This window comes from Amycolatopsis sp. NPDC023774, assembly GCF_040639695.1.
GTDB lineage: Bacteria > Actinomycetota > Actinomycetes > Mycobacteriales > Pseudonocardiaceae > Amycolatopsis.
This window is the reverse complement of record NZ_JBFAAJ010000001.1, coordinates 608,170-1,003,511: the sequence shown is the minus strand read 5'-3', so window position 1 is coordinate 1,003,511 and position 395,342 is coordinate 608,170. Positions and strand designations below refer to the sequence as shown.

The 395,342-nt window shown below is 70.4% G+C and carries 382 protein-coding genes, 4 tRNA genes, 11 pseudogenes and 1 riboswitch (1 of these 398 running past the window's edge); of the genes and pseudogenes, 169 read left to right on the top strand and 228 right to left on the bottom strand.

Annotated features, from left to right (window positions below):
• The first annotated feature begins 490 nt into the window (after positions 1 to 490).
• The 4 genes from AB0F91_RS05080 to AB0F91_RS05065 all read left to right on the top strand — a co-directional run bounded on the left by AB0F91_RS05080 (position 491) and on the right by AB0F91_RS05065 (position 4,314).
• Entirely contained in the window at positions 491 to 1,639 is a 1,149-nt protein-coding gene (locus AB0F91_RS05080) for a metallophosphoesterase (RefSeq protein ID WP_360594831.1), read from the top strand.
• A gap of 598 nt (positions 1,640 to 2,237) precedes the next feature.
• Positions 2,238 to 2,813: a DUF998 domain-containing protein gene (locus tag AB0F91_RS05075; RefSeq protein ID WP_360594830.1), complete on the top strand. Its 576-nt coding sequence runs from the start codon at positions 2,238 to 2,240 to the stop codon at positions 2,811 to 2,813.
• 14 nt (positions 2,814 to 2,827) lie between these two features.
• Positions 2,828 to 3,628, top strand: a complete 801-nt coding sequence (locus AB0F91_RS05070; protein WP_360594828.1) for an alpha/beta hydrolase — start codon at positions 2,828 to 2,830, stop codon at positions 3,626 to 3,628.
• A gap of 32 nt (positions 3,629 to 3,660) precedes the next feature.
• Positions 3,661 to 4,314: an HAD-IA family hydrolase gene (locus tag AB0F91_RS05065; RefSeq protein ID WP_360594827.1), complete on the top strand. Its 654-nt coding sequence runs from the start codon at positions 3,661 to 3,663 to the stop codon at positions 4,312 to 4,314.
• Here the strand turns inward: AB0F91_RS05065 and AB0F91_RS05060 are convergent.
• Positions 4,311 to 4,766, bottom strand: a complete 456-nt coding sequence (locus AB0F91_RS05060; protein WP_360594825.1) for an NUDIX domain-containing protein — start codon at positions 4,764 to 4,766, stop codon at positions 4,311 to 4,313. The genes AB0F91_RS05065 and AB0F91_RS05060 overlap by 4 nt on opposite strands.
• Positions 4,767 to 4,876: 110 nt before the next feature.
• Between AB0F91_RS05060 and AB0F91_RS05055 the strand changes: the two genes are divergently transcribed.
• A complete protein-coding gene (locus AB0F91_RS05055; protein ID WP_360594823.1) occupies positions 4,877 to 5,344 on the top strand; it encodes a DoxX family protein in 468 nt (155 codons plus the stop codon).
• Here the strand turns inward: AB0F91_RS05055 and AB0F91_RS05050 are convergent.
• The 7 genes from AB0F91_RS05050 to AB0F91_RS05020 all read right to left on the bottom strand — a co-directional run bounded on the left by AB0F91_RS05050 (position 5,338) and on the right by AB0F91_RS05020 (position 11,977).
• A complete protein-coding gene (locus tag AB0F91_RS05050; protein WP_360594821.1) occupies positions 5,338 to 5,934 on the bottom strand; it encodes an ATP/GTP-binding protein in 597 nt (198 codons plus the stop codon). The genes AB0F91_RS05055 and AB0F91_RS05050 overlap by 7 nt on opposite strands.
• Positions 5,915 to 6,286 (bottom strand): DUF742 domain-containing protein, encoded by a 372-nt coding sequence (locus AB0F91_RS05045; protein WP_360594819.1) that lies wholly within the window; start codon positions 6,284 to 6,286, stop codon positions 5,915 to 5,917. Before AB0F91_RS05045 ends, AB0F91_RS05050 begins: the two co-directional genes overlap by 20 nt.
• Positions 6,283 to 6,699, bottom strand: a complete 417-nt coding sequence (locus AB0F91_RS05040; protein WP_360594818.1) for a roadblock/LC7 domain-containing protein — start codon at positions 6,697 to 6,699, stop codon at positions 6,283 to 6,285. The genes AB0F91_RS05045 and AB0F91_RS05040 overlap by 4 nt, the downstream gene beginning before the upstream one ends.
• Positions 6,699 to 9,125 (bottom strand): nitrate- and nitrite sensing domain-containing protein, encoded by a 2,427-nt coding sequence (locus AB0F91_RS05035; RefSeq protein WP_360594816.1) that lies wholly within the window; start codon positions 9,123 to 9,125, stop codon positions 6,699 to 6,701. The genes AB0F91_RS05040 and AB0F91_RS05035 overlap by 1 nt, the downstream gene beginning before the upstream one ends.
• A gap of 460 nt (positions 9,126 to 9,585) precedes the next feature.
• Positions 9,586 to 9,909, bottom strand: a complete 324-nt coding sequence (locus AB0F91_RS05030) for a hypothetical protein (protein WP_360594815.1) — start codon at positions 9,907 to 9,909, stop codon at positions 9,586 to 9,588.
• 219 nt (positions 9,910 to 10,128) lie between these two features.
• On the bottom strand, positions 10,129 to 11,310 hold the full coding sequence (gene kynU / locus AB0F91_RS05025; RefSeq protein ID WP_360594813.1) for a kynureninase: 1,182 nt from the start codon (positions 11,308 to 11,310) through the stop codon (positions 10,129 to 10,131).
• A gap of 34 nt (positions 11,311 to 11,344) precedes the next feature.
• Positions 11,345 to 11,977, bottom strand: a complete 633-nt coding sequence (locus AB0F91_RS05020) for a transcriptional regulator (RefSeq protein WP_360594811.1) — start codon at positions 11,975 to 11,977, stop codon at positions 11,345 to 11,347.
• 199 nt (positions 11,978 to 12,176) lie between these two features.
• Between AB0F91_RS05020 and AB0F91_RS05015 the strand changes: the two genes are divergently transcribed.
• A complete protein-coding gene (locus AB0F91_RS05015; protein WP_360594809.1) occupies positions 12,177 to 14,024 on the top strand; it encodes an AMP-dependent synthetase/ligase in 1,848 nt (615 codons plus the stop codon).
• Between the two features lie 47 nt (positions 14,025 to 14,071).
• Here the strand turns inward: AB0F91_RS05015 and AB0F91_RS05010 are convergent, their stop codons facing one another.
• The gene (locus AB0F91_RS05010) at positions 14,072 to 14,965 is read right to left on the bottom strand and encodes an SDR family oxidoreductase (protein WP_360594808.1); all 894 of its coding nucleotides are present in this window, start codon (positions 14,963 to 14,965) and stop codon (positions 14,072 to 14,074) included.
• 390 nt (positions 14,966 to 15,355) lie between these two features.
• On the opposite strand from AB0F91_RS05010, the gene AB0F91_RS05005 reads away from it, so the two are divergent.
• The 5 genes from AB0F91_RS05005 to AB0F91_RS04985 all read left to right on the top strand — a co-directional run bounded on the left by AB0F91_RS05005 (position 15,356) and on the right by AB0F91_RS04985 (position 23,479).
• Positions 15,356 to 16,570, top strand: a complete 1,215-nt coding sequence (locus AB0F91_RS05005; protein WP_360594806.1) for an MFS transporter — start codon at positions 15,356 to 15,358, stop codon at positions 16,568 to 16,570.
• A 726-nt stretch (positions 16,571 to 17,296) separates the two neighbouring features.
• Positions 17,297 to 18,523, top strand: coding sequence for a GGDEF domain-containing protein (locus AB0F91_RS05000; RefSeq protein ID WP_360594804.1), 1,227 nt, complete (start codon positions 17,297 to 17,299; stop codon positions 18,521 to 18,523).
• Positions 18,524 to 18,764: 241 nt separating this feature from the next.
• Complete coding sequence (locus tag AB0F91_RS04995; protein WP_360594802.1) at positions 18,765 to 20,924, top strand: phospholipase; 2,160 nt, start codon at positions 18,765 to 18,767, stop codon at positions 20,922 to 20,924.
• Positions 20,925 to 21,373: 449 nt separating this feature from the next.
• A complete protein-coding gene (locus tag AB0F91_RS04990; RefSeq protein ID WP_360595167.1) occupies positions 21,374 to 22,801 on the top strand; it encodes an LCP family protein in 1,428 nt (475 codons plus the stop codon).
• Between the two features lie 183 nt (positions 22,802 to 22,984).
• Positions 22,985 to 23,479, top strand: a complete 495-nt coding sequence (locus AB0F91_RS04985) for a helix-turn-helix transcriptional regulator (protein ID WP_360595165.1) — start codon at positions 22,985 to 22,987, stop codon at positions 23,477 to 23,479.
• Between the two features lie 234 nt (positions 23,480 to 23,713).
• Here AB0F91_RS04985 and AB0F91_RS04980 read toward each other — a convergent pair whose 3' ends face one another.
• Positions 23,714 to 25,174, bottom strand: coding sequence for an NAD(P)/FAD-dependent oxidoreductase (locus tag AB0F91_RS04980; protein ID WP_360594801.1), 1,461 nt, complete (start codon positions 25,172 to 25,174; stop codon positions 23,714 to 23,716).
• A 70-nt stretch (positions 25,175 to 25,244) separates the two neighbouring features.
• Between AB0F91_RS04980 and AB0F91_RS04975 the strand changes: the two genes are divergently transcribed.
• Both AB0F91_RS04975 and AB0F91_RS04970 read left to right on the top strand, forming a co-directional pair.
• Entirely contained in the window at positions 25,245 to 25,865 is a 621-nt protein-coding gene (locus AB0F91_RS04975; RefSeq protein WP_360594799.1) for a TetR/AcrR family transcriptional regulator, read from the top strand.
• A gap of 193 nt (positions 25,866 to 26,058) precedes the next feature.
• Positions 26,059 to 26,463 carry a hypothetical protein gene (locus AB0F91_RS04970; RefSeq protein WP_360594797.1) on the top strand — a complete coding sequence of 135 codons (405 nt, stop codon included), beginning with the start codon at positions 26,059 to 26,061 and terminating at the stop codon, positions 26,461 to 26,463.
• Between the two features lie 114 nt (positions 26,464 to 26,577).
• On the opposite strand, the gene AB0F91_RS04965 is transcribed toward AB0F91_RS04970, so the two are convergent.
• Positions 26,578 to 26,799 carry a DUF3618 domain-containing protein gene (locus tag AB0F91_RS04965; protein WP_360594796.1) on the bottom strand — a complete coding sequence of 74 codons (222 nt, stop codon included), beginning with the start codon at positions 26,797 to 26,799 and terminating at the stop codon, positions 26,578 to 26,580.
• A 122-nt stretch (positions 26,800 to 26,921) separates the two neighbouring features.
• Between AB0F91_RS04965 and AB0F91_RS04960 the strand changes: the two genes are divergently transcribed.
• Positions 26,922 to 26,995 (top strand) — tRNA-Leu (locus tag AB0F91_RS04960).
• Between the two features lie 71 nt (positions 26,996 to 27,066).
• Here the strand turns inward: AB0F91_RS04960 and AB0F91_RS04955 are convergent.
• A complete protein-coding gene (locus AB0F91_RS04955; RefSeq protein WP_360594794.1) occupies positions 27,067 to 27,885 on the bottom strand; it encodes an alpha/beta hydrolase in 819 nt (272 codons plus the stop codon).
• Positions 27,886 to 28,164: 279 nt separating this feature from the next.
• Between AB0F91_RS04955 and AB0F91_RS04950 the strand changes: the two genes are divergently transcribed.
• Positions 28,165 to 28,377, top strand: a complete 213-nt coding sequence (locus AB0F91_RS04950; RefSeq protein WP_360595188.1) for a hypothetical protein — start codon at positions 28,165 to 28,167, stop codon at positions 28,375 to 28,377.
• Between the two features lie 9 nt (positions 28,378 to 28,386).
• Here AB0F91_RS04950 and AB0F91_RS04945 read toward each other — a convergent pair.
• Positions 28,387 to 28,653 (bottom strand): annotated as a pseudogene (locus AB0F91_RS04945) (amidase family protein); the annotation flags it as partial.
• A gap of 99 nt (positions 28,654 to 28,752) precedes the next feature.
• On the bottom strand, positions 28,753 to 29,940 hold the full coding sequence (locus AB0F91_RS04940; protein WP_360594793.1) for an FAD-dependent monooxygenase: 1,188 nt from the start codon (positions 29,938 to 29,940) through the stop codon (positions 28,753 to 28,755).
• A 105-nt stretch (positions 29,941 to 30,045) separates the two neighbouring features.
• On the opposite strand from AB0F91_RS04940, the gene AB0F91_RS04935 reads away from it, so the two are divergent.
• Entirely contained in the window at positions 30,046 to 30,813 is a 768-nt protein-coding gene (locus AB0F91_RS04935) for an IclR family transcriptional regulator (RefSeq protein ID WP_360594791.1), read from the top strand.
• Positions 30,814 to 30,944: 131 nt separating this feature from the next.
• Positions 30,945 to 31,508, top strand: a complete 564-nt coding sequence (locus AB0F91_RS04930) for a GNAT family protein (RefSeq protein WP_360595163.1) — start codon at positions 30,945 to 30,947, stop codon at positions 31,506 to 31,508.
• 154 nt (positions 31,509 to 31,662) lie between these two features.
• On the opposite strand, the gene AB0F91_RS04925 is transcribed toward AB0F91_RS04930, so the two are convergent.
• The 3 genes from AB0F91_RS04925 to AB0F91_RS04915 all read right to left on the bottom strand — a co-directional run bounded on the left by AB0F91_RS04925 (position 31,663) and on the right by AB0F91_RS04915 (position 37,582).
• Positions 31,663 to 34,119, bottom strand: coding sequence for a CehA/McbA family metallohydrolase (locus tag AB0F91_RS04925; RefSeq protein ID WP_360594789.1), 2,457 nt, complete (start codon positions 34,117 to 34,119; stop codon positions 31,663 to 31,665).
• Between the two features lie 47 nt (positions 34,120 to 34,166).
• Positions 34,167 to 36,359 (bottom strand): PQQ-binding-like beta-propeller repeat protein, encoded by a 2,193-nt coding sequence (locus tag AB0F91_RS04920; RefSeq protein WP_360594787.1) that lies wholly within the window; start codon positions 36,357 to 36,359, stop codon positions 34,167 to 34,169.
• A gap of 119 nt (positions 36,360 to 36,478) precedes the next feature.
• A complete protein-coding gene (locus tag AB0F91_RS04915; protein ID WP_360594785.1) occupies positions 36,479 to 37,582 on the bottom strand; it encodes an FAD-dependent monooxygenase in 1,104 nt (367 codons plus the stop codon).
• A 119-nt stretch (positions 37,583 to 37,701) separates the two neighbouring features.
• On the opposite strand from AB0F91_RS04915, the gene AB0F91_RS04910 reads away from it, so the two are divergent.
• The 5 genes from AB0F91_RS04910 (at position 37,702) to AB0F91_RS04890 (ending at position 41,230) form a co-directional block, all read left to right on the top strand.
• A complete protein-coding gene (locus AB0F91_RS04910) occupies positions 37,702 to 38,607 on the top strand; it encodes a TetR/AcrR family transcriptional regulator C-terminal domain-containing protein (RefSeq protein WP_360594783.1) in 906 nt (301 codons plus the stop codon).
• A gap of 368 nt (positions 38,608 to 38,975) precedes the next feature.
• Complete coding sequence (locus tag AB0F91_RS04905) at positions 38,976 to 39,185, top strand: hypothetical protein (RefSeq protein ID WP_360594782.1); 210 nt, start codon at positions 38,976 to 38,978, stop codon at positions 39,183 to 39,185.
• Positions 39,186 to 39,528: 343 nt separating this feature from the next.
• A complete protein-coding gene (locus AB0F91_RS04900; protein ID WP_360594780.1) occupies positions 39,529 to 40,377 on the top strand; it encodes a hypothetical protein in 849 nt (282 codons plus the stop codon).
• Positions 40,378 to 40,655: 278 nt separating this feature from the next.
• The gene (locus AB0F91_RS04895) at positions 40,656 to 40,859 is read left to right on the top strand and encodes a hypothetical protein (RefSeq protein ID WP_360594779.1); all 204 of its coding nucleotides are present in this window, start codon (positions 40,656 to 40,658) and stop codon (positions 40,857 to 40,859) included.
• Positions 40,856 to 41,230 carry a Fic family protein gene (locus AB0F91_RS04890; protein WP_360594777.1) on the top strand — a complete coding sequence of 125 codons (375 nt, stop codon included), beginning with the start codon at positions 40,856 to 40,858 and terminating at the stop codon, positions 41,228 to 41,230. Before AB0F91_RS04895 ends, AB0F91_RS04890 begins: the two co-directional genes overlap by 4 nt.
• A gap of 288 nt (positions 41,231 to 41,518) precedes the next feature.
• Here the strand turns inward: AB0F91_RS04890 and AB0F91_RS04885 are convergent, their stop codons facing one another.
• Positions 41,519 to 41,767: a hypothetical protein gene (locus tag AB0F91_RS04885; protein ID WP_360594775.1), complete on the bottom strand. Its 249-nt coding sequence runs from the start codon at positions 41,765 to 41,767 to the stop codon at positions 41,519 to 41,521.
• A 93-nt stretch (positions 41,768 to 41,860) separates the two neighbouring features.
• Complete coding sequence (locus AB0F91_RS04880; protein WP_360594774.1) at positions 41,861 to 42,526, bottom strand: DUF3089 domain-containing protein; 666 nt, start codon at positions 42,524 to 42,526, stop codon at positions 41,861 to 41,863.
• Positions 42,527 to 42,846: 320 nt separating this feature from the next.
• On the opposite strand from AB0F91_RS04880, the gene AB0F91_RS04875 reads away from it, so the two are divergent.
• The 3 genes from AB0F91_RS04875 (at position 42,847) to bcp (ending at position 44,337) form a co-directional block, all read left to right on the top strand.
• Positions 42,847 to 43,029, top strand: a complete 183-nt coding sequence (locus AB0F91_RS04875) for a hypothetical protein (RefSeq protein WP_360594772.1) — start codon at positions 42,847 to 42,849, stop codon at positions 43,027 to 43,029.
• Positions 43,030 to 43,209: 180 nt separating this feature from the next.
• Positions 43,210 to 43,746, top strand: coding sequence for a hypothetical protein (locus AB0F91_RS04870; protein WP_360594770.1), 537 nt, complete (start codon positions 43,210 to 43,212; stop codon positions 43,744 to 43,746).
• 114 nt (positions 43,747 to 43,860) lie between these two features.
• Positions 43,861 to 44,337: a thioredoxin-dependent thiol peroxidase gene (bcp, locus tag AB0F91_RS04865; RefSeq protein WP_360594768.1), complete on the top strand. Its 477-nt coding sequence runs from the start codon at positions 43,861 to 43,863 to the stop codon at positions 44,335 to 44,337.
• A gap of 193 nt (positions 44,338 to 44,530) precedes the next feature.
• Here bcp and AB0F91_RS04860 read toward each other — a convergent pair whose 3' ends face one another.
• A complete protein-coding gene (locus tag AB0F91_RS04860) occupies positions 44,531 to 46,354 on the bottom strand; it encodes a HAMP domain-containing sensor histidine kinase (protein ID WP_360594766.1) in 1,824 nt (607 codons plus the stop codon).
• Positions 46,344 to 47,042, bottom strand: coding sequence for a response regulator transcription factor (locus tag AB0F91_RS04855; protein WP_360594765.1), 699 nt, complete (start codon positions 47,040 to 47,042; stop codon positions 46,344 to 46,346). The genes AB0F91_RS04860 and AB0F91_RS04855 overlap by 11 nt, the downstream gene beginning before the upstream one ends.
• Before the next feature lie 182 nt (positions 47,043 to 47,224).
• Between AB0F91_RS04855 and AB0F91_RS04850 the strand changes: the two genes are divergently transcribed.
• The 4 genes from AB0F91_RS04850 to AB0F91_RS04835 are packed head-to-tail and all read left to right on the top strand — an operon-like array spanning position 47,225 to position 50,743.
• Positions 47,225 to 48,301 (top strand): peptidoglycan-binding protein, encoded by a 1,077-nt coding sequence (locus AB0F91_RS04850; RefSeq protein WP_360594763.1) that lies wholly within the window; start codon positions 47,225 to 47,227, stop codon positions 48,299 to 48,301.
• Positions 48,298 to 48,981, top strand: coding sequence for an ABC transporter ATP-binding protein (locus AB0F91_RS04845; RefSeq protein WP_360594762.1), 684 nt, complete (start codon positions 48,298 to 48,300; stop codon positions 48,979 to 48,981). Before AB0F91_RS04850 ends, AB0F91_RS04845 begins: the two co-directional genes overlap by 4 nt.
• A complete protein-coding gene (locus tag AB0F91_RS04840; protein ID WP_360594760.1) occupies positions 48,978 to 50,189 on the top strand; it encodes an ABC transporter permease in 1,212 nt (403 codons plus the stop codon). Before AB0F91_RS04845 ends, AB0F91_RS04840 begins: the two co-directional genes overlap by 4 nt.
• A gap of 11 nt (positions 50,190 to 50,200) precedes the next feature.
• On the top strand, positions 50,201 to 50,743 hold the full coding sequence (locus tag AB0F91_RS04835; RefSeq protein WP_360594758.1) for a hypothetical protein: 543 nt from the start codon (positions 50,201 to 50,203) through the stop codon (positions 50,741 to 50,743).
• A 117-nt stretch (positions 50,744 to 50,860) separates the two neighbouring features.
• Here AB0F91_RS04835 and rdgB read toward each other — a convergent pair whose 3' ends face one another.
• The 11 genes and pseudogenes from rdgB to AB0F91_RS04780 form a co-directional block, all read right to left on the bottom strand.
• Positions 50,861 to 51,469: an RdgB/HAM1 family non-canonical purine NTP pyrophosphatase gene (rdgB, locus tag AB0F91_RS04830; protein ID WP_360594756.1), complete on the bottom strand. Its 609-nt coding sequence runs from the start codon at positions 51,467 to 51,469 to the stop codon at positions 50,861 to 50,863.
• The gene (gene rph, locus AB0F91_RS04825; protein WP_285972903.1) at positions 51,466 to 52,242 is read right to left on the bottom strand and encodes a ribonuclease PH; all 777 of its coding nucleotides are present in this window, start codon (positions 52,240 to 52,242) and stop codon (positions 51,466 to 51,468) included. The genes rdgB and rph overlap by 4 nt, the downstream gene beginning before the upstream one ends.
• Before the next feature lie 38 nt (positions 52,243 to 52,280).
• On the bottom strand, positions 52,281 to 53,048 hold the full coding sequence (locus tag AB0F91_RS04820; protein ID WP_360594753.1) for an MBL fold metallo-hydrolase: 768 nt from the start codon (positions 53,046 to 53,048) through the stop codon (positions 52,281 to 52,283).
• Between the two features lie 10 nt (positions 53,049 to 53,058).
• Positions 53,059 to 53,865 carry a glutamate racemase gene (gene murI / locus AB0F91_RS04815; RefSeq protein WP_360594751.1) on the bottom strand — a complete coding sequence of 269 codons (807 nt, stop codon included), beginning with the start codon at positions 53,863 to 53,865 and terminating at the stop codon, positions 53,059 to 53,061.
• Positions 53,862 to 54,509: a rhomboid family intramembrane serine protease gene (locus AB0F91_RS04810; protein WP_360595161.1), complete on the bottom strand. Its 648-nt coding sequence runs from the start codon at positions 54,507 to 54,509 to the stop codon at positions 53,862 to 53,864. The genes murI and AB0F91_RS04810 overlap by 4 nt, the downstream gene beginning before the upstream one ends.
• 192 nt (positions 54,510 to 54,701) lie before the next feature.
• Positions 54,702 to 54,872, bottom strand: a complete 171-nt coding sequence (locus AB0F91_RS04805) for a hypothetical protein (RefSeq protein WP_360594749.1) — start codon at positions 54,870 to 54,872, stop codon at positions 54,702 to 54,704.
• A gap of 10 nt (positions 54,873 to 54,882) precedes the next feature.
• Positions 54,883 to 56,045 (bottom strand): annotated as a pseudogene (locus AB0F91_RS04800) (NAD(P)/FAD-dependent oxidoreductase).
• Between the two features lie 135 nt (positions 56,046 to 56,180).
• The gene (locus AB0F91_RS04795; RefSeq protein WP_360594748.1) at positions 56,181 to 56,891 is read right to left on the bottom strand and encodes an aspartate/glutamate racemase family protein; all 711 of its coding nucleotides are present in this window, start codon (positions 56,889 to 56,891) and stop codon (positions 56,181 to 56,183) included.
• Entirely contained in the window at positions 56,888 to 57,838 is a 951-nt protein-coding gene (locus AB0F91_RS04790; RefSeq protein WP_360594746.1) for a cysteine synthase, read from the bottom strand. The genes AB0F91_RS04795 and AB0F91_RS04790 overlap by 4 nt, the downstream gene beginning before the upstream one ends.
• 4 nt (positions 57,839 to 57,842) lie before the next feature.
• Positions 57,843 to 58,121, bottom strand: coding sequence for a MoaD/ThiS family protein (locus AB0F91_RS04785; RefSeq protein WP_220243760.1), 279 nt, complete (start codon positions 58,119 to 58,121; stop codon positions 57,843 to 57,845).
• A 66-nt stretch (positions 58,122 to 58,187) separates the two neighbouring features.
• On the bottom strand, positions 58,188 to 58,604 hold the full coding sequence (locus AB0F91_RS04780; RefSeq protein ID WP_360594744.1) for a M67 family metallopeptidase: 417 nt from the start codon (positions 58,602 to 58,604) through the stop codon (positions 58,188 to 58,190).
• Positions 58,605 to 58,678: 74 nt separating this feature from the next.
• Here AB0F91_RS04780 and AB0F91_RS04775 point away from each other — a divergent pair, with 74 nt between their 5' ends.
• Positions 58,679 to 59,059, top strand: a complete 381-nt coding sequence (locus AB0F91_RS04775; RefSeq protein WP_360594742.1) for a hypothetical protein — start codon at positions 58,679 to 58,681, stop codon at positions 59,057 to 59,059.
• Here the strand turns inward: AB0F91_RS04775 and AB0F91_RS04770 are convergent.
• The 3 genes from AB0F91_RS04770 to clpS are packed head-to-tail and all read right to left on the bottom strand — an operon-like array spanning position 59,056 to position 60,898.
• Positions 59,056 to 60,048 (bottom strand): P1 family peptidase, encoded by a 993-nt coding sequence (locus AB0F91_RS04770; RefSeq protein WP_360594741.1) that lies wholly within the window; start codon positions 60,046 to 60,048, stop codon positions 59,056 to 59,058. The two genes, AB0F91_RS04775 and AB0F91_RS04770, sit on opposite strands and share 4 nt — an antisense overlap.
• The gene (locus AB0F91_RS04765; RefSeq protein WP_360594739.1) at positions 60,045 to 60,602 is read right to left on the bottom strand and encodes a DUF2017 domain-containing protein; all 558 of its coding nucleotides are present in this window, start codon (positions 60,600 to 60,602) and stop codon (positions 60,045 to 60,047) included. Before AB0F91_RS04765 ends, AB0F91_RS04770 begins: the two co-directional genes overlap by 4 nt.
• On the bottom strand, positions 60,599 to 60,898 hold the full coding sequence (gene clpS / locus AB0F91_RS04760) for an ATP-dependent Clp protease adapter ClpS (RefSeq protein WP_220243765.1): 300 nt from the start codon (positions 60,896 to 60,898) through the stop codon (positions 60,599 to 60,601). The genes AB0F91_RS04765 and clpS overlap by 4 nt, the downstream gene beginning before the upstream one ends.
• A gap of 74 nt (positions 60,899 to 60,972) precedes the next feature.
• Between clpS and AB0F91_RS04755 the strand changes: the two genes are divergently transcribed.
• The gene (locus AB0F91_RS04755; RefSeq protein WP_360594737.1) at positions 60,973 to 62,277 is read left to right on the top strand and encodes a nicotinate phosphoribosyltransferase; all 1,305 of its coding nucleotides are present in this window, start codon (positions 60,973 to 60,975) and stop codon (positions 62,275 to 62,277) included.
• 13 nt (positions 62,278 to 62,290) lie between these two features.
• A complete protein-coding gene (locus AB0F91_RS04750; RefSeq protein ID WP_360594736.1) occupies positions 62,291 to 62,869 on the top strand; it encodes an isochorismatase family protein in 579 nt (192 codons plus the stop codon).
• A 111-nt stretch (positions 62,870 to 62,980) separates the two neighbouring features.
• On the opposite strand, the gene AB0F91_RS04745 is transcribed toward AB0F91_RS04750, so the two are convergent.
• Positions 62,981 to 63,652 (bottom strand): hypothetical protein, encoded by a 672-nt coding sequence (locus tag AB0F91_RS04745; RefSeq protein WP_360594735.1) that lies wholly within the window; start codon positions 63,650 to 63,652, stop codon positions 62,981 to 62,983.
• Positions 63,653 to 63,830: 178 nt separating this feature from the next.
• Between AB0F91_RS04745 and AB0F91_RS04740 the strand changes: the two genes are divergently transcribed.
• From AB0F91_RS04740 to AB0F91_RS04730, 3 genes are all read left to right on the top strand, one after another.
• Complete coding sequence (locus AB0F91_RS04740; RefSeq protein ID WP_360594733.1) at positions 63,831 to 64,421, top strand: biotin transporter BioY; 591 nt, start codon at positions 63,831 to 63,833, stop codon at positions 64,419 to 64,421.
• Positions 64,422 to 64,501: 80 nt separating this feature from the next.
• Positions 64,502 to 66,553, top strand: a complete 2,052-nt coding sequence (locus AB0F91_RS04735) for an ATP-dependent DNA helicase (RefSeq protein WP_360594731.1) — start codon at positions 64,502 to 64,504, stop codon at positions 66,551 to 66,553.
• 58 nt (positions 66,554 to 66,611) lie between these two features.
• Complete coding sequence (locus AB0F91_RS04730) at positions 66,612 to 66,944, top strand: hypothetical protein (RefSeq protein ID WP_354885329.1); 333 nt, start codon at positions 66,612 to 66,614, stop codon at positions 66,942 to 66,944.
• 57 nt (positions 66,945 to 67,001) lie between these two features.
• On the opposite strand, the gene AB0F91_RS04725 is transcribed toward AB0F91_RS04730, so the two are convergent.
• The 4 genes from AB0F91_RS04725 to ctaD form a co-directional block, all read right to left on the bottom strand.
• Positions 67,002 to 67,406: an OsmC family protein gene (locus AB0F91_RS04725; protein ID WP_360594730.1), complete on the bottom strand. Its 405-nt coding sequence runs from the start codon at positions 67,404 to 67,406 to the stop codon at positions 67,002 to 67,004.
• 78 nt (positions 67,407 to 67,484) lie between these two features.
• On the bottom strand, positions 67,485 to 68,249 hold the full coding sequence (locus AB0F91_RS04720) for a peptidyl-tRNA hydrolase (protein ID WP_360594728.1): 765 nt from the start codon (positions 68,247 to 68,249) through the stop codon (positions 67,485 to 67,487).
• Positions 68,246 to 69,475, bottom strand: a complete 1,230-nt coding sequence (gene serB, locus AB0F91_RS04715) for a phosphoserine phosphatase SerB (RefSeq protein ID WP_360594726.1) — start codon at positions 69,473 to 69,475, stop codon at positions 68,246 to 68,248. Before serB ends, AB0F91_RS04720 begins: the two co-directional genes overlap by 4 nt.
• Before the next feature lie 145 nt (positions 69,476 to 69,620).
• The gene (gene ctaD / locus AB0F91_RS04710; RefSeq protein WP_360594725.1) at positions 69,621 to 71,393 is read right to left on the bottom strand and encodes a cytochrome c oxidase subunit I; all 1,773 of its coding nucleotides are present in this window, start codon (positions 71,391 to 71,393) and stop codon (positions 69,621 to 69,623) included.
• Positions 71,394 to 71,529: 136 nt separating this feature from the next.
• Between ctaD and AB0F91_RS04705 the strand changes: the two genes are divergently transcribed.
• The gene (locus AB0F91_RS04705) at positions 71,530 to 72,357 is read left to right on the top strand and encodes a phosphotransferase (protein WP_360594723.1); all 828 of its coding nucleotides are present in this window, start codon (positions 71,530 to 71,532) and stop codon (positions 72,355 to 72,357) included.
• Here AB0F91_RS04705 and AB0F91_RS04700 read toward each other — a convergent pair.
• Positions 72,354 to 73,082, bottom strand: a complete 729-nt coding sequence (locus tag AB0F91_RS04700) for an alpha/beta hydrolase (RefSeq protein ID WP_360594721.1) — start codon at positions 73,080 to 73,082, stop codon at positions 72,354 to 72,356. The genes AB0F91_RS04705 and AB0F91_RS04700 overlap by 4 nt on opposite strands.
• Between AB0F91_RS04700 and AB0F91_RS04695 the strand changes: the two genes are divergently transcribed.
• A complete protein-coding gene (locus tag AB0F91_RS04695; RefSeq protein ID WP_360594720.1) occupies positions 73,081 to 73,620 on the top strand; it encodes a GNAT family N-acetyltransferase in 540 nt (179 codons plus the stop codon). The genes AB0F91_RS04700 and AB0F91_RS04695 overlap by 2 nt on opposite strands.
• Positions 73,621 to 74,387: 767 nt before the next feature.
• On the opposite strand, the gene AB0F91_RS04690 is transcribed toward AB0F91_RS04695, so the two are convergent.
• Positions 74,388 to 74,693, bottom strand: coding sequence for a hypothetical protein (locus AB0F91_RS04690; RefSeq protein ID WP_360594718.1), 306 nt, complete (start codon positions 74,691 to 74,693; stop codon positions 74,388 to 74,390).
• Between the two features lie 138 nt (positions 74,694 to 74,831).
• Positions 74,832 to 75,953 carry an alkaline phosphatase family protein gene (locus AB0F91_RS04685; RefSeq protein WP_360594716.1) on the bottom strand — a complete coding sequence of 374 codons (1,122 nt, stop codon included), beginning with the start codon at positions 75,951 to 75,953 and terminating at the stop codon, positions 74,832 to 74,834.
• Positions 75,954 to 75,997: 44 nt separating this feature from the next.
• Between AB0F91_RS04685 and AB0F91_RS04680 the strand changes: the two genes are divergently transcribed.
• Positions 75,998 to 76,201 carry a zinc ribbon domain-containing protein gene (locus tag AB0F91_RS04680; protein WP_220243781.1) on the top strand — a complete coding sequence of 68 codons (204 nt, stop codon included), beginning with the start codon at positions 75,998 to 76,000 and terminating at the stop codon, positions 76,199 to 76,201.
• A gap of 3 nt (positions 76,202 to 76,204) precedes the next feature.
• Here the strand turns inward: AB0F91_RS04680 and AB0F91_RS04675 are convergent.
• Positions 76,205 to 77,318: pseudogene (locus tag AB0F91_RS04675) on the bottom strand (PLP-dependent transferase).
• A 60-nt stretch (positions 77,319 to 77,378) separates the two neighbouring features.
• Here AB0F91_RS04675 and AB0F91_RS04670 point away from each other — a divergent pair.
• Positions 77,379 to 77,864: an Lrp/AsnC family transcriptional regulator gene (locus AB0F91_RS04670; protein WP_360594714.1), complete on the top strand. Its 486-nt coding sequence runs from the start codon at positions 77,379 to 77,381 to the stop codon at positions 77,862 to 77,864.
• Here the strand turns inward: AB0F91_RS04670 and AB0F91_RS04665 are convergent.
• Together AB0F91_RS04665 and AB0F91_RS04660 are read right to left on the bottom strand one after the other, a co-directional pair.
• On the bottom strand, positions 77,845 to 78,129 hold the full coding sequence (locus AB0F91_RS04665) for a hypothetical protein (protein ID WP_360594713.1): 285 nt from the start codon (positions 78,127 to 78,129) through the stop codon (positions 77,845 to 77,847). The genes AB0F91_RS04670 and AB0F91_RS04665 overlap by 20 nt on opposite strands.
• Positions 78,110 to 78,655, bottom strand: a complete 546-nt coding sequence (locus AB0F91_RS04660; RefSeq protein ID WP_360594711.1) for a hypothetical protein — start codon at positions 78,653 to 78,655, stop codon at positions 78,110 to 78,112. The genes AB0F91_RS04665 and AB0F91_RS04660 overlap by 20 nt, the downstream gene beginning before the upstream one ends.
• A 180-nt stretch (positions 78,656 to 78,835) precedes the next feature.
• On the opposite strand from AB0F91_RS04660, the gene AB0F91_RS04655 reads away from it, so the two are divergent.
• Positions 78,836 to 79,015, top strand: a complete 180-nt coding sequence (locus AB0F91_RS04655) for a hypothetical protein (RefSeq protein WP_360594710.1) — start codon at positions 78,836 to 78,838, stop codon at positions 79,013 to 79,015.
• A 614-nt stretch (positions 79,016 to 79,629) separates the two neighbouring features.
• Here AB0F91_RS04655 and dhaM read toward each other — a convergent pair.
• The 7 genes from dhaM to nucS all read right to left on the bottom strand — a co-directional run bounded on the left by dhaM (position 79,630) and on the right by nucS (position 86,220).
• Positions 79,630 to 80,304, bottom strand: a complete 675-nt coding sequence (dhaM, locus tag AB0F91_RS04650; RefSeq protein WP_360594708.1) for a dihydroxyacetone kinase phosphoryl donor subunit DhaM — start codon at positions 80,302 to 80,304, stop codon at positions 79,630 to 79,632.
• A complete protein-coding gene (gene dhaL / locus AB0F91_RS04645) occupies positions 80,301 to 80,927 on the bottom strand; it encodes a dihydroxyacetone kinase subunit DhaL (RefSeq protein ID WP_360594706.1) in 627 nt (208 codons plus the stop codon). The genes dhaM and dhaL overlap by 4 nt, the downstream gene beginning before the upstream one ends.
• Complete coding sequence (gene dhaK, locus AB0F91_RS04640) at positions 80,927 to 81,928, bottom strand: dihydroxyacetone kinase subunit DhaK (RefSeq protein WP_360594704.1); 1,002 nt, start codon at positions 81,926 to 81,928, stop codon at positions 80,927 to 80,929. The genes dhaL and dhaK overlap by 1 nt, the downstream gene beginning before the upstream one ends.
• 71 nt (positions 81,929 to 81,999) lie before the next feature.
• Positions 82,000 to 82,980 (bottom strand): hypothetical protein, encoded by a 981-nt coding sequence (locus AB0F91_RS04635; protein ID WP_360594703.1) that lies wholly within the window; start codon positions 82,978 to 82,980, stop codon positions 82,000 to 82,002.
• 47 nt (positions 82,981 to 83,027) lie between these two features.
• Complete coding sequence (locus AB0F91_RS04630; RefSeq protein WP_360594701.1) at positions 83,028 to 83,324, bottom strand: hypothetical protein; 297 nt, start codon at positions 83,322 to 83,324, stop codon at positions 83,028 to 83,030.
• Between the two features lie 13 nt (positions 83,325 to 83,337).
• Positions 83,338 to 85,038, bottom strand: a complete 1,701-nt coding sequence (locus tag AB0F91_RS04625; RefSeq protein WP_360594699.1) for a sodium:solute symporter family protein — start codon at positions 85,036 to 85,038, stop codon at positions 83,338 to 83,340.
• A gap of 522 nt (positions 85,039 to 85,560) precedes the next feature.
• Positions 85,561 to 86,220: an endonuclease NucS gene (gene nucS, locus AB0F91_RS04620; protein ID WP_360594697.1), complete on the bottom strand. Its 660-nt coding sequence runs from the start codon at positions 86,218 to 86,220 to the stop codon at positions 85,561 to 85,563.
• A gap of 37 nt (positions 86,221 to 86,257) precedes the next feature.
• Here nucS and AB0F91_RS04615 point away from each other — a divergent pair, with 37 nt between their 5' ends.
• Positions 86,258 to 86,797, top strand: a complete 540-nt coding sequence (locus AB0F91_RS04615; RefSeq protein ID WP_360594695.1) for an NUDIX hydrolase — start codon at positions 86,258 to 86,260, stop codon at positions 86,795 to 86,797.
• Positions 86,798 to 86,833: 36 nt separating this feature from the next.
• Here the strand turns inward: AB0F91_RS04615 and AB0F91_RS04610 are convergent, their stop codons facing one another.
• Together AB0F91_RS04610 and AB0F91_RS04605 are read right to left on the bottom strand one after the other, a co-directional pair.
• Positions 86,834 to 87,607 carry an enoyl-CoA hydratase-related protein gene (locus tag AB0F91_RS04610; protein ID WP_360594693.1) on the bottom strand — a complete coding sequence of 258 codons (774 nt, stop codon included), beginning with the start codon at positions 87,605 to 87,607 and terminating at the stop codon, positions 86,834 to 86,836.
• A pseudogene (locus tag AB0F91_RS04605) lies at positions 87,580 to 88,577 on the bottom strand (helix-turn-helix domain-containing protein). Before AB0F91_RS04605 ends, AB0F91_RS04610 begins: the two are co-directional and overlap by 28 nt.
• Positions 88,578 to 88,649: 72 nt before the next feature.
• On the opposite strand from AB0F91_RS04605, the gene AB0F91_RS04600 reads away from it, so the two are divergent.
• Positions 88,650 to 89,138, top strand: a complete 489-nt coding sequence (locus tag AB0F91_RS04600) for an isochorismatase family protein (RefSeq protein WP_360594691.1) — start codon at positions 88,650 to 88,652, stop codon at positions 89,136 to 89,138.
• Here AB0F91_RS04600 and ehuA read toward each other — a convergent pair.
• From ehuA to AB0F91_RS04565, 7 genes are all read right to left on the bottom strand, one after another.
• Positions 89,077 to 89,841, bottom strand: a complete 765-nt coding sequence (ehuA, locus tag AB0F91_RS04595; protein ID WP_360595159.1) for an ectoine/hydroxyectoine ABC transporter ATP-binding protein EhuA — start codon at positions 89,839 to 89,841, stop codon at positions 89,077 to 89,079. The two genes, AB0F91_RS04600 and ehuA, sit on opposite strands and share 62 nt — an antisense overlap.
• A 4-nt stretch (positions 89,842 to 89,845) precedes the next feature.
• Positions 89,846 to 90,502 (bottom strand): ectoine/hydroxyectoine ABC transporter permease subunit EhuD, encoded by a 657-nt coding sequence (ehuD, locus tag AB0F91_RS04590; protein WP_360594689.1) that lies wholly within the window; start codon positions 90,500 to 90,502, stop codon positions 89,846 to 89,848.
• A complete protein-coding gene (ehuC, locus tag AB0F91_RS04585) occupies positions 90,499 to 91,209 on the bottom strand; it encodes an ectoine/hydroxyectoine ABC transporter permease subunit EhuC (RefSeq protein WP_360594687.1) in 711 nt (236 codons plus the stop codon). Before ehuC ends, ehuD begins: the two co-directional genes overlap by 4 nt.
• Before the next feature lie 13 nt (positions 91,210 to 91,222).
• Complete coding sequence (gene ehuB / locus AB0F91_RS04580) at positions 91,223 to 92,116, bottom strand: ectoine/hydroxyectoine ABC transporter substrate-binding protein EhuB (protein WP_360594685.1); 894 nt, start codon at positions 92,114 to 92,116, stop codon at positions 91,223 to 91,225.
• Between the two features lie 137 nt (positions 92,117 to 92,253).
• Complete coding sequence (locus tag AB0F91_RS04575; protein WP_360594684.1) at positions 92,254 to 92,544, bottom strand: DUF6191 domain-containing protein; 291 nt, start codon at positions 92,542 to 92,544, stop codon at positions 92,254 to 92,256.
• Between the two features lie 202 nt (positions 92,545 to 92,746).
• Positions 92,747 to 92,947 (bottom strand): hypothetical protein, encoded by a 201-nt coding sequence (locus AB0F91_RS04570; protein ID WP_360594682.1) that lies wholly within the window; start codon positions 92,945 to 92,947, stop codon positions 92,747 to 92,749.
• 64 nt (positions 92,948 to 93,011) lie between these two features.
• On the bottom strand, positions 93,012 to 93,713 hold the full coding sequence (locus AB0F91_RS04565) for a hypothetical protein (RefSeq protein ID WP_360594680.1): 702 nt from the start codon (positions 93,711 to 93,713) through the stop codon (positions 93,012 to 93,014).
• Positions 93,714 to 93,948: 235 nt separating this feature from the next.
• Between AB0F91_RS04565 and AB0F91_RS04560 the strand changes: the two genes are divergently transcribed.
• Together AB0F91_RS04560 and AB0F91_RS04555 are read left to right on the top strand one after the other, a co-directional pair.
• On the top strand, positions 93,949 to 94,575 hold the full coding sequence (locus AB0F91_RS04560) for a LysE family translocator (protein ID WP_360594678.1): 627 nt from the start codon (positions 93,949 to 93,951) through the stop codon (positions 94,573 to 94,575).
• Between the two features lie 20 nt (positions 94,576 to 94,595).
• Positions 94,596 to 95,221 (top strand): annotated as a pseudogene (locus AB0F91_RS04555) (LysE family translocator).
• Here the strand turns inward: AB0F91_RS04555 and AB0F91_RS04550 are convergent.
• The gene (locus AB0F91_RS04550; protein WP_360594677.1) at positions 95,218 to 96,234 is read right to left on the bottom strand and encodes an alpha/beta fold hydrolase; all 1,017 of its coding nucleotides are present in this window, start codon (positions 96,232 to 96,234) and stop codon (positions 95,218 to 95,220) included. The pseudogene AB0F91_RS04555 and the gene AB0F91_RS04550 overlap by 4 nt on opposite strands.
• Between AB0F91_RS04550 and AB0F91_RS04545 the strand changes: the two genes are divergently transcribed.
• Positions 96,215 to 96,862 (top strand): TetR/AcrR family transcriptional regulator, encoded by a 648-nt coding sequence (locus tag AB0F91_RS04545; protein ID WP_360594675.1) that lies wholly within the window; start codon positions 96,215 to 96,217, stop codon positions 96,860 to 96,862. The two genes, AB0F91_RS04550 and AB0F91_RS04545, sit on opposite strands and share 20 nt — an antisense overlap.
• On the opposite strand, the gene murA is transcribed toward AB0F91_RS04545, so the two are convergent.
• Positions 96,784 to 98,058, bottom strand: coding sequence for a UDP-N-acetylglucosamine 1-carboxyvinyltransferase (gene murA, locus AB0F91_RS04540; RefSeq protein WP_360594673.1), 1,275 nt, complete (start codon positions 98,056 to 98,058; stop codon positions 96,784 to 96,786). The two genes, AB0F91_RS04545 and murA, sit on opposite strands and share 79 nt — an antisense overlap.
• A 61-nt stretch (positions 98,059 to 98,119) precedes the next feature.
• Here murA and AB0F91_RS04535 point away from each other — a divergent pair, with 61 nt between their 5' ends.
• Positions 98,120 to 98,686: a cob(I)yrinic acid a,c-diamide adenosyltransferase gene (locus AB0F91_RS04535; protein WP_360594672.1), complete on the top strand. Its 567-nt coding sequence runs from the start codon at positions 98,120 to 98,122 to the stop codon at positions 98,684 to 98,686.
• 16 nt (positions 98,687 to 98,702) lie between these two features.
• Here AB0F91_RS04535 and AB0F91_RS04530 read toward each other — a convergent pair whose 3' ends face one another.
• The 16 genes from AB0F91_RS04530 to prmC form a co-directional block, all read right to left on the bottom strand.
• Entirely contained in the window at positions 98,703 to 98,864 is a 162-nt protein-coding gene (locus AB0F91_RS04530) for a hypothetical protein (RefSeq protein WP_360594670.1), read from the bottom strand.
• Between the two features lie 119 nt (positions 98,865 to 98,983).
• Entirely contained in the window at positions 98,984 to 99,418 is a 435-nt protein-coding gene (locus AB0F91_RS04525; protein WP_220243810.1) for a DUF2550 domain-containing protein, read from the bottom strand.
• A 25-nt stretch (positions 99,419 to 99,443) separates the two neighbouring features.
• Positions 99,444 to 99,809 carry a F0F1 ATP synthase subunit epsilon gene (locus AB0F91_RS04520; protein ID WP_360594669.1) on the bottom strand — a complete coding sequence of 122 codons (366 nt, stop codon included), beginning with the start codon at positions 99,807 to 99,809 and terminating at the stop codon, positions 99,444 to 99,446.
• 128 nt (positions 99,810 to 99,937) lie between these two features.
• On the bottom strand, positions 99,938 to 101,365 hold the full coding sequence (atpD, locus tag AB0F91_RS04515) for a F0F1 ATP synthase subunit beta (protein ID WP_360594667.1): 1,428 nt from the start codon (positions 101,363 to 101,365) through the stop codon (positions 99,938 to 99,940).
• Positions 101,365 to 102,300, bottom strand: a complete 936-nt coding sequence (locus AB0F91_RS04510; RefSeq protein ID WP_360594665.1) for a F0F1 ATP synthase subunit gamma — start codon at positions 102,298 to 102,300, stop codon at positions 101,365 to 101,367. Before AB0F91_RS04510 ends, atpD begins: the two co-directional genes overlap by 1 nt.
• 11 nt (positions 102,301 to 102,311) lie before the next feature.
• Positions 102,312 to 103,949, bottom strand: coding sequence for a F0F1 ATP synthase subunit alpha (atpA, locus tag AB0F91_RS04505; protein WP_360594663.1), 1,638 nt, complete (start codon positions 103,947 to 103,949; stop codon positions 102,312 to 102,314).
• Between the two features lie 63 nt (positions 103,950 to 104,012).
• Complete coding sequence (locus tag AB0F91_RS04500) at positions 104,013 to 104,837, bottom strand: F0F1 ATP synthase subunit delta (protein ID WP_360594662.1); 825 nt, start codon at positions 104,835 to 104,837, stop codon at positions 104,013 to 104,015.
• A gap of 7 nt (positions 104,838 to 104,844) precedes the next feature.
• On the bottom strand, positions 104,845 to 105,396 hold the full coding sequence (locus AB0F91_RS04495; protein WP_360594660.1) for a F0F1 ATP synthase subunit B: 552 nt from the start codon (positions 105,394 to 105,396) through the stop codon (positions 104,845 to 104,847).
• 35 nt (positions 105,397 to 105,431) lie between these two features.
• Positions 105,432 to 105,692, bottom strand: coding sequence for an ATP F0F1 synthase subunit C (locus AB0F91_RS04490; protein ID WP_360594658.1), 261 nt, complete (start codon positions 105,690 to 105,692; stop codon positions 105,432 to 105,434).
• A gap of 52 nt (positions 105,693 to 105,744) precedes the next feature.
• Entirely contained in the window at positions 105,745 to 106,542 is a 798-nt protein-coding gene (gene atpB, locus AB0F91_RS04485; protein ID WP_360594656.1) for a F0F1 ATP synthase subunit A, read from the bottom strand.
• Positions 106,543 to 107,063: 521 nt separating this feature from the next.
• Positions 107,064 to 107,513 (bottom strand): hypothetical protein, encoded by a 450-nt coding sequence (locus AB0F91_RS04480; RefSeq protein WP_360594655.1) that lies wholly within the window; start codon positions 107,511 to 107,513, stop codon positions 107,064 to 107,066.
• Between the two features lie 687 nt (positions 107,514 to 108,200).
• Positions 108,201 to 109,358: an MraY family glycosyltransferase gene (locus tag AB0F91_RS04475; protein ID WP_360594653.1), complete on the bottom strand. Its 1,158-nt coding sequence runs from the start codon at positions 109,356 to 109,358 to the stop codon at positions 108,201 to 108,203.
• Positions 109,359 to 109,465: 107 nt separating this feature from the next.
• Positions 109,466 to 110,116 (bottom strand): L-threonylcarbamoyladenylate synthase, encoded by a 651-nt coding sequence (locus AB0F91_RS04470; RefSeq protein ID WP_360594651.1) that lies wholly within the window; start codon positions 110,114 to 110,116, stop codon positions 109,466 to 109,468.
• A 132-nt stretch (positions 110,117 to 110,248) separates the two neighbouring features.
• Positions 110,249 to 112,255, bottom strand: coding sequence for a M6 family metalloprotease domain-containing protein (locus tag AB0F91_RS04465; RefSeq protein WP_360594649.1), 2,007 nt, complete (start codon positions 112,253 to 112,255; stop codon positions 110,249 to 110,251).
• 214 nt (positions 112,256 to 112,469) lie between these two features.
• On the bottom strand, positions 112,470 to 112,868 hold the full coding sequence (locus tag AB0F91_RS04460) for a VOC family protein (protein ID WP_360594648.1): 399 nt from the start codon (positions 112,866 to 112,868) through the stop codon (positions 112,470 to 112,472).
• 41 nt (positions 112,869 to 112,909) lie between these two features.
• Positions 112,910 to 113,776 (bottom strand): peptide chain release factor N(5)-glutamine methyltransferase, encoded by an 867-nt coding sequence (prmC, locus tag AB0F91_RS04455; protein ID WP_360594646.1) that lies wholly within the window; start codon positions 113,774 to 113,776, stop codon positions 112,910 to 112,912.
• A 215-nt stretch (positions 113,777 to 113,991) separates the two neighbouring features.
• On the opposite strand from prmC, the gene AB0F91_RS04450 reads away from it, so the two are divergent.
• The 4 genes from AB0F91_RS04450 to AB0F91_RS04435 all read left to right on the top strand — a co-directional run bounded on the left by AB0F91_RS04450 (position 113,992) and on the right by AB0F91_RS04435 (position 118,267).
• Positions 113,992 to 115,038 carry a glycosyltransferase gene (locus AB0F91_RS04450; protein WP_360594645.1) on the top strand — a complete coding sequence of 349 codons (1,047 nt, stop codon included), beginning with the start codon at positions 113,992 to 113,994 and terminating at the stop codon, positions 115,036 to 115,038.
• Positions 115,038 to 115,475: a GtrA family protein gene (locus AB0F91_RS04445; protein ID WP_360594643.1), complete on the top strand. Its 438-nt coding sequence runs from the start codon at positions 115,038 to 115,040 to the stop codon at positions 115,473 to 115,475. The genes AB0F91_RS04450 and AB0F91_RS04445 overlap by 1 nt, the downstream gene beginning before the upstream one ends.
• Positions 115,472 to 116,734, top strand: coding sequence for a hypothetical protein (locus AB0F91_RS04440; protein ID WP_360594641.1), 1,263 nt, complete (start codon positions 115,472 to 115,474; stop codon positions 116,732 to 116,734). The genes AB0F91_RS04445 and AB0F91_RS04440 overlap by 4 nt, the downstream gene beginning before the upstream one ends.
• Before the next feature lie 90 nt (positions 116,735 to 116,824).
• Entirely contained in the window at positions 116,825 to 118,267 is a 1,443-nt protein-coding gene (locus tag AB0F91_RS04435) for a hypothetical protein (RefSeq protein ID WP_360594640.1), read from the top strand.
• A 42-nt stretch (positions 118,268 to 118,309) separates the two neighbouring features.
• Here AB0F91_RS04435 and prfA read toward each other — a convergent pair whose 3' ends face one another.
• The 8 genes from prfA to argS form a co-directional block, all read right to left on the bottom strand.
• The gene (gene prfA / locus AB0F91_RS04430) at positions 118,310 to 119,380 is read right to left on the bottom strand and encodes a peptide chain release factor 1 (protein WP_360594639.1); all 1,071 of its coding nucleotides are present in this window, start codon (positions 119,378 to 119,380) and stop codon (positions 118,310 to 118,312) included.
• A 102-nt stretch (positions 119,381 to 119,482) separates the two neighbouring features.
• On the bottom strand, positions 119,483 to 119,707 hold the full coding sequence (gene rpmE / locus AB0F91_RS04425; protein ID WP_220243829.1) for a 50S ribosomal protein L31: 225 nt from the start codon (positions 119,705 to 119,707) through the stop codon (positions 119,483 to 119,485).
• A 212-nt stretch (positions 119,708 to 119,919) separates the two neighbouring features.
• Entirely contained in the window at positions 119,920 to 121,977 is a 2,058-nt protein-coding gene (gene rho / locus AB0F91_RS04420; RefSeq protein WP_360594638.1) for a transcription termination factor Rho, read from the bottom strand.
• 417 nt (positions 121,978 to 122,394) lie between these two features.
• On the bottom strand, positions 122,395 to 123,303 hold the full coding sequence (gene thrB / locus AB0F91_RS04415; RefSeq protein ID WP_360594637.1) for a homoserine kinase: 909 nt from the start codon (positions 123,301 to 123,303) through the stop codon (positions 122,395 to 122,397).
• Entirely contained in the window at positions 123,300 to 124,370 is a 1,071-nt protein-coding gene (gene thrC, locus AB0F91_RS04410) for a threonine synthase (RefSeq protein ID WP_360594635.1), read from the bottom strand. Before thrC ends, thrB begins: the two co-directional genes overlap by 4 nt.
• 79 nt (positions 124,371 to 124,449) lie before the next feature.
• Entirely contained in the window at positions 124,450 to 125,760 is a 1,311-nt protein-coding gene (locus AB0F91_RS04405; RefSeq protein ID WP_360595157.1) for a homoserine dehydrogenase, read from the bottom strand.
• A 12-nt stretch (positions 125,761 to 125,772) separates the two neighbouring features.
• Complete coding sequence (gene lysA, locus AB0F91_RS04400) at positions 125,773 to 127,203, bottom strand: diaminopimelate decarboxylase (RefSeq protein ID WP_360594633.1); 1,431 nt, start codon at positions 127,201 to 127,203, stop codon at positions 125,773 to 125,775.
• 3 nt (positions 127,204 to 127,206) lie between these two features.
• Positions 127,207 to 128,871: an arginine--tRNA ligase gene (gene argS, locus AB0F91_RS04395; protein WP_360594632.1), complete on the bottom strand. Its 1,665-nt coding sequence runs from the start codon at positions 128,869 to 128,871 to the stop codon at positions 127,207 to 127,209.
• Between the two features lie 251 nt (positions 128,872 to 129,122).
• Here argS and AB0F91_RS04390 point away from each other — a divergent pair, with 251 nt between their 5' ends.
• On the top strand, positions 129,123 to 129,950 hold the full coding sequence (locus AB0F91_RS04390; protein ID WP_360595156.1) for a DUF3105 domain-containing protein: 828 nt from the start codon (positions 129,123 to 129,125) through the stop codon (positions 129,948 to 129,950).
• A 7-nt stretch (positions 129,951 to 129,957) separates the two neighbouring features.
• A complete protein-coding gene (locus tag AB0F91_RS04385; protein ID WP_360594630.1) occupies positions 129,958 to 130,677 on the top strand; it encodes a DUF305 domain-containing protein in 720 nt (239 codons plus the stop codon).
• 45 nt (positions 130,678 to 130,722) lie between these two features.
• Here AB0F91_RS04385 and AB0F91_RS04380 read toward each other — a convergent pair whose 3' ends face one another.
• The 4 genes from AB0F91_RS04380 to AB0F91_RS04365 all read right to left on the bottom strand — a co-directional run bounded on the left by AB0F91_RS04380 (position 130,723) and on the right by AB0F91_RS04365 (position 134,622).
• On the bottom strand, positions 130,723 to 131,328 hold the full coding sequence (locus AB0F91_RS04380; RefSeq protein WP_360594628.1) for a flavin reductase family protein: 606 nt from the start codon (positions 131,326 to 131,328) through the stop codon (positions 130,723 to 130,725).
• 84 nt (positions 131,329 to 131,412) lie between these two features.
• On the bottom strand, positions 131,413 to 132,228 hold the full coding sequence (locus AB0F91_RS04375; protein ID WP_360594627.1) for an MBL fold metallo-hydrolase: 816 nt from the start codon (positions 132,226 to 132,228) through the stop codon (positions 131,413 to 131,415).
• Positions 132,229 to 132,401: 173 nt separating this feature from the next.
• A complete protein-coding gene (locus AB0F91_RS04370) occupies positions 132,402 to 133,322 on the bottom strand; it encodes a cation diffusion facilitator family transporter (protein WP_360594625.1) in 921 nt (306 codons plus the stop codon).
• A gap of 175 nt (positions 133,323 to 133,497) precedes the next feature.
• Positions 133,498 to 134,622, bottom strand: a complete 1,125-nt coding sequence (locus AB0F91_RS04365) for an epoxide hydrolase family protein (RefSeq protein WP_360594623.1) — start codon at positions 134,620 to 134,622, stop codon at positions 133,498 to 133,500.
• 115 nt (positions 134,623 to 134,737) lie between these two features.
• On the opposite strand from AB0F91_RS04365, the gene AB0F91_RS04360 reads away from it, so the two are divergent.
• Positions 134,738 to 134,810, top strand: a tRNA-Arg gene (locus AB0F91_RS04360).
• A gap of 129 nt (positions 134,811 to 134,939) precedes the next feature.
• Here the strand turns inward: AB0F91_RS04360 and AB0F91_RS04355 are convergent.
• From AB0F91_RS04355 to AB0F91_RS04340, 4 genes are all read right to left on the bottom strand, one after another.
• Positions 134,940 to 135,101 (bottom strand): hypothetical protein, encoded by a 162-nt coding sequence (locus AB0F91_RS04355; RefSeq protein WP_360594621.1) that lies wholly within the window; start codon positions 135,099 to 135,101, stop codon positions 134,940 to 134,942.
• Between the two features lie 331 nt (positions 135,102 to 135,432).
• On the bottom strand, positions 135,433 to 135,588 hold the full coding sequence (locus AB0F91_RS04350) for a hypothetical protein (RefSeq protein ID WP_360594620.1): 156 nt from the start codon (positions 135,586 to 135,588) through the stop codon (positions 135,433 to 135,435).
• Positions 135,589 to 135,872: 284 nt separating this feature from the next.
• Positions 135,873 to 136,682 carry a polysaccharide lyase family 7 protein gene (locus AB0F91_RS04345; RefSeq protein ID WP_360594618.1) on the bottom strand — a complete coding sequence of 270 codons (810 nt, stop codon included), beginning with the start codon at positions 136,680 to 136,682 and terminating at the stop codon, positions 135,873 to 135,875.
• A 213-nt stretch (positions 136,683 to 136,895) separates the two neighbouring features.
• Complete coding sequence (locus AB0F91_RS04340) at positions 136,896 to 137,354, bottom strand: Lrp/AsnC family transcriptional regulator (RefSeq protein WP_360594616.1); 459 nt, start codon at positions 137,352 to 137,354, stop codon at positions 136,896 to 136,898.
• Positions 137,355 to 137,467: 113 nt separating this feature from the next.
• Here AB0F91_RS04340 and AB0F91_RS04335 point away from each other — a divergent pair, with 113 nt between their 5' ends.
• Positions 137,468 to 137,944, top strand: coding sequence for a DUF2000 domain-containing protein (locus AB0F91_RS04335; RefSeq protein ID WP_360594614.1), 477 nt, complete (start codon positions 137,468 to 137,470; stop codon positions 137,942 to 137,944).
• 4 nt (positions 137,945 to 137,948) lie between these two features.
• On the opposite strand, the gene AB0F91_RS04330 is transcribed toward AB0F91_RS04335, so the two are convergent.
• Positions 137,949 to 138,905, bottom strand: coding sequence for an SDR family NAD(P)-dependent oxidoreductase (locus AB0F91_RS04330; protein WP_360594612.1), 957 nt, complete (start codon positions 138,903 to 138,905; stop codon positions 137,949 to 137,951).
• Positions 138,906 to 138,983: 78 nt separating this feature from the next.
• Positions 138,984 to 139,466: a carboxymuconolactone decarboxylase family protein gene (locus tag AB0F91_RS04325; RefSeq protein ID WP_360594610.1), complete on the bottom strand. Its 483-nt coding sequence runs from the start codon at positions 139,464 to 139,466 to the stop codon at positions 138,984 to 138,986.
• 149 nt (positions 139,467 to 139,615) lie between these two features.
• On the opposite strand from AB0F91_RS04325, the gene AB0F91_RS04320 reads away from it, so the two are divergent.
• A complete protein-coding gene (locus tag AB0F91_RS04320) occupies positions 139,616 to 140,434 on the top strand; it encodes an HAD hydrolase family protein (protein ID WP_360594608.1) in 819 nt (272 codons plus the stop codon).
• Here AB0F91_RS04320 and AB0F91_RS04315 read toward each other — a convergent pair.
• Positions 140,429 to 141,901, bottom strand: a complete 1,473-nt coding sequence (locus AB0F91_RS04315) for a PLP-dependent aminotransferase family protein (protein WP_360594606.1) — start codon at positions 141,899 to 141,901, stop codon at positions 140,429 to 140,431. The two genes, AB0F91_RS04320 and AB0F91_RS04315, sit on opposite strands and share 6 nt — an antisense overlap.
• 120 nt (positions 141,902 to 142,021) lie before the next feature.
• Here AB0F91_RS04315 and AB0F91_RS04310 point away from each other — a divergent pair, with 120 nt between their 5' ends.
• The gene (locus tag AB0F91_RS04310) at positions 142,022 to 143,257 is read left to right on the top strand and encodes an MFS transporter (RefSeq protein WP_360594604.1); all 1,236 of its coding nucleotides are present in this window, start codon (positions 142,022 to 142,024) and stop codon (positions 143,255 to 143,257) included.
• Positions 143,258 to 143,294: 37 nt separating this feature from the next.
• Positions 143,295 to 143,879 carry an NAD(P)H-binding protein gene (locus AB0F91_RS04305; RefSeq protein ID WP_360594602.1) on the top strand — a complete coding sequence of 195 codons (585 nt, stop codon included), beginning with the start codon at positions 143,295 to 143,297 and terminating at the stop codon, positions 143,877 to 143,879.
• A 225-nt stretch (positions 143,880 to 144,104) separates the two neighbouring features.
• Here the strand turns inward: AB0F91_RS04305 and AB0F91_RS04300 are convergent, their stop codons facing one another.
• A complete protein-coding gene (locus tag AB0F91_RS04300) occupies positions 144,105 to 144,305 on the bottom strand; it encodes an SH3-like domain-containing protein (RefSeq protein WP_360594601.1) in 201 nt (66 codons plus the stop codon).
• Positions 144,306 to 144,466: 161 nt separating this feature from the next.
• On the opposite strand from AB0F91_RS04300, the gene AB0F91_RS04295 reads away from it, so the two are divergent.
• The gene (locus tag AB0F91_RS04295) at positions 144,467 to 144,904 is read left to right on the top strand and encodes a helix-turn-helix domain-containing protein (RefSeq protein WP_360594599.1); all 438 of its coding nucleotides are present in this window, start codon (positions 144,467 to 144,469) and stop codon (positions 144,902 to 144,904) included.
• 24 nt (positions 144,905 to 144,928) lie between these two features.
• Here AB0F91_RS04295 and AB0F91_RS04290 read toward each other — a convergent pair whose 3' ends face one another.
• Entirely contained in the window at positions 144,929 to 145,249 is a 321-nt protein-coding gene (locus tag AB0F91_RS04290) for a transcriptional regulator (RefSeq protein ID WP_360594597.1), read from the bottom strand.
• Positions 145,250 to 145,369: 120 nt separating this feature from the next.
• Between AB0F91_RS04290 and AB0F91_RS04285 the strand changes: the two genes are divergently transcribed.
• The 3 genes from AB0F91_RS04285 to AB0F91_RS04275 all read left to right on the top strand — a co-directional run bounded on the left by AB0F91_RS04285 (position 145,370) and on the right by AB0F91_RS04275 (position 147,007).
• Positions 145,370 to 146,557, top strand: a complete 1,188-nt coding sequence (locus tag AB0F91_RS04285) for an MFS transporter (RefSeq protein ID WP_360594596.1) — start codon at positions 145,370 to 145,372, stop codon at positions 146,555 to 146,557.
• 277 nt (positions 146,558 to 146,834) lie between these two features.
• Positions 146,835 to 146,906: transfer RNA gene (locus tag AB0F91_RS04280), tRNA-Val, on the top strand.
• 26 nt (positions 146,907 to 146,932) lie between these two features.
• Positions 146,933 to 147,007, top strand: a tRNA-Val gene (locus AB0F91_RS04275).
• A gap of 16 nt (positions 147,008 to 147,023) precedes the next feature.
• On the opposite strand, the gene AB0F91_RS04270 is transcribed toward AB0F91_RS04275, so the two are convergent.
• Complete coding sequence (locus AB0F91_RS04270; RefSeq protein ID WP_360594595.1) at positions 147,024 to 148,439, bottom strand: FAD-binding oxidoreductase; 1,416 nt, start codon at positions 148,437 to 148,439, stop codon at positions 147,024 to 147,026.
• Positions 148,440 to 148,703: 264 nt separating this feature from the next.
• On the opposite strand from AB0F91_RS04270, the gene AB0F91_RS04265 reads away from it, so the two are divergent.
• Positions 148,704 to 148,907 (top strand): hypothetical protein, encoded by a 204-nt coding sequence (locus tag AB0F91_RS04265; protein WP_360594594.1) that lies wholly within the window; start codon positions 148,704 to 148,706, stop codon positions 148,905 to 148,907.
• 7 nt (positions 148,908 to 148,914) lie between these two features.
• On the opposite strand, the gene AB0F91_RS04260 is transcribed toward AB0F91_RS04265, so the two are convergent.
• The 5 genes from AB0F91_RS04260 to AB0F91_RS04240 form a co-directional block, all read right to left on the bottom strand.
• Positions 148,915 to 149,481, bottom strand: a complete 567-nt coding sequence (locus AB0F91_RS04260; RefSeq protein ID WP_360594592.1) for a DUF4232 domain-containing protein — start codon at positions 149,479 to 149,481, stop codon at positions 148,915 to 148,917.
• Positions 149,482 to 149,573: 92 nt separating this feature from the next.
• Complete coding sequence (locus AB0F91_RS04255; RefSeq protein ID WP_360594590.1) at positions 149,574 to 150,134, bottom strand: TetR family transcriptional regulator; 561 nt, start codon at positions 150,132 to 150,134, stop codon at positions 149,574 to 149,576.
• Positions 150,131 to 151,489: an MFS transporter gene (locus tag AB0F91_RS04250; protein WP_360594589.1), complete on the bottom strand. Its 1,359-nt coding sequence runs from the start codon at positions 151,487 to 151,489 to the stop codon at positions 150,131 to 150,133. Before AB0F91_RS04250 ends, AB0F91_RS04255 begins: the two co-directional genes overlap by 4 nt.
• Before the next feature lie 1,194 nt (positions 151,490 to 152,683).
• Entirely contained in the window at positions 152,684 to 153,193 is a 510-nt protein-coding gene (locus AB0F91_RS04245; protein ID WP_360594587.1) for an isochorismatase family protein, read from the bottom strand.
• A 61-nt stretch (positions 153,194 to 153,254) separates the two neighbouring features.
• Positions 153,255 to 154,400, bottom strand: a complete 1,146-nt coding sequence (locus AB0F91_RS04240; protein WP_360594585.1) for a CaiB/BaiF CoA-transferase family protein — start codon at positions 154,398 to 154,400, stop codon at positions 153,255 to 153,257.
• A gap of 123 nt (positions 154,401 to 154,523) precedes the next feature.
• Here AB0F91_RS04240 and AB0F91_RS04235 point away from each other — a divergent pair, with 123 nt between their 5' ends.
• Complete coding sequence (locus AB0F91_RS04235) at positions 154,524 to 155,990, top strand: alpha/beta fold hydrolase (RefSeq protein WP_360594583.1); 1,467 nt, start codon at positions 154,524 to 154,526, stop codon at positions 155,988 to 155,990.
• 342 nt (positions 155,991 to 156,332) lie between these two features.
• Here AB0F91_RS04235 and AB0F91_RS04230 read toward each other — a convergent pair whose 3' ends face one another.
• From AB0F91_RS04230 to AB0F91_RS04220, 3 genes are all read right to left on the bottom strand, one after another.
• On the bottom strand, positions 156,333 to 156,881 hold the full coding sequence (locus tag AB0F91_RS04230; protein WP_360594582.1) for a hypothetical protein: 549 nt from the start codon (positions 156,879 to 156,881) through the stop codon (positions 156,333 to 156,335).
• Between the two features lie 101 nt (positions 156,882 to 156,982).
• The gene (locus AB0F91_RS04225; protein WP_360594580.1) at positions 156,983 to 157,615 is read right to left on the bottom strand and encodes a hypothetical protein; all 633 of its coding nucleotides are present in this window, start codon (positions 157,613 to 157,615) and stop codon (positions 156,983 to 156,985) included.
• Positions 157,612 to 157,851, bottom strand: coding sequence for a hypothetical protein (locus tag AB0F91_RS04220; RefSeq protein ID WP_360594578.1), 240 nt, complete (start codon positions 157,849 to 157,851; stop codon positions 157,612 to 157,614). The genes AB0F91_RS04225 and AB0F91_RS04220 overlap by 4 nt, the downstream gene beginning before the upstream one ends.
• Positions 157,852 to 158,115: 264 nt before the next feature.
• Here AB0F91_RS04220 and AB0F91_RS04215 point away from each other — a divergent pair, with 264 nt between their 5' ends.
• The 3 genes and pseudogenes from AB0F91_RS04215 to AB0F91_RS04205 all read left to right on the top strand — a co-directional run bounded on the left by AB0F91_RS04215 (position 158,116) and on the right by AB0F91_RS04205 (position 159,813).
• Positions 158,116 to 158,610 (top strand): MarR family transcriptional regulator, encoded by a 495-nt coding sequence (locus tag AB0F91_RS04215; RefSeq protein ID WP_360594576.1) that lies wholly within the window; start codon positions 158,116 to 158,118, stop codon positions 158,608 to 158,610.
• Positions 158,607 to 159,182, top strand: a pseudogene (locus tag AB0F91_RS04210) (MFS transporter); the annotation flags it as partial. The gene AB0F91_RS04215 and the pseudogene AB0F91_RS04210, both read left to right, overlap by 4 nt.
• Positions 159,163 to 159,813 carry an MFS transporter gene (locus AB0F91_RS04205; protein WP_360594574.1) on the top strand — a complete coding sequence of 217 codons (651 nt, stop codon included), beginning with the start codon at positions 159,163 to 159,165 and terminating at the stop codon, positions 159,811 to 159,813. The pseudogene AB0F91_RS04210 and the gene AB0F91_RS04205, both read left to right, overlap by 20 nt.
• Before the next feature lie 273 nt (positions 159,814 to 160,086).
• Here AB0F91_RS04205 and AB0F91_RS04200 read toward each other — a convergent pair whose 3' ends face one another.
• From AB0F91_RS04200 to AB0F91_RS04190, 3 genes are all read right to left on the bottom strand, one after another.
• Positions 160,087 to 161,157, bottom strand: a complete 1,071-nt coding sequence (locus tag AB0F91_RS04200; protein WP_360594573.1) for a glycoside hydrolase family 3 N-terminal domain-containing protein — start codon at positions 161,155 to 161,157, stop codon at positions 160,087 to 160,089.
• Positions 161,158 to 161,412: 255 nt separating this feature from the next.
• The gene (locus AB0F91_RS04195) at positions 161,413 to 161,790 is read right to left on the bottom strand and encodes a hypothetical protein (RefSeq protein ID WP_360594572.1); all 378 of its coding nucleotides are present in this window, start codon (positions 161,788 to 161,790) and stop codon (positions 161,413 to 161,415) included.
• 118 nt (positions 161,791 to 161,908) lie between these two features.
• Positions 161,909 to 162,163, bottom strand: a complete 255-nt coding sequence (locus AB0F91_RS04190; protein ID WP_360594570.1) for a transposase — start codon at positions 162,161 to 162,163, stop codon at positions 161,909 to 161,911.
• Between the two features lie 107 nt (positions 162,164 to 162,270).
• Here AB0F91_RS04190 and AB0F91_RS04185 point away from each other — a divergent pair, with 107 nt between their 5' ends.
• Positions 162,271 to 163,629 carry an AMP-binding protein gene (locus AB0F91_RS04185; protein WP_360594569.1) on the top strand — a complete coding sequence of 453 codons (1,359 nt, stop codon included), beginning with the start codon at positions 162,271 to 162,273 and terminating at the stop codon, positions 163,627 to 163,629.
• Positions 163,630 to 163,693: 64 nt separating this feature from the next.
• Here AB0F91_RS04185 and AB0F91_RS04180 read toward each other — a convergent pair whose 3' ends face one another.
• The 7 genes from AB0F91_RS04180 to AB0F91_RS04150 all read right to left on the bottom strand — a co-directional run bounded on the left by AB0F91_RS04180 (position 163,694) and on the right by AB0F91_RS04150 (position 170,382).
• Positions 163,694 to 165,136 carry a hypothetical protein gene (locus AB0F91_RS04180; RefSeq protein ID WP_360594567.1) on the bottom strand — a complete coding sequence of 481 codons (1,443 nt, stop codon included), beginning with the start codon at positions 165,134 to 165,136 and terminating at the stop codon, positions 163,694 to 163,696.
• A gap of 210 nt (positions 165,137 to 165,346) precedes the next feature.
• Positions 165,347 to 166,057: a zf-HC2 domain-containing protein gene (locus AB0F91_RS04175; RefSeq protein ID WP_360594565.1), complete on the bottom strand. Its 711-nt coding sequence runs from the start codon at positions 166,055 to 166,057 to the stop codon at positions 165,347 to 165,349.
• Positions 166,057 to 166,602, bottom strand: coding sequence for a sigma-70 family RNA polymerase sigma factor (locus tag AB0F91_RS04170; protein ID WP_360594563.1), 546 nt, complete (start codon positions 166,600 to 166,602; stop codon positions 166,057 to 166,059). Before AB0F91_RS04170 ends, AB0F91_RS04175 begins: the two co-directional genes overlap by 1 nt.
• 131 nt (positions 166,603 to 166,733) lie before the next feature.
• A complete protein-coding gene (locus AB0F91_RS04165; RefSeq protein WP_360594561.1) occupies positions 166,734 to 167,717 on the bottom strand; it encodes a DUF1996 domain-containing protein in 984 nt (327 codons plus the stop codon).
• Positions 167,718 to 167,798: 81 nt separating this feature from the next.
• Positions 167,799 to 169,304, bottom strand: coding sequence for a chloride channel protein (locus tag AB0F91_RS04160; RefSeq protein ID WP_360594559.1), 1,506 nt, complete (start codon positions 169,302 to 169,304; stop codon positions 167,799 to 167,801).
• A 50-nt stretch (positions 169,305 to 169,354) separates the two neighbouring features.
• The gene (locus tag AB0F91_RS04155; RefSeq protein ID WP_360594557.1) at positions 169,355 to 169,813 is read right to left on the bottom strand and encodes a MarR family transcriptional regulator; all 459 of its coding nucleotides are present in this window, start codon (positions 169,811 to 169,813) and stop codon (positions 169,355 to 169,357) included.
• Positions 169,814 to 169,872: 59 nt separating this feature from the next.
• Positions 169,873 to 170,382, bottom strand: a complete 510-nt coding sequence (locus tag AB0F91_RS04150; protein ID WP_360594555.1) for a GNAT family N-acetyltransferase — start codon at positions 170,380 to 170,382, stop codon at positions 169,873 to 169,875.
• 672 nt (positions 170,383 to 171,054) lie between these two features.
• On the opposite strand from AB0F91_RS04150, the gene AB0F91_RS04145 reads away from it, so the two are divergent.
• Entirely contained in the window at positions 171,055 to 172,155 is a 1,101-nt protein-coding gene (locus AB0F91_RS04145) for a reverse transcriptase family protein (RefSeq protein ID WP_360594554.1), read from the top strand.
• A gap of 2 nt (positions 172,156 to 172,157) precedes the next feature.
• Positions 172,158 to 172,571 (top strand): cupin domain-containing protein, encoded by a 414-nt coding sequence (locus tag AB0F91_RS04140; RefSeq protein ID WP_360594552.1) that lies wholly within the window; start codon positions 172,158 to 172,160, stop codon positions 172,569 to 172,571.
• A 7-nt stretch (positions 172,572 to 172,578) separates the two neighbouring features.
• On the opposite strand, the gene AB0F91_RS04135 is transcribed toward AB0F91_RS04140, so the two are convergent.
• Positions 172,579 to 173,070, bottom strand: coding sequence for a hypothetical protein (locus AB0F91_RS04135; RefSeq protein ID WP_360594551.1), 492 nt, complete (start codon positions 173,068 to 173,070; stop codon positions 172,579 to 172,581).
• 365 nt (positions 173,071 to 173,435) lie between these two features.
• On the opposite strand from AB0F91_RS04135, the gene AB0F91_RS04130 reads away from it, so the two are divergent.
• Positions 173,436 to 175,085, top strand: coding sequence for an amidohydrolase (locus AB0F91_RS04130; RefSeq protein WP_360594549.1), 1,650 nt, complete (start codon positions 173,436 to 173,438; stop codon positions 175,083 to 175,085).
• 55 nt (positions 175,086 to 175,140) lie between these two features.
• Positions 175,141 to 175,413: a hypothetical protein gene (locus tag AB0F91_RS04125; RefSeq protein ID WP_360594548.1), complete on the top strand. Its 273-nt coding sequence runs from the start codon at positions 175,141 to 175,143 to the stop codon at positions 175,411 to 175,413.
• A gap of 2 nt (positions 175,414 to 175,415) precedes the next feature.
• Here the strand turns inward: AB0F91_RS04125 and AB0F91_RS04120 are convergent, their stop codons facing one another.
• Entirely contained in the window at positions 175,416 to 175,610 is a 195-nt protein-coding gene (locus AB0F91_RS04120) for a hypothetical protein (RefSeq protein WP_360594546.1), read from the bottom strand.
• Positions 175,611 to 175,681: 71 nt separating this feature from the next.
• Positions 175,682 to 176,653: a magnesium transporter CorA family protein gene (locus tag AB0F91_RS04115; protein WP_360594545.1), complete on the bottom strand. Its 972-nt coding sequence runs from the start codon at positions 176,651 to 176,653 to the stop codon at positions 175,682 to 175,684.
• Positions 176,654 to 176,787: 134 nt separating this feature from the next.
• On the opposite strand from AB0F91_RS04115, the pseudogene AB0F91_RS04110 reads away from it, so the two are divergent.
• Positions 176,788 to 177,776 (top strand): annotated as a pseudogene (locus AB0F91_RS04110) (MCE family protein).
• Here AB0F91_RS04110 and AB0F91_RS04105 read toward each other — a convergent pair.
• Positions 177,773 to 178,639 carry a class I SAM-dependent methyltransferase gene (locus tag AB0F91_RS04105; protein ID WP_360594543.1) on the bottom strand — a complete coding sequence of 289 codons (867 nt, stop codon included), beginning with the start codon at positions 178,637 to 178,639 and terminating at the stop codon, positions 177,773 to 177,775. The pseudogene AB0F91_RS04110 and the gene AB0F91_RS04105 overlap by 4 nt on opposite strands.
• A 327-nt stretch (positions 178,640 to 178,966) precedes the next feature.
• A complete protein-coding gene (locus AB0F91_RS04100) occupies positions 178,967 to 179,890 on the bottom strand; it encodes a PAC2 family protein (protein ID WP_360594542.1) in 924 nt (307 codons plus the stop codon).
• Positions 179,891 to 180,067: 177 nt separating this feature from the next.
• Here AB0F91_RS04100 and AB0F91_RS04095 point away from each other — a divergent pair, with 177 nt between their 5' ends.
• The 7 genes from AB0F91_RS04095 to AB0F91_RS04065 all read left to right on the top strand — a co-directional run bounded on the left by AB0F91_RS04095 (position 180,068) and on the right by AB0F91_RS04065 (position 186,465).
• A complete protein-coding gene (locus tag AB0F91_RS04095; RefSeq protein ID WP_360594541.1) occupies positions 180,068 to 180,571 on the top strand; it encodes a PH domain-containing protein in 504 nt (167 codons plus the stop codon).
• Positions 180,572 to 180,645: 74 nt separating this feature from the next.
• Positions 180,646 to 182,100 (top strand): PH domain-containing protein, encoded by a 1,455-nt coding sequence (locus AB0F91_RS04090; RefSeq protein WP_360595154.1) that lies wholly within the window; start codon positions 180,646 to 180,648, stop codon positions 182,098 to 182,100.
• Positions 182,101 to 182,286: 186 nt separating this feature from the next.
• On the top strand, positions 182,287 to 182,982 hold the full coding sequence (locus tag AB0F91_RS04085) for an IclR family transcriptional regulator C-terminal domain-containing protein (RefSeq protein WP_360594539.1): 696 nt from the start codon (positions 182,287 to 182,289) through the stop codon (positions 182,980 to 182,982).
• Between the two features lie 15 nt (positions 182,983 to 182,997).
• Positions 182,998 to 183,492 (top strand): GNAT family N-acetyltransferase, encoded by a 495-nt coding sequence (locus tag AB0F91_RS04080; RefSeq protein WP_360594537.1) that lies wholly within the window; start codon positions 182,998 to 183,000, stop codon positions 183,490 to 183,492.
• A gap of 153 nt (positions 183,493 to 183,645) precedes the next feature.
• Positions 183,646 to 183,843 carry a hypothetical protein gene (locus AB0F91_RS04075; protein ID WP_360594535.1) on the top strand — a complete coding sequence of 66 codons (198 nt, stop codon included), beginning with the start codon at positions 183,646 to 183,648 and terminating at the stop codon, positions 183,841 to 183,843.
• A complete protein-coding gene (locus tag AB0F91_RS04070) occupies positions 183,822 to 184,247 on the top strand; it encodes a VOC family protein (protein ID WP_360594534.1) in 426 nt (141 codons plus the stop codon). Before AB0F91_RS04075 ends, AB0F91_RS04070 begins: the two co-directional genes overlap by 22 nt.
• A gap of 1,141 nt (positions 184,248 to 185,388) precedes the next feature.
• A complete protein-coding gene (locus AB0F91_RS04065) occupies positions 185,389 to 186,465 on the top strand; it encodes a DUF2891 domain-containing protein (RefSeq protein WP_360594532.1) in 1,077 nt (358 codons plus the stop codon).
• Here AB0F91_RS04065 and AB0F91_RS04060 read toward each other — a convergent pair.
• Complete coding sequence (locus AB0F91_RS04060; RefSeq protein WP_360594531.1) at positions 186,462 to 187,685, bottom strand: aminotransferase class III-fold pyridoxal phosphate-dependent enzyme; 1,224 nt, start codon at positions 187,683 to 187,685, stop codon at positions 186,462 to 186,464. The genes AB0F91_RS04065 and AB0F91_RS04060 overlap by 4 nt on opposite strands.
• Before the next feature lie 48 nt (positions 187,686 to 187,733).
• Positions 187,734 to 188,915: a CoA transferase gene (locus tag AB0F91_RS04055; protein ID WP_360594529.1), complete on the bottom strand. Its 1,182-nt coding sequence runs from the start codon at positions 188,913 to 188,915 to the stop codon at positions 187,734 to 187,736.
• A 164-nt stretch (positions 188,916 to 189,079) separates the two neighbouring features.
• Here AB0F91_RS04055 and AB0F91_RS04050 point away from each other — a divergent pair, with 164 nt between their 5' ends.
• A complete protein-coding gene (locus tag AB0F91_RS04050) occupies positions 189,080 to 191,053 on the top strand; it encodes an NPCBM/NEW2 domain-containing protein (RefSeq protein WP_360594528.1) in 1,974 nt (657 codons plus the stop codon).
• A gap of 49 nt (positions 191,054 to 191,102) precedes the next feature.
• The gene (locus AB0F91_RS04045) at positions 191,103 to 191,594 is read left to right on the top strand and encodes a DUF4231 domain-containing protein (RefSeq protein ID WP_360594526.1); all 492 of its coding nucleotides are present in this window, start codon (positions 191,103 to 191,105) and stop codon (positions 191,592 to 191,594) included.
• Positions 191,595 to 191,956: 362 nt separating this feature from the next.
• Here AB0F91_RS04045 and AB0F91_RS04040 read toward each other — a convergent pair whose 3' ends face one another.
• Genes AB0F91_RS04040 through AB0F91_RS04015 form a run of 6 tightly spaced genes read right to left on the bottom strand, consistent with a single transcriptional unit; the run spans position 191,957 to position 198,114 of the window.
• Positions 191,957 to 192,742, bottom strand: a complete 786-nt coding sequence (locus tag AB0F91_RS04040; protein WP_360594524.1) for an SDR family oxidoreductase — start codon at positions 192,740 to 192,742, stop codon at positions 191,957 to 191,959.
• A 3-nt stretch (positions 192,743 to 192,745) separates the two neighbouring features.
• Positions 192,746 to 194,431 carry a hydantoinase B/oxoprolinase family protein gene (locus AB0F91_RS04035; protein WP_360595153.1) on the bottom strand — a complete coding sequence of 562 codons (1,686 nt, stop codon included), beginning with the start codon at positions 194,429 to 194,431 and terminating at the stop codon, positions 192,746 to 192,748.
• On the bottom strand, positions 194,425 to 195,030 hold the full coding sequence (locus AB0F91_RS04030) for a hypothetical protein (RefSeq protein WP_360594523.1): 606 nt from the start codon (positions 195,028 to 195,030) through the stop codon (positions 194,425 to 194,427). The genes AB0F91_RS04035 and AB0F91_RS04030 overlap by 7 nt, the downstream gene beginning before the upstream one ends.
• Positions 195,024 to 196,232 (bottom strand): hydantoinase/oxoprolinase family protein, encoded by a 1,209-nt coding sequence (locus tag AB0F91_RS04025; protein ID WP_360594522.1) that lies wholly within the window; start codon positions 196,230 to 196,232, stop codon positions 195,024 to 195,026. Before AB0F91_RS04025 ends, AB0F91_RS04030 begins: the two co-directional genes overlap by 7 nt.
• A 26-nt stretch (positions 196,233 to 196,258) precedes the next feature.
• On the bottom strand, positions 196,259 to 196,504 hold the full coding sequence (locus AB0F91_RS04020; RefSeq protein WP_360594520.1) for a hydantoinase/oxoprolinase N-terminal domain-containing protein: 246 nt from the start codon (positions 196,502 to 196,504) through the stop codon (positions 196,259 to 196,261).
• Positions 196,483 to 198,114, bottom strand: a complete 1,632-nt coding sequence (locus AB0F91_RS04015) for a thiamine pyrophosphate-binding protein (RefSeq protein ID WP_360594519.1) — start codon at positions 198,112 to 198,114, stop codon at positions 196,483 to 196,485. The genes AB0F91_RS04020 and AB0F91_RS04015 overlap by 22 nt, the downstream gene beginning before the upstream one ends.
• Positions 198,115 to 198,275: 161 nt before the next feature.
• On the opposite strand from AB0F91_RS04015, the gene AB0F91_RS04010 reads away from it, so the two are divergent.
• Positions 198,276 to 199,658: a wax ester/triacylglycerol synthase family O-acyltransferase gene (locus AB0F91_RS04010; RefSeq protein ID WP_360594517.1), complete on the top strand. Its 1,383-nt coding sequence runs from the start codon at positions 198,276 to 198,278 to the stop codon at positions 199,656 to 199,658.
• 10 nt (positions 199,659 to 199,668) lie between these two features.
• Here AB0F91_RS04010 and AB0F91_RS04005 read toward each other — a convergent pair whose 3' ends face one another.
• On the bottom strand, positions 199,669 to 200,607 hold the full coding sequence (locus AB0F91_RS04005; protein WP_360594516.1) for an aldo/keto reductase: 939 nt from the start codon (positions 200,605 to 200,607) through the stop codon (positions 199,669 to 199,671).
• Positions 200,608 to 200,765: 158 nt separating this feature from the next.
• Between AB0F91_RS04005 and AB0F91_RS04000 the strand changes: the two genes are divergently transcribed.
• The 3 genes and pseudogenes from AB0F91_RS04000 to AB0F91_RS03990 all read left to right on the top strand — a co-directional run bounded on the left by AB0F91_RS04000 (position 200,766) and on the right by AB0F91_RS03990 (position 201,990).
• Positions 200,766 to 200,993 (top strand): hypothetical protein, encoded by a 228-nt coding sequence (locus AB0F91_RS04000; RefSeq protein WP_360594514.1) that lies wholly within the window; start codon positions 200,766 to 200,768, stop codon positions 200,991 to 200,993.
• A gap of 2 nt (positions 200,994 to 200,995) precedes the next feature.
• Positions 200,996 to 201,352: pseudogene (locus tag AB0F91_RS03995) on the top strand (MFS transporter); the annotation flags it as partial.
• 32 nt (positions 201,353 to 201,384) lie between these two features.
• Positions 201,385 to 201,990: a hypothetical protein gene (locus tag AB0F91_RS03990; RefSeq protein ID WP_360595186.1), complete on the top strand. Its 606-nt coding sequence runs from the start codon at positions 201,385 to 201,387 to the stop codon at positions 201,988 to 201,990.
• A 16-nt stretch (positions 201,991 to 202,006) separates the two neighbouring features.
• Here AB0F91_RS03990 and AB0F91_RS03985 read toward each other — a convergent pair whose 3' ends face one another.
• Positions 202,007 to 202,477, bottom strand: coding sequence for a MaoC family dehydratase (locus AB0F91_RS03985; RefSeq protein ID WP_360594512.1), 471 nt, complete (start codon positions 202,475 to 202,477; stop codon positions 202,007 to 202,009).
• A 65-nt stretch (positions 202,478 to 202,542) separates the two neighbouring features.
• Here AB0F91_RS03985 and AB0F91_RS03980 point away from each other — a divergent pair, with 65 nt between their 5' ends.
• Entirely contained in the window at positions 202,543 to 203,292 is a 750-nt protein-coding gene (locus tag AB0F91_RS03980) for a helix-turn-helix transcriptional regulator (protein ID WP_360594510.1), read from the top strand.
• On the opposite strand, the gene AB0F91_RS03975 is transcribed toward AB0F91_RS03980, so the two are convergent.
• From AB0F91_RS03975 to AB0F91_RS03965, 3 genes are all read right to left on the bottom strand, one after another.
• Positions 203,250 to 203,510, bottom strand: coding sequence for a hypothetical protein (locus tag AB0F91_RS03975; RefSeq protein WP_360594508.1), 261 nt, complete (start codon positions 203,508 to 203,510; stop codon positions 203,250 to 203,252). The two genes, AB0F91_RS03980 and AB0F91_RS03975, sit on opposite strands and share 43 nt — an antisense overlap.
• 62 nt (positions 203,511 to 203,572) lie before the next feature.
• On the bottom strand, positions 203,573 to 204,955 hold the full coding sequence (locus tag AB0F91_RS03970; RefSeq protein WP_360594506.1) for an amidase: 1,383 nt from the start codon (positions 204,953 to 204,955) through the stop codon (positions 203,573 to 203,575).
• Positions 204,952 to 205,944 carry a D-2-hydroxyacid dehydrogenase gene (locus AB0F91_RS03965; RefSeq protein ID WP_360594505.1) on the bottom strand — a complete coding sequence of 331 codons (993 nt, stop codon included), beginning with the start codon at positions 205,942 to 205,944 and terminating at the stop codon, positions 204,952 to 204,954. Before AB0F91_RS03965 ends, AB0F91_RS03970 begins: the two co-directional genes overlap by 4 nt.
• Before the next feature lie 103 nt (positions 205,945 to 206,047).
• Here AB0F91_RS03965 and AB0F91_RS03960 point away from each other — a divergent pair, with 103 nt between their 5' ends.
• Genes AB0F91_RS03960 through AB0F91_RS03950 form a run of 3 tightly spaced genes read left to right on the top strand, consistent with a single transcriptional unit; the run spans position 206,048 to position 208,280 of the window.
• Entirely contained in the window at positions 206,048 to 206,788 is a 741-nt protein-coding gene (locus tag AB0F91_RS03960; RefSeq protein ID WP_360594503.1) for an Asp/Glu/hydantoin racemase, read from the top strand.
• Between the two features lie 58 nt (positions 206,789 to 206,846).
• Complete coding sequence (locus AB0F91_RS03955; RefSeq protein ID WP_360594501.1) at positions 206,847 to 207,581, top strand: maleate cis-trans isomerase; 735 nt, start codon at positions 206,847 to 206,849, stop codon at positions 207,579 to 207,581.
• 3 nt (positions 207,582 to 207,584) lie between these two features.
• The gene (locus tag AB0F91_RS03950; RefSeq protein ID WP_360594499.1) at positions 207,585 to 208,280 is read left to right on the top strand and encodes a GntR family transcriptional regulator; all 696 of its coding nucleotides are present in this window, start codon (positions 207,585 to 207,587) and stop codon (positions 208,278 to 208,280) included.
• 409 nt (positions 208,281 to 208,689) lie between these two features.
• Here AB0F91_RS03950 and AB0F91_RS03945 read toward each other — a convergent pair whose 3' ends face one another.
• The 3 genes from AB0F91_RS03945 to AB0F91_RS03935 form a co-directional block, all read right to left on the bottom strand.
• Complete coding sequence (locus AB0F91_RS03945) at positions 208,690 to 209,160, bottom strand: DUF4262 domain-containing protein (protein WP_360594497.1); 471 nt, start codon at positions 209,158 to 209,160, stop codon at positions 208,690 to 208,692.
• An 84-nt stretch (positions 209,161 to 209,244) separates the two neighbouring features.
• On the bottom strand, positions 209,245 to 210,303 hold the full coding sequence (locus AB0F91_RS03940; protein ID WP_360594496.1) for a tartrate dehydrogenase: 1,059 nt from the start codon (positions 210,301 to 210,303) through the stop codon (positions 209,245 to 209,247).
• Positions 210,300 to 211,763, bottom strand: coding sequence for an NAD-dependent succinate-semialdehyde dehydrogenase (locus tag AB0F91_RS03935; RefSeq protein ID WP_360594495.1), 1,464 nt, complete (start codon positions 211,761 to 211,763; stop codon positions 210,300 to 210,302). Before AB0F91_RS03935 ends, AB0F91_RS03940 begins: the two co-directional genes overlap by 4 nt.
• Before the next feature lie 112 nt (positions 211,764 to 211,875).
• Between AB0F91_RS03935 and AB0F91_RS03930 the strand changes: the two genes are divergently transcribed.
• Both AB0F91_RS03930 and AB0F91_RS03925 read left to right on the top strand, forming a co-directional pair.
• Positions 211,876 to 213,135, top strand: a complete 1,260-nt coding sequence (locus AB0F91_RS03930; protein ID WP_360594493.1) for an aminotransferase class III-fold pyridoxal phosphate-dependent enzyme — start codon at positions 211,876 to 211,878, stop codon at positions 213,133 to 213,135.
• A 3-nt stretch (positions 213,136 to 213,138) separates the two neighbouring features.
• Positions 213,139 to 213,639 (top strand): DUF3830 family protein, encoded by a 501-nt coding sequence (locus tag AB0F91_RS03925; protein ID WP_360594492.1) that lies wholly within the window; start codon positions 213,139 to 213,141, stop codon positions 213,637 to 213,639.
• 75 nt (positions 213,640 to 213,714) lie between these two features.
• On the opposite strand, the gene AB0F91_RS03920 is transcribed toward AB0F91_RS03925, so the two are convergent.
• Positions 213,715 to 214,020 carry a winged helix-turn-helix transcriptional regulator gene (locus tag AB0F91_RS03920; RefSeq protein ID WP_360594490.1) on the bottom strand — a complete coding sequence of 102 codons (306 nt, stop codon included), beginning with the start codon at positions 214,018 to 214,020 and terminating at the stop codon, positions 213,715 to 213,717.
• Between the two features lie 850 nt (positions 214,021 to 214,870).
• Between AB0F91_RS03920 and AB0F91_RS03915 the strand changes: the two genes are divergently transcribed.
• Entirely contained in the window at positions 214,871 to 216,244 is a 1,374-nt protein-coding gene (locus AB0F91_RS03915) for an FAD-binding oxidoreductase (protein ID WP_360594488.1), read from the top strand.
• A gap of 33 nt (positions 216,245 to 216,277) precedes the next feature.
• Positions 216,278 to 217,831: an acetolactate synthase large subunit gene (locus AB0F91_RS03910; protein ID WP_360594486.1), complete on the top strand. Its 1,554-nt coding sequence runs from the start codon at positions 216,278 to 216,280 to the stop codon at positions 217,829 to 217,831.
• 9 nt (positions 217,832 to 217,840) lie between these two features.
• On the opposite strand, the gene AB0F91_RS03905 is transcribed toward AB0F91_RS03910, so the two are convergent.
• The gene (locus tag AB0F91_RS03905; RefSeq protein WP_360594484.1) at positions 217,841 to 219,250 is read right to left on the bottom strand and encodes an MFS transporter; all 1,410 of its coding nucleotides are present in this window, start codon (positions 219,248 to 219,250) and stop codon (positions 217,841 to 217,843) included.
• A 312-nt stretch (positions 219,251 to 219,562) separates the two neighbouring features.
• On the opposite strand from AB0F91_RS03905, the gene AB0F91_RS03900 reads away from it, so the two are divergent.
• Together AB0F91_RS03900 and AB0F91_RS03895 are read left to right on the top strand one after the other, a co-directional pair.
• Positions 219,563 to 220,720 (top strand): SPFH domain-containing protein, encoded by a 1,158-nt coding sequence (locus AB0F91_RS03900; protein ID WP_360594483.1) that lies wholly within the window; start codon positions 219,563 to 219,565, stop codon positions 220,718 to 220,720.
• Positions 220,721 to 220,754: 34 nt separating this feature from the next.
• On the top strand, positions 220,755 to 222,161 hold the full coding sequence (locus AB0F91_RS03895; RefSeq protein ID WP_360594481.1) for a hypothetical protein: 1,407 nt from the start codon (positions 220,755 to 220,757) through the stop codon (positions 222,159 to 222,161).
• 18 nt (positions 222,162 to 222,179) lie between these two features.
• Here the strand turns inward: AB0F91_RS03895 and AB0F91_RS03890 are convergent, their stop codons facing one another.
• On the bottom strand, positions 222,180 to 222,635 hold the full coding sequence (locus tag AB0F91_RS03890; RefSeq protein WP_360594480.1) for a DUF3761 domain-containing protein: 456 nt from the start codon (positions 222,633 to 222,635) through the stop codon (positions 222,180 to 222,182).
• A 370-nt stretch (positions 222,636 to 223,005) separates the two neighbouring features.
• On the opposite strand from AB0F91_RS03890, the gene AB0F91_RS03885 reads away from it, so the two are divergent.
• Complete coding sequence (locus AB0F91_RS03885) at positions 223,006 to 223,554, top strand: dihydrofolate reductase family protein (protein WP_360594478.1); 549 nt, start codon at positions 223,006 to 223,008, stop codon at positions 223,552 to 223,554.
• A gap of 102 nt (positions 223,555 to 223,656) precedes the next feature.
• Positions 223,657 to 223,890: a hypothetical protein gene (locus tag AB0F91_RS03880; protein ID WP_360594476.1), complete on the top strand. Its 234-nt coding sequence runs from the start codon at positions 223,657 to 223,659 to the stop codon at positions 223,888 to 223,890.
• 6 nt (positions 223,891 to 223,896) lie between these two features.
• Here the strand turns inward: AB0F91_RS03880 and AB0F91_RS03875 are convergent, their stop codons facing one another.
• Together AB0F91_RS03875 and AB0F91_RS03870 are read right to left on the bottom strand one after the other, a co-directional pair.
• Positions 223,897 to 226,707, bottom strand: a complete 2,811-nt coding sequence (locus AB0F91_RS03875) for a hypothetical protein (RefSeq protein WP_360594474.1) — start codon at positions 226,705 to 226,707, stop codon at positions 223,897 to 223,899.
• A 66-nt stretch (positions 226,708 to 226,773) separates the two neighbouring features.
• Positions 226,774 to 227,538, bottom strand: coding sequence for a GntR family transcriptional regulator (locus tag AB0F91_RS03870; RefSeq protein WP_360594472.1), 765 nt, complete (start codon positions 227,536 to 227,538; stop codon positions 226,774 to 226,776).
• A 96-nt stretch (positions 227,539 to 227,634) separates the two neighbouring features.
• On the opposite strand from AB0F91_RS03870, the gene AB0F91_RS03865 reads away from it, so the two are divergent.
• Entirely contained in the window at positions 227,635 to 228,213 is a 579-nt protein-coding gene (locus AB0F91_RS03865) for a helix-turn-helix transcriptional regulator (RefSeq protein WP_360594470.1), read from the top strand.
• Between the two features lie 3 nt (positions 228,214 to 228,216).
• Here the strand turns inward: AB0F91_RS03865 and AB0F91_RS03860 are convergent, their stop codons facing one another.
• Positions 228,217 to 230,388, bottom strand: coding sequence for a 3-hydroxyacyl-CoA dehydrogenase NAD-binding domain-containing protein (locus AB0F91_RS03860; RefSeq protein WP_360595151.1), 2,172 nt, complete (start codon positions 230,386 to 230,388; stop codon positions 228,217 to 228,219).
• A gap of 23 nt (positions 230,389 to 230,411) precedes the next feature.
• Positions 230,412 to 231,623 carry an acetyl-CoA C-acetyltransferase gene (locus AB0F91_RS03855; RefSeq protein WP_360594468.1) on the bottom strand — a complete coding sequence of 404 codons (1,212 nt, stop codon included), beginning with the start codon at positions 231,621 to 231,623 and terminating at the stop codon, positions 230,412 to 230,414.
• Between the two features lie 159 nt (positions 231,624 to 231,782).
• On the opposite strand from AB0F91_RS03855, the gene AB0F91_RS03850 reads away from it, so the two are divergent.
• Complete coding sequence (locus AB0F91_RS03850) at positions 231,783 to 232,955, top strand: TetR/AcrR family transcriptional regulator (protein ID WP_360595149.1); 1,173 nt, start codon at positions 231,783 to 231,785, stop codon at positions 232,953 to 232,955.
• Between the two features lie 60 nt (positions 232,956 to 233,015).
• On the opposite strand, the gene AB0F91_RS03845 is transcribed toward AB0F91_RS03850, so the two are convergent.
• Positions 233,016 to 233,537 carry an EF-hand domain-containing protein gene (locus tag AB0F91_RS03845; RefSeq protein ID WP_360594467.1) on the bottom strand — a complete coding sequence of 174 codons (522 nt, stop codon included), beginning with the start codon at positions 233,535 to 233,537 and terminating at the stop codon, positions 233,016 to 233,018.
• A gap of 263 nt (positions 233,538 to 233,800) precedes the next feature.
• Between AB0F91_RS03845 and AB0F91_RS03840 the strand changes: the two genes are divergently transcribed.
• From AB0F91_RS03840 to AB0F91_RS03830, 3 genes are all read left to right on the top strand, one after another.
• Complete coding sequence (locus AB0F91_RS03840; protein WP_360595147.1) at positions 233,801 to 235,099, top strand: acyl-CoA dehydrogenase family protein; 1,299 nt, start codon at positions 233,801 to 233,803, stop codon at positions 235,097 to 235,099.
• Between the two features lie 12 nt (positions 235,100 to 235,111).
• Entirely contained in the window at positions 235,112 to 236,314 is a 1,203-nt protein-coding gene (locus tag AB0F91_RS03835) for an acyl-CoA dehydrogenase family protein (protein ID WP_360594465.1), read from the top strand.
• A gap of 452 nt (positions 236,315 to 236,766) precedes the next feature.
• Positions 236,767 to 237,195 carry a hypothetical protein gene (locus AB0F91_RS03830; protein ID WP_360594464.1) on the top strand — a complete coding sequence of 143 codons (429 nt, stop codon included), beginning with the start codon at positions 236,767 to 236,769 and terminating at the stop codon, positions 237,193 to 237,195.
• 50 nt (positions 237,196 to 237,245) lie between these two features.
• Here AB0F91_RS03830 and AB0F91_RS03825 read toward each other — a convergent pair whose 3' ends face one another.
• The 3 genes from AB0F91_RS03825 to AB0F91_RS03815 all read right to left on the bottom strand — a co-directional run bounded on the left by AB0F91_RS03825 (position 237,246) and on the right by AB0F91_RS03815 (position 239,894).
• Positions 237,246 to 238,298: an alpha/beta fold hydrolase gene (locus AB0F91_RS03825; RefSeq protein ID WP_360594462.1), complete on the bottom strand. Its 1,053-nt coding sequence runs from the start codon at positions 238,296 to 238,298 to the stop codon at positions 237,246 to 237,248.
• Positions 238,299 to 238,424: 126 nt separating this feature from the next.
• A complete protein-coding gene (locus AB0F91_RS03820) occupies positions 238,425 to 239,288 on the bottom strand; it encodes an SDR family oxidoreductase (protein ID WP_360594460.1) in 864 nt (287 codons plus the stop codon).
• Between the two features lie 96 nt (positions 239,289 to 239,384).
• Entirely contained in the window at positions 239,385 to 239,894 is a 510-nt protein-coding gene (locus AB0F91_RS03815; protein WP_360594459.1) for a GNAT family N-acetyltransferase, read from the bottom strand.
• A gap of 787 nt (positions 239,895 to 240,681) precedes the next feature.
• Here AB0F91_RS03815 and AB0F91_RS03810 point away from each other — a divergent pair.
• Positions 240,682 to 241,410 (top strand): class I SAM-dependent methyltransferase, encoded by a 729-nt coding sequence (locus AB0F91_RS03810; protein ID WP_360594457.1) that lies wholly within the window; start codon positions 240,682 to 240,684, stop codon positions 241,408 to 241,410.
• Positions 241,411 to 241,414: 4 nt separating this feature from the next.
• Here the strand turns inward: AB0F91_RS03810 and AB0F91_RS03805 are convergent, their stop codons facing one another.
• The 8 genes and pseudogenes from AB0F91_RS03805 to AB0F91_RS03770 form a co-directional block, all read right to left on the bottom strand.
• Positions 241,415 to 242,575, bottom strand: a complete 1,161-nt coding sequence (locus AB0F91_RS03805; protein WP_360594456.1) for an acyl-CoA dehydrogenase family protein — start codon at positions 242,573 to 242,575, stop codon at positions 241,415 to 241,417.
• The gene (locus tag AB0F91_RS03800) at positions 242,572 to 244,557 is read right to left on the bottom strand and encodes an acetyl-CoA carboxylase biotin carboxylase subunit (RefSeq protein ID WP_360595146.1); all 1,986 of its coding nucleotides are present in this window, start codon (positions 244,555 to 244,557) and stop codon (positions 242,572 to 242,574) included. The genes AB0F91_RS03805 and AB0F91_RS03800 overlap by 4 nt, the downstream gene beginning before the upstream one ends.
• A gap of 20 nt (positions 244,558 to 244,577) precedes the next feature.
• Complete coding sequence (locus tag AB0F91_RS03795; RefSeq protein ID WP_360594455.1) at positions 244,578 to 246,191, bottom strand: carboxyl transferase domain-containing protein; 1,614 nt, start codon at positions 246,189 to 246,191, stop codon at positions 244,578 to 244,580.
• A 114-nt stretch (positions 246,192 to 246,305) separates the two neighbouring features.
• On the bottom strand, positions 246,306 to 246,452 hold the full coding sequence (locus AB0F91_RS03790; protein ID WP_360595144.1) for a ketopantoate reductase C-terminal domain-containing protein: 147 nt from the start codon (positions 246,450 to 246,452) through the stop codon (positions 246,306 to 246,308).
• Between the two features lie 71 nt (positions 246,453 to 246,523).
• Positions 246,524 to 246,736 (bottom strand): annotated as a pseudogene (locus AB0F91_RS03785) (ketopantoate reductase C-terminal domain-containing protein); the annotation flags it as partial.
• A 187-nt stretch (positions 246,737 to 246,923) separates the two neighbouring features.
• Positions 246,924 to 247,085: a VOC family protein gene (locus AB0F91_RS03780; RefSeq protein WP_360594453.1), complete on the bottom strand. Its 162-nt coding sequence runs from the start codon at positions 247,083 to 247,085 to the stop codon at positions 246,924 to 246,926.
• Positions 247,086 to 247,319: 234 nt separating this feature from the next.
• Positions 247,320 to 247,817, bottom strand: coding sequence for a hypothetical protein (locus tag AB0F91_RS03775; protein WP_360594451.1), 498 nt, complete (start codon positions 247,815 to 247,817; stop codon positions 247,320 to 247,322).
• A 54-nt stretch (positions 247,818 to 247,871) separates the two neighbouring features.
• Positions 247,872 to 248,462, bottom strand: coding sequence for a TetR/AcrR family transcriptional regulator (locus AB0F91_RS03770; RefSeq protein WP_360594449.1), 591 nt, complete (start codon positions 248,460 to 248,462; stop codon positions 247,872 to 247,874).
• A gap of 196 nt (positions 248,463 to 248,658) precedes the next feature.
• Here AB0F91_RS03770 and AB0F91_RS03765 point away from each other — a divergent pair, with 196 nt between their 5' ends.
• Positions 248,659 to 249,429 (top strand): SGNH/GDSL hydrolase family protein, encoded by a 771-nt coding sequence (locus AB0F91_RS03765; RefSeq protein WP_360595143.1) that lies wholly within the window; start codon positions 248,659 to 248,661, stop codon positions 249,427 to 249,429.
• Positions 249,430 to 249,805: 376 nt separating this feature from the next.
• On the opposite strand, the gene AB0F91_RS03760 is transcribed toward AB0F91_RS03765, so the two are convergent.
• From AB0F91_RS03760 to AB0F91_RS03745, 4 genes are all read right to left on the bottom strand, one after another.
• The gene (locus tag AB0F91_RS03760) at positions 249,806 to 250,243 is read right to left on the bottom strand and encodes a hypothetical protein (RefSeq protein ID WP_360594447.1); all 438 of its coding nucleotides are present in this window, start codon (positions 250,241 to 250,243) and stop codon (positions 249,806 to 249,808) included.
• 37 nt (positions 250,244 to 250,280) lie between these two features.
• On the bottom strand, positions 250,281 to 251,414 hold the full coding sequence (locus tag AB0F91_RS03755; protein WP_360594445.1) for a homoserine O-acetyltransferase: 1,134 nt from the start codon (positions 251,412 to 251,414) through the stop codon (positions 250,281 to 250,283).
• On the bottom strand, positions 251,411 to 252,718 hold the full coding sequence (locus AB0F91_RS03750; RefSeq protein WP_360594444.1) for a bifunctional o-acetylhomoserine/o-acetylserine sulfhydrylase: 1,308 nt from the start codon (positions 252,716 to 252,718) through the stop codon (positions 251,411 to 251,413). The genes AB0F91_RS03755 and AB0F91_RS03750 overlap by 4 nt, the downstream gene beginning before the upstream one ends.
• A gap of 306 nt (positions 252,719 to 253,024) precedes the next feature.
• The gene (locus AB0F91_RS03745; RefSeq protein WP_360594443.1) at positions 253,025 to 253,156 is read right to left on the bottom strand and encodes a hypothetical protein; all 132 of its coding nucleotides are present in this window, start codon (positions 253,154 to 253,156) and stop codon (positions 253,025 to 253,027) included.
• 87 nt (positions 253,157 to 253,243) lie between these two features.
• Between AB0F91_RS03745 and AB0F91_RS03740 the strand changes: the two genes are divergently transcribed.
• Positions 253,244 to 254,803: a helix-turn-helix domain-containing protein gene (locus tag AB0F91_RS03740; protein WP_360594441.1), complete on the top strand. Its 1,560-nt coding sequence runs from the start codon at positions 253,244 to 253,246 to the stop codon at positions 254,801 to 254,803.
• A gap of 643 nt (positions 254,804 to 255,446) precedes the next feature.
• Here the strand turns inward: AB0F91_RS03740 and AB0F91_RS03735 are convergent.
• Both AB0F91_RS03735 and AB0F91_RS03730 read right to left on the bottom strand, forming a co-directional pair.
• The gene (locus tag AB0F91_RS03735) at positions 255,447 to 255,893 is read right to left on the bottom strand and encodes a pyridoxamine 5'-phosphate oxidase family protein (protein ID WP_360594440.1); all 447 of its coding nucleotides are present in this window, start codon (positions 255,891 to 255,893) and stop codon (positions 255,447 to 255,449) included.
• Positions 255,890 to 256,830, bottom strand: a pseudogene (locus AB0F91_RS03730) (zinc-binding dehydrogenase). The gene AB0F91_RS03735 and the pseudogene AB0F91_RS03730 overlap by 4 nt, the downstream one beginning before the upstream one ends.
• 185 nt (positions 256,831 to 257,015) lie before the next feature.
• On the opposite strand from AB0F91_RS03730, the gene ald reads away from it, so the two are divergent.
• From ald to AB0F91_RS03715, 3 genes are all read left to right on the top strand, one after another.
• Complete coding sequence (gene ald / locus AB0F91_RS03725) at positions 257,016 to 258,131, top strand: alanine dehydrogenase (protein WP_360594438.1); 1,116 nt, start codon at positions 257,016 to 257,018, stop codon at positions 258,129 to 258,131.
• A gap of 589 nt (positions 258,132 to 258,720) precedes the next feature.
• Complete coding sequence (locus AB0F91_RS03720; protein WP_360594436.1) at positions 258,721 to 262,482, top strand: ABC transporter ATP-binding protein; 3,762 nt, start codon at positions 258,721 to 258,723, stop codon at positions 262,480 to 262,482.
• 55 nt (positions 262,483 to 262,537) lie between these two features.
• Positions 262,538 to 263,170: a DUF4291 domain-containing protein gene (locus AB0F91_RS03715; protein WP_360594435.1), complete on the top strand. Its 633-nt coding sequence runs from the start codon at positions 262,538 to 262,540 to the stop codon at positions 263,168 to 263,170.
• On the opposite strand, the gene AB0F91_RS03710 is transcribed toward AB0F91_RS03715, so the two are convergent.
• Positions 263,167 to 263,439 (bottom strand): hypothetical protein, encoded by a 273-nt coding sequence (locus AB0F91_RS03710; protein WP_360594434.1) that lies wholly within the window; start codon positions 263,437 to 263,439, stop codon positions 263,167 to 263,169. The two genes, AB0F91_RS03715 and AB0F91_RS03710, sit on opposite strands and share 4 nt — an antisense overlap.
• A gap of 321 nt (positions 263,440 to 263,760) precedes the next feature.
• Here AB0F91_RS03710 and AB0F91_RS03705 point away from each other — a divergent pair, with 321 nt between their 5' ends.
• Both AB0F91_RS03705 and map read left to right on the top strand, forming a co-directional pair.
• On the top strand, positions 263,761 to 267,495 hold the full coding sequence (locus AB0F91_RS03705; RefSeq protein WP_360594433.1) for a multifunctional oxoglutarate decarboxylase/oxoglutarate dehydrogenase thiamine pyrophosphate-binding subunit/dihydrolipoyllysine-residue succinyltransferase subunit: 3,735 nt from the start codon (positions 263,761 to 263,763) through the stop codon (positions 267,493 to 267,495).
• 141 nt (positions 267,496 to 267,636) lie between these two features.
• Complete coding sequence (gene map / locus AB0F91_RS03700) at positions 267,637 to 268,434, top strand: type I methionyl aminopeptidase (RefSeq protein WP_360594432.1); 798 nt, start codon at positions 267,637 to 267,639, stop codon at positions 268,432 to 268,434.
• Between the two features lie 32 nt (positions 268,435 to 268,466).
• Here map and AB0F91_RS03695 read toward each other — a convergent pair.
• Positions 268,467 to 269,669: pseudogene (locus tag AB0F91_RS03695) on the bottom strand (S8 family peptidase); the annotation flags it as partial.
• Positions 269,670 to 269,844: 175 nt separating this feature from the next.
• Between AB0F91_RS03695 and AB0F91_RS03690 the strand changes: the two are divergent.
• Both AB0F91_RS03690 and AB0F91_RS03685 read left to right on the top strand, forming a co-directional pair.
• Positions 269,845 to 270,363 (top strand): N-acetyltransferase, encoded by a 519-nt coding sequence (locus AB0F91_RS03690; RefSeq protein WP_360594430.1) that lies wholly within the window; start codon positions 269,845 to 269,847, stop codon positions 270,361 to 270,363.
• A gap of 10 nt (positions 270,364 to 270,373) precedes the next feature.
• Positions 270,374 to 270,709 carry a hypothetical protein gene (locus AB0F91_RS03685; protein ID WP_360594428.1) on the top strand — a complete coding sequence of 112 codons (336 nt, stop codon included), beginning with the start codon at positions 270,374 to 270,376 and terminating at the stop codon, positions 270,707 to 270,709.
• A 4-nt stretch (positions 270,710 to 270,713) separates the two neighbouring features.
• Here AB0F91_RS03685 and AB0F91_RS03680 read toward each other — a convergent pair whose 3' ends face one another.
• Genes AB0F91_RS03680 through AB0F91_RS03665 form a run of 4 tightly spaced genes read right to left on the bottom strand, consistent with a single transcriptional unit; the run spans position 270,714 to position 274,073 of the window.
• Complete coding sequence (locus AB0F91_RS03680; protein WP_360594427.1) at positions 270,714 to 271,604, bottom strand: ABC transporter substrate-binding protein; 891 nt, start codon at positions 271,602 to 271,604, stop codon at positions 270,714 to 270,716.
• The gene (locus AB0F91_RS03675) at positions 271,601 to 272,296 is read right to left on the bottom strand and encodes an ABC transporter permease (RefSeq protein WP_360594425.1); all 696 of its coding nucleotides are present in this window, start codon (positions 272,294 to 272,296) and stop codon (positions 271,601 to 271,603) included. Before AB0F91_RS03675 ends, AB0F91_RS03680 begins: the two co-directional genes overlap by 4 nt.
• Positions 272,293 to 272,985: an ABC transporter permease subunit gene (locus AB0F91_RS03670; protein WP_360594423.1), complete on the bottom strand. Its 693-nt coding sequence runs from the start codon at positions 272,983 to 272,985 to the stop codon at positions 272,293 to 272,295. The genes AB0F91_RS03675 and AB0F91_RS03670 overlap by 4 nt, the downstream gene beginning before the upstream one ends.
• A complete protein-coding gene (locus AB0F91_RS03665; protein WP_360594421.1) occupies positions 272,985 to 274,073 on the bottom strand; it encodes an ATP-binding cassette domain-containing protein in 1,089 nt (362 codons plus the stop codon). Before AB0F91_RS03665 ends, AB0F91_RS03670 begins: the two co-directional genes overlap by 1 nt.
• Positions 274,074 to 274,268: 195 nt before the next feature.
• On the opposite strand from AB0F91_RS03665, the gene AB0F91_RS03660 reads away from it, so the two are divergent.
• Complete coding sequence (locus AB0F91_RS03660; RefSeq protein ID WP_360595141.1) at positions 274,269 to 275,690, top strand: bis-aminopropyl spermidine synthase family protein; 1,422 nt, start codon at positions 274,269 to 274,271, stop codon at positions 275,688 to 275,690.
• Between the two features lie 19 nt (positions 275,691 to 275,709).
• On the opposite strand, the gene AB0F91_RS03655 is transcribed toward AB0F91_RS03660, so the two are convergent.
• Positions 275,710 to 276,585: an LLM class F420-dependent oxidoreductase gene (locus tag AB0F91_RS03655; RefSeq protein ID WP_360594419.1), complete on the bottom strand. Its 876-nt coding sequence runs from the start codon at positions 276,583 to 276,585 to the stop codon at positions 275,710 to 275,712.
• A gap of 87 nt (positions 276,586 to 276,672) precedes the next feature.
• A complete protein-coding gene (locus AB0F91_RS03650) occupies positions 276,673 to 277,863 on the bottom strand; it encodes an NADP-dependent malic enzyme (RefSeq protein ID WP_360594418.1) in 1,191 nt (396 codons plus the stop codon).
• A gap of 451 nt (positions 277,864 to 278,314) precedes the next feature.
• Between AB0F91_RS03650 and rfbC the strand changes: the two genes are divergently transcribed.
• The 3 genes from rfbC (at position 278,315) to AB0F91_RS03635 (ending at position 279,844) form a co-directional block, all read left to right on the top strand.
• The gene (rfbC, locus tag AB0F91_RS03645) at positions 278,315 to 278,923 is read left to right on the top strand and encodes a dTDP-4-dehydrorhamnose 3,5-epimerase (protein ID WP_360594416.1); all 609 of its coding nucleotides are present in this window, start codon (positions 278,315 to 278,317) and stop codon (positions 278,921 to 278,923) included.
• A gap of 67 nt (positions 278,924 to 278,990) precedes the next feature.
• Positions 278,991 to 279,404: an SRPBCC family protein gene (locus tag AB0F91_RS03640; protein WP_360594414.1), complete on the top strand. Its 414-nt coding sequence runs from the start codon at positions 278,991 to 278,993 to the stop codon at positions 279,402 to 279,404.
• The gene (locus AB0F91_RS03635; protein ID WP_360594413.1) at positions 279,401 to 279,844 is read left to right on the top strand and encodes a MarR family winged helix-turn-helix transcriptional regulator; all 444 of its coding nucleotides are present in this window, start codon (positions 279,401 to 279,403) and stop codon (positions 279,842 to 279,844) included. The genes AB0F91_RS03640 and AB0F91_RS03635 overlap by 4 nt, the downstream gene beginning before the upstream one ends.
• Positions 279,845 to 280,515: 671 nt before the next feature.
• Here the strand turns inward: AB0F91_RS03635 and AB0F91_RS03630 are convergent.
• Complete coding sequence (locus AB0F91_RS03630) at positions 280,516 to 281,010, bottom strand: hotdog fold domain-containing protein (protein WP_360594411.1); 495 nt, start codon at positions 281,008 to 281,010, stop codon at positions 280,516 to 280,518.
• A gap of 86 nt (positions 281,011 to 281,096) precedes the next feature.
• Between AB0F91_RS03630 and AB0F91_RS03625 the strand changes: the two genes are divergently transcribed.
• Entirely contained in the window at positions 281,097 to 281,687 is a 591-nt protein-coding gene (locus tag AB0F91_RS03625; protein WP_360594409.1) for an acid phosphatase, read from the top strand.
• Positions 281,688 to 281,691: 4 nt separating this feature from the next.
• Positions 281,692 to 282,174, top strand: a complete 483-nt coding sequence (locus AB0F91_RS03620; protein ID WP_360594408.1) for a GNAT family N-acetyltransferase — start codon at positions 281,692 to 281,694, stop codon at positions 282,172 to 282,174.
• Positions 282,175 to 282,188: 14 nt separating this feature from the next.
• On the opposite strand, the gene AB0F91_RS03615 is transcribed toward AB0F91_RS03620, so the two are convergent.
• Positions 282,189 to 282,671 carry a hypothetical protein gene (locus tag AB0F91_RS03615; RefSeq protein ID WP_360594406.1) on the bottom strand — a complete coding sequence of 161 codons (483 nt, stop codon included), beginning with the start codon at positions 282,669 to 282,671 and terminating at the stop codon, positions 282,189 to 282,191.
• Positions 282,672 to 283,032: 361 nt separating this feature from the next.
• On the opposite strand from AB0F91_RS03615, the gene AB0F91_RS03610 reads away from it, so the two are divergent.
• The 6 genes from AB0F91_RS03610 (at position 283,033) to AB0F91_RS03585 (ending at position 287,925) form a co-directional block, all read left to right on the top strand.
• Complete coding sequence (locus tag AB0F91_RS03610; RefSeq protein WP_360595140.1) at positions 283,033 to 283,959, top strand: diacylglycerol kinase family protein; 927 nt, start codon at positions 283,033 to 283,035, stop codon at positions 283,957 to 283,959.
• Between the two features lie 274 nt (positions 283,960 to 284,233).
• Complete coding sequence (locus AB0F91_RS03605) at positions 284,234 to 284,488, top strand: WhiB family transcriptional regulator (RefSeq protein ID WP_220247091.1); 255 nt, start codon at positions 284,234 to 284,236, stop codon at positions 284,486 to 284,488.
• Between the two features lie 701 nt (positions 284,489 to 285,189).
• Positions 285,190 to 285,573 carry a PadR family transcriptional regulator gene (locus tag AB0F91_RS03600; RefSeq protein ID WP_360594405.1) on the top strand — a complete coding sequence of 128 codons (384 nt, stop codon included), beginning with the start codon at positions 285,190 to 285,192 and terminating at the stop codon, positions 285,571 to 285,573.
• On the top strand, positions 285,570 to 286,529 hold the full coding sequence (locus AB0F91_RS03595; protein ID WP_360594403.1) for a permease prefix domain 1-containing protein: 960 nt from the start codon (positions 285,570 to 285,572) through the stop codon (positions 286,527 to 286,529). Before AB0F91_RS03600 ends, AB0F91_RS03595 begins: the two co-directional genes overlap by 4 nt.
• A complete protein-coding gene (locus AB0F91_RS03590; protein WP_360594401.1) occupies positions 286,529 to 287,203 on the top strand; it encodes a VC0807 family protein in 675 nt (224 codons plus the stop codon). Before AB0F91_RS03595 ends, AB0F91_RS03590 begins: the two co-directional genes overlap by 1 nt.
• Complete coding sequence (locus AB0F91_RS03585; protein WP_360594399.1) at positions 287,200 to 287,925, top strand: SDR family oxidoreductase; 726 nt, start codon at positions 287,200 to 287,202, stop codon at positions 287,923 to 287,925. The genes AB0F91_RS03590 and AB0F91_RS03585 overlap by 4 nt, the downstream gene beginning before the upstream one ends.
• A 29-nt stretch (positions 287,926 to 287,954) precedes the next feature.
• Here AB0F91_RS03585 and AB0F91_RS03580 read toward each other — a convergent pair whose 3' ends face one another.
• Complete coding sequence (locus AB0F91_RS03580; protein ID WP_360595138.1) at positions 287,955 to 288,644, bottom strand: MerR family transcriptional regulator; 690 nt, start codon at positions 288,642 to 288,644, stop codon at positions 287,955 to 287,957.
• A 113-nt stretch (positions 288,645 to 288,757) separates the two neighbouring features.
• Between AB0F91_RS03580 and AB0F91_RS03575 the strand changes: the two genes are divergently transcribed.
• On the top strand, positions 288,758 to 289,972 hold the full coding sequence (locus tag AB0F91_RS03575) for an erythromycin esterase family protein (RefSeq protein WP_360594397.1): 1,215 nt from the start codon (positions 288,758 to 288,760) through the stop codon (positions 289,970 to 289,972).
• Here AB0F91_RS03575 and AB0F91_RS03570 read toward each other — a convergent pair.
• From AB0F91_RS03570 to AB0F91_RS03560, 3 genes are all read right to left on the bottom strand, one after another.
• Positions 289,969 to 291,489 carry a histidine kinase N-terminal domain-containing protein gene (locus tag AB0F91_RS03570; protein ID WP_360594395.1) on the bottom strand — a complete coding sequence of 507 codons (1,521 nt, stop codon included), beginning with the start codon at positions 291,487 to 291,489 and terminating at the stop codon, positions 289,969 to 289,971. The two genes, AB0F91_RS03575 and AB0F91_RS03570, sit on opposite strands and share 4 nt — an antisense overlap.
• A 345-nt stretch (positions 291,490 to 291,834) precedes the next feature.
• Complete coding sequence (gene rsrA, locus AB0F91_RS03565; protein WP_360594394.1) at positions 291,835 to 292,161, bottom strand: mycothiol system anti-sigma-R factor; 327 nt, start codon at positions 292,159 to 292,161, stop codon at positions 291,835 to 291,837.
• Entirely contained in the window at positions 292,158 to 292,784 is a 627-nt protein-coding gene (locus AB0F91_RS03560) for a sigma-70 family RNA polymerase sigma factor (RefSeq protein WP_360594392.1), read from the bottom strand. The genes rsrA and AB0F91_RS03560 overlap by 4 nt, the downstream gene beginning before the upstream one ends.
• Before the next feature lie 189 nt (positions 292,785 to 292,973).
• On the opposite strand from AB0F91_RS03560, the gene ybaK reads away from it, so the two are divergent.
• Entirely contained in the window at positions 292,974 to 293,450 is a 477-nt protein-coding gene (ybaK, locus tag AB0F91_RS03555; protein WP_360594390.1) for a Cys-tRNA(Pro) deacylase, read from the top strand.
• Positions 293,451 to 294,223: 773 nt separating this feature from the next.
• Here the strand turns inward: ybaK and AB0F91_RS03550 are convergent.
• Both AB0F91_RS03550 and AB0F91_RS03545 read right to left on the bottom strand, forming a co-directional pair.
• Complete coding sequence (locus tag AB0F91_RS03550; RefSeq protein ID WP_360594388.1) at positions 294,224 to 294,832, bottom strand: alpha/beta family hydrolase; 609 nt, start codon at positions 294,830 to 294,832, stop codon at positions 294,224 to 294,226.
• Entirely contained in the window at positions 294,832 to 295,581 is a 750-nt protein-coding gene (locus tag AB0F91_RS03545; RefSeq protein ID WP_360594386.1) for an SOS response-associated peptidase, read from the bottom strand. Before AB0F91_RS03545 ends, AB0F91_RS03550 begins: the two co-directional genes overlap by 1 nt.
• 113 nt (positions 295,582 to 295,694) lie before the next feature.
• Between AB0F91_RS03545 and rsgA the strand changes: the two genes are divergently transcribed.
• From rsgA to AB0F91_RS03525, 4 genes are all read left to right on the top strand, one after another.
• Complete coding sequence (rsgA, locus tag AB0F91_RS03540) at positions 295,695 to 296,705, top strand: ribosome small subunit-dependent GTPase A (RefSeq protein WP_360594384.1); 1,011 nt, start codon at positions 295,695 to 295,697, stop codon at positions 296,703 to 296,705.
• 157 nt (positions 296,706 to 296,862) lie between these two features.
• Positions 296,863 to 297,750: a hypothetical protein gene (locus tag AB0F91_RS03535; protein WP_360594382.1), complete on the top strand. Its 888-nt coding sequence runs from the start codon at positions 296,863 to 296,865 to the stop codon at positions 297,748 to 297,750.
• Positions 297,751 to 297,899: 149 nt separating this feature from the next.
• Complete coding sequence (locus AB0F91_RS03530) at positions 297,900 to 298,670, top strand: hypothetical protein (RefSeq protein ID WP_360594381.1); 771 nt, start codon at positions 297,900 to 297,902, stop codon at positions 298,668 to 298,670.
• 362 nt (positions 298,671 to 299,032) lie between these two features.
• Positions 299,033 to 299,245 (top strand): hypothetical protein, encoded by a 213-nt coding sequence (locus AB0F91_RS03525; protein WP_360594379.1) that lies wholly within the window; start codon positions 299,033 to 299,035, stop codon positions 299,243 to 299,245.
• A 6-nt stretch (positions 299,246 to 299,251) separates the two neighbouring features.
• On the opposite strand, the gene AB0F91_RS03520 is transcribed toward AB0F91_RS03525, so the two are convergent.
• The 3 genes from AB0F91_RS03520 to AB0F91_RS03510 form a co-directional block, all read right to left on the bottom strand.
• Positions 299,252 to 299,701: a DUF4240 domain-containing protein gene (locus AB0F91_RS03520; protein WP_360594377.1), complete on the bottom strand. Its 450-nt coding sequence runs from the start codon at positions 299,699 to 299,701 to the stop codon at positions 299,252 to 299,254.
• Between the two features lie 86 nt (positions 299,702 to 299,787).
• On the bottom strand, positions 299,788 to 300,279 hold the full coding sequence (locus AB0F91_RS03515; RefSeq protein WP_360594375.1) for a hypothetical protein: 492 nt from the start codon (positions 300,277 to 300,279) through the stop codon (positions 299,788 to 299,790).
• Positions 300,276 to 301,682 carry a wax ester/triacylglycerol synthase family O-acyltransferase gene (locus tag AB0F91_RS03510; RefSeq protein WP_360594374.1) on the bottom strand — a complete coding sequence of 469 codons (1,407 nt, stop codon included), beginning with the start codon at positions 301,680 to 301,682 and terminating at the stop codon, positions 300,276 to 300,278. Before AB0F91_RS03510 ends, AB0F91_RS03515 begins: the two co-directional genes overlap by 4 nt.
• 34 nt (positions 301,683 to 301,716) lie before the next feature.
• Here AB0F91_RS03510 and AB0F91_RS03505 point away from each other — a divergent pair, with 34 nt between their 5' ends.
• The gene (locus AB0F91_RS03505; RefSeq protein ID WP_360594372.1) at positions 301,717 to 302,478 is read left to right on the top strand and encodes an RNA methyltransferase; all 762 of its coding nucleotides are present in this window, start codon (positions 301,717 to 301,719) and stop codon (positions 302,476 to 302,478) included.
• Here AB0F91_RS03505 and AB0F91_RS03500 read toward each other — a convergent pair.
• Positions 302,471 to 302,854 carry an HAD-IA family hydrolase gene (locus AB0F91_RS03500; protein WP_360594371.1) on the bottom strand — a complete coding sequence of 128 codons (384 nt, stop codon included), beginning with the start codon at positions 302,852 to 302,854 and terminating at the stop codon, positions 302,471 to 302,473. The genes AB0F91_RS03505 and AB0F91_RS03500 overlap by 8 nt on opposite strands.
• A 165-nt stretch (positions 302,855 to 303,019) precedes the next feature.
• On the opposite strand from AB0F91_RS03500, the gene AB0F91_RS03495 reads away from it, so the two are divergent.
• The gene (locus AB0F91_RS03495; protein ID WP_360594369.1) at positions 303,020 to 303,508 is read left to right on the top strand and encodes an Rv3235 family protein; all 489 of its coding nucleotides are present in this window, start codon (positions 303,020 to 303,022) and stop codon (positions 303,506 to 303,508) included.
• A 151-nt stretch (positions 303,509 to 303,659) separates the two neighbouring features.
• On the opposite strand, the gene AB0F91_RS03490 is transcribed toward AB0F91_RS03495, so the two are convergent.
• The 8 genes from AB0F91_RS03490 to AB0F91_RS03455 form a co-directional block, all read right to left on the bottom strand.
• Positions 303,660 to 304,868 (bottom strand): cytochrome P450, encoded by a 1,209-nt coding sequence (locus tag AB0F91_RS03490; RefSeq protein WP_360594367.1) that lies wholly within the window; start codon positions 304,866 to 304,868, stop codon positions 303,660 to 303,662.
• A gap of 395 nt (positions 304,869 to 305,263) precedes the next feature.
• Positions 305,264 to 308,170, bottom strand: a complete 2,907-nt coding sequence (gene secA, locus AB0F91_RS03485) for a preprotein translocase subunit SecA (RefSeq protein ID WP_360594366.1) — start codon at positions 308,168 to 308,170, stop codon at positions 305,264 to 305,266.
• 259 nt (positions 308,171 to 308,429) lie between these two features.
• The gene (gene raiA / locus AB0F91_RS03480) at positions 308,430 to 309,134 is read right to left on the bottom strand and encodes a ribosome-associated translation inhibitor RaiA (RefSeq protein WP_360594364.1); all 705 of its coding nucleotides are present in this window, start codon (positions 309,132 to 309,134) and stop codon (positions 308,430 to 308,432) included.
• Positions 309,135 to 309,674: 540 nt separating this feature from the next.
• Positions 309,675 to 310,385, bottom strand: coding sequence for a ComF family protein (locus tag AB0F91_RS03475; RefSeq protein ID WP_360594363.1), 711 nt, complete (start codon positions 310,383 to 310,385; stop codon positions 309,675 to 309,677).
• Positions 310,386 to 310,546: 161 nt separating this feature from the next.
• Positions 310,547 to 312,298: an LpqB family beta-propeller domain-containing protein gene (locus AB0F91_RS03470; RefSeq protein ID WP_360594361.1), complete on the bottom strand. Its 1,752-nt coding sequence runs from the start codon at positions 312,296 to 312,298 to the stop codon at positions 310,547 to 310,549.
• On the bottom strand, positions 312,295 to 313,968 hold the full coding sequence (gene mtrB, locus AB0F91_RS03465) for an MtrAB system histidine kinase MtrB (RefSeq protein WP_360595137.1): 1,674 nt from the start codon (positions 313,966 to 313,968) through the stop codon (positions 312,295 to 312,297). The genes AB0F91_RS03470 and mtrB overlap by 4 nt, the downstream gene beginning before the upstream one ends.
• A gap of 94 nt (positions 313,969 to 314,062) precedes the next feature.
• Positions 314,063 to 314,740, bottom strand: coding sequence for an MtrAB system response regulator MtrA (mtrA, locus tag AB0F91_RS03460; RefSeq protein ID WP_139099890.1), 678 nt, complete (start codon positions 314,738 to 314,740; stop codon positions 314,063 to 314,065).
• Between the two features lie 180 nt (positions 314,741 to 314,920).
• Positions 314,921 to 315,262, bottom strand: a complete 342-nt coding sequence (locus AB0F91_RS03455) for a bifunctional 3-phenylpropionate/cinnamic acid dioxygenase ferredoxin subunit (RefSeq protein WP_360594360.1) — start codon at positions 315,260 to 315,262, stop codon at positions 314,921 to 314,923.
• Between the two features lie 167 nt (positions 315,263 to 315,429).
• Here AB0F91_RS03455 and AB0F91_RS03450 point away from each other — a divergent pair, with 167 nt between their 5' ends.
• The 3 genes from AB0F91_RS03450 (at position 315,430) to solA (ending at position 319,856) form a co-directional block, all read left to right on the top strand.
• Positions 315,430 to 316,215: an IclR family transcriptional regulator gene (locus AB0F91_RS03450; protein WP_360594358.1), complete on the top strand. Its 786-nt coding sequence runs from the start codon at positions 315,430 to 315,432 to the stop codon at positions 316,213 to 316,215.
• A gap of 219 nt (positions 316,216 to 316,434) precedes the next feature.
• Complete coding sequence (locus tag AB0F91_RS03445; RefSeq protein WP_360594356.1) at positions 316,435 to 318,729, top strand: FAD-dependent oxidoreductase; 2,295 nt, start codon at positions 316,435 to 316,437, stop codon at positions 318,727 to 318,729.
• Positions 318,726 to 319,856 (top strand): N-methyl-L-tryptophan oxidase, encoded by a 1,131-nt coding sequence (gene solA / locus AB0F91_RS03440; protein WP_360594354.1) that lies wholly within the window; start codon positions 318,726 to 318,728, stop codon positions 319,854 to 319,856. The genes AB0F91_RS03445 and solA overlap by 4 nt, the downstream gene beginning before the upstream one ends.
• 4 nt (positions 319,857 to 319,860) lie before the next feature.
• Here the strand turns inward: solA and AB0F91_RS03435 are convergent, their stop codons facing one another.
• The gene (locus AB0F91_RS03435; RefSeq protein ID WP_360594352.1) at positions 319,861 to 320,511 is read right to left on the bottom strand and encodes a dTMP kinase; all 651 of its coding nucleotides are present in this window, start codon (positions 320,509 to 320,511) and stop codon (positions 319,861 to 319,863) included.
• Between the two features lie 32 nt (positions 320,512 to 320,543).
• Positions 320,544 to 321,428: an aldo/keto reductase gene (locus AB0F91_RS03430; RefSeq protein WP_360594350.1), complete on the bottom strand. Its 885-nt coding sequence runs from the start codon at positions 321,426 to 321,428 to the stop codon at positions 320,544 to 320,546.
• A gap of 117 nt (positions 321,429 to 321,545) precedes the next feature.
• Here AB0F91_RS03430 and AB0F91_RS03425 point away from each other — a divergent pair, with 117 nt between their 5' ends.
• Positions 321,546 to 322,070 carry a TetR/AcrR family transcriptional regulator gene (locus AB0F91_RS03425; RefSeq protein WP_360595135.1) on the top strand — a complete coding sequence of 175 codons (525 nt, stop codon included), beginning with the start codon at positions 321,546 to 321,548 and terminating at the stop codon, positions 322,068 to 322,070.
• Here the strand turns inward: AB0F91_RS03425 and AB0F91_RS03420 are convergent.
• Complete coding sequence (locus tag AB0F91_RS03420; RefSeq protein ID WP_360594348.1) at positions 322,037 to 322,468, bottom strand: hypothetical protein; 432 nt, start codon at positions 322,466 to 322,468, stop codon at positions 322,037 to 322,039. The genes AB0F91_RS03425 and AB0F91_RS03420 overlap by 34 nt on opposite strands.
• A gap of 193 nt (positions 322,469 to 322,661) precedes the next feature.
• Between AB0F91_RS03420 and AB0F91_RS03415 the strand changes: the two genes are divergently transcribed.
• Positions 322,662 to 323,654 (top strand): hypothetical protein, encoded by a 993-nt coding sequence (locus AB0F91_RS03415; RefSeq protein WP_360594346.1) that lies wholly within the window; start codon positions 322,662 to 322,664, stop codon positions 323,652 to 323,654.
• 96 nt (positions 323,655 to 323,750) lie between these two features.
• Positions 323,751 to 324,047 (top strand): hypothetical protein, encoded by a 297-nt coding sequence (locus AB0F91_RS03410; protein WP_220244044.1) that lies wholly within the window; start codon positions 323,751 to 323,753, stop codon positions 324,045 to 324,047.
• A 39-nt stretch (positions 324,048 to 324,086) separates the two neighbouring features.
• Here AB0F91_RS03410 and AB0F91_RS03405 read toward each other — a convergent pair whose 3' ends face one another.
• Both AB0F91_RS03405 and ahcY read right to left on the bottom strand, forming a co-directional pair.
• Positions 324,087 to 324,920 (bottom strand): acetoacetate decarboxylase family protein, encoded by an 834-nt coding sequence (locus AB0F91_RS03405; protein ID WP_360594344.1) that lies wholly within the window; start codon positions 324,918 to 324,920, stop codon positions 324,087 to 324,089.
• 366 nt (positions 324,921 to 325,286) lie between these two features.
• Positions 325,287 to 326,759 (bottom strand): adenosylhomocysteinase, encoded by a 1,473-nt coding sequence (gene ahcY, locus AB0F91_RS03400; RefSeq protein ID WP_360594342.1) that lies wholly within the window; start codon positions 326,757 to 326,759, stop codon positions 325,287 to 325,289.
• A 98-nt stretch (positions 326,760 to 326,857) separates the two neighbouring features.
• Between ahcY and AB0F91_RS03395 the strand changes: the two genes are divergently transcribed.
• Entirely contained in the window at positions 326,858 to 329,131 is a 2,274-nt protein-coding gene (locus AB0F91_RS03395) for a hypothetical protein (RefSeq protein WP_360595133.1), read from the top strand.
• Positions 329,132 to 329,225: 94 nt separating this feature from the next.
• On the opposite strand, the gene AB0F91_RS03390 is transcribed toward AB0F91_RS03395, so the two are convergent.
• The 8 genes from AB0F91_RS03390 to AB0F91_RS03355 all read right to left on the bottom strand — a co-directional run bounded on the left by AB0F91_RS03390 (position 329,226) and on the right by AB0F91_RS03355 (position 337,542).
• On the bottom strand, positions 329,226 to 329,954 hold the full coding sequence (locus AB0F91_RS03390; RefSeq protein WP_360594341.1) for an LPXTG cell wall anchor domain-containing protein: 729 nt from the start codon (positions 329,952 to 329,954) through the stop codon (positions 329,226 to 329,228).
• Between the two features lie 334 nt (positions 329,955 to 330,288).
• A complete protein-coding gene (locus tag AB0F91_RS03385; protein ID WP_360594339.1) occupies positions 330,289 to 331,839 on the bottom strand; it encodes an amino acid permease in 1,551 nt (516 codons plus the stop codon).
• Positions 331,840 to 331,922: 83 nt separating this feature from the next.
• The gene (locus AB0F91_RS03380) at positions 331,923 to 332,837 is read right to left on the bottom strand and encodes a cation diffusion facilitator family transporter (protein ID WP_360594337.1); all 915 of its coding nucleotides are present in this window, start codon (positions 332,835 to 332,837) and stop codon (positions 331,923 to 331,925) included.
• A gap of 180 nt (positions 332,838 to 333,017) precedes the next feature.
• A complete protein-coding gene (gene manA, locus AB0F91_RS03375; protein ID WP_360595132.1) occupies positions 333,018 to 334,250 on the bottom strand; it encodes a mannose-6-phosphate isomerase, class I in 1,233 nt (410 codons plus the stop codon).
• A gap of 107 nt (positions 334,251 to 334,357) precedes the next feature.
• Positions 334,358 to 335,452 carry a hypothetical protein gene (locus AB0F91_RS03370; protein WP_360594335.1) on the bottom strand — a complete coding sequence of 365 codons (1,095 nt, stop codon included), beginning with the start codon at positions 335,450 to 335,452 and terminating at the stop codon, positions 334,358 to 334,360.
• The gene (locus AB0F91_RS03365; RefSeq protein WP_360594333.1) at positions 335,436 to 335,672 is read right to left on the bottom strand and encodes a Trm112 family protein; all 237 of its coding nucleotides are present in this window, start codon (positions 335,670 to 335,672) and stop codon (positions 335,436 to 335,438) included. The genes AB0F91_RS03370 and AB0F91_RS03365 overlap by 17 nt, the downstream gene beginning before the upstream one ends.
• Positions 335,673 to 335,758: 86 nt before the next feature.
• The gene (locus tag AB0F91_RS03360; RefSeq protein ID WP_360594331.1) at positions 335,759 to 337,114 is read right to left on the bottom strand and encodes a phosphomannomutase/phosphoglucomutase; all 1,356 of its coding nucleotides are present in this window, start codon (positions 337,112 to 337,114) and stop codon (positions 335,759 to 335,761) included.
• 74 nt (positions 337,115 to 337,188) lie between these two features.
• Positions 337,189 to 337,542 (bottom strand): DUF3499 domain-containing protein, encoded by a 354-nt coding sequence (locus tag AB0F91_RS03355; protein ID WP_360594329.1) that lies wholly within the window; start codon positions 337,540 to 337,542, stop codon positions 337,189 to 337,191.
• Positions 337,543 to 337,657: 115 nt separating this feature from the next.
• Here AB0F91_RS03355 and AB0F91_RS03350 point away from each other — a divergent pair, with 115 nt between their 5' ends.
• Complete coding sequence (locus tag AB0F91_RS03350; RefSeq protein WP_326565985.1) at positions 337,658 to 338,086, top strand: metallopeptidase family protein; 429 nt, start codon at positions 337,658 to 337,660, stop codon at positions 338,084 to 338,086.
• A gap of 138 nt (positions 338,087 to 338,224) precedes the next feature.
• Here the strand turns inward: AB0F91_RS03350 and AB0F91_RS03345 are convergent, their stop codons facing one another.
• Both AB0F91_RS03345 and AB0F91_RS03340 read right to left on the bottom strand, forming a co-directional pair.
• Positions 338,225 to 341,557 (bottom strand): glycosyltransferase family 2 protein, encoded by a 3,333-nt coding sequence (locus AB0F91_RS03345; RefSeq protein ID WP_360594327.1) that lies wholly within the window; start codon positions 341,555 to 341,557, stop codon positions 338,225 to 338,227.
• Between the two features lie 756 nt (positions 341,558 to 342,313).
• Positions 342,314 to 342,571: a WhiB family transcriptional regulator gene (locus AB0F91_RS03340; protein ID WP_220247102.1), complete on the bottom strand. Its 258-nt coding sequence runs from the start codon at positions 342,569 to 342,571 to the stop codon at positions 342,314 to 342,316.
• A gap of 320 nt (positions 342,572 to 342,891) precedes the next feature.
• Between AB0F91_RS03340 and AB0F91_RS03335 the strand changes: the two genes are divergently transcribed.
• Positions 342,892 to 343,650, top strand: coding sequence for a site-2 protease family protein (locus tag AB0F91_RS03335; protein ID WP_360595131.1), 759 nt, complete (start codon positions 342,892 to 342,894; stop codon positions 343,648 to 343,650).
• Between the two features lie 37 nt (positions 343,651 to 343,687).
• On the opposite strand, the gene AB0F91_RS03330 is transcribed toward AB0F91_RS03335, so the two are convergent.
• The 3 genes from AB0F91_RS03330 to mshB are packed head-to-tail and all read right to left on the bottom strand — an operon-like array spanning position 343,688 to position 345,705.
• A complete protein-coding gene (locus AB0F91_RS03330) occupies positions 343,688 to 344,485 on the bottom strand; it encodes a hypothetical protein (RefSeq protein WP_360594325.1) in 798 nt (265 codons plus the stop codon).
• A complete protein-coding gene (locus AB0F91_RS03325; RefSeq protein ID WP_360595129.1) occupies positions 344,478 to 344,843 on the bottom strand; it encodes a hypothetical protein in 366 nt (121 codons plus the stop codon). Before AB0F91_RS03325 ends, AB0F91_RS03330 begins: the two co-directional genes overlap by 8 nt.
• Before the next feature lie 34 nt (positions 344,844 to 344,877).
• Entirely contained in the window at positions 344,878 to 345,705 is an 828-nt protein-coding gene (gene mshB / locus AB0F91_RS03320) for an N-acetyl-1-D-myo-inositol-2-amino-2-deoxy-alpha-D-glucopyranoside deacetylase (protein ID WP_360594323.1), read from the bottom strand.
• A 544-nt stretch (positions 345,706 to 346,249) separates the two neighbouring features.
• Here mshB and AB0F91_RS03315 point away from each other — a divergent pair.
• The 6 genes from AB0F91_RS03315 (at position 346,250) to AB0F91_RS03290 (ending at position 352,754) form a co-directional block, all read left to right on the top strand.
• On the top strand, positions 346,250 to 347,998 hold the full coding sequence (locus AB0F91_RS03315; protein ID WP_360594321.1) for an ABC transporter family substrate-binding protein: 1,749 nt from the start codon (positions 346,250 to 346,252) through the stop codon (positions 347,996 to 347,998).
• A 183-nt stretch (positions 347,999 to 348,181) separates the two neighbouring features.
• On the top strand, positions 348,182 to 349,162 hold the full coding sequence (locus tag AB0F91_RS03310; RefSeq protein ID WP_360594319.1) for an ABC transporter permease: 981 nt from the start codon (positions 348,182 to 348,184) through the stop codon (positions 349,160 to 349,162).
• The gene (locus AB0F91_RS03305; protein WP_360594317.1) at positions 349,155 to 350,105 is read left to right on the top strand and encodes an ABC transporter permease; all 951 of its coding nucleotides are present in this window, start codon (positions 349,155 to 349,157) and stop codon (positions 350,103 to 350,105) included. The genes AB0F91_RS03310 and AB0F91_RS03305 overlap by 8 nt, the downstream gene beginning before the upstream one ends.
• The gene (locus tag AB0F91_RS03300) at positions 350,102 to 351,196 is read left to right on the top strand and encodes an ABC transporter ATP-binding protein (RefSeq protein ID WP_360594315.1); all 1,095 of its coding nucleotides are present in this window, start codon (positions 350,102 to 350,104) and stop codon (positions 351,194 to 351,196) included. The genes AB0F91_RS03305 and AB0F91_RS03300 overlap by 4 nt, the downstream gene beginning before the upstream one ends.
• Positions 351,193 to 352,224: an oligopeptide/dipeptide ABC transporter ATP-binding protein gene (locus AB0F91_RS03295; RefSeq protein ID WP_360594313.1), complete on the top strand. Its 1,032-nt coding sequence runs from the start codon at positions 351,193 to 351,195 to the stop codon at positions 352,222 to 352,224. Before AB0F91_RS03300 ends, AB0F91_RS03295 begins: the two co-directional genes overlap by 4 nt.
• Before the next feature lie 77 nt (positions 352,225 to 352,301).
• Positions 352,302 to 352,754: a hypothetical protein gene (locus AB0F91_RS03290; protein ID WP_360594311.1), complete on the top strand. Its 453-nt coding sequence runs from the start codon at positions 352,302 to 352,304 to the stop codon at positions 352,752 to 352,754.
• Between the two features lie 18 nt (positions 352,755 to 352,772).
• On the opposite strand, the gene AB0F91_RS03285 is transcribed toward AB0F91_RS03290, so the two are convergent.
• Together AB0F91_RS03285 and typA are read right to left on the bottom strand one after the other, a co-directional pair.
• The gene (locus tag AB0F91_RS03285) at positions 352,773 to 354,497 is read right to left on the bottom strand and encodes an ABC transporter family substrate-binding protein (protein WP_360595128.1); all 1,725 of its coding nucleotides are present in this window, start codon (positions 354,495 to 354,497) and stop codon (positions 352,773 to 352,775) included.
• 260 nt (positions 354,498 to 354,757) lie between these two features.
• Entirely contained in the window at positions 354,758 to 356,686 is a 1,929-nt protein-coding gene (typA, locus tag AB0F91_RS03280) for a translational GTPase TypA (RefSeq protein WP_360594309.1), read from the bottom strand.
• A 314-nt stretch (positions 356,687 to 357,000) separates the two neighbouring features.
• On the opposite strand from typA, the gene AB0F91_RS03275 reads away from it, so the two are divergent.
• Entirely contained in the window at positions 357,001 to 357,165 is a 165-nt protein-coding gene (locus AB0F91_RS03275) for a hypothetical protein (RefSeq protein WP_360595184.1), read from the top strand.
• A 671-nt stretch (positions 357,166 to 357,836) separates the two neighbouring features.
• Here AB0F91_RS03275 and AB0F91_RS03270 read toward each other — a convergent pair.
• Positions 357,837 to 358,136 (bottom strand): YciI family protein, encoded by a 300-nt coding sequence (locus AB0F91_RS03270; RefSeq protein ID WP_360594307.1) that lies wholly within the window; start codon positions 358,134 to 358,136, stop codon positions 357,837 to 357,839.
• A gap of 207 nt (positions 358,137 to 358,343) precedes the next feature.
• Between AB0F91_RS03270 and trpS the strand changes: the two genes are divergently transcribed.
• Positions 358,344 to 359,309 carry a tryptophan--tRNA ligase gene (gene trpS, locus AB0F91_RS03265; protein ID WP_360594305.1) on the top strand — a complete coding sequence of 322 codons (966 nt, stop codon included), beginning with the start codon at positions 358,344 to 358,346 and terminating at the stop codon, positions 359,307 to 359,309.
• Positions 359,310 to 359,369: 60 nt separating this feature from the next.
• Here the strand turns inward: trpS and AB0F91_RS03260 are convergent, their stop codons facing one another.
• Genes AB0F91_RS03260 through AB0F91_RS03250 form a run of 3 tightly spaced genes read right to left on the bottom strand, consistent with a single transcriptional unit; the run spans position 359,370 to position 361,824 of the window.
• Entirely contained in the window at positions 359,370 to 359,762 is a 393-nt protein-coding gene (locus AB0F91_RS03260) for a (deoxy)nucleoside triphosphate pyrophosphohydrolase (protein WP_360594303.1), read from the bottom strand.
• Between the two features lie 23 nt (positions 359,763 to 359,785).
• A complete protein-coding gene (locus AB0F91_RS03255) occupies positions 359,786 to 361,117 on the bottom strand; it encodes a HAMP domain-containing sensor histidine kinase (RefSeq protein ID WP_360594302.1) in 1,332 nt (443 codons plus the stop codon).
• Positions 361,114 to 361,824, bottom strand: a complete 711-nt coding sequence (locus AB0F91_RS03250; protein WP_360594300.1) for a response regulator transcription factor — start codon at positions 361,822 to 361,824, stop codon at positions 361,114 to 361,116. Before AB0F91_RS03250 ends, AB0F91_RS03255 begins: the two co-directional genes overlap by 4 nt.
• 145 nt (positions 361,825 to 361,969) lie before the next feature.
• On the opposite strand from AB0F91_RS03250, the gene AB0F91_RS03245 reads away from it, so the two are divergent.
• Genes AB0F91_RS03245 through AB0F91_RS03235 form a run of 3 tightly spaced genes read left to right on the top strand, consistent with a single transcriptional unit; the run spans position 361,970 to position 364,940 of the window.
• Positions 361,970 to 363,064, top strand: a complete 1,095-nt coding sequence (locus tag AB0F91_RS03245) for a sigma-E factor regulatory protein RseB domain-containing protein (RefSeq protein WP_360594298.1) — start codon at positions 361,970 to 361,972, stop codon at positions 363,062 to 363,064.
• Positions 363,061 to 364,065, top strand: a complete 1,005-nt coding sequence (locus AB0F91_RS03240; RefSeq protein ID WP_360594296.1) for an ABC transporter ATP-binding protein — start codon at positions 363,061 to 363,063, stop codon at positions 364,063 to 364,065. The genes AB0F91_RS03245 and AB0F91_RS03240 overlap by 4 nt, the downstream gene beginning before the upstream one ends.
• Entirely contained in the window at positions 364,062 to 364,940 is an 879-nt protein-coding gene (locus AB0F91_RS03235) for an ABC transporter permease subunit (protein ID WP_360594294.1), read from the top strand. The genes AB0F91_RS03240 and AB0F91_RS03235 overlap by 4 nt, the downstream gene beginning before the upstream one ends.
• A 12-nt stretch (positions 364,941 to 364,952) precedes the next feature.
• On the opposite strand, the gene AB0F91_RS03230 is transcribed toward AB0F91_RS03235, so the two are convergent.
• The 3 genes from AB0F91_RS03230 to AB0F91_RS03220 are packed head-to-tail and all read right to left on the bottom strand — an operon-like array spanning position 364,953 to position 368,635.
• Positions 364,953 to 365,963, bottom strand: coding sequence for an ABC transporter ATP-binding protein (locus AB0F91_RS03230; RefSeq protein WP_360594292.1), 1,011 nt, complete (start codon positions 365,961 to 365,963; stop codon positions 364,953 to 364,955).
• Complete coding sequence (locus tag AB0F91_RS03225; RefSeq protein WP_360594290.1) at positions 365,964 to 367,604, bottom strand: iron ABC transporter permease; 1,641 nt, start codon at positions 367,602 to 367,604, stop codon at positions 365,964 to 365,966.
• On the bottom strand, positions 367,580 to 368,635 hold the full coding sequence (locus AB0F91_RS03220; RefSeq protein WP_360594288.1) for a thiamine ABC transporter substrate-binding protein: 1,056 nt from the start codon (positions 368,633 to 368,635) through the stop codon (positions 367,580 to 367,582). The genes AB0F91_RS03225 and AB0F91_RS03220 overlap by 25 nt, the downstream gene beginning before the upstream one ends.
• Before the next feature lie 18 nt (positions 368,636 to 368,653).
• Positions 368,654 to 368,769: riboswitch (TPP riboswitch) on the bottom strand.
• Between the two features lie 33 nt (positions 368,770 to 368,802).
• Here AB0F91_RS03220 and AB0F91_RS03215 point away from each other — a divergent pair.
• Positions 368,803 to 369,090 carry a 4a-hydroxytetrahydrobiopterin dehydratase gene (locus tag AB0F91_RS03215; RefSeq protein WP_360594286.1) on the top strand — a complete coding sequence of 96 codons (288 nt, stop codon included), beginning with the start codon at positions 368,803 to 368,805 and terminating at the stop codon, positions 369,088 to 369,090.
• 903 nt (positions 369,091 to 369,993) lie between these two features.
• Complete coding sequence (locus AB0F91_RS03210; RefSeq protein ID WP_360594284.1) at positions 369,994 to 370,302, top strand: hypothetical protein; 309 nt, start codon at positions 369,994 to 369,996, stop codon at positions 370,300 to 370,302.
• Between the two features lie 359 nt (positions 370,303 to 370,661).
• Here the strand turns inward: AB0F91_RS03210 and ychF are convergent, their stop codons facing one another.
• Positions 370,662 to 371,744, bottom strand: a complete 1,083-nt coding sequence (gene ychF / locus AB0F91_RS03205; RefSeq protein WP_360594282.1) for a redox-regulated ATPase YchF — start codon at positions 371,742 to 371,744, stop codon at positions 370,662 to 370,664.
• Positions 371,745 to 371,846: 102 nt separating this feature from the next.
• On the opposite strand from ychF, the gene AB0F91_RS03200 reads away from it, so the two are divergent.
• Both AB0F91_RS03200 and AB0F91_RS03195 read left to right on the top strand, forming a co-directional pair.
• The gene (locus AB0F91_RS03200) at positions 371,847 to 373,277 is read left to right on the top strand and encodes an AlkA N-terminal domain-containing protein (RefSeq protein ID WP_360594281.1); all 1,431 of its coding nucleotides are present in this window, start codon (positions 371,847 to 371,849) and stop codon (positions 373,275 to 373,277) included.
• Positions 373,274 to 373,777 carry a methylated-DNA--[protein]-cysteine S-methyltransferase gene (locus tag AB0F91_RS03195; protein WP_360594279.1) on the top strand — a complete coding sequence of 168 codons (504 nt, stop codon included), beginning with the start codon at positions 373,274 to 373,276 and terminating at the stop codon, positions 373,775 to 373,777. Before AB0F91_RS03200 ends, AB0F91_RS03195 begins: the two co-directional genes overlap by 4 nt.
• A gap of 218 nt (positions 373,778 to 373,995) precedes the next feature.
• Here AB0F91_RS03195 and AB0F91_RS03190 read toward each other — a convergent pair whose 3' ends face one another.
• Positions 373,996 to 376,959: an SMC family ATPase gene (locus AB0F91_RS03190; RefSeq protein ID WP_360594277.1), complete on the bottom strand. Its 2,964-nt coding sequence runs from the start codon at positions 376,957 to 376,959 to the stop codon at positions 373,996 to 373,998.
• Positions 376,956 to 378,110 (bottom strand): exonuclease SbcCD subunit D C-terminal domain-containing protein, encoded by a 1,155-nt coding sequence (locus AB0F91_RS03185; RefSeq protein WP_360594275.1) that lies wholly within the window; start codon positions 378,108 to 378,110, stop codon positions 376,956 to 376,958. The genes AB0F91_RS03190 and AB0F91_RS03185 overlap by 4 nt, the downstream gene beginning before the upstream one ends.
• Before the next feature lie 249 nt (positions 378,111 to 378,359).
• Here AB0F91_RS03185 and AB0F91_RS03180 point away from each other — a divergent pair, with 249 nt between their 5' ends.
• Positions 378,360 to 379,274: a DNA recombination protein RmuC gene (locus tag AB0F91_RS03180; RefSeq protein WP_285972587.1), complete on the top strand. Its 915-nt coding sequence runs from the start codon at positions 378,360 to 378,362 to the stop codon at positions 379,272 to 379,274.
• 1,174 nt (positions 379,275 to 380,448) lie between these two features.
• The gene (locus tag AB0F91_RS03175) at positions 380,449 to 381,351 is read left to right on the top strand and encodes a DUF6542 domain-containing protein (RefSeq protein WP_360594273.1); all 903 of its coding nucleotides are present in this window, start codon (positions 380,449 to 380,451) and stop codon (positions 381,349 to 381,351) included.
• Between the two features lie 605 nt (positions 381,352 to 381,956).
• Here AB0F91_RS03175 and AB0F91_RS03170 read toward each other — a convergent pair.
• Positions 381,957 to 382,967, bottom strand: coding sequence for a 4-hydroxy-3-methylbut-2-enyl diphosphate reductase (locus AB0F91_RS03170; protein ID WP_360594271.1), 1,011 nt, complete (start codon positions 382,965 to 382,967; stop codon positions 381,957 to 381,959).
• 151 nt (positions 382,968 to 383,118) lie between these two features.
• Between AB0F91_RS03170 and AB0F91_RS03165 the strand changes: the two genes are divergently transcribed.
• The 6 genes from AB0F91_RS03165 to AB0F91_RS03140 all read left to right on the top strand — a co-directional run bounded on the left by AB0F91_RS03165 (position 383,119) and on the right by AB0F91_RS03140 (position 387,704).
• Positions 383,119 to 383,763: a lipid droplet-associated protein gene (locus tag AB0F91_RS03165; RefSeq protein ID WP_360594270.1), complete on the top strand. Its 645-nt coding sequence runs from the start codon at positions 383,119 to 383,121 to the stop codon at positions 383,761 to 383,763.
• Positions 383,760 to 385,013, top strand: coding sequence for an exodeoxyribonuclease VII large subunit (xseA, locus tag AB0F91_RS03160; RefSeq protein ID WP_360594268.1), 1,254 nt, complete (start codon positions 383,760 to 383,762; stop codon positions 385,011 to 385,013). The genes AB0F91_RS03165 and xseA overlap by 4 nt, the downstream gene beginning before the upstream one ends.
• Positions 385,010 to 385,453: a hypothetical protein gene (locus tag AB0F91_RS03155; RefSeq protein WP_360594266.1), complete on the top strand. Its 444-nt coding sequence runs from the start codon at positions 385,010 to 385,012 to the stop codon at positions 385,451 to 385,453. Before xseA ends, AB0F91_RS03155 begins: the two co-directional genes overlap by 4 nt.
• A 74-nt stretch (positions 385,454 to 385,527) precedes the next feature.
• Entirely contained in the window at positions 385,528 to 385,758 is a 231-nt protein-coding gene (locus AB0F91_RS03150; RefSeq protein WP_220244087.1) for an exodeoxyribonuclease VII small subunit, read from the top strand.
• 88 nt (positions 385,759 to 385,846) lie between these two features.
• Entirely contained in the window at positions 385,847 to 386,902 is a 1,056-nt protein-coding gene (gene glpX, locus AB0F91_RS03145) for a class II fructose-bisphosphatase (RefSeq protein WP_360594265.1), read from the top strand.
• Positions 386,903 to 386,978: 76 nt separating this feature from the next.
• Positions 386,979 to 387,704, top strand: coding sequence for a serine protease (locus AB0F91_RS03140; RefSeq protein ID WP_360595126.1), 726 nt, complete (start codon positions 386,979 to 386,981; stop codon positions 387,702 to 387,704).
• A 1-nt stretch (position 387,705) separates the two neighbouring features.
• Here AB0F91_RS03140 and AB0F91_RS03135 read toward each other — a convergent pair whose 3' ends face one another.
• Positions 387,706 to 388,677, bottom strand: coding sequence for an NAD(P)/FAD-dependent oxidoreductase (locus AB0F91_RS03135; RefSeq protein ID WP_360594263.1), 972 nt, complete (start codon positions 388,675 to 388,677; stop codon positions 387,706 to 387,708).
• 147 nt (positions 388,678 to 388,824) lie between these two features.
• On the opposite strand from AB0F91_RS03135, the gene AB0F91_RS03130 reads away from it, so the two are divergent.
• From AB0F91_RS03130 to AB0F91_RS03110, 5 genes are all read left to right on the top strand, one after another.
• Complete coding sequence (locus AB0F91_RS03130; protein WP_360594262.1) at positions 388,825 to 390,222, top strand: class II fumarate hydratase; 1,398 nt, start codon at positions 388,825 to 388,827, stop codon at positions 390,220 to 390,222.
• Between the two features lie 254 nt (positions 390,223 to 390,476).
• The gene (locus AB0F91_RS03125; RefSeq protein ID WP_360594260.1) at positions 390,477 to 390,767 is read left to right on the top strand and encodes an FmdB family zinc ribbon protein; all 291 of its coding nucleotides are present in this window, start codon (positions 390,477 to 390,479) and stop codon (positions 390,765 to 390,767) included.
• Between the two features lie 175 nt (positions 390,768 to 390,942).
• On the top strand, positions 390,943 to 392,196 hold the full coding sequence (gene fmdA, locus AB0F91_RS03120) for a formamidase (protein ID WP_360594259.1): 1,254 nt from the start codon (positions 390,943 to 390,945) through the stop codon (positions 392,194 to 392,196).
• Positions 392,197 to 392,291: 95 nt separating this feature from the next.
• Positions 392,292 to 393,452, top strand: coding sequence for an urea transporter (locus AB0F91_RS03115; RefSeq protein WP_360594257.1), 1,161 nt, complete (start codon positions 392,292 to 392,294; stop codon positions 393,450 to 393,452).
• Positions 393,453 to 393,841: 389 nt separating this feature from the next.
• Positions 393,842 to 394,648, top strand: coding sequence for an alpha/beta hydrolase (locus AB0F91_RS03110; protein WP_360594256.1), 807 nt, complete (start codon positions 393,842 to 393,844; stop codon positions 394,646 to 394,648).
• A 98-nt stretch (positions 394,649 to 394,746) separates the two neighbouring features.
• Here the strand turns inward: AB0F91_RS03110 and AB0F91_RS03105 are convergent, their stop codons facing one another.
• Together AB0F91_RS03105 and AB0F91_RS03100 are read right to left on the bottom strand one after the other, a co-directional pair.
• Entirely contained in the window at positions 394,747 to 395,127 is a 381-nt protein-coding gene (locus AB0F91_RS03105; protein WP_360594254.1) for a hypothetical protein, read from the bottom strand.
• Positions 395,128 to 395,226: 99 nt separating this feature from the next.
• Positions 395,227 to 395,342: the end of a helix-turn-helix transcriptional regulator gene (locus AB0F91_RS03100; protein ID WP_360594252.1), read on the bottom strand. It continues 151 nt past the right edge of the window; only the last 116 of its 267 coding nucleotides appear in the window; the start codon falls outside the window, past its right edge; its stop codon occupies positions 395,227 to 395,229.

The window sequence follows — 395,342 nt, the reverse complement described above, 5'->3', positions numbered from 1 at the left end:
CACGACCCACCGGGCCCGACTCGGCCGCCGGCCCGCCGCGCCCTGCCCACCCGGCTCGCCGACTCCCCGCCCGGTCCGACCAACCCGATCCGCTCAACCCAACCCGGCCCAGTTCGCGCCACGACCCACCGGGCCCGACTCGGCCGCCGGCCCGCCGCGCCCTGCCCACCCGGCTCGCCGACTCCCCGCCCGGTCCGACCAACCCGATCCGCTCGACCGAACCCGGCCCAGTTCGCGCCACGACCCACCGGGCCCGACTCGGCTGCCGGCCCGCCGCGCCCTGCCCACCCGGCTCGCCGACTCCCCGCCCGGTCCGACCAACCTGATCCGCTCAACCCAACCCGGCCCAGTTCGCACCACGACCAACCGGGCTCGGCTCGACTATCTCGGCTCAGTTCGGCTGCGGCTCCGCCAACCCGCTGCAGCCCTAACAGCCCATTGGGCCGTTAGCCCTCGAGTCCGGCTACTCTGGGTACACCATGTCGAAGGGATGGCGACCGTGATACGTCGGGTTCGTCGGGCGGCCGCCCTGGTTGTTGCGTTGCTGTTGTTGTTCGGGGAGCCCTGGTCGGTGTTCGTGCTGTTGCCGGGGTGGCCGGTGGCGGGAACTGTCGCGGGGACGGTGGTGTTCGCCGGCGCGATGGTGGCGTTCCCGGTGCTGATGTTCCAGGGCCACGGGCCGCGGCAGAGCGATGCGGCGGCGCGAGCCGCGGACGTCATGCTGGGCACCGTCTGGGTGCTGTTCACGTGGAGCGTCCTCGGGCATGTGCTGCGGCTGGCGCTGCTTCTCGCGGGTGTTGACGACCCCGCGCGGCCGCGGATCGTGGCGGCGGCGAGCCTGGCGGTGTCGCTGGTGCTGCTCGTGGTCGGCAACCGGATCGCGATGCGGGTGCCGCCGGTGAAGGAAGTGGACGTGGTGATCCCGAGGCTGGGCGCGGGCGTCGACGGGCTGCGCATCGCGGTCATCACCGACACGCACTACGGCCCCCTCGACCGCACCAAGTGGTCGGAAAAGCTGGTCGCCGAGGTCAACCGGCTGCAAGCCGACGTCGTCTGCCACGCGGGCGACCTCGCCGACGGGTCGGTCGCCAAACGCCGCAAGCAGGTCGACCCGCTGGGTGGCGTCCAAGCCGGCCTCGGACGCTTCTACATCACCGGCAACCACGAGTACTTCGGCGAAGCCCAGGCCTGGCTCGACCACATGACCAGCCTCGGCTGGGACACCCTCCACAACCGCAGCACCCTCGTCGAACGCGGCGGCGACCGAGTCCTCTTCGCCGGCATCGACGACCCCACCGGCGCGGCCTCCGGACTGCCCGGCCACGGCCCCGACCTGCCCGCCGCCCTCGCCGGCGCGGACCCCGAAGTCCCCGTCGTCCTCCTGGCCCACCAGCCCAAGCAGGTCAAGCAGGCCCGCGAAGCCGGCGTCGATCTGCAGATCTCCGGCCACACCCACGGCGGCCAGATCTGGCCGTTCCACCTGCTCGTCCGCCTCGACCAGCCCACCCTTTCCGGCCTCACGCCCCACGGCCCCCGCACCCAGCTCTACAACAGCCGCGGTTCCGGCTTCTGGGGCCCGCCGTTCCGCGTGTTCGCCCCCAACGAGATCAGCCTCCTCACCCTGCGCCGCCCCGCCTGACCGGGCACCACCGACCACCCTGCCTGACGCGGGCGACACCAGGCCGGGCAAAGGCTTCGGCGTGCCCCCAGCGACCCGTCGCGCCGTCTCACCGGCTCGCCATCGACGACCCCAAACCGGCCACCCCCTGGCCTGGGCACCGCCCGGTCCAACGCGAGCCACCTCAGGCCGAGCAACGCCTTCGGCGTGCCCGAGCGATCCGCCACGCCTCCCGACCAGCCCAGCCCGCAGACCTCAGCCCGGCCGGCAGGCCTGACCTGAGCACCGCAGAACCGCGACCACCAGGCCGAGGCGAGCGCATCGGCGCGACCCAGCGATCCACCGCGCCACCTGACAGGCGCGCCTTCGTCAACCTCCCGGCCAACAAGTCTGACTTGAGCACCGCCGACCGCCCTGACACGAGTAACGCCAGGCCGAGGCGAGCGCTACGGCGCGCCCCAGCGACCCGTCACGCCACCTGACGCGCCCACCTTCACCGGCCCCCCAAGCCCATCCAGCCATCCTACCGAATACTTTTTTTGTCTTGACAATAACAACCATCGGTGACAATCTTCTCCGCACCACACACGCGAGGAGTCTCAGCGCAGAGAAGGCCACCATGACCACCACCGAGTACCGACCGACCACCCCGCCGACCAGCTCGAACAAGACCCGCGCCCTCCTCGACGCAGGGATCGCCGCCGGGCCCGTCTACCTCGTGACCGCCCTCGCCCAAGCCCTGACCCGGCCCGGGTTCGACGCCGCGCGGACCGACGTCAGCCTCCTCGCGATCGGGCCCCACGGCTGGATCCAGGTGGCGAACTTCGTCGTCACCGGCCTGCTCGTCATCGCCTGCGCGGCAGGGCTCAAGAGCAAGCTGGTCGCCACCTTCGGCGCCGGGCTCATCGCGGCCGGCGTCTTCGTGGCCGACCCCGCCGGCACCGCGATCTCCTGGCACGGAGCGCTCCACATCGTCACCGCCGGCATCGGCTTCCTCGCCTTCACCGCCGCGTGCCTCGCCCGCAAATCCCTCTACTCCCGCGTCACCGGCATCGCGTTCCTCGCCGGGTTCGCCGGCGTCACCACCGGGTCCACCAGCCCCGTGGTCGTGGTCGGGTTCTGGGTGGCCGTCGCACTCGCGTTCGCCTGGCTCGCCGTGACAGCGGTCCACGCCCAGCGCACCACCAACCACTGAAGGAGGCAAAACCCATGCCCACCACCATTTCCGCCGACGGCACCACCCTCGGCTACACCCGCGTCGGCACCGGGCCGTCGCTCGTGCTCGTCGACGGGGCAATGTGTTACCGCGGTTCGACGCCCAACGACGCCATCGCGAAAGAACTCGTCGGCCGCTTCACCGTCTACACCTTCGACCGCCGCGGCCGGGGCGAGAGCGGGAACACGCTGCCCTACGACGTGGAGCGCGAAGTGGAAGACGTCGCCGCCATCGTCAAGGAGGCGGGCGGGGAAGCCGGCCTCTTCGGGATCTCCTCGGGAGCCGCGCTCGCGCTCGAAGCGGCACACCGCGGGGTGCCGACGAACAAGCTCGCCGTGTACGAGCCGCCGTTCGTCGTCGACGGGTCGCGCAAGCCGCTCGAACGCGGCTACACCGAGAAGCTGGAGCAGGCCGTCGAAGGCAACAACCGAGCGGAAGCCGTTCGCCTCTTCATGCGCGTCGGTGTCGAACTGCCCGCGCCCGTGGTCGCGATGATGCGCCTCATGCCTGCCTGGCCCAAGCTCAAGCGCGTCGCCCACACGCTCCCCTACGACAACGCCGTGCTGGACGGCAACCAAGCCGGCCGGCCGCTCCCCGAAGGACGCTGGTCAGGCATCACCGCGCCGGCACTCGTCATCGACGGCGGCAAGAGTCCGCAGTGGATGCGCGCCGGCGTGACTCAGCTCGCCCAGACGCTGCCCAGCGCCACCTACCGCACCCTCCCCGGCCAGACGCACCTCGTGAAGGCCAAGGCCCTCGCCCCCGTGCTTGCGGAGTTCTTCACACCTCGCTGACACCGTGAACGGCAATACGGCAAGCTGACCGGGTGGCCACGCGAGCACTGATCTTCGACTTCGACGGAACGCTGGCCGACACCGAAGCCGCGGTGCTGCAGTCGTGGCAGGAGATGTTCCGCGACCACGGCACGGAGCTCCCGCTGGAGGTCTGGCACACCGTGATCGGCACGCAGAACACGGCCGCCACGATGTTCGAGCTGCTCGCCGAGCGCGTCGCGCATATCGACCCCGAGCAGCTGCGCCCGGGGATGCGCGCCCGCGTCCACCAGTTGCTGGAAGCCGAAGGCCCGCGCGAAGGCGTGCTGGACTACCTCGACGAAGCCGCGAACCGGAACCTCAAGCTCGGCGTCGCGTCCAGCTCGTCGGGCGCCTGGGTCCACGGCCAGCTCGCCCGCCTCGGCCTCGCCGAGCGATTCGGCTCCGTCGAGACCGGCGACCGCCACGCCGCCAAGCCGCGCCCCGACACCTACCTCGCCGCGCTGGCCAGGCTTGATGTCCCGGCTGACCAGGCGATCGCCTTCGAGGACTCGCCCCACGGCGTCAGCGCCGCCAAGGCCGCGGGCATCCCGACGGTCGCCGTGCCGAACGCCATCACCACCGTGCTCGACTTCGGCCACGCTGATCTGGTGCTGCCGTCGTTCACGGCCAAACCGCTGGCCGAGGTCCTCGACCTCCTCGGCTAAACCGCTTCGGACAGCCGGTCTAGGAACGCCCGCTGCCCCTTCACGAGCTTGACCCGCGCGTCGGCCAGCCCGAACCATTCGACGCGGTCCACCTCCGGGAACTCCTGCTTGCGCCCCGAGCGCGGCGGCCACTCCAGCTCGAACGTCCCCGGCACGACCGCCGCCGGGTCCAGGTCCGCCTCCACGGCCCACGCCGTGACGACCTTCCCCGACTGCCGCACGTCGCCCAGCGCGAGCCACTCGCCGTCGGGCGCGGGCAGCCCGAGCTCCTCCGCGAACTCGCGCCGGGCGGCGGCCACCGGCTCCTCGCCGTCCCCGAGCTCGCCCTTGGGCAGCGACCAAGCGGCCTCGTCCTTCTTCGCCCAGAACGGCCCACCCATGTGCGCGAGCAGCACCTCGACCTCGTCGCGCCGGCGGAAGAGCAGCAGCCCGGCGCTGTGTTTGGCAGCCATCGCGCCAGTCTGCCGGAACCCGTCCGGAAAAAGATTCCGCACCCGTGTCGATCCGCGCCGGGCCCGTTCGACGCATCGGCAAAAGGGAAAACACTCGGAGGGAACCGGAAATGACCACCATCACGCGCACCCAGGCCACCCCGTCCACCACGTCGACCACGAAGCCGCAGCTCGTCGAGCGCGCCCGCCCGGTCGTGCTGGGCCTGTTCCGCGTCGTCACGTCGGCCCTGTTCCTGATCCACGGCCTGGCCGGCTTCGGCTTCTTCGGCGGCATCGACGGTCAGGGCGGGGCCGTGCCGTTCGGCAGCTTCCCCGGCTTCTGGGCCAGCGTGATCGAGGTCGTCGGCGCCGTGTTGATCCTGCTGGGTGTGGCGACGCGACCGGCCGCGATCGTGCTGTCCGGCGTGATGGCCTACGCCTACTTCACCGTCCACGCGCCGATGGGCCTGCTGCCGATGCAGAACATGGGCGAGCCGGCCGCGCTGTACTCGTGGATCTTCCTGACGATCGCCGCCACCGGCCCGGGCGCCTTCGCACTGGGCAACCTGCGCAAGCGCGCCGAGAAGGTCCGTCAGTAGCCCGCGACCGCCAGGTCGTTGTGCTTCATCACGTGCTCCATGAGGATCGTCAGCACCTGCTTGGTGGACTCCCGCTCACGGGCGTCGCACAGCAACAGGGGAACGTCCGGGTCGAGGTCCAACGCGGCCCGGACCTCTTCCGTGCCGTAGCGGTACGCGCCGTCGAAGCAGTTCACGCCCACGATGAACGGCAGGCCGCGCCGCTCGAAGAAGTCCACCGCGGCGAAGCACGATTCCAGCCGCCGCGTGTCGGCCAGTACCACGGCGCCCAGCGCGCCCTCGGCCAGCTCGTCCCACATGAACCAGAACCGGTCCTGCCCTGGCGTGCCGAACAGGTACAGGATCAGATCGGGGTTGATCGTGATGCGGCCGAAGTCCAGCGCGACGGTGGTGGTGGTCTTCTGCTCCACGCCCGACAGATCGTCGACACCTTCGGAAGCGGTGGTGATCACCTCCTCCGTGCGCAGCGGGGCGACCTCGCTGACCGACCCGACCATCGTGGTCTTGCCGACCCCGAACCCGCCGGCGATCAGCACTTTGACCGCGGTCGCGGTCAGCGCGCGCCGGGGTTCAGAGTTTCCGGATGCCATCGAGAACCGCCTGGAGTACGTGTTTGTTCGGGGCTTCGGTCGGTGGTGCGGCGGTGCGGAACAGCACCAGGTTCTGCTCGATGAGATCACTCAGCAGAACTTTGACCACGGGCAGGGGCAGATCCACGCGCGCGGCCACCTCGGCGACCGATGTCGGCTTCTGGCACAGGCTGAGGATCCGCGCGTACTCCGGCTCGATCGCGGCCACCTCGCGCGCGGTGCGCATGGCGACCACGAGCGTGATCAGGTCCAGCCCGAGCGTGTCCGAGCGGGTGCGCCCGCCCGTGACGGCGTAGGAGCGGACCAGCGGCCCGGCCTCGTCGTCGAACCAGGACTCGTGCCGGCCGCTCATGGCGAAGTCCGCTGGACCACTCCGGCCCGCGGTGCCGCCGTGAGCACCGCGCCGACCCGCTTGACCATCAGGTTCATCTCGTACGCCACGAGCCCCATGTCCGCGTCGGCGCTCGCCAGCAGCGCGAGGCACGCCCCGCGGCCGGCGGCCGTCACGAAGAGGAACGCGTGGTCCATCTCTACCATCGTCTGCCGCACGTTGCCGCCGCCGAAGTGGCGCCCGGTGCCCCGCGCGAGGCTCTGGAACGCCGAAGCGACGGCCGAAAGGTGCTCACCGTCCTCTTCGGACAGGTTGCCCGACCGGCCGATCAGCAGCCCGTCGGACGAGAGCACCACTGCCCGCTCGGCTCCGGCGACCCGCTTGACGAGGTCGTCGAGCAACCAGTCGAGCTCGTTGACGCCGTTGTTGGCCATCAGTCGCGATCTCCGTACCTGTTGTCGTCGTAGTCGACTTCCGTCTCCCGGGCGCGCCGGGTGCCCTGCTGGAACGCCGTGAGGCGGTTGCGGGCGAGTTCCGGCGTGTCCTCCCGGGCCTCTTCGAGCTCGTGCGCCGGTCGGTCCTCGCGCAGCTGGGGCACGAGGTTCTGCTGACGCCGGCGCTGAGGCAGCGGCGGACGTCCGGGTGCTTCCGGCCGGTAGGGCTGCTGGGGGCGGCCGTTCTCCGGCGCCGGCCGCGGCTCGTGCGCGGGCCACGCCGGCTGGGGCGGGCGAGGCGGCCGGGCGGCCCGCGGTGGAGCGGGCTGCTCGACCGGCGGCGCGGGCGGTTCGTACCCGGGCGGTTCCACCTGCGCGACGGGCGCTGCTTCGGGCCGCAACCGCGCGGCACGCCGTCCGACACGGCTCATCCGCACGGGGTCCTGCACCGGCTGCTCGGGGACCGGCACCGGCACCGGGGCCTGCTCCTGCGCGACGTCCGGCGTCGCCTCGCTCAGCGGGGCCAGCAAATCCCTGCGCACCAGGACGATCGCGCGCGTGCCGCCGTAGGCCGATTCCCGCAGGTGCACCGAGATGCCGTGGCGCGACGCGAGCCGCGCGACCACGAACAGGCCCAGCCGCGGCTCGTCCGACAGCGCCATGATCCCGAAGTCCGGCGGGTCCGCGAGCATCGCGTTGAACTCGTCGGCCTGCTCCTTCTCCAGCCCGAGGCCCTGGTCCTCGACCTCGATCACCACGCCCTTGCCGACGACGTTGCCGCGCAGCTCGACGCGCGCCTCGGGCGGCGAGAACGACGTCGCGTTGTCGATCAGCTCCGCCAGCAGGTGCACGAGGTCGCCGACCACCGGACCCCGCACGGCCACCGAAGGCAGCGCCGCCGTCTTCACGCGCGAGAAGTCTTCGGTCTCGGCCGCCGCGCCACGCACCAGCTCGGCAAGGCTCACGGGGTTGCGCCACTGCCGACCGGGCTGGCCGCCGCCGAGGATGATCAGGTTCTCGGCGTTGCGGCGGGCGCGCGTGGAGAGGTGGTCGAGCTGGAACAGCGTGTCCAGCTGGTCCGGGTCCTCCTGCTTGCGCTCGGCCGCGTCGAGCACCTTCAGCTGCCGGTGCACGATGACCTGGCTGCGGTGGGCGATGTTGAGGAACACCGTCTTGGTGCCCTCTCTCGTCTTCGCCTCTTCGACGGCGGCGGCGATGGCCGCCTGCTGCGCCTTGTTGAACGCCTCGGCGACCTCGCCGATCTCGTCGTCACCGTGGTCGAGGAAGTGCCCGCCCTCTTCGAGGTCCACGGGCTCGCCCGCCCGCACGCGCTCCACCAGTTCCGGCAGCCGGACTTCGGCCGCGTCGAGCGTGTCCTCCCGCAGTCGCGCGAGGCGCGCGATGAACCGGCGCGACAGGCGCAGCGCGATGAGCACCACGGTGATCGCGATGAGCAGCGCGGCGGCGCCGGCGATGATCGAGTCGGTGAGCGTGGTGTCGGCGTCGGCGATCGCCGCGTTGGTGGCGGCCGAGCTCTGCGTCACGAACATCGTCATCAACGTCGTGGCGACCTGGTGCGCGGCGTCGCGCCACTGCCGCTGCGGCACGGGCAGCTGCTTTCCGCCCGCCAGGAACGCGTTTTCGACCTGCGTGACGGTGCGCCAGTCCGGTCCGGCCACGAGCTTGTCGTAGCTCGCGCGCACCTGCGGCAACATCTGCGGCACGGACTGTTCCAGCTGCGCGTGGTACGCGCCGATCTGCCCGATGTACGCGCGCTGCTCGTCGCCGCTCAGGCCGCCCGAGGCGAGGCCGGCCGCCGACAGGGCGTCACTGCGCTGCATCTCCTCGGCGGCGTTGAAGATCGGGATCGCCGACAGGCGCGCGAACGCGTTCTCCGCACCTCGCGCGGCCTGCGCGAGCCCGGCGACGCCTTGCGTGAACTGGTCGATGATCTGGTTGTAGAAGGTGAACGTCTGCAGCAGCGGCAGCTGTCCCGCGTCCACCTGCTGGCGCACCTGCGGCACCTTCGAGTACAGCCCGGCGAACGTGGCGATGTTCTGCTTCACGCTCGCGGGCACGGTGTCGTCGTCGGCGAAGTTGCCTTCGAGGATCGAGCTGATCTGCGCGGCCGCCGCGTCGGTCTTCGGCCGCGCGGCCTGCAGCGCCTGCCGCGCGTCAGCCTGCCCGGCCAGCAGGCTCATCGACAGCTGCCGCTCCTGCTCGGCGGCGAGGATGAACGGGATGCCCGGCCCTTCCGAACTGCGGATCTTCTGCGCGTAATCCCGTGCCTGCAGGGCGTCGGTGATCAGGTAGCCGGCGAGCGCGACGCCGACGAGCAGGAGAGCGAGACTCGGAATCAACGCGATCGCGAGCACGCGTGATCGAATCGACGAGCCGCGGCTGCGACGAACAGAATTCTGCTTCACCGTGGTCCGTTTTCCTTCCGGCAGTGCAAAGTATTCGGGTCTCCCAGGGTTTTCTCACCCGGTTCCGACCAGCCGGATCAACTCACCGTGGTCCATCGCCCGCGACGACGTTAGGCAGGCCGGGCAGACACGTCAAGTCCGGATGCGAATCGAGGTCACGTTCCCGTGATCCACTTACAACTCCCAGCGGTACTTTGGAAATCCACCACGCGGAGGGTGAGCTGGGTCGCGCGGGTAATGGGCCGGACGGCGGTGCCACCGCGACCTGCAACGCGCTATCCGCGAGGTGAACGACGTGTGAGGAACACCGAAATATCCGGTGAGGTCGATCACGGAAGGCGCCGACGGACCGTGACGGCTACCTTACGCGCGGCCGCGAACTCCACGCGAGCGCGAAAAGGCGTGAAATGTACTACACCGGCCGCGGAATCGTTGGACGAACCGGCGCGATTACCACTTTTCAGTGCCGAACGCCGTTCGGACGCGAGTCGCCGTCGCGGTGCGGGATCAAGCGCGGCACGTCGGGCCAGTCGAGGTTGGCTTCGAGGTCGGCCTCGCTAGCCGCTCCGCCGCGCCGGCCCCGGCGGAGAAGATCGTGCAGCATCTCCCGGCACGCCCAGCCGAGCACCGCCACGGAGCAGACCAGCACGAGCACGAGCGTCGACTCCACCGGGAAGCGCGCGAACAGGCCACCGAATTCGGCGAGTAGAATTCCGATGACCACCCCGACCAGGAGTGTGCCGACATACGAAAGCGGCACCTCGCGAACGCGTGCTCCGGTCATCGCCGCCTCCTTCGCCCGGCAACCGCGCCGACGTTGTCCCGCGCCGCACGAGCACGGGATCGCGCCGGTCCGCGGTGCGCCCACCAGCGGAAAAGCAGGGTCTGATCATAGCGGGCAACCACGCGGAAATGTCCCCGCCGCTCACCCGAAGGGGCTATTCGTGGATCCATTCAGCCGCGAAAACCGCGATTTTTCCATGAGTTCGGTTCGCCTTTTCGTTCAGCTCAGCTCGCACAACGCCGTGACGGCACGCAGCACTTCGGCGTACCGCGTGTAGAGCGGCGCGAGCCCGAACCGCAGCACGTCGGGCGGGCGGAAATCGCCGAGCACACCGCGTTCGTGCAACGCCGCCATCGTGCGCTGCGCGTCCGGCACGCGCACCGAAATCTGGTGGCCGCGGGCGTGGTCACGCGGCGTCGGGACGTCGGCGCCGGGCCGCAGTTCGTCGAGGCAGCGCAGGAAGAAATCGCCCAGTGCCAAGCCTTTCGCCCGAACCACGGCGAGATCGACGTCGTCCCACACGTCCAGCGCGGCGTCGAGCGCGAGCAGCGACAGGATGTCCGGGGTGCCCGCACGCGCCCGCGAAATCCCCGCGCCCGCGCGGTAGCCGGCCTCCATCGCGAACGGATCGGCGTGCCCGGCCCAGCCCGCGAGCGGTTGGTCGAACGACTCCTGCCGCCGGCTCGCGACGTAAACGAACGCGGGCGCGCCCGGCCCGCCGTTGAGGAACTTGTAGGTGCAGCCCACCGCGTAGTCGACCTCGTGCTCGTCGAGCCGCACCTCGAGCGCGCCGACGCTGTGGCAGAGGTCCCATACCACGGCGGCGCCGGCCGCGTGCGCGGCGGCGGTGATCGCGCCCATGTCGTGCAGCCGGCCCGACACGTAGTCGACGTGGTTCACGAGCACCGCCGCCGTCGCCGCACCGCACGCGGCGGGCAGTTCGGCGACCGGCACGCGCCGCACGGCGTGTCCGGTGAGGCGCCCGACCTGCTCGGCGACGTAGCCGTCGGTCGGGAAGGTCGCGGCGTCGAGCAGGATCTCGCCGCGCCCCGGGTTCGCGCGCACGGCGGCGACGAGCACCTTGAACAGGTCGACGCTCGTCGAGTCGGCGACCACGATCTGCCCGGGCGCCGCGCCGACGAGCGGCGCGATGCGGTTGCCGACCTGTTCCGGCGCGTCCCACCAGCCGTCGGTCCACGACCGGATCAGCCGGCCGCCCCACTGCTCGCGGACCACGTCGGCGAGCCGTTGTGCGACGTGCCGCGGCGGGGCGCCGAGGGAATTGCCGTCGAAGTACGCGACGGCCGGGTCGAGGTCGAACTCCGCGCGCTTGGCGGCCAGCGGGTCGGCGGCGTCGAGGGCGGCGGCTTCCGTGCTGAGTTCCCTGCCGGCGAGCGTCATGCCGGGATCTCGTCGGCGAGGGTGTTCCAGAACATCAGCTCGTAGCTCTGGAACAGCCGGGCGTAGGTCCGTGCCCGGCGGGATCGAACCGGCCGGCGTCGAGCCCGGCCTGGATCGCCGCCGGCGCTGACTCTTCGATTTCCGGGACGTCGGCCGCGAAGAAGTCGAAGAACGCGCACGCGTCATCGGAGAAGCCACCGTCCTCGAAGCAGTAGTGCTCACGCATCCCCGCGGCCAGGGCGGCGCAGTACCGGGCCCACGCGGCGAAGTTCGCGAAACTCGCGACCGCGACTTCAGCCGCTTCACCATTCAGCGCCAGCCAGGTGAAATACGCCAGATATGCCTGCCAACCCGCGTGCGGCAGCTCGGTCCCCGGATCGTCTCCGGCCGCGGCTGCCAACGCGTCGAGCTTGCCCAGCGCGAGCTGCTCCCCCGGCGCGAGACCGCCGAAGAACTCGCGCGCCCGCGGTTCGTCGGCACGGGCCGCCAGCGCGTGGCAGCTGCGCCAGTCGCTGCGCGCGAGCCACCTCTCCTCGGCGGCGATCGCGGCGAACACCGCCCGCGGTGCGGAGCCGGACGCAACGAGCGGCACGAGCCGGTTGTCCTCGTCGCGCGGCGTGCCGGCCGAGGTGCGCAGTTCACGAGCGGACTGATCACGAGCGAGCACAGGCTCTCCTTCGACTGAGGCTTCCATTCAAGCAGGAGCGCTGAAGTGGATCTTTTTCTCGCCGGGTGGAGAATCGACCGTTTTGCGTAGTTCACGGTCAGGCCCAAGCAAGCACGCGGAGTGGCCGCGATTCTCTATCCACACCGGCCGGGAGCCCCTACAGTGATCGGTCATCAGCACCACTGGAGGAGGGCCAGCGTTGACCACCCCGCAGTCCGCAGCCGCACAGTCCGAGGGTCAGACGATCCCCCGCCTGCTGTACCGCAACGCCACCGAGTACGGCGAGCACCCCGCCGTGACCTCGCTCGACCTCGAGGGTCACCCGACGCTGACCTGGAGCGAGTTCCGCACCGCGATCGCCGAGTTCTCGCGCGGCCTGGCCGGGCTCGGGCTCGGCAAGCGTGACCGCATGCTGATCATGGCCGCGAGCAATCCCGAGCACCTGGTCGCCGACCTCGCCGCCGTGCACCTGGCCGCGATCCCGTGCACGGCGTACGCGACGCTGAGCCCGGACCAGATCCGCTACGTCGCCCGCCACAGCGCCGCGCCCGTCGTCGTCCTCGGCGGCGCCGGTGAGCTGGAGCGCTGGCTGCCGGTGCTCGACGATCTCCCCGCGCTGCGCCACGTCGTCGTGATGGACGCGGCCGCGATCCCGGCCGGTGACGAACGGTTCGTTTCGTTCGCCGGAGTGCGCGAGGCCGGACGCGCGGCGCTCGCCGAGGACCCCGCCGCGTTCGAAGCCGCGTGGCAGGCGATCCAGCCGGACGACCCGCTCGCAATGATCTACACCTCCGGCACCACCGGCGACCCCAAGGGTGTCGTGCTCTCGCACCGCAACGCCGTCCACGAAGGACTCGCGGTGCAGAACCTCCACGACGCGCCCATGCACGCCAAGAACATCGCGTACCTGCCGCTGGCGCACATCGCCGAGCGCGAGCTGTCGATCTACCTGCCGCTGTTGTGGGCGGGCCACGTGCACACCGTCGCCGACGCCGCCGGTGTCGTCGCCGCGCTCGGGCAGGTGCACCCGGAGAGCTTCTTCGGCGTGCCGCGCGTGTGGGAAAAGATGGTGGCGGGCATGAAGAACATGCTCGGCGGCGTGCCCGAGGACCGGCGTGAGGCACTGCTCTCGGCCAACGCGCTGCTGCAGGAGGGCTACAAGCTGCGCTCCGACGGCAAGGAAGTGCCGGCCGAGCTCGCCGAGCGCATCGCGAAGACCGACGAAGCCGTGCTCGCCCCCGTGCGCGCGCTGCTCGGTCTGGACAAGGTGCTCGTCGCCTCCAGCGGTGCGGCGGCCCTGCCGGTGGAGGTCCTGTACTTCATCGCCGGCTTGGGCGTCGAGATCCAGGAGGTCTGGGGCCTGTCCGAGACGACCGGCGCGGCCACGTCGAACAGCGCCCGCGCCTTCCGCGCGGGCACCGTCGGCAAGCCACTCGAAGGCGTCGAGGTGAAGGTCGCCGAAGACGGCGAGTTGCTCGTGCGCGGCCCCATCGTGTTCCTCGGCTATCTGCAGGACGACGGCTCCATCGCCGACGCGACCGACGCCGACGGCTGGTACGCCACCGGCGACATCGGCACCATCGACGAAGACGGTTTCGTGCGGATCACCGACCGCAAGAAGGAACTGATCATCACCTCGAGCGGCAAGAACATCGCCCCCACCCGCATCGAGGGTCTACTCAAGGAACACCCGCTCATCGGCCAGGCCGTCGCCATCGGCGATGACCGTCCGTACGTCACCGCCCTGATCGTCCTCGACGACGAGATCGCCCCCGGCTGGGCCACGGCTCACGGCATCGACGCGTCCGGCATCGACGAGCTGGCCGCCCACGAGCAGGTGCTCGCCGAGATCGAACGCGCGGTGGAATCCGCCAACAGCCGCCTGGCGCGCATCGAGCAGATCAAGCGCTACCACTTGATCACGCAAGCGTGGACCCCGGAGACCGGCGAGCTGACGCCGACGCTGAAGCTCAAGCGCCGCGTCATCAATGAGCGCTACGACGCCGCGATCAAGGACCTGTACGCCGCCGCCAGCCCGGCGTCCTGATCGCCGGCCCCGGGCGGTCCGAGAGGAGAGCCGCCCGGGGTGGGCCGTCACGCGATGCGGCTGCTGTCCGTCCACTTGCGAAGGCGCGGCGGCACGCGCTTTTCGAGGCCGTAGTTCTCCAGGTGCGCCGAGAACACCTCGTCGAAAGCGTTCTGCACCGTCTCCGTGTCCCACACCTGCCGCTCGAGGATCGGCTGTTTCAGATACGGCTGCCCCATCACGTGCAGCTGCGGCCCGTTGCACCGGATCATCTGCCCGGTGATCCCGGCCGAGCCGTCGCCGAGCAGGAACAGCACCACCGGCGCGATGCGCGACGGCGTGCGCTCCGGCGGGCACGCCCGCAGCGCGCGCTCCGACTTCCACACCATCCGCGTGTGCGCCACCGGGCACACGGCGTTGGCCCGGATCCCGTGTTCCTCCAGGTCCAACGCCCACGAGTAGGTGAGCGAAGCGACCGCACCCTTCGAAGCCGCGTACACCCCGAGTTTGCGCTGCCCCAGCGAAGCGCCCGACGAAATATTCACGATGGATCCGTGAATCCCCCCGGCGACCATCGCCTTGATCGCCGCCAGGCCCGTGTACATCACGCCCAGGACGTTGACCTCGACCAGCTCCCTGGCCTGCTCGACGTCGTCGTCCCATGGCAGGGCCTCGTAGTTGAGGCCCGCGTTGTTCACGAGGCCGTCGATCCGGCCGAACTCGCCCACGCACAGGTCCACGATGGCCTGGGCCTGCGCGGGGTCAGCCACGCTGTGTCCACTCGCGACGGCCCGGCCGCCGTGCTGCCGGATGCTCTCCGCCGTCCGTTCGGCGAGGCCGGCGTCGACGTCGTTGACCACCACGGCCCCGCCCGCGCGCGCCACGTGCACGGCGAACGCCTCGCCGAGTCCCCGGCCGGCGCCGGTGACGACCACGGTCTTGTCCTGCATGAGCCTGTCCATAACTTCTCCCCACTGCCCGGCGACGGCGGGGCGAGGGATCGCCCCACCGCGCTCATTTCCAGTGTTGGGGCATTCGGTGCAGCAGGCAGGGCGACGGCGACGAACGGTGGTCGTCATGCGCCGAGCGAGTGACGCACGATCAGCCCTGCGGTACCTCCGGACAGGTCAGCACCGACCGGGAGTGGGTCCGGCCCGGGGTGGCCCGGCCACCCTTGAACAGCCCAGTGGGGGAGAACGCTCGCATCCACTGTTCGCCCGCGCGTAATCAGCGGCATACTGATTGTTGTCCCACTGCCGGGAACTGTGACTCCCTCGGGGTCGCGGTCACAGCCCGGGCAGAATGCCCACCGGACACGTTCACCCGATCGGGGAGGGGGAAGTGGTCACCCTGTGACGACCCACGCCACGCCACGGCTGACGGCGCCACTGCGGAACGTCGAGTACCGCGTTCTGTGGGCAGCCGAGGCCATTTCGAGCGCGGGCGACCAGCTGGCGAAGGTGGCGCTCGCCATCCTCGTCTACAACCGCACCGGCTCGGCTCTCTGGGCCGCCGTCGTCTACGCCCTCACCTTCCTCCCCGCCCTGGCGGGTGGGCTCGGGCTGTCCTTCCTCGCCGACCGCTATCCGCGGCGCGCGGTGCTGAGCACGAGCGCCGCGGTGCAGGCGGTGCTCGTGGGGCTCATGAGCCTGCCGGGCATGCCGCTCGTGGTGTTGTGCAGCCTGCTCGTGGCCGTGCAGCTGGCCGCGTCACCCGCCAACGCCGCGCAGAACGCCATCACCCGCGAGGTGTTCACCGACGACGAGATCTACCTGCGCAGCCAGGACCTACGCGGAATCACCACCAATACGGTGATGCTGCTGGGGCTGGCGGGCGGCGGCCTGCTCGTGACGTTCGTGGGCACCTCGTGGGCGCTGGCGATCGACGCCGTGAGCTTTGGTGTTGCCTCGGGCATCGTGCGCGTGTGGGTGCACGATCGCCCGGCCGCCGGCGGCGAGCAGTCGACGTGGTTCGGGGCCACTCGGTTCGTGTTCGGGCAGCGCCGGCTGCGGGTGCTGATCGCGCTGTCGTGGCTGGTCGGGCTCGCGGTGGTCCCCGAAGGGCTCGCGGCTCCGCTGGCGCAGCAGCTCGGCGCGTCGCCTGCGGCCGTCGGCTGGCTGCTGGCTGCCGACCCGCTGGGGTTCGTGGCCGGCGCCTATCTGCTCTCGAAGTTCGCGTCCGCCCAGGTCAGGCAGCGCCTGCTGGGCATCCTCGCGACGACGTCGCTGGCCCTGCTCGCACTCTTTCTGCTCCAGCCGAACCTGGCGCTGGCTCTGGTGCTCCTCGCGCTGGCGGGTGCGATGGGCGCGTACATCATCACGGTCACCGCGACGTTCGCCACCTGGGTCCCGAACGAGCTGCGCGGCGGCGCCGGCGGGCTCTACCGCACCGGGCTGCGGGTCGCGCAGGGAGTCGGGGTCGCGCTGGGTGGGGTGGTCGCCCAGGTGACCGGGTCCGCGGTCACCGCCATCGCGCTCGCCGGTCTGCTCGGCGTGGCGCTGGCCATCCCCACTGCCTTCTCGTGGACCCGGGTGCGGCACGCTGTCGCAGCCGAAACCGGGCTCTGAGTCGTGGCCGGCTCGTTGACCGGCCGGGGCGATCCGGTACTGGAATCCGGATCGAAGTCTCGGGGTGCCTCTTGTTCTCAGGCTTCGCGGTCACGCATCGCGGCTCTCCTCTGCTCACACTGTCACGAACTCTCGGTCGCCGGTCACCGGAATCACGCTTCGCGGTCACGCACGGTGGGACACCTCCTCGCTCTGAGAGCACTGACAATTTCCGGGCAAAGAGACAAGAACGATTCAGGCTTCGCGGTCACGCATCAGGAAAACACCTCCTGGAGGGCACAGTTCAGTGACTGGTGCTGCAATTCGCATTCAAGGTTCACCAGCCATCGGGGGAAGGCGCCTCCGGGTAAGAGGCGCACGGTTGGACGGAACACGAATTCAGCCCTCGTGGAGGGCTCACCGCCGGGAAGTCGGTGAGTGCGATGATACCGGTAAGCGATAACAGCACGACAGTGGATACCACCAGACGCGAACCACCAGAGAGACCGGAGGAGGCCGAGCCCGATGCCCGAGAACGGACACGCGCACGGTGAACCGACGGACTCCAATCACGGGGTACCCAGATCTTCCCCTGATCACGCGCCGAGGTTCCAAGATTCTTCCGGTGCTGCACGCGGTGATGCACAAAAAGCAACCGCGCAGTCGCAGGGTGTCGGCAAACGGCTCGGTGAGTTGATTTCCAGCAATCCGGTGCGGTCGTGGGATCTGTGGACCAAGCCTCGGGCGATGATCGTTTTCCTGCTTTCCTGGGAAGCGCTTGCCGTCGGGCTGCTGACGCTCGGGATCGTCACCGGCGGGCCCACCACGGCCCTGGACTGGGGCCGGTTCGGCATCCTCGCCGTGTGCGCCACGGTGCACATCCAGCTCACGCGCAGACAAGAGGAGCGCCGGCGCAACCGCGTGACGGCCGTCCACATCGACCTGTCGGGGATCTGGGTGTTTCCCGGCGCACTGCTGCTGCCGATCCACCTGACCCTGCTGCTGATCGTGATCGTCCGCGTGCAGCGGTGGTTCAACTCGCGGCGGCCTCCGCACAAATTCGTGTTCACCTCGTTCACGCATGCCGTGTCCGCCTTGGCCGCGCACCAGCTCTACCAGACCTTCGCCTCGGCGGAGCTGGAGAACCTCACGCCCGGCAACTCTCTGAAGCTCTTCGGCGTCCTCATGCTGGTCGGCTTCTGCTACGCGGCACTGCAGGCGATCGTCATCGGCAGCCTGCTCGCACTGGGCGGAACTTCCGCACCGACGTTGAGCAACGTGCTGGGCACGAAGGACGACAACCTGCTGGAGCTCTCGACCATCGGCCTCGGCACCATCGCCACGATCCTGCTGGTGAACTTCCCGCCGGCGATCGTGATTCTGGTGCTCATCACCGTGCTCGGCAACCGGCTCGCCGAGATCAACCAGCTGCAGTCCGAGGCCCGCACGGACCCGAAGACCGGCATCTTCAACGTGCGCGGGTGGTCCGAATCAGCCGATCGCGCCCTCGCCCGCGCCGCGCGCGGCAACGAAATGGTGGCGCTGCTGATGATCGACCTCGACCATTTCAAGTGGGTCAACGACACCTACGGCCACCCCGCGGGCGACGACGTCCTGCGCACCGTGGCCCAGACCTTGGACGACATCACGCGCCCCAGGGACATCATCGGCCGCTTCGGCGGCGAGGAATTCCTGATCCTGCTGCCGGACGTGGACCAAACGGCCGCCAAGGTCGCGGCCGAACGGATCCGCCTCGCGATCGCCGACCAGCAGATCGTGACCACAGACAAACGCGGCGGGCGCGCCCGCATCACCGGTCGGACCACGTCGATCGGAGTGGCGCTGCTCGGGCCGAACGGATCGACGGTGGAACAGTTGCTGCACGCAGCCGACGCCGCCGTCTATGCCGCGAAGGAAGGCGGCCGGAATCAAGTGCGGTTCGCCGACGCGGATCCACCACCCCGCGTGGCCTGAGCGAAAATCGCCGCCCGCCTCCAATTGCGATTAATCGCGGTGGAGGGACGGTCCCACGAAACCGGACAGTGCATTCGGCCGGACCTCGCTCTCCGTGACCGGAAGTCGCGAAAAAGCGACTGTGATGCAATTCACCCGCCTCTGAAATGCGCCGTCCGGGCCGGACCCGAGGAGATCCCCCACCCCCTTCCGGGGGTCAGCCCCATGCCGCCGCCCGGGCGCGACTGGCACCCTTGAGCGCATGCCAGCCACCGACGACCGTCCTCCGGCCGCCGCTCGTGTCCGCCGTCCGTGGTCGACGTCAGGCTGGCTGCTACTGGTGCTCTTCGTCGTCTTCGGCTTCGGGCTCATCGCCTCGCGCCCGGCGTCGCCTCCGGACCAGGGGCCGCCGACCGGCGACGTGCTGGCCGCGCAGAACGCCATCGCTGCGCTGACCCACCCCGGGCCGCAACCCACCGCGCTCGCCCTCCTGCCCAAGGACTTCACCGCCGTCAGCGGCGTGACGCCCGGTGCGCTGCGAGCGCGCGACGGGACCGTTCGCGCCGTCCACGTCGACGGCGGGTGCTCCACTCCGTGGGGCGACGACAACACCAAGTGGGACTACGCGGTCCCGTGCAAGGCCCACGATCTGGGCTACGACCTGCTGCGCTACGCGGACAAGAAGGGGCACCCGCTCGACCAGAGCGTGCGGGCCTCGCTGGACGCTCGGCTTTCGCAGGACATGCACCACGCGTGCGTGGTGAACCCGATGGGCTCGCCGGGCACCTGCCAGGTCGTCGCCACGCTGTACTCGGCCGGACTGGTCGTGAACTCCTGGCACCAGCGCTGGGGACCGCCGGTCGCCGACCCGATCGGGCCGTTGGTCGCCGGCGTCCTCGTGATCGGCTGCCTGCTCGTGTTCCGCTTGCGCGGCTGGCACACGGCCCGGCGCACCGCGCCCCGACCGGCTCGCGCACCCACCGGTCCCGCCGCGCGCTGGGCGGTGCTCGGCGCCGCTTCGGCCGTGCTCCTCATGCTCGGCGAATCGGCGACGGCCCTGGCCGACTGGGCGGGCGCGCCCGAGTCCGCGTGGTGGCCGCTGACGTGGCTCGCGCAGCTCACGCCGCTGCTGTTCTTCGCGGGCGGCTACGCGAACGTCACCGGCTGGCCGGCCGAACGCGACCGCGGCTACCGCCACTACCTCGCCGAACGCGCGAGCCCGCTGCTGCGCCCGGCGTTGATTTTCGCCGTGGTCGCCCTGCTCGTTCCGCTGGCGCTGGAGCTGCTCGGCATCCCCGCCGGCACGAACGCGACCGTCATGCGGATCGCGCTGCATCCGCTGTGGCTGCTGGGCGTGTACCTGCTGACGATCGTCTGCGCGCCCGTGCTGCTCGCGCTCTACCAGCGCACGCGCCTGTGGTCGGTGGCCGGCCTGCTGGCGCTCGTCGTCGCGGGCGAGGCCGCCGCGGCGTGGTCCGGCTCGCCGCTGCCGAGTTACGGCGCGACGCTGGCACTCGCGCTGCTGGCCCAGCAGGTCGCGTTCGCCCACGCCGACGGCGTGCGCCTGTCTCGGCCGGTGCTGGCAGGTGCCGCCGTGGCCGGAGTGGGCGGGCTGGCCGTGGCCACCTTCGCTCTCGGCGCATCGCCGATCCTGCTGGGCAGCCCGGGTGCGCCGGCCGCGTTGTCGGCACCGCCGTGGGAGGTCCTGCTGCTCGGCGTGACCCAGCTCGGGCTGGCGGGGCTGCTCGGCAGTCGGCTGGTGCGCGTCGCGGCGCGGCCGCGGGTGAGCCGCGCGGCCGGGTTCGTGCTGCGGACGCCGATGAGCCTGTACCTGGCGTTCCTGGCGGCGATGCTGCTGCTCGTCGCCGTCGTCTACCTGCCGGGGCCGATCGCCGACGGGCTGAGCTGGCCCGTGAAGCCGCGCACCGCGATGGCGATCGCGCTGCTGTTGGTGCCGGCGGGATGCGTGTTCTGGTGGTTCGAACGCCACCCGCGCGGCCACGGCGTACCCGCGCCGCCCCGGTCGACACCTCGCACGGCCACCGGCTGGCGCCCGGCGCTGCTCACGAGAGCGGCCGCCGCGCTCGGCATCGGCTACGCGACGCTGGGCGTGTTCGGCCTCGCGCTGGCCCGCTTCGGTGACGTCGCCGCCGACGCCGACTTCCTCGGCCTGCACCTCGATCCCGTGCAGAGCCTCGTGCACCTGCTGCTCGGTGTGCTCCTGCTGCACACCGTCCGTACGGGCGCCACCGCGTCGGCGGGCACGTGGTTCGCGTGCGCGCTCGCCTGCGGGCCGGCGCTGATGGTCACGCCGGCCGGCCCGCCCACCGTGGTCCTGCACGCGACGACGGCGGTGTTTGCGCTGGTCGCGGCCGTTTCGTGCCTGGTTCCCCGGCGCCGTACTGCGAGCGCGACTTCTTGACGAGAAACTCGAACCGCAACACGCACACCGCCGGTCGGGCGAACGCGCCCGGAGTGGCGGACCATGGGTGGTGCAGGCCACACCGGCCGGGGGAGGCGCGAACCCGCCGCAACCCCGCCCCGGCACCATGCGTCTTCAAAGGCCGGGGAACCGGACAGTGGTAGGCAGACGGACGAGCAGAAGGAGCGGACCGCGTGGATCACCCGCCTCGGAACGGGCAAGGCGGCCGACGCCCCGCCCGCCCCTGGCAGGACCCGCCGGGGCGCGCGAGCGGACGTCGGGTGCCGCCGCCCGCGCGTGACCGCGCGGAGCCGCGTGGCCCCCGCGACGCCGAGCACCGCCCGTCGCGTCCGCCGCAACGCCGGTCCGGCCCGCCGCCGCGGCGCTCGAGCCGGCGCGGCTCGCACCGAGGCGCGAAGATCACCCTCGCCGTGGTGTCGCTGCTGGTCATGGCCTTCACCGGCTACGCGTGGGCCTCGCTGCAGGGCCTGGTCAACGGCCTGAACTACGCCGACGTGATCAATCCGCATTCGGGCGGCGACCAGCCCGCCGACGGCGCGCGCGACATCCTGCTGGTCGGCCTCGACAGCCGCACCGACGCGCAGGGCAACCCGCTCTCCCCGCAGCTGCTCGCCCAGCTGCGCGCGGGCGAGGCCGACGGCGAGCTCAACACCGATTCGCTGATCTTCGTGCACATCCCGAACGACGGCAGCAAGGCCGTCGCCATCTCGCTGCCGCGCGACTCCTACGTGAACATTCCCGGTTACGGCGAGCACAAGATCAACTCCGCGTACGCCCGCGCGATGCTGCAGGCGCGCAAGGACCTGCAGCAGCAGGGCGTGACGGACCCGAAGGAGCTCGACGTCAAGGCCAACCAGGCCGGCGCGAAGGAGCTGATCACCACGGTCGAGGCGCTCACCGGCTCGACGATCGACAACTACGCGGCCATCAACCTGCTCGGCTTCAGCGAGATCACGCAGGCCATCGGCGGCGTCGACGTGTGCCTCAACAACAACGTCGACGACTCCTACTCCGGCGCGAAGTTCACCAAGGGCGTGCACACGATCTCCGGGGTGCAGGCGCTGGAGTTCGTCCGGCAGCGCCACGGCCTGCCGCGCGGTGACCTCGACCGGGTGGTGCGGCAGCAGGTGTTCATGGCCGGCATGGCCCGCAAGGTGCTCTCGGCCGGCACGCTCACCGACCCGGGCAAGCTCAACGCGCTCATCGAAGCCATCAAGAAGTCGGTGGTCCTCAACCAGAACTGGGACATCTTCAGCTTCGCCCAGCAGATGAAGGGCCTCACCGGCGGGCAGCTCGAGTTCCGCACGATCCCGGTGGAGAACGTCGCGTACAAGACGCCCAGCGACGGTGACGCCATCGAGGTCGACCCGCAGGCCGTGAAGAAGTTCGTGCGGGGCCTCGCCGGTCCGCAGCCCGGCCGGCAGGCGCCGCCGCCACCGGCGAACGACGCGAACAAGGGCATCACCGTCGACGTCCGCAACGCCTCGGGCCGCACCGGCCTGGCCGCGAGCGTGTCGAAGCAGCTCACCGGCAAGGGCTTCACCGCGGGCGACACGGCCAACGCGACCTCGCGCAAGACCACCGTGATCTGGGTGCCCTCCGGCGGCGAGGACTCCGGCAACGCCGTGGCCGACGCACTCGGCACCAAGGCGACGGTGCAGGAGGACAAGAGCGTCGACGCCGGGCACGTGATGGTGTTCCTCGGCTCGGACTACCAGCCGAGCGCCGACAACGCCGGCTCCGGTGCGCCGGCCGGCTCGGCCGACGCGCCCGCGTCTTCGCCCGCGGCACCCCCGCCGGCAGCCGGCGACGACCAGAAGCCGATCACGGCCGACGGCGTCCCCTGCGTCAACTGACCTGTTCAGCGCACCGCGGTTCGTCCGTTCGGAGCAGTCTGCGAAATCGTCACCAAAGACTTGGCCGAAACCGCGTAAGGAAAAGCTCGCTGCCCACTTTCATACACGTGAGACGCGCACGCGTCCGCAGTCACGACAGCGGACGCCGCGTGTGAGAGCGTGAGCAGGGCAGGGGACGAGGAAGTGGTGATCGACGCTGAGCACTACCAGCGGATACTCGGTGACGAGCTCCGCAAGCTCCGGCGCAGGCGAGGCTGGACGCGCAAGGAGCTGAACACGCGGCTGCAGAGTGAGATCTCCCTGCAGACGCTGGCGACGTACGAGCTGGGCACGCGGCAGTGTTCCGTGGTGCGCCTGGTCGAGCTGTGCGTCGCGATGGACGAGCTGCCCCAGGACCTGCTGGCCAAGGTGCACCGGCGCGTGTTCGTGGAAGAGCCCGGACGCGTGCGGGTGGACCTGCGGCGAGTGGTGGCCGAGGCCTCGCCCGAACTGCTGCCGCTGCGCCGCTGGGCCGAGGACCGGCTGCGCCGCGGCGATCCGGGAGCCGGCGCGACCACGTTGAGCTCGGGCCCGGCCGAAGTGTCGCTCGACCTGCCCGCACTCGAGCGGATGGCCGAGCTGTGCGACCTGCCGGTCGTCGACCTGATCAGCCACCTGCGCAAACTCGCGCCCGCCTGAACCGCGGGCGGAGCCGACCCGGGCCGTTTAGCCGGCCCAGGCCGGGGGCTTTCGCGTTGTCGAGGGTCGCGAAAGCCCCCGCCACACCTCATCCATGGCCCCGAGCACGCCCACCGCCGTCCGTGGGCTTGATCGGCGCGCCTTCCTGCCCTCTCCCAAGCTACGAAGGGGACTTTCGCGCCTCCTCCCCTGCCGCGAAAGTCCCCTTCGTACCCTTTCGTGGACCGTGCTCGATCAGCCCAGCAGTTCGTAGTCCTCCCGGCGGACCGTGCGGGTGTCGAGCCAGTACCGCCACGTGAAGCCGGGCCAGATCGTGCGGTTCACGCCCTTCGCGTCGAGGTACCAGCTCTTGCAGCCGCCCTGCGTCCAGATCCCCTTCGCGAGTTTGCGCTGCACGTCGGCGTTGAACGCTTCCTGCACCTGGGGGCGCGGGTCGATGGCACGGCCGCTGGCCAGCCGCAACGCCTGCGCGATGTAGGAGATCTGGGACTCGATCATGAACACCACGGAGTTGTGGCCGAGTCCGGTGTTGGGGCCGAGCAGGAAGAACAGGTTGGGGAACCCGTTGACGGTGATGCCGAGGTGCGTGCGCATCCCCTCGGCCGCCCACTCCTTGGCGAGGTTGCGCCCCTCGCGGCCGACGATCTCTAGTGTGTCGAACGCGTCGGTGACGTGGAAGCCGGTGCCGTAGATGATCACGTCGACCTCGTGCTCCACGCCGGCGGCGTCGACGACGCTGTGCTCGCGGACCTCGGCGACACCCTCGGTGACCACGTCGACGTTGTCCCTGGCCAGGGCCGGGTAGTAGTCGTTGGAGATCAGCACGCGCTTGCAGCCCATGGTGTAGTCGGGCGTCAGCTTGGCGCGCAGCGCCGGGTCGGCCACGGCCTGGTCGATGTTGCGTTTCGCGATCCGCTGGCCGAGCCGCATCACCCACGGCTGGCCGTTGAAGCCGATGGCGCGGGCCTCGAGCATCCAGTAGAGGACGTCGCGGTAGGCGCGTTGCGCGAGTGGTACCGCCTTGAACAGGCCACGGGCCCAGCCGGGCATGTCGTGGTCGGCCTTCGGCATCACCCACGGCGGGGTGCGCTGGAAGAGCGTCAGGTTCGCGACCTGCCCGACGATCTGCGGCACGAACTGCACGGCGCTCGCGCCCGTGCCGATCACGGCCACGCGCTTGCCGGTGAGGTCGACGGCGTGGTCCCACTGCGCGGAGTGGAACGCCGGGCCGGCGAAGTCCTCGATGCCCGGCAGGTGCGGGATCTGCGGCCGGTGCAGCGCGCCGACGCCCGCGACCAGGGCCTTGGCGACGAACTCGTCGCCCGACTTCGTGGTGACGTGCCAGCGGTTCTCGTCTGAGTCCCAGCGCGCGCCGGTCATCTCCTGGCCGAAGCGCAGGAAGCGGTGCAGGCCGTACTTCTCCGTGACACCGCGCAGGTAGCTCCAGATCTCGGGCTGCGGTGAGTAGGCGCGCGACCAGCGGGGGTTCTGCTCGAAGGAGAACGAGTACATGTGCGACGGGATGTCGCAGGCGCAGCCGGGATAGGTGTTGTCGCGCCACGTCCCGCCGACATCGTCGGCCTTCTCGAGGATCACGAAGTCTTCGCGGCCGTCCTTGCGCAGCTGGATGGCCATGCCCAGGCCGGAGAACCCGGTCCCGACCACGATCACCCCGGTCTCGGTGCGGTTGCCCATGCGCCCTCCCGTTTAGTGTTACTCGAAGTCCATCCTACTTTGAGTAGGTTACCGGCGGTAGAGTGTTGTCGTGACCACCGCGAAACGCAAGCGAGTCCCCCGGGTCGAGCGCGAACGGCAGATGATCGAGGTCGCCGAACGGGTGTTCACCGAGCGAGGCTACGGAGCGGCGTCGATGGACGAGATCGCCGAGCTCGTGGGCGTGTCGAAGCCGATGCTGTACGAGTACTTCCACTCCAAGGAAGGCCTGCTGCTGGCGTGCATCCGGCAGTCGCGGGCGGCGCTGCGCGAGGCGACCGAGCAGGCGACGGTGGGCGCGGTTTCGCCGGAGGACGCGCTGCGCCGCGGGCTGCTGGCGTTCTTCGTCTTCATCCGCGAGCGCCGGGAGGCCTGGTCACTGCTGCGGCACGAGATGGCACTGATCGGCACGCCTGCGGCCGACGAGATCGAACAGACGCGGCGGCAGCAGACGGACCTGATCGTGGCGGTGATGAGCGAGTACTTCGACGACGAGCTCCGCGCCGAGGCGTCGGCCGAGTTCGTGGTCGGCGCGTGCGAACGGCTCGCGATCTGGTGCGAGCGTTTCCCGGACGTGACTCCCGAGATGGCGACCGACTACGCCATGGACATGCTCTGGAGCGGACTGTCACGACGGGCCGCCGACATGCGCGTGAACCTGCACGCGCACTAGGCCATTCGGTCGTCACTCAGTGCGAATCCGCTCTCGTGTCTTGTGACACAGAGTTTCTTTACGGTATCGAGAACCCTGTAGAAAGACTGATGGACAGTCGCGGGTTGCGCGGGGGCGCAGGAAATCGCGTCATGAGTGTGCGGTGGCCGAGTCTCGGCCAGTGACGCATGCTGATGGCGAGAGGGGTGAGGTAGTGGTGGAGACGATCACAGCGACGTACGCGCACGAAAACGACGACTGGACGATCACCGTCAGCGGCCGTGGCGAGAAACGGACCGCGAAAGCGCCGGGCATCATCGCCGCGCGTGACCGCGCGGACCAGCTGGTCGACGAGCTCGCCCCGGACGGGCGACCCACGGTCGTGCACCTGCTCAACGGGAGCGCCCTGGAGTTCACCAGCTCCTACATGGCCGCGCGGCTCACCCTGCCGGACATCGAGCCGCTGGAAGTCCCGCCTTCGGGGTCTTCGAAGCCGGCCGCCGCGGCGAAGCCTCAGCTGCCGCCGAGCAAGCAGCTGCCGAAGGAAGTCGAGGACCGCAAGGCCGAGGAGACGCCCGCCGTCCGCGCCTCGAAGCCGACAGTCTCACCGCGCGCCTGACACCGCGGTTCCACCGGCCTTGGCCGACGGGCCGGTTGTCGTTTTGTCGATCTTTCGCACCCCGATACGTCTGAGCGGACCCGGCTCCCGGGCCCGCTCAGGCGTGTAGGTGGATCAGCGGAACAGCTTGCGGACCAGCAGCGCCAGGATCAACGCCCCGACGCCGATGAGCGGGTACTTGACCTTGGGGTCGTCCAGCTTCGCGCGGATGCCGTTCTTGGCCTGGTCCGCGAGCTTCTGGGGGTTGGCCTTGGTGCCCAGCTGGTCGAGCGTCACCGCCAGCGCCGTCCTGGCCTGCTCGATCTCACGCTCGATGGTCTCGGGGTCGCGAGCCACGTGCCCTCCTCGCCGCGTCGGACTGTAGGCGCCCACGTTAGAGGACGACACCCCCACGACGACCACTGGCCACGCCGAGCCACCCCGAACGTGGCGCGCGCTACTATTCCCCCGGCTGTCCCGGGGCCGTAGCCCAATTGGCAGAGGCACACGGTTTAGGTCCGTGCCAGTGAGAGTTCGAGTCTCTCCGGCCCCACAACCCCGTAGCATCGGTAGCCCGTTCGAGTCGCTTGGCCGCGTCGTACACGCGCGCGGCATGGAACCACCTCAGCTCTTGATGAACTCCAAGATGTCGGCGTTGAGCTGTTCAGCGTGGGTGACGTACAGGCCGTGCCCGGCAGTGGGATATTCCCGGTAGACGGCATGGGCCACCAGCTTCCGGGTACGACGGCCGGTGACGTCGATGGGTGCGGACTGGTCGGCCACTCCGTGCACGACCAGCGTCGGAATGGTGATGTGACGCAGGTCAGGGCGGAAATCGGTGTGGAAGTTCGAGTGGAACATCGCGGCCGTCGCGAAGGGCGATGGCGACAGGCAGCGCCGGACCTCGTGCTCGATCAGTGCCGGTGAGACGTCGTTGCCCAGATGCGTGGCGAAATAGCCCTGCGCTCGATCGGCGAACCACTTCGGCCGGTCCTTGCGCAACTGTTTGAGCGTCGCCTCGTTGACCGTCTCGGGAATTCCCTCGGGATTGTCCTCGGTCAGTTTGAGGTACGGCAACGTCGCCGCCAGGAACGCGACACGGGAGACCCGCCCCTCACCGTGCCGGGACAGATAGCGTGCGGCCTCGCCACCGCCGGCCGAGTGGGCGACGAGCGTGATGCCGCACAGGTCCAGATGCTCGATCAAAGCGGCCAGATCGTCGGCGGCGGTGTCCGCGTCGTAGCCGGAGGAGGGGCGGTCCGAGCGGCCATGCCCCCGCCGGTCCAGCAGGACACACCGGAATCCCTGCTCGACGAAGAACGGGACCTGGTACTCCCACATTTCGGCGTTCAGCACCCAACTGGAGACGAACACCATCGGCGCGCCCGCACCGTAATCCTCATACGACAAGCGAGTCCCGTCACCGACCTCGAAGAAAGGCATTTTCAGCTCCTCACCATTGTGTTACGGCCAATAGTCACGGAAGCCGAGAGGCCAGTCGATTACCTGGCACGTAACGGCTCCTGCGGGGTCGGTCGAACGGCGGCAGTGGGCCACGGCCGCCCGTGCGGGACTCGGTCGGACGGCCCTCTTCTTGAGGTCGGCCTGGTTTGACTGGGGTGAGCTTGCTCGATGTCGCCGCTGATCCGCAGCGCTGCGGTGGCGGGGCTGGTCGGGAGGCCCGTCGGCGGTGAGCAGCTCGGCGATCCACCAGGAACTCCCATGACCACCAGTCGCGGCCCGCGGTTCGGCTCCATCGGCGAACCCGCCGACGTGCTCGACCTCGACCTCCCGGCTCCCGGCACCGGCCAGGTCATCGTCGACCGCGAGACCGCCCCGGTCGACGCGGCGGATCTCGACTTCGTCCGCGGCCGCTGCGGCCTGCGGCCGGCCCGTCCCTCCGAGGTGGGCAAATCCAATATCGGCCGCAGCTAGGATGGTCGACTCCGCGTGCCAGGAGGCGGCGAGCTGCACGCCGATCGGCAGGCCGTCGGTGGTCGTGCCGAATCGCAGGAACAGGGCCAGGACCCCGGTGAGGTTGAACGGCACCGTCGTCGCCATGACGTGGAAGATGCCGAGGTCTTGCCGTCCAGGGTGAGTTTGGTGGTCCAGAGCTGGTGCGCGGGCACTGTGGTCACCGGAAGTAGCAGTAGAACGACCCCTTCGGCACCCCGGCGGGGGCGAGTACCTCGTTGATGCCGACCGCGGCATACCCCTTCGCCAGGGCACGTCGAGAGGTCTTGCGGACACACCCATCGGGCGTTGCTCGACGGTGCGCCCCCGTGGCGAAAGGTACGTGGTGCAGCACGTTCAGGTCCACAAAGGAGGGACGAGTTCCGCGTCGTGGCCGTAAATCCAGGCATTCGCGGCCAGCGGGTCCTGACCGGACAACGACGCGTCGCGGACTTGCTGGGCCGGCCCGTCGGGCAGGTGGTTGAGGTGGGCACGCTCGTGCGAGACGGTCTGGAGCCGGGCGGTGCGGTCGCGGCGGGCCGACTCGTAGCGGCGCAACGCGCGGGCCGGCTCGGTGGCGTCGGCGGCCAGGCACAGCGCGAGGGCGGCCGCGTCTTCGACCGCCTGCGCGGCGCCTTGGGCGAAGAACGGGAACATCGGGTGCGCGGCGCCGCCGAGCAAAGTCGCGGGGCCGTGGCTCCACTGTGCGAGCGGGGCGCGGTCCAGCAGCGCCCAGCGGCCCGGGGCGCCGGCGGCGGCGATCAGCTCGCGCAGGCGAGGGTCCCAGCCGTCGAACTCGGCGGCGAACTCCGCGTGGGTCGCGGTGGCGCTCCAGGACTCGACGACGTCCGCGCCGGCCGGGGCGAACGCGACGATGTTGATGAGCTTGCCCGCCGAGATCGGGTAGTGGACGAGGTGGTGGCCGGGGCCGAGCCAGAGTGTGTGGGCCTTGCGCAACGCGAACGCGGGCGCGGCGGCGGCCGGCACGAGGGCGCGGAAGGCGCACAGGCCCGAGAACGTCGCGGATGACGGGCCGAGCAGGGCGTTGCGGATCGTCGAGTGCACACCGTCGGCTCCGATCACGACGTCGGCGGTCGTGGCGGCGCCGTCGGCGAACGACAGGACCGCGCCGTCGGCGCCGATCTCGACGCCCACGCACTTCGCGCCGAGCCGGAGCGCGTCCGCCGGCACCGTGGCCTGGACGACGCTCAGCAAGTCGGCGCGGTGCACGGTGTATGTGCGCTCGCCGTAGAGCCGTTCACACGCCTCGGCGAGGTTCTCCGCGGACAGCACGCTCCCGTCCGCCCAGCGCCGGAACTCCCACCCGACGTCGACGGCCACCGCTCGCGCGAGCAGTTCGTCCAGAACACCGAGGCGGCGCAGCAGGCGCACCAGGTTCGGGCCGGCGACGAGCCCCGCCCCGACCTCGCCCAGCTCGGCGGCCTGCTCGTAGACCGTGCACGCGAGCCCGGCCCGCTTGAGGAACGCGGCGGTGGCCAGGCCCCCGATGCCCCCTCCGACGACGGCGATCCGCAGCTCAGGCACCAGCGTTCCTCCTTCGTTTCGGGTGCCGGTGAGCATGACCGCGCACGAGGCCGTCGAGGAACGGCGATGTTCAGCCAATGGACATCGCCGTAGGCTGCGAGCACCATGCCCCGCACGAGCGAACCCGGCCGCAGCGTCGGCTCGCGGCTGTTGCAGGTGCTGTTCACGTTCACGCCCGAGGACAGCGCCTTGACCCTCGCGGACCTGACCCGCCGCACCGGGCTCCCCCATGCGACGGTCCGGCGGCTCGTCCACAAGCTCCTCAACGCCGGCGCCCTCGACCGCACCCCGGGCGGCCGGTTCACCGTCGGCCTGTGGCAGCTGGGCACGCTGGCGCCGCTGTCGGTGCCGCTGCGCACGGTCGCGCTGCCGTTCCTGGAGGACCTGCACGCCGCGCTCCACCAGCACGTGCAGCTCGCCGTCCTCGAGGGGCACGAGGCCGTGGTGATCGAGCGCTTCTCCGCGCGCGACGCCGTCGACCTGGCCTCCCACGTCGGCGGGCGGTTGCCGCTGCACAGCTCGGCCGTCGGCAAGGTGCTGCTCGCGCACGCCGGCCGAACCCTGATCGAGGCTTACCTCGCGGCCGGGCCGGCGCGGTTCACCGCGCGGACCGTGACCGACCCGGCGAACCTGCGGGCCGAGCTGTCGGCGTGCCGGCGGTCCGGCACCGCCACCGTGCGCGGCGAGATGACCGGAGGCGCGGACTCGGTGGGCGCCCGCATCACCGACGGCCACGGCCGGGTCGTCGCGGCACTGTCGGTCGTCGTGCGCACGGGCTCGCTCGACCTGGCCACGGTCGTCGCTCCGGTGCTGGCCGGCGCGTTCGGCATCTCGCGCCGCCTGGGCTGGCGGCCCGGGCGGGGCGCCGCCTGACCACACCGGCCGGCCCTTCGAGACACCGGTGCGCGACCCGGTACCGTGCCGTACCGATGACCGCCAACCTCGCCCGTCCGGTGCTGTCCGGCAGCCGTGCCGCCGTGCGTGAGAACTGGGTCGGCCGGCAGGTGCGGTTGCGCGAGATCCGCCCCGACGACCGGCGGGCCCTCGTCGGGTTCGATCGCGACGGCGGCGGTGGTGGTTACCGGCACTGGGCGACGCACCGCGCGGAGGTGGCCGGATCCGGCGGGGATCGCCACCTGGCGATCGAGACGCTGCACGGCCGCACGCTCGTCGGGTCGATCTGGGTCCGGACGGACCCCGCGGCGAGCCGGTTCAGCTATGGCGTCGGGATCGGCGCGCAGCACCGGCGGTGCGGGTACGCCGAAGACGCCGTCACGACCCTGCTCGCCGCGATGTTCGGCCCGGCCGGCTACCGCAAGTGCGAGGTCAGTGTGCACGGCCGCAACTTCGCCTCGCTCGCCTTGCACGCCAGGCTCGGGTTCCGCGAAGAGGGCCGGGTGCGCGACACGGAGGCGCTCCACGGACAGATCACGTACCCGGTGCTGATGGGCCTCAGCGCCGCCACGTTCGCCGCCCGGCGCACGGACATCGCCGACGGTCCTTGGACGGGCCGGCACTGGCGAACCCGGCGACGGGGTCGCCACTGGCGGACTCGTGTGCGGTACTGAGCCGGACCCGGCAGCCGACCGCGCCCGCCGGAAACTCACCTCAGGCCGAGTGATCGCGGCTCCTCAGAACCACGAGTGAACCCCTCCCCTCGTTCGGCGAGGACGACGCGCCCGGCCCAGCCGCCGTCGGGCGGTGGCCGGGCCGGCAACCCCGTCAGCGGCCGCCCGCGTCCACGAGGTAGATCTGTTGCGTGGTGTCGCGTTGGCCCCGAACAGCGTTTCGGTCCGTGACGAAAGCCACGAGACCGGCGGACACCGCGGGGTAGGTCGCGTTGCCCGCTTTCGTGAGCTGGACCGGCGCCGTCCAGCCGGCCGGCGTGCGGTGCGACGTGAAGACCTTCCAGCGCCAGTCTGTGGCGCGGGAGTCGTACCAGACGGCGCGGACGGTGCCGTCCGGGTCGTTGCTCAGGCGGGGCCGCTGGCTCATCGCGGCCGGCTCGAGGGCAAACGGCGTGGCCGCCGACCACGTCCGGCCGTCGGCGGAGCGGGCCGAGCGCAAGGAAAGGTTCGCGCCCGAGCTCTGCAAAGCGCCGCTGTCCCAGGCGACGACGAAGGCGCCCGAGTGGTCGACGGCCGCGCTCGGATGGCGGTCGGCGCGGTCGGTGGCGGCGCTGACCTGAGCCGAAGCGCCCCAGCCGCCACGGGTGCCCACCCGGGTGGTGGCGAGGATCTGCCAGTTGTCCGGGTCCGTGCCACCGGTCGCGGCCTGGCCAGCGGGCGGGGTGTGGCCCGTCCACAGTGGATCCGGGTCGTACCGGTCGTCCTGCCACGCCACGAGAACGCGGTCGCCGTGGCCCACCGCAACGGTCGGGAACACCGAGGCCGGGTAACGCGGCGAGCGCGCGTCGACCGCGCGGTTGCCGGCGCTGACCGTCTTGCCCGCGGCCGACAGGTTGACCGGCTTCCGGTCGACGCCGACCACCTGGGCGTAGACGTCGAACGCGCCGCCGGTGTTGTCAGCCCAGGTGACGACGGGCTGCCCGCCGGAAAGCAGCGCGATCGCCGGGTGCACGGCGCGGCCGGTGCCGGCGTCGAGCCGTTGCGCGGGGCCGAAGAGCAGGCCGCCGGTGCTGCTGTGGCGCAGGTAGATCGCCGGGCGGTGCGGCTGCTCGTGGCCGCGCTCGTCCTGCCAGACCACCCACACGTCGCGCCCGGAAGCGGCGACGCGCGGCGCCGTGGCTGTGCCCGAACCGCTGGAGAGCTCGACCTCGAAGAGACCGAAGCCGCGGCGGTCCACGCGCTTGTAGACGATCCGGCTGCGGCCGCCGGAGTGCCGCTGCGCGACCACGTGCACGTCGTTGCCGGTGACCGCGACGTCGGCGAACCCCGTGAACTCACCGGTCCCGCCGAGCACCGCCGTCGCGCCGTCATGCCCGGATTGCATGGCGGGCAACGGGATCTCCGGCGTGGGCGTGGCCACGCGGCCGACGAAGACGAACACCGGCGAAGTCGCCGCGCGCAGTTGGTCGGGCAGCGTCGGGTCGGCGTCGGCGCCGGACGCGCTGCCTGGCGAGCGCACCTCGGCGCGGAACCACACGTGGTCGCCGGACAGGCTCAACGGCAGAGTGCGGGTGTCGTCGTTCCCCCGCACGGTGGTGTCCAGCAGGGCCTTGGCGGAGCGGCCCGGCGTGCCGTACACGAGCAGGCGCGTCCCGGCGCCCTGGCGGACCCGCACGCGCAGCGAAGCGTGCCGCGGCAGCTTGCGCGAACCGACCACCGTCTCATCGCCGCCGATAGCCTCGAACCGGCCGTCTCCGTCGAGGTCGGCCTCGATCGTCACGAACGGTCCCGACACGCCGGAGGACACGGTCGTCCGGCCGGCCTTCAGCGCGTCGAGGATCGAGCGGACGCTGCGGTCGCCGGCGAACACGCGCGTGGCCGGCTGGCCGGGGCCCGCGATGTCCCACAGCTCGCGGAAGTGGCAGTCGCTCGCGGCCGTGACGCCCGTGACGTAGCCGCGGTTCCAGCGCGTCTCGGCGAAGTCGATCTGCGCGTCGGGGTTTGTCGAGACGTTGAGCACCTCGATGTTGTGGATGCCCTGCACGCTGGCGTTGTCGTTGGGCCCGCCGGCAGCGCTGTACTCACCGTCGTCGGGATGCGCGATGTGCCACACCGCGTCCTGCGACCGAGCGTCCCAAATAGACTGCTGCACGTGCCGGAACGCCGCCGAACCGGGCGGATTCGCGCCGTCCACGACGTTGTCCACGGCGCCGAGCACGATCGCGTGCGGCGAGCCGTTGGCCTCTTCGCCGGGGATCAGCAGCAGCCGGTCCGACGTCCACTGTGGATCCCAGTGCTGGTCGTACGTGCGGTGGTCGGTCAGCGGCAGGAAGTCCAGCCCGGTCTTCTCAGCCTGGCCGATCTGGTCGCCGACGGGCAGGTTGCCCGGCAGCGCCTGCTTCGACGTCTGGCGCGGCAGGCTGCCGTCGGCCGAGTGGTCGTCGTGCACGTGCGTGTCGCCGACGAGCCACTGGCCCTGGGGTTCGCCACCGCCGAAGGGAAACCCGCCGAACGGGAGCCCCTGGGCCGCGGCGGCGGCCGGCGTGGCCACGAGGCCGGACGCCGCGACCGCGCCGCCCGTCACGATGAACTGTCTTCGAGTGAGGCCCATCTCTGTCCTTCTTCCGGGCACCGGCACCGGTCGGGTGCCGGTGGAACTCAGGGGAGGGAAATCCCGTGCACGACGCCGTTCTGGTCGCCGGCCACGAGCGTCCGGCCGTCGATCACCGGCCGGCCGAAGGTGTAGACGAGGCTCTGCTGCAGCCAGCCCAGCCGGGCGCCGTCGGCGAGCCGCACGCCGATCACCTTGCCGTCGACGGTCAGCACCCACGCCGTGCCGTCGCTGATCGCGACACCGGCGTTGAACACGCGCAGCGTGAGGTTCGTCGTCCACAACGGTTTCCCCGTGGCGAGGTCCACGAGGGTCAGCACACCCCACTCGGTGGTCAGCAGCACACTGGTGCCGACGATCAGCGGGGGCGCGTACATCGCACTGCCGGCCACCGTCCAGCGCAGCGCACCCGTGGCCCGGTCCAGCGCGATCGCACTCGACACGGTGGCGACGACGACCACGTCACCCCCGAGCGCCACCACAGTGTCCCACCCGCTGTACAGCGCGACGTGGTTCTCGACACCGGACACCATCTGGTACGCCCACAGTTCCTTGCCCGTGCGCGCGTCGTGCGCCCGCGCGTAACCGTCGGCCGCAGAGGTGTACACGCGCTCGCCGTCGCTTGCGGCCTGGCCGGAGGAGAACCCGCGCGCGGGCACGGACCAGCGGCGGCGGCCGTCGGTGCCGACCGCGAACAACGCCTGCCCGGCGGAGAACACGACCTGCTCGTGGCCGTCCACAGTGGAGACCAGCGGCGCGCTGACGACCGGGGCCCCGGCGTCGAACGCCCACACCCGCCGTCCATTCCGGACATCCAGCGCGTACAGGTGGTGGTCGGCCGAGGGAACGAAAGCCAGCGTCCCGTTCACCGCCGGACGCCGGTACACCGGGCCGAGCTGCGTACGCCACTCACGGTGGCCGCCGCGCCGCAACGCGGTCACCTCACCGGCCGACGAGGCAGCGAGCACCAGGCCACTGCGCGCATCCGCGAGGGTCACGCCGCCCTGCACCGAACCCGCAAGCTGCTGCTGCCACCGGTCGGCGGGGTCGCCGGCCACCGCGGGCACCGTGAACAACGCGACCTGCTCCCACCAGCTGCCGTCGGCCGCGTTCACGCGCACCTGAAGGCGCTGCCGTCCCGGCGCCAGCGCCGAGACGTCGACGCTGCCGGTCCAGCGGTCACCCGCACCCGCGAGCGGCAACCACGCCCCGGGGCTCGTGCCGCCGAACACAGCCTGCGGGTACGGCTGCACGCCGACCTGCTGCGAGGCCGACGCGCGCACCTCGACCGGAAGCGAGCCGCCGGAAACCTTGCCCACGTGGACGTATCGCGGCCGCTGCTCGCGACCCTGCCCGCCGCCGGTCAGCGGCACAGTCGCGAACGGCGCCTCGGTGTCGGTCCCGTCCGCGGCGACGGTGACTCGCCGCACGTCGAGCACGGCGGTGCCGTCGGCGGCCGTCGTTTTCTCGGCCCAGTAGTAGATCGGGCCATTGCGCACGGCGTTCAGCGTCACCTGCGTGAGCCCGTTGAACCGGGTGACGTCCTCGCGATGCACGTGGCCCACGATGACACCGCGCAGGTTGTGCTCCGCCAGCACGTCGAGCACCGCCGGCTGGTCGTCGACGTAGTAGAACTGGTTGCCGAACGGGAAGTGCTGGAACAGCACCACCGGAGTGTCCCGGTGCACGCGGCGCAGGTCGCGCTCGAGCCAGTCGAGCCCGGCGGGCCCGTAGTGCCCGGGCTCCTGCAGCACCTGCGTCGGGTCGAAGCCGACGAAGTGGACACCGCCGGCCTCGAACGAGTACGGCGTCGGGCCGAAGTGGCTGTGGAACTCCTCCTTGGCCGACGGGTCCCACCGCGTCTCGTGGTTGCCCGGCGAGTAGTGGATCTTCCCCCGCAACGAGGCGGGCAGCACCTTGCCGTACTGCTCGTACTCGTCGGGCAAGCCGGTGTCGGTGATGTCGCCGCAGTGCAGCACGAGGTCCGGGTCGCGGCGCGCGATCGAGGCGTACACCTGCGTGAGCCACGTGGTCGACTGCGGGCTCGTGGTGTTCACGTGCGTGTCGGACACGGCGGCGAACTTCAGGCGATGCCCCGGCTGATCCGGCCGCCCGGGCGTGGCGCCCGCCGGCGCGGCGCCGAGCAGCGTGGCCAGCGCCGGTGCCGCCACCGCCCCAGCGGCAAGCCCGAAGAACGCCCTTCGGTGCAGTCCGTCGTGGCGGCAGGGCTCGTCGACCATCGGGTTCCTCCATTCGTGAAGCTGAACCTGCCAACCTTCACCCGTTTGGGTAACGCCGAACTGACGCACCGCCGTGGTGCGGCTGAACGCCGGACCAAGCTCTGCCGGCCTCGTCTGCGTTACGTGAGCCTGATCGCGTTTTTGGCGCGATCCACCGACTCCTCGGCCGCCGGCCCGCCGGGGTTCTTCGTCGCCAGCGCCTGGTTCGCGGCGACGAACGGGCGCAGCCGCGTTTCGTAGGCGGCGAACGCGGCCGTGTGGTCGTCGTGGCGCGCGAGCTCGTCGGCGAGCACGTAGGCGCCGACGAGGGCAAGGCTGGTGCCCTGACCCGAGAGCGGCGACGCGCAGTAGCCCGCATCCCCGAGCAGCGTCACACGGCCGGTGCTCCAGGAGTCGAGGTGGATCTGCTGCATCGCGTCGAAGTAGAAGTGGGGCGCAGCGACCATTTCGGACAGCAGGCGCGGCACCTCCCAGCCCGCGCCGGCCAGCTGCTTCGCCACGATCTCCTTCTGCGCCGGGACGTCCCGGTAGTCGTAGGACAGCGGCGCGGACGCGAACCCGAGCGTCACCCGCAGCTCGGCGTTATCGTGCACCGGATACACCGCGCCGCCGGTTTCGCCGTCGCGGAACCACATCTGCCAATTGTCCAGACCGAGCAGGTTGGGCGCCGGGAAGATCGCCAGGTACTGCCCGAGGTGCTGCGCGAACCGCTCCTCCGGGCCGAACGCCAGCCGCCGGACGGCGGAGTGCAGCCCGTCGGCGCCGACGACGAGGTCGAACGTGCGGAAGCCGCCGCGCTCGAACTCCACGCGCACACCGTGTTCGTCCTGCTGCAGAGCGGTGACGGAATCGTCGAAGACGTACTCGACGTCGTGCTCGGTTGCCCGGTACAGCAGGGAAACCAGGTCGTCACGGACCAGCTCCACGTCGGGGCTGTCCAGGCGGCCGCTGCTGTGGGTCTGCTCTTCCGAATGGAACAGCTCCGTGCCGGAACCGTCCACCACGGACATTCCGCGCATCCGCGTCCGCACCGCGCGCACCTGCTCACCGAGCCTCATCCGGTCGACCACGTCGAGCGCAACCCCGCGCACGTCGACCGCCTGGCCGCCCTCCCGCAGGCCGGGTGAGCGCTCGACCACGGTCACGGAGAATCCGGCCCGGCGAAGCCAGTAGGCCAGCGTCGGGCCGCCGATGCCGGCGCCGGAGATGAGGACGTTGCGCATGGTTTCCTCCAGGTGTTCGTCGTATCCTTACGGACCACACACTGGCTTCTGCCAGGTAACCGTGCCAAAACTGACCTAGTACAGATGGTCAGCTGTACTGGTACAGATCGGAGCCGGGGATGGCCGAGCAGCGCTACCTGGAGATCGCTGCGGAGCTGCGCCGCCGGATCACCGAAGGCGAACTCGTACCGGGGGCGAAAGTGCCGTCGACGCGCCGGATCGCGGTCGAGTGGGGCGTCGCGACAGCCACCGCGGCCAAGGCGCTGGCCAGGCTCGGCCAGGAAGGGCTGGTGCGCGCCGAACCGCGGTCCGGCACCGTCGTCGTGGGTCGGAAGACCGAGCCGAAGGCCCGCCCGCGGACGCCGGGCCTGTCGCGCGAGCGGATCGTCCGGACAGCCATCGCGATTGCCGACGAAGAGGGCCTCGCCGCGTTGTCCATGCGGGGAGTGGCGGCGCGCCTCGGCGTCGCGGCGATGGCGCCCTACCGCTACGTCGCCGGGCGCGACGAGCTGGTGCTGCTCATGGCCGACGAGGCCTTCGGCGAGCGCGGTTACCCGGCCCGGCGTTCGGGCGACTGGCGGGCGCGGCTCGAACTCACCGGCCGCACGCTGTGGTCGTTGTACCGGCGGCACCCGTGGCTCGCGCAGCTGTCGCCGATCACGCGTCCGTTGCCGCTGGCCAATCTGGCCACCCACGCGGAGGAGGCGCTCTCGGCGCTCGACGGCTTCGGCCTGTCCGCCACGCAGCTGTGCGACCTGCACGTGCTGTTCTTCAGCTATATCCAGGGCATCGCCATCCACCTCGAACGCGAGCGGCACGCGGCCGGCACGTCCGGGCTGACCGAGGACGAGTGGCTGGCGACGCAGGCGCCGGGCCACACGGCGATCATGGCCGGCGGGCGCCACCCCGTCTTCACGCGGATGCTCACGACGCTGGAAGAGGACGGTTACGACCTGGACCTGGACGAGCTGTTCGAGCTCGGCCTGCGCTCACTGCTCGACGGCGTCGCGCTCCGGTTGCGCTGACGCGATAAAACGCGCCCCTTCTCGGAGTAAGGTGGGGCCGTTTTCGGCCGAGGCGTCGGTCCGCGATCCGGAGCACCACGCAAATGTTGGCCTTCGGCATGTGCCGGGAGGCCTTCTTCAGCGGGAAGACCTCGTACGCCGGCCGGATGAGTCCACCGTTTCCTCGCTGTTGCGGGCCACGCCGCTGCACCAGCCGGAGGGGTTCAGCCGGCAGTCCGCCGGCGGGTGGCCGGCCGGTGACCTGGATCGGGTTCTGGTCTTCAAGCACGATCACCTGGTGTGGGGCGGATGCCGGTCGACCGTGCCGAGGATCGCCGAGGCGCCGCCCATCTTCTTCAGCGACTCCGACGCTGCCTTCGTCGCTGTCGATGTACTCGTCCGCGCCGAGCTTGCGGGCCCAGCTCTTCCTTGCCGCGACCGCGGTTGATCGCGACGGTGCGGAAGCCCACCTTTTCGGCGAACCAGGCGGCCAGGTGGCCGACGCCGCCCACGCCCTGCACGGCGACGAGATCGCCGGGGCCGGCCTTGGCGTGGCGCAACGCATTGACGGCGGTGATGCCGGCACACATGCGCGGTGAGGCCTCGGCAAACGTCAGGCCTTCGGGGGATCCCGAAGCCGGTGTGAGTTGGCCGGCGAAGGTGCGCGCCGCCGGCGTGACGATCGCGGTGGCCGGTCTCGTCGTGCTCGCGGGCGGTCCTTTTTGGACTGTCGTGCAGGGCCCGAGGTCGACCCCTTCCGTTCGGTTCTCGTCCAGCGTGGGGAAGTGTTCCGGGTGCCTGGCGGGCCGCGCCGAGAGGCCTTCCGGCCGCGAACGGGTCGTGATCGCGCTGGATTGCCGTGAGCAACCTCTATGCTGTGCGTGTCCGGTTGATGACGGAGGGAGATCGGGCGTGGTTCATTCACCGACGCCGCAGGGGCGCGTGCTGGCTTTCGTGCTCGCGGGTGTTGCCGGGGTGTGCGAAGTGCTGCTGTTGTGGAGTGAGGTCGAGGAGCTGAGCCGGCACTTCAATCTGGATCCCGGCCCGTACTTCCACCTGGTGATCGCTTTGCTCGGCCTCGGCGTGCTCGTCGGCGCAGTGCTGCTGGCCGCGCGGCGACCTCGGGTGGCGCGGGTGTTGATGCTGGGCGCAGTTGTGCAGGTGGTGCTGGCGGTGCCCGGATCGATGCGCATCTTGGGGATTCGGCGGTCGAGTGGTTTCGAGGACGTGTTCCTGCCGGCCGGCTTGGCGGCGATGATCGCGGTGCTGCTGCTGGTGCCCGCGGTGGCGGTGACTTTGCCGGAGGCGTCGCCGCGTTTCGCCGTCGGTCCGGGTTGGCAGCCGGGGTACGGCGGGCCGGCCCGTTGGCAGGGCGCCGGGATGCCTGTGTCTGTTCCTGGCCAAGTTTGGCAAGGGATTCCGGGGCAAGCGATGCCCGGACCGGTTCCCGGACAGCAGTGGTCGGGTGCCGGTGGAACTGGGCAAGCGTGGCCGAGCGGCACGATGCCGGGACAGGTGACGCCAGGGTCCGTTGTTGGGCAGCAATGGCCGGGCGCCGGCAAGGTCGGCCAAGGCTGGCCGGGCGGCACGGCACCGGGGTGGCAGGGGGTGCCTCCATCGGGCCAGGTGTGGTCCGGTGCCGTTCCGCCGCCGCAGGGGCAGCCCGCACAGGCGTGGCAGGGCTACGGTCCGCCGGCGCAACGCCCTGTACCCGGGCAGCCGTGGCCGGGCTCCGCTGAAGCCGACCAGCCAACGCAGGGTTCCGCCTCGCCGAACGCGCACGGAACCTAACTGCCGGAACAACCGCCGCAAGAAACCCGCGCCGCAGGCGGCAGGCGCAAGACGCGGTGCCGCTCGGACAAGCGTGGCAAGGTCGCGCTCTGCCCGGACCGGAGCGGGCCGGTCGGTGCCACCGGGACCGCCGATGCCGGATTCCACCGGGCCGGGGGTACCGCAGCAGCAGTACCCGCCGGCAGGGCCGTCTCCGACGGTGGCCCACTGAGCGATATCAGGCCGGGGCCGGGAAAACCGGGGTTCGCCGGGCGACCTGAGGCCTCAAGGTTCGAGGCATGGGTCAGGTGCTGCCGGTCGAGTTCAGTGACGGCGAGGTGCGGGAGATCGAACGGCAGGCGGCCGCCGAGGGGCGGAGCCTGCAGGAGTACGTGCGGGAGACGCTGATGGCCGCCGTGACTTCGCGTGCCCAGCAGCGCGCGACGGTGCTCGACCACGTGCTGGAAGCGAGCGCCGGCCTCAACGAGCGGCTGGCGCGATGACCGAGTACCTGACGATCCACGACCTGATGGTCGTCGCGCGCCGGGTGGTGCGGGGCGAGCTCGCGGTGCGCGACACGGGCATCCTCGCGGCAGCCGCGGCGCGCCCGCGCACGTCGGTCTTCGGCGAGGACGCCTACCCCGGCGTGTGGGAGAAGGCGGCCGCCCTCATGGAGTCACTCGGCCGCGGCCACCCCCTCATCGACGGCAACAAACGCCTCACCTGGACCGCAACCTGGTTCTTCCTCGGCCTCAACGACAAGCCCCTGCGCACGCCCCTCGACGAGGACGCCGCCGAACCCTTCGTCCACGACGTCGTCCAGGGCCGCCTCGACCTGCCCCGCATCGCGGCGCGCCTGGCCGACTTCGCCTAGCCGCTCGGCCCGAACGGCTGACGCGGAACTCCCAGCACCAGCGCGGGCAAGACCAAGTCCTGCCGCGAAGCCCAGGCGGATCGGCACCGCCTTCCCCGGCAGGAGTCCGGCTTCGCCCCGCGATGCCGGACTCCTGCCGGGCGGCGGCACGAAAGAGCCGACGGCTGGGTGGGGACCGAATCCAGCCGGCCGAACCGAACCCCGCCGTGGCTCCGGCGACGTCTCAGCTCGAGACCGCCTCCCATTGTGCGGTTTGCGCGTCGACCAGAGCCGTCAAGTCGCCCGACGTCAGCGAGAAGTCGTCGACGTGGAGGCCCAGACGTGGAGGCCCAGGCCGCCGCTGCTCGGAGGGCCCACCAAGGAGTCGCCGCCGGAGAGCTGGAACCACGAGGCGGTGCCCCCGGGGACCGTGCGGAACTCACCCGCGCCGCTGAACCCGCCTGGGTAACGGGCGAAGCCGGTCGGGAACACCGGCAGCGAGGTGGCGAGCACGACGGCGGTGAGGTGGCCGTTGGGGAAAATCGCGTTGCCCTGCACCAAAGTCCGGGTGTCGAGCGGGGTCGTCGCGTCGGGGGCAGCGCCAGCCAGCAGAGGCGGCCGGGTTGGTGGAGAGGGTGCGATGGCCGGGCGTCAAAGACGAGGCCGAAAGTGGAGCCGGGCGGTGGGACCGTTCCGGCCGGTTGCCTGTACGACGAATAACCGGCCGACCGGCACGGGCACCGCGGCCGAAGCGCGAGCGCACACGGGCAGGTACTGGAAAGCCGCTTCCGGTTCGGAGCCGCTGCCGGCCGGACGGTCGAGGGGAGCCTGGACGTTGCCACCCAGAAGCAACGCGCTCACCAGGGAGGGCCGCACGTCGGGGTGGCCGTCCACGCGGCCGCGCAGGAGGCTCGCGGCGTCGGCGGCGCCCTGCGAGTGGCCGATCACGACCACCCCGCGGCGACGGTGCGTGACCGGGTCGATGTTGTCGTCGCGCCAGTACGTTTGCCACGCTTGCTCGACGTCTTCGAGGCCCAGCGCGTAGTCGGGCGCCGCGCCGGTGAGCACGCCGACGATGTGCGCGGCCAGCGGCGCCTGCCGGTACGCGGGCACGAACACGCGGCAGTGGCTGAGCAACGGACCGACCTGGGCGTAGGCCACGGCGGCCGCAGCGTCGTCCGGGCCGAGCGGCAGCGAGCCGATCCGCAGCACCGGATTCGAGAGCAAGTCGACGGTCGGGTAACCAAAGAAGCAGTCCCAGCAGGCGCCGCCGACGGCTCGAACGGTTCCACCACACTTGCGTCCGACTCCACCCAAGTGGTGTCAAACGTCACCCGGCCAGGCGATGCGGGGTGGCCGACCGTGAAGCTGTCACCGGGCGTCGCGATCTGCGGGTCACCCGCCAGGTTCTGGTTGCACGGGTTCGCGGCCATGGCGGGCAGGCACGCCCACAGCGCGTGGCCCAGGGGCGCCGTACCCGATGGGGGCACGGCGTCGGCCGGGACGGCGGCCGCGAGGCCCGAACACGGTCGGGAGAGCCGGCAGAGCACGCTTTTCCGCACGCTCGACGCTCCTTCACCGGGAGGGCGAGTCCCCACGTAGGCTGGCGGGAGCGAAGCCGATCCGGGAGGTGACTCGTGCCGTCACGCAATCCGCTGCGCCTGCTGCGCAAGTGGACGGACTGGTTCGAGAACCGCGGCGTGTACATCCCGGGCGAGGAGAGCCGCGCGGTCGACCCGGTGCGTGACTTCGGGTGGGTGATGGTCGCGTGGGGCGCCGGCGTGGCGATCTTCATCCTCTTGTTCGCCTTCGCCGTTTAAGTGGCACATCGGTGACGACTGTCACCCGGAGTGCCCTTTCGGTCACGGATCGGCCACGGCTGTACACCAGGTCCGCGTCTTCGTGCGCGCGCACGTGCACATGCAGGGACAGTGGAGCGGGTCGACTTCGGTCACTACGCCGAACGGCCCGAGCCCCCGCCCCGACTGGAGTAAACCGAGATGGCGCCCGCGCGCACCCCCAAGCTGTTGCTTTCCGCCTGTTTGCTGATGGCGGTGGCGGCCTGCGGGGTCGACGCGCAGGAAGGTACGGCGGCGCTCGGCGGTGGCGGCGCCCCCGCGCAGGCGGCGGCCGCTCAGACACCGCGTGACCTGCAGTTCGGCGCGGAACACCGGTTCGCCAGCGGCATCACGATCTCGGTTTCCGCCCCGCAGTCGTTCCAGCCCACTCCCGCGGCGTACCCGCGCAGCTCGCGAGCTGCGTCGTTCGGCATCGAGATCACCAACAACGGCGCCGATTCCTACCGGCTTTCCGGCCTCACCGTGGTCGCGATGATCAACGGCCGCCCGACCAAACAGGTCGTCGACGCCACGCAGGGCCTCGGCGGCATCACCGACGCGGGCAAAGACCTGCAGCAGGGCCGCTCGGCGCAGCTGACGCTCGCGTTCGCCGTGCCCGACCGCCCCACGCAGCTCACGGTGCAGCTGCGACCCAGCGCGAGCGAGCCCGCCGTGGCCACGTACTGCGGAGCCGTCTGAGTTACTAATCCGGCCAAAAGCAGGCCGACCCCCGCGCGGCACTTCCGTTGCTACGAAGCCATTCGGCCGTGACTGTGGTCGGATTGGTAACGATCGGCACAGTACGCTGCGTTCATGACCGAGCAGCGACTCTCCCCCGGCGACGCCGCCCCCGACTTCACCCTGCCCGACAGCACGGGCAAGAGCGTCTCCCTCAGCGACTTCCGCGGCCAGGCCGTCGTCGTGTACTTCTACCCGGCCGCCGGCACCCCCGGCTGCACCAAGCAGGCCTGCGACTTCCGCGACAGCCTCGCCCAGCTCAACGACGCCGGCTACCAGGTCCTCGGCATCTCCCCGGACAAGCCGGCGAAGCTCGCGAAGTTCGTCGAGAATGAGCAGCTGACCTTCCCCCTGCTCTCCGACGAGGACAAGCACGTCCTCACCGCGTGGGGCGCCTTCGGCGAGAAGAAGAACTACGGCCGCGTCTACCAGGGCGTCATCCGCTCGACCTTCATCGTCGACGCGGACGGCAAGATCGCGCACGCCTTCTACAACGTCCGCGCGACCGGTCACGTCGCGAAGCTCATCCGCGACCTCGGCATCGCCGCCTGACACTCGCCCGCCTCGGGCGCGGTCCCGGGGCAGGACCTCAGCTTCACGACTGGCCGAGCTCAACGCGACGCCCGCCCTTCGCGGAAACGCGCACCACCGCGACCCGACGCGACCGATTGCGCGACCGCAGCGACCGTGCGGACTGTCGGCGCGAGCGACGCCGGCGTCCGCGCGACCGGTCACGATACAAAGCTCATCCGCGACCTCGGCATCGCCGCCTGAGCCGCGCCACCCCGCCGCCGGGGGAAGGCTCACTCGGGCGGGCCGGCCGCGGGAAGCGCAGCGTGAACGTCGACCCCTCACCCAGCGTGCTCCGCACCGAGACCGTCCCGCCGTGGGCCGCCGCCAGGCTGCGGACGATGGCGAGGCCCAGGCCGCTGCCGCCGCTCAAGCCGCGCGTGCGGGCTTTGTCCGCGCGCCAGAAGCGGTCGAAGACGTGCGGCAGGTCGTCGGCGGCGATGCCGACGCCGGTGTCCGTCACGGAGAACACGACGTCCGCATCGACACGTGTGGCGCTGACCGTGACGGAGCCGCCGCGGGCGGTGTGGCGGACGGCGTTGGACACGAAGTTGTCGATGGCTTGGCGCAGGCGCACGGGGTCCGCCGTGACGGCCGGGTCGGCCATCGGCTCGACCACCAGCTGCACGCCCGCGGCGCCGGCGCGGGCAGCGTGGGCCGCGGCGAGGTGGGTGAGCAGGGAGTTGGCGTCGATGGGCTCGGGGTGCACGCGCAGCGCACCGGCGTCGGCCAGGGCGAGGTCCTGCAGGTCGTCGACGATGTGCTGCAGGTGCAGCGCCTCTTCGAGCAGTGACGCGACGAGGTCGTCGTCGAGCCGGCTCACGCCGTCCTGCGTGGCCTCCAGCCAGCCGCGGATGTTCGACAGCGGTGTGCGCAGCTCGTGCGCGATGTCGCTGAACATGGCCTTGCGCGCCGTCTCCAGCTTCTCTCGTGCCTCCGACATGTCGTTGAACGCCCGCGCCAGCCGCGCGATCTCGTCCTTGCCCTTGACCGCCACGCGCGCGCCGGCCTCGCCCGCCTCCATGCGCTGCGCCGCGCCCGTGAGCGCGTGCAGCGGCCGGATGAGCCGGATCGACGCCAGCCCGGTGGCCACGACCGTGAGCACGAGGATCGCGCCCGCCACCTCGGCCAGGCGCACCTGGTTGTGCGACGACAGCGTGAATCCGCTCGGCGGCTGGTCGCTGCCCTTCTCGGTGATGTAGAGCCACGCGGCGGGTGCGACGTAGGGCGTCAGCTGCTCGCGACGCGCAGAGGTCACGCAGGTCTGAGTCGCGTCGTCCGTCGCGTCGGTCTCCGGTCCGATGAACGTCCACGACAGGGACAGCTGCGCCGCCGGCGCGCTCTTGTCGCTGCGGCCGAGGCAGGCGTTCACGAGATCCGACAGCTTGTCGAGCGCCGCCTGCTCGGTCTCGGTCGGCTGCTCGATGGTCGCGCCGTTGCACCGCGACAGCGCGAACGGGTCCTGGGCCACCACTCGCGGGTGCCCGCCGGGCGACACCTCGATGCTGCCGAGGCTCCCGCGCTCCTGCACACACCGCAGCACCCGCTGCGCGATTTCCGATAGGTGCGTCTTTTCGTTCTCCGGCAACGCATACGGACCCACCGCCGCGGGATCGATCCGGTCCGGGGTGGACTGCACACCGAGCCCCGGGTCGACCGACAACGGGTCGATCACCACCGACGGCTGCGCCGGCAACCGCCCGGGATCGGCGTCGGAGCTCGCGATCACCTGGCCCTTGGGCGTCGCCAGCACCACGCGCCGTCCGGTGTCCGCTGCATAGGTGCGCACGACCTCGCCAACGCCGTCCCAGTTCGGGTGCGTGGCCGCGTAGCCGAGCAGGCCCTGATAGATGGTGCCGTCGACGGCGAAGACCTGGCCCTGCTCCTGCCGGATCGCCCCCGTGGTGGTGCGCACCGCGAGCCATGCCGTGGCCGCGATCGCGCACACCGCGACCAGCGCCGACACCGCGATGAGCCGGACCAGCAGGCTACGCCGCATCGGGCGGTCCCGCCGTGAGCTTGTAGCCGACGCCGTACACGGTCAGCAGCCGCTTGGGTTTGCGCGGCGCCGCCTCGATTTTCTTGCGCAGGTTCATCACGTGGACGTCGATCGCACGCTGGGTGATGTAGCGGTCGAAGCCGTGCAGGTGTTCCAGCAGCTGTCCGCGCGTGAACACCTGGTCCGGGTGCGCGGCCATCACCTCGAGCAGCCGGAACTCCCCCGGAGTGGTCTCGACCAGCTGCCCGGACACGGCCACCTCGTGCCGGCCGACGTCCACCGTCAGCGCGCCAACGCGCAGCGGACCATCCGAGGGCACGGTACTTTTGGTGCGACGCAACAAAGTCCGCACGCGGGCCGTCAGCTCGCGGGGGCTGTACGGCTTGGTGATGTAGTCGTCTGCCCCGAGGTCCAGACCACACAGCAGGTCGTCCTCTGTGGACCGTGCGGTCAGCATCAGCACGGGCACGTCGGACTCCGCCCGCAGGATCCGGCACACCTCGAGCCCGTCCATGCCGGGCAGCATGACGTCGAGCACGAGCAGGTCCGGCGCGCGGCGGCGGACGAGGTCGAGTGTGTCGCGGCCGTCGGGCACGACCACCACCGAGTGGCGTTCCCGCTCGAGGTAGCGGCGGACGAGCTCCGCTTGCTTCGGGTCGTCCTCCGCGAGCACGATGTCTGCGCACATGCTGCGAGCATAAGGATCTCCGCCGGGGCGGGCGACCCGCCGCCGCGGGAACACCGGATCAGCACCGCTTCCTGACGGGTTCCTCACAATTCGCCGCGATAGTGGCCTCCGGACCCGCCGGCTCAGTCCACTTCGGACGCGCCGGGTGATCGGAAGCGGAGAAGCGATGATGGAGGCCGTCAGTGGCCGGTAAGTCCCGGCGGCGCGCGATCGCCGTCTCAGCCGCGGCTGCCGTGGTGGTGCTTCTCGGCGCCGGCGCGTACGTGGCCATCGATCACGGCCGCGGCACGGCGGAAGCCGCGGCTCCCCCGCCCGCCGTGAGCACCGTGGCCGTGGCCAAGACCGATCTGTCGAACACACGGACGTTCACGGGCACCCTCGGATTCGGCACGCCCGACCCGCTCAAGGGCGCCGGCGCCGGCGTGGTCACGCAGCTGCCGGACGTCGGCACGATGGCCCAGCGCGGAAAGCCGCTGTACTCCGTCAACGGTGTCCCGGTGCCGGTGTTCTTCGGTGACACCCCGCTGTTCCGCAAGCTCGACAACCCCGACCTGACCGGCCCGGACGTCGCCACGGTGGCCGACAACCTCGCCCGGCTCGGCTACTCCGTCGGCGCGCGCACGAAGGGCCCGCTGAAGGCGAAGTTCACGTTCGCCGGCGCGCTGAAGAAGTGGGAGAAGAAGGCCGGCCTGCCCGACACCGGCACGCTCGACGTCGGCCAGGTCGTGGTGCTGCCCGGCGAGGCGCGCGTGAACAGCGTGACCGCCCAGCTCGGCGACCCCGCCGCGGGCCCGCTGCTCACCACGACGCCGACGTCGAAGGTCGTGGTCGCGCCCGTCGACGCGGCGGAGGTCGGCTCGGTGAAGACCGGCATGGACGTGACGATGGTGCGCCCGGACGGCAAGGAGCTCCCGGCGAAGGTCACCTCGGTGAGCACCGCCGTGAGCGGCGGCGACCCGTCGGGTGGCGACCCGACGCAGGGGCCGCCGAAGATCAATGTGACCGTGGTGCCCGTGAACGCGTCCGACGTCGCCGACCTCGACTCGGCGTCGGTGCAGGTCGAGGTGGCCACGGAGACCCACGCCGGCGTGCTGGCCGTGCCGATCGCCGCGCTGGTCGCGTTGCGTGAAGGCGGCTACGCCGTGCAGCTGCAGTGCGGGAAGCTCGTGCCGGTGAAGACCGGCATGTTCGCCTGCGACCAGGTGGAGATCAGCGGCCGGGGCATCACCGAGGGCCTGCGGGTGGTGACGACCTCGTGACGCCGGTGCTGGCCCTGCGCGGGGTGAGCAAGCACTACCCCGGGGGTGTGAAGGCGCTCGACAACGTGTCGCTGGCTGTCGCCGAGGGTGAGCTGCTGGCGATCGTGGGACCGTCCGGTTCGGGCAAGTCGACGCTGCTGAACATCGTCGGCACGCTCGACCTGCCGAACTGCGGCACCGTCGAGCTCGGCGGTCAGGACGTGACGCAGCTGAGCGACCGGCGGCTGTCCGCGTTGCGCGGGCGGGGGCTCGGGTTCGTGTTCCAGCAGTTCCACCTCACCGACGGCCTCAGTGCGGCGGAGAACGTGGCCACCGGCCTGCTGTACGCCGGGGTGCCGCGCAAGCAACGCCGTCCGCTGGCCCTGGAGGCATTGGGGCGGGTCGGGCTCGCGCACCGCGTGGACCACCGGCCGCACGAGCTCTCCGGTGGTGAGCGCCAGCGGGTCGCCATCGCCCGGGCCGTGGTGAACGACCCCGCGCTCGTGCTCGCCGACGAGCCGACGGGCGCGCTCGACACCGCCAACGGCCGCGCCGTGCTGGAGCTGCTCCACGGCCTCAACGCCGAGGGCACCACCACCGCGATCATCACGCACGACCGCGACATCGCGGCCGGCCTGCCGCGGCGCATCGAGTTCCGCGACGGCCGGATCGTGCAGGACCTCGTGGTGAGTGCCGCGTGAGCACAGCACTCGACACGCACCCGGTGCGCCTGGGCCTGCACGACGTCCTGCGTCTCGGCCTGCTCGGGATCAGCACCCGGCGGCTGCGCGCGACCCTGTCGGCGCTCGGGATCTCACTCGGCATCGCGACGATGATCGTGGTCATCGGCATTCCCGCCGCCAGCCAGGCCGCGCTACTGGACAAGCTCACGGCGCTGGGCACGAATATGCTGCGCGCCGAACCGCAACCGAACCAGACGCCGCCGGTGCTGCTGCCGGAGTCGTCAGTCGGCAGTGTCGCGCGGATCGGCCCGGTGACCACGGCGGCGGCCGTCGCGAACACACACCAGACCGTGCGGCGCTCCGATTTGACCGATCCGCTGGACGGCTCCGGTCTCGCCGTGCTGGCGAGCAGTCCGGACCTGCTGTCCGCGCTCAACGGCACCGTGCAGAGCGGCAAGTTCCTCGACGCGGCAACGCAGAACCTGCCCGCGGTCGTGCTCGGGTACGTCGCGGCGTCGCGCCTCGGCATCCCCGCGGTGACGCCCGGGCGGCCCGCGCCGATCGTGATGATCGGCAAACAGTGGTACACCGTGACGGGCGTGCTGGCGCCGATGCCGCTCGCGCCGGACATCGAGCGCGCGGTGCTCGTCGGCTGGGGTTCGGCCAAGCAGTTCCTCGGCTTCGACGGCCACCCGACGGTGATCTACGTGAAGGCGCGCGAAGACGCGATCCCGGACGTGCGCGCCGTGTTGCCCGCGACGTTGTACCCGCAGCTGCCGGGGCTGGTTTCGGTGAGCCGACCGTCGGACGCGCTGGCGGCCAAGCAGGCGAGCCAGACGACGTTCTCCGCGCTGTTCCTCGGGCTGGCGGGCGTTGCGCTGCTGGTCGGTGGTGTCGGCGTGGCCAACACGATGTTCATCTCGGTGCTGGAACGCCGCCGCGAGATCGGCCTGCGGCGCGCGCTCGGGGCGACGCGGGGGCAGATCCGCGGGCAGTTCCTCACGGAGGCCGTGGCGCTGTCCGGTCTCGGCGGCCTGGCGGGGACGGTGCTGGGGATCGTCGTGACGCTGCTTTACACGACGTACCAAGGGTGGCCGCCCGTCATCCCGCCGCTGTCCGTGGCCGGCGGCGTGGCGGGCGCGCTCGTCGTGGGTGCGCTGGCGGGGATCCACCCGTCGATCCGCGCGGCGCGGCTGACCCCGACGCAGGCGCTGGCGACGACATGAGGGAGCTTCGGATGTCGGAAGTGGTCAGCCTCGCGGGGCTGGCGCTGGTCCTCGCGGCGTGTTCGTCGCCCCCGCCTTCCAGCTCTCAGGTCGCTTCGCTGGGCACGCGCTCGGTTTCTGCGTCGTCCTCGGCGGCTCCTTCGACCGACCCCGACGGCGGCCGCCCCCGCCACCGCGTCGACGAATCGCCGGAAGACTCCCAGCGGCTCATCGAACCGTGGCGCACCTGCATGAAGGACCACGACGCGGACGTCGACCAGCAGCCCCACAGCATCGCGGGCGCCGAACAGTGGGCCAAGGACCACCAGGCAGCCGGCGACGCGTGCCGGTCCAAGCTGCCCCTGCTGCCGTGGGGGGAGGACCCGGCGAACCCGGCGTACAAGGACAACCTGCACCGCTGGGTCGAATGCATGACGTCGCAGGGCATGCACGTCGCCGAACACCCGGACGACGACGAGTCCCCGTGGCACTACACGAGCAACAACCAGCCCCCGAACTCGGACAAGATCGAGCAGGGGCGCGAAGTCCAGGTGATGGGACCGAGCGACAAGTAGCCGGCCGCGCCCCAATGCGGCGTTGGTTGCGTTCACCGCACCCAACGCGGCGCCCGGTGCGTTCAGTGCACCGAACGCCGCGTTGGGGTGCGGAGGGCAGGGCCTGAGGTGACGGTGTCAGGCGTTGGCGAGGTCGCGCAGCGCCGGCAGCAGCGCCCGCAACGCGCGGCCCCGGTGCGAGGCCGCGTCCTTTTCGGACGGTTCCAGCTCCGCCGACGAACGGGACTCGCCGTCCGGGACGAAGATCGGGTCGTAGCCGAAGCCGTTGGTGCCGCGGCGTTCGCGGAGCAGGGTGCCGCGCCATTCGCCGCGCACGATGGTCTCCTCGCCGGACGGGAGGACGAGGGCGGCGGCGCAGACGAAGGCCGCGCCGCGGCGGTCGTCGGGGGTGTCGGTGAGCTGGGCGAGCACCAGGTCGAGGTTGGCGTCGTCGTCGCCGTGGCGGCCGGACCAGCGGGCGGACAGGATGCCGGGCATGCCGTTCAGCGCGTCGACCGCCAAGCCGGAGTCGTCGGCGACGGCGGGCAAACCCGTGGCCGAGACGGCGTCGCGGGCCTTGGCGACGGCGTTGCCCTCGAAGTCCGGCGCGGTTTCCGGCGCCTCGGGGAACTCGTCGACGTCGGCGAGACCCAGCACCTCGATGCCGGAGATGCCCTCGGCCTCGAGGATCCGACGAAGCTCGCCGAGCTTCTTCTGGTTACGAGTGGCCAGCAGCAGCTTTGTCACTTCGCACCCTTCTTCTTGTCCGGGCGCGGTTGCGGCAGCTCACCCGGGTACGGCAGCGCCAGTGCCTCGTTCTGCAGCTGCGTGAGCGTCGCGCAGCCGGCGAGCGCCAGGTCGAGCATGGTGTCCAAAGTGGACCGCGCGAAGGTGGCGCCCTCGCCCGTGCCCTGCACCTCGATGAGCGTGCCGGCGTCGGTGGCGACCACGTTCATGTCGACCTCCGCGCGCGAGTCCTCCTCGTACGGCAGGTCCAGGCGCACGCGCCCGTCGACCACGCCGACGCTCACCGCCGCGACCGAGGACGACAGCGGCTGCGGGTCGTTGAGCCGGTTGGCCGCGCCGAGCCACGTGATGGCGTCGCGCAGCGCGACGTAGCCGCCGGTGACCGCGGCGGTGCGGGTGCCGCCATCGGCCTGGATCACGTCGCAGTCGATCACGATCGTGTTCTCGCCGAGCGCCGCGAGGTCGATGCACGCGCGCAGCGACCGGCCGATCAGCCGAGAGATCTCGTGGGTGCGGCCGCCGATGCGGCCCTTCACGGCTTCGCGGTCGCCGCGGGTGTTGGTGGCCGACGGGAGCATCGCGTACTCCGCCGTGACCCACCCGAGCCCGGAGCCCGCCCGCCAGCGCGGCACGCCCTCGGTGACGCTGGCCGCGCACAGCACGCGCGTGTTGCCGAACTCGATGAGCACCGAACCGGCAGGCCACTTCTGGAACCCGCGGGTGATCTTGATGTCGCGGAGCTGGTCGTCGTTCCTGCCATCTTTCCTCGTCACGGGGTGCACAATAAGGCAGGCCGCCGACAGTCCACCGCTCAGATCTCGTAGACGGCGCCCTGCGTCACGAGCTCGGCGTCCGGGAACACCGCCGCGGCCTCCGCCAGCACCGCGCGGCTGTCGGTCCACGGCGCGATGTGCGTGAGCAGCAGCCGCCCGACACCGGCGTCCTTCGCCAGCTCACCGGCCTGTTTCCCGGACAGGTGCACGCCGTCGGGCCGGTCGGCGGCGTCCGTCCACGAGGCCTCCGACAGCAGCACGTCGACGCCGTCGGCCAGCTCGCCCAGCGCGGTGCACGGACCCGTGTCGCCGGTGTAGGCGAAGAGGGCGCCGCCGTAGGAGATCCGCAGGCCGAACGCCGGCGTCGGGTGCTGCACCACGGCGGCCGTCACGTCGAACGGCCCGATCCGCACCGTCTCCTCACGCAGCGTGTGGAAGGCGTAGACGTCGGACAGGTCCACGGCGGCGCGCTCGTCGGCGTCGGCGGCGTACGCGTGGGCCAGCCGCGTCGGGGCGTCCGCCGGTGCGTAGAGCGGCAGCTGCCGCGGCCGGGCCGGGTACGGCGGCGCCGGGTGGTAGCGGCGCAGCACCGTGAGGGAGTTGACGTCGGCGCAGTGGTCCGAATGCAGGTGCGACAGGACGAGCGCGTCGAGGTCGAACGGGTCGAGCACCGTCTGGAGCTGGGCGAACGCGCCGTTGCCGAGCTCGAGGCCCAGCCGGAACCCTTCCGCTTCCAGCAGGTACCCGGACGCGGCGGCGTTCGGGCCGGGGACGCTGCCCGAGCAGCCGAGGATCGTCAGTCGCACGTGGTTCAGCCTAGGCGCTGGTGGGAGCCAGGACACCCGGCGCGAACCCCATGAACCGCGCCGCCAGCCGCGTGAACGGCTCCGGCGAGCCCGTGGCCAGGAACTCGTGCTGCGGCGCCGTGTCGCGGTCGGCCAGCAGGTCGAGCTCGGTGAGCACGCGGTAGAGGTCCTTGGCCGTCTCGTCCGCGCTGGAGACGAGCGTGATGTCCTGACCCATCACGATCTGCAACACGCCGGAAAGCAGCGGATAGTGCGTGCAGCCCAGCACCAGCGTGTCGACCTCGGCATCGAGCAGCGGCTGCAGATAACCCTGCGCGAGACCCAGGATCTGGCGCCCGGACGTGATGCCGCGCTCCACGAAGTCGACGAACCGGTGGCACGCGACGCTCGTCAGCTGCACGTCGGGCGCCGCGGCGAACGCGTCGTCGTAGGCCCGCGAGCGAACGGTCCCCTCGGTCCCGATCACGCCCACCCGGCCACTGCGCGTGACCGACGCGGCGCGACGAGCGGCCGGCAGGACGACCTCGATGACGGGGACGTCGTAGCGCTCCCGGGCGTCGCGCAGACAGGCGGCCGAGGCGGTGTTGCAGGCGATGACCAGGGCTTTCACGCCACCTTCAACGAGGTCGTCGAGGGCTTCGAGGGCGTACTGGCGGGCCGTCGCGATGGGGAGGGGGCCGTACGGGTTGCGTGCGGTGTCGCCGACGTAGCGCAGCTGCTCGGCCGGCAGCAGCTCGAGGATCGACCGGGCGACGGTGAGACCGCCGACGCCGGAATCGAAAACCCCGATGGGCGCGTCGGCGGTCGGGGTGCTCACACCTCGAGGCTACCGGCCGCCTTCTTCTTGGGGCGCTCGCCCCGCGCCGTCAGCCAGGCCGCGAGGACACCGGCGAGCGCGCCGAACAGGTGGCCCTGCCAGGAGATGCCCGGGTTGCCGGGCAGCAGGCCCCACAGCATCCCGCTCCACACGCCCAGCAGCACGACCGCCACCACGATCTGCCCGAACGCCCGGTTGAAAATGCCGCGGACCAGCAGGAACGCCAGCCACCCGAACGCCAGCCCGGACGCACCCACCGTGTAGGTGTTCGCCGGCCCGACCAGCCAGACCCCCAGGCCCGACACGATCCAGATGATCGCCGTGACCACCGCCCAGCGCCCGATCCCCGCCGCCATCGCCAGGAACGACAGCACGAGCACCGGCACGGTGTTCGAGAACAGGTGCCCCCACCCGGCGTGCAGCAGTGGTGCCCACAGGATCCCGTCGAGCCCCGACAGCTGCCGCGACACGATGCCCCCGTGGTCGAGGTTCGCGGGCAGGATCACGTCCACGAGCTCCACCAGGTAGAGCACGAGCGTGAACCCCACCGCGACGATCGCCGCAGCCTTGGGGTTGGGCGGCAGGACGCGCTTCGCCACATCGGTGGCCTTCGCCTTGTCCGCCGGCTGGTCCCCGAACGGCATGGGCTGCGGTGGGAGTGTGCTCACCTGTTCCAGGCTACGTCCGTCCGGTGCGGGTGGCCTCGGGTGAATTCCCTGATGTTGCTGTGTTGAGCTGTTCCAAGCCGCGGGTTGCCCACGAGCGCAAGGACTCGTCGGGGCTACCGAGCTGGGCGGCGAGGACGGGCAGCGCCTCGGGCGCCTCCGCCTCGCCGATCACTCAAGCAGCCAACAGCGAAGGCCCGAGTCGGTCTCCCGCTCGAACTCCGCGCCCAGCGCCTCGACGTGCTCGGTGACCTCGGCGAGCAGGAGCTGAAAGCCGTCTTCCCGGATCTGCGGGTTGTGGCGCCGCATCATCCGCATGGCGGTCTCGAAGGTGCCGGGCACGGGATCGAGGCTAGTGGCTGAGGTCGAACGGGCTCTCCCCCGCAGTGAGTTCCGAGAAGACCTTGATGAGGTGCTCCGCCGTCGCCTCCTCCGTCTGGCCGGCCATGGCCGCCTCCAACTCGGCACTGCCGATCGCGATCCGGGCGCTGCGCGGGAACATCGTCTGCTCGTACTCGGACAACGCGGCCTCGACGTCACCCGGGTGGGCGGCGAGGGCCTGGGCGAGTTCGGCGGCGTCGAGCATGGCGAGGTTGGCTCCTTCGCCGTTGGGGGCATGAGGTGAGCCGCGTCGCCGATCAGGGTCACGCCCGGCACGCGGTCCCAGCGGTGCTCCAGCGGCAGGACGTGCTGCGGGCGCAGCACGAGTGGGGTGTCGCCGTTGGTGATCAGCGCCGTCAGTTCCGGGGCCCAGCCGCTGAACTCCTGCGCGACGCGGGCAGCAGCACCAGCCCGATCCGTGAAGTCGATGGCCGCGAACCAGTCCAGCGGCAGCGTCAGCGACACGTACGTGTGGATGGTGTCACCGCTTTCCCAGTGGGCCATGATGCCCTTGTCCGACGCGACCGCGCCCATCGAGCCGCCGCCGACGGCCTCGGCGGTGGCGGGGTGGCGGTGGCGGTGTCGGCCTCGTACAGGTAGGTCTCGACCATCGCCGTGCCGGCGTACTCGGGAACGGCGGCCGAGAGCAGCGTCCGGACGCGCGACCACGCGCCATCGGCGCCGACCAGCAGTTCGCTCACGACGACGCTGCCGTCGGTGAAAGCGGTTTCGTGCCGGCCGTCTCCCCGGGCGGGCCTCGAGAACCTTGTGGCCCCAACGAACCGTTTCGGCGGGAAGCGAGTCGAGCAGCAGCTGCCGCAGCTGCCCGCGTTGGACTTCGGGCCGGCCTCCGGTGCCGTCGTCGGCCTTGTCGAACAGCACGGTGCCCTCGCGGTCCAGGAACCGCGTCTGCTGGCGGCCTTCGAGGATGAGCCCGCGGAATTCGTCCATGAGCGCGGCGGCCTCGATGGCGATCTGGCCGTTGTAGTCGTGGATGTCGAGCATCCCGCTCTGCGCACGCGCACCCGCGGACGCCTCGCCTTCGTAGACGGTGGCCGGGATGCCGTGGACGTGCAGGACGCGGGCGAGGGTGAGGCCACCGAGGCCGGCGCCGATGATCGTGACGGTGTTCATGGTGGCTCCTTCGAGTCAGGAGCGGCCCGGTGAGCCGCTCTCGAACCGAAGGGTGCCGTGATCCACTGGCACGGCGCGCACACCGCGCTGCCACCCGCCTGGCAGCCGCTGCCAGTGCGATGCCGGCGTGAATTCTCAGGCCGGAGCCGCCGGCAGCTCCCGAAGCCCCAGCGCCCAGTCAACCGCGGCCTCCGCGTGCAGCCGTGTGGTCGGGAAGACCGGGACCGAGCTGTCGGACTGGTCGACGAGCAACTCGATCTCCGTGCAGCCGTAGATCACGGCTCGCGCACCGGCCTCGACCAGCCGCGCGATCACCTCGCGACAAGCCGCCCGCGAAGACGGCCGGACAACGCCTTGCACCAGCTCGTCGTAGATCACCCGGTGCACCAGCTCCTGGTCCACTTCGGACGGAACGAGCACCGAAAGCCCGTGCGCCGCAAGGCGTTCGCGGTAGAACGGCTGGCTCATCGTGAACGCCGTCCCCAGCAGGCCCACCGAGCAAACCCCGGCCGACCGCACCGCCGCGGCCGTCGTGTCCCCCAGGTGCAGGAACGGCACCCGCGTCCGCAGCGCCGAAGCCACCTTGTGCATCGTGTTGGTGCACAACACGATCACGTCCGCGCCCGCCGTCTCCAAGGCCGAAGCGGCGGCGGCCAGCAACTCCCCCGCCGCCGCCCAGTCACCCGAGGCCTGCAGCGCCTCGATTTCGGCGAAGTCCACGGAGTACAGCACCACCCGCGCGGAGTGGTACCCGCCCAGCTCCGACCGGACGCGTTCGTTCACCAGTCGGTAGTACTCCGCCGAAGACTCCCAGCTCATGCCACCCAGGAGCCCGATCGTCTTCACGCCCAGAGCTGCCCGTCCAGCCGCGCGGCGGCTTCGTCGAGCGAACCCGCGTACGCGCCCGTGGACAGGTACTTCCAGCCGGCGTCCGCGACGACGAAGGCGACGTCCGCGGTCTCCCCACGAGCGGCGGCCTTCTCGGCGACGGCCAACGCGGCGTGCAGGACCGCACCCGTCGAGATACCGGCGAAAATGCCTTCTTGCTCCAGCAGTTCCCGCGTCCGCCGGAGCGCGTCGTAGGCGCCGACGGAATAGCGCCCGTTCAGCACGCTGGGGTCGTACAGCTCCGGCACGAAACCCTCGTCGAGGTTGCGCAGGCCGTACACGAGCTCGCCGTACCGCGGTTCGGCCGCGATGATCTGCACGCCCGGCTTCGCCTCGTGCAGGTACCGCCCCACACCCACCAAAGTCCCCGTCGTGCCGAGGCCACCGACGAAGTGGGTGATCGTCGGCAGGTCCTTCAGCAGCTCAGGGCCCGTGCCGCGGTAGTGCGCGTCGGCGTTGGCCGGGTTGCCGTACTGGTAGAGCATCACCCAGTCGGGGTTCTGCTCCGCCAGCTCCTTGGCGCGCCGCACGGCCTCGTTCGAGCCGCCCGCCGCCGGCGAGAACACGATCCGCGCGCCGTAGGCCTGCAACAGCTGCTTGCGCTCGGTGGAGGTGTTCTCCGGCATCACGCACACCAGCCCGTAGCCCTTGAGCTTCGCGGCCATGGCGAGCGAGATGCCGGTGTTGCCCGACGTCGGCTCGAGGATCGTCGAGCCGCGTCGCAACCGGCCCTCACGCTCGGCGGCCTCGATCATGGCCAGCGCCGGCCGGTCCTTGATCGAACCGGTCGGGTTGCGGTCCTCGAGCTTCGCCCACAACCGCACGTCGTCCGTGGGCGAGAGCCGGGGCAGCCCCACGAGCGGCGTGCCGCCGAGCGCGTCGAGCAGGGACTCGTAACGGGCCATCGGTTCAGCGCGCGCCGCCGGCCACGGCGGGCAGGATGGTGAGCGTGTCGCCGTCCTTCACCTCGGCCGCGAGGCCGCCGGCGAAGCGCACGTCCTCGTCGTTGACGTAGACGTTGATGAAGCGGTGCAGCTTCTCCTCCTTGACCAGGCGCGCCTTGAGCCCGGAGTGGCGCGACTCGACGTCGTCGATCACCTCGAGGACGGTCTTGCCCGCCGCCTCGACGGACTTCTCGCCGCCGGTGTGCGTGCGCAGGATGGTCGGGATGGAGACGGTCACGGCCATGGTTTTCTACCTCCGAAGTGGGTTCTGAGAAGCTGACGCACGGGACGCAGCCCTTATTCCGGCAGCTCAGTCGACGATCTCGACCGGCTCCTCGGTGATCTCGGCGTCCACGATCCGGTACGAGCGGAACTCGTGCGAATCGGGGTCCTTCGTGGAGACGAGCACGTAGTGCGCGTCGGGTTCGGCGGCGATGTTCGCGTCGGTGCGCGACGGGTAGGCCTCCGTCGCGGTGTGCGAGTGGTAGATCACCACGGGCACCTCGTCGTTCGCGTCCATCTCGCGGTAGAGCTTGAGCAGGTCACCCGAGTCGAACTCGTAGAAGGTCGGTGACCGCGCCGCGTTCAACATCGGGATGAACCGTTCGGGGCGGTCAGAGCCCACGGGACCAGCGATCACCCCGCACGCCTCGTCGGGGTGGTCACGGCGGGCGTGGGCGACGATCTCGTCGACGAATTCACGGCGGATCCGGAGCACATTCAACATCTTAGGTGGTGGACCCACCCTGTCCAGACTGTGAGACCTTCCGCTCAGGCACCTGGTCGGGGACAATTTCGGCCGTGCCTGTGCCGACGAAGGTCCGCGACCGCTGCCTGCCGTTCCTGCCCGACGGCGACCGGATCCAGTACGTGTTCGCCGGCGACTCGCTCTACCTCAACGGGATGGCGGCGCACTACGGCTTCCTGCTGGTGGTCACCGACCGCCGCGTGGTTGTGCTCGCCTGCGGCCGCTTCCGGCGGCTGCGCCCGAAGTCGGTGTGGGAGGTGCTGCCGCGCTCCGCCGAGCTGGGGCCGGTGGAGGAGCACCCCTCACTGGGGCCGACGATCTCGGTCGCCGACCTCGTGCTGGAGATCGACGAGGCCGACGTCGTCGCGGTCCGGGCCGCCGACCTCGAACGCGACGGCGCGTGGGCCCCGCAGGACCCGCTGCCGGACCTCTAGCCCTCGAACGCTTCGGGCCACACGTCCCGGTACGCCGCCACTCCACCGGCCGCGGTGGCCCTGAGCAGCCCGTGGACCATCGCGCGGGCGAACACCCGTGCCGCGGCCGAGCACAATGCGTCGAGCGCCGCCGCCCGCTGCCCGTCGGCGAACGTGCCGACGCCGGCGGGCAGCTCGCGAGCGCCCGTGGCCAGCACGAAGACGGTGTCGCCGTCGAACATCGTGTGCGCCGGGCGCACAGCGCGGGCCAGGCCGTCCTGCGCGGCGACCGCGAGCCGGCGCGCCTCGGCCTTCGACAGCGCCGCGTCGCACGCGACGACGCCGATGGTGGTGTTCAGGTCGGTCCGCGCGGGCGGCACCTCACCCGGCCGCGAAGGCCAGCGGACGCCGAACTCACCCGCCACCTCGTGGTCCGCGGCGAACGCGCGCCCGGTCGTGAAGTCCACGGCTTCGCCGGCGGCGTTCACTGCCGCCAGCGCCCCGACCGTCACGCCGTCGACCACCTCGCTCGCCGAGCCGATGCCGCCCTTGAGCGACCCGACCACGGCCCCCGTGCCGGCGCCGACCGAGCCCGAGGCGAACGTCTTCGAGGCTGCTTCGCAAGCGGCGTAACCGAAAGACGAGTCCGGCCGGTTGCCCCAGTCGCTACGGGGAAGGTCGAACAGCACCGCGCCGGGCACGATGGGCACGACCTCGTGCGGCTCGCGCCCGACCGGGAAGCCCAGGTTGCGCTCCGAAAGCCAGCGCATCACGCCGTCGGCCGCGGCCAGCCCGTAGGCGCTGCCCCCGGAGAGGCACACGGCGTTCACGCGCTGCACCAGGTTCTCCGGCTCCAGCAGGTTCGTCTCGCGCGTGCCGGGCGCGCCACCGCGCTGGTCGACCGCGCCCGTCGCGCCGTCCGGCACGAGGACCACGGTGGTGCCGGTCGCCCAGCCGTCGCCGAGGCGGTGGTGGTGCCCGACCAGGACACCCGGAACGTCGGTGATCACGCGGTCAGCGCCTGGATCAGCGTCTCCTGCACCCAGGTCAGCCAGTGGTACACGCCCAGGTGCGGGGCCCGCGGGTCGTCGTCGGGCAGCTCGTCGGGCATGTCCTCGGTGACGTCGAGCGCCGTGCCGAGCGCGAGGCGCACGTCGTTGAGCGCGCCCAGCCACGCGTCGGCCTGCTCGACGTCCAGGTGCACGTTGCCGCCGTCGCGCGGCAGCGTGTCGAGCACGACCTTCGCCACGCCGACCTTCGTCTCCAGCAGCTCGGGCTCGTGCAGCGAGCGCATGGCCGCCGCGGAGTCGAGGTCCTCGCGGGTGGGGTTGTCGGGGTCGAGCTTGTGAAAATCGGGCAGCAGCCGCGAGAGCACCGGGTCGTCGGGCGACTCCGACGGGCCGGTGCGGATGCCGGTGAGCTCCGCCAGCTCGTCCTGCGGCGCCTCCTCGGCCCGCGCGCGCAGCATGTCCTCGAGCTGGCTGACCAGGCCGCGCAGCACGGCGGCCTCCTGCTGCTCGAATCCCGCGAGGATCACGTCGCCCTTGCGTCGCCACGCCTTCACGAGGGCTGCTCCATCGTCGCCCACAGCCCGGCGGCGTGCAGCTTCGCCACGTCCGTCTCCACCTTCTCCTTGGACCCCGACGACACGATCGCCTTGCCCTTGTGGTGCACGTCGAGCATCAGTTTCGTGGCGTGGTCCCGGCTGTAGCCGAACAGCTTCTGGAACACGTACGTCACGTACGACATCAGGTTGACCGGATCGTTCCACACGACGGTCCGCCAGGGCTTGTCCTCCTCGGCGACCTCTGCCCCGAGTGGATCAACCTGCGTCTGTTCGGATGCGACAGGCGTGGACATGCACCCCATGGTGTCACGGGGGTCACGGGGTACGCCGCGCCAGGTCCGGCCATGTGGGTGAATAGGCTGGCCCCATGGGTGCACCCGAGCCGGTAACCAGCGCCAGCACGGCGCTGCTCACCGACCACTACGAGCTGACCATGCTGGGCAGCGCGCTGGCAGACGGGACCGCCGAGCGGCCCTGCGTGTTCGAGGTCTTCGCGCGCCGGCTGCCCGACGGGCGGCGCTACGGCGTCGTCGCCGGAACCGCGCGCGTCCTCGACGCGATCGCCGACTTCCGGTTCACCGACGCCGAGCTGACCGTGCTGGAACAGACGGCGGTGGTCGACGACGCCACGTTGTCGTGGCTGGCCGACTACGAGTTCTCCGGCGACATCGAGGGCTACCCCGAGGGCGAGCTGTACTTCCCCGGGTCGCCGATCCTCACCGTGAGCGGCACGTTCGCCGAGGCCGTGGTGCTGGAGACGCTGGCGCTGTCGATCCTCAACCACGACAGCGCCGTCGCCTCGGCGGCCGCGCGCATGGCCGGTGCCGCGCACGGGCGCCCGATCATCGAGATGGGCGGGCGGCGCACCCACGAGTACGCCGCTGTCGCCGCCGCGCGCGCCGCGTACATCGCGGGCTTCGCGACCACGTCGAACCTCGAGGCCGGGCGCCGCTACGGCATTCCCACGCGCGGCACGGTCGCGCACGCCTTCATGCTGCTGCACGACAGCGAGGAGCAGGCGTTCCGCGCCCAGGTGGACAAGATGGGCCCGGACACAACGCTGCTTGTGGACACCTACGACATCACCGCCGGCATCGAGACCGCCGTGCGCGTGGCCGGGTCCGAGCTCGGCGCGATCCGGATCGACTCGGGCGACGTCGGCCCCCTCGCGCGCAAGGCTCGCGACCAGCTCGACTCCCTCGGCGCGAAGGACACCCGCATCGTCGTCTCCGGCGACCTCGACGAGCACGCCATCGCGGCGCTGCGCGCGGAGCCGGTGGACGCGTACGGCGTGGGCACCTCCGTCGTCACCGGCTCAGGCGCGCCGACCGCCGGCATGGTCTACAAGCTGGTGGAGGTCGACGGGCGGCCCGTCGCGAAACGCAGCGCGCACAAGGAATCCCGCGGCGGGCGCAAGCACTCGCTGCGGCGGCACCGCTCCACCGGCACGGCCGTGGAAGAGGTCGTGTGGACGGAGGCCTCGGGCCGTCCCAAGCCCGAGGAACACGATCTTGACCTGCAGATCCCCCTGGTGCGCGGCGGCCGCGCGGTGGATGATCTGCCCACGCTGGACGACGCGCGGGCCCGGTTGCGGCGCGCACAGGTCAGCCTGCCATGGGAAGGGCTCAAGCTCTCGCACGGCGAGCCCGCGATACCGACCACGTTTCTGTAGAGGGAGCCGAGAAATGGGAACCGCGCTGATCGTGGTGGACGTGCAGAACGACTTCTGCGAGGGCGGCTCGCTGGGCCTGCCCGGCGGCGCGGCCGCGGCGGAGGCCATTTCCCGCCAGGCCGCCGAAGGGGGCTACGACCACGTGGTCGCCACCCGCGACCACCACGTCGACCCGGGCGACCACTTCAGCGACACGCCGAACTTCTCCACGAGCTGGCCGCGCCACTGCGTCGCGGGCACTGCGGGCGCGTCGTTCCACCCGTCGCTCGACGTCGTGCCGATCACGGCCGTGTTCTCGAAGGGCGAGTACACCGCGGCGTACTCCGGCTTCGAGGGCAAGTCAGGCGACGGCCGGTCGCTGGAGGAGTGGCTGCGCGTCCACGACGTGACCGACGTCGAGGTCGTCGGCATCGCCACGGACTTCTGCGTGCGCGCCACGGCGCTGGACGCCGCGCAGGCCGGGTTCGGCGTGAAGGTGCTGCTGGACCTCACTGTCGGCGGTTCGCAGCCGACCGTCGACGCGACGCTGGCCGACTTCGACAAGGCCGGTGTCACCTACACCGGCACCGCGGTGGTGCCGGCCGCGTCCTGACGTCCTGAGTGGACGCTCGAACCGAACCACCCCAATGCGGTGTTGGTTGCGCTCAACGCACCCGATGTGGCGTTCGGTGCGCTCAACGCAACGAACGCCACATTGGGACGCTCAGGCCGGCGGCTGAGGCGCACCGCCCTTGCCGAACGGGTTGCAGGCGGCGGTGCCGAGGTAAATGTCGCCGCTGGCCGGGCCGCCCTGCGGGAACAGCTGGATGTGCACGGCGTGCGTGACGAGGCTGCCGTCGGCCGGCTGCGGGGTCACGGTCTCGTTGATCGTGATCGCCGCCAGCGCCGTGCCCGCCTCGCCGCCGGGGATCAGCACGCGGTAGTTCGCGGGGATCGACGACGGCACGGTGAACCCGCCGACCTCGCCGATCGACACCGTGCCGCTGCTGCCGTTCTTCGTGGTCGAGCAACCCGCGGAGTAGGTGCGAACGGTGATCGCGGGGCCGCCGAAACGCTTGAGTACGTCGGCCTCGAACCGTTGACCTCCGGACGCCACGGTGGCCACTGCGCCGTCGCGGCCGCACGTGGTGGCGCCGAGGCCGAACACCGCCAGGTCGCCGGTGTCGCCGCCCGTGGTGCGCGCGGTGGTGGGACCGTCGGCGTCGCAGCGGGCGAGGTCGCCGGTGACCACGTGCTGGTTGTCGACCAGCACGTCGACGCTGCCCGAAGAGCCCCAGCCGGTGGAGGTGGGGCCGTCGGCGAGGGCCGGGGCCGGCAGTCCCGCCGCGGCCGCGCCCAGCAGTGCCGTCGCCGTGACCAAGACCCGTCCGCGCATCACCCGTGCTCCCTTCGACCTGTGGTTGCATCCTCGGCAGCGAGGCACCCCCGCGAAACGTCACAACCCCGACACCACCCGGACGAGTGGTGTGGTGAGGAACGCAACTTGTCGGGGAAACCCGGGGTAACGAGCGTTAACCTCCTCGGACGTCCGTTTTCGATCGTGGGAGGTCCCCGTGTCGTCGCTGTCCCTCACCGGCCGCCGCCAGGTGCTGGCCGACCTCGTGCCCGGCGCCCTGGTGCGCGACCTGACGCTGGTCGCCGGCGGTGCGCTGCTCACCGGCGCGGCCGCGCAGCTGGTCATCCCCGTCCCGGGCAGCCCGGTGCCGATGACCGGCCAGACGTTCGCCGCGCTGCTCGTGGGCGCCTCGCTCGGCATGCGCCGGGGCGCCGCCTCGATGCTGCTGTACCTGCTCGTCGGCGCGGCCGGCGTGCCGTGGTTCCAGGGCGCGACGTCGGGTCTGTCCGGCGCTTCGGCCGGGTACGTCGTCGGGTTCGTGTTCGCCGGTGCGCTCGTGGGCGCGCTCGCCCGCCGCGGTGGTGACCGCACCCCCCTGCGCACGGTGGGGACCATGGTGCTCGGCAACGTCGTGATCTACGCGTTCGGCGTGCCGTGGTTGATGGCCGCCGCCGGCTTCGACTTCTCGACGGCGTTCGCCAAGGGCGTGGTGCCGTTCCTGATCGGCGACGCGCTGAAGATCGTGGTGGCGGCGGGTGTCCTGCCGCTCGCGTGGGCCGCGGTGGCGCGCCTGCACAAGGAAGACTGAGTGCACGGCGCTCCGGCACGAGCGGCCCGTTCGTGCCGGAGCGCCGAACATGTCGCCCCCGGCGGCTATCGTGTATCGCTGTGCCCGCTCGAACTGATTTCCCCGGCGTCCTCGAACTCCTCACCCACGCTGTGGAGTCCGTGGGCGGAGCCGAGCGGCCGGGCCAGGTGAAGATGGCCGACGCCGTCGGCCACGCCATCCGCACCGGTGAACACCTCGCCGTGCAGGCGGGTACGGGAACCGGGAAGTCCTTGGCGTACCTGGTGCCCGCGATCCGCCACGCGGTGGAGAAGGAAGCCACCGTCGTGGTCTCCACGGCCACGATCGCGCTGCAGCGCCAGCTCGTGGACCGCGACTTGCCGCGCCTGGCGAAGGCGCTGAAGAAGCCGCTCGGCCGCGAACCGACCTTCGCGATCCTCAAGGGCCGCCGCAACTACCTGTGCCTGCACCGGCTCGACACGGGCGCGCCCGACGAGCCGGAGGACGCGCAGCTGTTCGACCCATTCGCCGTTTCGCGGCTGGGCAAGGAGGTCACGCGGCTGCACGAGTGGTCTTCGGACACCGAGACCGGTGACCGCGACGAGCTCGTGCCGGGGGTCTCCGACCAGGCATGGCGCCAGGTTTCGGTCACCGCCAGGGAATGCCTCGGCGCCGCGCGCTGCCCGATCGGCACCGACTGCTTCGCCGAACGCGCGCGGGCCGAGGCCGGGCGCGCGGATGTGGTCGTGACCAACCACGCGCTGCTGGCCATCGACGCGTTGCAGGGCTACCAGGTGCTGCCCGACCACGACCTCGTGATCATCGACGAGGCCCACGACCTGGTCGACCGCGTCACGTCCGTCGCCACAGGCGAGCTGACCAGCGCCATGGTCTCCGCCGCCGCGCGCCGCTGCGGGCGGCTGATCGACGCGGATGTCGCCGACCGCCTGCTGGAAGCGAGCGACGGCCTCGCGCTGATCCTCGACGATCTCCCGGCCGGACGGCTGGATTCGCTGCCGCAGGCGCTGAAAGGCGCGATTCCCGCGGTACGCGACGCCGCGAAGGCCTGCCTGACGGCGCTGGGTTCCGACCGCAAGGAAGACGTCGACGGGGCCACCGCGCGCAAACTGGCGCGGTCGCTGCTCGAAGAGGTGCACGACACCGCCGCGCGCCTGCTCGACGCGTACGACGAAGATCTGGCCCACCAGCGCGACGTCGTGTGGCTCACGGGCGACCGCTACTCGGCGAACCCGCGGCCGCCGGCACTGAAGGTGGCACCGCTGGGCGTCGCGGGGCTGCTGCGCGAGCGGGTGTTCAACCTCAACACCACGGTGCTCACCTCGGCGACGCTGACGCTGGGCGGTGAGTTCGACACCATGGCGCGCCAATGGGGCCTGCCGCCCGGCGGCGCGCGCGTCACGAAGGCGCCCGGCGCGGCCACGGACAAGGAAGCGCCGGCCGACGAGGACAAAGGACCGAAATGGACGGGCCTCGACGTCGGCTCTCCGTTCGACCACCGGCGCAACGGGATCCTCTACCTGGCCAAGCACCTGCCGCCGCCGGGCCGCGACGGGCTTGCGGAGTCCACAATGGACGAACTCGCCGGGCTGGTCGAGGCCGCGGGCGGGCGCACGCTCGGGTTGTTCTCGTCGATGCGAGCGGCCAAGCAGGCCGCGGAGGCGATGCGCGAGCGGCTTGACTACCCGATCCTGTGCCAGGGCGACGACTCCATGCCCACGCTGGTGCGCCAGTTCACCGACGAACCGCGCACGTGCTTGTTCGGCACGCTCACGCTGTGGCAGGGCGTCGACGTGCCGGGGCCGTCGCTGCAGCTCGTGGTGGTGGACCGGATCCCGTTCCCGCGCCCCGACGACCCGGTGCTGTCGGCCCGCCAGCGGGCCGTGGAAGCCCGTGGTGGCAACGGGTTCCTCACGGTCGCGGCCACGCACGCGGCGCTGCTTCTCGCGCAGGGCACAGGCCGGCTGCACCGCTCGATCTCCGACCGCGGTGTGGTCGCGGTGCTGGACTCACGCCTGGCCACCGCGCGGTACGGCGGATTCCTGCGCTCGTCGCTGCCGCCCTTCTGGCCCACCACGGATCCCCAGGTCGCACGCGACGCGCTCAAGCGGCTCGACGCGGCGGCGCCCGCGTGACGGCGGGCACAACCCGGGCGGGTACGGTGAAGAGAACGAACACGACAGGGAGCACCGGTTGACCCAGGATTCGTCCAGCGCACGATCCCGGACCGTCAGTGTCGACGACACCGGGGTGCGGCGCCGCCTCGCCGATGGCAGCGAAGAGGCCGTCCAGTGGGCGGAGCTTTCGTCCGTGATGGTCAGAGTGATCCCGGACGGCCCGTGGAACGAGGACGTGTTCTTCATGCTCGTCGGCAACGACGGCAAGGGCACGGCCGTCCCCAGTGGAGACCCGGCCGCCGACGCCCTCATCGAGCGCCTCCAGTCGCTGCCCGGTTTCGACAACGAGAAATTCATCGAGGCCATGACCACGGACGCCGACCAGGCGTACGTGGTCTGGCAGAGCTGACGTTCCCCGCACAGAGCAGAGCCGAGGCCCTCGGGTAGGGCCTCGGCTCTCGCTGCGTCAGGCGGTCGGGAAAGACTCGGTGACGGGGATGGCCTTCTTGAGTGTCCGGCTCACGGTGCACAGGCGGTCGATCGCACGGTCCACCGCGGTCGCGAGGGCTTCGCGCTGTTCCGCGTCGAGGGAGGACACGTCGACGTCGAAGGTCACGTGCACCCCGTCCAGCTCCGAAGCTCCTTCGCGGCGATCAGCTGTGACGCCGACGCGGAACTTCGAGTCCTCGCCGATGCGGCGCGTGATCAGGTTCTCCGCGGTCACGGCGGAGCAGCCCGCGGTCGCGATCTGCAGCAGCTCGGACGGTGAGAAGGCGCCTTCCGCTCCCGTGCGCCCGATCCGCACCTCCGCGCCGCGCTCGTTGCGCCCCACGAACTGGTGCTCGCCTTCGCGCTGGACTTCCAGGGTCATCGCCTGCTCCTCCCGACGTTCCTACTGATCAGCAACCGCAAGCGGCACACCGGTGTTCCGTGCCGAGACGTACTGCACTCACGCCGGGTACTGCGCCAGGACCGTGATCGTGCCGGGATCGACCTCCGTGAACCCCGCGTCCCGGACGGCGATCACGCGGTCCTCGCGCCAGCCGGCCTCGGGGTCGTCCACCGGGCACAGTTCCTTCCACCGCGCGGGCGACGGCGTCCGCACGGCCACGCGGTAGTCCTGCGCCGCCCAGGCCGCCAGCTCGGCGTCCGACAGCAGCGAGGCCAGGATCATCGTCCCGTGCCCGACCTGCGCGGACGCCTTGCCGACGGTCATCGGCACCTCCGGGTTGAGCAGCAGCAGCGGCACACCCTCGGGCGCCGATCCCGGGGTGTCGGGCGGCAGCTCACTGCCGGAGATCTGCAGGCGCGACACCTCTTTCGGCGTCTCGCTGACCAGCCCGGGCACCAGCGCCCGGACCTCGGCGCCGTCGACCTCGACGGTGATGCCCGGCAGGTCCAGCACGGCCTGCCAATGCGTGCCCCGGGCTCGCCGCGCGACCTTGCGGATGCGGTTGTCGAGCCACGCGTGCATCGGCTCGGCCCATTCGCCGCCGGGCTCGGAGCGTTCGTCGAGACACACGGCCAGCGCCGCGGCGGCGGCCGCCTCGAGCAAGGGCGTGCGGCCGGGCGGCTCGGCGCGTTCGATGCGCAGGATGACCGGCATCGCGCGTACCTGGGCCGGGTCCTCGTCCGAGGTGTCGGACGTGTCCTGCGCGGGCAGCCCCAGCCAGTAGGCGTAGCGGCTGCCCAGGGGCTCCAGCACGTGGTTCACGGCCTGACCAGCTCCAGCCCGTCGGCGGCGTCGGCGGCTTCCACCTCGGCACGCGTGACACCCAGGACGAACAGCACGGCGTCCAGGTAGGGGTGCGAAAGAGCGGTGTCCGCGACCTCGCGCAGCGCCGGCTTCGCGTTGAACGCCACGCCCATGCCCGCCGCCGACAGCATGTCGATGTCGTTGGCCCCGTCGCCGACGGCAACGCACTGGCCCAGCGGGATGCCGTACTCGTCGGCGAAGCGGCGAAGCGCCTTCGCCTTGCCCGCGCGGTCCACGACCTCGCCGACGACGCGGCCGGTGAGCTTGCCGTCCGCGATCTCCAGCTCGTTGGCCGCCGCGAAGTCGAGGCCGAGCTCGTCCACGAGGTGGTCGATGACCTGCGTGAACCCGCCCGAGACCACGCCGCAGCGGAAGCCCATGCGCTTCAGCGTGCGCACGGTCGTGCGCGCGCCCGGCGTGAGCTCCAGCGACGCCGCGACCTCGTCGAGCACCGACTCGGGCAGCCCGGCCAGCAGCGAGACGCGCCGTTCGAGCGATTCGGTGAAGTTCAGCTCGCCGCGCATCGCGGCCTCGGTGATCTCGCGGACCTGCGCCTCGACACCAGCGTGCGCGCCGAGCATCTCGATGACCTCGCCCTGCACGAGCGTCGAGTCGACGTCGAACACGACCAGCCGCTTCGCGCGCCGGCTGATGCCCGCGCGCTCCACCGCGACGTCTACGGCTGCGGTCGAAGCGGCGTCGGCCAGCACCGAACGCAGCTCGGCGTCGGCGGCTTCGGTGTCCTCGTGGACCGAGACGTACAGCTCCAGCCCGGTCACCGGGTAGTCGGCGACGCTGCGGATCGAGTCGATGTTCGCGCCGAGCGCGGCCAGCCGCGCGGCGACCTCGGAGAACGACCGCGCCGTGACCGGACGGCCCAGCATCACCAGCACGTGGGACGAGTCCTGCTTGCCGAGGGCGAACGGGTCGGCGCCGATCGCGTCGCCGATCTTCACCTCCACCTGCATGCCGACGGTCGCCATCGCCTGCTCCACGGACTCCTGCAGGCCCTCCGGGTCGCGGTAGACACCGGCCAGAACTCCCAGTACGAGCTGTCCGCGGATCACGACCTGCTCGACGTCGAGCACGTCGACGTCGTGGCGGGTGAGCACGGCGAACAACACGGAGGAGACACCGGGCTTGTCGGGACCGGTCGTGGTGATCAGGACGGGCGTCTGGGTCACTGGGCTCTATCCCTCGTTCGGCGCTGTGCGAGCACGATCAGTCTGGCGCGGAACGCCGGGCGCAAAAAGGGCGCGTGCCCGGCTTCACACAAGCCGAGCACGCGCCCCCAACGTTTTGAACGGGCTCCGCGGTCAAACGGGCTTTTTACTGCTCGCCCGAGTTGTCGTTGCTGTGGTCACCCGGCATGGTCGCGTCGACCAGCTTCTGCGACGGCGCGGCCTGGTGGCGCGGCTTGCCGAAGAAGCCGATCTCACCTTCGGCGTGCATGCGCTCGACCATGTGCGGGTAGTGCAGCTCGAACGCGGGACGTTCGGAGCGGATGCGCGGCAGTTCGGTGAAGTTGTGTCGCGGCGGCGGGCACGACGTGGCCCATTCGAGGGAGTTGCCATAGCCCCACGGGTCGTCGACCGTGACGATCTCGCCGTAGCGGTAGCTCTTGAACACGTTCCAGATGAACGGCAGCGTGGACGCACCGAGGATGTACGCGCCGATCGTGGAGATCGTGTTCAGAGTGGTGAACCCGTCGCTGGCCAGGTAGTCCGCGTACCGGCGGGGCATGCCCTCGGCACCCAGCCAGTGCTGCACCAGGAACGTGCCGTGGAAGCCGATGAACGTGGTCCAGAAGTGCCACTTGCCGAGCTTCTCGTCCATCATCCGGCCCGTGATCTTCGGGAACCAGAAGTAGATGCCGGCGAAGGTGGCGAACACGATGGTGCCGTAGAGGACGTAGTGGAAGTGCGCCACCACGAAGTAGCTGTCGGACACGTGGAAGTCGATGGCGGGCGCGGCGAGCAGGATGCCGGTCAGGCCGCCGAACAGGAACGTGACGATGAAGCCCATCGAGAAGATCATCGGCGTCTCGAAGGACAGCTGGCCCTTCCACATCGTGCCGATCCAGTTGAAGAACTTCACACCGGTCGGGACCGCGATCAGGAAGGTCATGAAGGAGAAGAACGGCAGCAGCACGGCGCCGGTGGCGTACATGTGGTGCGCCCACACCGCCACGGACAGGGCCGCGATCGCCAGCGTCGCGAAGACCAGGCCCTTGTACCCGAACACCGGCTTGCGGCTGAAGACCGGGAAGATCTCCGACACGATCCCGAAGAACGGCAGGGCGACGATGTACACCTCTGGGTGACCGAAGAACCAGAACAGGTGCTGCCAGAGGATCACCCCGCCGTTGGCCGGGTCGAAGACGTGTGCCCCGAGATGCCGGTCCGCCAGCAGGCCGAACAGGGCCGCCGTCAGGATCGGGAACGCGAGCAGGATCAGGATGCTCGTGACCAGGATGTTCCAGGTGAAGATCGGCATCCGGTACATCGTCATGCCAGGCGCGCGCAGGCAGACCACGGTGGTGACCATGTTGACCGCACCGAGGATCGTGCCCAGACCGGAGACGATCAGGCCGGAGATCCAGAGGTCGGCGCCGACGCCCGGCGAGTGGATCGCGTCCGACAGCGGCGTGTAGGCGAACCAGCCGAAGTCGGCGGCGCCACCCGGCGTCAGGAATCCGGAAAGGACGATCAGCCCACCGAAGAGGTAGAGCCAGTACGAGAACGCGTTGAGCCGCGGGAACGCGACGTCGGGCGAACCGATCTGCAGTGGCAGCACGAAGTTGGCGAACCCGAAGAGGATCGGGGTCGCGTACAGCAGCAGCATCACCGTGCCGTGCATGGTGAACAGCTGGTTGTACTGCTCCTGCGACAGGAACTGCTGGCCCGGCCGGGCCAGCTCCGTGCGGATCAGCATGGCCATCGCCCCGCCCGCCATGAAGAAGGCGAACGAGGTGACCAGGTACATGATGCCGATCTGCTTGTGGTCCGTCGTGCGGAACAACCGCAGCAGGTACGAACCCTTAACCGTCTCGCGCGCGGGGTATGGGCGCGTTGCGATCGGCTTGGGGGCTACGGCCGTCACTCCTGCCTCCAACACTGAAACCTTGTGGTGGTCATCGTCCGGGTCGCCGGGGGTCGGGACGGGCCCGATCCGACGGCTAGAGGGATCGTAGCCCTCGCTACCCACCGTCGCTCGCACCGGCTGCTTAGATCACCGCATGGCCGACCCGTACACGGCTTCCGCACTCGGCGCGGCCCTCTCGGTGGCCCGCCGCCTCGGCCTTGCGACGGAGTCCGCCGAGGTCCTCCACGAACGCTCGAACGTGCTGGTGAGACTGGGTCCCGTCGTCGCGAGGGTGCCTGGGACGACGCGCCTGCTGCGACCCGACGCGACGGCCTGGCTCGAGCGCGACGTCGCCGTTTCGCGGCACCTCACGCAGAGTGGTGTGCTCGTCGTCTCACCCACCACGGATCCCCCGGCCGGACCCCATTTCGCCGACGGGCTGCCGGTGACGCTCTGGCACTGGACGCCGCACGATCCGGACCTTCGGCACACGCCGGGCGAAGTCGCGAGTTCACTCGCGACGGTCCACGCGGCACTTCGTGCCTATCCGGACGAACTTCCCGTGCGCGGGCCCGTCGACGAGCTCCTGGGCGCGCTCGACCGGCACGGGGCCATGATGGACGGTGCCGCGGATTCCCTGCGCGCCGAGGCGTTGCGGCTCGCGGCCGCGCTGCCGGCGGACCGGATCCAGGCCCTGCACGGCGATGCGCACCCGGGCAACGTCATCGCGACCGCGGACGGGCCGTGCTGGCTGGATTTCGAAGATACCTGGCGCGGACCGCTCGCCTGGGACCTCGCGATCCTGGCGAAACAGGGCGGACCGTCGTTCGCGGCCGCGTATCCGGACGTGGTGGATGCGGCTTCGGTCGAGGCGTGTCTGCGGTTGCGCGAGCTGTTCGTGGTGGTGTGGCGGTATTTGCTCGCGCTGCGCTGGCCCGCGCGGCTCGGCGAAGCGCGCGCGGCCCTGGCGGACTACTTCTAGGCGTACCAGCCGAGGATCGCCTCGACGACGCCCGCCGGGTCTTCGAGCGGCGTGAGGTGGCCGGCGCCGGGCAGGACGACGAGCATGGCTTCGTCGAGGGCGTCGACCATCTTGCCGGCTTCCTCGACGGGGGTGAGCTTGTCCTCCTCGCCGACGATGACGAGCGCGGGCACGTCGGACTTGCGCAGCACGTCGAGCGAATCGGGCCGGTTGCGCATCGCGCGCGCCGCCCACGCGACCCCGGCGGGCGGCTGGGCGTCGATGAGCTCGCGCACGCGTGGGGCGGGTTCCTGGTTGTGCAGGAGGTTCGGGAGGTTCGCGTCGGCAAGCCACCCCCGGACACCCTCGGTCTCGGCGCGTTCGGCGACCTTGAGGCGGTTTTCGGCCGCTTCGGGTGCGTCGGCGGTGGCTTTGGTGTCGATGAGCACGAGTCCGGCGACGCGTTCGGGGGCGGCTTTCAGCAGGGCGAGGGCGAGGTAACCACCCATGGAACAGCCGCCGAGCACCACTTCGTCCAGCTCCAGCCGATCAAGCAGCGCGAGGACGTCGCGCGCAGCGTCGTCGAGGCTCGGCTCGCGGTCGGTCTCCGGCAGCGGGCTGCGGCCCAGGCCGCGCTGGTCCGGCGTGATCAGCCGCAGGCGCTCGGCCAGGGGCGCGCGGACGGAGTCCCACATGCGGGCGTCAAGGGGGAAGGCGTGCAGCAGCAGGAGCGGCAGTTCGGTCATGACGGCGATTCTGTCGGACCCCGCCGCTAGCGTGCGGGGTGTGCTGAGGGAGATCGAGACTTCACGGCTCGTGTTGCGACCGTTCACCGAGGAGGACCGCGCCGCCGTCGTCGCCATCCAGACGGACCTGGCAACGCACCGCTTCAACCCGGACCCGCCGGACACTCCGACCGGCGACCTGCTGTTCGACTCGTGGCTGGCGCACTGGACCGAGCACGGGTTCGGCTACTGCGCCGTGCGGGAGCAGGACGGGGCCGAGATCCTGGGCCTGACGGGGGTGCGGCTGCGGCTGTTCCGCGGTGAGCGGGTGCTGAACCTGGCGTACCGCTTCGCGCCGTCGGCGTGGGGGCGGGGGTACGCCGTGGAGGCAGCGGGCGCCGCCGTGGAGTGGGCTGAGCGGGAACTGCCGGAGATGCCGGTGCTGATCAGCGTGAACGCGACGAACGCGCCATCGCTGCGGGTGGTGGACCGGCTGGGGTTCACGCGGTTCGAGGAGGAGGTGTACGAGGGGGCGGTTTCGCGACATTTCCGCCGATGAGGGTCGGGCCGCGCCACGGTCGGCGCGCCGGTTCTGGCGGCGCGGGCACCGGCTGACGCCGATTCGGGCCACCGCCCCGGCTGGGCAGTGGGCATCCGGTGCGGGCGCCCCGGCTCCTCGATGCCGGTGCGGACAGGCAGGCACCACTTGGCGAGCGTCGGGTCGCCCATCCGCTGGTCGGCGACCGTGCCCGAAGCGCAGTTCTGGCCGCCGGTCCGGGCCGCGGGCGTTGCAGCGGGCCGGCAAGCACCTTCCATGGCCGCCTTCATGAAGGCACTGCCTCCCGCCCTTTGGCGGCGCCCCTCCTGGGCCGCCCCCGCACCGGTCCCGGGCGCGGGCACCGCAGCAAGCCAGGCAAGCACGTTCCCCTGGCACCGCCTACCTCGAGGCCGCTGCCTCACGCCCTCCGGCCGGCCCCTTCCCGGCCACCCGCGCCGATCGGAGCCGCGGACATCACAGCAAGCCACGCAAGCACCGTCCCCTGGCTCCGCCTTTATCAAGGCACAGCCCGCCCAGCAGCGCGGCACGCCCCTCCTGGTCCCCTCCGCATCGGTCCTGGGCGCGGCGTCGCAGCGGGCCAGGCAAGCGCGTTCCCCCTGGCTCCGCCTACGTCAAGGCCGCTGCCTCACGCCCTCCGGCCCGCCCCTTCCCTGCCCACCCCGCACCGATCCGAGCCACGGACATCACAGCAAGCCACGCGAGCACCCTCCCCTGGCTCCACCTTCATCACCGCACCGCCCGCCACCCTCCGGCCGCGACCTTCCGGGCTACCAGCGGCGGTTCGGGCGCCGACGGGCGCGGGCGTCCCAGCAGGTGCGGTGCCAGTGGCGGCGGTCGGCGACGGAACCGGTTTCGTCGGCGGGCCACACCACGACGTGGGGCGTGCCGGGGCGGATCTCGTGGTCGCAGCCGGGGCAGCGGTACGTCTTGGTCGCGTGGGAGCCGGGCACGGTGCGCACCAGCCACTCGCCGTCGGGGCCGGACTCGGCGTGTGCCCATCCGCTGGCCGCGCCGAGGTCGGGCTGCTCGGCACGAGCGTGCCGGTCTCGGCCGGGGCGATGGTGTCGGGGCACGGGAACCACGTTAACCGGAGCGATCAGTGGGCCGCAGAGCATGGTCCACCTTGCCGTGGCGACCGAGCGACGACCGCCGGGCTCGGGCCGAGTCGCGGGGCCCGAGTCGCCGTGTTTCGAGGAAGCGCGCCGGCCGGGTCAGCCCTGCGCGAGGGCCAGCGGCACCAGCTGCTCAGCCTCCGTCAGCGAGCCGTGCTGGCCGATCAGCGACGTCTCCACTGCTTCGGCCAGGCCGCGGACCATGCCGAACGTGCCCTGGGCCGCCGCGACGACGTCGCCGATACGGGGGCGCACGCGGTCGCTCACGGTGCCGAACCAGCCCTGCGCGATGGCTTCGTCGCGGGGCAGGACCCAGGCGCGCGTGCCGAGGACGGACTGCCAGGCCGCGAGGACGTCGGCAGCCGCGCCCGCTTCTGTGTAGACGTGGCGGGCGCGGACCTCGCCGCCGAAGGCACGGACGCCTTCCAGCAGCTCCGGGGTGTCCTCGAGGTCGAGCTTGTCGTCCACGGTCACCATGCCGTGGTCGGCGACGACGGCCAGCAGAGCGCCCGCGGGGAGGCCGTCCACAAGGGACTCCACGAGGCGGTCGACGTGCCGCAGCTGCATGCGCCAGGCGATGGAGCCGGGGCCGTAGAGGTGGCCGAGCAGGTCGAGTTCGCTGTGGTAGGCGTAGCAGAACGACCGCGACGCGAGGACCTCCAGCGTCCGCGCGGCGAGGTCGCCCAGCGCGTGGACGCCTGCGTAGCGCGCGCCGCTCTGGGTGGCGCGGGTCAGCGCCGTGTCGGCGAACTGGGCGGACGACACGACGGCGGCGTCGAGGCCGGCCGCGGCGGCGCGTTCGAAAGTCGTCGGAAGCGGCTGGACCGAGCGGGGCGGGAGGGCGCCGCGCAGGTCGCTGCCGTCTTCGTGGGAGCGCCAGCGCAGGGCGTTGAGCACGCCCGTGCCCGGCACCTCGAACGTGTACCCGACCATCCCGTGCTCCCCCGACGCCAGGCCGGTGCCGATCGCGGCGACGCCGGCCGCCGTGGTCGACGGGAAGCCGACGCGCAGCGGGCTCTTCGCGAGCTCCGTGAGCACGGGCGCGTCGGCGGCGTGCTCGGCGAGGAGCTGCCAGCCGAGGCCGTCGATGAGCAGCACACACGCACTGCGAGCCTCCGGCAGCGCCAGGGAACCTGCCTCGCCCGGGACGCCGAGCGCGCCCAGCACCGCGGGGACGACCTGGCCGAGGTGCGGCAGGTCCGTGATCTGGGGAACGTCCACGAAGACAGCTTCCCACCCGCTTGCCCGGCAGCGATAATCGACGCATGCCCACTTACGCCTACCGCTGCCGCGACTGCACCGACACGTTCGAGCTGCAACGGCCGATGAGCGAATCCGGCGCTCCGGCACCGTGTCCCGAGGGGCACACCGACACCGTGAAGCTGCTGACCACCGTCGCGCTCACCGGCTCCGCCGCGAGCCCCGCACCGTCGGGTGGCTGCTGCGGCGGCGGGTGCTGCGGCGGCTGACGGTCAGCAGGCCTTCAGCGCCTGGTCGAGGTCGTGCCAGAGGTCCTCGACGTCCTCGAGCCCGGCCGAGAGCCGGATCAGCCCGTGGGTGATGCCCGCCGCCTCGCGGTCGCTCTCGGCGACGACCCGGTGTGTGAGCGACGCCGGGTGCTGGATGAGCGTGTCGACGCTGCCGAGGCTCACCGCCGGCGTGATCAGCCGGACGGCGGCGATCAGCGCGTGCGGGTCGCCCGCCACCTCGAACGCGACGAGCGGCCCGCCCAGCTTCGGGTAGTGGACGGCGCGTACCGCTTCGTGCCGGGTGAGCCGCTCGGCCAGCACGGCCGCGGTCGCCGAAGCGGCCGTGACGCGCAGCGGGAGGGTCGAAAGCCCGCGCAGCAACAGATATCCCGCCAGCGGGTGCAGCACGGCGCCCGTGGCGAAGCGGATTCCCCGCAGCCGCGCGGCTTCCTCCGCGTCGCACGCGACGATGCCGCCCATCACGTCGCCGTGGCCGCCGAGGAACTTCGTCGCGCTGTGCAGCACGAGGCGCGCACCCTGGCGGCCGGGGCGTTGCAGGACGGGCGTGGCGAAAGTGTTGTCGACGAGCACGGGCACGTCGCCGCACGCCTCGACGAGGGCCTTGACATCGAGCTCGGTGAGCGTCGGGTTGGCGGGCGTCTCGACGAACACGAGACCGGTGTCCGGCCTGAGCGCTGCGGCCACTTCACCGGGCGCCACCCAGGGTGACCTCGGTGCCGAGCAGCCCGGACGTCAGCAGGTGATCGGTCGACCCGTACAGCGGCCGGATGCCGACGATGTGCCGTTTTCCCTGCGACGCGGCGGAAAGCAGGCACGCGGACACCGCCGCCATCCCGCTCGCGAACGCCACCGCGTGGTCGAAACCCTCGAGCTCGGCCAGCGCGCGCTCGAACCGCTCGACCGTCGAGTTGCTGACGCGGCCGTAGATGCCGGAGACCTCGCCGCCGGACGAGAACTCGTCGATCCGCAGGGCCTCGGCCGCGCTGTCGCGGGACGGGTACGTCGTCGAGAAGTCGAGGGGTACGGCGTGCAGGCCCAGGTCGGTCAGGTCGTCACGGCCGGCGTGGACGGCTCGGGTGCGCAGCGCGTTCGTCATGGTCCGAAGGTTCGGTCATCATGCGGATTTGGTGCAATGGTTTCGGATATCATTCGGGGCGTGACCGAGTCTGTCGAACTGAGTCCGGTGGACCTCGAGATCCTGCGCGTGCTGCAGAACGATGCCCGGACGTCCAACAAGGACCTCGCCGCCGCTGTCGGCATCGCGCCGTCCACGTGCCTGGACCGCGTGGCGCGCCTGCGCGACACGGGCGTGATCACGGGCCAGCACGCGCAGGCCGACCCCGCCAAGCTCGGGCGTCCACTGGAGGCGTTCCTGTTCGTGCAGGTCCGCCCGCACCGACGCCAGCTGGTGGACCCCTTCGTCGCCGACCTGCTCGCCCTGCCCGAGGTGCGCGCCGTCTACCACCTCACCGGTCCGGACGACTTCCTGGCGCACGTGGCCACCAGCTCGGCCACCGAACTCCAGCGGCTGGTGCTGGACGAGCTCACGGCCCGCGACGAGGTCGCGCGCGTGCACACGAATCTGGTGTTCCAGCATTGGAGTGGTGGGGCGTTGCTGCCGCCTACTCCGTCCGCACCTTGACGGGGTGCCGGGGGTCGGTGGGACACAGAAAGATGTTCAGCGCGCCCTGCTCGCCGAACTCCCAGCCGGCTTCCTCGTCGTCGCGCCGCTCACACCCGCACGGCACCTCGTCCTCCTGCGTCGCCAGCGCGATCGCCTGACGCAGGCGCGCGCCGCACTCGCGGCAGCTCAGGTCTTGCGGATCCTCGCCGTACCAAGCCGTCCAGCCGCCGACTTTCGAGAACTGGCCGAGCTCGTACTCGACGTCATCGCGGCTCGCCGGCAATCCCAGCTCCGCGGCGGCCTCGGGGAAACTCCTCGACGTAGGGGAATTCTTCCAACCGGCACGGATCGAGGACGCGTGGCCGGGGCAGGAACATGTCGTCCGCGTCTGCAGGTGGCTCCGGCGCTTCGGCGACTTCGCCGACGGTTTTCGAGTCGCGCCAGACCAGGCGTACGGCGGGGCCGTAGTGGTGCTTACTGGTGTGCAAAGTCGGGCACAGCAGCACCTGCGCCAGGTCCGTGCCGTCGGGGAACAGCAGCTCGGGGAAGTCGCGGCGGTACAGCTGCGCGGCGCCGACCATCGCCGGCACGGGCTCGTCGTCCGGGTGGCCGCCGGTCCAGCCGTCGTCGGTCGCTTCGGGCTTCGGCGGCCAGGTGACGGGGCACGTGGGCCACGGCTCGCTCGCGGGCCACAGCAGGGGGCCGCCGAGGTGACTTTCGCCGACGGCGGGCTCGCCTTGCGCGGGGTGAAGGCGCACCGCGGTGCGCGCGTGCTCGGTCAGAGCACCGAACTCGGTCGGGAGGTTCACCGCGCGAGGGTATCGCTCGGCACCGACAACTCCGGAGAACAGCGCGAATACCGACCGCGACGATTTCTCCCGATCGGAACTCGGCAAAAAGCCCACTACCGATTCCGGTAACGGAAATCGCGGCCGGCCCGGTCGTCCGGACCACGAAGGATTTGCCGGTCGAGGTACGGAGGTAGCGCCGTGACGAGCACGACCGGACCGGCCGGACAGAATTCCCAGGATTACTGGGGTCCGCCGACACAACCGATGCGACTGCCGCGCCAGCCGGGGCAGATCAGCACGGTGATGCTGCTGCTCGCCGCGCTGTGCGGGGCGGCCGTGATCGGGGCAATCTGGCTGGGGATCACGTTGGCGTCGTGAGGGCATTCCGGTTTGTGAATTGCCGGAATGCGCGAGTGGTCGGTGGCCGAGAACGCCAGGGTTGCCTCAGTTGTCCACAGGTATGCCGAGTTGTGGACAACTGAGGCGATCCGGCGCTCGGTCACCGATTTTGTCGGGGTGGGTCGATAGAATGGACATGGGCACGCCCCCCTTGGGAGGGCGGGGCTCCGGCAGAACGGCGGCTCCGGCAGAACGGGGATTCCGGCAGGACGAGGGCTCCGGCCAAGCGGTTATGGCGTTTTGGGCGTGGATGCCGGGCAGGATGAGCGGGCGGTTGGCGGCTCGCGATCTCGTGGCGCATTCCGGCAGCGAGGTCGCGCCCGCCGGTGTCGCGGACTGCGCTGGTGCGAGGTTGCGCGGGGTCGCGCTGGTGTGAGGTCCGGTGCGAGCGCGGGTGTGATCTCAGGCGTAGGTGGACGTCGCGGTCCCGGCGGAGCATGTTTTCGATGTGCCACTGATTGCGCGGACACGACTCTCAGCCGATCATGCGACTCAGACGTTCCCATGATCAACCAGGAGCCGTGTCCGCCCTTCACCAGCCCAGAACCTTTACCGAAACCCGTTGGGGAGGGCGGGGGTGGTTCGCAGCACCGCTACTCTCCGAAGTTCGACTCCACCAGACCAGTCACCTTGGCGAGCGCGTCCGAAGCCTCCGGCCCCCGGGCGCGCACCACGATGTGGTCGCCCTGGCGGGCGCCGAGGGACATGAGGGCCAGCACGCTGTGGGCGTCGGCTTCCTGGTCGCCCAGACGGATCGTCACCTCGGCTTCCACGGAGGCCAAGCTGCGGACCAGCACGGCGGCGGGACGGGCGTGGAGGCCGACCTCGTTCGTCAGCGTGAGTTCCTTCTCCTGGGCATCACCGGGAGCGTCCACCGCGGCGAGGTCCGGAGCCAGGCCGGCACCGGCGGCGGCAGCGGCCACCGTCTTGCGGTCCGCCCCACCCTGAGCGGCGACGGCGGCCGCGATGGCGCCCTCCACCAGGGGGCCGTCGGCGACCAGGGCGGCAAGACCACCCGACAGGGACTCCACCGCCAGCTCGGCCGTCATCTGCGCGCTGCCCAGGTCGTACAGCAGCACCACGCCGTCGCCGGAGTCGGCGCGCTGGGTGGCGGCCACGACTTCGTCGTAGTCGGTGCCGATGCCGCCGTCGTCGGGGAGGCCGCCGGCGGCGACGATGCGGACGTCGGGGGCCATTTGAGCGGCCAGGTCGGCCAGGCCTTCGGCCAGTTTGGCGCTGTGCGAGACGAGCACGATACCCACGGTCACCGGGCGGCCTCCGCGAATGCGCGCAGCAGCAGCGCCGTGGAGCGGGCGCCTGGGTCCATGTGGCCGACGGCGCGTTCGCCCAGATACGAAGCCCGGCCCTTGCGCGGCACCAGGTCCACTGTGGACTCGGCACCGCGGTCGGCCGCGTCGGCCGCCGCGGTCAGCACGTCCGCGATCGAAGCGTCCGCGGGGCAGGCGGCGGCCGCGGAGACGGCCGGAATCAAGGCGTCGACCATCGTCGCGTCGCCGCCCACCGCTTTGCCGCGCGCCTGGACACCGTCCAAAGCGGCCTGCAGAGCGGCCACCAGCAGCGGCACGTCGATCGAAGCCGCGTCGCCCAGGCGAGTCGACGCGCGCAGAAAAGCCGTGCCGTACAACGGTCCCGCCGCGCCGCCGACCTTCGAGATCAACGTGGTGGCCGCCAGTTTGGCGACGCTCGCCGGGGTGGCGGGCACCTCCGTCTCCAGGGCCGACACGATCGCGGTAAACCCGCGGCTCAGGTTCTCGCCGTGGTCGCCGTCGCCGATGGCGCGGTCGAGCTCCACCAGCTCGGAGCGGTGCTCGGCCGCGACCTCGGCCGCGGCTCGCAGCGCGGCCGCGACTCCTTCGGAAGAACAACCCATCAGATCCCCCACCGCAGCGCGGGCGTCCACACGGGCGCGTCCCACAGCTCGGTCAGCTCGTCGTCCAGCTTCAGCAGCGTCAGGCTCATCCCCTGCATTTCGAGACTCGTGATGTACGGGCCGACCAGCCTGCGCTCGACCACGATCCCACGCTCGGCCAGCAGCCGCTCGGCGATGCCGTGCGCGAGGTAAAGCTCCACCAACGGCGTGGCGCCCATGGAGTTGGTGAACAGCAGCACCTTGTCGCCCGGCTCGTACGGCAGGTCCGAAACGACGGCCTCGACCATCCGCGCCACCAGCGCGTCGGCCGGCTCGGCCGGGATACGCTCGCGGCCCGGCTCGCCGTGGATGCCGATGCCGAACTCGATCTCGTCCGGCCCCAGGTCGAAGCTCGGCTCGCCGACGTGCGGCACGATCGGCGCGCTCAACGCCATCCCGATCGACCGCACCTGCCCGACGACCTTGCGCGCCAGCGCCTCCACGGCGTCGAGCGAGTCGCCCCGTTCCGCGGCCGCGCCCACGATCTTCTCCAGCAGCACGGTCCCGCCGACGCCACGGCGCCCGGCGGTGTAGGTCGAGTCCTTCACCGCGACGTCGTCGTCGATCACGACGCTGCGCACGTCCAGGTCCTCGGCCGCGGCCAGCTCGGCGGCGGTCTCGAAGTTCAGCACGTCGCCGGTGTAGTTCTTCACGATCAGCAACGCACCGGACGGCCCGGTCGTCGCGGCGACCGCGGCCTGCACCGCGTCCGGGGTCGGCGACGTGAACACCGCGCCGGGGACGGCCGCGTCGAGCATGCCGCGCCCGACGAAGCCGCCGTGCAGCGGTTCGTGGCCGGAGCCGCCACCCGAGATGACGGCGACCTTGCGCGGCACCGGGGCGTCGGCCCGCACCACGACGGCCGGGTCGTCCCGGACGCGGAGGATGTCGGCGTGGGCGACGGCGAGGCCTCTCAAGGAGTCCGCGACCACTGTCGCCGGATCGTTGATGATCTTCTTCATGGCGGGCCTCCGTCACGTCGGCGTGGTGGGTGCTCCCAACCTAGCCGCCGACACCGGCCCGCTGCCAAGCTTCAGGGCCGCGGGACGTTCCCCGCGACGCTTTTCGCCAGCGTGGTCGCCGTCGCACACGGGTCGCCGGTGCCCGGCTTGAGGTCGTAGTCGGTGAATCCCACCTGGACCACTTCCACGTGGTCGCCCTGCCACGGCCGGTGCTGCCACTCGACCTTGCAGTCCGTGCCGGCCGTGCCCTTCTTCGCGTACGCCTGGTTCGCGCCGCCGACGTCGGCCTTCAGCCAGCCGTCGCCCTCCAGCGGCGGAAGGGCCGGGAAGAACATCACCGTGATGTTCGGGCTGTTGCCCCATTGGCAGCTGTGCAGCCCGGTCGCCCCGCCCTTCGTGCCCTTCAGCACGGCGTCCACGGCGGATTGGTCGAGCACCTCGCACGCGTCGGCCGTGAGCACGGATCCCTTGACGTCCGGGTAGTTCTGCGGGGAGTTGTGCAGCTTGTCCACGGCGGGAGCGAGCAAGGTTCGTCCCGCACGGCACGGATCGCCACCCGGGTAATCGATCTCGAACGCGAGACCGAGGCTCGGATCGCGTGAGGTGAGCGCGCTGACCTCGCACGAACCGCCCGTGGTGTCGGGCACCTCGACCTGTGGCAGGCCGCCGACCTGGCCCGTGGTCTTGTCGGATGCGAACAGCACGATCGCGCCGAGCTGCACGTCGACCGAGAGTTCCTTGCCACCGGCGTCGCGCACCTTGGTGCTGCACTCGTCGAACCGGACGCTCGACGCCGTGGGCTCACCCTCGGGCGTGCCCAGCGCGGAGAGCGACGTGGCGTCGAGGAACTGGCACGGCAGCACCGGGCGCAGCGCCGCCACGGCGACCGCGGCGTCGGTGATCGGCCCGCTGCCACCGTCCCCGCTCGCGGCGGGGACGGTGGTGCGGGGGAAGTTCTCCTTGCCCAGCTGCGGGCCGCCACAGGCGGTCAGGACGAGGACACCGGCCACCACCAGGGGAAACAGCCGGCCGAGTTTGAGATCGTGCGCCACGCGGAGCACGGTAGCGGCAGCCGGCCCCGGCTGTCCGGACAACCCGCCTATCCGGCGGAAGGCGGTTCGGTGGTCTCGTCCTCGTCGGGCTGCTCGGTCTGCGACGGCACGACGATCGGGCGCAGCCGCGCCCACAGGACGAACAGCGCCGTGAAGATCAGCAGGGCGATGCCGGCCCACAGGTTGATGTTCACCCCGGCCGACTTCACGCGGTCGGCCTGGGTGTCGAACGCCGCGCCCATCACCGTGAGGATGATGCCGTACACGCCGGTCAGCAGGGCGATGATCAGGCGGATGTCGAACGCACCGGCCTTGCGCGCCCGCGGTGTGGATTCGGTTGCCATGGCGGTCGTCCTCCTAGAAGGCGAAGTTCAGGACGATGGTGATGACGGCCGCGATGCCGGCCAGCAGCACCGGCTTGCGGTACCAGCCCGCGTCTTCGCCGGTGGTCTCGTGCTTGAGCGAATTGCGCGGCGTGAGCGAGTAGACCAGGCCCACCAGTTCCGACTCCGGCTTGGGCGGCGTCAGGTACGTGACGCCCACGCTCACCACGATGTCGACGAGGAACGCCGCGATCGCGGCCACGAAGCTGCTGCCCTGGCCCGGCAGGGAAATGGCACCGGTCTCATTGAGCACGAACACCACGATGGCCGCCAAGGTCCCCAACACCAGGCCGGACCAGCCGGCTGCCTTGCTCATCCGCTTCCAGAACATGCCGAGGATGAACGTGGCGAACAACGGCGCGTTGAAGAACGAGAACAGCGTCTGCAGGTAGTCCATCAGGTTCGAGTACGTCGACGCGATGAACGCCGTGCCGATCGCCAGGACGGTCGCGACCATGGTCACCACGCGGCCGGTGTTCAGGTAGAACTTGTCCGGCCGGTTCTTCACGATGTAGGTCTGGAAGATGTCGTAGGTGAACACGGTGTTGAACGAGCTGAGGTTCGCCGCCATGCCGGCCATGAACGACGCGAGCAGGCCCGCGATCGCCACGCCGAGGATGCCGTTCGGCAGCACGTCGCGCATCAGCAGCAGGAGCGCGTCGTTGAACGTCGCGCCGCTGGGTGCGGGCTTGCCGTCGAGCAGGGCCTGCTTGTTCGCGCCCTGCAGCTCCGTCACGGTCACGGCCGCGACCATGCCCGGGATGATCACCACGAACGGGATGAACATCTTCGGGAACGAACCGATGATCGGCGTGCGCCGTGCGGCCGACATGCTCTTCGACGCCATCGCGCGCTGAACCTCGACGAAGTTCGTGGTCCAGTACCCGAACGAGAGCACGAACCCGAGGCCGAACACGAGACCCAGCACCGACAGGAAATTGCTGCCGAACCCGGTCAGCTGGTTTCCCGGCCACGAGTGCGTCTGCGCGACGCCGCCCGGGCTGTTGGTCACCTTCTCGATGAGGCCGTTCCAACCACCGACCTTGTACAGGCCGACGATCGTGAGGGGGATCAGCGCCGCGAGGATCACGAAGAACTGCAGCACCTCGTTGTAGATGGCCGCGGAGAGGCCACCGAGCGCGGTGTAGGTGAGCACGATGACGGCCGCGATGATGATCGAGACCCAGATCGGCCAGCCCAGCAACAGGTTCACGACGCTGGCCAGCAGGTACAGGTTGGCGCCCGCGATGAGGATCTGGGCGAGCGCGAAGCTGGCGCCGTTGACCCAGTGGGCCGTGGGCCCGAAGCGCCGGAGCATGAACTCGGGGACGCTGCGCACCTTGGAGCCGTAGTAGAACGGCATCATCACGACGCCGAGGAACAGCATCGCGGGGATCGCGCCGATCCAGAAGTAGTGCGCCGTCGGCAGCCCGTACTCGGCGCCGTTGGCGGACATGCCCATGACCTCGATCGCGCCGAGGTTGGCCGAGATGAACGCCAGGCCGGTCACCCACGCCGGGAGCGAGCGCCCGGAGAGGAAGAAGTCGAGACTGCTCGACACCTGCCTGCGAGCGAGATAGCCGATGCCCAGCACCAGCACGAAATAGAACGCCAGCTCGATGTAGTCGATCGCACTCGCGTCGAGCCGCAGGTTCGCGTCGGCAAGGACCTCCACGCGAGCCACCTCCGAATCAAACATTTTCCCACAGGAAACACCAGCGCCCTGTCAGATCCGGACAGTACTGCATGGCTTCCGCAGCGGCACCCCGACACGGGGGATCCGCGAAAAGCCCTTCGACTCACGTCGGTGGGCTGGGGAAACGCCGCTGGCCGGCGAGTGTGATCTTGCCGGCGCGGGCACCGATGACCGGAACCTCACGAACGCGCAGGTGCGATCAGGGGCCGGTTATGGGGTCCATTTAGGACGTTGTCGGCCGCGAGGCGTCCGCGGCGGCGAGTTCCGTGGTCAGAACAGGCGGAACTCGCCACTGCGGGGCGCTTACCTGGGCCGCGACACCCAAGCATGACCTCACCAGGGCTTTTGCGCACCCCAGCGCTTCGCGTTGGCTGCCACCCTGACCCACCCCGGAACCCGCCTCACTCGGCGCTGCTTGATCTGGTGCGGGCGGTTGGGCAGAGCGGTACGCCGGAATCCGAGGACTGGCATGGCCCCGACCTCGGCCGGCCGGCGAAAAGCTCAGAACAGGCGGAACTCGTCCGATTCGATGCCCCGCAGGGCGTCGTAGTCGAGGGTCAGGCAGCGGATGCCGCGATCTTCCGCGAGGGTGCGGGCCTGGGGCTTGATGATCTGCGCGGCGAAGACGCCCTGCACGGGGGCCAGGAGCGGGTCGCGGTTGAGAAGCTCGAGGTAGCGCGTGAGCTGCTCGACACCGTCGATCTCGCCGCGGCGCTTGATCTCCACGGCGACCGATTTGCCGTCCGCGTCGCGGGCCATGATGTCGACCGGGCCGATCGCGGTGGGGAACTCGCGGCGGACGAGGGTATAGCCGTCACCGAGGGTCTTGATGTGCTCGGCGAGCAGCTCCTGCAGGTGCGCTTCCACGCCGTCCTTCTGCAGGCCCGGTTCGGCGCCCAGTTCCTGCTCGTGGTCGTGGTAGATCTCGTCGATCGAGATCACGAGCTTCTCGCCCTGCTTGTTCTCGACGATCCACAGCTTGCCGTCCTCGATGAGCCAGCAGGGCGGGCTCATCCAGTTCAGGGGCTTGTACGCGCGGTCGTCCGAGTGCACGGACACCGAACCGTCCGACTTGACCAGGAGCAGGCGCGTGGCCATCGGCAGGTGGGCGGTGAGGCGGCCGGCGTAGTCGACCTGGCAGCGAGCGATCACGAGACGCACCCGCCGAGGGTAGGACAGGCTCCGCGATACTGGGCGAGTGGACCCCATTCAGCGTGTCGCGACCCGCGAGGTGTACCGGAACAACTGGATGACGGTGCGCGAGGACGCCATCCGCCGCGCCGACGGCAGCGAAGGCATCTACGGCGTGGTCGACAAACCGACCTATGCCCTGATCATCCCGATGGACGGCGACCGCGTGCTGCTGGTCGACCAGTTCCGCTACCCCGTCGGCGAGCGCCGCTGGGAGTTCTGCCAGGGCACGGCGCCCGACCTCGCCGAAACGCCGCCCGCCGAGCTCGCCCGCCGCGAGCTGCGCGAGGAAACGGGCCTGTGCGCCGGGACCGTCACGGAGATCGGGCTGCTGGAAGTCGCGCCCGGCATGTCGAGCCAGCGCGGCCACGTCTACCTCGCTACGGACCTCACCGAGGGCGAACCGGAACGCGAGCTCGAGGAACAGGACATGACCACGGCGTGGTTCACCCGCACCGAGGTCGAGAAGATGATCTCGGCGGGCGGCATCGCTGACGCGCAGTCGATCGCCGCGTACACGCTTCTGCTGCTGCACGAGCGTCGGTGAACGCAGCGCGGCTGAAATCCCGGCGGTTGCGACCCCTCAGTCCGGCCACTCCGCCTTGCGCTTCTCCAGGAACGCCGCCATGCCTTCCCGCGCGCCCGGCAGCTGCGACGCCGAGGCCATGACCTCCAGCACGATGGCGTAGGCGTCGGCTTCCGGGCGGTCGAGCTGGGCGTACAGCGTCTGCTTGCCCATGGCCTTGCTCGCCCGGCTGCCGCGCGTGGCCCGCGCGAGCAGGGCGGCGACGGCGTCGTCGAGTTCCTCGTCCGGGACGACGGAGTTGACCAGACCCCAGTCCAGCGCGGTGGCGGCGTCGACGACGTCGCCGGTCAACGCCAACTCCATCAGGCGTTTGCGGCCGATCGAGCGCGCCACCGGGACGGCCGGGGTGTGGCAGAACCAGCCGCCTTTGCCGCCGGGCAGGGCGAAACCCGCGGACGACGCGGCGACGGCGAGGTCGCACGAGGCCACGAGCTGGCAGCCCGCCGCGGTCGCCAGGCCGTGCACGCGCGCGACCACGACCTGCGGCAGGACCTGCATGGTGCGCATCAGCTCGGTGCACAACGTCAGCAGTTCGCGCACGCCCATGAGGTCGCGCGCCGCGACGTCGCCGAAGTCGTGGCCCGCGGAGAAGACCGGGCCGGCGGCGGCGAGGACGATGCCCGTCGCGTCGGTGGTGCCCGCTTCGCGGAACGCCGCGAGCAGCTCGGTCAGGTGGTCGGCGGACAGGGAGTTGCGCCGCGCGGCGCGGTTCATCGTGATGGTGATCGTGTCGCCGTCGCGCTTCACGAGGATGTGCTCGTACTCGGCCATACCCCGACCGTAACGCCGCCGGGCGCGGAACGGAACGTACGCCGGTACGAATCGGGCCCGACGCCGACCTCCGCGCGCAGCCGCCGGCGCAGGTTCGCGGCCGTGCCCAGCCCCGACCGCTGCGCCACGCGCTCCACCGGCAGCTCAGTGGTCTCGAGCAGGCGTTGCGCCAGCCGCACCCGCTGCACGCGCAGCCACCGCCCCGGCGTGACGCCCGTGGCCGCGGCGAACTCGCGGTGGAACGTCCGCTCGCTCATCCCGGCGTGGTCGCACAGGTCCGCCACGTCGATCTCCTCGGCCAGCCGCGTCCGTGCCCAGTCCATAGTGGACGACAGACCCGGCCGGGAGGACGCCGCGGGCAAGGGATTATCGACGTACTGGCGTTGGCCACCTTCGCGTGCGGGCGGCATCACGAGGCGCCGCGCGAGTTTCGCGGCGACCTCGGCGCCGTGGCCGCGGCACACGAGGTGCAGGCAGAGGTCAAGACCGCCGACCACGCCCGCAGAGGTGAGCACGCCGTCGCACTCCGTGTAGAGGACGTCGCGCTGCAGCTGGGCGCGCGGCGCGGCGACGGCGAGTGCGTCGAGGTCCCACCAGTGCGTGGTCGCGGGGCGGCCGTCGAGCAAACCCGCTGCCGCGAGGGTGAACGCACCGGAACACAGGCCCGCCACCGTCGCGCCGGCGCGGTGGGCCCGGCGCAACGCGGCCGACGCGGCGGGCGGCACGGGAGCGTGCGGCTCGTCGCGGCCGGGCGCGAGCACGAGGTCGCAGCCGTTGAGCTCGGTCAACCCGTGCGTCGCCGTGACCTCTCCGAAAGGGGACAGCGAGGTGCTCCGCCGGCCCGCGGCGCACAACCGCACGGTGAACGGGCCGATCCCGCTCTCATGCGGTCCTGCGCCCAGACCTCGGCGATCACCCCGAGGTCGAACGCGCGCGTACCCGGCAGGAGCAGCACCCCGATCGTCCGCATGGCAGAAAAGTACTGGGTCGCGCGCCTTCTGCCACTCCCCTCGACGCCGGCGGCCCGGCAAGACTCGACGGCATGACCGCACTCATCCTCATCGACGTCCAGCGCGGGTTCTCCGACGCGCAGTACTGGGGCCCCCTGCGCCCCGGCCGGCCCGGGAACGACTTCATGCCCGAGCTCGACGCCGCCCGCCCCGACCTGGTCTTCGGCAAGAAGGTGAACTCGGCCTTCCTCGGCGACGTCGACCTCGACGCGTGGCTCAAGACCCACGGCATCACGAGCTTCGTCCTCGCGGGGATCCAGACCAACTTCTGCTGCGAGACCACGGCCCGCATGGGCGGCAACCTCGGCTACGACGTGACCTTCGCGCTCGACGCGACCTTCACGTTCGACCTGCCCGCCCTCGACGGCACCACCGTGACCGCCGACGAGCTCTCCCGCGTCACCGCGGCGAACCTGCACAACCAGTTCGCCACCGTGAGACCACGCAGGAAATCTTGGGCTAACGACGGTCGATCACGGCCCTCAGGAATTCCTTCGTGCGCTCGTGTTCGGGAGCGGTGAACAGCTTCTCCGGCACGGCGTCCTCCAGCACCTGGCCGTGGTCGAACATCATCACCCGGTCCGAGACGTCCTGCGCGAACTGCATTTCGTGCGTCACACACAGGATGGTGATGTCCGTGGTCGTCGCGATGTCCCGCAGCACCCGCAGGACATCGGCGACGAGCTCCGGGTCCAGCGCGGAGGTGACCTCGTCGAGCAGCAGCACGTCGGGTCGCATCGCCAGCGCCCGGGCAATCGCGACCCGCTGCTGCTGCCCGCCGGACAGGCGCGTGGGGTGCGCGTCCGCCTTGTCCTCGAGCCCGACGAGGCCGAGCAGGTCACGGGCCCGCTGCTCGGCTTCGGCCGGTGCCAGGCCGAGCGACCGGACGGGTGCCTCGGTGATGTTGCGCAGCACGTTCATGTTGGGGAACAGGTTGAACTGCTGGAACACCATCCCGATCCGGCGCCGCATCACCCGCAGGTGCTTCTCGTCGGCCGGCACCAGCCGTTCGCCGCGGCGCACGTGGCTCAGACACTCGCCGCCGACGTCGATGGTGCCGCCATTCACCCGCTCCAGGGTCATCAACAGCCGCAGGATTGTCGTTTTGCCGGACCCGCTCGGGCCGATCAGCGAGACGAACTCCCCTGGCGCCACGGTGAAATCGAGTTCGTCGAGCACCACGTGATCCCCGAACTTCTTCACCACACCCGAGAACCGGATCATCGCGTCAGACTCGTTCGGCACGGCGTTCCCATCGTCGGACCAGCACGGAGGCAGGCAGGCTCACCAGCAGGAACAGCACCCCGGCCAGGGTGTAGGGCTCGACGACGCGGAACGTCTCCGCGCCGACCTCCTTGGCGCGGTTGAGCACGTCCAGCACGCCGATCGCCAGCAGCAGCGGCGTTTCCTTGAACATCGAGATCGTGTAGTTGCCCAGCGCGGGCAGCACCCGCGGGATCGCCTGGGGCAGCACGACGGCGGTCCACACCCGCGACCGCGGCAGGTTCAGCGCGGTCGCCGCCTCCCACTGTCCTTTCGGGACGGCTTCGATCCCGGCCCGGTACACCTCGGAGGTGTAGGTCGCGTAGTGCACGCCGAGCGCCACGACACCCGTGACGAAGGCCGACATCTTGATCCCGGTCAACGGCGGTACCAGCCAGTACAGCACGAAGACCTGGATCAGCAAGGGCGTGCTGCGGACGAACTCGATGAACAGCCACACCGCCCGCGACAGCACCGCGATCCGGGCCTGGCGCAGCAACGCCAGCACCAGGCCGAGCGTGTACGCGAGTGCGGACCCGAGGAGTGTGAGCTCGACCGTGACCAGCAATCCCTCCAGCAGCAGCGGGATCGCGTCGGCGGCGGCCTGCCAGTCCCAGTTCACCCGGCACCTCCGCCACCCACGGTGAGGTCCAGCTCCGTGCGCACCACGGGCGCCCGCCCGAGCCGGCGCGCCGCCCAGCGCTCCAGCGCCCGCATGCCGGTCGTGATCACGATGGCGAGCAGGAGGTAGAGCACCAGTTCGGTGCCGTAGATCCAGCCGATGTCCGCGCCGAAGACCGGCCGCAGGAGCTCACCGCGTTCGGTGATCTCGCCCGCCGAGATGAACGACAGCAGCGCGGTGCTCTTGAGCAGCTGGATGAACAGGTTGTTGAACGGTGGCAGCATCTCGGCGAAGGCCTGCGGCAGCAGCACCCGCACCATCCGCTGCGTGGGCGAGAGGTTGAGCGCGACCGCTCCTTCGTACTGCGCCCTCGGCACCGACCGCACGGCGCCGCGCACAACTTCGGCCCCGTACGCCCCGTGGTTCAGACCCAGGACCAGGATGCCGGCGAACAACGGCACCAGCTGGAACCCGACCAGCACCGGCAGCACGAAGTACAGCCAGAACAGCTGGACGGCCTCGGACGTCCCCCGGAAGACCTCCACATACACCCGCGCGACCCCCCGCACGGACCGCCTCGGCGAGAGCAGCGCGAGCCCGGCGATCAGCGAGAGCACGATGGTGAGGAGGATCCCGCCGACCGCGGCCTCGATGGTCGTGGTCAGGCCGGCGAGGATCGCCGAGACGATGTGCGGCACGTTCGACACGGCGCACCGCCCGTCACGCGGCGCAGAGTTTCTCGGTCGTCACGTCCGGCTTCGGCAGGTTCGCCTGCGTGAAGCCGAAGGGCGCGACGATCCTCGTCCACTCCCCACTGTCGTGCAGCTTCTTCAGCTCTGCGTTGAACGCGTCGACCAGCGTCTTGTCGCCGGTTCGGAAGACGAAACCGCCCGCCGAGATCACCGGCTGACCGTTCTCGACCGGGTCGAACCCGGGCGTCACCTCGGCGGCCGCACCGGGGTTCTTCTTCAGCACGTCCTTCAGCGAGATGTCGGTGAGCGCCGCTGCGTAAACGCGCCCGTCGGTGACCGCGCGGAGCATGTTGTCCTGCGAGTCGAGTGTCTCGATCTGGCTCTCGGGCACCCCGGCGCTGGTGGCGTAGCCCTTCTCCACCGCCGCGGACAGCACCGCGACCTTGACCTTCTTCGCCGCGATGTCCTCGAATTTCAGCACCTGCTGCGGGTTGCCCTTCGGCACCAGCAGCGCGGTCAGCGCCGAGTAGTCCGGGATCGAGAACGCGGCCTGGCCGCAGCGTTTCGCGGTGATGTTCATGCCCGCCGCCACCACGTCGTACTGCTTCGCGTTGAGCGCCGGGATCAGCTGGTCGAAGGAGACCGCGCTCGCCTCGACGGAGTCGATCCCCATGTTCCGGAATACGACTCGCGCTACTTCAGGGGCCTCGCCGGTGACTTTTCCGCTTTGATCAGTGAATCCGTAGGGGGATTCGTTGGCAATTCCAATTTTGATCTTCTTCGCGGACTGCGCCGCCTGCAACGTGTCACCGGACGACGTCGACGTGCACGCGGAAAGCGCCACCGGACCACCCAGTACGACTGCTCCCACCAGCGCCGATCTCCGGAACAACTGCCGTCGCGACCATTCGTCGTGCTTCATCACAGCACCTCGTTTCGATCACGTTTCCGTGCGTCGAACGTAAGTGTCGACCGGGAAGGAGGCACGCGAAGTACAGCCGATAAGCACCAGCCGTTACCGTAAATTGACCGGCCGGAACAATGCGTGTTCGAAAGCTTTCAGTCCGTGGCCTGCTTGTCCTGGTTCGCGGGACGCACGATCGCCACGCCGCGGTCCAGGTCGATCACGCCCAGCGGCGGCGCGCCCTGCGCGTCCTGGTCGAGGGTCATCTCCACGGAGTCGCGGTGCTCGAGCTCGTTGCGCTTGGTGCCGTAGAGGAACGAGGTGACCTCGTCGAGGTACGTCGACGACAGCCGCCGCTTCAGCCGCGACGGCTTGCGGCCCGGCCGCACCTCCCACGCGCCCACGATCACCAGCAGCAGCGTGGCGGCGGGCAAGGCGATCGACATGATGACCTGCACGTCTCACCCAACGAACGACGGGCGGGCCGCGTTCCGCGCGATCAGCTCAGCGAGCTGCGGCGCGTCGCGCACGGCGGACGGAGATTGGCCAGCGCCACGCGCGGACCTCCGAGCCCGACCCGCCGCGGGCGACGAACACCAGCCGGCGGTCGGTGACGAAGGAGGTCGTGAGGGCCAGCAGCGCGCGGCGTTACTTCCGGTGTTCGACGGCGAACCCGGCTACGAGCGCGATCACGATGACCCACGAGTACAAGGCCACGTTGAGCACGGCGATCACGAAGCTCCCGCCCACCACGAGGACCGCGAGCACGACCCACCGGTAGTGGTCGCGGAACCGCCGGCGGTAGCGCCGCGGCCGGCCGGACCACAACACGGTCTCGCCCGGCAACATCGCGCCCTCCCGTTCCGGAAGGGGCACGCTGGCCGGTTCGCCGGGGTTGCGCCGCGCGGCGAACTCAGCCGAGGAGCGAGGAGTGCCCCGCGTTGCGCGAGATCAGCTCGGCGACCTCGTGCGCGTCGCGGATCCCCATCAGCTCGGGCAGCTTCGGGTACCACACCGGCCGCGGCCGATATCCCTGGTCCTTCAGCCACTGCGACACGGTCCGCCGGAAGTCGACGATGCCGAGCCCGCCACCGATGTCACGCACCCGCGGCCGGCGCAGGTACACCAAGGGGATCCAGCGGAACTCCGCCCCCTGCGGCCAGTACCTGGCGAACACCAGGCGCTGATCGGTCACGAGATAGGTGGTCGCCCCCACCCGGCTCGCCCGCTCCCGGTGCCGCGCGATCGCGGGGCCGACGATGCCCGACACCGACACAGCCAGGACCGGGACGCCGTACGCCGGCGCCTCGACCATGCTCGTCAGGACGACGCCGGTCACGATGACCACGACGACCACCACGAACCAGTGGTAGTCGCGGTAGCGCCAGTAATACCGCTCCGGGCGGCCTGTCCACAACACCGTCTCGTCCGGCTGGATCGGATACATCGCGCCTCCCCCGCTCTCGGAAATGAGTACGTTGTCCGGTTCGGCGGGGTTGCCCGGCACGGCGAACTTTCCGTATTCACCCGCCGACCGAAGCTCACCCTGGTTTCGCGCGATGAGCTCGGCGACCTCCTGCGCGTCGCGGATGGCCGTCAGCTCCGGACAGGTCATGGCCAGACGGCGGAACCGCCACGGGTCCCGCCGGCGCAGCCACCGCGTCACCGACCGGTCGAAGCCGACGGTGCCGACCCCGTCGCCGGTGGCGGCGCTGCGGCCCGCCGGTTGGTGTCCTCCCGCTCCCGGAAATGAGCACGTCGTCCGGTTCGCCGAGGTTGCCCCGCGCGGCGAAGTGCTGTGACCGAAATCCGCGAGACTCCGCCGTGAGCGGCGATTACCGTGGAACAACGTGACTTGGAGTGGGTACGGCAGTTATCTCGTCATTGTGGTCCTCATCGTGCTGGCGCCGGGGCCGGACACGATGGTGATGCTGAAGAACGCGCTGTCGGGCGGCGCCCGCGGGGGCCTGCTCGCGACGGCCGGAATCTTCGCCGGCAACGCGTTGCAATGCACGGCCGCGGCGCTGGGGCTCGGGGTGGTCATCGCGCGGTCCCAGCCGGTGTTCATCACACTCAAGTGGCTCGGCGCGGCGTACCTCGTGTTCCTCGGGTTCCAGGCCCTGCGCGGGGCGTGGCGGGGCGACTACGCGACCATCGAAGAGACGCAGCGCAAGCGGGCGAGCGGCTTCCGCCGCTGGCGCGAGGGGTTCCTGTCCAACGTGACGAACCCGAAGGTCCTCGTTCTCTACCTGTCGGTGCTGCCGCAGTTCCTCGACCCCGTGCGCACCACCACGTGGGACGCGCTCGTGCTCGCCTACACCGTCGCGGTGCTCGGCACGGTGTGGCTGCTGGTGCTGCTGTTCTTCGTGCACCGCGTGCGCGCGTGGCTCAAGCAGCGCAAGGTGCGCCGCGCGCTCGACGGCGTGACCGGCACCGCACTGGTCGGCTTCGGGGCGGCCCTGGCCTTGGAGTCCTGACCCGGGTTAACGTTCGCCGCATGACGTGGGGTGTGTACGGCGGGTTCCTCGCCATGATGGTGGTGCTCGCCGTGGCACCCGGGCCCGACAGCATGGTCGTGCTGAAGAACGCGCTATCGGGCGGCGCCCGCGGTGGCGCGTGGGCGTGTGCCGGCATCGCCGTGGCCAACTTCCTGCAGGGCACCCTCGCCGCGCTCGGCCTCGGGGCCGTGATCACGAACTCGCGCCCGATCTTCGAAACCGTGAAGTGGCTCGGTGTCGCCTACCTCTGCTACCTCGGGTTCCAGGCGCTGCGCGACGCCTGGCGCGGTGACTACCAGTCGCTCGCCGAGGCGAAACGCGCCCGCCAGAGCGCCTTCCACCGCTGGCGCGAGGGCTTCCTGTCCAACGTGACCAACCCGAAGGTGCTGGTCCTGTACCTCTCGGTGCTGCCGCAGTTCCTCACGCCCGGCGTCACCACCACCGGCGACGCCCTGCTGCTCGCCTACACCGTCGCCGCCGTGGGCGCGGTCTGGCAGGTCCTGCTGCTCCTGCTGGTGCACCGCGTGCGCGCTGGCTCGAGCGCCGCCGCGTGCGCCGCACCCTCGACGGCGTGACCGGCACGGTCCTGATCGGCTTCGGCGTGGGGCTGGCCCTGGAGGCCTAGAGCGTCTCGTCGAGCCAGTCGAAGACGGGGGCCGTCGCGAGCCGCTGGGCGCCGACGTGGCAGTGGGCATCCGCGCCTTCCTCGTAGGTGAACGAGAGCAGCGTCTTCGGCCCGGTGAGCCGTTCGTTGACCCGGCGAGCTTCGGGCTGGGTTTCGCCGTCGCCGTTGAAGAACAGGTCGTCGGCGGCCTCGCAGACCAGCGTCGGGCACTTGATGCGCTCGGCCACACCGCCGTCGAGCGTGTAGGGCAGGTACTTCGCGAGGAACTCGCGGTCGGTCGCCGCGCCCATCACGTACCGGCCGTGGTCGGTGGCCCATCGGCCGGCGGCCAACGGCTTGTCGAGCTCCTCGTCCTGCGGCGCGTTGGCGCGGCGCTCGATCGCCGTGCGATCCCAGGGCTGGAACGCCGTGACCGCCGAGCCGACGTCGAACACGCCGGCCACGGCGACGACCGCCTTGATGCGCTCGTCGAAAGCCGCGCCGCGCGGCGCGAGCATGCCGCCGAGGCTGAGGCCGAGCAGTGCGACCTTGTCCGGGTCGACGCCCGCGTCGGCGAGCACGAAGTCGAGCACCGGGCCCACCACGTGCTCCCAGGCGGGCCGGAAGACGAGCCCGTCGCGGTGGATCGCGCTCGGCTGGCGGCGGCCGTCGAACGCCAGCACGTGGTAGCCGCGCTCCTGTCCCCCGGCGGCGCCGAAGAAGTGCACTTGCTCCGCACTGCCGTCGAAACCGTTGTGCGCCAACAGGTTCGGGCGACGGGCGGTACCGGACGCGCGGTAGAAGTAGCCGCGCAGCACGTGGCCCTCATACGGGAGCTCGACGCGCTCGACGCCCGCGAACCCCTCGATCGCGCGGTGGAAGCATTCGATGCTGCGGTCGTAGGCGTCGGCAATGCGCGGGTCGGCGGAATTGCCGTGCAGGAAGAACTCGGCCGAGCGGTAGTAGGTGGACGCGCGCAGGTAGGCGTCGCGAGCGCTGGTCGGGTGCGCCTTTGTGCTGCAGCCCGACGTCACGCAGGCCATCACCGAAGCGGTGCTCGACGAGTTCGTGGACATGGGTTACGGCCGGCTGTCGATGGAGACCGTGGCCAAGCGCGCGGGCGTCGGCAAGAGCGCGCTGTACCGCCGCTGGCGCTCGAAGCACGAGATGATCTCGGCGGTGGTTTCGGAGTTCGGCGTGAGCCGCGCGCCGGAACCCGACACGGGCACACTGCGCGGTGACCTGCGCGAATCGGTGCAGGCGGGGTACGACTGGCTCACGCACCCGCGGTTCGCCCGGATCCTGCCGGACCTCATCGCGGAGGGCGCCCGCGACCCGGAGCCGGCCGAGGACATGCGCAGCAGCATCGGCGGCCCCCGCCGCGAGCTCGCCCGCCCACTGTTCGAGCGCGCTGTCAAGCGCGGCGAGCTACCGGCCGACACGGACGTGGAGCTGGGGCTCGACCTGCTCGCAGCGCCGATCTACGGGCGCCTGGTGGTGCGCCGGGAGCCGCCGGACCCTCAATTCCTGGACGGGTCGTCGAGCACGTGCTCCGCGCGCTCGACGCCCGCCCCGGGGACTGACTACGCGCGCTCGGGCTCCCCCGCCACGCGTTCGATGCGCGCGCCGAGGCGGTTGAGGTTCTCGACGAAATGCGGGTAACCGCGGTCGATGTGGAAGACGTCCCAGACCTCGGTGACGCCCTCGGCGCACAGGCCGGCCAGCACGAGGCCGGCGCCGGCGCGGATGTCGGAGGCCCAGACCGGCGCGCTGGAGAGCTGCTCGACCCCGCGGACCACGGCGTGGTGGCCGTCGGTGCGCGCGTCTCCCGAAAGCCGGATCATCTCTTCGATGAAACGGAACCGCGCCTCGTAGACGTTCTCCGTGATCATCGACGTGCCCTCGGACACGGCCGAAAGCGCGACGGCGAACGGCTGCAGGTCCGTGGCGAAGCCGGGGTAGGGCAGCGTCACCCAGTCGACCGCCTTCGGCCGCTCCGGCTGCACGACGCGGAAGCCCTTCTCGTCGAACGTGGTCACGTCCGCACCCGCGAGGCGAAGCTTGTCCAGCACGAGGTCGAGGTGGTGCGGGTTGACGCCGCGCACGGTCAGGTCACCCCGAGTCATCGCCGCGGCGAAGGCCCAGGTGGCGCCGACGATCCGGTCGCCGATCACGCGGTGCTCCGTCGGGCGCAGGTGCTCGACGCCGTGCACGGTCAGCGTCGACGTGCCGGCGCCCTCGATCTTCGCGCCCATCTCGACGAGCATCGTGCAGATGTCGGCGATCTCGGGCTCGCGCGCCGCGTTGTCGATCACGGTCGTGCCCTCAGCCAGCACGGCGGCCATCAGGATGTTCTCGGTGGCGCCGACACTCGGGAAGTCGAGCCAGATCTGGGCGCCGACGAGGGATTCGGCGTTGGCGACCACGCAGCCGTGTTCGATCGTGCTCGTGGCGCCGAGCTTGCGCAGGCCGTTCTGGTGCATGTCCAGCGGCCGCGAGCCGATCGCGTCACCGCCGGGCAGCGCGACCACGGCCCTCTTGAGCCGCCCGACCAACGGCCCGAGCACGCAAACGGATGCGCGCAGCTTGCCCATCGCCGCCGAGTCCGCGCGGTGCGACAGCTCGGCGGGCGTGGTGATGCGCGCTGTGTCGCCGTCGATCTCGACCTCGCAGCCGACGCTGCGCAGGACGTCGCCCATCAGGGGCACGTCGAGGATCTGCGGGCAGTTCGTGATGGTGGTGGTGCCCTTGGCCAGCAGGGCCGCGGCCATCAGCTTCAGCACGCTGTTCTTGGCTCCGACCACGTCGACCTCGCCGACCAGCCGTGCCCCGCCGTGCACGTCGAAGTGCTCGCTCATGGCCGCCAATCATGCCCTCTCGCCCAGTTTCGGCACACGCGGGGCCGGTAGAGTCGGGCGCATGGTCGTTCGCATCAACCGCGTCTACACCAAGGTCGGCGACAGCGGCACCACAGCGCTCGGCGACGGCTCGCGGATCCCGAAAACCTCGCCCCGCCTGGGCGCCTACGCCGACACCGACGAGGCCAACTCCGTCATCGGGCTGGCCATCGCGATGGGTTCGCTGAGCGACGAGATCGCCACCGTGCTGAGGCGCGTGCAGAACGACCTGTTCGACGTCGGCGCCGACCTGTGCCTGCCGATCCAGGAAAATCCCCCGTATGAGCCACTGCGCATCACCGAGGCCTACCTCGAGCGCGTGGAGGGCTGGTGCGACGAGTTCAACGAGCGGCTGCCGAAGCTCACGTCGTTCATCCTGCCGGGCGGCACGCCGGGCGCGGCTTACCTGCACCAGGCGCGCACCGTCACGCGGCGCGCGGAGCGGTCGGCGTGGGCCCTCGTGGAGGCGGAGCCGGACACGACCAACCCGATCGCCGTGAAGTACCTCAACCGGCTGTCCGACCTGCTGTTCATCCTCGGCCGGCTCGCCAACCCGGACGGCGACGTGCTGTGGAAGCCGGGCGGCTAGCCCGGCACCGAACGGGTCAGCGCAGTTCGTGAGCGGACCAGTACCGCTCGTAGTCGACGTCCCACGTCGAATCGGCCCCGGGCTCGACGTCCTGGGCCGTGGTCATGTCCTCCAGCCGCACGTGCTCGGGTAGCTGCGCCCAGCGACGCTTGCGGTCGGCCTGCTCCTCAGGCACCATCACCCCAGGGTACTGCGTCGGCTGTCACCAATCCGGCCACAGTCACGGCGGGAAGCGTCGCCATCCGGGGAAGGTCCGGTTGCGTGCCCGCCTACTTTTGGGCTGGTTGGTGAAGCTTCTCAGGACGCGTGCGGCAGCATTCGTCCCGGCGGAGCCGACTCCAGCCAGGACAGGAACCCGGTGAGCGCACCGGGCCCCATCGCGATCTCGATCGCTTCCTGCGTGGGCGACTCACACCGCAGGACCGTGGATCCTTCCGGTACCGCGTACGCCTCCGTGCCGGACGGGTCCCGCCGGTCGGCGATCTGCATGCTCTCGCGCTGGAACACCCGGTCCGGGCCGCTGCGCAGGCTCCAGACGCGGTACCAAACGAACTCGTCGCCTTCGTAGCGCCCGAGCCCGAGGTGCCAGCTGGCGCGCGGGTTGTCCGGACGCCACCGCAGCGCGACGCTCACGCCACCGCCGCGGCGCATCCGGATCCACCGCTGGCCGTACCAGGCCGCCAGCACGGCGAGCACGATCAGGAGCCCTAGCACCACGATGGCGATCTTCACGGCCCGGCTCCTGCTCGTCGCTCGATCAGACTGACTGACCGGCCGCGCGGAGCTGAGCCGTTGCCCTGGTGCGCTCCGACTCGTCGTCCGCGGTCAGGGCCGCCTTGGCCGCGTCGATGTCGATCTCGTCGGAAAGCTCGGCGCTCTCGGCGAGCACACTCACCCCGGTGGCGGTCACCGACAGGAAACCACCGTGCACGGCGGCAGTGAGGATCTCGCCGTCGGTCGTGGTCACCTTCACCACGCCACCCTCGACGAGCTGGCCGAGCACCGGCTCGTGGCCGGGCATGATGCCGATCTCGCCCTCGGTGGTCTGCGCCACCACGAAGGTGGCGGTACCCGACCAGAGCCGGCGCTCCACGGCCACCAGCTCCACGGACATCTCAGCCACGTAGCACTCCTTCGCTCGGGGTGTCACCACCGAGTGTAATAGGTCCGGCTTCGGTTACGAGAACGGCGGGGGCGGGTGTCCATATAGGACACTGCCCCCGCCGCGCTCAGACTGCGTCTTTCAAAGAATCACTTCTTGGTGATTTCCTTGTACTTCTTCTCGAGGTCCTCGAGGCCACCGATACCCAGGAACGCCTGCTCCGGGTAGTGGTCGAAGTCGCCCTTCGAGATGCGGTCGAACGACTCGATCGTCTCCGACAGCGGCACGGTCGAGCCCGGGATCTGCGTGAACGCCTCGGCGACCAGCATGTTCTGCGACAGGAACCGCTCGATGCGGCGCGCGCGCTGAACGGTGAGCTTGTCCTCTTCCGAGAGCTCGTCCATACCGAGGATCGCGATGATGTCCTGCAGTTCCTTGTACTTCTGCAGGATCCGGATGACCTCGGAGGCCACGCGGTAGTGGTCCTCACCGACGATGGCCGGGTCGAGGATCGTCGACGTCGACGCCAGCGGGTCCACCGCCGGGAAGATGCCCTTCTGGAACACCGACCGCGAAAGCTCGGTGGTCGCGTCCAGGTGGGCGAACGTCGTCGCCGGGGCCGGGTCGGTGTAGTCGTCCGCCGGCACGTAGATCGCCTGCATCGAGGTGATCGAACGACCACGCGTCGAGGTGATCCGCTCCTGCAGCTGACCCATCTCGTCGGCCAGCGTCGGCTGGTAACCCACGGCCGAAGGCATGCGGCCCAGCAGGGTCGACACCTCGGAACCGGCCTGGGTGAACCGGAAGATGTTGTCGATGAACAGCAGCACGTCCTGGTTCTGCACGTCGCGGAAGTACTCCGCCATCGTCAGCGCGGACAGGGCGACGCGCATACGCGTGCCCGGCGGCTCGTCCATCTGACCGAAGACGAGGGCGGTGTCGTTGATGACGCCGTCCTCGGACATCTCCAGGAAGAGGTCGTTGCCCTCACGGGTGCGCTCGCCGACACCGGCGAACACCGAGGTGCCACCGAAGTTCCGGGCGACGCGGGTGATCATCTCCTTGATCAGCACCGTCTTGCCCACTCCGGCGCCACCGAACAGCCCGATCTTGCCACCCTGCACGTACGGGGTCAGCAGGTCGACGACCTTGAGGCCGGTCTCCAGCATTTCCGTCTTGCCCTCGAGCTGGTCGAAGGGCGGCGGGTTGCGGTGGATGCCCCAGCGCTCGAGGTCCTCGCCGTAGCCGGGCTCGTCGAGGCACTCGCCGAGGGCGTTGTAGACGTGGCCCTTGACCTTGTCGCCCACCGGCACCGTGATGGGGCCGCCGGTGTTGGTGACCTCGGCACCGCGGACGAGACCGTCCTGCGGCTGCAGCGAAATCGTGCGGACGAGGTTGTCACCCAGGTGGCTGGCGACCTCGAGGGTCACGGTCTTGCGCAGCTGCTCGAACTCGATGTCGACCTTGAGCGCGTTGAACTGGTCGGGAACGGAACCGCGCGGGAACTCGACGTCGACGACCGGCCCGGTCACCGAGACGATGCGCCCCTTGGCGCGCGGGGCTTCAGTACTGGTCATCAGTCATCACTTCCTGCTGCGGTGAGCGCGTTCGCGCCACCGACGATTTCGGAGATCTCCTGGGTGATCTGCGCCTGGCGGGCCTGGTTCGCCTCCCGCGTCAGCGTGTTCACCAGATCGTTCGCATTGTCCGACGCGGCCTTCATCGCGGTGCGGCGGGCTGCCAGCTCGGACGCGGCCGACTCCAGCAGCGCCGAGTACAGACGCGTGTTGATGTACTTCGGCAGCAGCGCGCCCAGCAGCTTTTCGGCGCTCGGCTCGAACTCGTAGCTGGGAAGCAGCTCGCCCGCGGGCTTCTGCTCCTCACCTTCGGTGTACTCGACCTCGAGCGGGGCGACCCGCTTGGCGATCGGGCGCTGCGTCAGCATCGAGACGAACTCGGTGTAGACGACGTGGATCTCGTCGACCCCGGCGAGCGCGCCGGGCGCGCCCGCTTCGGTGCCGGACAGGAACGACTCCACCAGCGTCTCCGCCGCCGCGACCGCGTCGGTGTACGCCGGCTGGTCGGAGAAGCCCGTCCAGCTGTCGACGACCTCGCGGCCCCGGAACCGGTAGTAGTTCAGGCCCTTGTTGCCGGTGACGTAGACCTCGGGCTCCTTGCCCTCCTCACGGAGCAGGGCGAGGAGTTCCTCGGTCGCCTTCAGCACGTTGGTGTTGTACCCACCGCACTGGCCCTTGTCGCTGGTGACGACGAGGACCGCGGCCCGCTTCGGGTTGGGGCGCTCGACCAGGAGCGGGTGGTCGAGGTTCGCCGCCGCACCGGCCAGCGCCGAGAGCACCTTGGTGATCTCGTCCGCGTACGGCCGGGAAGCGGCGACCTTCGCGCGCGCTTTCGTGATGCGCGCGGTGGCGATGAGCTCCATCGCCTTCGTGATCTTGCCGATCGACTTGGTCGCCTTGATGCGCGACCGAAGTTCCCGGAGTTGTGCGGCCATGAGCTATCAGCTCACTTCTTCGGGGCGGGCTTGTTGACCTTGACGGTCTCCTGCCCGACCTTGTCGGCGTCCATCGCGTCGGCGTTCGACTCCAGGGGCTTGCCCTCGGAGGTGGTGAACTCCTTCTTGAACTCGTTCACCGCGGCCACGAGCGCGTCGCGGGTGTCGTCCTCGAACTTGCCGCTGTCGCGGATCGCGTTGAGAACCTCGGCGTGCTTGCGCCGGGCCGAGTCCAGGAACTCCTGGTTGAAGCGACGCACGTCCTCGGTCGGGACCGAGTCGTAGTGGCCGTTGGTGCCCAGCCACACCGTGCAGACCTGCTCCTCGACCGGGATCGGTGAGTACTGCGGCTGCTTGAGCACCTCGTACAGGCGCGCACCACGCTCGAGCTGCGCCTTCGACGCGTCGTCGAGGTCCGAGGCGAAGGCGGCGAACGCCTCCAGCTCGCGGTACTGCGACAGGTCGATGCGGAGCGAGCCGGAGACCGACTTCATCGCCTTGACCTGCGCGGCACCACCCACGCGGGACACCGAGATGCCCACGTCGATGGCCGGGCGCTGACCGGCGTTGAACAGGTCCGACTGGAAGAAGCACTGGCCGTCGGTGATCGAGATGACGTTCGTCGGGATGTAGGCCGACACGTCGTTGGCCTTCGTCTCGATGATCGGCAGGCCGGTCAGCGAGCCGGCACCCAGCTCGTCCGACAGCTTGGCGCACCGCTCGAGGAGACGGGAGTGCAAGTAGAAGACGTCGCCGGGGAACGCCTCGCGGCCCGGCGGGCGGCGCAGCAGCAGCGAGATCGCGCGGTAGGCGTCGGCCTGCTTGGTCAGGTCGTCGAACACGATCAGGACGTGCTTGCCCTCGTACATCCAGTGCTGGCCGATGGCCGAGCCGGTGTAGGGGGCGATCCACTTGAAGCCGGCCGAATCGGAAGCCGGGGCGGCGACGATGGTCGTGTACTCCATCGCGCCCGCGTCCTCGAGCGACTTCTTGACCGACGCGATCGTGGAGCCCTTCTGGCCGATCGCGACGTAGATGCAGCGGACCTGCTGCTTCGGGTCGCCGGTCTCCCAGTTGGCCTTCTGGTTGATGATCGTGTCCACGGCGACGGCGGTCTTGCCCGTCTTGCGGTCACCGATGATCAGCTGGCGCTGGCCACGGCCGATGGGCGTCATCGCGTCGATGGCGGTGATGCCGGTCTGCAGCGGCTCGGACACCGGCTGGCGCTCGACCACCGAGGCGGCCTTGAGCTCCAGCGGACGCCGGGTCGTGGTCTCGATCTCGCCGAGCCCGTCGATGGGCGCGCCAAGCGGGTCGACGACCCGGCCGAGGTAGCCGTCGCCGACCGGCACAGACAGGACCTGGCCGGTCCGCTTGACCTGCTGGCCCTCTTCGATCGTCTCGAAGTCGCCGAGGATGGCCGCACCGATCGAACGGGCGTCCAGGTTCAGCGCCACACCGAGGACGCCGCCCGGGAACTCGAGCAGCTCGTTGGCCATGGCCGAGGGGAGGCCCTCGACGTGGGCGATACCGTCACCGGCGTCGGCGACCACGCCGACCTCTTCCCGGTTCACATCCGGGGCGTAACTCGAGACGTAGTTCTCGATCGCACTGCGGATCTCGTCCGAGGAGATCGTCAGCTCCGCCATTTCGTTCCCGCTCTCGCTTCTGTTCTGTCCAGTGTGCAAAGTCTGTGGTGCCGGGCGCACCCGTCAGGCGCGGCTCAGCCTGCGGCGCACCGCCGCCAGCTGGCCGGCCGTGCTGCCGTCGATGACCTCGTCGCCGACGCGGACGACGAGCCCGCCGCCCAGCCGGGGGTCCACCTCGACGTGCAGCGCGAGGGTCCGCCCGTAGATCCCGTTGAGCTTCGACCCGAGCTGGGCCTGCTGCTCGTCGGTGAGGGCGTTGGCGCTGGTCACGTACGCGACCGAACGCTCACGCCGTTCCGCGGCCAGCGCGACCAGCTTGTCGAGCCCGTTGCCGACCCCGCGCCCCTTGGCGCGGCGCACGACCTGCTCGACGAGGGTCTCGGTGACCACGTCGACCTTGTCCGCGAACAGCCCGCGGACCAGGGTCCGCTTGGCGTCGGCGGGAGCGGCCAGGTCGGACAGCGCGGTCTCGAGCTCCGAGGAGCCCGAGACGATCCGCGCGACCTGGAACAGCTGGGACTCGACGGTCTCGACGTTCCCGGTCTTCTCGGCGGAGGTGAGCAGCGCCGAGCGGCCGAGGGACTCGAGCCCGTCCACCAGCTCGCGAGGGCTTGACCAGCGGCTGCCCGCCACGGCGTCGAGCACCTTCAGGGCCGGTTCGCTCAGCTTCCCGTCGAACAGCCGGCGGACGAGGCCCTGGCGGCTCTCCGGGCTGGCCGAAGCGTCGCTGACCGCCCGGCGCAGGCCGATTTCGCGGTCCAGGAGGTCGACGACCGAGAGCAGCTCGTCCCCGACCGTCGCGGGGTCGGCACCCGCGTCGGCCAGAACCTCGCCGAGACGGGTCTCGGCGAGGTCGAGCGCTTCACGGCTCGCAGCATGCAGCGTCATCTCTGGTCTACTTCCCCGCTCCGTTGGTGGCGGTCTCCAGCTCCGAGAGGAACCGGTCGACGGTGCCGCGGCGGCGCACCTCGTCCTCGAGCGACTCGCCGACGATGCGGCTCGCCAGCTCCACCGCGTTGCGGCCCATGTCGGCCCGCAGCTCGGCGATGATCTGCGCCTTCTGGGCCTGCAGCTGGGCCTGCCCCTGCGCGACGATCCGCTGGGACTCGGACTCGGCCTCGGCCCGCAGCTCCGCCTTGATCTGCTCGGCTTCGAGCCGGGCGTCGTCGCGGATCTTCGCGGCCTCGGACCGGGCCTCGGCCAGCTGCGCCTTGTACTCGGCCAGCGCTTCTTCGGCTTCGGCCTGGGCCTTCTCGGCCTTCTCGATGCCGCCTTCGATCTTCTGCGCCCGCTCCTCGTACGCAGTCTCGAAACGCGGGACCACGTACTTCTTCAGGATGAACAGCAGGATCAGGAAGGCGACGATGCCGAGGATCAGCTCCGGGATGTCCGGAATGATCGGGTTGGTGTGCTCTTCGGCCGCCAACACCAATTCGGTCTTCAGCACGGCGTCTCCTTAGTGATGAGAGATGAGCGAGTCACTCAGGAGGCGATGAAGAAGATGACGATACCGATCAGCGCGAGGACCTCGGTGAGCACGAAGGTCGAAAAGCCGATGCCCTGCAGCTTGCCCTGGGCCTCCGGCTGACGCGCGGTGCCGTTGATGACCGCGGCGAAGATCAGGCCGATGCCGATGCCCGGGCCGATCGCGCCCAGGCCGTAGCCGATGGCGGCGAGGCCGGGGTTGATGTCGACGGCCTGCGTGGCGGCCTGGGCGAGAACGAGGTTGGCGCTCACTTGCATTTCCCTTCACTTCGGTCCGCGCACTCACGCGGATCGGGGGCTTGTGTGTTTCTCAGTGCTCCGACGCCAGCGCGGCGCCGATGTACCCGGCCGACAGCAGGGCGAAGATGTAGGCCTGCAGCACCTGGATGAAGGCCTCGAGGAAAGTCATCAGGATCGCCAGGACATAGCCCAGGATCGACACCGGCTTGAGAGCCCAGCCCGAGGTCTCCGTGAGCAGGAAGGTGCCGCCCAGGGTGAACACGATGATGATCAGGTGGCCGGCGAACATCGCGGCGAAAACACGGATGGCCAGCGTGAGCGGCGTGATGAAGAACTTCTGGAAGAACTCGATCAGGCCGTAGAGCGGAAGCACGAACTTCGGGATCCCCGCCGGCGCCAGCTGGTTCTTCAGGTACCCGCCCAGGCCGTACTTCTTGATGCCCACGTAGTGGTACACCGGGTAGACCACCAGCAGCGACATGGCCAGCGGGAAGCCGATCCGCGCCATGGTCGGGAACTGGAAGAAGGGAATGATCCCGAAGAGGTTGTTCACCAAGATAAAGGTGAACAACGCTAGAACCAGCGGGATGAACGGCTTGAACTCTTTCGAGCCGATCTGCTGCCGCGTGATGCTGTTGCGGCTGAAGTCATAGAGGGACTCGGCGATGAACTGGCCCTTGGTGGGCACGATCTTCAGCTTGCGCGAAGCCACCAAGAAGTAGCCGGCGACGATGACCAAAGCGATGATCACCAGCAGCTTCGGCTTGTTCAAGCCCCACTCGCCAGACCCCAAAAACGGCGGCAGCTCGAAGGCATCAGTACCAGGGGGCGTGAAAGTCGCACCCTCGGTCAGTACCAGCGCGATCACTGCGCTCCTCCCGGTTCTCCCGGCCGGCGTTCACTCCGCCGGGGGAATCGTCACGATCTGGACTTAACGTACCCGATACGCACGAGCACGCCGGAGGCGGCCAGCCCCACCGCGCAGTGAATGATTCTCATGCCCTGCACAGAGGTTGGCTCGCAAGAGCACTGCCCTGCAATCCACTTCGGACCAGCGGCTGAGGGGCGGAACCATCGGGTCGCCACACTGCTGGTCGCGGTTCGTTTGAGGGAGTGCGCGGGCGAGGCCGCCACCCTTGACGCGGACCCTACCAGCAGGTCAATCGGTGCCGTACACGCGTACTTCATACCAACCGATCAGCTCAGGACTTAGGTCCCGAGTCCATCCAGGACCCAAGTCCGGGATGCGTGCGACCGGTTCCGCAACAGCACAGGTGAGCGCCTCGGCGAGGTGGGCCGCCAACCCGAAAGTCGGCTGACGTGTTTCAGGTCACACTCGGATGCCCCAGTGCGCTCTCACCGTCGGTAGCCGAGGGTACCGGGTTTCGGTCAGGACGGGATGATCGTCGGGATCTTCGTCTTGCGGAAGGCCACGAACTCGGCCGCGGCGGACACCATGATCGCCACGATCATGGTGATGCCGAGCGACAACGGGTGCAGCTCGGTCACGCCCTTGAGCAGCTTGAGCGCGACGAACAGCACCACGACCTTGATCACGTATCCACCGAGCGCGATCACCATGACGAACATCGGATCCTGGCCCGCGCTGAAGCGCATGAGCCCGAGCGTCGACAGGGCCGCCAAGATCGCGAGCACCGCGCCGACCAGCGAGCCGAGGAAGCCGGGCAGCCCGAAGACGATGCTGAACACGGCGATGCACACGATCACCGCCGGCGGCGTGACCAGCAGCGAAGCCTTCGTCATCGCGCGAGCAGCCTGCAGCACCACCTTGGCGTGCGGGTTCTCCGTCGCGTCGGTCGAGGTTTCGGTTTCGCTCACAGCTGGCTCCCTACTCGGTTCGGCGTCGAGTGTAGAGACCCTGGTGAACGGAGTTCTGAGCCCCCGGCCGACGACTTGGCCGCACACACAGCCGCCCCGGGTCCACAGAGACGTGAAACCAGGGGCGGCGGAATTCATTTCAAAGACCCCGCCGTCCGCAGCAGAATTGAAACTCGATGCTTCGCTCGACCACTATTGCCAAGCATGAATCGGGGGACAGCTCACGCAGCCCAGGGGTGCCCCGGATTGGTGCACGTCTGCTCATTCAGGTCCATACCGGACGTCGTGGTGATGTTGACTTTGACCGTCTGCCCGGACCGACACACGCAACAGCGTTGCCGACGAACACGAATCCGGCCAGAACCTGAACGGACCGCCCGTCGTTCGTGCAGTGGTGGGTACCGGATCCAGTCCGCCGAGGTCCCCCACCACGGTGCCCATCAAAGGACCCGTAGCCGATCCCCCCGGTTCCTCGGGCCGGCCGCGCTCGTCGGCTCCGACGTCGCAGCAGTTTTGGACACGTTCTTCGTTTCGAGTTCCCTCCTCATCGACCAACCCGAAGGAGCAGAATCACAACTTGCCGAAGGCGTCGAAGATTAGCTGCGGCGAAGTGATCATGGTGAACACTTCGCCAACCTTTCCCGATCGAGGGGCCATTCCTGAAAAGCGGACCGCATTCGCGAACACTCAGCCCGCAGAACGGTGCCGTGCCCTCAACCTCGGAACCAAGGACACCAGCACAGCCACCACCAGACCCGCCCCGATGACCCAGAACACGGCCGTGTCGTCGAACAGCGTCACCGACACCGCGCCGAAGGCCAGGATGCCCGCCCACAAGTAGATGAGCAGGACGGCCCGCCGCTGGGAGTGGCCGATCTCGAGCAGGCGGTGGTGGAGGTGCATCTTGTCGGCTGCGAAGGGGCTTTCGCCGCGGCGGGTGCGGCGGATGACGGCCATCACGAGGTCCAGGACGGGCACGAAGAGCACCGCCACGACCACGACGAGCGGGGACAGCAGGGCGAGCGCGTCGGAGGCCGAGAAGCGGGTGTAGCTGACGCGCCCGCTCGCGGACGTGGTCGCGCCGGCGAGCATGAGGCCGATCATCATGGAGCCGGAGTCGCCCATGAATATCTTGGCGGGTTGGAAGTTGTAAGGCAGGAAGCCCAGACACGCGCCGGCCAGCGTTGCCGCGATGAGGGCCGGCGGGTACGTGCCGAAGTCACCGCCGGTGCTGTCGAGCAGGCCGAGCGAGAAGGCGCACGTGGCTGTCGCGGCGATGAAGCCGAGGCCGCCCGCGAGGCCGTCGAGGCCGTCGACGAAGTTCATCGCGTTGACCATCACCACGACCATCACGACGGTCAGCAGTGCGCCCTGGTTCTTGTCCAGCACCAGCACCGAGCCGAACGAGTCGCCGGTACCGCCCCACGGCACCCAGAACGACACCCACTGCACGCCGAACAGCACGAGGATCCCCGCGCACATCACCTGGCCGGCGAGCTTCGTCCACGCGTCGAGCTCGAACCGGTCGTCCAGCGCGCCGATGAGCGAGATGACGCCGGCCGCCAGCAGCACGCCGACCGAGTCGAGCGAGGCGTCGAAACCGTGGCTCAGCGCGGGCAGCTGGTGCGCCAGGCCCATCGCCGCGGCCACACCGAGGTAGATGCCGACGCCGCCCATGCGCGGGATCGGCACCACGTGGACGTCGCGGGCGCGCGGGTTGGCGATCGCGCCGATGCGGATCGCGACGCGGCGGACGACGCCGGTGAGCAGGTAGGTCACGGCCGTCGCGGTCAGCGCGACGAGCAGGTACTCCCGGATGGGGAGAAGTCCTTGCACAGGGGGCATGACCGCGTCACACCTGCCGGGGGGTCCGAGTCACCGCGTCACGCTACCGCGACCGGGTGTCACGCCGTTCAACGGAGCCTCCCGTCCGCGGGGCCACTGTGGACCGCTCAGGCGAGCGACTCGACGGGCACGCCCATGACCTCGGCGATCGCCGCGCGCGTGACCGCTCCTTCGCGCAGCACCACCGGATTATCGCCCGTGAGGTCCACGATCGACGACGCCACGGCCTCGCCGCTCGAACCGCCGTCGAGGTACACCGACACCGAGTCGCCCAGCTGGTCCTGCGCCTCGGCCGCGGTGGACGCGGGCGGGCGGCCGGAGACGTTGGCGCTCGACACGGCCATGGGGCCGACGTCGCGCAGCAGCTCCAGCGCCACCGGGTGCAGCGGCATCCGCAGCATCACGGTGCCGCGCGACTGCCCGAGGTCCCACTGCAGGCTCGGCGCGTGCGGGAGCACGATCGACAGGTCGCCCGGCCAGAACGCCTCCACGAGCGCCCGTGCCTGCGGCGGCAGGCCGAGCACGAGACCATCCACTGTGGACCACGAACCGACGAGCACGCCCACGGGCATGTCCGGACCGCGGTTCTTCGCGCGCAGCAACGCCTGCACGGCGCCCGCGTCGAAGGCGTCGGCACCGATGCCGTAGACGGTGTCGGTGGGCAGTACCACCAGCCGGCTCGACCTCACCGCCGACGCCGCGGCGGCCAGCCCTTCGGCCCGGGACTCGCGCTTGCTGCAGTCGTACACCGCACTCATGCCGCGAAGCCTAGCCTTCGTCCCCGGGCGCGCCCCAACGTGGCGTTGGTTGCGTTGAGCGCACCCAATGCGGCGTCCGGTGCGTTGAGCGCACCGAACGCCACATTGGGGCGCTTCGGCCGGGACGCGGGGTCAGAACCCGATGGCCGTGCAGGTGGTGGTGCTCGTCTTCGCCGGGTCGCTCACCGACGTGGCGGTGAGGTTGACCCGCGCCGTGTACGGCGCGCCCGGTGTGCGTTTCGCGAAGGCGGCGATCTGGGCGGTCTGCCCGAACTTCGCCGTCGCCAGCTCGTTGGGCAGCCGGATCTCCCAGCCCTTCGCGTCGGTGCTCGCGCTCAGCCGGTAGGTGTCGCTGTCGTACGGTGCCTTCGCCCCGCGCGCGGAACCGGTGTTGAGCAGGCGGAAGTCGCACGTGGCGAGCCCGCCCTTGGTGAACGCGGGCAGCGCCGGCCACAGGTGCGCACCGCGCGCCTGCGGGCCCGAGCCGTCGAGCGAGGCGACGGTGACCGTGTACGACAGCACGCCGCGGCGGTCACGCGCGAGGTCGGTGACGAGGAAGTGCAGCCGGTTGGCCTCGTCGGTGTACTCGTACGCGCCCGAGGAGCCCGTGCCGGCCTTGAACGCCGCGTCGTTGAGCTGCCGGTAGTCGCCGACGGTGATCTTCACCGGCGTGCCGTCCGGCTTCACGTAGTCGGTGAGACCGATGTCCTGCGGGTTCGCGTCGACGATCCACTCGAACGGCGCCGCGTCCTTGTTCTTGGTCTTGGCCAGCAGCACGCCGGAGTCGGGCGCGAAGGAGTCCGAGCCCATCCGGTCGACGACCTCGAGTGTGTAGTTGTCGTAACCGCCGCCGTCGCACAGCGGGTCGCTGTTGCGGTCGCACTTCGGGGCCTTGTCGCCGCCCGGGAGCGCGATGTTCAGGCCCGTGTACGCACCCGGTTCCGGCGCCGCCTCGCGCGCGGTGATCCGAGCCGTCACGGGGCCCGTCTTCGCGAGCTGGTCGCGGTCGAGCTGCAGCACGTCGGCGGGATCGACGATGCCGAGCTTGAGCTTGTTGCGCAGCATGTGGTGCGCGCCCATCGACCCGCCCTCGGTGGCCGGGATCTGCCAGCGCGTGTGCGGGCCGCCGGGGCCGTTAAAGCTGCCGCGCGAGAGCATCTCCCACGGGCCGGTGTACGCGCGCTGCGGCGGGACACCGAACGGGTTGTTGTAGTTGTCGCCGATGCCCAGGATGTGGCTGAACTCGTGGGCGTAGGTGCCCTGTCCGGACGATTCGGCCTGCGTGGAGGAGCCGTTCTGCGCGTTGGGCCAGATGCTCGACGCCGAGGCCCACGACGTCCACGGGACGTAGCGCGTGTCGGCCCAGTTGGGCAGGCTCTCGTCGCCGGGCGGGCCGAACTCGTCCGGCACCGCGTCCTGGCTGCCGAACTTCATCTCGCCGAACTCCTGCCACGTCGAGCTCTCGTCCTGGCCCGCGGAGAGGAAGAAGACGAAGTCGAACTGGTCGGCCAGGGCGCCGACGTCGGTTTTCCACGCGGCGCGTGCGTCGGTGCGCAGGTCGCGGTCGCACGTCGAGCCCTGCGGGCACGCGTTGTCCTGGAACTCCATGCCGTACTCGAAGGACTTGCCCGGCATGCGATAGGGCCCGAACGCCGTGAGGTCCACGCCGAAGCGCCCGCCGGAGTCCTCCATCCAGTACTCGTTGATGGTGTGGCCGTGGTTGAGGGTCTCGGGCTTGTTGAGGAAGTCCTGGTAGTACTGCGCCACGTTCTCGCGCGCGAGATTGCCGGCCGACGGGCCGGGGTTGCCGAACACGGTCGAGTGCGGCGGCTTCGTGACCACGAAGTCCTCGTCCGGGTAGTCCGCCAGTACGACGGCGCCCTTGAACGTGCGCTCGGCCGGCTTGAGCGACGGGTCGGCCCAGTTCGTGCCGGGAACCTTGCGGTAGTCGTTCCACGTCATGGCCGCTTGGTCGGCCCAGTGCGCGGAGTCCAGCGGCGCGGGCCAGCCGCTGGTGAACGTGTCGGCGTTCGCCGTGCCGGCGGTCAGCCCGGGCAGCAAGGCGACGGCCGCGACGACCGCGGCCACCTTCGAGACGCGCCTCGTCGTGCGCCGGACAGGGATCCAGGAGGGTCTCATCCACACTCCCCTTCACGATCGGGCCGCCCCGGGGCGGGCGGGCCCGAAGATCGACGGTATTCAGTCGACCGCGGATCGTTAGGGTTGCGAACGAAATCCGCCCCATTGCCTCACGACGAAAGTCGGACAGAGGTGCCGTATCGGCCGAACGCGTCGTTCGAACGGCAGACGGGGACGAGCCGGGCAGAGTCCGAGGTGGTCGCTCCAGCGCGGTTCAGCCGGCGGCGCTCGGGCTGTCCACCGCGTCGACCCGGCGGCGGAGCAGGCAGAACTCGTTGCCCTCCGGGTCGGCCAGCACGTGCCACGACTCCTCGCCCGTCTGGCCGACGTCGGCCGGGCGAGCACCGGCGGCGAGGAGACGCACGAGCTCCGCGTCCTGGTCGCGGTCGGTCGGGTTGACGTCGAGATGCAGCGGCAGTTTGCCGCGCTTCGGCTCGTCGCTGCGGCTGAGCACGAGGGTCGGCAGCGGTCCGCCGAAGCCGCCGGGCGGGCCGATCTCCAGATCGTCGCCCTCCCAGCCGAGCTCGACGTAGCCGAGAACCTCGCACCAGAAGTCCCCCAGGCGCTGGGGGTCGGCGCAGTCGATGACGAGTTCGGTGATCCGGCAGGCCATGCGCGAAAGACTACGGCGAAGCGCGCCGGTTCCGGCCGGCTTCAGCCCAGGCGGCGGGCCGTGACGTAGCGGGCCCGGCCCGTGAAGTCAGGATGGTCTTCGACGGCCGTGAGCACGCGGCGGGCCCGCACGAGCGCCGGCACGGCGGTCCCGTGGGTGTCGTCGTGCTCGATGGCCAGACCTCCGCCCGGACGCAGCAGTCGGGCGCCGGCCGCGATGGCGTGGCGGATCACCGCCAAGCCGCTCTCCTCGGCGAACACCGCACGCGCCGGGTCGTGCTCGGCGACCTCCGGGGGCACGGGCGTGCCTTCGGGGACGTACGGCGGGTTGCAGAGCACCAGGTCGACGAGCCCGTCGAGCTCGGCGAACATCGTCGGGTCGCCGATGTCGCCGGAGTAGAGGCGCACGGGGGTGTCACCCGCGTCGGAATGCACGTCGGCGTTGTGCCGGGCCCACGCGAGGGCCTGCGGGTCGACGTCGACGGCGTAGACCACGGCGTCCGGCCGCTCGTGGGCAACTGCCAGCGCGAGTGCGGCGGACCCGGTGCACAGGTCGACCACCACGGGGAACTCGCGCCCCTGGAGGAACTTCAGGCCCCAGTCCAGCAGCAGCTCGGTCTCCGGCCGCGGCACGAACACGCCGGGGCCCACATTCACCGTGATGTTGCCCAGCGCGGCCCACCCCGTGAGGTACTGCAGCGGGATCCGCTTCGCACGCTGCGCCACGAGCTGTCCGATCGCCTCGATCACCGGAGGGTCGACCAGCGGCACCATCGGCAACCGCCCGCGATCGACCCCGAGCACGTGCGCGGCGATCAGGTCCGCGTCCGTCCGCGGCGACTCCACGCCCGCCTCGGTGAGGATCCGGGTGGCCTCCATGATGGCCAGGCGCAGCGGCTGCCGATTCACTAGTCGTCCTTCACGTCGTCGAGCCTGGTGTCCAGCGTATCCACCCGGCGGCCCGCGACGGTGGCGCCGGGCCGGGAAGGCCGGCCGGGGCCTGTGACCAGGAACGGGCGCCGCGGGTGCCGGAAACCCTTTACCGGAGATCTCCTAAGATGCCGATGTTCCCCGGGCCGCGGATCAAGGCCGTTCGCCCGCTTCGCCGAACAGCCGGAGCCCCAGTGCCGACGAGTCCTCTCACGCTGCCCCAGCGACGCCGGATCGCGTTCGTGTTCCCGATCTACAACGAAGAGGGGAACATCGATCTCCTGCACCGCACGGTCGCCGAGGTCACCGCTCCCCTGGCGGACCGCTACGACTTCAGCTTCCTCTACATCGACGACGGCAGCCGCGACACGTCGCTGGAGAAGCTGACCGAGCTGTCCCGGCGCGACGAGCGGGTCACCGTGATCGAGCTCGCGCGCAACTTCGGCCACCAGATGGCCGTGACCGCGGGCCTCGATCTGGTCGACGCCGACGCGACGATCATCATGGACAGCGACCTGCAGGACCCGCCGCGCGTCGCGCTCGAGCTGATCGAGCGGTGGGAAGAGGGCTACGACGTCGTCTACGCGCAGCGCCGTTCGCGGCAGGACAGCGCGTTCAAGAAGTTCACCGCCGGCGCGTTCTACTGGTTCCTGCGCAAGATGGCGGCCGTCGACATCCCCAAGAACACCGGCGACTTCCGGCTGATCGACCGCAAGGTCGTGGACGAGCTGCGCAAGTACCGGGAGCGCGACCGCTTCCTGCGCGGCCTGGTCTCCTACATCGGGTTCCGCCAGACCGCGGTGCTGTTCGACCGCGACAAGCGCCACGCGGGCGTCACCGGCTACCCGCTGCGCAAGATGCTGCGCTTCGCCGCCGACGGCATTCTCGGCTTCTCCGTCACGCCGCTGCGCATGATCAGCCGCCTCGGCTACCTGATCTCCGCGCTCAGCTTCGTCGGCGTGCTCTACGTGATCGGCGTGAAGCTGTTCGCGCCGTCGACCGCCGTGCCCGGCTGGGCGTTCATCACGATCGCGATGTTCTTCCTCGGCGGCATCCAGATCATCATGCTCGGCGTTCTCGGCAGCTACATCGGCCGCACGTACTCGCAGGTGCAGAACCGGCCGCTGTACGGCGTCGCCTCGGTGCGGACGGGTCTCGCCTCCGACGCTCGCGTCACCTCGAACACGACCGTGCACACCGTAGACACCGTCGACGCGGTCCAGGCGGAGAGCAGGCCCTGATGAAGCTCCTGACCGCGCAGCAGATCCGCTTCGGTGTGGTCGGCGTCGCCAACACGCTCGTCGACGCGGTCGGCTTCGCGTTGCTGTACTCCAGCGTCGGGCTGCCGCTGTTCGTCGCGAACCTGTGCTCGACGACCGCGGGCATGCTGCTGAGCTTCGTGCTCAACCGCAACTTCACCTTCCGCGCCAAGGACGGCGACGTCCGCAAGCAGGTGGTGCTGTTCTTCGCCGTCACCGCGTTCGGGCTGTGGGTGGTGCAGGCCGCGGTGATCTTCGCGGTCGGGTCGCTGCTGCCCCACGTCACGGTGCTCGTGCCGAAGTTCGCCGGCATCGCCGTGGGTCTGGTGTGGAACTACGTGCTCTACCAAAAAGTCGTCTTCCGGCAGCGGACCCCGGTCCCGGTTGCCGCCACCGAACAGCCGGGAGGCACGGTATGACCGCCACGGTGACCGCCGAGGAGCTCACCTCCGAGGATGAACCGAGGCGGCCCGTCGCGGTTTCGCGCGTGCCGCGCTGGCTCACCGGCGACTTCGCCCGCGTGCTGGCCGTGGTGCTCGCGTGGAACGTGGTGCTGATCGCGGTGGCGTGGCTGTTCGGCCCGTCGTCCCCGGTGAGCGAGGGCGTGCCGAAGACGGGCATCGGCTCGACCTGGAGCCTGCTCGCGCACACCTACCGCTGGGACGCCGGCAACTACGGCGACATCGCACAACACGCCTACACCAGCAGCTACGTGCCGCTGCGCGCCTTCTACCCGGTGTTCCCGATCTGCGTGTGGCTCGTGCAGACGATCAGCATCCACCTGATCGGGATCCTCGTCGCGGGCTTCCTCGTGAACGTGGTCGCGACCTGGCTCGCCACCACGGCGCTGCTCAAGATCGCCCGCTTCTACTTCACCAGCGCCCGCGCCCAGTGGCTCGTGGTCGCCGCGTTCCTCACCGCGCCCACGGCGTTTTTCCTGCACTCGTTCTACAGCGAAGCGGTCTTCTGCGCGCTCGGCTTCTGGGCCTACCTGTTCGCGCTGCGGCGCCAGTGGCTGTGGACGGGCCTGTGCCTGATCCCGCTCACGGCCTCGCGGATCACCGCGGCGGTGTTCGTGGGCCTGTGCTTCCTGGAGTTCTGGCGCTCGAAGGACTGGAAGGTGCGCGGCTTGCTGAACTGGCGGCTGCTGTGGTTCCCCGCCGCGTTCCTCGGCCTCGGCGCGCACATGCTGTACATGAAGATCCAGACTGGCAGCGCCATGGCGAGCTTCAACGCGCTCAAGGGCGTGGCGACCTGGTCGTACCACAAGTTCAACCCGAACATCTTCGCCACCGGCTGGACCGAGGCGAAGCTGACGGCCCACGCCCTGCTCGGCGACATCCCGATGGACGGGTGGACGCTGATGAGCCACGTGCTGCCCACCATCGGGCTGGTACTGCTGCTCGTGTCCTCCGTGTACATCTTCATCGCCTTGCGTGCCAAGGGAATCCCGCTCGCGTTGTTCGGCATCGCGTCGATCGTGATGCTGACGATCAACAACAACGTGGTGTCGGTGCACCGCTACCTGCTGCCGTGCCTGGTGATGTACGTGGCGCTGGTGCTGTTCGCCGAGCGCAGGCCGAAGCTGCGCGGCGTGGTCTACGGCGTGCTGTACGCGAACACGACGATCGGCGCGCTGATCTTCCTTCGCTTCGTGTCGGGGTACTGGGCGGGTTGACCGCGGCCCGCGCCCCGGCACCGGTCTGGTGGCGGTGACCGAGGTGCGCACACACTGCGGCCCGGCACCGCGCTGCCTACACTCGGCCGGGTGCGAACCAAAGACCTCCGCTTCGGTCTCGCCATCTTCGGCGCTTCCCTCGCCCTGCTCCTGGTCCGTTTCCTCGTCCCCCGCCCCATCGGCATGGCCGACAACGGCGACGGCTGGCGGCTGCTCTGCAAACTCGGCGGCAAGCAGCTCGACCGCCCAGCGGAAGGTTTCGTCCGGTTCAACTACGGCGCCGGGGCCCCGTGCACGAGTGAGTACGTTTCGAGCCAGACCTGGCTCGACTGGCTCGCGAGCAAAGCCGGCCACCTCTTCGGCTCGAGCGCCATCCTGAACCTGCTGGTCCTCGGCGCCGGTACCTGCGTGCTCGTCGCGGTCGCCATCACCGCCGCGGTCACCGGCCTCGACCTGGACCGTCGCGGCAAGGTCGTCGCGGCGGTCCTGCTGACGCTCGTGATGGGTGACTCCGCGTTCTTCGGCTACTTCGCCTCCACGCTCAGCGAGGGCGCGGCCTTCCTCGGCATGCTGCTGATCGCCGGCGGCCTCGTGCTGATGCACCGCGACCGCGCCCGGCGCTACGCCGGCGCCGGCATCACCGTCCTCGGCGGACTGATCGGCATCAACGCGAAGTCGCAGACCCTGTTGCTCATCCCCCTTTTCGTGCTCGCCGTGCTGCTGGTGAAACCCCAGGGCGCGCGCGGCGGGGCCAGCTGGGCGCTGCCGCTCGCGGTGCTCTTGCTCGTGGGCGGCGGAACGTTCGCGGTGCAGTCGCACGGCGACCCAGCCAACGCGGAGTACCGCGAGGCCAACGTATCCAACGCGATCTTCGACTCCATTGTGGACGGCAGGCACGACACGAATGCCGATCTGGCCGCACTCGGGCTGCCACAATCGTTCGCGAAGTACATCGGCACCGGCTGGTGGACCCCGGGCGCGGCCAAGACCGACCCGCTCTACCCGCGGTACCGCGACGAGATCAGTCGCCGCAACGTGCTGGCGTACTACGAGTCGCACCCCGTGCGCGTCGCGCAGATCCTGCAGCAGGGCGGCGTGAACACGCTCACCGCGCGGCCCGACAACCTCGGCAGCTTCGATGAGCTCTCGGGCCAGGCGTGGCTGTCGAAGGAGTACCGCGTGCCGCTGTTCTCCGGACTCGCGGTGCTGGCCGCGCCCGCCGGGCTGTTCGTGCTGGTCCCTCTGTGGCTGCTGATCAGCTGGACCGCCGTGCGCGCCTTCCGGCGGGGGCGGCGCGAATACGGCCTCGTGGTGCTGATGCTGACGTTCTTCGCCGTCGGGCAGCTCGGGTTGTCCGCGCTGGGCGAAGGCGTGGAAGGCGTGAAGCACCAGCTGCTCACGCTGTTCCCGACCGTGCTCGCGCTCGCTTTCGCGATCCTCAGCCTGCTGCCGCGCGCCGACGAGCCTCAGAAGCCGCAGCGGGAACGCGAGGACGACGAGCCGCTGACCGAGGAGATCGCGGCCGTCGTCTGAGGCGGCTCAGGTGTCTGAGGCCACAGAGACGGCAGGGCAGAGTCAGCCGGACTGCGCGGCCAGGCGCTCCTCGCGGTCGGCCGTCGCCAAGGCGTCGAGGACGCCGTCTAGGTCGCCGTCGAGGACCTGGTCGAGGTTGTAGGCCTTGTAGTTCACCCGGTGGTCCGAGATGCGGTTCTCGGGGAAGTTGTAGGTGCGCACGCGCTCTGAGCGGTCGACAGTGCGGACCTGCGAACGGCGGGCGTCCGAGGCCTTCGCGGCGGCCTCTTCCTCGGCGATGGCCTGCAGGCGCGCCTGCAGCACCTGCAGCGCGCGGGCGCGGTTCTGGATCTGCGACTTCTCGTTCTGGCACGAGACGACGATCCCGGTCGGCAGGTGCGTGATGCGCACGGCCGAGTCGGTCGTGTTCACGCTCTGGCCACCGGGGCCGGAGGAGCGGAAGACGTCGATGCGAAGGTCATTGGGATCGATCTCGACCTCGACCTCTTCGGGTTCGGGGTAGATCAGCACGCCGGCCGCAGACGTGTGGATGCGGCCTTGCGACTCGGTCGCCGGCACGCGCTGCACGCGGTGCACGCCGCCCTCGAACTTCAGGCGCGACCAGACGCCGTCGACGTCCGCGGTCTTGCTCTTGATCGACAGCGTGACGTCCTTGAAGCCGCCAAGGTCGGAGTCGGTGGAGTCGAGGACCTCGGCCTTCCAGCCGTGGCGCTCGGCGTAGCGCAGGTACATGCGCAGCAGGTCGCCCGCGAACAGCGCGGACTCCTCGCCGCCTTCCCCGGACTTGACCTCCATGACCACGTCGGAGCCGTCGTACGGGTCGCGCGGCAGCAGCAGCTCCGTGAGGCGGGACTCGAGGTCGGGGATCTTCGCGGCCAGCTCGTCGGCCTCTTCCGCGAACCCCGAGTCCTCGGCCGCCAGCTCCTTGGCCGCGGCGAGGTCGTCGCGCGTCTGGTCGAGCTCCCGCACCGCGCGCACGACGGGGCTCAGCTCCGCGTAGCGGCGGCCCAGCTTGCGGGCCTTGGCCTGGTCGGCGTGCACGGCCGGGTCCGCCAGCTGCTCTTCCAGCTGGGCGTGCTCGGCGAGCAGCCCCTTGAGCGAAGTCGAATCCACTTCCGTGCCTTCTTCCGGGCCTAGTACCACCAACGACAGAATTTCACCGACAGACAGCAAACGGCGCCCACTCGCACGTGCGAGTGGGCGCCGTGGGCGAAGCTACTTGGCGTCGTTCTTCTGCCGCTTGCCGTAGCGCTTCTCGAAGCGCGCAACCCGGCCACCGGTGTCCATGATCTTCTGCTTGCCGGTGTAGAACGGGTGGCAGTTCGAGCAGATCTCGACGTGGATCGCGCCCGAGTCCTTGGTGCTGCGGGTGGTGAAGCTGTTCCCGCAGTTACAGGTGACCTGAGTCGTCACGTACTCAGGGTGAATACCGCTCTTCATGGTGTCCTCTCTCGTTGGCCCCGGGTCCCCAGGATCGGGGTGAACCGGTGCCGGACTTCAGCGGGTCATTGTGCCAGACGGGCTGACGGTGAGTTCAACCAACCCTCCTGGCCTGGTATTCCTCGGCCCAGGAGCCGTCAGCCCCGGACGCCGTGAAGGGCACCGCGCGGATTCCCCCGCGGTGCCCTTCACGGACGGTGAACCGGTGGAGCTCAGTCCTCGTCGTTCGCGCCGAGGGCCGTCTTCGAGACCTGCATGAGGAACTCGATGTTGGTCTTCGTCTTGCGCAGGCGCGAGATCAGCAGGTCGATGGCCTGCTGCGAGTCCAGCGCGTGGAGCACGCGGTGCAGCTTGTGCGTGACGGCGAGCTCGTCCGGCGAGAGCAGCAGCTCTTCCTTGCGGGTGCCGGACGGGTTGACGTCGACCGCCGGGAACACGCGGCGCTCGGAGATCTTGCGGTCGAGCTTGAGCTCGGCGTTGCCGGTGCCCTTGAACTCTTCGAAGATCACCGTGTCCATCGTGGAGCCCGTCTCCACCATCGCCGTGGCGAAGATGGTGAGCGAGCCGCCGTTCTCGATGTTGCGTGCCGCACCGAGGAACCGCTTCGGCGGGTACAGCGCGGTCGAGTCGACACCACCGGACAGGATCCGGCCCGACGCGGGCGCGGCCAGGTTGTAGGCGCGGCCGAGGCGGGTGATCGAGTCGAGCAGCACCACCACGTCGTGGCCCATCTCGACCAGGCGCTTGGCGCGCTCGATCGAGAGCTCCGCGACCGAGGTGTGGTCGGCCGGCGGGCGGTCGAAGGTCGAGGCGATGACCTCGCCCTTCACGGACCGCTGCATGTCCGTGACCTCTTCCGGCCGCTCGTCGACCAGCACGACCATGAGGTGGCACTCGGGGTTGTTCGTGGTGATCGCGTTGGCGATGTCCTGCATGATCGTGGTCTTACCGGCCTTCGGCGGCGACACGATCAGGGCGCGCTGCCCCTTGCCGACCGGCATGATCAGGTCGATCACGCGGGTGGTGAGCTTGTGCGACTCGGTCTCGAGGCGCAGGCGCTCGTTGGGGTAGAGCGGAGTCAGCTTGGTGAAGTCGGGGCGGCGCTTGGCCTCGTCCGGCTCCAGCCCGTTGATCGAGTCGACGCGCACCAGCGGGTTGAACTTCTGCCGCTGCTGCTCGCCGTCCCGCGGCTGGCGGACGACACCGGTGATGGCGTCACCGCGGCGCAGGCCGTACTTGCGGACCAGCGAGAGCGACACGTACACGTCGTTCGGCCCGGCGAGGTAACCCGACGTGCGCACGAACGCGTAGTTGTCGAGCACGTCCAGGATGCCGGCGACCGGCAGCAGGACGTCGTCCTCGCGGATCTCGGTGTCCGGCGAACCGCCTTCGGCGCGCCCGCCCCCGCTGCCCCGGCGACGGCGGTCGCGGAAACGACGGCCGCGACGGCCGCCCTCTTCGTCGTCCTCCGGGCCCTGCGAACGGTTGTCCTGCTGGCCGCGGTTGCCGCCGTCCTGCTGGTTGTTGCGCTGGCGGTTGTCGCGGTTGTCCCGGTTGTCCGAGCCACCGCGGTTGTTGTCGCGGCCGCCCTGACGCTCGGCGCGGTCACCACGGTCGCCACGCTGCTCACGGTCGCCACGCTGGCCACCGTCACGCTGGCCACCGTCACGCTGGCCACCGTCACGCTGGCCACCGTCACGCTGTTCGCGTGGCTCACGCTGGCCGTCCGGCGCGCCCGCGGCGCGGTTCGAGCCGCGGCGGCGACGGCTGCGGCCACCTTCCTCCTGCTGCCCGTCGGAGTTCTGCTGGCCGCCGTCGCGGTCCGGGCGCTCCTGCTGCGCAGGCTTCTCGGCCGGCGCCGTGTCGGTTCCGAAAGCCGAACCGTTGGTCTCGGCCTTGGGAGCCGGCGCCGCCTCGGCGCTCGGGGTCTCCGCGCGCTTCTTCTCGGCCCGGGCCGGCTCTTCGGTCTTCGCGGCCTTCGAGGCCTTGGGAGCCGGAGCGTCGCCGACGCCGTCGAGCGGGAGAGTCTCCGCCGTGGCGGTGCGCTTCTTGGTCTTGCCCTGCCGCTCGCGGATCGCGGCGATCAGGTCACCCTTGCGCATCCCCGTGGTCTCGCCCACACCCAGTTCGCCCGCCAGCTGGCGGAGCTCGGCGATGACCATCCCCGACAAGCCCCCGGTGCGGCGCTTCGGAGCGGCCGCGGCCCCATTCGTCTCAGCGGCCGCGGCGGGGGTCTCCACGTCGCCGCTCAACAGATCGGTGTTGCTCACACATGTCCTTCCTGACCGATCCACGCCTCCAGGTGGATCAGCGGACTGCCGCCGATCGCGTCTGATCGCGAAACGGCATTTGCTTCCGATGCGGGCGAGTCGCGCCTAGCCGTGCGGAACACAGCGAGAGCGTCGCCAGCACAGGGTGTTTGCCTCCCCCAAACGGAGGAAACGGAATTCGGCACCGCGCCGAAACCGGAAACCCGCCTGCGTCCTCCGCGTCCCGCTTGCCAGGCGGCGCAGATCTGGCGGATCGACGAAGGATGCGGACCGGAGGCTCGCGAGGAGCGAACAGGACCGGCATCGGGTGCGGAAACGCACGGTGATCGAACGCCCCCGAGGGTAGACCGCCCTGTGGGCCGGTGCAACAACCACCCCCCGCGTGGCGCACGTTCCACCCGCCACGTGACCGGGGCTTTACTGAGCCGCAACCTGAACACCCGTCAGGTCCACACCCAGCTCGGCGACGTCGAATCCGTGAACGTCGCAGTCCGGCGGCAATATTCCCGTCGTGGTGAGGGCGAGCACCGTGGGACCGGCGCCGGAGATCGTCGCGGCCACGCCGTGAGCACGGAGGGTGCGCACCAGCTCGGCGCTCGCAGGGTACGCGCTGGCCCGGTATTCCTGGTGCAGCCGGTCTTCCGTCGCCGCCAGCAGCAGCTCGGGTTTGGTCGTCATCGCGAGCACCGAAAGCGCCGTGCGGCCCGCGCTGTGCGCCGCGTCCGCGTGCGGAACGTGCTGGGGCAGCAGGCCACGCGTGGCGTCCGTGGACGACTTCAGCGCCGGGATCGCCACCACAGGACGGATCTTGGTACTGGGCTCCACACGCTCGGCGTGGAAGCGCCCGTTTTCGCACCACGCCACCACGAGCCCGCCGAGGAGGCTGGCGGCCGCGTTGTCCGCGTGGCCCTCGAACTCGGCCGCGAGCTGCAAAGCCCCGTCGTCGAGCGCGACGCCCGCCAGCGCGTAACCCAGCGCCACGCCGGACACCACGGCGGCGGCCGACGAACCGAGCCCGCGCGCGTGCGGGATCTTGTTGAAGCAGCGCAGGTGCAGGCCCGGCGGACGCACGTCGAAGTGCGCACACGCGCGGCGGATCGCCCGCACCACGAGATGCGTCTCGTCGGTGGGGACGTCGGCGACCCCGCCGGCGCCGGCGTCGACCACCTCGACCTTGAGGCCGTCCTCGACCACGTGCAGCTCGACGACGTCGTGGCGCGCCAGGGCCAGGCCCAGCGCGTCGAAGCCCGGGCCGAGGTTGGCCGTCGAACCCGGCACCACGGCCCGGAACGACGCGCCCACCGGCAAGCCCGAGGAGCCCGTCACCGCAGGTCCAGGGCTGCGGCGACCGCCGTGGGATCGACCGCGAGCGGCTCGACCTCGACGTTGCCCTCGAGCGCGGTCGCGGGGTCCTTGAGGCCGTGGCCGGTGACCGTGCACACGACCGTGCTGCCCTTCGGCAGCCGGCCATCCGCGGCGGTGGCGAGCAGGCCGGCGACGCTCGTGGCCGAGGCGGGCTCCACGAACACGCCCTCGCGCTCGGCCAGCAGGCGGTAGGCCTCGAGGATCTTCGCGTCGGTGATCGCCTCGAACAGGCCGTCGGACTCGTTCTTCGCCTTCACCGCGCCACCCCACGAAGCGGGGCTGCCGATGCGGATCGCGGTCGCGATGGTGTCGGGGTCCGAAACCGGTTCGCCCAGCACGAGCGGCGCAGCACCGGCCGCCTGGAAGCCGAACATCCGCGGCGTGTTCTTCACCACACCGTCTTCCGCGTACTCCGAATACCCGGCCCAGTAAGCGGTGATGTTGCCCGCGTTGCCCACCGGCAAACAGTGGATGTCGGGCGCCTGGCCGAGCGCGTCGCAGACCTCGAACGCGGCGGTCTTCTGGCCCGCGATGCGCACCGGGTTCACGGAGTTCACCAGCGTCACGGGGTAGTCGGCCGCGGTCTTGCGCGCGAGCTCGAGGCAGTCGTCGAAGTTGCCGTCGACCTGCAGGATGCGCGCGCCGTGCAGCACGGCCTGGGCGAGCTTGCCCATCGCGATCTTGCCCTGCGGCACGAGCACCGCGCAGGTGAGCCCGGCGCGCGCGGCGTAGGCGGCCGCCGACGCGGAGGTGTTGCCCGTCGACGCGCAGATCACGGCCTTCAGGCCGCTCGCCAGCGCGTGGGTGATGGCCACGGTCATGCCGCGGTCCTTGAACGAGCCGGTGGGGTTGGCGCCCTCCACCTTGAGGTAAACCGTGCAGCCCGTGAGCTGCGACAGGTGGGCGGCGGGCAGCAGCGGGGTGTTGCCCTCGCCGAGCGTCACCACCTGTGCGCCCTCCGGCACGGGGACGCGGTCGCGGTACGCCTCGATGATCCCCGGCCACGCGGTCAATCCGGTTGCAGTCATGCCGCCACCTCGATTCGGAGTCGCACGCTCGTCACTGGTGAGGCGGCGGCATGAATAGCGATTCGCTTGCAAGCTGAGCTCATTGGTCTTCGCCTTCCACCCGCATCACGCTGACGACTTGGTGCACCACGTCGAGCTTCGCGATTTCGTCCACAGTGGACTGCAGCGCCGCATCGGGCGCCAGGTGGGTGACCACCACGAGGCTCGCCGTGTCGTTGGCGTCACGCTGGCGCACGGCGGCGATGCTCACGCCGTGGCCCGCGAACGCTTGCGCCACCTGGGCGAGCACGCCCGCGCGGTCGGCGACGTCGAGGCTCACGTGGTAGCGCGTGGGCGTCTGGCCCATCGGGCGCACAGGCAGCGCGGCGTGCGCGGACTCGCGCGGGCCGCGACCGCCGACCACGCGGTTGCGGGCCACGGCGACGAGGTCGCCCAGCACCGCGCTCGCCGTGGGGGCGCCGCCGGCGCCCTGGCCGTAGAACATCAGCTCGCCCGCCGCGTCGGCTTCCACGTACACGGCGTTGAACGCGCCGCCGACCCCCGCGAGCTGGTGGCTGCGCGGGATCATCACCGGGTGGACGCGCGCCGAGACGGACTCCGCGCCGTCGTCGGCGGTCACGCGCTCGCAGATCGCCAGCAGCTTGACCGTGCGGCCCAGCACACGCGCGGCGACCAGGTCGGCCGCGGTGACGTCGGCGATGCCTTCGCGGTGCACGTCCTTCGCCGTCACGCGCGTGTGGAACGCGAGCGAGGCGAGAATCGCGGCCTTGGACGCGGCGTCGTAACCGTCGACATCGGCGGTCGGGTCGGCCTCGGCGTACCCGAGGCGGCCGGCCTCGTCGAGCGTCTCGGTGTAGCCCGCGCCTGTGGTGTCCATCGCGGAGAGGATGTAGTTGGTGGTGCCGTTGACGATGCCCATCACGCGCGTGATGCGGTCGCCGGCCAGCGATTCGCGCAACGGGCGCAGCAGCGGGATGGCGCCGGCCACGGCGGCTTCGAAGTACAGGTCGACACCCGCGGCGTCGGCGGCCTCGAACAGGTCCGCCGAGTGCTCGGCGAGCAGCGCCTTGTTGGCCGTGACCACGGCCTTCCCGGCGCTCAGCGCCGCGAGCAGCCAGCCGCGCACCGGCTCGATGCCGCCGACCAGCTCCACGACCACGTCGACGTCCTCGCGGACCACGAGCGCGGCCGCGTCGTCGGTCACCAGCTCCTGGGGCAGCTCGGGGTGCTTGTCGGGGCGGCGCACGGCGATGCCCGCCAGCTCCACCGCCGCCCCGGCGCGGGCCGCCAGCTCGTCCGCCTGCTCGGTGAGCAGCCGGACGACCTCGCTGCCGACCGTGCCGCAGCCGAGGAGGGCGACCCTGATCGCTCGTCGGTCCGATGGAGACACTGTGGACACTTCTCAAACCTCCAGGCGCAGCATGTCGTCCGTCGTCTCCCGCCGCAGCAGCACGCGGGCGCTGCCGTTGCGCACGGCCACCACCGCCGGGCGCGGCTGCCGGTTGTACCCACTCGCCATCGAGTAGCAGTAGGCGCCGGTCGCCGCGACGGCCAGCAGGTCGCCGGGAGCAAGAGTGTCGGGTAGCCAGCAGTCTCGGACGACGATGTCGCCGGATTCACAGTGTTTTCCCACGACTCGGGACAGAGTGGCGAGCACGGGCTCGTCACCTTCGCTCGCGGAGCGCGAAACCACCCGGCAGTCGTACACCGCGTCGTAGAGCGCCGTGCGGATGTTGTCGCTCATGCCGCCGTCGACGCTCACGTAGCGGCGGGTGGTGTTGTCACCGAGCGCGACGTCCTTGATGGTGCCGACCTCGTACAGCGTGATGGTGCCCGGGCCGGCGATCGCGCGGCCGGGCTCCCCCGCGATGCGCGGCACGGGCAGGTCGGCGTACGCGCACTCCTTGCGCACGATCTCGCGGATCTGCGTGATCATCTGTGCGGGCGGCGGCGGGTTGTCCTTCTCGGTGTAGGCGATGCCGAAGCCACCGCCGAGGTCCACGAGGTTGAGCTGGTCGAGCAGCTCGCGCCCGTGCTCCTTGGCGAGGTCGGCCAGCAGCCCGACCACGCGGCGCGCGGCGACCTCGAAGCCGTCGGCGTCGAAGATCTGCGAGCCGATGTGGCTGTGCAGGCCCACGAGCTTGAGCGACGGCGCGTTGAGCACGCGGCGCACGGCTTCGGCCGCGTCGCCGGACGCCAGCGAGAAGCCGAACTTCTGGTCCTCGTGGGCGGTCGCGATGAACTCGTGCGTGTGGGCTTCGACGCCGACCGTCACCCGCACGAGCACCGCCTGCACGACCTCGCGGCGCGCCGCGATCTCGGCGAGGCGGGCGATCTCGAAGTACGAGTCGACCACCACGGTGCCGACGCCGGCCTCGACCGCCGCGTCGAGCTCCGCGAGCGACTTGTTGTTGCCGTGGAAGGTGATCCGCTCGGCCGGGAAGTTCGCGCGCTGCGCCACGGCGAGCTCGCCGCCGCTGCACACGTCGAGGCTCAGGCCCTGCTCGGCCACCCACCGGGCGATCTCGATGGACAGGAACGCCTTCGACGCGTAATGCACCAGCGCCGGGTCGTCGAACGCCTCCGCGTAGTCGGCGCAGCGGGACTTGAAGTCGGCCTCGTCGACCACGAACAGCGGCGTGCCGTAGGTCTCGGCGAGGTCGCGCACGTCCATGCCGGCGATGCGCACGATGCCGTCGCCGGCGCGATAAGTGTTGCGCGGCCACACTTTCGCGGGCAGCTTGTCGAGCTCTTCAGCGCTCGCGGGCGGGAACCCGGAGGCGTCGGCATGGGGGTAGACGTCGGCGTGGCGGGGGCCCGCGGGGTGCGCCATTTCTTACATCCGTTCCGGAGCTGAGACACCGAGCAAGGACAGGCCGTTCGCCAGCACCTGGCGCGCGGCCTCGCACAGCGCGAGCCGTGCGAACGTGAGCGGGGTGGCCTCTTCGTCGCCCTGCGGCAGCACCCGCCCCACCGTGTAGAACTTGTGGTACGCGCCGGCCAGCTCCTCGAGGTAGCGGGCGATGCGGTGCGGTTCCCGCATCTCGGCGGCGCGGCGGACGGTGGCGGGGAACTCGCCGATGGTGCGGATCAGGTCGCCCTCGGCGGGGAGGACGAGGAGTCCGAAATCGACATCCGCGGTGTCCTTTCCGGACTTCAGGCCGAGATCGGCGGCGTTGCGCTGCAAGGAAGACAGCCGGGCGTGCGCGTACTGCACGTAGTAGACCGGGTTGTCGTTGCTGTGCTTGCGCAGCAGGTCGAGGTCGACGTCCAAAGTGGAGTCGACGGAGTAGCGAATGAGCTCGTAGCGCGCCGGGTCGACGCCCACGGCCTCCACGAGGTCCTCCATCGTGATCACGGTGCCCGCGCGCTTGGACATGCGCACCGGCCTGCCCTCGCTCACGAGGTTCACCATCTGGCCGATGAGGACCTCGACGGTGTCCGGGTCGTCGCCGAACGCGGCCGCGGCGGCCTTCAGGCGCGCGATGTAGCCGTGGTGGTCGGCGCCGAGCATGTAGATGCACAGGTCGAAGCCGCGGTTGCGCTTGTCCTTGAAGTAGGCGAGGTCGCCGGCGATGTAGGCCGGGTTGCCGTCCTTCTTGATGACGACGCGGTCTTTGTCGTCGCCGTACTCGCTGGACTTGAGCCACCAGGCGCCGTCGGCGAAGTAGAGGTTGCCGGAGTCCTTGAGCTGCTGCACGGCGGCGTCGACGGCGCCGGACTCGTGCAGCGAGTTCTCGTGGAAATACACGTCGAAGTCGGTGCCGAACTCGTGCAGGCTCTGGCGGATCTCGGTGAACATCAGCTCGATGCCGACGCTGCGGAACGTCTCGTGTCGCTCGGCCTCGGGCTGCGACAGCGCGCTGGGCTCCTGCTTGAGGACCTCGGCGGCGATGTCGTTGATGTAGCCGCCGGCGTAGCCGTCCTCGGGAGCGGGCTCGCCCTTGGCGGCGGCGATCAGGGAGCGGACGAACCGGTCGATCTGGGCGCCGGCGTCGTTGAAGTAGTACTCCCGGGTGACGTCGCCGCCCTGTGCGGAAAGCACCCGGCCCAGCGCGTCGCCGACCGCGGCCCAGCGCGTACCGCCGAGGTGGATCGGGCCGGTCGGGTTGGCCGAGACGAACTCGAGGTTGATCTTGCGCCCGGTGAGCGCGTCACCGCGGCCGTAGGCCTCCCCCGCGGCGAGCACCTGGCGCACGACCTCGCCCTGCGCGCCGGCGGCGAGGCGGAAGTTGAGGAACCCCGGGCCGGCGACTTCAGCTGCGGCCACGCCGTCGGCGGCCGCCACGACCTCGGCCAGCGCCTCGGCGAACTCCCGCGGCTTGAGCCCGGCCTTCTTGGCCACCTGGAGTGCGAGGTTCGTCGCGTAGTCGCCGTGGTCGGGATTGCGCGGGCGTTCGATGGTCACCTGCTCCGGCAGCACGGCGGCGTCGACGCCTCGGGCGTCGAGCACCTGCACGGCGGAGGCGCGGACCAGGTCGGCGAGAGCGGCGGGAGTCACTCGCTGAATTCTAGGTGTGCCCAGGTCGGACGCTTACGCCGGTCCGACCTGGGTTGCCGCACATCACCCGGGAGTGATCGTGAGAGGTGTTCACGGTGATCAGACGTCCGGTCTCTACACTGGCCGACGGGCAGGGTCCGTCCGGATCCCTCCATCATCTCACGAGGAGATCGCGGCAAACCATGGCGAAAGGGACAACCAGTAAGAAGGGGACGTCCGCCGGCGGAGCGCGCGGCAAGTCCGCGAACGCGGTGAAGGCCGCGCGCGGCAAGTCCGTCGTCAGCAAGAAGGGCACTCCGTGGGGCACCATCGTCGGTGTCGTCGTGGTGGTGGCCCTCTTGGCCAGCGTCGTCACCTACTACATGGTGAAATCCGCTCCGCAGCGTGACCAGAAGTCCCGCGAGGAGGCGGCCTCGTCGTTCGCGCCGACGGCCAGTGACCCCGACCCGTCCAAGAAGATCCCGGGTGTGATCACCGCGACCTACACCGGTTCGGTGCACGTGCTGCCCACCGAGCGCGTGGCGTACGACCACAGCCCGCCTTTCGGCGGCCCGCACGACGGCAACTGGGCGGCCTGCAACGGCGTCGTCTACCCGACCGCGGTGCGCACCGAGAACATGGTCCACACGCTCGAGCACGGCGCCATCTGGATCGCCTACAACCCGGACCTCGTCAAGGGTGACCAGGTGGACCTGCTGGCCGCTCGCGTCAAGGGCAAGACCTACATCTCGATGTCGCCGTACCCCGGCCTGGACAAGCCGATCTCGCTGCAGTCGTGGGGCCACCAGCTCAAGCTGGACAAGGCCGACGACCCGCGCATCGACGAGTTCATCGCCGCGCTGCGGACGAACCCCAACGGCGTGTACCCCGAGATCGGCGCGTCGTGCGACGCGCTCGGCCCGGGCCAGTTCGACCCGAGCAACCCGCCGCCGTTCGACCCGAGCAAGCCGGGCCCCGACGCGAAGCCGATGAACTACCAGGGCAGCTCCGGTGCCGTGGGCGAGCAGGGTGCCATGCCGGGCACCTCGGGCCAGCCCGGCGCGCCCGTCACCTCGCCGTCGGCTCCGGCGGGACAGTGATCTCACGGTGAGTACCGAAGCCGACCTCGAACCGGACGTTGACGAGGCCGGCGAGCGCCCCACGTGGTCTCGCTGGGTCGTCATCGGCGGGTCGATGCTCGCCGTGCTGCTCATCGGCGTGGCGATCGGCGTGTTCGCCTCGCGGCTCACCGACGGCAGCGACGCCGCGCCGGCGACCCCCGGCGCGGGTTCGGTCGAAGTCGGCTTCGCGCAGGACATGTCGACGCACCACCTGCAGGCCGTGACCATGGCCAACTGGGCCCGCGACCACAGCACGGACCCTGAGGTTCGGCAGCTCGCGTTCGACATCGAGTCGTCGCAAACCGAGCAGGTCGGGCGCATGAAGGGCTGGCTCATGCTGTGGGACCAGCCCGAGCAGGCGCCCGGCGCGTACATGACGTGGATGACCGAGCCGATGGGCCACGCGGGTATGCAGATGCCCACCAGCTCGCCGGCCAACGGCGCCCCGATGCCGGGCATGGCCACCGACGCGGAGATCGCCAAGCTGCGCTCGCTGACCGGCCGCGCGATGGACGTCGACTTCCTGCAACTGATGCTGCGCCACCACCAGGGCGGCACGGCGATGGCGGAGTACGCGCAGGACCACACGAGCATGCCGGCGGTGAAGGCACTGTGCCGCAGCATCCTCGTGTCGCAGGGCGCGGAGATCAACCAGATGAAGCTGATGCTGCAGGCGCGCGGGGCGGCTCCGCTTCCGGCGTCCTGAGTTCCTTGTTCCGGGGCCGCTCTCGTCTGTCGAGAGCGGCCCTTTTCATCGCTGCTTCCAGTCGGCGAACCGGATACGCGCGATCTCCTTGACGTCGCCGACGGTGCCCCACTCGTCGCCGCCGAGACGGGCCAGCGGCCGCAACCGCCCGATCACGGGGTGGTCGCCGTCGAGCACGTCCTCGGCCACCGCGACGTGCACCACCCGGCCGAACACCACCGTCGACGTACCGAAGCCGACCGTGCTGTGCAGCTCGCACTCGAACGCCACCGGCGACTGCGCCACCCGCGGCGGCTTCACCTTCGTGCTGGGCTCGCGCATGAGGCCCGCGGCGTCGAACTCGCTGTGGTCGGGCGGGAAGTCGGTGCCCGTGTCGTTGATCTTCTCGAAGAGATGCTCGGGCGCGAGGTTCACGACGAACTGCCCGGTGGCCTCCACGTTGCGCAGCGTGTCCTTGCGCCCCACCGACGTGAACTGCAGCACCGGCGGCGCAGCCGACGCAACCGTGAAGAACGAGTGCGGCGCCAGGTTGTCCACGCCGCTGCCCGACGTGCTCGACACCCACGCGATCGGCCGCGGCACCACGGCCGCGGTCAGCAGGCGGTAGAAGGCGAACGGGGCGACGTCGGCGGGATCGAAGTCCTTGCGCATGCCCGTTGGTCTACCAGGTCGCCGCGGTGGACACGGCGTGCACCTCGGTCACCGCGACCGGCTCCCGCACGAAGGAAGGAGCCGTCAGGACCGGTTCCCCACGACGTTCCACTCGCCCGGCTCGGCCAGCGCCAGGACGTGGGCCAGGCCGGCGTCCTCGAAGGCGGGCCGGAATGTGTCGATGCCCTCGGAGAAGTGTGCCCAGCCCTGGATGTGGGCGGGCAGGACAGTCTTCGCGCCGAGCACCGCGGCCACGGCGGCGGCGCGCTCGGAGGTCAGCGTCAGGGGCCGGCCGGCGAACTTCGCCGCGACGCGGGCGGCGCCGGCGAAGAGGACGGCGATGTCGATGGGCTGCACTTTGCTCGCGATCTCGGCGGCCACGCGGACGGACGCGTTGTCGCCGCTGAGGTACACGGTCGGCAGGCCGGTGCCGGAGAGCACGAAGCCGATCACCTGGGAGTTGATGTACCCGGTGTCGTCGCGGTCGCCGTCGGCGGGCCCGTGTTCGGCCGGAACCGCCTGCACGGTCAGGTCGCCACCGCCGTCGCCGCGGGGGATGGTGATCGTCTCCCAGGCCTCGAGGCCCCGGGCGTTGGCGCCGAGCAGCTTCGCAGAGTTGACTCCGGTCAGGAGTGTCTTGGCAGCGAGGGCGTATTCCTTGCCCTTGACGTCGAGGTTGTCGGGGTGGGCGGCGTGGCTCACGAGCACGACGTCGACGTCGCCGAGCCCGGCTTCGTCGACGGCCGGGCCCTCGAGCTTGGTCAGGTAGGCGTGCGGGCCCGGTTCGTCGAACGTCGGGTCCACCACGAGCCGCAGGCCCGCGATGTCCACGACGGTGGTCGGCCCCTCGATCACCCCGATCCCGAACTCCTGCCGCTGCGAACTGATCCGCTCACTCACGAGCATGCCCCTTGGTCGTCTGTCGGCAGGCGCGCTCATGCCCGCCTGCTCCTCCTGCGCCGCTTGAAGATTGCCCCGAACGCGGGGAACCGGTGACCGGTGACCGGCTCAGATCCCGTCGGATTCGGTTCAGCGCCACGGCAGGGCGTTCGCCCGTCCCGGGTGAAACCCGGCTACCAGGACAGCTCCTGGCACCGGCGCGCGCACTGCGGTCCTTCGACCTGCAGCGTCGCGTGGTCGATGGAGTACCGGGCGGACAGGAGGTCCTGCGCCTTGGTGAGCACGGTGGACTGCTCGCCCTCGTCGTTCATCGTGAGGTGGGCCGACGCGACCTCCATGCCGGAGGTGAGAGTCCAGACGTGCAGGTCGTGAACGTCGGAGACACCCGGCAGGGCCGCGAGTTCCGTGCTGATCGCACCGACGTCGACGGTGTTCGGCGCGTGCTGGAACAGGATGCGCAACGCGCGGCGCGCCAGGGTCCATGTGCGGGGCAGCACGAACAGGCCGATGGCGACACCGATGATCGGGTCGGCGTAGCGCCAGCCCGTGGTGAGGGTGATCGCGCCGCTGATCAGCACGCCGACGGAGCCGATCAGGTCGGCGAGCACCTCGAGGTACGCGCCGCGGACGTTGAGGCTTTCGCGCGCGCCCGAGCGCAGCACGAAGAACGACACGATGTTGGCGACCAGGCCGGCCCCCGCGGCCAGTAGCACCGGCAGGCCCGCCACCTCGGGCGGGTCGGTGATGCGGCCGATGGCCTCCACCAGCACGTACCCGGCGACGCCGAACAGCAATACCGCGTTACCCAGCGCGGCCAGCACCTCGGCGCGGTACATGCCGAACGTGCGGCTGAGCGTCGGCCCGCTGCGGCGCGCCAGGACGATCGCGGTGAGCGCCATGCCGACGCCCAGGACGTCGGTGAACATGTGGGCGGCGTCGGAGATCAGGGCCAGCGAGCCCGTGGTGAAACCCACCACGAACTCCAGCACCATGAAGCCCGCACCGATGACGAGAGCGACCAGCAACGCACGCAGGTAGCGGCCGGATGCGCTGGCCGGGGCGGCAGTGTGCCCATGTCCGTGTCCGTGGCCCATGGCTCCGCCTCCCGTCGTTTCCGCAGGTCACCATCGGTGCGGGGACTGTCGCCAGGCCCACTTCGCAATATATAGTCGCATGCGCATATGTGCAATACAGGCAAGCCTGAGTGCACTGTAATCGGGCACACAGGCGGATACCCATCCCCCGGATGAGCGCTCCCGCCTGGTGGGATCAGCGCACCAGGCGGAAGAACTCGCGCACCTGCTCGACGAGCGACTCCGGCTCCTCCATCGCGGCGAAGTGCCCGCCGTGCGGCAGCTGTTCGAACCAGCGCAGGTCGGTGAACCGCAGCTCGGCCTCGCGGCGCGAGGGCCGCGTGATCTCCTTGGGGTACAACGAGATCCCGGACGGCGCGGTGACCTTGCCCCGGAACCCCGTGTCGAAGCTCTCCCAGTACAGCCGCGCCGACGACGTGGCCGAGGCCGTGAACCAGTACACGGAGATCGCATCGAGGATCTGCCGGCGGGTCAGCGCGTCTTCCGGATGGCCGTTGTTGTCGGTCCACGCCCAGAACTTCTCGGCAATCCAGGCGGCCTGGCCGGCGGGCGAGTCGGTGAGGCCGTAGCCGAGCGTCTGCGGGCGCGTGGACTGCTGGCCGGAGTAGCCGCGGCCGGTGCGGCCGAACTCCTTGGCCGCAGCGAGCGCGGCCTGCTCCTCGGGCGTCGGGTCGTCGAACTGCCCCAGCGGCGCGGCCGCCATGTTCACGTGGACCCCCGCCACCCGCTCCGGCGCGACCTCGCCCAGTGCGCCGGTCACGGCCGAGCCCCAGTCGCCGCCCTGCGCGCCGTAGCGCTCGTAGCCGAGCGAGACCATCAGGCTGTCCCAGGCCCGCGCCGTACGCTCTACACCCCACCCGGTCTTCGCCGGCTTGTCGCTCCACCCGTATCCGGGCAGCGACGGCGCGACCACGTGGAACGCATCCGCCGGGTCTCCGCCGTGGGCCCGCGGGTCGGTGAGCGGGCCCAGTACGTCGAGGAACTCGAGCACCGAGCCGGGCCAGCCGTGCGTGATCACCAGCGGGAACGCGTCCGGCTCGGGCGAGCGGACGTGCAGGAAGTGGATGCCGAGCCCGCCGACGGTGTCGCGGAACTGCGGGAACGCGTTCAGCCGCTCGGCGAAGCCGAAGTCGTAGTCCTCGGCCCAGGCGCGGCACAGCTCCTGCGCGTAGGCCAGCGGCAAACCTTGGGACCAGTCGTCCACCGTCTCGGCCTCGGGCCACCGCGTGCGGCGCAACCGTTCCCGCAGGTCCGCGATGTCAGCCTCGGTCACGTGGGCCTCGAACGGTTCCGCTGCCACCCCTGCTCCCTCCGTCGGCAAGATCAACGCTAGCAGTGCCGACCCCGAAGGTGACCCCCTGCGGAACACCGGGCGAACCGGGGTGCGCTAAGCTGACGTGGTCGCGCAGCGATGCGCCCTTGTAGCTCAGGGGATAGAGCACTGCCCTCCGGAGGCAGGTGTCGCAGGTTCGAATCCTGCCAAGGGCACACTTCTTCACCACACGAAAACCGGTCCCTACCAGCGAGAACGCGGTAGGGGCCGATTCATGTCGTTCCCGGCCAACCACGGCGGACCGCGCCCGGATACGGGAGCCAGCGTGCAATGCGCGTACACGTTCACCGCGGCGGGTTGCCTAACACGTTCTCGATCTTCCGCTTTGCAGCTTCCTCGCCACCGTCGAGGAAGCTGGCGTAGACCTCCAGCAGCACGCTCACCGACTGACCGGCCCATTGCGCGACCGTTGCCGCCGGCACCCCGGCAGCCAGCCAGGTGCTCACTGCGGCGTGGCGGAAGTCGTACGGTCGGCCGGCAAGTGGCCCTTGCAGAACGTCCGGCGTGAAGGTCGTCTGTCGGGCCGCGCGAGTCACCTTGGATCAGGTGACTTTAGAGAGACCGCTCCCCCGCGTTCGCCGACGAACAGGCGCCCGTCTGGGCCGGACCCGAACCGCTCGATGTGGCGCCAAGGGCGCCGGTCAGCTCCGGCGCGCGTGGCACCGGCCGCACCTCGCCTGCCGCTCGCGCCTTCAGCGCTCGGTCCTCGCCGACCTCGCCCGTGTCCGTCGACAAGCGGTCTACATAGGGTCGGGCCGTTTCCAGGTAGATCGTGCCCTACTCGAACACGAACTCACCCGTCACCGGGTCGCGCTTCGGTGTCGGCAGAGCCAAGTGCTCCTTGCACAGGTTGGTGGCTTCCTCCGGTCGACCTTGCGCCTGCCCTTCGGCAGCTTCGTCCACTTCGCGCGGGAGTGGGTTGCGGTCCAGCACGCTGAGTTCGTCCTGTGCGTAGTCGAGGGCGTTGGTATTCGGCCGTGCTGACCATCTTCGTGTTGCGCAACAGCCAGTCGAGGACACGCGCCGCGTCTGTCGGAACGGTCCCGGCCTTGCGGCGCGGCGGGTTGTATCGCCGTTGCTCCTGCTGGAACATCTCCGCCGCCTGCTGCGAACGAAGCCGAAGTTCGCTCGTAGCCAGGGAAACCGGCGCGCGGCGGTCACACGCAAAACGGCGCCGCCGGGCGAGTTCGCCCCGGCGGCGCCGATTCTCCCGACGGTCAGCTGTGTGAGATCGTCAGCCCGTAGAAGGCGACGCGAGCGCCCTTCGTCGTGCTGCTCGACGAGGACTGGTTGTACGAACCCGCCTTGAAGTACTGCTTGTACGCCTTGAACGACGAGGGAATGCTGTAGTGCGTCGTGCTGCCGTTCACGGTGAGGTCGATGGTGTTGCCGCCGGAGATCCCGATCGTGTAGCTCCAGGTCTTGCCCACCGCGACGTGGCCGACGGTGTGCAGGGTCTGGCCGCCGTCGGGCGAGTTCTCCGTGCCCAGCACGATGTCGCCGCTGGAGCGGTAGTACAGCTCCAGCAACGGTTTCGTCGACGAACCGCCGGTGCCGAGGTGGACCTGGCCGACGCACACGTTCGACGTCACCGACACCACGCGCAACGTCGCGTTGAGCTTGTGCGATCCGCTCAGTGCCCAGTTGGCGGCCGAACCGTCGCGGTTCATCTCCCGCAGCTCGGATCGGGCGTAGTTCGAATTGGGGGTGGTGACACCCTTTTCCGGCGCCCAGAACGTCATCGCGCCGTCGCGCGTGTCGGTGTAGAAATAGCTGTCCTGGAACCCGTTCGGCCCTTGCAGCCGGGAGGACGAGATCGTGGTAGGCGAGCCCGGTGAGCCGACCGGCTCCTGGAGCTGCCAGGTCGAGAGGTCGAAGTTGCCGCCGGGAGCCACGGACGGGCTGCCCAGGACGGACTGACCGGTGGCCGGCGCTGCCTCCGCGGACAACGCGGTTGCAGCAACGAAAGCGGGAATCGCCAGCACGACGAGCGCGGCGCGCATGCGCATCGCAGTTTCCTTTCGCACGGTGGGGACCTCTGTGCCATTTATTCAGATATGTGAATTAATGTGGTGGAAACCCGGCGGCGAAAGGAACGTTAAGGTTGCGGTCGCATCAAGTCAAGGATTGACATGACGCGCGACCCGGTGCTGGTCTGAACCACCTCCGATCACACGACTGCCTGGCCCGGCTCACGAAGGAAGGTACGTGGCCGCGGATCACCGGCGAGCTAACCGCTTTCAGCGCTCGACTGGCGTGATGCGGGTGTTGCGGAGGTGCTCGTAGACGATCGACGTGCGGACGTCGGCGACTTCGGGCCGCGCGGTGAGCTTGTCGATCACGAAGGCGTACAGGCTGGCGTTGTCGGGGACCGCGACGTGGAGGATGAAGTCCTCCGTGCCGGTCGTGACGTAGAGACCGAGGATGTCCGGCAGCGTGGTGACCCAGTTGCGGAAGCCTTCGATGACACGGCGCGACGGCGGGCGCACGCGGACCGCGACTAGGGCCTGCACCGAGCGGCCGATGGCGGGCAGGTTCACGTCGAGGGTCGCGCCCTGGATGATGCCGCGCCGGCGAAGCGCGCGGGTGCGGTCGAGGGCCGTGGTGGGTGAGACGCCGACGGCGGCAGCGACGTCGCGGTTGGTCTTCCGGACGTCTGACTGCAGTTCCCGCAGGATCGCCTTATCAAGTTCGTCCACGTCCGCCTCCGAGCCGCCCTGACCGATACTTGTGCGGATCATAGGCGAATTTACTGACGGATCACCTAGCTTACAGACCAGTGCACTGTACGAACAGTCAGGGAGGTCCGGCTTTGACCGAGGAAAGTTCGCCGATCGGATTCGCTCCGGGTGAGTTCGATCCGACCGTGTCGACGCGGGCGGCTCGCCTGAAGTGGGTGGTCGTGGTCGACGGCAGTCTGCCGCCGGGTCGCGCGGTGAACGCGGCGATCTGCGCAGCCGCGGCGACGTCGCCGAACATCACCGGGCTGCTCGGCGACGACGCCGTGGACGCCGACGGCCAGACGCATCCCGGGCTGCCGTGGACGGGGTGCTCGGTGCTGGCCGCCGACGGGCCCACCCTGCGCACCATCCGCGCCAAGGCCGCGGCGTCGCCCGGGTGCTTCGTGGCGGACATGCCGGTGGTGGCGCAGCACACGCTGGTGTACGCCGACTACCTCGCCGGCGTGAAGGAAACCGCCTGCGAGGAGCTCGACTACTACGCGGTGAGCATCGTCGGGCCGCGCAACCGGGTGGGTAAGATCGTCGGGAAACTGTCATTGCTCGCGTGACCCGCTAGCGCACGGCCGCCGAGGCGTAGTCCCACAGGCGGTCCGCGGCGACGGGGTCCAGTGCCCAGCGCGCGACGCCCGCCATCGCGTCCACGCCGCCGGCGGCGAGATGCGCACCGCCGTCGATGGTGGGCGATTCCTGGTTGTCCTCGAAGTAGCGCCCGGTCACGCCGGTGAGCAGCGGTGACGCGGCGAGCAGCGTGGGAGTGGCGGCGCCTTGCTCGGGAGTCTTGAAGTAGGCCGGGGTGGTGGCGTTGCCGTCGGCGTCAAGGGCGCCGAGCAGGCGCAGGGCCTCGGGAGCGAGGTGGCGCAGGAGGTTCGTCCGGATGACGCCCGGGGCGCACGCGTTGGCGTAGATGCCTTCGCCGGCCCAGCGCCGGCTGATCCCGACGGCGAGGAGCACGTCGGCCGTCTTCGACTGTCCGTAGGCGACGAGCGGGTCGTAGGGCCGGTGCTCGAAATGCGGATCGGAGAAAGAAAAGTCGGTCAGCAGGTGCGCGCCGGAACTGAGGACTACGACACGGGCGCCGCCGCCGGAGCGCAGGGCGTCCCATAGGCCAGTGACGAGAGCGAAGTGGCCCAGGAAGTTGATGCCCAGGTGCATTTCCCAGCCCTCGGCAGTGACCTCCCGCTCGGGCAGCGCCATCACACCGGCGTTGGCCACGAGCGCGTCGACCGGCCCGTCCCACTGCGCGCAGAACGCCCGCACCGAACCGAGGTCGGCGAGGTCGAGCGCGGCGACGTCGACGTGCGGGAACTCCTCGACGAGCTGCTTGGCGTGCGCCGGCGTCCGCGTGGCGATGGTGACGTGCGCGCCGGCCGCGGCGAGCGCGCGGACGGTCTCGGCGCCGAGACCTGAAGCGCCGCCGGTGACGATCACGCGGCGGCCGGTCAGGTCCACGCCGGCGAGGACTTCGGCGGCCGTGGCTAGCGCGCCGAACGGTGTGGTCAGTGCAGTCATGAGGTCCTTCGCGGAAAGGGTCCAGTGTGGACGGTGAAAGAGCTCGCTCCCGGGGGAAGACGGAAGCGAGCCGGTGTGTCAGGACGCGTTGGGCGTGTAGTGACCCGGTACCATCCGGGTCGACACGCCGAAGCGGTTGAACGCGTTGATCGTCGTGATCGCGGCGATGAGGTGGGCGAGCTCGGTCTCGTCGAACTGCTGAGCCGCCTTCGCGTAGACCTCGTCGGGCACGAAGCCGTCCGTGAGCACGGTGACGGCCTCGGTCAGCTCGATCGCGGCGATCTCGCGCGCGGTGTAGAAGTGCTTCGATTCGGCCCACGCGCTCAGCTGGAGGATTCGCTCCGCCGACTCGCCGGCCGCCAGCGCGTCCTTGCTGTGCATGTCGAGGCAGAACGCGCAGTGGTTCAGCTGCGACGCGCGGATCTTGACCAGGTGCACCAGGCCCTCGTCGAGGTGCTTCTTCGCCGCGGTGTCCAGGCGCAGCATCGCCTTGAACACGTCGGGGGCGAGCTTCATCCAATCAAGGCGCGGCGTGTGCTCAGGCAGGCGTTCAGTCGTCATGAGACCACGCTAAACGCCGGTATCCGCGCGCACATGGTCCAATTCCGGCCGCCGATCGTGGGCCAATCACCTATGGCGCAGTGCACAGTGGACAGCCCCGGAAACGTCCCTACAGTGGGAAGAAGCGACCCCCCCTGGAGGATCCCGTGATGACCGCACCGTCCTGGAAGGACACCGGACCGTGGCTCGCCGCGCTGGACATCGACGGTACCCTGATCCGTGACGACGGGTCCCTCAGCGACGCCGTGGTCACCGAGGTCCGCCGGCTCGACGCGGCCGGGCACCACGTCGTGCTCACCACCGGCCGGTCGGCCGTGAGCACCATCCCCGTGCTCGACCGCCTCGGCATCGCGCCGCGGTTCCTGGTCTGCTCCAACGGCGCCGTCACCCTGCGCCGGGCCGGCGCGGGCTTCCGGCGCCACCACGTGGAATCGTTCGACCCGGCCGAGGTCCTGCGCGCCATCCGCACACACCTACCGAACGCCCGCTTCGCCGTCGAGGACGAGCTGGGCCGCTACCGCTGCACCGAACCGTTTCCCGAGGGCACGACCGGGCTCGACGACGCGCAGGCCGCGGTGCCGTTCGAGGCGCTGCTGGCCGGGAAGGCCACCCGCGTCGTCGCCTTCGCGCCGGGTCACGACATGGACGATTTCCTCGCCCTGGTACCGAAGATGCACCTGGGGAAGGTGAGCTTCGCCCTCGCCTGCACGCCGTGGCTCGACCTCGCCGCCGAGGGCGTGAACAAGGCCGCGGCGGCCGAACGCGTCCGCGCCGAGCTCTCGGTCCCCCGGCACCGCGTGCTCGCCGTCGGCGACGGCCACAACGACATCGAGCTCCTCACCTGGGCCGCCGAAGGCGGACGCGGTGTCGCGATGGGACAGTCCCCTGCCGAGTTGATCGCCGCCGCGGGCGAGCTCACCGGCACCGTGGTCGAAGACGGCCTCGCGCAGGTGCTCGCGACGCTATGAGCGCGGCAGCACCGAGCACAACGCCGCCAACGCCCCCGACCACGCGCTGTCCGACGGCGTCGCGTACCCGACGACGAGCCCGTCGCGCCCGCCGTCCTCCCGCACCGACGGGTGCGCGAAATCGCCCAGCCCGTCGAGTGCCAGGCCCACCCGCGCACCCGCGGCGATCACCGACCGCTCGGTGCCCGGCGGGAGGTCGAGCACCGCGTGCAACCCGGCCGCGATCCCCGAGACGCGGATCCCCGGTGCGTGCTCCGCGACGGCAGCCACCAGCTGGTCCCGACGCCGCCGGTAGCGCAGCCGCATCGCGCGGACGTGGCGGTCGTAGTCGCCGGACGCGAGGAACTCGGCGAGCGTCAGCTGATCGAACGAACCGGGCGCCCAGTCGACGTGCCCCTTCGCGGCGATCACGTCGTGCGTCACCGAACGCGGCAGCACCAGCCACCCGAGCCGCAGCCCCGGCGCCAGCGACTTGCTCGCCGTGCCGAAGTAGCAGACGCGCTCAGGATCAAGCCCCTGCAACGCGCCGACGGGCTGGCGGTCGTACCGGAACTCCCCGTCGTAGTCGTCTTCGAGCACCAGCCCGCCCGTCGACCGGGCCCAGTCGACCACAGCCGCGCGACGGTCCGGACGCAGGGCGCCGCCGGTCGGATACTGGTGCGCGGGCGTGAGCAGGACCGCGCCGGCGTCGAGCGAACGCAGTCCTTCGGTGCAGGTGCCGTCCTCATCGAGCAGTAGCGCCGGGGTTTCCAGGCCGGTTTCGGTGATCAGGTCGTAGTACTGCGGCACGCCGTAGGTCTCGACGGCGACCGTCCGGACTCCCCTCGCCCGCAGCACGCTGCCGATCAACCGCAGCCCGTGCACGAACCCCGCGCAGATCACGATGCGCTCGGGCGACGCGTAAACGCCGCGGGCGCGCGCCAGGTAGTCGGCGAGCGCCGTGCGGAGTTCGACGCGCCCGCGCGGTTCGCCGTAACCCAAGGCTTCGTGGGGCGCGGCCATGATCGCGCGCCGGGACGCCGCGAGCCACTGCGCGCGCGGGAAGCTCGCCAGGTCCGGGTTGCCGGGCAGCAGGCTGAACCGCGTGTCCGGGGTGCGGATCGGCGTCGGGCGGCGGAGGGCGACGCGGTCGGAGCCGGGCGTCGGCGCACGGCGGGGCTCCGCCCGACGGGCGACGCGCGTGCCCGACCCCTGCCGCGCGGTGAGCCAGCCTTCGGCCACAAGCTCGGCGTACGCGTCGGCCACGGTGTTGCGCGCGATCGACAGGTCAGCCGCCAGCGTGCGTGACGAAGGCAGCTGCGCGCCGGGCAGCAACCGGCCTGAGCGCACGGCTTCGCGCAACGCGTCCATCAGCGACGTCCGCAGGCCGTGGTGGCCGCGAAGGTCCAGGTGGTCGAGGTGCAGATCAGCGCCGAGACCCTCGGCGGAGCGCCTGCCCTCGGGTGAAGTGGCCCGTGTTCCCGCCATGGAAATGGACCATACACCTGGCCCAATCGCGACCTAGCGTGGATTTTGAGCCCAGCGCGCGGGCCACCAATCTGGTTTCTATTTACTACCACCTATGGCCCGATACAGCTTAGGAACGCCATGACCTCCCTCGACGTCCGGGAAACCCCCGGACCGCCACGCTCCGGCATCAGCACCGGGTTCGCCGTCCTGCTCGCGGTCGTCTGCGGCATCGCGGTGGCCAACATCTACTACGCCCAGCCGCTGCTGGAGGACATCGGGCACGACCTCGGCGTCGGTGCGGCCGGGCTCGGCTTCGTGACGACCGTGACCCAGGTCGGCTACTTCGCCGGCCTGATCCTGCTGGTGCCCCTGGGCGACCTGCTCAACCGTCGCGTGCTGATTCCCGTCGGCTCGGTGATCGCCGCGCTGGCGCTGCTCGGTGTGGCCGTGTCACCCGGGCCGGTGCTGTTCTTCATCGCCAGCGGCGTGGTCGGCCTCGCAACGGTGGTGCAGCAGGTGATCATCGCCTACTCCGCCGTGCTCGCCAGCCCCGAATCCCGCGGCCGCGTGCTCGGCATCGTGACCAGTGGCGTCGTGATCGGCATCCTGCTCGCGCGGACCGTGGCCGGCCTGCTCGCCGACGCGTTCGGCTGGCGCTCGGTGTTCGTCGTCTCCGCGGTGCTCATGCTCGCCGTCGCGGCTGTGCTCGGCCTGCGGCTGCCGCCCGAGCTGCCGGACCGGCCGTCGGTCTCGTACCGCAAGCTGATCACGTCGATCGTCACGCTGACCGTGCGCGAACGCGTGTTTCGGGTGCGGAGCGTGATCACGTTGTTCATGTTCGCCGGCTTCGGCGCGCTGTGGGGCTCGATGGCGCTACCGCTTTCCGCCGGGCCGTGGCACTTGTCGACGTCGGCGGTCGGGCTGTTCGGCCTCGTCGGCGCGGCGGGCGCGTTCGGCGCCGCCCGCGCCGGCTCACTGGCCGACCGCGGCCGGGCGCAGTGGGTCACCGGCATCACACTCGTGCTGTTCGCGGTTTCCTGGCTGCCGATCGCGTGGCTGCCGAAATCGCTGATCCCGCTCATCATCGGCATCATCGTGATCGACTTCGCCGGCCAGGCCATCCACGTGACCAACCAGCACCTCATCGTGGGCCTCGACCCGAACGCGAGCAGCCGCCTCATCGGCAGCAACATGGCGTACTACTCCGTGGGCTTCGGCGGCGGCGCCGTCGCGGCGACCACGGTGTACAGCACGTGGGGCTGGACCGCCGTCTGCGTCCTCGGTGCCGGGTTCAGCCTGGTGGCCCTGCTGGTGTGGGGCGCCGACCGGCTGTCCGCGACCCGCTCGGCGCACCTCGCTCCGGCAGCGGCCTGAGTGTCCTCTGTGGACTTTTACAATAAACAAAGGAGAAATGATGAAGGTATTCCTCGCCGGCGCCTCCGGTGTGCTCGGGCAGCGGCTGATCCCGCGGCTCGTCGAGGCCGGGCACGAGGTCGGCGCCATGACGCGGTCGGCCGCCAAGATGGAATCGTTGATCGACCTCGGCGCCGTCGCGATCCTGTGCGACGTCTTCGACCGCGACGCCCTCGTGCAGTCCGTCCGCGACTTCCAGCCGCACGTCGTGCTCAACGAGCTCACGGACCTGCCCGACGACGTCACCAAGATCGGTGAGCACGCCGAACGCAACGCCCGCATCCGCACGGAGGGCAACCACAACCTGATCGAGGCCGCGCGGGCGGCCGGCGCGCCGAAGATCCTCGCGCAGAGCGTGGCGTGGCAGCTGCCGGACGGCCCCGACGCCGTCGCGGTGAAGGACCTCGAGCAGTCGGTGCTGGCCGAAGGCGGCGTGGTGCTGAGCTACGGCCAGTTCTACGGCCCCGGCACCTACAACGAGGGCGCCTTGCCCGCCGAGCCCCGCGTGCACATCGACCGCGCGGCCGAGCTCACGGTCGACGCGCTCGACGCGCCGACGGGTGTCGTGACGATCGTCGATTGATTTCGGGAATGCGCCGGCCGGGCCAGCCCGGCCGGCGTCGTCCACGGAAAGTCAGGCCAACGACGAGTCCAAGCGTTTTTCCGCGCGTACGCGATCAACGCTCGCGGCGCGCGTTCGATGTGCGCGCCGACGAGTTCCACGGCCTGGTCGATCAGGCCGCGTTCGCCGAGCAGTTGTTCGAGCACCTCCGTGCGCAGAGCGGCCGACGACCGTCGGGCGGTTTCCTCAGCAGTCACGCGATTTTCTCCACATACGATTCTCCGCGACGTAGGCGTTGGAGTCGGGCAGCACCGAGGCCGGCTGTACGACTTCGACAACCCCAACGTGTCCGCGCACGCACTTGGCCGGCCGCGGGTGCCCGGACGGCGCCATCGTTCGGGTGCGCACGCGGTCGCCGACCACCAACACCGGCGGAACATCGAGCACGCGCAACGATCCTTCGGCCGTCGGCGCTCACGCGGGCTCGTCGATGTGGTCACCGGCGAGGTTGCGAGCACGGCCCGTCCGACGCACCACCTCTCCAACCAGTAGTAAACTGCAACCAGACTGGCCAGGGTGGATTCAACCATCAACCGGAGGTGGCCGCAGTGAGCGAGCGCACGTGGACGAGCCCGCGGTGCCCCGTCGCGCGGACGGTGGACCTCGTCGGCGACAAGTGGTCACTGCTGATCATCCGCGACGCGTTCGACGGGATCCGCCGGTTCGGGCAGTTCCAGCGCAACCTCGGGGTGGCCAAGAACATCCTCGCCGACCGGCTGCGAAACCTCGTCGACGCCGGCGTGCTGTCCGTCGAACCCGCCTCGGACGGCAGCGCCTACCGCGAGTACGTGCTGACGAAGCGCGGCGAAGACCTGTTCGACCTCGTGGTGAGCCTGCGGCAGTGGGGCCAGGACCACGCGTACGAACCGGGCGAAGACCACGTGCTGCTCGTGAACCGGGAGACGGAAGAGCCGATCCCGCGGCTCACCTACGTGACGCCCGACGGCACGCCGATCCGCGCCGACGACACACGCGTGCTCAAATGACCTCGTCCGTCCACTTCGGACGGATCAGTACACTTCGGCCAGCCCGGCGAGCACGGCGTCAAGGAACCCCGGGAACCGCGCGTCGAGATCCTCGCGGCGCAGGCGCACGAAGTAGTTGCGGCCCTCCAGCTTCGTCCGCGTCAGCCCGGCCTCGCGCAGCACCTTCTTGTGGTGCGACAACGTCGACTTGTGCAGCGCGGCCAGCAGACCTTCCGGCCCGCACGGGTGGAACTCACCGTCGGCGAGGGTCACCAGCACACGCATCCGCGCGTCGTCAGCGATCGCGTTGAGCACGTCGTCGAACCGGATGTCGGCGACATCCGGTTCCTCCAGGTAACGAGCCACAGCACCTCCTCGGCGACCTGAGTCACAACGGTACCAGATTCATCAAACAGTCCTTGACGGGAGAAGTTGCACCTTCCTATGGTTTGACGTACATCAAAACTTCCTCGAAGGGATTTTCCCGTGTACCGACGCCTGCTCGTTCTCGCTCTGGGGACGTTCGCCGTGGGAACGGACGGCTTCGTCATCGCGGGCATCCTGCCCGAGATCTCGCGCTCGTTGCACACGAACGCGGCCGCAACCGGCCTCCTGGTCACGATGTTCGCCTTCACCTACGCGGTGTCGTCGCCCCTCATCGCCGCCACCACCGCGCACTGGCCGCGCAACCGGCTGCTGGTCGCCGGCCTGCTGATCCTGGCGGTCGGCAACGTCCTCACCGCCACCCTGCCGCTCTACGCGCTGGTGCTCGCCAGCCGCGTGATCGCCGGCCTCGGCGCCGGGATGTTCACCCCGACCGCCAGCGCGACGGCGGCGTCGCTCGTGGAGCCCCACCAACGCGGGCGCGCCCTGGCCGTGGTCATGGCCGGCCTCAGTTCCGCGACCGCGCTGGGCGCGCCGATCGGCACCGTGATCGGTTCACAGACCAACTGGCAGACGACGTTGTGGTTCGTCGCCGCGCTCGCTGTGCTGGGTGCCGTGGGTGTCGCCGTGCTCCTGCCGGCGGTCCCCGCCGCCCAGGTCGCCGGGCTGCGCGAGCGGCTGGCGACCATGAAGGACGCCCGCATCGGCTTCACGCTGCTCACGACGCTGCTGGTGTTCACCGGCCTGTTCACGAACTACACGTTCGTCGGCGAGTCGTTCGGCCGCGCCACCGGCGGCAACGGCATCGCGCTGGCCATCCTGCTGTTCCTCTGGGGCGCGGGCGCCACCGTAGGCAGTGTGACAGCCGGGCACCTCACCGACCGCATCCCGGGCCAGCGCATCATCGCCGTGGCGGTCGTGGTCGTCGGCATCGACTTCGCGCTGCTCCCCTTCAGCAGCCGCACCTTCGCCACGGCGGCCGTCGCGCTGTTCGTCTGGGGTGTCTGCGGCTGGGCGACGCTGGTGCCGCTGCAGCACCGGCTCGTCGAGGTCTCGCCCGAGCACGCGCCGGTGAGCATCGGCCTCAACGCCTCCGCCACCTACCTCGCGACGGCCGCTTCAGGGCTGACGGGCGCGGCCGGGATCGCGGCGTTCGGCGCCTACAACCTCGGCCCGTTCGGCTTGATCTTCCTCGCGCTGGGTCTGGTCGCCTCGATCGTGTCGGCCCGGTTCGTCCACACCCGCCGTCCGGCCCCAGCGGCGCCGGTTCCGGTCGCGGCCGAGCACTGAGACGTCCGAGTGACCCCGCGGCTGTCCGGGGTCACTCGGGCTTCCCGGTCTCCTGGAACTCCGCGTCGAACGCGGCCTGGTTCCCGCGGATCTGCGCCTGGTGCTCGGTCGACCCACGTGCTCAGCGCCAGCACCGCCGACAGCAGCGACCGTGCCGGCGACGCCGTCGCCGGGCAGCCCCTGGGGCCCTCCACAGGCCCCCCGGACTGCGGCGCGGCGGGAGGGTGGCCCCCGTGACGGGGCCCGGAAGGGGTTCGCTAAGCTGGTTTCCCGCAGCGCGCGATTAGCTCAGCGGGAGAGCGCTTCCCTGACACGGAAGAGGTCACTGGTTCAATCCCAGTATCGCGCACGTAGTCCGATGTGGACTCACCTGGAGGGCGATTAGCTCAGGGGGAGAGCGCTTCGTTCACACCGAAGAGGTCACTGGTTCGATCCCAGTATCGCCCACCACCACGATGGCCCCGGATCACTCGATCCGGGGCCATCGTGCTGTCCAGGGCACCGGCGTGCTCGCTGCCTGCGCGATGTTGTGGTTGACGCGGAACAGGTTCTGCGGGTCGTGGCGCCGCTTGAGCTGTGCGAGCCGCTCGTACCGCGCGGGACCGTACGCGGCTCGCACCTCGGCGGGGGTCGTGGCCTGGCCGGCTGCCAGCAGGTTGGCGTTCCGCTCGTCCTGCGACCACGGCGCGAGCGTCTCGACGAGGGCATCGAGCTGAGCGCCGGCTTCCTGCCCACCGGACGCGACGAGGGCCCACGGCGCGCCGCGGCCGCTGACGGCGTTCGGCACGGCGGGCTCGTCGGCCAGCGCCCCGCCCAGCGCCCGCACCTCCACGAATCCAGGCTCGGTGCCGGAACCCGGGCCCGCCGCGGCGAGCAGCGCGTCGGCTGCCTCGGCCGGGAACGACCGCAGGGCCGCCGAGCGCTCCAGCCAACCCACGGGCGCCAACGGGTCCAGGTGCAGGCGGTGGCCGTCGCGGTACGCGGTCTCGGCGACGGTGTCGCGCACGGCCGGGGCGAGGGCCCGCAGCGGCGCGAGCACGGCGTCCGCCTCGGCGGGCGAACCGAGGGACGAGAACCGCACGTGGACCGCGAAGTCCGCCAGAGGCGAGCGGCGCCGGAAAGCGATCGACGACGACATCTCCCGCGGCAGCGCCGTCACCCACTCCCGCCAGGCGTGCAAGACCGTCGAGGCGTACTCCCCCGCGAAGAACAAGCCGCCACCGTGGAAGCACCGCACGGGGAACAGCGAGAACTCCATCGACGTGACCACGCCGAAGTTCCCCTTGCCACCACGCAGGCCCCAGAACAGCTCAGGCTCGCCCCCAGCGGTCACCTCGCGCACGGCACCGTCGGCCGTGACGACCCGCAACGCGCGCACGTGGTCGGCGGCGTATCCGTGTGTCCGCCCGAGAATCGGGCTGTGCCCGCCACCGAGGTGGTAGCCGACGACCCCCACCGTGGGTGACGCGGCGCTCACGCCCGCGAGCCCGCTTTCGCCGGCCTGTTCGGTGACCTGGCTCCAGCGCGCGCCGCCCTGCACGCGCGCGATTCCGGCCACCGGGTCGACCTCAACGGCGTCCATTCGCGACAGTGTGACCAGCACCGCACCGCGCGCCCGGTTCACGACCTGGTGCCCGGTGGCGAGCACGGCGATCGGCAGGGCCCGATCGGCCGCGAACCGCACCGCCTCCCGCACGTCGGCCACGGTGGTCGCCCCAATGGCGACGGCGGGCCGCATGGGCGTGGCCAAGTTGAAGGTCGCGCACTCGGCTTCGAACCCCGCGTCGCCGGGCAGCACGACGGGACCGGTGAGCCGCCTCGCCAGCCCGGCGACCTCGGCTGGGGTCAGCGACTCCGACGCCGCCGTCTCGTAAGGGCTCATCCGCTCGCCTTTCGCACTCGACGAACCCAGCCTCACGGGGCCCGTGAAACGCGAATCAGACTTGCGACGCAGGTCACCGTCGCAGAGGGACGATGGGGCACCTCACCGGGCCGGGACATCCCGCGGCCGCGGCGCCGCCCAGGTCGGCGCCTTCGGGATCCCACCCGCTTTCGGAATCCCACCCCGCGGGACGTGCGCCGCGACCCCGGCTCGGGCGAAGTCCGATCCGGTCGAGTTCGACCGCTAGGGGATGATCGGGCACCTGTGCTTCGGCCCGAGGTGCCGCTGACGGGTGGCGTCACCGAATGGCCGCGGATCTCGGCCGGCGCGGAGGCATTCGGTGCGACGTTGAGCCCGCACTTCCCGCCGGAGCTGCACGTCCACGACGGACGCGTGGCCCCGCCGGATCGGCCGGGCCACGGGATGTCGTGGAACCTGTCCGCTTTGGACGACCTGCGCGTCCGCTGAGGCGTGGTCAGAAGACCAGCACACCCTGGGTGCTGGGCTGCAGTGTGCCGACCTTGACCGAGGTGAGGTCGAACTCGGAGTAGCCGGCCTTCTTGCCGTCCGTGCCGATCACGTCGACGACCGTCGCGCTCGTGCCGTGGGGCGGGGTGAGCTTGAGGGTGGTCGCCACGAACGTGTCGGTGCTGCCCTTGTCGCCCGTCTCCCACTTGACGCCGGCGAACGCGTTGGTGCCCGGGCGCAGCGTGATGGACGGGCCCGCGCCGGGGATGTCGACGTTCTGCGTCGGCACCTTGAGCGGCGAGTTGTCGGCGGCGAGGAACTGCAGCGCCGGCCAGCCCTGGATCGTCACGGGGTCCTTGCCGGTGTTCTCGAGGGCGAGCAGGCCGAGGCCCTGGTCCTGGATGGTGAGCTCGGCGTGGAAGGACTGCCGGCTCTCTTGCTGGACGGCCGGCTTGTCCGCGTTCACCGCCGCGGTGGGCGTCGGCTGCTGCGCGGCCGGCGGTGGCGTAGTGCTCGAACAAGCCGTCAACGCGAACAACACCGCGATACCACCGACGATCGTCTTACCCTGCATGTGCACTCCCCTTATTGGACGGCTTCTCACTACCCAGGACGGCTGATTCCCGAAACAGGTTCCGGGATGGGGAGGCATTTTCGGTGCCCAATTCACTCCATAGAGGACACCAGCCGCGTCACCAAGGCCGCGAGGCTCCCTTCGTCGAGCGCCGTGAGCTCTGGCAACGCACCCGACGTCCGCCCGATCAGCACGCCCGCGAACGCTGCCGTCAGCACCTCCGCGCGCGCCTGCGCCTGCTCGACCCCTTCGGAGGCCAGCCGACGCGCGAGCGGCGTGACAATCCGGCGATGCAGCTCTTCCCGCGAGAACTCGTTGGCCTTCGCGTCGTCATGCGGCTGGAGCGCAACCTGGTACAGCGGGCCCGGCCCCTGCCTGACTGCCCGCCCGACCAACCCCCGCAACCGCTCGGCGTCCCCGAGGTCGGCCAGCTCCTCGTCCCCCGTCTCCTCCTGCAACACGGCGACATACAGCTGCGCCTTCCCCCCGAAGTACCGCGCGATCATCGCCGGATCGACGCCCGCCCGCTCGCCGATGTCGCGAATCGTCGCCTGCGCGTACCCTCGCTCCGCGAACAACTCCGCCGCGGCCTCCAGCAACGCGGCCCGCGTTCGCCCGGCATCCCGGCGCCGTGGCGTGGCTCGGTCCGTCATCGGCGCGCTCCTTCGGTCGTTTTTCCGGGCAGCAGCATGCCGAACACCGCGGCGAGCACCCACACCGCCACCCCGGCGAAGGCGGCGACGGTGTAGCCGAGGGCGTTCGGGAAGTGCTGACCATCCGGAGTGTGCCCGACGAGGATCGCGGCGCTGAGCGCGCTGCCGGTGGAGTAGCCGACGTAGCGCAGCACCTGGTTGAAGCTCATCGCGCTGCCGGTCTCGTGCGGGGGCGTCCCGCGCGTGATCATGCCGGGCAGCACGGCGAAAACCGTGCCGACGGCGAGCCCGGTGGCCGCCATGACGACGGTGAGCACCACGTAGTCGTGGCGCACGAAGCCGAACACCCCGACGCTCACCAAGCCGACCAGCGAAGCCCCGGGGATCAGCACACGCCCCCACCCGCGCCGAATCACCGGCGGCGCGATCCGGCTGGCGAGCAGGCTGCCGATCGAAAACGGCAGCAACACCAGCCCCGCCACCACCACGGAGCCGCCGAGCCCGCCGTCGGCCGGCGGCGTCTGGACGAACTGCACCATCAACGACGTCAGCAAATACATCCCCGTGCCGGACAAGAGAGCCGCGACGTCGGCCGCGAGCACCCCCGGCAGCCGCAACAACCGCAGCTCCACGAGCGGGTGGCTGCTGCGTCCCTCGTGCCACACCCACGCCACCAGCGCGCCCACCGCGATGCTCACCGATCCGACCGACGCCTCCGAGCCCCAGCCCCACTCCTCACCCTTGCTGATCCACAACAGCAACGCGCCGAGCCCCACCCCCAGCAGCGCGGCCCCCGGCACGTCCAGCCGCTTCGCCCCGGCGTTCACGGCGTGGGGCACCACCTTGATCGCCGCCGCCAGCGCAACCGCCGCCACGACCGCCCCGAACCAGTACGCGGCCGGCAGGCCGCCCAGCTCCGTGATCAACCCGGTCATCGGATACCCGAGCCCGACCCCGGCGACCGTCGTGATCGACAGGATCGCCATCGTCGGCCTCGCCTTCGCGGGCTCCAACGCTTCCCGAGCCGTCACGATCGTCAGCGGCGTCAGCCCCAGCCCCGCACCCTGCAACCCGCGCCCCACCAGCAACGCCACAAACCCGAACGGCAACGCCGCCAGCACACACCCCAGCACCACGAGCCCCAGCCCGCCCAGCATCACGCCCCGCCGCGCCGGCCCGTCGCCCAGCCGGCCCATCACGGGCGTGACCATCGCCCCGACCACCAACGTCACCGTCAACGACCACTGCGCATTCCCGAGCGACACCCGGTGCACCTCGGCCACCGCCGGAATCAGCGGCGCCCCCAGGCTGCTGATCACCGCCACGACGAGCCCGAGGAACACCAACGTGGGCACCAACCCCCGCGCGGTTCGAACAGCACTGCGGCTCTCGCCTACCTCCCTCGTGGCACGCACGGGCCGCGCGCCGTCGGAGACGGGCCCGCCCACCTCCGGCTCCGCACCCGGATTGCGCGCCTGCCGCTCGCCACCGGCAGACCCCGCAGCCTCGCTCACAGCGCGCACGAACCGCCCGCCGTCGGTATTGAGGGCAGGCCCGCCCAACCCCGGCGCCACACCCCGACCGCACCGCTCCCACTTACCACCGGCAGACACCGCAGCCTCACCCACAGCACGCGCAGACTGCCCGCGGTCAGTATTGAGGGCAGGCCCGCCCAAACCCGGGGCCACACCCGAACCACATCGCTCCCACTTACCTCCGGCAGACTCCGCAGCCTCGCTCACAGCGCGCACGAACCGCCCGCCGTCGGTATTGGGGGCAGGCCCACCCAACCCCGGCGCCACACCCCGACCGCATCGCTCCCACTTACCTCCGGCAGAGCTCGCCGCGTCGCCCACAGCGTCCACGAACCGCCCGCCGTCCGTGCCGAGCACCGGGGCCGCGCCCGGAGCGCGCACCTGCCGCGCAGCTCTGGCAGGCCCCACAGCCTCGCCCACAGCGCGCGCAGGCTGCCCGCCGCCGGCACCGAAGACCGGCGCGCCCGACTCCGGCTCCGCGCCCGGATCGCGGGGCTGCCGCGCACCTGCGGCACACGTCGCCACCTCGCTCGCGGCACGCGCGGGCCGCCCGCCGTCGGTATTGAGGGCGGGCCCGCCCAACGCCACCCCTGGACCGCGCACCGGCGAATCACCCTCGCTCACACCGGTCGCCGAACATCGCGGCGCGCCGCCGGTCTCGGGCACGCTGCACTCCGGCACCTCGCCCGAAGCGCGGACGGGCGGCTTCTCCGGCCCGCTCACCGCACACCCGCAGCGCACGTGCCGACAACCCACAGGTCTGCCAAGTCGCCGCGACGGCACCTGGGTCGCCCGGACGACCGGCGCTCGCCAGGCAAGAACCCCTGCGGCATCGGCTCACCGACCCACCCCGGCAGCCTCCAGCTTGCAGGCCGCCAGGGTGCGCCACGCAGCTCGCCCACCGCGGACGTCGTGCGCATTCGGGACATCGCAGCACACCTCAGTCATCAGTTGATGTCATCACCTGATGACTTACCCTACTCCCGAGCCGCGGTGCGGCGGCTGTGATCTCCGTCAGCCGAAGCGGACCACCTCACTCGAGGCCAGCGAGGCGCCCGCGGTGGCCAGTTCGGCGGCAACCGCTGCGGAGGTCTCCGCAGCGGGAACGGAGCCGTCGTAGGTTGCGTGGGCGTCGGTGACCAAGGTGACCGGATGGCCGCGCCGGAGGGCCTCCAGGGTCGTCTCGCGAACGCAGAAGTCGCTCTGCATACCGGCGACGACGAGGTGCGCGCCGGCGGGCACGAGGGTGGACAGGGCAGTGCCGGCGAAGGAGTCGGGTGTGGTCTTGTCCACCACGTGTTCGCCCGGGAGGACGTCGTGGACCAGGGCCCAGCCCGGCGTTCCGGGCACGTCGGGATCGTCGCCGGCGCCGTTGTTGCGCACGTGCACCACCGGCGCGCCGGCGGCACGCGCGCGGGAAAGCACCGCCGCGATCGCCGGGGCGACGGTGGCCGCCGAGGGCACCGGTTCGGGCGGGCGGAGCATGTTGTTCTGGACGTCGATCAAGAGCAGCACGGGGACCATGCCGCCAGCATGGCACCCACCCCCGACAAAAAACGCCGACCACAACCACCGGCGATACCCGTCAGTCCGGCATCCCCTCGAAACCCAGCTCCGCGAGCAGCGCCGAGGTGTGCTCCCCCACGTCGGGAATCGGGTCGAACCGCGGTTCCCGACCCGCCACCGTCACGGGCGGAACCAAGGCCCGCAACGGCCCCATCGGCGAATCGACCGAGCCCCAGCGCCCGCGTTCGGCCAGCTGCGGGTGCGAGGCCAGCTGCGCGATGGTCCGCAGCCGGGCATTGGCGATCGATGCCGCGTCAAGGCGGGAGAGCACCGTCGCCGAGTCCAGCGGCGCGAAGGCCTCCTCGATCACGGCGCGCAGCTCGTCGCGGCGGGCCGAGCGCTCGTCGTTGGTGGCGAAGGAGTCCGCGACCTCCGCGCGCTCCAGCACGTCGACGCACAGCCGCCGCCACTCGCGGTCGTTCTGCACGGCGAGGAAGACCGTCTCGCCGTCACCGCACACATACGGGCCATACGGGGCGATGGCAGCGTGCGAAAGTCCCGTTCGCGCCGGCTGCGTGCCGCCGTAAACGGTGTAGTACAGCGGAAACCCGACCCACTCGGTGAGCGCGTCGAACAACGACACCTCAAACGCCTGCCCGCGACCGGTCCGTTCGCGCTCGTACAGCGCCGAAAGCACGCCGCTGTACGCGTACATCCCGCCGGCCAGATCCGCGACCGGGATGCCCGTCTTCGCCGGCTCCTCGGGCGAGCCGGTGAGCGCGGGCACGCCGGTTTCGCACTGCACCAACAGGTCATACGCCTTCTTGTCGCGGTACGGGCCGTCGGTGCCGTAGCCGGAGATGCCGCAGACGATCAGCCGCGGGTGACGCGCCAGCAGCGCCTCCGACCCGAGCCCGAGGCGCGAAGCCGCGCCCGGCGCGAGGTTCTGCACGAACACGTCCGCGCGCTCCAGCAACGCGTCGAGCACCCGCCGCTGCGCCGGCTGCTTGAGGTCCAGCGCGATCGACTCCTTGTTGCGGTTGAGCCACACGAAGTGGCTCGACAGCCCGCGCACGGTGGCGTCGTACGACCGCGCGAAATCCCCCGAACCCGGCCGCTCGACCTTGATCACCCGCGCGCCGAGGTCCGCGAGCTGCCGCGTCGCGAACGGAGCCGCCACGGCTTGCTCGAGGGAAACCACCGTGATTCCGGACAGGGGCAGCATCGAAATCCTTTCGCCGGCAACCGTCGCGCCAGGCTACCTGCGGGAGGCACATCAGCCGATCGGCCGGGTTTGTGACCCGATCGCCCGAGGCGGCCTACCTCGCACGCCGCGATGATGATCATCATGATGAAGCTCGTCCCCTTGCTGGCGGTCGCCGTCGCGCTGCCCGCGGTCGTCGCGGCGACGCCCGCGCACGCGGCACTCGCCTGGACTCCGTGCCGCACCCTGATCAAGGAGTGGGACCGGACCGACGCGCGCACCGAGTGTGCGAAGGTCTCCGTCCCGCTTGACTACGCCCACCCCGACGGCCGCCGCCTCGACCTGATGGTCAGCCGGCTGAAGGCGACGTCGCCGGAGAAGCGCCAGGGCGTGATCGTGGTGAACCCCGGCGGGCCGGGCAACTCCGGGCTCGACATGCCGCTCACCCTGAGCCACACGACGGTGGCGGGCATGGGCGTGGACCACGACATCGTGGGCTTCGACCCCCGCGGCGTCGGCTTCAGCGATGGTAAGGAATGCGACGTCGCTCCGGAGGACGGCCCGAACCCCGACCCGAGCGCGTCGCCCGCCGAGCAGTACCGGCAGGGCTACGAGCAGACGGCCAAGCAGAACACCCGCTGCACCGCGTACGACCCCCAGTTCATCGCGAGCCTGTCGACCGACGTCGTGGCCCGCGACCTCGACCAGATCCGGCTCGCGCTGGGTGAGGGGAAGATCGGCTTCTACGGGGTTTCGTGGGGCACCGCGCTCGGCGCCGTGTACCGCAGCCGCTACGACCAGCACGTCGACCGCATGCTGCTCGACTCCGTGATGCCGCCCGAATTCAGCCTCCGCACGATGAACAACGGCCAGGTCGACGCCGCCGAAGCCAATTTCTCCCGTTTCGCCGCCTGGCTCGCCGCGCGCGACGGCCAGTACCACCTCGGCACCGACGCGGCGAAGATCCGCGCGGACGTCACCGCCCTCGCCGCCGACCTCGACGCCCACCCTCGCCAGGTCACCGCCGAGGGCAAACCGCTGACGTTCAGCGGCGGCAACCTCCGCACCGTGCTGACCTACCAGCAGTCCCACTGGACCGCGATGGCCGACACCCTCACCGCCCTGCGCGACGGCAAGAACCCGCCGCTCGTCGGGAACGAGCCGGAGTTCACCGGCTTCGGCCTCGAGGACAGCCATTTCGCGGGCTTGCTCATGCAGGTTTCCGTGCTGTGCAACGACCAGGGCACCGACCCGAGCGAACCCGCGATGTGGCGCGAAGAGCAGCAGCGGCAGGCGGCGTCACCGCTGTTCCACGGCATGGCCGGCTACCAGCACTGGTGCGCGGGGTGGCCGCTGCCGAAGCAGCCGTGGCACCTGGCTCGCGGCACGAGCCCGCTGCAGCTGGTGGGCCACCGCACGGAGACGACCACTCCCGCGTCGTGGGCGCAGGACATGCGCCGCCACATCGGCGGCTCGCTCCTGACCGTCGACAACGGCGCGCACGGCTCCCTCGACCTCGTGGCGTGCGGGTCGAAGGCGGTGGAGTTCTTCAGCACCGGCCGGACCGCCACAGGCACCTGTCCTGGCGAGCCGACGGCCTCGTCCACATAGGACTTTGGCAGGGCCGGGCCCCGGTGCAGGGGCCCGGCCCGCGCCCGCCGCCGCAGAGGTGGGGGGGAGGGACCACAGCGGCGGGCTGTCCCTTACGTACCCGGCGGTGGCGCCCGTCAACCGTCCGGGTGATCACGATCTTCGGGGCCGCGAGTCTTGACGGCTCTGATCTCGGCCGGCCGTCATCACGACGCCGCCGGCCGCGCCCGCCGAACGTCGGGCGGTTCCGATCCCCGCGACACTCCGGCCGACAAGGATCGCCGAAGCGGCACACAGCGCCGAAGCCGGGGTTTGCCGCGGTCATCGTTCCGAAGCCGGATCTCCACGGCCGCGAGCCGGTCGTCAACCGTCGGGGTGGTCGCGATCGCGGCGGGTAGGTCGGGCGCGCGGTTCCCGGTCCCGTCCGGACGGATCGGGAGCCGCCGGGCGGGACCGGGAAACCGGGGGCCCCGGCCAGGCCGGGTCGGTGATGATCTTGCCGGGGCGGTTGCGGCGCCGGGCCGGTGGGGTCGGGCGCGGGGGTGCGGCGGCGGGCCAGTTCCGCGAGTCGGTGTCGCGGTTGCGGGGCTGCGGGAGCGCGAACGGTCGCGTCGGCGTCGAGCCCGGGCCACCGAGGTGCTGGGCGAGGGCGTTGGGCACCGGACGTTGCCGTGCGAGGGGGTAACGCGCCAGCGGGTCTGCCTCGCCGCGAGAACGCGTGGCCGGTTCCCCGCGGTGGCGGGCCCGGCCGCGCTGCGCGACGGCGGGCGGTTCGGGAGACAGCAGCCGCCGGGCCGAAGGCGCCGCGGCCGGCTGCCTGGTGCCACGTGGCAGGGCCGAGCGGCGGAGGTGCACCAGGGCGAGTGCCGCGAACACCGCGGCGACCGTCGCGAGGGGCCACCAGGCGTGCATGCGAGCTGCTCCCGTCGTGGAGGGTCCGCAGCAAGAGTGCCCGTTCCTTCCGCCGCCGAGCGGATGACCACACGCGTGGGTGTCACCCGGATCGGGGGCGCTCACTCATACACGACGTACGAGGGTTTCGGCGTGAGCGCGAGTACCTCGGACGGGGTCATCAGCGCGGCACCGTGGCGCGTGTCCTCCTCGAAGAACAGCTTGAAGCCGGCCAGCACGTGCGCGGGCTTGGCGGCCATGAGCGTGCGCCAGGTCGCCTTCTTCGCCGCCGCGCTGCCGATGCCGTCGACGACGTTCACGATCGACACCCCCGGGTGCGCGCGCAACGCGGCCTCGGCGCGGACGATCGAAGCCGCGACCTGGTGGTAGGCCATGATCTTGTCGGGCAGTCGACGGTCGTGGGCGAGCCGGGCGAGGTAAGTCGCGACGCCGTCGAGTTCCGCGCCCGTGGTCCGCCCGAACTTCTCCCCCGGCACCACGCCCGGCTCGACGGCCCACTCCGGGTCGAGCGCGACGCCGACGTCCGGCTCGGCCAGCCACCGCTCGTACGCCCGCACCTCGGGCAGGAAATCCGTGCGGCCGGGCTGGGTGTTGAGCAGCAACACGCCCTTGAGGGCCCTCGCTTCGACGAGGTACTCGGCGATCGTGCTGTCGGACGTGCGGGTGCGGTACATGCCGTCGGGCCCGGGCGTGCGGTGGACGGCCGTGGCGATGAGCTCGACGACGGGCGTCACCGCCTGCCGGTACGCCCCCGCTTGCCCGACGAGCTCACGCCCGCCGCCGCGAGATCACCGGTCATCTCGCCGAGGGCTTTCGCGTGCGGCGCACCGCAGAAGCCGACGAGCAGGCTCGTGGCCAGCGCGTTCGGCAGCGGAAGGGGCGGTGGCGACGGTGGTGGTTGCGAAGTGGAGGACAGTGGCGGAAGCGCCCCCGCCGGCACGCGTCGTGACACCGCCCCACGCGCGCTCACGACCATTCCCGCGAAAGCCGCCGTGAATACCGCTCGACGGGTGAATCTCGGCTCGTGACGCACGCATCCTCCAAGCCGGCAGTGGTGGGGAATTCTTTACCAGCGCCGGAAAAGTACCCGTGTGATCGACTTCCGAACCGGCGTCGAGGGACACGATTTCCCTTGATTCACAACGAATCGGCCGCTTTCCCGGTCACCGGAACACCTGCCCTCGGACAAACCTATTACAACAGCACTTATATAAGCCCTGTTACACTTGCCCGCATGCCCGAGTTCACCGATCCCACCGAACAGAGCCTCTGGCGTCCCATGCGCCTGCTGCTGAACGCGATGGATGACGACATCGGCCGCCTCTACACCGAGCGCGGCATCGAAGGCCTCAAACCGAGCTTCGTCATGGAGCTCCTGCGCCTGCACGCGCGCGGGCCGATGACGATCACCGAGCTGGCGGCGTCGGTCGAGCGGACGCACTCGGCGTTGAGCCAGAAGGTGGCCGCCATGCGCAAGGCCGGCCTGGTCACGACCACCACGGGCGACGACGCGCGCAGCAAGAAGGTGGTGCTCACACCCAAGGCCGAGGAGCTCGTCGGCCGGCTCGCGGCGGAGTGGCGCGCGTCGGAAGCGGCGCTGGCCGACCTCGAGGCCGAGATCCCGTACCCGTTGAGCAAGGTGGTCGCGGACGTCGAGAAAGCGTTGGCGAGCAAGAGCTTCCACGACCGCATCGCCGAGAAGCTCGAAGGCGACGAGGCCTGGAGATGAGGGCGCAGCTGCTCGACGTGACGCCGTTGCGCACTTCGCCGCAGTTCCGGCGGCTGTGGGTCGGGCGCACGTGCTCGGTGCTCGGCGCGCAGCTGACGCTCGTGGCCGTGCTGTTCCAGGTCTGGGAACGCACGGGCAGCACCGTGTGGACCGGCGCCGTCGGGCTCGCGCAGGCGTTGCCGATCGTCGTGTTCGGACTGTTCGCGGGCACGCTCGTGGACCGCGTCGACCGGCGGCGGTTCTACCTGGTGATGACGGTGGCGCAGGCCGCGTGCTCGGTGCTGCTGGTGGCGCAGAGCGCGGCCCCGGGGTTCCCGGTCGGGGGCGTGCTGGCGATCCTCGTGGTGCAGTCGTGTTTCGTCGCGGGCAGCGGGCCGGCGTCGCGCACGTTCATCCCCCGGTTGCTGCCGCGCGAACAGCTCGCCGCCGGGCTCGCGCTCAACCGGATCTCCTTCCAGGGCTGCCTGTTGCTCGGACCCGCGATCGGCGGCGTGCTCATCGGCTGGGTCGGCGTGACGGCCTGCTACGCCGTCGACGCCGTGACGTTCGGCTGTGCGTTCTACGGCGCCTTCGGCCTGCCGGCGCGCCTCCGCGCGCCCCGGCCTGCGCGGCATCGCCGACGGCCTCGCGTTCCTCGTCCGCACCCCCGTCGTGCGCGGTGCGCTCCTCACGGACCTCGCCGCGATGGTCCTGTCCATGCCGACGAGCCTCTTCCCGCTCGTCAACGCCGAACGCTTCGGCGGCAGTCCCCGCACCCTCGGCCTGTTCCTCACCGCGATCGCCGTCGGGGGCGTGGCGGCGTCCGTGTTCTCCGGCGTCTTCACCCGCCTGCCGCGACCGGGGATGGTGATGCTGGCGGGGTCGGCCGCCTGGGGTCTCTCGCTGACGTTGTTCGGCCTCACCACGGATCCGTGGCTGGGCCTGGGTTTCCTGACACTGGCGGGTGCGGCGGACACGGTGTCGGTGGTTTCGCGGAGCACCGTGGTGCAGCTGCACACGCCCGACGAGCTGCTCGGGCGGGTTGCCGCGGCGGAGCAGATCGTCGGACAGGCGGGGCCGGATCTCGGCAACGTGCGCGCGGGTTTGGTGGCGGCGCCGACGTCCGCCTTGGCGTCGCTCGTCAGCGGCGGGTTGCTGTGCGTGGCCGCGGTCGCGGCCGTCACCATGACGACGCCGAGCCTGCGGCGGTTCGCGCTGAAGTGACCGGGTCGGGCTTCGCGGACAGCCGGCAGCGGCGGCCCGCCGTGCGGCGCCGCCGTAGCCACGAGGACGCCGAGCCGGCGGCGGTTCGCACAGAAGTGTCTGGCTGCTCGCCGGTGTCGCCATGACCACGCCGAGCCTGCGTGGCGAAAATGACCCGGCCAAACCTCCGCAACCCCCGCGAGCGCCATGCCCGCGCGGACCTCTGCGTCGCGGCGGCCGTCATCGGTGGCCCACGCGCGCCGTCGCCGAGCTTGCGGCGTTCGCCGTTCGAGACTAGGCCAACCCCTTGCGCAGAGTCGAAATCCGGTCCACCGATGCCGTGAAGTCCGGGATCGCGCCGAGGTTCTTCGCGAGTGCGTCGGCCGCCGCGTCGCCTTGGTTGACGTCGCGGCCGGAGGCGAGGATGAGGTCGACGCCCGCCTTCGCGGCGAGCACCGCGCGGTTGCCGGTGTCGCCGTAATCCTGGAGGGCGCCGGCCTCGAGGGCGTCGGTGATGGTGACGCCGCCGAAGCCGTCGCGCCGGCGCAGTTCTTCCTGCACGACGGTCGGCGAGAGGCCCGCCGGGTGGCTCGCGTCGAGCGCCGGGTACACGGCCCACGACAGCATCACGAGCTTCGCGGCCGTCCCCGCGTACGGCGCTTCGTCCTTCGTACGCAGCTCGGGAAGCGGCACGTTCAACGTCACCGGCGCGACGTCGGTGTTGCTCCCCGCCGGCGCGGCCCCCAGCCCGGGGAAGTGCTTCGCCGTCGACGCGACGCCCGTGGCTTGCTCCGCGGCGACGAAGTCGCGTCCCAGAGTGCCCACCGTGGTGGCGTCGCTCGAGTACGAGCGGCCGTACTCGTCGATGAAGTTCCCGGCCTGACGGTAGACGTCGAGCACCGGCGAGAGGTTGACGTTCATCCCCACGCCCGTGAGGTTCTTCCCGGCGCCCGTGCCGGCCGCCTTCGCCGCCGCCTCCGGGTTCGCCGACTGCCCCACTTGCTTCTCCGACAGCGTCGGCTCGCCCGGCAGCCGCCGGACCTGCCCGCCTTCCTGGTCGGTCATCAACAGCAACGGCTCGCGCACCGGACTCTGCGCCGCCGCGTCGCGAAGCTGCTTCACCACGCCCGCGATCTGGCTGCTCGACGAGATGTTCTCGCCGAAGAAGATCACCCCACCCGCTTCACCCGCGCGAATCCTCTGCAGCAGCTGCTCCGGCGGCGTCAACCCGGCGTACGAGTAGATGACCCGCTGGCCCGCCAGCTGCCTCGGCGTGAGCTCCCGGGCGCCCGCCGCCCCCGGCACCGCCCCCACCGTCACCACCGCCACCGCGATGGCGGCCACCACCTGCACGATTCGCTTCATGGCACTCCCTCCAGCGCGCCCCACGGTAACGCCTGCGGGTGACGAGCGGAAACGCTCCGACCGAAGGGCGCGCGATGTCCGAAATCTACGAATGCCGCGGCCCGGCCGAATTCCCGATACGCGCGCCCACCGGACGAACGCGTCTACACCAATCCGGCAACCCTGAATCGGCCGAATGGAGCCACCGAAATCCCCCGCCCTCCCAAAGGGGGGCGTCCCACGTCCAGTCTATCGCCCACCCCCGACGAAAATCGCTCAGAAGCTCATCTGATGCTGGGTTATCCACAGCTCGGCCTGGGGTGCGTCTGACAATTCTTTCGTCCAAGTGGTGACGGCCTGCAGGACGACTGCTGATCGGTCGGCGAGGGCAAATTTGTCGTAGCGAGTTGCCAACGCCCGGTGTTCGAGCAGGCTGAACCGTCGTTCGACGACGTTGCGGCCGCGGCGAGCGACGTGCAGATGCCGCATCAGGTGCGGAAACATCGGCGCGTCCCCGGCTTGCCCCGGACCGATTAGAGCTACCAGTGGCCGCCCGTTCCCGTCGACGAGATGGTGCACTTTGGTGCTCCACCCGCCACGCGAGCGGCCTACGGCATGATCAAGCGGCTCGGCCAGCAGATCCGTGTAATCCAACCCAGCCTCCCGTGGAGCGGATGATGTTCGTGGCGTGCTGATGCGCCCGGGCGATCGTGGAATCCACCGATACCGACCAATCGATCAGGCCGGCCGCGTCCGCGGCGGTCAGCAACCGCTACAGCATGGCGTCCCAGGTTCCGTCGCCGGCCATCCGGCGCTGCCAGGTCCAGATCGTCTGCCACGGACCAAACACCGCCGGCACATCCCGCCACGCAATCCCGCACCGATACCGGTAAATGATCCCTTCCACCATCAACCGCGCACCCGAAAACGGTCGGCCTTGTTCGCCGGTACGAACCGGCAGCAGACCCTCGATCAACACCCACTGCTCGTCTGACAGCAACTGAAACCGCGACACACCAGGCAGCATCCGGCTCCGCCCTGCGGCCGAGACCACAACCCCACGGGGGACACCGGATCCCGCAGCGCTTGCTGCCGCACCACATGGGCCGGAGCAGTAGGACTACCGTGCCGCACGTGAGCTACTTCCTGACCCGCGTCCTCACCATGCTCGACCGGGGTGGCGACACCGTGCTCTTCCACCACGAAGGGCGCGCGACCACCTATGGCGCGGCAGCCGACACGCTCCGCCGGATCCACACCGGACTCAGCGGCACGACCGGCGTCGTGGCGATCGACTCGCCCAACCGGCCCGAAGTGATCCTCGCGCAGGTCGCCGCGCAGCTGCGGGGGCTCGAAGTCCTGCTCGTGGCAGCGTCAGCCAGCAAGCCGGCCCGGGAAGCAGCCCTCAAGCAGACCGGTGCCACCCGAATCGACCTCGACGAGCTCACCGCCGGCGAACCGTCCACTCCGGCCACCACACCAGACCGGGCGACGGCGATCTTCCCCACCGGCGGCACCACCGGCACACCCAAACTCATCCGTCACACCGGCATCTACGACGGCATGGCCCACATCTTCACCCCCGACGGCGAGCAAACCGTCCTCATCACCGCCCCGCTCACGCACATGACCGGGAACGCCGCGGCACTCGGAGCGCTGCTCAGCGGCAACAAAGTCGTCCTCCGCGCAAGCTTCGACGCCGAAGAGCTGCTCAACGACATCGAGACCCACCGAGTCACCAGCCTCTCCCTCACACCCCCCAGGCTGGCGAAGGTGCTCGACAGCCCGGCGCTGGCGAGCACCGACGTCTCCAGCCTGAAGTCCCTCTCCCTCGGCGCCGCCCCGCTTCCACCGAAAAGGCTCGCCCAGGCGCTCGCCGCCTTCGGCCCAAAAGTCGGCCAGGGTTACGGCCTCACCGAAGCACCGATGATCGCGAGCATCTCCGCGGAAGAACTCACCCAACACCACCGCCTCGGCTCCGTAGGACGAATCGTCCCGGGCATGGAGGCCCGCACGGAAAACGGCGAGATCCTCGTCCGCGGCCTGTCCATGATGGACGGCTACCACGGCGAACCCCCGATCGCCGACAACTGGCTCCCCACCGGCGACCTCGGCCACTTCGACGACGAAGGTTACCTCTACCTCCACGACCGCATCGCCGACGTGATCGTCACCGGCGAGCACGGCACCAAGGTCGCCTCCACCGCCATCGAGCACACGCTGCTCACCCACCCCGACGTCAAAGCCGCGGCCGTCTTCGCCGTACCCGGACCGAACGGCGAAGGGGAGCTGGTTCACGCCGTCGTCGTGGCACACCCGAACACGACAGAAACCCAACTCCGCAACCATGTCCGCGAAGAACTCGGCGGGGACCACTTCGTACCGTCCACCGTGGACCTCGTCGACGAACTGCCCCTCACCCCCGTGGGCAAAGTGGACAAAAGAAAACTGGCCGAACCCTTCTGGGCCGGCCATTCCCGCCACATCGCGTAAAAGGAAGAGCCGGGGTGTGCACCCCCCGTCGGTGCACACCCCGGCTCTTCGGCTATGGACTACTTCACTTATCGCCGAAGCGGATCGAGGCGACCTGCTTGTCGAAACCGATCTTGCCCAGGTCGGGCACGCTGGCCGTGATGACCATCGACTGGCCGGTGCAGTTCGGGCCCTTCCAGAGCTTCACCGGGCCACCGCTGAGCTGGATCGAGGAAACCTGCGTCGGCTGCGGGTTGGCGACACAGCCCGGGCCGGACACCCCAAAGGAACCGTTGGGCTCGGAGAAGTTGATGCCACTGTCCAGGATCGCGCTGCCGTTGCCGAGGGTCACGCCACCGGGAGGAGTCGTGGTGCTCGACGAGGGCGGGGTCGCGGTCGAGGAAGACGACGCGGGCGGGGCCGCCGGGCCACTGGAGGCGGGGGCGCCGCCCTTCGGCAGGACCTTGCCACCGGTCGGCGAGATGGCGAACCAGGTGCCGCCGACGCCTTCACCGTTGATGTCGCCGGCCTTCTTGTCGCCGGAGAAGCGGTAGAGCGCCCAGCCGCCAATGGTGACCTGGCGCGTGCCGTCGGCGCGGGTCAGGATGCCGATCTTGGCGGCGGGAACACCGTTGACGAAGATGCGCGAGCCAGGCTTCACGAGCACCGGCGGCCAGGTCTTGGCGCAGTCACCGTTGCAGTTGGACGTCGGCGGCTTCGGGCTGTCCTTGTCGAAGCGGTAGAGGGTCATGCCGGCACCGTCGTGGACGATCGGGTTCAGGCCACCGGCCGAACCGCGGGTCAGCTGCACCCACTTCATCGCCGCGTCGTCGGTTCGCGGGCCCTTGTAGTCGTCGCCCTGGCTCAGGTCGGCGCCGTTTTCCTTGGCGGTACCGGTCTTGTAATCGACGCCGGTCGTCGGGTCCGTGCCCTCCTGCGAGGCCTGCGCCTTGCCACCCTCCGGCGTGACGCCGAACCACGTGCCACCCACGCCCTGGCCCTTGGCCTGGCCCGGCTGCGAGTCGCCGCTGAACTTGTACACCGGCCAGTTGCCGATCGTGACCTGCAGAGTGCCGTCCTGGCGCTTGACGAAGCCGACGTCGTTCTTGTCGACACCGTTGAGGAACACCTTGCCGCCCGGCTTCACCGTGACCGCCGGCCAGGTCTTGGCGCAGTCACCGTTGCAGTTGGACGTCGGCGGCTTCGGGCTGTCCTTGTCGAAGCGGTAGAGCAAGAAGCCCTTTCCGTTCAGCACCACCGGGTTCAGGCCGGACGCGGAACCGGCGTCGAGCTCCACCCACTGCTCGGCGGCGTCGGTGTCGGCCGGGTCGGCGAAGTCACCGGTGTTCTGCGGCGCGCCGTTCTCCTGGGCCGTGCCGGTCAGGAAGTTGACCGATGAAGCCAGGTCGGCACCCCCGCCACCGACCGGCGCGGCACTCGGCGTGCCGGCGGTGGAACCGCACGCCGTCAGCGCCGCCACACCCGTCGCCACCAGGGCGGCGAGCATCGCAACTCGAGTACGCAACATTTCGGGTTTCTCCCTGTCAGAGCCGGCTGCCGGAGATGGCGAGCCTTCGATGACCGGTACACGGGTGTGGTCCCCGTGAGGGTTCACCGAAGTTTCGTGACGGCGGTCACAGCTGCCTGAAACGGGAACTCCCTGCCAGCACGGCAAAAAACGCGCTGCCCGTTCATCCAGTCCACACTGGACGAACGGGCAGCGCGCCCTTCGAAGAACCTACAGCGAGGCCGACACGAACTGGTGCCCGTCGGTGTTCTCCACGAGCACCGACGCGACGTTCGCCGGGTCGACGAGCGCCGAACCGTCGAGGTTCACGCCGTCGCTCGCGGCCTTGTCCGACACCAGCCAGTTGCCCGCGATCTCCCGGCTGCCGTCCTTGCCGACCACCACGAGCCGGCACTTCTGCCCCTCCGGGATGCCGGTGACGGACGCGTTGAGCCGCACCCAGCCGACCGCCGGGGTGACGGCGACGTTGAGCCGTGCCCCCGAGGCGGACTCCCCCGTCACGAAGCGGGTTCCCGGTGCCACAGTGGCCGGCGCGGACACCGGCGGCGCGGCGACGGCCGTTCCCGCTCCGCTGTCGCCCGACTTGCCGACGAGCACGCCCGCGCCCAGCGCCGCCGCGGCGACGACGACCGCCGCTGACGCGGCCAGGATCCGGCCCCGGCCGCGGGCACCCGCCGACTCCGACCTGATCTGCCGCAACGTGCGTTGCAGCAGCAGGTCCGCGTCGTCCGGCGGCCCGTCGAGCACCGCTTCGGGCGGCAACGCGCCCAGGAACTCCTGCATCTCACGCAATGACTCCACCTCCTCCCGGCACTCCGCGCAGGTCGTCAAGTGCTGCTCGACGTCCTGCTGGTCGGTTGTGCCCGCCTCGCCTGCCACGTAGGCCTCGAGGTCGAACCGGTCGCTGTGCGAAGTGTTCATCAGGCGGCCCCCACTCCCAGTCGCTGCGACCGGAACTGCTCGCGCAAAGCGCGCAACCCGTAGTACGAGCGCGATTTCACCGTGCCCGGTGGTATGCCCAGTTTCTCGGCGGTCTCACCGACCGTCCGCCCGTGCAGGTACACGTGTTCCAGCACTTCGCGGTGCTCGGCGCTCAGGTCGTCCAGCGCCGCGAGCACCACCATCGAGTCCACGACCTGGTCGGAGTGATCGCGCGCCACCGGCACGGTGGTGGGCGACTCCGCCACCTCCGTGGGCCGCACGGCGCGCGCCCGGATCTTGTCCGTGACCAAGTTCCGCACCACGGTCAGCAGCCAGCCACGCACCGAGCCCTTGCCGTTGACCAGGCTGTCGGGGTGTCGCCAAGCGCGCACCAGTGCCTCCTGCACGACGTCTTCCGCCGCCGCTCGATCACCGAGCAGCCTTGTGGCGTACGCCAGCATCGCCTTGCCGTGCTCCTCGAACAGCGAGCGCACGAGAGCCTCGTCGGCGACCTGCTGGCGATGACGGGTCCTCAACCCGGCCATCCGCTACCACCCTCCCGAGTCCCGCAAGGTGCGGGATCTCCTCACCTCCACGAGGGGCACACGGATGGCGAGCGGGGTTCAGTTCAGCGGATACCGAACCGTGACCGACGCCACTTTCCGGCTGTGGGGCGTCAGGCTGAGCAGTGCTTGCCGGAGTTCACGCAGTCGACAACCCTCGCCATCAGGGCGTCCGGCATCACGTCGATGAAGTCGGCATGGTCGGACACGGGGTTGTTGAGCTCCTCCGGGAACGAGTCGATCGCGTACTCCGCACCGGCCGGCACGGTGTAGGAGATCTCCAGGTGCAGGCGCGGAACGGCGAACGTGCCGGCCTGGCACGCGCCGTTCGGGGCGGGGAAGACCAGGTGCGACTTGTGGTTGGCGCTGTCGGTGGTGCGGCCGTTCCAGCAGCTCGGGAAGTCGAACAGCCGCACGACCTGCTGCCCGGCCGGGCAGCGCGGGTACTGGCGCCCGACGTGGTCGCGGCTGCCGGAGCAGGTCCACTGCACGTGGTCGGTGCCGACGCCGCCCTGCGTGTACCCGTGCGGGTTGCCGGTGTTGGCGCGCAGGAAGCGGGGCATGGGCACGACGTTGGTGACCGGGCTGCCCTGGTACTCGATCAGCACCGAGTCCGGCACGAGGATCCGCCCGAACACGGTCTGGCGCGCGTCGCCGCGGGGCAGGCGGAGCACGGGCCAGTAGTAGGTCGACTTGTCGCCGGCCTGGCAGGTGGTGCCGGCGGCGGCGAGGGAAGCGTCGGTGGAGAACGCGGTGGTGGAGTCGTTGCCGACGTAGTCGTGCAGGTGGTGCGCCCCGCCGGCCACACCGGGGCTGATCACGACGTTGTCGGAGTTGTGGCGCCCTTCTTCGTCGCGGCCGCAGTCGATGCGCCAGGCGCCGCTCGACCCGCCCGGCTGCACCGCGGGCGCCGGCGGCGCGACGGGCAGCGCCGAGACGTCGGCGAAGTAAGCGGGCGAGACGGTGTGCTCCTCCTCGTGCGCGCCGGCCGTGAGCGTGTTGTAGCCGACCACGCTCACCGGCACGGCGATCAGCACCAGGACGATGGTGAACACGATCCACCCGGGCGACCAGCGCCGCCGCGATTGCGAACCCACGTGGATCATTTTCACACTGTCAAGATCGGGACGTGCGCGGGGCCGTCAGTCCGGGACCACGACGCGCATCGGCAGCACGCGCTAGCGGTGGTGCTCCTCGTGCAGGTCACGTCGGCGGGCGTGCAGCAGCTGCGCGAGGGTGACGACACCGAGCACCTTTTCCGGGTCTTCGCGGTCCACCACCCGGGCGCGCGTGACGTGGCCGAGCGCGAGCTTGTTGGCGACCTCGCGCAACGTCTCGTCGGGGAACGCGGTGACGCGCGCGGGCGCGGCCGGCCCCGCCGTCATGACTTCGTGGACGAAGAACGTCTCCAGCGGGTCGGTCGTGTACTCGCGCGTGAGGTGCAGGCGCCGCCGCGCGATCTTCTCCGTGAGCACGGAACGCTTCAGCAGCAACACGGACAACGCGTACGCCGACACCGAGGCGACCACGAGCGGCAGCAGGTAGCTCCACGCGTGGGTGAGCTCGAGCGTGAAGACGATGCCGGTCAGCGGCGAGCGCATCGCGCCACCGACCACGGCGGCCAGCCCGCACGTCGCCCAGAACCCGGCCGCGACGTGCGGCAGCACCGCCCCCTCGGCCGCCCCCAGCGCGGCGCCGATCATGAACACCGGCGCCAGCACGCCGCCGGACGTGCCGGAGCCCAGTGAGAGGGCCCAGATCAGCGTCTTGACCACGAGGATGCCGACGATCAGCTGCGTGGTGGCCTGGCCGGTGAGCAGCTGGTCGATCACGTCGTAACCCACGCCCAGCGCGTGCGGCTCGATCAGGCCGCCCGCGCCGATGATCAGGCCACCGATCGCGGGCCACCACATCCAGTGCACAGGCACGCGTGCGAACAGGTCCTCGGCGAAGTAGACGAGTGCCGTCGCGCCGATGGCCAGGAGGCCGCCCGTGACGCCGGGGATCAGCGCCAGCCCGTCGGCCAGCGGTCCAGTGCTCTGGGGCGCCTGCACACCGAACACCGGTCCGGTACCGAGCAGGTAGCCCCTCAGTACGGTGCTGACCGCGACGGCCGCCGCCACCGGCACGAGGCTGCGCGGGCGCCACTCGAACAGCAGCAGCTCCACTGCCAGCAGGATCGAGGCGAGCGGCGCGTTGAACGTCGCCGCCATGCCCCCCGCGGAGCCCGCGACCAGCAACGTCTTGCGCTCATCCGCACTGAGTTTCAGCAGCTGCGCGAGGATCGACCCGACGGCGCCGCCGGTCATGATGATCGGCCCCTCGGCCCCGAACGGTCCCCCCGTCCCGATGCTCACCGCCGCCGACACCGGCTTGAGCACCGCCACCCGCGGCGCCACACGGCTCTCGCCCGTCAGGATGGCTTCGATCGCCTCGGGCATGCCGTGGCCGCGGATCTTCTCGGAGCCGTACCGCGCCATCACCCCGATCACCAGCCCCCCGACGACCGGCGCGATCAACACGAGCCACCACGGGTGGTGCACCGCACCCGGCGCGACCAGGTCCGTGGAGACGCGCTGGTAGAAGACGAGATTGGTGATCAAGCCGATCAGCTTCAGCAACGCGAACGCCGCCACCGCGCTCGCCGCCCCCACGAACAGCGCGAACGCCGTGATCAGCAACATCCGCGGCCGCACACTGAAGTCCCCCAGGTGCGCCGCCCGCCCCGGCGCGCTCACAGCCGCCCCGGCCCGGCCGACGGCACCAGCGGCGCCTTCTCCGCCGCCGCCAGCAAGTCCTCGACGGCTGCCGCTGCTTGTTTTCTCTGGGCTGGTCCCAACTGCCCCCACAACTCCCCGAGCGCCTCATGCCTGCGCGCGAGTACGTCATCCACCACAGCCTGCCCGGCCTTCGTGACCTCGACGGTGACGACGGTGCGCCGGTGCTCGTCCTCCCCACGCCGCACATAGCCGTGCGCCTCGAGCTTGTCCGCCAACCGCGTCACCGACGACGCGTTCACGCCCATCGCCGCCGCCAGCCGCGAACACGGCACACGCCCCACACTCGCCAACACGACCAACAACCGCACCTGCGGAAACGTCACCCCCCGTGGTGCGGCGTGCGCACTGTCCCACGCCACCGCCACGAGCACCCGCGTCAGCCGCTCCAGACGTTCGAGATCGGAGTCTTGCATAGGGCAAAACTTGCTATAGGCAAGGTCTCAGGGTCAAGAGCGTCCGGGGGTGGCTCCTGTCACCCACCCGAACACACCAGGTGAACGACCTGCCCGACCCCCGAGATCTCGCGCCGCCGCCCGCTGGCCCTGAACCCGACGCGCCGATACAAGGCGAGCGCCCGCTCATTGGCCGCGCCGGTCCACAACTGCAGCCGGACATACCCCAGCCCCGCAGCACGCTCTTTCAGCGCACCCAGCAACGCCGCACCGACGCCGGTCCCCCAGCGCTGCGGCCGCACGAACACCATCGAGACGTGACACAACTCCGGCACGACCGGCCCCGCGCCGTCCGCCGCCCGCCCCACCTCCGCCAACACCATGCCCACGACCCGCCCACCCTCCACCGCCACGAGCACCAGCGCTTCGGGATCCGCCAACTTCTCCCGCACCCGCTCCGCCCGCTCGCGCCCGGGCACCTTGCCGCGCGCAACATTGGCCGCACGCCAACACTCCCGCGCTTCTTCAAGCTCAGCGAACGTCAGTGCGACGCGAACTTCGACCATGGCTTCATCGGCTCCACGTTCCATCGGCACCTCCCCGCAACCGAACACATCCCGCCGCTGCTCATCACACAACCCCGGCGTGGAGGCGCGTGGCCGTGGTGCCAGGTGGGGTTTCTGCGCGCTGGCGGGTCGGTGGTGGCGCGCGGATGAAGGTCGGCGACCGGGGCGCGGCCGGCGGCTGACGGGCCAGCGGTGCTCGTGCAGGTGACGGCGACCCGGGTGTGGCCGATGGCTGACGAGCCAGCGGTCACGCCTCGATGAGGTCGGCTGCCGGGTACCGCCGACAGCCGACGAACCGGCAGTGGCGCGCAGAGGAAACCGGCGACCGAGGCGCGGCCGCCACCAGCCGGGTCGTTGATGGGCGGCCAACGCCAGGCGTCGTGACGCATCGAAGCGATCGAGGCACCGAGAACCCGCCAGCCGCCAACCTCACCCCACCCAACCGGCGCGGCCCTTGCCCCTCAACCACCACCCGGCCACGCAACTCACCCCCACTCACCCTTCCCCTGGCCGGCCCCCGATGTGGGCGCAATGGTGTGCGCAGCGCGCCGAGCCACCCCTAAACTCGGAGACCGGCGACGCGGAGGTGAGCCCGGTGGAGAACCACCCCTTCCGGGGCAACCCCGGAACGCACCACATCACCCACCCACAGCGCCCCACGCGAGGGCGGCACGCTGCGCGTACAAGACCGCGCGGATGAACGGAGAAAGAGTCACCCCCGCGCCGCCGGCCATTCCCGTCGACTCGACCGCGCCACTCGGCCCCCAAGAACCATCCCCCCTCGACCCCCTCCCCCCGATCTGGCGCTGGCAAGTCCCCCGCTGGCCCACCTCCGAATCCTGCGCCGCCGCCCTGAACCTGACCCCCGGTGAGCTCTCCTGGTTCGCCGACGCCCGCCACTGGAACGACCGCGCCAACCACACCCTCCGTCACTACCACCACCACTGGATCCCCACCGCCACCGGCGGTCTCCGCCTCATCGAACGCCCCAAACCCCGCCTCGCGGAACTGCAACGACGCATCCGCAGGCACGTCCTCACCGCCCTCCCGGTCCACGACGCCGCCCACGGCTTCCACCCCGGCCGCTCCATCCTCACGTGCGCGAAACCCCATGCGGGCCAGGAAAAAGTCATCCGCATGGACCTCGAACACTTCTTCCCCACGATCTCCGCGCGCCGGATCCGCTCACTGCTCGAACTCGCCGGCTATCCACCCGCCGTCGCCCAGGCGCTGGCCGGAATACTCACCGCGACCACGCCACCGGACGTCCTCAAGAACGCGCCCAGAAATGTCCGCGACCGACTCAAAAAGCCGCACCTGCCCCAAGGCGCGCCCTCATCCCCGGCCGTCGCGAACGCCGTCACCAACCGCCTCGACCGCAGGCTCTCTGGCCTGGCACAGAAACTCGGCGCGAACTACACCCGCTACGCCGACGACCTCGCCTTCTCCGGCGAAGCCACCCTCCCTCTCCACCGCCTCTTCCCCGGCGTCCGCCGGATCGTCGACGACGAAGGCTTCCGCCTGCGCGACGACAAGACCACCGTCGCCGCCAAGCACCAACGCCAGCGCGTGGCCGGCCTCGTCGTCAACACCAAACCCGCGGCCCAGCGCACCCAGTACGACGACCTCCGCGCCACTCTCCACAACTGCGCGACAACCGGCCCCCAAGCGCAGAACCACGCCGGCCACCCCGATTTCCAGGCGCACTTGCGAGGCCGCATCGCCTGGATCTCCGCGACGAGCGCGCACCGAGGTGCCAAGCTGAAAGAGCTCTTCGACCGAATCGATTGGAGCTGATTGTGGAAACCAACGTGTTCGACGTCCTCGCCGCCCTGGAGCGGCTACCCGACACGGCCGACACGATGCTGGTGGACGAGTACTTCGTGGACAAGCCCACGGCCAGCGCGCGGATCTTCCGCATCTACCGCGAATTGCCGCTGCACTACCACACGGAATGCGACGAGCACCTCTACGTACTCAGCGGCCGCGGCACGTTCCACCTCGACGGTGAAGAGTTCGAAGCCCGCCCGGGCCTGCTGCTGCACTTCGAAAAGACCAAGGTCCACGGCTTCCCGCGGATCAGTGAGCACCCGCTCGTGGTGCTGTCGGTCGACGTGCCGAGGCGGCGCCCCGACGACGTGGTCTTCGTGGACCCGTCACAGGGCGACGCCGGCACGTTCATGGCGCGGAACGCGCCGGAACCACCGCGCTAGGCAGCCGTCACGCCACCAGCGGGCAGAGTGTCCGCTCGAGCTCGGCCCACGAGCCGACCGGCGCCGCACCGGGGTCGACGTCGCGCGCCTGGATGTCGCCGGCGCGCTGCGCCAGGTCGTACCGGTTCTCGCGCCACGCGTAGGCCAGCAGATCGTCGTACTGCGCGCGGGGCAGCCAGCCCTGCTCGCGGCCGACTTCGAGCCGCATCAGGTGGAGCACGAGCTCGACGCTGCCCGGGTCCAGACCACGCAGCCGTCGCGCGAACCCCTGTGCCGCGTCGAGGTTGCCCGCCTGGAACGCCGTGTAGGCCAGGAAAAGCGCCGTCGCGGCCATCACGTCGGAACGGTGCAGGCCACCTTCGGCCGCGAGGTGCTCGGCGATCCGGAAGCTGCGGCCTCCCTCACCGAAACCCCCGTCGGACTCCACCGCTTCGGCCAGCGCACGCTGCTGGCGCGTGAGGTAGTCGTCCGCCAAAGCCACCCTGTTGGCATTCATCATCGAAACCCTCCCCTCAGCCGAGCTTTCACCCCGGCTGCTCCCTCTGCACAAGATGTTACGGCGGAGTGGCAGATACATCGAATGCCCCAACGCCTTCCCCCGTTAGAAGATTGGGGAGTCACGAAGTGTGCTCAGAGGTCGGTGAATTGGGCCCTCCGACCGCCCGGATGGGGTAACTTCGGGCAAGATCAACGCGGTCGAGTGCGCCATCTCGGACGAAACGTCCACTGCCGCCGATGTGGTCATCTCGCTGGTCAGTTGCAGGACCGGTCCTCTTCGGAGCGCACAGATGGTTCGCAGGGGCAACGAAAATTCCCCACCCGGCCCGGAGTCCTCCGTGGACTCGCCCGGCTACCGTAACGGTGATGACGACCACGGTGTTCCGCGGCGGCCGCGTCTTCACCGCCGACGCCGCGGGTACGAGCTGCTCGGCCGTCGCCGTGTCCGGCGGGCGGATCGTCGCCGTCGGCGGCGACCGCACGGTGGAGCCGTTCCTGCGCGAAGCCGACGACGTCGTCGACCTCGCCGGCGGGCTGCTGCTGCCGGGATTCGGCGACGCCCATGTGCACCCCGTGCTCGGCGGGCTCGAACGGATCCGCTGCGACCTTTCGGGCGTAGGAACCGCCGACGAGTACGCCCGCATCATCGGCGAATACGCCCGCGCGCACCCCGACCGAGACTGGATCCTCGGTGGCGGCTGGGCCATGGAGGCGTTCCCGGGCGGACGCCCCCACCGCGCCGCGCTCGACGCCGTCGTCGGCGATCGCCCGGTGTTGCTCCCCAACCGCGACCACCACTCCAGTTGGGTCAGCACGGCCGCGCTGACCCGAGCCGGGATCGGCCGCGACACTCCCGACCCGGCCGACGGCCGCATCGACCGCGATCCCGACGGCGAGCCCACCGGGCTCCTCCACGAAGGCGCCGCCGACCTCGTCGCGCGCGTGACACCGGCGGACACGCAGGAAGACCTCGACGCCGCGCTCGCCGAAGCCCAGCGATACCTGCACTCCTGCGGCGTCACGAACTGGCAGGACGCCTGGGTGGCCAGGCCGGGCGACGGGCCGAACGTCCACGAGTCCTACCAGCGTGCCGACGCCGCCGGCCGGCTGACCGCGAAGGTCACCGGCGCGTTGTGGTGGGACCGCTCGTGCCCGCCCGAAGCCGTCGCGGACCACGTCGCGCACCTCGCCGAGATCCGCGCGGCGACGGCCGCGCGATGCCGCAACTACCGCACACCGTCGGTGAAGGTGATGCAGGACGGCGTGGTCGAGACGTTCACGGCCGCGATGCTCGAGCCCTACCTCGATCGCCACGGCCACCCGACCGGCGACCACGGCCTGGGTTTCCTCGACCCCACCCTGCTCCGCACGGTAACCACCGCCCTCGACACCGCCGGCTTCCAGGTGCACTTCCACGCAATCGGCGACCGCGCGGTCCGTGACGTTCTCGACGCGCTCGAAGCGGCCATCGCCGAGAACGGCACTTCCGACCGACGACACCACCTCGCCCACCTGCAGGTGGTGCACCCCTCCGACGTCCCGCGCTTCCACCGGCTCGGCGCCACGGCCAACCTGCAGGCACTGTGGGCCGCACACGAACCGCAGATGGACGAGCTCACGCTGCCCTTCCTCGGTTATCCCCGCGCCGCGTGGCAGTACCCGTTCGGCGACCTCCTGCACACCGGCGCCGCGCTCGCGATGGGCAGCGACTGGCCGGTCAGCAGCCCTGACCCGCTGGCCGCGATCCACGTCGCCGTGAACCGCGTCCTGCCCGGCGCGACCACTCCGCCGCTGGGTCCGGAACAAGCGTTACCGCTGGCGACCTCGTTGCGCGCCTACACCGCGGGCAGCGCCGCGGTGAACCACCTCGACGACATCACGGGCTCGCTCACCGTCGGAAAGGCGGCCGACCTGGTAGTTCTCGACCGCGACCCGTTCGACGGCCCGCGCCGGGAGATCGGCGCGACGCGGGTGGTGCGGACGTACGTGGACGGGACCGAGGTTTACCGGACCTAGAGCCGCGCAGCCGGAGCTGTCGTTCTACCCAGGGTGAACCTATTACGCCGAACGGGTGACGATCGCCGCCGCCGCGTCTGAGATGCGGCCAAACGGGTTAGCCGAACGCGACCCGACTCCGCCAAAGGAGAGCCCGATGCCGATCCGCGTGCTGATCAGCCACGAGAGCACCGCGATTCCCTGTGAGAAGTGTGGCTACCGCACGTTGCACGTCGCCCACCTCGTGACCCTCGAAGGCCAGTGCATCGGCCGCAAGCTCGTGTGCACGCTCTGCCGGGAAAACGAGAGCCAGGAGCAGGAAGTGCTCGAAAAGCTCTCTGCCGGCTGAGCTCAGGCCACTTCCCCGCGTCGGCTGTCCACCATGTGCAGTCCCAGCATGTCCAGCAGCAGCGCGCAGTCGTCGGCGTCGCGCGAGTTCGCCGCCACGGCGAGAGCCGCCTTGCGGCGCACCTCTTCCTGGTGTGCCAGATTTTCCTCGGTCATCAGGTCCGCGGCCGGGTGCAGCCCGGCGCTGAAGTCACGCATGCCTGTTCTCCCCGAAGTGCGAGATCCCTTCCGGTCCGAACCTACCCGGGTGCGCACGGGGTGAAACGCGATCAGAGCCAGTCGCGGCGCTTGAACGACGCGTAAAGTCCCACCGAAAGCAGCACAATGGCCACTGTGGACACCCAGAACCCGGACGTGGCCTGGAATCCCGGGTACGGCACGTTCTGCCCGTAGAACCCGGTCACCGCCGTGGGCACTGCGATGATCGCGGCCCAGCTCGTGACCTTCTTCATGATCGTGTTGAGCCGGTTGCCCTGCAGGTTCAGCTGGGTCTCGCGCACGGTCGCCACCAGGTCCCGCAACGACTCCGTCCACTCCGACGCGCGCAGCACGTGGTCGTAGACGTCCTGGAAGTACGGCATCATCACGCTGTCGACCAGGTGCTGGTCGCGCCGCATCACGGTGTTCACGACCTCGCGCATCGGCAGCACCACGCGGCGCAACGCCGTGAGGCTCTTGCGCAGCCGGAACGAACGCCGTTGCAGCTCACGCTGGTCGGGCCGCTCGTCGAACACGAGGTCCTCCAGCGCCTCGATCTGATCGTCGAGCGCCTGCACGCTGTCGAAGTGCCCGTCGACGATGTAGTCGAGCAGGCCGTGGAGCAGGAAGGCGACGCCGGACTTCGCGAGATCGGCCGAGGCGTCCCACCGCTGCGCCACGGCTTCGATGTCGAACCCGTCGTCCTTGCGCACGGTCACGAGCGCCTGTTTCGTCACGAACGCGGCGAGCTCCGATTTCGTGACCATCCCCGTGTCGACGTCGAAGTGCGCCGAGTACGCGATGAGGAAGGAATGCGTGTCGTAGCGGTCGAACTTGGGCCGCTGGTGCTCTTCGGCCGCGTCCTCGACGGCCAGCGCGTGCAGGCCGAGCTCTTCGGAGATCGAGTCGAGGTCGTCTTCGGTCGGCTCGCAGAAGTCGAGCCAGACGGTGGTGGCCGGGTCCCGCAGGTAGTCGGAGACCTGCTCGACCGGGAAGTTCTCTTCGACCAGCACGCCGTCGCGGTAGACCCGCGTGTGCGCCACGCCGTGCCACCTTCCGCCGGGGGTTCAACGTTTCGCCGAAAAGTACCCGCCGGCGATGTCCGCCGAACCCCCGGCGTCCACCGAAGGTGTCATGTGACTGGCGCCACTACGTCGGCTGCGGCACTGTTCACGCCGTGCACTCAGCCCGAGGTCCCCGCCACCCCGTCCGCACCGCGCTGGTGGGGCTCACGGTCCTGGTGCTCGGCATCGTCGCCGCGCTCAACGCCCGGAACCTGCCCGTGATCGGCGACGGCACCACCTACGCCGCCGAGTTCACCGAAGCCGCCGGGCTGCGGAACGGCAGTGACGTGCGCATCGCCGGCGTCGAGGTCGGGCGCGTGTCCGCGGTGACGCTCGACGGCGCTCGCGTGCGGGTGTCGTTCAAGGTCAAGGACGCGTGGCTCGGCGACGGAACGACGGCCGCCATCAAGCTGAAAACGGTGCTGGGCCAGAAGTATGTCGCGCTCGATCCGGCGGGCCCGGGCTCACTCGACCCGGACGTGCCCATCCCGAGCTCGCGCACCACCGTGCCCTACGACGTGCTCGACGCGTTCCGCGACCTCTCGGCCACCGTCGACCACGTCGACACGACGCGGCTCGCACACAGCTTCGACACGCTCGCCGCCACATTCGCCGGCACCCCGGCCGACGTCCGAAGCGCGCTCGGCGGCCTCTCCCGGCTGTCGGACACCATCGCGTCCCGCGACGCGGAGCTGACCACGCTGCTGGCCAACACCCGCACCGTGTCGTCGACGCTCGTCGACCGCGACGCGCAAGTGCAGCGTCTGCTCACCGACGGCAACCTCCTGCTCGGCGAAGTGGCACACCGCGAGTCCGCCATCTCCACCCTGCTCGACGGCTCGCGGCGCCTCGCCACCCAGCTGTCCGGCCTCATCGCCGACAACGACCACACCCTCGCCCCCACGCTCGCCGGCCTCGACCAGCTCACGTCCTTGTTGCAGCGCAACCAGGACTCCCTCGCCCGCGGCGTGAAAGCGCTTGCCCCGCTGTTGCGCCTCGGCACCAACCTCGCGGGCAACGGCCACTGGATCGACGGGTACCTGTGTGGTCTGTTCGCCCCGTCGACGGGCCGCTGAACGAGCAGGGCTGCCACCCGAGTTAGGGCGTGATCTTCCTGCCCGCGTGATCCGCCGACTCCTGCGCAGGATCCTCGTACCCCGGCACGTGCGTGATCCGCACCGTCACCTGGTTGTCGTTGTACGTATAGGCCTCGTACGTGAACTCGATGCCCGTCTTGTCGATGTGTTCCATCCACGCGCGGTACTCGTGGCGCTTCCAGCCCGGGAAGTTGAAGAACTCGTCGAAGTGCACGATGCTGCCCGGGCGCAGGCGCGGGCCGACGTTGTCGAGCACGGTTTTCGCGGAGCTGTAGAGATCGCCGTCCACGTGGAGGAAGTCGACGTGGCCCGGGTGCTTCTCCAGAAAGCCCGGCAGGCTGTCGTTGAAGAGCCCGACGACGAGCTCCGCGCCCGGGACGTCCGGCAGGTCGTCGCGAGCGAAGGCGCCGGCGGGCATGCCGTTGAGCCAGGCCTCGGGCAGTCCTTCGAAGGAGTCGAAGCCGTAGACCTCGATGCCGCCGCGCGCGGCGGCGATGGTGCGCAATGTGTTACCCGACGCGACGCCGAACTCGAGCGCCATCCCACCCGTCGGGGCCAGGGACAACGCGAACTTCAGCGTCTCGGGCGGGCTGCCGAAGTGCCGGGCGCCGATGAGGTTCTCGCGGGCGAACACGTTGCTCTCGAGCGCCGCGTCCTGGTCGCCGGCGAACACGATGTCGCGGCGGCTGCGGATTTCGAACTCCACCACCCGGTCGAGCAACCGGTCGCCCTGGCGGACGATCTCCTCGCGGAGCTCATCGCGGATCCGGTTCAGTTGATCGGTGTACGGGTCATGCAAGCGGGTGGCCACCCGGCGCAGCGCCAGACCGGCTTTGCGCCGCAAAGCTGCGCCCAACGTCCTTGCCATGGAACGATCTCGGTGCGGCTGGGTCATCCCGGGACGATATACAACAACAGGGCACTGGATCGAGGCGGCCGGTTTACCCACGGGTAATGAAACAAGCGTCCACTGTGTACCGATCAGCGGAAGAGGTGGCTGCCCGTGGTGCGAACGTCACCCGCCGCACCCCTGGGGGCAGCTTGCCGGAAACCCTCGGGGCCGATCATGAGATGGTGGCGACCATGACGACACGAATGTGGTGGGCCTGGCAGACGGTCCGCTCGGCCGCGATCGCGTATCGCACCGGGCGCAGACGGGCCCGCGACTGAACGCTGCGGGGGACCCGCCGGCGCGTCAGCGTTCCGGTGACTCCCCGCCGCCCTGCTCGGCCAGGAACCGCTCGAACTGCGAACCGAGCTCCTCGGCCGTCGGCATGTGCTCCTGCGACTCGGCCAGCAGGCTGTCGCGACCGGAGGCTTCGACGAACGTGTCGTACTGGCGCTCCAGCGCGCGCACGACGTCGGCGACCTCGTCGGACTCGGCGACCTGGCGGTCGATCTCGGCGGTGGCCACCTGCGCGGCCACGCGCAGCTCCCCGTCCGGCAGGTGCAGTCCGGTGGCGCGCTCGACGCACTCCAGCACCAGCAGCGCCGCCGACGGGTAGGCCGACTGCGCGAGGTAGTGGGGCACGTGGGCAGCGAAGCCCATCGCGTCGTGACCCCACTCGCCGAGGCGGTACTCCAGCAGCGCGGACACGCTCCCGGGCACCTGCATGCGGTTGGGCAGCGGCTGGTGGTCGCCGCCGATGAGGCTCTCGCGCGTGGCGTGAGCCGTGACGCCGAGCGGACGCGTGTGCGGGGCGCCCATCGGGATCCCGTGGAAACCGACGGTCAGACGCACGCCCCAACGCTCCACGAGGTGCTTCACAGCGGTCGCGAAGCGCTCCCACTCGTGGTCGGGCTCGGGACCGGACAGCAGCAGGAACGGCACGCCGTCGGTGTCGTGGAGGAGGCGAACGGCCAGCTCAGGAGCCTCGTAGTCCTCCCAGTGGTCCACCGCGTAGGTCATCGGCGGGCGACGGGAGCGGTAGTCGATGAGGCGGTCGACATCGAAGCGCGCGATCACGCGGTTCTCGACCTCGTTCGTCAGGTGGTCGGTGACGAGCCTGCCCGTGGAGCCCGCGTCCATGAAACCGTCGAAGAAGTGCAGGAGCACGGCTCCGTCCAGGTCGGGGACGTCCGAGTCCACCTCGTACAGTTCCTCGGGATCGAATCCCACCGGATCCTCCTGCTGATCGTGTCGTGCACGGACGTAACTCGGTACAACGCGGCACCACCGCGAATCCATCCCGCCCGCGGCCGAAATAGTAACGCCACGCACTCACCGAGGCCCCGGATCGGGGCACCCTGACACTTGTCGTGGCCACGATCACGACAGATCAGGCACGCTGAGCAGGTGACCGCAAAAGAACCGAGCCTCAGCCTTCGGCCACCCGAGCATCGGGTGAGCCGCAAGGCCATCGGCCACTGGACGGCGTCGGCCGCGATCGGCTGGCTCGGCGTGATCGGGGTGCAGGCGGTGGTGGTCGCCACGAGCGACGACCCGCCGTCGTGGCTCTCGGTGACACTTATGCTCTGCTGCGTGCTCGGTCCGCTGCACCTGCTCGTGATGCCGCAGTGGCGCTACCGCGTGCACCGGTGGGAGGTCACCGCGGAAGCCGTGTACACGCAGGCTGGCTGGCTGAAGCAGGAGTGGCGGATCGCGCCGATCTCGCGGATCCAGACCGTGGACATCGAGCGCGGCCCGTTGGAGCAGTTGTTCGGGCTGGCCCGGATCACGGTGACCACGGCGTCGGCCGCGGGACCGCTGCGGATCTCCGGACTCGACCACGACTGCGCCGTGGCGCTGGCCGACGAGCTGACGCGGACCACGCAGGCCGTGCTCGGGGACGCCACGTGAGCGCGGCGTTGCCGGCGGCCACGCAGGCGTACGAGGGCACGGCCGAAGCACCGTGGCACCGGCTCGACCTGCGGATGCTGCTGATCCGGCCGGTGCTCGACCTCGTGCGGTCGCTGCCCGTGCTCGTCGGCGCGCTCGTGCTGGGCTCCGGCAACAACTGGCAGTGGATCGGGCTCGCGTTCACGGCTTTGACGATCGCCACCGGCATCTCACACTGCCTCACCTCGCGCTACCGCGTCAGCGCGACGCAGGTGGAATGGCGCACCGGGCTGCTGCTGCGCAAGCAGCGCGCGGTGCCACGCGACCGGATCCGCACCGTCGACGTGGTGTCGGAGCCGAAGCACCGGCTGTTCTCCCTGGCCGCGGTGCGCATCGGCACCGGGCGGCACTCACAGGGGAAGGGGCCGGGCAAGGACGAGCTGGTGCTCGACGCCGTCACGCGCCAGGAAGCGCAACGGCTGCGGATCCTGCTACTGCACCGGAAGACCGTGCCGGCCGACGTCGTGGCGCCGCCGGAGCAGCTGGTGGCGGCCGTCGACCGGAAGTGGCTGCGCTACGCGCCGTTCACGCTGTCCGGCATCGCGGTGGTGGGCGCGATGCTCGGCACCGTTTACCACTTCGCGCACGAGCTGAACCTCGACCCGGTGCGCTACGGGCCGTTGCGTGAGCTCGCCGACCGCGTGACGCAGGAACCCGTGTGGCTCACGGTGGTCACGGCGGCGATCGGGCTGCTGCTGCTCGTGTCGGTGCTTTCGGTGGGCGGCTACGTGCTGTCGTTCTGGAACTTCCGGCTCACGCGCGAGCCGGGCGGCACGCTGCACATCCGGCGCGGGCTCATCACCACGCGGTCGGTGTCGATTGAGGAAGACCGGCTGCGCGGCGTCGAGCTGAAGGAACCCTTGCCGCTGCGGATGGCCGGCGGTGCGAAGTGCGTGGCCGTGGCCGCGGGCCTGCGCGAGGGCAAGGGCGCCGACAAGGGCGGGGGGCTGCTGCTGCCGCCCGCGCCGCTGGGACGCGCGCAGGAGGTGGCGGGGGAAGTACTGGGCGAGGACGTCGCGGGAGCGGTGCTCGTGCGGCACCCGCGGCAGGCGTTGAACCGGCGGATCACGCGGGCGTTGACGAGCGTGCTGGTGCCGGCGGCGGCGCTGTTCCTGCTGGCGTGGGCCGGGGCGTTGCCGGACTGGCCGTGGCAGCTGGTGCTGGTGCTGGTGCCGCTCGCGGTGCTGGTGGGCTGGGACCGTTATCGCACGCTGGGCCACGCGCTGGCCGGCCGCTACCTCGTCACGCGCTCGGGCTCGCTGGCACGCACGACGGTCGCGGTGCGGCGCGACGGGCTGACCGGGATCGTCGTCGAGCGCTCGTGGTTCCAGCGGCGCGCCGGGCTGGTCACGGTGGTCGCGCCGATCGCGGCGGGGCGTGGCCGCTACCACGTGGTGGACGTCGGCGAAAGCGCCGGACTCGCGCTGGCCGACGCGACGGTGCCGGGGTTGCTCACGCCGTTCCTGGTCACCGCGAAACGGGCCGAATAGCCGCCCGTGATCATTCCGGCGAATGTGCTGCACGCCATTGTTCTGAGTATGTGGTAATTTATTCACTTGTCGTGTGCGCGAGTCGGGTCGCAGACCACGAAGAGGTTTCGAATGCCGCCTTCCGAAGAAAGCTCCGCGGGGCCGCGCCGAACGGCAGGCACGAGCAGTTCGCGCAAGGTTCTGCAGGTGCTGCTCGCGTTCTCCGAGCACCGGTGGGAAGCGAGCGTCGCGGAGCTGGCCGAGGTGATCGGCAGCCCGGTGGCCACGACTTATCGCTACGTGCAGTTACTGAAGGAACTGCAGCTGCTCGAAGAGGCCCGCTCGGGCCGCTACCACGTGACCAGCCAGGTGATGCCGCTCGCGCGCGCCGCGCGGCTGGCCAACGACGTCGCGCGGATCGCCCGCCCGGCCATGGAGGAGGCGTCGCGCGAGCTCGGCGAGACGATCCTGCTGTTTCAGCACTTCGGCGACCTGGCCGTATGCACCGACCGGGTCGAATGCGACCGCGCCATGCGGTTCACGTTCCAGCCCGGGCACTCGATCCCGCTCGGCGCGGGCGCGACCGGCAAAATGCTGCTCGCCCTGCTGCCCGATGGCGAACGCGAACAGCGCGTGGCCGAGATCGCGCGCGAACACGGGATCGAGGTGCGCGAGGAGCTGAAGCTCGCCCTGGCGAACCGCTACGCGCAGAGCTGGGGCGAGATCGAAGACGGCGTGTGGGCGTGTTCGGTGCCGGTGGAAACGGGGCGGACGCGGCCGAGCGTGCTCTCGCTCGTCGGGCCCGCCGCGCGCATCGGCGACGCCGCGCGGGCGGAGGCGATCAGCGCGTTGCAGGTGTATGCCGAGCGAATCAAGAAAGCAGTTTCGTCGTATTCGGTGTAGCGGGTAGGAATGGGGATGATCCGGCTCGCTCGTGCGTCCGACCTGCCCTTGCTGGGCGAACTCGAACGCGCGGCCGGGGAGCCGTTCCGCGACCTGGGGATGGCGGCCGTCGCGGATGACGAACCGTTTTCGGTGGCCCAGCTGCGGCCGTACCAGGCCGATGAGCGGTGCTGGGTGGTGGATGGCTCGGGTGTCGTGGCCGGATACCTGCTGGCGGACGTCGTGGACGGGAACGGTCACGTCGAGCAGGTGTCGGTCCTGCCGTCTTTCGCCCGCCGGGGGCTCGGTCGCCAGCTGATCGAGACGGCGGCTTCGTGGGCGGTTGCCCGTGGTCTGCCGGGGCTGACTTTGACGACCTTTCTCGACGTGCCGTGGAACGCTCCGTACTACATGCGGCTGGGCTTCCGGGAGTTTTTCGAGTCGTCGTGGGGACCTTCGCTGCGCGCCATCCGCGAGCACGAGGCCGCCCTCGGGCTGGACCGCTGGCCGCGTGTCGCGATGATTCGCTGACCAGCGGTGTTACCCCTCCGGGGGACATGCGTCGCCCACCAGGGGGACCCGATTTGCGAGCGCCTTCGAACACGTGTTCTACTGATCGAGCCGGCCCCGGAGGGGGAAGCTCCGCGGGCCGGCACCGAGGTTTTCTGATCGTCTGGAGGCAGCGTGGCAGTCAAGATCACCCACCTCACCAACGGCCAGCAGGTGCGCTTCGCCAACGCCGACGGCGCCCGCCGCTATGCCGAAATCATGGGCGGCGGCGTCGACAAGTGGGCGTTCACCGATGTGCCGGGCGAGTCCGAGCTGCCGAAAATGTCGGCGTCGGTCGTTAATGTCCCGGTATGGCGTATGACTTCCAGGTGACCGTGGACTCCGCGGAACCGCACACCCAGGCCGACTGGTGGGCCGAGACGCTCGGCTGGACCGTCGAACCCAGCGACGAGGCCTTCATCCGCGAGATGATCTCCAAGGGCTACGCGATGGAGTCCGACACCACGCTGCACAGGGGCGTCTTGGTCTGGCGCGAAGGCGCGGCGATCTCCCACCCGGAGAACTCGCGCCGCGTCCTGTTCCAGCTGGTGCCCGAGGGAAAAGCGGTGAAGAACCGCCTCCACCTCGACCTCCGCGTCGGCGGCCCGGAGAACATGGAGGAGGAGTTCGCCAAACTCCAGGCCAGGGGCGCGACGTTCCTGCACCGGGGTTCGCAGGGCCCGAACCGCTGGATCACCCTGGCGGACCCAGAGGGCAACGAATTCTGCATCGGCTGACGGTTCGGCCGGCCTTCTTCAGGGGCCCTGCCAGCCGCCTCGGCTCCACCCGCATCTCGCGCCCCGGCTCGGCTGACTTGGGGGCAGCCGAGCCTTCGGGGCGACCACACCTTGCGACTCGGGCCGCCCTTGCCATTCCACGCGGACCCTACGATTCCACGCCGGTCCACACCACTCCGTGCAGCGCCTCGCCATCTCACGCGGCGCCATGCCATCCATGCGCGCCTCGCGAACCTGCACCGCAGGTTGCCAAGCTGCGCGCCTCTTGCCAACATGCGCGCGCCTCCGCAACCCGTGCCGCGCCTCGCCAACCCGCACCGCGCCAACCCGTGCACGCCTTGCCAACCCGCACCGCACCCGGCCAAACCCGCGCACGCCTCTTGCCGCCCCGCGCCAACCCGGGCACGCCTTGCCAACCCGCACCGCACCCGGCCAAACCCGCGCACGCCTCTTGCCGCCCCGCACCGCACCCCACCAACCCGCGCACGCCTCGCCACTCAGACCACCCAAGCCGACCCGCGCAGGCAGGTACCACTCTGCGGTTCCTTGCCATTCCGCATGGGAACAAGTCAGTCCACGCTGGCCATGGCCCATGCCGTTCCGCGAGGCGCCCTCGCCAATCAGCACGGCATCCCGCCACCTCAGGCGGCGCATCGCCACCGCAGTGGCACATGCCAAGCTGCATTGCACTGGCCACTGCCTCGGCACCATGCCACCTGCACGCCGTCTTGCCAGTTGAAGGCGCACCGCCCAATCCGCGCGGAACCTCGCCGTTACCCGCCGCGCCTTGCCACGACAAACGCACTGGCACTGACAGCGGCAGAACCCCTGCGGCACCTCGAGGCATGGCGACACCCATGACGCCTTGCCAACTGGTGCGGACACTTGCCACCGCATGTCACAGGTTGCCGACGCAACGACAAGGCAAGAGGCATGGGACTTGCCACTCCTCTCCACCCTTGCGACGCGCACCGCGCCTTACCGATCGCAACGACAATTTGCCACCAACGGTGGCAAATTGCAGGTAGCGTGACCGAGGATCTTGCGGTCAGGTGCATCGCGTGGGGTGATGCGTGCCGTCCGTGGGCCGCCTGCAGTGGTGGCTGGCCCGACCGTCCAGGGGCAGGAGGCCCGAACACCCATGACGTCCCGGCGAGAGACCCAGCTGTTGTCCCGAGCCGCCGAGTACAGCGCAGCCGCTCTGCGCAACGTCAGGAAAGAGTTCCCCAACGACATCCGCAGCACGATGCGGTTCCCGGGGGACTTCCCGAACCGTCCACGCGACCTGTATCCCGCCTTCTACGGTTGCTTCGACTGGCATTCCTGCGTCGAGATGCACTGGCTGCTGGTCCGGCTGCTCCGCACAGTCCCAGCCGCACTCCCCACCGACGAAATCCGGACCGCACTCAACAAGCACCTCACCGCCGACGCCCTCGGAGGCGAAGCCGAGACGTTCCGGACCAAGGGATCAAGAGCCCGCCCCTACGGCTGGGGCTGGGCCCTCATGCTCCACCACGAAATCGCCACCTGGGACGACCCCGACGCCCGAACCTGGTCGGCCCACCTCGCCCCGCTGTCGGCAGCGGTCACCGAGGCTTTCCTCGGCTGGCTGCCGAAACAGGCCTACCCCATCCGCACCGGCGCGCACAACAACAGCGCCTTCGGGCTCTCCCGCGCACTGCCCTACGCCAGAAGCCAAGCCGAAGACCCAGCTCTCCTCGCCGCCTTCGAAGACGCCGCAACCCGCTGGTTCAGCACCGACACCGACTACCCCGCCAACTGGGAACCCTCCGGCGCCGATTTCCTGTCGCCCGCCCTCACCGAAGCGGAGCTGCAGGCCAGTCTCCTGCCGCCCGACGAGTTCGCGGCCTGGTTCGACCGGTTCCTCCCCGAGCTTCCCGCCTCGCTCCTCACCCCGGCCACCGTGACCGACGACAGCGACGGCCAGATCGCCCACCTCCGCGGCCTCAACCTCAGCCGCGCCTGGTGCTGGCTCCGCCTGGCCGACAGTCTCCCCACCGCCGACCCACGCCGGCCCCTGCTGACCCGAGCCGCCAAAGCACACGCGGAGCCGGAGCTGGACCACGTCAGCGGCAGCGACTACATGGTCGAACACTGGCTCGCCTGCTACGCCGTCCTCTACCTGACCGCCGGCTCACGCGACCACGCAGGAAAGGGCGCCCCCGCGCGGAACGCCCCCCAACGAGCGGAAACCTAACCCCGCAGCCGGGAAAGCGCCGCCGGAATGGCCGCCGCCAGCAGATCCAGCTCCTCGTCCCCTGCCACCAGCGGCGGCGACATGGCGATCCCCTTCCCCAACGGCCGCACCAAAACCCCTTCGTCCCGCACCAGCCGCTGCAGCTTCCCCGGCGCCCCGGGGTCCGCCGCCAGCACTTCCGCCGACAGCTCCACCGCGGCCAAGAACCCCAGCCCAGCCCGAACCTCCGCGACCAACGGGTGCTCAGCCGCACCGGCCAGCGCGTCCGCCAACGGCTTCTCCAGCTCCCGCCCCCGCGGAATCAGCCCGTCCTTCTCATAAATGTCCAACGTCGCCAACGCCGCCGCGCACCCCACCGGATGCCCGGCGTAAGTAGCCCCGTGCCGCAAAACCGGCGCACCGGCCGAACCAGTGAAGAACGGCTCCGCCACCTCGGGTGAAACCAACAACGCGGCCAACGGAATGGTCCCACCAGTAAGCCCCTTGGCGGTCGTCACCATATCCGGCCGAACCGCCCACCGATCGATCCCGAACCACGTCCCCAACCGCCCGAACGCGGCGATCACACAGTCCGCCACGAAAAGCACCCCGTACCGATGACAAACCTCCACCGCGGCCTCGAGATACCCCTCCGGCGGCAACAACACCCCACCCGCACCGATCACCGGCTCGCAGAAAAACGCGGCAACGCGATCCGCGCCCACCCGCAGGATCTCGGCCTCCAAAGCGGCAACACTGTCATACGCCACATGCGAAAACCCCGAGGGCATCGGCCCGAACCCCTCAGCATTGACGGGAATCCCACCAACCGCCGTACCGAAGCCGTGCGTCCCGTGGTACCCCTGCATCCGCCCGATGACGTGGGTCTTCTCCGGCCGTCCAGTGTGGACGAAGTGCGCCCGCGCGATCTTCACCGCGGTGTCGACGACATCACCACCGCCCGAACCGAGGAACACCTTCGAGCCCGGCACAGGAGCGAGTGAAGAAAGCCGCGAAGCCAACTCCAACGCCGGCTCGTTCGCGTAGTACCCGAACAGGTTGTACGAATCCAACTTCTCCAGTTGCGCCGTCACGGCCTGGGTGATCTCAGGCCGCCCGTGCCCGAAGTTCGCGTACCAGAGCGAAGCCGTGGCGTCGAAGTAGCGGCGGCCGGCGTCGTCCCACACGTACGAGCCCGAGCCGCGCGTGATCACGAAGCGGTCGCCGTCGACGGCGCCCATGTCCGCGAACGGGTGCCACAGCGGGTTCTCCATGCGATCCTCCTTGTGTCACAACGAAAGGAACTCGGCGATCTCCGACTCCGAGTACCCGATTTCCGCAAGCACCTCCGCCGTGTGCTGGCCCAGCACCGGCGGCGGCGACGTCGGCCGCGGCTGCGTGTCCGAGGCCTTCACCGGGAAGCCCGTGCCCAGGTAGGTGCCGATGGTCGGGTGCGGCAGCCGCACGACCTGGTCGCGCGCGGCGGTCCACGGGTCGGCGTACACGTCGTCGATGTCGTTGATCGGCGCGGCCGGGATGCTCGCCGCGTCCAGCGCCTTCGTCCAGTCGTCGACGGTGCGCGTGACCAGCACCTCCGCCAGCAACGCGTTGAGCTCGTCGCGGTGCGCCGACCGCGCCGCGTTGGTCGAGAACCGCGGGTCCTCCGCGATGTCCAGGCCGAGCACACCGCAGAACGCGCGCCACAGCTTCTCGCTGCCGACCGCGATGATCAGCCAGCCGTCGGACACGTGGTACGCCTGGTACGGAACGATGCTCGGGTGTGCCGAGCCCATCCGGCGCGGGCGCGGGGTGTCGTAGAAGTGCGCGCCGGCGGCGTAGATGTGCCAGGCGAGCTGCGCGTCGAGCAGCGAGACGTCGAGGTACTGCCCGCGTCCGGTCGTGTGCCGGGCCTGCAGAGCCATCAGCACGCCGATGATCGCCCACGTGCCCGCATTGAGGTCGGCCACCGGCAGGCCGACCTTGGCGGGCGCGCCGTCCGGTTCGCCGGTCAGCCCCATCACGCCGCCGAGCGCCTGCGCGACGAGGTCGTAGCCCGGTCGGTCGCGGTACGGCCCCGTCTGGCCGAAGCCCGTGATCGAGACGTGGATCAGGCGCGGGTTCAGCTCGGACAGCGAGGCGTACGACAGGCCCCACCGCTCCAGGGTGCCGGGGCGGAAATTCTCGACGAGCACGTCCGCGTCGGCCACGAGCCGGCGCACGGCTTCGCGGCCGCGGTCGGACTTGAGGTCGAGCACGATCCCGCGCTTGTTGCGGTTGGCGGCGAGGAAGTACACGGCTTCGTCACCGACGAACGGCGGGCCCCACAGACGCGTGTCGTCGCCGTGACCGGGCGGCTCGACCTTGACGACGTCGGCACCCATCTCGCCGAGGTACTGCGTGCAGTACGGCCCAGCCAGGATCCGGGAGAGGTCGACGACCTTGAGACCGTCGAGTGGGCGGACCTCGGGCATGGGCGGCTCCTCGTGGCATCGTCGCGGACCTATTCCTCCTTTCTACCTCCCGGGCAACGGATTACCTACCAACGGCCCATTGACGTGAACCGTTCACTACTGTTGATTTCTGAGTGGGTATGTGCTGCTTTGAGTAGTTCTGTTGCGCACTCTGGGAGGTATTCATGCGTCGTCTTGTGGGCCTGCTGGCGGCTGCCTGCCTGACCACCGGCCTGGCCGCCGCCCTCACCGCCGCGAGCGCGGAAGCGGCCCCCGCCGCGCCGAACGCCGTCCAGCAGGAAACCGGCGCGCTGCCGCCGATGGGCTGGAACAGCTGGAACAAGTTCGGCTGCAACATCAACGAGACCCTCATCCGCGAAACCGCCGACGCGATCGTCAGCAGCGGCCTGCGCGACGCCGGCTACCAGTACGTGAACATCGACGACTGCTGGGCCGAGCAGAACCGCAACGCCGAGGGCAAGTTCGAGGCCAACCACGAACGCTTCCCGAGCGGCATCAAGGCACTCGCCGACTACGTGCACGGAAAGGGCCTCAAGCTCGGCATCTACACCAGCGCCGGCACGCAGACCTGCGCGAAGACCATGCCCGGCGCCCTCGACCACGAGGACGTCGACGCGCAGACCTTCGCCGACTGGGGCGTCGACTACCTCAAGTACGACAACTGCAACAACGAGGGCCGCCCCGCCCTCGAGCGCTACACGAAGATGGGCGACGCGATCAAGAAGACCGGACGGCCGATGATCTACGCGCTGTGCGAGTGGGGTGAGAACCAGCCGTGGCTGTGGGGAAAGACCTCCGGCGCGCAGCTGTGGCGCACCACTGGTGACATCAGCGACAACTGGACCAGCATGACCGGCATCCTCGACCAGCAGGTGGGGCTCGAGAAGTACTCCGGGCCCGGCGGCTGGAACGACCCCGACATGCTCGAGGTCGGCAACGGCGGCATGACCGACGCCGAGTACCGCTCGCACTTCGCGCTCTGGTCGCTGATGAACGCGCCGCTGCTGGCGGGCAACGACGTCCGCTCGATGCCCGCCGCGACGAAGGCGATCCTGGCGAACAAGGACGTGGTCGCCCTCGACCAGGACTGGGCGGGCGTGCAGGGCCACAAGGTCCGCGACGACGGCGACACCGAGGTGTGGGCCAAGCCGATGTCCGACGGTTCGGCCGCGGTGGTGCTGTTCAACCGCGGGATCTCCAACGCGACGATGACGGTTAACGCGTCGGACATCGGCCTATCCGGGCGCGATTTCCGCGTGCGTGACCTGTGGACGGGCGCGGAGACGGAGAGCGCGGGGACGCTGCGGGCGACCGTGCCGAGCCACGGGTCGGCGGTGTTCCGGGTGTGGCCGGCGAAGTTCCCGGCTGCCGCACCGGCGGCGACGCTGTCGCTCGACACGGGCTCGTACTTCCCCGCGGGGAAGCCCTTCACGGCTCACGTTCGGCTCGCCAACGACGGCAGCACCCCGCTCGCCGCGGCTCGGGTGACCGTGTCGGCGCCGTCCGGCTGGCAGCTAGACGGGCGTGGCGACGTCCTCGTGCCGGTGGTGGCTCCGGGGAAGTCCTGGGACCGCGCGGTAACGGTCAAGCCCGTGAAGCCGGGTGCGCAGGTGGCGATCTCGGCGAAGGCTTCGTACACGACGGGGTGGGGTCGGCGTTCGTTGTCAGCTGACGCGAGCGGACCGGTCGTGACACCGTTCGCTTCCGGGGTGACGCCGATGTCGAAGGCGCCGTTCCTGCTGACGGAAAACGGCTGGGGCCCGGTCGAACGCGGTACCAGCAACGGCGAGAACCAGGCCGGTGACGGGAACCCGATCACGATCAACGGCCAGGTCTACGCGGATGGCCTGGGAGCGCACGCGCCGTCGCTGGTCCGGGTGTATCTGGGTGGGAGTTGCCAGACGTTCCATTCGGTCGTGGGCCTGGACGACGAGTTCGCCACGGGAAGTGTGACGTTCGAGGTTCGCGGTGACGGCAAGACGCTGGCTTCGACGGAGGTGTTCCGCCATGGCTCGGCGGCGCAGGCGGTGGATGTGCCGTTGGGTGGCGTGCAGGTGCTGGACCTCGTCGTGACGGATGGTGGGGACGGGAACAACACGGATCATGCCGACTGGGCCGATGCGGCGGTGACCTGCTGAATCGGTCCGAACCATTCACAGCCGCCACGCCGCGGCGGGAGAATGCGGCATGGCGTCGACGGAGGCCCTGCCGGCCGAACACTGGATGATCACCGGAAGCCGCAACGGGAAACCGCTGCCGGAAGTGGTCGTACGGCGGTGGGCGTGGTTCTGCGACCACGCCCGCCGCAGCCGCATCCACTACGTGACCACGGAGTTCGTCGGCGTGGCCTGCGCGGCGGCGGTACCGGTGTTCGCGGCATTGCGGTGGGACGTGGCGTTCAGCGCGATCGCCGGCGCACTGGTGCTGATCGCGACGACGATCCGGACGGTGCTGGGGTTTCACGACGACTGGATCGAGTACGTGCGGCTGAGGTTCTCTTTGGAGCGGGATGCGACGGCTTATCTGTACAAGATCGCGCCGTATGACGTTTCGGATGAGGAGGCCGTGCGGGTGCTGGTCACGCGGCACGAGGAGCTCGGTGCCGAGCTGAGGGATGGGTGGTTTGCCAGGAGGAAGAAGCTCGGTGATGGAGGGCAGGGGGGCAAGCCGCCGGGGTAGGGGTGTTTTAGTTCTTCGTCCTCGGTCATCGCAGGGCGTGTTGCGTGGGGTGGGCACCCCGAAGCTGGATCGTGTAGACGGTCGGTAAGCCGTTGTCAACGCGGGAAAGCGTGCCTTGACAACGGCTCGCCGACCGCAAAGAGGCTTCGGATCGGGGTGCCGGGGCGGGTCTGGGTGCCGGTTCCGCTGCGTGAGCGGGTCGGTGGCAAGCGTGGCCGCGGCCTGGGCGAGTGCCGAGTTCGCAGGCGGCCGGCGGTTGTGTGGTCGCCGACGCGGCCCAATGTGGCGTTCAGTGCGTTGAAGGCACCCAACGTGGCGTTCGGTGCGCTGGGCGCACCCAACGCCGCGTTGGGGGCTGGTGGTCAGCGGGCGCCGAGGTCGAAGTCGAGGCTGTAGCGCTTCGAGGGCATCGCGCCGGCGGATTTGGCGCCGTCGATGGGCAGGACGGCGCCGTTGATGAAGCGGGATTCGTCGGTGGCCAGGAAGAGGATGGCCTTGGCGACTTCGGTGGCCTCGCCGACGCGGGCGGCCGGGGTGCTGGCCACGAGTTGGTGTTGCTTGGTCTCGAAGTCGTCCGGGGAGGCGAGGGTCGAGCGGAGCATGTCGGTGTCGATGGCGCCCGGGTTGACGGTGTTGGCGCGAATGCCCTGGTGGGCGTGGGCGACGGCGAGGGACTTCGTGAGGCCGACCAAGGCGTGCTTCGTCGCGTTGTAGACCGGGTCGCTCGGGCGGCCCATGACACCGCCGTTGGAGGACGTCGTGATGATGCTGCCGGAGCGTTGCGCGAGCATGTGGGGCAGGACGGCGCGCGTGCCGAGGAAGGCGGTGCGGACGTTGAGGGCGAAGATGGTGTCGAAGTCCTCGAGCGTCGTCTCCGTGAGGGGCTTCGCGAGGTGGACGCCGACGTTGTTCACCAGCACGTCGATGCGGCCCGCGTCCTCGATGACGCCCGCGACGAAGTCGTTGACCGCGGTCTCGTCGGTGGCGTCCACGAGCGAATGGCGGTAGCCGTCCAGGTGGGCCGCCGGCTCGCGGATGTCGCTCGCGAAAACCACCGCGCCCTCGGCCAGGAACTCCTGCACCGTGGCGAGGCCGATGCCCCGCGCTCCCCCGAAGATCACCGCGACCTTGCCGGCCAACCGGCCCATCGTTCAGTCCCTCCCTCGCAGTTCGGCCACCTCGTAGTCCTCCGGCAGCCTGACCAGCGCGTCCGGTGCGCCGGTGTACCGCACCACCACGCCGTAGACGGACTCCGCGGCCTCCGCGGAAACGTACCCCGCCACCACGTCGGCCAGTACGTCCGCCACGGCGCGCCGCCGTGGGTCGCCGTAGCCGCCGCCACCGGGCAGGACGAGGTCGACCTCGGCGTCCGGGTCCAGAGCCACGCGGCTCTTGGCGGGCAGATCATCTCCGGCAACCAGCCCGAACCGCCCGAGACCCCCGGGAGAACCACCGTGCACACCGGACGCAGCGGCCCGCACGCGGTCGACGTTCCCGTTGACGCTCCAGGGCATGCCACCCCGGGCCGACATCGTCGTCCGCTGACCCAGCCCACCGCGGAACTGCCCGGCGCCACCCGAGTCCACCAGCAGCTCGCGCACGCCCTGCACCAGCGGCGCGCCCGTCTCGATCACCTCGGTGGGCGTCGAGCGCAGGCCGCTGGGGAAACCCGTGGTCGAGAGACCGTCGCGGGACACGCGCGCGCCCATGCCGCCGGTCTGGAACACCGTGGACATGAACCCCTCGCCACGCCAGATCGTCATCCACAGCGCGTCGGCGCTCGGCGCGACAGGGCAGCCCGGCAGCGCCCCGATCAGCAACGACGGCAGGAAGTGCCCGATCAGGTGGCGTGACGCGACGGGCGCCGGCGGCAGGCAGTTGAGCACCGAGCCCTCCGGCGCGGTCACGTGCACCGGCCGGAACGACCCCGCGTTGTGCGGCACCTCCGGCGAGATCGCGGCCTTCACCGCGAACGACGCGTACGCCCGCGTGTAGTTCAGCACCACGTTGACCCCGCGCCGGCTCTGCGGCGACGAACCCGCGAAGTCCACGTGGATCTCGTCGTCCGCCACGGTCACGGCGACGCGCAGCACGATCGGTTCGTCGTCGAAGCCGTCGGTCACCAGCTCGCGGCGGTACACGCCGTCCGGCAACGCGCTGATCGCCTCGCGTAGCGCCCGCTCGGAGCGGCTCATGATCTCGGCGGCGATGTCGTCGAGCGAGGTGAGCCCAAATTCCGCCAGCAGCCGCACGAGGCTCGCCGCGCCGACGTCGTTGCCCGCGACCTGCGCGTACAGGTCGCCGATGGTCTCCTCGGGGGTGCGGACGTTGGCGCGGATCAGCCGTTCCAGCTCGGCGTTGACCTCGCCGGCGCGCAAGAACTTCAGGATCGGCAGCCGCAGGCCCTCCTCGAAGACCTCCGTGGCGTCCGCGGACACGAGCCGGCCGCCGATGTCGGGCGCGTGGCAGCACGACGCGAACCACGCGACCAGCCGACCACCCGCGAACACGGGCGTGGCGACGGTGATGTCGTTGATCTGCCCGGCCGTCTGCCACGGGTCGTTGGTGAGCAGCACGTCGCCGGGCTCCAGTGTCTCCGGTGGGTACTCGGCGACGAAGTGGCGCAACCCGGTGGCCATCGCGTTGATGTGACCGGGCGTACCGCCGGTCGACTGACCGATCATCTCGCCGCGCGAGTCGAACACCGCGCACGCGAGATCGAGCGATTCCCGCACCACGGCGGAGAACGCCGTGTTGACCAGTGCGTTCTGCTGCTCGGCCAGGATCGAGTGCAGGCGATTGCCGATCAGGCCCACGAGGATCGGGTCGGTCACCAGCTCACCTCCAGGCTCGCGTCGCCACGCACCACGCAACGCGCGCCCGGCGGGACGACCACGGTCGACTCGCGCTCCTGCACGATCGCGGGGCCGGCGACCTGCGCGCCCGGCCCCAACCGGTACCGGTCTACCACGGCCGTGTCGACAAATCCACCCGCGAAGTAGACCGGGCGGCTGCCGCCGAACGCGTCCCCGGACGCGGAGTCCTTGAGCCGCAGCGAAACCTCGGGCGACGGCGCCGACGAGACCACCCGCCAGTTCAGCACCTCCACCGCCACCGGCGGCCCGCTTCGCCGGTACAACGAGCGGTAGACGTCCGTGAATTCCGCGACCAACGCGGCCGGCCAAGAGGCGGCCGAAGCGCGCACCGGCACACGGATCTCGTACCCCTGCCCGGCGTACCGCATCTCCGCGACCCGGGTGTGCGTCACGCCCGCACCGTCCACACCGGACTCCCGCAGCAGCGCCGCACCCTCGGCCTCCATCTCGGCGAACCGCGCGTCGACGTCCTCCCACGACAGGTCGAGCACAGCCGCCCGCGCCGAACGCACGAAGTCGAACGCCAGCGGCGCCGTCAGGAACCCCAGCGCACTCAGCACCCCGCGGCCGGCGGCGCCACCACCACCGTCGCCCCGAGCGCCCGGGCCACCCCGGCACCGTGCACCGGGCCCGCGCCGCCGAACGTGTACATCGGCAGCTTCGCCGGATCCTTGCCACGCTCCACGGCGTGCACGCGCGCCGCATTGGCCATGTCCTCGTTCACGCTCGTGTGGATGCCCCACGCGGCTTCCTCGACGCTCACGCCCAGTGGTTCGGCAATCTTCGTCCGCACCGCCGCACGCGCGGCCGAGACGTCGAGCGCCATCCCACCGCCGAGGAAGTACGCGGGGTCGAGGTAACCCAGCAGCAGGTCGGCGTCGGTCACCGTCGGCTCGGTGCCGCCGCGGCCGTAACACACCGGGCCCGGCTCCGACCCCGCCGAATCCGGGCCCACGGTCAGCAGCCCCAGCGCGTTCACGCGCGCGATCGAGCCACCGCCGACACCGATCTCGATCATGTCGGTCACCGGCACCTTCACCGGCAGCCCCGAGCCGGGCAGCAGCCGGTACTCGCGGCCGACCTCGAACTCGTGCGTCACCAGGGGCGCGCCGTCGGCGACCAGGCAGAGTTTCGCCGTGGTACCGCCCATGTCGAACGCCAGCAGGTCGCGTTCCCGGGCCCCGACACCGAACGCGGACGCGGCGAGCGCCCCGCCCGCCGGACCGGATTCGAGGATGCGGATCGGGTAGCGGCCCGCGGTCTCGACGGTCGCGATCCCGCCGTGGGACAACATGATGTGCGGCGCGGGGCGCACTCCCAGCTCGTGCAGCCGGCGAGCCAGATCCGCCAGGTAACGCTCGGCCAGGTCCTGCACGTAGACGTTCGCGACCGTGGTCGACGTCCGCTCGAACTCCCGGATTTCGGGCACCACCTCGGACGACAGCGCCACCCGCAGCCGCGGCGCCACCCGCGCGAGCACCTCGGCCGTGCGCCGCTCGTGCGCGGGATTGGTGTAGGAGTGCAGGAAACACACGGCGACGGCGTCGATCCCCCGCGCGTCGAGCTCACGCCCCAGGCGCGCGACGTGTTTCTCGTCCAGTCCCGTGTGGACGGTTCCGTCGGCGAGGACCCGCTCCGGCACGTCGAACCGCAGGTATCGCGGCACCAGCGGTTCGGGCAGTTCGAGACGCAGGTCGTAGAGCTCGTACCGGTGCTCGCGGCGCATCTCCAGCACGTCGCGGAACCCCGCCGTGGCCAGCAACGCCGTGCGCGCGCCCTTGCGTTCGATCAGCGCGTTCGAGACCAGCGTGGTGCGCCGTGCACGAGCTGCTCGACGTCATCGAAGTCCAACCCGGCGCGGGTGAACACCTCCGCCAGGCCCTCGGCGACCGCGAGCGCCGGCTCGCGATGGGTCGTGAGCACCTTCCCGACCGCGACGACCCCGGACTCACCGAGCACGCACAGGTCCGTGAACGTGCCGCCGATGTCGACGCCGACCCGCAGGCCGGCCATCAGCGCGGCTTCCGCGGCCACCGAGGCGAGGTGTTGACCGGCGGCTTCAGCTTCGCCCGCACCACCAGCACATTGGGCTCGTCCGACTCGATGAACTCGCCCAGCAGCCGCCGGAACGCCCGCCCGAACCCGGACACGCGGTCGGCGTGCACCCCGAACGACCGCGCCAGACCGACGAAATCCGGGCTGTCCCAGTTGACGCCGCGGTGCGGCAGGCCTTCCTGGTCCTGGTCGTAGCGCAGCATGCCGTAGCCGCCGTCGTCGACGACCACGACCGTCACCGGCAGCTGCTCCTCGGCGAGCGTCGCGAGATCGCCCACCGCGTAGAGGAAACCGCCGTCGCCGGTCACGCACACGACGCGCCCGGAACCGGTGGCGGCGGCGCCGAGCGACGCGGGGAAGCCGTAACCGAGCGTTCCCCAGCCCATCGGGTACGCGAGCTGCCGCGGCGCGCGCACGCGGTGGAAGCCGCCGATCCAGTACCCGGCCACGCACATGTCGGTGACCAGCATGGCCGGCTCCGGAAGCACTTCCTCCAAAGTGGACAGGAAGTCGGCGGCCTGCGGCTCCTCGGTGCGGATGCGCTGGCGCACGCGGCGGCCGATCGACGCCAGCCGCACGGTCAGCTCGTCGAGGCCCGGCCGGCCGGCCGGCCGCAGCGACTCGACGACCCGGCGGGCATCACCCACCAACGTGATGTCCGGTTTGTAATTCTTCGCCGCGTCAAAGGCGTCCACGTTCACCGCGATCAGCTTGTGCGGCGCGGGCATCAGCCAGTTCTGCGTCATCAGGCCGTCGAAGTCGGTGCCGATGGCGAGCACCACGTCGGCCTCGTCCCACAGCTCGCCGACCTCCGGCGCGTGCACCGGATTCGGGGCCAGGCAAGGATGATCGAGCGGCAGCAGCCCGCGCGCGGCGAACGTCGTGATCACCGGCGCGGCCAGGCGTTCGGCCAGTTTGCCGATGGCCTCGCCCGCTTCCGAACGCAACGCGCCGCCGCCCGCCCAGATCAGCGGACGCCGCGCGTGGGCCAGAAGATCGGCGGCGCGGGCCAGGTCCGGCAGGTCGAGCACGCGCTCGGCGAGCGGCTTCGGCAGTCCGCTCGCCGCCGTGGTTTCACGCAGGTAGTCCGTCGGGATGCCGAGGTACACAGGGCCGGTCTGCGGCATCAACGCCAGGCGCGCCGCTCGGTGCACGGTGGTGCCGATCTGGTCGGCGCGGTGGACGGTGAAGCCGGCCTTGGTCACGGGCGCGAACATCGCCTGCTGGTCGGACGTTTCGTGCAGCACGCCGCGCACCACGCCGGGGCGCTTGAGCGTGGACGGGATGTCGGTGGCGACCACGAGCACCGGCGCGGCCGAGGCCATCGCCTCGCCCACGGCACCGAGCGTGTTGGCCGCACCCGGCCCGGTCGTCACGAGCGCGACGCCGAGTTTCCCCGTGGCGCGGGCATAACCGTCGGCCGCGTACCCCGCGGTCTGTTCGTGCCGGACACCGATGATCCGGATTCCCGTTTCCGCCAACGCCTCCCACAGCGGCAGGTTGTGCACCCCCGGGAGCCCGAACACGACTTCGGTCCCGAGTGCCTTCAGCGCGTCGCCCAGATGCTGAGCACCAGTCCGTCCTGCCACGCCCGCGATCGTATCCACCACGGGAACACCGCCGCACAGTCGTCACCGGACACCGTTTGTCACCAGCGATTACGTGGTAAACGGCCGAGAACGGCCCATCGTGCGTAGACTCAGGCTCCGGGGAGCGCCGATGCCCCCGGCGTGGCGGAAGGTGGTCGGAAATGCCGTTGATGCCCGTGACCGACTCGATGTTCCTGATGGTCGAGACCCGCGAACACCCCATGCACGTCGGCGGCCTGCAGCTGTTCCGCAAACCGGAGAACGCGGGCGGCAACTACCTCAGCGATCTTCGCCAGAAGATGCTCGCCACGGACAACATGCGCAGCGTCTTCCGGCGCCGTCCCAGCCGGCCCGTGAACACCGCCGGCTACGTGCGCTGGACCGCGGACGCGGAGCTCGAGCTCGACTACCACTTCCGCCACTCCGCGCTGCCGCAGCCGGGCCGCATCCGTGAGCTGCTGGAGGCCACCTCCCGCTGGCACAGCACCCTGCTCGACCGGCACCGGCCGTTGTGGGAGATCCACCTCATCGAGGGCCTGCAGGACGGCCGGTTCGCGATGTACTCCAAGATCCACCACTCGCTGATGGACGGGGTCTCGGCGCTGCGCCACCTGCAGGGCACGCTGTCCGACGATCCGAACGACCTCGACTGCCCGCCGCCGTGGGGCAGCCGGAACAACGGGACGAACGGCAACGGCAACGGCAACGGCCACGCGCAACCGTCGCTGTTCAGCCTCGCGGGCAAGACGTTCGACCAGGTCGCGGGCATCGCGCCGGCCGCGGCGAAGGTGGCGCGCGAAGCGTTCCGCGAGCACACGCTCACGCTGCCGATGCAGGCGCCGAAGACGATGCTGAACGTGCCCATCGGCGGCGCGCGCCGGTTCGCCGCGCAGTCGTGGTCGCTCGACCGCGTGCGCGCGGTGGCGACCGCCGCCGGCGTCTCCCGCAACGACGTGGTGCTGGCCATGTGCTCCGGCGCGCTGCGCGACTACCTCATCGAGCAGAGCGCCCTGCCGGACGCGCCGCTGATCGCGATGGTGCCCGTGTCACTGCGCCGAAAGGCCGACGCCGGCGAGGCCAGCGGCAACAACATCGGCGCGCTGCTGTGCAACCTCGGCACCGACCTGTCCGACCCGGCGCTGCGGCTTTCGGCGATCCACACGTCGATGACCAACGGCAAGAAGCTCTTCTCCGAGCTCACACCGTTGCAGACGCTGCTGCTCTCGGGCGTCAACGTGGCGCAGCTGGGCGCGTCGCCGATCCCGGGCGTCGTGAACAACACGCGACCGCCGTTCAACCTGGTGATCTCCAACGTCCCGGGCCCGCGCAAGCAGATGTACTGGAACGGGGCCGCGCTCGACGGCATCTACCCCGCATCGGTGCTGCTCGACGGCCAGGCGCTGAACATCACGCTGACCAGCAACGGCGACAACCTCGACTTCGGCATCACCGGTTGCCGGCGCAGCGTGCCGCACCTGCAGCGGATCCTCACGCACCTGGACACGGCGCTGGCGGAGCTGGAAGGGGCGACGGGGGTCAAATAGCCCCTCCGGCTCAGGCGATGCCCTCCGGACTGGCGCCGCCGACCTGGATGGCGCCGGCGGTGATGCGCTCGATCTCGGCGAGGTCTTCGGGCGTCAGATCGAGGTCGGCGGCGGCCGTGCTGGCCTCGATGTTGCGCGGCTTGCGGGCGCCGACGATGGCGACGTGGACGCCGGGCTGGGCGAGCGTCCAGGCGATCGCGAGCTGGCTGACCGACGCGCCCCGTTCGGCGGCGAACTTGGCGAGTTCGTCGACGATCTCCAGGTTGTGCCGCAGGTTTTCGCCTCGGAACGCCGAGGATTTCGAGCGCCAGTCGGACTCGTCGAAGACGGAGTCGGCCGTGAAGGTGCCGGTGAGCAGGCCGCTGCCGAGCGGGCTGTAGGCGAGCACCCCGATGTCGTGCTCACGCGCATACGGCAGCGGATCGGTCTCGATGCCCCGGCGGAACAGGTGGTACGGCGGCTGCAGCGTCTCCACCGGGCGCGTCTCGTCGAAGGCGGCGAGCTCGGCGGCGTTGTAGTTCGAGACGCCGACGTGGCGGACCTTGCCCGCGTCGACGAACGCCTGCAGCGTCGCCGCGACCTCGGCCGCCGGCGTCTCGGGGTCGGGCCAGTGGATCTGGTAGAGGTCGAGGTGGTCGACGCCGAGCAGGCGCAGGCTGTTGTCCAGGCCCTGCGTGAGCCACTCGCGGCGGGAGTCGCGGGCCCGTTCGGCCCGCGGTTTCGTGCCGCCCTTGGTCGCGATGACGACGCTGTCGCGGTCGTTCTCGAGTTCGCTGCGCAGCGCTTTGCCCAGGAGCTGTTCGGCCGCGCCGGCGCCGTAAGCCTGCGCGGTGTCGAAGAGGGTCACGCCCAGCTCGCGCGCGTGCCGGATGGCTGCGACCGCCGTGTCCTCGTCGAAGGAACCCCACTGCCCGCCGAGCTGCCACGTGCCGAAAGCGATCCTCGACACTTCGAGGCCGCTCCTGCCCAGAATCGTCGTACGCATGACCCGTAGGAGAACACACGGGCCACGGCCGCGCACCACACCCGTGGCGTGCGTCCCGGCCAGCGGATATCGAGTTGTGCCGGATGTGCCGATGATCGGATACTCGCTCGCGTGACGCGCCGATGAGCCTCCTCGAGCTGTTGCGCGGCAGGAGTTTCCGCGCGCTCGCCACCGGACGGACCCTCGCCACCTTCGCCAACGCCATCGCTCCCGTGGCGCTCGCGTTCGCCGTGCTCGACCTCACCGGTTCGGCCGTCGACCTCGGTCTCGTGGTGGGTGTGCGGTCGGTTGCGAACATCGCGCTGCTGCTGTTCGGCGGCGTACTGGCCGACCGGCTGCCACGCTCGTGATCATGCAAGGCACCGAAGTGGCCGCCGGCGTCGCGCAGGGTGTGCTCGCGGTGAGTGTCCTTTGTGGATTCGCGTCGATCCCGTTTCTCGTGGGGCTGAGCGCGGTGAACGGCGCGGTGGCGGCGATCTCGCTGCCTGCCGCGGCCGCGATCACGCCCCAGACCGTTGCGCGGCCCCAGCTGAGCCAGGCCAACGCCCTGATCCGCCTGCTCACCAACACCGGTCGCGTCGCGGGCGCGGGCGTCGCGGGGATCGTGGTCGCCGTGGCCGGCTCGGGCTGGGCGGTCGCGGTGAACGCCCTGCTGTTCCTCGCCGCCGCCGTCGCCTACCGGGGCATCCGTCTCCCGCGCGGCGCGCCCGCATCGCCGCGGGCCACCCCATCGCCGACCTCGTGGCGGGCTGGCACGAGTTCCGCTCGCGCGCGTGGGTGTGGATCGTGGTGGTGCAGTTCGCCTTCGTCAACGCCGCCGGCCTCGGCACGCTCGCCGTCGTCGGCCCGGTCGTCGCCGACGAGAGGTTCGGCCGCACGGGCTGGGGCCTCGCCCTCGCGGTCCAGACGGCCGGTTCCATGCTCGGCGGCCTCATCGCCGCCCGCCGGCAACCCCGGCGTGCGCTGTTCGTCGGCGTCCTGCTGGTGACGACGGAGGCCCTGCCGGTGCTCAGCCTGGGCCTCTGCCCGGCGCTGATCCCGCTACTCGCGGCGATGGTCCTGGCCGGACTGGCGATGGAGCAGTTCAGCGTCGTGTGGGACGTGTCCCTGCAGGAGAACATCCCCGAGGACCGCCTCGCCCGCGTGTACTCCTACGACATGCTGGGGTCCCTCGCGGCCATGCCCGTCGGCCAGATCGCGGCAGGACCGCTGGTCGAACATCTGGGCCGCGAGCCCGTGCTGCTGGGCTGCGGTGTACTGATCGTGGTGGCGACCTTGCTCGCGTTGTCCAGCCGGCAGATGCGCGGGTTGATGCGACACAGACCAGTCACGTTGCCGGCCACCTGAAGTTTTCGTGAAACGGCTATTTCGGGCGTACCGCCATGAAGTTGATGGCGTGCGCGCTCATCACGACCTCGTCGTCGGCGTTGAACAGCTCGATGTGCGTGCGGAGCAGGCCGCGGTCCGGCTTGGACTTCGACAGCCGCGCTTCCTCGATGGTGGCGCGCACGTGGAGCTTGTCGCCGGGCCGGACGGGACGCGGCCAGCGCACGTCGTCCATGCCGGGGCTGCCGAGGCTGGACACCGAGGACAGGAAGTGGTCCACGAACATCCGCATCATCACGCCCGCCGTGTGCCAGCCGCTCGCGACGAGACCGCCGAAGGGCCCGTGCTCGGCCGCGGCCGGGTCGGTGTGGAAGCTCTGCGGGTCGAAGCGCCGAGCGTACTCGACGATCTCGTCGGCGGTCACCACCGCTTCGCCGAACTCGTACACCGCGCCTTGCGGGTAGTCCTCGAACCAGCGGTCGTCGATCGGCGTCGTGAACTCGGTCATGGCTCGCAGCCTGCCACAACGACTCTTCGCTCCGCAGCGGACTGTCAGCAGGCTAATCTCCGCCGATGACGGCCGGACCGGACATCGCGACCGTCGCGCAGGCGATCGGCGAACCGGCGCGCGCGGCGATGCTGCTGCAGCTCATGGATGGCGACGCCCACACCGCGCGGGCCCTCGCGACGGTCGCTGGTATCGCCCCGTCCACCGCGAGCGCGCACCTGCGCAGGCTGTGTGACGCGGGCCTGGTGCGGGTGACGGAGTCCGGCCGGCGGCGGCTGCACCGGCTCACCGGGCCGGAGGTCGCCCACGTCGTGGAGGCCCTCGCCGCGCTCGCGCCTCCGCGGCTACCCGCAAACCTGCAGCCGGACCTGCCGACGAATGAACTGCTCGAAGCCCGCGTTTGTTACGGCCATCTCGGCGGCCGGCTCGGCGTCACGATCGCGGCACGGCTTCAAGAAGACGGTGTCGTCGGCGCACTCCGCCCCGGCGACACCGACTCCGTGCGCACCTTCGACCATCCGCTGCTCACCGCGCTCGGGATCACCGGACTCACCGCGGCTCCACCCGTCCGCCCTGCCTCGACTGGCACAGGGCCGGGTCCATTTCGCCGGCGCGCTCGGTGCCGCGCTGCTGAGCGGCCTCCTCGACGGGGGCTGGGTCCGCCGCCGCCCGGCCGGGCGGGCTCTGCGGATCACGCCCGCCGGCCGGGACCGCTTGGCGCGGCTGGCGTTTCCGGTGGCCGGCGGTTCCCGGTGGTGAGCGGTTCCGGTAGTCAGCGCCCAGGCGAACGCGGCTCCGGCGCGACGTCGCGGTGACCGTCGAGCTTCCACCAGCTCTCGAGGGTCTGGCGCAGCGCCTTGAGCAGCTCGCCGCCCGTTTCGAGCGGCACCAGCGCCGTCGGGCCGCCTTCGATGCGGAGGGCGGCGGACAGACGGTCGTCGCGTTCGATGAGGCCCACGATCACGCGGGTGGGTTGACCGGTCATGTCGACAGTGGCGATCGCCTGCTCGTACCGCCAGCCCGTGGAATGCACGCGCCAGACCCTGGCACAGTTTCCGGCGCTCGCGACCGGAGTTCACCCCAACGTGCGTCGGGTCAGCGCACCACCCAGGGCCGCACCTCTTCGAGCAGCTTCGCGACGGCCAGCACGAGGTCGTCGGAGTGTCGCGGGCCCACGATCTGCAGCCCCACCGGCAGTCCGGCCGACGTCCGGCCGGCCGGGACGCTGATCGCCGGCTGCTGCGTCATGTTGAACGGGTAGGTGAACGGCGTCCACTCCGGCCACTCGCTCAGCCCGCTGCCCGGCGGCACGTCGTGCCCTGCCTCGAACGGCGGGATCGGGATGGTCGGGGTGATCAGCACGTCGTAGCGGGTGTGAAACTCGCCCATCAGGATGCCGAGCGCCGCGCGGGCCGCGGTGGCGTCGAGATAGTCGCTCGCACTGTAGGTCTTGCCCTGCTCCCACACGCGCCGCAGCCCCGCGTCGACGCGGTCCTCGCTGCCCGGCGGGAACGAGTCCAGCATCTTCGCCGCGCCGGTGGACCACAGAATGTCGAACGACGGCTTGGGGTCCTCGAACCCGGGGTCCGCCTCCTCGATCTGCAGCCCCGCATCGTCGAGCGCCTTCACGGCCGCCGCGACGATCGAGGCCACCTCCGGGTCGACGTCCACGTAGCCAAGGGTCGGCGAGAACGCCGCGATCAGCCCGCGCACGTCGCGGCGCACGGCCTCGCGGTAGGTGCCGACGGGCGGCGCCAGCGCGGCCGGGTCGCGCGGGTCGGAGGTGGCGATCACGTCGAGCAGCAGCGCGGTGTCGTCGACGCTGCGCGCCATCGGCCCGGCGTGCGACAGCGGGCCGAACGGGCTCGCCGGGAACAGCGGGATCCGGCCGTGGGTTGGCTTCAGCCCCACGATTCCGCAGAACGACGCGGGGATCCGCACCGAACCACCGCCGTCGGTGCCCACGGAGATCGCGCCCATGTCCGCCGCGACGGCCGCCGCGCTGCCGCCGCTGGAGCCGCCCGCGGTCTTCGACGGGTCGACGGGGTTGCGCGTGATCCCGGCGAGCGCGCTGTCGGTCACGCCCTTCCACGCGATCTCGGGTGTGGTCGTCTTGCCCAGTACCACGAGGCCGGCCTCGCGCATCCGCGCCATCACGGGGCTGTCGACGTCCCACGGCCCCTCGGCCGGGATACTCGTGGACCCGCGCCGTGTGGGCCAGCCGGCGGTGAGGAACATGTCCTTGATCGACGAGGGCACGCCGTCGAGCCAGCCGATCGGGTTGCCGTCACGCCAGCGGATCTCGGCGGCCTTCGCCTGTTCCAGCGCGCGGTCGGCGTCGACGAGGCAGTACGCGTTGAGCTCGCCGTCGCGTTCTTCGATGGCCTGCAGCGCGTCCTCGGTCGCCTCCACCGGCGAAACCTCGCCGGTGGCGTAGGCGGCGACCAGTTCGCTGGCGGTCAGTTCCCGGTGGCTCATCCGGTTGCTCCCTGAGATTCCGACGGCACGTATCCGAGCCGTTTGTCCACGACGTTGTGCAACGGCTCCCCGGCCACCCAGCGGCGGAAGTTCGCCGCGAACACCTCTACCAGGGTGGTGCGCCAGCCGAGGAAGTCCCCCGACATGTGCGGCGACAGCAGCACGTCCGGCATTGTCCAGAGTGGACTGTCGCCCGGCAGCGGCTCGGTGTCGAACACGTCGAGGGCCGCGCCCGCGATCTGCCCGCCGCGCAACGCCGCCACCAGGTCCGACGTGACCACCAGCTCGCCGCGCCCGACGTTCACGAACCGCGCCGACGGCTTCATCGCCGCGAACGCCGCAGCGTCGAACATGCCCTTCGTCTGCTCAGTCAGCGGTGCGACGGCCACGACGTAGTCGAAGGCAGGCAAGTGTTGCGTGAGCTGCGCGGAGTCGTGCACCGTGCCGAAGTCGGGGTCGCCCGTGCGCGGACGCCGCCCGGCCCCCGACACGCGCAGACCGGCCGCGCGCAGCAGCCGCGCGATCGAGCGGCCGATGGGCCCGGTGCCGACCACGAGCACCTCGCGCCCTGCGACGCGTTCAGTCTCGCGGTGCTGCCACGTGCCCGCGCGCTGCAGGTCGAGCGATCGCGCGAAGTCCTTGGCGAAGGCCAGAACCACACCCAGCACGTACTCGGCGATGGCGTCGTCGAAGACTCCCCGCGAGTTCGTGAGCACGACGTCGCTCTCGACCAGCCCCGGGAACAGCACCGGGTCGACGCCCGCGCTCGCGATGTGCAGCCAGCGCAGGTCACCGGCGGCGTGCCACGCGCCGGGCACGGCCGTGGAGAGGAAATCGTAGACGAACAGCCCCTGGGCTCCGGTAAGCGCTTCGGGTAGTCCTCGCGCGTCGGTGTAACGAACCACAGCCGCTTCTTCGATAGCGGCCATGTCCGGTGGTGGAGCCGACCCGCACAGCACCGCCAGCACGGGAAATTCCGAGGCGATCACATTGACACCGTAAAAGTGGCTCGTATGATTGTCAACAATCCGAGGAACGACCCCCGGAGCACCGGACGTGTCATCTGCACAGGCGTATTCCGGAGGCTGAGCCTTGGATCTGGACTTCCTCGCGTTCGAGGGCCCGCTCGCACAGCGCGGCATCGGCGTGATCGCGCCGTTCGACCTCGCCCTCGAACGCGAACTGTGGCGATGGGTGCCCATGGAGGTCTCCCTCCACCTCGCCCGCACGCCGTACGAGCCCGTGCCCGTGAGCATGGAGATGGCACAGCTCGTGAGCGACAGCCGCCACCTCGCGACCGCGACGCGCGACGTGCTGCACGTCGAGCCCGAGGTGGTCGCCTACCTCTGCACGTCGGGCAGCTTCGTCAACGGCATCGACTACGAGCGCTCCCTCACCAAGGCGATCTGCGACGCGGGCGCGCCCGACGCCGTGACGACCTCAGGGGCGCTGGCCGAGGTGCTGCAGCAGCTCGACCTGCACCGGATCTCGGTGCTCACCCCCTACGACGCCGACCTCACCGGCAAGCTCCACGACTTCACCGCCGAGCTCGGCGTGACCACGGTGTCCAGCGATCACCTGGGCCTGGGCGGCGGTATCTGGAAGGTCAGTTACCGCACCATCGCCGAGCGCATTCTCGCCGCCGATCACAGCGACGCCGAAGCAATCTTCGTCAGCTGCACCAACCTCCCCACGTTCGACTTGATCGAGCCCCTCGAGACGGCGCTGGGCAAACCCGTGCTGACGGCCAACCAGCTGACCATGTGGGCCTGTCTTCGCCGCATGCATCTCCCGATCGTTGGCCCGGGCAAGTGGCTTCGGGAGGTGTCTTGATCCGCTGTTTGACCGACACGGTTAAGATTGTCGACAATCTGCGTATCCCGGAGGTTTCGTGACCACGATCGGCTTCATCTACCCCGACCACGCGGCCGAGGACGACTACCCGCTCGCCGAGCAGCTGCTCGGCGGATCGGACGCCGACGAAGGCGACATCCGGCTGCCGGTCGAGCACATCTACGGCACCGACCTGCACGCCGTGCCCGAGCTGCTCGACCTCGGCAGCGAGGCCCGCCTCGCCGACGGCGCCACGCTGCTCGCCAAGCACGAACCCGACGCCGTGATCTGGGCCTGCACGTCCGGCAGCTTCGTGTACGGCTGGGACGGCGCGCGCGACCAGGCCGACCGCCTCTCCGCGGTGGCCGGGGTCCCGGCATCGAGCACGTCCTTCGCCTTCGTGCACGCGGCGCAGGCCCTCGGCGTGAAGCGCGTCGCGGTCGCCGCGAGCTACCCCGACGACGTCGCGCGCCTGTTCGTGGACTTCCTCGCCGCCGGCGGCGTCGAGGTGCTCACGATGGCGAGCGCGGGCATCGACACCGCCGCCGAGGTCGGCCGGCTGGAGCCCGAAGCCGTGGTTAGCCTGGCCGTGGCGAACAACCACCCCGAGGCCGACGCCGTGCTCGTGCCGGACACCGCGATGCGCACGCTCGGCGAGATCAACACCATCGAGACCGCGCTGGGCAAGCCCGTGCTCACCGCGAACCAGGTGACGATCTGGGAAGGCCTGCGGCTCACCGGCACCACGCGCCTGGTGCGTTCGCTGGGCGCGTTGTTCCGGGTGAGGGGCTGAGCCGTGGTTGTCCTGCCCGACATCGAACCCGTCAGCCGGGAGTCGACCGCCGCCGTGATCGCGCGCCAGCTGCGCGACGCGATCATGACCGGCGCGCTGCCCCCCGGCACCCAGCTCGGCGAGACCGACCTCGCCTCCCGCTTCCAGGTCTCGCGCGGCCCGCTGCGCGAGGCGATGCAGCACCTCGTCTCCGAGGGGTTGCTTCGCAGCGAGCGCCACCGCGGCCTGTTCGTGATCGACCTCGAGCCGAGCGACGTGTACGACATCTACCTCGCCCGCTCGGCCGTCGAACGCGCCGCCCTGCTGTGCGCACTGCGCGGCGACCGCGAGCGCATCGCGGCCTCGCTGCAGCAGTACGTGGCCGACATGGCCACCGCCGCGAACGACGACGACCCCACCGCGCTCTCGACCGCCGACCTCGCCTTCCACGAGGCCCTCATCAACGCCTCCGGCAGCAAACGCCTCGTGCGCATGGCCCGCACACTCCTCATCGAGACGCGCATGTGCCTGACGCTGCTGCAAAGCACCTACCAGGGCGTGGAAGACCGCGTGGACGAACACACGCGCATCATCGACGCCCTGCGCACCGGCGACGCGGACGCGGCCCTGCACCTGCTGGACGCGCACATGGAGGACGCGATCGGCCGGCTGGTGCCGGGGACGAGCCTGAAGGAAGGCGAAGCGCCCGCTCCTGCGTGACCACGCGCCGCGACCGCGTGACAACGTCGGCCGAAGACCGCGCCACACTCGCGAAGCCGTCAGCCCTGCGCAGGCCGCACCGTGCACCGCCTTCGCAGCAGCCCGCGTGCCGGCGACGGCCGCTCGGCTCGCGGGCGGGCGGGCGCCGCCCTGCCCGAGGTCCCCTGCCACCGCACGGAGAAACCGTGAGCTGCGGACATCCGCACCTGGCAATCCGCGAGCAAGCCGGCGCCACGCCCGCCGAACCATCGGCCGGCACACGCCGGACAGGGCGGCCGTCACGGCAACACGCGGGCCCGTGAAAGCAACGCGCCGGCACCGGTCGCCGCGCCACGATTCGCTTGCCGCACAGGACAACGGCAGGCCGCGATCGCGTGGCAACGCCGGCCGAAGACCCCGCCACAGTCGCTCAGTCATCGGACCGCGTCCCCAGCACCGGCTGGCCGCCGAGGCCGTCGCGGTAGGACGGGGACCACGGGAAGCGGCCGGCTTCGTCGGCGTGGACGAGTTGCAGGGCGCGGATGTCGTGGCCGTACAAGGAAACCGCGACCGACAGGTGCGCCGACGGTGCGGTGAGGGCGACGACCTCGACGGAAGGCAAGCCGTGGAAGGAAAAGATCTCGCCGGGGCGGGGTGGGCCGGAGTCGAAGGAGCGTTCGGCTGCGGCGCCCAGCAGCAGGATGGACGCGTGTGGCGGCAGGCCGGTGACCACGAGCTCCGGCAGACCGTGGGCCGTCAGGCCGACGGTGTAGGCCCAGGGCGGCCGGGGACCCGTGCCCAGCACACCCTGGACGCACCAGCCGTACTCCTGGATCCGTTCCAGGACCTCCGCCAGGTAACGCGCCCCGGGTCTACCGGCGTTCTCGCACTGCTCGCACATCGGTGCTCCCCCTCGTTCGACGAAACCGGTCCGGCGGGAGCCGGTCGGTCGAGGAGAAGTGAAGCGGGGAGCACCGACGAAAAATCAGCGGAGCGCTTCGGTCACCGCCGTGCCGAGGCGAGTTGTGGTAGCGGTGCCGCCGAGGTCGGGGGTGAGCTCGGCGCCGGCCGTGAGCACCTCGTCGACGGATGTGCGGATCGCTTGCGCGGCAACGGTTTCACCGAGGTGTTCGAGCAGCATCGCGCCCGCCAGGATCTGGGCCACCGGGTTGGCGATGCCCTGGCCGGCGATGTCCGGAGCGCTCCCGTGGACCGCTTCGAACATCGACGGGAACTCACCCGATGGGTTGATGTTTCCGGACGGTGCCATGCCCAGTCCGCCCGTGACGGCGGCCGCGAGGTCGCTCAGGATGTCGCCGAAAAGGTTCGACCCGACGACCACGTCGAGCCGGTCCGGCGCCTGAACCATGCGCGCTGCCAACGCATCCACGTGCATCTGTCCACTTTCGACGTCCGGGTACTTCGCCGCGACCTCGGCGAAGATCTCGTCCCAGAACGGCATCGAGTGGATGAGCCCGTTGGACTTCGTTGCCGAGGTCACGCGAGAAGAACGCGTACGCGCCAGCTCGAACGCGTACCGGATGATCCGTTCCACCCCGACCCGCGTGAACACGGACTCCTGCAGCACGAACTCGTCCGGCCGCCCGGAGTTGTGCCGTCCGCCGATCGCCGAGTACTCACCCTCGGAGTTCTCGCGGACGATCACCATCTCCAGCTCTTCGGCCGTCCGCCCCGAAAGCACCGATGTGGTGCCCGGCAGCAGCCGCACCGGCCGCAGGTTCACGTACTGCTGGAACGCGCGCCGCAGCGGGATCAGCAAGCCCCACAACGAAATGTGGTCCGGCACGCCGGGGAACCCGACGGCACCCAGCAGGATGCCGTCGAACGCCGCCAACTGCGCCACGCCGTCGTCCGGCATCATCGAGCCGGTCTGGGTGTAGCGCTCGCAGCTCCAGTCGAACTCGGTCCACCGCAAGGAAAAGCCATGCCGATCAGCGGCCGCGTCCAGGACCTTGCGCGCCTCGACCGTGACGTCGACGCCGATCCCGTCGCCCGGGATGCTCGCAATGCGGTACTCGCTCACAGGCTCACCGCGATGTACTTGGTCTCGAGGAACTCCTCGATGCCGACCGTGCCACCCTCACGCCCGAGCCCCGACTGCTTGATGCCGCCGAACGGCGCCGCCGGGTTCGACACGATGCCCTGGTTCAGCCCGATCATCCCGGCCTCGAGGCGCTCCGACACGCGAAGTGCCCGCTTCACGTCGTTGGTGAACACGTACGACACCAGGCCGTACTCCGTGTCGTTGGCCTTCGCGACCGCCTCGTCCTCGGTGTCGAACGGGGTGATCGGCGCGACCGGCCCGAAGATCTCCTCCGACGCCATCCGCGCGTCGACCGGCACGTCCGTGAGCACCGTGGCCTGGTAGAAGTGGCCGGGCCCGTCCACGGTCGCGCCGCCGGTGAGCACCCGCGCACCGCGGTCGGTGGCGTCCTTGACCAGCGCGGTCACCTTGTTCACGGCGGCTTCGTCGATCAGCGGGCCGACAACCACGCCCTCCTCTGTGCCACGACCCATCGCCAGCGCCTGCATGCGCTCGGTCAGCCGGCGCGAGAACTCGTCGGCCACGCCGCGCTGCACGTAGAAGCGGTTGGCCGCCGTGCACGCTTCGCCGATGTTGCGCATCTTCGCCTGCATCGCGCCTTCGACGGCGGCGTCGAGGTCCGCGTCGTCGAAGACCAGGAACGGCGCGTTGCCACCCAGCTCCATCGACGTGCGCAGCACCTTCTCCGCGCACTGCTCCAGCAGCTTGCGCCCCACCGCGGTCGACCCCGTGAACGACAGCTTGCGCGCGCGTCCGTCGCGGATCAGCGGCTCCATCACACCACCCGCGTCGGTGGTCGTGACGACGTTCAGCACCCCCTCGGGCAGCCCCGCCTCGGCGAGGATCGACGCCAGCGCGAGCATCGACAGCGGCGTCTGCGCGGCCGGCTTGATCACCATGGTGCAGCCGGCGGCGACGGCCGGGCCGATCTTGCGCGTGCCCATCGCCATCGGGAAGTTCCACGGTGTGATCAGCAGCGTCGGGCCCACGGGCTGCTTGGTGATCAGGAAGCGGCCGACGCCGTTGGGCGCCGTCGCGTACCCGCCGTCGATACGCACGGCCTCCTCGGCGAACCAACGGAAGAACTCGGCAGCGTAGGTGATCTCGCCGGCGGCCTCGGCCAGCGGCTTGCCCATCTCGAGGGTCATCAGCAGCGCCAGCTCGTCGCGGCGCTCGATCAGCTTGTCATAGGCCCGGCGAAGGATTTCGCCTCGTTCACGGGGTGCGACAGCCGCCCAGCCCGCCTGCGCCGCGACGGCCGCGTCGAGGGCCGCCATGCCGTCCTCGGCGCCCGCGTCGGCCACCTCGCACAGGGCGGTGCCGGTGGACGGGTCCTGCACCTCGAAGGTCTTCCCGCTCTTCGCGGGCACCCACTTGCCGCCGATGAAGAGTTCCTTGCCGACCGCGCCGACGACGCCGGCTTCAGTGATCGCGCTCATCCAGCTTGCTCCTCCGTGTTGTCCCGAAGCCATGCTATGGATATTGTCAACAATCGACAACCGCTCACAGTGCTTTCCGGAGCAACCTCACACCAAGAACCAGGAGCGCCGCATGGCCGAGCTTTCCCCGCTGCTCAAGCAGGCAACTCCCGTCGTGGTCGACCACGGTGAAGGGGTGTACCTCTACGACGTCGACGGGAAACGTCACCTCGACTTCACCGCGGGGATCGGCGTGACCAGTACCGGCCACTGCCACCCGCGCGTCGTCGAGACGGCGCGCGACCAGATCGGCAAGCTCATCCACGGGCAGTACACGACCGTGATGCACAAGCCGTTGCTGGAGCTCACGAAGCGCCTCGGCGAGGTGCTGCCGACGGGTCTCGACTCGCTCTTCTACGCCAACTCCGGCAGCGAAGCCGTCGAAGCCGCGCTGCGCCTCGCGCGCCAGGCGACCAAGCGCCCGAACGTGATCGTGTTCCAGGGCGGCTTCCACGGCCGCACGGTCGCGGCGGCCACCATGACCACGTCCGGCACCCGGTTCAGCACCGGCATCGGCCCGCTGATGGGCGGCGCGCACGTGGCGCCGTTTCCCTACGCCTTCCACTACGGCTGGGACGAGCAGACCGCCACGAAGTTCGCGCTGCGCGAGCTCGACTACCTGTTCCAGACCGTCTCCGCGCCGACCGAGACCGCCGCGTTCTTCGTCGAGCCGGTGCTCGGCGAGGGCGGCTACGTGCCGGCCAACAGCGAGTTCATGGCCGGCCTGCGCGAGCGCGCCGACCGCCACGGCATCGTGCTCGTGGTCGACGAGGTACAGGCCGGGTTCGGCCGCACCGGCAAGTACTGGGGTCACGACCACTTCGGCATCACGCCCGACGTCGTGCTCATCGCGAAGGGCCTCGCGAGCGGCTTCCCGCTGTCGGGCATCGCCGCTTCGCAGGAGCTGATGGCCAAGGCGTACCCGGGTTCGCAGGGCGGCACGTACGGCGGCAACGCGGTGTCGTGCGCCGCGGCGATCGCGACGCTCGACGTGATCCGCGACGAGAAGCTGGTGGAGAACGCCGCCGAACGCGGCCGCCAGCTGCTCGAAGGCGCACGGCTGATCGCGGACAAGACGCCGGCCATCGGCGACGTCCGCGGCCTCGGCCTGCTCGTGGGCACCGAGTTCACCACCGCCGACGGCGAGCCGGACGGCGCGACGGCCGCGGCCGCCCAGCAGCTGGCGTCGAAGAGCGGCCTGCTGCTGCTCACCTGCGGCGCCTACTCGAACGTGGTGCGCATGGTCCCGCCGCTCGTCGTGAACGCCGAGCAGGTCGACGACGCACTGAAGATCTGGGGCGACGTGGTCGCCTCCGTCACCGCGGGGAGCTGAGGAATGGCGCGCTACATCACGATCACGCTCGACAAGCGCGGCGTTTCCTGCCGCGCGCGGCTGCTCGACGCCGAAGCGCCGCGCACCTGCCAGGCCGTGTGGGACGCGCTGCCGCAGAGCGGCTCGGCCTACCACGCGAAGTACGCGCGCAACGAGGTCTACACGCTCGTGCCGCCCTTCGCGAACCCCAAGCCGGGCCGCGAAAACCCGACCATCACGCCGATCCCGGGCGACGTCGTGTACTTCGGGTTCGAGGCGTGGGAGATCGGCAACCCCGCCTACGGCTACGACGACGACAGTGAGGCCCACGGCGACCAGGGCGCCACGGACCTCGCGATTTTCTACGGGCGCAACAACCTCCTGATCAACGGTGACGCCGGCTGGGTGCCGGGAAACGTGTTCGCCACGATCGAAGAGGGTCTGCCCGAGATGGCGGCGGCCGCGCAGGACCTGTGGCTGCGCGGTGTCGAAGGCGAGACGCTCACGTACGCCCGCGCCGAGTAAGACCCCCGGCGAAGGCCTCCGCGTCCGGTGTCCGGACGGGCGCGGAGGCCTTCGTCGTCCCCCAGCACTCCCGGCTCAACGGGCACCGTTGACGTAGTTCTCGTACAGCGCCGTCCACGCGTCGAGGTCGGCGAGCTCGTCGGCCAGGCACCCGCCGTCTCCGGTGAGCGCGAAGCGCGTGTCCGGCGCCGGGCGCTCATCCCACGAACCGATCCCCCGGACGAGTCCCTCGGCGGCGAGCACCCGCAGCACCCGGGCGAGCCGGTGACGCGACAGCCGGGTGCGCCTGCGCAGTTCGGTGAAGCCCATCTCACCCTCGGTGAGCACGTCGATCACCTCGACAGCCTTGCGGTAGCCGGTCACGTGCACCGGTCCGGGCACGGCACACCTCCGTCGTCCGCGACGCTAAAGCGGGCGGGCACAAGGAACTCAGGCCGTTGACGAAGCTTTGACGCGGCCGCCGCGGGCGTTGACACCACGCCATCATCACCCGGGCGTGTGAACCCCCGAGACTCACCATTCGTGGCAGTACCGTCACCGGTTCGGGTAACGACGACGCCCGGTTGTCGCAACGGAAGTCTGCTACCGAGAGTGATCAACTGGACTCTCAGCTACCTACGGTGGCTGTCCGTCCACAATGGCACCCCGGCGCAGAACACGAAAGCCTTACGCGTTTATGGTGGGAAGATTCGTGACGCCCACCCCGGCCGGCGAATGGCTTTTGACACCACGGCAGAGCGGTGAAAATCTTTGTTCGCTCCTCGCGAGAGCACAACTGAACACGAATCAGAACAAGGAGCCCCTCAATGCACACGTTCATCCAGCACGCGCACCACGGCCACGACCTGATCACGGGTCTGCTCGCCCACCTGGCGCACGTGCTCGGCTGGCTTGTCTGATCTGGCGGCGAAGTTTCACCGGGGGCCGGCCTGTTGGCGCGGGCCGGTCCCCTCGGTCACCTCTTTCGGAATCACCCGCCAAGCCGTGCGCAACGGCGTGGCACGGTATTCTTTCCGGCCTTTTTCGGCGGCTCGCGGGGCGTCGCCGAAATGGTCGTTTTTTCGTTTCCAGGTGTATGGGACACGGTACCGGGCCACTGGTCGCCGCGCGGGCGCGAACGGCCTCTTCGCAACACCCCTCCCGTGAACATGAACAAGTTTCATAGCGAGCCCTCCACGCGACGTACTACGCTTCGGTAACCAGGCACCGGCGTGTGAGGGAGTGGCAGCTGATGGATACCGTCGCGGCACGGCTGGCGGACATCGTCGGCGCGGAGAACCTGCTGGTCGGCGAGGCGATCTCCGACGACTACGCCCACGACGAAGCGCTGAGCGTGCAGCAGCAGAAGCCCGCGTACGTCGCGAAGCCGCAGAGCGCCGAGGAAGTCGCGGAACTGCTGAAGGCCGCGACGGAAGCCGGGCTGCCCGTGACCGCTCGGGGCTCAGGCACCGGGCTCTCCGCGGCCGCACGGCCCGTCGAAGGCGGTTTGCTCGTGTCGTTCGAGCGGATGAACTCCGTCCTCGAAATCGACACCGAGAACCACGTCGCCGTGGTGCAGCCGGGCGTCACGCTCGCGGAGCTGGACCAGCGCACGGCGGAGGCGAACCTGACTTACCCCGTGTACCCCGGGGAGCTGAGCGCGAGCGTCGGCGGCAACGTCGGAACCAACGCGGGCGGGATGCGCGCGATCAAGTACGGCGTGACCCGCAGCAACGTCCTCGGCCTGCAGGCCGTGCTGCCCACCGGCGAGATCATCCGCACGGGCGGGCGCACGTCGAAGATCTCCACGGGTTACGACCTCACGCAGCTGATCGTCGGCTCGGAGGGCACGCTCGCGCTCGCCACCGAGGTCACGGTGAAGCTGCACCCGCGGCTGCCCCACGGCGCCACGGTGCTCGCGCCGTTCGACGACTTCGATCAGGTGATGGCCGCAGTGCCGAAGATCGTGACGAGCGGGCTCGCGCCGCACATCCTCGAGTACATCGACAACCTCACGATGGCCGCGATCGTCTACAACGAGAAGCTCGAGCTCGGTGTCCCCGACGCGATCCGCGACAAGGTGCAGGCGTATCTGGTGGTGGCGCTGGAAAACCGCGACACCGGCCGGCTGGGCGAGGACGTCGAGACGCTTGGCGAGCTGCTGGGCGAACTCGGCGCGATCGACGTGTACGTGCTCGAAGGCGGCTCCGCGCGCAAGCTCATCGAGGCGCGGGAAAAGGCGTTCTGGTCGGCCAAGTCCGCGGGCGCCGACGACGTGATCGACGTCGTGGTACCGCGCTCGTCGATGTCGCCCTTCCTCACCAAGGCACGGGAGCTGGCGCAGACCGCGGGCGCCGGCGCGATCGGCTGCGGCCACGCCGGCGACGGCAACGTCCACCTCGCGATCTTCTGCAAGGACCCCGAGGTGCGCACGAAACTGCTCACCGACATCTTCACCTGCGCCATGGACCTCGGCGGCGCGATCTCCGGCGAGCACGGCCTCGGCCGCACGAAAACCAAGTACCACAAGGAACTCGAAGACCCGGCGAAGCTCGAGCTGCTGCGGCGGATCAAGCAGGGGTTCGACCCCGCCGGCATCCTCAACCCCGGTGTCCTCTTCGGCTGAATTCCCCGGACGTCCACCCAGAAAGTGAGCAGCATGAACGGCGCCCAGTCCCTGATCCGCACCCTCGTCGACGCGGGGGTGGAGGTCTGCTTCTCGAACCCCGGCACGTCGGAGATGCACTTCGTCGCCGCGCTCGACTCCGTGCCGGAGATGCGCGGGGTGCTCGGGCTGTTCGAGGGCGTGGTGACCGGTGCGGCCGACGGCTACGCGCGCATCGCCGAGAAGCCCGCCGCGACCCTGCTGCACCTCGGCCCCGGGCTCGGCAACGGGCTCGCGAACCTGCACAACGCGCGCCGCGCGCACACGCCGGTGGTCAACGTCGTCGGTGACCACGCGACCTACCACAAGCAGTACGACGCGCCGCTCGAGTCGGACATCGAGGCGCTCGCGGGTTCGCTCGAAGGCTGGGTACGCCGGGCTTCGCACACGAAGGACGTCGGTGCCGACGCGGCTGCGGCCGTCGCGGCTTCGCAGGACGCGCCCGGCCGGGTGGCCACGCTGATCCTGCCCGCCGACGCGTCGTGGGGCGAAGGCGGCGAGACGTGCGCGCCGATCCCGCCGCGCGCGCCGCAGGCGGTGGACGCGACGACGGTGAAGAACATCGCCGAGGTGCTGCGGAGCGGTGAATCGGTGGCGCTGCTCATCGGTGGTCCCGCCTGCCGTGAGGCCGGGCTGCTGGCCACCAGCCGTATCGCCGCCGCTACGGGCGCGAAGGCACTGGTCGAGACCTTCCCCGCGCGCCTCGAACGCGGTGCGGGCCTGCCGAACATCGAGCGGCTCGGGTACCTGTCGGAGCAGGCGATGTACCAGCTCGACGGCGTGAAGCACCTGATCGTGGCCGGTACGCGGGCGCCGGTGTCGTTCTTCGCCTACCCCGGCAAGCCGAGCGTCCTCGTGCCCGAGGGCGCGAAGGTCCACGTGCTGGCCGAGGTCGGGCAGGACGTGGCGACCGCGCTGCGCGACCTCGCCGCGCTCGTCGCCGCCGACGTCGAGCCGGTGCTGCAGGAGGCTTCGCGTCCGGCGTTGCCGAGCGGACCGCTGACGGCGCAGAACTGGGTCGAGGTGATCGGCGCGCTGCTGCCGGAGCAGGCGATCATCGCCGACGAGGCCAACACGTCCGGCCTGCTGCTGCCCGGCGCCACGGCGGGCGCCCCGCGCCACGACGTGCTGACGCTGACCGGCGGCGCGATCGGTTACGGCATGCCGGTGGCCACGGGCGCCGCGATCGCCGCGCCGGCACGTCCGGTGATCAATCTCCAGTCCGACGGCAGCGCGATGTACACGATCTCCGCGCTGTGGACGCAAGCGCGCGAGAACCTCGACGTCACCACGGTCATCCTCAACAACCACGCGTACGCGATCCTGCGCATGGAGCTGCAGCGCGTGGGCGCGGCGTCGGACGGGCCCAAGGCCAAGGAACTGCTCGACCTCAGCCGGCCCGATATGGACTTCGCGAAGATGGCCGAGGGCATGGGCGTGCCCGCCACGCGCGCGACCACGGCGGAGGAGCTGGCCGAGCAGTTCAGCCGCGCGCTCGCGGAGCCGGGGCCGCACCTGATCGATGCCGCGGTGGCGCCGCTGCTCTAGGCCACCTTCCTAGACAGCTGCCGGTTCGGGAGCGGCCGTCTTCGCGCGGACGCGGGGCACGAGGGCCGTGAGGCCAAGCCCGACCACCGCGGCGACGGCCGCCACTGCGAACGTCGTGCGGAAGCCCGTGAGCGAAGGGACTGTCAGCGCTCCGACGGTGATGGTCAGGTTGGCGAGCAGGGTGGCCATCACCGCACTGGACGTGGAGGTGCCGACCGACCGCATGAGGGAGTTGAGGCCGTTGGCGGAAGCCGTTTCCGTCACCGGCACCGAACCCATGATGAGCGCGGGCATCGCGGCGTAGGCGATGCCGACGCCCGCGCCGATGATCACGGACGCGGTGATGAGCTCGACGACGTTGTCCATCAGCAGGATCGCGAAGACGTAACCGAGGGCGATCACGACGGATCCGGTCATCAAGGTGACGCGCGCACCGTAGCGGTTGGTCAGGCGCGCGGAGACGGGTGACAGCGCCATCATGACCAGGCCGTTGGGCGCGAGGCAGAGGCCGGCCTGGACCATGGTCTGGCCGAGTCCGTAGCCGGTCGCCGACGGTGCCTGCAGCAACTGCGGGAACGACAAAGCCATGGCGTACATGGAAAACCCGACGAGGATCGACGCCAGGTTCGTGAACAGCACCGGCCGTCGCGCCGACACGCGCAAGTCGACGAGCGGGTCACGGCGGCGCAGTTGGTACCAGCCCCACGCGAGCAGCACCACGACGGCCGCGGCCGCAGTGGCGAGCGTGCCGGCGCTCCCCCAGCCCCATTCGCCGCCCTTGACGATCGGCAGCAGCAGGCAGGTCAGGCCGACGACCAGGCCGAACGCCCCGAGATAGTCGAACGGCGCGGGCGTGCGCACGGGCGATTCGCCGACGTAGCGCAGGATCAGCGCCGCACACACCACACCGAGCGCGGCGGCACTCCAGAACAACACGTGCCAATCGGCGTTCTGCGCCACAACGGCCGCCAGCGGCAGGCCGATCGCACCGCCGACGCCCAGCGTCGCACTCATCAACGCGACCGCGCCGCTCACGCGCTCGGCCGGCAGCTCGTCGCGCATGATGCTGATCCCCAGCGGGATCACGCCCATCGCGCAGCCCTGCAACCCGCGGCCGACGACCATCAGCGCCAGCGAGCTCGTCAGCGCCGAGATCGTCGAGCCGGCGACCAGCACGGCCAGGCTCGCGAGCAGCACGCGTCGCTTGCCGTACAGGTCCCCGAGCCGCCCCGCGACGGGCGTGATGATCGCCCCCGCCAGCAACGTCACCGTGACGACCCACGACGCGTCGGTCGCGGATGCGTTGAGCAGCTTCGGAAACGCCGGGATCAGCGGCACGACCAACGTCTGCATGAACGACGCGACCAGCCCGCACGACGCGAGCACCACGACGATCGCCCGCCCACCTGCCTGAGCCACTTCCGACCCCCGGTTTTATCCGTACGTGATACCGGAACGCACCGTACCGGTTGTCGGGACCATTGCGGGAGTTTCGTGATCGAAGCGACTTACCGGACGTTGTCGGCCGTCGGTGGGGTGGTCGCCGAAGCGCCCCAATGTGGCGTTCGGTGCGTTGAGCGCAACCAACGCCGCATTGGGCCGCGGCGGCCGCTCGGCCGCTGTCACGGTCGGTGCCTTCGGTGGTTCCGGCCACGTCCGAACGGGGCGCGCGGTACGGTGTCGACGGGCCGGGGAGTGCCCGCAACCGACCGAGGCGACGGGGGCCAGTGCGTGGGGATTTTCGACAAGATCCGCGGCGAGTTCATCGACATCATCGAGTGGACCGACGACAGTCGTGACACGATCGTGTGGCGCTTCCCGCGCTACGACAACGAGATCAAGATGGGCGCCAAGCTCACCGTCCGCGAATCGCAGGCCGCGGTCTTCGTCAACGAGGGCCAGGTCGCCGATGCCTACGCGCCGGGCCTGCACACGCTGCAGACGCAGAACATGCCCATCCTGTCCACCCTCAAGGGCTGGAAGTACGGGTTCAACTCGCCGTTCAAGGCCGAGGTGTACTTCGTCAACACCCGGCAGTTCACCGACCTCAAGTGGGGCACGCAGAACCCGATCATCCTGCGCGACCCGGAGTTCGGCATGGTCCGGCTCCGGGCGTTCGGCGGGTACGCGGTGCGCGTCGTCGAGCCGGTCGCGCTGCTCAAGGAGCTCGCGGGCACCGACCCGCAGTTCCGCACCGAGGAGGTCTCCGAGTACCTCCGGCAGATGATCATCGGCAAGCTCGGCCCCGCCATCGCCGCGGCCAAGGTGCCGATGCTCGACCTGGTCACCCAGCAGGACCGGATCGGCGGCGCGATCGCCAATGCGCTCAACCTCGAACTGCACGCCAACGGCATCGAGATCTCGAAGTTCATCATCGAGAACATCTCGGTCCCGCCCGAGGTCGAGGCCGCGATGGACAAGCGGACCCAGATGGGCGTGGTCGGTGATCTCGACCAGTACACGAAGTTCCAATCCGCCAACGCGATCGAAGCGGCCGCGAACAATCAGGGCGGCGCGGGTGAAGGCCTGGGCATCGGCCTCGGCATGGCGCTCGGCCAGCGGGCCGCGGGGCCACAGGGCGCGCCGCAGCAGTACCAACAGCCGCAGTACCAGCAGCAGCCGCAGTACCAACAGCAGCCGTCATCCGCGCCGACGCCGCAGATGCCGCCGCCGCTGCCGCAGTCCGAGCAGTGGTTCGTCGGGGCGAACGGTCAGCAGCTCGGCCCGTTCGACCGGAGCCAGCTCGGGCAGCAGGTCTCGTCGGGCACGCTGACCCGGGAGACGCTCGTGTGGAAGTCCGGAATGCCGCAATGGACGCCGGCCTCACAGGTGCCGGAGGTCTCGCCGCTGTTCGGCGCGACCCCGCCGCCGCTGCCGCCGCAGTCCTGAGCCGTCCCGACTCGTCCCGCGGAGGGGAGCCGCCATGACCAACCCGAACTACCCGCACCACGGCCCGATGCCGAGCGGGCCGATGCCCGGCGGGCCGATGCCGGGGGCACCCGTGCCCGGCGGACCCATGCCTGGCGGTACGTTGCCCGGCGGCGGCCCGATGCCGAGCGGACCCATGCGCGGCGGGCCGATGCCGGGGCCACCCATGCCGGGCGGACCCATTCCCGGCGGCCCGATGCCGGGCGCACCCGTGCCCGGCGGTCCCCCGCAGTCCGGTCCGCCAGCCGCGTTCGCGCCGGCGAACACGGCCGCGACCACCTACCCGTGCGGCGGCTGTGGCGCCCGCTTGGAGTTCGCGCCGGGGTCGACCTCGATGCAGTGCCCGTATTGCGGGTTCCGCCAGGAGATCACGGCGGGCGACCGGCAGATCCGCGAGATCTCGTTCGCCGACCTGACCGATCTGGCCCGTAAACCAGTTGCCACGATCGGCCAGTACGTCTTCAAGTGCCAGCGCTGCGGCGCCACCACCGAGACGAACGAAACAGCCAGTCTGTGCCAGTTCTGCGGTGCCCCCTTGGTGATCGACGCGCACGCGTCCGGGCAGCTCGTACCCGAAGGTGTGCTGCCGTTCCAGTTCGACAAGGGCGCGGTGAGCACGCACCTGAAGAAATGGACGAACTCGCGCTGGTTCGCGCCGAACGCGCTGAAGAAAGTCGGCACGGCCGAGTCCACCAAGAGCACCTACATCCCGCACTGGACCTACGATTCGCAGACGGACACCGTCTACTCCGGACAGCGCGGCGAGCACTACTGGGTCACCGAGACCTACTACGACAACGGGCAGCAAAAGACCCGCCGGGTGCGGCACACGCGCTGGTATCCGGCGGGCGGCCGGGTAGCCCGGTTCTTCGACGACGTGCTGGTGCCGGGCAGCACCCAGCTGCCGCCGAAGGAACTCGACCGGCTCGCGCCGTGGCCGTTGGAGCAGGCCGAGCCGTACCAGCCGCAGTTCCTCGCCGGGCACTTCGCGCTGCGCTACGACATCGAGGCCGAAGCCGGCTTCGAAGAAGCGAAGCGCCGCATGACACCGGTCATCGAGGACGATTGCCGCCACGACATCGGCGGCGACGAACAGCGCGTGCAGTCGATGAACACGCAGCACCGGGACGTCACCTTCAAACTGATGCTGCTCCCGGTCTGGGTCGCCACCTATGTCTACGCCGGCAAGAACTGGCGGATCCTCGTCAACGGCCGCACCGGCGAAGTGCAGGGCGAACGGCCCTACAGCAAGGCGAAGATCGCCATCGCCGCCCTCATCGCGCTGATCGTCATTGCCGCGATCGTCTACTTCGTCGCGATCCGCGGCCACAGCAGTGGCTCGTCGCATTCGTCGACCACCCATTCGACCAGCCACCACACCACGGGCACGCACCACCATTGACGCGGTCGCGCCGGGAACTCAGCTCGCGGGGCGGTTGATCCAGGTGAGCACGCCGCCGTGGCCGGAGCAGGTGCCGGAGCGGTGCTGGCTGTAGCTGTAGCTGCCGTCCTTGCACTTGGCGGTCGCACCGGCGGAGCTGGACGACGGGCGGTGGACGCAGGCGCCTGAGGAGTTGCGGTAGTAGTCCGCACCGCAGGCGGCCGGCGTGGTTTTCGGCGCAGCGGCCGTGGTTTTCGGAGCCGTTACCTTGGACGTGGTGGTTTCTGATGCGACATAGGTAGGCGTCGAAATGGTCGAAGCGGACGATTCGGTCGTCGGCGTCGCGGATGTCGTCGCCGGCGACGTGGCCGTGGTCGGCAGCAAAGCCGTGGTGACCGGCGGGACCACACCGCCGCTTCCGGCCGGGGCGGGTGCCGCGCCGCAGCCGGCAACCAGCAGTCCGGCGGCCAGAACCAAACCCAGTTTACGCAACACCTTGCGCCTCCTCGAAAAAAGACCGTGCGCCGCCTTGTCGAGGAATGCCCGCGAAGCGTTACATTTGTGAACAAATACACAGAATGGTGCCGAATCCGTTTCCGGGCAACGAAATTGTGCGGCACCAGATCACCGCAGCACCGCGTAGCCGCCGACCTAGCCGGCGGCTGCGCGGGCGTGCCGCGAACTGCCGGTACGCCCCGTTCTGGAGGGTAACCCGCGGGGCCCGGTCACTGCCGCCCGCGGAGAGCGTGAACGTCGCAGCCGCGCATCGGGCCGGGTCTTCGGCTTGGTCCGGTGGATGCTGAGCCGATGAGTTTTCGGGTGGCCGGCAGTCAGTACGGGCACACCGAAACGAACGGAGACGCCCATGGGTAACGTGCGCTGGCACCTCATGATGTCGCTCGACGGCTTCGCGGCCGGCCCCGGCCACTCGATGGACTGGATGTCGGGCACCAAAGTCGCCCCCGCCACCCACCACGACGCCATGTCCACCCTCGGCGCCGTCCTGGGCGGCCGCCGCGGCTACGACGCCCTCGCTCAGCGCTTCCCCGGCAAAGCGAGCCGCCAGCCCTACGGCGGCGAGTGGACCGGCCCGGTGTTCGTGCTGACCCACCATCCCGAAGACGCGGTCCCGGACGCCGGCATCACGTTCCTCGACTGCGATTTGACCGAGGCCGTCGAGATCGGCCTGGCCGCCGCGAAGGGCAAGGACCTGGAGATCCACAGCCAGGACATCGCGCGCCAATGCCTGCAGCTCGGTCTGATCGACGAGTTCCGCGTCCACCTGGCCCCCGTGATGCTCGGCTCGGGCGTGCGCCTGTTCGACAGCCCGGGCACAGCGCCGATCCGCTGGGCCCGTGTCCACGACGGTGATCCGGCGCTGGCGGTGGATCTTCGGTACCGCCCGGTGAGGTGAGCCGGCCGCTGTGGAGTCCGCCGGCCAGGCGTCTGGGCGGTGCCGGCCAGTCGCATCCGTCGTGTCGGATTGGGTTCGCTGGATCACCAAGATCGCCTGTCGGTGGTCGCGGGATTCGGCGGCGTGGCGCTGCTCGCGGTCGGCTACCGCAAGCAGGCGGTGACCGAAGACGAGCATCAACTAGCCCTCGGGAAGGACGAACGGGAGACCGTCCAGCGCAGTTTGTCCGAGGCCGACCGCTCCACGTTCTGGTTCGCGCAGTTCGACGCGGACGCCGAACTCCGCGGTGGCACCACGTTGCCCGAAACCCACATCCGCTACCGGCCGTCGCGATGAGAACCCTCAGGAATCCGCCGGACACCACGCATCCGACGTGTGTCCCGCCGCCATCCCGCAGAAGCCCTGCAACCCCCGCACCACCTCGCCGCCTTCGACGCGCAGCACCGACACCGGCTTGGCTTCCGGGACGTGCCGGCCGATGTCGCCGCCGTAGTCGATGGTGCCGGTGACGCCTTCGATGTATTTGTTCGTCTGGTGGTCGTCGGGGTGGGAGGTGTGGATGGCGGTGATCTCGCGCCACACCGCGCCCGGCGTCACGGGGATGTCGGCGGAAGTCTCGCGCAGGTAGGCAGTGGCCGTGATCATCACCAGCGCGGCGTCGTAGGACAACGCGGCGTGGCCGTCGAAGGAACGGCCGCGTTCGGTCTGCTCGAACGGGAACAGCGTGCGGTCCAGCGTGGTGTAGAAGTCGCGCGCCAGGCCTTGCGGGTCGGTCGCCGGTTCGCTGGCGAAGGACAGGTAGTAGTACGGCAGCGCGCGGTTCTGCTCGCGCGCGACCTGGTCTGCGACATAACGGGACACGTCGTCGTCGCCGAGGATCGTGGCGGTGCTGCCGCATTGGGCGGCGCCGGTGGCGAAGTCGCCGAAGTCCGGGACGCCGCGGCCGGCGAAGAGGACGAAACCGTTGTAGGAGCACGTGTCCCGGCCGGCCGCGGCGGCGTTGCCGACGAGACGTTCGCCATAGCGGTCGTGCGACGAAGGCGCCTGCTGGCCGCCGTCCGGCGTGAAGGCCCGGGCCTCGACCGAAAAACCCTGGTCCGTGAACGACTTCATGACGTCGTCGCGCAGGTTGGTGCTGTAGGTGTCGGAATCGTCGTCCGAGTAGTAGACGCGCAAGAACCGCGGGCCCGGTCGTGTGGCAGCGAAAGCCGCGGCCACCGCGGCCTCGCGACGGTTCTGCGGCGCCACCTGGAAGTACACCGGGTTCTGGTCGGCGAGCCCGTCGGCCGACAGGGTCGAAGCCACCACCGGCAGGCCGGCGTCGCCGAGGGCGCGGATGGTCTGCTGCGTCGGCAGGCTGCTCATGTCCAGCCCCACCACGCCGACGACGCTGTGGTCCTGCTCGGCCATCCGGCTCAGCTGCCGCGCGACGGCTACGCCCTGCCGCATCCCGAGCCCGCCGTTCGCCACGAGCACGCGCACGATCGGCTCGGCCGTCGCCGTGGCCGTGAGCTGCCGAAGCTGCGCGACCGCGACGCCTTCCAGGGACTCGCGTTCCGCAGTGAGACCTTCGGGCGTGCCGTTGGACGACGTCAGTGCTTCGAGGTCCACGAGCGTGATGTACGGCCGTTCCGGGTGCGCCTCGTGCAGCTCGGCCGCGCGCCGGTTCTGGTCCGTGATCACGGAAAGCACCTGCCGGATCGTGTCGTCGGCGGGCTGGAACACCGTGAAGGAGCCGTCGGAGATCCCCACGCACTCGGTGCCCGTCCACGTGAGCCACTCGCTCGTTGTGCCGCAGTGACTGGTGCGGAAGTCCTCATACCGCACCGCGACGACACTCGCCACGAGCGCGACGATCACCAGCGGCACCCCCAGCCGCATCCACCGCGTCGCCCACCACGGCGGACGGGCCTGACGACGGCGCAGCACATAAGTGTCCCCCAGCGACTGCAAGTGCTTGCGCGCTCTGCCCTGCTGCTCGGGCGTGCCGGGGTCGAGGCCGATCGGCAGGTACCACGCGGCGGCGTCCCGGGCGCGGCGGTCGCGGAGCAGCTCGTGCTGCCACGAGCGGTACGCGTCGCCCGCGTCCGCTGCGGTCCACCGTGGACGGCCCTGGCTCGGGCGGTTCTCCGGCGGCGGTGCGTCGCTCGTGCTGACCACCAGCAACGGGTCGAACAGGCCCGTCTGGTTGCGCACGTCGTTGATGAGCTCCAGCAGCCGGTAGCCGCCGTTGGTGGTGGTGACGTGGTCGAGCAGCAGCACCGGGTACGTCATCCGCCGGCGCCGGAAGAACTGCAGCCGGTAGCCGCGGCGCAGGTCCTCGAGGAACGCATTGACCAGCAGCCGCGCGACGAACTCCGGCGACTCCTGCTGCCACTCGCCGTCGGTGAGGCGCACCGCGAAGCGCACGAAGCTGCCCGACATCTCCGGCGCGAGGTGCGGCTGGCGCAAGAACCAGCGGTACCGCCCGGAAAGCAGCGGCACGCGACCGGTGACGGCCAGCCGGAAGGTCGCCATCGTCAGCAACCGCAGCACCAGCAACGGGTACTTCCACGCGTCGTTGGACGGCACCAGCTCCTTGCCCACGTTCTCGATCGCCGAACGGAACCGCACGAGCAGGCCGTTGTCCTGCAGCTTGCGCAGCAATGTCCGCTCCGGCGGATCCGAGGCGGGCAGCTTCTCGGCCATCAGCTGCACGACGAGCGTGAACAGCCCGAACCGCAACCCCGAGCCCCGCGAACGCGGGCTGCGCAGCAGTTCGGTGCGCGCCTCCCACAGGATGTCGCGGATCGCGTGGACGCTCGCCTCGGTCGCGGCGCCTTCGGTGTCGGTCTCCTCGCGCTGGTCGAGCGGGAGGTACGCGTAGCGCACGCCGCCGCTGGGCCGCGCCGTGCCCAGCCGCCGCTTGAACTCGTCGAGCACGCCGACACCCGAATCCGCCCGCACCAGGCAGACCATCGGCAAACCCTTGCGGCCCGCGCGTTCCTGCTGGTAGCCGGGTTCCCACTCGACGTTCGCCGAGTGCAACGACCGCGGCAGATCCCCCATCCGCGGCCGTTGGTACAGCGCGCCGACCAGCTTCACCAGCTTGTCGGACCCCGCGAAGGCGAGCGGGTCACGCTCCTCGGTGGGCGTTGTCGTGGTCTGGTCCATGAACCAGTTTCACATGCGAGGAGCGGGAGGTCGCCCGGCATTTCTGCCGACACAGCAGCGAACGGACTAGTCGGCGGGCCATTCGTACGACAGCTCGTAGCGGTCCGCGGCCAGGACCATGTCGTTCATCTCGAGTGGCGTGCCGTCTGTGCCGTAGGCCACCCGGGTGACGGTGATGACGGGGACACCGTCGGCGAGCTGCAACAACGAGGTTTCGTCCGGCGAAGGCATCCGGGCGCCGACCTGCTCGATGAACGAGCCGAGCCGGTGCCCGCCATCCTCCAGCCGCGCGTAGGTGCCGCCAGGCCCGGTGTCGGGCTCTTCGATCACAGTGCCGCGGGTCAGCTCGCGAGGCAACCTCGACACCGCGAGCTGCACGACCAGATCGTCTGCACGCATCACGCGGTCCCGAACGGTCACCTCGGCGCCTTCGGAGACCGCAAGCCTCTTGGCGGCTCGGGCATCTGCGCGCTCGAACCTGACTTCGACCGAGGCGGAGGGAGTAAGACCGCGAGCCGTGGCATCGGCACGGAAGGCGCCGCGGTCGCTTTGCCGAGCGGCACGAGAAAGCCGAGTGGTCGCCACTCGTCGCTGCACCAGCGCAGGCGGCCGAACGAACACTCCGCGTCCGTGCTCGGACGTCACCAGACCTTCCGAACGCAGCATGGTCACCGCTTCTCGAACGGTTGGCCGCGACACACCGTAGGCGTCGACCAGTTCGCGCTCGCTGGGCAGCTGCTCACCCGGTGCGTATTCACCTGCCGCGATCTTGTCGCGAAGATCCCCGGCCACCTGCCGAAACGCAGGTATGCCACTTCTGCGATCCACCATGGCGCTATTCTTACACTCATCAACTTGTCTTGACCAGTTGCCCCACTGTATGTCACCGTGGGGCACTCGTCAGGTCAAGCCGCTGGATGGTGAACCATGGATTCGTTGACGGAACAGATCGAGGTTGCGCGGGCGCGGCTCGAGGAAGTCCGCTACTCCCGCGGCTGGACTTTCGCCAACATCCAGGAGATGACCGGCCTCCCCGGCCGTGTCACCGCCGCCCGGTGGTGGTTCCGCGCCCCGCATTCGAAGGGCCTGCACCGGCTCGCCGAGTACGCCCGCGAACTCGGCTGCGCCATCCGCCTGCTGATCGTGGAGGACGACCCCGCCGAACGTCCGCTTCCCTGGCGCGAACGCATGCCCCACACCGACTTCACGATCCCCGACCCCGACGCGGACGCCATGGCCGAACCCCGTCGCTTGCAAGAAAAACTGCGCCGCGCCCGGATGGCCGCCGGCCGCACTCGCACCGATCTCGCCGAGGCGCTCGGCACCAGCCCCATTCACCTCTGGTGCCTGGAGTACAGCCCGACCGTGCACGACCTGGCGCTGTGCGAATTCCTGATGTACGCCCGTTTCCTCGGCTACACCATCCGGTTGGACCTGGTTCCCGAGCACGAAAAAGGCTCTTCCCCGGACGAATCCGCGGAAGAGCCCCTCTCGGTCAGCGCCTAGAACTCATTCGTAGATCTCGCCCTTGGCCGCCTTCTCCACCAGCGATTCCGGCGGCAGGAAGTGGTCGCCGTACCGGGCCGCCAGCTCGCGGGCGCGGTCGACGAAGCCCTGCAGCCCACCGGCGTACTGGTTGATGTACTGGATCACGCCACCGGTCCACGCGGGGAAGCCGATACCGAAGATCGAGCCGATGTTCGCGTCCGCCACGGTGGCCAGAACGCCTTCGTCGAAGCACTTCACCGTTTCGAGCGCCTCGGCGAAGAGCATGCGCTCCTTGAGGTCTTCGAAGGGGACGTCGCCGGTGCCGGACTTGAAGGCGTCGCGCAAGCCGGGCCAGAGGCCGGTGCGCTTGCCGTTCTCGTCGTACTCGTAGAAGCCGGCGCCGCTGCTTCGGCCCTTGCGGTCGTATTCGTCGAGCATGCGGTCGATCACGGCCTCCGACGCGTGCGGCGTCCAGGTGCCGCCCGCGGCCTCGACCGCGTTCTTGGTCTCGAGGCGGATCTTGCGCGGCAGTGTGAGCGTGAGCTCGTCCATCAGCTGCAGCGGTGGGGCCGGGTAGCCGGCCTGCGAACCCGCCTGCTCGATCGACGCCGGCTCGACGCCCTCGCCCAGCGCGGCGACGGCCTCGTTGATGAACGTGCCGATCACGCGCGAGGTGAAGAAGCCGCGGCTGTCGTTGACGACGATCGGGGTCTTCTTGATCTGGAGGGTGTAGTCGAAGACCTTCGCGAGCGTCGCGGGCGAAGTCTTCTCACCGCAGATGATCTCGACCAGCGGCATCTTGTCCACGGGCGAGAAGAAGTGGATCCCGATGAAGTCCTCCTGCCGCTTCACGCCCTCGGCGAGGGTGGTGATCGGCAGGGTGGAAGTGTTGGAGCCCAGCACCGCGTCGGAGTTCACGACGCTCTCGATCTCGCCGAAGACCTTGTGCTTGAGCTCGACGCTCTCGAACACGGCCTCGATCACGAAGTCGACGCCGGCGAAGTCGGCCGCGTCGGCAGTCGGCTTGATCCGGGCCAGCAACTCGTCGGACTTCTCCTGCGTGGTCTTGCCGCGCGAGAGGGCCTTCTCCTCCAGCTTGACCGCGTAGCTCTTGCCCTTGTCGGCGGCTTCCTGCGAGACGTCCTTGAGCACGACGTCGATGCCGGCCTTGGCCGACACATAGGCGATCGCCGCGCCCATCATCCCGGCGCCGAGCACACCGACCTTGCGAGCGGTGTACTTCTCGAAACCGTCCGGACGCGAGCCGCCCGAGTTGATCGACTGCAGGTCGAAGAAGAACGCCTTGGTCATGTTCTTCGAGACCTGCCCGGTGGCCAGGCTGACGAAGTAGCGCGTCTCGACCTTGATCGCGGTGTCGAAGTCGACCTGCGCGCCCTCGATGGCCGCGGCCAGGATCGCGCGCGGCGCCGGCATCGGCGCACCCTTGAGCTGCTTGCGCAGGTTCGCCGGGAACGCGGGCAGGTTCGCCGCGAAGCTCGGGTTCGACGGGGTGCCGCCCGGGATCTTGTACCCCTTGACGTCCCACGGCTGCACGCCGCCCTCGGGGTTGGCCTTGATCCACGCCTTGGCGGCGGGCACCAGCTCCTCGACGGTGTCGACGACCTCGTGGACGAGCCCCAGCTCCAGCGCCTTGCGCGGCTTGTGGCGCGTGCCCTGCAGCAGCACGTTCAGCAGCGCGCTCTGAATGCCCAGCAGCCGCACGGTGCGCACAACGCCGCCGCCACCGGGCAGCAGGCCCAGCGTGACCTCCGGCAGGCCGATCTGGCTGCCCTTGGCGTCGGCCGCGATGCGGTGGTGCGTCGCCAGCGCGATTTCGAGGCCACCGCCCAAAGCGGCGCCGTTGATGGCCGCGACGACCGGTTTGCCGAGCTGCTCGATGCGTCGCATCTGGCTCTTCATCAGCGTGCTGGACGCGGTGAACGCCTCGGCCTGCTCCGGCGTGGCCTGAATCAGGTCGCGCAGGTCGCCACCGGCGAAGAACGTCTTCTTGGCCGACGTGATCACGACACCGGTGATGTCGTCCTTCTCCGCCTCCAGCCGGTCGACGATCACGCCGAGCGACTCGCGGAACGCGGAGTTCATGGTGTTGGCCGACTGGTTGGGGTCGTCCAGCGTCAGCGTGACGATGCCGTCCGCGTCCTGCTCCCAGCGGATGGTCTTGCTTTCAGCCAGTTTTTGGTCCGACACAGTGGTCCTCACACCCGCTCGATGATGGTCGCGACGCCCATGCCGCCGCCGATGCACAGGGTCACCAGGGCGCGGCGCGCCTGGCGGCGTTCCAGCTCGTCGACCACTGTGCCGACCAGCATCGCGCCGGTGGCGCCGAGCGGGTGGCCCATGGCGATCGCGCCACCGTTGACGTTGACCTTCTCCTCGGGCAGGTGCAGGTCCTTCATCCACTTGAGCACGACGGAGGCGAACGCCTCGTTGAGCTCCCACAGGTCGATGTCGTCCGGGGTCAGGCCCGCGGTCTTGAGCACCTTCTGCGTGGCCGGCGTGGGGCCGGTGAGCATGATCGTCGGCTCCGAGCCGATGGCGGCGGTGGCGACGATGCGCGCCTTCGGCGTGAGGCCGAAGGTCTTGCCGACCTCTTCGCTGCCGACGAGCACGATGGCCGCGCCGTCGACGATGCCGGAGGAGTTGCCGCCCGTGTGGACGTGGTCGATCTTTTCGACCTGGTGGTACTTCTGCAGCGCGACGGCGTCGAAGCCGCCCATGTCGCCGATCGTGGTGAACGCGGGCTTGAGCTTCGCCAGGCCCTCGACGGTGCTGCCGGGGCGGCGGTGTTCGTCGTGGTCGAGGATCGTGACGCCGTTGAGGTCCTTCACGGGCACCACGGACTTCGCGAAGTAGCCGCCGGACCAGGCCGCCTCGGCCTTCTCCTGCGAACGCACCGCGAACCGGTCGACGTCCTCGCGACTGAAGCCCTCCATCGTCGCGATCAGGTCGGCGCCGATGCCCTGCGGCACGATGTACTCGTCGTACGCCGTGGTCGGGTCCATGAACAGCGCGCCGCCGTCGGAACCCATCGGCACGCGCGACATGGACTCCACGCCGCCGGCGATGATCAGCTGGTCCCAGCCCGAGCGCACCTTCTGCGCCGCGATGTTGGTGGCTTCCAGGCCCGACGCGCAGAAGCGGTTGAGCTGCACGCCCGCGACCGTCTCCGGCAGGCCCGACACGAGGGCGGCGGTGCGCGCGATGTCGGCGCCCTGCTCACCCACCGGCGAGACCACGCCGAGCACGATGTCGTCGATCGCCTTCGGGTCGAGGTTCGGGTGGCGGACCTTGAGCTCTTCGATCAGCCCGACCACCAGGTCGAGCGGCTTGGTGCCGTGGAGGGCACCGCCCTTGTTCTTACCTCGAGGCGTGCGCATCGCCTCGTAGATGTAGGCCTCGCTACTCACTGAACACTCCTCCGCGCAGCGGCGTGGTTGGACACTTCGGTGTATCTCACGGCCGAGCATACCGAGCCATGGGTGCTAATGCCCATTAACATAAGCCTGGCGAACCCGATGGTGTCAATGGGTTGCCCGCGTTCCGATTCGCGCTATCGTCGGTTCACCATGAGGACTCCAGCCCGCGGGTCGCGCCCCCGCGACCGCAAGGCACAGCTCGCCGCGGTGGCCGCGGGGCTGTTCCGCGCGCGCGGCTTCCACGGCGTCGGCATCAACGACATCGCGGCCGCGGCGGGCGTCACCGGGCCGGCGCTGTACCGGCACTTCGCGGACAAGCAGGCGATCCTGGCGTACGTCGTGCTGGCGGGGATCGACGACATGGAGGCCGTGACCGCTTCGGCGTTGTCGGGCGCTTCCGACCAGCTGGAAGTGCTGCTCACAGGGCTGGCCACGCAGGCCGTCGAGCGGCGCGAGATCGCTGCTTTGTGGCGCTGGGAAGGCCCTCATCTGCCCCGCGACGAGCGGCGCGAGATCCGCCGCCGGTCAGGCGCGGTACTCGACGCGTGGACGAAGGCCCTGCTGGCCACGCGGCCCGACCTGTCCGTGGACGACGCCGAGTTCCTGTGCTGGGGAGCGCTCTCGGTGTTCGGCAGTGTGGCCGTGCACCACACGACGGTGGCCCGTCGCAGATTCGTTCCGCTGCTCGTCGAGCTGGCCACGGCTGTGTTGAACAGCACACTCCCGTCCGGCGGCTCCGCGGAGCCGGTCCGCGACGGCCTTGGCACGCCCTCACGTCGCGAACAGGTGCTGGCGGCGGCGACGGCGTTGTTCGGCGAACGCGGGTTCCACGCGGTGAGCATGGAGGACATCGGCGCCGCGGCCGGTATTGCCGGGCCCAGCGTGTACCGGCATTTTCCGAGCAAGGCGGCTTTGATGGTGGCCATCGGTCACCGCGCGGCGGACCGGTTGGCTCTCGCTGCCGAGCAGGCCCTGCGGGCGCCGGACGAACGCTCGGCCCTGCGCCGCCTGGCGGCTTCGTACGTCCACACATTGCTGCACACGCCCGAGCTGCTGGTCTCCTTCACGGCCGACCGCGTCACCATGCCGGACCGCGACAAGGCCGATCTACTGCGTGTGCAGCGGGATTATGTGGATCAGTGGGTGGCGTTGCTGGCGGCCATCGACCCCACCTCGCCGGCCCGTGAGGCGAAGATCCGAGTGCATGCGGCGTTGACGATCGCGAACGACCTGACGCGGACCCGTCGGGTTGGCGGGCGGGCGAATCTGGAGGCGGAGTTGACGGCTTTGCTGCATGCGGTGCTGGAGTGCGCGGTTCCGTGAGGCGGAGAAAACACGAGCACCGCGGCAGTGGATGCCGCGGTGCTCGCAAAATCTCCCCGCTCAGGGAACCAGGTAGTTCCCGGCGACATCAGGCTTGGTCGGGTGGTAGTACTCCACGATGCCGTCGCGCCAGACGCGAACGGCGATTCGGTCTGCACCGTCGGGTTGGAAATAATCGAACAATGCGTCGACGTTTGCCGGACTGAATCCGATGGCCAGCATCAAAGCGGTGAAAAGCGGACGTTCGATCAGCCCGTCGCCGTCGGGGTCGCCGAGTTCGGATAGGGCGTCGGCGAAGAACGCCACGGTGTCGTCGAACTTCTCGGGCGAGAGGACGCACGCGGAAAACTCGGCGTAGCTCACCTTGCCGTCACGATTGGTGTCCAGTTCACGTTCGACAGTGGTCCACCACTTGGCGAAGGAGGCCTTCAGGGCGGCCTTCGCCTCGGGGCTCGAGCCGTCCGCCACCTGCTCGACGCGGCTGGACATCGCGGCGAAATCGCTCTCCTCCAAATAGTCGTTGTGATCAACATCGAACAAGTCGAAAACGACCCTAACCCGATCTTCGGCAGTGGCGGCCATGACTCCCCACATCATTCCGGCGAAAATTCCACATCGAAGTGTGCCGAGCCCCGGGTGATCATGAAACCGTTTCCACACTAAAGAGTGCAATTGCCGTCACCCGGCGAATTCACCGGAGAAGCGCAGCAGTTCGGCCGTTCGAACCGGCGCCGGTGACGCACCGCCACACCCGACTGGCGATCTCCTCCGCCACCCGCTAACCTACTCACGAGTAGGTACCCCGAGGGAGAGGCCACATGGCTGCGGCGAGGAAACGAGACGCGATGGGCTTCGGCCTGGCCGCGCTCACCCGGCTGGCCGGGAGCGAAGTGATCGACAGGGCCGGGCTGCGCGGGCCCGTGCAGAACTTGGTCAAAGCGGGCACCCGCAACGGTTTCCGCGCGGCGGGAGCGGCCACGCGGTCGTTCAAGTCGGTGCGGCGGCTCGGCAAACCCGCGCGGCTGGCTCCCGCGCAGGACGACGTCGGGCTGTTCGACCTCACGCCGAGCGAAGACCAGCAGCTCATCGCGGAAACGGTGACCGAGTTCGCCGCCGAGCAGCTGCGGCCCGCCGCCGCGGACGCCGACGCCAAGCTCGCGGCGCCCGAAGGCCTGCTCACCCGCGCGGCTGAGCTGGGCATCAGCCTGGTCGGCATCCCGGAGGAGCTGGGCGGGGCAGGCACGGAGCGTTCGGTCGTCACCAACGCGCTCGTTGCCGAGGCCCTCGCGCACGGTGACATGGGGCTGGCCGTGGCGGTTCTGGCGCCGTCCGCGGTGAGCACGGCGCTCGTGTCCTGGGGCGACGAGCAGCAGCAGGCCGACTACGTGCCCGCGTTCGCCGGCGACCAGGTGCCCGCCGCGGCGCTGGCGCTGCTGGAGCGCACGCCGCTGTTCGACCCGTTCAAGCCCGCCACCAAGGCCAAGCGCACGCCGAAGGGCTACCAGCTCGACGGTGTGAAGTCGCTGGTCCCGCGCGCGGCGGAGGCGGAGCTGTTCCTCGTTTCGGCCGATCTCGAAGGCCGCGGCCCCGCGCTGTTCCTCGTGGAGTCTTCGTCGGCGGGCGTCACGGTGGAGGCGGAGCCGGCGATGGGCCTGCGCGGCGCCGCGACCGGCAAGCTGCACCTGGAGAAGGTCGCGCTGCCGGCGGGTGCGTTGCTCGGCGGTGGGAAGGCCGACGTGTTCACCGAGGTCGTGCGGCTCTCGCGGCTGGGCTGGGCGGCGCTCGCGGCCGGGACGGCGAAGGCCGTGCTCGACTACGTGGTGCCCTACGTGAACGAGCGCACCGCGTTCGGCGAGCCGATCAGCCACCGGCAGGCGGTGGCCTTCTCCGTCGCCGACATCGCCATCGAGCTGGAGGGCCTGCGCCTGGTCACACTGCGCGCGGCGGCGCGGGCCGAGCAGGGCAAGGACTACGCGCGGGAGGCCGCGCTGGCCCGCAAGCTGGCCGTGGACAAAGGCATGCGCATCGGCAATGCGGGCGTGCAGCTGCTGGGCGGGCACGGCTTCGTGAAGGAGCACCCCGTGGAGCGCTGGTACCGGGACTTGCGAGCGATCGGCGTGATGGAAGGCGCCGTCCTCCTCTAGAAAGGCTTTCCGATGATCAACCTCGAAGTTCCGAAGAAGGCCGGCACGCTGATCAACCAGGCGTACCAGGCCGCGGCCGAAGTGTTCCGGCCGATCTCGCGCAAGTACGACCGCGCCGAACACACCTACCCCGCCGAGCTCGACATGTTCGCCGCCCTGCTCGACGGCCTCAACTCCTCCGGCGAAGGCGGCGCCGGCGCGGCGGGCGTGCGCCGTTCCCGTGACTCGGCCGGTGACGGAAACCGCAACGGCGCCAACCTCAACGTCGTCCTCGGCACGATCGAGATGTGCTGGGGTGACGTGGGCCTGCTGCTGTCCATGCCGCGCCAGGGCCTGGGCAACGCGGCCATCAGCTCCGTCGCGACGGACGAGCAGCTCGCCCGGTTTTCCGGTCTGTGGGCGGCGATGGCCATCACCGAACCCGACTGCGGCTCCGACTCCGCCGCCATCACCACCACCGCCGTCCTCGACGGCGACGACTACGTGCTCAACGGCGAGAAGATCTTCGTGACCTCGGGCCAGCGCGCCGACGCCGTCGTGGTCTGGGCCACTTTGGACCGCTCGAAGGGCCGCTCCGCGATCAAGTCCTTTGTGGTCGAGAAGGGCACGCCGGGCTTCGAAGTCGTTCGCGTGGAACACAAACTGGGCATCCGTGCGTCCGACACGGCCGTGTTGCGCTTCGAGAACTGCCGCGTCCCCCGAGAGAACCTGCTGGGCACGCCGGACATCGACACCGCCAAGGGCTTCGCGGGCGTCATGCAGACCTTCGACAACACCCGGCCCTTGGTCGCGGCCATGGCGGTGGGTGTCGCCCGTGCCGCGTTGGAGGAGACGCGCCGAATCCTGTCCTCGGCGGGCGTCACGATCGACTACGACCGCCCTCCGCAGCACCCGGCCGCCGCCACCTGGCTCGAACTGGAGGCCGACTTCGAATCCGCGTACCTGCTGACGCTGGAATCGGCGTGGATGGCGGACAACCGCAAGCCCAACTCCCTGCAAGCCTCCATGGCAAAGGCCAAAGCCGGCCGGACGGTCGTGGACGTGACGCTGAAGTGCGTCGAGCTGGCAGGTGTCTATGGGTACACGGAGGAATCGCTGCTCGAGAAGTGGGCCCGCGACGCGAAGATCTTGGACATCTTCGAAGGGACGCAGCAGATCCAGCAGCTGATCGTGGCCCGACGCGTGCTGGGGAAGACCTCGGCGCAGCTGAAGTAGACCCAGCCCTGCTCCCGGCTTCAGCGTCACAAAGCCCAACCAAGGAAGCCACAGCTAACATCCGCCCCGACGCTGCTCCTGGAGCGCCCGAGACTCGCCGCGACCACGCTCGAAGACGCGCTCACCCGACGGGGCTTCCTCGCCGGCGGGATCGGCGTGGGTGCTGTGCTCGCTTTGCCCCCCTGTTCCGCGCAGCAGGCCGCCCCGGCCGCCGGCAAGACGCGCCGGGTGTCCACTGTGAACGGTCCCGCGGACGTTCCCGAGCGGGCGCCGAGGGTGTCCCCGCGGACGCGGGCGAGCACGTCGGCGTGGTCGCGCTTGACTGGAAGAGGCACACTGCGTGCTCAAGTGAGTTTTTCCCCAACCCACTACACAATGAGCGGCCAAGGTGCGGAATATCGGATTGATCTCCGAACGATCGTTTTCCGCACCCTTGCCTTAACCTTCCCCGCATGACGAACCCTGGGGTTTACGGCCCGCCGAAGGGCGTGGGCCAGGCGCGGATCTTCATGTGGATCCAGGCCGGCATCCTTGCGCTTGGCTCGATTCTGCTGCTGGTCCTCGCGGGCAGGCTGGCCGCCACGACGGCCGGCGACACCGGCGTCGCCGGGCTGCTGATCGTGAACCTCGTGATCGACGTTGTGATGATCGTGGTCCTCGTCGTGTGCGCGCTCACGCTGCCGTCGGGCAAGCAGTGGCCGTGGGTGGCGGCGATCGTGGTCGAGGCGATCGTCGTGATCAACGGCATCATCACGATCATCAACTCGGGCGTGGTCGGGGTGCTGCCCATCGTCTTGGCGGCGCTCGCGCTGCGAGGCCTGATGCACAAGGACGTCCGCGCGTGGATCGCTGCCCAGCGCGGTCCCGCGCCCGCGATCTGACTCGAATCCCGAAAGCGGGCCACCTGGGTGGCCCGCTTTCGTTGCCGGAACTACGCGTGGTCGTCGAGGAACTCGTCTAGGTACGTCCACGTCGTACCCCGCGCCTTGCGCCCGGTGAGCACACCCAGGTGACCGCCGGGTGCGGTGCGGAAGCGCACCTCCGGCGCGTTGTCCAGCAGCCGCACCACGCGTTCCACGGAAGGCTGCGGGGCGATGGTGTCGTTCTCGCCCGCGACGACGAGCACCGGGGCCTTCACGCCCGACAGGCTGATCTTGCGCCCGTTGAGGTCCACGGTGCCCTCGGCGAGGTCGTTGGTGCGGAAGAGCCGGTGGTAGAGCTGCCCGAACGTGCGGCCCGGATAGGCGTACATGTTGTCCATGAAGTGGTCCACGGCCTCGATCTGCGCGAGGTAGTCGCGGTCGTCGAGGTTCTTGAGGATCGCGATGGGCTTCGTGATCTCCTTGCTGATGCCCGTGGCGCGGAACACACGGCTGACCAAATAGGACGGTGCGCCGCCGAACGCGCGGTAGACCGGCGTGAGCAGGTGACCGCCGGTGAGGTCGACGAGCGGGCGGAACGGCGCGACGATCGGGATCGCCGTGAAGTCGACCGGCGACGCGATGGCGGTGACGGACTCGATCGGCAGCTCCGGCTGGTCGGCGTTCACCAGCAGCGAGAAGATCCCGCCCAGCGACCACGACACCAGGTGCACGCCCTCGCCGCCCGCGTCCTCGCTCACCTTGCGGATCGCGCGCGGCAGCACCTCGTCGATCCAGTGCTCGATGCCGAGGCGTCGGTCGGAGAACGCGACGTTGCCGTAGTCGACGAGGTAGACGTTGCGCCCGGCCTCCACGAGGTGCTCGATCAGGCTGCAGCCGCGGCGCAGGTCGAAGCAGAGCGCGGGTGCGGCCAGCGGCGGCACGAGCAGGATCGGCGGCCCCGACACGGGCGCGCCGCTGTGGGTCATCCGGTACAGCGAGCGGTTCGGGCCCTGGTCGATGAGCACCCGGGGCATGGGGCGCAGGTCGGCGACGCCACCGTGCAGCACCTTCCCCACGACGTTCGACGCCGCCGCGGCCAGCCGTGCCGTGGGTGAAACCATGCGTGCCTCCTGAGCTCGACGTCTCGGAGGCAATCTTGCCCGGGGCAGCGGGCGGCATCAACACCGCCACACTTGCGAGTACCCGGCAACCACGTCCATTTCGGACAGTGTCCGGTGACCGGGAACCTAGTTCCCCGCGTCGGCCGCCGGAGCGCTCTGAGCAGCACGGGACTCGTATTCCGCCCGCGCCGGGGAATGCGCGGCCGACGCCAGCAGCTGATCACCACCGAGCGCCCGCACGAACCATTCGCCGAACGCGCGCGGGAACAGCCGCGTGATCCGGCCCGTGAAATCCAGGGATTTCGGCACGAAAACATCGAACTTGGGGTATTTCAGGGCATCCGCGATCGCCGAGGCGACGTCTTCGGGCCCCACGGACTTGATGAATTTCGCCTCGCCGAGCCCGGACGCCAGCTCCGTGCGCACCACCGCCGGCATCACGCACGACACCGACACGCCCGTGCCGCGCAGCTCGAGGTGCACCGCCTCCGACAGCCCGACCACGGCGTGCTTGGTCGCGCAATAGGTGGCCGCGCCCGGGAACCCGGACTTCCCGGCCATCGAAGCGACGTTCACGATATGCCCGGTCCCCCGCGGCTTCATCCGCTTCACGGCTTCGCGCGTGCCGTGGATGACGGCGTGCAGGTTGATCTCCAGCATCCGCCGCGTCGCCGCGTCGTCCTCCTCGTCGAGCGGCGCCAGCGGCATGATGCCAGCGTTGTTGATCAGCACGTCGATGGGCCCGATCTGGCGCTCGACCTCGTCGAGGAATTCGGTGAACGCTTTCGTGTCGGTCACGTCCAGCGGCAACGCGACGGCCTCCGGCCCCAGCTCGCCGGCCGTCTTCTCCGCGCGGACGTGGTCGAGGTCGCCCAGCACCACCCGCGCGCCGAGCCGCCTGAGCGCGGTCGCCGTGGCGGCCCCGATGCCCTGTGCGCCTCCGGTGATGACGATGACCTTCCCGGACAGCGTTCGCGGCTGCTTGGCCATGGCGGGCTCCTCCTGCGTCGACGGAGACGGAACACTATTGGCGTCGTGTCAATATCGTGCCCCGGCGCGGCGCCGAGCGCCAGTCGACTGCCTCGATCAGGGGCGCTGTTCGAAGACCTGACCGATCCAGCCGCCGACGTCGAAGCGGACCGTCGGCGTGAAGCCCTGGCGCTCGTAGTAGCGCTGCAGCCCGCCGTCGCCACCGGCCCAGCAGTCGACCCGCACGAGGCCGATGCCGCGTTTCCGGGCCACCTCCAGCGAGTGCGCCAGCAGCCGCGCGCCCACGCGGTGGCCCGTGAACCGGCGTGACGTGATGAGCAGCCCGATGTACAGCTCCCGCTCCCCGGCCGGCGGCACGTGTTTCGGGCACCGCTCGCTGACGATCAGCGCGCCAGCGGGCTCACCGTCGACCTCGGCGACGCTGAGGCCCGGCTCCTTCGCCATGTCGGCCACGCGCGAGGCCCGGTGCGGAATACTGCTCCACGGCTGATCACCCCACTGACCGGAGTTGCCGCGCGCCACCAGCCACTCGACGGCCTCGTCGAAGAAGCGCAGCAACGTGTCGGCGTCGCCGGGCTCGCCCGGGCGGATCGTGAAAGTCCCCATCTTCGACGTTGTACCCCTAGGGCAGCGTCAGGACCACCTGCCCGGCCTCGCCGGGTCCGCCGCGCCGACGACGAAGCTCACCGCGGCGTCGCCGCCCCGCTTCATGCTCGGCGGCGCGAGCCGAGCCCTGGCCGCGGTCATCGGTTGAAGCCCAGCTCCGCGATCCGCGTCGCGAAGTCCGCCCCCAGCTCACGCGGCAGGCTGTGCCCCGTTCCGGGCACCACCACGCGCCCCGGGGATCGCCGCCGCCCTGGCGCGCCCGCCGCTGAGGTCGCACATTCGGTCGGCGTCGCCGTGGATGACCAGTGTGGGCACCTCCGGCCGTCGCAGCCGATCCGTGCGGTCGCCCGACGCCAGCACGGCGATGGCATGCCCGGCGCGGGGCAGCCCCTGTCGAACGTCCGCCCCGCTCGCTCCGCGACGGCAGCCTCGTCGAACTCGAACCCAGGCGACCCCGTGATCCGCGACGCTCGCACCTGCCACGCCACGACCGCCGCCCGCACACTCGGCCGCTGTCCCATCTCGGCCATCAAGCAGCCCGGCCGTGTCACCCGCGAGGTCCGAGAGCGTGTAGGCCGCCGTCGTGAAATCCCCCGCGAGAACGGCCGGGAAATCCGGCGCGGGCGCGTCGTCGAAATGCGTGGACCGGCCGGAATCGCGGTTGTCGAACCGGACCACGTGCAGGCCGCGGTCCACTCGCCCCGCCGACCGATGTCCGGCTTGCCAGGTGGGTTGTGGTGAAAGGGGATCAACGGGCAGGAAGGCGTCTTCTGCCATGATCGCTCGCATGACCCCGGACAACCGCACGCTGCAGGCCAACGACTACGACAGCTTCGCCGAGGCGTACGCGGCCCAGAACGAGGGCGGCATCCAGAACGCCTACTACGAGCAGCCCGCGATGCTCCAGCTCGCCGGTGACGTCGCCGGAAGACGGATCCTCGACGCCGGCTGCGGCGCCGGACCCCTGTCCGCGGCACTGCGCGATCGCGGCGCGATCATGTCCGGGTTCGACCTCAGCGCCGGCATGCTGAAGCTGGCCCGCCGCCGGCTCGGGCCCGAGGCCGACCTGCGCGTCGCCGATCTGGCCGAGCCGCTGCCCTACGCCGACAACGCGTTCGACGACGTCATCGCGTCCCTCGTGCTGCACTACCTGGAGGACTGGGGCCCGTCGCTCACGGAGCTGCGGCGCACCCTCAAACCCGGTGGCCGCCTGCTGGTCTCGGTCGACCACCCCTTCGCCATCCACGCCCTGCAGCGCAGGGAGGGGATCAAGACCAACTACTTCGGGACGTACAACTGGACCGAAGACTGGACGTTCGGCAGCCAGACGATCCCGATGTCCGTCTGGATCCGCCCCCTGCACGCGATGACCGCCGCCTTCACCGCGGCGGGCTTCGAGATCTCGGTGATCAGCGAACCCATGCCCGCGCCGGAGGCTCGCGAGCTGTGGCCCGAGGACTACCGCCTGCTCACGATCAGCCCGAGCTTCCTGTTCTTCGTGCTGACCGCGAGCTGACGCACTAGCCCGCAGCGACGCCGAGGTGACGGGCGATGAGCATCCGCTGCACCTCGCTCGTCCCCTCGCCGATCTCCAGGATCTTCGCGTCGCGGTAGAAACGGCTGACCGGGTATTCGTTCATGAAGCCGTAGCCGCCGTAGATCTGGGTGGCGTCGCGGGCGTTGTCCATGGCGGCGTTGGAGGCGACGAGCTTCGCGATGGACGCTTCCTTCTTGAAAGGTTCGCCGCGCAGCATCTTCGACGCTGCCTGGTAGTACGCGAGGCGCGCGGTGTGGGTGCGCACCTCCATGTCGGCGATCTTGAACTGGATCGCCTGGTACTCGCCGATGCGGTGGCCGAACGCGACGCGGTCCTTCGCGTACTTGAGGCACTCGTCGACGCAGCCCTGGGCCAGGCCCACGCTCACGGCGGCGATCGCGACGCGACCTTCGTCCAGAATGGACAGGAACTGCGCGTAGCCGCGGCCGCGGATGCCGACCAGGTTCTCCGCCGGCACGCGAACGTCCGTGAAGGACAGCTCGTGGGTGTCCGAGCAGTTCCAGCCGACTTTGGAGTACTTGGGCGCCACGCCGAAGCCCGGCGTGCCCGAGGGCACCAAGATCGCGGAGATCTCCTTGCGGCCGTTCTCCATCACGTCGGTGACCGCCGTGACGGTGACCAATCGCGTGATGTCGGTGCCGGAGTTGGTGATGAAGGCCTTGCTGCCGTTGATCACCCACTCGTCACCGTCGAGCTTGGCGCGGGTGCGCGTGGCGCCGGCGTCGGAGCCGCCACCCGGTTCGGTGAGGCCGAAGCCGCCGAGGGCCTCGCCGGAGCACAGCGCGGGCAGCCAGGTTTCCTTCTGCTCCTGGGTGCCGAAGCGGTAGATCGGCATCGCGCCGAGGGAAACGCCGGCCTCCAGCGTGATCGCGACCGACGAGTCGACCCGCGCCAGTTCCTCCAGCGCCAGGCACAGCGCGAAGTAGTCGCCGCCCATGCCGCCGAACTCCTCGGCGAAGGGGAGGCCGAACAGGCCCATCTCCCCCATCTTGGCGACGAGCTCGTACGGGAACTCTTCCTTCTCGTACATCGGCCCGATCACGGGCGCGACCTCGTTGTGCGCGAAGTCCTCGACCGTCTTGCGGAGCGCTTCGTATTCTTCGTCCAGCCGGAAGTCGATCATCGTTGCTCCTCGTTCGGGGTCACCACGGCCAGGGTTTCGTCCAACGCCACCTGCTGGCCCACGCGCGCCGAAAGCTCGCTCACCACGCCGTCGATCGGCGCGGTCACGGTGTGTTCCATCTTCATCGCTTCCACGACCAGCAACGGCGTGCCGGCCGCGACCACGTCGCCCTGGGCGACCTTGACCACGAGCACCGTGCCCGGCATCGGGCTCTTCACCGGCCCGGCGCCCGCTGCTTCACCGCGGGCGGCCAGGCGCACTTCCTGGTCCGCGAACGCGAACCCGAAGCCGTCGCGGGCGAGCCAGACCGTCCGTTGCGGACCATCGGCGCGACGGTAGCGCTCAATTCCGCTGTCCCGCCGGACTTCCAGCACGTCGCCGACACGGGTCGCGGCCGCCTCGACCGGCTCGTGGTCGTCGACCTGCACGCTCGCCTGGGAAACAGGCCCCGTCACGCGCACCACGGCCTGGATCTCGCCGGCGCGCAGGCGGAACGTGACGCCGCCCCCGCCACCGATGCGCCACCCGTTGGGCACGTCCCACGGATCCACCACGGAACCCCTGGGCTGCAACGAAAGCAACCGGTCGAGCGCCGCCGCCACGAAGAACCCTTCGGGCACTTCCGACGACACCAGCGAGGGCAGCCGCCGGTCCACCAGCTCCGTGTCGAGCCGGCCCGCACGCACGTCCTCGTCGGCGAGCAGGCTGCGCAGGAACGCGATGTTCGTGCCCAGGCCCAGCAACGCCGTGTCCGCCAGCGCGCGGTCGAGCTTGCGCAACGCGGCCGTGCGGTCAGGACCGTAGGCGATCACCTTGGCCAGCATCGGGTCGTAGTTCGACCCGACCACCGCGCCCTCGGTCATCCACGAGTCGACGCGCACGCCGTCGCCCGACGGCTCGTGCACGGCCAGCACCGTGCCGCCGGTCGGGATGAAACCGCGGGCGGGATCCTCCGCGTACACGCGGGCTTCGACGGCGTGGCCTTCGAGGCGCACGTCCTCCTGCTTCACCGTGAGCGCTTCACCGGCGGCCACGCGTACCTGCCACGCCACGAGGTCGAGCCCGGTCACCATCTCCGTGACGGGGTGCTCCACCTGCAGCCGCGTGTTCATCTCCATGAAGAAGAACTCGTCCGGGTCGTGCGCGGACATGATGAACTCGACCGTGCCCGCGCCGACGTAGCCCACCGACCGCGCGGCCTCGGCGGCTGCGGCGCCCATCTTCTGCCGCGTGGCCTCGTCGAGGAGAACCGACGGTGCCTCTTCGATGATCTTCTGGTGCCGCCGCTGCAGGCTGCACTCGCGTTCGCCTAGGTGCAGGACGTTGCCGTGCTTGTCCGCCAGCACCTGGATCTCGATGTGGCGCGGCGTGGTGACGAACCGCTCCACCAGCAGGGTGTCGTCGCCGAAGGAACCCCGGGCCTCGCGGCGCGCGGACTCGATCGCGGCAGCGAGCTCCGATTCCTCGTGCACGAGTCGCATGCCCTTGCCGCCACCACCGGCGGACGGCTTGAGCAGCACCGGGTAGCCCACCCCGGCCACGGCCTCGGCGAACCCGCCCTCGGGAATGTCCACATCGGACACGCCGGGGACGACGGGCACGCCGGCCGCGGACACCGTGGCCTTGGCCCGGATCTTGTCGCCCATCTGCTCGATCGCGGCGACGGGCGGGCCGATGAACACCAGCCCCGCCTCTTCACACGCTCGCGCGAACGCGGCGTTCTCGGCGAGGAAGCCGTAACCCGGGTGCACGGCCTGCGCGCCCGTCACCTGAGCCGCAGCGACGATGGCCGGGATCGACAAATAGCTTTTCGCCGCCTCGGCTGGGCCGAGGCGCACCGCGGTGTCGGCCTCGCGCACGTGCTTGGCGTCGGCGTCCGCGTCGCTGTACACCGCGACCGAGCGGATACCCAGCTCCCGCAGCGAGCGGATCACGCGGACCGCGATCTCACCGCGGTTGGCGACCAGGACCGTGGTGAACAAAGAACCGTCAGACACGCTCATCACATCCGGAAGACGCCATAGTTGACCTCGGGCAGGGGCGCGTTGGCCGCGGCCGACAGCGCGAGCCCGAGCACCGTGCGGGTGTCCGCCGGGTCGATCACGCCGTCGTCCCACAGCCGCGCAGTGGAGTAGTACGGGCTGCCCTGGTGCTCGTACTGGTCACGGATCGGCGCCTTGAACGCGTCCTCGTCCTCGGCCGACCACTCGTCGCCACGGGCCTCGATCGCGTCGCGGCGAACCGTCGAAAGCACCGACGCCGCCTGTTCGCCGCCCATCACGGAGATCCGCGCGTTGGGCCACATCCACAGGAACCGCGGCGAGTACGCCCGGCCGCACATCGAGTAGTTCCCGGCGCCGAACGAGCCGCCGATGATCACGGTGAACTTCGGCACCCGCGCACACGCGACGGCGGTGACCATCTTGGCGCCGTGCTTCGCGATGCCGCCGGCCTCATAGGCCTTGCCGACCATGAAGCCGGTGATGTTCTGCAGGAACACCAAGGGGATCGAACGGCGGTCGCACAACTCGATGAAGTGCGCGCCCTTCATGGCCGACTCCGCGAACAGCACGCCGTTGTTGGCGATGATGCCCACCGGGTGGCCGTGGATGTGCGCGAAGCCGGTGACGAGCGTCGAGCCGTACTCCTTCTTGAACTCGGAGAACCGGCTGCGGTCCACCACGCGCGCGATCACCTCGCGCACGTCGTACGGCGTGCGCGAATCCGTGGGCACCACACCGTAGAGCTCGCGCGGGTCCACCGCCGGCTCCTCGACGGGCAGCACGTCCCACGGCCGCGGCGTGCGCGGGCCGAGCGTGGAGACGATGTCGCGGACGATGCGCAGTGCGTGGGCGTCGTCGTCGGCGAGGTGGTCGGTGACACCGGACTGACGGGAGTGCACGTCGCCGCCGCCCAGCTCTTCGGCCGTGACGACCTCTCCCGTCGCGGCCTTCACCAGCGGCGGGCCGCCGAGGAAGATGGTGCCCTGGTTGCGAACGATGACCGCTTCGTCGCTCATGGCCGGCACGTACGCGCCACCCGCGGTGCACGAGCCGAGCACGGCCGCGATCTGCGGGATGCCGCGCGCGGACATCGTGGCCTGGTTGTAGAAGATGCGCCCGAAGTGCTCGCGGTCGGGGAACACGTCGTCCTGGCGCGGCAGGAACGCGCCGCCGGAATCGACCAGGTAGATGCACGGAAGGTTGTTGTGCAGCGCCACTTCCTGAGCGCGTAGGTGCTTCTTGACCGTCAGTGGGTAGTACGTGCCGCCCTTGACGGTGGCGTCGTTGGCCACGATCACGCACTCACGCCCGGAGACGCGCCCGACGCCCGTGATGATCCCGGCGCTCGGCGCGTCGTCGTCGTAGAGGCCGCTGGCCGCGAGCGGCGAGAGCTCCAGGAACGGCGAACCCGGGTCCAGCAAGGTGTCGACGCGGTCGCGCGGCAGCAGCTTGCCGCGTTCCACGTGCCGAGCACGGGACTTCTCGGGCCCGCCGAGGCGGGCGGTGTCCAGGCGCTTGCGCAGGTCCTCCACGAGTTCGCCGTGCGAGGTGACGCTGCGGGCGAACGCGTCGCTGCGCGGATCCGCGGAACTGCTCAGTACCGGCGTGTCCATGACTCCCCGTCGAGACGTTGGTGATCCAAGACGTTAGCGGTCGTTAACTCCCCATCGGATGTTAGCGACCGCTAACCGGAGTGTCCAGCCAGGGTCCGGGCGCTCACACCTGCGTCAGCCCGGCCCGTCGCTCGCGGCTGCGAGCAGCGGGACCAAGACTTCGCTGACGGGTGTCGGGATGCCGTGGTGGCGCCCGCGGCGCAGCACGACCCCGTTGCGGACGTCCCATTCCAGCGGCCGACCGGCTTCGCGATCGGCCAGGATCGACGTGCCCGTGTCCGCCGGGTAGGCATGGACCGCGTCGATGATTTCCCGGAGCCCTCGTCATCGAGGTCGGCGCCCTCGGCCCGCGCCACGGCGAGGCACTCCCGCAGGTAGGCGCGCCCGAGCTCGGCGATGTCGGCGCGCGCGAACATGCCGGCGCGCCGGCCGGTGATGGCCATCAGCCCCGCGAGCGCATTCTGCATGAGCTTGCGCCAGGCCAAGGAGCGGAAATCGGCTGCCGCCTCGACGGTGCACAAGCTCCCGGCCGGCGCTTCGGACACCGCGCGGCCCGGCTCGGTGTCCGGCACCGACCAGCGCGCCCGGGCGCGCAGCCACACGGACCCGTCGGCCCGGGTCTGTGCCGGGAACCGCACGACACCGGGCAGCACCCGGCCGAGGCGCGTGCGGGCCGCGACGAGGGTTTTCTGCTCGACCCCGTTCGTCCGCGTCACCGCGACCGGCCGGGCATCAGACGGTCTGCCACGGCTCGATGCGGTTGCCCTCCGGGTCGGTGACCCAGCCGAAGCGCCCTGCGCCTGCCATCTCCTGCGTCTCCTCGGCCACTTCGGCGCCCTTGTCGCGCAGCTGGGTGAGCATGGCGTCGAGGTCGCGGACGCGGAAGTTGACCATGGTCTGCTGCGACTTCGAGCCGAAGCAGACGGTGTCGGCCTCGAAGGGGGCGAACAGGGTGGGGCCGGGTTTGTTGCTCCCACACCCCGGTCCCGTCGGCGTGGAGGCAGTCGCGGTACCAGGCGCCCAGGGCCGCCGGGTCCGCGGCGCGGATGAGGTAGCCGCTGACGCCGAGCACGCGTTCCACGGGCGTGATCCTGCCGGCGCGGCGGGCGTTTGCCCGGAAGCCGGGACTCAATCGGTGACGGCGTCGGAGATCCAGTCGGCGACGGGGAGGTCGCGGTCGAGGCATTCGACCGACAGCCGGATCGTCCAGCGCAGCGCTTGGAGCACGAGGCTGTCGACCTCGTTGGGCGCGGCGCTGGCCAAGGCGATCTCCACCTGCTCGCGCGCGGCCGCGGTGTTGCCGTGCACCTCGGCGAGCAGCGTGCGCACGGCGGTGCGCACGGGCGGGTCGGCCTGGTCGATGGAGACCTCTTCACCGTCCTCGTCGAAGACCTGGACCTTCACCGGAGCTGTACCGCCGTCACCGAGCGTGGACACCATGGCGCTGCACTCGCCGAACAGCAGCAGCATGAGCTCCTTGGTCTCCTCCGAGCGCGCCTGCGGCTCGTCGGACGACGGGGTGACCTCCTCGAGCGCCTCGGCGTCCTCGCCGAGACTGATGGCGACGAGCGCGCGCTGCGCCTTCTCCACGAGCCGCTGCTCGTCCTCGTTCCGGTCCGGGGTCACGTGCCTATCAAACACCAGCACCGGCTTCCGTGGGGATACCCCGAATCCGGGTGATCAGCCCGCCGCGGAAAGTGCGCCCAGAGCGAGCCGGCAGAGCAGCTCGGACAGCTCCACGTCACCGAGATGGCGGTTGTACGGCGTCGAGTTGATCAAGCCGAACACGGCGTGTGCCGCCGAGCGGGCTTCGCGCTCTTCGAGGCCGGGGATCGCGTCGCGGATCGCGCGCACCCACACCTCGACGTACTGGCGCTGGAGCGCGCGCACCTGCTTGCGGTCACTGTCGGTGAGGTTCGCGAGGTTGCGCTCCTGCACGGTGATCAGCGCCGGGTGGTCGAGCGCGAAACCGACGTGGAAGCGCACCAGCGCTTCGAGGAGCTCGAGCGGCGTGCCGCCCGTCTCGGCGCGGGCGGTGCCGCCTTCGAGCAGGTAGTGGCTGATCGAGTTCAGCATCTCCCCGAGGATGGCGTCCTTGCTGCGGAAGTGGCGGTAGAGCGCCGGGCCCGAGATGCCGACGGCCGCGCCGATGTCGTCGATCCCGACACCGTGGAAGCCGTGGTGGGCGAACAGCTCGGCAGCAGCGGCCATGATCTGTTCACGCCTGTTCGCCTTCTCGCCGTTCACGAGTGGGGTGGGGTTCGCCGGCATCTGGCCATAGTAGGGCGGCCGGTTAGCGAGCGCTAACTTCCGGCCCTACTTACTGCTTGAGCCAAGTGAGTCACCTGCGAATTCCGGGGTGCCGTGTGGGGATTCCACCTGGTATTCGTATTCCTCGTCGAGCCGTCACGACCAGGAGTGACCCATGGCTGAAGCCACCCGTCCCACCTCACGATCGTTCCTCCGGATGTGCGCGGCCCTGGGGGTCGCTCTACTCGCCTCTCTCGGCCTCGCGGGCATCGCCCAGGCGGCGCCCGCCAACTACGTCGCACTCGGCGACTCCTACTCCTCCGGGGTGGGCGCCGGGAGCTACGGCAGCTCGGGCAGCTGCAAGCGCAGCGCCAACGCCTACGGCCAGCTGTGGGCCAACGCCCACTCCGGCACCACGTTCACCTTCCTCGCCTGCTCCGGCGCGAAGACCGGTGACGTGCTCAACCAGATCAACTCGATGCCGTCCAGCGCCACCCTGGTCACCCTCACGGTGGGCGGCAACGACGCCGGCTTCACCGACGTGATCACCACCTGCACCCTCAACGGCGACCAGACCTGCATCGACCGGGTCGACACCGCCAAGACCTACGTGCAGAACACCCTCCCGGGCCTGCTCGACAACGTCTACCGCGCCGTGAAGTCCAAGGCGCCCAACGCGAAGCTCGTGGTCCTGTCGTACCCGCGCTTCTACACCGTGCCGGGCTCCTGCAACGTCGGCCTGAGTGACACGAAGCGCTCCGCGATCAACTCCGGTGCGGACACGCTGGCCTCCGTGCTGGCTTCCCGCGCTTCGGCCGCGGGCGCCCAGTTCGTGGACGTGCGCTCGGCTTTCGTGGGGCACAACATCTGCTCGTCGGCCGGCGACTACCTCCACAGCCTCACCTGGCCGGTGGACGAGTCGTACCACCCGACGGCGGCCGGCCAGCGGGGTGGCTACTACAACCCGTTGACGTCGGCGATCGGCTGATCTTTCTGCCTGTTGCTCGTTCGGAAGGGGCGTCCCGTGGTGGGGCGCCCTTTCTTGTTGTCGGGGGTATCGATCCGGTTCGATGTGGCACGGCGGTTTTGGCGCTCGCGCGGCGGTTTCGCCGGATGGGGTGGTCGTGCCGGGTTCGGCGGTCGCGCCGGAGGGTGGGGTTGTCCCGGCGCGAGCGCGGTCCACCGAACGGGTGCTGTGGACAACCCTGACTGAACACGGGCTGGTGTGGACAACTCCGGCTGAGCACGGGGTTTTGTCCCTGGCCGCCGATAAAATGGATCCTGGGCAGCCCCCGGGAGGGTGGGTTATGCCGCCGCGCGAGGGTTGTGCCGCAGCGATGAACAGCTGCGGGTGCTCGCCCGCGTCACGGGTAAGCACCGATCGGGCACGACCATGTTGTCCGGTCGTCGGACCAGAGGGCCGTGTCGTCGTGAGCGCGGGCGCGAGCCGGGCGCGCGGTGCCGGGGACCGTGGGCAGGCCGGCGCGGAGGTGCTCGACCACGAAGTCCTGCAGGCGATCCGCCGCCGCGGCGAGGAGGGCGGCGGCGGGCGCGTCCGCAAGGCCGAAGCCGAACGAAGCGCCGCCCGGCGCGGTCACGGTGACCAGGACCATGGAGCCGTTGAGGTGGGCGGTCCAGGTGAGGCCGCCCAGCCAAGCGTGGTGCGAAGCCGAGCCGGTGGCGTGGGCGAAGTCGCGCCGGATTGGGTACAGGTCGACGGAGAGCGGCCGGCCGGTGGGTCCGGATCGCGCGCCGACCGGGCCATCGGTGATCTCCAAGCGTGAGGTGAAGGCGTCGTCCACCACCTCACCGTGCCTCGGATCACCACCCCACGCCCGGTCAACCCAGCAAGGACTTCACCAAAGCCGCGATCTGCCCCGTCTCGATCAGGAACGAATCATGCCCATACGGCGACGAAACCACCGCCGTCTCACCGCCGACGCCCTCCGCGATCTCCGCCGACTGGTACAGCGGATAGAGCCGGTCGCTGTCCACGCCGGCGACCACGGTCCGCGCGCGAACGCGGCCCAGGGCCGACCCCACCCCGCCGCGGTCGCGGCCCACGTCGTGGGTGTTCATGGACTCCGTGAGGACCACGTAGGAACCGGCGTCGAAGCGGCGGACCAGTTTGTCGGCGTGGTGGTCCAAATAGGACTCCACGGCGAAGCGCCCGCGGCGCAGGGGGTCCTCCGAACCCTGCGGCCGGCGGCCGAAGCGTTGCGCCAGTTCGGGTTCGCTGCGGTAGGTCACGTGGGCGATCCGGCGGGCGACGCCGAGGCCGGCGTGCGGGCCCTCGCCCGGCGCCGCCGAGTAGTAGTCACCGCCGTGCCAGCCCCGGTCGGAGCGGATGGCGTGCAGTTGTGGCGCAGCCCAGGCGATCTGCTCGGCCGACGCGCGGGCCGTCGAAGCGAGAACCAGGACAGACGCCACCCGATCGGGCAAAGTCACCGCCCATTCGAGGGCCCGCATGCCGCCCATCGAGCCGCCGACGACGCCGGCCCAACGCTCGATGCCGAGCGCGTCGGCGAGCGCCGCCTCGGTCGCCACCTGGTCCCGCACGGTCACGGCCGGGAAGCGGCTGCCGTAAACCCGGCCGTCGGGATCGGGCGACGACGGGCCCGTGGAGCCCTGGCAGCCGCCGAGCACGTTGGGCGCCACCACGAACAGCGAGTCCGTGTCCAGCGCCTTGCCGGGCCCGACGAGCCCGTCCCACCAGCCCGCGCTGGGGTGGCCGGGCTCGGCGGGGCCGGCGATGTGGCTGTCGCCGGTCAGGGCGTGCTCGACGAGGACCGCGTTGGAGCCGTCCGAATTGAGCGTGCCCCACGTCTCGTACGCGAGGGTGTAGGACGGCAGCGACCCGCCGGCCTCCAGCGACAGTGCGCCGGGACCGGTGAACCACTGCCGCCTGCCGGGTGGGTCCCCTGCCCGCCACGCACCGGTGACGGGCAGGGGATGCGCACCGGAATCCGTCACAGTTCCGCCTTGGCGGCGCGGAAGCCCGCCTCGAGGTCGGCCTTGAGGTCCTCGATGCCCTCGAGCCCCACGGCGAGCCGCACCAGGCCCGGCGTGACGCCGCTCGCGAGCTGCTCCTCCGGGCTGAGCTGGCTGTGCGTGGTCGACGCCGGGTGCACGATCAGGCTGCGCACGTCGCCGATGTTCACCAGCTGGCTGTGCAGCGTGGTGCCGTCCACGAACTTCCGCCCGGCCTCGACTCCGCCGCGCAGGTCGAACGACAGCACCGCGCCCGCGCCGCGCGGCAGGTACTTCTGCGCGGCCGCGTAGAACTTGCTCGACGGGAGGCCGGCGTAGTACACGTTCTCGACCTCGTCGCGCTCCTCCAGCCACTCCGCGAGCGCTTGCGCGTTGGCGACGTGGCGCTCGAGCCGCAGCGACAGCGTCTCGATGCCCTGCAGGATCAGGAAGCTGTTGAGCGGCGAGATGGCCGCACCGGTGTCGCGCAGGATCTGCACGCGCGCCTTCGCCGCGTACGCGCCGGGGCCGAGAGCCTCCCAGTACTTGAGACCGTGGTAGCTCGGGTCCGGCTCGGAGAAGCCCGGGAACCGCGCCGGATCCTTGCCGAAGTCGAACGTGCCGCCGTCCACGAGCACACCCGCCACCGTGGTGCCGTGACCGCCGAGGTACTTCGTGGCCGAGTGCACGACCACGTCGGCGCCGTGCTCGATCGGGCGCAGCAGGAACGGCGTGGGCACGGTGTTGTCGACGATCAACGGCACGCCGGCCTCGTGGGCGACGTCGGCGACGGCGCGGATGTCGAGCACGTTGCTGCCGGGGTTGGCCAGCGTCTCGGCGAAGAACGCCTTCGTGTTGGGCCGCACGGCCGCGCGCCACTGCTCGGGGTCGTCCTGGTCGTCGACGAACGTGACCTCGATGCCGAGCTTCGGCAGCGTGTAGTGGAACAGGTTGTAGGTGCCGCCGTACAGCGACGGGCTGGACACGAAGTGGTCACCCGCGCCGGCCAGCGTGAGGATCGCCGCGGTGGTGGCCGCCGAGCCGGAGGCGAACGCGAGCGCCGCGACGCCGCCTTCGAGCGCGGCCAGGCGCTGCTCCAGCACGTCCTGCGTCGGGTTCATGATGCGCGTGTAGATGTTGCCGGGTTCGGCCAGGCTGAACAGGTCTGCACCGTGCTGCGTGTCGCGGAAGACGTACGACGTGGTCTGGTAGATCGGCGTCGCGCGGGCGCCCGTCGCGGGGTCGGGTGCCGCGCCGGCGTGAATCTGCTTGGTCTCGAAGGACCAGGCCGAGCTGTCTTCCGGCATCAGTTTCTCCTTGCGGCTCAAAGGGATCGGCTCCTCGGACGAAGTTAGCTCCCCTGAACGGCTCACCCAAGGGTTCCCACGGGCTGGGAGTACTCCGTCAACCTACCGTGCAAGTCGATCACCCGAGAGTGTGCCCGGACACGGCCGTTCGGGTGACCGTCCATAACGGACTCAGTCACGCTGTTGCAGCGCGAACCAGTTGCCCTCCGGGCCGGTGAACATCGCCCACCAACCCCACGCCGACCTCGATCGGGCGCCGGTCCTCCGGGTACGGGCTCAGGACGAGGATCGTGCCGTCGGGTGCGGTCACCGTCGACCCAGCGGTGGTCTCGTCGTCGTAGGCCCGTCGGCGGTCGCGGTGAACCCGACGATCGCCGACCAGAACTTCTTCGCCGGCGACTGGTCCGCCACGCCGACGACGATCTTGCCGACACCCACGATGGGCCTGGTCCCCCTCCGTTCGACCGTCGCCCGAAGGCTACCCGCGCCGAGCGCCCCGAACGCGTCTCGGCGAGGATGTATCCCGTGGTCTCGGTACGCAGCGTGGTCGACCGGGTGGGGCCGACGTTGCTCCACGCGCTCCAGCTGCCCGACGACTGCCCGGCGGCGGGCGACGTGGTGATCGCCGAGCCTGGCGTGCCCGCGGGCATCGCGGCGGGCGACCTCGTGCTCGGCGTCGCCACGGCGGCTCCGGCCGACGCGGCCGAGCTGGTGCGCGTGAGCGCCGCGCAGGGCGCCGCCGCGGTCCTGCTGAAACCGCCACTGGCGGCCAAACCCGCCGTGCGCCGCGGGGCGAAATCCGCCGGCATCGCGCTCATCCAGGTCCATTCGGCGACGTCGTGGGCCCAGCTCGTGTGGCTGCTACGCACAGTCCTCGACGCGCTGGGCGACGAATCGGAGTCCCTCGAAGACGGCGGCGACCCCGGCTCCGGTGATCTGTTCCGGCTCGCCGACGCGGTGGCGTCCGTGGTCGACGCACCCGTGACCATCGAGGACACGAACTCGCGGGTGCTCGCCTACTCCGCGCGCCAGGACCTCACCGACCCGGCGCGCGTCGCCACGATCATGGGCCGCCGGATCCCGGACGACGTGCTCGCGCGGTTCCGTTCGCGCGGCGTGTTCCGCGAGCTGTCTCGCGGGCGGCAGACGATCTTCGTGCCGGCCCAGCGCGACGGCACGCTGCCGCGGCTGATCGTGCCCATCCGGATGGGCGGCGAGCTGCTGGGGTCGATGTGGGCCGTCGTCGCGGGGCCGGTGTCGGAGGAGCGCGCGGCCGCCTTCGCCGACGCCGCGCCGGTGGTCGCGTTGCACCTGCTTCGGCGCCGCGCGCACACGGACGCGCAGCGCCGCGCGTCGGCCGAGCTGCTGCGCGCGGTCCTCGAAGGCCACGCCGGCCAGCGCCGGGTCGTGGCCGAGCTGGATCTGTCCGACGAGCCCCACCGCGTCGTCGCGATCGAGGTGACCGGCGGCGACGGGCGCGACGCCGAGGGCCTGCGACTGGCGCTGCTCGAACGCATCTCCCAGGGCATCGGCCGCCGCCCCGTCGCCACCGAGCTCGGCGGCCTGCTCTACGCGGTGGTCCCCGACGGCGGCGCCTGGGCCGAACTGCGCGACGCGCTCGCCGCGCAGCCCGCCTCCCGCCGCGGCGGCGTGCCCCGCGCCGCCGCCGGTGCTCCCGTGGCCGTCTCCGCGTTGGCCACTTCGCGCGCGCAAGCCGACGAAGCCCTGGGCCTGCTGCGCGCCGGCTTGGTGGAAGGACGCGTCGTCGCGTATGAGGACGCCTGGACCTCGCTGGTGCTGCACCGAGCCGCCACCGGCTCGGCCACCGCGCGCGTCGCGGACCTCGGCCCGCTCGGCCTGCTGCGCGCCCACGACGAAACCACGAAAGCCGGCTACGTCGACACGCTCTACGAATGGCTCCGCCACCCCGGCGATCCCCGCGCGGCCGCCGCGGAGCTGCGCATCCACCCGAACACGTTGCGGTACCGCATGAAACGCCTGCTGGAACTCGTGCCACTCGATCTGGACGATCCTGATGTCCGGCTGGCGTTGCTCACGCAGCTGGTGGCTCTGCGGTGGAGCTGACGTCGTAGGACAGGTCCTTGGCGCGAAGGCTTTCCGCCGTCAGCCGGTGCCCGTGGTTGTCTCGTTCGGGTAAGCGCGGGCCCCGCCGTTGCACTTCAGATCCCAGGTACGGCACGAGTGTCCGCCGTCCCTGCGCCACGTCGAACGCCCTCGCGGGGCCTCTCGTAACAACGACCGTGGAGGGCAGGGTTCCAGCAAAGTCCTCGGCGTGGGGCTCAGGTCGGGCACGACTCCCGGCTATCGTATTACCGCCTCAATCCATGCTCATGTGAGCGAGTTGTGCCCGCTGCGCGATCGTGCCTGGCCCCGGGCCAGGTCGGTCTGGCCGGACGAGCGCTCACCGCCGACGCCCTCCAGGGCCACCGCCGAACACGCCCACTGCCTGCCTCAACGCGGCGTGGACTCCGTGTTCACCGTCATGGAGAACCACCACCGTCTCGGCAACGCTCCGCCACACCACCAGAGCCCTTACCCGCTCGGAATACCCGCTCGACCAATGCAAAGACTTTGCCTGAACTTGCCTTAAAAAGCGCGGCTGTCCTTGGGGCTCGGGGACTGGCGCAATGCGCCCCACTGCGCCCCAACTGCGCCCGATGCGCCCCGCGTCGAACGCCAAGACCCGGACCCGTCCGGCTGGCGTTGCTCACGCAGCTGGTGGCTCTGCGGTGGAGCTGACGTCGTAGGACAGGTCCTTGGCGCGAAGGCTTTCCGCCGTCAGCCGAACCCAGACCGTGCCCCGCGCGGTCTCGTTCAGGTAAGCGCGGAACCGCGGATCCCACCGCTGCGCGTCAGGCCCCAGGTAGCGCACCAGCTTCCGCCGTCCGCGCGGTACGTCGAACGCCATGACCTCCGCGGGACCGCTCGCGACGACCTGGCGCACCAGGCCGGTCGTGAGGTCGCACACGTCGACCGTCAGCGCGAGCCGCGGGGAGGCACAGACGCGGCCGGGCAAGCGGGACCACGGGCCGCTGAGGAGCCAGAACGCCTTTTCCTCCCAGAGGTACCAGGTCGGACGCACCGTGGGACCGTCGGTGGCGACGCGCGCGGTGAGCGGCTGGGCGAGGAACTCGTCGACGTCGAACGGCGTCATGCGACCAGCAGCGTCTTGCCAACGGTGTCGCGTGCTTCCATCGCCGCGTGGGCGTCGGCGGCGGAAGCGAGCGGAAACCGTTGTCCGATCACAGGAGTGAGGTGGCCGGCTGAAGCGGCGTCGAGGGCGGACACCGTGAATGCGCGCAACGCGGCCGCGTCGCCGAGTGAGCGGATCACCGTGACGCCCCGGGCGCGAGCGTCCTCTTCGGACACTTCCGCCCACGCGCCACTCGCCAGTCCGTACACCGCCATGCGGCCACCGGGGCGCAGCAAGGAAAACGCGGTGGTCCCGATGGAGCCGCCCACCCCGTCGAAGACCACGTCGAGCGGTCCGACCGCCGCGGCCCAGTCAGCAGTCGTGTAGTCCACCGCCGCGTCCGCGCCGAGTTCGCGGGCCCGCGCGAGTTTTTCAGCGCTGCCCGCCGCCGCGACGACCTCCGCACCGGCCGTTTTGGCGAGCTGCACGAGCAGGCTGCCGACGCCACCGGCGGCAGCCTCGACGAGCACGCGGTCGCCCGGTGCGACGGCGGCGGCGTGAACGAGCCCGGTGGCTGTCCGGCCGTCGGCGAGCAGTGCGACCGCGGCATCCAGCGAAAGCGCGTCGGGCACCGGGAAGACCAGGGCCGCGTCGACCACCGCGCGCTGGGCGTAGCCGCCACTGCCGCCGGTCGACGTCACCACCCGCCGGCCCACGAGCGCCAGGTCCACGCCGTCGCCGACCTTGCTGATCACCCCGCCGACGCCGTTGCCGGGGATCATCGGCAACGCCGCCGAGGAAGGGCCGAAGCCCGACGCCCGGAACTGCGTCTCCACGAACGTCACGTTCACGAACGCCACCTCGACCAGTACCTGGCCCGGCCCGGGAGCGGGTCGGGCGCCTCCCCCGCCACCAGTACCTCGGGCCCACCGAACTCCCTCAACCACACCGCACGCATGCACGCCCTCCTCCGCGACCAGGTGCGACAGCCAACAACCTCGAGCGCGGTCGAGGTCAAGCGATTTGTGCCGGTGGCACCATGAAATGGCGGAAGAACTGTCCCACGCGCATGATGACACCACCGTCCGGGTGCATCACCGTGAGTGGCAGCACCTCGAACCAACCCGCCGCCAGGAGGCCGCCGTGCGTATCGCCGTTCCCCGTGAGATCAAGAAACACGAGTACCGGGTCGCCCTGACCCCGGCCGGCGTGCACGAGCTGGTGGGACGTGGTCACGACGTGTTCGTCGAGACCGGCGCCGGGGTGGGGTCGTCGATCAGCGACGAGGAGTACGTGGCCGCCGGCGCGAAGGTGCTCGCGACCGCCGACGAGACGTGGGCCGAGGGCGAGCTGGTGCTCAAGGTCAAGGAGCCGATCACCGAGGAGTACCCCCGGCTGCGCAAGGACCTGGTGCTGTTCACCTACCTCCACATCGCGGCCGACCGGCCCCTGACCGACGCTCTGCTGGCGGCAGGCACCACGGCGATCGCGTACGAGACGGTGCAGACGGCCACCGGCGCCCTGCCCCTGCTGGCGCCGATGTCCGAGGTCGCGGGCCGGCTGGCGCCGCAGGTGGGCGCGTACTCGCTGATGAAGCCGAGTGGCGGCCGCGGCGTGCTGCCCGGCGGCATCCCCGGCGTGCACCCGGCGCGGGTCGTGGTGATCGGCGGCGGCGTCGCGGGCCTCAACGCCGCCCGCGTGGCGCTGGGCCTGGGCTCGGATGTCGAGATCCTGGACACCAACGTCGACCGCCTGCGCCAGATCGACAACGACTTCGGCGGCCGCATCCGCACGGTCACCTCCAACCGCCTCTCGGTCGAGGAGTCGGTGCTGGAGGCCGACCTCGTGATCGGCGCCGTGCTGGTGCCGGGGGCGAAGGCCCCGAAGCTGGTCTCCAACGACCTCGTCTCGCGCATGAAGCCGGGCTCCGTGCTGGTCGACATCGCCATCGACCAGGGTGGCTGCTTCGCCGACTCGCGCCCGACCACGCACGACGACCCGACCTACCGCGTCCACGAGTCGGTGTTCTACTGCGTCGCCAACATGCCGGGTGCCGTGCCGCGGACCTCGACCTACGGCCTCACCAACGTGACGCTGCCGTACGCCTTGCAGCTCGCCGACCGCGGCTGGCACGCGGCCCTGAACGCCGACGCGTCGCTCGCCAAGGGCCTCAACACCCACGGCGGCGCCCTCACCAACGAGCCCGTCGCCACCGCGCACGGCCTGCCGCACACGCCCCTGGCGGCCGCCCTGGCGTGACCCTTCCGATCCACCTGGCGCCTCGAGGGGCCTCCGCGAACCAGCGGGGGCCCCTCGTGTTCTTTCCGGGCATCGCGATGGGGCCGAGGAGGAACCTCTGGCCGGAGCGACGTTCGTCACGCCGCGCGTCCCGTTCAGCGGTACCCGTTCGTCGATAGAAGTGCCCTTGACGAGGGGTTTCACGGTTCTGAACGTGCTTGTTCACCGGTTGCGGGCTCACTCTGTGAAGAAGTAATCGGTGTTCGTTGAAGACCCCGAGGAGCGAAGTCCGCACTTATTACCTAAGCTGGTACTCGGCGACCCGCTCCCAGTGACCCCCAGGCTGGTTGAGCGGGTCGCCCCTTTCGTCCCCTTCCTGTTCCCTCTTCGTGCCCCCGTGGAAGGGGCGAGGTACTGCCCGGGGCCGCCTCCGGAACCCCCACGGTGCGGTCGGTGCCGACCCGGCGTGGTTGCGGCGGCCGCGATGCGTTGCGGCACAACGGCTCTTCGGCGGCGTGGCGCGGTGGCGCGGCGGCGGCTGAAGGGTGAAGGGACTCGTCATCCCTTCAAGGCGGAATAAAAAGTCGGTCCCCGTGCCTAGATTGAGAACGTGACCACCACTGCGACGCGTGCGCGTCAAGACCGCCCGGCGGCTGAGACGCCGGCTCCTCCCGTCGGCTGGGTCCGGCGGCTCTCGGCCGCGTGCTGGGAGCACCGGGGCGTCGTCGTGCTCGCGATGACCGCGGCGATCCTGTCCGTGGGGGTGCAGGCGGCGAGCCCGCTGCTCGTGCGCGCGGCGGTCGACGACGCGGTGGCGGGCCACACCTCGGGCCTCGGCGGCATCGCGGCCGCGCTGGTCACGCTGCAGGTGGTGGCGTTCGGGTCGGCGTTCCTGCGCCGCTACGTCGGGGGCCGGCTCGCGCTCGACGTGCAGCACGACCTGCGCAACCGGGTCTTCGGCTCCGTCTCGCGGCTCGACGGCGGCAAGCAGGACGCGCTGCGCACGGGCCAGGTGGTCTCGCGCGCGATCTCCGACCTGCAGCTCGTCACCGGGCTGCTGATGCAGGTGCCGCTGTCGGCCGGGTCGGTGATCTTCGCGTTGCTCGCGCTGGGGGCGATGCTGTGGATGTCGCCGCTGCTCACACTCATCGCGCTCGTGGTGGCGCCGGCCGTCGGCATCATCGTGACGCTGAGCCGCAAACGGCTCTTCCCGGCCACGTGGTCGGCGCAGCAGCGCGCGGCCGACGTGGCGCAGCAGGTGGAAGAGACCGTCACCGGCGTGCGCGTGGTGAAGGGCTTCGGGCAGGAATCGCGTGAGGTCTCGCGGCTTGAGCGCACGGCGCGGCGGTTGTTCGCCGAGCGGCTGCGCGCGGCCAAGCTGTCCGCGGTGCCCACGGCCACGACCACCGCGCTACCGGCCTCCGGCCAGGTCGCGGTGCTCGCGATCGGCGGTGTCCTCGCGCTGAACGGGCAGATCAGCCTCGGCACCTTCCTGGCGTTCGCCACCTACCTCGCCACGCTCATCGGGCCCGCGCGGATGCTGTCGAGCCTGGTGGTGCAGGCGCAGCTGACGCGCGCGGGCGCCGAGCGCGTGTACGAGCTCATCGACGCCCAACCCGACGTCGTGGACAGCCCCGACGCGCGGCCGCTGCCTGAGGGCCCGCTCGGCGTCGAGCTGGAAGACGTGCGGTTCGGCTACACCCGCAGCGAGCCGGTGCTCGACGGCCTCACGCTCACGGCGCGGCCGGGCGAGACGCTCGCCTTGGTCGGCACGGCGGGGTCGGGCAAGTCCACGATCTCCCTCCTGTTGCCGCGCTTCTACGACGCGCACGCGGGGGTGGTCCGCGTCGGCGGCCTCAACGTGCGCGACGTGCCGCTGAAGCAGCTGCGGCAGGCGATCGGCGTGGTGTTCGAGGAGGCGTTCCTGTTCTCCTCGTCCGTGCGCGACAACATCGCCTACGGCCGTCCCGACGCAAGCGACGAAGAGGTGTACGCAGCGGCCCGCGCGGCCGAGGCCGACGAGTTCATCCGCGCCCTGCCCCACGGCTACGACACGGAGGTCGGCGAGCGCGGCCTCACGCTCTCGGGCGGGCAGCGCCAGCGCCTCGGCCTCGCGCGGGCACTGATGACCGACCCACGCGTGCTGATCCTGGACGACGCGACCTCGGCGATCGACACCGTCACCGAGGCCGCGATCCACGACACGCTGCGCTCGGTCACGGCCTCGCGCACCACGTTGCTCATCGCGCACCGCCGCTCCACGCTGCAGCTGGCCGACCGGATCGCCGTGCTCGACCAGGGCAAGGTCGTCGACGTCGGCACGGAGGAGGAGCTGCAGGCGCGCTGCCCGCTGTTCCGCGAGCTCGTGGCAGGCCCGGGCGACGACGTCGAGAAGCCGCACCGCTGCGAGGACCTCGAGCCCGACGCCGACGGCATCACACCGGTGCTGTGGCCCCGCGACGACGACCGCGACGAGGTCGACGCGCTCGCCGAGGCCGCCGCCGCACGCGGGGGCACGCCGGGCGGTGGAACCGGTTTCGCCGGCGGCGGGGCCGGGGCCGACGTGCCGCCGACGCCGGAGCTGCTGGAGGGCGTGCGCAAGCTGCCGCCCGCCGACGACCAGCCACGACTGTCCGAAGTGGACATCACGGCCGCCGACCCGGGGTTCCGGCTTTCGCGGCTGCTGCGGCCCGTGCGGTGGCCGCTGGTCGCGGTGATCGCACTGGTGGCGGCCGACGCACTGGCGTCGCTGGCGCTGCCCGCGCTGTACCAGCGAGGGGTGGACCACGGCGTGCAGCCGGGTGTCGTCGGCGTGGTCTGGCTGATGGCGGGCATCGGCGCAGTCGTGGTCGCGGCCGACTGGTTCGTGGTGCGCGGTCAGACGCGACTCACCGCGCGCGTCGGCGAGACGGTGCTGTACTCGCTGCGCGTGCGCAGCTATGCGCACCTGCAGCGGCTCGGGCTCGACTACTACGAGCGGGAGCTGTCGGGGAAGATCATGACCCGGATGACCACGGACGTCGACGCGTTGTCCACGTTCCTGCAGACCGGTCTGGCCACGGCCGTGGTGAGCGCGCTCACGTTGGTGGGCATCACCGTCGCGCTGCTGGTCACCGACGCGTCGCTGGCGCTCTACGCGCTCGCGATGCTGCCCGTGCTGCTGGTCGCCACGCTGGTGTTCCGCCGGGTCGCTTCGCGGGCGTACACGGAGGCGCGCGAGAAGGTCAGCGTGGTCAACGCCGACATGCAGGAGAACGTCAGCGGCCTGCGGGTCGCCCAGGCGTACACGCGCGAGGAGCGTTCGGCGGCGGCGTTCGCGTCGCGCAGTGACGAGTACCGGCGCTCGCGGCTGCGGGCCCAGCGCTACATCGCCACGTACTTCCCGCTCGTGGCGCTGCTGTCGGACCTGGCGACCACGACGGTGCTGGTGATCGGGGCCAACCGCGTGGCCGCGGGGACGCTGGAGGCCGGGGTGCTGCTCGGGTTCCTGCTGTACCTGCAGCAGTTCTTCTCGCCGATCCAGCAGCTGTCGGCCGTGTTCGACGGCTATCAGCAGGCGCGCGTCGGCATGGCCCGGATCGGCGACCTGCTGCGCACGCCGACGTCGGTGCCGCCCGCCGCGCACCCGATCGCGCTGCCGGAGCACCTGAGCGGCGAGGTGACGTTCAAGGACGTCGACTTCTCCTACACGGGTGCCGAGCAGCCGGCTTTGGAAAAGCTGTCACTGGACGTGGCGCCGGGCGAGACGGTGGCGCTGGTCGGCGCGACGGGCGCGGGCAAGTCCACGGCGGTGAAGCTGGTGGCGCGCTACTACGACGCCACGGGCGGCGCGGTGCTGATCGACGGCGTCGACGTCCGCGAGTACGACCTGCCCGGCCTGCGCGCCCGCATGGGCGTGGTGCCGCAGGAGGCGCACCTGTTCTCCGGCACCGTCGCCGACAACGTCCGCTACGGCCGCCCCGGCGCAACCGACGCGGAGGTCGAGGCGGCCGTCCGCTCGGTCGGCGCGCTCGACGGCGTCGCCGCGCTGCCCGCCGGCTTCCTCCAGCCCGTCGGCGAACGCGGCCGGTCGCTGTCCGCGGGCCAGCGCCAGCTCGTCGCGCTCGCCCGCGCCGAGCTGGTGAACCCCGACGTCCTGCTGCTCGACGAGGCCACCGCCGCTCTCGACCCGTCCACCGAGGCCGCGGTCCTGCGCGCCACCGAACACCTCGCGCGCCGCCGCACCACCTTCGTCGTCGCGCACCGCCTGGCCACCGCCGCGAAGGCCGACCGCATCGTCGTCCTCGACCACGGCCGCATCATCGAACAGGGCACCCACGCCGACCTCCTGGCAGCCGGTGGCCACTACGCCCGCCTGTGGTCCCTCGGCTGACGCCGCGCGGAAAAGCCTTCGCCAGGCAACGGCGCACGCCACGAGAATCAGGAGCGTGTTCGAAGAGAAGGCGGTCGAAGAGGCCCGGATCCCGGCCCGGCAAATCCGCGCGCGGCACGACGACCGGACGATCCGCGTGTACCAGGCGTACTCACCGGAGATCGCCGACGCGGCGCTGGCGGCGGGCACGTTCGTAGCGCCGTTCAAGCGGGAGCGGATGACGTGGATCAAGCCCTCGTTCACGTGGATGGGCTACCGCTGCGGCTGGGCGACCAAGCCCGGCCAGGAGCGCGCCCTGGCACTCGACCTGACGCGTGCGGGCTTCGCCTGGGTGCTCGCCCACGCGGCGCTGAGCCACTTCGACCCGCGGGTGCACCGCGACAAGACGGCGTGGAAGGCGGCGGTGCGGACCAGCCCGGTCCGCGTGCAATGGGACCCCGAGCGTGACGTTCACCACCGCCCGCTGCCGCACCGGTCGATCCAGCTCGGGCTGCGGGGCGAGGCCGTGGACCGGTACGTGGACGAGTGGATCACCGCGGTCACCGACATCACGCCGGTCATGCGCGCCGTCCGTGAACACCTCGTCGACGGGCGCGTCGCCGAAGCCCGGGCGCTGGTACCGGTCGAGCCGCGGTACCCGTTGTCCGCCGAGCTCGCCGAGGCCGTCCACGCAAGCGAAGACAGCTAGGGCAGCTCGCGCCAGGCCAGCTCGCCCCACCCGGCCGACGTGACCTCCGCCGCGGAGGCCCAGCGGACCGTGCCCGGGCGCACGTGGCTGTCCTGGCCGATGGACCAGTCGGGTTCACCCGGTTCGACGTGCTCGAAGTCGTCGATGCCGGCGGGGGTGTGCCAGACCACGCCGCAGGAGTCGCACCTGAGGACGACCTTGCCGTTCTCGACGACCAGGGGGCGGATGAGCCCCTGGTCCCAGAACGAGGGACATTCGACGAGCCACATCGTGCAGCACCACCTCGGAGCGCCAGGGCGGCCGCACAGCCGACGTGGGCCGCATCCTCCCGACAGTGCACCGGGCAGGCGTGAACACGTGCGGGCGCCTCGGCGAAGGAGGCACCAACGTTGCCCGAAATAGTCGTGACAGGCGAATTTCTTTACCTCAAGAGTCCGCTCCTCGGGACACTTGATCGAGTCAGTGATCGATCCCCTAGTGCGCCAGGCCTCACACAGGGCAGTTCCATCACACGGCCGTCACAGAGGGGGTTAGCCTGGTAGGCGCATTAGCACAGACAAGATCGAGACGGATAGAGGCGAGCCCAAGCCGTGTCCAGCAGCAGCCCTGCGTCACAGTTCGGCCCCAACGAGTGGCTGGTCGAGGAAATGTACGACCAGTTCCTCGCGGACCCTTCCTCAGTCGATGCCGCCTGGCACGACTTCTTCGCAGACTTCAAGCCGACGCAGACGGCACAGGCTAAGGCCGACAGTGCGCGCCAGAGCGCCGCCGCCACCACTGCGGCCAGCGGTAACGGCCACGCGACGGAACCGTCCGCCAAGGCGGTCCAGAACGCCGAGTCGGCCGCCCGGCAGTCGGCGCCGGCCAAGCCGGCCGCGGCCCCCGCCCCGGCTCCGGCTCCGAAGAGCGCGCCCGCGAAGCCGGCTCCCAAGCCCGCCGCGAAGGAGCCCGCCGCCGCGCCGGCCGCGAAGGAAGAGCCCGAGACCAAGCAGCTGCGCGGCGCCGCCGCGGCGATCGCGAAGAACATGGACGCCTCGCTGTCCGTGCCGACCGCGACCAGCGTGCGCGCCGTCCCGGCGAAGCTGATGGCGGACAACCGCATCGTCATCAACAACCACCTCAACCGCACCCGCGGCGGCAAGATCTCCTTCACGCACCTCATCGGCTACGCCATGGTGCGGGCGCTGAAGGACTTCCCGAACATGAACCGCCACTACCAGCTGATCGACGGGAAGCCCTTCGCGGTCACGCCGGAACACGTGAACTTCGGCCTCGCCATCGACATGAAGGGCAAGGAGGGTGCGCGCACCCTCGTCGTGGCCTCGGTCAAGGGCGTCGAGGACATGTCCTTCCTGCAGTTCTGGCAGGCGTACGAGGACATCATCAAGAAGGCCCGCAACAACAAGCTCACCGCGGACGACTTCGCCGGCACCACCATCTCCCTGACCAACCCGGGCGGCATCGGCACCAACCACTCGGTGCCGCGCCTGTCGGCCGGCCAGGGCGCGATCATCGGCGTCGGCGCCATGCAGTACCCGGCGGCCTTCGAGGGCACGAGCGAGAAGACGCTGGTCGACCTGGCCGTCAGCAAGATCATGACGCTGACGTCGACCTACGACCACCGCATCATCCAGGGCGCCGAGTCCGGCGAGTTCCTCAAGCGCATCCACGAGCTGCTGCTCGGCGGCGACGGCTTCTACGACGACGTCTTCACCAGCCTGCGCCTGCCGTACGAGCCGATCCGCTGGGTCGCCGACATCCCCGAGGGCCCGGTCGACAAGACCGCCCGCGTGATCGAGCTGATCGACGCGTTCCGCACGCGCGGCCACCTGATGGCCGACACGGACCCGCTGAACTACCGCCAGCGCAGCCACGTCGACCTCGACGTCATCTCCCACGGCCTCACGCTCTGGGACCTCGACCGCGAGTTCCCGGTCGGCGGCTTCTCCGGCCAGGAGCGCATGACCCTGCGCGACATCCTGGGCGTGCTGCGCAACTCGTACTGCCGCACCGTCGGCATCGAGTACACGCACATCCTCGACCCCGAGGAGCGGCGCTGGATCCAGGACCGCGTGGAGATCCCGCACGAGAAGCCGGACTCCACCGTCCAGAAGTACGTGCTGTCGAAGCTCAACGCCGCCGAGGCGTTCGAGACCTTCCTGCAGACGAAGTACGTCGGCCAGAAGCGCTTCTCGCTGGAAGGCGGCGAGACGGCGATCCCGCTGCTCGACACCATCCTCGACAAGGCCGCCGAGCACGAGCTCGACGAAGTCGTGATCGGCATGCCGCACCGCGGCCGCCTCAACGTGCTGGCCAACATCGTCGGCAAGCCGATCAGCCAGATCTTCCAGGAGTTCGAGGGCAACCTCGACCCGGGCCAGGCCCACGGCTCCGGTGACGTGAAGTACCACCTCGGTGCCGAGGGCAAGTACTTCCGCATGTTCGGCGACGGCGAGACGAAGGTGTCGCTGGCCTCGAACCCTTCGCACCTCGAGACGGTCGACCCGGTGCTCGAGGGCATCGTCCGCGCCAAGCAGGACATCCTCGACAAGGGCGACAGCACTACCGGGGGCTACTCGGTATTGCCGGTCCTGATGCACGGCGACGCGGCGTTCGCGGGCCAGGGTGTCGTGGCCGAGACCCTGAACCTCGCGCTGCTGCGCGGCTACCGCACCGGCGGCACCGTGCACGTGATCGTGAACAACCAGGTCGGCTTCACCACCGCGCCCGAGCACTCGCGCTCGTCGCAGTACGCCACCGACGTCGCGAAGATGATCGGCTCGCCGATCTTCCACGTGAACGGCGACGACCCCGAAGCCGCCCACTGGGTGGCCAAGCTGGCCGTGGATTACCGCCAGGCGTTCCACAAGGACGTGGTCATCGACCTGATCTGCTACCGCCGCCGCGGCCACAACGAGGGCGACGACCCCTCGATGACGCAGCCGGCGATGTACGACATCATCGACACGAAGCGCTCGGTCCGGAAGACCTACACCGAGGCGCTGATCGGCCGCGGGGACATCTCCGTCGAAGAGGCCGAAGCCGCGTTGCGCGACTTCTCCAGCCAGCTTGAGCACGTCTTCAACGAGGTGCGCGAGCTGGAGAAGCACCCGGCGAAGGCAAGCCCCTCGGTCGAGGAAGAGCAGCAGGTGCCGGCAAAGGTCACCACCGCCGTCTCGAAGGACGTCGTGGAGCGGATCGGCGACGCGTTCCTCAACGTCCCCGAGGGCTTCACCCCGCACCCGCGCGTGAAGCCGGTCATGGAGCGCCGCCACAAGATGTCGCGCGAAGGCGACGTCGACTGGGCGTTCGGCGAGCTGCTCGCGTTCGGTTCGCTGGCGATGGAGGGCCGTCTGGTGCGGCTGTCCGGCCAGGACTCGCGCCGCGGCACGTTCACGCAGCGGCACTCGGTGTTCATCGACCGCAAGACCGGCCAGGAGTACTCGCCGCTGCAGAACCTGGCCGAGGGCCAGGGCCGCGTGATGATCTACGACTCGGCGCTGTCGGAGTACGCGGCCGTCGGCTTCGAATACGGCTACGCCGTGGCGAACCCCGAGTCGCTGGTCATGTGGGAAGCGCAGTTCGGTGACTTCGTCAACGGCGCGCAGACCGTGATCGACGAGTACATCTCCTCGGGCGAGGCCAAGTGGGGCCAGCGCTCCGACGTCGTGCTGCTGCTGCCGCACGGCCACGAGGGCCAGGGGCCGGACCACACGTCCGGCCGCATCGAGCGCTTCCTCTCGCTGTGCGCCGAGGGCTCGATGACCGTCGCCGTGCCGTCGACCCCGGCGAACTACTTCCACCTGCTGCGCCGCCACGCCCTCGACGGCATCCAGCGTCCGCTGGTGGTCTTCACTCCGAAGTCGATGCTGCGCAACAAGGCCGCGACGTCGGCGGTCGAGGACTTCACCGGCCAGAGCCGGTTCATGTCCGTCATCGACGACACCACCCAGAACCCCGAAGGCGTCCGAAAGGTGCTGCTGACCTCGGGCAAGCTGTACTGGGAGCTGGTGGCCGAGCGCGCCAAGCGCGAGGCGAACGACGTCGCGATCGTGCGCATCGAGCAGTACTACCCGCTGCCGAAGCGCAAGCTGCTCGCCGCCATCGAGCGCTACAGCAACGCGCAGCAGATCGCGTGGGTCCAGGAGGAGCCGGAGAACCAGGGTGCGTGGCCGTTCTTCGGTCTCAACCTGCCGCGGAAGTTCCCGGAGGTCTTCGCCGGTCTGCAGGTCGTCTCGCGCCGCCCGATGGCCGCGCCGTCGGCGGGTTCGTCGAAGGTGCACGAGGTGGAGCAGAAGGCGCTGATCTCGAAGGCGTTCGACTGATCGCCGGTTTTTCTCCGGAGGCCACCACGGTTCACCCGTGGTGGCCTCCGGGCGTTTCTGCGGCTCGAGCGGGTGGTATTTCTATACCGGCCAGTGTTAAAGTGGCGGTATAACTATACCTTTTGTGCTGCGAGGTTTTTCGTGATCGAACTGAAGACGCCTGCGGAGATCGACCGCATGCACGTGGCCGGCCGCTTCGTCGCGGAGGTCCTCACCGAGGTCGGCGGGCTCGCCGACGTGGGCGTCAACCTCCTGGACCTCGAGCACCACGCGCGCGGCATGATCAAGCGGCGCGGAGCCGAGTCGTGCTACTGGGACTACGCGCCTTCGTTCGGCAAGGGGCCGTTCCGCAACGTCATCTGCCTTTCGGTGAACGACGCGGTCCTGCACGGCCTGCCCCACGACTACGTGCTGTGCGACGGCGACGTGCTCACCGCGGACCTCGCGGTCGGTGTCGACGGCTGGGTCGCCGACTCGGCGCGCACGGTCATCGTCGGGACTCCGGCCGAGGAGGACCTGCGGATCATCCGGGCCACGGAGGAAGCGCTGGAGGCGGCGATCTCGGCCTCTCGGCCGGGTAACCGCCTCGGCGACATCTCCGCGGCGATCTACGCCGTGGCCGTTTCGTACGGCTACCCGGTCAACACGGAGTTCGGTGGACACGGCATCGGCCGCACCATGCACGAGGACCTGCACGTCTCCAACAAGGGCACGGCGGGGCGCGGCTTGAAACTCCGGCCTGGTCTCACGCTCGCGCTGGAGCCTTGGTTCGCGCGCACGACGGACCGGATCGTGTACGACCCCGACGGCTGGACGATCCGCTCCGCCGACGGTTCACGGACGGCACACTCCGAGCACACGGTGGCCGTGACGCAGGACGAGCCGTTGGTGCTTACGCGACGTGAAGGGGAACTGCCCGCTTCCTCGTCGGAGGGATGACCCCGGCGGGTACCTCGTCAGTCGGGGTCGCCGGTGCCGTCGGTACCGGAGTACACCAGGACGTTCGGCGATCCCGTGCCCGCGTCGGTGATCTCGTCCTTCGTCCCCGCGTCCACCAGCGCGTCGCGGACCTCTTCGGGTGTGGCCGACGGGTGGTCCGCCAGGTACAGCGCCGCGGCGCCGACCACGTGCGGAGTCGCCATCGACGTGCCGCTGATGGTGTTGGTCGCGGTGTCGTCGCCGATCCAGGCGGAGGTGATGTCGGTGCCCGGCGCGAAGAGGTCGAGGCACGAGCCCGTGTTGGAGAAGGCGGACCTGGCGTCGGTGTCCGTGGTGGAGCCGACGGTGATCGCCTCGGGCACGCGGGCGGGCGAGGCGTCACACGCACTGCCGCCGTAGGAGTTGCCGCCCGCGATGCCATACGTGACACCCGCGGCGATGGACCGCTGCACGGCCTCGTCCACCACAGTGGACACTGCGCCGCCGAGGCTCATGTTCGCCACGGCCGGCAACTCGGCGTTCTCGGTGACCCAGTCGATGCCGGCAACGACCTGGTCGAGCGTTCCGCTGCCGGTGCAGTCCAGCACGCGGACCGCGGTCAGGCTGACTTCCTTCGCCACGCCGTAGGTCGTGCCGCCGATCGTGCCGGCCACGTGAGTGCCGTGGCCGTAGCAGTCGGTGGCGTCGGAGTCGTTGTCCACGAAGTCGTACCCGGAGACGGCGCGGCCGTCGAACTCGGAGTGGGTGAGGTTGATCCCGGTGTCGATCACGTACGCGTGCACGTCGGCGGCCGTCGTACTGTAGGTGTAGTCCTCGTCCAGCGGCAGCTCACGCTGGTCCACCCGGTCGAGGCCCCACGACGGCGGGTCCTGCTGGTCCGTCAAGGCGTGGACCACGCGGTTCTGCTCCACAAAGGACACAGCGGGGTCGGCGGCGGTGCGCTTGGCCTGCGTCTCGGACATCGTGCCGGTGAAGCCGCGCAACGCCTTCGAGAACGTGCGCTCGACCGAGCCGCCGTGGCGGCCGGTCACGTCCTTCGCCGTCGACTCCACCGAGGCGCCGTCCTTGAGCACCACGAGGTAGCTGTCCTTCACCGCACCGGCACCGCCCGCACCGACGATCGCGCCCTCCTGAGCGGACGCCACGCCGCTCCCGAACACGGTGACGGTCGCGATCGAGGCGGCACTCCCCAGGATCGTCAGGCTTCTGGTCACTGTTCCCCGAGCTTTGCGCACAGTTCGTCCCTCCTCGACCAGCGCGAACACCAGTTGGCCTGAGGCTAGGTGCGCGGCACTGGTCGCAGGAAGAAGAGCCGTCTCGGAGGTTTTCACCGCGTTGCGCTGTTCGGACCATTCCGCGTGGTCGGAAAACGGTTTTACCCGCGCACGCGCAGCCAGGAAGAATTCACCCGTGCTGATCCGCCAAGCCGTTCCCGCCGACGAGACCGCGATTCGCGCCGTGCACACGGCCGCGTTCGCGCAGCCCGGGCTCACCACGGTGCCCGAGGCCGTGCTCGTCGACGGGCTGCGCGCGGACGGGGACCTCATTTCCGCGCTGTCGCTGGTCGCCGAGCAGGGCGGCCACATCGTCGGCCACGTCTGCTCAAGCCCCGGCAAGCTGGACGAAGACCGCAGCAGCGCCGCAGGGCTCGGGCCGCTCAGCGTGCTGCCGGAGTTCCAGCGCAGTGGGGTCGGGTCGGCGCTGATGCACACGACACTCGAGGCCGCCGATGCGCTCGGGTTCGCGGTGGTGGTTCTGCTGGGCGATCCGGGGTACTACCGCAGGTTCGGGTTCGTGCCGGCCGAGCAGCTGGGGATCACGCCGCCGGTGCCCGAATGGGCGCAGCACTTCCAGGCTCGCACGTTGACCGCCCACAAACCGGAAAACCGGGGCGCCTTCCGGTACGCGCCCGCGTTCGAACGACTGTGAAGGAAAGCCGATGACCATCCTCTGGCGACCCACCGGGCCGGTGGAGCTGGAGCTCGTGCGGGAGCTGCGGTGGCGCGCGTGGCCGCCCCGATTGCCGGAGCAGCCGATCTTCTACCCCGTGCTCAACGAGGACTACGCGGTGCGCATCGCGAGGGACTGGAACGTGCGCCACGACGGCGCCGGGTTCGTCACGCGGTTCGAGGTGGTGACGGAGTTCCTGGAGCGCTACCCGGTGCGGCAGGCGGGCGGCGAGACGATCCTCGAGCTGTGGGTGCCCGCCGAGGAGCTGGCGGAGTTCAACCGGCACATCATCGGTGAGATCGAGGTCGTGCGCGAGTTCCGCTGACCGCTCAAGCCTTCAGGTGGTTGCGTGCCAGGAAGTCGTCGGCGATGTCCAGCGGGTTGCGTTTCTCGTCGGTGAACTGGACGTTCAGCTCGGTCAGCTCGTCGGTCGTCAGGGCCGCCGAGACGCGGTTCAGGGCGGCGACCTCGCCCGGGGACAGAGTCCCGCGGGCGACCAGCGGCACGATGTTCTGCGCCGGGAACATGTTCTTGTCGTCGTCGAGGGGCACGAAGCCGTTGGACTTGATCGTCGACGACGTGCTGAACAGGTCGGCCACCTGGACCTCGCCGGACTTCAGCGCGGCCACGGTGACGGGGCCGCCGGTGTCGGTGGTGCGGATCTCCTTGAAGGAGCAGCCGTACAGTTGCTCGACGCGGTCCTTCCAGCGGCTGCTCCACTGACCGGGCCCGCCCATCACCAGCTCGCCGCAGCGGCGGCCCAGGTCCGAGAACGTCCGCACGCCCGCAGCCGCCAGCTCGGGGCGCACGACGAGCAAGTCCTTGTCCTGCGCCGGCGCCTGGTCGAGAACCTCGAACCCGACGGGCAGCTTCTGCTTGAGCTGCGCGTACACGTCGTCCGAAGTGGTCGCCTGCGTGTCCTTGTCGAAGTAGCGCAGGAGGTTGCCGCTGTAGTCGGGCACCACCGAGAGGGACTTGTCCTGCAAGGCCTTCACCACGACCTCGCGGCTGCCGACCGGCGGGCGCACTGTGACGTTCGAAGCGCCGGCGTTGCGCAACGCGCCGGCGTAGATCTGGGCCAGCAGCAGGCTTTCGCCGACATCGGAGGCGCCGATGATGATGTCGCCCGCCGTGCCGCCCTCACCGCCGCCGGCGAGCGGGTTGCCACACCCCGCAACAACCAAAGCCAAGGACAAGACCACACAACCCCAGCGCCTCACACCACACCTCCCGCCGCCGCGGCCGAGCCGGTGCTCACCTGCGCGGCGAGCCGGACGCCCTTCGGCACGAGTGCGCGCTGTGCCGCGGCGAGCACCAGGTCGAACACGATCGCCAGCAGCGCCGTGAGGATGGCGCCCGCGACGACCTCCGTGTAGTCCAGGATGGCCAGCCCGTCGAGCAGGAACCGGCCGAGGCCGCCGAGCCCGACATACGCGGCGACGGCCGCCGTCGCGATCAGCTGCAGCACGGCGTTGCGGATCCCGCCCAGCACCAGCGGCAACGCGATCGGCAGCTCGACCTTCCACAGCTGCTGCCAGCCCGTCATGCCGATGCCCTCGGCGGCGTCGACCACGTCGTGCTCGGCCGCCTGCAGGCCCGCGTACGTGCCGGCCAGTACGGGCGGGATCGCCAGCACCACGAGCCCGATGATCGTGGCCGTGGTGCTCTCGGTGAAGAGCAGGAACAGGAACGTGACGAGCCCCAGCGTCGGCAGCGCGCGGACCGCGTTGCCCGCGCCCACCACCACGGCGCCGCGGCCGGTGTGCCCGACCCACAGACCGAGCGGGAACGCGATCACGACGGCGATGACCAGCGCGATCAGCACGTAGCCGATGTGCTCGCCCAAGCGCGTGGCGATGCCGTCCGGGCCCTGCCAGTTGGCGACCGTGGTGAACCAGTCGAAGACGTTCACGCCACCTCCGCGAGCACGGGCGCGCGGCCGGCGCGCTCCCACGGGGTGAGGACGTTGCGCAGTCGCACGAGCACCACGTCGACGACCAGCGCCAGCAGCAACGTGAGCACGACGCCGACCACGATCGGCGAGAAGTACTCACGCTGGAAGCCGTCGGTGAACAGCACGCCCAGCCCGCCGGTGCCGATCAGCGCGCCGACGCTCACGAGGCTGATGTTGCTCACCGACGCCACGCGCACGCCCGCGGCGAGCACCGGCACCGAAAGCGGCAGCTCCACGCCCAGGAAGCGCCGCGGCGCCCGGTAGCCGACGGCCGTGGCGGCGGCGATGATGTGCGGCGGCACGGCGTCGAGCGCGTCGAGCACCGGGCGCACGAGCAGCGCCGTGGTGTAGATCGTGAGCGCGACGATCACGTTGACGCTGTCGAGGATCTTCGACCCGATGAGGCCCGGGATCACCACGAACAGCGCCAGCGACGGGATGGTGTACAGCAGGTTCGCCACCACCAGCAGCACGCTGCGCACCGGCTGCCGGCGGTGCCCGAGCCAGCCCAGCACGATGGCGAGCACGATCCCGATCATCAGCGGCACCAGCGCGAGGTAGATGTGCTCGCCCAGGTCGCCGAGGATCTCGCCGCGGTTGTTCGCGCTGCCCAGGTAGCGCCCGAGCTCGTCGAAGAACCCGCCCATCAGGACGCCTGCGGGGCGGCCTCGATCACGTCCAGGACCTGGTGGGCCACGACCGTGCCCACCACGCGGTGCCCCTCGTCCACGACCACGCCGAGACTCGCGGGCGAGGACAGGGCGGCGTCGAGCGCGCCGCGGATGGGCGAGCCCTGCACGTAGAGAGAACCGCCGGCCACAAGGTCGCCCTCGGCGAGCTCGCCGTCCACAGTGGAGCTCGGCGCCAGCCAGCCGCGGGGCTGCTTCTCGGAGTTCACCACGAGCTGCCAGGTTTTCGTCGGCTCCGGCAGCTTCGTGCCGAGCTCCACGACGTCCACAGGGGACACCTCGACGCCGTTGGCGGACACGAAGGACAGTCCACGGTAGCCGCGGTCACGGCCGACGAACGATGCCACGAAGTCGTCCACGGGGTGGCGCAGCACGTCGGCCGGGGTGCCGTACTGGGCGAGCACGCCGCCCACGCGCAGCACCGCGATCTTGTCGCCGAGCCGCACGGCCTCGTCGATGTCGTGCGTGACGAACACGATGGTCTTGCCCAGCTGCGACTGCAGCCGCAGCAGCTCGTCCTGCAGCTCCTCGCGCACGATCGGGTCGACGGCGGAGAACGGCTCGTCCATCAGCAGCACCGGCGAGTCGGCCGCGAGCGCCCGCGCCACGCCGACACGCTGCTGCTGGCCACCCGAGAGCTGCGCCGGATACCGCTTGCCCAGTTCCTTCGGCAGGCCGACGGTCTCCAGCAGCTCCGCCGCGCGGGCGCGGGCCTTGCGCTTGTCCCAGCCGGACAGCAGGGGCACGGTCGCGATGTTGTCGAGCACCGTCCTGTGTGGAAAGAGGCCGGCGTGCTGGATCACGTAGCCGATGCCGCGGCGCAGCAGCGCGGGGTCGCCCTCGCTCACGTCCTTGCCGTCGAGCAGCACGGCACCCGACGTGGGCTCCACCATGCGATTGATCATGCGCAGCGACGTGGTCTTTCCGCAGCCCGAAGGGCCGACGAGCACGGTGATGGTGCCGTCGTCGACGGTGAGCGAGAGTCCGTTCACCGCCACCGTGCCGTCCGGATAGCGTTTGGTCACATCGCGGAACTCGATCGTCACGGACTTCTCCCCACGTCAGATGCAGATCGACCGTAGCCCACTCGGCGGGGCTTGGCAGCCTTTCCCGCACAGTGGCCTGTTACCGATCCGACCAAAAGCAGGCGGGCACTCAACCGGACGTGACCGTGCCCGGCAACCATTCCCGCCGTGGCTGTGGTCGGGTCGGTAACGAGCAGCACAGTAGGCTCGGTGCCTGTGACAGCTCTCGACGACCTCCTGATCGCGCACGGTGCCGGCGTACGCCCGCTGTACGAGGTGATCGACCTGCTCCGCACGGGTCCCCGCGAGCTGGCCGACCTGGTGCGCCTGGCCGCGGCGCCCCGGCGCAGCGTCGAGGACGTGCTGGCCGCGCTGGAGCGTGATCTGGAGCGTTCCGCCGCGGGGGTCCGGATCGCACCGGACGCGTTGCCCGAATACGAGAAGTACCGCCTGCCCCGGCTGCCAGATCCGCTCGACGACGCCGTGGCCGCGCACTCCGAGCTCCTTGCGTCGATCTCCGGCTGGGTCGCCGGCGTGCCGGCGCCGCTCGCCGCCCTCGACCACGTGCAGGCGACACCCGAGACGGTGCTGCGGCGTGCTTTGTGGCTCAACGCCCGTTACGACCTGCGCCGCTCCCGTCTGCTGTTCCTCGGCGACCACGACCTGACCTCGCTTGCCGTGCACGCCGTGTGCCCCGAGGCCGAGCTGACCGTGGTGGACCTCGACGAGCGAGTTCTGTCCTACCTGGACTCCACCAGCTCGCGCGCCGTCGCCACCGCGCACGCCGACCTGCGCGTCGGCCTGCCGCCTGCCGTCACGGGCCGCGCGGACCTCGTCTTCAGTGATCCGCCCTACACCCCGGACGGCATGGGGTTGTTCGCCGCCCGCGCCGTGCAAGCGCTGCGCGAGCCGACCGAGGGCCGCGTCCTGCTGGCCTACGGTTACAGCCCCCGCCACCCCGCGCTCGGCGCCCAGGTGCAGCGGTCGCTGGCGACGCTCGGGCTCACGTTCGAGGCGATCCTGCCCGACTTCAACCGCTACGACGGCGCCCAGGCCATCGGCGCGGCCGCCGACCTCTACGTCTGCCAGCCCACCGCGAAGGCCCGCAAAACAGGGCGAGGCAAGGGAAAGTCGGCCATCTACACCCACGGGCCGCAGTCCGTGGAGACCACCGGCACGAAACCGACGCTGCTGTCCGCGTTGCGCGACATCGCTTCCGAAGGCGGGCTCGCCCTGGAAACCCGGCCCGTCGACTGGTCGATGTCCGCGCCGGAAGGCGACGCCGTCGCGATGGACCTCACCGCGGACCCCGGCCCGTGGCTGCTGCGCACCCTGCTCGGCACCAACGCGCGCCGCCTGGCCCTGCTCGTGCCCAACAACCACCCGGACCTCGCCGACGCGGCCTCGCAGGCGGCACTCACCGACCTCATGGCCGGCAAGTACCGCCTGCGGTTCCTGCGCAGCACACCGGACAACCGCCACGCCGTGGTCACGGCGGACATGGTCGACGACCCGTCGGAGGTCCTGACGCGGGCGCACGCGCGGCTGGCGAACGTCGCGCTCGACGTGCCGGGTGAGCTGGTGGACCTGCGGCTCGTGGACGTACCGCGGCACCGGCTGGTGGAACTGCTGCGCTGAAGCCCGGGACCGCGGTGGCTCAGAACAGCCGGGCCGCCAGTGCCTTGTAGACACTGAGGACCTCGTCGTCGTAGACCTGCAGCTCGACGTCCGGAATGGCCGGGTGGGTGGCGTGGTGGGTGGTGATCACCTGGATGGCGACGTGGTTCGCGCCCTGGTTGTGGTGCTCGCCGAGCTGCCGGGCGATCGCGGCCGCGTCACCGTGGGCGACGACCGCGTCGATGAGGCGGTCGCTGCCGTCGCCGGCCAGGTCTTCGTCGGTGAAGCCCAAGCGGCGCAGGTTGCTCGTGTAGTTGGTGAGGCCCAGGTACGGGTGCTTGATGCGCGGCCGCGCGGTGTCGCGGGCGCGCGCCGGATCGGAGTCGAGCACGACCTTGTGCTCGGGCGCCAGCAGCGCGGACGGGCCGAGCGCGGTACGCGAGAGCCGCGTGTGCGACGGCGGCACGAGGTAGGGCACCGACCCGCCCGCACGCGAAGCCGTGAGCTCCAGCATCTTCGGCCCCAGCGCGGCGATCGCGCGGCCCTCCACCGGCACGCCGCCGGCGTCGAGGCCGTCGAGGTAGCGCTTCATCGCGGCGAGCGGCTTGGTGAACTCCTGCGTCTGCTCCGGGTGCCCCGCGCCGATGCCGAGCCAGAACCGGCCGGGGAACCGCGAGACCAGCCGGTGGTACGCCTTCGCGGCGACGGCCGGGTCACCGTGCCAGATGTTGAGGATGCTCGTGCCGACCACGAGCGTCGAGGTGGCTTCCAGGAGTTCGTCGAGGCCCGCGAGGTCCGTTGGTGGGCCGGCGGCCCACAACGTGGAGAAGCCGAGCTGCTCGATCTCCTTCGCCATCGCCGGGGTGGTCAGAGCGGCCGGTTGCCAGACGCCGTAGGCGCCGAGGTCGATCGTCATGCCCCTCAGCGCGCCGAGCGCAAAATGGACCGGCAAGTCCAAAAAGGGGCTCCCCTCGCCGGGGAGCCCCTTTTTCGGTGCCCGAGATCAGTCGGTCACGCCGTCGGCCACCGCGGCCTTGGCGACGGCCGCCGCGACCTCCGGGGCCACGCGCGGGTCGAGCGGGCTCGGCACGATGCGGTCGGGGCCGAGGTCGTCGGTCGCGACGGCGACGATGGCGTCGGCCGCGGCAAGCTTCATGTTCTCGGTGATCGCGCGCGCACCGGCGTCGAGGGCGCCGCGGAAGACGCCGGGGAACGCCAGGACGTTGTTGATCTGGTTCGGGAAGTCACTGCGGCCCGTGGCGACGATCGCCGCATAGCGCGCCGCGTCGGCCGGGTGCACCTCTGGGTCCGGATTGGACAGTGCGAACACGATCGGGCCGTCGGCCATGGAGCCGAGCAGCTCGGGGTCGATCGTCGCGCTGGACAGGCCGAGGAACACGTCGGCGCCCTTCAGCGCGGCCTCGAGACCGCCCGTGAGACCGGACCTGTTGGTCGTCGCGGCCAGCTGCTCCTTGATCGGGTTCAGGCCCTCGCGTCCCGCGTGGATGATGCCGCGCGAGTCGAGCACCGTGACGTCGCCGACGCCGGCCTCCCGCAGGATCTTCGCGCAGGCCACCCCCGCCGCGCCCGCACCCGAGATGACCACGCGCTGGTCGGCGATCGCGCGGTCCAGCACCAGGTTCGCTCCGCGCAGCGCCGCGAGCGTGACGATCGCGGTGCCGTGCTGGTCGTCGTGCATGACCGGGCAGTCGAGCGCGGCCTTGAGCTTGTCCTCCAATTCGAAGCACCGCGGCGCCGAGACATCCTCGAGGTTCACCGCGCCGAATGACGGACGCAGGCGCACCAGCGTCTCGACGATCTCGTCGACGTCGGTGGTGTCGAGCACCAGCGGGATCGAGTCGAGGCCGCCGAAGGTCTTGAACAACACCGACTTGCCCTCCATCACGGGCAGCGACGCGCTCGCGCCGATGTCGCCGAGGCCGAGCACCGCCGTGCCGTCGCTGACGACCGCCACGAGACGGTCGGCCCAGGTGTACCGCTTCGCCTGGGCGGCGTCCTCGGCGATCGCGCGGCTCACCTTCGCCACGCCGGGCGTGTAGGCGATCGAGAGGTCGCGCGGGTCGGAGATGGGCCGGGTGGCCGCCACGGAGAGCTTGCCGCCCTCGTGCCCGGCGAAGATCTCGGCGTCCGTCACCGGCGCGGCGGTGACGGCCGTGCTGGCCTGGTCGGTCATCGGGGTTCCTGTCGTCGTTTCCGGCGTTCGCCCCTCGGCGATCGCGGAACTCGCGGGGTGGATCTGCGTCACTGAATTACTCCTGGGACTGCGAGCGGGGGACCACTGGCGGCAGGCGAAGGCGCACCCGCGCACCCTTGGAACTTGTCCTCCGGACGGCAGCCCAGCGCGGTAGCGCCGGCCTGTCGGCGAGGCGTCACAGCGGCCATCCGATCCGTGGGGTGTGGCTGATGGCCGCGGACGCTGCGGTCTCCCAATCATGACAGCAGCCCCTCCGGAGGCGAACCCTCGGTGCGGCTCATGTCACAGATTCCGCGGGCTTTCCGAGGAAAACCCCCGAAAATTCCTTATTCCCAAGACGTCCGTCCGGTTTTGTTGAAGCGTTCCGAACCGATTCAGTGATCACGCCCACCCACATTTCGCGCCGCACAGCACTCGATAAGGTGAGCGCATGCAATTCCGCCCGTTGAAGGTCGCCGACGCCTACGAGTTCACCCCCCGCGCGTTCCCCGACGAGCGCGGGCTCTTCGTGGCGCCGTTCCAGGAAGAGGCGCTCCTGAGCGCCATCGGGCATCCGATGCGCGTGGGCCAGACCAACCACAGCGTCTCCCGCCGCGGCACCATCCGCGGCGTGCACTTCGCCGACGTACCGCCGGGCCAGGCGAAGTACGTCTACTGCCCGGCAGGCTCCCTGCTCGACGTGATCGTCGACGTGCGCACGGGCTCACCCACCTTCGGCCAGTGGGATTCCGTCCTGCTCGACGCGAAGGACTTCCGCGCCGTATACGTCGCCGAGGGCTTGGGCCACGCGTTCGTGGCACTCGAGGACAACACGGCGATGGCGTATCTGTGCTCGGAGCCGTACAACCCCTCGGGCGAGCACGGCATCAGTCCGCTCGACCCCGCCCTAGAGCTCCCGTGGCCCGCGGACCTCACCCCGATCGTGTCCGAAAAGGACCGTTCCGCCCCGACGCTGGCGGAGGCCGAGGAGCAGGGGCTGCTGCCGTCGTACGCGGATTGCACCGCGTTTTACGAGAAGCTGCGCTCGGCCCAGCGCTGAGTTTCGGCCGGCCCGTGGCCGGCTCTGGCCGTTGACCATTTAATATGCGCACATATAATATGCCCGCATGACACTGTACGAGTACGAGCACGCCGAGATCACCACCGCGCCGGCGTCAGCCGTCTGGCCACTGTGGACGGACACCTCCCGCTGGCCCGAATGGGACGCGGGCCTGCGGGAAGTCGTGCTGGAAGGCCCGTTCAAGGCGGGCACCAGTGGCACCATGACGATGCCGGATCTGCCGCCGATCCCGTTCACACTCACCGCCGTCGACGACGGCCGCGGGTTCACCGACGAGACACGGCTGCCCGACGCCACGCTCGTCTTCGAGCACTGGCTGGCGGACGCCGAAGACGGCACCCGCATCGTCTACCGAGTGACGGTGGACGGACCACCGGAGCTGGGCCCGGCCGTCACCGAGGACACCCCGGACGCCGTGCGCGCGCTGGCGCGGCTGGCCGAGGCATCCTTGCGGGCATGACCGCTCCGGAGTCCCGCCTGCCCGGCCCCGACGCGAGCCCCGGCTTCCTGCTGTGGCGCGTCACGTTGGCCTGGCAACGCGTGATGCGCGCGGCGCTGGCGCCGCACGACCTTACGCACGTCCAGTTCGTGCTGCTCACCACCACGTGGTGGCTCACGCGTTCCGGCGAGCCGCCCACGCAGCGGCAGCTCGCCGAACAGGCGGGTACGGACACGATGATGACCAGCCAGGTCGTGCGCAAGCTCGCGGACCGCGGACTGCTGACCCGCACCGACGACCCGGCCGACGCCCGCGCGAAGCGGCTGCAGCTCACCGGAGCCGGCACGGCGCTGGTCGCGAAAGCACTGCGCGACGTCGAAGACGCCGACGCGCGGTTCTTCGGCGGACTGGGCGAGCGGAGCGGTGGGTTCGTGTCCGCGCTGGCCGAGCTCGGTACGTGAGGGCTCAGGCCGCCACGTCTTCCGCCAGCACCCGTTCGACGTTGCGCTCCGCCAGGACCGTGATCGTGACGAACGAGTTCACGCCCGTGCTGCCCAGGATGCGAGCCGTCCGTCACGGAGAGATTGCAGTAGCCCTTCACGCGCCCGTCCGTCGTCGGTCGCGACATGGCCGCGTTGATCTTGTCGAACAGCGCCTCCGCCGCGTCGATCGACAGCCCGCCCTGCGTGGGCGTCCGCTGCAGTTTCGCCGAACCCTGAAGCCACATCGTAAGTGAAGTGCCCACGTTCCGGGTTCCTTTGGTGCCCCAGCCCTGACCCACCGCGTCGGGCAGGTCCGGCAGGCGGTCCGTTTCCCTTGCCCGCACCAGGAATTCGGCGACACCGACGTTGCCGGCGCCGACGAAGAGGTGGCCGCGGCGCCGTCCGGTCCCGATGATCACGGCGGGCGAGTACTCGGCCAGGGCCGGGTTCACGGCGGCGCGGGCGGTGGCAGCCGAAATCCCGGTCAGCCCGAAGGCCGCGGCGGTGTCCAGCGCGGCAAGGCCGGGGAACCGACGGCGCGTCAGGCTGGAATGCCTGCATGGTGTCGGCGCGGGTCAGGAGTGGACAAGGCCGAAAATGAGCAGGGCTCGCAGCCATCAGTAAACGGCGTTACATTTCCCGCGGCCGGGTCAATTCGCGAACAACCCCGCTCGCTGTTTTTTCTGGGTCACCCAGATCGTGATGGTCGCCGTGACGACGGTCGTCCCGCGCGCGTCGAGGATCCGCACCGGTATCGGGAGGTCGAATCCCTCGTCGCCGAACTCGGGCAGCTCCGGCAGCTCGGCGACGGCACGCAGGCCCGTGGTCGCCTTGGCGAGGTACCGCACGTCCATCCCCTTGGGCAGCCAGCGGTGCGACGGCGGCACGGTCGCCTCCGCGAGCATGCCCATCGCGATCTCCGCGAGGTTGCACGCGGCGATCGCGTGAAAGGTCCGAATGTGGTTGTGGACACCCCACCACTTCGGCGCGGCGACCGAACAGTGCCCCGGACGCAACTGCCGCACCGCCGGCAGCACCGTCCCGAAGTAGGGCACGCGCAGGCACATCGCGGCGGAAAACAGCTGCTTACCGCCCGGTTTGCCGACCAGCCGGCGCCACAGCGCGAATGTCGGGCTCGTGTCCATCCGAACCTCCCCATCTACCTACTCGCCAGTAGGTAAGCACAGTACGCGACCTGCCCGCAATCGGGTGCGGGGCTATATTCGGCCTCGTGGCACATCGGCTTTTCCTCCTCAGGCACGGCCAGACCGAGTGGTCCGTCAACGGCAGGCACACCGGGCGCACCGACATCCCGCTCACGGCGGCCGGTGAGGACCAGGCGCGCGCGGCGGGCGGCACCCTGCGCACCCTGCTCGGCGGCCCCAAGCTCGTGATCTCGAGCCCCCGCGAACGCGCGAAGCGCACGGCCGAGCTCGCCGGCCTGCGCGTGGACGAGCTCACCGAAGACCTCGCCGAGTGGGACTACGGCGACTACGAAGGCGTCACCACGCCGAAGATCCGCGAAACGGACCCGGGCTGGACCGTGTGGACCCACGCGATCCCGGGTGGGGAGAGCGCGGCGGACGTGGCCGCACGCGCCGACAAGGTCCTCGACCGCGCGCGCCGGGAGATCGACAACGGCGACGTGGTCCTGGTGGGCCACGGGCACTTCAGCCGCGTGCTGGTGGCGCGCTGGGTCGGCCTGCCGTCCACCGCGGGTGTCCACTTCGGACTGGACCCGGCCGGCATCGCCGTGCTGGGCGACGAACGCGGCGAGCCCCAGGTCGAGCACCTGAACCTGCTGCCCGCACTGGAAGGCTGAGCGCTTGACCGACCCCCGTATCCGGCGGATCCGGCCCGAAGACGTCGACGCCGTGGTGGAACTGGTCTACGCGCTCGCCGAGTTCGAGCGCGCGCCGGACGAATGCCACCTCGAGGCGCCACAGCTGCACAAAGCGTTGTTCGGTCCAGCGCCGGCGTTGTTCGGTCACGTCGCGGAAGTCGACGGCCAGGTGGCCGGGTTCACGTTGTGGTTCCTGAGCTTCTCGACATGGCGCGGCTCGCACGGCATCTACTTGGAAGACCTGTTCGTGCGCGCCGAGCTGCGCGGCTCCGGGCTGGGCAAGGCACTGCTCGCGGCACTGGCCGCCGAGTGCGTCGAGCAGGGTTACGAGCGGCTGGAGTGGGCGGTGCTGAACTGGAACCCGGCCGTCGGGTTCTACCGGGCGCTCGGTGCGCTGCCGCAGGACGAATGGACCACCTACCGCCTCACGAACGCGCCGCTGAAGGCGCTGGCCTCCGGAAGCTGACACCGCCGGACACGTCAATCTTTTTCGTGGCGCTCGCGTTCCTCGCGGCGCCCGGCGAGGCCACCGCGTTCGGCTGCTTCTTCTTCCGTCTCGCCTTCGCGCAGGCCGAGCGCCCAAGCGCGGGCCGGACGGCGGAAGAGCAGCACGAGCGCCGCGAGTCCGCACACGCCGATCGGCACGCCCCAGGCCGGCTGACCGGACGGGCCGAGCACGTACCAGCCGACGCCCATGAGTAGCAGCGCGACCACGACCCCGGGCGAACGCGCCCACTGCCGGCCGAGGACCAGCCCCGCCGAGGCCGCCAGGAACGCGATCGCCAGCACGGCGTAGGTGCCGAACTCGGCCCAGATGTTGTTGCCGGGCTGCGCGGGTTCCCGCAGTCCGCGCACGAGGATCACGACGCCCAGCGCCAGCAGCCCGAGACCGGGCAGCGCGGTGAGGATCCCGGCCAGCCGGACCTCGAACGGGGTGAGCGGCTGGTTCTCGTCGAGCGACACGGGTGCGGCCTTCCAAGCTGCTTTGCGGGAGCACAGCGACCCGACCTGCACGGGTCACGGTGGGTGAGCGGTTTCGATCGTATGCCACCCGGTCGGCCGTTTTCGCGGGGCGCCGGGCACGTGAAAATCGGGGTTGTCGTCGATGAGCGGGCGGTCGGCCCGGGTGCACTTGTCACGACGAGCGGATGTTCGCCGTACGCAAGGGGGGTCGCCCGCCACAGGGGTCATCGGACGCAGTACTGGCGCACTCCTGAACGCAGCACCGGCGCATCTCCGGAGCGCCGTTCACCGTGCTGAGCTTCGCGTCACCTTGTGCCGTCGAAGGTTCTCCAGCCGGGTGAACGTCACCTACGCTGCGGAAGTGCGCGCCATCCTCGTCGTGAACCCGCAGGCCACCTCGACCACCGCCGGTGGCCGGGACGTGCTGGCGCACGCGCTGGCCAGCCAGGTGAAGCTCGACGTCGTCGAGACGGACTACCGCGGCCACGCGATGGCCGTGGCGCGCTCGGCGGCGCGTGACGGTTTCGACCTGGTCGTGGCCCACGGCGGCGACGGCACGGTCAACGAGGTCGTCAACGGTCTCCTCGCTGACTCGACCGGCGACCCGGGCGAGCTCGGGTGCGTCCCGATGCTGGGCGTGGTGCCCGGCGGCTCGGCCAACGTGTTCGCGCGCGCCCTCGGCCTTCCCGTGGATCCCGTCGAGGCGACGCACCAGGTGCTGAACGCCCTGGAGAACGACCGGCGCCGCCGCATCGGCCTCGGGCTCGCCGACGGGCACTGGTTCACCTTCAACGCCGGACTCGGCTGGGACGCCGACGTGGTGGGCCGCGTCGCGAAGCGGCGGGGCAAGGAAACGAGCGCGGCGCTCTACCTCCGCGCCTCGATGCGCTCCTACTTCCGGCCGCCGCTGGGCCGGCCGACCCTGACCGTGCGGATTCCGGGCGAGGAACCCGCCGAGGTCGTGACCGCGTTCGTGTCCAACACCGATCCGTGGACCTACCTGGGTGATCGCCCCGTCCACCTCAACTCGGGTTGCTCGTTCGAGACCGGATTGGGCCTGTTCGCGTTGAACGGTCTGCGGTTGCCCACCGTATTCACACATGTACGACAAGCTTTGCTCACGAAGAGCGACCAGCACGGGCGTCATTTGTTACGCCACGACGACGTGCCGATGATCCGCATCGACGCAGCTGAACCGGTGAACTTCCAGGTCGACGGGGACCTCGTCGGGCAGCGGACGCGAGTGGAATTCCACAGCGTGCCGGACGCACTCACAGTAATCGTGTGACGGTGCGACCACTGATCGCCTGCGGCAAAGTGCATTTTGCCGCTCGTCGACGCAGAACCTCCACTCACCGCATCGCGCTTCCGCCACACGGTCCGTTTCGGACAGAAACCGCAGGTCAGAGGCGTCGCTCGGCCGGGTGAGCTGACTCACCGATCTTCGGGAAACCCTTGTCGAACGCGGTGCTTCGTGAAAGCATTCACAAGCACCCAAAAACACGACCGCCATGACGACTGTGGCGCGGCCCTCCCGCGCCACTATGAAGGAGCTCAAGAACATGGACTGGCGCCACGACGCGTCCTGCCGAGACGAGGACCCCGAGCTGTTCTTCCCGGTGGGAACCAGCGGTCCGGCTCTGCTGCAGGTCTCCGAGGCGAAGGCCGTGTGCCACCGCTGCACCGTCGCTTCCGACTGCCTGGCCTGGGCTCTGGCCAGCGGCCAGGACGCCGGCGTGTGGGGCGGCATGAGCGAGGACGAGCGACGCGCGCTCAAGCGCCGCCGTACGCAGATCGGCACGCGTACCATCGCCTGAGCCTGAAGGCTCAGAAGCACCACCCGAACCGGATTTCTCGCAGAGGGTCTCTTTGACCTCTCCGCCTGCGACTTGGGGCGATACCCATCCGGTTTAAGCGTAACAACCGAGGTGAAACCACCCGAACCCGGGTGCGCCGCACCTCACCAGGACTGAACAAGTCCTCCCGCGGAACGTCGTGAGGGCCGGTACCGATTCGTTCGGTACCGGCCCTTCGGCGTGTCCGGGGCTTTTCTGGCCGCGCTGTCTTCGCGCCCCCTCGGGCCGACCACATCCGCAGCGGCACCAGCTCTTGGCACAACCCGGTTTCCGGCGCGCCCCTTCGGGTTCATCCGGCGTGCCCCGCCGGCGCATCGGGCCGTGTCGCCGCCTCCCTCGGGTGTGCCCAGCGGCCTTCGCCGTGCCCTCTTCGGTGCCGCCGACCCAGCCGCCCGCCGGCCGTCCGTTGTGGACTGATCCGCTCGGCCGGTTGCCCTGAGGTAGAAGATCTTTCGCGTTCGACACTCCCCGCCGCCGGCCTGAGTTCTCTCCGTCGTCGCCCGCAGTCCCGATGAGCGGCGCGCCGTCGGTTGAACGTTGGCCGAACGGAACCTTGACGGGATGCCACCCGCGCCGGCGCGGGACCCTCTCTCGCGCACCCTGGTATCTCACACATCATTACCTTTTGACGATACCGTGTCTCACACACTATCGTGGCAAGCGTGAAAGACACCGACTTGCTGGACGCGCATCGGCAGGAGCTGTGGCGGGGGATGGTCGTGCTGGCGAGCCTGCTGGCGCTGCAGCAGCCCGGGTACGGCTACGGACTGCTCGACGCGCTGGAGCGCGCGGGGGTGCCCGCGCCGGCCAACACGCTGTACCCGCTGTTGCGCCGCCTGGAGGGTCAGGGGCTGCTGACCAGCGAGTGGGACACCTCGGGCACCCGGCCGCGGAAGTTCTACCGCACCAGCCGCGACGGGCTGCGGCTCGCGCGGGAGCTGCAGAAGGAGTGGCGCGCCATCGACACCGCGCTGAGCCGGCTGGACACCGAAGCGGACCCGGAGACGAACACCGAAGCAGACACCGAACTGGGGGAACAACCATGAGCACCACACTCACCGACCGATATGTGGCCGCCGCCGTGCGGCACGTCTCGGGCAAGCACCGCGGCGAGATCGACCGCGAGCTGCGCGCCGCGATCGCCGATGACGTCGAGGCACGGGTCTCGCTCGGGGAGCGCCCGGGCCAGGCCGAGTACGCGGCGCTGGCCGAGCTCGGCGACCCGGCCCAGCTGGCGACGCGGTATGCGGACAAGGCGACCGTGCTGATCGGGCCGGCGAACTACCCGTACTACGCCAAAGCGATGCGGCTGCTGAGCGCGACCGTGCTGCCGATCACCTACCTCGTGAACGCGATCGGGCACTGGGTGCGCGGCGAAAACGTCGCGACGGCGATCTTTTCGCCACTGGGCGTGACACTGACCGCCGCGGTGTACCTGTTCGCCGGGGTCACCGTCCTTTATGTACTCGTTGATCGCTTCGGCAGCGAACGCGGCCCCGGGGAACCCGACCAGGACTGGAAACCCGACCAGCTCCCGTTCTCCGACGCCACGGCGACCACCACGTGGAGCGAGGTCGGCAGCGGGATCGTGCTGGCGGTCCTGCTGGTGGTGGCGCTGTTCGTGCAGCGCTCGGCCACGCTCGTGGCCACCGCGTCCGGTGCCCGGGTGCCGGTGCTCGACCCCGCGTTGTGGGGGTTTTGGGTGCCGTTCTTCGTTGTCGTGCTGGTGCTTTCGCTCGCACTGGCGGTGGCGAACCTGCGCCTGGGCCGCTGGACGCTCGCCACGGCCGTCGCCGGCACCGTGCTCATCCTCGCGGCGACGGGACCGCTCGCGTACTTGTTCTTCGAAGCGCGCGTGCTCAACCCCGCGCTCGGCAGCGTCTTCACCTCCACCGGCAGCTGGATCGGCTGGCTCGCGCTGGTCGTCCTGGCCGCCATCACCGTCGCCGTGCTCGCCAAAACCTGGCGCCACCGCGACCGTCAGCGGATCGAGGTTCAGTGATGACCACACTGGCCCCTCCCGAGAAGCCTGCCGCTCCCCCGGGACTGCGCCGGGAGCTGGTCGTCAACCTTGCCATCAACCTCGTCGCCCCGGCCGCGCTCTTCTACGGTCTGCGCGCGCTCGGCGTGAACCAGTGGCTGGCGCTGCTGGCGGGTGTCGTCCCGCCGGCCGTGCGCGCCGTGCAGACGATGCTCACGAAGCGGCGCGTGGACACGCTCGCGGTGTTCACGCTCTCCATCCTGGTGCTGAGCGTGGCGACGTCGTTCCTGTCCGGCAGCCCGCGGTTCCTGCTGGCCAAGGACGGCTGGATGACCGCGGCCGCAGGGCTCTGGATGCTGGCGACACTGCTGCGCACACCGTTCCTGTACCAGGTGCTGCGGTCGTTCCTCGGCCAGGAGGCGCGCGAACGCATCGAGCGCAACTGGCTCGGCTCGGCCACCTACCGCCACGTGCTGCGCGTGACCACCGCGATGTGGGGCGTGGTGCTCGTGCTCGACGCCGGGGTGCGCGTAGTGCTGGCCTACGCGCTGCCCGTGGACCGGGTGCCGTTGATCAGCGGGCTGCAGTACGTGGCCGTGTACCTCGCGCTCGAGGTCGCCACGCGGGTCTACGCCCGCCGCAAGAGTGTCGCCGCCGCCATCGCGGCCGAAGTCGGAGAGGAGACGCCGGCATGACTGTCGTGCTGATCACCGGGGGTTCGAGCGGCATCGGTGCCGCTGTCGCACGGCACTTCGCGGCCGAGGGCGCGTGGGTGGTGGTGGCCGACGTCGACCAAGCCGCGGGCACGGAGGTCGCCGCCGAGGTCGGGGGCCTGTTCGTGCGCACCGACGTCACGCGGCCCGAGGACAACGAAGCCGCCGTGGCCGCGGCGGTGGCCGAGTACGGCGGTCTCGACGTCGTGCACCTCAACGCCGGCACCGGCGGCGCGGGTGGCCTCGACGACATCGACCTCGCGCGCTACCGCCGTACGTTGGCAGTGAACGTCGACGGCACGCTGTTCGGTCTCCGCGCCGCAGTGCCCGCGCTGCGGGCTCACGGCGGTGGCGCGATCGTGGTGACGTCGAGCCTCGCGGGCATCTCGCCGGCCACCTTCGACCCGGTGTACTCGGCGAGCAAGCACGCGATCATCGGCCTGGTGCGGTCGCTGGCCCCGGCCTGTGCCGATTCGGGGATCACGCTCAACGCCGTGTGCCCGGGGTTCGTCGAGACGCGGATGATCGGCGGGCTCAAGGACACGCTCGTGGCGAACGGCTTGGCCGTGGCTTCTCCGGCGGAAATCGCGTCCGCGGTGGCAACGATCGCCGCGGGCGAGGGCACCGGCGAGGCGTGGATGCTGCAGGCCGGGCGGGCTCCGGAACGCGTCGAGTTCCCGGTCGTCGAGCTCAGCCAGGCGTGATCAGGGCTCGTGAGTGCCGGCTTCGGCACTCACGAGCCGCACGCGGTGAGGTAGGCGTCGAGCTGGGCCGCGCCGGCGAGCAGGGCGCGGCTGCGGGCGGTGAGCCGCTGCTGCCAGACGTCGAGGAAGGCGCTCAACGCGTCGGCCCCGCCCGCTTCGCGCAGTGAGTCGAGGAGCTGGGCGACCTGGCGCAGCCGGTAGCCGCCGCGGCGCAGCTGCCGGGCGATCTCGGCGTCGCGCACGCAGTCGGGTCCGTATTCGCGGTAGCCGGTGGCGCGGTCTCGTTCAGGACGCAGGATGCCCTCGGTTTCCCAGGCGCGCAGCGTCGCCGGGTGCACGTCGAGACGGCGGGCGAGCTCGCCGACGGTCAGCGGCGCGCCTTGAAGGTTCACCGGTGCCGTGGACAGGCTGCTCAGGGCCGTCGCGACCTCGGTGCGGGTGTCGCGTTCGGTGAGCAGGGCGACGTGCGCGGCATCGATGAGCCGGTAGGCGGATTCGGCGTCGCCGCGGTGGATCCAGCGCATGATCTCCACTGCCGGCTGGTGCCCGTGGCCCGCGCGCAATGCCAGGAAGGCACGCAGGGCCTGCGCGTGAAGAGACGTGTAGCGGCGGTAGCCGGTGTCGCTGCGTTCGGTCGGCGGGAGCACGCCGGCGTCGTCGTAGTTGCGAACGGCCTGGGCGGACAAGCCGTGCTCCCGCGCGAGGTCGATGGGGCGCAGGGTGAACCTCCGTTTGAGGCTTTCGGTCGTCAACAGCAGGTGAACCGCGGCGAGGTTTCACTCGATTCTTCAACGATACGGTCGAGGAGAGGTTTCTCTGGAAGGGGTTTTCCATGTCCACCGCCACCACCCTGCGCGGGCTTGGCCGCGAAATCGGCGACGCGGCGAGCCTGGGCCGCGCCGTCGACGAGCTGCTCGCCGAGGCCGGTCCCGCGCTGCTCGCCCTCGGTGAGCCGACGCACGGGATCCGAGCGTTTCCCTTGCTGCGCAACGAACTTCTCGCTCACCTCGTCGAGCGGGGCTACCGGTCCGTCTCTCTGGAGACCGACGTCTTCGCCGCGTCCATCGTCGACGACTACGTGACCGGCGGCGAAGCGGACCTCGACGAGGTGCTCAAGACCGGCTTCAGCCACTCGTTCGATCGGGTGCCGGGCAACCGGGAGCTCGTCGAGTGGCTGCGCGAGCACAACGCCGGCCGCGCGCCCGAGGATCAGGTACGGTTCCACGGCTTCGACGCGCCGACCGAGACCACCTCCGCACCGAGCCCGCGGCACGCGCTGACCGCCGTGATCGACTACCTGCCCACGACGTTGCGGCCGGCCTCGATCCACGGCCTGGACGCCTTGCTCGGCGAAGACGACGACTGGACGAACGAGCAGGCCGTGTACGACGCGGCCGCGTCCATCGGCGGCTCCGACCGCGCCCGCGCGTTGCGCATCGTCGCCGACGACCTCGCCAGTGCCCTCCACCGCGCGGCACCCGTGCTCCAGCCTGTCGATCCCACCGGCTACGCGCTCGCCGCCGCGCACGCACGCACCGCCGTGGGCCTGCTCCGCTACCACGCGGCGATGGCCTTCGCCGCGCCCGATCGGTTCGGAACCCTGCTCAGCCTGCGCGCCGAGATGATGGCCGACAACCTGCTCGCGATGCGCTCGCAGGAGCGCGACCGCGGGCCGAGCCTGGTGTTCGCGCACAACGTGCACCTGCAGCGCGTGCCGTCCACCCTGCAGATGGGCCCGGAGGAGGCGACGTGGGGCAGCGCGGGCGCGCTCGTCGCGTTGACGCTGGGCGAGCGGTACGTCTTCGTCGCCGCCGACGCCAACCCCCACGCCGAACCCCGCACCCTCCAGGGCGAGCTGGCAACGGCCACCACCCGTCGCGCGCTGTTCCCGGCGGGGGCCTTGCGCACGGCGCTGCCCGCGTCGACCGGCACGGGCGAGCCGATCCTGCCCGGGCACCTCCCACTGAGCCCGGCCCAGGTCGACGGCGCCGACGCGGTCATCTTCGTGGCCGACACCGACGGGCAGCGCGTCGAGTACTGGCGCTAGAGCCGACGAGACAGCGGAATGCGCAGCGCGGCCTCGGTGCCCGGCACGCGCGCGCCGGTGGAGTCCGTGCGTACCTTGCGCAGCGACAGGGACCCGCGCAGTTCCGACTCCACCAGCGTGCGCACGATCTGCAGGCCGAGGCCGTCGCTGCGTTCCAGGGAGAAGCCCGAGGGCAGGCCGCGGCCGTTGTCGCGGATGAGAACGTCGAGCCAGCGTGCGGAACGCTCCACGATGATCTCGACCTTGCCCGGGCGGCCCTGGGGGAAGGCGTGCTCGATGGCGTTCTGCACGAGCTCGGTCAGCACCATCACCAGCGGCGTCGCGATCTCGGCCACGACGATGCCGAACGAGCCCTTGCGCGTGAGCCCCACCTGCGACTCGGCGGTGGCGACCTCGCCGACCATCGGCAGGACGTTGTCGAGCAGCTTGTCGAGGTCCACGCGCTCGTCGACGGAGATCGACAGGGCCTCGTGGACCATCGCGATCGACGAGACGCGCCGCACGGACTCACCGAGTGCGAGGCGGGCCTCTTCGCTCGTGGTCCGGCGCGACTGCAGCCGCAGCAGCGCGGCGACGGTCTGGAGGTTGTTCTTCACGCGGTGATGGATCTCGCGGATCGTCGCGTCCTTGGACAGCAGCGCGCGGTCGCGGCGCTTGACCTCGGTGACGTCGCGGACCAGCACGAGCGCGCCCGCCGCCTGGCCCGACGGCCGCAGCGGCAGCGCACGGAACAGCACCACGGCGCCGCGGCGCGAGTCGGCCTCCGTGCGGGTGGAGGGCTTTCCGTCGAGAGCCTCGATGATGCGGTGTGAGACCTCGGTGGCGTCGAACGGGTCGCGGATCAGCGAACGCGTCAAGGGCGCCAGCCGCTGTCCCACCAGGTCCGACTCGTGGCCCATGCGGTGGTAGGCGGACAGGCCGTTGGGGCTGGCGAACACGACGGTGCCGCTCGGGTCGAGGCGGATGAGGCCGTCGCCGACGCGGGGACTGGTGTGGGTGTCGGCCTGGTTGCCGCCCGGGGGCGGGAACGTGCCGTCGACGATCATCTGGCACAGGTCGCCCGCGCTGCCCAGGTACGCGATCTCCAGTGGGCTCGGCACGCGCGGGGCGGCCAGGTTCGTTTCGCGGCTGAGCACGGCGATCACCTCGCCGCCGAAGGTCACCGGCACGGCCTCGCGGCGCATCGGCAGGTCGCGGTACCAGTGCGGGTCTTCCTCGCGGCCGATCTTCCGCTCACGCACGGCCTTCGCCAGCTCCGGGTGCTCGGCGACGGTGAACCGCGTGCCGACGACGTCCTCGGGGTGCGCGGTGGGCGCGGTGGTGGGCCGGGCGTGCGCGACGCACACGAAATCGCCGCCCTCGGGCTGCAGGTCCTTCGCGACGGGGACCCAGAGCAGAAAATCGGCGAACGACAAGTCGGCCAGCAGCTGCCACTCGGCGACGACGGTCTGCAGGTGGTCGGCCGCCTCGCCCGGAAGGCCGGTGTTCTCGGCGAGCAGGTCGGAAAGCGTGGACACGAGCTACTCGGCGACCACGAGTGCGTGGTGCGCGGTTCCTCCGGTCATCCGCCCATCAAACCAGAGCGGACGCCGATCAGCACGGGCGCCGCAGGTGAGCCGGGGCACGCATGACAGACTGGAGCGGTTGACCCGAGCCCGGCAGGTGCTCCGGCACCCCGCACCCGGGCCATCCGGTGTGAATACGAGGAGTGAAGCATGTCGAAGCGCGCCCGCAAGCGTCGCGACCGCAAGAAGAACGGCGCGAACCACGGCAAGAAGCCCAACGCCTGATTCCGGCGTCCGGACGCGACACGGCCCCCGCACCAGCTGGTACGGGGGCCGTCGTCGTGTTCAGAGCGTGGGTTACTCGCCGGTGCGCTGCTCGACGGTGATCTCGGTCCGCTCGACCGTCACGCCGCCGCGCGTGGCCACGGTCTGGCGGATCGAGGCGCGCAGGCGGCTCTTCAGCTCCGCCGGCGCCAGGTCACCGCCACACTTGCGATGCAGCAGCTCCTTGATCTGCTCGTCGATGCCGTACTCCTCGAGGCACGGCGGGCAGTCCTCGATGTGGCGCCGCAGCTCGGCGTCGCGCACAGGGCTGCACTCCTTGTCGAGGAGCAGGTAGATCTCCGAAAGCGCCTCTTCGCAGCGGACCTTGTCCTCGGTCTCCGGCGCGTCACCCGTGCTCATCGCTTCGCCACCTCCTCGCGGTCACCGCGGATGAAGCCGCGCTCGCGCGCGACGTCGGCCAGCAGGTCGCGCAGCTGGGCGCGACCGCGGTGCAGACGGGACATCACGGTGCCGATGGGCGTGTCCATGATCTCGGCGATCTCCTTGTACGCGAAGCCCTCGACATCCGCCAGGTAGACGGCCAGCCGGAACTCCTCGGGCAGCTTCTGCAGCGCCTGCTTCACGTCGGCGTCTGGGAGGTTGTCCATCGCCTCGACCTCGGCCGAGCGCAGCCCGCTGGAGGTGTGACTCTCCGCTTTGGCGATCTGCCAGTCGGTGATCTCCTCAGTGGGCTGCTGCACCGGCTGCCGCTGACGCTTGCGGTAGCCGTTGATGTACGTGTTGGTGAGGATGCGGTACATCCACGCCTTGAGGTTCGTGCCGGCCTTGAAGGAGGCGAACGCCGCGTATGCCTTGAGGTAGGTCTCCTGGACCAGGTCCTCGGCGTCGGACGGGTTCCGCGTCATCCGCATCGCGGCCGAGTACAGCTGGTCCAGCAGGGGCATCGCGTCGCGCTCGAAACGCTCCGCCAGCTCCAGCTCGTCGGCCGCCGTCTCCGGCGCGGTCTTCGGGGTGCTCGGCAAACCGTTCCCTTCCCGTTCGGCGTCGATGCGCTTTTGCGCATACGGCAACGCCGAGTTTACGCGCGGGCTTGGAACGCCCTGCTCGGTGCTGCGCCTACGAGGGCGGGCAGTGGTAAGCGTCGTGGTCACGTTTCTTTCAACAGAACGTGGCGGGCGTCCATTCCCGACCTCTTCGTAGACTCCGATCCCATGGCGGGCAAGGGAACACCGGCGACGGCGCTGCTCACGAAACAGAAGGTGGCACACACGCTCCACTCGTACGACCACGACCCGCGCGCCGAGTCGTACGGCCTGGAGGCCGTGGAGGCCCTGGGACTGGAGGCGGCGCGCGTCTTCAAGACACTGGTGGCGGACGTCGACGGCAAGCTCACGGTGGGCGTCGTCCCGGTGACGGGATCGCTCGACCTGAAGGCGCTGGCTGCTGCCGCCGGGGGCAAGAAGGCACGGATGGCGGATCCCGCGGCTGCGCAGCGGGCAACCGGGTATGTGCTCGGGGGGATTTCGCCGCTGGGGCACCGAAGCCGGCTGCCGGTGGTGGTGGACGAGTCGGCGTCGGGGTTTTCGACGGTGTACTGCTCGGCCGGACGGCGGGGGCTGGAGGTGGAGTTGGCGCCGGGTGATCTCGTGCGGTTGACGGGGGCCGTGGTGGCTTCGATCGCCGGCTGATGGCTTCTTCCGACGGACAGACCCCCACTGCCGGTCAAACCGTCACCCTTCTGGGCGCGCCCTCGTTCCGCTATACCGACCCCCTCCGACAAACCGGTGATAAGCCGCCGCGCGGGCCTGAGGCATGTCCGACAGGAGCTGCGCTGTGTTGCCGGGATGCTGCCGGTCGTGCCGCGGTTTCAGTTGCGCTCAGCGAGCAATGGGGCGTTGATCGAGGACCTGTTGCCGGTTTGCGCTGGATCATCTGCCGGTATCGGTGCGGGATCGCTTGGCGGGACGTGTCGCACGCCACCACCATCCATGGCGCCGGGGGCTGGGCGAACGACACGGATCTGCTCACCGAGCCGCCTGATCACGCGGTCGGCCTCTCCCGCGGCGGGTGGAGCACGGAAATCCACCACTTTGTCGACGGGAGCGGCCGACCGCCGGTGGTGTTGGTCGGTCCCGGGCAGGCCGGGGACCGACCATGTTTCCGCACCTGATGCGGCACCTGCGGATCGCCCGTGTCGGGCGCGGCCGGTCTCGCACTCGTCCCGACCGGGTCTGAGGCGACAAGGCGCACTCTTCGCGGCGACTCGTCCGCCCGTGTCCGATCCGGTCGACTACCGCGGCCGCATCGTCGTCGAGCGCGGCGGCAACCTGCGCAGACAATGGCGCGGCCTGGCCACTCGCTGGACTGAAGCACTGTCAGACACGCCCTGGTTGTCCACAACTGGGGACGCCTGTGGGCAACTGCCTTGGCCCCTGACCGGGCAGCCACCACGCATGATCACTCACAGGTGCGGCCTCAACACCCGTCCCAGCCACTCCGCCGCGGCGCGCGACACCGCGTCCAAGTCGGCCGACAAAGTGTGGTCCCCCGAGACCACCACCACCTCGTGGTGCGGCCCCGCCGAAGGGCGGCCGAACGGATCGCGCTCGCCCTGCACCACCAGGGTCGGCACGTCCACCGCGTCCAGCTCCGGCTGCCGCGTCTTCTCCGGCCGGCCCGGCGGGTGCTCGGGAAACGCCAGGCACAACACCGCCACAGCCTGACCAGCCGAAGCCGTCCTGCAGGCGACCCGCGCACCGGAAGACCGCCCACCGAAGACCAACGGCAGGTCGCCGAAGTGCGCCGACAGCTCGTCCGCCACCGCCAGCCAAGCCGCGTCCAGCTGCTTCGCCGGCGCAGGCGCCCGGCGTCCCGCCACCCGGTACGGCTGCTCCACCAGCGCCACGTGCACCCCGGCCGCCTTCGCGGCCTGCGCCACCGCGACCAGGTCCTTCGCCCCGATCCCCCCGCCCGCGCCGTGGCCGAGCAGGAGCACCGCGGCGCCGTCCTTCGCGCAGTGGAGCTCGGCGCGCGCGGGGCCGTGGGGAGTGTCGATCTCGAGGGTGGCCATCAGAAAAGCGCGTCCGAATCCACCGAGGGCTCGGCGCGGGTGAGCAGTTGTGGGCCGTTGTTGCGGACGTTGTTGACCAGCGTGGAGATCGGCCGCAGCTCAAGTGACTCGACGAAGTCCGGCGGCGTCGGGACGAGGAGACCGTCCACAGAGGACTGATCCGGGTCGAGCCAGCCGTCCCAGTGCTCGCGCGGGACGATCAGGGGCATGCGGTCGTGGATGCCCCGCAGCCGGCCCTCGGCGTTCGTCGTGATGATCGAGAAAGTGATCAGCGGTTCGGAGTCCGCCGAACCGTCCTTCGGCCGCCAGCTCTCCCAGATCCCGCCGAACGCCAGCGACGCGCCGGAAGGATCCGTCATGTAGAACGGCTCCTTCTCCTTGCCCGTGCGCCGCCATTCGAACCAGCCGTCAGCCGGCACCAGGCAGCGGCGCGACTTCAGAGCGCGTTTGAAGGCCGGCTTTTCAGCCGCCGTCTCGGCGCGCGTGTTGATCATGCGCGAGCCCACGGAGGGGTCTTTCGCCCAGAACGGCACGAGGCCCCACTTCATGATCCGCAGTGACCGCTCGGCGGGCTCGTCCTCGAGCACCTGCCCCTCGGCGTCGCGGGGGTGGCGCTGGACCACGGTGACGACGTTCTTGGTCGGCGCGACGTTGTAGTCCTCGCGCGCCGCACCCTCGGTCAAATCGACCGCGGCGAACTCGTCGATCAGTTTCGCGGGGTCCTTGGTCGCCGCGTAACGGCCGCACATGCCAGCCTCCTCGCACCTCTCAAGACGCCATCGTTACACGCAGGCCCGGCCGGGCGCGACCGGCATGGGATCATTTCGACCAGGCAGGACTGACCGGGAGGACGGTGGGCGGTTTGGCGCGAGGCGATTGGAGCAAGCTGGACGAATCCGACGTGCGGGTCCGTCCCGGCAAGGGCACCAGGCCCCGGACCAAACGTCGGCCCGAGCACGCGGACGCCGTCACCGCCATGGTGATCGGCAAGGACCGCGGCCGCTGGACGTGCGCCATCGACGCCGATCCGCTCCGTGTGGTCACGGCCATGCGCGCCCGCGAGATGGGACGCGTCTCCGTGGTCGTCGGCGACATGGTCGCCGTGGTCGGCGACGTTTCGGGCCTGCCGGACACCCTCGCCCGCATCGTTCGCGTCGACGAGCGCACCAGCGTGCTGCGCCGCACCGCCGACGACACCGACCCGTACGAGCGCGTGGTCGTCGCGAACGCCGCCCAGCTGCTGATCGTCACCTCGCTCGCCGATCCCCCGCCGCGGACCGGGTTCATCGACCGCTGCCTGGTCGCCTGCTACGCGGGCGGGCTCGAACCCGTCCTCTGCCTCACGAAAGCCGACCTGGCCAGCCCCGACGAGCTGCTCGCGAGCTACGCCGGCCTCGACGTGCCCGCCGTCGTCACGCGCCACGACGAGAAGCCCGAAGGCCTGGCCGAACGCCTGCAAGGCCGCGTCACGGCGCTCGTCGGGCACTCCGGCGTCGGCAAGTCCACGCTGGTCAACCGCCTGGTGCCCGACGCGGCGCTGGCCACGGGCGTCGTCAGCTCCGTCGGCAAGGGGCGCCACACTTCCGTGGCGGCTATCGCGCTGCCGCTGCCCCTGCTGGGCGGCGGCTGGGTGATCGACACACCGGGCGTGCGGTCGTTCGGGCTGGCGCACGTGACGGCCGACGACATCGTGAACGCCTTCGAGGAGTTCGCCGAGGCCGCCGAGGAGTGCCCCACGAACTGCGGCCACCTCGGCCCGCCGGAGGACCCGAACTGCGCGCTCGACGCCGTCGTCACCGAAGGCCGCGCGAGCGGCGAGCGGCTGGCGTCGCTGCGGCGGCTGCTCGTTTCCCGAGCGGGTGGCGCGGAGTAGGCGGGAACCGGCGACGGTCCCCGCGCGTCCCATGATTACTCCGCAGGTGGACGGCACATCGGGTGATTGGTCACCCAAATTGTGACCTGAAGGGCGTAACCGCTGCCCCGATCCAGCGATACTGCGGGTGGAGTAATGACCTTCATAGGGGGATTGCATGCGCAAAACCACTTTCGTCGTCGCAGCGGGTGCCGCGCTGGCGCTCGTTCTGACGGGCTGTGGTTCGAAGTCTGAGAACGGGATCGCGGCGCCGGCGGGTGACAAGGCTGCCTCGGGGATCGCCGCCCCGTTCGCGAACGTGCTGGAGCTGGCGAGCGCGTCCAAGCAAGGCACCGCGAAGTCGAAGTCGTCGAAGATGTCGATGACCATGTCGGCCGGCGGCGAGAACTTGAGCGTCGAGGGGGTCGCGTCCTATGACCCGGCCAACCTGAAGATGTCGATGACGATGACCACCCACGGTCAGCAGATCGAGGTCCGGCTCATCGACAAGACGATGTACATGAAGCTTCCGGCTGCGGTGATGGCGCAGGCCGGTACCGACAAGCCGTGGGTGAAGGTCTCGCCGGGCTCCGACGACCCGATTTCGAAGGCCCTCTCCGGCAGCCTGTCGCAGGCTTCCGAGCAGGGTGACCCGACGAAGATCCTCGACCAGATCAGCCAGGGCGGCAAGATCGTCAGCTCGGACCAGACCACGCTGGACGGCCAGCAGGTGAACCACTACAACGTCGAGATCGACATCGCCAAGTCGATTGACAAGGTGCTGGCCACTGTCCCGGCCGAGTCCCGGGCCCAGGCCAAGGAATTGCTCACGGGCAAGGACATCAAGATGCCGGCCGAGATCTGGCTCAACAAGGACCAGCTCCCGCTCCAGATCACGATGGACGAGGGCGCAGTGATGAAGGCGATGGGCGCGCCGGCCTCGGCCGTGGGCTCCGGCAAGATCGTCGTCAAGTACAGCGACTGGGGCGCCCCGGTCGAGGTCACCGCTCCGCCGGCCGACCAGATCGCGGACGTGAACGAGATCGCGAAGCACATGGGCGGCTGACCGCTCGCTGCTTGGCCCGAAGGGCGCCTCGACAACCGTTGGGGCGCCCTTCGCGTTACTACGGGTAGTGCCACTTCCCCCGAACGGGTTCTCGGGTGCACCTGTGCTTTTGTAGGGTCTCTTTCCGCGGTCAGGACGGGGTTTTCCGGATGCGCAGGACGGCCGTGGCGTGCGCCGCGCTGCTCGTGATCGGCGGGTGTTCGGCTTCGCCCGAGCGGTTCTCCGACGCCCGCGCCCTGGCCGACGCGGCCGTCGCCGCCACGAACGCCGGTCACTCCGCGAAGTTCACCACCGACGTCGTCGCGGGCGCCCTCGTGTCCCACGGCCAGGGCGAGGCCGTGTTCGGCCCCGGTGGCACGTCGCTGCAGATGACCACGGACTACGTCGGCGAGCCGCTGGAGCTGCGCCTGGTCGCGCAGACGCTGTACGCGAAGGTCCCCCCGAGCGCCCTCGACCAAGTGACCGGGCGCAAACCCTGGGTGAAGGTCTCGCCCGACGGCAGCGACCCCTTCTCCCAAGTCCTCGGCGGTAGCCTCGCGCAGCTCGCCGAACAGAACGACCCCGCGCGCACGCTCGAACAGGTCCGCACCGCGGGCGCCCTCACCGGCGGCGACGCGACCACCCTCGACGGCACCGACGCCTTCCACTACCGCGTCGACGTCGACCTGGCCCACCTCGGCGCCGAACTCCCCGCGGGCCTCCCGGTCGACGCGCAGGTGGGCAACACGAAGGTCCCCCTCGACCTGTGGCTCGACGAGGACAACCGGCCCCTGCAGCTGGTCCTCGACCTGTCCCCCGTCGTGCGCGGCTCCGGCGGCCAGGGCAGCGCCCGCATCACCGCCCGCTACTCGGCGTGGGGCTCTCCGGTCAACGTGACCGCCCCGGCGGCGGACCAGGTCGGCACGCTCATCGGCGGTTGACGCCCACAGAGGCTCAGCCCACGGCTGCGTGCTCGGGCGAGGCCTCGCCGGCCGTCTCGCCGGCCCAGTTGTGCAGGGCCGTGGCGAGGCCGGGGGTGGGGGTGTCCGTGACCCAGGCGAGCGCCACGAGGTCCTGACCATGCGGCGCCTGCCGACGCCCTCGACACCGGACCCCCTTCGCTCTACAACCACATGCTCAACAAGGCCAACCTCGGCGAGTTGCTCATCGGACGACTGTGCTCCGAGCTCACGCTGCCTTCGCCTGCCGCAGAGGACGGGCGCTGCCAGATCCGCGGCGTGTGCAAGCAGCTGGGCGACCAGTACCTGCGCGCTACCCCGCCGTCTCCAGCGCCGCGTTCGCCATGGTCCCCACCGACCGGGAAGCCGTGCGCGTCCACGAGGGCATGCTCGCGATCCTGCTCACCGGCGGTGTCGCGCCGCAGACGGCCGCGTGGGCCATCGACGGGCTCCTGCCGTACGTCGCGTCCTACTGCCGGGAGCTCCCCATCGTCGGCCGTCGCTCAACCCGCGACGACACCGCCTGGGTCCTCGACCGCGCCGAGCTCCGCCGCTGACTTCGTTCAGGCGGTGAACAGCGCAGACAACCGCGGCAACCGCTGCTGTACGTACTCCGGATCCTCGACGTCGAAGTCCGGGTCGAGCGGCGGCAACACGACCGAGTCCTCCCGAAGTGGTTCCCCGGTAGCCGCGAGATAGGCCGCCGAGGTGAAGTACAGGATCTCTTCGCACTGCAGCTCCTCGCTTTCAGCGGCGGCGGCGCGGACGGCCGGCACGTCGGCCAGCGAGTCGGGGTCGGCGAGCGCGCGGGTGAAGACCTCGCGGCCCTGGGTGAGGAGCCAGCCGCGGAAGTAGTCGAAGCCGTCGTCGGAGCAGCCGCCGTTGATGAGGCACGCGGCGGCCCACAGGGAGCTGCGGTAGGACTCCGTGAGGAGCCCGCCCAAAACCCGCGCGCGGCAACGATTTCCGTGCGCGGGCAGCCGCGAGCAGGTCGGCGGCGCGGGCGGCGACATCCTCACGAGTGGCGTCGATGAGCTGCCAGAAGTCGAGTTCCGTCACGAGACCGAACTCTGCCGGCCGGGTCCGACAAAACCGGGGACTACATCAGCTCCAGCAAGAACGGCAGCTCCTGCGGCGCATACCAAGCCAGCTCGTGGTCCTCCGCATCACCCAGCACGAACTCGGCGTCCTCGTCGCCCAGGTCGGCGGCGTCGATCACGGCGGCGGCCGCGGAGACGGCGTCGGCGGCTTCCGCGGAGTCCACATGGATCGCGGCGATCTGGCTGAGCGCGACGGGGCCGTCGAGGCGGACGACGGCGGCGTCGAGGTCCGCGCGCAGCGTCACGTTGTCCACGTCGGCCGACACGACCGCGCGGCGGGGCTCGCCCTTTTCCTCCGCGTTGATCAGGCGCAGCGACGCGCGGGCGGCGTCCAGCAACGCGGCGTACTCCAGCTCTTCGTCGGAGCCGCTCACGTACGCCTCGCGCAGCGCGGGCGTCAGCGCGAACGCCGTGCCGCTGCGGGCCCGGAACTCGCCGTTCGACTCGAGTTCACGGAGCATCGCGATCGTCGCCGGAATGTAGACCCTCACCAGTGCGCACCCTTCAGCTCTTCCAACGCTTCTTCGATCATCCCGCCGAGCAGGTCGACGTCGAACGCGGCCTTGCGGTCGCCGTTGAGTCCGAAGTAGACACCGCCGTGGTAGGACGTGACCCCGATCGCCAGCGCCTGGGTGCGCATCAGCGGCATCACGGGGAACATTTCGATCAGTCTCGCCTCACCCGCGTACACCGGTTCCTGCGGCCCCGGCGAGTTGGTGATCATGAGGTTGAAGATCCGGCCCGACAGCGAACCGCCGGCCCGCGCGCCGAGCGAATGCAACGTCGCCGGGGCGAAGCCGCTCACCTTCAGCAGCCCGCGCGCGGCGACCGAACGGCCGGAGTCGAGGTGCTCGGTCATCGCGTGGCCGACGTGCTGCAGTCGCAGCACGGGGTTCGGCTCGCCCACCGGCAGGTCGACGAGGTAGGCCGCCACCTGGTTGCCGACGAGCGCCGGCGTGGAGTACTCGGCCGTCTCCGCATCGCGCACGGCCATGGGCACCAGCGCGCGCACGGTGGCCGTGGACGTGAGGTTCACCCCGCGCGAAAGGAGCCACTCGCGCAGCGCGCCGGTGATCGCGGTGAGGATCACGTCGTTGACGGTCCCGCCGTGCTCCGCGCGGATCTTGCGGTAGTCCTCCAGCCGTGTGCGCACCACGGAGAACAACCGGCCGCCCGACACGCGCACGTTGAGCGGGCCCTGCGGCGCCGGGTTGACGACGGTGCGCAGCGTGGACGCCACGTCCCCCAGCGTCTCGGCGACCTTGCCGACCGACGTCAGGGCGTCGTTGGTGGCGGAGCGGACGTTCTCCACCAGCTCACCGGGGCGTTGCACGGCCTCGCTCACGGCGTCGAACACCACCTGCGCGCGGCTCGGCTCGCGGCGCGGTGTCCAGGTGTCCTCGTACGGCTCGGGCGGCACCGGGGCGTCGTCGAGGATGAGCTGACCGAGGTCGATGGTGCCGATTCCGTCCACAACGGACTGGTGCGTCTTCGTCACCAGCGCCACCCGATCGCCGGCGAGACCCTCGACGAAGTAGGCCTCCCACAGCGGGCGTTCGGGCGCCAGCCGTCGTGACATCAGGCGCGCGACCAGGTCGAACAGCTGCTCGTCGGTGCCCGGCTGGGGCAGCGCGGAGCGGCGGACGTGGTAGTTGAGGTCGAAGTCGACGTCGTCCACCCACACGGGCCGGGCGAGGTGCCCGGGGACGTCGAGCACGCGCTGGCGGTAGCGCGGCAGGAACGGCAGGCGCGAGCCGACGAGGTCGAGCAGGTGCGCGTAGTCGAACCCGCTGCGCGGGCGCTCGAAGATCGCCACGCCGCCGACGTGCATCGGGGTCGCGTGGTCCTCGACGTACAGGAACGAGGCGTCGAGCGCGGACAGGCGGTCGGGCATGGGCCGATCCTTACACAGTGCGAGACTGACCGGCGTGGGTGATGAGGCGGAGGTTTCTCCGAAAGACCGGTTCCTGACCGTCTACGGGCGCAAGCCGGTGCTCGAAGCGCTGGCCGACGACGGACTGCAGGTGGACAAGGTCATCCTCGCCGACACCGCCCGCGGCCCGGCCGCCACCGAGATCCAGCGCGCCGCGAGGGACGCCGGGGTGCCGGTGCAGCGAGCGAGCGCCCACCGTGTGAAGGTGCTGGCCGGCAACGGCAAGCAGGACCAAGGCGTGCTGGCCGACGTCGTCGCGCCGCGGATGCGCTCGCTGGCCGCCGCGCTGGACGACCGCCGCCCGCCCGCGCGGGTCCTGCTGCTCGACGGCATCACGACGCCGGCGAACGTCGGCATGATCCTGCGCACGGCCACCGCCGCCGGCCTCGAAGGCGTGATCGTGCCGCGGCGGGGAGTGGCCGCGTTGGACCCGATGGTGGTCAAGGCTTCGGCCGGAGTGGCGTTCCGCGCGCCGGTGCTGCGGTGCGGCAGCGCGCGTGAGGCGGCGGAAATGCTGACTGAAGCGGGATACAGCCTGTACGCGCTGAGTGCGTCGGGTAAGTCGACGGTGTTCGACGTTGCGCTGCCTCAGCGGGCGGCGTTCGTGCTGGGCGGGGAGACCGAAGGTGTGGGGGCGGCGGTGGCCGAGCTGGTGACGGAGTGGGTCTCCATCCCGATGCCTGGCGACGTCGAGTCGCTGAATGTCTCGGCGGCGGCCGCGGTGCTGTCGTTCGAGCTGGTGCGACGGTCTAGCTGAACAGAGCGGCCAGCTCTTCGAGGGTGTCCTCCATCGTGACGTGGTGGATGGCGACCATGCCCGCCTCGGCGGCGCCGCGGACGTTGCGGGCGGCGTCGTCCACGAACGCGCAGGTGGCGGCGGCGAGGCCGAGGCGTTCGGCGGCGACGAGGTAGATCTCGCGGTCGGGTTTGGCGACGCCGACCTCGCCGGAGAAGACCAGGGTGTCGAAGTAGCCGGCCAGCTCGTGGCGGACGGCTGACGTGGCGCCGGGCGCGTTGGACACCAGGCCGGTGCGTTTGCCGCCGGAGCGGATGGCGCGCAGGTAGTCGTAGAGCAGGTGGGCGTCGGGGTCGGTGAGGACGCCGGCGTAGTCGACCAGCAAGCCTTTGAGCACGGGCTCACCCTAGCGATCCGCGTGTGCGGCAACAGGCGTAGCGCATCTTGCGGATCGGAATGGGCGGATTCGCGGAATTCGCCGGATCAGGCGCAGGCGGTCCCGGTTCCGGGTTTGTCCGGGCACTACCTGCAGCGGATCGTCCGCGTTTCAGGGGAGGAACACATGACGACCCACCGCCTCCGGGGCCTCGCGGACAGCGAGCCCGCCGCCCGGCCCCGCCCCGCCCACCGCGTCGCGCGGCGCCGCCCGCAGGTCCGTGACCTGCCACCCGCGGGCCACAACGTGGTGCAGCTCCTGGGACCCCCGAGCGAACGCCAGCTGACCGGTCGCCTCAACGCCATCCTCGAAGTCCTCGGCGGCCGCCGCGCCGCGGCGCAGGTGCAGAACCTCGTCGACCCGGCCCTGTTCGCGCGGCTCCTGACGCACAGCCGCCTGCCGAGCACGCGCCACCGGATCGGGACGCTGCACCTGTGTCAGCCGACGGATCTCGCCCTGGAGGCCGCGACGACCATCCGGAGCGGGCCTCGGGTGCTGGCTCTGGCCGCCCGGTTCAAACGGACGCGGACAGGGTGGGTTTGCACTCGGTTCCACCTGCTGGCACCGCGTCTGGGTCCGGCGCGTGCGGTGCCGGTGCGTCCGTCGGCTGCCTGACGGGACGGGTGTCCCAAACCGCGGGTCACGGCGTCAGCTCGGCGACGGGCTTCTTGGTTTCGCGAGGAGCCCATCGCCGGAATCGGCGACGGGTGGCGACACGGGCAGGAGGGCCGGCGGCCGCTCGAATCGTCGCGTGAACCTCGCGGATTCAGCCGATCGCCACCGGGAATTCGGACAGGCCGCGCATGGTGACGGTCGGGTTCCAGGTCGGGGCGCCGGCCAGGTGGAGGGTGGGCGTGCGGACGGCAAGCTCGCGCAGGGCGGTCTGGCCTTCGAGGCGGGCCAGCGGTGAGCCCAGGCAGAAGTGGATGCCCTGGCCGAAGGCGAGGTGGCGGGAGGGCTCGCGGGTGGGGTCGAAGGTGTCCGGGTCCGGGTGGGTGGCCGGGTCGCGATTGGCGGCGCCGATGAGGACGATGGCCTGGGCGCCGGGGGCGACGTCGGTGCTGCCGACGCGCGTCGGCCGCAGGGCCACGCGGCTGGTGAGCTGCACTGGGGAGTCGTAGCGGAGGACTTCTTCGACGGCGTTGGACGCGAAGGCGCCGTCGTCGCCGAGGGAGCGGAGGCCGGCGGGGGTGGCGAGCAGGGCGAGGACGCCGTTGCCGATGAGGTTGGTGGTGGTTTCGTGGCCGGCAACGAGTAGAAGGGTGAGCGTGACCAGGAGCTCGGCTTCGGTGAGCTTGTCGCCCTGGTCGGTGACGGCCACGAGGTCCGACAGGAGATCTTCGCCGGGGTTGCGGCGGCGTTCGGCGGCCAGTTCGCGGAAGTAGGCGTTGAACTCGCGCCCGGCTTCGCCCGCTTCTTCGAGCACGGAGTCGGCGACGAGGAACGCCGGGTCGAGGGCGCGGGCCAGCGCGTGCGACCACTCGGCGAAGCGCGAACGGTCCGCCATCGGGACGCCGAGCATCTCGCTGATGACCTCGACGGGCAGCGGCGCGGCCAGCGCGGTCATCAGGTCGGCCGAACCGGCGTCGATCAGGTCGGAGATCAGGCGCGCGGTGATGTCCTCGACGCGCGGGCGCAGGCGCTCGACCATCCGCGGCGTGAAGGCCTTCGACACGAGCCGGCGCAGGCGCGTGTGGTCCGGCGGGTTGAGCCCGAGGAACGACACCACCGGCCGGCCCTCGGCGTCGACCAGGTCGTCCGGGTGGCGGGCAGCCGGGTCGAGGACCTCGGGCTCGGGATGCCCGAACGCGGGATCGCGCACGACGTCCGTCGCCTCCCCCAGGCCGCTCACCACGAGGAACCCCGGCGCGATCTCGGCGACGGCCTCCGCCTCGCGCCACTTGCGGTACAGCGGATACGGGTCCGCCTTGTGCTCCGGCGCGAACATCTGCGTGAAGGTTTCCAGGTCAGCCACGGCTCTCCCCCTCGACGGCACCACCGACCACGTTAGGCGCGAACCCGGTTCGCGTCACGTGAAGGCACGCCGCCGGCGCCCGGGCCGCCGACCTCGGCATCGTCCGGACGCCGCTCAGCGCGCCACCCACCGCACCGGGGGCAAACCGGCCCAGCGCGCGAAACGCGCTTCCCTCGCGGCCGGGTAATGCTCACGACGAGTGCTGCCCACACCCGGACAATCGCCCGCCGCAACGTCGGAACGCGGCCCCACCACACAAAAACCGCGTCGGGCGCCCCGGGCCACGCGCGCCGATCCTTCGGCATTGTCCGAACGCGACGCCGCCTGCCACACCCCGTGCAGCACGCAAAAAGGGCGGGCCGCACGAATGCGGCCCGCCCTCCAGGAAACCTGCGTCAGCGACGCGGGCCCTTCTTGCCCTTCTTCGCCTGCGCGCGCTCGGCGGCGCGGCGTTCGCGGCGGGTGTTGCCCGCGCCGGCGGCGTCGGTGCCGGCACTGTCCGAATGGGACTCCACGCCACCGCCCTCGGCGGGGCCGGACATGGTCAGTCCGGATTGGACGCCGCCGCCGACGCCCTTGCCGCGCAGGGCCGATGGAACCGACTCGGTGTCGGTGGTGGGCGGCTGGGGCGGGGTCGGGCGCGAGTGGCGGCCGCTGTCGTCGCCGAAGGAGGCGGCCGCGGCGGCGGTGGCAGACGTGACGCCGGCGGGCAGCGCCGACGGGTCCAGCTGCGGCGCGGGTGCCGGCTCGCTGCGTTCGACCTGGAGGTTGAACAGGAAACCGACGGCCTCCTCCTTCAGCGAGTCGAGCATTGCGCGGAACATGTCGAAGCCCTCGCGCTGGTACTCGATCAGCGGGTCGCGCTGGGCGAGCGCCCGCATGCCGATGCCCTCCTTGAGATAGTCCATCTCGTAGAGGTGCTCACGCCACTTGCGGTCCAGCACGGTGAGCATCACCTGGCGCTCGAGGCGGCGCATCGCGCCCTCCTCGCCCACGAGCTCGTCGATCTCCGCTTCGCGCTTGTTGTACGCGTCGATCGCGTCGTTGACCAGCGCCTCGCGCAGGCCTTCGGCGTCGAGGTCGCCGTTCTCCACCAGGTCGTCCCAGTTCAGGCCGACGGGGTAGAGCGTCTTGAGGGCGGTCCACAGCTGCTCGTGGTCCCAGTCCTCGGCGTAGCCCTCGGAGGTCGCTCCGTCCACGTACGCGCCGACGACGTCCACGAGCATGTGCTCGATCTGCTCGCGCAGGTCCTCACCCTCGAGCACGCGGTGGCGTTCGGCGTAGATCACCTTGCGCTGCTCGTTCATGACCTCGTCGTACTTGAGGACGTTCTTGCGCGTCTCCATGTTGAGCTGCTCGACCTGCGTCTGCGCGCTCTTGATGGCCTTGGAGACCATCTTGTGCTCGATCGGCACATCGTCGGGCAGGCGCATCGTGGTCATCACGCGCTCCACCATCACGGCGTTGAACCGGCGCATGAGGTCGTCGCCCAGCGACAGGTAGAACCGGGACTCGCCCGGGTCGCCCTGACGGCCGGAACGACCGCGCAGCTGGTTGTCGATGCGGCGGGACTCGTGGCGCTCGGTGCCCAGCACGTAGAGACCGCCGGCCTCGCGGACCTGCTCGGCCTCCTCCTTGGCGCCGGCCTTGATCTCCTCGAGCACCTTCGGCCACGCGGCCTCGTACTCCTCGGAGTTCTCGACCGGGTCCAGGCCCTGCTCGCGCAGCTCCTGGTCGGCGATGATGTCCGGGTTGCCGCCCAGCACGATGTCGGTACCGCGGCCGGCCATGTTCGTGGCGACCGTGACCGCGCCCAGCTTGCCGGCGCGCGCGACGATCAGCGCCTCCCGGCCGTGGTACTTCGCGTTCAGCACCTCGTGGGGCACACCCAGCTTCAGCAGCAGCTTCGAGAGGTGCTCGGACTTCTCGACGCTCGTGGTGCCGACCAGCACCGGCTGGCCCTTCTCGTGCCGCTCGGCGATGTCCTCGGCGACGGCCTCGAACTTGGCCTGCTCGGTCTTGTAGATCAGGTCGGCGCGGTCGGCGCGCACCATCGGCCGGTTGGTCGGGATCGGCACCACACCCAGCTTGTAGGTCTGGTGGAACTCCGCGGCCTCGGTCTCGGCCGTACCGGTCATGCCCGCGAGCTTGTTGTACAGGCGGAAGTAGTTCTGCAGCGTGATCGTGGCGAGTGTCTGGTTCTCGGCCTTGATCTCGACCTTCTCCTTGGCCTCGATCGCCTGGTGCATGCCCTCGTTGTAGCGGCGGCCCACCAGGATGCGGCCGGTGAACTCGTCGACGATCGTCACTTCACCGTCGCGGACGATGTAGTCCTTGTCCTTGTTGTAGAGCTCCTTGGCCTTCAACGCGTTGTTCAGGTAGCCGACCAGCGGCGTGTTCGCGGCCTCGTAAAGGTTCTCGATGCCGAGCTGGTCCTCGACGAACCGCACGCCCTTCTCGGTGACCGCCACGGTGCGCTTGCGCACGTCGATCTCGTAGTGGTACTTCGAGTTGATCAGGTTGGCCTTCTCGACGCGCTCGCGCGAGCCCATCGTGGTGGTGTCGATGCCCTGCATCAGCGGTGCGAGGCGGGCGAACTCCATGTACCACCGCGACGACTGGTCCGCCGGGCCCGAGATGATCAGCGGTGTGCGCGCCTCGTCGATGAGGATCGAGTCGACCTCGTCCACGATCGCGTAGTTGTGCCCGCGCTGCACGCACTCGTCGAGCGACCACGTCATGTTGTCGCGCAGGTAGTCGAAGCCGAACTCGTTGTTCGTGCCGTAGGTGACGTCGGCGTTGTAGTGCCGGCGGCGCTCCTGCGGGTCCTGCTCGGCGAGGATCACGCCGACCTCGAGCCCGAGGAAGCGGTGGATGCGGCCCATCCACTCCGCGTCGCGTTTGGCGAGGTAGTCGTTGGTGGTGACGACGTGCACGCCCTTGCCGGACAGCCCGTTGAGGTACGCCGGGAGCACGCAGGTGAGCGTCTTGCCCTCACCGGTCTTCATCTCGGCGACCTGCCCGAGGTGCAACGCGGCGCCACCCATGATCTGCACGTCGTAGGGCCGCTGCCCGAGCACCCGCTTGGCGGCTTCACGGGCGACCGCGAAGGCCTCCGGAAGCAGATCGTCGAGCGACTCACCCTTGCCGTACCGCTCTTTGAACTCGTCGGTCTTCGCCTGCAGTTCGGCGTCCGACAGGTCCTTCACGTCGTCTTCGAGGGTGTTGATGTGATCGGCGATGTTGCGCAGCCGCTTCACCATCTTGCCCTCACCCGCGCGGAGCAGGCGGTTCAGCACCATCCGGTCGACCTCACTAGCTGATCATGATCGCACCCGAGCCGGTCCCGGGCTTGTGGGCACGGCGCGCACTCGTAGTGCGGCGCCGCCGTCTCACCACATCGTAGGGAACACACAGTGGTCCGCGCACGCACGTGCTCGCAGAAGGTCACGAGAGGCCCCTTCGCACCCTACTCCCGGCACGCGGGTGGCCCGCACGCGCTCGCGGGCGGGCCACCCGTGGCGCCGGCCGGCTCCCCCCGGCCGCGCCGGTTCGACGGTCTCAGCCGAGCCGGATCACGCCGTAGTCGAAACCCTTCCGCCGGTACACGACGCTCGGCCGCCCGGACTCGGAGTCGTTGAACAGGTAGAAGTCGTGACCGACCAGCTCCATCTCGTAGAGAGCCTGGTCCACCGACATGGGGTCCGCGTTGTGCTTCTTCTCGCGGACGACGCGGCCGGGCTGGTAGCCCAGATCGTCGTCTTCCCAGCGTTTCTGCTGGGGCAGGGTGATCTCACCGGAGCTGGCGGCCGCGAACCCATCCGTGATCGGTTCAGCCGTGTCCGCGGCGGGTGCCTCCAGCACCGCCGTGCTCGCGGTGGGACGGGCGACGGCGTCCGGCGATCCGCCGGCCATCGCCATCGAGGTCGCCTCGGCGACCGACTCCGGGCGGCTGCGCCCGTAGTGCACGCGCCTCCGGTCGTGTGTCCGCCTCAGCCGGTTCTCCAGCTTCGTGACGGCGGAGTCGAGCGCTGCGTAGAAGTCCGCGGCGCACGCTTCGGCGCGCACGGCCGGACCGCGGCCCTTTCCGGTGATCTCGACGCGCTGGCAGCTCTTCGCCTGCCGGCGGTTCGGCTCGTGGAACAACTCCACGTCGTACCGGATGACCTTCTTGTCGTAGCGCTCAAGACGGGCCAGCTTTTCGCTGACGAGTGCCCGGTAGTGGTCGGGCACCTCCACGTTGCGGCCCTTTACGACGATGTCCATACACGACCTCCCTCGCTGAGATGACTGCGAGCTGTTGTGTGTTCACACGGCGCCGGTAGTGCGGGGACGGAGCCCGGATCTGGCGGGCTGAGAAGAACTCGATGGCCGGTCACGACGTCTCGTGGCGGATGCTCGAGCGCGGACTCAGCGCGCCTCCGACGCCAGGGACATGGGCTGCGCACCTCCCTGCCTGCGGGGATTGCTGATAGCGGAGCACGTTAGCTTCCTCACGCCTCTCGCAACAGCCCCCGGGCCGGGGGATGTCACGAGTCGGGAACCCATTACGGCGCGCAGCGAAACCCCCGTGCGCAGCCCGAAATCCCGCCCCTGACGGCCGGACGCGAGCGATGCATTTTCACGCGTACGGCGCAACGGTGCGGGAGCCCGGAAGCCGAGAGTCACGGCCCGCCGCGCCACAGCCGCCACCCCGGTGGAGTGTTCGGCCGCCCGCGTGATTCCGAGCCAGACCCTCATGTCCCGACAACGGGTGGCCGTCGTGCCGCGTTCCCTGTTGACACCACTCGTGTAGGTGACGTCTGCTCACCCTGCAGCGAGCAACGCGACCACAGCCGACACGGAGACCCCGGCGTCGGCCAGTGCCCGCACGCACGCGGCCGCCGTGGCACCCGTGGTGACCACGTCGTCGAGCACCACGACCCGGCTGCCCGGCGGTGGGCGGCCCGCGGGCACGAACCGCAACCGCCCGGCCAGGTTGGCAACGCGCTCCGCCCGGCTGAGCCCCACGGCGTCGCGGGCGCCCTTCAGCGCGAGAGCGGGGGCGACGACGGCCTCGGTGCCCGCCTGGGCAAGACAGCGCGCAGCGGCCTCGGCGAGACGCTGCACGTGCGGGCCACCACGAAGGCGTGAAGCCGAGCGACGGCTCGGCGCCGGGACGAGGCACCACGGCCCCACGGGCACGAAATCGGCGTCGGCGGTGGAATCCCTGGCAACCACGGGCTTTTCGAGACCGGGACCGGTTCGCGAAGACCCGACGAAGGTCGGCTCATCGAACGGAGGTCCACCGAGTGAGTGTCCCTCGCGGCGCGGGCCGGCGCGGGGCGCACCGGCGCGGGGCAAGGCGGCCAGCGCCGACGCGAGCACCCTGCCGAGTGCCGGCGCGACATCGCGGCGGCCACGCTCCTTGTAGGCGATCAGGACGCGCTTGGCGACGCCCTGGTAACGGGCCAGCGCGTACGCGGGCGCCAGCCCGGCCAGCGGCGCGCGGACCACCTCCGTGAGTGACCCCCACACCCGCGAACACTCCGCACAGCACGGGACACCCCGGGCGCCACAGCCGGCGCAACGGGCGGGGACGAGCAGATCGAGAACCATGACTCGCAGTGTGCACCCGGGCACCGACAGTTTCGGCGTCCCTCAAGGCGCACCCGCCGAAAACGATCGGAAAACCCTCGTCAGCCGGGGTAGAACGGCGTCGCGTTCAGCATCGTGTGGGCCTGGGGCCGCCAGACCTCACCGAGTTCGGTGGCGTTCCACAGCCCGCCCGGGTCGGCCACCACGATGGGCCGGCTGGGCGCCGCCGTGACCGCCGTGACCGGCGCCGTGAGGTTGGAGCTGTTGAACGCGTCCATCCGGCGCCCGTCCACCGAAACTCGCTGCACGGGCTGGGAAGTGGACGACGTCGCGACGACCAGCGTGTCCGCGGTCGAACCCCAGTCGAGGTCCACCACGTCCGACAGTTCCCCCGGCTGGAGTACGCGCGGCTCCCGCAGCGTCACCGTGTCACCGTTGCGCACGACCGCCGCCACGACGAGTTGGCCGTTGACGATCGCCGCCACGCGGGCGCCGTCGCGCGACAGGCGCAGGGCGTCGATGTCGGTGCCGAGCGCGAGCAGGTCGTTGGCGTTCACGCTCTGGCGCAGCCAGTGGCCGTTCGGGTCGAGGACCATGCGGGCGACGATCGAGTGGTCCACCACCGTCCACACCTCGCCCGACGGACCGGCCCCGCTCGACGCGGGCCGCCACGTCGGACGGCTCAGCGAGCCACCGGAGAGGTCCACCAACGGCAGGTCGCGGCCCAGGTCGCCGACGCGCAGCTGCACGCGGCCACCACTGCGCTCCACCACCGCGAGCCGCTTGCCGTCGATCGACTGCGCGGCGCTGACCACGGCGTACCCGCCGTTGCCGGCCGGCCCCGCCACCGGCGCGCCGTCGCCGAGCGAGCGGATGCGCCCGTCCACCGTCATCAGGCCCAGCAGGTCGGCACTCGGCGACGAGGCCGCGCTGTAGGAGGGCACGTCGCTGCTGCGCCAGTACTCGTGGCCGCGCACGAGCGGCTGGCCGTCGGCGAGCAGCCGGACGCGAGTGGACGTCACGGCCTGCATCGACAGCATGATCTGCGCCGCGATCAGCGTTCTCGTCTCCGGACTCGCCCCCGTGAGCCCCGAGAGCTGCACGAGCAACGAGCCGTCGTCGATGTTCTTCACGTTGGTGTCGAGCGTGACCTGGTCGCCCAGCAGGTTCTTCACGGCTCCGGCCAGCCCGGCCGACGGCCCCTGCAGGATCAGGTCCATCACCCGCCCGGGCAGGCCCGACTGCGGTTTCGCGGGCACGTAGCGCAGGTCGGGCACGAAGGCGCCCGAGTCGGGCGAGTAGAAGCTCACGGCGACGCGGATGTAGTTCGCCTCGAAGTCGTCGTCGGTCACCAGCAGCGTGGCGGGGGCGCTGGAGATCCGCCATTGTCCATTGGACTGCTTGCGCACCTGGATCGTCAGCTCGGCCGGACCGGAGCCGGGGATGAACGCGCTGTCGGCGCTCAACGTGCCGAGGGTGAACCCGCGCACCCCCACGTTGCGCACGTTCGGGTCCGGCGGCGTCGACGTGGACGGCGACGGGGGCGGCGTGTCGTAGACGGTGCTGAACGTGTTGTCGATGATCGTGATCGCGCGGCTGGGTTTCCACGCGCTGCGCTGCTGGTCGTCGAGGTACGCGCGCGCGGCCGCGTTGTTGGAGCGCGGGTCGCCGTTGTTCCTGACGAACTCCCGTACCAGCGAGAGCGGGTCGAGGTCGGCCTTCGGTTCCGGCGCGTCGTTCGCGAGCGGCGGCGTCGAGTCCACGGACACGACCAGCGGCTGCGACTCCAGCGGCACGTTGGCGCAGCCGGCGAGCAGCAGCACACAAGCCAGCGCGAGCAGCACTCGCTTCACCGGCCGACCTCCTCGCGGTCGGCGAGGATCGCGTCGGGCGCCGGCTGCACCTCGAGCACCGACGACGGCGACAGCGTGATCTCCGGTGTGGCGTCGGGTGGCGGCAGGCGCAGCGGGTTCTCCTCGATCGGCACGTTCTGGTGGCGGGGCAGCACGAGCCGGAAGCAAGCGCCCTGTCCCAGCTCGCCCCATGCGTCGAGGACGCCGCCGTGCAGCCGCGCGTCCTCCTGGCTGATCGCCAGGCCGAGGCCGGTGCCGCCGGTGCGCCGGTTGCGCGACGGGTCGGCACGCCAGAACCGGTTGAACACCAGGTCGGCCTCGCCCGCGCGCAGGCCGACGCCGTGGTCCCGCACGGTGATGGCCACCGCCGTCTCGTTCACCGCGACCGTGAGCTGCACGGGTTTGCCCTCGCTGTGGTCGACGGCGTTGCCCAGCAGGTTGCGCAGGATCCGCTCCACACGCCGGGCGTCGACCTCGGCGGAGGCGTCTTCCTCGGGCAGGATCAGCTCGACGGAGCTGCCCGCGGTCCCCGCGATCACGCGCACCTGCTCCACCGCGCGCGTGGCGATGGGCCGCACGTCGATGTACTCGGCCGACAGCTCTTCGACGCCGGCGTCGAGCCGGCTGATCTCCAGCAGGTCGCCGAGCAGCGCCTCGAAGCGGTCGAGCTCGTCGACCAGCAGCTCCGTGGACCGCGCGAGCCCGGCGGGGAACTGCTCGCGCGAGGCGTGCAGCACGTCTGCGGCCATGCGGACCGTGGTCAGCGGAGTGCGCAGCTCGTGGGAGACGTCGGAGGTGAACCGGCGCTGCAGCCCACCGAACTCCTCGAGCTGGCGGATCTGGCGCTGGATGCTCGCGGCCATGCCGTTGTACGACACGGCGAGCTTCGCCAGATCGTCTTCCCCGACCACAGCGAGGCGTTGCTCGAGATCCCCGCCCGCGAACTGCTCGGCCGCCGCGGCGGCCTGCCGGACGGGCCGCACCACCTGCCGGACCACCAGGTTCGTGATGCCGGCCAGCAACAGCAGCAGCACGAGCCCGCCCACGAGCAGCGTGTTCTGCACGGTCGACACGGTGTTCTGCTCGCTGGTCAGCGGGAACAGCAAGTACAGCTGCAGCGGGCTCGCCACCGAGCTCAGCGGCGTGCCCACGATGAGGTACGTGGTGTTCGCGTTGTTCTCGGAGACGGTGTGCTCGACCCGCGCGAGGTTGCCGCCTTCCACGAACTGGCGCAGCCGCACCGGAACGGACGTGAACGGCCCCACGAACACCGGGTCGGCGTCGGACTGGTCGCGCCCGACGCTCGCCAGCACCGGCTCGAACGTGCCCGCCGTGGACCCCGTGGGCGACGCCGAAGTCGTGGAGATCTTTTTCAACGCGTTCTCGAGCCGCGTGTGCAGCGCGTCGGGCGACTCGCCGCCGACGCCCACCAGCTCGCGCGCCGCCGTGTCGGCCAGCGCCTGCGTCTGCTCCACGGCGGCCTTGCGCTTCGTGTCGAGCAGGCGCTCGGTGATCTGGTTCTGCAGCACCATGCCCAGCACGAAGACGACGGCGGCAGACAGCGCGAGCGTCGAGATCGTCACGCGGAACTGCAGCGAGTGGCGCCACAGGTCGTTGAACGCCACCACCCGGCGGCGTGCCAAGACCACGAGGCGCCGCACGAGGCGCACCGTGGCTCGGGCGAAAGCGGTCGGCCGTCCCACCTTCGGGTGACTCTTCGTCCCGGCGGGTGGGCCGGCTGCCGCGGAAGCCGTCATCGGTTCATCACGGCGGGCCGGCCTTGTAACCGACGCCGCGCACCGTCAACACCACCTCGGGGTGCTCCGGGTCCTTCTCGACCTTCGACCGCAGACGCTGGACGTGCACGTTGACCAGCCGCGTGTCGGCCGCGTGGCGGTAGCCCCACACCTGTTCCAGCAGTACTTCACGGGTGAAGACCTGGCGCGGCTTGCGGGCCAGCGCCACGAGCAGGTCGAACTCCAGCGGCGTGAGCGGGATGGCCTTGCCCTCGCGCGTGACCTCGTGGCCCGGCACGTCGATCGCCAGGTCGCCGATGGTCAGCGACTCGGCGGGCTCGGCCTCGGTGCGGCGCAGGCGGGCGCGCACGCGCGCGACGAGCTCCTTCGGCTTGAACGGCTTGACCACGTAGTCGTCGGCACCGGACTCCAGGCCTAGCACTATGTCGACGGTGTCGCTCTTGGCGGTCAGCATCACGATCGGCACGCCGGACTCGGCGCGGATCGCCTTGCAGACGTCGATGCCGTTCATGCCGGGCAGCATCAGATCCAGCAGAACCAGGTCCGGTTTGAGCTCGCGCAGCGCGGGCAGCGCGCGCGAACCGTCCGCGACCACCGCGGTGTCGAACCCCTCACCGCGGAGCACGATGGTGAGCATCTCCGCCAGCGCGGGGTCGTCGTCGACCACCAAGACACGTGCCTTCATGAGCACATGTTCGCACTACTTGCGCCGCCGTCGAGCACGACCCGCGCGTTTGACCACCAGAAAGATCAAGATCGCGAGCCCGGGTTGCTCCATCCGGGCGCGCGCGAGCAGGCGTTGGACGGCCCGTGAAGGTTCCCGGGCACGCGCTCGGGAACCCCCACGGGCCTCGGGTGGGACGAGCTACGCAGTGAGCTGGCCGCTGCCCTCGCCGACGACGGCCGGCACCGGCGCGTCGACGAACACCACACCGTCGGTGACCACCACGGCGTAGGCGCGGACGGGATTCTTCGCGGGCAGGCACGTCGGCGCGCCGGTGCGCAGGTCGAACTGGGCCGCGTGCAGCGGGCACTCCACGAAGCAGCCTTCGAGCCAGCCGTCGGCGAGCGAGGCGTCCTGGTGGGTGCAGGTGTCGTCAATGGCGTAGAAGCCGGTGGCGGCGTGGAAGACGGCGATCGGGGTCGGGCCGTCGATGCGGAGGGACTCGCCCTCGGGCAGGTCGGCGACGGCGCAGGCACGGATCATCGGGAAGCCTCCGGGAAACGGGTCACGGGAACCGGGCAAGGTTCGTGAATGTTGCGCATGACGCGTTGATGTGCACTGTTCGCAACGGTGCGGCTCGCTCACCCTCGTCGTCAAGGGATTCGCCCGCTCAGCCGAACAGATCGCCGCCCAGCCGTTAGTGTTGCGCTATGCGGAACCACGACTCGGACAACGCAACGGGAAGTCAAGTTCAGTCGGTCGACCGCGCGATTCACGTGCTGGAACTGCTCGCGCGCAACGGGGAGTCGGGGATCACGGAGATCGCCGGGCAGCTCGGGGTGCACAAGTCGACGGCGTCCCGGCTGCTGAGCGTCCTGGAACAGCACGGGCTTGTCGAGCAGCTGGGCGAGCGCGGCAAGTACGCGATCGGCTTCGGCATCGTCCGTCTCGCCGGCGCGGCCACCGGCCGCATGGACCTCGCGAAGCTCGGCCGGCAGACCTGCCAGGCCCTGGCCGAGCAACTGGGCGAGACCGTGAACATCGCGATCGCCGACGACGGCGTGGCCATCAACATCAGCCAGGCCCGCGGCGCGGCCGCCATCACCACGCAGAACTGGACCGGGCAGCGCACGCCGCTGCACGCGACCTCCAGCGGCAAGGTGCTGCTGGCCGCGATGACCGAGGCCGACCGCAAGCGCGTGCTCGGCCACGGTCTCGAGCAGTACACGCCGCGCACGACCGTGGACCCCGAGGAGCTCGAGTCGGAGGTCGAGCGTGTGGCCGAGGACGGCTACGCGGCCTGCTTCGAGGAGCTGGAGCTCGGCATGCACGCGGTCGCGGTGCCGATCCACGGCCCGGGCGGTGAGGTCGTGGCTGCGATGAGTGCTTCGGGGCCGTCGTACCGGCTGTCGAAGCAGCGGATCAAGCAGATCGTGCGGCCGATGACCGATGCGGCGAAAGAACTTTCGGCACAGCTGGGCTACTACGCCAGCTGACACTTCCCCGGCGTCGGATCGCCTCTGCCGGCGTCCGCGTTACGGGCTTCACCTGCCCGGGCGCAAGCGAAAAACCGCTTCCGCGCGCGGTCTTGACACGTGCCCCCGCGATCCCGCACTTTGTTGCAGAAGACGGAACACACACCCCCATCCGCAACCTGGCCCGTGCCCGCCGGGTCGTTCGGCGCGCCCGGTGAACATCGGCCAGGAGGTACCGCGATGGCAGCCCGACCGCGAGTGGTCGTCATCGGCGCCGGGCTCGTCGGCTGCGCGCTGGCCGACGAGCTGACCGACCGCGGCTGGACCGACGTGACGGTGTTGGAGAAGGGGCCGCTCTTCACCGGTGACGGACCGGGCCTCGTACGCCATACCGACGCGGACCGCACCATGACGGAGTTCGCGAAGTACACCGTGGCCAAGTACGGCTCGCTGACGCTCGAGGGCCGGTGGTGCTTCCAGCCCGTCGGCGGTCTGGAGCTCGCGACCACGCCTCCGCAGCTGGCGGAGCTCCGACGGCGCCACGGCTGGGCGACGTCGTGGGGGGTGCGCGCGTACCTGCGCTCGCCGCGGGAATGCGCCGAACTGCACCCGCTGCTGGACCCGGCGCAGATCCTCGGTGGCCTCCACACCCCGGGTGACGGCGTCGCGAAACCGCTGCGCGCCGCCGAGGCCCAGGCCCGGCGCGCGATCGACCGCGGCGCGCGGTTCCTGGCGGGACAACGGGTCGTGGCGATCGAACGCGGCGGCGGGCGCGTGAGGGACGTGCGCACCGAGACCGACCGGTTCCGCGCCGACGTCGTGGTCTCTTGCGTGGGGGTGGACGCGCCGGCGATCGGGCGGCTCGTGGACCTGGCCGTGCCGCTGGTGCCCTTGACGCAGCACTACGCGCGCACCATTCCGCTACCCGCGCTCGCCGGTGACAACGATGACTTCACCGAGGCAGGCAAGCCGATCCTGCGCCACGGCGGGCTGTCCGTGCGCGAGCACGTCGGCCGGCTCGGCCTCGGCAGCGCCGCGCCCCGCCCGGCCGAATCGTTCGCCCCAACAGACTTCGAGCCACTCTGGGCCGAGGCCGTGCGCCTGCTGCCCGCGCTGGCCCACGCGAAAGTCGAGGAGGGCTTGACCACCCTGGTCGCGGCCACCCCGGATGGCAAGCCGCTGCTCGGCGAGCACCCGGATCTCGACGGTTTCTGGGTCGCCGAGGCCGTGGCCTTCCAGCACACCGCCGGCGTCGCGCGGGAGGTGGCGCGGTGGCTCGTCGACGGGCAGCCCCGCCTCGACCTGCACGCGAGCGACCTGGCCCGGTTCGAGCGAGTGCAGCTCGCGCCGGACCACGTGCGGGCACGCGCGATCCGGACGTTCGCCGGCACCCGGCACGACGAGCCACGCCCGCCGTTGCGCACCTCGCCGTTCTACGAGCGGCACGTCGCCTTGGGTGCGCGCTTCGCGGAAACCGGCGGGTGGGAGCGACCGGTTTGGTTCTCCGCCAACGAAACCCTGCCCGAGACATCCCGCGTACCGGCGTCGTCCGAAGCGCGGACGGCGGGCGCCGAAGCGATCGTCGCGCGCGAGCGGGTGGCGGTGTTCGACCTGACCCCGGCGACCCGGCTGGAGGTCACCGGGCCGGGCGCGCTGCCGTTCCTCCGGACGATGACCACCAACGAGCTCGGCCACGCGCCGGGTGCGGTCACGTACACGTTGCTGCTCGGCGAAGACGGGGGTGTCCGCAGCGATCTCACGGTGGCGCGCCTGGGCGCCGACCGGTTCCAAGTCGGCGCCAACGGACCGCTCGACGTCGACTGGCTGCGCCGCCACCTGCCCGGCGACGGCACGGTGCAGATCCACGAAACCACCGCGGGCACGTGCTGTCTCGGCGTGTGGGGTCCCCTCGCCGCGCGGGTGCTGGCCCCCCTGTCCACAACGGACTTGCCGACGGACGGCGCCGTGACCGCGTTCATCGGCACCGTGCCGGTGCTCGTGCTGCGTCGGTCCGGCGCCCCCGGCTGGGAGCTGCACACCAGCGCGGACCTCGGCCGTCTGCTGTGGGACACGCTGTGGGAAGCCGGGCAGCCGCACGGGATCGCCGCCGCCGGGCACGAGGCGTTCACGAGCCTGCGACGGGAGAACGGCGGCCGCACGTGGGGCACCGACTTCACCGCCGAGCACGATCCGTACGAGGCCGGGCTCGGGTTCGCCGTGCGGATGGACAAGGGCTACTTCCTCGGCCGCGACGCGTTGCTCGGCCGGTCGGCCGCCACCGTCGGACGCGAGCTGACGTCCCTGGTCACCGACGAGCTGGTGCTGGGCAAGGAACCCGTGTACTTCGAGGGCCATCCGGCGGGCTACGTCACGAGCGCGGCGCGCGGCCACACCGTCGGCAAGAACCTGGCGTTCGCCTGGCTTCCCGTCGAGTGCGCGAAACCTGGTACACCGGTGGAGATCGAGTACTTCGGCCGGCGGGTACCGGCGGTCGTGGAACCCCCGGAGCCGCGCAAGACGAGGAGAACCGCTTGACGCACTACGACGTGATCGTGATCGGCCTCGGCGGCATGGGCAGCGCCGCGGCGTACCGGCTCGCGCAGCGCGGACAACGCGTGCTCGGCATCGACCAGTTCGCGCCCGTGCACAACCTCGGCTCGAGCCACGGCGGATCGCGCATCACGCGTCAGGCCTACCTCGAAGGCCCGGACTACGTACCGTTGCTGCTGCGGGCGCACGAGCTGTGGGACGAGGTCGAACGCGACACCGGACGGCACCTGGTCACGCGCTGCGGCGGGCTGATGGCCGGGCCGCCGGACTCGCGCACGATCACCGGCAGCGTGCTCTCGGCCGAAAAGTTCGACATCCCGCACGAGCTGCTCGACGCGGCGCAGATCCGCCGGCGCTTTCCCACGATGGCCCCGCGCGACGACGAGGTGGCGCTGTACGAACCGGGCGCCGGGTTCGTGTCGCCGGAGGGCAGTGTCGCCGCGCACCTGCAGCTCGCCGCGCGCCACGGCGCCGAGCTGCACCACGAGGAGCAGGTGTTCACGTGGAGCACGTCGGAGTCGGGTGTGCGCGTGGGGACGACGTCGACCTACTACACGGCTTCGCGGCTGGTGCTGTGCCCGGGCGCGTGGGCGCCGTCGCTGCTGGCCAACCTCGGCGTGGACTTCGAGGTGCAGCGGCAGGTGCAGTACTGGTTCGAACCGGCGGACGCCGCGGCGTTCGCGGCCGACCGGCACCCGGTGTACCTGTGGGAAACCGAGCAGGGCGAACAGTTCTACGGCTTTCCCGCGCACTCACCGCAGGGCGTGAAGGTGGCTTCGCACCTCGCCGGCACGCCGTGCACCGCCGACACGATCGACCGCCGCGTGCACGACCACGAGGTGCGCGCCGTCACCGACCTCGTCGGCTCCCGGCTGCCGGCGCTGGGCACGTTCCGCCGCGCCGCGACCTGCCTGTACACGAACACGCCCGACGAGGACTTCGTGATCGCGCGGCATCCCGATCACCCACGCGTGGTCGTGGCGTGCGGATTTTCGGGGCACGGCTTCAAGTTCGTGCCCGTGGTCGGGGAGATCGTGGCCGATCTGGTCGTCGACGGCAGCACGCCGCACCCCATCGCCCTCTTCGACCCGGCACGATTCGACGAACGATGACCGCTCAGGACAGCAGCGACTTGGCCAGCGTCGGCAAGTCGACACCGGTGACGCCGTCGAGCACGTGCCACGGCGCGAGCCAGCCGGCCGCGGCCAGCTCGTCGTACACGGCGGCGCAGCGCTGCTGCAGGGCGTCGTCGGATTCGAACGCGTCCCGCGCCCGGCCGCTGTCCGCGGCGGCACGGCGGACAGCGCGTTCGGCGGCGACCTGCGGGGACACCCGCAGCAGCAGGTGCGCGTCGGGCCGCGGGAGCGCGAAGCGGTCGACCTCGAGTCCCCACACCCAGCGCACGACGTCGCCGTCGGCGTTCTCCCGCAGGCGTGCGGCGGCGTACGCGGCGTTGGAGGCGACGTAGCGGTCGAGCAGCACCACGTCGTTGTCCGCCAGCAGCGCGCGGATCTCGTCGGCCGCGCCGCTGCGGTCGAGGGCGTAGAGCAGGGCCATGCCGTAGACGGAGTCGGCGAGGTCGCCGTGGCCGCGGTGCAGGGCCTCGCGCACGAGGTCCGCGTGGATGCTGCGGCCGTAACGCGGGAACGCCAGGCTGCCGACCCGCGCGCCCCCGCGGTGCAGCTCAGCGGTGAGCCCGTCCGCGAGGGTGCGCTTGCCGGCGCCGTCCAAACCTTCGATCACGACCAGTCGCCCCACGGGGCTCACCCTAGGACAGGCCCGAGCGGCCCACGACAGTGCTATCGGCCCAGTGGCGGGGTGACGCCGTAGGACCAGTTGTCGTCCAGCGAGACCTCGCGCTCGCCGGCGACCGTGAGCGCGTCGAGCCGCTTCAGCTCGTCGCCGGTGAGCGCCAGCGAAGCGCCACCGGCGTTTTCCGTCAGCCGCCCGACGTGCAACGTGCCCGGGATCGGGACCACGTCCGGCGCCTGCGCGAGCAGCCACGCGAGCGCAACCTGGCCGGGCGCGGCGTCGTGGGCCGTGGCGATGTCACGCACGATCTCCACGGCGGCGAGGTTCGCCTCGAACACCTCCCGCGCGAACCGCGGCATCTTGCGGCGGTAGTCGTTCTCCGGCAGGTCGTCGAACGAAGTGAGCTTGCCCGTCAGCATCCCGCGGCCCAGCGGGCCGTACGGGATGACACTGATGCCGAGCTCGCGGCACAGCGGGAACACCTCGTCCTCGAGGTCGCGCGACCACAGCGACCACTCGGTCTGCACGGCGGTGATCGGGTGCACGGCGTGCGCGCGCCGGATCTCCTCGATGGGTGTGTCCGGGTCCACGCGGTGCTGGTAGTACAGGTCGACGTGGTCGGTGCCGAGCCGGGTCAGCGAGCGCTCGATGCGTTCGCGCACGTACTTCGGGCGGCCGTTGATGATCGCTGGAGCGCCGTCGAACGGACCCTGGACGATGCCGAACTTGGTGGCCAGCACGACCTGGTCGCGGCGGCGCGCGATCGCCTTGCCGATGGCCTCCTCGCTGCCGCCATAGACGTCGGAGCTGTTGACGAGGGTGACGCCGAGGTCCAGCGACCGGCCGATCAGGGCGTCGGCCGTGTCGTCGGTGGCGTGGTCCTCGGCCTGCCCGTAGGGGCGGGCGAAGCCCATCGCGCGGTAGCCATCCAACGCCGAAGCGCCGGGACGCCGCGGCCACCCGCGCGGCGATCCTGAGAGCCGCCCGCAAGGCGTTGCCCGAGCACGGCTACGACGGTGCCGGCGCCCGCGAGATCGCCCGCGCCGCCGATGTGGACGCACGGGCTGTTCGGCAAGTACTTCGGCTCGAAGGAAGGGCTCTTCGCCGAGGTCGTGGAGGTCGCGTTCGAGAAGTCGATAACGATGACGCCCGAACTCAACGCCGAGGCGGCGCGGGCACTGCTGACCGGCGACGACCCGCACGCGTCCGACGGAATGCTGCTCACCCTCCGTTCGGTCGCCAACCCGCGCGCCGCGGCGATCATGCGCGCGAGCATCGAGCGCAACTACCAGACCCGGCTCGCCGACGCGCTGCCCGGCACCGACGCCACCGGCCGCTCGGCGCTGCTGATCGCCATCTGCGCCGGGACGCCGCTGAACCGCCTGCTGCTGGGCTCGACCGTGCTCACCGGCCCCGACGCCGAAGAGCTGATCCCGTACCTGCACGCGGCACTCGACGCCGTGGCGGTCGCGCCGGACGAGAAGGTGGTCGACCGGCGGCCCGGCGGGAGGAACGGCACCGCCGGGCCGGCCGGTACGCCTCAGGCGGCCTCGCGCCGCGAGTGCAGCAGGTAGCCTCCGCCGCCGGTGAGCAGCAGGCTCACGAGGATGAGCAGCGGCAGCCAGCCCGAGTCGTGGTCCTCGGGCGGCGGGGTGTCGCCGCGCGGCAGGACGTCGGCGACAAGCCGGACGGCCTGCGCGTCACCGGTGGCCGACTGCGGGACGAGGTGGGCGTTGCCGACGCCGGAGGGCTGCGCCGCGCTCGCGCCCGGTGCCGACGTCAGCAACGCCATGCCGACGAGCACCACGAGTGCCAGGACCCGGCCCGCGGTGCGTACTCTCTCGATCCGGACCCGGCCACGGTGGACGGCGGCCCGGGTAGTGGCAAGTGGCTGCTCGGCGGACACCGGCACGGACCTCCCCACCCCCACGACGTGACCCTCGGTCGTCACAACGGTGAACAGTGCGGTCACGCGGAGCAAGCTGCTCTTCCGGTGATCAACGCGTTCCGGGTCAGTTCTGGAACACGGAATGGCACCCTTGCGTGGCCAACCACCCCGAACGGGGGTCGGAGCGGCTACCGTGCGCTGCTAACGTGAACGTTCCGCGGTGTTCACGGCCGGCGCACGCAGTGATCTCCACACTGGTCTGGTGAAGGGACAAGCGGTGTCTCGAGACGGGGAAGGCGCACTGATCATCGAACCTGTTCGCCGTGGGTCGGGCGATCTGCCCGCGGAGCTGGCCGACGCGTTGCGCACCGGCGAGTTCCACCACGCCCTGCGCACGGCCATCTCGCACCGGGGACTGTCGCTGGCCCGCCTGCGCGCCCACCTGGCGCTCCGCGGCGTCCAGATTGGACAGTCGACGCTCAGCTACTGGCAGCGGGGGCTGCGCCAGCCCGAAGTGCCCAAAGCGTTGCCGGCCGTGCGCGCTCTGGAGTCGGTGCTGCAGCTGCCGGCGGACTCGCTGGTGGTGCTGATCGGCCCGCGCACCACCCGCCCGCGCGGGCACCAGGCCGCGGTGTCGTTCCACGACCTGCGCTCGGGCGACATGGGCTCGATCGTCGACCAGCTGCTCACCGATCTGGGAGTGCTGCCCTCGTCCAACCACTCCAACGCCGACCTGGAGCTGCTCTCGGTCCACGACCGCATCACGGTCGACGAGCGCCGCCGACAAGTCAGCATCCGCACGCGCTTGGTCACGCGCGCGCGGCGGCACGGCCCCGACCGCTACGTGACCGTGTACAACGGCGACCCCGGCTGCAAGATCGACGACGTGGAGCTGATCACCGCCGAGGGCTGCCGCGTCGGGCGGATCCGCCGCCACCCGGGCGGCGAGACGATGGCGACCGAGCTGCTCTTCGACCGCAAACTCGGCGAAGGCGACATCCACGTCTTCTGCTTCGAGGTGCGCGACGACTCCAGCGCGCTGTTCCCCGGCTACTACCGCATGCTGCGCGACCAGGCCGCCAGCTACCTGCTGCAGCTGCAGTTCGCGCCCACCGCGATGCCCGCGCGCTGCACCCGCCAGGTCCGCGCGCGCGACGACGCGCTGCCCGTCGAAGCCGAAGAGCTCCCGCTCGACACGGGCGGCGTGACGAGCGGCTACTTCCGCGACGCGGGACCCGGGCTGGCCGGCATCGCCGTCGAGTGGAACTGAGCCGGCCGGTGAACAACGGGGCCCCCGACCTGCGTTGACGGTCCCCGGTACCGCGCGCACGATGAGTTTTCGGGGCAGCCTCACCAGGAGCCGAAAATGAGTTTCGTGCAAGTCATCGAGTTCAAGACCTCACACCCGGACGAGCTGAACGAGCTCATGGACGAGTGGAAAACCGCGACGCAAGGCAGTCGCACGGCCACCCACGCGGTGGTGATGAGCGACCGCGACAACCCCGGGACGTACATGGAGTTCGTCGAGTTCCCGTCGTACGAAGAGGCGATGCGGAACTCGGAGCTGCCGGAGACCGCGAAGTTCGCCGAGCGGATCGGCAAGCTGTGCGACGGACCGCCGGTGTTCCACAACCTCGAGGTGATGCGGGACGAGCGGCTCTGAGCGGCCGGGCGCCGGGCGGACGACCCGGCCGCGACCGCGTCAGAGGATGATCAGATCCGTGACGCTGTAGGACAACGAACCGCGGAAACCCGCGCCGGTGCGCTGCGGCGCCAGGTCGGCCAGTTCCTCGGCCTGCGCCGGGAAGAACGACAGCTCGCCGGTGCCGGTCCAGGTGCCGGCGACCTGCGGAGTGTCCAAAACGGACTGCGTCAGCTCGTGCACGGCGGGGTTCTGCTGCTGCCCGGCCGTGAGCCGCGGGAAGTAGCGCAGGTTCACGATCGGCCGCCCCAGCGCCGGGATGGTCGGCGCGGTCTTCTCGAGTGTCACGCGCGCCTCGGCCAGCTGCCGGCCGTTCGACGACAGGGTGGCACCGAACCGGCCGCCGGCGCCGACCACCGGGCCGGCCTGGCTCGGCACGCCGAACGCGCGGGTCTGGTGCACGGCCCCGATCTTCTTCGGGAAGCCCTGGATCCAGCCGCGGGCCAGCGCCTCGTCGTTGTCCACGTAGATGAACGGGCACCACGCCACGGGCGAACCCTGGTGCACGGCGTCGAGCAGCACGAGGAACTCGCTGTACTGGCTGCGCACCGGGTCGAGGTACTCGTTGTCACCGGCCAAAAACTGCCAGTCGATGAACAGCGCGTAGCCGTGCCCCGAACTCGCCGGATCCGGGTCCAGACCGGTCGGCAGCGACGCGGCGGCCGCGGCCGGCGTGGTCCAGAACTCGACGCCGACCACGTCACCCACGTAGTGCCACGGCGGCGTCGGCGCGAGGTTGGCCACCCCGCGGGCGCTGAGCGGATAACTGTAGCCCTTGAGCCGTTCGTTCACCGGCGTGGTCGTGGCGTCCTCGGCGAACGCGGGGGTGCTCATCGCCCCCGCCGCCACCGCGGCCAGCCCTCCGGCGAGTACCCCTCTTCGACCCACTTCTCCTGCGGACAAGGCAAATCCCCTTCACTTCGACAATCCCCCGGCCGCCGTGCGCGACCGCGCTTCTTCGAAGGAGCCACGGGACCGCGCCGAACGGGTCCGGACGCGGAGAGGCCGGAGCCCAGGAGGCAGACCCGGAGCGAATCTTCGGGCACATCGGACGTCGGGGACTTGTCGTCGGTCGAGGAACCGGAGTGCACGGCGGGGTGGCCCCGAGCGACCTGGGCGTCCACTGTGGAGGGCAAGCACATCCGGAACACAGAAGCGGCGCCCGGAAACCCCAGGCGCCGCTTCGGCACTGCGAGAACCTCAGTAGCGGTAGTGGTCCGACTTGAACGGGCCTTCCACGTCCACGTCGATGTACTCCGCCTGCTCCTTGGTGAGCTTGGTCAGCTCGCCGCCCAGCGCCTCGAGGTGGATGCGCGCCACCTTCTCGTCGAGCTTCTTGGGGAGGCGGAACACCTCCTTGTCATACTCCTCGTGCTTGGTGAACAGCTCGATCTGCGCGATGACCTGGTTCGAGAAGCTGTTCGACATCACGAACGACGGGTGCCCGGTCGCGTTGCCGAGGTTGAGCAGCCGGCCCTCGGACAGCACGATGATCGTGTTGCCGTTGGGGAACACCCACTCGTCGACCTGCGGCTTGATGTTGACGCGGCGGATCCCCGGGTAGCGCGCGAGGCCGGCCATGTCGAGCTCGTTGTCGAAGTGGCCGATGTTGCCGACGATCGCCTGGTGCTTCATCTTCGCCATGTGCTCGACCATCACCACGTTCTTGTTGCCGGTGGTGGTGATCACGATGTCGGCTTCGCCGAGCACGTTCTCGAGCTTCTTGACCTGGAAGCCGTCCATCGCCGCCTGCAGCGCGCAGATCGGGTCGATCTCGGTCACGATCACGCGCGCGCCCTGGCCGCGCAGCGACTCCGCCGCGCCCTTGCCGACGTCGCCGTAACCGCAGACCACGGCGACCTTGCCGCCGATCAGCACGTCCGTGCCGCGGTTGATGCCGTCGATCAGCGAGTGGCGGATGCCGTAGCGGTTGTCGAACTTCGACTTCGTCACGGCGTCGTTCACGTTGATCGCCGGGAACAACAGCTCACCCGCGGCAGCCAGCTGGTAGAGCCGCAACACGCCGGTGGTGGTCTCCTCGGTGACACCGCGGACGCCCTGGCCGATGGTGGTCCACTTCGAGGAGTCAGCGGCGACGGACGCGCGCAGCAGCTCCAGGAAGACCTTCCACTCGTCGGGGTCCTCGTCGTCGGCGGGCGGAACGACGCCGGCCTTCTCGTACTCGGTGCCCTTGTGCACGAGCATGGTGGCGTCACCGCCGTCGTCGAGGATCATGTTCGGACCCTCGCCGTCCCAGGTGAGCATCTTCTCGGTGCACCACCAGTACTCCTCCAGCGACTCGCCCTTCCAGGCGAACACCGGCACACCCTTCGGCTCCTCGGTGGTGCCGTGCGGGCCGACGACCACGGCCGCGGCCGCGTGGTCCTGCGTGGAGAAGATGTTGCACGAGGCCCAGCGGACCTCGGCACCCAGCGCCACCAGCGTCTCGATGAGCACGGCGGTCTGCACCGTCATGTGCAGCGACCCGGAGATCCGCGCGCCGCGCAGGGGGTAGACCTCGGCGTACTCACGGCGCAGCGACATCAGGCCCGGCATCTCGTGCTCGGCGAGGCGGATCTCCTTGCGGCCGAACTCGGCGGCCTCGAGGTCGGCGACGGCGAACTCGATGCCGCCCCGGGTGTCGTGCCGCTTGGCAACGCTTTCGGGGGTCATAGTGCGGTTCCTCCAAGGATTGATGGCATCTGAACAGTACCGTTGTCGGCTTGACGTCCCCCCGACCGGCTTAGGAGACCCTTACCGTGCCCGCCCCGCTGCCCGGCCCCGACACCCGCATCGTCGAGCTCAGGGTGGCCGGGCTAGCGGGCACGAGCGGCGAGACGCTGCTGGACGCCGTGTCCACCGTCGACGTCGCCGGCGACGGGATCGGCAGAGTCGTGCGCCCGGCGGACCGGCTGCGGCGTCCGGCCCCCGGCCCGATGGTGCCCGCGCTGGGCCGGTCCATCCCGCGCACGCTCGAAGGATACCTGTGGAGCCGCATGACCTCGGGCGGCGCCGCCAAGGCCACGTGGGCGCTGCTGTTCCCGTTCTCGCTGGCCAACGTCGCGTTCTGGATGCTGCCGCCGGTGCACCGCGCCCGGTGGCTCGGCGGGCTGTGCCGCGGGCTGCTGCGCGTGGTCGCCGTGCTGCTCACGATGCTGCTGATCGGGCAGGTCGCCGCGACCGTGCTCGATCTGTTCGCCACCCAGTGCCTCGCGCCGGGCAGCGGCTGCCTGCCGTGGGCGCCCTCGTGGCTGCGCTCGGACCCGGCCCGGCTGACGATCGGCGTCGCCGTGTTGTTCGCGGTGGTGGTCCTGCTGCACCGGATCTCGTCGTCGAACTGGCAGGTCCACGCTCCTGAACCCCGCGCCCGGCGAGGCTCTCCCCTGCAGTTGCTGGCCGACCCGGAGGCGCCCGGGATGTCCGCGACGCACACGGTCGCGGCCCTGGCCTGCGTCGCACTGCTGCTGCTCGGCGGCCCGTTCCACGTGCCCGACGAGGTGCCCCGGCTGATCGGCTGGATCTGCGTGCTCGGACTGGTGGTCGCGGTGATCGTCGGCGCGGCGATCGGGAGCGACCCCGGACGCATCGCCCGGCGCACGCTGATGACCTTCGCGGCGGCGCTCGTGATTTTCGCGGCCGTGCTCGCCGCTCCGCTGCCCGCGCGCGGCGGCCTGCGCGGCACCGACGGCACGGTCGAAGGACTCGGCGCGGCACTGCTCGCGATCACCATCCTGTTCGCGCTGGCCCTCGTGCCGATGGCGCTGCTCGCGCGGGTGACCTGGAAGACGCGGCCGAAGCGGCTGCGCCCGTGGCTCGGTGGCTGGGCGGCGGCGCCCGTGGTCGCGCTCGCGGGCCTGCTCGGCGGCGGCTTCGGCGCCGGGCTGGGGATCGCCGTCCGCCGGCTGCTGGGCACGGGCGGGCTGCGGCTGCCCGACACCTACGAGCTGATCACCGTGCTGTGGGGCGCCGGGCTCGCGTTGATCGCGGTGCTCGCCGTGGCCGGCTACGCGGTCGCGGTGCCGCTGCGCCGGCGGCGCCGCGGGATCCCGGCGCTGGTCGAGCTGGTGCAGCTCGACGCGAAGCAGGAGAAGGCCGCGGCCCGCGCGTGGGCGCGCTCGGCGTGGGAACGCCGGCACCTGCACCAGCTGGCGATGATCGTGACCATCGGGCTCGGCGTCGCCGGGCTCACGTTGCTGGTCGTGCGCTTCGGCTTCGGCCTGCGGCCCTCGTGGTTCACGCCGGTGTCGGCTGTCGGCGTGTTCGCGCTCGGCGGTTTCGCGGCGGGCCTGCTGCGGGTGGTCTACTCCGCCGCGCGCACGCCGGAACGCAACCGCCACCTCGGCGCGCTGTCGGATCTCGTGTCGTTCTGGCCGCGCGCGGCGCACCCGACCGTGCCGCCGTGTTACGCGCTGAAAGTGGTGCCCGAGCTGGCCGAACGCGTCAAGGAACACCTCACCGAACCGGGCACTCGCGTGGTCCTGTCCGGGCAGAACCTCGGCAGCCTGCTCACCGTGCTCACCGCCGCGCGCCTGTTCACGGAGCTGACCCCCGACGAACGCGACCGCGTCGGCCTGCTCACCGCGGGGTCGCCCCTGCAGTGGGGTTACCAGCGCGCGTTCCCCGCGGTGCTTCCGCAGGATGCGCTCGCGACACTGTTCGGCGACCTCGACGGCCGCTGGCGCGCGCTGTGCCGAGGCACGGACATCTTCGGCGGCGGCGTCACGACCTGGCGGCACAACGTGTCCGGCCGCCACTTCATCGGCGACGGGTACCTGCCTGAAGGCGGCTCCGGCCCACTCGAAGCCACGCCCGAGGAGTCCGGCGTACTCGTGCTCGGCGGCGACCACTGGCTGCCCGACCCGCTGCTCGCCCCCGACGCCCGCCACCGCTGGGCCGCGGGCGTGCTCAAGCACACCGAGTACCTGGCCGACGCCGAATGGGACCAGGCGGTGGCGATGGCCGCGGGCCTCGGCCGCCCGAGCGGACGCTCGCGGCTGCTCGGCGAACAAGGCGCGCTGTTCGGCGACCTGCCTCGCCCGCGGTGAAATCCTTGTGCGGTAACAAAAAGACCGGAGGGGAGCCACACCCGTGGGCAAACGGGTGCGGCTCCTCTCCGGTTTCAGGAACCCGAAAAGCAGATCAGTTGGCGCTGCGGCGGCGGAACTTCAGCAGCGCGAGCAGGCCACCACCGACGACGAGCAGCGCCGCGGCGATGTAGATCAGCCACGCGTTGTCGAAGCCCGTGTTGGCGAGCTGGCCGCCGGTGCCACCGGTCTCGTTGCCTGCCGGGGCGGCGACAACGGCCGAGGTGCTGGTCGGCGCGACGGTCTCGGCCGGCGACGTGGCCGGGGCCGAGGGGGTCTCGGTCTCGGTCGGCTGCGTGGTCGGCGTCTCCGACGGCTTGGTCGGCTGCGTCGTCTCAGTCGGCTGCGCCGCCTTGCCGATACAGGCGAACCAATGGCTGATCGTCGCCTGCTGGCCACCACCGTTCAGCGGCGAGCGGAGCTTCTCCCACGGCGGGGTGGTCGCGAGCTCGCGCTTGCCGGGCTCGTAGACGTTGTACCCGTCGCCGCCCTTGACGACGACGGCCTCGACGGTGACACCGTCGGCGACCTTCGTGATGTTGAGGTACTTGTCCTTGGTGGTGCCACCGGTGAAGGTGAAGACCGACGCGGCGTCCTCCTGCGTCACCAACGTGCCCGGCAGGTGCGCGCCGGCGCAGGTCGTGACGTTCCGGTCGACCGGGTTCGCGCGGGTGTCGTCGGAGTGGCACGCCAGCGCGGAGGTGGCAGTGCCCAGCAGCGCCAAGCCGGTGGCGGCAGCGACTGTCAGACCTGCGCGAAGGGGTCGTCTGGTGATGGTGGGCATTCAGAGAACTCCTGTACCGAACGGGGGGTATACAGCGAAGATCAGCGCACTCCCAGTGAGGATCCAAACCACTTACCGTATGAATCACACACGAGTGATTAACCCGTCAGAGGGAAGCCGAGGCGGACGGTATCGCAAACGGCTCACTCGCTCACCCTGCGTTCGAGTCGCGATCCAAACCGAGACGTCGACGTTGCCTTTTCGTGATCATTCTGATTTAGATGACAACTCGGCCACATCACGCAACCTTCTCGCACTCCGGTAAACTCGCAGGTCAGTGGCGCAAAACGGCCCGCCGTCCCGGGTCGGACGGCGGGCCGTTGCGAGCAGTGGTTCAGTCCTCCGAAGACGCCGGAGACTCCGGCGAAGCGGACTTCCCGGCCGGTTCCTCACCCGAGGCGATCCGCTTGCCGAGCAGCGAGCGGCGCCGGCTGTAGACGAAGTAGAGGACGACCCCGACGACCATCCAGACCACGAACCGCAGCCAGGTCAGCACCGTCAGGTTCAGCATCAGCCACAGGCACGCGAGGATCGCCAAGATGGGGATCAGCGGCACCGCCGGCACGCGGAACGCGCGGGGCAGGTCCGGTCGCGTCCGGCGCAGCACCAGCACACCCGCCGAAACGAGGATGAACGCGAACAGCGTGCCGACGTTCACCATCTCCTCGAGCTTGTCGGCCGGGAAGAACGTGGCCGCCACGGCCACCAGGCCGCCGACGAGCAGCGTCGCGCGCTTCGGGGTGCCGTGGCTGCCGGTCTTGGCCAGCCCGCGTGGCATGAGGCCGTCACGCGACATCGCGAAGATGATCCGCACCTGGCCGAGCATCAACACCATCACCACGGTCGTGAGGCCCGCCAGCGCGCCGACGGAGATGACGTTCGCGGCCCAGTCCACGCCGTTGACGGAGAAGGCCGTCGCAAGCGTCTTGTGGCTGCCGTCGCCGGCCGAGGTGGCCAGATCGGTGTAGGGGACCATGCCGACGACGACGAGCGACACCGCCACGTACAGCACCGTGACGATGGCCAGCGAGCCGAAGATGCCGCGCGGCACGGACTTCTGCGGGTTGCGCGTCTCCTCGGCGGTGGTCGCCACGATGTCGAACCCGATGAACGCGAAGAACACCAGCGACGCACCGGCCAGCAGGCCGAAGACACCGAACGAGCTGCTGCCGCCACCGGCGATCACCGAGAACAGCGACTGCTCCACACCACTGTCACCGGGGGCGCCGGGCTTGCCCTCGGGGATGAACGGCGTGTAGTTCGCGCCCTTGATGTAGAAGATGCCGAGGATGATCACGAACAACACCACGGCGACCTTGATGCCCGTGATCACCATGGAGAACCGCGAAGACAGCTTCGTGCCGATGGCCAGCAGTGTCGTCAGCACGACCACGACCACGAGCGCGCCCCAGTCGATGGTGACCCAGCCGAGGTCGATCGTGGTCTTGGCGCCCTTGCCGAAGAGGTAGCCGAGCACGGTCTCGAGGTAGACCGACCAGCCCTTCGACACGGCGGCGGCGCCGACGGCCAGCTCCAGGATCAGGTCCCAGCCGATGATCCACGCCATGAACTCGCCGAACGTGGCGTAGGAGAACGTGTACGCGCTACCCGCGACCGGCACGGTCGAGGCGAACTCGGCGTAACACAGCGCCGCCAGCGCGCACGCGATCGCGGCGCACACGAACGCGACCGACACCGACGGGCCGGAGAAGTCACCCGCCGTACGCGCGGTGAGCGTGAAGATGCCCGCGCCGATGACGACCGCGACGCCGAACACGGTCAGATCCCAAGCGCCCAGGTTTCTTCGGAGCTTGGTCTCGGGCTCGTCGGTGTCCGCGATGGACTGCTCGATCGACTTCGTGCGCCACAAACCCTGCCCGGGCACCGTGACCTCCTCGGGACGACCTGCGTGAAAACGGGGTGAATCACCCTAACGCGGCATTCCGCAGACGGCGCGGTGGACGGTGATCACCGCACGTTGCGGTCGAGATCCGGTTCGAGGTAGATCAGCGACACGACGGGGAGCTTCGCACGCACGCGGGCCTCGGCGTCGTCGATGGCCAGGGCGACCTCGGACGTGTCGAGGCCGGGCACCAGCGCGAGCTTGGCAGCCACGAGCAGCTCGTCCGGGCCGAGGTACTGCGTGCGGATGTGGATCACGCGCTCGACCTTGCCGGCCGCCAGTTCGTCGACGATCGTCGCGAGGTCGGTGTCCGTCGCGCCCTCGCCGATGAGCAGGCTTTTCATCTCGACGATGAGGATCACCGCGATCACGCCCAGCAACAGGCCGATCATCACGGTACCGATGCCGTCCCACACCGGGTCGCCGGTGAGCGTGGACAGGCCGACGCCGAGCAGCGCGAACACGAGGCCGATGAGCGCGCCGGTGTCCTCCAGCAGCACGACGGGCAGCTCGGGTTCCTTGGCCTGGCGGATGAACCGCCACCAACCGGCGTTGCCCTTGATCTTGCGCGACTCGCCGATGGCGGTGTAGAAGCTGTAGCCCTCCAAGCAGGTCGCCACCAGCAGGATGATCACGGCCACGATCGGCGATTCGAGCGGCTCGGGCTCGATGATCTTGTGGATGCCCTCGTACAGCGCGAACGCCGAGCCGAGCGTGAACAGCATCAGCGCGACGATGAACGAGTAGAAGTACCGCTCCCGACCGAAACCGAAGGGGTGTGCCTTCGTGGCACGCCGGCGCGACGTCTTCTGCCCGAGCAGCAGCAGACCCTGGTTGGACGTGTCGGCCAGGGAGTGCACCGACTCCGCCAGCATCGACGACGAGCCTGTGACCAGGAACCCGACGAACTTCGCCACCGCGATCCCGGCGTTGGCCGCGAGCGCCGCGATGATCGCCTTGGTACCGCCACCTGCTGACACGGCGTGCTCCCCTGCCTGTTGCGCAATGGATTCCCGAAATGCCCGATCGGGAGCCTAGAGGACCGATCACCGCGCCACCGCTTCGGCCAGGTGAACGTTCTGCGCTCGAACCCTGCAGACGGTGAAGGGCACTTCGCGGGAACCGGAGTCCCTCGAGGGTCCTTCACAAACCGTCGTAAGTCAGTCTTCGCAGGTCCCGGCGGTGGCCCGGAACAGCTGGGCCGGCCGGCCCGCGAGCGGGCGGACCGAGACGGCGGGGTCGGCCGCGGGCAGCCACACCGACTGGCCGCGCAGCAGCTCGATCTGCTCCCCGTCGTCGGCCGTCACGAGCAGGTCGCCTTCCGTGCAGAGCAGGATCTGCGGGCCGGTGCAGTCGACCACGAGCTCGGTGTCGTCGCCGGGCTCCCACTGCACGCGCGAGAGCTCGAACTCCGGCGCGTCCGTGTGGTACACGGCCATGCGCCGGCCGGCACATTCCCCTTGCTGCACCGGCATCTCACCGCACGCGAAGTCGACCACACGCAGCAGCTCGGGCACGTCCACGTGCTTGGGCGTGAGGCCACAGCGCAGGATGTTGTCCGAGTTGGCCAGGATCTCCACGGCCGTGCCGGACAGATAGAGGTGCAGGTTGCCGGCCGGCAGGTAGATCGCCTCGCCCGCCCGCAGCGTCAGCCGGTTGAGCAGCAGCGCGGCCAGCACGCCGGCGTCACGGGGGTGCGCTTCGCCCAGTTCCAGGATCGTCCGGCACTCCACGCCGAACTCGCCGTGGTCGGCGACGTGGCGCACGCACGCGTCGAGGACCTCGGGCAGCAGCTCGTCGAGCGAGGCCTGCGGCAGCGTGATCCACGTGGTGAACAGCGCGCGCAGCCCTGCCGGGTCCGGCTGCGCTTCGAGCAGCCCGGTGTACTTCGCCAGCCCTGGCGTCTCGATGGCCTTGAGCAGCTTCACCGTGCGCTGCGGATCGCGGAAGCCGGCCAGTGCGTGGAACTCCGTGAGCGCGCAGACGAGCTCGGGTTTCGCCGTCGGGTCCGGGTAGTTGCGGTTGGGCGCGTCGCGCGGGATGCCGAGGCGCTCCTCGCGCTCGTGCCCCTCGGCGGCCTGCGCGGCCGACGGGTGCGCCTGCATCGACAGCGGCTCCTCGGCCGCCAGGATCTTCAGCAGGAACGGCAGGCGGCCGCCCCAGCGCTTCGCACAGCGTTCGCCGAGCTGGCCGACCGGATCGGCGTTGACGAGTTCCAGGAGGCTCCGTTCGGTGCCGTCCGGCCCGAGCACGCGCGACGGGTCGCCCGGGTGGGCACCCATCCACAGCTCTGCCTCGGGGTGCGGCGCCGGCACCGGACGTCCCTGCAGCTGCGGGATCGCGGTGCGCGATCCCCAGGCGTAGGGCCGTACGGCGTTGCGCAACAGCTCCACTGTCACCTCAACTCCCAATCCTTCCCACCGGCCGGAGCCGATGTCGTGCGGGCGGTGCCGTCCCCACGGCGCCCGTCCGCACTTCCTCCCCCTGATCCCGTGAGCCGTCAGGCGGTGGCCGGCTCGTACCTCCCGGCGCCACCGATGCTGCCCGCCGCGAGCCCGAGGTACACCGCGGCGAGCTCGAACCGCAGCGCAAGCACCGCGGCCCGGACGATCTCGTCCGCTTCGAATTCCTCCGCGGGCGCGATCACGTCCGCGTCCGGGAGGAACTCCTCCGCCTGGAAGCGGGCCGCCTCGGCTGCGGGCCCGGTCCGCACCGAGAGCAACAGCACCCGCGTGGCGGTTCCACCGGGTGAGTCGTCCGGATCGGCGAAGATGTCACGCTCTTGGCCGCCCGATTGCGCAACTCTGCGAAGCGCGGGCCGCGCAAGCGCTTGCCGGAAGTCCTCCGCGTCGCACACCACGCCCGAGTGAGCCGCGAAAGCGTGCGCCGCGTGCTCCGCGACGGCCACCGCCACGGGATCGAGACCCCACAGCAGCGGCACGCGGTCGGCGACGCGCAACGCGAGCGCCTTGGCCGGGTTCGCGAACGACTCGCGCGCGAGGTAGTCCTTCTCGGCTTCGAGGTCGAGCTGGTCGGCCAGGGCCTGCACGTCGGCCACCAGCAGGCCCAGCGCGTTGGCCGTGAGCAGCCCGGCGGCGAGCCCGCGCGGGAACGCGAGCTCCGGCGGCACCGGGATGCGCGGCGCGAGCAGCACGCCCTTGCCGGCCACCGAAGCGGCGACGGGACCCTCCGCCGGAGCGGAGAGCACCACGGTCGCGCCGAACCGGGCCGCGCGCTCCAGCGACGCGGCCAACTCGCGGTCACCCGCGTCGTCGGTGTGTGCGAACACGACGTCGAGCGCGCCGATCCACGGCGGCACGATCTCGGCCACGACCACCGGCACCGGGCACGCCGGCGCGAGCAGCGCCGCCAGCAGCCGCGTGAGCGTGCGGCTGACGCCGGGCCGGTCGAGGAGGACCAGCGAACGCGGGCGTCCCAGGTCGAGACGGTCGCTCAGCTCCAGCTCGGCCGCGGCCTCGGCAGTCGCCCGAACCTGCGCCCCGGCCATGGCGGCGGCACGCAGCAGCCCCGCGCTGTCCGCCTCGGCCAGGCGCGCGGGGTCGTCGAGCAGCGAATCGTCAAGCACTGTCGGCATGGCTGTCATCCGGCTCACCGGGAGTGTGGTCACCGCTGAGTACCGCTTCGTCGAGAAGCAGCACTGGGATCCCGTCACGGACCGGGTACATCCGGCCGCACTCGGTACAGGTCAGTGCTTCGGCATCCGCGTCGTCCGGTGTGCCCGGACGCAGCGGTGCGTGATCCGGCGACGGGCACGCGAGGATCTCGAGCAGCTGGGCGTCAAGCGTGATGGCCATGGTTCCTCCATACCACGCGTAGGTGGGTCGTTACGGCACCTTCCGGACACAGTTCGCCTCGGTCGGTCGCCATCAGCGTGGCTTGCTCAGCCCCGGACAATTGCCAGTACATCGTCGGTCAGCGCCTCGACGGCGGCGCGGTCGGCGGCCTCCACGTTGAGCCGCAGCAGCGGCTCGGTGTTCGACGGGCGCAAGTTGAACCACGCGCCGCCCGGGAGCTGCACGGTCAGGCCGTCGAGCTCGTCGATCTGGACGCCCGACTTGTCCGCGTACGCGTCCTTCACGGCGAGCATGCGCGCGACCTGGTCGGTCACGGTCGAGTTGATCTCGCCCGAGGCCGCGTAGCGCGAAAAGTCCTGCGTGAGCGCGGACAGCGGACCGTCCTGCTCGCCCAGCGCCGCGAGCACGTGCAGGGCCGCCAGCATGCCGGTGTCGGCGCGCCAGAAGTCGCGGAAGTAGTAGTGCGCGGAGTGCTCGCCGCCGAAGATGGCGCCGGTGCGGGCCATCTCCGCCTTGATGAACGAGTGGCCCACGCGCGTGCGCACGGGCTTGCCGCCGTGCTCGGCGACGATCTCCGGCACACCCTTCGACGTGATCAGGTTGTGGATGACCGTGCCGCCCGGCTCCTTGGCCAGCTCGCGGACGGCGACCAGCGCCGTGATCGCGCTCGGCGACACGGGCTCGCCGCGCTCGTCGACCACGAAGCAGCGGTCGGCGTCGCCGTCGAAGGCCACGCCGGCGTCGGCGCCGACCTCGCGGACCTTGGCCTGCAGGTCGACGATGTTGGCCGGGTCCAGCGGGTTGGCCTCGTGGTTCGGGAACGTGCCGTCGAGCTCGAAGTACATCGGCACGACCTCGATCGGCAGGCCGGCGAACACGGTGGGCACGGTGTGGCCGCCCATGCCGTTGCCGGCGTCGACCACGATCTTCAGCGGCCGCGAGTGCGTGAGGTCGACGAGGTTGCGCAGGTAGCCGGCGTAGTCGCCCAGCACGTCGCGCTCGCTCACGCTGCCGGGCTTGCCCTCGAACGCGGGCACGCCCTGCTCGACGGTGTCGCGGATCTCCGACAGGCCGGTGTCCTGCCCGACGGGGCTGGCGCCGGCGCGGCACATCTTGATGCCGTTGTACTTCGCGGGGTTGTGGCTGGCGGTGAACATCGCGCCCGGCATGTTCAGCGAGCCGGAGGCGAAGTACAGCTCGTCGGTGCTGCACAGGCCGATCGACACGACGTCGAGGCCCTGCGAGGTCACGCCTTCGGCGAACGCCGCCGACAGCTGCGGGGACGAGTCACGCATGTCGTGGCCGATCACCACCGAGGGCGACTCGGCCTTGATGAGCAGCGCGAACGCGGCGCCGAAGTCGCGTACCAGTGACGCGTCGAGCTGCTCGCCGACCACGCCGCGAATGTCGTAGGCCTTTACGATGCCCGAAAGATCTGGCACGCCGTCTCCCCGCCGTCAGTTCTCGTCGCGGCGCCGGTCGCGCCGCGCGGAAAGCCTACCGGCGGGAGCAGGGCTCAGGCGCGCCCGGGGAGCACGCGGAGGTGGCCGCGCCTGCCGGACGGGCCGTCCGGCTCGGGCGGCGGCGCCGGCCGGTCCGAGCGGCCCGCCTCGCGGACGGCCTCGGCCAGCGCGGTCAGCTCGTCGGCCGACTGCTCCGGAGTGGCGAACGTGCCCTCGTGGCGCACGACTTCCCAGCCCTTCGGCACGGTCAGCCGCAGCGCGTGGGCCTCGCACAGGTCGTACGAATGCGGCTCAGAGGCAGTGGCGAGGGGACCGACGACGGCGGTGGAATCGCTGTACGCATACGTGAGCGTGGCGACAGCGGGCTCTGGACAACCCGTTCGCGAACATTTCCGTACGCTCCGCACGATCCAGAACGATAGCGCGTCGCCGCAAGGGGGCCCCGGCGACACGCGCGTGACCTTCGCGACCGCATAGACTTGCGCGGTGGCGACGGCTCGTGATTACCGACAGCGGCAGCGAATGCGGAGGGACCGGCACGGCCGGGGCCTGCGCGGAGCGCTCTACCCCGCGTCCCTGCCCGCCGCCGCGAGCCGGGCGGAGAAGTTCGACGCGCTCGTGCTCGACGCGCTGGAACCCATCGAAGCGCGCTGGCGCCACGAGCTGACCAAGCTCGACGTGGCGGTGGACGAGGTGCCCGAGGTGCGCCCGGACGGCCGAGCGCCGGCCGACGGCGTGCTCCACGACGGCTCCGTTCCCCTGTCGCGCCTGGTCCCGGCCGGGGTCGACCGCGCGGGGCTGCCCACGCGGGCGCGCATCGTGCTCTACCGGCGGCCGCTCGAGGCGCGGGCCAAGGACCCGGGTGAGCTGGCGGAACTCGTGCACGACGTGCTGGTGGAGCAGGTTGCGGGCTACCTCGGCGTCGAACCGGACGTGATCGAGGGCGACTGAGTCGATTTGGGCTGGTGCCCGTCGGAGGTGGCCGGGTTCTGCCGTCGGATAACCGCTTCGCGCGCTGGTTCGGTGGCTCCGCTGCGCCCCAATGTGGCGTTCGGTGCGCTCAACGCACCCAATGCCGCATTGGGGTGGTCAGGGGCGCAGCCGTGAGGGCACCGCGGTGAGCGCCGTGAACAGCACCGCGGCGAGCTGGGCGAGCAGCAGCAGCCCGCGCTCGGTGCCCGGGAACGCCAGCGAAACCTCCGATGACTGCGGCGGGATCGACACCGCCACCTGGTGACCCCAGGCGGGCACGATCGGCACGGCCTTGCCGTTCACGCTCGCCTGCCAGCCGGCCTCCTGCTCGGCGGCCAGCACCAGCAGCCGGCCGGTCGGGCCGTCGGAGGCGCGCACGCGGACGTCGGGCAGCCGCGCGTCCACGGGCGAGACCCCGGGTGACGCGCCAGGCGCGCCGCCGCCCGTGACGGCCGCCTTGGCCAGCTCCGGGGAGATCAGCGTGACTTCGCCGGCCTTCGGCAGGAGCCGGACCACGGGCCGGCCGTCGGACATCGGGGCCGCCGAGGTGACCAGGTCGCCGGCCAGCGAGACGAGGGCCTGCGGATTGCCGCCGGGCGGGAGGATCACGTACTCGACACCGGAGACCGCGGCGGCCGCGACGGCTGATTTGACCGCATTGGCGTCACCAGTGAGCAGGTCGCGGCGCCAGTTCTCAAGCCGGTCGGGCGTGCCCGGGGTCGGGGCGAGCTGGTCGTCGCCGAAGCGGGCGAGCCGTCCGCCGGTCTGCCGGGTGAGCCGGCCCAGGTCGAGGACCGCGCGACCGCTGCCGGAGATGTCGGCGGCCACCTCCGGAGCGAGGGCGGGGCGCGGCTGGGCGGTGAGCGGCCCGTTGTGCCCGGCGCCGACGGCGCCGGCGCCCAACGCGATCAGCACCAGCACCCCCGCGGCACCGGCGACCTTCGGCAGCCACGGCGCGGGCACGCCCGCCGAGCCGCCGCGTTGCCAGGTCGCGAGGACCGCCCACAACAGCCCGGCGCCGACGACCAGCAGCGGCACGCCCGTGTAGCCGGTGGCGGCGGGGCCGCCCTGCATCGGCGGCACCGGAACCTGCCGCACGAGCACCACCGCGACGACGCCGAGCACGGCGAGCGCGAGACCGCCGGCCACCTGCTTCGTCGGCCGGACCACGAGTGCGACGAGCGTGGCCGCCGGCACCGCGACGCCGATGGGCCACGCCCCGGGGCTGCCCGGCGTCAGCCCGGCCAGGTCGGCGCCGGACGCGGGCGCGGCGGGACCGCCGAGGCCGTGCAGGAGCAGTTCGGGGTGCTTGAGCAGCACCGTCGGCCACGGCAGGAGCAGCACGAGCGGCAGGATCACCACGATCCCGACCGACGCGGCGCGGCGCGCGAGGCCTGTCGGCGCGGGGAGGACCACGAACCCGAGCAGCAGGCCCACGAGAGCGAGGGCGTGCGCGAGCGGTGAGAACGCGCCGAGCACCGCGACACCGAACGCCGACAGCGCGGAAACGTGCAGCCAGCGCGTGCCCGGGCGCGTCAGCAGCCGCACGATTCCCGCGACGACCAACGGCAGCATGAGGTGGACCACCACGACGTCGAGGCGACCTTGCGCGACCGACGCGGTGGCGGCGGGCAGCAGGGCGTACGTCGCCGCGACGACCGCGCGCACCCAGCGGCGCACGGGCAGCTTGCGCGTGGCCGCGTACGCGCTCAGCGCGGCGAGCGGGATGTCGCCGATGAGCAGGATCGCCACGAGCGCGGGCGGGCCGCCCACGGGCGCGAAGATCGCGCCGATGGTGCCGAGCACGGGCAGCGTCGCGGGGGCGGGCGACCCGGTGCCGCCCGCGACCGCGTGCCACGGCGCCAGGTAGGTGGACCAGAGTTCGCCGAGGCCGCCGACGGGCAGCAGCCCGCCGCCGGAGAGGTCCAGACCGAGGCGGCTGCGGTTGACCACGAATGCCAGCGCCGTCAGCAGGACGACGAGGACCACGGGCGGGGCGAAGATCGTCGCGCCCAGCACGCGGCGGCGGTTCACCTCGACGAAGACGAGTCCGGGTTCACGGGCCGGCGCCGGGCGCGGTGTGGGTGAGGGCTTCGGGCCGTCGTCGGGCTCGGCGACGATGTCTTCCCGAGTTTCCTCGCGTTCCGGTGCTGTGTCGTGTTCCGGCGGCACGGCGACGGCCACGACCGTGCCCGGCCGGCGCAACCCCGAACCACGGGAACTCAAGCCGCGCAAGGCTCCTGCGGGCAACGCTTCGGGTCCGACGGGCCGCCGGTCCACGGCGCCGAGCGCCTCCGGCGCGATCCAGGCCGGCTCCTCGGCGAGGTCTTCGGGAACCGTGCCGAGCGCGACGTCGCTCTCCACACCACGGCGCACGAGCCCGACAACGCCGGCGCGCAGGGCGTTGCGCAGCCGCGTGTATCGGCCCACGAACAACCCGCGCACCGTGCCGGGGCGCGGCGATTCCCGCCGTTTCGCCCGCGCTGCCCGGAGTTTCCCGCGGCCACTGGTGAGATAGGCGAGCGCGGCGAGTTCAGCTCGGGCTTCCGTCGTGCGCCTCAGCACGAAGAAGACGAACGCGCGCAGCAGCAGGAGCACGGGCAGCCGGACGAGGCCGAACCAGAACGAGAACGGCGAGCAGTTCACGAGGAACACGCGCAGCCCGTGCGCGCGGTTCACGGCGGCGAGCGAGCGGGCCGCCGCGTCGGGTGTGCGCCGGCCGGTCGAGAGCGCGCGCGCGTGACGGACGCGGGCGGCGGGCACCGAGAGCACGAGCGCGCCGGCGGCGTTGGCGCGCCAGCCGAAGTCGAGATCCTCGCGCAGCAACGAGAAGTCCTCGTCGAAGCCGCCGAGGTCGTCCCAGAGTTCGCGCTGCACCAACGATCCCGCGCTCGGCACGGCGAGCACCTCGCCGGGCTCGTCGCCGGGTGCGGCCATCTGCTGGCGGTGCCCGGACGCGTCCGTGGACAGCCCCGCCTCCACGATCAGGCGCGGCTCGGCCCAGTCGAGCCCGAGCGGCCCGAGCACCTTCGCCGACGGCGCCGCTTCGGCAGCCTGCAGGAGCTGCTCGAGGCAGTCGGGTTCGGGCGCGCAGTCGTCGTGCAGCAGCCACAGCCACGCGCCCGGGTCACCCCACCGTTCCACCGCGTGCGCCACGGCGGCCGCGATCGCCGCAGCGAAGCCAGTTTCACTCGAAAGAGTGATGACGCCCGACAGCACCGGCTGTGAATCGGGGCCCGCCGCGACCCCGCCCGGCTCGGCCGCCTCGGCGAGCAGCTTCGCGGTCAGGTCCGTGGACCCGGTGTCGACCGCGAGCACGTGGCGCGGCCGGACCGTGCTGCGCCGCAAGGAAGAAAGCGCGAGCGGCAGCCACTCTTCGCCGTCGTGACAGACCACAATGGCCAGAACGGGCAACGTCCTCACGAGCGACGGTGCGACGGTGCGGGTCAACAACCACTCCTGGTCAGGCTGCGGGCGGGTGCGGTCACCCTACGGCTTCACCCGCGCACGCGGCGCCGGACCCGCACCCACCCTTTTCGCCGTCGCGGCCTCGAACGTTTCGCGCGGAACGCCGCCGCGTGGATCACACTGATGTCTCCGCCACACGCGTCCACTCCTCGGGACGCACCGACCACATGCGACACATCACGACGGCACAACTACCGTCGTCGACCACTTCGATCCCCACCGCCAGGCTGGGATTGGTTCGCGCCGAAACCCCACCACAGCGGCAAGGTTCCCGCGCTCACTCCATTGCGGCCGGACTACCCACCCCGCCTCGGCCTCAAACACCACAGCTCAGGAACACCGAAAAACCACGGTCGCGAACCCACTTCACGTCGGCCGCAACCCACCCACGCGCAGGCGCGCTCAGCCTGATCCGACGCTGTACCAGCGAAAAAGCCACAAAAGCGAGTGGGTCCGCGCAGTGCACGGACCCACTCGACTCTCACGAAACCCACGCCCGCTCACCACGGCGATCACACCGATGGGCCTCAAGAAAACACACGGGCGGCCCGACGTCCGCACCTTCTGCGAACACAACCTCACCTCGCGCGATGCCCACGCCCACTTGCAAAGCCGACCACCGCGGGGGTCCGGGGCCTGCCCCCGGCCGGGGTCAGGGGGTCGCATCCCCGGAGAACACTGACCACGCGAGATGGTTCGCGCGTTCCGCGAACACAGCTCTCCCCTCGCGAACGCCCGTCAGATGGCTCGCTTTTTCAGCTTCCGCCGCTCGCGTTCGGACAGACCGCCCCAGATGCCGAAGCGCTCGTCGTGCGCCAGGGCGTACTCCAGGCACTCGTCCTTGACCTCGCAGCCGAGGCAGATCCGCTTGGCTTCGCGGGTCGAGCCGCCCTTCTCGGGGAAGAACGCCTCGGGATCCGTCTGCGCGCACAAGGCGCGCTCCTGCCAGTCCTGTTCCTCCTCGGTGGCATCGAAGAGGTCGGTCAGATCCCCCAGCTCCTGCTCAGGGTTCTCGCCCCAACCCACGACGTGCCCCCACTCCCTCTTTTCAGGCCTCGAGTCTGTCCTCGAGCCTTCCGCTTCCAACCGCACGTCCGCCTCCTCGCTCCTACGCACTCCCCAGGCTGGCGGTGGTGAAACGACATCCGCTGTCCCCTCTCGACAGCGAATGACATCACTGTGATTACACCCGTGTAGTGCGGTCAGGTCAAGCGGAGTAGCGAGTTCGGGGGATACCTCGGGCCGATCGCGCAAGGGGACACGCCGAAGACTTCACACCGGGCATACGGAAGACTGGTGGGGTGCAGAGATCAGCAGTGCGGCCCAGCCCGGTCTTCATCGGCATCCTCGCGGTCGCCGTCATCGGCGGAATCCTGGCCGCCTACGGTAATTCCCTGAGTCTCACGGGTGACCGGGGCCCGCTCTACGTCACCGGCGTCGTACTCCTCGTGGCAGGCGGCTGGATCGCTTCGCTGACCCTGCACGAGTTCGGCCACGCCTTCGTCGCCTACCGCGGCGGCGACGCCGGGGTCGCCCAGAAGGGCTACCTCACACTGGATGTGCGGCGCTACACCGACCCCGTGCTGTCGATCCTGCTGCCGCTGATCTTCCTCCTCATCGGCGGCATCCCGCTGCCCGGTGGCGCGGTGTGGATCAACCGCGGCGCGCTGCGCAACCGGGCCACCTCGTCGTGGGTGTCGCTCGCCGGCCCCCTGTCGAACCTCGGGGTGGGCGCCGCGCTGTGCCTCGTGGCGGCGCTGGTGCCGATGTCACCCGGCCTGTTCTTCGGCCTGTCCTACCTCGCGCTGCTGCAGGTGATGACGTTCCTCATCAACATCCTGCCCATCCCCGGCCTCGACGGCTGGGGTGCGATCGAGCCGTACCTCTCGCCGCAGGCGCGGGCGTTCGGCGCGCGCGTGCGGCCGTGGGCTCCGCTGGTGCTCTTCGCGCTGTTCTTCGCGTTCCACCCGCTGTCCGATGCGCTTTGGTACGTCGCCGGCCTGATCTTCGAGGCGTTCGGCGGCAGCGGGCCGGCCGCGCTGGTCGGGCAGTCGGCGTTCCTCTTCTGGCGGTGACGGCGGCGGCTCGGCTGAGGACGCAGGCGGGTTCGGCTCAAGAAAAAGAAGCCCAGTGCGAGTTGGTCATCAGCCACCCGTGCGCGCGCTTCCAGATCTGCTTGAGCCCCCAGCGCTCACCGAGGTAGTCGCCCGCCGCGCCGACGACCGGGACAAGCCCGAGGGCCCGGTGGTAGAAGCGGCCGCGCGGGCGCTTCTCCAGCTCCTCGGTGATCCCCCACAGTGACCGGCCGAGCCGCCACAGCGTCCCGGCGACGGCCTTCACCGTCACCTTTCCGTGGGCGCGTTCGGATTCCGTCAGTTCCTCGGTGAGCCGCGCGGCCGCACTGTCCTCTGCGGACTCGTCAGCGGGCTTGCCCGCGGCGAGCACCGGGTCGAGGTCGCGCTCGAACAGCACCGACGCGATCAGTCGCACCCGGCTGCCGACGTCGGTCACGCCGTACTCCCCCGCGATCGCGCACAGCAACAGCCCCTGCGACGCGGCGCCGAGCGTGTCCTGCACCGGCAGCCGGTCGGCGAGCGCGCCACCGAGTCCCGGGATCGAGGTAAGCAACGCCGTGAGCCGGCCGACGCGGTTGACCCACCAGCCGCAGCGCTCGTCGATGTCCATGCCGGCCCACGCGGCGGTGCCGGGCACCTTCACGGACGTGAGCGCGCCGAGCACCTTCTCCTTGAAACCCTCGTCACCGAACTCCTCGGCCGCCTCGGTCTTGCGGGCCCGCGCCTGCAAGCCGAACGGGTCCGCCTCGCGCAGCGCGTCGAGCACTGGCCCGCTGGCCCGGACGAACGGGCGCAACACCGCCACGACGTGACGGTCCTCAATGGTCTCAGCCACGGACCTTCCCCTTCACCGCGGCCGCGCGGCCGAGCCCGCCGCCGAGCACGAGCGCCGCCGGCAGCGCGCTCGCGCCGAGGAGCAGGATCGCCCGCCAGTCCTGCACGAGCACGAGATCGCCCCCGGGTCCGGCGAAGCCGATGCCGAACACCACGACCACCCACACCGCGAGCGGCACCCACGACAACCCCGGCCGAACGAGCTTCGCGGCCGTCAGCACCAGCCACGGTGTGGTGACCGCGGCGACGAGCACTGTCAGCGGCAGCGGCACCTCCTCGAGCGCGCCGACGCGCAGCGGCAGGAAGAACACTTCGAGCAACGCCAGCAGCAGCGCATCCAGGCACAGCAGCACCAGCATCAGGCGCTGCCCGGAGCTCAGTGGGGCCGGCACGTCACAGCCCCCCGAACAGGTCGGTGTCCGCGCCGGCCGCGTCGCCGTGGGCGAGCACGAAGTACTCGGCGGGCGGGATCGGCTGCGCGATGTCGTTGGTGAGGGCGAAGTGCACGATCTCTCCGTCGGCGACCGTCAGCTGCGTCTCGTGGGCGCGCAGGGCCGCGATCTTCGCCGAGAGGTGGGCCGAGGTGTCGAGCACGGTCGTGACCTTCTCATCCGCGGTGCCGGGGAGCTCGTGGTCCTCGGGTACCCGGAAGGGTGAGCCGCCACTCGCGCGCAGCCGCGCGAGCCCCGCGTCGACCGCGGCGCGGGAGTGCACCACGTGGAAGACGCGCTCGACCGAGGCCGCGCGCGGCGCCGCCACCATGGTGATGTCGTGGGCCCGGATGTGGTCGGGGTGACCGTAGCCGCCGAAGGAGTCGTAGGTGACCACGACCTGGGGTGCCAGCTCGTCGAGCAGCTCGGCCAGCTGGGCCACCTGCTCGTCGAGGCTGCCGCCGGCGAACGCGCGCGGGTGCTCGGCGGCCGGCGTGCCCGCCATGCCCGAGTCGCGCCAGCGGCCCATCCCGCCGAGGTACTCGTGGCGGGTCACGCCGAGAGCGGCGCACGCGGCCGCGAGCTCGCCCGAGCGGTAGCCGCCGAGCTGGTCGGCGGCATCGGCGGCCAGCAGGGCCAGCCGCGGCGGCACGATCTCGCCTTCCTCGCCCAGAGTGCACGTGACCACGGAGACCTCGGCGCCCTCGGCGGCGTACCGGGAGATCGCGCCGCCGGTCGTGATGGTTTCGTCGTCGGGGTGCGCGTGGACGAGCAGGAGCTTTCGGATCACGGCACCAGGTTAATGAACTCCGCCGCGGGGCCCGGGGTCGCGGCGTTCCGAGTCCCGGAACGTTCCGCGGCGAGGGTTCCGCCCACCCGGCGGGAGTGGCCCCGAAAGGGCCGGACACGCCCTGCGGCCCGCACTCCGGTAAGCGGTCGCCACCGTTCACGAGATCAGGTTAATTCCTCGTCACTTCCGGTTTGTCACGGCTGTGTGACTAGTCCATTCGCGGGGTCCACAAAGAGGATGGCGTCGGTTATTGTCCCCCGAGCCGAATGACCCAACGAGCCGTGGCCGTCCCCGAACGAGGCCTGCGATGATCAGAGATTAGCTACCCTGCGTAGTCGATCAACCGCAGAACCCGTGGTGGAGATAGGCAAGACGAGATTGCTGTTCCATCACGATCTCACTGAGAGTGTCCGGATCGATAGTTTTGACGGCTGTCCACTGCCTAGGTTGCACGACTACGGTGAGCTAGCTCGATTACATCGGAGCTTGCGGTCAGGAAGAGGTCGCCTCGCAAACCCGCGACGGCGTCGAGCAAGGAGAATGAATGTTAGTGACGACAAGGTCGCGCGCCGCGAAGCTCGGTGCGTTCGTCGCGGGCGCGGCCCTTCTGCTCTCCGCTTGTGGTGGCGGTGGCGGCGGCAACAGCGCGGTGCAGACCGGGCAGGCATTCGCCGACTGCGACAAGAACGTGAACACCTGCAACTCGGCTACGGCTGACCAGCTGCAGCAGGGCGGCGACGTCACGTACGCCATCGAGAAGAACATCCCGAACTGGAACGTCACCTCCGCCGAGGGCAACGTCTTCGAGACCGGCATGGTCACCAAGGGCATCCTGCCCTACACCTTCTACGCGACGCCTGACCTCAAGCCGGTCCTCAACAAGGACTTCGTGGAGTCGGCCGACGTCACCAGCACCAACCCGCAGGTGGTCGTCTACAAGATCAACCCGAAGGCGTCCTGGGACGACGGCACGCCGCTGTCGGCCGACGACTTCATCTACAACTGGAAGGTCCAAAACGGCAAGGACTGCCCCGACTGCGCCCCGGCGACGACCTCGGGTTACGACCAGGTCCAGTCGGTCGTCGGCTCGGACAACGGCAAGACGGTCACGGTGACCTTCTCCAAGCCGTTCACCGACTGGCGCCAGCTGTGGAGCTCCTCGGGCGCGATGTACCCGGCGCACCTGGCCAAGCAGCACGGTGACACCAACACCCCCGCCGGCCTCGCCTCGTCGTACAAGTGGTTCGGCGACACCGTCCCGACCTGGTCCGGCGGCCCGTTCAAGATCTCGAAGTTCGTGAACAACCAGTCGGTGACCGAGGTCCCGAACGACAAGTACTGGGGCACGAAGCCGCTGCTGTCGAGCGTGATCTTCCGCGTCATCACCGACGCCACGCAGGAGCCCACCGCCCTGCAGAACAACGAAGTCCAGGTCATCTACCCGCAGCCGCAGGTCGACCTGGTCAACCAGGTCAAGAACATGCCGAACATCTCGTCCTACATCGGCCTGGGCCTCACCTGGGAGCACTTCGACTTCAACCTGAAGACCCCGGCGCTGGCCGACAAGACCCTGCGCCAGGCGCTGTTCACGGCAGTCAACCGCAAGGACATGATCGCCAAGACGGTCGGCCAGTTCACCAACAAGGTCGAGCCGCTGAACAACCACAACTTCATGCCGCAGCAGCAGGGCTTCAAGGACGTCATCTCGTCGACCGGCCAGGGCACTGGTGACATCGAAAAGGCGAAGAAGCTGCTCACCGATGCCGGCTACACCATCACCGGCGGCCAGCTGAAGGACAAGTCCGGCAAGAACGTGGGCCCGTTCCGGATCCGCTACACCGTCGGCAACCAGATCCGCCAGGACGAGTGCGAGCTGTTCGCGCAGGCCGCCAAGCAGCTGGGCGTCACCGTGAACGTGTCGCCGACCGACGACCTGGGTGACACCACCACCAACGGCGACTACGACATCATCGTGTTCGCCTGGGTGTCCTCGCCGTTCCCGTTCGCGGGTGCCGTCCAGAACTGGGTCACCGGTCAGGGCAGCAACTACGGCAAGTACTCCAACCCGCAGGTCGACAGCCTGATCGCCGAGGCCAACGCCGAGACCGACCAGGCCAAGGCCACGGACCTGCTGAACCAGGCCGACCAGATCATGTCCAACGACGCGTACGTGCTTCCGCTGTACCAGAAGCCGACCTTCATCGCGGCCTCGGACAAGATCGCGAACATCCGCAACAACTCGACGCTCGACGCTCCCGTCTACAACATGGCGGAGTGGGGCATCCGCAAGTGATCACCACCCGGTAGATTCGCGCAGGACAACCGGTGAGGGGCCGGCAAGATTGCCGGCCCCTCACTGCATGCCCGATTAGATTGCCCGCTTCGTCCCGAACTCCAGATTTGCCTCCTCTCGTCGCCAGGCCCAGCCACCACAAGCGGCGGGCCGCGGCAGAACCACCAGAGCAGGAAGACCTCCATGCTTGCCTTCGCAGTGCGCCGGCTCCTCGTCTCGGTGCCGATCCTGATCGTGTCGACGTTCGTCGTCTTCGTGATGGTGTCGCTCTCAGCCAACCCGCTGAGCTACCTGATCCAGAGAAACCCGCCGCCGCCGCCCCAGACGATCGAGCTCGAGCGGGTCCGCCTGCACCTCGACCAGCCGATCCTCGAGCGGTACTGGCACTGGATCACCGGCGTCCTCAGCGGTGACTTCGGCCCGTCGGTGCAGTCGAACCTCGACATCGGCCACGAGGTCTTCGTCCGCTTCGGCGTGACGCTGCGCCTGATCGTGCTGGCCATGATCGTGGCCCTGATCCTCGCCGTCGTCATCGGCGTGATCAGCGCGGCCCGCCAGTACTCGAAGTTCGACTACACCGCGACCTTCTTCGGCTTCCTGTTCCTGTCGATGCCGTCGTTCTGGTTCGCCATCGTGCTCAAGCAGATCGGTATCGGGATCAACACCTCCGTCGGCGACCAGGTGTTCTTCACGATCGGCTCCTCGTCGGTGATCACACCCGACGGGTTCGGGGCACAGTTCGGCGACGTCGCCGGCCACCTGATCCTGCCGACCATCTCACTTGCGCTGACGAGCTACGCGGCCTGGAGCCGCTTCCAGCGCGCGTCGATGCTCGAGGTCCTCAACTCCGACTACGTGCGGCTCGCCCGCGCGAAGGGCCTGCCCCGCTGGACGGTGACGCGCCGGCACGCGCTGCGCAACGCGCTCATCCCGCTCACGACAGTGACCGCCCTGGACATCGGCGCGATCCTCGGCGGCGCCGTGGTGACCGAAACCGTGTTCCAATGGCAGGGCGCAGGCACGTTCCTGCTGAACGCCATCCGGCAGAGCGACGTCTACGCCGTGGAGGCGTGGCTGCTGATCGCCGCCACGTTCATCATCCTGCTCAACCTCATCGCCGACCTGCTCTACGGCCTGCTCGACCCGAGGATCCGCTATGCCTGACGAATCGACGACCGAACTGCCGACCGGCGCGGACTCTCGCCTCGACGTCGCGACCCAGCCGGACACCGTTCCCGAGCGCGAGTTCACGGTCAAGGAACGCAGCCAGGCCCAGCTGGTCTTCAAGCGCTTCCTGCAGCACCGGCTGGCCATGGTCAGCCTGATCGTGTTCATCCTGATCATCCTGTTCGCGTACGTCGGCCCGCTGGTCTGGAAGTTCACGCCGGTCGACATCACCGAGGACAACTCCGCGCCGCCGTCGGGCACGCACCCGTTCGGTACCGACGCGGTCGGGCACGACACCCTCGCGCAGGTGATGCGCGGAACCCAGGTCTCGCTGCAGATCTCCGTGCTCATCGCGATCTTCGCGACGTTCGTGGGCACGATCTGGGGTTCGGTCGCCGGCTACTACCGCGGCTGGATCGACACGGTGCTGATGCGCATCGCCGACCTGATCCTGACCCTGCCGCTGCTCGCCGTGGCCGCGGTGCTCGCCCACCAGGTCGGTGGCACGTGGTGGCTGATCGCGGTGGTCATCGCCGGCCTGTACTGGGCCTACGTCGCCCGCGTCGCCCGTGGTGTCGTGCTCTCCTTGCGCGAGAAGGAGTTCGTGGAGGCGTCCAAGGCGCTCGGCGCGAGTGACGCCCGGATCATCTTCCGGCACCTCGTGCCCAACGCGCTCGGCGCGATCATCGTGAACCTGACGATCCTGGTGTCCATCGGCATCCTGCTCGAGACCGCGCTGTCGTTCATCGGGTTCGGTGTCACGCCGCCCGACACGTCGCTCGGCCTGCTCGTGAGCACCGCGCAGACAGCGGTCGACACCCGCCCGTGGCTGTTCTACTTCCCGGGCGTCTTCATCATCCTGATCGCGCTGACGATCAACTTCATCGGGGACGGCCTGCGGGACGCGTTCGACCCCCAGCAGACGAAGGTGCGCGCATGACCGAGTACGACGCAGGAGCACGCAGCGGTGATCCCGTCCTCGTGGTGGAGGACCTGACCGTCGAGTTCCCGAGCGGCGAAGGCCTCGTCAAGGCCGTACGCGGGGTGAACTACCAGCTGCAGCGCGGTGAGGTGCTGGGCATCGTCGGCGAGTCCGGCTCCGGCAAGTCCGTGACTTCGCTGGCCATCATGGGCCTGCTGCCCCGCACGGCGCGGGTTTCCGGCTCGATCCGCTTCGGCGGCGTCGAGCTGCTGAAAGCCAGCGAGAAGGAGCTCAACAAGGTCCGCGGCAAGGGCATCGCGATGGTCTTCCAGGACCCGATGACCTCGCTGAACCCCGTGTACACCGTGGGCGACCAGATCGCCGAGGCGATCACCGCGCACCACGACGTGCGCAAGGACGTGGCCAAGAAGCAGGCGATCGACCTGCTCGACCTCGTCCGCATCCCGAACCCGAAGCAGCGCGCGGACGAGTACCCGCACCAGCTCTCGGGCGGTATGCGCCAGCGCGTGGTGATCGCGATCGCAATGGCCAACAACCCGGACGTGATCATCGCCGACGAGCCGACCACGGCGCTCGACGTGACCGTGCAGGCCCAGATCCTCGAAGCGCTGCAGGCGGCGCAGAAGGAGACGGGCGCGGCGATGGTGCTCATCACCCACGACCTCGGCGTGATCGCCGGCCAGGCCGACCGCGTGCACGTGATGTACGCGGGCAAAGTGGTGGAGTCCGGCACCGTCGACGAGATCTTCTACACGCCGCGGATGCCGTACACGCTGGGCCTGCTGGGCAGCCTGCCCCGCCTCGACGTGAAGACCGAACGGCTCACGCCGATCACCGGCTCGCCGCCGGCCACGCAGAACATGCCGCCGGGCTGCCCGTTCAGCCCGCGCTGCCCGCTGTCGCAGGACATCTGCGACAAGGAGGAACCGCCGCTGGTGGCGGGCCCCGGCTCGCAGTTCGCGGCCTGTCACTTCACCGAGCAGGTCGTCGGCCGCGACCCGGCCGAGCTGTTCAGCGCCACCTCGGCCGACACGGCAGCCGTCCCGGTCACCGTCGACGCCGCGACCGACACGGAGACGAACCGATGAGCGAGGTTACGGCGACCCGGACGCCCGTCCTCTCCGCGCAGAACCTGGTCAAGCACTTCCCCATCCGCGGCGGCGGCCTCGTCCGCCGTACGACGGGCGCGGTGCAGGCCGTGTCGGACGTGTCGTTCGACATCTACCCGCACGAGACGCTGGCGCTGGTGGGCGAGTCGGGCTGCGGCAAGTCGACCACCGCGCGCGTCGCGCTGGCGCTGCAGCCACTGACGTCGGGCAAGGTCAGCTTCGAGGGCCGCGACCTCGGCACGATGGGCAAGCGCGAGCTGCAGCGGCTGCGGCGCGAGATGCAGATCGTGTTCCAGGACCCGTACGCCTCGGTGGATCCGCGGCTGCCGGTGAACGAGATCATCGCCGAACCGCTGCGCATCCACGGCCTCTACGACAACGGCGGCCGTCAACAGGTCCGCGACCTGATGAAGACCGTGGGCCTGCGCCCGGAACACGGCAACCGTTTCCCGCACGAGTTCTCCGGCGGCCAGCGCCAGCGCATCGGCATCGCCCGCGCGCTCGCGCTCAAGCCGAAGGTGCTGGTGCTCGACGAGCCGGTGTCGGCGCTCGACGTGTCGATCCAGGCCGGGGTGCTCAACCTGCTGAAGGACCTGCAGGCCGAGTTCGGGCTGTCGTACCTGTTCGTGTCCCACGACCTGTCGGTCGTGCGCCACGTGTCCGACCGCATCGCGGTGATGTACCTCGGCAAGATCGTGGAGACCGCGGCGGCCGAGGACCTCTTCAACGCCCCGACGCACCCGTACACCCAGGCGCTGATCTCGGCGATCCCGGTGCCGGACCCGCGCAAGGAACGCAGCCGCCAGCGCATCGTGATCACCGGTGACGTGCCCAGCCCGGCGAACCCGCCTTCAGGCTGCCGCTTCCGCACCCGCTGCCCGAAGTTCGCCAACGAGATCGACGACGCGGGCCGCAAGAAGTGCAGCACGGAAGAGCCGCTGCTGGTCGACCGCGGCCAGGGCCACCCGACGGCTTGCCACTTCGCGGAGAGCCTGCAGCTGATCTGAGCCGCCTGGACGAGAAACGCCCCGGTGCCGCCTTGTGCGCGCCGGGGCGTTTTCGTTGTGAGGCAGAGGAGTAATCCGTGATCACCGACCCCACGCTCACCCGGATCGGCGAGGCGGTGCAGCGCGGTCACAGCGGCGACTGGGAAGGCGCGCGTCGAGTGTTCGCCGAGATCTGGGGCGAAATCGGTGGTGAGCGAGGAGACCCGTTGCACCGGTGCACGCTCGCGCATTCGATGGCCGACGTGCAGGACGACATCCGGCAGGAGCTGCTCTGGGACGAGCGCGCGCTGGCGGCCGCCGGGCTGCTGACGGACGCTCGCGTGGCGGAGGCCGGATTGACGCTGTCGGCGGCTGCGTTGTCTCCGTCGTTGCACCTCAACTTGGCCGAGTGTCATCGCAAGCGGGGTGACCTCGGCCGCGCCCGTGAGCACCTGCGCGAAGCGGAGGCGACGATCGGCGCGCTCGGCGACGACGAGTACGGGCGGCTGATCCGGCAGGGCCTCCAGCAGGTCGCGGATCGGCTGCGCTGACCGCAGCGGCCCGGGTGCTCAGCTCGTGCCGCGCGTCCAGTTGACCGCGGACCCGAACGGGCCCAGCATCGGCGGACCCGGTGTCAGGCCCGAGATGCCCTTGCCGACGGCCAGGGTCTCGGCGTCCTGGAACAGCGGGATCACCACGTTCTCCGACCACAGGTCGGGCTCGAGGTTCTTCAAGGCGTCGGCCAGGGTGGTGGAGCCGGTGAGGGCCGAGTCGATCGAAGCCTGGCGGCTTTCGTCGCACAGGCCGGCGGAGTTGGCGGGCACGACGGGCTTCGTCGGGTCCGCCGTGGCCTGGTCGGGGGCGCAGCCGAAGGTCGACGCGAGCACCGTGGCCGGGTCACCGCCGACGGGCTGCGGGACCACGGCGATGTCGACGCCCACGTTGCCGTTGGCGTCGGGGCCGGCTTGCTGCTGGCCGTTGAGCACCGGCATGGCCAGCAACGTCGAGAACAGGTCGCGCGGCTCGGGCTTGATCGTGTTGACCTGCACGCCGCCCGCGATGAGCTCGTCGGAGAGCTCCTTCGCGATCGACGCGTAGGGCTCCTCTTCGCCCGGCGACGCGACGACCAGCGACAACGTCTTGGTGCCCTTGCGCCACACGCCGGCTTCCTTGGTGTAGCCGGCGGCCTTGAAGTAGCTCTCGGCCTTCGCCAGGTCCGGCGCCGCAGGCGGGCCGGCCGGGATGGTGGGCGCGTAGCCGGCGCCGGTGGGCGGGATGACTTGCGCGTCGGCCTTCAGCGCGGCGGCGGGACCGCCCATGGCGCCGGCCGTGATGAGCTTGCCGCGGTCGAGCAGGGCGGCGACGCCCTGGCGCACCTGCTTGTCCGACAGCACCGCGCTCACGGGCCGCAGCAGGACGGTGGCCTCCATAGGCCGCGGTAGCGTCGTGAGCTTCACCGCGGAGCCGAGGTCGCTGAGCAGCTGCAGGCCGTTGGCGTCGGTGCGGGTGAGTGAGAACTGGTCGTTGCCGCTGCGCAGCGCGGTCGCGATGCCCGACGGGTCGGAGCGGCGCAGGATCAGCGTGTCGACGGCCGCGGGCTTGTCCCAGTAGCGGTCGTTGCGCTGCAGCGTCACCTCGCCGCGGGCGGTGTCGATGGTCTTGATCGCGAACGGTCCCGCCACGGCCGGGAAGCTGGTGGCCAGCGCGGCCTGCCAGCCGCCCGGGGAGTCCTTGAGCAGGTGCTGCGGGAGCAGGTTGTCGAACAGCGTCTGCCAGGCCGGGTACGGCTTGCTGAAGGTGACCTCGACGCCCTTGCCGCCGTCGCGCGACTCGATGTCGTTGATGAGCCGGTAGCCGGCGGGCTCGATCACGCCGGGCTGCGACTTCATGGCGTCGGCGAGGTAGGTGAAGTCCTCGGTGGCGATCGGCGCGCCATCGGACCAGGAGGCCTCGGGGCGGATCTCGTACTTCACCGTGAACGGCATCTGCGACACGACCTCGGCCGAGGTCATCAGCGTCTTGTCGAGCGTGCGCTTGCCGTCGTCGGACTGGCGGAACACCGAGGGCAGCAGCAGCTGCGACAACGCCGAGGTGACCGTGGAAGAGTCCGCGATCGTGTGGGGGTTGTAGCCGCCCACCACGTCGTCGACGCCCACCACGATCTGCGACGCCGTGGGCTGCGCCGGGGTGCTCGACGTGGGCGCCGTGGTCACCACCGGCGGGGGCGGCGTGTTCGAGCACGCGGCGAGGAGCGCCCCCGCGAGCGCCAGCACCGGCGCCGCCTTGCGTCCCATCCGCACGCGTACCCTCCCGATTTCCCGTGGTCCGAGCCGACATGCTGCCACGCCGGAGCCTGCTCGGCACCGACATTCCCACATCCGGCCGGACCGGCCGACACCGGAGTGGATACCGCCAACCGGTGGACGTGCGGGAAGCCCGCCTGGTTCCCGTTCGTGATCAGCGGCGCGGCATCGTGACCCTCACGCGACCCGCCCGTGAACGCCGAAGGGCGCCCCGCCCCGGTGAGGGGAGAGACGCCCTTCGAGAAGAACCGTCAGCCGTTTTCGCGGCTCTTGGCGCGCGAGCGCTCCTTGGCGCGGGTGGCGATGTCCAGCGTGACCTTGCGGACGCGGACGACCTCCGGCGCGACCTCGACGCACTCGTCGACCGAGCAGAACTCCAGGGCCTCTTCCAGGCCCATCTTGCGCGGGCGGGCCAGCGTCTCCATCACGTCGGCGGAGGACTGACGCATGTTGGTCAGCTTCTTCTCTTTGGTGATGTTGATGTCGAGGTCCTCGAAGCGCGGGTTCTCGCCCACGACCATGCCCTCGTACACCTCGGCGCCCGGCTCGACGAAGAAGGTGCCGCGGTCGGCCAGCTGGATCATCGCGTACGCGGTGACGGGGCCGGTGCGGTCGGCGACCAACGAGCCGCTGTGGCGGGTGCGGATCTCGCCCGCCCACGGGAAGTAGCCCTCGAACACGTGGTTCGCGATGCCGGTGCCGCGGGTCTCGGTGAGGAAGTCGGTGCGGAAGCCGATGAGGCCACGCGCCGGCAGCACGTACTCGAGCTTCAGGCGCCCGGAACCGTGCCCGCCCATGTGCTCCATGCGGCCCTTGCGCGACGCCAGGAGCTGCGTGATGGCGCCGAGGTGCTCTTCCGGCGAGTCGATCGACAGGCGCTCGAACGGCTCGTGCAGCTTGCCGTCGATGACGCGGGTGACCACCTGCGGCTTGCCAACCGTGAGCTCGAAGCCCTCGCGGCGCATCTGCTCGACGAGGATGGCCAGCGCCAGCTCGCCACGGCCCTGGACCTCCCAGGTGTCGGGGCGCTCGGTCGGCAGCACGCGGATCGAGACGTTACCGATCAGCTCCTGGTCCAGACGCGCCTTCACCAGGCGCGCGGTGACCTTGTCGCCGCCGTTGCGCCCCGCCAGCGGCGAGGTGTTCACCCCGATGGTCATCGAGATCGCGGGCTCGTCGACGGTGATCCGGGGCAGCGCCACCGGGGTCTCGGAGTCGGCCAGCGTGTCGCCGATCGTGATGTCCGGGATACCGGCGATGGCCACGAGCTCGCCGGCGCTGGCCTCGAGGGCGGGCACGCGGGTGAGCGCCTCGGTGACGAGCAGCTCGGAGATGCGCACGTTCTGCACCGAGCCGTCCTCGCGCATCCAGGCCACGGTCTGGCCCTTGCGCAGTTTGCCGGCGTGGATGCGGATCAGCGCGATGCGGCCGAGGAAGTTGGACGCGTCGAGGTTGGTGACCAGCGCCTGCAGCGGCGCCTCGAGGTCGGCCGCGGGCGGCGGCACGTGCTGCAGCAGCGTATCGAACAGCGGGTCGAGGTTCTCGCTCTCGGGCACCTCGCCGTCGGCCGGCTGCTCCAGGCTCGCCTTGCCGGCACGCGCGGAGGCGTAGACCACGGGCAGGTCGAGGATCGCGTCGTGGTCGGCGTCCTCGATGTCGCTCGCGAGGTCGAGCAGCAGGTCGTGGGTCTCCTCGACGACCTCGGAGATGCGGGCGTCCGGGCGGTCGGTCTTGTTCACGACCAGGATCACCGGCAGGCCGGCCTCGAGGGTCTTGCGGAGCACGAAGCGGGTCTGCGGCAGCGGGCCCTCGCTCGCGTCGACGAGCAGCACCACGCCGTCGACCATCGCCAGGCCGCGCTCCACCTCGCCGCCGAAGTCGGCGTGGCCCGGGGTGTCGATCACGTTGATCGTGACCTGGCCGTCGGGCGTCTGGCGGTGGATGGAGGTGTTCTTCGCGAGGATGGTGATGCCCTTTTCGCGCTCGAGCTCACCGGAGTCCATGACGCGGTCGACGAGTTCGGCGCGTTCGGCGAAGGCGCCGGACTGCCGGAGCATGGCGTCGACCAGGGTCGTCTTGCCGTGGTCGACGTGTGCGACGATGGCGACGTTGCGCAGGTCGGGCCGGGTCTTGCCGGACGCGCGGCCGGTTTCGACTGCGGTGGCGCTGGCTGCGGGCACGCGAAGACTCCTGAACTACGAAGGCGGGTGGGTGGCCGCGTCGCGGGCGGAGCGGTGGCCTCCGCCAAAACGGCTTCGCCACCTCAACCGGCATCGTGACCGGCTTTGGCCACACGCGGACTTCATAAGGATACCTGTTGCCGAACTGTGAGGACCGCCACGCCCCATGATCGGTTAGGCTCACCTAACCTGGACCGTCAGGAAGTGCCGCCGAGGACGTGGGAGCCCGCCGTGGGCAAAAAGGGCAAGAAGCAGCCGGACACAGCCGCCGGGGTCGTCCGCAAGCTGATGAAGGCCGGCAAGGTGAAGAAGAAGTGCTGCCGGTCGTCCCCGAGGTGCAAGAAGTGCCCGGTGCTCGCATTGAAGAAGGCGAAAACGGAGCTCGCGAAAGCGGCTTGAGCGGTTTCCTGCCGACATTTCCGGGTGATTTCACCGATCTTACCCACCCCGGTTTCTACCGTGGTGAACACATCGGCTGATGCACCATCCGGAGGGAAATGCATTGACGGACCCGCGCGAGGCCACCGGTGGGCGCGACCGACCACACCGGCGCGACCCCCTGCCTCTGTGCCGAGGTGTACGTCGACAACCCCGCCGCCAGGTCCGGCTTCACCAGGGTCGTAGTGGCCCGAAGAACAGCGAGGATCGGTCGCCGTCACAAAAGCGCTGGACCAGTTCACACTCGGAATGGTCACGGCCTACTGCCGTGGTGGAGGGCAGAACGGCTCCATCGATAACCATTGCCCGCCGCTCCCCACCCGTTTGATCACTGAGGCGAACCGGTTTGCCGTCGATCGGCGGACGAAAAGGAAACCCGGGCCGCGGTCGCGTATCTCAACGAAGACTGAGCCGACCTTCGGAATCCCCGTGGAGGGCGGCACGCAATCCGTTCCGGGCGGCACACCGGCGACCGATCCCCATGACGGCGGCCGGGACCGGATTCCGTACTGACCCGCCGGCGAGGGCATCCGGTCGTCACCGATCACCAGGCTGGAGCGGCGCCCGGTTTCCGGAGGCCACAGCGACCGGAAAAGTGATCGCTCTCACGCTGCAGTGGCCGTCTGAGGATCCCGACGCCCGCACGTACTTGCTGGTGACAGACGTCTCGAGAGGGACGTGGACGACCGGCTCCGTGGCGAGCGCGCCGTGATCAGTGCGCCACGGCCTCATTGACCAGGCGCAACTCCGGTGCCGTCTTCGTCGGTGAGAACTCGATCACCTGGTACTGCGCGAGGTGCTGCGTCGCGAAGGGGTCCGTGGCCAGGATGGCGTCGAGCTTCCCGCGGGGCATCGGGCGCGTGATGATGACGCCGCCCGTACGCGGGTTCTGGCGGCCGGAGGCCAGGAAATGACCGTGGTCGTACTGCTTGCCGAGCCACTCGGCGTGGTCCGGCAGCGCCAGGTCGATCTCCTCGATGGGCGCGGTGTAGGTGAGCAAGACGACGAACATGTCTTGACCGTAAACCCGGTTCCGCCCCGCGGCACCCGCAAGTGTTCTAAGGTGTTCACCATGTTCGCGCGCAGCACCCAGTGGTGGCCGCCCTCCGGCGGCCCTCTTGCTCTGCGCTGAGCTCCAGCGAAGGCCGCCCCGGTGGGCGGCCTTCTCGCTTGTCAGGCGGGTCTCCTCCCGGGGCATACACCCAGGAGAGGAACCCCAGTGGTCCAGTTATCCGGCATCACCCCGTCCGGCCACGTACACCTCGGCAACCACCTAGGCGCGCTGCGCCGCTTCGCGTCCGACAGCGAGCCGGACGACCTGTTTTTCGTGTCCGACCTCCACGCGATGACCACCGCGCACAACCCCGCGAAGCTGCGCGCCCTGGCGACGGAGCAGCTGGCCGTGATGGTCGCGACCGGCGTCGACCCCGAGCGCGTGTTCGTGCAGTCGGACATCGCGAAGGAGCTGGGGGCACTGACGTGGATCCTCGAGTGCACCTGCTCCTACGGCGAGGCCGCGCGGATGATCCAGTTCAAGGAGAAGGCGAAAGGCCAGGCCGGCGTCCGGCTGAGCCTGCTCACCTACCCCGTGCTGATGGCCGCGGACATCCTGCTGCAAGGCGCGTCCGACGTCCCGGTCGGCGAGGACCAGAGCCAGCACGTGGAACTCGCCCGCACGCTGGCCAGGCGGTTCAACGCGACCTACGGCGAGGTGTTCACCGTGCCGCGCGCCGTGCTGCCGCCCACCGGTGCGCGGGTGAAGGACCTGGCCGAGCCGACGCGCAAGATGTCCAAGTCCGCGCACGACGCCGCGGGCGTGGTCTTCGTGCTCGACGAGCCGGACCAGGTGCGCCGCAAGATCCGCCGCGCACGCACCGACGGCGGGTCGGTGCCCGCGTACGCCCCGGAGAGCCGGCCGGGCATCGCGAACCTGCTGGACATCCTCGCCGCCTGCACCGGCCGCGACCCGAACGAGCTCGCCGACGAGTACCCGTCCTACGGCGTACTCAAGGACGCCGTCGCCGACGCTGTGATCGAGGAGCTGCGCCCGGTGCGCGAACGGACGATGTCCCTGCTCGCCGACACCGCGGAGCTCGAACGCGTCCGCAAGGCCGGCGCCATCCGCGCCGCCGAACGCGGCGACCACCGGCTGTCCTCCGCGCTGCGCCTGATTGGCGCCGGCTGAAGACTCCGGGCGGGTTTTCCTTGACGCGCAAGGGAAACCCGCCCCTGCCGCGGGCGGACGTCAGCTGATCAGCAACGCACGCAACGCCGGGATCAGCCCGCGATCCGCCGGCAGCCAGTCCACTTCGTCGAGCTCGTCCGGCCCGACCCAGCGCAAAGCCGTGTGCTCGACCGCCCGTGGCTCGTCGCCCGGGGAGATCAGCGCGGCGGAGTACACGCGCAGCACCTTCCCGCCCGGCAAGGGCACCTCGTCGCCGACGCGCCCGCCCACCGTGACGGCGACGTCGAGCTCCTCCTGGCACTCGCGGGCCAGCGCGTACGAGTCGGTCTCGCCTGCTTCGACGCGCCCGCCCGGCAGCTCCCACTGTCCCGCGTGGTGCGGCGGCCACGCCCGCTGCTGGGTGAGCAACTTCCCGTCGCGCACCAGCGCCGCCCCGACGATGACCCCGTCCATCGGCCCAGTGTCCCGCACCGCGTTCACCCGCCGACCGCGGCCCGATCCGCGCGCCACCTGACCTCGAAGCGCGCGCCCCCGTCCGGCGACTCCCCCACGCGCACGCGGCCGCCCCGCCGGCGCACGGCCTCGGCGACCATCGCCAGGCCCAGGCCGGTTCCGCCGGATGAGCGCGCCCGGTCGTCGGCCACCCGGTAGAAGCGGTCGAACACCTTGGCGCGGTGCTCGGGCGCGATGCCGGGGCCGTCGTCGTCCACGACCACGCGGACGTCGGAGCGCGAGGCGAGCACGGACACCACGATCTGGCCGGTGGCGTAGCGGCAGGCGTTGCGCAGGAGGTTGTCGAGCACCAGCTCCACCTCCGAGTGCGTCGCGAGCGCCCACGCCTGCGCGACGGCGGCGCTCACCCGGGCGTCGGGCGCACCGGCCGGCAGCCGGTGCACGGCCGCGCGCACCTCCGTGACCAGCTCCACCGGCTCGGCGGGCGGCACCTCGCCGGCGTCGGAACGAGCGAGCGACAGCAGGCCGTCGAGCAGGGCCGAGAGGCGTTCGGCCTCGGCGAGGATGTCCGCGAGCGTCTCCTGCGCCAGCCCCGGATCCGGGTTCGTCACGGCGACCTCGGCCTGCACCCGGATCGACGCCACGGGCGAACGCAGCTCGTGCGCCGCGTCGCCGGTGAAGCGGCGAAGCCGGCTGCTCACCTCTTCCTGCCGGGCGAGCAGCGCGTTGAATTCCTCGGCCAGCGCGCGCAGCTCGTCGTTCGAGGTCGGCAGCGGCAGCCGAGAACCCGGCGGCAACGAGCGCACCAAGCCCCGCATCCGCGCCACGGGCCGCAGCGCGAAGCGCACTACCAGCCACGTCGCGAGCCCCGCCACCACCGCGCCGACCAGCGCGACGAGCACCAGCCACAACCCGCCCGAATGCACCGCCGCGGCGAACCCCACGAGTCCCGCGCCCACGACGACCAGCCGCTGGCTGCCGTCCGGCGCGCTCACGACCTGGCCCCGCCAGCGGTCGCCGTCCGTCTGCACCGGCACGCCCGCCTTGAGCTGCCCGATCGCGTCGCCGGTCAACAGCGGCCTCGGCCCGCCGTCGACCGGCGCGCCCGAGATGTCCAGCACGCGCACCGAAACCGGGTCCGCACTCGCCGGGGGTCGTCCCGCCGCGACCTCGGCCGACGCGGGTCCGAGCGCGGCCGTGAGCTCGTGGTCGACGGAGTCGACGAGCAGCGGTTCGAGCCGGCTGGCGGCGAGCGTGGCGAGGCCGAGCAGGCAGGCGAGCGTGATCGTGGTGGCCAGCACCGTGATCCGGACCTGCAGCGACCGGCCGCGCCACCAGGACGGTGAGCCGATCACATGACCTCGTCCAGCTGCGCGTCGGACGCGAGGTAACCGTGGCCGCGCACCGTCCGCAGCAGCGCGCCGGCGCCGACCGCGTCGAGCTTGCGCCGCACGTAGCCGACGTAGACCTCCACGAGGTTGCGCGTCACCGCCTGCTCCTCGCCCCAGACCGCGCGCAGCAGCTCGTCCTTCGTGACGACAGTGCCCGCGCGGCTCACGAGCACCTCCAGCAGCCCGAACTCACGCGGCGACAACGGCACCTCGGTGCCGTCCCAGCGCACCTGCCGCAACGCGCGATCGACCTCCAGCGAGCCGAGCCGCAGCGTGCCGCGCGAAGCGTCAGGCCCGGCGCGCCGCAGCACCGCGCGCACCTGCGCGACCAGGACGACGAAGGAGAACGGCTTCACGAGGTACCCGTCGGCGCCGAGGTCGAGCCCGTCGGCCTGGTCGATCTCGCCGTCCTTGGCGGATACGAGCAGGACGGGCGTCGTCACGTTCTCGGCGCGCAGCTGCTGCAGCACGCGGTAGCCGGACAGGCCGGGCAGCATGATGTCGAGCAGCACCACGTCGAACGCGCCGGTGCGCGCCAGCCGCAGCCCGGACGGCCCGTCGGCCGCCGTGACCACGTCCATGTCCTCCGCGCGCAGGCCGCGTTGCAGCGCCTTGAGCACGCCCGGCTCGTCGTCGACCACCAGCACCCGAGGTTTCACGAGCTTCATCATGGCCGGTTTGCGCAGGTCGTGCGCGAGCTCTCAGCGCGATCTCAGCCACGGAGGCCGAGTATTCAGGGGTATCTCAGCCTCGAGGGGGAAGCGTCGGTTCCGGGAGCCGAGCACACTGGGGCTCGGAAACACAGGGAGAGACGACATGGATCCGAAGAAGAAGGCCATCACCGCGGCCGTCGTCGGCACCGCTCTGGGGGTCGGGGGGCTCGTGGTGGTCGCGATGCCGGCTTCGGCCGGCGACGCGCCGAAGCTGCCGCAGATCAGCGCCGAGGACCTGGTTCAGTCCGTGATGACGGCGAACCCCGGTCCGTTCGACGGCACCGTGAGCGTGAGCAACGACCTCGGCCTGCCCGCCATGGGCGCGGCCGGCGGCGCGGTCCCGGGGATGAGCGCGCTGAACATCGACTCCGCGCACGTGTTCAGCGACGGCGCCGGCAAGGCCAAGATCTCGCTGACCAACGGCGCTTCGCAGGAGACGATCGTCCGCGACGGCACCACCGTGTGGGACTACCACTCCAGCAACAACTCGGCGACGAAGACGACCATCCCGGCCGACGTCGCCACGAAGCACGAGATGGGCGCCGGCGAGATGGCCGACCCGGCCACAGCGACCAAGGAACTGCTGGCCAAGGTGCGCGAGAACAGCACCGTCTCCGTGGACGGCACGGCGAACGTCGCCGACCGTCCGGCCTACGAGCTGGTCTTCACCCCGAAGCCGACCGAACGCACGCTGCTGCGCGAAATCCGCGTGGCCGTGGACTCGCAGACGCGCATGCCGCTGAGGCTTTCCGTGCTGAGCAACGGAACCACGGCGCCGGCGCTGCAACTGGCGTTCACCGACGTGAAGTTCGCGCCGCAGTCGGCCGGCCTGTTCACCTTCACGCCGCCCCAGGGCGCCAAGGTGACGGAGAAGACCGCGAAGATCGACGACCAGACCAAGGCGCTGGCCGACGAGGCCAAGCAGGACACCAAGCTCGTCGGCGACGGCTGGGACACCGTGATCACGGGCAAGGTGCCGGCCGACGCGCTGTCCGGCAAGAAGCCGGCCGGAGCCGAGGGCCGAAACGCCGACCCGCAGCAGCTGCTCAGCCGCTTCGCCAAGCGCGTGAACGGCACCTGGGGCAGCGGCTACCTGTTCACCACCAAGGTCGGCGGCGCGGTGCTGACCGACGACGGGCGGTTCGCCGCCGGTGCGGTGCCGGAGCAGGTGCTGTACGAGGCGCTGGGCCAGAAGTGACCGACACGACCAGTGCGGTGGTAACCGGGGCGGGCATCTCCCAGGAGGTGTCCGCCCCGGCGGTCCCGCTCGCCGCGCGCACGCGCGGGCTGCGCAAGGTCTACCGCGGCACGGTCGCGGTGGACCACGTCGATCTCGACGTGCCCGAAGGGGCCGTGCTCGGGATGCTCGGGCCCAACGGCTCGGGCAAGACGACCACGATCCGCATGCTGCTGGGCCTCGTGCGGCCCACCGAGGGCGAGGTCGAGCTGCTCGGCCGGCCGATGCCCGACGGCGCGCCCCACGCGCTGCCCGACGTCGGCGCCCTCGTGGAGGGGCCGGGCTTCCACCCGTTCCTCTCCGGGCGCGACAACCTGCTGCGCTTCGCGGCCGCCGAGCCGCGGCTGGCGTCGGACGCGATCCCCGCGGCCGTGGACGGGGCGCTGGAACGCGTGGGCCTCACCGTCGCCGCGCGCCGCCGCTACAAGGGTTATTCGCTCGGCATGAAGCAACGGCTGGGGCTGGCCGCGGCGCTGCTCGTGCCGCGCCGGATGGTGATCCTCGACGAGCCGACCAACGGCCTCGACCCCGCCGGCACGCGCGAGATCCGCCGCATCATCGCCGAGCTGCACGCCGACGGCTGCACCGTGCTCGTGTCTTCGCACCTGCTCGCCGAGGTCGAGGCGACGTGCACCCACGTCGCCGTGCTGCAGTCGGGCACGGTCGTGGCTCAGGGCGAGCTGGCCGAGCTGCTGGAGTCGGGCAACGCGGCGCTGCTGGTGCGCACGCCCGACGCGGAGCACGCGGTGGAAGTGTTGCGGGAGAACCGGATCGGGGCCCGGCTCACGCCCGACGGCGTCCGCGCCGACCTCACCGCCACGCCCGCGCCGCGGGTGCTGCAGGTGCTCGTGGGCGCCGGTGTCGAGGTGCACGAGGCGACTCGCGCGCGAACCGGGCTGGAGGACCTGTTCGCGCGGCTCACCGAAGGTGCCAACGGCTCCGAATCCGAGGGGGAAGCATGACCACCGCGACGCTCACGGCACCGGTGAGCCGCACGGGCCACGACACGGTGCCGCTGCCGCGGCTCGTCGCGGCCGAGCTGCGCTGGATCTTCCGGCGCCCGCGCACGCTGGCCGTGCTCGCGCTGCTGGCCGTGGTGCCGATCGTGATCGGCATCGGCCTCACGCTCGTCGGCGACAGCGGGCCCGACGGCGGCCCGGCCGACGCCGACGCGGCACTGCTCGCGTCGGCCGTGAACAACGCGCTGGTGCTGCCCATCGCCGCGCTGACGATGACGCTGGCCCTGCTGCTTCCGCTGGCCTCGGCCATGGCCGGCGCCGACGCGCTCGCGGGCGAAGCCGCCCACGGCACGTTGCGGGCGTGGCTCGTCGCCCCCGTCAGCCGCGGCCGGCTGCTGGTGGTGAAGGCGATCGGCGTGGCGGTCGTGTGTGTGGTCGCGGTGCTGGCGATGTGCGTCACGGGCGTAGTGACCGGGCTGATCATCAACGGCACCGGATCGCTGTTCACGCTGTCGGGCACGACGTTGTCGCTCGGCGCGGCGCTGGGCCGGATCCTGCTGGTGGCGGGCTGGATCGTGCTGCAGCTGTGGGCCGTCGGCGCGGTCGCGCTGGCCGTGTCGAGCTGGACGGAACACCCGATGCTCGTGGTCGCCTCGGTGCTGGCCGGCGACATCGTGTTCACGATCCTGGGGTTCCTGACCTCGCTCGACTGGCTGCACCCGTTCCTGCTCAACCGCAACTGGTCCGAAGCCCCGACGGAGATCCTGCGGGACCCGATCGGCGGCTCGATGCTCACCGAAGGCGCGCTGCGAGCGGCTTGTTACATCGTCGTGGGGCTGTCGCTGGCGTACGGCCGGCTGGCGACCCGAGACGGCTGAGTTCGAGGGGTTTCAGCCGACGATCGCGATCCCGTCCGGGTCCAGTGCGAGCCGGACGGGATCGCCCGCACGCAAGTCGGCCGTCACGGGCGCGACCGCGTCCGCCGTGTGCTTTCCGGACAGTCGCACGACCAGCCTGAGGTGCTCACGGCGGTGCACCGCGGCCGTCACCTCGCCGGTCACGCCGGTTTCGGCGACGCGCAACGCATGGGGCCGCAAGCCGAGCCGCACCGGGCCGTCTTCGGGCTCCGGGAGCACGACGTCACCGAGCTCGGTGCGCACAACCCCGCCCGCGGCCACCCCGTCGACGAACGACGTGGCGCCGAGGAACTTCGCGACGTCGTCGTCCGCCGGGTTGCGCCACACGGACCGCACGGCGCCTTCCTGCCGGATCTCGCCGGCATCCAGCACGGCCACGCGGTCGGCGAGCGTGAACGCCTCTTCTTGATCATGGGTGACCAGCAGCGCGGTGATCTTGCTGCGCCGCAACAGGTCCGCGAGGTCGATGGCGAGCTGCTCACGGAGCCCCGCGTCGAGGCCGGAGAGCGGTTCGTCGAGCAGCAGCAGCCGCGGTTCGGGTGCGAGGGCGCGGGCCAGGGCCACGCGCTGGGCCTGGCCGCCCGACAGCTCGGTGACACGCCGGCGTTCGAACCCCTTGAGCCCCACCAGTTCCAGCAGCTCCTCGACGCGCGCTCGGTGCTTCGCTTTGGGGATCCCGTGCATGCGCAGCCCGAACGCGATGTTCGCGGCGACGTCGCGGTGCGGGAAGAGCTGGCCGTCCTGGAAGACCAGCCCGAACCCGCGCCGGTGCACGGGCACGGTGGCGAGGTCGGTGCCGTCCCAGCTGACCGAGCCGGACGTCATGGGCTCCAGGCCGGTGATGGCACGCAGCAGCGTCGACTTGCCGGAGCCGGACGGGCCGAGCAGGGCGAGCACCTCGCCGTCGGTGATGTCGAGGCGCGCGTCGCGCACCGCGGCGAACGAGCCGTAGTGGACCGTGAGGTCCCGCACTGTGAGCGCCATTCAGAACTCCCCCACCGTGCCGTGCCCGCGAACGGAGCCGAACCGGTCGATCAGCGCGACGGCCACGACCGTCACGACCATGAGCAGCGCGCACGCCGCGTACGCCATCTGGTTGTTGAGCTCACCCGGGCGTGAGATGAGCGTCGCGACGGCGACGGGCAGCGTCGGCGCGTCGGGGCGGGCGAGGAAGCTCGTGGCGCCGAACTCGCCGAGCGCCACCACGTAGCCGAACCCGGCGGCCGCGACGAGCGAACGCGCGGTGAGGGGCAGGTCGATCTCGCGCCACACGCGCGCCGGGCTCGCCCCGAGCGTCGACGCGGCCTGGCGCAGCCGCACGTCGACGGCGCGCAGCACCGGCAGGATCATCCGCACGACCAGCGGGATGATCACCAGCGCCTGCGCGAGCGGCACGAGCAGCGGCGAGGTGCGCAGGTCGCCGGGCAGCGCGTCGAGCGTCACGAGATAGCCGAAGCCGACCGTCACGGCGGAGACGCCGAGCGGCAGCATCAGGGCGGCGTCCATCGTCTCGCCCATGCCGCGGGCGAGGCGCCCGGGTGCGCGTCTCAGGGCGACGAGCACCACGCTGGCCAGCACGCCGACGGTCATCGCGAGCAGGGTCGCGTCGGTGGCCGCGGCGAGGGAGTTCTTCGCGGCCACCCAGCCGGAGACCTGCAGCGCGTCGTCCGTGCCGGTGCTCGCCAGCGCACGGAACCCGGCGAGACTCCAACCGTCCGGTGTGGACACCGACGCCAGCAGCAGCGCGACGATCGGCGTCATCAGCAGCGCGATCACGAGCGCGGCGGCGCCGACGGTCCACCATTCGCCTCTTCTCGGCCGCCGGGGCGTGGACTGCTTGAGTTTCACGGCGTTCTCGCGCCGCCGTCGGGCAATCGCGCCCAACCCGAGCGCGGCGAGGACGGCGGCGAACTGGATGAGCGACAGCGCGGCCGCTCCGGAGAGGTCCAGCAGGTCGACCGTGCGCAGGTAGATCTCGGTCTCGAGCGTGCGGTAGCGGCCGCCGCCGAGGATGAGCACCACGCCGAAACTGGTGGCGCAGAAGAGGAAGACGACCGCCGCCGCCGACGCGACGGCCGGGCCGAGCGCCGGGAGCGTCACCGTGCGAAAGGCCCGCCACGGCGAGGCGCCCAACGCGCGGGCGGCCTCGGTCGCCCGTGGGTCGAGGTGGCGCCACAGCCCGGCGACGGTCCGGGCGACCACGGCGACGTTGAAAAACGCGTTGGCCAGCACCAGCGGCAGCACGCCGCCGTCGGGCCACAGCGCGCGGAACGCGAGCCCGACGACCACCGTCGGCAGGACGAAGGGCACCAGCACCAGGGTGCGGGCGAGCCCGACGCCCGGCAGCTTCACGCGCGCGAGCACGTACGCCACCGGCAGCCCCGCGACCACGGCGACGACCGTGGACGCGGCGGCGCCGACCAGCGTGAACGCGGCGAGCTGCCACGTCTGCGCGTCGGCCAGGACCGTGTCCACGCCGCCGGCCGAGAAGCCGCGGCCGAGGATCGCGACGACCGGCCAGGCGAAGAACACGACCAGGAACGCGACGGGCAGCAGGCCGAGCAGCGCGAGGCCGGCTGTGCGCGCCGTTTGCGCCGGCGTTACGCGCCCATGAGCGAGCGCCATTCACCGATCCACTTCTCACGACCGGCCTGGATCTGGTCGGCGGGCAGAGTCGCGGGGTCCTGCGGCAGCGGCGCGGCCGCGGCCCAGCCGGTGGGCAGGTCCACGCCCTCGCGGGCCGGGTAGACGTACATGTTGGCCGCGACCGTCGCCTGGAACTGCTGCGACAGCAGGAAGTCGACCACCTTCTGGGCCTGCGGGACCTGCTTGGTGTTCGCGAGGACGCCGACATACTCGATCTGGCGGAAGCACGTGTCGAGCAGGGCCTTGGTGCGCGGCTTGCCGTCGTCGCCGATCTCGGCGGCCGGGGAGGACGCGTAGGAGACCACGATCGGGCGCGGCCCCTTGCCCGAGGAGCCGGAGAAGTCCTTGGTGTAGGCCTCTTCCCAGCCGCTGTCGACCTTCACGCCGTTGGCCTTGAGCTTCGCCCAGTAGTCGTGCCAGCCCTGCTCGCCGTACTTCGCCACGGTGCCCAGCAGGAACGCCAGCCCGGGCGACGCCGTGGCGGGGCTCTCGGCGACGGTCAGGTCCTTGTACTTCGGGTCGGCGAGGTCGTCGTACGTCTTGGGCTCGGGCAGGTGCTTGCTCGCGAAGTAGGCGGGGTCGATGTTGACGCAGACGTCGCCGACGTCGACCGCACTCAGGCGGTGTTGCGGATCCACCGAGTACCGCTGCGGCCCGCGGTCGGCCTCGGGGCTCGTGTACGGCTGGAAGACGCCTTCACCCAGCGCGCGCGACGCGAACGTGTTGTCGACGCCGAACGCGACGTCGCCGATCGGGTTGGCCTTGGTGAGAACCAGCTTGTTGGTGAGCTCCCCCGCGTCGCCCGACTTGAGGATCTTGAGCTTGATCCCGGACTGCCTCTGGAACGCGTCGAGCACGTCCTGCGGCGCGACGAACGAGTCGTGCGTGACGAGCGTGACCGTCGGCGTCTGCTGGGCGTCGCCGCCCGAGCCGCCGGACAGCGAGCACGCGCTCGCCAGCACCGTGACCATGGTCAGTCCCAGCACCGTGCGTGCGGTCCGCGGAATCATCTGCCCTCCTTGCGCCGGATGCGGGGAGAGCAGCCCTCCCTGCGCCGGCATGATCCGGAATCAGGTGCGAACGGTCGCGGGCTTTCACCGCCCGCCTCTCAGCCCGGCTGCACCGGACTCCCGTGGCAACCGTGCAGCGTAGCCCAAACGGGTTCACCATTGGACACATGGCGCAACTACTGAGCGACTCCGAGATCTCGTCCGCCCTGGCCACCGTGCCCGACTGGCAACGCGACGGCGCCACGATCACCCGTTCGGTGACCCTCTCTTCGTTCCCGAACGCCGTGGCCTACGTCGTCCGCGTCGCCGAACTCGCCGAGGCCGCCGACCACCACCCGGACATCGACATCCGCTGGCGCACGGTGACCTTCCGCCTCTCCACCCATTCGGAAGGCGGCCTCACCTCGAAGGACTTCGCTCTCGCCGGCCAGATCGACGCCGCGCTCACCGTGTGACGCGCCCTACTGTCGCGACACCTCCCGCGGGCTGACACGTCCTCTCTTCGTACGTTCCACGAGGAGGGACCCCTTTCATGACCCAGGCAATCGTTGTCGGCACTCTCGCGTTCACCCTGATGGTCGCCGTCGCCGGCGCGGTCCTGTGGCGCACTTTCCGCGCCCACCGTGATCTCGACCACAGGCTGTAACACCACCCTTGATCAGCGCGCTATCCCAGCGGAATCCGCCCGCCCCACCCCCGCTAGGACACGCGATGAACAACTCGCCCACCGCCCTCTCGCCCACCCAGCGCGCCTGGATCACTCTGTTCGCCACGGCGTTCACACTGGCGGCCCTGGTGGTGCTCGGTCTGCTCAGCTGAGCGTTCTCATCACCCTCCGAAACACCGGACGGTTCGGTGCCGACGACTCGGCATGAACCGTTCCTCCGTCGCGTGCGCGGCAGCCGTGCTGTGCCTGGCTGCCGCGTCCTGCGCGCGACCTGACCCGCCGCCGGCGCCCGTGTCGACTTCGGCGGCCCCTGCCGCTCCGGTTTCGCCGACCACGCCACCCCCTTCACCGACGTCGCCCCCTCCGACGTCGCCCCCTCCGGCGGCCACGACGACGTCGGCCTCCACGCCGCGGACCACCCGGAAGTCACCCAAACCCCGGATCCGCGACACCCGCCCCGGCTGCGGCCAACGAGCCGTCAACGCACGCAAGTTCAACCCGAGCTGCAAGGAATACCAGGGCTATCTCGACCCCAGCGGTCCTGGCCGCGGCAAAACCTCCGGCGAAATCCAACACGACTGGCTGTGCGAACAGGGCATGTTGCCGAAGAACGAATGCTGAACCTGTGTGCGTGGAGCAACCCCGGGTTGGCGGTAGACGATCACCACGAGAGCCTGCGACCGTGGTGGTCATGACTCCGGAGGATGACCCACCGGCGTTGTTCGCCCTGCCCCGGCGGCGCGAACCGCTCGCGGCGTTCCAGCGTCGCCTCAGGCACCACCGCCCGGCAGCGCCACCGAACACGACCCGCGTCCACGGCCGCACGGCCACCGGCACGGTCCACCTCGTCACCGAGGAATGGCTGCCCGCCTGCGGGACCGGCCTCAACGGCTGGGACTACCGCGGTCTGAACCCGACGGACGAAGCCGTGACCTGCCACCGCTGCGACGCCATCATCGCGCGGACCCGCCCACCCGAGGGTCAGCTGACGTTGTTCTGAAGCCCCGCGTCGGACCCGGACCGAGCAGCGGCACGTGCGTCCATGCGCTTGAACGCGAGTTCCGCAATGCGCAGGAGGTGTTCGCAATACGGCCGCCCGCTTCGGGGAACTCGGAGAGCGAGCCCTGCAACCTGGCCTCGCGCTCCGCGAGAAAGTTCCACGACCGATCCGACAGCAGCTCCCCGCCGTCAATCCTTTGCGACTGGCCGACGATGTCAGCGGCGATCATCACGGCGCAGACCGAGCCGTAGTCCGCACCTCGAACGACCTCGGGAGCAGGAAATGGCATCGCGTGGTGCTCTTGGAGAGCGACAGCCAGTTCGTCGGTCATCCGCCGAGCCCACGACCGCGAGCAAGGCTCAGACGTTGAACCTGAACTCCACCACATCCCCGTCCGCCATCAGATAATCCTTGCCCTCCATGCGCACCTTCCCCGCGGCGCGCGCAGCGGCCATCGAGCCGGCCTCCATCAAATCGGTGTACGACACGATCTCCGCCTTGATGAAGCCGCGCTCGAAGTCCGTGTGGATGACGCCGGCGGCTTGGGGGGCGGTGGCGCCCTGGGGGATCGTCCAGGCGCGCGATTCCTTCGGGCCCGCGGTGAGGTAGGTCTGCAGGCCCAGGGTGTGGAAGCCGGCGCGGGCGAGGGCGTTGAGGCCCGGCTCGGCCTGGCCCACGGACTCCAGCAGCTCGCGCACGGACTCCTCATCGTCGAGTTCCAGCAGCTCGGATTCGACCTTCGCGTCGAGGAAGACGGCGTCGGCGGGGGCGACGAGCTTCTCCAGTTCCTCGCGCCGGCCGGAATCCGTCAGCACGCCCTCGTCGGCGTTGAAGACGTACAGGAACGGCTTCGTCGTCAGCAGGCTCAGCTCGCGCAGCGACTCGAAGTCCACTTCCTTCTGTGCCTGGAACAGCGTGCGGCCCGCGTCGAGGATTTCCTTGGCGCGCTGCGCGTTCTCCAGCGCCGGGCGCGCCTCCTTCTTGGTGCGCGCCTCCTTCTCGAGGCGCGGCAGGGCCTTGTCGAGCGTCTGCAGGTCGGCGAGGATCAGCTCGGTGTTGATGGTCTCGATGTCGCTCGACGGATCGATGCGGCCGTCGACGTGGACCACGTCCGGGTCGTCGAACACGCGGATGACCTGGCAGATCGCGTTGGCCTCGCGGATGTTCGCGAGGAACTTGTTGCCCAGTCCGGCACCCTCGGACGCACCCTTCACGATGCCCGCGATGTCCACAAAGGACACGACAGCCGGCACGATCTTCTCCGAGCTGTACATCTCCGCCAGCTTGTCGAGGCGCGGGTCCGGCAGCGGGACGACGCCGACGTTGGACTCGATCGTCGCGAAGGGGTAGTTCGCGGCGAGCACGTCGTTGCGCGTCAGCGCGTTGAACAGGGTGGACTTGCCGACGTTGGGCAGGCCGACGATACCGAGGGTCAGACTCACGACAGTTGAGTCTACGTGCCCGGCAAACGCCCCGGCCGACCCGGTAACGCCGTGTCGGATTCCCGCCAGCCAAGCCCGCGACCTGCTGGCACCATCGACCTCATGGCCACTCTGACCGCCCCCCTCTGGCGCGACACCGAGCGCTGCTACCGGGCCGTCACCGCCCGCGACCAGCGGTTCGACGGCCAGTTCATCATGGCCGTGCGCACCACCGGCATCTACTGCCGCCCGTCCTGCCCGGCGATCACACCGAAGGCCCAGAACGTGCGGTTCTTCCCCACGTCTGCCGCCGCCCAGGCGAGCGGCTTCCGCGCGTGCCGGCGCTGCCTGCCCGACGCCGTGCCGGGTTCGCCCGACTGGAACGTGCGCGCCGACCTGGCTGCCCGCGCCATGCGCCTGATCTCCGACGGCTTGGTCGAGCGCGAAGGCGTGCCCGGCCTGGCGCGGCGGCTCGGCTACTCGGAACGCCAGCTCGGCCGCGTCCTCACCGCCGAGCTGGGCGCCGGCCCCCTCGCGCTCGCCCGCGCCCACCGCGCGCACTCCGCGCGGCTGCTGATCGAGCTCTCGGCGCTGCCCCTCACCGACGTCGCGTTCGCCGCCGGCTTCTCCAGCATCCGGCAATTCAACGAGACGATCCGCGAGGTCTTCGCGACGACGCCTTCGCAGCTTCGCGCGGCTTCACTGCGTCGCGGCCGCCGCGCTGAACCCACCGGCTCGACGCGGCTGAGCCTGCGCCTGCCGTTCCGCGCGCCGTTCGACGCGCAGGGCGTGCTGCGTTACCACGCGTCGCACGCGTTGCCGGGGGTCGAGGCCGCCGAGGAGAGCGCCGACGGCATCACCGGATACGGCCGCACGCTACGGCTTTCCCACGGCCCCGGCCTGGTCTGGCTATCGCCGCAACCGGACCATGTCCGGTGCGACCTGGCGTTGACCGACCTGCGCGACCTCGGCAGCGCGGTCTCCCGCGTCCGGCGGCTGCTCGACCTCGACGCGGACCCCGAGGCCGTCGCGCGTGTCCTCGGCGCGGATCCGGTGCTCGCGCCGCTGGTTACGAAGGTGCCGGGGCTGCGCGTGCCCGGCGCGGTCGACGGGCCGGAGCTGGTCCTGCGCGCCGTACTCGGCTCGGCCGCCGCCTCCGTCGCCGCGCTCGGCGCCCGGGTTCCGCCCCGCGAGCCGCCGATGGACACCCTGACCACGCTCTTCCCGGAACCCGGGGTCGTGGCCGCCGCCAACGTGAAACCGCACGTCAAGACCGTCGCCGCGGCATTGGCGGACGGTAGCCTCGACCCGCACATCGGCCGGGATCCGGGTGAGCTGCGGGCGGAGTTGCTCTCGTTCGGCATCGACGCCGACTACGTCCTGATGCGCGTGCTCGGCGCCCCCGACGTCCTGGTCACCACCGACCCCGCTGTCCGCCGCTCTGCCGCCGCCCTCGGCCTCGACCTACCCGGCGCGGCCCGCGGCTGGCGGCCGTGGAGCTCGTACGCCACCTGTTACCTGCAGACCTTCGACCCTGAGGAGAACCTCTCGTGAGCACCGCCTTCTGGTCCAGTGTGGACACCAAGATCGGCCCCTTCACCGCCGTGGTCACGGGCGACGGCGCCGTCCTCGCCTCCGGCTGGACCGCCGACGTCGCGGAGCTGACCCCGCTCATCTCCCCGGCACTGGCCCCGGCGACGCTCACCCGGCGCCGCGACCTGGGCCCCGTCACGACCGCCGTACGCCGCTACCACGCGGGCGAGCTGGATGCCGTCGACGACATCGAGGTGCGCCAACGCTCCGGTGCCTTCCGCCAGCACGCTTGGGACATGCTGCGCAAGGTCCCGCCGGGCAGCCCGGTGAGCTACGCCGAGTACGCCACGCTCTCGGGCAGCCCCACGGCTATCCGCGCCGCCGCCTCGGCCTGCGCCCGCAATGCTGCCGCCCTCTTCGTGCCCTGCCACCGCGTGGTCCGCACCGGCGGTGCGGTCGGCAACTTCCGCTGGGGCACGGACGCGAAGCGCTGGCTGCTGACGCATGAAGCAGCTGCCTGAGTTACTCCGAGTACGCCGCCCTCGCAGCCAACTCACGACCGCTAGCTTGCTTCGGCCCCCTGTCGCCACGGCGGACGGCGCCATCGGCTTCTTCGGCCGCAGCTGACGTCGCCGTTGGCCGCTCACGAACGAAGCTGCCGGAGCAGGCACGCCGCCCTCTCGGCGGCAGCCCCACGGCCCTCCGCACGGCGGCGTTGGCCCACGTCTCGCGCTGAGCCTTACGCCGTGCGGAGCTCGATCCGTGAGCCGGTGCGGGACTTGTGCACGCGCAGGCGGGTCGGGATGCGTTGGCGGAGTTCTTCGACGTGCGAGACGAGGCCGACGACCCGGCCGCCGGCGCGCAGCTCGTCGAGGATGTTCATCACGACGTCGAGGGTTTCGGCATCGAGGGTGCCGAAACCCTCGTCGACGAACAGGGTGTCGAGCAGCGCACCGCCGGTTTCGCCGGCGACGACGTCGGCCAGGCCGAGCGCCAGCGAGAGCGACGCGAGGAACGACTCGCCGCCCGAGAGGGTCTTCGCGGGGCGGACGGCCCCGGAGTAGTCGTCGAGCACGTCGAGGCCGAGGCCGCCGCGGGTGCCGCGTGCGCCGGCCGCGTCGGAGTGCACGAACGAGTAGCGGCCCTGGCTCATGGTGCGCAGGCGAGCGGTGGCCGCGAGCGCGACCTCCTCCAGCCGCGCGGCGAGCACGTACGAACGCAGCGACATCTTGCGCGAGTTCTGGCCGCGACCATTGACCACTTCGGACAGTGCGCGCAGCTCGTTGTATTCGGCCTCGACGGGAGCGAATTCCGCGAGCGCCTTGCCCATCCGCGCGGCCAGCTTCTTCAGCTCGCCGTGCTGCGCCGCCACGGATTTCAGCGCCGCGAACGCCGTCTCCGCCCGCTCGCGCGCGGCCTTCGCCACTTCGGCCAGTGGCGCGACCTCCACTACGTCGTCGGGCGAGATGCCGAACAGCTCGGGCTGTGCCAGCAGCTCCCGCGCCCCCGCGGCCGTCGCATCGGCTTCGGCGAGGCCTTGTTCGAGCTTCGTGACCTGCTCGTCGGAACGGACCGCGCCACGCATCTCCTCCAGAGTGGCGAAACCCTTGGCGTGCAGGGAGATTTCGACCAGGCCGTGTTGCTCGGCGAGGCGGGACTCCGCACCGACCACGGCCGTGCGCGCCTCCGCGACGGAATCCAACGCCCCCGCCAACGTGAGCAGGTGCCGCCGGCGCGCGGCGACGTCGGGGAACTCACCACGCCCTTCGAGCAGCCGCTGCGAGCGTTCGGCCAGCCGTTCCTCCAGGGCACGGACCTCGGCCTGTGCCTCCGTGACGGCCTGGTCGGCCCGGCGCCGTTGCTCCGCCAGCTGGTCGGCTTCCTGCTCCAGCTTGACGACGTGCCGGGCGAGCTGGTCCTTCCGCGCGGCCTGCTCGGAGAGCGCGCCCACGCCGGCCCGAGCCTCCGCCAGCTCCGCGGCCACGGACTCGGCCGTCCGCTCACCCAGCCGCTCGCGCAGCGCGTCCAGCCGCGCCTTCGCCTCCTCCAGCGCGGACACCACGCGTTGCCGCAGGGCGCCGGCCTTCTGCTCCGACTCCTCCGCGGCCCGTTCCTCCTCAGGGGCTACGAGCTCAGCCCCGTGCCGCGCCGGCGCCGGATGCTCCGCCGACCCGCACACCGGGCACGGCGCGCCGTCGGCCAGGCTCGCGGCCAGCTCGGCGGCCATGCCTTCCAGCCGACGTTCCCGCAGGTCAAGTCGATGCTGACGAGCCGCCTGATGCGCGTCCACGACCTCACGCAGCTTCGCCTCACCACGCCCGACCTTCGCAACGGCCTCCGGCAGCTCCGCGGCCGCGCGCGCGAAGGTGGTCAGCTCGTCGACGCGGGCCTTCGCACCATCCAGCTTCGCCGCCGCTTCAGCCGCCGACGCCGCTTCGCCCCGCAGCGCGGTGAGCCGCTCCGGCAGCTCCGCCAGCCGCGTCTGCAACTCGGTGACGCGCTCGGCCGCCGCACCGGCCGCCACCTTCCGCTCGTCGCGGCGCTCGGTGTCCACGCGCTGCTGCTCGGCCTCCGCGACCAGTTCGGCGAGCGCGCCGGCCTCCTCGCGCAGCGATCCGGCGCGCTCGCGCAGGTCCGCCGACGCAAGGCCGACGGAGTCGAAACCCAGTTCGGCCAAGGCGCGCGTGTGGTCGGCCTCGGCGAGCTGCGCGTCGCCCAGCTCCGAAGCCCGACGTTCCAGCAGCTCGACCTCGGGCACCACCGCCGACGCCCGCCGCGCGGCCGCGATCTCCTCGGTCCACTCCGCGCGTTCGCCCGCGGTCTCGGCGATCTGCGCGAGCCGCGTGTGCGCGGTGCGGACGCGGCGGATGCGGTCGGCGTCCTCCTCCGCTTCCCGCAGCGTGGTCTCGGCCTTGGTCGCGGCCGAACGTGCTTGTGCCGCTTCGGTTTCCGCCGCCTCCGCTCGGGCGGCGACCTCCGCGAGCACGGCGTCGACCCACTCCGCCTGGTCTTCTTCCGGCGGCTCCTGCTGCGCTTCCTGGGCGTAGCGCGCGACGAGCTCCCGCAGCTCCTGCTGCCGCTTTTCCAGCGCCCGCCCACGTTCGGCGCGCAAGTCGGCGAACCAGCGCTCGACGTCGGAGAAGCGCTCGGTCCCGAAGAGCCGCTCCAGCAGCTTCTCGCGCTCGGTGGTGTCGGAGCGCAGGAACTTCGCGAACTCTCCCTGCGGCAACAACACGACCTGGAAGAACTGCGCGGCCGTCATCCCCAGCAGCCGCTCGACGGTTCGCGCGACCTCGTCGATCCGGATGATCCCGTCGGGCGGCAGCCCGGCCGGCGGCTCGCCGACCCAGGTCAGCGACACCTTCGCCTGCTGCGTGGTGAACCCGTCGCCGCGTTTCTTGGCGCGCTGGTACTCCGGGCTGCGCACGATCCGCAGCCGCTGGCGCTGCACCGTCAGCTCCAGCACGACCTCGGTGAGCTGCTCGGGCGCGGCGACGTCGCACCGCAGCCGCTTCACGTCACCGCGCGCGCCCGGGACCACGCCGAACAGCGCGAACGCGATGGCGTCGAGCAGCGTGGTCTTGCCGGCGCCGGTGTCGCCGTGCAGGAGGAAGAGGCCGTCGGCGCCGAGCGCATCGAAATCGACCACCTCGCGGCCCGCGTACGGACCGAACGCCTCGACCTCCAGCAGGTGCAGCCTCACAGTTTCGCCACCGCCGCCCGGTTGGCCGCTTCGAGCGCGAGGAACACCAGCCGTTCCTCGGTTTCCGTGGGGAGCGCGCCGCGGCAGTCGTCGAGGAAGCTGCGGGCGATCTCGATGTCGGTGCGCCCGCGGACGGCGTCGGCGTACTTCAGCTGCGCGCCGGCGAGCCCGCCTTCGGGCTCCCAGTCCAGGTGCACGGCGTACGGGAACCGCTCGCGCAGGCGGCGCATCCCGTCGACCGGACGCACGCGGTCGGTGACCGTGACCGACAGGAAGTGGTCGCGCCATTCCTCGTGTTCCGGCGCGTCCAGCAGCTCCTGCAGCTCGCCGCGCAGCGTCGCGAGCGGGCGCGGCACGGGCAGTTCGTGGCGGCGGACCTCGGCGAGCCCGGCCGCGTCGAGGTCGACGAGCCATACCGATTTCCGTTGGTGTGCCTCGGAAAACGAGTAGGCCAGCGGGCTGCCGGAGTAGCGGAGGTGCTCGGCGAGGGTCTGCGGGCCGTGGAGGTGGCCGAGCGCCACGTAGTCGACGCCGTCGAAGACGTCACCGGGCACCTGCTCGACGCCGCCGACGGCGATGGTGCGTTCGGATTCGCTGCTCGCGCCGCCCGTGACGAACGCGTGGGCCAGGACCACCGACCGCGTTTCCGGCCGCGCGGCAAGGTCTTCGCGTACGCGGCGCATGGCTTCGGTGAGCACGCCGGTGTGTCCGCGCGCTTCCGGTACGCCGAGGGCGTGCCGTGACGGCTCGGGTTCGAGGTACGGGATGCCGTAGATCGCGACGTCACCGTGTTCGTCGTTCAGCAGCACGGGTTCGGCGAGGCCCGCGACGGTGGCGCGCAGGTGCAGACCGCCGGCGGCCGCGAAGTCCGCGAAGGCGCCCAGCCGAGCCGCGGAGTCGTGGTTGCCGGGTGTGATCACGAGCTGTGCGCCGGCCTGGCGGATGCGGCTCATGGCCTTGGTGGCGACTCGGACCGCTTCGGCCGAGGGGACCGCGCGGTCGTAGATGTCGCCTGCGACCACCACAACGTCGACGCGCTCGCTCGTCACGAGCTCGGCGAGGTGAGTGAGGACGGCCTCCTGCTCGGCGAGCAGGTCGGCGCCGTGGAACGTGCGGCCGACGTGCCAGTCGGAGGTGTGGAGGAGTCTCACGGCAACCACGGTAAGAGGCGATCACGACGAAACCGCGGAGACTCGCCGGAGAGCCACTCGAACGTGTGTACGAACCCTTTCGGGCCCTGGTGGACACGCCGACCGCCGAACCGGCGAAAGCGCTGGTCAGCTAACACAGCGCGACCGAGCGGCCCGGTTTTTGTCGGTGCGGTCCGCCATGATGTCCGCGTCGCTCGGCACCAGCCGTTCCGACTGGTCCGGTTGATCGGGCAGGGAAAGGAGACTCGGGTGGAGACGGTGATCACGACCGCGGCCGTCGTGCTCGCGCTGCTCCTGTGCGTCGCGGTCGCGCTGCTGTGGCGGCTCTACGGCGACGGCATGCGCCGGGCCGACGCGGCGGCGCGGCTCGTGGCGGCCGAGCGCGCGAAGAACGACCAGCAGCAGCTGGCGTTGCGGCGGTACGAGGTGGCGTTCGCGTCGATCAGCGGCCGTGGTGAGCTCGGTGAGCAGGTGCTGGTTGAGACCGCGCGCGCGTTGGGCTTGCGCGAAGAGCTGCACTTCACTCTGCAGACCGACCTGGCCGGCGGTGGCAGCGTGAAGCCGGACATGGTGCTGCGCGTGGGCGGCGGCCGCACTGTGCCCGTCGACGCGAAGGCCAGCATGGCGATCTGGGCCGAAGCCGTGGAGACCGACGATCCCGAGGAACGGCTCGACGCGCTGCGCGCCCACGTGCGCCAGATCCGTTCCCGTGCGGCCGAGCTCGCCGGCAAGGGCTACCAGCGCTGGGCCGACGCGATCTACGGCACGATCATGTTCGTCCCGTCCGACGCGGCGGTGGTCGCCGCGCTCGACACCGATCCGGAGCTGCTGCGCTGGCTGATCGACCGCCGGGTGTTCCTGTGTGGACCGACGGGCTTCGGGGTCCTGGCGTCGGCTGCCCTGTTCGCGGCGAGCGACCGGGCACTGGTGGAGGACGTCGAGCAGGTCCGGGCCGGGGCGGCAGCCGCTCACCGTTCGGCGGGGAACGCGGTCGAGGCGCTGAACCTGACGAGCACGCACCTGCAGCGTTTCCTGTCCGCACGGCGGCGGGAGCTGGAGGCGCTGGAGAGCTTCCGCGCGACGGTGGCGCCCCTGACGGACGCGTCGGGGAGCCCGTCACCGGTGCCGGAGGTACGGAAGGGGGATGAGTTGGCAGCCAGCTGAGGCGGGCTCGTTCGCGGCCTTTCGCCGGACAGTTCTGCCCGGGTGGGGGCCGATGGTCTAGTGGTCTCGCCCGCTCGACTCACTGCGCTCTGACGGACGCGGCCGGCAGCTCCTCGCCGTGCCTTCAGCCGGAGGTGACAGCCGACGGCTGGGCTCGCACGACCCGCAGCAGCCACCTCGGAGACGCTCGGCATCGTGCCGGACGGACAAACCGGACTATGGGAAGGGAGCCGAGCCAGCACGGCTAGGCCGGCGCCTACGCGGTGCTTACCGGACAGCGCGCCTGGTGCGCGTGGCTGATGGCCTGCTGCTCTGGTGGCCCAACCTGCGCACCCTGCAGTGCCCGACAGACGCGGCCGGCAGCTCATCACCGGTGCCGGACGCACGGAAGGAGCCAAGCCAACGCCAAAGTCAGGCCGACGCCTCTCCGCCCCTTCGCCGGACAGCGCGCCCGGACGGTCGCCGACGATTACTGCCCCGGCGGTCGAAACCCACGCACCCTGTAGTGCCCGACGGACGTGCCCGGCAGCTCATCGCCGGTGCCAGACGCACGGAAGGAGCCGAGCCACGCCAAGGTGAAAACCGGGCCTCTTCGCCCTTCGCCGGGCAGCCTGGCCGGGCGGTTGCCGACGATCTACTGCGCCCGTGATCGTGCCGGCGCACTCGGCCGGTAGCCCGGCGTCGGCGTCGGCTCGGACGTACGAACAGCGCGCCGAGGCGGTGGCAAGCCGAGACAGCGACAGCCTGTCCGGCGTCGCTCTTGGTCGCGGCAGCTGAACGTCGACGGCTGGGGCCGCACGGCTCGTCACGGTGTGTGCTGGTCGTGGCCGGTTCGGGGTCAATGGGGCAGGTGCGCTGCCCGGGGTTTGGTTCCGTCGCTGTGAGGTTTCCGGGGAGCGGGAACGTTCCGCTGCCACGACCGCGGTAGCCGGCGCGTGAAGCGGCGACTGGCGTCCGCGTGGAGACGGGCCGGCCGTCCGGACCAGACCACTAGGCTGTATCCGCTGGTCAGGTGACCAGACCACGGGCCGGGCGCGGTGTGCGGCGCAACGGGCCGCGGGACACTACGTGTTCCGGCCGCCGGCAACTCACGTCACGCTGCCGGGTGGCTGGTCAGGGCGGTCTTCGGCAGTGGCAGCAAGATCGTGACAAGTAACGGCTACGGTGTTGCCTCGTGACCGCGATACGCGATCGCCAGAGCGATCCTGATGCCGAAGACGCCACCGTGCCCTGGGACGAGCGTCTCGTCGTCGGCGAGAGGCGCGGCCTGCCTTGGTGGGCGGCTGTCCTCGTGGGCTTCGGCCTGGCCGTGCTGGGCGCCATCATCGACGAGAAGACCAGGGGCAGCCTCGACTTCATTTTCAAGGCGGGCTACTTCCTGGGCGCCGTGCTCGCGGTGGGCGCGGTGCAGAGACGCGCTCTGTTCGGACCGATGGTGCAGCCGCCGCTGGTGCTGGCCGTCACGGTGCCCGGCGTGGTGCTCGTGACCGGCGGGTCCAGTTCGGGCAGCGACACCCTGTCGAAGCTGCTCAACATCGGCACGCCGCTGATCAACGGCTTCCCCACGATGGCGATCACCACCGGGGTCACGCTGCTGTTCGGATTCTTCCGCATCTTCCGCGAACGCGACCCCGGCGCCCCGGTGAAGCTCAAGGACGGCAGGCCGCCCCGCGACCGCGACGACGGCGACGAGCCGCCCGCTCGCCCGCGCACGCGCCCGCCGGGCTCGGGCCGTCCGGCCGGCGCCGGTCAGGCTCCGCCGCCCGCCGGCGCGCGCCGCCCGTCGCGCGACCGCGACCTCGACGGCCCGCCCCCGCGCCACCCGCGCCCGCCCGCGGAGCCCGGCGCCCGCCCGCGCCGCGAACCCGGCGACCCCGCCCCCCGCGGTGCACGCAAGCCCCCGCCTGACGGCCGCCGCCCCCGCCCGCCCGAAGGCGACCCCCGTCGCCGCGACCCCCGCGGCGACGCGCCCCCGCCCCGCCGCCGCCCCCGCGCCGACGAACCTCCGCCCGGCCGTCCGCGTCCCCCGCGCCGCGAACCGCCGCGCCGGCCGCGCCCCTGGGACGACGAGTCCTGACCCGACCTCGTTGACAGCCCGGGCTCAAGGCCCCGGACCACGCCGAAGGCCGCCGATCCACCCCGGATCGGCGGCCTTCGTGCATCGCAGCCCAACGAAAGTCCACCGGCGACCAACACGCAGCCGCAGGAAGGCACAGCAAGCAACGGCACCCCCAACACCACGGCCCGCCCGCGGCCATGCCGGTGAGCGCACGCCGCGCCCTTCAGGTTCAGCCCGCGGCAACCGCAAGGCCGGTCCCCGCGACGAGCGGCTCGACAGCGCCAGAACCCCAATCCACAACGCCCATGACCGGGGCAAGCACCCGGCTCAAGCTGGAGCAGTCACGAGAAGCGGCCCGCTCCACGCCAGCCCGACCCGAACTCACCACGTCGCCGCAACCAAACCACCGCAACCACACCTCAAACGCCAATCAGCCTCAAAAACCACGCCTCAGCCACAGCAGCAACAACAAGCGCGCCTACACCACACCAGCCCCGCCCAAACCCACCACGTCGCCACAACCAAACCACCGCCGCCCCACTGACCGGCACCGCCAAACGAAAAAGCCGCGGTGCCCGCCGACAAATCCGGCGACCACCGCGGCCTCAAAGCCAAATCCCCCGTCAGGACTCCGACTTGGCAGCCTTCCGAAGCTCCTTCGGCAACGCGAACGCGATCTTCTCGTTCGCCGTCGTCACTTCGTCGACCTGTCCGTAACCGCGCTCGGCCAGCCACGCCAGCAGGTCCATCACCAGTACGTCCGGCACCGACGCACCCGACGTGACCCCGACCGTCGACACCCCCGAGAGCCAGGCCTCGTCGACCTCCGAAGCGAAGTCGATCAGGTACGACGACCGCGCGCCCGCCTTGAGGGCGACCTCGACGAGGCGCTTGGAGTTCGAGGAGTTCGTCGAGCCCACCACCAGCACCAGGTCGCACTCCGCCGCCATGGCCTTCACGGCCACCTGGCGGTTGGTGGTGGCGTAGCAGATGTCGTCGCTCGGCGGGTCGGCCAGGCCGGGGAAGCGTTCGCGGAGCTGGTCGACGCGTTCCATCGTCTCGTCGACCGAAAGGGTGGTCTGGGAGAGCCAGATCACCTTGGACGGGTCGCGCACGTCAACCTTGTCGACGTCCTCGGCCTTGTCCACGAGCTGCACCTTGTCGGGGGCCTCTCCCGCGGTGCCCTCGACCTCTTCGTGCCCTTCGTGGCCGATCAGCAGGATGTCGTAGTCGTCCTTGGCGAAGCGGTTGACCTCTTTGTGCACCTTCGTCACCAGCGGGCAGGTCGCGTCGATGGTGCGGAGGTTGCGGTCGGCCGCCTCGGCGTGCACCGCGGGCGAAACACCGTGGGCCGAGAACACGACCAAAGCGCCCTCGGGCACCTCCGACGTCTCGTCCACGAAGATCGCGCCGCGTTCGCGCAGCGTGTCGACCACGTGGCGGTTGTGGACGATCTCCTTGCGCACGTAGACGGGCGCGCCGTAGAGCTCCAGCGCCTTCTCCACGGCGATCACCGCGCGGTCCACGCCGGCGCAGTAGCCGCGCGGCTTCGCGAGCAACACGCGTTTGGCGGCGCCGGACTGGGAGATCGTCGGGGTACCGGCGGGCTCGGTTCCGGGACTCGCAGAAGTCATGCCCCCAGGGTACGGGCTGTGCCGTACCGGCTTCGAAGTCCTCTTTCGGATGACGCCGGCGGCCATCCGGGCTGTGCCGGGAGTCACGTCGTGTGCCCCAACCCACCCGTTCGGTTGGGCAGGATGGCACGGATACGGCACGCTAGACGGCATGAAGCCACTCCCGCTCCCCCTCCGGGTCGCCGCGGGCCTCGCCGTCACCACCGCCGAGCGGGTTCGTGAGCTCCCGAAGCAGATCACCGGCCTGCCCGTGACCGTCGTCAGCCAGGTCCTCCAGCTGTCCATGCGTGTCCAGCAACACGTCACCGAGCTGGCGATCAAGGGCGACGACGCGCTGTCCGGCCTGCGCCCGGTCGAGGACACCCCGAGCTGGGCGACGTTCGACGAGGACGTCGAGCCCGACTTGCCGACGCGTCCCACGCTGGTGCCCGTCGACGACCTGCCCGAGCCGCAGGCCAACGGCCACCGCCCGAACCTGCCCGGGCTGACGGACACGGCCGACGCCGACGACCCGTGGACGCAGGAAGAGCGCGCGCTGGCCGAGGACCACGCCGACGGCGAGAACGACAGCGCCGGCGGCCCCGCGGGCCTGGCCGGCTACGACGATCTCACCCTGCCCCAGCTGCGCGCCCGTCTGCGCCGCCTGACCGTGCCGCAGCTCGAGGAGATCCTCGACTACGAGAAGGCCAACGCCGACCGCGCGTCGTTCGTCGGCATGCTCGCGCGGCGCATCGGCAACGCGCGCAAGGCGGAAGAAGAAGCGGGCCGGCAGGGCGACGACGCGGAAGGCCAGTGAGCAGCGACCCCTCGACCAGCGCCGAGAACCCCTGGCCCGTCCGCACCGTCGCGCGCAAGATCGGCGACTGGATCCACCGCCTCGGCGCCGTGTGGGTGGAGGGCCAGGTCACGCAGATCAACGCGCGCCCCGGCACGCAGACGGCGTTCCTGACGCTGCGCGACCCGTCGGCCGACGTCTCGATGTCCGTGACCGCGCCGACGTGGCTGGTGCGCGAGCTCGCGACGCCGCTGCGCGAAGGCGACCGCGTGGTGGTGCACGCGAAGCCGTCGTTCTTCTTCGGCCGCGGCACCCTCAGCCTGCGCGCCGACGAGATCCGCGCCGTCGGCATCGGCGAGCTGCTGGCGCGCATCGAGCGGCTGCGCAAGCTGCTGGCGGCCGAAGGTCTGTTCTCGCCCGAGCGCAAACGCCCGATTCCCTTTCTGCCCCAAGGCATCGGCCTGATCACGGGCCGCGCGTCGGCGGCGGAGCGAGACGTGCTCGTCAACGCGCAGGCCCGCTGGCCGCACGTGCTGTTCAAGGTCGTGAACACGGCCGTGCAGGGCCCGCAGGCCGTGCCGCAAATCCTCCGCGCTCTGTCCACATTGGACAAAGATCCGGAGGTGGACGTGATCGTGATCGCCCGCGGCGGCGGCAGCGTGGAGGACCTGCTGCCGTTCTCCGACGAGGCGCTGTGCCGGGCCGTCGCATCCGCGGGCACGCCGGTGGTGAGCGCCATCGGGCACGAGCCGGACACGCCGTTGCTGGACCACGTCGCCGACCTGCGCTGCTCCACGCCGACGGACGCGAGCAAGCGCATCGTGCCCGACGTCCGCGAGGAGACCGCCCGCGTGCGCCAGATGCGCGACCGCGGCCGCCGCGCGCTGCACGGCTGGGTCGACACGCAGACGCGCCTGCTCACGCAGCTGCGCAGCCGCCCGTCGCTCGCCGACCCGCTCGGGCCGATCCAGCGCCGCCTCGACGACGTCGAGATGCACCGCGAACGCGGCCGGCGCGCCATGCTCGGCCTGCTCGCCAAGGACCAGGCCGAGATCGCCGGCGCGCGCGGCCGGCTGACCGCCCTCGGTCCGGCCGCGACGATGGCCCGCGGCTACGCCGTCGTGCAATTCACCGACGACTCAGGCAACCTCCAGGTGCTGCGCTCCGTCTCCCAGATCGAAGACGGCGCACGCCTGCGAGTGCGGATCGCCGACGGGGCGATCCACGCCGTCGCGGAGTCAGCGTCCAGCCAGGAAGGAGACGGGCCGTGACCACCAGGGCACCGGCGTTCCTCCCGCTCACCGTCGACGCCGCCGCCCGCCTCGACGCCCGCGCCCTGCTCCGCCAGGCGCGCGTCACCGACAGCGCCGCCAGCGAATGCTGGACCGCCCTGCTCGCCGGCTGCGGCACCGCCGCCCGCCGCCAGCTCGGCCCCCAGCTGCGCCGCCTGTCCGAGGCCACGTCCGTCCACGTCGGCACCCGCTGGTGGTTCGCCGAGGGCGCCGACCACCGCCGCCGCGTGGCGGGCGCCCAGGAAACCCTCGAGGACGCGATCGCGGACGGCGACGGCCAGGAGTTCGCCCTCGCCTTCGTCGGCTACGACAACGCGATGGCCAGCGCCCTCGTCTGCCGCGAACAGGACCGCACCCCACCGCCGACCCCGCCACCCCCGCGAACCGGCGGGCGGCACCGGGTCGATCACCGGTCGTGACAGCGCCGGACGAGATTCAGCGCGGTACTGTGGCCGGACAGCCCTGTGCATCGGAACATCGGAGAGCGTCGAGCGTGAGCGAAGCAGGCAGCGAAACCGCCGGACTCGGTTACGAGCAGGCGCGCGACCGGCTGGTCGAGGTGGTCAGGGAGCTCGAAGCCGGCGGACTCAGCCTGGAACAGTCGCTGGCGTTGTGGGAAAAGGGCGAAGAGCTCGCCAAGGTCTGCGAACGCCACCTGGAGGGCGCGCGCGAGCGGATCGAGGCCGCGCTGGCGTCCGTGGAGAACTCCGACGACGCACAGTGATGTGCACCATGCGCGCCTGAATCGTTCAGGTGACGCGATCATCTGAGACACTGTTCTCCCGCCGAATTCCGCGATCCGGGAGGCCCGCATGAGCACCGCCAGTGACCCACGTCGCGAAGCACCCGACCGCAACCTCGCCATGGAGCTGGTCCGCGTGACCGAAGCCGCGGCGATGGCCGCCGGCCGCTGGGTCGGCCGCGGCGACAAGATCGGGGGCGACGGAGCCGCCGTCGACGCGATGCGCCAGCTCGTCTCCACCGTCTCGATGCGTGGTGTGGTCGTGATCGGGGAAGGCGAGAAGGACGAAGCCCCCATGCTGTTCAACGGCGAGGAGGTGGGCAACGGCGACGGTCCCGACTGCGACGTCGCGGTCGACCCCGTCGACGGCACCACCTTGATGGCCAAGGGCATGCCCAACGCGCTGGCCGTGCTGGCCGTGGCCGAACGCGGGGCGATGTTCGACCCGTCGGCCGTGTTCTACATGGAGAAGCTGGCCGTCGGGCCCGACGCCGCGGGCAAGGTGGACCTGGCCGCGCCGATCGCGGAGAACATCCGCCGCGTGGCGAAGGCCAAGAACTCGAGCGTCGGCGACGTGACCGTGTGCGTGCTCGACCGGCCGCGCCACGAGCAGATCATCAAGGAGATCCGGGAAGCGGGCGCGCGCATCCGGTTCATCTCCGACGGCGACGTCGCGGGCGCCATCGCCGCGGCCCGCCCGACGACCGGTGTCGACATGTTGATCGGCATCGGCGGCACGCCGGAAGGCATCATCGCCGCGTGCGCGATGAAGTGCCTCGGCGGTGAGCTGCAGGGCCGGCTGTGGCCGAAGGACGAGGTCGAGCGCGAGAAGGCCCTGGCCGCCGGCCACGACCTCGACCGCGTGCTCACCAACGACGACCTCGTGCGCGGCGACAACGTCTTTTTCTGCGCCACCGGCGTCACCGACGGCGACCTGCTGCGCGGCGTGCACTATCGCGCCGGCGGCGCCACGACGCAGTCGATCGTGATGCGGTCCAAGTCCGGCACCGTCAGAATGATCGACGGTTACCACCGGCTGGAGAAGCTGCGGGCCTACTCGTCCGTGAACTTCGACGGCAACCTCGACGTACGCGAGGACGAAGACGTCGTCCCGCCCCTGCCCTGACCCGCTCATCCGGACCACTAGGAGTCGCCAGGTGCCCAAGCGGTTGTTCGCGCTGCTGCTCACGTTCGTAGCCGCAGTGGCATTGACCGCAACGGCGCTCACCGCCGGCAGCGCGTCCGCCGGGCCGGCCATCGTCGGGGGGACCGGCGCGGACGAGCCCTACCCGTTCACGGTGTCGATGCACACCGAATCGGGCACGCTCTTCTGCGCCGGCTCGCTGATCGCCCCCACGTGGGTGGTCACCGCCGCCCACTGCGTGTCCGGAAAGGACCCGGCGACGCTCACGTTCCGCTTGGGCACCAACGAAAACGCGTCCGGCGGCGAAACGGTCCAGTCGGCTGAAATCGTGCTCAACCCGCACTTCAACGCCTCGACGCAGACGGGCGACATCGCGCTCGTCCGCCTCGCCGCGCCCGCGAAGACGGCGCCGATCGCCGTCGGAGCCGCCGCCGCGCCGGGCACCCCGACCCGCGTGCTGGGCTGGGGCCAGACCTGCGCCACGTCCGGCTGCGGCGACCCCGTGCCGACGTTGCAGCAGCTCGACACGCACCTCGTCGAGGGCACCAAGTGCACGTCGTCCTTCGACGGCACGACCGAGCTCTGCACCGACAACCCCTCCGGCAAGGCCGGCTCCTGCTACGGCGACTCGGGCGGCCCCGAACTCACCCGAGACGGCGACCACTGGACGCTCATCGGGGTGACCAGCCGCCCCGGCAACGGCTCCCCGACGTGCGCGACGGCCCCGTCGATCTACACCTCGGTGGTCGCGTACGCACCGTGGATCTCGTCGAAGACCGGCTGAGTCACTCGGCGTTGCTGGAGTGGCCCGGGAACAGGTGCGCCTCCGGGTCGAGAGCCACCGCGATGTTGTTCACCGCCGTCGCCGCTTCGCCGAAGCCCGTGGCGATGAGCTTCACCTTGCCCGGGTAGTGAGCCACGTCCCCGGCCGCGTACACGCGCGGGCGGGCCGTCGCCATCGTCGAGTCGACCGCGATGGCGCGGTGGTCGATCTCCAGGCCCCAGCTCTCGATCGGCCCCAGATCGGCCGTGAACCCCAGCGCGGCGACCACGGCGTTGGCGGGCAGCGTCAGGTCCTCGCCACCCTTCACCGACACCTCGACACCCTGCAGTTCGCCCGAAGGGGACGCGACGAACCGCGTCACCTCGGCATCGGTGACCAGCGGCACGCCCAGCTCCCGCACCTGCCGCACGATCGACTCGGCCGCGCGGAACTTCCCGCGCCGGTGCACCAGCGTCACGCTGGCCGCCACCGGGTGCAGCGCCAGGCACCAGTCGAACGCCGAGTCGCCGCCGCCGACCACGACCACGTGCTGCCCGGCGTGGACCTGCAGCGACGGCACGAAGTGCACCATCCCGCGGCCCAGCCAGCCGTCGCCCGCGGGCAACGGGCGGGGCGTGAACTCGCCGATCCCGGCCGTGATCAGCACGGCTCCAGCGCTCAGCACGTCGCCACCGTCGAGGGTCAGCTCGACGCGGTCTCCCGCTGTTTCCAGCTTCTCGGCCTTGCGGCCCAGCAGGTACGCCGGGTTCCACGGCGCGGCCTGGGCGACGAGACCCTGCACCAGGTCACGGCCGCGGACGGCCGCGAAGCCGCCCACGTCGTAGATCATCTTCTCGGGGTACATCGCGGTGACCTGGCCGCCTGGCTCCGGCAGGGAATCCACCACAGCCATGGAAAGGCCGCGGAATCCCGCGTAGTAGGCGGCGAACAGCCCGGTGGGCCCAGCGCCGATGATCACGAGGTCGTAGTCCATTCAGCTCGCTCCAGCCAGTGGTGGTTGGCGGTGATCGAGAACACACCCATCCTAGTGCGATCCGACGGGTGAAATACCGGATGAAGCGCGACCGAGGTGGGCGACGCCACCCCGCCGCAAGCGCGAAACAGGGCCAGAATCGGGGGTATGGCAGAACAGGAATACCGGATCGAACACGACACGATGGGTGAGGTCCGCGTCCCGGTCGACGCGCTCTACCGCGCGCAGACGCAGCGTGCCGTGGAGAACTTCCCCGTCTCCGGCCGCGGTCTCGAGCGCGCTCAGATCCGCGCGCTGGGCCTGTTGAAGGCCGCCGCCGCGCGCGTGAACCAGAAGCTGGGCGTGCTGGACGCCGACGTCGCCGAGGCCATCGCCGCGGCCGCCGACGGCGTCGCCGAGGGCAAGTACGACGACCAGTTCCCGATCGACGTCTTCCAGACCGGCTCGGGCACGTCGTCGAACATGAACGCCAACGAGGTCATCGCAACGCTCGCCACGCGCGCCCTTGGCCGCGACGTGCACCCGAACGACCACGTCAACGCCTCACAGTCGTCCAACGACACGTTCCCGACGACCATCCACGTGGCCGCCACGGAAGCCGTGCTCACCGACGTCATCCCGGCCCTGGAGCACCTCGCCGGCGCGATCGAGGCGCGCGCACAAGAGTGGGCCGACGTCGTGAAGTCCGGCCGCACGCACCTGATGGACGCCGTGCCGATCACGCTGGGCCAGGAAGCCGGCGCGTGGGCCGCGCAGATCCGCTTCGGCATCGAGCGCCTGCAGTCCGGCATCGCGCGCCTGGGCGAGCTGCCCATCGGTGGCACCGCAGTCGGCTCCGGTCTCAACGCCCCCGACGGCTTCGGCGCGGCCGTCTCCGCGGAACTGGCCGCGCTCACCGGCCTGCCGCTCACGGAGGCCCGCAACCACTTCGAGGCGCAGGCGACGCAGGACAGCGTGGTCGAGACGTCCGGCCACCTGCGCACCGTCGCCGTGTCCCTCAACAAGATCGCGAACGACCTGCGCTGGCTCGGTTCCGGCCCGCGCACCGGCCTCGCCGAACTGGCCCTGCCGGATCTCCAGCCGGGCTCCTCGATCATGCCGGGCAAGGTCAACCCGGTCATCCCGGAGGCGACGCTGCAGGTCGTGGCCCAGGTCGTCGGCAACGACGCCGCCGTCGCCTTCGCCGGGGCGGCCGGCAACTTCCAGCTCAACGTGAACCTGCCCGTCATCGCCCGCAATGTCCTCGAGTCGGCCCGCCTGCTGGCCGCCGTCTCGCGCCTGCTGGCGGACAAGGTCTTCAACGGCGTTACGGCGAACGTCGATCGCGCCCGCCAGTACGCCGAGGGCTCGCCGTCCATCGTCACGCCGCTCAACAAATACCTCGGCTACGAAGCCGCGGCGGCTGTCGCGAAGCAGGCGCTCAAGGAGCTCAAGACCATCCGCGAGGTCGTCATCGAACGCGGCTTCGTCAAGGACGGCAAGCTCACCGAGGCTCAACTGGACGAGGCGCTCGACGTGCTGCGGATGGCCCGCGGCGGCAAGTAGGGATCTTTTTTACGACGCACGGCCCGCTTCCCGGCTCTTCCGGAAGCGGGCCGTGCGTCTTTTCACCGCGCCGGCCGGCCCGTCACCGCAAGTGGACAAGGTGTACCTCTGCGCACAAATTCATTGCGGCGTACGGCTTCATTGTGTCCGAATCGCCAGGCTGGTAACGTCGTTGCCCGCTCTGAATTTCCTTTTCTGTGGCGCGGTTTGATCAATTCCGCTGCGAAGGAAGAGGAAGCAGTTGGGAGGCTGCGATGGCGACGTACCAATATCGATGCGACCGGGACGGTGTCTTCGAGGTGCGCCTGCCGATGGGGACGGCCCTCCCCAGCACGCAGTGTCCGGCCTGCGGTGGCGAAGCGGCCCGGAACTACTGCGCGCCGATGCTGTCACTGGCACCACGTGAGCTGGTCACAGCCATCGACCGGACGGAGAAAACTCGCGACGAGCCGGCCGTGGTGTCCGCGGTACCTCCCGCTCAAGGCCGGTCGCGCGGTCCGGCGACGACATCGAACCCCGCCCTGCGACATCTGCCGAGACCGTAGCCGAACGCGGCCCAGCCTGCGCCCCGCCGGGCAATGGCCCGCTCGCTGGGCCGGCGAAGAACAATTTTGCGGCTGATGCCCGGGATGCTCTGCGGAGCCGCCACGCTCCGCGTTGCGGAGGTGCGCAGCACGCACGTTGCCGGGTCGGTCACCCACCAAGCCGTCGGGAGATACCATGCCGCAAGTCGTTTTCTCACTCGATTCCACAAAGAAATTCACCGAACAAGAAATTGTCGGCCACAACCGGTGGCACGGGGACATTCCCGCCCAGGTTCAGGTCAAGCCGGGAGACTCGTTCCGCGTCGACTGCCGCGAATGGTTCGACGGCGCGATCCACAACGACGATTCGGCCGAAGACGTGCTGAACGCACCGCTGCCCACCGTGCACGTGCTCAGTGGGCCGATCGCGGTCGAGGGCGCGCAGCCGGGTGACCTCCTCATCGTCGACATCCTCGACGTCGGCCCTATCCCCCAAGAGGATTCGGGGCCGCTGGCCGGCCAGGGCTGGGGCTACACCGGTGTCTTCGCCACCAAGAACGGCGGCGGTTTCCTCACGGAGTGGTTCCCCGACGCGTACAAGGTGGTCTGGGACTTCATGGGTGGGATCGCCACCTCGCGGCACATCCCGGGGGTCTCCTACACCGGCATCGTGCACCCCGGGTTGATGGGCACGGCTCCTTCCGGTGCGCTGCTCGCCAAGTGGAACGCGCGCGAGCAGGCTTTGATCGACACCGATCCGGACCGGGTGCCACCGCTGGCGCTGCCCCCACTGCCGGAGCACGCGGTCCTCGGCAGCCTCACCGGTGCCGAGTTCGACCGGGTCGCGGCCGAGGCCGCGCGCACGGCGCCGCCGCGGGAGAACGGCGGGAACCAGGACATCAAGAACTTCACCAAGGGAACCCGGGTGTTCTACCCGGTTTTCGTCGACGGCGCGAAACTCTCGATGGGCGACCTGCACTTCTCGCAGGGCGACGGCGAGATCACGTTCTGCGGCGCCATCGAGATGGGTGGGTTCATGGACCTGCACGTCGACCTGATCAAGGGCGGCATGGAGACCTACGGCGTCTCCGAGAACGCGATCTTCATGCCGGGCAACGTCGAGCCTCTGTACAGCCAGTGGCTCGCGTTCTCCGGCACCTCGGTCACGCTCGACGGAGTGCAGCACTACCTCGACTCGCACCTGTCGTACCAGCGCGCCTGCTTGCACGCGATCGACTACCTGCAGAAGTTCGGCTACAGCGCGATCCAGGCGTACATGATCCTGGGCTCGGCGCCGATCGAGGGCAGGCTTTCGGGCGTGGTCGACATCCCGAACTCCTGCTCCACCGTGTATCTGCCCACAGCGATCTTCGACATCGACGTGCGTCCTTCGGCTTCCGGCCCGGCGCAGGTCGAACAGGGAATGAGCGTGCCGACGGCGAGCTTCTGACGCCTGGACCGGCTTGGTGACCCGGGCGGGAGGCAGGCGGCCTCCCGCCCGGTCCGGCACGTCGAGACAGCACACATCCGCCGGAGGAGGCGGTCATGACGACAGCACCACCAGAACGCGGCCACCACGGACCGTGGCGATGGATCAACGGCACCATGCCCGAGGTCGACGAGAGGGCGCTGAAGGTGCCCGTGATCGGGTTCATCGAATACTGCCTGCGCGGCATTGGGCAGGTGGTGTTCATGAACAGCCCGATCACGGGCGCGTTCATCCTGCTGGCCACCTGGCTTCAGGAACCGTGGCTCGGGTTCGGCGCCACGGTCGGGGTGGTGGCCTCGACGCTGGCCGCATTGGCACTGGGGTTCGACCGCGACGCGATCCACGCGGGTCTCTACGGGTTCAACGGCGTGCTCACCGGCCTCGGGCTCGCGCTGTTCCTCTCACCCGAGTGGGACGGGATCGTCATTCTGTGGATCATCCTGCTGAGCGGGGTGTCTTCGATCCTGATGGCCGCGCTGGCGGCAACGTTCGGCGGCTCGTGGGGCGTGCCGCCGTTCACCCTGGCCTTCAACATCACCACGCTGCTGTTCCTGATCACCGCACTGCACATCACGCGCGGGCGCCTCGGTGAGGCGATCGCACCGGCGGCACCCGAGGTGAACGGGCCCGCTGTGCGGACGTCACTGCGGGCGAGCGCCGACGCGGTCGGCAACACCGACGTGGTGGCCGTGATCAACGCGATCTTCCGCGGCATCGGCCAGCTGTTCTTCTGCAACAGCCTTCTCGCCGGTGTGCTGATCATCGTCGGGATCGCGTTCTGCTCCCGGATCGCGGCGGTCTTCGCCCTGGTCGGCTCGGCGGTCGGGATGCTGACCGGCATGGCCCTCGGCGCCGACGGCGTGCTGATCTACAACGGGCTGTGGGGCTTCAACTCGTTCGACGCCGCGCTGGCGATCGCCGGCGTGTTCTACGTGTTGACCTGGCGCTCGGCCATTCTCGGTGTCCTGTGCGCGATCTTCACGGCCTTGCTCTTCGGAGCCATCGGGTCGATCTTCGTGCCGTGGGGCCTGCCCGCGCTCACCCTGCCGTTCTGCTTCGGCACGCTGACGTTCGTGCTGCTGAAGGACACTTCGAAGTACTTCGAGTGGGTGCCGCCCGCGAAGGTTGTCACGCCTGAAGAGCACCTGCGGCGCTCGCACCAGGAGCACGCCATGGCGGCGTCCGGTAACCCGCAGCGGCAACGCGACACCGCATGACTTGCCCGGTCACGCGACCGAAGGACTGTCGTGGCGAAAGTACTTGTGTGCTCTACGACGACCCGGTCGACGGCTACGACCTCGGCGAGCGTGATCCCGTGGCCGATCGCGGCGGCATGCTCGACGTGGTCCGAGCCGATCCCCGCCGTGATCGCGTGCTCCCGACGTGCAGTCGCTGGTGCGGGTGTGCGACGTCGTCACGATCAACGCCCCGTGGCACCTCCCGAAACCGAGAACCTGTTCGACGACAGCCTGGACGTGTGGTTCCCGCAGCCCGCACCACGGGACCACGATGCGGCGCCACGGCACGACCCCGCACACGTCCGGTACCACGAGGTCGGCGCAGGCCGACAAGCATTCCTCCAGCTTGAAGAGGGAGCCCCGGCCTGGTGAAGAGTGCGGCTGACACGGATCTCGACGTTGCCGACCACGGCACCGGCGAACCCCTGCTGCTGATCCACGGAGGCGGGGCGAGCGAGGAAATGCTGCCCCTGCGCCGCGAGCCGGAGCTCGCCGGCCGCTACCGGCTGATCTCGTTCCGGCGCAGGGACTACCGACGGAACACGGGTGACGCGCCGGTCTCCGTCGGGCGGCATGCCGAGGACTGCCGGCTGGTGCTCGACTGGTGTGGCGTCGACAAGGCCCACGTGCTGGGAAAGTCCTCAGGCGGGCTCATCGCACTGCAATTCGCCGTCGACGAGCCCGCACGGGTCCAGACCCTGTGCCTGCTCGAACCCGCACTGCTTTCGGTGCCGGATGGCGCCGCGTTCTTCGCCGCGCTGGAACCGGTGCTCGAGATCTACCGGGCCGGCGATCCGGTGGCGGCAGTGGACGCGTTCTTCACGGCCGTGTGGGGCTCAGGATGGAAGGCGGAGTACGAAAAAGCCGTGCCCGGCGGGCCTCGGCTGGCGGAGCAGGCCGCGGCCACGATGTTCGAGTCGGAGCTGCCCGCGGTGCAGAGCTGGGACTTCGGTGCGGACCAGGCGACGACGATCGGGCAACCGGTCCTCTACGTCCTCGGGTCGGAAAGCCTCCCCCTGTTCGCGCAGGGCCGTGACCTGGTGCACGACTGGCTCCCGCAGACCGAAGACGTCACGTTGCCCGGGCTCAACCATCTGCTCCAGGTTCGCGATCCGGCCGGCGTCGCCAGAGCGCTGGCCGGTTTCCTGGGCCGCCATCCCCTCCCCGCGCGGTGATCGAGCGCGCCGGAACCGTCAAGAGATGACCCGAAGCCGCCCGGTCGTCTTCCTGCCGGGGAGCTCCGCGACGACCTGAGCCGTTTTTTCGTCCGCCGTCAGGAAGACGACCAACTGCTGCCCGTCCTCCGCGAGTTCCATCGTCTCCCGGCGCAGCCGCAACGAACGCCCACCGGGTGGTTCGACCGCAGCACCCCGCGTGGTGGCACGACGCCCGAGCTGACACTGCTGGTGAACTCCGGGCCGGTGACGGGCGCGAGGTCCGCCGTGAGCCACTCCCCGTTCTCGACCGCGGGCCCCAGCCACAAGTCGAACGCCCGCTCGTCGGCGACCTCGGCCCGGCCGGCGAAGAACGCGCGGGCGCGGGGGCCGGTGAAGACGTAGCCGGTGAGGTTCGGAGCTTCGGCCTCGAGCAGGCCGGTTCCACTCGTCACCAAGCGGCTGGCGTGGGTGAGAAGGTTACCCAGCCGGTTGGTCACCACGGCGTTGCCGGGCTCGAGGAGCCGGAGGGTCTGGAGGACCGAGGCACGTATGTCCCGCCGCGCGGGTGCGGGCCGTGCACTCGCCGCCGGTGATCTTCATGAGGTAGCGCAGGTGGGTGCGTTCGGCGGGGCCGAGGCTGAGCGCGCCGGCGAGGGCGTGCACCACCGCAGGGACGGGTTGCGGTCGCGGCCCTGCTCGATGCGCGTCAGGT

Bases quoted from the DNA above. Each gene is read 5' to 3' on its own strand.
- AB0F91_RS05080 (WP_360594831.1), top strand. From the start codon at position 491: ATGGCGACCGTGATACGTCGGGTTCGTCGGGCGGCCGCCCTGGTTGTT.
- AB0F91_RS05075 (WP_360594830.1), top strand. From the start codon at position 2,238: ATGACCACCACCGAGTACCGACCGACCACCCCGCCGACCAGCTCGAAC.
- AB0F91_RS05070 (WP_360594828.1), top strand. From the start codon at position 2,828: ATGCCCACCACCATTTCCGCCGACGGCACCACCCTCGGCTACACCCGC.
- AB0F91_RS05060 (WP_360594825.1), bottom strand. From the start codon at position 4,766: ATGGCTGCCAAACACAGCGCCGGGCTGCTGCTCTTCCGCCGGCGCGAC.
- AB0F91_RS05055 (WP_360594823.1), top strand. From the start codon at position 4,877: ATGACCACCATCACGCGCACCCAGGCCACCCCGTCCACCACGTCGACC.
- AB0F91_RS05050 (WP_360594821.1), bottom strand. From the start codon at position 5,934: ATGGCATCCGGAAACTCTGAACCCCGGCGCGCGCTGACCGCGACCGCG.
- AB0F91_RS05045 (WP_360594819.1), bottom strand. From the start codon at position 6,286: ATGAGCGGCCGGCACGAGTCCTGGTTCGACGACGAGGCCGGGCCGCTG.
- AB0F91_RS05040 (WP_360594818.1), bottom strand. From the start codon at position 6,699: ATGGCCAACAACGGCGTCAACGAGCTCGACTGGTTGCTCGACGACCTC.
- AB0F91_RS05030 (WP_360594815.1), bottom strand. From the start codon at position 9,909: ATGACCGGAGCACGCGTTCGCGAGGTGCCGCTTTCGTATGTCGGCACA.
- kynU (WP_360594813.1), bottom strand. From the start codon at position 11,310: ATGACGCTCGCCGGCAGGGAACTCAGCACGGAAGCCGCCGCCCTCGAC.
- AB0F91_RS05010 (WP_360594808.1), bottom strand. From the start codon at position 14,965: ATGGACAGGCTCATGCAGGACAAGACCGTGGTCGTCACCGGCGCCGGC.
- AB0F91_RS05000 (WP_360594804.1), top strand. From the start codon at position 17,297: ATGATCGTTTTCCTGCTTTCCTGGGAAGCGCTTGCCGTCGGGCTGCTG.
- AB0F91_RS04995 (WP_360594802.1), top strand. From the start codon at position 18,765: ATGCCAGCCACCGACGACCGTCCTCCGGCCGCCGCTCGTGTCCGCCGT.
- AB0F91_RS04990 (WP_360595167.1), top strand. From the start codon at position 21,374: ATGGCCTTCACCGGCTACGCGTGGGCCTCGCTGCAGGGCCTGGTCAAC.
- AB0F91_RS04980 (WP_360594801.1), bottom strand. From the start codon at position 25,174: ATGGGCAACCGCACCGAGACCGGGGTGATCGTGGTCGGGACCGGGTTC.
- AB0F91_RS04955 (WP_360594794.1), bottom strand. From the start codon at position 27,885: ATGCCTTTCTTCGAGGTCGGTGACGGGACTCGCTTGTCGTATGAGGAT.
- AB0F91_RS04950 (WP_360595188.1), top strand. From the start codon at position 28,165: ATGACCACCAGTCGCGGCCCGCGGTTCGGCTCCATCGGCGAACCCGCC.
- AB0F91_RS04935 (WP_360594791.1), top strand. From the start codon at position 30,046: ATGCCCCGCACGAGCGAACCCGGCCGCAGCGTCGGCTCGCGGCTGTTG.
- AB0F91_RS04925 (WP_360594789.1), bottom strand. From the start codon at position 34,119: ATGGGCCTCACTCGAAGACAGTTCATCGTGACGGGCGGCGCGGTCGCG.
- AB0F91_RS04920 (WP_360594787.1), bottom strand. From the start codon at position 36,359: ATGGTCGACGAGCCCTGCCGCCACGACGGACTGCACCGAAGGGCGTTC.
- AB0F91_RS04915 (WP_360594785.1), bottom strand. From the start codon at position 37,582: ATGCGCAACGTCCTCATCTCCGGCGCCGGCATCGGCGGCCCGACGCTG.
- AB0F91_RS04910 (WP_360594783.1), top strand. From the start codon at position 37,702: ATGGCCGAGCAGCGCTACCTGGAGATCGCTGCGGAGCTGCGCCGCCGG.
- AB0F91_RS04905 (WP_360594782.1), top strand. From the start codon at position 38,976: ATGTACTCGTCCGCGCCGAGCTTGCGGGCCCAGCTCTTCCTTGCCGCG.
- AB0F91_RS04895 (WP_360594779.1), top strand. From the start codon at position 40,656: ATGGGTCAGGTGCTGCCGGTCGAGTTCAGTGACGGCGAGGTGCGGGAG.
- AB0F91_RS04890 (WP_360594777.1), top strand. From the start codon at position 40,856: ATGACCGAGTACCTGACGATCCACGACCTGATGGTCGTCGCGCGCCGG.
- AB0F91_RS04870 (WP_360594770.1), top strand. From the start codon at position 43,210: ATGGCGCCCGCGCGCACCCCCAAGCTGTTGCTTTCCGCCTGTTTGCTG.
- bcp (WP_360594768.1), top strand. From the start codon at position 43,861: ATGACCGAGCAGCGACTCTCCCCCGGCGACGCCGCCCCCGACTTCACC.
- AB0F91_RS04860 (WP_360594766.1), bottom strand. From the start codon at position 46,354: ATGCGGCGTAGCCTGCTGGTCCGGCTCATCGCGGTGTCGGCGCTGGTC.
- AB0F91_RS04855 (WP_360594765.1), bottom strand. From the start codon at position 47,042: ATGTGCGCAGACATCGTGCTCGCGGAGGACGACCCGAAGCAAGCGGAG.
- AB0F91_RS04835 (WP_360594758.1), top strand. From the start codon at position 50,201: ATGTCGGAAGTGGTCAGCCTCGCGGGGCTGGCGCTGGTCCTCGCGGCG.
- AB0F91_RS04810 (WP_360595161.1), bottom strand. From the start codon at position 54,509: ATGCCGTTCGGGGACCAGCCGGCGGACAAGGCGAAGGCCACCGATGTG.
- AB0F91_RS04790 (WP_360594746.1), bottom strand. From the start codon at position 57,838: ATGGCCCGTTACGAGTCCCTGCTCGACGCGCTCGGCGGCACGCCGCTC.
- AB0F91_RS04785 (WP_220243760.1), bottom strand. From the start codon at position 58,121: ATGGCCGTGACCGTCTCCATCCCGACCATCCTGCGCACGCACACCGGC.
- AB0F91_RS04780 (WP_360594744.1), bottom strand. From the start codon at position 58,604: ATGTTGAATGTGCTCCGGATCCGCCGTGAATTCGTCGACGAGATCGTC.
- clpS (WP_220243765.1), bottom strand. From the start codon at position 60,898: ATGTCCACGCCTGTCGCATCCGAACAGACGCAGGTTGATCCACTCGGG.
- AB0F91_RS04755 (WP_360594737.1), top strand. From the start codon at position 60,973: ATGGGTGCACCCGAGCCGGTAACCAGCGCCAGCACGGCGCTGCTCACC.
- AB0F91_RS04750 (WP_360594736.1), top strand. From the start codon at position 62,291: ATGGGAACCGCGCTGATCGTGGTGGACGTGCAGAACGACTTCTGCGAG.
- AB0F91_RS04745 (WP_360594735.1), bottom strand. From the start codon at position 63,652: ATGCGCGGACGGGTCTTGGTCACGGCGACGGCACTGCTGGGCGCGGCC.
- AB0F91_RS04725 (WP_360594730.1), bottom strand. From the start codon at position 67,406: ATGACCCTGGAAGTCCAGCGCGAAGGCGAGCACCAGTTCGTGGGGCGC.
- AB0F91_RS04705 (WP_360594723.1), top strand. From the start codon at position 71,530: ATGGCCGACCCGTACACGGCTTCCGCACTCGGCGCGGCCCTCTCGGTG.
- AB0F91_RS04695 (WP_360594720.1), top strand. From the start codon at position 73,081: ATGACGGCGATTCTGTCGGACCCCGCCGCTAGCGTGCGGGGTGTGCTG.
- AB0F91_RS04700 (WP_360594721.1), bottom strand. From the start codon at position 73,082: ATGACCGAACTGCCGCTCCTGCTGCTGCACGCCTTCCCCCTTGACGCC.
- AB0F91_RS04680 (WP_220243781.1), top strand. From the start codon at position 75,998: ATGCCCACTTACGCCTACCGCTGCCGCGACTGCACCGACACGTTCGAG.
- dhaL (WP_360594706.1), bottom strand. From the start codon at position 80,927: ATGGGTTGTTCTTCCGAAGGAGTCGCGGCCGCGCTGCGAGCCGCGGCC.
- dhaK (WP_360594704.1), bottom strand. From the start codon at position 81,928: ATGAAGAAGATCATCAACGATCCGGCGACAGTGGTCGCGGACTCCTTG.
- AB0F91_RS04630 (WP_360594701.1), bottom strand. From the start codon at position 83,324: ATGGCAACCGAATCCACACCGCGGGCGCGCAAGGCCGGTGCGTTCGAC.
- AB0F91_RS04610 (WP_360594693.1), bottom strand. From the start codon at position 87,607: ATGGCCGAGTACGAGCACATCCTCGTGAAGCGCGACGGCGACACGATC.
- AB0F91_RS04600 (WP_360594691.1), top strand. From the start codon at position 88,650: ATGACCGCACTCATCCTCATCGACGTCCAGCGCGGGTTCTCCGACGCG.
- ehuA (WP_360595159.1), bottom strand. From the start codon at position 89,841: ATGATCCGGTTCTCGGGTGTGGTGAAGAAGTTCGGGGATCACGTGGTG.
- ehuB (WP_360594685.1), bottom strand. From the start codon at position 92,116: ATGAAGCACGACGAATGGTCGCGACGGCAGTTGTTCCGGAGATCGGCG.
- AB0F91_RS04575 (WP_360594684.1), bottom strand. From the start codon at position 92,544: ATGTCGATCGCCTTGCCCGCCGCCACGCTGCTGCTGGTGATCGTGGGC.
- AB0F91_RS04570 (WP_360594682.1), bottom strand. From the start codon at position 92,947: ATGTTGCCGGGCGAGACCGTGTTGTGGTCCGGCCGGCCGCGGCGCTAC.
- AB0F91_RS04565 (WP_360594680.1), bottom strand. From the start codon at position 93,713: ATGACCTGTCCGGAGCTGACGGCCATCCGCGACGCGCAGGAGGTCGCC.
- murA (WP_360594673.1), bottom strand. From the start codon at position 98,058: ATGAGCGAGCACTTCGACGTGCACGGCGGGGCACGGCTGGTCGGCGAG.
- AB0F91_RS04535 (WP_360594672.1), top strand. From the start codon at position 98,120: ATGGTCGTTCGCATCAACCGCGTCTACACCAAGGTCGGCGACAGCGGC.
- AB0F91_RS04530 (WP_360594670.1), bottom strand. From the start codon at position 98,864: ATGGTGCCTGAGGAGCAGGCCGACCGCAAGCGTCGCTGGGCGCAGCTA.
- atpD (WP_360594667.1), bottom strand. From the start codon at position 101,365: ATGACCAGTACTGAAGCCCCGCGCGCCAAGGGGCGCATCGTCTCGGTG.
- AB0F91_RS04510 (WP_360594665.1), bottom strand. From the start codon at position 102,300: ATGGCCGCACAACTCCGGGAACTTCGGTCGCGCATCAAGGCGACCAAG.
- atpA (WP_360594663.1), bottom strand. From the start codon at position 103,949: ATGGCGGAGCTGACGATCTCCTCGGACGAGATCCGCAGTGCGATCGAG.
- AB0F91_RS04500 (WP_360594662.1), bottom strand. From the start codon at position 104,837: ATGACGCTGCATGCTGCGAGCCGTGAAGCGCTCGACCTCGCCGAGACC.
- AB0F91_RS04490 (WP_360594658.1), bottom strand. From the start codon at position 105,692: ATGCAAGTGAGCGCCAACCTCGTTCTCGCCCAGGCCGCCACGCAGGCC.
- AB0F91_RS04475 (WP_360594653.1), bottom strand. From the start codon at position 109,358: ATGCCCCCTGTGCAAGGACTTCTCCCCATCCGGGAGTACCTGCTCGTC.
- AB0F91_RS04470 (WP_360594651.1), bottom strand. From the start codon at position 110,116: ATGAGTGCGGTGTACGACTGCAGCAAGCGCGAGTCCCGGGCCGAAGGG.
- AB0F91_RS04465 (WP_360594649.1), bottom strand. From the start codon at position 112,255: ATGAGACCCTCCTGGATCCCTGTCCGGCGCACGACGAGGCGCGTCTCG.
- AB0F91_RS04460 (WP_360594648.1), bottom strand. From the start codon at position 112,868: ATGGCCTGCCGGATCACCGAACTCGTCATCGACTGCGCCGACCCCCAG.
- AB0F91_RS04445 (WP_360594643.1), top strand. From the start codon at position 115,038: ATGAAGCTCCTGACCGCGCAGCAGATCCGCTTCGGTGTGGTCGGCGTC.
- AB0F91_RS04440 (WP_360594641.1), top strand. From the start codon at position 115,472: ATGACCGCCACGGTGACCGCCGAGGAGCTCACCTCCGAGGATGAACCG.
- rpmE (WP_220243829.1), bottom strand. From the start codon at position 119,707: ATGAAGAGCGGTATTCACCCTGAGTACGTGACGACTCAGGTCACCTGT.
- thrC (WP_360594635.1), bottom strand. From the start codon at position 124,370: ATGACTGCAACCGGATTGACCGCGTGGCCGGGGATCATCGAGGCGTAC.
- lysA (WP_360594633.1), bottom strand. From the start codon at position 127,203: ATGGCGCACCCCGCGGGCCCCCGCCACGCCGACGTCTACCCCCATGCC.
- AB0F91_RS04380 (WP_360594628.1), bottom strand. From the start codon at position 131,328: ATGCGCAAGGACTTCGATCCCGCCGACGTCGCCCCGTTCGCCTTCTAC.
- AB0F91_RS04370 (WP_360594625.1), bottom strand. From the start codon at position 133,322: ATGGGCCACGGACACGGACATGGGCACACTGCCGCCCCGGCCAGCGCA.
- AB0F91_RS04330 (WP_360594612.1), bottom strand. From the start codon at position 138,905: ATGACTGCACTGACCACACCGTTCGGCGCGCTAGCCACGGCCGCCGAA.
- AB0F91_RS04325 (WP_360594610.1), bottom strand. From the start codon at position 139,466: ATGACGACTGAACGCCTGCCTGAGCACACGCCGCGCCTTGATTGGATG.
- AB0F91_RS04320 (WP_360594608.1), top strand. From the start codon at position 139,616: ATGACCGCACCGTCCTGGAAGGACACCGGACCGTGGCTCGCCGCGCTG.
- AB0F91_RS04315 (WP_360594606.1), bottom strand. From the start codon at position 141,901: ATGGCGGGAACACGGGCCACTTCACCCGAGGGCAGGCGCTCCGCCGAG.
- AB0F91_RS04310 (WP_360594604.1), top strand. From the start codon at position 142,022: ATGACCTCCCTCGACGTCCGGGAAACCCCCGGACCGCCACGCTCCGGC.
- AB0F91_RS04305 (WP_360594602.1), top strand. From the start codon at position 143,295: ATGATGAAGGTATTCCTCGCCGGCGCCTCCGGTGTGCTCGGGCAGCGG.
- AB0F91_RS04270 (WP_360594595.1), bottom strand. From the start codon at position 148,439: ATGAGCCCTTACGAGACGGCGGCGTCGGAGTCGCTGACCCCAGCCGAG.
- AB0F91_RS04260 (WP_360594592.1), bottom strand. From the start codon at position 149,481: ATGCAGGGTAAGACGATCGTCGGTGGTATCGCGGTGTTGTTCGCGTTG.
- AB0F91_RS04255 (WP_360594590.1), bottom strand. From the start codon at position 150,134: ATGACGGACCGAGCCACGCCACGGCGCCGGGATGCCGGGCGAACGCGG.
- AB0F91_RS04245 (WP_360594587.1), bottom strand. From the start codon at position 153,193: ATGGTCCCCGTGCTGCTCTTGATCGACGTCCAGAACAACATGCTCCGC.
- AB0F91_RS04240 (WP_360594585.1), bottom strand. From the start codon at position 154,400: ATGCTGCCCCTGTCCGGAATCACGGTGGTTTCCCTCGAGCAAGCCGTG.
- AB0F91_RS04235 (WP_360594583.1), top strand. From the start codon at position 154,524: ATGATGAAGCTCGTCCCCTTGCTGGCGGTCGCCGTCGCGCTGCCCGCG.
- AB0F91_RS04230 (WP_360594582.1), bottom strand. From the start codon at position 156,881: ATGCACGCCTGGTGGCCCCTCGCGACGGTCGCCGCGGTGTTCGCGGCA.
- AB0F91_RS04215 (WP_360594576.1), top strand. From the start codon at position 158,116: ATGCCCGAGTTCACCGATCCCACCGAACAGAGCCTCTGGCGTCCCATG.
- AB0F91_RS04200 (WP_360594573.1), bottom strand. From the start codon at position 161,157: ATGAAGCGAATCGTGCAGGTGGTGGCCGCCATCGCGGTGGCGGTGGTG.
- AB0F91_RS04190 (WP_360594570.1), bottom strand. From the start codon at position 162,163: ATGCTGCCTGGTGTGTCGCGGTTTCAGTTGCTGTCAGACGAGCAGTGG.
- AB0F91_RS04180 (WP_360594567.1), bottom strand. From the start codon at position 165,136: ATGTTGCGTACTCGAGTTGCGATGCTCGCCGCCCTGGTGGCGACGGGT.
- AB0F91_RS04175 (WP_360594565.1), bottom strand. From the start codon at position 166,057: ATGAACACTTCGCACAGCGACCGGTTCGACCTCGAGGCCTACGTGGCA.
- AB0F91_RS04170 (WP_360594563.1), bottom strand. From the start codon at position 166,602: ATGGCCGGGTTGAGGACCCGTCATCGCCAGCAGGTCGCCGACGAGGCT.
- AB0F91_RS04160 (WP_360594559.1), bottom strand. From the start codon at position 169,304: ATGTTGCTGATCACGGCGTTCGCGCTGTTCGTGGGGGCGGCGAGCGCG.
- AB0F91_RS04155 (WP_360594557.1), bottom strand. From the start codon at position 169,813: ATGCAAGACTCCGATCTCGAACGTCTGGAGCGGCTGACGCGGGTGCTC.
- AB0F91_RS04150 (WP_360594555.1), bottom strand. From the start codon at position 170,382: ATGGAACGTGGAGCCGATGAAGCCATGGTCGAAGTTCGCGTCGCACTG.
- AB0F91_RS04145 (WP_360594554.1), top strand. From the start codon at position 171,055: ATGAACGGAGAAAGAGTCACCCCCGCGCCGCCGGCCATTCCCGTCGAC.
- AB0F91_RS04135 (WP_360594551.1), bottom strand. From the start codon at position 173,070: ATGATGAATGCCAACAGGGTGGCTTTGGCGGACGACTACCTCACGCGC.
- AB0F91_RS04130 (WP_360594549.1), top strand. From the start codon at position 173,436: ATGACGACCACGGTGTTCCGCGGCGGCCGCGTCTTCACCGCCGACGCC.
- AB0F91_RS04120 (WP_360594546.1), bottom strand. From the start codon at position 175,610: ATGCGTGACTTCAGCGCCGGGCTGCACCCGGCCGCGGACCTGATGACC.
- AB0F91_RS04105 (WP_360594543.1), bottom strand. From the start codon at position 178,639: ATGGCAAGGACGTTGGGCGCAGCTTTGCGGCGCAAAGCCGGTCTGGCG.
- AB0F91_RS04090 (WP_360595154.1), top strand. From the start codon at position 180,646: ATGCTGCTGATCCGGCCGGTGCTCGACCTCGTGCGGTCGCTGCCCGTG.
- AB0F91_RS04080 (WP_360594537.1), top strand. From the start codon at position 182,998: ATGATCCGGCTCGCTCGTGCGTCCGACCTGCCCTTGCTGGGCGAACTC.
- AB0F91_RS04070 (WP_360594534.1), top strand. From the start codon at position 183,822: ATGGCGTATGACTTCCAGGTGACCGTGGACTCCGCGGAACCGCACACC.
- AB0F91_RS04065 (WP_360594532.1), top strand. From the start codon at position 185,389: ATGACGTCCCGGCGAGAGACCCAGCTGTTGTCCCGAGCCGCCGAGTAC.
- AB0F91_RS04060 (WP_360594531.1), bottom strand. From the start codon at position 187,685: ATGGGCGCCGTCGACGGCGACCGCTTCGTGATCACGCGCGGCTCGGGC.
- AB0F91_RS04055 (WP_360594529.1), bottom strand. From the start codon at position 188,915: ATGCCCGAGGTCCGCCCACTCGACGGTCTCAAGGTCGTCGACCTCTCC.
- AB0F91_RS04050 (WP_360594528.1), top strand. From the start codon at position 189,080: ATGCGTCGTCTTGTGGGCCTGCTGGCGGCTGCCTGCCTGACCACCGGC.
- AB0F91_RS04045 (WP_360594526.1), top strand. From the start codon at position 191,103: ATGGCGTCGACGGAGGCCCTGCCGGCCGAACACTGGATGATCACCGGA.
- AB0F91_RS04040 (WP_360594524.1), bottom strand. From the start codon at position 192,742: ATGGGCCGGTTGGCCGGCAAGGTCGCGGTGATCTTCGGGGGAGCGCGG.
- AB0F91_RS04010 (WP_360594517.1), top strand. From the start codon at position 198,276: ATGCCGTTGATGCCCGTGACCGACTCGATGTTCCTGATGGTCGAGACC.
- AB0F91_RS04000 (WP_360594514.1), top strand. From the start codon at position 200,766: ATGAGCCTCCTCGAGCTGTTGCGCGGCAGGAGTTTCCGCGCGCTCGCC.
- AB0F91_RS03985 (WP_360594512.1), bottom strand. From the start codon at position 202,477: ATGACCGAGTTCACGACGCCGATCGACGACCGCTGGTTCGAGGACTAC.
- AB0F91_RS03980 (WP_360594510.1), top strand. From the start codon at position 202,543: ATGACGGCCGGACCGGACATCGCGACCGTCGCGCAGGCGATCGGCGAA.
- AB0F91_RS03970 (WP_360594506.1), bottom strand. From the start codon at position 204,955: ATGAGCCACCGGGAACTGACCGCCAGCGAACTGGTCGCCGCCTACGCC.
- AB0F91_RS03945 (WP_360594497.1), bottom strand. From the start codon at position 209,160: ATGTGCGAGCAGTGCGAGAACGCCGGTAGACCCGGGGCGCGTTACCTG.
- AB0F91_RS03935 (WP_360594495.1), bottom strand. From the start codon at position 211,763: ATGAGCGCGATCACTGAAGCCGGCGTCGTCGGCGCGGTCGGCAAGGAA.
- AB0F91_RS03930 (WP_360594493.1), top strand. From the start codon at position 211,876: ATGGCCGAGCTTTCCCCGCTGCTCAAGCAGGCAACTCCCGTCGTGGTC.
- AB0F91_RS03925 (WP_360594492.1), top strand. From the start codon at position 213,139: ATGGCGCGCTACATCACGATCACGCTCGACAAGCGCGGCGTTTCCTGC.
- AB0F91_RS03915 (WP_360594488.1), top strand. From the start codon at position 214,871: ATGGATACCGTCGCGGCACGGCTGGCGGACATCGTCGGCGCGGAGAAC.
- AB0F91_RS03910 (WP_360594486.1), top strand. From the start codon at position 216,278: ATGAACGGCGCCCAGTCCCTGATCCGCACCCTCGTCGACGCGGGGGTG.
- AB0F91_RS03895 (WP_360594481.1), top strand. From the start codon at position 220,755: ATGACCAACCCGAACTACCCGCACCACGGCCCGATGCCGAGCGGGCCG.
- AB0F91_RS03885 (WP_360594478.1), top strand. From the start codon at position 223,006: ATGGGTAACGTGCGCTGGCACCTCATGATGTCGCTCGACGGCTTCGCG.
- AB0F91_RS03875 (WP_360594474.1), bottom strand. From the start codon at position 226,707: ATGGACCAGACCACGACAACGCCCACCGAGGAGCGTGACCCGCTCGCC.
- AB0F91_RS03870 (WP_360594472.1), bottom strand. From the start codon at position 227,538: ATGGTGGATCGCAGAAGTGGCATACCTGCGTTTCGGCAGGTGGCCGGG.
- AB0F91_RS03865 (WP_360594470.1), top strand. From the start codon at position 227,635: ATGGATTCGTTGACGGAACAGATCGAGGTTGCGCGGGCGCGGCTCGAG.
- AB0F91_RS03850 (WP_360595149.1), top strand. From the start codon at position 231,783: ATGAGGACTCCAGCCCGCGGGTCGCGCCCCCGCGACCGCAAGGCACAG.
- AB0F91_RS03845 (WP_360594467.1), bottom strand. From the start codon at position 233,537: ATGGCCGCCACTGCCGAAGATCGGGTTAGGGTCGTTTTCGACTTGTTC.
- AB0F91_RS03840 (WP_360595147.1), top strand. From the start codon at position 233,801: ATGGGCTTCGGCCTGGCCGCGCTCACCCGGCTGGCCGGGAGCGAAGTG.
- AB0F91_RS03835 (WP_360594465.1), top strand. From the start codon at position 235,112: ATGATCAACCTCGAAGTTCCGAAGAAGGCCGGCACGCTGATCAACCAG.
- AB0F91_RS03830 (WP_360594464.1), top strand. From the start codon at position 236,767: ATGACGAACCCTGGGGTTTACGGCCCGCCGAAGGGCGTGGGCCAGGCG.
- AB0F91_RS03825 (WP_360594462.1), bottom strand. From the start codon at position 238,298: ATGGTTTCACCCACGGCACGGCTGGCCGCGGCGGCGTCGAACGTCGTG.
- AB0F91_RS03820 (WP_360594460.1), bottom strand. From the start codon at position 239,288: ATGGCCAAGCAGCCGCGAACGCTGTCCGGGAAGGTCATCGTCATCACC.
- AB0F91_RS03815 (WP_360594459.1), bottom strand. From the start codon at position 239,894: ATGGGGACTTTCACGATCCGCCCGGGCGAGCCCGGCGACGCCGACACG.
- AB0F91_RS03810 (WP_360594457.1), top strand. From the start codon at position 240,682: ATGACCCCGGACAACCGCACGCTGCAGGCCAACGACTACGACAGCTTC.
- AB0F91_RS03805 (WP_360594456.1), bottom strand. From the start codon at position 242,575: ATGATCGACTTCCGGCTGGACGAAGAATACGAAGCGCTCCGCAAGACG.
- AB0F91_RS03795 (WP_360594455.1), bottom strand. From the start codon at position 246,191: ATGGACACGCCGGTACTGAGCAGTTCCGCGGATCCGCGCAGCGACGCG.
- AB0F91_RS03780 (WP_360594453.1), bottom strand. From the start codon at position 247,085: ATGGTCAACTTCCGCGTCCGCGACCTCGACGCCATGCTCACCCAGCTG.
- AB0F91_RS03770 (WP_360594449.1), bottom strand. From the start codon at position 248,462: ATGCCGGCGAACCCCACCCCACTCGTGAACGGCGAGAAGGCGAACAGG.
- AB0F91_RS03765 (WP_360595143.1), top strand. From the start codon at position 248,659: ATGTGCGCGGCCCTGGGGGTCGCTCTACTCGCCTCTCTCGGCCTCGCG.
- AB0F91_RS03750 (WP_360594444.1), bottom strand. From the start codon at position 252,718: ATGCCGGAAGACAGCTCGGCCTGGTCCTTCGAGACCAAGCAGATTCAC.
- AB0F91_RS03735 (WP_360594440.1), bottom strand. From the start codon at position 255,893: ATGACGCCGTTCGACGTCGACGAGTTCCTCGCCCAGCCGCTCACCGCG.
- AB0F91_RS03710 (WP_360594434.1), bottom strand. From the start codon at position 263,439: ATGTGGCTCGTCGAATGTCCCTCGTTCTGGGACCAGGGGCTCATCCGC.
- AB0F91_RS03685 (WP_360594428.1), top strand. From the start codon at position 270,374: ATGACCATCCTCTGGCGACCCACCGGGCCGGTGGAGCTGGAGCTCGTG.
- AB0F91_RS03670 (WP_360594423.1), bottom strand. From the start codon at position 272,985: ATGGGCGGGTTCTTCGACGAGCTCGGGCGCTACCTGGGCAGCGCGAAC.
- AB0F91_RS03655 (WP_360594419.1), bottom strand. From the start codon at position 276,585: ATGACGATCGACCTCGGCGCCTACGGCGTCTGGCAACCGGCCGCTCTG.
- AB0F91_RS03650 (WP_360594418.1), bottom strand. From the start codon at position 277,863: ATGACCGACCAGGCCAGCACGGCCGTCACCGCCGCGCCGGTGACGGAC.
- rfbC (WP_360594416.1), top strand. From the start codon at position 278,315: ATGCAATTCCGCCCGTTGAAGGTCGCCGACGCCTACGAGTTCACCCCC.
- AB0F91_RS03640 (WP_360594414.1), top strand. From the start codon at position 278,991: ATGACACTGTACGAGTACGAGCACGCCGAGATCACCACCGCGCCGGCG.
- AB0F91_RS03635 (WP_360594413.1), top strand. From the start codon at position 279,401: ATGACCGCTCCGGAGTCCCGCCTGCCCGGCCCCGACGCGAGCCCCGGC.
- AB0F91_RS03630 (WP_360594411.1), bottom strand. From the start codon at position 281,010: ATGGACACGAGCCCGACATTCGCGCTGTGGCGCCGGCTGGTCGGCAAA.
- AB0F91_RS03605 (WP_220247091.1), top strand. From the start codon at position 284,234: ATGGACTGGCGCCACGACGCGTCCTGCCGAGACGAGGACCCCGAGCTG.
- AB0F91_RS03595 (WP_360594403.1), top strand. From the start codon at position 285,570: ATGAGCACCACACTCACCGACCGATATGTGGCCGCCGCCGTGCGGCAC.
- AB0F91_RS03590 (WP_360594401.1), top strand. From the start codon at position 286,529: ATGACCACACTGGCCCCTCCCGAGAAGCCTGCCGCTCCCCCGGGACTG.
- AB0F91_RS03585 (WP_360594399.1), top strand. From the start codon at position 287,200: ATGACTGTCGTGCTGATCACCGGGGGTTCGAGCGGCATCGGTGCCGCT.
- AB0F91_RS03575 (WP_360594397.1), top strand. From the start codon at position 288,758: ATGTCCACCGCCACCACCCTGCGCGGGCTTGGCCGCGAAATCGGCGAC.
- rsrA (WP_360594394.1), bottom strand. From the start codon at position 292,161: ATGAGCACGGGTGACGCGCCGGAGACCGAGGACAAGGTCCGCTGCGAA.
- ybaK (WP_360594390.1), top strand. From the start codon at position 292,974: ATGGCGGGCAAGGGAACACCGGCGACGGCGCTGCTCACGAAACAGAAG.
- AB0F91_RS03550 (WP_360594388.1), bottom strand. From the start codon at position 294,832: ATGGCCACCCTCGAGATCGACACTCCCCACGGCCCCGCGCGCGCCGAG.
- AB0F91_RS03545 (WP_360594386.1), bottom strand. From the start codon at position 295,581: ATGTGCGGCCGTTACGCGGCGACCAAGGACCCCGCGAAACTGATCGAC.
- AB0F91_RS03535 (WP_360594382.1), top strand. From the start codon at position 296,863: ATGCGCAAAACCACTTTCGTCGTCGCAGCGGGTGCCGCGCTGGCGCTC.
- AB0F91_RS03530 (WP_360594381.1), top strand. From the start codon at position 297,900: ATGCGCAGGACGGCCGTGGCGTGCGCCGCGCTGCTCGTGATCGGCGGG.
- AB0F91_RS03525 (WP_360594379.1), top strand. From the start codon at position 299,033: ATGGTCCCCACCGACCGGGAAGCCGTGCGCGTCCACGAGGGCATGCTC.
- AB0F91_RS03520 (WP_360594377.1), bottom strand. From the start codon at position 299,701: ATGTCGCCGCCCGCGCCGCCGACCTGCTCGCGGCTGCCCGCGCACGGA.
- AB0F91_RS03510 (WP_360594374.1), bottom strand. From the start codon at position 301,682: ATGCCCGACCGCCTGTCCGCGCTCGACGCCTCGTTCCTGTACGTCGAG.
- AB0F91_RS03495 (WP_360594369.1), top strand. From the start codon at position 303,020: ATGACGACCCACCGCCTCCGGGGCCTCGCGGACAGCGAGCCCGCCGCC.
- secA (WP_360594366.1), bottom strand. From the start codon at position 308,170: ATGGTGCTGAACCGCCTGCTCCGCGCGGGTGAGGGCAAGATGGTGAAG.
- raiA (WP_360594364.1), bottom strand. From the start codon at position 309,134: ATGGACATCGTCGTAAAGGGCCGCAACGTGGAGGTGCCCGACCACTAC.
- mtrA (WP_139099890.1), bottom strand. From the start codon at position 314,740: ATGAAGGCACGTGTCTTGGTGGTCGACGACGACCCCGCGCTGGCGGAG.
- AB0F91_RS03455 (WP_360594360.1), bottom strand. From the start codon at position 315,262: ATGATCCGTGCCTGCGCCGTCGCCGACCTGCCCGAGGGCGAGTCCCTC.
- AB0F91_RS03450 (WP_360594358.1), top strand. From the start codon at position 315,430: ATGCGGAACCACGACTCGGACAACGCAACGGGAAGTCAAGTTCAGTCG.
- AB0F91_RS03445 (WP_360594356.1), top strand. From the start codon at position 316,435: ATGGCAGCCCGACCGCGAGTGGTCGTCATCGGCGCCGGGCTCGTCGGC.
- AB0F91_RS03425 (WP_360595135.1), top strand. From the start codon at position 321,546: ATGTGGACGCACGGGCTGTTCGGCAAGTACTTCGGCTCGAAGGAAGGG.
- AB0F91_RS03410 (WP_220244044.1), top strand. From the start codon at position 323,751: ATGAGTTTCGTGCAAGTCATCGAGTTCAAGACCTCACACCCGGACGAG.
- AB0F91_RS03405 (WP_360594344.1), bottom strand. From the start codon at position 324,920: ATGAGCACCCCCGCGTTCGCCGAGGACGCCACGACCACGCCGGTGAAC.
- ahcY (WP_360594342.1), bottom strand. From the start codon at position 326,759: ATGACCCCCGAAAGCGTTGCCAAGCGGCACGACACCCGGGGCGGCATC.
- AB0F91_RS03390 (WP_360594341.1), bottom strand. From the start codon at position 329,954: ATGCCCACCATCACCAGACGACCCCTTCGCGCAGGTCTGACAGTCGCT.
- AB0F91_RS03370 (WP_360594335.1), bottom strand. From the start codon at position 335,452: ATGCCGACAGTGCTTGACGATTCGCTGCTCGACGACCCCGCGCGCCTG.
- AB0F91_RS03365 (WP_360594333.1), bottom strand. From the start codon at position 335,672: ATGGCCATCACGCTTGACGCCCAGCTGCTCGAGATCCTCGCGTGCCCG.
- AB0F91_RS03350 (WP_326565985.1), top strand. From the start codon at position 337,658: ATGCGGAGGGACCGGCACGGCCGGGGCCTGCGCGGAGCGCTCTACCCC.
- AB0F91_RS03325 (WP_360595129.1), bottom strand. From the start codon at position 344,843: ATGCTGGTGCTGCTGTGCCTGGATGCGCTGCTGCTGGCGTTGCTCGAA.
- AB0F91_RS03315 (WP_360594321.1), top strand. From the start codon at position 346,250: ATGTTAGTGACGACAAGGTCGCGCGCCGCGAAGCTCGGTGCGTTCGTC.
- AB0F91_RS03310 (WP_360594319.1), top strand. From the start codon at position 348,182: ATGCTTGCCTTCGCAGTGCGCCGGCTCCTCGTCTCGGTGCCGATCCTG.
- AB0F91_RS03305 (WP_360594317.1), top strand. From the start codon at position 349,155: ATGCCTGACGAATCGACGACCGAACTGCCGACCGGCGCGGACTCTCGC.
- AB0F91_RS03300 (WP_360594315.1), top strand. From the start codon at position 350,102: ATGACCGAGTACGACGCAGGAGCACGCAGCGGTGATCCCGTCCTCGTG.
- AB0F91_RS03295 (WP_360594313.1), top strand. From the start codon at position 351,193: ATGAGCGAGGTTACGGCGACCCGGACGCCCGTCCTCTCCGCGCAGAAC.
- AB0F91_RS03285 (WP_360595128.1), bottom strand. From the start codon at position 354,497: ATGGGACGCAAGGCGGCGCCGGTGCTGGCGCTCGCGGGGGCGCTCCTC.
- AB0F91_RS03270 (WP_360594307.1), bottom strand. From the start codon at position 358,136: ATGTTCGTCGTCTTGCTCACCTACACCGCGCCCATCGAGGAGATCGAC.
- AB0F91_RS03260 (WP_360594303.1), bottom strand. From the start codon at position 359,762: ATGGACGGGGTCATCGTCGGGGCGGCGCTGGTGCGCGACGGGAAGTTG.
- AB0F91_RS03250 (WP_360594300.1), bottom strand. From the start codon at position 361,824: ATGATGAAGCTCGTGAAACCTCGGGTGCTGGTGGTCGACGACGAGCCG.
- AB0F91_RS03245 (WP_360594298.1), top strand. From the start codon at position 361,970: ATGGATCCGAAGAAGAAGGCCATCACCGCGGCCGTCGTCGGCACCGCT.
- AB0F91_RS03235 (WP_360594294.1), top strand. From the start codon at position 364,062: ATGACCACCGCGACGCTCACGGCACCGGTGAGCCGCACGGGCCACGAC.
- AB0F91_RS03230 (WP_360594292.1), bottom strand. From the start codon at position 365,963: ATGGCGCTCACAGTGCGGGACCTCACGGTCCACTACGGCTCGTTCGCC.
- AB0F91_RS03225 (WP_360594290.1), bottom strand. From the start codon at position 367,604: ATGGCGCTCGCTCATGGGCGCGTAACGCCGGCGCAAACGGCGCGCACA.
- AB0F91_RS03220 (WP_360594288.1), bottom strand. From the start codon at position 368,635: ATGATTCCGCGGACCGCACGCACGGTGCTGGGACTGACCATGGTCACG.
- AB0F91_RS03215 (WP_360594286.1), top strand. From the start codon at position 368,803: ATGGCGCAACTACTGAGCGACTCCGAGATCTCGTCCGCCCTGGCCACC.
- AB0F91_RS03210 (WP_360594284.1), top strand. From the start codon at position 369,994: ATGACTCCGGAGGATGACCCACCGGCGTTGTTCGCCCTGCCCCGGCGG.
- AB0F91_RS03200 (WP_360594281.1), top strand. From the start codon at position 371,847: ATGGCCACTCTGACCGCCCCCCTCTGGCGCGACACCGAGCGCTGCTAC.
- AB0F91_RS03170 (WP_360594271.1), bottom strand. From the start codon at position 382,967: ATGACTTCTGCGAGTCCCGGAACCGAGCCCGCCGGTACCCCGACGATC.
- AB0F91_RS03165 (WP_360594270.1), top strand. From the start codon at position 383,119: ATGAAGCCACTCCCGCTCCCCCTCCGGGTCGCCGCGGGCCTCGCCGTC.
- glpX (WP_360594265.1), top strand. From the start codon at position 385,847: ATGAGCACCGCCAGTGACCCACGTCGCGAAGCACCCGACCGCAACCTC.
- AB0F91_RS03135 (WP_360594263.1), bottom strand. From the start codon at position 388,677: ATGGACTACGACCTCGTGATCATCGGCGCTGGGCCCACCGGGCTGTTC.
- AB0F91_RS03130 (WP_360594262.1), top strand. From the start codon at position 388,825: ATGGCAGAACAGGAATACCGGATCGAACACGACACGATGGGTGAGGTC.
- AB0F91_RS03125 (WP_360594260.1), top strand. From the start codon at position 390,477: ATGGCGACGTACCAATATCGATGCGACCGGGACGGTGTCTTCGAGGTG.
- fmdA (WP_360594259.1), top strand. From the start codon at position 390,943: ATGCCGCAAGTCGTTTTCTCACTCGATTCCACAAAGAAATTCACCGAA.
- AB0F91_RS03115 (WP_360594257.1), top strand. From the start codon at position 392,292: ATGACGACAGCACCACCAGAACGCGGCCACCACGGACCGTGGCGATGG.